Here is a 461,373-nt window from a genome sequence, read left to right as displayed (position 1 = left end):
TACTTTAGGGTATGGAGGAAACTCCCTAAGAACAGAAGCCACTTTGATGGCAGAAATGGCGATGTTATACAACCTTGTTGGCGAGGATGATATCCAAAGGAATATGGTTAAAGAGGTATTTGATAAATATAGGGAATTCCTGGGGGAGGCTAATGCCCATCCAACGGATGACCTTTTCTTTTCTGCATCCCCGCAAGGAAAAGAAGCTATTGCATTGATTCAAGATATTAAAAAAGGATGGGAAAGCCAGCAACTAGGAGCTGAGGCAGTAAATCCTGTAGAAAGTGCAAAAGCAGCATTAAAAAAAATGATGGCCAATAATTTGCACCATCAACATGAGTATTCCAAGCTCATACAAGCCTTATCAATTTTTGTCGAAGAAGCTTCTATCGCCGGATGTAAAAGTGGAAATGAGCGTGCACAAGCAATTAATGGTCGAGTAGCCATTTTTGATCATGAAGCAGGTAATCTTGAGGAAAGTGAAATTTTTGCAACGATGAATTTACTCGCTGTCTCTGAAGGAGAGACTGTCATCAACGAGACTGAAAAGTTAAAAAGACTAATGGATGAACAGTATGATAAAAGATTGCAATCAGGGGTGTCTCTGATTAGTGATGTGGATCAAGGGGCTTCCGCAAAAGTAAACGCCAGAAAAACATTGGATGGCGTGTCTTGGTATGCAGTTCCCTTTGTTGCAATTGTTAATTTCTTTTCTAATCAAAGTAGAAATATCGCCGAGGAGTCTTCGCTGCAAAACTTAAGCCAAGGTAAAGCTGGTAAAATGCAAGCACATAAAGGTTTAACCAAACAAATGGCCGATTCTTGGGAGCCCAAGAGTTTGGGTTCATACCTCGGAAAAGTGGGTATTTTTCTTAGTGTGATTACAGCGGGAGTAGGATTTTTTTTAGTGGGCCTCCCCGCCTATGCCGTTTATAAGAGTAAAACCAATGCGCAAATAGAACCTAAAATACAGGCAGCTATGAAAGATTATCAAAGTGCTCATCAAGAAGAAGTTAACCCTGTTACATGTAATGGAGGTCCTCAAACCTTAGTAGGAACCTTAAACGTGAGTGGACAATCAATAGGTAAAGGTGACGTATTTGGTTTTACTCCTCCTCCTCCTCCGAAGACAGATAGTCCTAGCCAAGGTGTTGAGCTCCTCGAAGAAATAACTAATGATACAACCCCCACATATCAGTAAACTATAGCCTGGGTGGAGTATAGCGACACCCAGGTGAGGTCCTCACTGGTTTTTCTGCAAATACTTAATTTTCCAAACTACAAAATAGCTTAATTTTTTCTTTTATTTCTGCAGACAGTTGCGCTAATGGCAAGGTATTCAATGCCGCGCTTTGATATAGACATCGTATTTGCGGATTGTCTATGGCATTGAAATGCAGAGCGAGCGTTTGAATATCCCCTCTTGCCAAGGGACCTGTGAGTGAATCAGCAATGTTTGCGTTTTGCATTAAATTATTCAAGTTCCCTTGCATTAAATTGACCATCATCTGTCGACTTTTTTGCGGAGATATTCCGGCTTTTAGAAATAATTCTTCACTGCAAGCTGCCAGGGTAATCAGATAATTTGAAGCCATGCAGGCGGCGGCATGATAGAGTACTTTAGACTCAGGCGCGATGGGGATGAGATTTGCATCCAACAGGGTGAAGGCATCCTTTAACCAGTTGCAAGCCTTGGCATCCCCCTCCAAAACACAATCGACTTGTGCAAACGCAAAAGCATCAAGATAATTGCTTTTAAACGCTTTTAGCGGATGAAAACTTGCAATGAAACAGCCGTGGTTTTTTAATGGCTCAAGAACCTGGGAATTAAGGACACCGCTGCAATGAAAAACAAAAGTTCCGGGTTTCAAAAAAGGATTATCCACCAGAGTTTCCACTATATTGCTAATGGCATCATCATTACAGCATATCCAATTTATTTCCGCTGCAGGTAACTCTTCTATGTTTTCGCTCGCTTGTCCAAAACCCAGATCCTGACACGCTTGTTGAGCACTTTCCATGCTGCGGTTACAAATGGAAACTGAGGAGATAATTTGTTTCTGCACCAAGGATAAAGCGATGTTTTTACCTACTCGACCTGCGCCTATGATATTGCATTTCATTTCGTTATTGCCTAAAAATAGCTCTAGATGTGGGTTATGCCTCCTTGCATCCGGGCAGCAGTTTTTATCCTGTTTGTCGCGGATTTAGCAATCCGAACTAGAGTATGTCCCTGGAGCACGCAAAAAATGTACTGCCTTCATCAATTCGGCTGATTGGGTAAATGTATTAAAAATATCATTTTTTGCAAAAATGCATCACCATTAGCTGAATTATTGGTTATAATACTCTCAATTTGTCATATTGAGAAATGAATTATGCCTTACTGGGTACAGGGAAATGCACAACAAATATTCCATGCATTTGGACAAGGCTGGGCTGTTGGAGCGCATAAAGATGACTCCCATATTATTGACAGGGATTTTCCAGCTACCCATTTTTTAGGTAACCTGCAACAAGCCACAAGACATTTTAAAATCTGGACCAGGGATGCTCAGGGAAAATATTATTTGCAAGGGAATATGAATGCTGGGAATTTGGCATTTTTGTTTGGCCCTCATCCGCTGCAAAAAGAAGGGGAAGATACAGAGGCTTGCCATGCGAATTTAATCCGCCTGAATTTTGCCTACATTAATGACGCAGGTGAGAATTGCGGGCTATTGGTAATGTATCGCAAGGATGATCCCACCCAATGGGTGATGGCTTTGGGCAAAAACGGGCATGTTGCACCACAGGAGCGATTACTTTACTGTTTATCAAGCTTTGATTTAAATCCTTTCATTAAAGCACCTGATTCAGAGGTGAAGGTTTCTCCAGTGGGCTCTTTGGAGCCACTAGTTGAACAGCTGGGAGCAGAACTGCCGAGCTTTTTATTACACAGCGCAGTTAATGGGGATAATGCAGTTACCCTGCGGTTTCAACGTATTGCCTTGTTGATGCGGAAACTGCAAATAAAGCAGGAAACAGTTATTCTTCCTGACCCAATTCCTTTTACCGAACTGGATTTGCGCGGGCTATTTGCAGACAACCCAGCTCTTGATTTGATTCTTCATTATAAAATTCATGAAGATCTTTCCTTGTCTACCCCTCTCCTCAAAGATCTATTAACCGAAAACAGTAGATTGCGTCAGGAGCTTCAGCAACTTCAATTGACTGATGATGAACGCATTAATAAGAGCCTAATAAAAATACTGCTTGTATTTCATGAGAATGGTTTTCTGGAGCAATACCGCAAAGTACTTACTGATCTTGAGTTGGTTAAAAAATTCAGTGCATACATGTGGGATAAGACTCAAATTAAACTAATCCCCTTTTTACTCGAACAAAAGTATTCTATAGAAGAAATTCGTCTTGTTTTATCTGAAGCTGCCTATTATCAGGCTTTAAATAAACTTGTTGATTTAGAGCCAGCCCTTGCTATAGAAGCAAAAGACTTTTTTAATGATCCTAAAAAATTGGAGGAGCTCAATCTTATTCATTCCTTCCCTGATGAAGACTGTAGGATGCTTTGTTTGATTTTTTGGGTTAAAGGATCTTTATCTGAAGATGGATATCAGCAGATCTATGCTGCAACAAAAAAATATCCCTTCATGGCTTCAAGTTTGGTTGCTCTGGATCAATCCAAAACCGTCGATATTGAAAAACTGGAGCGGCATGCATTAGATCCCCACCTCCATTTACAAGATTCCATTAGATATCATTTTGCGGCAGAACTTAAAGAGTTTGCTGCGGGAAATGCAAATTTACATAAACTAAATTCCGAGCAGTTAAATGCTGCGAACCAGGCACTGCTTCTTTTAAAACAATTGCCTGATGTAAGCCCGCAACAATATCGATTGGTGCTTGGGAAAGACAATAAAGGCGAAGCCTTGCGCTTGCTCTTGCCCCAATTGGCAAATATAGAAAATGAAGGGTATAGGAAGTCTTTAGTAGACGTTCTCTATGCTGGGGTAATTGGAATCCAGACCCAAGGTAACAAAGTACTTGCAATTAAGGATCGCAAGCTTTTGGCTTTAGCCGAAAATTTGCGCGAACGTTTTATTTGTGTCACGCTAATGCAGGATTTAAAAATCCATAAAAAATTGGTGGAATGGGTGGCACAAGAGAATGAAGAGGCCAAACGTTTCCGACAAATAATTTCTAGAGTTGAGGCCCAATGCAAAGTAATTTCCGAGCGTTTGGCAGGTTCCAAGTCGTATCAGAATATGAAGAGTGCTTGGGAAAAAGCACAAGTAGACTACAGGAAAAAAGTGTATAAAATTGCTTTTGACGGACTCATGCATCCGAATGTCTCTATCCGGGAAAAATTGCAATCCGTCGAAAAAAATATCCTTGATATTGTAGATCCTCAAGTGGAGCCGGGAATCTATAAGTTTGTAATGGATGTTTTAATAGTACTTACCAACCTCATTATTACTCTTTGTACTGGTTTTACCGCGAATGCAGTGAAATATAAACTGACTGGAAACCTCTGGTTTTTCAATCAAACGTCATCAGGTGAAGAAATACGGGCACTGCACAAAGAAGTGATAAAGCTTGTAGAACCTGAAAAAACAGATGAAAATGATATGGAGCAACTCATATCATGTGGTCAAATGTGTTAAATCCAATGCAGTCAATAAAGGCTGCAGCCTAAGCCCGGGAAACTAATCTCCCTCCCGGGTCTGGGCATTTCTGCCGGCATCCCCCTTTTCCCCGCAATTTGTGCCAAAGAGTTCCTTAAGTAATTGCGATAGAAAGATTTTTTCTGTTTAGTTTCCTTGTTATCTGTTTGAAAATTATTCTTGAACTTATTGAATATTTCTGCCTAATATGAACTATTCTAAAAGGACGACTGTGATTTAATGGATTAAAATATGGGAATTCCAAAAAAGGGCCTGAGGCATAGTCAACTCATTTATTCAACAAAAACTGCTATTTCAGATAGCTCCCACCAAACATTTCCTGTTACTTTTGAAGAGGATGGGGTTATCAAGAAGGCTTTCTTCAAAAAATTAGAACCCAATCGTCATTATCCTGAACTGCTAGCCAAAATAAGCGTGGCAACTTCATCGTTCAAGAGATTGTTTCAAGGAAAAAGATCTGCTGAGGAGCGATTGGTATTTGAGGAATACGGCATTGAATTATTGTCCGAGAGCAATGAAACAATAAAAGAGAACACCCTTTATATCAAATTAGAGAAAGAGACACTCAAATATATAGTTAAAACCCCAGAGGGGCTGACAAAGATAGATTCGATTGAGGTAAAGGAAATACCAGAACTTAATCTCTCACAACCTTTAATGGAACAGCTTCCCACTCTAAAAAGTCATATCCTGGAGATCACTTCAAAAAGAGGCCATACCGAAGACAAACTAATCGGAACGCTGTCAATTGGTATTGAGGATTTTAAACCGTTCCATTTTGCCAGCGAGCGTATTCCTGTTAACAGTACGTTAAAGGAACAAGTTGCACCCAGTGTCAAAACGCTTATCGAGCATGACATCATGGAGCTTTTGTTTGGCAGATGGTTCCTTGATGACGATGATTCCCATCCGCATAATCTGAGTTTGGCTGGTGATATTGATTTTGATATGTTCTTTTATTGGTTCACCATCCATATGAAAGAACCCAGGGCCGTTATCGGAGTTCCGAAAACGCATGTCACTTTAACGGTTCGCGACTATGAATCGTTCCCTAATGTTCAAGAGTCCATGCCTTATCATTGGCCGCCTTACCAACATCCAGGGCAAGTGACCATTCCGGTAATTGTCCCTGGGGTTCAGGAACAAGCACTTAAAAAATTACCAAAAGCATATGCAGATCCTGTCGAATTTGCCCGTTTGGCCCAGAGTTCCCTTGCCCAAGAACAAAAAGTGGCAGCTGCTTTAAAAGCCTTATTAACTTACCAGCCAGAAGTGCAACGGAAACGGTTAACAGAACTTTTTGGCGATTTGCCTTTAAATTACACTTCGTTAGAGGAAACCAATCCTGAATTACGAAAAAAATACGAAGAGTTGTATCCTCAATTTTGTAATGAGGAAACAAACAAAAAACCATTTGTAGATTTTATAATGGATTTGTATCAGGAGCATTATGACAACTTATATAGGGTGGTGGTTTTCTATATGGGATGTTTGGACAATGGTTATGGGATACCGCTCGCAGCTACTTATTTATCACTTTATCAAAAGCCTTCTTTTTACCGGAAGATAGAAGAGTGGGTCAAAAAACAAAATGAAACAGTGTATGCCAAGGATGAGGCCATGCAATATGATCTTGGTGAGTTGCAAAAACGCTATCATCAGGTTTGGCGTGATGCGTTTACACCCATCATAAAAGAGTTACTTTACAGTTCCTACCGGTTAACCAATACCTTGCTTAAGGAAACAACCAATCCTCCACATGTACAAATTTCTGAGCTGGTGAGTAAAAAAGTTACGGATGATACGTTAACCAGCGCCTGGGAGTTATTTGGAAATTTGCCGGTGCTTTCCCCTGAAGCAATTGAGGCAAGGATTAGTGTTGATAAAGACAGTAAATTACGTGATGCAGTATTATCCCTGGTTTCTTTCATTAATGAATTCCAGGCATTAATTAAAGGTTATTATGAAAAAGAACGTAAGGATCTTACCGAAGAAGACAATCTGGAATTTTCTAATAAGCTCAGCTTATTGTATCAAACCCATAATTTAAAAGTACGGCAAGCTCTGGCAAATACGACAACTTATGCGGCTGAATTTAATAATATTGCTTCAAGTCTCAAGTTAATTGCAGAACAGGTCAATTTCCAGTTGCATCTGACTACTACCGACGAGCTCATGGAAAAAGCACTGCTTGCTGTGAAAAGGGATGTTTTGCCATTTACTCATGAAGATATAAAACAACAATATTACGATTCATTATTTGTTTGGGCTAAAACGATAAAGCCAGAAGATTTGGAACGTCATATCAACGAAATAATTGACAAAAAATATGCTCCTTTAATAACAAGCATATCCTTTCGTCAAAGAGCTGAGCCGATGAAAGAGTATTTAAGGAACAGCACTAATGAAAGAGGGGATAATCGCCTGGCTTATATTTTAAGTGCGGGCCGGCAAGATGGGGAATTAAATATGTTACTTATAAAGGGACTTACTCCCCTAATGCTGCAGACATTCCCTATACCCAGTATTGATAATGCGATGAGAGACAAGGAAAAAAGCTTTGAAAATGGTATCGCAGATTTTACTCGCGATGTAGTGTTCTTTGCCAAGAAAGATAAACGATTTAACCATCCTTACAGTGATGTGGGGATTTCCATGCTCTATAAGACTATGTATGAGTGGGTAGATAGCCTAACGGAGAGATCATTTAGAAGCTTGATTGAATCATCATTAAAAAAATACGAATCTCAATCATGGGGAAGTCTTTGGGGGGCCTCCAGGAGAGCGGAGGTCGAAGGGTATCTAAAAGGGAACTGTAATTCAAAAGCCCTGGCAATAATTTTTATGAACGGACTCGACACTTCAAGCTTAAACGAGTGTTTGTTTGTAAAAATAATAGAAACAATAAAAAAAGAAATTGGTAAATACCCAGGGATGTTACAAGAAGAAAAATACAAATTAATCGAGCAATTTAATTTGGAAGAACACAAAGTGTTTTATCTTGCAAATCTGAAATATCATCAGGAAACCATTGCTGCCTCGCATCGTCAACTGCAACTTACCGATGCCTGTACTTATTAAAATTGCAAGAGGGACTAACATCTATACTGCAAGTGAATGCACTGTGTTTGTGGCTACTTGCAGTATAGGTTATGATCTCTTTTTTAAATGTTGCAAGAGCGTTATATGTCTTTTGATTTAATAAAAACACTGCCCCAATATCTAATTCCCCAACATGGGCTAACTACCCTGGCAGGATGTTTGGCTGAAGTGAAACATGACAAGATAAAAAATTACATCATCCAACGATTTATCAATAAATACCAGGTCAATATGAGTGAGGCCCTGATTGAAGACCCTACGGCCTATGCTTGTTTTAATGATTTTTTTATTCGTTATTTAAAACCAGACTGCAGGCCTCTGGCGTCTGCGGATATTATTTCGCCAGTAGACGGGTGCGTTAGCGAAATAGGGGCTATTGAGCAAGGACAATTAATTCAGGCAAAAGGTCATAACTATTCGGTGGAAGATCTGTTAATGTGTAACACAGAGACGGCAGCGCAATTTGTTAACGGCCGCTTTGCTACCTTGTATTTATCCCCCAAAGACTACCATCGTGTGCATATGCCTATGGATGCCGAACTTATCTCCATGACTTATATGCCGGGTGCTTTATTTTCGGTCCAACCCTCAACTGTTCGCGTTGTCCCTCGGCTATTTGCGCGTAATGAACGTCTTGCTGTCTTTTTTTCTACCCAAGTTGGCCCTATGGTAATGGTGATGGTTGGCGCCACTATTGTAGGAGCGATAGGCACTCGTTGGCATGGAGACATCAAGCGTGGCAAGGCCCGCATGGTTTTTGAATACAACCAGCATGAGCGAAAGGTATTTGCCCAAGGGGATGAAATGGGGTACTTCAAATTAGGCTCGACAGTTGTTCTGTTGTTTGCAAACAGTACCCAAGTAAATTGGAGTCCTGCGTTAAAAGCAGGAAGCACAATACGTTTTGGCCAGGCACTCGGAGACATCTGCTAATACATTAGCGCCCAGCAGCGCTACTGTATTATGTGGTTAGCGCGTTTTCTTAACTTAATGCACAGGTTAACCCTAGGTTTTTGCTTAGAGCATTTGCATAAACCACTGAGGCGACACTGACATCCTGAATTGAAAGCCCTACGGATTTGAATACGGTAAGTTGGTTTTTGTAATCCGTGTCTTTATTTACTAACCAATTCCCTATCTCGATAATCTCTTCCTGTTTTAGTTGCTTTTGTTGCACCGCATTGATGATTTCACCTGCTTCGGCGAGGATTGCGGTTAATTGGTCGACGAGTACGACCGCCTGCTTGAGCACACTCTCACCAATTTCCTGCATTTGCGGAGTATGGGATCCAATGGCATTTATATGGGTATGAGGTTGTAAATCGTGTAAGTGAATTAAAGGTTCTGTGCTGCTTGTGGCAGTACAGATTATATCTGCATCTTTTACTGCCGAGGGAAGTTGATCAAAAACATTAATCGCATATTGATGGGAAAATTTGTCCGCAAATTGTTCCGCATTTTTTATATTTCTTGACCATATGGATACCTGCTTTATGTCGCGCACAGTGGCTACCGCTTGCAATTGAGTTTCTGCCTGTACACCAGAACCAATTATGGCAACATGATTCGCCTGTTCTGTCGCAAAATATTGGGTTGCCAATCCAGAAACCGCTCCGGTTCTTAATGCGGTGAGATAGCTTGCATCCATTAAGGCTTGCGGCTCGCCGGTGCATGCGTCAAGCAGCATGATAAAACCGGTAATCACCGGTTTGTTCCGGGTAATGTTTTTAGGAAAGATCGAAGCCACTTTCAAACCTAAAGCTTTTTCCTGGGACAGGTAGGCAGGCATGGTTAAAGTCAGTGCTTCTTCTTCATCAACAGTTATCCCTGTTCTTAAGGGTAGCTTTACTTGTTGTTTTGCTAATTGAATAAATGCATTCTCCATCGCGTGAATGGCTTGCTCCATGGTAATGCATTGTTTGACTTCATTCTGGGATAATATGCGAAGACTCATATTAATTTTAACCTCCAAATTCTTTAGTTAAAGCAGATATTAAAGCGGGGTATTTAAATTCAAATTGGTATTCGGAGAGTCGTTGGGGGACTACCGTTTGCCCTGACAATAATAACTCTTCACCCATCTGGCCGAATATTAATTTTACCATGCCGGCAGGCATCCACATAAATGCAGGCCTTTGTAATACCTTGGCCAAAGTTTGCGTAAATGTTTTTTGCGACACGCATTCTGGCGCTACTAGGTTCACTGGACCTGTAATCTCTGGATGAGACAGTAAGAACAGGATGGCATTACCCAGATCGGCGCTATCAATCCATGCTAAGGGCTGAGCCCCGCAACCCAACACAGTTCCCATCCCAAGCTTTGCAGGAAATTCCAGTTTTTTCAGCATGCCGTCACCGCGTTTTAAAACCACGCCAAAACGCATTAGAGTAACCGGCATCCCCATTTCAAAACCTCTTTGGGCTGTTTGTTCCCATTGAGAAACGAGATAGGATGAAAAACAAGAATCAGGGGGTGCAATGGGCGGCGTAGTTTCAGTGAAATTAATATTATTTTGTGACAGTGTTTTCTGTAAGCCATAAATGCTTACGGCGCTGGCATTATACAAGTGAGGTTTTTTATTTTCAGCTTTTAACCCCCAATGCACTAATTGGCTTGTGGTTTCAATGCGGCTTGCGAGTAACCTTTTTTTGGTTTTTTCATTCCACCGGTGATCTGCAATATTTTCACCGGCCAAATTAATAATGGCATCAAAATCATGGGGATCTAATGCATCAAGTTTGTCCCAGGTAATTGCATGTACTTTGTTTGCGAAAATCTGTTTAATTTTTTCTTCATTTCGTCCAATTAAATAAACCCTGTGTCCCAACTGCAGTAACTCAGGCACAAGAATTTGACCCACTAACCCTGTTCCACCGCCAACCATGATGTTCATGAGCATCTCCCTCGTTTGATTGGTCTTATCATACCTCAAACTTTAAGAAGGAATAAGCTAAGTCATTGCAGAAAGTGTGAGGATAACAGAGATTTTTCCATAAAAAAATGTCATCAGACAGCATGAAGAGCCATTTATTTAGGGAGATCCAGAATAAGAGGGTAATTTAAAAGCGCACCCTATTTTATAGGGCGTTTAAGAAAAATCGATGGTACCGAGAAGAGGACTCGAACCTCCACGGAGTTGCCCCCACTAGCACCTGAAGCTAGCGTGTCTACCAATTCCACCACCTCGGCATTGTGGCGCTAAGTTACTCATATTTTGCGGCTCTGTCAATGCTTTTTAAGATTAATATGAGCAAACAGTTGCAAACTAACTGGAATAAGTGATGCCCGCTTTTAAAATTCGCTCCCGGATTCCTTGCCAGCTTTCTGTTGCTGGAGGCAGTTCGATAACAATGGTTTGGACATCGGAAGTATCTGCTTTTCTTAGTTGATAGTATAAGTCAAAAGCTACTTGTTCCGGTTTGTTCCCTAATAGGTGGAAATGCTCTTCAAGGACCCCGGGAGGTTGCTTGCTGGCAATAGCATAGATTTTATCTGGATTATTACGGCAGAAATTAGAGAGCGCTTCATAGTCAGAAAAATAATATAATGTTTTTTGCGGTTGGTAATGGCTTTCCAGTTTTCCTGGAACGCGAAGAGTATTTTCCTGATGCAAGGATGGAGTGGTAATTACTTCGGCTATGGTTTTCTCATCAATAAGTCCATGACGTAAAATTTGATAATTCTTTGCATGAGTGGCGTCAAGAATGGTTGATTCAATCCCTACAGTGCAACGGCCTCCATCTAAAATTGTTAATTCTTGATCAGGGAAAGACTCACTGACATGCTGTGCGGTGGTGGGGCTGACCTTTCCAAATGGGTTTGCTGAAGGAGCAACCAGCGGGGTGCCTAATTTCATCAGCAGCTCCTGGGTCAGGGGATGGGCAGGACATCTAACCGCTACCGTAGTCTGACCACCTGTAATTAACGGATTGATTTGATCCACCTTGCAATGAAACACCAGAGTTAAAGGCCCTGGCCAAAATTTTTCAATGAGCTGTTGGGCATATTCCGGGATATCCTTAACCCATTGCGTCAGATCCCAATTTTTTGCAACATGCACTATCAAAGGATGGTTTAATGGCCTGTTTTTCATCGCAAAAACCGCCCTAATTGCCTTTTCATTATTTACAGGAGCGGCTAATCCATAGACAGTTTCTGTCGGTATGGCAACGGGTTTCCCTTCCTGGAGGTCATGGATAGCCCTATCGATGTGGGTCGTAATTAATGGCATATTGAGACAGTAGGTTAAAAAGTCTATTATTTTTACACAAATTGAAATAGAAATCAGCTGATTTTGCTTTTTCAATTTTCCTATTTATTATTAATAGTATACAAGCTATCAGGGATTCATTGTGTTTCTTGATTTTTTACAAAAAACCATAGATGTTTATTATTCCCTCATTCCCAGAGACAAACCTTCGTTGGAGAGGGTTAAAAACGCCCATATAATTGCTCACCGAGGAGCACATAATCATCCCCAAGGTATTATGGAAAATACTCTTGCGGCATTTAAAAGGGCAAAAGAATTGGGGTGTTGGGGGATAGAGCTTGATGTGCATGCAACTGCTGATAAAGTGCTTGTAGTCAATCATGACCCCACGTTAAACCGTCTTTGGAAATGTAATCGTGCAATTGCTGACTTGAAATTCAATGAGTTACGAACCCTCGTACCTGAAGTGCCAACGTTGAATGAAGTGGTTGACGCTTATGGGGACAACATGCATCTGTTGATTGAATTAAAAACACCTTTTCACGATGAGGAAGTTTTAGCCCATACCCTGGATGGATTAATTGCAGGTACACACTATCACTTGCTCACTCTAGACCCCGAGATTTTTTATTCCTTGACGCACTTTCCCAAAAGCTCCTTGTTGCTGGTAGCTGTCCATCATAATGTACGCCAATATTGTGGCATCACTTTAAAGGAAAATTATGGAGGGCTATTGGGTCATTATTTTTTGATAAATAGCCAAATAATTAAACGTCTCAAGAGAGCTGAAAAAATTATTGGAGTCGGCATGGTCGATTCAAAATCCAGCTTGTACCGCGAATTAAACCGGGGAATAAACTGGATATTTACCAACCGTGCCGAGGAGTTGACTTTTTATGTGCGCCAATTTGAGTAAAACTGCGTATTCCTTGTTGTTCTGTCCTGATATATTCCCTTTAGTTAGCTGTAGCAATAATTTATTGACCGCTTCATATAGATGTGTTCTGATAGAAATTAAGACAGATAGGTGTCGATATTTTGATTTATCTCGGTAAGTCATTTTTTTTTATGTGTAAAAGGGATTGGGTGTTATGGGGTGGGTGGATAGATTTTGGACGGCGGGAAATTGGTTATTAGATACAACAGTTCATGCTGTAGCCGATTCAATGAATGTGTGTGGTACTTTGGCATGTACGCTGGGTGGTACGGCGTATGCTGTTTCTAGCATGCTTGGTACGGAAGATGTGAGTGCATCTTATTATGGAGAAGTGAAAGCTGCAGGTAATTTTACTTTGGGTGTTAACCTTACGAACATTAATTATGCTTTTAATGAACAATACCCTTTGACCTACAATAATCATGTTAATAATGGAACTTCCTATAACCTCACAGATTATATTAATGCCGGGACAGTGCAAGCTGCCAGTATGATTTGCGTGGCTTCAGGAATTGCCTTAAAAACTATAGGCGCAAGTGTCAACAAGTGGCAGGAAAGTAGGGAAGAGCGGCGTTATTATGCTCGCACCCAGGGGATGCAAGTTGCAAACCCGCAATTGAAAGAATATTACTATGTTTGTGCCGAAGCTTTTTCTGGTGCTGTATCCATGGCGATGCTCAGTAATATGGTTGCCACCACTGCACTTTATTTTTCAGGAAAAAATATTCCCGATATCACTTATCCCCCCCGGGGTGAACATAAGGTGTATGGTGCCCATTATAATGGCCCAACCATATCCTTGCCTTTTGACATCAAGATTAATTTAGGGTCCAGTAATTTCACGGTCCCCATTTATTTTACGAATTTGAATGTTTTACTCAACAAATCGGTAGACGTTGTTGCCAAGGCCACTTATGGCGGAGGTTTTTTCTTTAAACGAAATCAAACACCACCGAATCCTCCTTTAGCGGTTACAGAGACCGTTTCAACAGCAGTGGGAGTAGGGGCTTATTTGCTGAGTAATTTTTTTGCGCGTAAAACAAAACAACTCCATGCTGAAAGAATACAAAATGCAGAAGCCGCTGTGTATACTTTGGTTAATTAAAAGAAAAACGGGTTGGGTAATAAAGGGCAATGCGGCCTGATTCGAGTGATTGGGCTTTCCTGCCCGATAAATACAGGCTCATTGCCAAACAGCGCTCTAGCGTTCAATAATTGCAGCAACACCCATGCCCCCGGCAGTACACACACTTATCAGAATACGTCCGTTGCCTTTTTGCGCAAGAATTTTGGCAGCTGCGCCCACCAAACGTCCGCCTGTTGCGGCGAACGGATGACCAAGAGCCAGACTGCCTCCTTTAATATTCATTTTTTGGACATCAATACTTCCCAGTGGCTTTTTGAGGTGTAAGGCTCTTTGGCAATATTCAGCAGATTCCCAGGCTTTTAAAGTACATAAAACCTGACCCGCAAAGGCTTCATGAATTTCATAATAATCAAAATCCTGCAGGCTGAGTTGATTTCTTGCCAGTAAACGGGCAATCGCAATGGTGGGCGCCATCAGCAAACCCGCTCCATGTACAAAATCGACTGCAGCCACCTCGCAATCGGTAAAATAGGCAAGCGGTTCCAGCTGATGTTTTTTCCCCCACTCAGGAGAGCCTAATAAAACAACAGAAGCCCCGTCAGTGAGCGGGGTTGAGTTTCCCGCGGTTAGACTGCCTTTGTCGGTTTTATCAAAAGCAGGCTTTAAAGAAGCCAATTTTTCCAAAGAAGAATCTTTGCGGGTAATGGTATCCCGACTCAAGGATGCAAACGGTATGATCAAATCGTCATAGAAGCCTTCATCATACGCTTTTGCGGCATTTTGATGCGAGCGATATGCCAATTCATCCTGATCCCTTCGGCTTATTTGCCATTCTTTAACCATCAATTCACAATGCTCCCCCATGGAAAGCCCTGTGCGTGGCTCACGGACCTCTGGTACTTGCGGTTTAAGCATACCCAAACGAAAATCTTTGAGCGCGGCAAGCTTTTCCCTAATTCCTTTTGCTTGCTGCAATTTTATCAAAAAATGAGTCAACTTCCTTTGGCCGAATAAAGGAATGTCGGAATTGGTGTCGGAGCCACCGCCTATTCCTGCAGTAATTTGTCCACTGGCAATCTTTAAGGCAATAAGATTGACTGCCTCCAAACCGGTGCCGCAAGCACGTTGAATGGTTAATCCGGGTGTTTCTGGAGACAAGGCACTACCCAAAACCGTTTCCCGGGATAAATTCCAGTCCAGAGGATGGTTCATAATTGCTCCAGCAATAAAATCCCCCAGCAATTCACCTTCTATTTTGGTTTTATGGATTAAATCAGCTAGTGCTGCTCCGAGCATGTCCTGATTGGATTTTCCTAAATAGTGGGTTTGTGATTTGACAAATGGAGTGCGCGAACTGCCAAGAATTGCCACCTTATTTGAGAAGCTCATTATAAAAATCCTTTTTTTGCCGCTTATGATATCTAAGAATAAACTAAAATATTTATCCGCGCATCAAGTGAATAGGAGTCTACTCCGCTGCAGGGATAAATTAGAGTCGCAGCTGCTTGCCAAGCAAATTATCCTCTTAAAGTAAAAATTTTATGGCAATGAGCCTGAATAAGCAGGGGATTGTGTCCGGCTTATGCTGATTTTCTCTTGGAAAAAATTAAACTATACTTTCCCATTTCCGGACTTAAAACAAGGAGGTCCTCATGTATACCTTATATTCTTTCGGAACACCCAATGGACTGAAACCGACAATCATGCTTGAAGAACTGTCCCTGCCCTATACGATTAAGACCATTGATATTTCTAAAGGGGAACAGTTTAATCCCGATTTTCTAAAAATTTCACCTAATAATAAAATTCCCGCATTGTATGATGCGCAGAATGATTTTTATTTGTTTGAAAGTGTCGCTATTTTGCAATATCTTGCAGAAAAGCATCAGCAATTTTTACCCGCATCATTAAAAGAGAAGTTTAATATTATCCAATGGTGCTATTTTCAAGCGGCGCACGTAGGACCTATGTTTGGTCAACTGGGACATTTTCATCGTGCTGAGGATAAAATTCCATACGCCTTAAAACGCTATGCCGATGAAAGTGAGCGCTTATTGGGGGTTATGGAAAAACAACTGAGCCAATTTTCCTATATTGGAGGAAAGGATTACACGATTGCGGACATGGCAATATGGCCCTGGGTTTACTGCTTTCAAATTTTTTACCAGCAAACTATTGAGAAACAGCGTTTTGGCCGTTTACTTGCGTGGTATCAGCGTATTGGCGAACGGACAGCAGTTAAAAGAGCTTTGGACGCATATAATTTGTCTTTGGACGGTAAAAAAGAATAAAACCGATGGTTTTCTTTTCAAAATGATGGTGCACCAGTGAAAAAACCCTCTCCAGGCGCGGAAAAACTTGTGGAGAGGGGGGGAGATATAACTTGGGGTATATATCATCAAAGCGTTAAAGCTTGCTCCTGTAACTCCTGGCTATTGTTCGGTGCGTCCTTAACTGCATAAAACCCTTTTCTACTTAATAATTCGCTAACTGGCGGGATGGGGGACGCTTGTTCGGGTGATGATTGAGTGCTTAATATTTTGAGGGTGTCTATGTGCTTTTCCTGGATGAGGAGAAGCTCTTGATAACGTTGATTTGAGTTTTCCAGCTCTTTTTGCACTACGGCAAGCTTTCGCTCTGCTTCACAAATTCGATCAAATACTAATAGAAAGCTCGCTTCCTTGTCATTGATAAAAATATCCAACTTTTCCAGAAAAGCTTTGCGCTGCGCTTCTTTGTCAATTGCGGTGATTGCTAATTGCGATATGGCACTATGCAAGGCCTCTATCAAGGATTTGGCGCGTTGGAGTTCGTTGCCCAGCTCATCCTTCACTATGGTTACTTCACGAACTTTTTCTTCCAAATCATTTTTAGTGCTATGGAAGGTTTCTGTAATTCGAGCCAGTTTCTCCTGATTTTGTTTCATCAAGTCTGTTTGTTCGGCAACTCCTTCCCTGAGAACGTCTGCAACTGCCACCAGGCCATCTTTGGTTTCGCCTATCATCCCATTAAGTTTGGCGGTAGCCATGACTTGTTGATCAATCAAATCAATTTGCGTACTTAAGTGCTCAATATTTTCAGTAAGTCTGGCATTTTCTTTGACAAAACGTTGAATTTCAACTGCCAATTGTTCACGGATCACATCCAGTGCATTGATGGTCAGCTCTAAAAGATCAGCTAAGCCCAAGATACCTTTTTGCAAGCTTTCGACTGCACTGGTACTGCATTTATGATGATCATCAAGGATGATTCCACCTGCTGTATAAGTAACCGCGGTGACACCACAAATTGCCAGGAGAAAACCAACATGGGCAACAATACCCAGGATTAGGGTAGGGAGTGTTAATACTGCTCCACCAATAATTTTTTGCCAAAGCGGTAATTGTCCCCAATAGTCTGCTGCACGTGAGAAGATGCTGGGATTTTTTTCCATGCTCTTTACGGTGTCTTGCAGACTTTTTCTGATTTGTTGAAATATTTCTTTGGTAATCGTAATTTTTACGAGCTTGTCTTGATCCGATTCCTTGAGAATTTCTAACTGATGCTTTATTTTTTCTTCTGCGGGGAGCTCAACTGATACTTCCTGTACGGTTCTGTCATTATCTAGTTCGATAAGATATTGAACTTCTTCTGCGGTGGTAGCCATGTGAATTCCTTTCTGTTGAATAATCTTCCTGTGCCTACTATTTTTAACCAGAATAACTTAAAAAAACAAGAAGAATTTGTTTTTAGAGTTTTTGGGTTCTGCCTAAGACAGGTAAATGAATAGGGGTATAGACAAATTCCGGAGGGTATCAAGTTGGGCCTTGCAGCCCAACCTGGTAACTTAAATTACATCTGACGAGAGTAACTTCTTTCTTCCGCATTAGAAGAATTACACTCAGAAATTGCAGATACGGCGCTCGCACCAGAACGGGTAATGAAATACGCCAATGCAATGGGAGCAATTATTGCGGCAACCAGAGCAGCAGCAGCGGCAGCCAGGATACAAAAAGCAGCAACAATTCCCGCTTTTGCAGAAACAATAAGTGCATCACTTGCAGTTTCTTTTGCCGCTTCCTTACCTTTGCGTAAGCTATGTAATTCAGCACCTGCAGCAAAAATCAAACTTCCAAGTGCAGTAATTGCGGCACCCGCAGCCACCGCCGTTAAAAGACCAGCACTTAGGGCCATAACAAGAGGTGCAGTAATTGGCGCAGTTCCTACAAGACCAATTTCTTTTCCGGTAGATAATCCCATTTCTTTTAATAAAGGTTTTTTTCCAAAAGGGGCAAAAAATCCAGGTACAGCGCGACTCATAGCCTCATAAGCCTTGTTTGCCCCTGCTTTAATGTCTCTTCTAGCATGTGCTTTTACTTCAGGAGTGCCTAGGCATGCATCGAAGATGCTGTCATCCTCAGATGCGCCTCTTCGGGCAGGTGAGTGGGAATTATCTTCTACTAGGTATTCGCCATCGTAAATTTCTTCTTCATAATCCCTGCTGAGCTTTTCTTCTCTATTTAGTTTTACTTTCGGCTGTCTTTCTATTTTTAATTCCATAATCATCCCCCCTAGAGCTTGCTTAAAATCCAGCCATGCTATTTAAAAAAAGGATACAAGTCAAGTTGAGTTTATTTGGTTTTTTGATTATTTTAATCACACTTGAGACAAAAGATGATTTTATATGATGTTTAATATAGGCCAACGCTGGATAAGTAATACAGAAACACAACTGGGTTTGGGTATCGTTATTGAAGTAAATGGGAGGCAGGTAAGTGTGAGTTTCCCTGCTGCTGGTGAAGAGCGTATTTATTCTACTGATAGCGCTCCGTTAAGCCGCATCACTTACAAGGAAGGGGAAGAAGTAATTACCTCCAACCAACAAAAAATGCAGATTACCCAGGTGGAAGAGCGTCAGGGTGTATTGTTTTATAGAGGCACAGATGAGGCAGGAAATGAGTTGCAAATCAGCGAACTCTTACTGGATTGCTTTATTCAACTTAATACCCCCGAAAAAAGATTGTTCAGTGGTCTGCTCGATAAATTAAGCACTTTTAAATTAAGAATAGACACGTTGAATCATGAAAGCAGGTTGCAACAATCACCAGTGAGGGGATTGCTAGGGTCACGAACCAGTCAGCTAAAACATCAGGTGTACATAGCCAATGAAGTGGCGCAACGCCATGCTCCAAGAGTTCTGCTCGCGGATGAAGTCGGACTTGGTAAGACTATTGAGGCAGGAATGATTCTCCATTATCAACTATGTACCGGCCGTGCCAACCGGGTGCTGATTGTGGTGCCGCAAACGCTGATTCATCAATGGCTTGTCGAGATGATTCGCCGTTTTAATTTGTATTTTTCAATCATTGATGCCGAACGCTATGAACTTTCCTATGAGCTGGATGAAGAAGAAGGAATTCAGATTGGCACGACTTCAGAGAATCTTTTTGAAAGCCAGCAACTGGTTTTGTGCAGTCTGGATTTTCTTATGGACAACGAAAAAGCACGTGCCCAGGCTTTAGCCAGTCAATGGGATTTGCTCGTTGTCGACGAGGCCCACCATTTACATTGGTCAGAAGAAGAAAAAAGTCCTGAGTATGAATGCATTGAGGAATTATCAAGACAGAGTAAAGGCTTGTTATTGTTGACTGCAACCCCTGAACAAGCTGGTGTTGCCAGTCATTTTGCCCGCTTAAGATTACTTGATCCCTCCCGGTTTTATGATATTGCCGCCTTTATAAAGGAAGAAGAGGGATATCAGCAAATCAACAAGCTGGTGCAGGAATTAATGACTTATGGAGAACAGGCACCCATCGATACTTTAAGTGTGGACCTTAAAAAACAATTAGAAGTTTATTTGGGAGAGGTAAACGGTTTGAATGTAAACCAGGTCATTAAAGACTTGCTCGACCGCCATGGAACAGGACGTGTCTTGTTCCGTAATACACGTGCAGCAATACAAGGTTTTCCAGAACGCCAAGTCCATGCCTATCCCTTGGAGTGTCCCCCAATTTATTCCTCATTGGATGCAAAAAAGGGGCAACGAAAACTGTACCCTGAACAGCTTTTGGATAAAGAGCTATGGTTGGAAAACGATCCCCGAGTGAAGTGGTTAGCCAACAAGATCGCCGAATTACATCCTAAAAAGGTTCTGGTAATTTGTGCCAAGGCAAATACCGCAATTGCTCTGGATCAGTATTTAAAATTAAAAGCAGGGATTCGTAGTGCTTCCTTTCATGAAGAATTGTCTATTATTGAGCGGGATCGTGCTGCCGCTTATTTTGCCGAGCTCGAAAATGGAGGGCAGGCGCTTATATGCTCTGAAATAGGCAGCGAAGGTCGAAACTTTCAATTTGCCCATCACTTGGTATTGTTTGATTTACCCTTAAATCCTGATTTATTGGAACAACGTATAGGCCGGCTTGATAGGATTGGCCAGCGGCATACTATTGATATTCATGTCCCCTACCTCATGGATACGGTACAAGAGAAGTTATTTCGTTGGTACCATGAAGGCATTAACTTGTATACCAAAAGCTGCTCTATCGGCTTTACTCTTTATGAAGAATTTGAAGAGCAGTTACTGCCACTTCTTGATACCGCGGATGCCAACCCGCAAGAGCTGGACAACCTGATTAAGGAAACGAAAATACGGGCGGAACAAATTAATCAGGCACTGCACGAGGGCCGTGATCGTTTATTGGAACTAAATTCCTGCAATATCCCCCAGGCAGAGGCATTAATAGCTGCTATTGAGGCAGAAGAAAATTGTCTGGAATTAGAAAACTATATGGCACAAGTATTTCAGGAGTACGGGATTGATCACGAATACCATTCTGAATCTACAGAAATAGTGCGCCCCACGGATCATATGAAGACCAGTCATTTTCCAGGATTAAAAGAGGATGGGGTTACAGTGACTTATGCACGCGCCAAGGCGCTTGTGCGTGAAGATGTGGAGTTCCTAAGTTGGGAACATCCTATGGTCAGCGAATGTATGGAAATGATTTTGGATTCCGAGCTCGGAAATGCCACTTTAGCCACCATCTCCATAAAAAGCATTAAACCCGGAACTTTGTTTTTGGAATCTTTTTTTACCGCTAATTGTGCCGCGCCCAAAGATTTGCAATTAGATCGCTTCCTGCCCCTTACTCCAATTCGTGTGCTCATGGATGTATCTGGAAAAAATCTTTCCAAGATTCTGGATTACAAGCAATTAAATCAGTTGTGCCAGCCTGTGAAACGTCATTTGGGATATCCGATTATTCAGCAGATTCAATCCGATCTTGAAACGATATTGATTCAAAGTAAAAAAGTTGCAGAAGCACAACTGCAGGAACTCATAGCGCAGGCTACGGAACTGATGAAACAAAAAATCACCCATGAACTATCGCGGTTGGAAGCATTAAAAAGAATCAATCCTTCCATACGTGAGGATGAAATTTCCCATTACAAAAATCAACTTGTTGCAAGTGAGGAATACATCGGCAGTACAACTTTAAAATTACAGGCATTGCGAGTAGTGGTTAATAAAACCTGATGCGATGTGCTTACCCTCCTCTGCTCCGGCCGTCCCTTCTCCCTTAGGAGAAGGGAGTGCTTCTTTGTACGATAATGCCTCCTTTGCGGCAGACAATTTTATGCAAAAGATCTTGATGATAGGGTATTACCCAGTACAGGGAAATGTGCAACACGTTTATTATTTTTGAAGAAAGCTGAGTTGCATCAAAATGTATTAGCGAATACAAATTGCAGGTTTTATTCATAGCAATTTTGTTTATAATCTTTGTCATGGCGCGATTTTAGAATTTTTTTCTTTCGCTCCTAAAGAACATGTATAGGCAAAGTTTAAGGAGCAATCTGGAGGAAATACTTTGTATTCGTACTCCAGAGTTTGAAGAATTTCTTTTTTACAGGGTAAGTTAAGTAATAGAAAATTATAAATTACAAAGCTTAATATTTTCTTGAATTGTGTAGTACAAAAGGATCGGTCTACTCATGAGCCAGCAAATAAAAAAAATTACAACGGATCTTTTACATTTAGCGGGAATTACCCCTAATGGGAATGAGCCTTGGGATATCCAAATTCATAACGAAGCGTTCTATCAACGAATTTTTAATGAAGGCTCCTTGGCACTGGGCGAGACCTATATGGATAAATGGTGGGACTGTAAAAACCTTGACCAATTCTTTGCGCGCGTTCTTCGGGCTCAACTCGATCAAAAAATCAAAGCCAACAAATGGTTATGGCCAAAATTAATATGGCTCAAACTCATTAATCCCCAATCAAAAAATCGGGCTCTTGAGGTAGGGAGAAAGCACTACGATTTGGGTAATGACTTATTTAAATCCATGTTGGACAGCCGTATGAATTACACCTGCGGATATTGGAGAAATGCCTCTGATCTGGATACTGCCCAATTGAATAAGTTGGAGTTGAGTTGTCAAAAACTTAAGCTTGAGCCTGGAATGAGTGTATTGGATATTGGGTGCGGTTTTGGCGCCTTTGCTAAATACGCAGCGGAAAATTACGGGGTCAATGTTGTAGGCATTACTATATCCAAAGAGCAATACGAATATGCCACGCAAAATTGTGCCGGATTGCCTATCGAAATCCGTTTTCAGGATTACCGGGATATTCATGAGCAATTTGACCGGGTAGTTTCTCTGGGTATGTTTGAACATGTAGGGTATCGAAATTATCGGGTTTATATGCAAAAAGCGCGTGCCTGCCTTAAAGAGGACGGGTTATTTTTATTGCATACGATAGGTGGAAACGAAACCATGAAATCCTGTGATCCCTGGATTAACAAGTACATCTTTCCTAATGGCATGATTCCGTCTATGGAGCAAATCAGTAAAGCTTCGGAAGGATTATTTGTCATGGAAAACTGGGCGAATTTTGGGGCTTACTACGACAATACTTTAATGGCCTGGCATGAGCGTTTCGAGCAAAACTGGGACCGTCTGAAAGAAAATTATGATGAACGTTTTTATCGCATGTGGCGCTATTATTTATTAGCTTGTGCGGGTTCTTTTCGCGCGCGCACCAATCAGTTATGGCAAATAGTTTTTTCCAGGGAAGGGCTTCTCGGGGGATACCAGGAACCTTTGTTTACCGGGATTAAAAAAAGCGGATCACAAAATAAAACGACATTATCAAGCTTTGAAATGTTATAGAGATGAATATATGACTGGATGCCGCGAACACGTCGCGGCACGTAGGCTTGGGTTGAATTGTCAACATGCCCCTAGTGTTTTTTGGCAAAAATCATCCGCAAATGGCTGTTGATGGTTTCAATTGCACTACGACATGCTGGAGTATCAGCAAGTTCATTGAGCATCAGGAAATCATGGATGGTACCGTGATGGCGAATCCCGGTTACCGGTACACCTGCTGCATTTAGTTTATGTTCATAAGCTTCGCCTTCATCACGCAATACATCACATTCACCATTGATAACCAAGGCAGGTGGTAATCCCTTGAGTTGTTCGATGCTTGCTTGCAAAGGACAGGCAGTGATTTCTTTTCTTTTTGCCTTGTCAGGAAGATAATTGTCCCAAAACCACTCCATCGCCTTCTTGGTTAACCAGGGGCCCTCAGCAAATTCTTTATAGGAATCATTCTCAAAATTGGCATCTGTTACTGGATAAATAAGCACTTGATAATCTATTTTAGGGCCGCCACGTTCTTTGGCAAGAAGAGTCATCACCGCGGCCATATTTCCGCCAACGCTATCGCCAGCAACTACAAAACGGGAGGTATCCAGATTCAATTCTTTACCATGTTCTGCCACGTATTTCATTGCTGCATAATCTTCCTCGATTTGCGTGGGATATTGTGCCTCGGGAGCCAAAGAGTAATTAACAAATACGATTGCTGCATGAGCTCCTACCGAGAGTTCCCGCACAAGACGTCCATGAGTTTGCCAATCCCCAAAAACCCATCCCGCACCATGATAGAACATGACTACCGGTAGTTTTTCTTTTGATCCTTTGGGGCGAACAATACGAATGCTTACTTCACCTTTGGAGTGTTGAATACGACGATCTTCAATATCCACTTCGGTTTTTTCTTTTGATGAAGGTAATTCTTGTAATTTATCAAAAATGGCCCTTCCTTCTCGCACCGGAAGATCATAAAGAGGTTTACCGCCAGCTTTCTTGATTTTCTCAACGAAAGCCCAGGTTTTAGGTTCTATACGTTTACTTAGATCCATTTTACATGTCCTCATGGTTGAAGTTTAAAAACACAAGTTCATTATCTTTATAAATATGAAACCAGCTGTTACTTTTATTAACAGGACAGAATAAGTATAGACAATTTGGCTGTTTTTTGTTTTTTTATTGAGTAAAAATTTAAAATAAATAACTACTTACTGGATCTAAGAAGCTAAAGCGAGGGAATTCATTGTCAGCAGGGGAACAATTCGCAAGCAGCCTGGATGCAACAAGATGAATTTAATTAGCTCAGGGATTTTTTTATTGTCCAAATTGAATTGCATTGTTTCATTTCTACAGATTTGTTATAAAGATCAAAGAAGCACAGGGATGTTGATTTTAGGATAAAGGAGCGTTTTGATGTTTAAACAAAAAAATAATCCGGTGAAACACGTCGATGAACTGACGCCCTTATGTTTAAAACGCCAGTTATCGGTAACGTATATTGCTCCAGATGGCAGATTGACTGCGGATGATCCTGCTTCCTATAAAGGACAAAAATGCATCGACTATCAGAATGCTTTAATTACCCAACAGCCGAGAACCGGTTATGCGGAAGGAATCCTGGAAAGAAGAGCTGCTGGCTTTTTTTCTCCAAAAAAGAGAGAAGCGCCTATTGAGAGTACATCCGCCCCTTCTCCCCAATGAACTCATGAAATTTAAGGCGAACTGGTTGCTGTGACGTTTCCGGCGTTGGTTTTTTAAAGCACATAAAAATAATAGAAATGACAAGGAAGTAAAATGAATACAACCCTTGCAAAAACTCCCAAAAAAATACTGCATGCACTGATTCAGCCGCAAGGATTTTTCCCAAATAACCCGCGTTTCCCTTTATTAATTTACAAGCAAGTATTTGCTATATCTAATGAGCCTGCACAAACCTTACAGAAATTTTTAAAGAAAAATCACTGGAGTAATTCGTGGGTAGATTCTATTTATGATTATCATCATTATCACAGTACAACCCATGAGGTCCTGGTCATCTTAGAAGGGGAAGGAAGAGTTCAATTTGGCGGGGATCAATTGGATATTTATGAGGTAAACAAGGGGGATGTGGTAATTATTCCTGCAGGTGTAGCTCATAAAAGTATAAACCTGTCCCCCGATTTCAAATGCATAGGGGCTTACCCATGGGACATAGATTTGGATATGAACTATGGCACGGCAGAAGAGCATCCGCGTGTTGATGAGCACATTAAACAAGCCGGGTTACCTAAAAGTGATCCTGTTTTTGGCGTGCAGGGATTATTATTTAATTATTGGAAATAGGGGCCAAAGAGTTTTCCCTGCAAAAAGCTTTGTGGGGAAGCAGGACCCCAATAATCACGCCATATTCTCAATTCCGCAGGTACTGCATGCAGTTTCGGTTTCAAATACCAAAAGGCCATTTACTTGTAAATGGTTGAAAATCAGCTTTAAAGCATGTTTTACAGCAGACACGTCAACGATAAGTCCAAAAGATCCATCTGCAGGCGGTAGAGGTTTACTCAAATCATAAACCTGAGTGCATAAACTTAAACAAGTATGCAATGATTTAGGCATATATAAAGATCTTTTTGATGGACAGCTTTATATCCTATACCACTGCCCTTGGAACTATACTTGGGACTATAACTGTGCGCGTCGGAAACTTTAAAGTATCTGCATTCTTAGTGAACTCAGTTAAAAAGTGAGTTCATGGAAAATTTAATTTTCGAAAAAATTTTAATAAACACTTTTGCTATGCTTAAGTTATCGTTTTTTATTTTATTAAATCCATGTGCAATCGTGCTGCAATAAGATGGTGCCTGCGCGGACCTGGGAGTCCCGCGGTCATTCAATACATGCTTTTGGATAGAGAGTTAAATTATTTAATCTCCCCCAGGGAATGTAGAGTCGATGACATAAAAGATGCTGTTTGCAACGTGATTGCAGATATAGAGAAACACTCTGGCGATGCTCCCCTGGAGGTATATTACAAATCCATAAATGAAAGGTATGGTCGACATCGAAGGGATTCAGGACAATTTCATCGATTTCTCAAGAAAATATTGCTTCGTAAAAATTTGTTAAAAGCAAACAGTCGCTTGGCGTTTTTTCTAAAAAAAGACCAGTTACAGCTTTTTAAAAAAGCCCTTTATTTCCTGGATATCGACACAAAAAGCCGAGGTAATGCCTTTATAGTGTATTTATGGATGATTGCGATGAAAGCTACTCGTAGCCGGGTAACGGGCGTTATCAAACAAATTTGGAAAGCACGGTTATCTATTCAACGGATGAGTAAAATACAGAAGCAAAGGTTCCAGGAATTTTATTCCCTTATTGCTGAGAATAACTGACCCGAGAAATGAATGAAATGATGCAAGCAGTTGCATCCCTGTTGTCCTTAGAAAAATACCCGGATCAGGAAAATTGGTTTTACTCTATAGTTGCTGTTTATCGAAAAAACTGGATTAAATTAACCCGAATTTTTCTGAAACGCTTTCATTTTAGACCAGTCAGGATAGGTCAGTTCCCAAACCCGGTATAATTTATCGTTCTTGTACTCCGCAATTAAAATAACTTCGATTTCTCGGGTCGGCTCATCAGGTTTGTTAATGGTAATGAATAATCTGCCGGCTACCTTATCTCCCTGTTCGACAAAGGTTTCCTCGTCGTACCGAACTTTATATTGAATGGATGTCTCATAAACCTTCTGATGAAGATGTAAAAACTCCTCATACTTCATTTTTTTCCCATTCGAATACAACGCAAAATCTTTATCATAATATTCGGGAATCGCTTTATCATTTTTCGCTACAGTTACTTTGGCAAACATATCTTTTAATAAGCTGGCATGCTTCGATTGATTGGCACATGCACTTTGCGCTGTAAATAAAAATTGAAAGATACACGCTGCACTAAGAAATTTGATAAAGAAGTTTTTTCTCATTTTTAAGCCTCTCCAGAATTTCAATTTATTTTTTAGAAAATGCTTAATTAAAAGCTTCAGCAACAACCATGGTAAACTGAGTTTCTCCAATCATTCTCTTTCTAGAATACATTTACCTATAATGACCGGAAAATGGCAATACATTTCGTGGTTTTGACAAGCGTTGCTTTGTATGCTCTTTATAATACAATCATTCGTTCTTAAATGAGGGAAATGTGGCAAAAAAAACATTGGTCTTATTACCGGGAATATTATCGGATCAGCGGGTTTGGTCCTATCAAATCCATCATCTGCAGGAACTGGTACGATGTCAATGCGTCCCTTTATTGCGGGGAAATACTACTGAAGATTTGCTGCAGGAAGTATTAAGCCAGGTTGAAGGCGATTTTTTCCTGGCGGGACATTCAATGGGTGGTTGGTTGGCCTTGGAGCTTGCCAGGAGAGTTCCGGAGCGGGTTTTAAAATTATGCTTGTTAAACACCTCCGCGCAACCGGACTCCCAAGAAAAGCGCCATAAAAGACAAATGATGATAACAGATACCGTACAGGGGAATTTTCAAGCGGTGGCCACAACCCTTGTGGATCATTACATTTTTGAGGCGCGCGCCAAAAAGGAAGTGCTTTCCATGTTTTTAAGTGTTGGCCCACAAGTGCTTATTACCCAACAAAAAGTGCTTTTGGCACGGGAAGAATGCACCTCTTTCCTTTCTTCTTTGACCATGCCTGCATTAGTGATTCATGCTCGGGAGGATAAAAATTTTTCCCTGGCCCATCATGAAGAACTGCGCACTAAAATCCCTCATGCTAAATTGGCGGTTATCGAAGACTCCGGGCATATGTCGCCTATGGAATCCCCCCAAGCAGTAACGGCATTAATGCGCTTTTGGCTTGAATATTTTTGAATAATTAATCTTCATAGTCGTTCAAATCAAATGCCTCTTGCAAATTTTCCAATTGTTCTTCGACCACAGTTAATTTTTCAAAGCTTGCGATGTGGAATAAAGCCTGCCCTGAATGCACCAGCGGCAACATGTTTTCTCCAATGATAATGCCCGAAAGAGGTGATTTTAACTTGTATTCTTCAGTGCTTGTTGGATTGGCAATGATGGCAATCACTTGCCCTTTACTTACCCGATTTCCTGACTTTTTAATGTGCCTTAAAATCCCGCTTATTGGTGCTCTAATCCAGTAACTGTTTCTGGATACGGTAGGGGTGCATTTTTTTACTTTGTACTTTCCTGGCTTGATCATTCCTAATGCCCCCATAACACTCAAAATTCCATTAATACCTGTTCTGATGGACAGTTCATCAAAGCGTAAGGATTCGCCGCCTTCATAAACCAAAATGGGTATGCCTTGTTCATTGGCATATTCCCGCATTGATCCGTCTCTAAAAGTGGAATGCAGGATAACCGGGACATTAAACGCCCGGGCTAAATCCTCAACGCCTGGCATATCCAGATTGGCCCTAATTTGCGGTAAATTAAAACGATGGTTTGAGCCAGTATGCAGGTCAATCACATGGGTGGACTGCGATAAAATTTGTTTGCTGATAATTTCTGCAAGCAGGGAGGCAAGAGAACCCTTGGAATTACCCGGGAAGGAACGATTCAAGTCTCTTCTATCCATTAGGTAGCGTTCCTGATATAAGAAACCATACACATTAACGATGGGAATTGCGATGACGTTTCCGTTGATATTTTTTAGTCCCTTCTTTTTCAGGAAACGTCTGATAATTTCTACCCCATTTATCTCATCCCCATGGATTGCTGCAGTAATGCATAATGAAGGTCCTTCTTCCAAACCGTTAATAATGTGGATTGGTAAACTGATGGGCGTCCAGTCATATAATTTGGGCATCGGAAATAAAACTGTTCTACGTTCTCCGGGTTTGATTTTAACATCGCCAATGATCAAGGGTGATTTGCTTGACATTCTTCTTACTTCCTTAATAGGGTATATAACAAGTGTAGCTTGAATTAAGGCAGATAGAATAAAAGCGCGATTTCCCTAAGTATCTAAAATTTATCCATTATTTTTCGAGAATAAAAAGCCTCATAATTATTTTAGGGCCATTGCAATCCACTTGGATATTTATTGCTTGTTGCCTGTTCCGGAAAAGCATCTTGCAAGGCATCAATTCTTGCTCTTGCTTAGGAGGCTCGGAAACAGGGAAGGTTCATATTTTTAAAAATGTATGCTTCTATTTCCATGAAAAACAGCATAGATCAAGCTGCAGCTGACCTATGCTGTGATGATGCTATTAAATTAAACATACATAGAAGATTGAATTTCTTTAAAATGGGCTTGATCTTCTTCTTGCATTTTTTCAGCGGCCTGCATTTCCTCCTGCTCTTGTTCTTTTTGTGCCTTGAGTTTCAATAAAGCAATCATATTCTGGGTTTTTAATTCCTGTAAAATTGCCGCCAATAATACATCTGTGGCAGTCTCCAGAATTAATTCTTGAGGAGGTTGTTGCATCTCCTGTGGTGTTTGCGTTGTTTGCAGTTCCAATGAGGGAGCTTTTTGTTTTTGGTTAAAAAAAAGCTGCGATGAGTGAGAATTGGATTGTTTTGTATTATTTTGTCCATTTGTTTGACGAGCATTTGCGTTTTTCTTACCCATGGTGATCTCCTTTTCCTATGAGTCTCTTCCAGATTAATCTAATCCTTGAGTAAAATGCAAATGTTTTCTTCAAGATTTATAAAATTTACATTTATATTGCTTATGTTGTTCATTGTGGCTTCTAATTTTGTCTCTCGGTTAATTTTTATTTTAAATGGTGCAATGAATACGAATGGTACAAAATTATCTCAGGACAAACCCGACGAAAAAATATTTTCCAGAAGAGACCTGTTGGGGCAAGCAACTGCAGGGCTTGCCCATAAGCTGATAATCCTGACTGCTTTAATTTAAATTAAAATTCGCAGTGTTCGAGGGGGTAGGACCAAGTTTTATGCCGGAAAGAACTTTATCAAATATGGCATGATTATTATGGGAGCCCGTATTGATTATGGGAAACAAAATATGCTCGAAAAGGTGGGCGCGCTTCTCAATTTCTTCACCATAGATCTCAGCCACGACGGAAGGATTGTTTTTAAATTCTCCACAACCCCAGGCGCCTAAAACCACATTCGGTTGTCCTTCAAGGATTAAGGTATCCAATTGGGCTGCAATACGTCTTCTTAAATCCGATTTGTATTGCGCCAGCTCTTCAGTCCCCAATCCCTGGGGTTCAGCGGCTAACTCTGGGGCCGCGGACCTTAATTCATAAAAGGGAAAAATCTCGTGTGGACTAAGAAAAGTATAACTCAGGTCGCTGTCTGCAATAAGATGTGCTGAAGAAAAGTCACTGGGATCGAGAGGAAGATGTATTTCGGGTCCGCGGAAACAGATTCTGGGAGTTCGCAGAAATAAAACTTTATGACCCCCCGAATCTGCTTCTCCGCCTTGTTTTTTTAATGCACCAAGCTCTTCATCAGTCATTTTGATCTTGGCTTCCAATAATTTGCTTACTGCATCATGGTAACGAAATGTCTTGGTAGTTTTATCCAAATACACCATATCATCGAGCAAGGTACGGGCACAGGTGCTTCGATGCCATATATTTTCCTCTTGTGCACTTCCTCCTTCCAATGCCCCACCCCCAGGGTAAACCGGATTCGCCATATTGAGTACGGCATAGGGTTTACCATGTTTCTTGGTTGCAGCAAGTGTCGCCAGCCCCCAATCTTTGTTAACTACTTCCACTGCTTTCGGTGCAGAATTTCTTTTTTTGGCCCATTGATTTAGATTAACTTCAGCTTGTTTTTCCAATTCCCTGAGTTTATTGGTATTAGTGATAAAATCGAGTGTCTTGCCCATACTCTTATGCCGCCATCTACTTCCAGTATATGAGCCTATAAAAAAAGGGGGTTTATGTGCTGCATATACCTCATGGAGTAGGGAGGGGGCTTTCGCAGCGGAAGGTTTAAATAGATTAATCTTCGACATCATTTTTTTCTATCCTTAATTTTTGTACAGTATTCTATCTTTAATTATCTGCTTTCCAAAAGTGCAATGACGCAGTTTTAAGAGACAACTTTTAAAGAGAATAAGTAAAAGGTCAAATTCCATAAGTACACAACAGCTTGAGTGGGAGCAGATCAAACGTTCCTAATCTACATCGCACTCCTGGTTTTTGTTTTTATTGATAATATTTGAACATGCAACAAGGTAGGATTACTATCCAATAGCATAATTCCAAGCAATTGTATCCTTTCTATTTACTTCTTGATTCAACTTTGAGTAAGTTGAGTCAAAATGAGTAAACCAGATTGGTCAAAAAAAGTCAACTTTGATTTTTAGCTTTGGGGTAGGGGTGATTTACAGAATCGTTTTAAACCCTGTTTACCAGCAACCACCGTCCTTAATTGGGGTGCATGCTTTAATGGCAATGAGCTCAAGTCCAGGATGTCCTGATAAAATATGGGCGTTTAATTGAACTATAATTAGACTATGACTGTTCTTGCCTTTAGTTGACATGAAAATTGATCAAGAATCCCTAAAAAAGGTGTGTGGTGAGAGTACAACCGCGGTGGTATTTGGTTTTGGAAAATATGACTATGTAGAAGTCTGTGAGGAAATCAATAAACATGGAATAACAGCCTTTCATTCTGATGATTACTCCATCGCCAACCTCGATCTCCAAAAAGATAATCCTTATTCCATGTATGGTTTATTTAAGTTAATTCTTAATGACTTATTCCTGGAAAACTATAAAAAGAAAAAAGAAGGAAAGCCCCTCGTCCCTTTAATTTTTGTTGTTGGTAAAAGTGACGCAACTTATGATCCAAAGCAAATCGCTAAAAGAGAGGAAGGCCCCGATGATAAGTGGACTACTCTTACAGAATTGCGTAGGGTTTATAAATTAGTGACGGAATTTGGGCCGGAATTTTCCCAAACTGCTCTGGATACCATTAAATTTGTAAGACTTGATACTCAATCAAATGTGACTCAGTTAGAGCTCGTCACTCCTTTTTGGGAAAGCGAAGACTGGAAGAACGAGTGGGCAAATCGTAAGGAAGAGACAAGACAAACGCATGGACGTGGGTATAAAAACAGCATTTGGCGTACTAACCTGAAGGAAAAGATTCAGGAAATCGATAACCTAAATCATGATGAGGGAAATAAAGAGGAAAGTAAACCCTAAAGACTTTTTATTAAGAGTCGATGTTTTAGTCTTAATTTTACCCCTGATCGCCAGTATCGCTGACTTAAAACTAAATTCTCTTTTGATTTTAAGGGACCCGGTTGCAGGCAACCGGGGATCCGAACCACCTTGTTGCTTTATTCTGCTTCATCCAGGCTGCAAGGATTCATTTTCTCGGGTGCCTGTTAACGTTTCAACCAAACGGGTACTAAAAATAGATTTACAAGCTTGTCCAGCCGTGCCTAAAGTTTTGAAGAGGGCATTCTGCTCTTCTATTTTTTGCACGCAAAAATCTAATCTTTTTTTATATTCACCATTCTCCTCGCTTAATTCTTGCCTCCTTAATTGAATAAACAAATACAGTTCACAATCTGTAATTTTTGTATGTGTCTCTAGGTAAGCAATTGCATCTTTTGCTTCCTCTATGTGCGTTTTCTTTGTGAGCGCATTAAACCGATAGGGAAGATAAGCACTAATTACCTTTAAAACATTATTTCGGACTGATAAATGGGTATCCCATTCAAATTCAGCAGAGAAGAAGGTTCCTTTTAAAAACATACATAACTCCTTTTGTTGTACTTACAATACAATTTGTACGTTATTTAGATTAATTGATTCATTAGGCGATGTAAATTATTTATTTAAATGTTTTAAAAAAATATTTATTGAAATAATTTAATCCCGATGCATTAATTTTTTACTCTTGGGGGATAGCTGAGAAATAGGTCAGGGAAGAACGGCACAAAAACGATATTACGATGATGTAATGAAGGGATTTGGTATCAGAGTTACCTCTGGTGGTACTAAAGCCCTTTTTGTTGAGAAACTGATAAAGAATAAACTCTCTCGCATTACCCTAGGTCGTTATCCCGAACTTACGGTTGAAATGGCAAGGAAATAAGCGCAATAGTTGCTTGGGCAAATTGCAACAGGAATAGATCCAATTGCCGAAAAGCGTGCTGAAAAAATGCGCCAAATCACCTTAAACGATGTATTCAATGATTACATCCATGTCCGTAAATGGTTAAAGCACAATACTCTTTATAATTACAAAAAAGTATTAGCCACAGGTTTCGCTGGCTGGGTTAATAAACCCCTTATTGGCATCACCAAAGCGCCGTCAGCAAGCCGCAACTTTACGCTGGGATCAAGTTGATCTAAACGCCAAAACCTTAACCGTACTTGATACTAAAAACCACGAATCGCATACCCTCCCTCTTTCTAGTTACCTCTATGAACTGCTATTATCACGCAGCCAAAAAAGGATTAACGGGTATGTTTTTCCTGGTACGGGAGCAGCAGGTCATATTATTGAGCCACGTAAGCAAATGGCTAATGTAACTAAGCTCTCAGGCATTCATTTTACGGTTCATGATTTACGGCGCACGTTTATTACCATTGCAGAGGGGCTGGATGTCTCAGCTTATGCTTTAAAACGTTTAATGAACCATAAAATGAACGGTGATATTACTGCAGGCTACATCGTGACCGATGTTGAACGGTTGAGAAAACCAATGCAGCAACCGATTATTTTTTGAAGTGTATGGGTGTCCAACCATCCGCAACACTAATAGCAATCCAACAACAAGGAGCAGTTCATGAGTAAAGAAATTAAGGTTCAAGATGATGTATTACGCCTAAACCAAGATTACAAGCATTTCTTAACCGATATCAAAACAAGGTTACAAACGGCTCAGATCCGCGCGGCACTTGCTGCGAATAGTGAGTTGATCAAGTTCTATTGGGAGCTTGGTACTGATTTAATCGAGAAACAAAAAAATCATCAATGGGGATCTCATTTTCTGGAACAGTTCTCACATGATATGAGGCAAGCATTCCCTGAAATGCAGGGTTTTTCTAAAAGAAACCTTGAATATATGCGACGGTTTGCTCAGCTGTATCCTCAAATTGAATTTGCGAAACAGCCCGTTTCGCAATTGCCTTGGGGGCACATTGTGCGCTTGATGCAGATGGTTAAAGAAGAGTCTAAGCGAGAATGGTATGCTGAACAAACTATAAAAAATGGTTGGTCACGAACCATTCTTGAAATGCAAATCGAAAGTGGATTGTATGAACGACAAGCTATAGCTAACAATAAAACCTCCAACTACCATAAGCATTTACCAGAATTACAATCTGATTTAGCCAATGAAATATTGAAAGATCCCTATAATTTTGATTTTCTGACCATTCAAGGCAAAGCCCATGAACATGGTATTGAAAATGCTTTAATCACCCATATTCGTGATTTTCTCATTGAGCTCGGCCAAGGTTTCGCCTTTGTGGGTTCTCAAGTCCCTCTAACCTGTGATGATCAAGAGTTTTTTGTTGATCTATTGTTTTACCACCTCGAATTACGAGCATTTGTTGTCATCGAATTGAAAAATACGAAATTTAAGCCAGAACATACCGGGCAGTTGGGTTTTTACCTTGCAGCTGTTGATGATCAGTTACGAAAGCCAGGAGATAACCAAAACGATTGGAATCTTGCTATGTAAATCAAAAAATAAAGTCATTGCAGAATATGCGTTGCGAAACATTAGTGCTCTTATAGGGGTGTTTCAGAATATACCTTATCAAAATCAATTCCTACCGACTTGAAAGGCAGTTTACCGACAGTTGAAGAAATTGAAGCTGAATTAAATGAGTCTGTAAAAGAGAATTGATTGGTTCAGTGTATTGTATACTTATAAAAAGTGCATGGGGCAAAAGGGGTAGTGGAACACCCATATTAATACCGTGTTAAAACAGTCCCAGCATGAATTGTTCATGTTGGGACTTTGGGGACCATTTGCTTTTTAGTTTTGTTGTTTCAATCAGTATTATTCAAAGCGACCAATTTTCTATAAAGAAAAATCGTAAGTAGAGAACCTATTGAGCAGATTAAAAATAAAGAATAATAGTCAGCTAACTGATAGATTGCACCTCCTAAAATGGGTCCAACCGCCAAACCAATTGCGGAGGCATTAAGAACACCATAACAGCTACCCATCACATGAGGTGGTGTAATTTTAGCAAGAAACACATCATTCAATGGGAAAAAGATCACCTCGCCCAGGGATAAAATCAGCATGGAGCAATTCAGTGTTAAGCTATTTTGGGCAAAGCAAAATCCCATAAAGCCTATAGCTAATAAGGATAATCCTATAGATGCAAGCAACATATAATTTACTTTTTGGAGAAGAGGTCCAATAAAAATCTGCAGCAAAACACAGGTTATTGCATTGACGATTAGCATGTTACTGTACACTACAATGCCATCGTCAAATTGTTGCACAATATATTGGGCTAACGAAGAGGTTATTTGGGAGTACATGCTGTAACAGATGAAACTAATCAGAAAGAGCCTTTTTAAAGAGGAGTTCTTTACAATAAGTTTCAGGGTATCTGTGATGGAGGCGCTTTTTGAGCTATTAGAGTTTTTTGGGAGCTGCAGATTGTTCTTTTTTGACCAGAACGTCAACAACAAAAAACCAGTAGAAAGATAACTTAATGCGATTTGTTGGAACAGTTGAGTTGAGTGTTCAGCAGCATAACGTGCGCCAATGAGTGGACCTAAAGCAGCTGCTAGATTTAAAACCGCATAACGCAAACCAAAAGCAATAGTTCTCTGTTGCTCATTGATGCTGGTGGCCAACAATGTTTTCGATGCAATATCAAAAACAGCTCGGAATATGCCAAGGATGGTATTTAACACAATAAAACACACTAAAGATTTGCTTTGATAAAGAGATTCATAGGCAATTGCTGATCCAAACAAAGTCAAGATGAATAATTGCTGCGGAGGGTAACGATCAGATAGATGCCCTATGAATACGCTTGTCAGACTGTGGCTTAATTGCCCGGAAGCAATAATAACTCCTATAGAAATAGGTGATAGAGAAAAATAGTTCAAGTAAATTGCTAAAAAAGGTACGATCAAAAATTGCCCTAATTTTATGATAAAAAAAGCGGTTATAAAGAGTGAAATGTTAAAAAATGCTCTACCTGATCGGGTTGCACTAAGGTACATAGATTCTGACATAGTACTTCCCTAATCCTGGTGAACTTTTGTTGTTATTTGTACCTGTTCCATAGCTAAATGTACTGTAGAGATCGCTTCATCAATATCGTGTCCTGTTCCTAAAATATATCCTTGTCTGGATTGAGAAGAGCTTAGTTTCCCAAACTTCTGACCTTTTTTCAGGGTACAATGAATACGAACAATTCCAGGTAAATTGTTTGCAGACTCAAGGCCATTAATATCAAGAATTTCTTCAAATTCTCGTGCAAAAAATAAAACAGCAGCGGCATTTTCTTTTTTATTCCTTGTTTTTTGACTTAATCCCAATAAATGGAGCACCGTTTCAGAAATGACATCAACTCCGGTGGTTAATTCGGTTAGCTCCCAAATTTGATCGCCTCCCATTCGGGTCTGTGATTCAATCATTTTTATTTCCCCCTGATGTACTTTAATTTCAGTATGTGCCGGACCATTTTGGTGTTGAATAATATCTAAAAATTGAAGCATAATTTGCTGGATTTTTTGTTGTATTTCTGGAGTTAGGCGAGCAGGAGAGTAATGACCCAATTCAATAAAATGAGGAAATTCAGTAGTAAGCTTTTCAGTAATGGCAATGATTTGATGTTGCCCATCCAAACTTAAGGATTCCACACTGTATTCTTTACCTAAAAGATACTCTTCTGCAATAAGCTCTTGGTTGTCGAGCTGTGTAGCCCAATTCCATGCTTTAGTGATATTTTCAACGGCGTCAACATAAAAAACACCTTGACTTCCTGCGCCATGAGCAGGTTTGAGGATAAAAGGAGCCTTTATTTGCTCATAAAAGGCATATACATCTTCTAAAGTGCGGCAGTTTTGATAGACAATGGAGTCAAGCTGATGCTTCTTAAGTAAACAGCGCATTTTAAGTTTATCGCGTGTATGATCCACTGGAAATATTGCATTGCCTTTAATGTTCAATTGTTCAGCGATTAATGCTGCCGGGTATAAACCAAACTCTGTAAAAGAAACAACCGCTCTAAAATGGTGAGCTTGATGTAAATTTTCTGCTATTTGACTTATTTCAGAAAGATTCTCATAAGTATCAACGAATACGATGTTTTCAACCAAATACTCAGTTAAAGGATCAAGTTGCGACTGAATCAGCACAAACTGAACTTGCATTGTCATAAGTTTTTGTAATGTATGTTCTCGTGCCCCGATGACGAGTAAACAAGGAGATGAGTTTATATCATATACTTCCATAGTGGATGTTCCTTAAAAATTGTTAATTCTTGGGTAATTTCTGATACCGATTTATCTAGATAATAAGTACTGAGAGAAGAGAGCTCCTTTCCCGAAGATAAACGACCAAGCCATTCAAGGGGTGTAGACGTATCCTGAATAAAGTTGGTCCCCCATGCGTTTAAATCATTACTTAACATCTCTTGCAGGAGCTCTTGTTCATCAACAACATTCGGACCGAGTAGCTCGCCAAAGATTTTTTGGATTAAAGGAAGATAAGCAATTTGTCGCGTTCCACCCAATACTCGAATTTGGGGCATAAGGCATAAAACTAGAAAACTTAAAAAGATATTGGGAATTAATTGCCCATTGATAAGGGCCTCACAAATAGATTGAGGATCTAATGGTATTTTTAATTGTTTACTTAGCTTGGTTGTCTCTTCTTTAAAAACATTATCCACAATTCTTAATGCACGTATCTTATTGTCTCTGACGCCCCAAAAAAATTCTGTCCCCTGTTTTAAGAATAAATGACTCTTTTCATGCATTAAGAGATTAATTAAATAGTTCAACTTACTGCGTTGTTTAGAGGAAAAAATAAGCTGGTAAATAATACCTTCAGGATCACGTAAATGTTCTGCAACTAAAAGTGATGTGAAGTTATCATTTAGGATCACTGGCTGGACTTCTTGGGCATGATCACACTGTGTGAGTAAGTTTCGATTCGATAAGGTGAATGCTGGAATAAATCCTTTATATTCATTGGAATCAATGGTTGTAAGTAATTTTTCTATTCCTTTTTTTTCTAAAGAATCAGCTTGAGTCAAATATTGGATGAAATTATCAATGCAATAAGTTAATCGAGGGTAGGAGGAACAAACACTCAGTTTGGACATCTGTTTTGGCGTTAATGCAAATAAATTAATTACCCCTTGCTTTAAGTTAAGCCAGCCTGGCCCTTGTTGTCTACTCCATTGTAATGTTCGTGTCACGCTATTTAAGATAAACATATGGTTTAGCTGATGGAGTTGGCTTCCCATCCAACTCATCAAGATGGCATTAAAGTCAATCTCATTTGCGTACAACTGACAATGTGGTCCAGTTTGCAAAATGGGATAGCGGTCAAATTCAGAAAAAGCGAGCTCAAAATTAATATAGTTAGAACCAAAGAAAAGCCTCAATGCCGAATAAAATTTCGCTCTAGATTGACGTGCTAATGGGCTTACACAAGAAATCGGTTTTTGCCACACTTGTTTTATATAGGAGGACAGAGTCTTGTCCCAATTTGTTTTTAAATCACTTATAACACTTGGGCAAATGGCTTGCATTGCTCTTGTAATGGGGGATAAATCGAGTTTTTTCATGCTAATCAACCCCAGATATTTTGCGACACGTGATAAAAGGGATCAAACACGTTGGCGAATTGCATTTGAGAGTAGTCCTGGAGTTTTTTGTGGAGGATATGGAGTTCTGCACAAGCAATAATAAATTGGTGCTCTGGAAATCGGCTCATAAATTCTAAAAATTCATCAAGTAGCGGTGCATCCACGAGATTGTCTTTCACTGCCTTAATTAACGTATTGAGTTGTGCTTGCGCCTCACTCCCAACAAAAGTAATTTGCCGTGCTGCCTTTACCCAAAGTGGATGGCTCTCCAAAACCTGTGCCTCTTTGGCGGAAGAAGCACAAAGAACGATAAATTGAGTATTTTGTGCAAGTACATGTTCCAAAACCCATGTTACAAGGGAGCAAATTTTAGCCTGGTGCTCAGGTAATAATTGGGGAAGTAATGCATGGGCAGTAAAGCAGCAAATAATAAGGCAGTCGACATTTTGCTGTAAGAGATAAGCTATATTATTTTCCAGCTTTGCTAAGAGTTCCGCTTTACTTTGATGAACAGACATCAGTGCTGTTGATTGAGTTTGCAAGGGCTCTGAATATAAATACACACAAGGAGGATGGTATTCTTTTTTTAAAGTATTCTCGTGTAGATAGGCCGAATAAAGAGTTTCAACAAATGCTGCTGAAGCTAAAGGCCCCATTCCACCGATAATACCTATTTTGATTGTTTTCTTATTCATTATGTTTAATCCATTAATTTATCACAGCAGCCGCAAGGTCTGTTTAACTCGAAGTGTGCTTTGACTTTGGTGTAGGCGTTGTATCCTACTCTTGCGATGAGATTAAGTTTGTTGGTATCGATTCGTTTATCCTTGGTTAAGATGTCCGGATTAAGATGAATACCAACGACTTTCGCAATGACCATCCTGTTGATTAAACCCGAGTCATTAGGTGTCGGTAATTGCACCGATTGGTGATAAACACATTCCAAACTAATAGGAGACCCATTAACGCGATAGGTTTGGATGAGCTCCCCAGGTAAATGATCCACCTCCGCCATATGAAATTCGTTAATTCCTCGTGAAAAATCTAGTGACGTAATATTCATTGCCTCTTTACTGCGATAACTCACTAAATTGACGGTAAACTCTTTGGTTTCCTCAACATTTTTTAACGTATCCTTGGCTCCCCCGCTGCCATGTGAGCCTGTTGTGGCAAACATAATCATAGGAGGGTCTTCAGAGACAATATTAAAATAGCTAAAAGGTGCCAAATTAGGATTGCCATCAGTATCTTTAGTGCTGATCCAGGCAATAGGCCTAGGAACAACACATGCTTTAAAGAGTCCTTTAGGCAACTTCTGTGATGTGTGAAAAAACATGATTGTGTATTCCTTTATTAGAATGTGGAAGAAAGACTCTTCCTCCTACAGTTTGAAAATTCCTGAATGCCCATAAACTAGGGCTTACAAAAACGCGTTGAATCCATCGATAAGGACAACCTTGGTTGTCGTAGGTTGGCGTAAATCGTTCTCGAGCATGCAGAGTGAAACGATTATCCACATAGATTAATTTTCCAGGAGTAATTTGAATGGCCTCAGATGTTTCTTTGACTGCCTGGTGAAAATGGGTTAATGCCATTTTGGCTGCATGATTGATTGGCAGTATCATATTCGAATAAAAGGCGACACTTATGCGAGGTTTATTCAATGTTCCTCTGAGTACAGGACATTTGACCATTGCTTCATGAGAAAAGATTTCTCGCCACCGATAGGGGAGGTTTAAATAAAAATTTGCTCCATATAAAATCTTCAAATCATAGGTGCTTAGTAATTTTAAGGCCTTTCGAGTATCAGCGATGAATGTTTTTGTTGGTTCAATGGTTTCATCAATTCGAATACCTAGAAAAAATATACCCGATGGTGAATAATCATCCTCAGAAACATACTGTAATGCTGCATTTTCAATGTGAAAATCAAGCTCTACTTCAGAACCCAAGCCCGTATAATCAAATCGTGTATTTGTTTGTGGAGTTAAATTGTTAACAAGTTCCTGCCCCTCGAAATATATGGAGTAAGGTTCACCCACTAGAGAGGCAAAGGCGGTGATGATGTTTTCACTAAGATTTCCTGATTTAAAGTGTTTACCGGTTTGTTCGAAGTCTGGGCTTCCGTAAATGGTTTCATCGATTGGAACATTGTTAATTACTATTGCAGAAGCCAGGTTATCGGTACTGCGTTGGCTTGTAAGCATATTAATTAATGCTTCGGGTAGTACCTCGTATATTTTTTTCCGCAGTGATTGGATGTAGCGCTCTCCACCTAAAGGATCATAAGGGATATCGCTAACTCCTTGTATTAGTTTTTGTTTCTCCTGAGTACTCAAAGTGATTTCAATAATATTTTTTTCATCCATGGTAATTCCATATTTAAATCTTATAGTTCTGATTTAAAAAATCAGTCCTTCTTTTTTTCCTAAAATTAGTCCTAAGCTGAGAGACTTCCATATCAAACTCTTCTTGGCGGTTTTAATTAACGAGGAAATCCTAGGCCAATATCCAAGATAAAATTACCGTAATAAATACGGTATAGCCATAAATTTTTAGCTCACGTGGAACAAAAAAACATTAGTATTAAGGGAAATTTTTTAGTATTATTAAGAGCACAATGAATATAAAATATTCATTGTTAATTCAATGATGTTAACTGTTTTTGCTAGGATTCAACTATAAAGAGTTATGATGAAGTATAGGGACTACGATTTACACCAAGAAAAACTGATTCAACCTCATCAAAATGGCATTAAATTGTGTAAGTCTAACGAGATAGTAGATAACACAATGACAATAAAAGATATATTTAATATGCCACTGAATGTCTATTTTACTAACCATGAAAGTCAAATTTTAAGTCTAAATGACTCGACAGCAAAGTTAACTGGATTCTCTTCTACGAATGCTGCTATTGGCTATACAATTGAACGAGTAACGAATAGAGTTACAGCCAGTATCTCCCTCGAACATGATAAACGTGTACGCAAACATGGGGAAATGAAAGTTGTTGAGGAACATTTTTCTCGTTTAGACGATATAAGCTATCCTGCTCTGTCCATTAAATTTCCTTGGTATAATTCAGAAAATAAGATAATAGGTGCCTTTGGATTTTCTATTGTTATGGGAGAATATGCAGAGGCTTCATTAGCTGAATCATTGATGCATATTTTCAATACTGGCTTATTCGTTAAAAAAAATCCTTTGCAATCCATAAATAATATTTTACCTGGGCGTGAGTTAGATGGAATTTATTTATCTAAACGAGAAATAGATTGTCTTCATCACCTGATTAAAGGGAAAACAACTAAAATGACAGCAAAAATACTTGGGCTCTCGCCTCGGACTGTTGAATATTACTTAGAAAATATAAAGGCCAAACTTGGAGTTAATTCAAAAGCAGAATTAATTAATAAAATAATGGGAAAAGTATTAGTCTAATTTTAAAAGAAACAAATGGAAAATATAATTTTAATACTTGGTTCTTATAACAATGATCACGGCGAGTTATCTCACATTGCTATTTCTCGATTAATGAAAGGCATATCAGATTATAAAGAACATATAAATTCTAAAATACTGATAACTGGTGGTTGTGGCGATCATTTTAATCGCACAGACAAACCGCATACCTTTTATGCAAAACGTTTCCTTATGGAAAATAAGATATCAAGAGATGATATTTTAGGCGAGGTAGAAAGTACATATACTTTAGAAGATGCTTTATTAGCTAAGGAAGTTATTGATAAACATTCTCCTGAAAAAATAATAATAGTAACTTCTGATTTCCATATGTCTCGGGTTCAATTTATTTTTAATTCTATTTTTAATAACTATCAGTTGCAGTATTCTGCTGCAACCACTTGTGTTTCAACAGAAGAATACAATGTGATTCTTTCTCAAGAAGAAAAAAAATTAGAGGCAATCAAACAAAAAATAAAAGGATACCCGAATGGAATTCCATGCTACTAACTTACCGATTATTATTAATAGATCTTATCCCACTATAGCTATATTAACGAGCACAAGCCATTCTTCGTTTGTAATGCACTTACTTAAAAGCTATTTTCCTAAGTGCAAAATACTTGTCGAATCACCCTCAGAAATAAGAAGTGTGCAGCATGCCCACTTAATCATTTTATTGGAAGTAGATGGTGGCATAGAAGGTTCTTTTTCAATCCAAAACGGCAATATATCCAATTGTCCTGCCATTAACATTGTTGGTGGAGATATTGCTGGTGTTGTTTATGCGGTACGCGCATTACAAACTAAAATCAAACAAGAAGATTCTATTTTCATTGACGGTTTAACTATTCAGGAGTCTCCTTCTTTGCCTTATCGGTTTTTTTGGACTTGGGATCACAGTACGAACTGGTATTTAGAACAACAAGGGTTGCAAGAAATTGGTTTTGCGAATCCTTACACTAAACCCGAGGATGGTTTTTTAAATGACTATTTTCGATTAATTGATTTTATGTCAATCCACCGCATCAATGGTTTAACCATTTATGGTTTTTTACGTGATAGTCATGGGGGCATTGAATCAGCACAAGCTATTTGTAATTATGCAAAGGAACGCGGAGTTAGAATTTTTCCAGGGGTAGGCATTAATTGCTATGGTGGAATTTATTGGGAAGGTTCTCATCCATACCATTTAAGCAATTGGTTAAAAAAACACCCATTTTTACGTGCAGAATTTTCACAACCTTCAGAATTTAATCTTTCTGATTTCCAAAGATTATATTTACCTGAAACATTTTATTTAAATGCTGCTTGTCCATCAAAGCCAGAAAATATTAATTATCATGTTGAAGCACTTCAATGGCTAGCTGAAACTTTTGATATTGGTGGCATTAATTTTGAAACCGGTGATTACGGGATATGTCAATGTTCTACTTGTGGCAAGCGTCGCAATACTCATCAACAATGGTCTGTGCATGATATGGCAGAGGTTTATCCAAAATTATTTACCGCCGTTAAAAAAATAAAGAGTGATACATGGCTTATTTGTGAGTCTTATTGGGATAATTTGTTGGATTTAGATGCACTAGCTCCCTTAAGTGATTTACCCACTGATTCAATATATCAATTTTGCATCAATAGAAACTATTGGCAGCAGTTAAAATCTCAATTAACAGCAGGGCATGTAAAAAAATTACCACAACCGATTAATATCTTACGTACTCATATGGGGTCACAATGGCAGCAAGAGCGTTACTCATTTGTTGGCAAACGTTTTTCTGAAATGATGAAGCTTGCTAATCAAACTGGTTTGAAAGGTGCGACAATCTTTGGTGAAGTCAGCTCATTTAATCCGATTAATGAAATGAATTACCTTGCTTTTGCACGTTTTGGATATGATGCGACTCTAACTTGGGATGGCTTTTTACAAAATGATTTAGCTTATTTGTTTGGTAGTACGGAAGCAGCCCTAAATTTTATTGATTTATTCCATGCCGAGTCAAAAGTGCTCAAATCTGCAATTGACAAGGCGCGGGAAATAGCAAATCAGTATACAGGAGATATTTACCGGCGCTGGATATGGCTACAAAATCGATTATTTCAAAAATTGTATATGCAATAATAAATTAACGTAATAAAGAGAACTGTTCTGAAGAGGATTTAATACCAATTTTGTTTTTTTTTGATGGGGCATGAGGGACACTCGATTTTTATCAATTTTCATTAACAATCAATATCATTCAATAACACCTCTTTGAATTTGATCTTTTGTGCTTGACATTCTTTGAGGGAGTACGAGATACTTTTTCCAAGCTTAAGGAGTAAGCCCGATGTTCCAACAAAATGTAAGCAGTTGGAAGTCAAAGGATTAGGAAAAAAGAATATCAATCAATTGTCCAAGGTGATACTGGATGATGCGTTGAGTTCTGTTCAAGGAAGGGACATCTCTGCATTTGACTGAGGAGTAAACAACTGAGAAATTTCCTATGCCTTTAAAAAAACCATCCCGTTTGAATCTATTAAACGAATTCGAATCAGCGCCACATTCTACGCTTTTTAATCAACAAACTATCGCTGCGGTATTAAGCTGCTCCACCCAGTTACTTGAACGTAACCGCTGGTCGGGTGGGGTGGTCCTTATTTAAAAATCGGTCGCAAGATATTGTACCGAAAAAGCGAAGTGTTGAATTTTATCCAACAACAAAAAATTTATTACTCAACCAGTGACGAAGGTCAGTTACAGACCTTTGAGAATGCTTAAATTTAAAGCTCGTCAGAATGGATTTACTTCATTCCGATGGTTTGTATGTTGTTTGGAGAATTATCTATGTCACAAAATCATGTTATTGAATTACCCAATACACCAAAGCAGCGTCCAATTGTTTGTGACTATGCTGGTGGTCGCTTTAGATTAACTGCTGAGGGGTTAACTTTTATCGGTATCGATAAGGATGGGATATGCTCGATGACCTGAAGAGTAGTCCATTTAAAGCATTGGCGGCTCTCGGAAAAACATTCTGTCAATGGAAAGAAGAAATAGTACGTATGTGGCGTTTTAGGAAGTCTAATAGCATTACAGAAGGGTTTCATAGAAAGATGAAGTTGATACAAAGAAGAGCTTATTGCTTTCGTAACTTTGAAAATTATAGAACCCGTGTTAGGGTGCTGTGTTGTTAACTGGTGAGTGCCCCCGTAATTGGGAAAGAGCCAAAATTTAAGGTTTGATGAATTTCGCCAAAACCCAGACTGGGAGTGGCTCCCCGGACAAGACTCGAACTTGTGACCTAATGATTAACAGTCATCCGCTCTACCGACTGAGCTACCGGGGAATAGGGTCGGAATCTTAAAACGATTCTGATTGAGGGTCAAGTAGATTTGATAATAATTTTTTAAAATTTGAGTTATTTGTGGTTTTGGGGTAATTATTGTGCTTGGGGGCTTTCTCTAAAGAGAACATTCTCCCCATGCATTAAAGGTCCCTTCTCCCATGGGAGAAGGGAGTAAATGAATTAGCTGCAAAAACGCTGCAAACGATTTAAGGCGTCTTCCAGTATTTCCATACTGGTTGCAAAAGATAAGCGGATGCAGCCTTCATTGCCGAAGGCCGATCCGGGTACTAAAGCTACCCCTTCTTTGAGAAGCAATTGCTCCGAGAATTCGAGATCATTTTGATAGCCGCGTTTTTCAATGATTGCCTGTACGCTTGGGAAAATGTAAAAAGTACCGTCAGCGGGGATCACTTCTATCCCGGGGATTTCTTGCAATCTGGAGGCGACAAAGTCATGTCTTTGGCGAAATGCCTTTACCATTTCCAGTACACTTTCCTGACCGCCGGTTAATGCTGCTACGGCTGCTCTTTGTGCAATCGAGCAGGGATTGGAAGTTGATTGCGACTGAATGGTTTTCATTGCATTCATTAACGTAACCGGGCCTGCAGCATACCCTATCCGCCATCCGGTCATGGCATACGCTTTAGAAACGCCGTTTAATACGATAGTTCGCTCATATAATTCAGGACAGGCGTTGAGGATGTTGGCAAAAGGTTGGCTCCAGAGGATATGTTCATACATGTCATCAGTCGCAATAATAATTTGCGGATGTTTTTTCAAAACTGCAGCCAAAGCGCTTAGCTCATCGAGTGTGTAGGCTACTCCTGATGGATTGGATGGGCTATTTAAAAAGATGAGGCGGGTTTTGGGGGTAATCGCTTCTTCTAATTGCTGCGCATTGATTTTATAACGTTGTGCCGGGGTGGTTGAAATAATGACGGGGGTTGCCTCAGCCAATAACACCATATCCGGATAGGAGACCCAGTAGGGCGCAGGAATGATGACTTCATCCCCGGGATTTAACAGCGCTTGGCAGAGGTTGTAGCAGCTTTGTTTGCCGCCAACGGAAACCAAAATTTGATTGAGTTGATAATCAAAGCCATTTTCGTTTTTGAATTTATTTTTTATGGCTTCTTTTAATTCAGGAATTCCATCAACAGCAGTATACTTGGTATATCCTTTGTTAATGGCAGCAATAGCGGCTTCTTTAATATAATTCGGCGTGTCGAAATCAGGCTCACCTGTACCCAGATTAATTACATCATGCCCTTGGGCACGCATTTGGGTAGCCTTTGCTGCTACAGCCAAAGTAGGCGAAGGTTTAACTTTTTGCACGCGTTTTGCTAATGCGATATCCATTTGTTGCTCCTGTGAGATATACTAAAGATATGAAAGATTTATTTAAACTGTATGCCGATTATAAGCCCGCTGGGGATCAACCGACCGCCATTGCCTCACTAATTGACGGCTTGAAATCAGGTCTGGCCAAACAAACCCTTCTAGGGGTTACCGGTTCGGGCAAGACCTTTACTATAGCACATGTAATTCAAGCCATGCGTCGGCCCACCTTAATTATGGCGCCTAATAAAACATTAGCTGCCCAGCTTTATGGCGAATTCAAAGCATATTTCCCCGATAATGCGGTGGAATATTTTGTTTCCTACTATGATTATTATCAGCCAGAAGCTTATGTGCCTTCTTCGGATACTTTTATCGAAAAAGATTCATCCATAAATGAGCACATAGAACAGATGCGTTTGTCTGCTACCAAAGCCTTAATTGAGCGTAAAGATGCGATTATAGTCGCAACTGTTTCTGCAATTTATGGTTTGGGAGATCCTGATTCCTATTTGCGTATGGTATTACATCTCTCCCGTGGAGAACAATCCGATCAGCGTAAAATTTTAAGACGACTTGCAGAAATGCAGTACACTCGCAGTAACTTGTCCCTGGAGCGTGGCCAGTTTCGCGTACATGGCGATATTATCGACATTTTTCCTGCAGATTCCGAGCGTGAGGCAATACGCATAGAATTATTTGATGACGAGGTAGAAAACATTGCCCAGTTCGATCCCCTTACGGGGGAAGTTTTACGGCGTTTGCCCAGGGTTACTATTTTCCCCAAGACCCATTATGTGACTCCTCGAGACCGTATTTTGCAAACTGTAGATTGGGTCAAGGAAGAATTACAAGCACGCTTGGCTGAATTCAAGGAGCAGAATAAGCTGGTTGAAGCCCAGCGTTTGGAGCAACGCACTTTTTTTGATCTGGAAATGATGCTGGAACTCGGTTATTGCTCCGGAATTGAAAATTATTCCCGTTATTTATCCGCACGGGAGGCGGGTGAGCCACCCCCCACATTGTTTGATTACTTACCTGCAGATTCACTGTTGATTATTGATGAATCTCACGTTACCGTTCCCCAAATTGGCGGTATGTATCGGGGCGATCGCTCCCGTAAAGAGACTTTGGTGCAGTATGGGTTCAGACTTCCTTCGGCTTTGGATAACCGGCCGTTACGCTTTGAGGAGTTCGAGGCGCGCTCCCCCCAAACTATCTATATTTCAGCTACTCCCGGTTCGTATGAACAGGAGAACTCCGATAATGTTGCAGAGCAAGTAGTACGCCCCACAGGTCTTGTAGATCCCGAAGTTGAAATTCGGCCTGTGCGCACTCAGGTAGATGATTTAATGTCAGAGATTCGACAAGTCACCCGGGAAAATGGACGCGTGTTGGTTACTACTTTAACTAAACGCATGGCAGAAGATTTAACCGATTATTTAAATGAACACGGGGTTAAAGTACGGTATTTGCATTCAGATATCGACACTGTTGAGCGGGTTGAAATTATTCGCGACTTGCGTCTGGGAGTCTTTGATGTCCTGGTCGGAATTAATTTATTACGTGAAGGCCTGGATATGCCGGAAGTCGCTTTAGTTGCCATTCTTGATGCGGATAAGGAAGGTTTTTTACGATCCGATCGTTCTTTAATTCAAACCATAGGGCGCGCGGCGCGCAACATGAAAGGACGCGCTATCCTTTATGCAGACAAGATTACCGGCTCCATGCAAAGGGCTTTGGAAGAGACCAGCAGGAGGCGTGAAAAACAAAAAGCCTTTAATGAGGCACATGGGATCACACCCAAAGGAATTAACAAGTCCATCACTGACATTATGGAGGGGGCTTATCATGGAAAACGCAACAGTGTTGTTGCAGAACCCAATCCGGACTACCTGCATTGGTCAACCCAGGAATTGGTGAAACACATCAATACCCTTGAAAAACAAATGTATTTGCATGCAAAAAATATGGAGTTTGAGGCAGCAGCCAAGGTCAGGGATGAGTATCTTTTATTAAAAGAACAACTCATGAAAGGATAGCCCCGACAGACATGGATTATGAACCCTGAGGTTCAAGTGGGCAGCGGATGAATCGGTTCAGGCTTCCCGCTTCCAGGGCGGGCTTGCACAACGCCGATTTCAGGATGCTTCCCATGCTGTTAGCATTGGTTCTAAAATCTCTCGCTATCGGGTTAAGCTAATTATACCATGCCCCTTTGGATTAAAGTCAAGAAAGAAGCGCTCTCTAGCCTAAAATTAGGGTGTTCGCCTTTCTTGTCTTCCGCTTCTTCTTTTCTTTCCTTCCTGAATTGCGGAACCACAGTATAAAAAAGTATAGGTTAAATAAGGGCTTTGTTCTAAAATTGAGTTTGCTGGCTTAAAAGTGAGCTATAGTAAAATAAAATAGGAATTCAAGGGAATGAAAAATGAAAAAGATGCCAGGGAAAGAAAGAATTAAAAAAAAACATGCTCCTACCGCTATTTCCTCAAATCCGGATCAAATTGAAGAGGCTTCCCAAGAATCATTTCCTGCAAGTGACCCCCCTGCCTGGGCCTCACATGAGCACAGCCATCATGAAGTAAAACCGCATGCTGATATTTTTTCGCCGCTTGAATTTAAAGAAAAGACCCGTGAAACGCTTTGGGTTAATGGTGTTGAATACCACTATTTTAGCTTACCTGCTGCAGAAAAAATGGGTCTTGAGGGTGTATCGAAACTGCCTTTCACCCTTAAAATTTTATTGGAGAATTTGATTCGTCATGAAGACGGGCTTACGGTAAATACCCAAGACATTCACGCAATGGTTGAGTGGCTCCAGCATAAAAAATCTGATAGGGAAATTTCCTATCGCCCTTCGCGGGTGTTAATGCAAGATTTTACAGGCGTTCCAGCCGTTGTTGATTTGGCTGCCATGCGTTCGGCAATTAAAAAACTTGGCGGCGACCCTGAACGGATTAACCCTCTCTCCGCAGTGGACTTAATTATCGATCATTCCATCCAAGTAGATGAATTTATTACTCCCAAAGCCTTCGAAGTGAATGCCACTAGGGAAATGGAGCGAAACTATGAACGCTATGAATTTTTACGCTGGGGACAAAAAGCGTTTCAAAATTTCCGGGTGGTACCACCAGATATCGGAATTTGTCATCAAGTAAACCTGGAATATCTGGCCAAGGTGATTTGGAATCAGAAAATAGACAGCAAAAACTATGCATATCCTGATACCTTAGTGGGGACAGACAGCCATACAACCATGATTAATGGGCTTGGAGTTTTGGGATGGGGGGTAGGCGGCATTGAGGCTGAAGCTGCGATGTTGGGCCAACCCGTATCCATGTTAATCCCTGAGGTCATTGGCCTACGTTTGCTTGGCCAATTACGTGAAGGAGTAACTGCAACCGATTTGGTACTCACCGTGACGCACTTGTTGCGGCAAAAGGGAGTAGTGGGTAAATTTGTTGAATTTTTCGGGCCGGGTTTACAGGAATTATCCGTCGCTGACCGGGCAACTATCGGCAATATGGCACCAGAATATGGGGCTACTTGTGGTTTTTTTCCAATTGATGAATCCACGCTGGATTATTTACGCTTAAGTGGCCGTGATTCACAAACGATAGATCTTGTTGAAACCTATGCAAAAACTCAAGGCCTTTGGCACCATGCCACACAACCTGATCCTGAATTTAGTGAAATTGTTACTCTGGATCTGGCCAGCATCTATCCTTGTCTTGCCGGGCCCAAAAGACCGCAAGACCGTGTTGAATTATCCCAATTGAATAATGCTTTTAATACGTTACTTGCAGAAAACCATCGTGAAGCTGAAAAAGCCCAAGCATATCCAACTGCGGCGTCTTATTCTTTGCACCATGGAGATGTAGTCATTGCTGCAATCACCAGTTGTACCAATACCTCCAATCCTGATGTGCTTATCGCTGCAGGTTTATTGGCAAAAAAAGCAGTTGCTAAAGGGCTGGTACGCAAACCATGGGTCAAAACCTCATTTGCTCCCGGTTCGCAAGTTGTAACCCGTTATTTGCAAAAAACCAATTTACAGCACTACCTGGATCAATTGGGGTTTAGCCTTGTAGGTTATGGTTGTACCACCTGCATCGGCAATTCCGGGCCATTACCGGAGCCGGTAGCAAAAACAGTGGCGGAGAATGATTTGGTAGTTTCTGCGGTTTTATCGGGAAATCGAAATTTTGAAGGACGTATACACCCACAGGTTAAGGCAAACTGGCTTGCCTCACCGCCACTTGTGGTTGCATTTGCCTTAGCAGGCACTGCAACAATTGATCTGACGCAAGATCCGCTCGGGACCGATTCAGCAGGGGATCCTGTTTATTTAAAGGATATTTGGCCGACGAACAGTGAAATAGCTCGGGAAGCTGCCACAATTACGGAAAATATGTTTGAAGAAACCTATGCAGGTATTTTCCTGGGTTCTGATGCATGGCAGGCAATGAACATTCCGGAATCCAAAACTTACGAGTGGCAGCCTGATTCAACCTATATCCAGCATCCTCCTTTTTTTAAGGACATGCAGGCAATGCCTGAGGAAATACGTGATATTTCAGGGGCGCGCGTCCTGGCGGTCTTTGGTGATAACATCACCACAGACCATATTTCCCCAGCAGGTTCTATCAAAGCCGATAGCCCCGCAGGAAAGTATTTGCTTTCCAAGGGGGTGGCAGTGAAAGACTTTAATTCCTATGGTTCAAGACGAGGGAATCATGAGGTCATGATGCGGGGTACATTTGCCAATGTGCGCATTAAAAATGAAATGCTTCCCGGAGTAGAAGGAGGGTTCACCAAACATATTCCAAGTAATGATGTGCTTTCCATTTATGATGCCGCAATGCGCTATCAAGAGGACCATGTGCCTTTAATCATTATTGCCGGCAAAGAGTATGGCACCGGATCTTCTCGTGATTGGGCTGCAAAAGGGGCTAAACTTCTGGGAATTAAGGCAGTAATTGCCGAAAGTTTTGAACGTATTCACCGTTCCAATCTGATTGGGATGGGAATTTTGCCTTTGGAACTTCCAAAAGGAACGACTCGAAAAACCCTGGGGATTACCGGTGCAGAAATTATTAATTTAACCGGTTTGACCCAGGAGATGAAACCTGGGATGGTAGTGAGGGCAGGGATACAACATGAGGATGGGACGCTGACAGAAATAAATCTCCTGGCTCGCATCGATACTTTAAACGAATTAAAGTATTACCAGAATGGGGGGATTCTTTGTTATATGATTAGAGAATTGTTAAAGCGGTAAGAGTGCTCATTTAATTAGGGATGTTTTGTCTTAACTAAAGAGTGTCTGCAAAGGCTTGCAGCACATGTTCAGCAATTTTGGGAAAATAAAGTAATGGACAAGCATCCTTAATTGCGCATGCAAAGGTGATTAATTTTGGGACTTAAGGTTTAATTAATCCTCAAGTGATAAAATAATGCTCAAAGTTGAGTTGTTTCCCCAAATCCATGCCTTTTAAAACTTTTACTGACTCCCGCGGCCAATCTCATTCAATTTACATGCAGGAAAAAAATAGCTCATGTGGAATTGCGTGCGTTGCTACAGTTCTTTCCCTAATCTATGGTGAAAACCGTATAGAGGAGTCACACCTTCGATTAATAAGCCAAAGGTTTGCTTTTGGATATAAACCTCATCCTGTAGATGTTAAGGCAAACCAGCGAACCTTTATTGCCGAATTAATCGAACAACGGCAGTTATCCGGCTTGTTAAACACCGACGGTGAAATGGGTGTATGTCGGCAATCCGGAATGAGATCAATAGCTATTTCAAAGACTCTGGCATTATTTAATTTATACAGTGATAAAAAAGCATTAAAAGAGGTTTCTAAAGCGGATGAGATTAACTTTGCTGCGCAGTTAAAATCGAAAATAGTAATACTCGGAATTAAAAAAAATGGGAGTCAATCAGATCATTGCATCATCATTCGCGACATTTGGGAAGATGGTACATTTATAATTTACGATCCGGCCCTTGGTTTAATAGAAACTAAAGACATTGAGAGTCATTACAATTTATTCCCTTTTTCAGGCTCACTAAATTGTGCCTATACGACCTTTGTAAATCAAACCAAAACCCTTGATTTGGAAAGTGGGACCAAAGAGCCAGACACCAACGAAATCCTTGCTGCAGAGGATCGAAAAAGTTTTTGCACCATCAGTTAATGGTTTTTTCATTCCTCTTAAAATGAAAACAACCCTAATGCATTAATGCCTGTTTAACAGGTACAATACGCTGCCGAATTTTTATTTATACGAGGATATTATGGTAGCAACTGCTTCAACCATGCTTCCATTAGGAAGCAAAGCCCCTGATTTTACTTTAGTCGATACACGTAACAATCAACTGGTTTCTCTAGAACACATTAAATCTCCAATCGCCACAGTTATTATGTTTCTTTGCAATCATTGTCCCTATGTGAAACATGTGCAGGCAAAAATAGTTGAATTGGCGGAAATATATCAGGCAAAAGGAATCCGGTTTATTGCAATCAGCTCCAATGATGCAGAAAAATATCCTGCAGATGGACCGGAGCAAATGCGCCTGGAAGCAGAAAACTGCGGTTATTCGTTTCCTTACTTATATGATGAAACACAAGAAGTTGCAAAAGCATATAAAGCAGCATGTACCCCTGATTTTTATATTTTTGATAAAGACATGTTGTGTGTGTATCGGGGATGTCTGGATGAATCCACTCCGGGAAATAACAAACCGGTAACCGGCTCTCACTTACAAAGCGCACTCGACAACATCCTGGCAGGAACCCCGGTACATGCCGAGCAAAAACCAAGCCTTGGCTGTAATATCAAGTGGAAGTAACTGGCGGAAGTGGTGCAGCCTGTTATGGGGAGCAGAATCCGATTTCTGCCCTCGCCAATTAAAATTTATCTGGATTGGCCTTTTCCCAGTGAAGTTTATAACTTTCTGGAATGTCAGATCCTAATAATTGTCCAGGAGTAAGGTATTCATAAATCCGGTCAAAGGTTTTGACTTCTTGCACATTGACTCTTCTCATGATGTGATGAGGTTTTAAATCGCTGGGGTTATCTATACCAAGCGAACCCACCATTTCCAAAAAGCTTTTCATCGTATTTTTATGGAAATTGGCGACATGATATTTTTTCAGATCGACCACCAACCCATATTGTAAGCGCTTATTTTGCGTAGCTACCCCTGTGGGGCAAGTATTCGCATTACACTGTTTTGATTGGACACAACCTGTGGCCATCATCATTGCGCGTGCAGAATTACACATATCAGCACCCAAGGCGATATTGGTCAGCAAATCAAATCCATTTGCAACCTTACCACTACAAATAATGCGAATTTTATCCCGGACATTTATTCCGACTAACGCGTTATGGACAAAAACCAATCCTGCTTCCAAAGGCGTACCAATAAAATTCACGTATTCTTCCGGCGCAGCCCCGGTTCCTCCTTCTGCCCCGTCCACGGTAATGAAATCAGGAAGGATGTTTGTTTTTAACATCGCCTTGCATATCGCAAGAAATTCATCTCTGCGCCCCAAACACAATTTAAAGCCAATGGGTTTGCCATGAGATAAGTCACGTAATCTTTTTATGAAATAAAGTAACTCCATCGGGGTAGTAAAAGCAGAATGAGCCATCGGTGAAATAACGTCCTTGCCCATCGAGACTTTTCTTACTTTTGCAATTTCCTCAGTCAATTTGGCTGCTGGCAAAATACCCCCGTGTGACGGTTTCGCACCTTGGGAGAGTTTAATTTCTATCATCTTTACTTCTTTACGGTTTGCTTCGGCAGCAAATTCTTTTTCATCAAAATTGCCGTCGGCATCGCGGCATCCGAAATAGGCTGTTCCGAATTGAAATACCAGGTCCCCTCCTTGCAGATGATAGGTGCTTAAGCCGCCTTCACCGGTAGTTTGGGCAAACCCTCCAAGCAGGGCACCCTTATTCATGGCCATAATCGCATTGGCAGACAACGCCCCAAAGCTCATGGCGGAAATATTAAGCCGGGAGGCGTTGTAAGGTTGGAGGCAGTCAGGCCCCCCCACTATAATCCGTGATTCCACCTCTCCATGATGTTTGGGAGCCAGTGAATGAAGGGCCCAGGTATATCCAACGCTGGTTATATCGCGTTCGGTGCCAAAAGGAACCGTATCACGAGTATTTTTTGCACGCTCATAAATGAGAGAACGTATTTCACGATTGAAAGGAAGCTCACTTTCATCGGTAGCGATGAAGTATTGCTGGATTTCTGGACGCAGAAATTCGAGAAAATAACGTACATGACCTAAGATGGGGAAATTACGTAACAAGGAATGTTCTTTCTGAATTAAATCATAGATCCAAATCACAACCAGAGGGATTAGAAAAGCGACAAACCATCGAAGACTATGAAACATAGCAAAGAGGGCAAGCAGAATTAATAAAGATATCCCAAATCCGATATACCACTGGCGTCTCATTCTAAGTCCTTTTAATCGCAAGCTGCTTATCCATCAGATGAATAGCGCAATGAATTTTATCCCCCGTCAAGCGGGGGGCTTTACAAAATCAGGAATAAATCAATCTATTTCCGGAATGCGCTCCATTAAGTCACCCCCCACCATTTTATTAATTTTATTTTCCAGGGAGTTAATAAATTGGGTGACTTGGTGTTGTTGGTGTGCCTGCTTGTTTTTGCATAAGATTAGTTCATGACTGATATCAAGGGCAGCAAGCAACAACGTCTGAAAATTGTCCAGCTGCTTTGCTTTCTTTTTATTAATCACGATCTGATGGTTTAGTTTTTGCACCGCAAGCAGCAAGTTAGGTTCCTCACCTTCCGGACATTTAATTTCATACGTTTTATTGAGTAATTTAACCGTACATGATTTCATTTGTGTCATAATAATAAGACCTTTGCAATTCCATAAGAGCTTGCTATGAATAGTAACAATTTTGCTCGCAAGCAGCAATTAGTAGGATGAACGCTTGCCTTAAATCGGTTATCATGAGTAATTTTCTATAAATGAGTTGAATATGTCTGAAGAAAGAGAACATTTGCACCTGCCCGATTATGATGAATTTGCTGCAACAATAGCTGTATTGATGTTGCATGTATCTGCTAGTTTATTGCATGGAATGATGTGCGGCTATTTGTGTGCTGGTGCTGACAGCCAAGGAGAAGCTTACTTGCGAGCGCTATTGAATAATAAAAAAGATGAAGCCAGCCGCAATGCCATTTTAGCCATGTTTTCTGTTTTTTCTATAAGCCAGCAACAAATTAATACGATGGATTTTGGATTTGAAATGTTGCTTCCTGATGAGCAGGAAACCTTGTTGGTGCGGGCGCAAGCGTTTAGTGAATGGTGTGAGGGGTTTACCCAGGCTTTGACTTTGGCAGGTATTAATCCCAGCCAGTTTCATGAAGAGGAAGCCCAGGATGCCTTTCAGCATCTTATCGAGTTTGCCGAACTTGACTGTGATACCCTGGATGTTGACGAAGAAGACGAACGTGCATTAATGGAAGTCAGTGAATATGCAAGGATGGCAGTGCTTCGCTTGCATAGCGATTTAATTATGAATGAAAGAGAGCGCGGCGGTCATGCTGGAATAACTCATTAAAAAGGATGTTACTATGATTTCCCAACAAGAATACCAATCAAGAAGAAACCAATTAGCGCACAAGCTGCCCCAAGGAAGTGTTGCCCTTATCCCTGCCGCCCACGAAATAATACGTAATGGCGATGCGCATTATCGTTTTCGCCAGGACAGTAATTTTTATTATCTTACGGGGTTTAACGAGCCGGATGCGCTGCTTGTTCTTATTGCCGGAGTTGAGAATCAAAGTATCTTATTTAATCGCTTGCGCAATCCTGCTGAAGAACAATGGACAGGGAAGCGTTTGGGACAGGATGGAGCAGTTTCCGAATTGGGCATGCAAGCCGCATTTCCTATTAGCAGTGTGGAAGAGGAATTACCGAAATTATTAAATGGAAAGTCCGCTATTTATTATGCCTTTGCTTGCAACCCCGAGATAGAAAAAACCATCACGAACACCTTGAAGACCCTTAAAAATCAGGTTCGTCGAGGAGTTAAAGCACCTGATCAGCTGTGTGATTTAGGGCCTATATTAGGGGAAATGCGTTTATTTAAAAGCGAGGCCGAGCTGGAGTTGATGCGGCGGGCAGCAAGTATTTCTGTTAAAGCCCATGAGCAGGCGATGCGTCGTTGCAAACATCTGGAACATGAATACCAGCTTGAAGCCGAACTCATTTATGAATTCAGCCGTCACGGATGTCGCAGTGTGGCTTATGACCCTATCGTTGGCTGTGGCGAAAATGCTTGTGTTTTACACTACACCGAGAACAGCAAGCCATTGCACCGAGGCAGCCTGGTACTCATTGATGCAGGGGGAGAGTACGAAAATTATGCGGCCGATATCACCAGAACCTTTCCAATTAATGGTGCATTCAGCCCGGAACAAAGAAGTATCTATGAGCTTGTGCTGAAGGCACAAAAGGCAGGGATTGCAGCAGTGAAGCCGGGTCTTCCATGGAATAAGATACAAGAAATCATGGTTCGTATTCTTACGGAAGGATTATGCTCATTGGGGATTTTAAATGGAGATATTGAGGAATTGATCGCCAAAGAAGCATATAAGCCCTTTTACATGCACAATTCGGGACATTGGTTAGGATTAGACGTGCATGACAGCGGCCTGTATAAAATTAATGGCGAATGGCGTGCTTTGGAACCCGGTATGGTTTTAACTGTGGAACCGGGTTTATACATTAGTGCAAACATTCCCGGAGTTGAAGAACGGTGGTGGGGTATTGGCGTACGTATTGAAGACGATGTAGCAGTAACTAAAACAGGGCATGAGGTATTAACCGCAGCATTACCTGTGGAAATCCATGAAATTGAGGCATTAATGCGTGATTAGTAAAGAGATTGACATCCTGATTATTGGCGGTGGCTTGACGGGTGCCACTTTAATGCTTGCTTTGCAAGGATTAGGCTACAGTACTTTATTAGTAGAAGCCAAGCCTTTTGACGACAAGATAAATCCTGATTTTGATGCACGTTCCCTGGCCTTATCGCCGGCCAGCCGGCGTATTTTAAACATGCTTGGGGTATGGGATCTGCTGGCACACCATGTAACTCCCATAGAAACGATCCACGTCTCTGATCAGCATCATTTTGGGATCTCGCGTTTGCAAGGAAATAGGGATGCCCCTTTGGGATATGTCGCGGAAATGCAGCATATAAACCAGGCCTTGCACCAATTATTACCCCATGACCAGATAATCGCCCCGGCGAAATTGCATGCGTTGGATTATGAGAACCATGCAGCAACAATTCTTGCTGATTCCGGAGAAATAAATGTGGTTGCGCGTTTAATTGTTGCGGCCGATGGGGCGCATTCCGAAGCACGTCGTTTTTGCTCTTTGCCTTCCAGGACCAAACTGTATGGACAACATGCTATTGTCGCTAATATCGGTTTGCTTAAACCACATCAACATCGTGCCTACGAACGTTTTACCCAGTATGGGCCATTGGCACTTTTACCCATGCAAGAAAATCGAATGTCTTTAGTATGGGCTGTTCCCCCTAAGGAAGCAGAACGTTTGTTGTCTTTATCCGAGGGAGATTTTTTAAAAGAATTACACGAGGTATTTGGTTATCGTTTAGGGCGGTTTACGAAAGCGGGTAAACGTTCTTCTTTTCCCCTACAGCAAGTTTTAATGCCCACACAAACCCGATGGCCAGTGGTTTTTGTAGGTAATGCAGCCCATACGCTGCATCCCGTAGCCGGACAAGGTTTTAATCTTGGACTCAGAGACGTGGCAACTTTAGCTCAGTGCATTGCCGAGCAAGGGCTTAATGAGGCAATGATATCCCATTATATGCGCTTGCGGTCACATGATCAGAAAGCGATTACTCGCTTCACTGATGGTTTGATCCAGGTTTTTACTAGCCGTTTACCAGGATTGGGAATTGCGCGTGGGTTAGGATTGATTGCTTTTGATAATATTCCTGCATTAAAAAATCTTTTAGCACGGTATGCCCGCGGTTTCGGCGGAGTGATCCCTGATTTGGTTTGTGAAATTGCGTTGCCTAAGCCGCAAAAATAGTGATTAAGGAAATGAAATGAGTCTGCAGTTTAATGTATTGATTGTAGGTGGTGGGGTAGTTGGTTTAACTGCTGCTTTAGCTATGGCTCAACGTGGTTACTCTGTAGCAGTCATTGATGCAGGCTCATTGACGGCTGACTGTGCAAAACCCGATGTCCGGGTCTATGCGATTAACCATGCCTCCCAGGAACTGCTGCACCAATTAAATGTATGGCAACATGTGCAAAATTCACGCCTTTCCCCTTATCGCCGCATGTATGTTTGGGATGCTGAAAGTAAAGCCCATATAGATTTTGATTCATGCTTTGTGGGGGCAAAAAATCTGGGGAGCATCATCGAGGAATCCGTTTTGAAACACGCTTTATTACAACAAGTTTCCGCTCAACCTTCAATTCACCTATTTCCTAACCATTGTGTTGACGAAGTATTTTGCGAGGAGTGGGGGGTTAAAGTGTGCAGTAATCAGCAGACCTGGGAAGGACACTTGTTAATGATTGCTGACGGTGCCAATTCACCAGTACGCCAAAAACTCAAGGTGCCACTAACCAGCTGGTCTTATGATCAGCATGCCCTGGTCGCCACTGTATCTGTAGAAAACGCCCATCAAGGTACTGCTTATCAAGTATTTCGCGCCGATGGACCTTTGGCATTTTTACCTCTAGCCGATGCACATCAATGTTCAATAGTTTGGTCTACCACCCCGGAACAGGCAAAAAAATTAATGAATTTTTCCGAGCAGGAATTTAATGATTCGTTGAGCAAGGCTTTTGCCAATAAGTTGGGGAAGGTTGAACTGCAAAGCCCCCGTCACTATTTTCCTTTGCAAATGAGGCATGTCAAACACTACGCAGGAAATCGTTGGTTGCTCCTTGGTGATGCAGCACATACTATCCATCCCTTGGCGGGTTTGGGTTTAAACTTGGGCTTGGCTGACATACGTTCCTGGATTCAGTGTCTGGATACTGCCCATGATAGACTTGTCTCCCCCAAGGCATTAGGTGCTTATCAGCGCGCGCGCAAAAATGAAGTATGGCAAATTATACTATTGATGGAAGGCTTTAAACGTTTATTTAGTAATTCTTTTATGCCCATTGTGGGATTACGCGGCTTGGGGTTAACTTTATGTAATCGATTTACTCCTATAAAACGATTATTCATTGAGCATGCACAAGGCATGTCACAATAACTCCTCACCCCTCTTGTCTCTATACATATCAATAAACCCAGGAATTTTCTTGTGCATAGATTGCAAAAGAAATCCCATGATTTTTTTATTTGGCCATCCTGCTTAATATTTATTTAATATTTGCTTTATATAATAGAACCATATTTTTTTATTTTGTTGTATGGGGATAGTTATGTGGTCAAAATATTCTTTAAAATTTTTCCCAAAAGGAACTGGAACTGGAACTGGAACCGGCCTTTGTCAAAGGTTAACTAAAATGTTAATAGACAGTGATCCTGTAGTTGGTGAGCACATCATTAAGCTGCAAAGACAGTCTCTACTCATCCGTGCAGATGCACGCGACCTTGAAGTCTTGAAACAACAAGATGGATTTACTCCTCGTATTTCTGCAGAGCATTTGAAGGCTATTCGTTTTTCTAATGTAGAACGCTATCAAAAATTTAATGAAGATCCTTTTGCGTGGGGGGCATGTGGTTCTCTGCAAGATTTAATGTATTTTCTTCAGAGCAATAAATCCCATACAGACCGATCTTGGATTCATAAGTTTTATGGTAAAGCGACCCCACTTATCCTTTTAAAATTGGAAGCAGGTATTGATAGCGAAGGTTATGACAAGGAAAAAGAAAAAATGGTCATCGAACATATTCCATTCAGTCAGTTTATTGCTTCAACCTGCCCTAAATACAGGGAAAAATTCTTAAGCGGTGGATTAGTACCTAATGCCATGCATGAGTATAATTCTGATTTGCCAAAAACAATGCGCCAAGAAGACTTACATTCTGAATCCAGTGTTCTTACCTGGTTAATGATCAATAACTCAGAGAAAACTTTTACCGAAATATGCCAAACACTTTTTGAAAATGTGGGGCAAGAAAATTTGCAATATCGCTTTAAAGATGATCCTAAGTTAATCGATGCAATTAACAGCGCTCTGGGGACAGATGCTCCTGCTCTACATTTGTAAGCCGCTGGACTTAAAGTCCAGCAGTTCTGCTTCAAAGCTACTTTTTATGTTGACCGGGACTTGGTGACTAGGTTCAAGCAATAATGGATTTGCCACGGGAATTTGATCGAGACGTAATGATGAGTTTAGTCCGATCATTGCCTCGACACTTCCAAATCCCCATTCATTTCCCGAATAGGCAAAAGCATCTGAAGGATTAATGCAGCATACGTAATAGTTTTCTACTTCTTCATTAGAGAAATCAAGAACGTCCCGGGCATTTTGATAAAGCTCAACAGGTTCTACAGGTTTATCTATAATGGCGTTAAATTGGAGTTGAAGCTGCTCATCAAATATCGGAAATTCAATCTTGGCTATCCATGGATAAGAGTTTGTCTCTACCAATTGTTTGAACGCCCGAATGAAATGGGGAAAGAGGAGATGTTGGATATCATAGGTTTCATTTACTTTAGCAAAAAAGCCCATCCCCACCGCAGTAGCCTTTAACAACGCAGGTTTTCCTGCTTCCTCAGCAGCTTTATTTACGGCAGTTAATAACATTGAAAGATCTTCCAACTGATGCTGGTAATAAGCTTGGGATAAAAAAATAACTGCATTTCTTCGAGAAAAAGCGGAGTAAAATTTATCAGGTGCTGAGCGTGAAAGAAGTGGAAGTCCTGTGCGTATCCTGGTAATGAAGGCATTTGAATCATAAGGACCCAGGGAGGTATGGGCTTCGTTGAAATCAGTTGGGGAGCTTTCAAATAAATGATCGAACCTGGGGTTGTCTATTTTAGAATTTATCGGATCCAGCATAAAAAGAGAATAATGCAGATATGAATTTTCAAAGCTTGCGCCAGCGAGTGAAAAAATCCCCACTGTGTGAGGTTCTTTTTTTAAATACCGGGGATTCATATGAGGATAACCGCCAGATGCAAAAACGGTACTATTAGAAAAAATGATTTTTTTTGCTGCGGATAACCGTTCCACCGGTGATAACAGCTCAGGGTGCGCTAATGGAATATTCGCAAAATAATCAGGATCTTCGGGAAAAGGAGTTCCATTTTGAAAAAAACCTGACCTGTCTCCGGAAACATTAATCGCAGGAATTTTACTTAATGCTCTATACAGGGAAAAGGGTGCTTGTGGATTATTATCATTGAAATAACGTTGATTAAAAAATACTTTTGCTGTTTCCTGGGTTTGTGTGCGAAGGGGGGCGGGGAAACGTTCCTCCAGGCCGCTGGTTTTAAATTGCTGATTGAGCCAATCTTTCGGATGCATACTGGTTGAAGTTTTACTGGGGCGGAAAAACGCTCTTAGAAACATATAAGTCCTGAATACGCTGGTGTATAAATTATATTATATCTCCGTGGTAAATTAAAAACAAATTGGTTATAATTTTTAACTTCTAAAAAGTTATATTTGCAATAATTTAATACTTCATATTCAATTGTACATTAATAAGGATAGTTTTTATGTTTGCCCGTATGATGATGCGTCCATCCTCCAGCAGGTTTTTTTCTTCTTCAACCAGAGATATTTCCTTGATGCGAATTGGGCGGATGGCCCCAGAAACGACCATTGATATTCTCGCACAGGAATTAAAAGCGGAACTGAAAGAAAAGGGGATTGCCCAGTTGCAAAAAAATCTCGAAGAGGAAAAAAAGATTTTAAAAGAATTGCAGGCCACCCATAAAGAAAGTTTGGAACGTATTAAAGAGATATGTGTTACTCCTGCTCAAGATCGATTTGCCCAAGGATACAGCATAGGGGGGTTGTTTTGGGAACAGAAACAAAAAGAAATGAAGCGGGTTGCCACAAAAGAGCTGTTGGAAATCCGGGAAGAAACCATTGATTGGTTGAAAAATCGCCAGGAGCTATATAATCAATTTAAAAATGATGCCGCTGAAAACTCCCAATTTATACCAAAAATTTAAATTAGCAAAAAAGTACTTATCTGCATAAAAAATGCCTTACTCAATATTTAATTGGGTAAGGCTTTACTGTAAAAAGCTATTATTATTTGAGACGGGCAAAATGCTCGCGGCTGAAAGCAACTTTTTCAGCAACTGTTTCCTTGGGATGGTCTTTATAATGCGCCTCGATTGCTCGGTAGCGTTTTAACCCGCCTTCCCTGTTGGCAATTTGTATGTTTAAGCCGGGTCGTGCATTGAGCTCAAGCATTAACGGCCCTTGATCTTTATCAAGCACGATGTCTACCCCAAGATAGCCAAGACCCGTGAGGTCATAACAGCTGGAAGCAATTTCGAGGATTTTATTCCAATAAGGAACTTCGATATTGACTATAGGGTTCAGGGTATCGGGATGATAATCAATAATGTCATTATGATAGACACCGCCAAGAGTTTTGCCGGTGGCAAGATCGACCCCCACGCCAATTGCGCCTTGATGTAAATTGGCTTTTCCACCTGACAAACGCGTCGGCAGTCTTACCATGGCCATCGCAGGATAGCCCAGTAAACTGATGATGCGGATATCGGGAATGCCCTCATAACTTACCTCAGCAAAGACAGGATCGACAACTACGCGTTTCTCAATAATGGCATAGTCCGAGGAACCGCCGAGGCTGTAAGCGCCTGAAAGCAGGCAAGATAGATGGTAGCTTAGCTCCTGGGTTGTGGTTAATTTACCATTAATTTGTCGATAACGCCCATAAACTTTGTCTTTAAAAACCAGGATACCGTCACCACCTGAGCCGCGTGCCGGTTTAACTACAAAGTCATTATAAGGCTCCAGGCGTTCCTCAATGGTTTTAATTTGCTGTTCTGTCTCGATAATATCGTACAAAGGCGGTACGGCAATTCCTGCTTTAAGCGCCAGTTTTTTTGTTTTTAACTTGTCATCTACCAGCGGGAACAATTTTCTTGGGTTATAACGCAAGACAAAATCCGTATTGCGCTGATTGATACTTAAAATCCCATGATTTTTTAAACGACGAAACAGGGTAATCATTCTACATGTCTCGCAAGTGATTTAAAGCGCTTCAATTCAAATAGGCGGTATCCACGATATTGACCGAACCATAATATGAGTGCGAGCAGGACCAAAAGCAGTTCAGGGAATGCAAAGACAAGATATTGCAAGGGTTCATAGCACATTGCCCAATAAGAGATAACCGCAGCGACAAGGCTTCCTATTCCGGATTTTATAGCTTCTGAAGCTCCTCGCTCATCCCAGGTAATACACATCCGTTCTATGGTCATCGTTAAAATAACCATGGGGAACAAGGCCACTGAAAGACCCGCATCCAGGCCAAGGCTTTGACTGAGGACACTAATAAATATCATTAACAAAATCACTACAGTAAGAATAGCCGCAAGTCTGGGTACCAAGAGCAACCTTAATTGATCCAAATAAAAGCGTGCCAGCAGGCCAAACGACACGATGATGACGAAGAGGGAAATGCCCCAGATAACATGCGTTTCTCTAAAGGCCAAGGCAATTAAAACAGGCATAAAGGTACCGAAGGTTTTAATGCCGATAAAGTTTCTCAGAATCAGGATAATAAAAGCACCTATAGGTACTGTTAATAAAATTTTGTAGGTAGCTTGTGCATTAACAGGTAATTGTAATAAAGAAAACCGTAACAGCTGTGAGTCTGATTGCAATCCTCTCGATTTGGCAATGCTTAATGCATTAATGGGGGTGGGCGATACGGTAAGGCTGAATTGAGATTTTTTTCCACCTTCAACATTAAATACCGGTTCATTACCATACTGCCAGATTAGAAAATCTTTAGGCAGCCCCGCACTTCCTGTTTTAGGATTAATATAAACCCAGTTTTTGCCATTGAAAACGGCCAGATATGAACTGAGCTCGGCTTTATTTTTTTGGGATAAATAAATCCCTTTGACCGGGATTGCAGAAATTTTAGATTGATTCAAAATAAGAATTGCTGCATTGATAAGATGCTCATCACTAAAATCATTGCCAGTCAATAACTTGGCATTGCCATCTTTTTTATTTAATTCTTTAACGGTGCTTTGAGCAAAGGTTTTAATGTCGGCTGAGGACTGTCTTACCTGATTGGTAATGGTTTCAACTGCAGATTTTTGACTTTCTTCAAGAGGTTGGGTTTTTACTGCTGGAGGGGCCCCGAGGGGGGATTCATTTCCCTCCGTTTGGCGAAAGATGGCCCTGTAGTATAAGGATTGTGGGCCATGAGCACGCCTTATTGACCAAACTGTCTCCCGATTATCCCCATTTAAATTGGTTGTTACCCCATAATTTCTTGATACAAAATACTCATCAAGAATGGCGAAATGTGGCGGTAAATAGGGAATATTAAAACTCGCCTTAATCGGCGTATTAGGGTCGGCAATAAAGCGCAAATTCGATTCAATTGTCCAACTGTTTATTGTTTCTGTGTCAGTCAAAGGGACATCTAGGACAAAGTGCCGGTACAAAAAAATCCCTGCTCCCAGGATAAATAAAGTAAAAATAAGCCCATAAACATGACGCGTGTTGTTTTTCATTGTTTCTTAATGCTCTGATTTCTTAACGTAAAGGTCAGTGCAGGATTAACCGCACCATTAAAAGCAATAATTGCATCCCTTCCTAAAAGTAAAGGATAAAGAAAACGCTTGCGATTGGTTAAATTCACTTTAATTGTGCGTACTTTATCGCCAAGTTGTATGCTAAGCAGGACAACGGGACGTTTAATTGGTGCGTGGGCTAATATTTCAGATCCATGTTCCCCATCGCGAACTTTTATCTTTACCCGTCCTTTGTACTCAGCTTCAAATTGGTAGTCACCCGTTTTGGTCGGGACAATAAAACGTAAGTAGGGCACGCCATTTTTAGTAATTTCAGTGATGTTGGTCGCATTCAAAGAAGCGGATTTGGCTCCAGTATCCAATTTTGCCGAAAGAGTTAAATTTTTCTCCGGGAACGAAACTTTCTCAACATAACCATAAATTTGTGTTTCATTTGATGCCATAACAGATCCAGTCATTAGTACTGCAAAAATAAAGAGAGCAAGTATTTGTCTCATTTAATCCTCTTTCCTGAGTTGTTTATATTAGTGCAATATCGTAGCAGGTTTGGCTCCCAAGTCACAACACTAATTGAGTTTAAAGAAATATTTTTTGTACGGACTGGGTATGATATCATTATCAATTAGCCCTATAATTGTGTTTTTTTGATTCAGGATGAAGTGATTATTGACATCAAGCACAATTATCTATATAATTCGCGCCATCCTAACTACGGCCATTTCCGTGTGTAAGAATGTCTAATAAGGACGAAAAAAGTTCATCTTTTTTAAATTCAAAAGAACTCGTTTTCCTCCTGGCTATTGCCGGCCGTATCGACGCGCAAAGTAGACTCCTCGCTCAAAAACTTGACCAAGACCGCTATATTTACCACGCTTATGCCGTACTGGATTCTCTAAGCTCTTCTTACAGCATGTTTAAATACTTTTTAGAAGTATTTCTCGCCAAGAATGATCCGGTTTCCATCCATCGAATATTAACCTCACCCGAAGGGATTGCTGCAGTTACTGCCGAAGCACTTTTTTTAGTGTCTTTTTCCTTTTTCGCAAGCGTGTTTGACGGCGAAGAAAATGATTCAGTAAAAAAATTCATAGCAGCTGCCTGGCCCTATTTTCGGGATGTGATGAAGGGATTAAAAAATGCGTATAAAGGATGGCGAAGTACAGTCCAGGTTTTAAGTCTGATCAGTGGGATGGACCTTAAATATATGATTGTCCCTGTAGGTTTGGTATTAGGTCTATTTGCTGCCGCCAATCGCTACTGGATACGCGGAATGGTCGAGCAACGTAAAAAGTTCATGAATGAGAACAAAGAGCTTTTAATTGAAATCCAGCAGTTGACCTCATTAACACCCATAGACCGCTCCTCCTATTTATCGCGCATTAAATATCAGGACGTCAATGAGCGCCTTCAAGCTTATTTTGCCGTAGGGATTGGTGGATTAATTGATGGTTTATATCTTTACATGGGCGTTGGGAGTCTTGCAATTTTTGCTCCCCCTCTGTTTATCGCCATGTCGGTACTCGGCGCTTTTTATACATTAGCCTGCGTTGTTTCACGGATTTATGAAGAATACGATTTTCAACTACGTTTGGAAATTACCCAAACCCGATGTAAGTTGGCACTCACAACCAAAGAATTGGAACTGACTTACGCGAAATTACTTGAGTTGAACGATCATCGTAAAACAGAAGATCTCCTGGAAATCTTTCTATTAAAACAAAATCTTTGCCAATTGATTCGCGAGTTTGAAGAAGAACGCGAATTATTGCAAAACCAGACAAGCCACACTTATCTAACTGCGGCTTTGCTCGGCATGAAATATGGGTTATTTGCCTATGGTGTAGTGACGAGTATTTTATTTACGGTGGCCTCCGTATGCCTCATTACCGCAAGTACCTTTCCTCCTTTATTACTCGCTGGCTTTATTATCTCTGGCTTGGCATTAATGATTGGTATGACTGCTTATATGTTGTATACCCATCATCAATTCTTGCAGCAGCAAAAAATTGAAAATGAGAAAGACCATCCTTTTGCCCAAATCCAGGAAATGAAGAAAAATTTGGAAGCACAAAATGATACGAGTATTTTAACCTCAGATAATTTTAAGACTTCATTAAAAGATGGGCTTGCGATCAGTTCCTCACCCCAGAGTTTTTTTCAGGAACGTTGTGAAGTGGGGCGCTCTCTCGCCTCAGGTCTATCGAAGGGATATAATTTTTCTAATTTTGTTATGACCCCCACGCAGGAAATCGACGCGGAAGGACATTTGCATGATACGCCAATAATGGGGGCATTAGCGATTGCCAACGGGGTACTTTTTTCATCTGTTTTAGGTCTCAGGGCTTTGGCACGTGGCCTGGGGCGTTCCCCCCAAGGTCAACCTAACGCTCCCAAAACCAAAGAAACCAATCTTGAAGAGGGGTCGGTGCGCAAAATAAAAACCCAGTCAAAAGGGGAATCAGGTGAGCAGGTCAAAAACAAAGCCCCGGATTCCCTGTCGAGAGGCGGTTCATTTTTCTCTTCCTGGAGTTTCTTCTTTCATAAAAACCTCAACCCTCAAAAAACCTCCCCCGACCGCACCTTACCTCATTCAAGAAGCGATACTGATCTCACCCAGCATACTTCAACTACCCTCGGCGGCAGTACAATTCGGGGTTTAGATTAGGATCGTTATACATTTTAAATTGATGATAAATTCTGAAAGTGCGTTTTTTCTCTCTAACATCTGCAAGCAATTCTTGCAGGCACTGCGATAATTGCTCCAATTGTTGATTTATGACCATTAACTTTTGCGCACAACTCTTCCGATGTTCTTCTGTGGCATCTTCGCGCTTGCTTTGCAGCTCCATATGATAGGATTTCAAGGATAAAATAGAAAGTCTGTCAATGATCATTCCCGGGGATTCCGAGTTAACCGGACAGTTTTTAAAATGTTCCGGCTGCAGGGTGTTGAAAAGCCATTCATCCATTGCTTCCATACGGTTATTGCGCAATTGATTGAAGCGGTCAATTTCTCTTTTGGCCTGATATACGAACTCATATCCCTGATCATCCCGCCGAGCTCTATCCTCTGCGTGCCAAAGTTGATAGTTAAATGCATGGTTTTCTTCAATCAAACGATAGAAGTCCTGGTGTTGGTGCACGATGCCTGAGGCTTTCCAATGAATAATACAATTTTTATGGAGAGTGGTTATGTCTGAGACATTAATACTGTCTGGCATGTTTATTCCTGTATCTTTGAAAATGGATGCCAGTTTAACGCATACTGTCTGGAGCTACAAATTGGAACCAAAATATTTATTATAAATTGTTTCATAGGTTCCATCGTTTTCAATTTGTAGCAACACTTTATTTATTTTATTAATTAAATCGGTATTCTTTGGGAGTGCCATGATCCCATAGCCATTCCCCAAAATAACGGGATTGCCTACGGTTTTAAAGTCGATTACTTTATTGATAGTAAGGTACTTAAAAATATTTATATTCATAATTATTGCATCAACGTCATCATTAAGTAAGGCCATAATCATCGAAGAAACTTTTGGATATTCTTTAATGTTATCTGCACTTGTATACAGTAAAAGCATGCTTTTAAGATGGGTTTCCCGAACTGTACCTATCCGTTTATTTTTAATGTCCGCAAGAGTTTTTATATTGGAAGACGTGGTTAAGAACTGTCCATTGCTGGTCATATAAGGCAAACTGTAAATGTAGCCCTGTGCGCCTATATTGGGTATGGGATAAGGGGGGAAAGTTATATCAATGTTACCCGAGTTCAGGTTATCCATTTGATCTTGTAAGGTCACGGCCTTATATTCACATGTTTCATTAAGCCGTTTGCAAATTTCATTCATGATATCAATACAAAAACCAAAATAATGATTACTTGTATCGGCTGCAGAAAAAGGGGGGGCAAATTTGGAAACGCCTACCATAATGGATTGTTTATTGTCAGCAGATGCATTTCCGGTAAATAAGAATAGAATTAATAAAAGATGCGTAACCCGCTTTCTAAAATTCATGCCAAAGTCCATTTTGAACCTACTTAAAATCTAGGTTGCCCGTGAGTATTTGTCAAATTTAGGAGCATCTCATTGATTTAAAACTAATTTTGTGTTTTCTTTGCCAAACATCGGTCCAGAGCATTGGCAAAAGCAGTTTTTTCCTTGATACTTAATGCCGCCGGCCCACCTGAATAATGACCTGATGCGCGTAATTGTTCATGTATATCTCTTAAATTCAAACGTTGTTTGATGGACGCTTCGTTATATTCCTCTCCACGAGGATTAATTGCCAACCCTTTTTTAGCAATAACTTCTGCTGCCAGAGGAATGTCGGCGGTAATAACCAAATCGAAGGGCTGTACATGTTCCATGATGTAATGATCGGCGCTGTCAAAACCTTTAGTGACCTGGACTGAGCGAATAAAAGGTGAGTTAGGATAGGAAATAAAAGAATTGGCCACTAAAGTGAGCGGCGTTTTGGTACGGACTGCAGCGCGAAATAAAATTTCTTTAATTACTTTGGGGCACGCATCAGCATCAATCCAGATATGCATATTGATAATGGCTCATGAGAAGTTCATGCTGATTTTAGCAAGTAAGGCTGACAAGCAACATAGCTAATTATATAATTTTATTTTGAACTGCTTACGTTAGAGAACAATTATTTTCTATTTTGGGGGAAGGTCATGAGAAGTTTGATTTTTTTGTGTTGTTCACTCTGGGCCTTTGGTGTGGCCGCTGAATCAACTTTGCCTGCTGGATGCCAGGCCATTGCAGTTCAAGGGGAATCAGTGACCCTGAAAGCTAAAAAAAGCAGCCTGATATTTATCCATAATCTCGCCTCTACTGATTTATGGATTACCCACCCAGTCACCAATCCAAGCGCCAGTGCGGGCTGGACAACTCGATTACAAGCGGGGAACTGGTCTGCATTGTCCTTAAATAAAGGTCCTTTTGCTTTAAATTGCATTGAATCCAAACCCGGTCATGAACAACAAGTACCTTGTGAGGGGCTTATTGCAGTATGTAAATGGAAAGGGGTGAAAATTCCTGCCAAGGACAAAAGCAGTACTTTTTGGGCAGCAGAAGATATGTCCTTATCGGCATTGACTGCGGCAGTGGGCGCGCGTGGATTTGTAATTCCTGTATCGAAGCAATAAGTATGCTAAATACCGCTTATCTTGCTACTTTCATGGATAAGTGGTAGAAAATGACTTGATAAAGGATAAATTCATACAATGACAACAAAATACAAACAGGATATACGTGAGCAAGAAATCAAAAGACCCCTTTTATAAACGAGAAAGTGAAAAATATACTGATCCTGTCCCTAGCCGCGAATTCATTATGGAAATTCTTAATGAATACGGTAAGCCGATGTCGCGCAATCAATTATTCGATAAATTGCATATCAGCAATGAACGCAAGCAGGAATCCATGGGATTTCGACTTAAGGCTATGTTGCGCGATGGACAAATTATGCAAGACCGGCGCGGCCGTTTTTGTTTAATGCAACGAATTAACCTGTCGCGCGGTACTGTGCAAGGACATCCAGACGGTTATGGTTTTTTTATTCCTGATGACGGTTCCGAAGATATGTTTTTGTCTGCGAAAGAAATGCGGGCAGTGATGCATGGAGATGTGGTGCTGGCCTATCAGGTTGGCGTGGATCGCCGCGGAAGGCCGGAGGCGAAAATCCACGAAGTGATTGAGCATGCCAATGCGACAGTTGTGGGACGGTTTTTCACCGATCATGGGGTCAATTTTGTTTTGCCAGACAGTAAACATCTCACCCAGGATATTTCTATTCCTCAAGAAATGGTGAATGGTGCTAAAAATGGTCAAATTGTTTTGGTTGAATTGATAACCTACCCCAGCAAGCGGACTCAAGCCATAGGGAAAGTCATTCATGTTTTGGGCGAGCATATGGCGCCAGGCATGGAAATTCAAGTTGCACTTTATGCCCATGGAATCCCCTTTGAATGGCCAGAAGATGTGAGCATTGACGTTGCAAAAATTCCGCAGCATGTTACGGAGGAACAAATTAGAGGACGCACCGATCTGCGGGGGCTGCCCTTCGTGACCATTGATGGCGAAGATGCGAAAGATTTTGATGATGCAGTTTATTGTTACAAGAAACCAAAAGGCGGCTTTCAATTATATGTTGCAATTGCTGATGTCAGTAATTATGTAATGCAAGATTCTGCACTCGATAAAGAAGCAGCGCGTCGAGGTAATTCAGTGTATTTTCCTGGTAAAGTAATTCCCATGTTACCGGAAGCGTTATCCAATGGTTTATGTTCATTAAACCCGCATGTCGACAGACTCTGTATGGTTGCTGAAATGGCAATCAGTAATGAAGGAAAGATTTCCCGTTCCCGTTTTTATCGTGCAGTCATCCATTCACATGCGCGCTTGACCTATACCCAGGTAGGTTCCTGGCTTGAGCAGGGGAGTACTGATGAACAACACACTTCTTTATGGCCTACTTTACAAGCTCTTCATGATTTGTACCAGGTTTTGCTGGTTACGCGTAAGCTTAGGGGGGCTATGGATTTTGAGACTACTGAAACCCGCATTGAGTTTGATGAAAATAAAAAAATTCAATGTATAGTTCCAGTGATCCGCAATGATGCGCATAAACTAATAGAAGAATGCATGTTGGCTGCGAACGTTTCCACGGCCCGATTTTTAGAAAAGGCCAAAATCCCTACATTATACCGGGTGCATGCTGCGCCTGAAGAAGATAAAATTACGGCATTAAGACAGTTTTTAGGTGAGTTGGGCTTGCAATTGAGCGGCGGAAAAAAACCGGGGCCCAAAGATTTTCAACGTACAATGAATGCAATCGAAGGCCGACCGGATAAACACCTTATTGAAACGGTGATGCTGCGCTCTTTGAAACAAGCGCAATATGTGGAGGCCAATGAAGGGCATTTTGGCTTGGCTTATTCTGCCTATACTCATTTCACATCACCCATCCGGCGTTATCCTGATTTATTAATTCATCGGGCGATTGGCCATTTACTCGATAATAACCCAATTGCGGAATTCGCTTATACGCATGACGATATGAATCGCCTGGGTAAACACGCCTCGATGACCGAGCGGCGGGCCGATGAAGCGACACGGGAAGTGGTAACCTGGCTAAAATGCGAGTACATGCAGGATAAATTAGGACAAGTATTCAAAGGCCGAATTTCTGCAGTGACTGGATTTGGGATTTTCGTGGAACTTGATGAAATTTATGTTGAAGGTTTGGTGCATGTGACGTCTTTAAAAAATGATTATTACACTTTTGACTCAGTGAAACATCGGCTCATTGGAACACGTGGGGGCCATGTATATCGTTTGGGAGATAAAATGACGGTCCTAGTCGCTCGTGTTGATTTGGATGAACGTAAAATTGATTTTGAGCCCATAGAGGAAACAGTAAGTCATGAGTGAGCAGTATGTTTATGGGGTGCATGCGGTTTCTGCTTTGTTAATCAATCCACATCGAGTCACTAAGAAACTCTACATCAGTGAAGACCGTACGGACAAGCGGCTGCAGGATATTATCGATAAAGCCCGCAAAGCCGGCGTTAGTATTGAACAATTGAGTATGCAAAAGCTGAATCAGCGTTTTGCAGATTTTACTCACCAGGGAGTTGTTGCCGCAGCCTCTTCTTTACCTGAATATAATGAATCCCATTTGCTTGCCTTATTGGAATCGAGTAAACAACCGGTTTTGATTCTTATCCTCGATGGAGTCACAGACCCGCATAATCTGGGCGCGTGTTTACGCACTGCAGATGCAACCGGGGTTGATTTTGTAGTGATTCCCAAAGACAAAAGTGCAAGCATCACTCCTGTAGTCAGTAAAGTCGCTTGCGGTGCGGCAGAGGCGATTCCTCTAGTGCGGGTGACCAATTTGGCGCGCAGCATGAAGCTCTTGAAGGAACATGGGGTGTGGATTTATGGGGCAGCCGGTGAGGCAAGCCATTCCCTGTACCAAACAGACTGCACTGGAAATGTAGCAATCGTGATGGGGGCTGAAGGAGAAGGATTAAGACGCTTGACCCGCGAAAATTGTGACGGTTTATTTTCTTTGCCGATGGCAGGCAGTGTCTCCAGTTTAAACGTCTCTGTAGCTACTGGGGTGTCTTTATATGAAATTGTAAGGCAAAGAAGGGGAGCGGCACTTAATGAGTGAATTAAAAATGAAAGCGGCGAAAGCCGCATTGCAATATATCGAAGATGACACGGTGGTAGGTGTAGGTACCGGATCTACAGTTAATTTCTTTATCAAAGAATTGGCTGCTATAAAACATAAAATAGATGCCTGTGTATCAAGCTCCAAAGCAACGGAAGCCTTGCTTCGAAAAGAGGGTATCCCGGTGATTGATTTGAACTCAGTAGTGGATCTTCCAGTTTATATTGATGGCGCAGATGAGGTAACAGAACATGGCGAAATGATTAAAGGCGGTGGTGGTGCCCATACGCGCGAAAAAATTGTAGCCCAAATGGCAGAACAATTTATCTGCATTGTGGACGAGTCAAAACTGGTAACCCGTTTAGGACAATTTCCTGTGGCAGTAGAGGTTATTCCCATGGCAAGAAGCATGGTCGCCCGCCAATTGGTGCAATTGGGAGGTGATCCGGAGTACCGAGAGGGTTTTGTTACCGATAACGGTAATATAATCCTGGATGTTTTTAATTTAACTATCAACGACCCTTTGGAAATGGAAGACCGGATTAACCGGATCACCGGGGTGGTGGAAAATGGTATATTTGCACATCGGGCAGCGGATGTTATCTTGCTTGCATCTTCAGATGGTGTGAAGCGCGTGAAATAGAGGAATCAGCATCCCCAAGTAACGAGTGCGCAAAACAAACGGCTTGTGCTTCGGGGTTATGCGAACTCAACCAGACTACTTTTTAACAAACAGGTTTAATCTGATGAATGAACACAAAGTTTATGTAAACCGAATTTTAAATATGAAAAAGATTAAGCTAATTGGTCTGGATATGGATCACACCTTGATTCGTTACAATTCTGAAAACTTTGAATCTTTGGTTTATCAGCTGGTTAAAGAACAATTGGTAGAGGTGAAACATTATCCCGAAGCGATTAAGAAATTAAATTTTAATTATCACGATGCAATTCGGGGTTTAGTCATCGACAGTAAGAACGGCAACATCTTAAAACTGAGCCGCTACGGGGCCATTCGGCAAAGTTATCATGGCACCAAACCCATTGATTTTGCAGAGCAGCAGAAAATTTACCGCAGCATTTATGTTGATTTGGGTGATCCCAACTATATGGCCATCGACACTGCTTTTTCGATTGCATTTTGTGTTCTATATGGGCAGTTAGTCGAATTGAAAGATACGGAGTATGCGGATGAAATCCCCGGTTATCAAAACATCGCCCAAGACGTCCAATTTTGTGTAGATAAGGTACACTCGGACGGCAGCTTAAAAACTATTATCAGTAAAAATTTACCTACCTATGTGATCAAGGAACGCGCATTAGTCGAAGGTTTGAAGCATTTTATTCATCATGGTAAAAAAATATTTATACTGACTAATTCCGATTATTCCTATACAAAGCTTTTATTGGAATATGCGATTAACCCCTTTTTAAAGAAAGGTGAAAGCTGGATTAATTTATTTGAATTTGTCATTACTTTAGCGAATAAGCCTCGCTTTTTTTATGATAACTTGCGTTTTTTAGCAGTTAATCCGGTAAATGGCACCATGACCAATATAATTGGTCCCATAGTTCCCGGAGTATATCAAGGAGGTAATGCAAAGAAATTTACCGAAGATTTGCATGTTCGGGGGGATGAAATTCTTTATATTGGGGATCATATCTATGGCGATATCCTGCGCTTGAAGAAAGATTGCAACTGGCGAACTGCCTTGGTCGTTGAAGAGCTTGGGGAGGAAATTGCCGCCCAGGCACGGGCCATGCCTATAGAGAAAGAAATCAGCGAAGCAATGGATATAAAAAAAGATTTGGAACAACAATACGTCAATTTATACACCAAAATGATTGATGAGGGGTCCAAACAACACAGTCAGGAAATTCAGGAACTGCAAGCACAAATCAGCAGGATTGATGCGCAGCTAACCAAATTGCTGAAAGAACAAAAAAACTATTTTAATCCAAAATGGGAGCGAATTTTTCGGGCGGGCGCAGAGGAAAGTTATTTTGCCTATCAAGTGGATCGTTTTGCTTGTATTTACATGGAAAAACTCTCTGATTTATTGGAATATTCACCTGCAACGTATTTTCGGGCGAACCGACGCTTGTTAGCGCATGATGTTGAGGTATAGGCTTTTCCTCAAAAAAATCGGATAAGTGTTGGGTACCCTTTGGGAGCAACGCCTGTTTTGCGGAATCAATTATGACTTTACCTATCGATGTTTCACTTGTACGCAAACTGATTAACTCACAATTTCCCCAATGGTCAGATTTAGCCATTAAACCGGTGGAGTTTAGTGGTTGGGACAATAGGACTTTCCACTTAGGCGCCGACATGACGGTCCGCCTTCCCAGCGACGCATCCTATGCGCTTCAAGTAGAAAAGGAACAGTATTGGTTGCCCTACCTTGCCCCTCATCTTATTTGGCCAATTCCCAGACCTTTAGCACAAGGTAAACCAAGCAAAGATTATCCTTGGCCGTGGTCCATTTATCAGTGGATAGAAGGTGACACTGCATCAATTGAACGTATTAGCGATATGAATCAATTTGCCGCCGACTTAGGCCAATTTTTGCTGCAATTACAGAATGTTAAAACCAAGGGTGGGCCCTTAGCTGGCGAGCACAGTTTCTTTCGCGGAGGACCACTAAAGACCTATGATGCAGAGACGCGCGCAGCAATTACTATTTTGCATCAGCAAATAGATGTAAAAATTATTTCTTCGATATGGACTGAAGCACTTAAAGAAGTCTGGCAATCTGAGCCAGTTTGGGTCCATGGAGATATTGCCCCCGGCAATTTATTGGTAAAGGGGGGGCGTCTGGGTGCAGTTATTGATTTTGGGCAATTGGCCATAGGTGATCCGGCTTGTGATTTGGTGATTGCCTGGACCTTTTTTAAAGCAGAGAGCCGCGAAACTTTTAGAAATACCTTGCAGCTTGATAAAGCCACCTGGGCACGTGCCCGCGGATGGGCATTGTGGAAGGCCTTAATTGTATGGGCCCGATTATCCGGTACCAACCCATTGGAAATCGAAAAGGCAAGAAAGGTAATTGATGAGCTTGTTGCTGATTCTTATTTTTAATAAGGGAAGGCCCCCATTAGGAATTTTCTGCCAACCTGTATTATATTTTAAAAGAAAGTCTTTATTGTCTAACCATCAAAGAGGTCTTAAGCAGACGCCATACATTACGGAGTGAACCAAAAAGGAATAACTCATGTCACTAATGAACCCATTTAAAAAAGTTATTTTGGTGCTGTGTTTGTTTGGGGCGGCTTTATTTATTAGCTCCTGCACGGTGAATAAACCCTTTTCCTCAACTAATGAGAAAGGTTTTGGTGGAGAAGGTTCCGGGGAAGGAGGAAGTGGCCATGGGGGTATTGGCGGTGTGGGTGGTGGAGCGCGTTAAGCTGCCCACCTCACCATCTTCCCAATTCAATAATTGGTCAACACCTTTTTTAAGGTTTCCAGACTTATATTGGCACCGCTTAAAAGAACAACCGCATTTTTATTCTGATAGAGGGGCGCACATTTTAAAAAGGCCGCCAGAGCTACGGCAGCAGCTCCCTCGACTAATAAGTGGTGCATGTTCAACACGGTCAGCAAGGCCGCTTTAATTTCGTTTTCCGAAACTAAAATGAACTCATCCACATAATCACGACAGAGGTCAAAAGTCATTGAGTTTGGCTCTAAACCTCCAGCAGTTGCATCAGAAAGCGTCGGCAAGGTTTCCAGCGAAATTATTTTTCCTGCTTTCACTGATTCTGACATAACAGGGGAGTGTTCAGGCAAACAACCTACAATTTTGGTTTTGGGTGAAACCGCTTTAATATATCCGGACACTCCTCCGATTAACCCCCCTCCGCCCACAGGAACAAAAATCACATCGATGGAATCCAGCTGACGTTTTAGTTCCAGACCTATAGTCCCTTGACCGGCAATCACTTGCAAATGATTATAGGGTGATATGTACATCATACCCTGTTCTTTTGCATACTCGAGTGCATGCAGTTCAGTTTCCACACAATCCCTGCCATAAAGTTTTAAAGATTGCGTGTAATAACCGATATTTTCTTTTTTAGTGGCAGCTGCATTTTCTGGAAGGAAAATAATACCCGGAAGATTGAGCTTATTTAATCCATAAGCAATAGCAGCGCCGTGATTTCCTGTTGATGCGGCTACAATACCTTTTTGTTGTCTGTTATTAATAGACAATAAGGCATTCAAGGCCCCCCGTACTTTGAAGGAACCGGTATATTGTAAATTTTCACATTTCAAAAAAAGATTCACCTGCGTCAGGTTACTCAATGGAACCGAGAAATCTAAGGGAGTTTCACGGATGTGGTGACGAATTCTATTCTCCGCATCCACTACCTCGGCTTTAATATCAAACATGTTCATCTCAAATAATTGCTTCATTTTCTATTATAAAAATAAAAAATAAATCTTTCTAAAAATTATTTCTTAATTCTTCCTTAAGGTTTGATCTTTATACTAAATTACGAACTAACAGGGAGCCCGGATGCGATGCGTGTATTAATTATTGAAGACAGTGCTTTTAACGCTTTTTGCTTGTCTCGACTATTGGAATCAGTAATTGCATCAGTGTCAATAGAGGTGGTAAGTACTAGCCAGGATGCTTTGTCTTTCCTAGATACCCAGCTGCCCGATTTGGTTATTATTGATGGTGAATTGAATTTAATTAATGAATTATCAACTCATGGCCCCCAACTTGCAGCTGTTATTCTGCAAAAATATCCCCATCTTCCCTTAATTGCCTGGTCAGACTCCGAATTTATGCGTAGCGCTTTTGCCAAAACGTTTACTCAACATAACCGCTTGGTTAATGGATTCAATACCTGGGCCAAAACAGTAACTCCGGAGTGCATTAAAAAAACCTGGGCTTATTATTTTGACGAAGCGGTCAATGAGAAACAACAAGCTTACTCACATGTAACTCATGCGAAAAGGCAAGTTAGTTATCATCTTGATTGTCTCTAGGCGCTGACGGAAAAAAGTAAATTTTTACATCAAAACGGCTATTTTGCCCTTTTTTACCTGAACAAGCACCCGGAATCCAGCAAGTCCTTGAAACAGAGCTATAATAATAGTGATCCCTTTTTCAGTTAACATCGTTAAAATTTTCTCTTAGGGAATTGACTATGAATTTTGAAAGGACACAGAATGCTTCTGGTTCGAAAAAAAATGTATTTCACGAACATAAAAAAAAGAGGGGAAAGAAAACTCTTGGTTCTTTAAGCCAAAAATTGAGGAGGGCTAAAAAAACAAGGGAAGGAGAGGGTATGCAAGAAAAAGACATGCTCGACCAAGAAGTGCAAACCTTAAAGACAGAAGACACTTTTTATGCAAAAAGCATTCTGCAAAATATACTTGAAAGTTCCCTTGAATACTCCATTATAGCTACAGATTTAAACGGAAAAATAATCGTATGGAATGAAGGGGCTTTCCGTAATTACGGGTTTCATGCCTCTGAAATGATTAACAAGAAAAATATCCTCGATTTGCATCTTCCTGAAGATGTTAAATCCGGAGCGGCCAAGGAATTTATGCAAAGGGGATTGCAGGATGGAAAAGCGGAGGAAGTGTTTGAACGGGTTCGCAAAGACGGCACCCGTTTTGTTGCGTCAGTTACCTTAACCTTGCGACGGGACGATAAAGGCAACCCAGTTGGTTACCTCATCATTTCCAAAGACATTACCGAAGCAAAGCGTATTGAAGATCAATTGATTAAGACCAACGAAGAATTGGAACACTTTGCATACATTACCTCACATGATTTAAAAGCTCCTTTGCGTGCAATCGAACGACTGGCTACCTGGATTGAAGAGGATAATGCCGACAAGTTGGATGAGAAATCAAAAGAGCATTTGGCATTATTACGGCAACGGACATTACGCTTGTCCAACTTAATTGATGGGATATTAAAATATTCGCGTGCAGGCCGTATTGACTTGAATGTTGAACTTGTGGATATAAAAGCAGTTTTGCAAGAGGTTATGGAAAACCTTAATCCCGAGGGCCGATTTGAAATTTGTTATCCTAAACATCTACCCACGTTTAAAACAGCGAAGATTCCCTTAGTGCAGGTATTTTCCAATTTGATTAGCAATAGCATAAAACATCATCATCGAAAGAAAGGTACAATTAAAATTGAGGCTGAATCATTGGGCTCCTTTTACCTGTTTACTATAAAAGATGATGGACCCGGAATTCCTCCAGAATTTTTTGATAAAATATTTATCGTTTTTCAAACGCTTAAATCACGGGATGAATTGGAATCTACGGGAATAGGTTTGAGTATTGTGAAAAAAATTGTCGAATCTCAAGGCGGAAAAGTGATGGTTCAATCGCAAGTAGGGCATGGGACTACCATGTCATTTACCTGGCCTAAAGAGCTTAAAAAAATATAACCAAACTTCCTATTTTTTGTTCGGAAATTCAAGCAAATTCCAATAATGATGCAATGATGAAATGATTTCCATAAAATCTGAAATCTGAAATGGTTTTACGATGTAACCTGCGACGTTTAAATTGTATGCATCCATGATGTCCTTTTCATTATTTGAGGTAGTAAGAATAAAAACCAGGAGTGACTTTAATTGTTTGTGGGCCCGGATGTTTTTCATAAATTCGATACCGTTCATTTTAGGCATGTTAATGTCCAAAATTATTATTCTGGGGGTAGGGCTTATTTTTTTCTCTCCGTTTTGTCCCAATAATTTATTTAAGGCTTCTAACCCATTAGTTGCCACATGCAGTGGATTTGGAATATTATTTTTCCTGAAGGTTCTCTGCATGTCTTTAATGTCTATCGCATCATCATCTACAAGCATAAAATGGATTGTTTTATCCAGTTGATACATAATTGGTTTCCTTAAGTTATGTACTATAAATTATAGGCAATAATTTATATTTTTTATTACTTGAGTTAATTGGTACTATACTTAACTTAAGGTATGGTTTGGTTTTGATGCTATCTAAGTTTTTAGCAATAATTTCCCAGTATTCCACAAATTTTAACTACAGGAATGTGGAAGGAGAATGCTATGGAAACCCACGAAAACACCGTAGATATTTTTTATATCGAGGATGATGTTGTAGATGTCGAGGGTGTAAAGCGGATATTTAAAAAAGTTAAAGAAACTTGTGCTATCGAAGTTGCTTCGAATGGTGAAGAAGCTTTAAATAAATTATTTGGTCGCGATGGCCAAGAAAAAATTCACCCAAAAGTAATTCTTCTTGATATTAATGTGCCTAAAGTAAATGGAATTGACTTGCTAAAAATTATTCGTAAGGAACCTTCTTTAGCTTTTACAGAAGTATTTATTTTGACAAATGCCTATACAAAAGAGGATAAGCTCGCGATTAAGGATTTAAATGTCAGAGGACAAATTATCAAACCTCTTGAATATGGGGATGCGTTGAATATTTATTGGGCAACGCACCATACATAAAATAAGGCCTTAATGGGCAGCATCCCAATTGCTGCCGGTTCCAATAGAAACGACCAGGGGAACAGAAAGGGTTACAGCCTGTTCCATCAATTCCCGAATAATTTTCTTACTGGCCTCTACTTCTTCCTTATTCACTTCAAAAACCAATTCATCATGTACTTGCATGATCATTTTTGCCGGCGCATTGTCCTGTTCTTGTTGCCAGGCTGCAATCGAAATCATGGCTTTCTTAATAATGTCTGCCGCAGTACCCTGCATGGGAGCATTGATTGCCGTGCGTTCGGCCGCTTTCTGGCGCACCATATTGCGGGTATTGATTTCAGGAAGGTACAAACGTCTCCCGAATAATGTTTCAACGTAGCCCAGCTGGTGGGCTTGCTGGCGGGTTCGATTCATGTACTCCAGGACTTTAGGGTAACGTTTGAAATACATGTCGATATAGTATTGTGCATCCTGGCGCTCCACCCCGATTTGTTTGGCCAGGCCAAACGAAGACATCCCATAAATTAATCCAAAATTGACTGCTTTGGCTCTACGTCGTTGTTCACTGCTGACGTCCTCAAGCGGCGTCTGGAAAATTTCACTGGCAGTCGCTGCGTGAATATCCCAACCCAAAGCAAACGCTTTTAACAAATTTTCATCTTGTGATAAGTGGGCCATTATCCGTAACTCAATTTGGGAGTAATCCGCAGCAAGGATGAGACAGTTTTCCGGTGCAATAAATGCCGTGCGAATCAGACGGCCCTCTTCACTCCGAATAGGGATATTTTGCAAATTGGGCTCACTTGAAGAAAGCCTGCCTGTAGCAGTAACCGCCTGATTATAGGAGGTGTGTACTCTATGCGTTTGCAAATTAATTTTTTTAGGTAATGTGTCAATGTAGGTAGATACCAGTTTAGTCAGACCGCGGTATTCAAGAATCACTGCAGCAAGCCGATAATCATAAGCCAATTCAAGTAATACAGACTCCGCAGTGGAGGGTTGGCCGGTGGGCGTTTTTACAAGTACAGGCAACTTGTGTAAATCAAAGAGAATTTCTTGTAATTGTTTAGGCGAGTTCAAATTAAAAGGTTTGCCTGCCAGTTCTAATGCTTCGCGTTCTAATTCCTGGATTCGCTCTTTCAAACGAGTTCCATGCTTTTTCAAAGCCGCTGAATCAATCAATACCCCCAGGCGTTCCATATCCGCAAGAACAGTAACTAATGGAATCTCTATTTCGTTGAATACACGCTTCACCGACTCAGGGAGCAAAGGAAAGAGTTTATTATGCAGTTGTAATATAACTTCTGCATCTTGTCCGGAATAAGCTGCTGCCTCACCCACGGGAATTTGATCAAATCGCAGTTGTCTTGCCCCTTTGCCAGCAATCTCTTCATAAGTCATTGGCTTGTGCCCCAGGTATTTCAAGGCTAATGAATCGATATCATGCCGCCCACTGCTGCTGTTGAGTACATAGGACTCTAACATGGTGTCATAACTGATGCCTTTTAGGGTGATGCCATAATTTTTTAAAACGGAATAATCATATTTGAGATTTTTTCCCACTTTTTTAATATGCGGATTTTCCAATATCGGTTTCAACGCAGTTAATACTTCTTCGCGAATTAATTGTGGGGTTCCGTCAATATGAGTTAAGGGGATATAGATTGCTTTTCCCTCTTCCATGGCTAGCGAAATACCGACGATCTCGGCCAGCATAATCTCAAGGGTGGTTGTTTCGGTGTTGATGCAAAAAACGCCAGCTGACTCCAACTGATTAAGCAGATGGTTTAATTGCTGGTTAGTCGTAATTACTTCCACGGGAATACCGGGTTGTTTTTCTTGCAAGGAACTTTCTTCCGCCTCTAAAAGCTCTTTAAGCCACCCCTTGAATTCAAATTCACGCGTTAATTCAATCAAGCGCTCTTTGTTTACCGGAGCGGGTTTTAGCTCACCCCATTTTAAGGGTAAAACCACATCTGTTTTGATGGTTACCAATTTTTTGGATAAGGGCAATTGGGGAATGCTGGTGCGTAAGTACTCGCCAATTTTACCACTGATTTTGCCGGCGTTTTGAATCAGGTTATCGAGGGTTTGATACTCGACAAGCCATTTTACCGCAGTTTTGGGTCCGCATTTAGTGACACCAGGAATATTATCGACGCTATCACCAATAAGGGTGAGGTAGTCAATAACCTGCTCCGGCTTGACTCCAAATTTCTCCTGCACTCCATTCACATTTAAAGAGGTATTACTCATGGTGTTGATTAATGTAATGTGTTCATTAACCAGTTGGGCCATATCTTTATCGCCAGTAGAAATAACTACCGGAATCCCTTGTTCAGTGGCCTGCTTAGCTAAAGTCCCGATCACATCATCTGCTTCAACCCCCTCGATAATCAAGATGGGAAGTCCCATTGCCTGCAATAGCTGGATTAGAGGTTCAAATTGAGAGCTGAGATCATCAGGCATAGGAGGCCTATGGGCCTTATATTCTGCATACCAGTCATCCCTGAAGGTTTTCCCCTTGGCGTCAAAGACCACAGCTAATTCTTCAGGCTGATAATCTTTAATCAGCTTTTTAATCATATTGGCTACCCCATAAATCGCTCCTGTGGGCTGCCCTTTTGAGTTAGTCAAAGGCGGTAGTGCATGGAATGCACGAAAAAAATAGGATGAGCCATCAATGAGAATCAAGGGGGAAGTCATAATTACTCTGCCTCTTCTTTGGCAAGTTGTTTTTTCAATAAATCAATTTGTTCCGAAAGTGCCTTAATGTTTTTACGCATTAGGGGAATTCGATTTACACCTAACTCATGTTGAATGGCAAGATCTTTTGGACGAGCTGGATTTCCCAAATAAATGTTTCCCTCTTTCAGATGCTTGTTGGGTGGTACTCCGGTGCGGGCGCCTAATATCACGCCATCATCAATACGTACGTGATCGCTAACCCCAACATTGGCCGCAAAAATCACATTATTGCCCGAAGTGGTGCTTCCTGCGATACCGGTAAAGCCACATAAGATATTATGCTTCCCTAATTTTACCGAATGTGCGACCTGAACCAGATTGTCGATTTTAGTGCCTTCACCAATAACAGTCGCTCCCATTGTGGCGCGGTCTATCGCCGTGTTGGCCCCTATCTCTACATCATCCTCAATAATAACACGTCCAATATGAGGAACTTTAAGATGTTTGCCATCAACAAAAGTATAGCCGAAACCATCCGAACCAATAACAGTAGAGGCATGAATAATGACGCGGGAACCAATGTGACACGTGTCGTATATAGTGACATGGGAGTGGATAGTGGTATTTTCCCCTACAGTCACTTCACGGCCAATATGAATATGACTTTTCAAAACGCAGTGATCGCCAATAACACTGCCGGCCTCAATCACTACATAAGGTCCTATAAATACTTCTTTCCCTAAACGCACCCCTTCGCCAATGACGGCAGTAGGATGAATGCCCGGAATAATTTTTTGCGGAGGATTGAAATGGTGCATCAAGGTGATAAATGCTTTAAATGGATGCTTTACCTGGATTAAGGGTTTTTGTGAACTGGAAATTTGTCCATTGACTAATATGGCAGCTGCTTGCGAGGATTCTGCCAATTTTAAATTTTCTTTACTGTCAGCAAACACCAGGCTGCCGGGAATAATCTCATCAATAGATGATAAGCAAGAAACTTCAATTGAGTCATCCCCTATGACTACCCCTTGTACCTTATTTGCTATATCACATAGTGAATAACTCATTTGTCAGCCTTTTTTTGTAAAATAGCTGATTATATACCCAAGAAACCTCCAATTGCTATGTGTGAAGTATAGAAAAGTCGATCCAAATACTGTATAAAATTAGGCTGGATGCTTTCGGTTTCTTGATGAAAAATCAAAGGATATGTATGCTTAAAAAATTATTAATTTCAGGGACTTGTGCTTTTTTTTCGCTCAATGTATGTGCTTTCGAAGATCCCTATGCTCCAGTTTTACCCCAGGTATGGTCTTCGATTATTACCGTAAGCGGTGGACCTGCGTGGTCTGATCCAGGAAAAGATCAGTATCTCTATCCTTTCCCTCCTCCACAAAATGATTATTATATTGCTGATTCTAAATCAGATTGGTTAGGAACTGGTGAACTCTTCTTCGGGTTGCAACATTTTATCGGAACGACCAACATTATTGCCCAATTTGGTCTGGGAGTAGCAGCCGCAAGTGATGCAGCCCTATCAGGTACGGTAAATGTGAATGGTGTCCCTGATGTATATACCTATCAATATAAAATTAGCCACGTAAGGGCAGAATTTAAAGGCAAGCTAATCTCAAATTGTTTTCCTATGCTGCAGCCATATCTTAGCGGAAGCTTTGGGGTAGGTTGGAATCATTCTCATGATTGGACTCCCACCACCATTGATCCCGTTCTTTATCCTACCTATTGGTTTACTACTTCAAGCGTCGTTGCATTTTCATACACACTGGGGGCGGGGGTACAAAAAATGTTAACGCCTCACTGGCAAGTCGGCATGGGCGTCGAATTTGCTGATTGGGGTAAGAGTTATCTGGGAGGTGATGGTGCGACCCTGAACCAAGGCCCCGGTATGCCACATTTATATACTACGGAGTTACTATTCAGTCTGAGCTATATGTTTTAATGGCGGGAAAATAAACACCACCCCTGCCGCAATACTGGAAAGAAACTTTTAGTCCACCCGCTCGCTTTTAAGAAATCCCTTCTCCTTAGGGAGAAGGCGGCAAGCGTAAGGGCGGGATGGACCGTATTATTCTCCCCAATTACTTAATATACCTTCGAAGGATCAATGCTGCATTGGCTCCCCCAAAAGCAAAATGATTGGATAAAACGATATCAATTGTCTTTTTACGTGCTTCATTAGGGACATAGTCCAAATCGCACTCCGGATCCGGGGTTTCTATGTTAATCGTAGGTAGGAGCAAATCATGTTGCAGGCTGAGCGAGGTGGAAATTACTTCCATTACCCCAGATGCCCCAATTGCATGGCCAATCATTGATTTTTGTGCAGTAATGGGGATTTCATAAGCTCTTTCGCCAAATAATGATTTAATCGTTTGCGTTTCCACCCGGTCATTTAAAGGGGTTCCGGTGCCATGGGCTTTCAGGTACTGAATATCTCGCGGTGATAGTTTTGCATCATCGAGCGCACCTTGAAGCGCGCGTTGCTGTCCTTCAGAAGAAGGGGCTGTTATATGAAAGGCATCACAGCTGGAGCCGAAACCAATAATCTCTGCAAAAACAGGTGCTCCCCGAGCCCTTGCCTGGTTTAATTCTTCCAGAACTAAAATCCCGGCTCCTTCTGCCATCACCATTCCTTCCCGGTTTAAATCAAATGGACGACAGGCTTTGGTGGGATGTTCATTATTAGTGGACATCACTTTTAATTTGCACCACGCGGACATCATGGATTCCCACAGAGGGGCTTCCGTACCTCCACAAATTGCAGTAGTTATGTTACCGTGAGCTATCTGCTGGTAGGCAGTACCTATGGCGTCAGCTGATGAAATACATGCATTTGAAATAGTTGAATTAGGCCCACCCAAACCAAATGCTATGGCTATAAAATTGGCAATGGAATTGGCCATTCCGCGAATCACAGTTAACGGCTGCATCTTTCTCCAGTTATTATCGAAGAAAAATTGATAGCTTGCTTCAGATTCAGGATAGCCCCCCATTCCCGTGCCCATGAAGGTCCCTGCTTTGCTGAGCTCCTGGACAGTAAGTCCCGATTGCTCTATCGCATGATGGGTGCAATAAAGCGCAAATTGAGCTACCCGCGGATACCGTTTGCTTTTATTAAGTTCTGGAAGATGGTCCAGGGAAAAATCGGTAATTTCACCACCTATTTGTGTTGGATACAAAGAAGGATCATAATTTTGAATGCGTTTTATCCCGCATTGCCCCTGCTTTGCAGCCTCCCAGAATTTGCTTAAACCTGTTCCTATGGAGGAGGTTATTTCCATGCCGGTTATTACAACCCTTTTTTTCATCAATGATCCTTTTAATTTTAATAGGTGAAGCTTTCTTGTAAGCTGAAATAACGAAGAGAATAGTTGTTCCGCTTTTTCAGCACAATACTAAGGGCGGGGTTTAAATCCTGTCAAGTTCTCTGAAGAGGTTTTATTTGCAGAATGCGGGTTTACCCATGCCCTGCACAAAAGGGGCTGAAGCTTTGAGCAAACCGATGCAATTAATTTTTATGCTTGGGCTTAATGAGCTTTTGTAATTTGTCGAGATCAATTTCCCAGTACGCACATGAGTTTTCCGTAAGGAAACCCAACCGCGTGTAGAGGTTAAGAGCCTTTTGATTGTGTGTTTCTACATCGAGGTTGAGATCGGGCTTGCCTTCACTTAAAGCATAATTAATGCAGTGAGAAATTAAGGCGGTCCCTAAACCTTTCCCCTGGCGAACCGGCAATACTGCGATATCAGAAAGGGTTGCACCATGTTTTTGCCAACGTATATGTGCCTTGCCTACTAAATGATTGTCCTCAAAAGCCAATATGATTTGATAGGTTCTATCACTCAATATGTGTTCAAAACGAGGAATTAATTCGGATTGGGTTTTATAAAAACATGCTTCATCCAGAACACAAAGTAAAGGGATATCCTTCTCTGTTGCCGTGCGGTAAGTCAGGTTTTTTTTATAATCCAGCAAGGGATTCAAATCATGCCGTTCCATATAATATTCGCTGTGCATGTAGGTAAAACCGAGACTAGGTAACCATTGGTCATTTAAATGCGAGGGACTGGAAAAAATTAATTTGAAAAAACCTTGTTCCTTCACAAGGGGTAAGATGTTGTGAAGCATTTTTTTAGCAATGCCTTTATGTCGATAATCGGGGTGAACAAGCAGTGAGATTTCAACCGCATCTTCATAAAAGAAAAAAACACTTAAGAATGCCGCCAGCTGTTGTTTATCATAGTACAGCAGTACTGTAGGTAAATTTCTTTTTTGGGTAAGTAAATGGGTGTATAAATTGGGAACGCTGCCATCTTTTTTTTTGCAGACCGCTTTTAGTTTTTCCAGATCATCGACTTGATCTTCAGTAAGTTGATTTGTATTACTCAGCATAATTGATTTAATAAAAATATTTCGTTTTTCTAAAGAATAGCTTGTTTTGTCTTAATTTGCTCTTATTAAAATTAATTTATTAAAAATGTAAATTTAATACCGCAACTACGATTTCCAAAATGATCAAAACGATAATAATAATTTCCAGGTTATGACCATGACGATTATCCAGATAACCATTAAACATATCAAAAATTTCGTTTAGGGTATCCAGCCGGTGGTTAATGGCATTAACACGCCTTTGGATGTGCAGGTAACGCTCCAGCATCGAGAAGTGTTCTTCTAAAGTTGGGTGCTGCCAAAAATATTTCGGATGATAAAGGAAGTTACTAATCAAATTCATCTCACTTTTAGCCCCGAGGATTTCTCCGATAATCTGTTGTATCTGCGTGCGGCTGATTTCCATCTCCCCGGTTAAGGAAAGGGTTTGGATCATCGGGTTATATTTCTCAATGAGCCCATCAATAATCGTTTCGAAATATTGTAATTTCACGGACTGGGAAAACCCATAAGACAAACTGAGTTTGAGTTCGTCACTCTCATCTTCGATAGTTAAGCAATCCACATCGAAGAAGTCGTGCGGCTCTATCGTGGTTTTGTCACTGATTTGATAATGAAATTCATCGTGCACCAAAATTCCAACGGGTTTATCGGTCAGAAGTTTTATCGTATTTAAATAATCATTAATTTGGTAACGTTTAATCCCCCAGGAAACCACAGTACCATTTTTAAAAATGAATATAGTATGATCTTTATTGTTATTGGCACTTAACTTAAGAACATCGCGTGTTTTTAACGAAGTAAATTCACTTGAAGAGTTTTTAAAATAAGTGTCCACACGTGCTAAATCAATTGATTTGGCGATACAAAAACTTAAGCATTCCATGATGGTAATAATCCGCGAAATAGGCTTTTTACGACGAAAATAGATAAAAATTTGTTTATGTTACTGTATCCAACTCCTGATAATCAGGCTCAGATACAGCATTGTACAATATATAATAATTATCTCAACTTTAACTATTATACACTATCTGCGGCTTCCCGGCTTGCGTAAGTTTTTTTCCGGTCAGTTGCTCCACCTAACCATTGTGGACAGACCTCTAAAATTTCTGCAATCCTTTGGAGTTGTTCTCCGTTTGGAAGTATGTGACCAAAAATTAAAGAATTTGCTAAATGACGTGAAACACCAAATACTTTAGAAACTGCCTTGATTTTTTCGGTCAGTTCTTCGGGGAATCCCAAAGAAGCCAATTCGCGATTGAAGCGTTGCGAAAATACTTTACTGTTCATTTTCTCACTCCATGAAAAAATTATATTCAGCATTATGCTGCCCCAACTACCTGTCAATCCATGATCCAGGTAAGTCAGAGTTATAACTCATTTTTTTTTAATAGCAAAGTAATTTTTCGGCATAAAATCATAAGCTTATTAGCAACTTGACATTATGGTAATTAGTTGGACAGTAGGATGCCCAAAAATTAAAGAAGTAAGGCGATGACTGGTTTTGCAGGAACAATTTTGGAACAGGCTGGTTAAGGAGGAGTTTCTGCAGCTTTGCATGCAAAGTGCTTTTTTATTATTCAGATGAATGCACCCTGGCAAGGATTTATGTTAATCTTTTCCCGGACTCTGTGCTTCACCAGAATTGATTGGTTTTTGCCCGCAGTTAGCCAATTTTTCAGCAATTTTAGATCAAAATGAGAATTAATTTATAAATTTTTACACTATTCGTATGAATTAGGGTATAATGTCGGACTGAAATCAATGTGAGTTATCTCTTTTTTAGATAACTACGGTGTTTTTAACATTCTTTGCAGTAGTTTAAGGATATAAAACTATTACGAAGAATCTTATTTCATACTAGGAGTTAAAACAGAATGACGAAAATAGCCTCTGTATTATTGGGTTTGGTTTTAACAGGTTCTGCTTTTGCAGACAATCCTAAGGAAATAGCAACTCATAAAGTGACTCTTGCTGGTTTGCAACCCGGCGAAGGCCGCTACATTCGCAGTGATGTATTCGAAAATGATAAATTTCAATCAGGTTCTTATTTTTGTGCTGGCGCCGATAGCGTTCTGTACGACATGCAGTATGTATTTTCAAAAAGTCATGAGCCCTTCCATGCAGAACATTTAATCAAGTTTTCCATATGCCAGGATGAAACCATGGCCCAATGTCAAGAGTTTGCTACCGATAAATACTTTACCTTTAGAAATCTTGATGGGTATTTACAAAATGATGTAACCCAGTCAACTGTCGATGTGTCTCCATTAAAAGTAGTTTATCAATCCTGCGAGCCTGGTGCCAATATGGATGAGTTGGTTAAAAAATCGATCTATGAAAACGATCGCCGCTTTTCACACGTAGGTTAAGCGTCTTTTTAAGGAGTAACCTGAACGTTTACTGTTGAATCAGGTTACCTTCTTCCACTTGGCTGCCACAATGTTCATTTGTACCTTCCTGTGGTTACATTTTTGCAAAAGTCATTTAAATTTTGACCTTGAATTCTGCATCGAAGGTTAAATTGCATCCACTTCAAGATTATCCCGAATTAATTTGGAGGAATAGTGAATGAAAAAAATAGGTATTTTAGGATCTTGGCTATTATTGATGCTTGCATTCAATGCCTACCCCTACCACACCCAGGAAAGTAAAATTTACAACGATAGAGGCCAGCTTGTTCATATAGATGGTCTGTCGTGGTCAGGATTTCAGGACACAAATATTCTCCAGGGGTTACAAAGCAATCCGTTTTATGCCATTCCCTCATTGGGCTCTAACCCTGGAATGATGGATTTGATCAGTAATCCATGGAATTTCCCCAATTCAGGAGTCGATAGAAGTACTGCGGTGCGATTTAAAACGTTACGCTTACCCATTCAACCTGAAGTCCTTTATGATGATCAACACGAAGTCGATTTGAATAAATGGCTTTCCGATAAATCCTCCCCAAATGCAGGCAACGGTATCTTTTGCAAAACATGGCAAAGTAATGGCAGCGCTTGTGAAAAAGCAGTGAGCCCCAAACAAGCGTTCTGGATCGTTTTAAATGAATTAAAAAAGAAAAACATCAAAGTCATGATTGATATCCATCATCGTCAAGGGTATGGCGATGCAATGCGCGATGGAACAGTTTATGATATGAAACAGTACGAAAAAGATATTGCCCTTTTAGCCACAGAAGTCAAAAACAGGAACCTGGATAATGTTTTGGGCATTGATATTTTCAACGAACCTTATCGTTTAAACTGGTTTAAGACCCATGACTCCCAAGTACCCTGGACCAAGGTGATTGCAACAGCTGCTAATGCAGTGCAGAAAAACAATTCCAATTTGCTGTTGTTTGTTGAAGGTCCGGATTCCGGAAATGATGATGCAAATAATCCCGTCATTTGTGTTCCCCAGTCGCAGGTGGTGAATGATAATGGCTACAGCCACTCCCCGGATACTGGTTTGTGTGGCGGGTTAGAGCGGGTATTTTTTAAAGGAAATTGGGGGGAAGATTTCAAACCCTTACTTGATGAAAAACAAGCTAAAAAAGGCATTGCTGTTTTTGATCAAAATAAATTCAAAAATGAATTGTTGAATCAGGGCATAAATGAGGCTGCATTGCGTTGGTTATTGGGTGATGAGTATGCCCAGAATAGCCATTTGGTTTTTTCACCTCATGTTTATCCTGCCGAAGTTGCAGGATGGGAAACAGCGCCTGGGATGCCAAGTCAGTTACGGTTTGATTGGACCTGGGGTTTCTTATATAGGGCAGGCTACCCAATTGTGCTTGGGGAGGCATCCTGGAAAACTGCAAAAGGGAAAACCTTTTTTACTGATTCCCTCATGCCTTATTTACAAACCAATATGGAAACCAACAATATTTTCTTTTGGGCAATTGGCTATCTTGGCGATACAGTGAGCGCCATTAATCCAAATTCTGGTGCGCTCAATATAGAGGTGCAACACACTTTAAAAAACTATTTTGATGCTATTTAAGATGGTAACCTGGGGGCAACCCCGCTAACCGTTCAATCCAATTTTTCCGCGGGTTTTACATTCCATGCGAGACATTGCCATTTTGCACAAGGCTCCTTGTTGGCGAACACGCACAAGGCGCCGGTAGCGATTTTAATGCCAAATTGAGCGCTGAATGTTGCAAAGTCACCTGTCAAATAAGGTGAAAAACGGGCAATGCCATTGCTGGTGACTACCAGACAGATTTTTCCTGCATGCTCTTTACGAATTCGCGTGGAAAAATCCAGCCAGTTGCGGATAAGCGCATCCGGGTTTACCCTCCAGCCTTCAGGGACTGTGGCCTGGGATTCCCAAGCCTTAAGGGCTTCTTTGCCAATACGGGCAATTACCTGCTCTTCTGGTTGGTTTTCATCTGGCCCGTAATCAATTTCATTAAAAATAGCCAGGGTTTCCAAAGGTAAACAGGTTCCCATCACCTTTTGAGCTTGTTCAGCAGTTTGTATGGCTCTTTTTAGCTGTGAGGTAAAGATTACATCGGGAATAAGATCATGGTGTTTGAGGTAGGCGCCCAGTAACCGACCCTGGTTAAGGCCGCTGTCGACTAAAGGTAAATCAGTAATCCCTACCCGGCGGACAATGTCTCCTGGAGCAAAGGTATTACCATGGCGGGCGATGAGCAAACGTGTTGTCATAAAGAGATGCCTTCTAAGGGTTCCCCGTATTGGGCAATTAATGCTTCCGCGCGAGCTATATCTTCAGGACTATCAATGCCGGACATGCTGGCTCGACCTTTATAGTCAACCGGAACGCAACGGAGGGTGTAACCATTTTCCAAAATCCGTAATTGTTCCAAGCCTTCCATTTTTTCAAAAGGGCTTTCTGGTAAAGAAATGAATTGTTCAAGCATATCGCGTGAATAACCGTATAAACCAATATGACGAAACACGGGGCTGAGTTCGCTTTGTTGACGAAGCTCTTCTTCTTTACGCACCGCAGGAATAATATTTTTACTAAACCAAAAGGCATTGCCTGTTGTTTCATGGAATACGGCTGTAGTACCGCTAAAGGGGGTGGTTAATTTATTTTGACGCAGATTATCCAGTTGTTTCCATGTCAATTGCGTTACCGGAGTCACGGCATCACAAGGGGAGGCAGCATAGGCATCAATCAACGCGCGTAAAAAATCAGGGGGAGTCAATGGCGCATCGCCCTGCATGTTTAAAATAAAATCCGGCTTGTTTGTCATGCTGCGCACTGCTTCGGCAACGCGGTCAGTCCCGCTGGGTGCTTCTGGTGAGGTCATTACCGAGCTCACCCCCAGTTCATCGCAATGACGGATAATTCGTGCATCATCGGTTGCAACTACCACAGAAACATTCTTTAAGCCTTCTGCAGCAGCAAGGGATAATTGCACCACCCGTTGCAGCATGCTTTGTCCGCGAATCATTGCCAAAGGCTTTCCTGGTAAACGAGTGGAGGCGTAACGGGCAGGGATGACAATGGCAGTGTACATGACAAAAAATGTTCCAAGGATAAAAAAAGTTCAATAATAGCCTAAATAACAGGCGGTTACTATAGAGGAATAATTATACTCTAAGCTGTTTGAGCCTTATTAGTCCTTCGTGTTATTGGGTTAATTTATCTTATCCTTGCATTGCTGCAGTAAATATTTTGCGGGTAAATCATGCGGATTATCGGTCACAATTTGTTCAAAAAGCCGAGATGCTTCATCAAATTGCCTGGCTTCATAATGATTCAATGCAGCAGCAAAAACGGGGGCAGAATCCTTTTTTAATTGCACCTCGTTTGCCGGGTTATGATTAAATACTTCATAAACTTTGATAGGCAGGGTTTTGCCTTTTACTGCCGTTAAACCCAGGAAGCGTAAATTATATTTTTCTTTTCGTTTTAATTGCTCGTAGGTTTCTTCCCCGATTATGAGTTCAATATTAAAGTTTCGGGTTAAACTTTCAAGGCGAGAAGCTGTATTGACTGCATCACTGATGACACTGCAATCCATCCGTTCTTCAAAACCCACTGTCCCTACGATTAAATTACCTGTATTTATTCCGATACCTACAGTAAGAGGGGGGAGATTATCGCGGACCCTGGTTGCATTAAAAGTATTCAAGGCTTCCAACATATCCAATGCGGAGGCAACTGCATCATCTGCATTGTTGAATAATGCCATAATGGCATCACCAATGTATTTATCAATAAGTCCGGAATTTTTAAGAATGGCGGGATCCAAATAGCTCATGAGGGTATTAAAAAGGTTGAAAATTTCAACAGGGGATAACCGCTCAGCCATCGTGGTAAATGATTTGATATCGAGAAAGAGAACCGTCATCTCTTTTTCTACACAATCGCCGAGTTTTATGTCAGCAATATTTTTACGGTTCAGCACTTTAAGGAAATCTTGGGGCACAAAGCGTGCTACGGCAATGGCATTTTGCTGGATTTCGACCAATTTATCGAGAAGCTCATCATTGAGCGCCCGGACTTTTTGCTCAGCAATCTGCAATTCCTGAAAGTAGGAGTTGGTGCGCACCATATAACGTACGCGATATCCCAATAAGGTAGGGTTAATAGGTTTAGTTGTAAAATCTGTAGCGCCCACCTGGAAGGCTTTATTTATGGATTCGTAATCTTCCAGACCGGTAACCATCATTATTGGAAGATAACGCCAATCAGGTAATTTTCGAATTTCGGCACATACTTCAAAACCGTTCAAGCCAGGCATTTCGACATCCAGCAAAATCGCATCAGGTTTGGCGCTTTTAAGGAGGGATAATGCGGCTTCGCCATTTTCCGCCTGCATGACGTTAAAACCAACTTTGATGAGTGCATCACAGGTGATTAACCGCATGGTCGCGCTGTCATCTACAACCAAAATCACGGGATTTTCTTTTTCCATGGGGCCTACCTGTTCTCAGTGGTGCAAATTTTAGTTAAATAACCTGCTATTTGCTCCAGGCTAATGACGTGATCGACGGCATCCATTGACTGGGCAACAGCTCCCATTCCAAATACTATAGAGCTTTCCTGGTTTTGCACCAAGGTATGCCCATGGGCTTTTTTTAATTCCAGCAACCCTTCGGCGCCATCATCACTCATGCCAGTGAGCAAGATGCCGATCGCTTTTTTTCCACAAACCCGGGCAATGGATTGCAGTAAGCGGGTAATCGAAGGACAAAAACCGGAAACCGGAGTTCCGGTAACTAATTTGCATACCAATTGTTCATGAACCCGTTCCACTTCCAAATGCTTGTGTTCAGGGGCTATGTACACGGTGCCCTTTTGCAGAGGTTCGTTATCGACGGCATTTATTACTTTCAACTGTATATTTTCCCCAAGCCATTGAGCAAATCCGCGAATAAAGCCTGGGCTCATGTGTTGTACCACCATAATCGGTAAAGGGAAATCAGTGGGTAGATGCGAAAGAATGGTTTTTAACGCCATAGGGCCGCCAATTGAGGCGCCTATTCCGATAACTTCATAATGTTTTACTGTCTCATGTTCCGTCTTATGTTTTTTGCTTTCATCAAAAGGTAAATGTTTTTTCAACGGTTTTTTCATGACCCGAATGTCGGAGAGACTACGCAGGATATCGATGATGTGATTTCTATTTTCTTCAAAAGAAGGAGAAAAAACATTTGCTGGTTTGGCTAAGGCGGTTAGTGCACCTGCCTCCAGAATATGAAAGATTGCGTGGATTGATTCATCGTTTACCAAGGAGCTTATCACTACAATGGGGGTTGGGTGTTGATCCATGATAATGCGGGTTGCCTCAAGTCCATCCATGACGGGCATCTGAATGTCCATAGTAATGAGATCAGGATTCAATTTTGAAGTCAATTCAATTGCTTCCTGACCATTTTTGGCTACACCAATGACTTGCATGTCTTTTTCAGCAGCGATGATGTGTTGAATTAATGCAGCTTCCGTTGGTGAGTCGTCAACAATTAAAATTTTAATCATGGGTAATAGTTCACTAGCAGCATCCTCTTCATCAGCTCCGAGGAATTTAATACAAAATTTATTTGATTGCTGCCTGTCAGAGTAGCCCCTATGATCGCAGGAATATGTGTAAGTGGTTCTTGCAAAGGTTTAAGTACAATTTCTCTTTCACCAAGAATTTCATCGACAAGCAAGGCAATACGATCAGCATCTTTTTTGATTACAACAACAGAGACATTTTCATTTGTGTTCTGTTTTTTTTCTTTAAGGTGCAGTAACTTAGATAAAGAGCATAACAAAACTGGTTGTTCTTTGACAAGGACAGCAGGACTTCCTTCAACATTCTTGATTTCCTGCCTTTTCACCAGCATCACACTTTCTATCGAACTGGTAAGCAGCACAAAAATTTGCTCACTGCATGAAATAATTAATCCTCGCTCGGTAGCCAATGTAAGCGGGACTTTCAGAAAAAAAATGGTTCCTTTCCCGGGTTGGCTGTTCACACTGACTTGACCTTTTAAACGGAGTAAATTCGAGCGTACCACATCCAAACCTACGCCACGACCTGAAATATCTGTTGCAATTTCCCGTGTAGAAAATCCGGGGCGAAAAATAAGATCGTAGATGTCTTTTTCTTTCATGTTTTCCAGTTCGGTTTGGGTTATTATGTTTTTTTGCAGGGCAACGCGAATCAAATCCTCCGTCTTTATCCCTCTCCCATCATCAATTATCCTGAATACTATCTGGTTGTCTTCCTGATTCACATTGATGAGAATATTTCCTTCCGCTGTTTTACCCGCTGCCTTTCGAACCCCTACGTTTTCTATGCCATGATCAATGGCGTTGCGTAAAAGATGTACCAGAGGATCTTTCAAGCCATCGAGAATTATTTTATCAATTTTTACATCATTACTGTTTATTTCAAGATTGACTTGTTTATTTAGCTCATGAGCCAAATCCCGTACGAGGCGTGGTAAATAACGTAATTGCGTGGTGACTGGAACCAGACGCAGGGTGCGGATCTCATCTTGCAGTGCATTGATCAAAAGGGAAAATTCGTTAAGGGACATATTCATTTCCCGCTGCATGAAGCGGATAGTGCTATTGATTTCAGTTAATTCATGCAGATTGTCGGAGAACAAGGAATCTATCGCTTCGATTTTATCGTGAGCGAGATTTTTTAAATAAGCCCGGTTTTTTTTCCATGATTGTAAAAGATCACCTATTTTGAAATTCATTTTGTTTAATCTGCAAAAATATTCTTCAATAGCGATTTTGATGGTTTGAATTTCTTCCATATAAAATGAAACATTGTCCAAATTTTGCAAAGAAACACGTAGTGTTTCAAACTCATTTGCTTTGGCCGGGAGTGCGGGTTTGGAAATTTTCTGGGGTTCTGCTTTGTGCTCCTCCGGTAATTGCGGGGGAGATGATATTTTGTGGGTAGGTGATTCAAAATAGTATTCTAATTGCAGCAAATGGTTTTTTAAATCAAAGGACAAAGGTTTTTGCGCGCTGTAGCATTGCATTGCTTCATTCATAAAATCGATGGATTGCAGACAAAGATTTATAAGTTCAGGGGACACAGGGAGACTTTTTTTCTGGATGGCGGCAAATAGGGTTTCTATATGATGAGCAATTTCACCAACGTCATTGGCCCCTACACCGCGTGAAGAGCCTTTAATGTTATGGGCTACACGAAAAATTTCTTCGAGCACCTTTTGAAAATCCTGGTCGGATAGAGTTTCTTTTTCAAGCTTCAGCAATCCATCGGTAATGGTAATTAAATTTTCCTGGAGTTCTGCTTTGAAGGTTTCAACAATTTTTTTTATAAACTCGTTATCCAGGGTTGGGCTTGTGGTCTCAGGAGGGGCTGATCCGGCAAAATTTTCGTTCAGGTGGGTTTCCTCTTTGTCCTTATGCGCCAGACTTTGTTGCAGCTGACGGAATAACTCATCCAGAGCTGTTGGACGCGGATTTTTATCTATAAAATTATGAAACAGTTCCTGCATTCCCTCGACTGCGCGAGATGCTAAATTCATGCGATCCGGGGAGGCTTCCCTTTGAGCAGAAGCGAACAGCTTTTCGATGTACTCTGCCATTTTCCCCAAGTCATCCATACCGACAGAAAGTGCTGAAACTTTAATATTGCGCCCCGCACGCGATATTTCTTCCATGATATGATCCAAATCATCACCAGAAGCGCCACGCTCAATTTTATTTAGATTGTCGCTAATGACCTTCAGCAATGATTCAAGTTCGGTACCGAATGTTTCAAGTAACTGTTTTAATAAATTATCGTCCGGAGTCATAGGTGCTCCTAAACCTTATAAATATTGATGTCATCCTTTAAATGCTTGGCGATGTTGTCCAAACTCTGAATAAACGCCATCATTTCTTTTATTCCGCTGGAAAAAGTAGAGGTGGTGCGGTTTATTTCGTTCATGCTTTCCACAATTTGCTCAATACCTACCGTCTCCTGGCGAATTGCTACCTCAATGTGCTGGCTTGAAATCGAAGCTTCATTAATCATTTTACTTAACGTTTGAATGACTTGCCCCGCCTTCTCAATGAGCTTTGTTCCGGAATCCAAAGTTTTTGTTCCTTCTTCAGTAACAGTGACTGCTTTTTCAGTCGTGCGCCGAATGTCTTCAAGAATTTTTTGTACCTGTACGGTTGACTGTTCTGATTGTTCGGCAAGATTTCTTACTTCTGTAGCCACCGCGGCAAAACCTTTTCCGGCTTCCCCTGCTTTTGATGCTTCAATGGATGCATTTAAGGCTAACATTTTTGATTGTTGCGCCAGCGTATTTACGACCGAGGTAATGTCGCCAATTTGCTGGGTGTGATTACTTAAATCAAGAATGGTTTGTGCGATAAGCTTCATTTTTTCTTCGGAAGCTTTAATCCCATGAATGCTTTGTTCGACTGATTCGGTCCCGAGTTTTCCTTGCTCATAGGTATTTTTAGCCACTTCCCTCAATGCTTGTGCTTTGGCCATAGTTTGTTTCGAGCTCTTGTCTATTTCCTCCAATGAAGCACTGATTTCATTAATGGCGGAGGCTTGTGAGGTAATGCTTTCTGCTTGTTCGTTCGCAGACGAAAGTACAGTTCCAACCATATTGACGATGTCATTGCTCACGGTGGTAATTTTTTTCGTAATGGAAGCCAGGCCATCGGTCATGGCATTTAAATCTCTGCCTAAATCCTGCAGGATATCCTCTTTATCAATTTCAAGCCGTTCTCTGAGATCTCCTGCAGCAACTTTACTGCTATGGATGCTGAATTTTTTCGATGAATTCACTAATTTTTCAAATAAGTCACGAGATTCCTCTTCTTTGTTACGGAGAATTTCCTCATTTTTTTTAATCGCTTCCTGCATGGTTTTTAAAGATAAAAGCAATTTACCCAATTTGTCTGCAGAGGGGATTTGGATCTCGATATTGCGTTCCCCCGCAGCAATCCGTTCGGCGATATTAATGGCCTTATCTAATGGAATCGCCATAGCCCGCAGAGTAAGGAAAGGAACAACCATAGTTAGAAAAATGGCCAAGATTAGCAACCAAAATGCCGAGTGCTTTAGTGAGATTAAGTTCTTATTAATTGTTTCTGCGTTTTTTTCTATGTCTTTGGATAAAATCTTATAAATTCCGCCTACTCGTTTCTGGTTGTCTGGAGAATAGGTACCATCAATGAGATTAATCATTTGGTGGACAATATCTTTGGTTTTATATCGACTGTTTTCCACATTGTTTTGATTGTTTGGATCCCGATTGGAATCCATTATTGACATCTCTGCCTCATAAAGCGGCATATACAATTCCTGCAGCTTGTCCCATTGTTGCTGCAGATTTTTATCATCCAGCATATGCACCACCTTATCCCACTGATCGCGCACAGTATTGATTTCATTCCATAAGCGTTTAAAGCGAGGCTTATCCAATGGGTCTCCGGTCATTGCCCAATGTTCAAGAATGTCTTGCACCTGATAAATTTGGCTATCCAGTATCTGGGGTAAATTTTCTTCATGAATTTTTTGGGTCAGAATGACAATCGTGTTTACCTTGGGCAGTAAAAGCAAAATTAATATTAACAAAGGCAAACTAAGGGTCATGAAGCCAATAAATAAGCGGGCACGAACTGTAATGAAAAAACCTCGTTTATTCCCATTAGTTTCCATGAACATCTCCTGTCTTGTATAAACGCATTTTTATTTCTTTACTTACACTGGTTAGCAATGATTCCACATTAATGATTGCAGTGACCGCCTGATCTAATCCTAGAATATATTCCGGATTTGTAACATGGGCAGAGGATAGGGGAGCCGAGAGCTGATTCGGTAGATAAAGGGCGCTGCCTTCAATATGCTGAGCGAGTAACCCCAGGGTTATCGTATCGGACTTGACTACCATAATATATCCCTTATCCCGTTTTTCATCAGGGATTGCAGCCTGTGGATGAAAAAATTTAATCAGATCGACCACGGTAATTAATGCACCTCGCCAGTTGATAACTCCAGCAACAAAATTGGGCACTAACGGGGGGAGAACCATGGTGGGCTGATGCACAATTTCCTGAATGTACTGGTATGCAATTCCATAGTTTTCATTTTCGTCCAATTGGAAACGAACAAAAGGAATCCCATGATTGTCGCTGGTATTTAGTTCCTCTTTTGCAAGTACTTTTGCCCTTTCCTGGAGGATCTTGAGTGCTGCCTCGCTCTTAGGCATCAATGTTGAAGCATGCTTTTGTTCTTTAATCATCATTCAAAATCCTTTTTGGGTTCACCACTGTTATCCAGTGAGAAATAGATAGCACCATCATGATGAAAAACAAGATTGGTTCCGGCAGTCACAATTGGATCGGATGCACCGAGTAGAAGATAAGCGTTTGCAGACATACAAACACTCATTTTCCTCATAATCTTTGCTGCAAGCTCATTATCAAAATAAATTAGCACATTGCGGCATAAGATTAAATCAACTTCAAATATTCCATTAATTATAGAAGGATAGGTGTTGTCACATAAATTAAGGTATTTAAATTGGACCAGATTAGAAATCTCGGGGGAAAGGGTATAAGTACGATCTTTTTTTACAAAATAACGTTGCAAGTATTTTTCAGGGATCGCGCGCATCGACCATTGGCCATAAGTCGCTGCGGCTGCTTTTTGCAGGGCAGTAGTATTGATATCAGTGCCTAACAAACAGAGATCCCAAATATCAATATTGGGTATAAGTTCGGCAAGCAACATGGCAATGCTATAGATTTCTTCGCCTGAAGAACACCCGGCACTCCAAATTTTTAAGGTAAACTCTTTTGATTTTTTGTTTATCAAATCGGGCAAGAGTTTTTTTTGCAGTAATTCCATTTGGTTTTTGTCGCGAAAAAAATAACTTTCACCTACCGTAATTGCTGCGACCAGATCAGCGAGCAACGATGAATTACTGGAGCATTTTTTTAACTGTTCCAAATAATCCTGCGGTTGATAATTAAATTTATTGCATGCGGTAGCGATAGTTTTTAATAATTCCTGGGCTTGATTGACATGAATTACCAATCCATAACGATTATGGATTAATTCCATGAAAGAGGGCTCAAGTTTTTTTATTTCATTCAATATATTACCCATTTATATTACTCTTGGCTGTACTCGACGGGTTGTGCCAGATTAAGGGCAAAAACCCAATTAATGTCGAGCAATAGTGAAACCCCGGTTTCTAGAGTGACAGCCCCATAAAAAGGGGAATTACTGCTTGTAAATTCCTCATGAACTTCGATATGTTTTTCATCGACCGTGTTCAATCCCAATACTTTATCGACAATCAGACCTACCTGGTGTATTCCATTGGAACAAAGCAGAATGGGAATGTTTAAAGGATATATTTCCTCGCGGAGCAGCCCAGTACAAATTGCCAAATCAAGTACGGGGATGCATTTATTTTTAAGATTCATTAAACCTACAAAATAGACCGGGCAGGCGGGAACAGTTTCAAGCAAAGGCAAGGGAAGAATTTTCTCTAAATAGGCCAAATCCATACAGACTTGTACGTCTTGTAAAAGAAAGTGGAGAACTGTAAGGTTCTTTTGCGGCACTTTATATTCCTTAACCATTTTTATAAATCCCGCCATCATGGGGCAGATCATTGGGTGCAGTAGATGAAGCCTAAATTATCTTATCTATTTTATAGTTATAGACCGAATAAGATTGATGTACAAGACCTACTCGATGTGCTTTAAAAAGAATATCAACTTGCTTTGATCTTGGAGAGAAAATCAATGAATTTCAGGAGTTCCACAAGCGGAACCCCTGAAGTTACTCATAGAATAATCATTGGCTTTTTTCATGCGCGAAATAATTTAAATCCAGTTCTCGCGCCGCTTTTACATCATCAAGGCGTTTAACCGGGAGGGTATGAGGTGCATCCTTGAGCAAATCAGGGTTTGCAGCTGCTTCTTCCCTAATCTTTTTCATTACCTGTACGAAGTGATCCAGTTCTTCTTTGCTTTCGGTTTCTGTAGGTTCAATCAGCAGACATTCCGGAATGAGCAAGGGGAAGTAAGTAGTTGGAGCATGGACCCCATAATCCAATAACCGTTTGGCAAAATCCATGGCTGTAACCCCATACATTTTCTTTTCCGGACTTAAGGTTAGAATAAATTCATGGGAAGCCCGTCGACTTGGATATGCTGCAGTGAATCCTGCTTTAGTGAGCTCTTTTAGCAGATAGTTTGCATTCAGGGTTGCATATTCCGAAACGCGCAGTAACCCTTCTTTGCCGAGTATCCGCATGTAAAAATAAGCCCGCAATAAAATGCCTGCATTGCCCATAAAGCAAGACAGACGGCCAATGCTTTGTGGATAATCCTGGTGAGTTGCCCATTGAAATCCGGAATCGGTTTTTTTTACAACGGGCAAGGGCATGAAAGGCAGCAAGCGCTTGCCTACAGCAACTGGACCTGCCCCAGGACCGCCTCCGCCATGGGGCGTGGCGAATGTCTTATGCAAGTTGAGGTGCATGACATCAAAACCCATATCTCCAGGCCTTACCTTTCCCAAAATGGCATTGAGATTGGCGCCGTCATAATACAATAAACCACCTGCCTGATGCACCAGCGCGGCGATTTCTTTAATTTGGCGCATAAATAAGCCTAAAGTTGAAGGATTGGTAAGCATAATGCCGGCTGTTCTTGGTCCCAGTTTGCTTTTTAATTCCTCAAGATCAATATCGCCATCCGCGGCAGTTGCTATTTCAACAATCTTAAAACCGCACATCACTGCAGAAGCAGGATTTGTCCCGTGGGCCGCATCAGGTATGAGCATTTCATCCCGGGCTGTATCACCTCGGGATTGATGATAGGCTTTAATCATCGCCACGCCCGCGAACTCTCCTTGCGAGCCGGCCATGGGCGTTAGGGAAACCCCTGCCATGCCGGTGATCTCGGCAATATGTTCTTGCAAGTGAAACAAAGGTTCCAGGAAACCCTGGCTGTTCTCTTCAGTAGCCAAAGGATGGCGACTCAGGAAATTCGGCAGGGATGCCGCTTTATGCACGCCTCGAGGATTATATTTCATAGTGCATGATCCTAGAGGATAGAAATTGCTGTCGATTGAAAAATTTTTATGAGACAAACGCGTAAAATGCCTTACCACTTGTAATTCGGAACAGGCAGGCATTTGGGGCGGCGTTTTTCGCTGCAATTCAGCAGGAATGGCGTATTTGCTGGTTGATATTTTAGGCGCTTGCGCTGTTGCCTGACGGTCTTTTTTAGATAATTCAAAAATCAACATAATTTGCCTTCCATTTTTTGAATAAATTCTTTAAGTTCGGCGCGATGATTAACCGGGGTAAATTCGATAAATTGATACTCTGCTATCTCTGCCAGATAGTAAGGATCTTTTTTAAATATGGATTCGAGGTATTCCCGATCAGTGGTCGCTGCGATGATAATTCCGCCAGTACGGGGTTTCATCGGACCTGAGACCAGCAGTAATCCTTGCTTATAATAATAATCAAGGAATTCTCGATGCGCCTGCAGGTACTTATCTACCTCGCTTAGGGGAACTAAATACGTTAGCTGAATTACAAACATGAGTCACCTCGTTGAGACATGATGGATTTCAACGTTTTGGCATAAAAGGCAATTTCCTCTTCAGTGCGCATTTCTGTGGCACAAATTAAAAGGGTATTTGCCAATTGCGGGTAATGGATTTCTGGGGTATAACCGCCAGTGATCCCTGCATCAGCCAATTGTTTTAATACCTGTCCTACAGGCTTATCGAGCTTAAGCAAAGCTTCATGGAAGAATGGTGCATTAAAAACCTGCTCTACCCCTTCAATCTGTGTTAAAGCGTCTACCAGCTCATGGGTATTATGGTGACACTGGCTAGCAACCTGGCGTAATCCTTCTGCACCCAAGAGACTCATATGGATGGTAGCTGCTGTAACCAACAAACCCTGATTAGTACAGATATTGGAAGTTGCCTTGGCGCGCCGTATATGTTGTTCACGTGCTTGTAAGGTTAAGGTAAACCCTCTTTTCCCATCTTTATCAACAGTACACCCAATTAACCGTCCGGGCATTTGGCGTACATGCGCCATACGGGTGCTTAAAAAACCAAAATACGGACCGCCTGATGCCATCGGTGCACCTAAAGGCTGACCTTCACCACAGGCAATGTCTACTCCATGTTTTCCCCATGCTCCCGGTGGTTTTAATAAAGCAAGGGATACAGGATTGACGCAAGCGACACTGATTGTTTTATTTTGCTGCGCCCAGTCACTGAGTTCATCGACTTTTTCCAGGCAGCCAAAGAAATTAGGCTGCGGAATAACCAGGGCCGTAATATCTTCCCCTGTATATTGTTCCAGGGCGGACAGAGAAGTAATGCCTTGCTTCGCATCAAAAGGCAAAGTAATGACTTCAATGTGTTGGTTACGCAAAATGGTTTCAATGGTTTCACGGTAAAGAGGGTGGATGGTCCCCATGATTAATACGCGATTTGTTTTACTGTGTTTATTAACACGTACGGCCATTAAAATGGCTTCAGCAAGTGCGGTTGCACCATCATACATTGAGGCGTTGGATACTTCCATGCCTGTTAATTCGCAAATCATGGTTTGGTATTCATATAACAATTGCAGCGTACCCTGGCTGGCTTCTGCCTGGTAAGGGGTATAGGCAGTTAAGAATTCACCACGAGAGGCAATATCCCACACTACTGCAGGAATATGGTGCTCATAGCATCCGGCGCCCATAAAACAGATTCCATTGCGGTTTTTATTTGCCAGCTTGTGTGCTTCTTTTAACATATCCATTTCATTGATGCCCGCGGGCATTTTTTGAAATCCTGTATATTGCAAAGACATTGGAATTTCATCAAATAAGGTTTGCGTATCTTGAACTCCAATGGCGTCAAGCATGGCCTTGCTGTCTTCAGGAGTGTGTGGGATATAAGGCATGATTAATGCTCCTCAGCAATCTCGTTTTGATATTGATCAGCAGATAATAAATTATTCATTTCTTCAGGATGACTGGGTTTTAGTTTAACAAGCCAACCCGCAGCATAGGGATCGGAATTCACAAGAGCCGGATTTTCCGCAACCAATTCATTGACGGCAGTTACCACCCCGCTCACTGGAGCATAAAAATCAGAAGCAGCTTTTACTGACTCTACAACACCTAATTCTTCACCGGCACTCACTTCATCACCTATTTCCGGCAATTCGACAAAGACCATGTCACCTAATAAATTCTGTGCATGATCGGTAATGCCTACAGTTACTTCGTTTTGTTCTTCTCGCAGCCATTCATGGGTATTTGTGAATTTTAATTCATTCATTATATTATCCTTATTTAATTATAGAATCTGGGTGAAGCAAAGGGGAGCAAGAATCGATGTCTTTGACGTTTAGTTGCTTTTCCTTGCCCCCCGACTTGCACCTTTTAATCGTTAACCTGATTATGGAAGTTTTAAACTGCTTTTCCTCCTTTGACAAAGCGGGGTTTACCTACTTTTGCCGGGATTAATTTACCGCGAATATCCACCATGACTTCCTCACCTGTTTGCATGGGAACTCTTGCCAAAGCGATGGATTTTTCCAAGGTGGGTGAGTAACTTCCACTGGTAATAATTCCATCAGGACAACCTGGAATTACAACGCGTTGCCCATGACGCATAATTCCTTTTTCCAACAGGGTAAGTCCTACCATCTTGCGTTGGATACCTATTTGTTTTTGGGAAAACAAAGCCCCCATTCCAATAAAATCACGTTCAGCGGGTTCCCACTTAATGGTCCAGCCAAGGCCTGATTCCAAAGGACTGGTAGTAGTATCCATATCCTGGCCGTAAAGGAGCATACCCGCTTCCAGACGGAGGGTATCTCGAGCACCCAATCCACAGGGATGAACGCCTACCTGCATTAAATCATTCCATAATTGCACTACCGACTCTTGAGGAACTATGATTTCAAAACCATCTTCACCTGTATATCCCGTGCGGGCAAAAAAGCTTTGTTCCACATCCACGCATTCAAAGCTTGTCAGGGTAGAGACGGCGTCAATTTGCGCAGGATTTAGGATTTTCATTGTTTTTTCTATGGCTTTAGGTCCTTGAACGGCGATCATGGCTAATTCTCTACGTTCCTGAAGCCCCACGGAGAAGCCTTCGCTTTTTTTACGAATCCAGGCCAAATCATTTTGTCGGGTTGCTGAATTTAAGACCACTCTGTAATTGTCGGAGGCACGTTGATAAACAATAAGATCGTCAATAATTCCCCCATGTTCATTGCACATGCAACTGTAAAGCGCTTTTCCATTATGTTCCAGCTGATCCACATCATTGGTTAAAAGCTTGCGTAAAAATTGGCGGCCGCCAGCACCGAGAATGTCTACAATGGTCATATGCGACACATCAAACATGCCTGCATCTTTGCGGACAAAGTGATGTTCATTAATCTGAGAACCATAATGTAGTGGCATTTCCCAGCCATGAAAGTCGACCATTTTGGCGCCACAGGCTAAATGTGTGGCATGAAGAGAGGTTTTAGCAATCATTGTACGTCCTTTTTCAATTACCTTGATGTGGGTGATTATACCTATTGCGATATATACTGTATATTGCATACTGCATATTTCTTAGGACTACTTGAATGACTCAGCTAAATGGTGGGCGTTGGTTGCTGGATTTAGGATGGCTGCTCTTTCTGTTGATGCTCTTCTGGCATTTTTGGCGTGACAGGAGAACTTTGGTGCATGCGCAGTCATGGTTAAAAGTAAAAGGGCATATTACTTCCTGTGAATTGACAAAAGTAGGTCATAGTGTGTGGCCCAAAATCGAATATACTTATCAAGTTAACGAAGAAGAGATGACTGGGGAATATTTATTTTTAGATACCGCCCATAATAACCCTAATAGTAAATATTCCCGTGGCATTGCTTATAAAGCGGCAATTGCGTTTCAAGAAAATGAGGAAATTGATGTTTATTATAATCCCCTCCACCCAGAACAATCGGCGCTGGATGTAACGCTGCCAACCAAATTAAATATTATTTTGATTTTGATTGGCATATTAATTGGTATACACCTTGGCCTTATTGCTTGGCGTTATTGGGGGTAGACGTACTCGCGGGCGTGGCGGTTGGGGAAGGTGTAGCAGCTGGCGGTGCCTCATTCTCTTCTTCAACAATACATTTGCAAGAGGGTTTGGTCACCACAGACTGCAGGTTGGTCATAGTATAACCGCGTACACCTTGGCCTGAAGGGGCAACCATAAAATTAATGGTCACTTTTAAATTTTGCCGTTGCTGATACTGCGGGTTCTGATATACCACCAACAACCCCATCTTTGCTTTCCAATGGGTGGCGTCAACCTTCGTGATTACGGGAGGTTCGGTTGCTACCGCACTCACTCTGTAGAGGTTTTTTTGCACTGCCTCGGGTAATTTGGAAGCATTTAAAGCATTACTGTAGGTAATCCATCCATCGGCCGTAAAATATTTGGCTATTTTCTTTTGATCTTCAAGGTAATTTTGATAGCTGTAAGTATAGGTAGCCACAATGGCTTCGTTGACCCACACAGACAATTGGGCGTCTTCAGATTGTGCATAGCTTAGCTGGAAAAAGATTGATAAGAGGAAAAAGGCAAATTTTCTATTCATAAACAAGTCCTGTTTGCAATAAAGTAGGTTCCAGTGTAATCCAATAGAGGAGTGATCTCCTACAGCGTTTTTAATTTAATTCTCCACTCAGCAGGCGGCATTCACACTTAGACTGCATGGATGAGGGGATCTGCTCCACTCACTAGTGTAACCCAGGAAATGTCTATAAAAAAATCCCCGGCGTGGCCGGGGCAAAATTGAATGTTTAGATAATTGATCTAAACATTGCCCCGCTTAAGAGGGGGTAAAGCGGAGCTAAGCATTCGGGGGAAATGCTCACTATGTTAGACACGTAAATTATCAAAAAGTTCAATATTTAGACAGAAATTATTATTTAAAGAGAAAAATAATAAAGTAGATAGATTAATTAATTGAATAATAATGTTTTTTTAAATTTCTTTTAAGTATTGACCCCCAACTGTTTTAGGTTGAATGGTTCCCTTTTTTATTTTTTATCAAATTGGATAGGTTTATTATATGGAAAAAGCATCTCTAATGCTGCTTTAATCTATCGATTATGCCTGCTTTGTGGTATTTTATTATCCTTTACGGGCTAATGCACCCGCATCTTTAAAATTAAGTCCCTGCCCTGGGGCAGTATAAGGCTTAATTATTGTGAGTTTCAGAACTTTTTTTCAATTTAATATACTGCATGGCAAGTTGCAGAATGTATTCTGCTGTCGACAAGATTATTAAGGGGGCATGGTGCGGGAAAGTCGATTCTACTTTGCTAATCCTGATAGATTTGGCCGATATATAAATCGTTGGGATTTGTTGCTCCTTATCCTTATTTTCTCCATTCTATTTTTTTTAGGATGGGCCGGTTCGCAAATGGCTACTCCTTATCAATTAGGGCAACAGATACCTATTTCGCTGGATCCTGAAAATCTCCCCTTTTATGCATTACGTACCGTGCTGCGTATGTTTATTGCCTTGTTTTTTTCAATCATTTTTACCTTTACTGTGGGACTTTGGGCAGCCAAAAACCGGCGTGCCGAGCAAATTATTATCCCTGCTATTGATATTTTGCAATCTATTCCGGTTCTTAGTTTTTTATCCATTACAGTGACTGGGTTTATCCGCCTGTTTCCCAACAGTCTGCTGGGGCCCGAGTGTGCCTCCATATTCGCTATTTTTTGTGCCCAGGTGTGGAATATGACCTTTGGTTTTTATCAATCATTAAAAACCTTGCCTCATGACCTGCAAGAAGTTGCTTCCATGTTTCGCTTGTCGGCCTGGCAGCGTTTCTGGAAACTGGAAGTCCCTTTCTCGATGTCGAGTTTGTTATGGAATATGATGGTTTCCATGTCTGCAAGCTGGTTCTTTGTGGTTTTATCTGAAGCAATTTCGGTAGCGCATCAAGACATCAGATTACCCGGGGTTGGCTCTTATATCGCCTTAGCTATTCAACAGCGGGATGTACATGCTGTGGGTTATGCCATCCTTACCATGGTTATTGTTATTTTTTTATATGATCAGATATTTTTCCGACCTTTAATTGCCTGGTCTGAAAAATTTAAAACCGAGCCTTCCCATGATGAAGCGGAGTATCAATCCTGGCTTGTGGATTGGATTCGTGGTAGCCGGTTAATGAAACAATTTGCTGAAGTGATCAATATTTTCACGGATCATTTTGTCAATGCACAATGGCTTAGGCTCAATGAGGCTAAAGCAATTAAAGAAGTCGATTTAAAAAAGCAGAAACGTCTGGATCGCTTTTGGAGCATCCTGGTTTTTATCAGCGTGTGTTCCGGGGGCTGGTTTCTTTTACGCTTTATCCTTGCTGAACTAAAAGTCAGTGATATTTTACATGTTTTTTTGCTTGGGGCAGCTACAGGTACACGGGTCCTTTGTCTGATTTTCCTGAGTTCCCTACTTTGGATTCCGGTGGGGGTGTGGATAGGTTTAAGACCAAGGATTGCCCAAAAAATACAACCTGTTATTCAATTTGTTGCAGCGTTCCCGGCGAATTTATTCTATCCTTTATTTGTGATTGCTATTGTAGCGTACCATTTAAACGTAGAAATTTGGGTAACCCCGCTCATGATTCTTGGAACCCAATGGTATATTTTATTTAATGTAATCGCTGGGGCATCTTCTATTCCACGTGAGCTTTATCTTGCGGCAGATAATTTCGGTCTGAAAGGATGGCTTTGGTGGAAAAGATTGGCTTTGCCGGGGATTTTCCCTTTTTATATTACGGGAGCCATTACCGCAGCAGGTGGTGCATGGAACGCCAGCATTGTGGCAGAGTTTGTGAGTTGGGGAAATACTACCCTTAGAGCCACCGGCTTGGGTGAATACATTCAAGCCAGTACCGCAACAGGAGATTTTCCGAAGATTGCTTTAGGTACTGCAATGATGTGCTTGTATGTGCTTACTTTTAATCATTTAATTTGGCGTCCGCTCTATCGGCTGGCGGAAGAACGTTTTAACATTAATTAAAAATTGTCTATGTCTGAAACCATTATTGCTATAGAAGGCTTGCGCAAGTCGTTTAAAAAAGCGGCGGAACAGAATTTGCTTGTGCTTGAAGATGTCAATTTTAAGCTGCAAGAAGGTGAAATTGTCGCCTTATTAGGCAAATCCGGTTCGGGGAAGTCGACCTTATTGCGGATTATTGCCGGTCTTATAGCACCCACCAGTGGAACAGTGACCTACCGGGGTAAACCGGTTACTCGCCCTGTTGATGGTATTGCCATGGTTTTTCAGTCTTTTGCGTTAATGCCGTGGCTGACCGTACTGGAAAACGTGGAACTGGGGCTTGAGGCCCAAGGGGTGGGCCGCGAAGAACGCCGGCATCGTGCCATTGAAGCAATTGATATTATCGGTCTTGATGGTTTTGAGTCCGCCTTCCCCAAAGAACTTTCTGGCGGGATGCGTCAACGGGTTGGTTTTGCCCGCGCCCTGGTTATTAACCCTGATGTTTTATTAATGGATGAGCCTTTCTCTGCACTTGATGTACTTACCGCCGAAAACCTCAAATCGGATTTATTGGAGTTATGGAAGGAAAAGAAAACGAATACCAATGGAATTTTATTAGTAACCCACAATATCGAAGAAGCAGCCACATTAGCCGATAGAATTGTAATTTTTGGTAATGATCCCGGATATATTCGTGCAGAATTACCGGTAACCTTACCGCAACCACGGGATCCGGAGTCCCCCGAATTCAGGGCTTTGGTTGATAAAATTTATACGTTAATGACTACAGGTCCCAAAGAAAAAGCAAAACGGGCACAAAGGGAGCGGCAAATTGGTTTAGGGTATCGGTTGCCGGATGTAGAGCCTTCTGAACTCACCGGATTGATTGAAACCATGACTTCGTTTGAAGAACGTATTGATTTGCCTGAGCTTGCTGACGAATTAATGATGAATATTGATGACCTGTTCCCAATACTTGAAACGTTGGAAATATTGGGTTTTGCTAAAGTTTCCGCGGGGGACATTCAATTAAGTGATTTGGGAAAGCAATTTGCCGAGGCTGATCTCCAGGAACGTAAGAAATTATTTGCGCAAAGATTACTGGAAAAAGTACCGCTTGCCCGTCACATCCGACGAATTTTAGATGAAAAAGTGGGGCATAGAGTTTCTGAAGAGCGGTTTTTAAGTAAACTTGAAGATTATTTAAGTGAAAAAGAGGCAGATCGGGTATTACGCACGATGATTGACTGGGGCCGTTATGCCGAGATATTTGCTTACGATTTTAATACAGGAATTCTAAGTTTGGAAAATCCGGGTAAGGGGTTATAAGCAGAATTTTCCTACTCGCCTAGTCGATTTTATTGTGGTAAATAGTTCCAATACACCACTTAAATAAAAACTGATTGTTCGTTATTATTTGTTCAGCTGGCCTATGGATAGAGCAGGGAAAATAGCATGGAACATAAAAATGAATATGATGAGCACTTCAAAATAATCCTTCTCGGTGACAATGCTGTTGGAAAATCATGTTTGATGCATACCTTTTGTGATAGTGGTTTCTATCTCTTTGATGGATATATGGACACTATGGGCGTGGATCAAAAAATACAAAAGATTAATGCCTTTAATAAATGCATCCAGTTACGCATTTGGGATGCCTCGGGGGCTCCAAAATTACAAAAAATCGTAGCATCCTATTTGCGAACGGTAGACGGCGCTCTGATTTGTTTTGATCTAACCCGAGAAGACTCTTTGCACCATGCAAGAGAGTATGTTGCCCAACTAAGAGCTGTTAAAAAAAATGTAGCGATGATACTCATAGGATGTAAAGCTGATTTGGAGCAACGGCGAGCGATTTCTGTCGGACAAGCAAAGGCAATCGCAAATGAAATGGGAATCGATTATTTGGAAGTTTCCTCCCTCAAAAAAGAAAATACGGACCTGCCTTTTATCCGAATCCTTACAAAAATTTATATTTTAAACCAACTCACCAAGATTAAACCGACGTTAGAGGAACACTTTAACAATTACTTGAAATTGACCCGCTTCAAGAAACATGCACACTTTTTCAGTGAACAAGCACTGTCTGCACACAGGGAAGATGTACTCAGGGAAGAGTATCGCCTGCTTTTTGAAAAGTTATTTGATTGCCAAAGCGTTGAAGAGTTGGCTGAGTTTTTTAGAAAAATAGGGGAGCTCATTGAGCGGGCGGATGAACTTTATAGACAAGATAACCCTTTTTTAAACCATTTTATCTCCAGCCCGCTGTCAAAAGTGCTAAAGCATACATTGGATGCTTTAACCCATAGATTTGCAGGTATGAAGGGTTTACCAATTGCCAAAGAAATGCTAATTCAGAAAAATAACAGTATTACTATAATATAGGTTCCCATTACAAGTATGAGTAAGTTGGGCGATAAACTCAAGTCTTACCAGGTTGGCTGGCAACCTGGTTTTCTTTGTTTTCAGGAAAGCTTCTGTTGCGGATTAACTCCTGGAGGCTTGGATACCAGGTTTATTGTCCAGGTTATGAAATTCGCGCAAGTTGTCATAAATAATTTTAAGCCTGCCATTGGTCAGTTCTTTTGCAAACGGAGTCAGGTCAGTATTACCATCTTCAATAAATCGCTTTAACGCCGATGCTGCTGCAAGTTTTTTATCAGCGGGACTGCCGAACTTTAAAGAAAAAAGACCAAAAATATTGTAAGACCGCAAGTACAATGCCTGCTCGTCTTTATTTTTTCCACTATTTCTTTGGACTCGTTCTGCAGTTTCTTTGATGTAAATATCCAAGGCATTTTCGGTGAGAATTTTATATAACGCATCCCTCCCCGGCAAAGGGTAGTTTTTTTGGGTTAAATTACACCTGATGAAATCAGTCTTCTTTCCCGGTATATGACCCTTTTCTACTAAAACAGGGAGTGCATCAAATTTAAAGTTAAATTCTTTAAAATTTATTTTAGAAATATAGTTCTTTAGTAATGCATCAGTTATTTCAGGTTTATTTAACGCAATTGCCTGGTGGATGGCTTTTGAGAGATGAGAGGGTTGTGCCTCTTCAAGTAAGGGTTGTATGAAGTCTAAAGTATCGGTGTAAACAACCACCTCTTCTAAAAGCTTGCACATGTCGTCCTTGCGAAGATGATCTTTTGCCTGATTCAGCAGTAACTCAAACATTTTTGAATCGTTATTCAATATTGCCGAGCTCAATGCTTGAAAACCCAGATGCGAACGTAGGTGGCCATCAGCACCTTTATTCAAGAGAAGTTTTGCCATAGCATGGTCTTGATTTCTTATCGCAATAAACAAAGGGGTCGGATCGGATGGAAGAATCGATTTTACCTCAGCCCCATAATTTGTGCCTAAATGTTCAACAAGAGAGGAGTTTCCCTTTCGAACTGCAGCCTTAAGAGCAAGACAGATATGTTCCCTTCTCTTAGCTCTATCTACTGGGTTATTGCTTTGCAATAATAAATCAAGCCAGTCATTTTTTTGTTCACTTATTGCGAATTCAACAGCAAGATCCAAAATAGTTGTATCGCCAGCGCGTGCCCTCTCGATGCTGGCTCCATGAGCCATTAGTAATCGGGCTATTGCAAAATGTTTATTGTTAAACGCATGAAATAAAGGCGATCCTTCAGGGCCTCCAGTATTAATATAGCGAAGCATTCTTTCATCTTTCAGAAGCTCTTGCATCACCTTGTCATTACCTTCTTTCGCCGCTATCAGCAAGGGAGTCAAGGCTTGGTGTGATGAAGAATCCCGGAAAACAAGCTTAGGGCGAGGGCGATGGTTCAATAATATTTTGACTACCTCAACATGGCCATTTTTTGCTGCAGCATACAAGGGGGACTCATTCAATTTTGGATTTGATCTGTGAGGGCGCCCCGTATCTATGTCTGCACCGGCAGTCAGTAATTCCTCAACACGGTCTCGAGCCCCCTCCTTGGCTGCTGTGAATAAGGGATTTTTTTTGCTTTTAAAGGGTAGAATTTGAGTTTTCGCTTTCATAGAAATCTAATATTTTTTGCACAATTAGGCATATATTAGTCTATTTATCTTAACAAAATATTAAAATTACCCATTACTGAAGAGTGCCAGGCATTACTTTGAAAATGAATTAACAATTCAGGGATTTGCCGCCAAGCCTAAAACTTGCTTAAATCATGATGAGGAAAGGCGCTGACTACCGCCCATCGGACGGTAGTCAAGGTTGAGGAAATTTCATTGAGAAGGGCGGAAGTGCAGCCCTTTGAGAAAAAATTTATCCTTTGCGGGTGAGGTAATTCAATATCTCCAATAAACGCTGCGGACTTCCTGCCATTTGTAAATCCGTTTTATATTTATTGTTAACTACAAAAGCGGGAACGGCATTGATTTGGTAAGTGCCCATAAGACTCATTCCATTTTGGACCCGCATATCAATAGAAGGTGAATTTTCAAAAGCACTTGTTGCAATTTCTTTATCGACGCCTTGGGTAATGAAGAAATTTATCATTGCTTGTTTTGAATCCAGCGGTTTTCTTTCTTCCTGTATGGCTTTAAAAAGCAGGGGATTCATTTTATCAGAAAGAGCCAGTGTTTTCGCAGTATAATAAGCTTTCGCATAGAGCTCCCAGGAGGGCTTGAATACCACCGGGACGCGTTCGAACTGAATGTTATTCCCCATTTTACTAACCCATTCATCCAGAGGGGCTTCTATTTTGTAACACCATGGGCAGCCATAACTGAAAAACTCTTCGATGATGGGGGTTTTGCTTTTATTATTTGCTGCTTGAGGATTTGAAACAATTTGAAAATCCTTACCTTCAACAAATGAGGCAGCCAGAGCCATCGCGGGTAAAAGAAATAATAGAGCGATTAATTTTTTTAACATAATTTTATTTCCTAGTGTAAACCTTCAATGTAATGTGCAACTGCTTCCATATCATCCTGATTCATTCTACTGCTAATATCTTGCATGATATGGTTTAAATCATTTTTTCGCTTTCCGTCTTTAAATGCATTTAATTGCAATACGGTATAAGCAGCATGCTGACCCGAAAGTACAGGGAATCCTGCTTGGGCATTACCTGTTCCTTTAGGACCATGGCAGGCGATGCATGCCGTAATCCTTTTGCTAAAATCCCCGCCGCGATAAATTTGTTCACCTCGTTTTAGGAATTTTTCGGGGGTGCTGCCCTGAGCAAGAGGCATTTTAGCATAATATGCTGCCAAGTCATCCATATCCTGCTCGTTTAGCATGGCTACAAGGGCGGTCATGGTGGGGACATTCCGTTCAGAGCTGTCTTTTATGTCTTTAAGCTGTTTGATAAAATATTTCGGGTGTTGCCCTGCTATATTAGGCCATTCAGGATTTGTACTATTGCCTTGCGGACCATGACAACCTGTACAAACTACTGCTTTATTTGCTACCGATGCAGTGTTTTCCTGGGCGCAGAGAGTAAGTGGTGCCCAGAGAATGAAAGTGAGTACAAATTTTTTCATCGATTTCCCATAATAAATTCTTGAACTAATGGTACACTGCCTTGGTTGAAATCCCAAAATATTAAATTTTATGCGAGAAAACCCCTATTCTAAAGCTGTATTCCTAAAGAGTGCTGCCCGTGTATCCCAATTGCCTGATGATTCAGGGTACGAAGTCGCTTTTGCCGGCCGCTCGAATGCAGGCAAGTCAAGTGCGTTAAATTGTTTAACGGGCATTAAAAATTTGGCAAGAACCAGTAAAACCCCAGGGCGTACCCAATTGATCAATTTATTTGAAATTGCTCAAGAGCGGCGGTTAGTGGATTTACCAGGTTATGGCTATGCTAAAGTTGCCTTGCAAGTAAAAATGGATTGGCAAAAAAATTTGGCCCACTATCTGGAAGTAAGACAAAGCTTAAAAGGATTGATCCTGCTTATGGATATTCGCCATCCGTTAAAAGATTTGGATTTGATGATGGTGGATTGGGCTTTGGAGCGCGAACTTCCCGTGCATATCTTGCTGACCAAAGCAGATAAATTGAGCCGAAGCGATGTCAAGAATACGGTGGCAAAAGTTCGCAAATATTATGATCTAGCGTCCCATTTGATTACGGTACAATCCTTTTCTTCTTTGAAAAAGGAAGGGGTAAAGGAATTGATTGGATTGTTAAATACCTGGTTTGATTTGACGCCAAGCGATACCTGCAACGAGAATTTATAACGTGCAGGGATTAGATTTTTGAAGGGAGTTTTACCAGTTTGCAAAATGAGTGCTTTTAATTAAGTGAAAATTTAAAAAATCCTCACAAGGTGTGCTTATGCGTCTTAAAAATATTTTTTTTGCTGCTCCGAAAAAACATCTTCTCTCTCCGCGAGAGTGGTTTAGCCGCCAATTAGTCAATAGCGGTTTAAAAGACAAATTTGCACCTGAAATGCTGGAAGAAACTCAATCCTCAGTCAAAGTTTTTTTTAATGAAAAATATTTTGACGATGTGTCCGAAGTCTCAGAATCTTTAGTAAAAGTGCCGGCAATTAATGTCGAAGGGGATCGGGAAGTCTATAAGCAAAATGGAGAGCAGGTTGCAAATGGAGCCCAGGTTTTTTCACAAATTCCCGAGGGCCATCCCGAGTTTCTATCACCTGCCAAAAGGTTAACAGGCGCGAAGAAAATAATTGCCTCTCATAGTATTATTCTTGGATGTGGCGGTTATCCTCATAACAATCCACTGATTTTATACAAACAGCCTTTCAAAGCGGCCATTTTTTCTTTGGCAGGGGCAACGTTTGAAAACAGCTACCTCCATAGCAAATTGTTTATGCTGGATGCTAAAAATCCTGAAATTAATGCCAATGCATTTAGCCACTTGTATAAAAATATTCCTACCACCTTTGTTGATGCTAAAAAAGAGCTAGGGGGTTTTGATTTAAATGCTTGCATGAGCCGCATTCGTTTAGGACTATCCCTTCTGGGCCGTACCTCATCAGGTTTTTATTATCCTACATTTGGCCACTCGAATGCCGTTATTTTTTTAACTCAGGCTTATTTTCGTCATCAGCTGGAAGATATTTCATTGCTTCTTTCAGCGATAAATGAAACAGCCAAGGAAGCCCAGAAACCTGCTTTTCTCAAAGCAACCGCTGTAGGTATGGGATTTTTTGCGAAAATAGATGGGGCCTATAGCATACAGCATCTCCTTTTCCCTTATTATCTCCGTGCTTACAAACAATTAATAGCGCAAAACTCTTATCCCTGGATAGCAAAAATTGAATTTCCTGTTTTTGATGAAATGCAACGAAACCAGTTTGACGGCATTTTCCATTCGAAAGAAAGTCCTATTGAGATTTCAAGAAGCTCCCGTGATGTATTAAATGTTACTGAAGAGGAGCGGGAAAATTATTTCATGTGTATGGTGAATCCGTCTGATGCCTTTGCCTATGCAGGCAATGAATGGGGATATGGGAGTGTGGAGGCAATGATTGGTCTTAACAGCTCCATGCGTCTGGATCAAGTCTTTCACGCAAATCCCAGGCTTTTGGACCCGCGTCATTATATCGGGATTAGCATTGCTGAGGATTACCGTAGTGAGCTCAGGATAGAAAAAACAGTATCTTCTTTTAATTTGCGCTGATTTAAATCAGGTAACACAGTCACCGTCAGCTATTTACCCTGGTGAATTCCTCCGCGTTGTCGCTTGTTTTCCCTAGATGAAAATAAAGTTGTACGCTTTTTTCTGCTATGAGGACTGTTCCTAACTAATTTTCTTATTCGCCAATCATTTCTAGGGAATGAATGATATTTCAAGAGCCAAATCGTCCATATTTTGCGCTGCTCAAAAAATTAACATACACTATAATAAAGTTCCTATTGGGAGAGCAAATTATGTTTTTGAAAAGAGCAATTCCTGGTCCCAAACCCAGGGGGGGGAGCCAATATTAGAAGTTTATGGACAGGCCTGGAACAAAACCCAGAATTTTATTGCCATGCGAAGCAAGAAAAAATTGTTATTAATACCCACTTTTTTAACACAAGTACATTGCGGGGACACTCTTTAGTTTCAAACAAAAGTTTTAGTATATTTGGTTTTTTAATGAATGCTTATCCCCAGGGTTTTCTATACAGAGGTATGAACCGCAAAGAAGAGCGAGATTATATAAATCAACAAGTTCATGGCTTGGCAGGAAGTAAACCTTTAATTGCCTACGTGGGAGGGACTAAAGAAATCGATTTAGAGAAAACACGAGAAATTGCCAAAGCGCATCGGGCAGGTAATGTTAGCGGCATATCTACGTCTAAAAAATTAGGTATCGGAATTTCTTTTGCGAATTATCTACCACAAACTCACGCTGTATATTTAGTGGATAAAAGGAACATTCCGGAAAGTCAGCAAGTTCATCAGGATTATTCGGATGAACTGGATTTTACGGATGCTTCAGGAGAAAACCAGAATTACACCCATGAGAGAGAATTGACAGTCAGTGGTGTGCATGCGTCTGCCATTCCAATGCGTCTTACTCGCGATGGATTAACATTTAATGTCGAATGCAATCCCTTCTATGTTGACCGGCTCCGCTTGTCTGAGGGTTTAAATCAGGAGTATGAGGTTTTGTTAGAGAGTTTCTACGAAGTGATTTATGATGTGAGAAGAAATCAGCATGATTATAGTGTAATTCAGGAACCCGACATGGAAAAGTTAAAAAAATTTAAAGAGCAGGAAGAAGCATTCTATGCAAAATGGATGATAGAAATGGATGTGGATCCCCAACATCGAAAAGCAATTACAGAGAGGTTAAGCGGTACCCTTTCTATTGAAGAACTCACTGAAGGAGAGATTAAGCATAATCCCACAAAAATATGATAGTATAGTAAATAGCCGCTTTACCATCCTGGAACAATTCCATCTGCAAAGCGGCTAAATTAACTTCCAGGCATCTGTTAACAACTGCTGTGCTGTTAATTTCTACCCCTTAATTTTTGAGTTTTCCAATACCTTCTCAGCTTGCGCTGCGCGATATTTTTTTATTGCATCGCGATATTCGGGGTATTTATTGCCCAAAACCGTAACTGCGAGAATAGCCGCATTAATGGCGCCGGCTTTTCCCACTGCAAGCGTTCCTACGGGTATTCCGGCAGGCATTTGCACTATGGATAAAAGTGCATCCAAGCCATTGGTGAAGGTGGATGAAGGCATGGGTACACCTAAAACAGGAAGTACCGTTTTTGCAGCTACCACTCCCGGTAAATGGGCGGCACCTCCTGCGGCGGCAATAAAGAGTTCAACCCCTCGTGGTTCTGCTGACTGGAGATAATCAAATAAAGCATCTGGGGTACGGTGGGCCGACAAGGCGCGTACTTCATGCGGAACATTGAACTTATCAAGAGTAAGGCTGGCTTCTTCCATAATAGACCAATCCGATTTTGAACCCATCAATATCGATACAAGTATATTTGACATATTCCCTCGCTAATTTATCTCATCTTAAATGTGTGTAATGTGACTCTGGTGCAGCAAAGACCGGAATTTATCAGTAGCTATAATCCGTCCTATTGCTTCAACCAACGCCTCCCCTTCCAGATTCTGGACTCTCGTTTTCAAGAGTTCTGGAGTATCTCCTGCTAAAACAGGACATTTCTTTTGCAAAATAATCGGGCCTGCATCAACCTGTTCGGTAACAAAATGTACGGTACAACCTGTTTCAATTTCTGCTGCATCCAAAACGGCTTGATGTACATCCAAATTCATTAATCCTGCATAAGCTGGTAATAAAGAAGGATGAATATTGATTATTTTATGTTGCCAATGCAAAACAAATTCAGCGGATAAAATGCGCATATAACCGATTAAGACAATCAGTTCGATGTGATGTTGTTTGAGTATCTTCGATAGATGATTATCAAAATCGGTTCGACTTAAGCCCTGGGGATTAACAAACATTGATTTAATCCCAAAATGCGCGGCTTTTTCCAAAATCAGGGCGTCTGCTTTATTACTTAAAACCAACTCTATTGATGCAGCTAAACGCTGTTCCTTTATTGCCGCAACAATGGCGTTAAGATTAGTCCCTCTGGTTGAACCGAGTACGGCAATACGAATCATGAGGCGCGTATCCTTTGCATGTGGTCAATACGTTGTTGAATTAATTGTTGGGTACCTATATCTTCACGATGAAATAAAGGTCCTGCAATTGATGAAATTTCTACTTCAGCACGCTTTTCTGCTGCATCAATTGAATCAGCAATTCCGACGTAAGCTGCAGTACGCGAACCTTCCGCCATAATTTGCTGGTCGATTTGGTTTACTGAAGAGAGGTATAAATGGTCCTGGCAGCCTACTTGGGAGAAATCTACGGCAAAGTTTTTCCTGGGGTTATCTGGATAGCCTTCAGGAACTGTATACTTGCACACTGTAGCCTTTGGTGAAAATTTAACCTGGGATGTGTGCAGCTCGCCCTTCACCATTGCCTGGCACAGGGCCACAAAATCAGATTCCAAAATGGATAAGACGTTTAATGCCTCGGGATCACCAAAGCGTGCATTAAATTCAATTACATAAATTCCTTTTTTGGTGGCAATGAAACTGCCATATAAAATGCCAATATAAGGTGCATCATATTCAGCAGCTAAGGCGTGAAAAACTGCGTTATTAATTTCCAGGGCTTCCTGCACGTCGGCGGCTGTTAAAAATGGCAAACTATGGTTTGTATCCGAATAACTGCCCATCCCGCCGGTATTAGGGCCCCGATCTCCATTATATGCGCGTTTATGATCTTGCACTAAAGGCATGGAAATGAGCTTTTTCCCATCAGCGAAACACATGAGGGAGAACTCTTGTCCAATCAGTTTTTCTTCAATGAGGATCGTTTGTTGTTTATCAAGGATTTCCTTGCAAAAATTTAGTGCCGCGGTCATGGAGTGGAGATGTTCACCGGCAACTTTAACCCCTTTTCCACCCATTAAGCCATTTGCTTTAATGACGTAATTGCCTTCCCCAAGTTCTGTGAGAAATTCCTCAACCTGGTTTAAGGTTGCGAATTTCTGGTAACGGGGCAAACCTGCAATGTGATGTTTTTTCATTAAATCACGGGCAAACTCTTTAGAGGTTTCTATTTGGGCCAATTTTTTTTGCGGACCGATGGTGGGAATCCCTGCTTGCCATAAGGCATCGGCCATTCCTTTTTCAAGTGGAGCTTCGGGGCCGATAATGGCCAATTCAATGTTCCAGAGTTTGGCAGTAGATACTACTGCAGCACAATCAGTGATATCCCCGGCACAATAGTGTTTTGTAAGTTGTCGGATACCTGGATTAATTGCTGTACCATAACAAAATAATGAGGTGGATTGCGGAGAGCGGTACAGCGCCTTGATGAGTGCATGTTCCCGTGCTCCGGAACCAATAACAAGAATATTCATTCAATCATGTCCTCTTTCAGGGGGGTAGGAAGCCTGCTTGACTCACGTTCGGTCTCAAGTTGCTGCATTTTTTCTGCAGTTAATTTGTTGCAAAAATAATCACCATCCATGCAGGCCATACAGGTTTTTTTGATCTGGTGTTCCCCGCGGCGGGTAACGGCTTCAACCAAATCCTCAGGGGACTGGTATAATAACGCATCAACCCCAAGATAGGAGGCAATTTCATCTTCAGTTTGATTTGCAGCAATCAGCTCTTTGCGCGAAGGAATATCAATTCCACTGAAACAAGGATTTTTTAGCGCCGGAGAAGTGGAGGCAAAATAAATTGCTTTTGCACCAGACTCCCTTACCATTTTAACAATCTCGCGGGAAGTTGTACCCCGAACAATACTGTCATCAATAATCATAACGACTTTATTTTTAATCTCAGTTTGTTGGGGGGTTAGTTTGTAACGAATATTGCGGCTTCTTGCCTTTTGATTCGGCATAATAAAGGTACGGCCGATAAACGGATTCTTATAGAGGCCTTCGGAATAGCGGACACCCAACTCGCTGGCAAAAGACAAAGCGGCAGTGTTGGCAGTGAAGGGCGCCGGAATCACAATATCCGGGATGAGATCAGGATGCTTGTTTTTCCATTGAACCGCCAGATTTTGTCCCATACGCAAACGGGCACGATAAACGCTAACATTATTCAGGGTGGCGTCAGGACGGGCGAAATACACGTATTCAAAAACACAAGGTCGGAATTGCTCCCTTTTTAAAACACGGCGATGCAGTCTACCGTTTAAATCAACAAAGGCTACTTCGCCTGGTAAAATATCCCCTTGGGGTTCGAAGCCCAGGGCATAAAAAGGGGTGGTTTCGGATGCAAAAATCGTATCGATCGTCCCATCAGGGTTTTCACGCGTCCCCCAAACTAATGGACGAATGCCATGAGGATCACGAAAGGCGACAAGCCCCTTGCCAATAACCACAGAGACAATGGAGTAAGCGCCTTCAATACGCGCAAAAATATGTGAGACCGCTTTGGTCAGCAGCTCGAAAAAGCAGTCGCTGTTTTCCTCATGGCTGGAGGCATTGCTGGCCAGGTTGTCTGCAAGCATCAGCAATAATGCTTCCGAATCAAGGGAAGAATTAAGATGCCGATGCTGCTTTAAACGAATTTCATCGGCCAGTTCCTGATAATTGGACAAATTTCCATTATGCGCAAGCGCAATTCCACGGGGGCTGCCAATCCATAAAGGCTGGACATCAGTTTCCGAATAGCCCCCTGCAGTAGGATAACGCACATGACCGATGCCTATAGTTCCTTTAAGCGGTGAGACGTTGTCGGGGGTGAAAATTTCACGCACCAGTCCTAGTCCATGTTTGGTATAGAACCGTTGATCGCAGGTCAGTATGCCAGCAGCATCCTGTCCCCGATGCTGTAAGTGAATGAGGCTCTCATACAACTCGGAGGCTACCGGCTCATGACTGTAAATACCTACTATCCCACACATTGGTTTGATTACCCCAAGAAGTTTGCAATATTGCGCATGATCCGTTGTTCGGCAGGCTCTTTATGTTCTGCAAAGCTGAATTGTTTACCGGTGATGCGTTCATACAACTGAATGTAGCGCGAGGAGAGCTCTTCAATTAATTCCTGTGGTGCTTGAGGAAGCTGCTCATCATGATAAGGATCTGAATTTTTTGCAAACCAAAGGCGCAAAAACTCCTTATCGATATTCTCTGGTTCTAACCCTGCTGCAATTCGCGCCTCATAACTGTCGGCAAGCCAATAACGGCTGGAGTCAGGCGTATGAATTTCGTCCACGACAATGATTTTTCCATCTGCATCACGGCCAAACTCATATTTGGTATCTACCAGAATCAAGCCATGATCTTTAGCCATTTCTGCACCCCGATGATAGAGTTTCAAAGCCAAAGCACTGGCTTCCAGCCAGTCTTCTTCGCTCATCCATCCTTCAGAAACAATTTCTGCGGGCGCAATAGGGCGGTCATGAACTTTTTCTTTGGTCGTTGGCGTCAGAACCGGTTGTTGCAGTTTTTGATTCTTTCTTAATCCTTCAGGGAAAGTGATTCCGCAATATTCACGGACTCCATTTTGATATTGAGTCCATAAAGAAGTGCTTGTGGTTCCGCTAATATAACCTCTTACGACAAATTCAATTGGAAAAACAGTGCATTTTTTGGCAATTACTACATTGGGATCCGGTACTGCGATGATGTGGTTAGGTATAAGATTCTTGGTTTGTTCAAACCACCAGGCACTGGTTAAATTAAGGACAGCACCTTTATAAGGAATCAGAGCGAGATGTCTGTCAAAAGCGGTGAGCCTGTCGGTGGTAATGAGGAGGAGGGAATCACCTAAATCATATGAATCTCTTACTTTGCCTTGATATTTTTTACCCACAGGCAAATTGGTTTGATTCAGGCAAAAAGCTAAAGCCCCTCGAATTTCATTCTCATAACGAGTTGTCATAGCGGTAGCATTCATGAGCATAAGGGTTCCCGATAATGTGAGTTAATAAAATTTGGTCTATTAGCTGGGAAACTTGCGTTTCGTCGCTAGTAAACTGCCATAAAACACCATGATTGATTTTATTTATTGCGGGCACTTCATAATGAGTATGCAGGGTTTGCAGTGTTTGTTGTCCCTTTAAATCTTCTTTGGCACGAACGAGATAGGCTAAAGCATTTTTGGAATTAATCTCGCTTAGGGATACTTCGCGTTCTTTACGATCTGAATACAAAAGCCCTGTTTGTTTCAAGTGGGCAACATCCTCTGCAGTATCACAAATAATTTCCCAATGCTCGAAACGATGTACCCTCACTGGAAAACCCAGGCGTCTTAAGGTTTTTTGCACCGTTAATGCCTGGTTGTCCGTAATAATCAGTTTGACCAGGCAGAGGTGACTGCCTGCAGTTTTACTAAAATTCTGCGGTTTTTGCTGCAATTTATCCGGACTTGCGTTACGTTTACGCAAATCATCACGATTATAGAGATGTTCTTTAATGTAATCCCGCATGGAAGCAAAAATAGGGTCGCCATTAACCGTGCGTTCTGGATGCGGCATCATCGCCATGACATTTCCGGCCTGATTGGTAATTGCAGCAATATTACCTGCAGAACCATTGGGATTAATCGGGAAATTATCAATGATATTGCCTTGGTCATCGCAATATTGAAATAAATTTAAACCCTGTTTTTCTATTTTCGCTAACAGGGAATCATCCATTAAAAAACGTCCTTGGGCGTGTGCGATAGGCAGATGGACTAAATCAGTAGATTTAAGATGGCGGGTGAAGGCATTATGTTGATGGTTCTCGGATAACCGCATGTGTACCCAGGTATTATAAAATCCGCTGCCGATAATTTTGCCATTGGTGATACGCTTGTTCTCAGTCAGCGCCAAACTAATCTCATCATGCTCAAAACCTGGAACCAAGCCTGATTCAACAAGAATCTGGGCGCCGTTGCAAATTCCTAATACAGGTTTGCCTTGCTCACTTTGAGCCTTGATTTCCTGAATTACCGGATCCAGTGCGGCAATGATTCCTGCACGGGAGCGGTCTTCATAAGAAAACCCTCCAATAAGGATGTAACCATCCAGGGAGCGTAATTTTTCTAAAGACTCATTCCATAAAAAAGCAACTGGCTCCATTCCCACGCGTTTTACGGCAAGCGCTGTTTCCCGTTCACAATTGGATCCTGGAAATTGAATTAAACCAATACGTATCATAACAGGGTCACCTTTTGCTGGCCTTTTACGACCTGTCCAATTTCGTAAAGAGGGAAAGACGGAAAATCATGGAGTACTGTACGCACTGCAGATAAGGTTTCGGGCGCTATAAAAAGAACCAAACCCGCTCCCATATTAAACGTGCGATACATATGCTCGTCATCCAAGTGGCCTAATTTGCGTAATAAATTAAATATCGGTAATTCAGGAATTTTTTTCTTGTGGATTTCTACCGCACAATTCACCGGTAAGATGCGGGGAATGTTTTCAAGTAAACCGCCGCCCGTGATATGGGCCATTCCTTTGATGGGGATATTCTTTCCTAAAATACTCAGCACCGGCCGGGTGTAATTAAGATGAGGAGTTAGCAGCTCTTCACCAATGCTCTGGGAAAAATCCTGAAAATGGGATTCAACCTTATATCCGGCAACATCAAAGAGCAGTTTTCTTGCCAATGAATAGCCATTGGTATGCAACCCGCTGGAAGGGAAGGTAACTACAAGATCTCCTTCGCATATTTCTTTACCTTGAATTGCTTTATTTTTTTCAACCACTCCGGTGATGACTCCGACTAAATCGAGTTCACCAGGTAAGTAGGTGCCCGGCATTTCTGCGGTTTCACCACCGACTAGAGAGATGTGGTTTTCTTTACAGGCTTTGACCATGCCTTTGATGATCTGTTCAATGGTTTCCGGTTTTAATTTATCGTTGGCAATGTAATCCAGCAAGGTAAGCGGTTTTGCACCTAACACAATGATGTCATTGGTTGTGGCGCTAACCAAATCAATGCCGATGGTGTCGAATTTTTGCATCATTTTGGCGACCATCATTTTTGTTCCTACGCCATCAATGCTTTGTACGAGGACGGGATGCTCATAATCCTGCAGCAAATCTTTGAGATCATACATGGCGCCAAAGCTGCCAATTCCGGTAAGTACTTGCGGGGAAAAGGTGCTTTCTACCGATTTTTTAATACTACGAACTGCTTCATTACCTGCTTCGATATCTACACCTGCAGCTTTATAATCAATAATCGACATTATATGAGCCTCTCAACTAAACCATTGTTCCAGGCAGTTTTGGCTGCACTGACTGACAAATTGATCACTGAATTGATTATCAAGCTGGGGGTTGTTGTTGTTTCCCCTATAGAGTGCAACGATACAGAATATTTTTTAGCTATCTGTTCCAGCTTGCTTACATTTTGCGGAGAAACCTCAAGGATAAATCCGCCGCTTTCGGAAAACAGTTTTTTCTCATTGGGCAGATCACCGCCTATAAAAACATTGACCCCAATTTCATTTTTAAAACACATCTCTGCTAACGCTACGGCAATGCCGCCTTCTGAAATGTCGTGGGCAGCTAACACCAGGCCTGCTTGTATGGCTGCATGCACGGTACTGATTTCATTAGCAAAAGAGGCGAGATCCGGTTTAGGCAGTTGGCTGCCGAGTTGATTATGTAGTTGGTAAAATACACTGCCGCCGCATTCATCTTTGCGGGCTCCAACCATAACGAGCACCGAATTGGGTTGCTTGAGATCATAGGTGACGGTTTTTGATAAATCGTCCATGGCCCCAAGGCAACTGATAATAGGGCTTGGTGGAATCGCACCTTGGCTTGATTCGTTATACAGTGATACGTTTCCTGAAATAATGGGTAAACTCACGCTGCGGTCGGTAAACATTTTCACCGCGTTACAGGCATCGACAATACCGCGCACAGAGTCAACAAACTCTCCCATTTGTTCAGGATTTTCAGGATTGCCAAAACATAAGCAGTCGGTCAAAGCCAAAGGCCATGCACCCACCGCAACGATATTACGCACTGATTCAATTACCGCATTCACGGCCCCCCAGTAGGCATCGATTTTATTGTAGCGGGGATTGTGATCGACTGATAAAGCAACCCCGGTTGCTTGAATTTCTTCTGGATATTTATCTTCATTAAATGGAGCAATTACACCCGCATCAGCCCATCCTGGCTCCACGACAGAGCGTCCCTGAACCTGCTTGTCGTAGTTTTCATAAATAGGGGTACGAGAGGCAATATTTTCATGCGCGAGTAATTTCAGTAATTGTCCATTGAAATCGGTTACCGTAATGTGCTGTGGTTCACTATGGGTATGCTGTTTTGTAGTGTAGGGACGATCGTACAAGATCCCTTTGGTAATATCTTCTGAACGCGCACAGACTATTTCTTTGTCTTGCGCTTTAACGACATACAAGCCATCCGTTCTTATAGTACCCACTACCGTTGCTTGCGCTCCATCACAGATTTCCGGAAGGGCGAAGCGTTCGTTATAATGCTTTAGAAAGGTAGCGACCAGTTCTTTGGGAACAACCCACATGAAGCGTTCCTGGGTTTCAGAACATAAGACCACGGCAGGTAACAGGTTATCCATGCTGGTGGGAACAAGATCGAGATTAATTTCTGCCCCATAGCCGCTGGCCTCTGCCAATTCAACGCTTGCACACGCGATGCCGCCTGCACCCAAATCTTTAAAGCCGACCCGCTCAATCAGGTTGTTTTCCCGCAGGAATTCAAACATCGCGTAATTGGCTTTCAGAATATGCCTTTGTAAAAATGCATTGGGTTCCTGGACCGCCCCTTTATTTTGTTCCTGCTGCTCTTCGCTCAGGGTTGCTGAAGCAAAGGCCGCACCACCGAAGCCGCTGTTGTCAGTGGGTTTGCCAACTAAAATAAATTGATAGCCATCTGCATTGGCAGGGGCATAGGAGTGGATAATCTGATCTTCCCTGACTACGCCTAAGGTAACTACTGTGACGAGACAATTTTCATTATAGGCTTCATCATAATAGGTATCGCCACCCAGATTAGGAATCCCCAGTGGATTTGCATAGCCTGCAATTCCTTGAATGACTCCCTGATGGATTTTTTTTGTTTTCGGGCGGTTAATGTCCCCAAAACGTAAACTGTCGGCAACACCAATGACCTCAGCACCCATACAACATACATCACGCACATTTCCGCCCACTCCGGTTGCGGCCCCTTCGTAGGGAACTAATTGGGAGGGATGATTATGCGATTCATGACTGACTACAATCCCATAGCGTCTGTTTTGTTTATCAGTGGCTACAGCCACAATTCCAGCATCCTCTTTGGGACCCAGGATGACATGGGGTGCTTTGGTATTAAATTGGTTGAGATGTTTGCGGCTGCTTTTATAGGAGCAGTGTTCTGAACCCTGAATGGACCATAAGACACATTCAGCATAGGTTGGGGGTCTTTTTAAAAGGGAGTTTTGAATGGTGAGGGCTTCATCAGGGGTTAGGCGCAGGCTAAAACGTTGGAGTAATTGTGCTATTTCCTCCAAGGACAGCCGAGAAAAATCAAAACAATCCGGGGCTTCTTGCATCTTAGGACCTTTGGCTAAAACGTGCCTAATTTTAATCCTAGTCCGCATATAAAGCAATACATTTTTTGCATTTAATTAACAAATTGGTCAAAAATCACTCTTTTGGGCGTAGGGAACTGTAGCCTGCGGACAAGGGGTTAAAACCCGATGTTGGCTATATTAAGTCCTGGATTGGCAGGGCCTTATCCAGGCTATATAAGTTTATGATGAATGAATTAAGACGGATTTGCCTCCTTCCATAATGTCTCGACAATTTGCGGATTTGCCAAGGTAGAGATATCCCCCAGCTCATCGAGATTTTGTATTTCTTTTCCAGCAATTTTTCGCAAGATGCGGCGCATGATTTTGCCTGAGCGGGTTTTAGGCAAATCATTAACAAACTGGATAACGTCCGGTTTGGCGATGGGGCTTATTTCTTTATTGACCTGTTGCAGTAATTCTTTTTTTAACTGTTCACCAGCAGCAAATCCTTGTTTTAGAATGACATAGGCATGAATACCCTGGCCTTTAAGATCATGCGGAATACCTACTACTGCTGCTTCGGCAACAGAAGGATGACTCACCAGCGCACTTTCAATTTCTGCCGTTCCCAAACGATGTCCGGAAACATTTATCACGTCATCCACGCGGCCGGTGATCCAGTAATCACCATCTTCATCGCGGTGTGCACCGTCACCTGTAATGTAATAACCATGATGTAAATAAGTCATGCAGTACCGTTGATGATCGCCGGCAATGGTTCTTGCCATGGAAGGCCAAGGGTATTTTATGGCTAAAAATCCCTGGCCGGATCCCACGATTTCATGGCCATGTTCATTAAGCAATACAGGAACAATACCGGGGATGGGTTGGCGTGCGGAGCCAGGCTTATGGACTGATTCATCGGCTCTGGGGCTTATCATGATGGCTCCGGTTTCAGTTTGCCACCAGGTATCAACAATAGGGCACCTGTTTTGCCCTACTTTTTGATAATACCATTGCCACGCTTCCGGGTTTATGGGTTCGCCAACTGATCCCAGTAATCGTAAGGAGTGCCGGGAGCTGGAGTTGAGCCATTCATCTCCGGCACGCATTAAGGCACGTATGGCCGTAGGCGCAGTATAAAATACATTCACTTGATGTTTATCCACGATCTGCCAGTTCCTGGCTGCATTGGGCCAGGTCGGGATTCCTTCATAAATCAGGGTGGTAATTCCATTACAAAGGGGGCCATATACCCCATAACTGTGCCCTGTAACCCAGCCTATATCAGCGGTACACCAATACACCTCGTTGCTTTGACAATTAAAAATTAATTGGTGGGTGTATGCGGTTTGTACCAAATAGCCCCCTGTTGTATGCACCACCCCTTTAGGTTGGCCAGTACTTCCTGAGGTATACAAAATAAATAAGGGATCTTCTGCATCCATGGGTTCGGGATCACAGTGTGCGCTTACTTGTTCCTTGAGCTCGTGCCACCAATGATCCTTGTCTTTATCAAAAGCTACAGACTCATCATTAGTCTGAATCAGAAGTCTTTGTAATGGTAAATCACCACAGGCTTCATCGAGTTGTTCTTTCAGATTGACGAGTTTCCCGCCCCGCTTAAAATGATTGGCAGAGATCAGGCATTTACATTCAGAAGCCAAAATCCGTTGCCTTAAGGCATGAGCAGAAAATCCGGCGAAGATCACTGTATGCACTGCTCCTATGCGGCTGCAGGCAAGCATGGCAATGGCGGCTTCGGGAATCATCGGCAAATAAATGGCGACTTTATCGCCTTTTTTTACCTGCAAGCGCTTAAGTACATTACTCATGCGACATACTTCTGCATGCAGTTCAGCAAAGCTCAGAATAGCATGTTGCTCGGGATCATCCCCCTCCCAAATTATCGCAGGATGATTTGCTTTATGTGGCAAATGCCTGTCCAGACAATTTATGCTGACATTCAACTTTCCGCCCTTGAACCAGGTTACATCACCATGCTTTAAGCCGCCGGTGAGTACAGTCTCCCAGGGATGGAGCCAATCTACTGTTTGTTGTGCCACCTCAGACCAAAACTCGCTTATAGAATCTTCCGTGGGAGTTAATTTTGGATTATGCCAATGAGCATGCATGCTATACCTCTTCACCTTGGGAAATCAGTTTTATAATTGCCGAAAAATCAGCATTACCGAGCCCTTGATCGATAAAATGCTGATAAATCGAGGTTGCTCTTGCGCCTAATGGGGTTTTCACATTGACCGATTGCGCTGAATCCTGGCTGAGAAGTAAATCTTTGAGCATCATTGCGGCTGCAAACCCTGGCTTGTAATCGTTATTGGCAGGGACATTTTCCAGTACCCCAGGAACAGGTGCATATTTGGTCATCGCCCAGCACTGGCCTGATGCACTACTTACTACCTCAAAAAGTTTTTGCGGTGATAATTGCAAGTGTTCTGCAAGCACAAATGCTTCGGAGATGGCAATCATGGAGATTCCAAGAATCATGTTATTGCATATTTTTGCTGCTTGTCCGCTCCCTGCGCCGCCTGTATGGATTATTTTTTGGCCCATCGCGCCCAATACCGGCTGGGCAGCCTGAAAGGCTTTTTCTTCACCACCAACCATGAAGGTTAAGGTCGCTGCTGCCGCACCTGCCACTCCACCAGATACCGGGGCATCGACGACTGCAAGTTGATGTTGTTTGGCTAAATGATGCAACTCGCGTGAGCTGTTTACATCGATAGTAGAGCAATCGATGAATAATGCTCCTTTTTTTGCAGATTGGAATAACCCATTACTGCCATGACATACATTCACTACTTGCGGACCGTTTTGCAACATCGTAATTAAAACATCTTTTTCCTCGGCGGCTTCATGCAGGTTTTGGGCAATCATCCCCCCTGCATGGGAAAAAAGCTGCAATGCAGTTTGTTGTATATCGTAACCCGTGACTTGATGACCTGCTTTAACCAGGTTCATGGCCATGGGTAAGCCCATATGCCCAAGTCCTACAAATCCAATTTTTGCCATTGAGTTCTCCATATGCTGAAAATAATGCCTGAGTGTAGCCATCAACAAAAAACTCCCTCTCCATAGGAAGAGGGAAGCAGTGAAGAGTTCACCATGGGCAGCAGCCCTTTCCATGAGTCCCTTTGCTTTTGGGGAGAAGGGGTGTTTCACTTAAGGGCAGTACTGCCGCATCACTTAGGCCAAATCCCTGATGTATCAATCATGCGTTGGCATAATAAAAGCACTTTCTTTAATTTCGCTTACCGGCCATTTACTGGTAACTGTTTTGCGCCGGGTATAAAAGTTGATGCTTTCTTGTCCATGCATGTTGGTGTCGCCAAAAGAAGAGTGCTTCCAGCCGCCAAAAGGATGATTGGCCACAGGAACAGGAATAGGTATATTTATCCCGACCATGCCTACCTGGACGCGTTGGCTGTATTCCCGTGCACTAAACCCATCCCGGGTAAAAATTGCGGTGCCGTTGCCGTATTGATTCCTATTGACCAGGGCAAGCGCTTCTTCGAAATTCTCGACCCGCACGATGACCAAAACAGGGCCAAAAATTTCATTTTGGTAAATGGACATGTTTTCATCAACCTGATCAAACAGGCAGGGTCCCATGAAAAATCCCTGGGAGTGTTCGGGATGCTTGAATGCCCTGCCGTCAATGATTAATTTGGCTCCCTCACTGAGCCCTTTTTCCACGGCGGCCAATACTTTTTCCCGATGTGGTCCGCTAATTAACGGTCCCATGTCGGTTCCTGGAGCATCCCCGGCATTAATTCGCATAGCTTTAATTTGAGGGGTCATTTTTTCAATCAAGGCATCTGCTGTATGTTGGCCTACAGTAACCACCACAGATATAGCCATGCATCGCTCGCCTGCAGAACCATAAGCGGCGCCTACTATTGCGGCAGCAGCCTGATCGAGGTCTGCATCAGGCATGACCACGCAATGGTTTTTCGCACCGCCAAAGGTATGGGAGCGTTTCCCATGGGATGTGGCGGTAGAATAAATATGTTGGGCAACAGGTGTTGAAGCAACCGCAGTAAAAGCCGCAATATCCGGATGAGCGAGCAGATGGTCTACGGTATTTTTATCCCCATGCAAGCAATTGGCTACTCCGGCAGGTAAGCCTGCGTCAGTTAATAATTCCAGCAAACGCACGGGAGCAGAAGGGTCTTGTTCAGAAGGTTTCAATATGAATGTATTGCCGCAGGCAATCGCCGGGATCATCATCCATACAGGAACCATCACCGGGAAATTAAAAGGGGAAACTCCCGCACAAACCCCCAGGGGTTGTCTTAACGTATGGCAATCAATTCCATTGGTTACATCGGCAGAAAAATCACCTTTAAGCTGATTGACCAGCCCACAATGTAATTCAACTACTTCGATTGCGCGGGCTACAGAACCTTTGGCATCATCCAGTGTTTTACCATGTTCACGAGTAACTATCCGTGCCAGATCCAGTTGATTTTTTTCTAAAAGTTCCCGGAATTTAAAAAGGATTCGTGCTCTTTTGATGGCGGGAGTTTGCGACCATTCAATTCCTGCTTCCTTGGCCGTAGCTACTGTTTTATCGCACAATTCTTTAGATGCGAAATGGACTTCACCAACTACTTCACCCAATGCTGGGTTGTAAATAGAGTGACTTTTAGCATCGTTTTCGTTGATAAATCGTCCGCCAATATAATGTTGTACCCTGTAGCCCATTACCAAACTCCTTTTTTTATTTTTATCAAATTAAGTGATTATTGTAATTGTTTCATGGAATTATTTATACAATAATAACGAAGAGATTAGGACTAAAATACCCTCTTTTTGAATCGCTCAGTTGGAGTTATTTTGAAACCGAGGCAGTAGTTAAGGAAACTAACCGATGGGAAAAGGAATTATTTTACGTGTACCTTATGGTGCCGAATTATCATCAGAATTGCTTGAAGCATTAAAAGACCGCTTTCCTGGCTATACTCTTGAAACTTACTATCAGAAACCTGATTACCGCCGTAGTTTTGGACGACGGGTGAATAGTCTCCATAAAGCATTCCACTTCCTTCTTGATGCTTATCCCCTACCTCCCCAAAGTAGCTTTTTAACCAAAGATACCTTACGCAAATATATAGAGGAATGCATGGAAATTGCTCTGGACGCAAAAGGGTCCACGGAAGATCTCCATCGGGAATTGGAAAAATATACTGCCAAATTAATCGAGTTGATTGCTTTGATGTGGGGTACTAATAATAAAGAAGCGATTGAGCTGTTAAATGAGGCGGAACAATATGAACTGATGAGGCATGGCCGCTATGATTTGGCAACGTTAATGCCTATGAAGGTGGGAGAAGATATAAGCTATGTCATCCAATTGGATGAAGCGCTCCCTCCCCACTACGAACAAATCATCAATGAACTAAAACAAATAAAATTTAAAAGATATCCCAAAACGCCTGCCTGGGTTTATGCGCTTAGCGAATACCAACAAGCCTATTTTTGCAATCTGGATCGAAAAATTAGCACTCATACTGAGGTGGTTCAGGATTTCAATAGCTTTTTAATCAATTGGTCATTAATTAAAAAGAGAGCGCTTAATTTAAATGTGGAACTGCAACAAATTGCTAAAGATGCTTTACCACTACCTGCATGGTTTAACGAATTGAGCCCCCATTTACGGGAAATGATTCGTGTTTTGGCGTCTGATCCGTCTAACCTGGACAAACAATTAAGCCACTTTAAAAAGCTGATTACCTCAGATAGTTTTAAAATCGAATGTTCCAGTACAGTGGGGCAAATCTCCAGTATCCCGCAATGGTATTGGGTATTGCCGCACCATCAACAGTTTTTCCTCGAGCATGTATTAAAAGGCAGTGAACAGGTAGAAGATGTATTTTCTTTTTTATCCAGCCGTCATCGTACTTTGCCTTTGCCGGCAAATTATGCTGCCCACAGTTTATTGGGAATAAGTCATAATGGAAAAGTAATTCGAGAACTCACAAAAAAACGCTATCGTTCCAGCCACATTGCCACACGAGATGGATTGGATTGGCCAGAAGCAGTACAACAGCGGCATAGTGACTCGAATCTTACAAAAGTAATGGAACATGCACAACCAGACCAACTCGCGATATTACAGACCCTGATTAGCCCCATTCATGCAGCGGATTATGTTCCGACTTTAATTACAGATTTTTTACCCACACTCCCTCCAGATTTGGAGTTGTATAAACTAGCGCGTGCAGCAGTAGATAGACAAACAAGAATTCAAAACCTTTTGCAAAACAATCATCCCTATAATTTAGCAAAACGTTTATATTATACCCAATCAAATGATAAAGACAGCTTGAATTTATTGGCTGTTGCGAAGAAATACGTCTCAACTACTCCAGGGTTACAAACACTTTTGGATCAATATAAGAGTGTTTTAGAGTCTGCACCGGGTACGGCGACTATTTTTGATTACGCTGGCAGGGAATTGTTTTTGAGTTCTTTGGAACAGCTCATTGTCCTGACTATCGGGGGATATTCTTATGGCTCTTGTGTCAGTGGCAAGGATAGAAAAGCCATAGAACTCATTCATACCGATGCAATGATTCTTTATAAAGAACTCTATGGCAGCTTGCCTGTATTTGATGAGGCTCCCGACAAGGAAAACCGTATTCGTTTTGTTTCCCTGGTAGCAGATCTTTATATGAGTCGCCATCATCATGAACATGCAGGGCACAATGCGCCCGGATCTGAAGGCATAAAAACACCGGAATGGTATTTACCGGAAGATATTGCTACAGAAATTAAAAAACGGCTGGATAATGAGCGCGCCCTTAGAGAAGATGATCGGGCGGCTACAGATAATGAAGTAAAAAATATTTTTATCGGCGGACATAAAAAAGTAAAAGAATACTCCTCACCAAAAAATACCCTTCTATGCCGCCTGGTTGCTCGCCAGTTAGGGAAAGTACACTGCAATCGCCTTTATGATGCCCTCCACCCTTTAATCAATGAAAAAAGTTTATTTATTCCAATAGATTCCAGTTCCCGCTGGTCTGCGGTATTTTTTCCTGAAACCCCTACAGTCCCTGACGGGATCAAACAAATTTTCGACCTGATGCTAAGTACTTCTTCGGGTAAAGATAATGTTGTGCGGCTTGAAAAGATACTACAAATTGTAATGGACCGGCCTGAATTCGATGAAAGCCGCACCACTGCAACCAATTCGGTTTATGGACGGTTACGCGCCTTTTTAAGGGCAAGCGAAGAGGATAATTTTGCCGAATTGGTTGAAAAAACCGTTGAAGAATGGGTCGGATTATTTAATAAATCCAAAGAGTCCCATCTTAGCGAGACAAGCGTTCTTAATTAAAAGGAAGCTAACCGGAGGTATTTTAGTCTCCAGCGGCTTCCTTGTTAAATTAACGTGCTGCTACAGCAAATGCTCAAGCCCATAAACCAAAGTGTTTAACCCTAATACTTTTTGGCAGGAGAGGATTATTCCAGGCATGAAAGAACGACGGTCAATACAATCATCAGTAATAGTTAATGTTTCCCCCACACTGCCAAAAATAACTTGTTGGCGGGCAATCACGCCAGGAAGGCGCACAGAATGAATGTTAACCTTACAATGTTCCCCACCGCGCACGCCCGGGACGAGTTCCTTGAGGTTTAATTTATTTTTAGGATTTTTTCTTGCCTCGGCAATCATTTCAGCAGTTTTTAACGCAGTTCCCGAGGGAGCATCAAGTTTTTGTTGATGATGTGCTTCAATAATCTCTACCTCAGTAAAGTACTCGGCAGCTTTGGCGGCGAAAAGCATCATCAAAACGGCACTTATAGAAAAATTGGGAACAATGATTCCACCCAGGCGGCGGCTTTCGCATATTGCGGTTAATTCCTTAATTTGTTCAGGAACCAACCCCGATGTTCCAATCACCGGATGTGCGCCATGCTGGATAATGGTGAGGCTGTTTTGATACACGCAATCTGCACGAGTGAGATCAACAACTATTTGGGCTTTGGTTTCCTGAATCGCTTGCGCCAAATCATCACCCCTGCCCAGTTGAGCGACTAAATCAAATTCCTTGTGATTATCTAAAGTGTCACAAGCCAAAGCTCCCATTTTTCCCTGGGACCCATTCACAATAACGCGCGTTAGCATAGTTTACCTCGAAATAATTATGATTTTTCTTTTTTAGCGGGATAGTGAGTTCGCCATGCCCAAATGGTTGCAAAAGGCCAGCCAATCACCGTAGCTTGTAACGCCAAGGCAACAAAAGCCCCCCCAGGATTATCATTCATAATAAGAACAATCCATGGGAAAAATACAGCCAGAAAGAGCATAAACATTTTTTTAATAAGACCTGTCATAATTACTCCACAAGTTCCTAATCGAAAGGGGGGTATTACCCTTTGTGTCAATGAATGTTATCACATAAATACATAGGTCAAATAATGAAGGCTATGTAAGAGAAGGCCTATTTCATTATAGGACTATCGCCATCTATTTTTCTACTTTGGATTTCGTTTTTCTGAGCAATAGCTGAACATGATTAAGAGTGCTTGCAAACAATCATTAAACATTGTACATTGTGCGCTCATTCTTAATGCGTAAATGCGAATGATTTCATCTTCCGGATATGACATTCAATATCTAACAAGGGTACTCTAATGAGAAAACAGGAGCTGCACCCACGCACCGCCGTTATTAATAAAACTCAAAAAAATAAATCTAAAAAAGCACGAACCGATGCTTTATTATGGTTGGCTGCCCATTTTCCTGCAGCATTCGATAATTCATTAAAAATCCACCCCTTAAAGATTGGGATCATGGATGATATTTTACTGCATGCGGATAAAGCCGCAGAAGCTGGTATTTCTAAGAGCAAACTAAGAGAAGCAGTGGTTTTGTATACACGCCGTCTTGATTATCTTGCTTGCCTGAAATTACGGGAAATGCGGATTGATTTGCAGGGTAATGAAGTGGGAGAGGTCACTGCAGAAGAGGCAGAGCATGCAGCGGCCAAGATTAAGAAGCGGGTGGAGAAAAGCGTTAGGAACGCCCGCAAAGTTCTAACGGAAAAGGGTACACACCAACCCGCTTCGAGCCAGCAATCGATTGGTTTCCCTGTAAAAACAAGCCAAACTGCTCAACCTGCCGAAGATCATTTTCCTACTTATCCAGTACGCTCCTCGACTTACAACAGTCTGAATACCCCAAGCCAACCGGTTAGGGCAACAGCGGTAATGGTGAAAAATAAAACAACAAGACAATATGATCCCGATGTGGTTGCACGCTTGAAAGAGAAGTTAGGTCTTTCGCGCAACCTTGAAGAGAAAAAAGAAGTCATCGAATAATTGCTGTTCGCTGAAAATTCTTTATCGAACATATATCCACTCTGCAAAATTTTATTGAATCTGAGTGGATATAAATCGGTGAGGAATGAATGAGCGGGTGATGGGAATCGAACCCACGCCATCAGCTTGGGAAGCTGAGGTTCTACCATTGAACTACACCCGCAAAATGCAGCCTGTAGCTGCCATTTAAACATCCTGTCGCTATCAGGCTCCTTGCTGACTCAGTGAAAGCAAAAACAATATCCGGAGTTTGGGTAAAAAACGGTTCATCATTCTCCGGTTCCTACCCTGAACTCGGGTCGTGATAAACCTATTATAGGCTTTAAACCTGAATTATCTCCATACTGTTTGTACCTCCTGCGGTACCAATTATGCGGCCACGGGTTAGTAAAACAAAACCTTTGGTTTCCAGGTGCCCCAGACGGATTAATTCCGTTAATACCTGCTGGTTCAAGGTTTCAGAATTAAAGGAATAATAATTCATGAACACCGGAAACACATTATGAGCCAGACACAAACGCCCTATGGTTCGTTTATTCGCCGACACGGCAATTATAGGAACCCTGCTTTGTTGTCTTGAAATCCATAACGCAGTATCTCCCGATTCTGTCAGAGTAATAATCGCGCGAATGGGGAAATGATTGGCGGCATGCATGGTTGCCATTGCAATTGCTTGGTCTGCACGTTGGTAATGACAGGTTTCATCATTGCTATCGTAATAAAAGCTTGCATGCTTTTCGGCACTTAAACAAATCTTGTTAACCATGGTCAATACTTTTACGGGGAATTGGCCGCTGGCAGTTTCTGCAGACAACATCACCGCATCGGTACCATCCAATATCGCATTGGCCACATCAGAAACTTCAGCCCGGGTAGGTTGCGGATTATTAATCATGGATTCCATCATTTGCGTTGCTGTGATGACTACTTTATCCAGGCGCCGCGCTTCCCCAATGATATGCTTTTGAATTGCCGGTACTTCTGCAGCACCGATTTCCACTCCCAAATCCCCGCGGGCTACCATGATGGCATCAGATTCCAGAATAATTTCAGTTAAATAATCCAATGCTTCCGTGCGTTCAATTTTGGCGATGATAGGTATTTTTTTACCGAATTCAGACATGAGGGCCCGGGTGTGGCGAATGTCTTCAGCATCCTTTACAAAGGACAAACTGATGTAATCAACTTCAGCTTCAATGGCGGTCCGTAAATCCCGTTTGTCTTTTTCCGTCATGGTGCGGGCTGCAAGGCCGCCCCCTTTTCTGTTTAACCCTTTAAGATCGCTGAGAATCCCGCCTTCAATGACTCGACAGTGAATTTTAGAGCCAACAATCTCCTTGACTTCCAACTCGACCAATCCGTCATTAAGTAATAAATGATCGCCTGGGGTTAATTCCGCGGAAAGATTGGGATAGGCCACCGAGACTTCAGTATGATTACCCAAGAGTTCTGCTGCATTGCAATCCAGGGTAAAGTCCTGACCTTCCACTAGAGTAATGGATTTGTTTTCAAAACGGCCAATACGAATTTTTGGACCTTGTAAATCCGCCATCACCGCCACGGGAAGTTGTAGTTCTTCGGCAATTTCCCGTACCAATGAAATAAGCTGTGAGGCTGAAGCATCGGCATGGGAAAAATTAATGCGCACCACATCAACCCCAGCGGTCAACATGGCACGTAGTGTTATGGGGTCACTACTGGATGGTCCTAAAGTAGCAACAATTTTAGTTTGTCTTAACATCTTTTGCACGCTCCTGCAAAATGGCAACAGCAGGCAAGGTCTTTCCTTCCAAACACTCAAGAAATGCCCCACCTCCAGTGGAAACATAGGAAATTTGCTGATTGAGATCATAGAGATCAATCGCTGCAAGGGTATCACCACCGCCAGCAATTGAAAAGGCCTCGCTTTCAGCTATGGCAATTGCCAAAGCCCGTGTACCATAGGCAAATTGTGCAAATTCAAATACACCAACCGGACCATTCCAAATGATGGTTTTGGCCTTGTCGATAATATCTACGTACTCTGCTACTGTCATAGGGCCAATATCGAGAATCATGTCGTCAGCAGCAACATTGTGCAGTGATTTATTGTATGCTGGACAATGCTCGCTAAATGTTTTGCCCACTACTACATCAGTTGGCAAGGGGATCTGACAGCCTTTTTCTTTGGCCAGTTGCAGAATTTCGCGTGCTTCATCCAGTAAATTCTGTTCATAAAGGGAAACACCAATTTCAAATCCCTGGGCTTTGAGAAAAGTATTGGCAATTCCGCCGCCGGGAATTAAATAATCCACACGGGTGACTAACTGCCTTAACAAGCTCAATTTTGTGGACACTTTGGCGCCGCCAACAATAGCAACAATTGGTTTTTTGGGGGCAGCAAGTGCCTTGTTCAAGGCATCCAGTTCTCTCACTAATAAGGGACCTGCAACGGCAATCGGTGCATATTGGGCAACTCCGTACGTAGAGGCCTGGGCTCTATGCGCTGTACCAAAGGCGTCCATGACAAAAATATCACAGAGCGCGGCAAGTTTTTTCGCCAGCTGCTCGTCATTATTTTTTTCGCCTACATTAAAACGGACGTTTTCACACACGACCAGCTCACCCGGCTTAACATCCAGTCCATTGAGGTAATCGCTTACAAAACGCACAGGATAGTCCAGATTTTCTTCTAAATATTGGGCAATCGGCTCCATGGAAAAACGACGTTCGAACTTTCCCTCTTCAGGACGTCCTAAATGGGATATGACCATAACCGCAGCACCCGCATCTAAAGCGGCTTTAATCGTGGGAAGTGCTGCCTGCAGCCGTTGGTCGCTGGTAATAATCCCTTCTTTGATTGGCACATTCAGATCTTCACGAATGAGTACTCGTTTTCCAGACAAGTCTATATCGTGCATTTGTATCAGATTCATCAGTTATCTCCAGACGGGATATTAGCAATTCATCATTTGTTGTGCAGTATCGAGCATACGGTTTGAAAAGCCCCATTCATTGTCATACCACGCTACGATTTTTACCAGATTCCCAAACACTTTGGTCTGCGTGGTATCAAAAATAGCTGATGCAGGATTATGATTAAAATCGCAAGAAACTAAAGGATCATCATTGATTTGCAAGATGCGGCTTTTTGCCTGGCGTACAATATCGTTTACTTCCTGGGCTGTAGTATCACGCTTTGCAGTAAAGGTTAAATCAATAACAGATACATTAAGAACGGGGACACGCATCGCAAAACCATCCAGTTTTCCTGCCAACTCAGGCAATACCAGGCCAACTGCTGCTGCGGCACCTGTTTTGGTTGGGATTATGGAATGGGCTGCTGCACGGGCACGTCGCAGATCCTCATGGCTTCCATCCAAAAGCATCTGATCATTAGTGTAGGCATGCACGGTATTTAATAAACCTGCTTCAATGCCCAGGGCATCATTTAATGGTTTAACCACTGGTGCCAGGCAATTGGTGGTACATGATGCGTTAGAAACGATAAGATCTGAGCTTTTGAGGGTGTGGTGGTTGACGCCATAAACAATGGTTGCGTCCACATTTTTTCCGGGGGCGGAAATCAGTACTTTTTTTGCACCTGCAGAAATATGCTGCATCGCCTTTTCACGCTCGGTAAAGAAGCCTGTGCATTCCAAAACCAAATCAATGTTTAATTCTTTCCAGGGCAAATTCAGAGGATTGCGTTCGGCAATGATTTTAATTGCATGGCCGTCAATGATAAGCATGTCGCCTTCGACACTCACGTCGGATGCGAAACGGCCATGGGTAGTATCATAACGCGTGAGATGTGCTGTAACATCAATCGCAGATAAATCGTTGATGGCAACGATTTCAAATTCATTTTGTTTTTTGGACTCAAAAATTGCTCTCAGGATACAACGGCCAATGCGACCGTAGCCATTAATCGCGACACGTATTGTCATATTACTTCTCTCCAATTTTTGTAATGAGTTACTTATCTCAAGTTATGAGCGTCTAACCGCGTATTGGTGAAGGCAAAGCCCAAGCGGCAATTTTTCTTCCGGCCTAGCCTTGCTTCATCGAGGCTATACGTTCTTTATTATTTTTCTTCTATCAATGTTTCTAATGCATTAATTATACGCTCTACAGTAATTCCCAGGTATTCATAGGCTTGGGCAGCAGGGGCGGAAACGCCGAAACGATCCAGGCCAATGACCACACCTTTTAAGCCAACAAATTGATACCAGTAAGCAGAACTTGCGGCTTCAATTGCGATACGGGCCTCAATGTTTTGGGGCAATACATCATTTTTATAACTTTGATCTTGCTCCAAGAATCGTTCCGCGCACGGCATGGAAACTACTCTCACCTTAAGTCCCCGTGCGTTCACTTGCTCTGCAGCAGCAACTGCCAGCTGAACTTCTGAGCCCGTTGCGATTAAGATGGCGTCAGGGGTGCCATCACAATCCACAATGATATAACCTCCTTTTTTAATTAACTCGGCTGCTGTTGTTCCATGAGGCAAGGCAGGGAGATTTTGCCTTGAAAGCAGTAAAGATGTCGGGCCATTATGATGCTCCAAAGCGTGTTTCCATGCAACGGCTGTTTCCATTAAATCTGCAGGACGCCAGACGGTCATCCCCGGTGTCATGCGTAACATGGATGCATGTTCGACGGGTTGGTGCGTGGGTCCATCTTCACCTAAACCAATCGAATCATGGGTAAAGACATAAATAACGCGCTGTTGCATTAAGGCACTTAAGCGCACCGCATTTCGCGCATAGTCTGCAAACACCAGAAATGTTCCCGCGTAAGGAATAAATCCCCCGTGGACTGCGATGCCATTCATAATGGCTGCCATACCGAACTCACGTACCCCATAATAGAGGTAATTTCCTGAGTAATCTTCAGCGGTGATGGCTTTACTGCCTGACCAGTCGGTGTTATTGGAACCGGTTAAATCAGCCGAACCGCCAAGCATTTCGGGAAGAAAACGAGCAAAATGCTCGATACATTGCTGCGATGCTTTTCGGGTAGCAATGGCTTTCTCATTATCGAGACACAGCGCAAATAAGGACTGGCTTTGACTTTCCCAATCATCAGGAAGATCGCCATTAATGCGACGCAAAAATTCATAATGCTCTTGAGGATAGTGCTGCTGGTATTTATTTAAAAGCATTATCCATTGCTGCTCGTCTTTTTCGCCTTGTTCTACATGGTTCCACTGCTGGTAAATGCTGTCGGGAATCACAAAAGGCTCATGCTCCCATTTAAAATACTCACGAACATGCGCTACATCTTTCGCACCTAATGCAGAGCCATGGGCTTTTTCACTTCCTGCTACAGAGGAACCAAGACCGATGACGGTTTTGCAGATAATCAGGGTGGGTTGGGAGGTATTGGCCTGAGCTTTAAGGATGGCTTGTTCAATTGCATCCATATCATGGCCGTCTACGGCTTCAATAACCTGCCAATGATAGGCTCTAAAACGTTCAGCGGTATCATCGGTAAACCAGGAGTCTACTTTACCATCGATGGATATTCCATTGTCATCATAAAAAACGATCAATTTTCCTAACCCTAAAGTCCCTGCAAGGGAACATGCTTCATGGGAAATGCCTTCCATGAGGCAACCATCGCCAGTAAAGGCATAGGTGTAATGATCCACTAGATTGAACGCATCGCGATTGAAGTGCGTTGCCAAAACCCGTTCAGCCAACGCCATACCTACGGCATTTGCCAGGCCTTGCCCCAGCGGGCCTGTTGTTGTTTCTACCCCAGGCGTATGGCCAAATTCCGGATGTCCTGGTGTTTTCGAATTTAATTGACGAAACTGCTTGAGGTCTTCCAGAGAAAGTTTGTATCCGGTTAAATGAAGTAAAGAATAAAGCAACATGGAGCCATGTCCATTGGATAAAACAAAACGGTCCCGATCAAACCAGTGTGGGTTTTTGGGATTATGCTTTAAAAATTTTCTCCACAAAACCGTGGCAATGTCTGCCATTCCTAATGGCATTCCTGGATGTCCAGATTGCGCTTGTTCTACTGCGTCTACACTTAAAATACGAATGGCATTGGCTAATTCTTTGGAAAGATTCATGGGTTCTCTTGTGCTTAACTCGGTGCAATATTGTCGCTCAGAAGCCATGAATCAGCAAGAAAAATAAGTTCATTTTTGATCATTATTTGGCAAAAAGGTTTAAATTTGTGCTATTTCGGTGCCTTGTGAGCGTACTAAAACGCTAAAATATCTAACTATAGTATAGATCGCCACAAGCTTAATAAGGGTTTTCCCCAAGAGGAATTTTTCATTTGCATGTTTCCGCTAATTTTAACGCAAAAGCCCAGGAATTAAGCAAAATTTCCTTTTATGCAGAATTTATATATAATCAGACCGATTTTTTTACTGTTAAATTTATTAATAGACAATAAACAAATGATTAATATAAACTTGTCTATTTGATATCCCAAATTCATTTTAGGACATCATGACCCCAATAATCCGACATTTAAGTGAAATCTTTCCTGAGCTTTTCTTAAATCAGGCAGCACAAAACCCTGCAAACTGGTCTTTCTCAGAAAGTATCAAGGGATTGGGGCCTGAATTTTATCGGAAGATAGTCCCGCTCCATTTGCTATTGAACCTCGAATACAGTTTATTGGGTCAGCAACTGCAATCCAGGTTTATGTCCAAAAAACCAATAGATAAAGAGGAGCTTACTGAACAGCTTATTGCTGCATTGATGCTGGCTGAACTTTTAGAGCACATTTATGAGCATTACCTGATTATACCCCGAGAAGTCAGGGGTTTACGTCGGCAACAAAGTTTATATCGTGAATTACTCGCAAAACTGGGAAAGAGTTTTCCCAAAAAACCTGAACATGAGCCGGATGATTTTTCCTTTACCCAGGAGATCCGCAACTTAACTTTCGAAATCAATTTATTTCGCCTGTTATTTACCCGCTCAAAACGTGCCCTGGATTTTATTGCCCTCATCAGTAAGTCTGATGCCTACCTTAAATTTGTCAGGATTATGGATGGTGTTTTGGATCCTTTTATCGCCCACCTGGGGTGGATTTTCTTTATCCCCCGCTTGGCCGTAAACCTCTTTGTCATCATAAAACATACCGTTGGTGGCTTGTGGATGGAAAAGGAAGAGAGCTCTTTAGGATGGACTGTGCGTTTTAATACCCAAATCAAACGCCGTTGGTTTGAATTAGGTAATGATCTTAACTGGATAAGTACAGGACTCATTAATTGTTTTTATTTAACCGGCGTGTTGGCGCCATTTGCCTTCTATGTATCGCTTGTCGCATTTGCCCTTGATGTCGTTTTGTCCATTACCCGTACTTATATTGAACTGAGCCGTTTGTTCGAGCTGCGAGAATACTATACAAACATGCTCAATAAAGCGGATGATTTAAAAGAACAAAAAGCGATAAGGAAGCACATTGAAGCGATAGACAAGCAAATTGCTTTTGAGCAATTTCGGCTTGGTTCCCATATTGCCACTACCACGCTTATTTTTATGTCCATTTGTTGCGCGCTCCCCATATTTGCCGTGAATCCTATCATTCCGGTGGCCGGGGCCATTTGTTTGGCTTTGATCTGTGTGATTAATTTTGCCCTCACCGAAATGATCAATGACAGCCGGCCTAAAGATGCAATAGACCGTACAACAGCCCTTTGCAAACTCGGTTTTTTTAGCGATAAAGAACCACCGCCCATAAAGCTGCAACCGATGTCTACGGAAGAAGATGACATGGAACTGGATGAATCATTGTGTTGCTTGTAAACCCCCATAAATGATCCCCTTAGAGGTATAGAGCCTTTATTAATTGAATGCTATGCTTTAGGTCTTGAATCTTTTTTTGAAGGGAAAGCATGTCGGCGCAAGTTGGATTACCACAATTTAGTCATATAGATACGAACCATTTTCAAACCCATCTTGAGGTGATGCTAAAGAAGCATCTGGAACAGGTGGACCGTTTACTTAAAGAAAACCCGCATTATACCTGGGATAACTTAATGTATCCTTTGGATGATATGGCAGATGAGTTGGAACGCTTTTGGTCGCCTTTATCACACTTGCACGGAGTGATGGACTCACCCCAATTACGCAAATGCTACGATGCCTGTTTGCCAATGCTCTCTGCTTATGAATCGGCAATGGGGCATAATCATGAGTTGTACGAAGCCATCAAATCCATCGATAAACATGCTCTAAACCCAGTGCAGCAAAAGCTCATTGATGATTGTTTGCGTGATTTTGAGCTGTCAGGGGTGGCATTGCATCAAGAACATAAAAAACGCTTTGAAGCAATTCAAACCCGGCTGGATGAGTTAACCAACCAATTCGAACATAATATCCTTGATGCCACCCAGGCATTTACCCTGCACATTAAAGACTCATCGCGTTTGGCGGGGTTACCCGAGCATGCCTTGAATACTGCAAAAGAAGTTGCTGCAGAAAAAGGCCTTGAAGGGCATCTGCTTACCCTGGAGTACCCGTGTTATTCAGCGGTGATGACCTATGCAGAAGATCGCGCCCTGCGTGAGGAAATGTATCAGGCTTATATTACCAGAGCTTCAGACCAGGGTCCGAATGCCAACACTTATGACAATACACCCCTGATTCAGGAAATTTTGGCTTTACGCCATGAAAAGGCACAACTTTTAGGTTTTAATAATTATGCAGAATTATCCCTGGCGACAAAAATGGCCGAGTCCACCAGCCAGGTGCGCGATTTTATGGATGATTTGGTGGGACGAATCCATAACCAGGCAACAACCGAGTTCAAGCAGCTGGAACAGTTTGCCGCGGAAAAATTTCAAATTAATCCGGTAAAGCCATGGGATATTGGTTATTTGTCTGAGAAAAGAAGACAGGCGCTATTTACTTTATCCCAGGAAGACTTGCGCCCTTATTTCCCCCAGCCCAAAGTCATGCAAGGCCTCTTTGAACTGGTTAAAAAACTGTATGGGATGTCCATTGAGGAAATCAAAGGCGTTGATATTTGGCATAAGGACGTACAATGCTATTGTGTGGCCGATGAGCACAATAATGTGCGCGGTTATATTTTCACGGACTTATTTGCGCGGCCGAACAAACACAGTGGTGCCTGGATGGATTCATTGCAAAGCCGCAGACGTTTGGAGGATGGGAGCGTGCAGTTGCCTATTGCAACCTTGACCTGTAATTTTGCCAAAGCTTCCGCCAACAAACCAGCGATGCTCTCTCATGAGGAAGTGGTGACTTTATTCCACGAGTTTGGCCATTGCCTGCATCATATTTTAACCCAGGTCGATTATTTGGGCGCCTCAGGCATTAATGGCGTGGAATGGGATGCGGTAGAATTACCCAGCCAATTTTTTGAGAACTGGTGTTGGGAGGAAAGTGGTTTGGCCGTGTTAACGGCCCATGTGGACACTGGCGAGCCCCTCCCCAATTCCCTTTTTGAACGCTTGGTTGCAGCAAAAAATTTCCAATCCGCTATGGCCATGTTGCGGCAAATGGAGTTTTCTTTATTTGATTTTCGTATTCATCACGAATACAACCCCAACCTGAATTCTTTTGTTGAGGAAATCCTTGCTGATGTACGTTCCAAAACCAGTGTGGTCCCGGTTGTTGCCTACAATCGCTTCCCACAGAGTTTTAGCCATATTTTTGGAGGCGGGTATGCTGCAGGTTATTACAGCTACAGCTGGGCAGAAGTGTTATCCAGCGATGCCTTTGCCCGTTTTGAAGAAGAAGGGGTATTAAACCCCCAAACCGGACATGATTTCCTGCATTGCATCCTGGAAGCAGGCAGTTCGAAAAAAGCAGCTGAAGCTTATAAGGAATTTCGGGGCCGCCAGGCAACAGTAGATGCTTTTTTACGCCATAACGGCATCCAGGGTTAAGATAACCCTGGTTTAAAGCAGTACCTTAAACAAGGGAAGTTTCTTGCAAAACGAATGAATTTTCCAAAGAAAAGCTGCTCATCTGTGTACATTTTATGTTATAATTAAGATGTACATAAAGGGGGCGACCTGGCTTCGACGTGGGTTGCAAAACCAGAGGTGCATGCCGAGAATGAGAACTCTCGTAAATCAGACTCAACTAAATATAAATGCAAACGATGAAAACTTTGCTGGTGGAGAAGCTATCGCTGCCTAATAAGCACTTTAGTTGAACCATCACTGTGTACTGGCCAATAAACCCAGTATCCCGTTCGACCGAGCCCGCTTATCGGTATCGAATCAACGGTCATAAGAGATAAGCTAGCGTCCTAATCCATCCCGTATTAAGGCGCGAAATTCAGGGAATCGCTGTGTAGTATCCTGCCCGTCGGAGAATGCACAGTTAAATCAAAAGACACGGCTACGCATGTAGAGCTGAAGGCAGAGGGCTTGCGGACGCGGGTTCGATTCCCGCCGCCTCCACCAATTAACTCCTTGATTTATAAGGTATAAATACATACTTCCTCATCTCGCGGCACCATAGCGGCACTATTTAAATCTTTAAACAAACTTTTATTTCGTAATATTTGAAATTTCTTTTTGAATTTTTTTTAAACTACTATCAATCTCAAAATAAAGATCAGTTATGTTTTTGGTAATCTCTTGTCTTTCTTTTTTGGGTACATGGGAATAGTTAGTCGTGATAACTTTACCAAACAAAGTTCCAAATTTTTCTTTTAAATTTATAAAGTGCTTAAATTTTTCTCTAAGAATAGGTAAGTAAAGATTTAAAAGCATTTCACAGCGTACTAAAGGAGGTATATCTATTGTTTCTTTTGTCCCTGTATTAGGTATACTTCCTGGTTTAAAGTCCTCTTTATTAATATGAAACAATGCTTGTTGATAGATTTGGTTATATTGTGTGCCAATTGATATTGTTGTTATATATAAGTCTTCGAGTTTTTGCTTTATAAAATCTTGGTGTGCCTGTATGTCCTTTTTATTTTGCAAATAATACGCAACTGAAAATGAGGAGATAAAACCTATAATTGCTCCAATAAAGGCACTAAAAAAAGGAATCCAGGGTTTTAATTCATTGCAAGCAATAAGCATGATGACAATATCTTCCTTAATTTACATCATCATTCAATTATAGCTTATATGTAATATTGCAAATTTTTTTGAAATATTCATAAAGTAACCTTGATATAAATAAGAAATATTTTATCCCAAATGGCGGCTCCAATCGTGTACCGGACGATACCCTGATTGCGATGAACTATCTGGTATCCATCGGCCATAAGTCTTAATGACCATTTCAACATCAACATGTCCTAGTTGCCTAGATACCCACATAATGTTTTCCCCTTGAGATAGCATCATTGATGCATAAGTATGCCGAGTCTGATAAGTGTTGCGATAGCGGATACCTGCTCGTTTTAAGATATGCATCCATTGAGTACGGCGAATTTGCTGTGATGTTTCCCAAGGTTTGTTCGTTTGTGGATTATGAAATACTCTTCCTTTTAAAGAAAAAGTATATTGCTTTTGTTGCTCTAATGCTTCTAAGGCGGGGGGTAATAATAAGACATCTCGAACTCCTGCCTCAGTTTTTGGCCCTTTCGCTTCTTTTGCAACAATTGTTTCTTCAACATGAATAATTTGATTTTGAAAATCTACATCTTCCCATCTCAACCCGATCAGTTCTGATACCCTTAAACCTGTGAAAAAAGCGAATTGAAACAATAACCGTACCTGACCTTCTGAATTATTTAAAATGAGGTTTATTTCATCCACACTAAATGGATCTGGTTTATAGTCACTCTTTTTTGTTTCTTTATTAAGTAATTTATCGACAATAATGCTATTAAGAGGGTTTTCTTTGATGTATTGATCCACTAGTGCTTGCTCTATGACGGCGCGCAGTGGGATTAGAATGTTCGCCACAGTTTTAGTAGTACAATTAAGATTCCTAATCCATTTCCTGAGTATGGCAGGCTGTAAATCCTGAATTTTAACTGTATCAAACATTGGGAATAGGTGGCCATCACAAACACGCTTATAACCGCGGAAAGTGCTCGCTTCTTTAGTTGATTTTGCTTCTTCTAAAAACTCTCGAAGCAACTCACCAATGGTTATTTTAGATTTAACATGCCCAAAGATATAGGCACGCTTTGAGTTAGGAAAATAATCAGTATAAGAAAAAGTTCCGCGTTCAATAGCATTTAAAATTTCACCACGAAGTCGTTCTGCATATTTTATATTTGCAGCTGTAGCCTCAATTTTAATGGGTTCAAAGCAGCGAACTCCACGATAATAAAAACTGATTCTTAGGGTCGTTTTCCCTGAAGGCCATTTTCTGACAACTACCCCATTTGCAGTTTTTGGAGCGTCGCTTGATCGCCGTTTTCCACCCATTTTTCAACCTCAACCAAGTTAATCCATAAATTACCATCTGGTCCCAATTTGCAATGTAAGCCATCTAGCCATATTCCTCTCTTACGTTTGCAATGCACTGCGTTTGTAGTATCTCCAGTATCTTGGCAATATTTTTTTAGTTTTACCCATTTCACGATATATCACTCCATTGATGCGCTGAGTTGCCGAAAGCCTTTAGGAAGAGGTAAATATTTTTTAAATTGTTTTTCTTGAGTGTGTATTTCAAGAATCATTTGATATAGTCGTACTAATTGCAGCTCGGAAGAAAAATTAAGTGGTACGAAGTTATCGCAATAGATTGCACGAATAATTTTAATTGGGGAATTAGAAAGATCTGCAATATTTTTTAAGGTGTAGTTAGTTGACTCCAAAAGATATTGAATAATTCCTTTATAAATTTGTACTTTGGAATTGTTATCCATGAATAATACTCCTTTGACTATCTTATCCAGTAGCTAACTTATTCATTAAATGTCAAATTATCTCGCAATTTTATTTGGTGAACTAATCAGCAACATGGTATATTGGCGATAATTATTCTAGTTAATATTATTTTAGCAGTTTAATTGAATAAAATTATTCAATTAATGATAATTTACATATTAGGGTATGTTTTTGTCAATCTATTTTTGAATAAATTTATTCATTTTATTGGGTTATTATTAATGGCTGATATGACGTTAAGCGAGAATTTGCAACAACTCATGAGAATACATGGGAATATTTCTGTTAGTGAGTTAGCTCGTTTAACTGGTATACCTCAACCAACTATTCATCACATTCTAACTGGCTCTACGAAAAATCCACGGAAAAAAGCACTCGAAGAATTATCTCGTTATTTTTCTGTTTCAATCGATGAATTAATTGGTCGGGAGCCTCTGCCTGCGGTTATTCCTGATGCTGTTAAAGAGAACCTGCAGATTAGTACTATACCTGTCATTCAATGGAGGTCATTAAAAGAATGGGCTTCAGGAACAGCCAAAACTCAAGACACACAAGAAATATTAATTGATAAGAAAATTGACAAAAACTCTTTCGCGTTAATTATGCCTGACACATCAATGGAGCCTCTTTTTCAACAAAATAGTCTTCTAATCTTTGATTCAGGTAAAACTCCTAAGGATAGGGACTTCGTAATCGTGCACTTATTTAAGGAAGGAATAATCGCCTTTAATAGATTATTTATCGAAAATAATACCTTTTATCTACGGCAAGGCTTAGAAGATGGAAACCTTAAATTAACAAAATTAGACAAACCTCATGATCGAATTCTAGGGACACTTATTGAGGTACGGATTCAATATTAAGTTTGTAGTCATTAGGAATTTCTTCATGTAATCCAAATATAAATGGATTAAAGTTTGTATGAATATCGTAATGGTCTACTTGCTCCACATTCTTTAGATATTTCACGACTAACCAAGCAGGAAAAACCATTAGGACTGCACAACTCATCTTCCATAAATAACCACAAATCATCATCCATCCAAGATGATGTTCAGTTAGCTTGCCAAAATAATTAAGCATATCAACAACTATTGTGAGTAAGGCTTGTCCTAATGCTGTTGATAGTAGGCTTCTCATTATAAAAAACTTACCCTTTAAAAAAATCTTCCACTTTGATAAAAGATAAACATTAGTCAGCTCACCAATAAGCAGGCCAACAAGCCCCGAACCTACATACCTTAATGTAGGATCAAAAACAATTTCATATGCTGATGCTTGTGTGAAAAACTCTGGTGCGGGTAAATGAGATACAATAATTACAACTAAAGAAAATAAAAACTCAGCTAAAACGCCAATCCAAATAAATAATCTGGGGTATGCATATCCATATACCTCACCAACAATATCACAAATGCTAAAAGTAAGAGGAAATACAAAAATACCTCCAGGCTCAAGCATCGATCCAATCTGAGTTATCCTGCTTGCTAGGCAAACCGTTGATAACAAAAAAGTTAAATAAAGACCTAACAATAAATAGGGGTATTTATATTGCTTTTTTCGGGTTAATGCGTCAAAAACTTCCTTTCTCAAAACCTCTCCTTTCTACTACTATTTATCTTTATTAACTAATTGATATTCTTTTACAGTTTCTCTAACTCCAGCCATATAGCCAATTTTATTAGCATCTTCAGGTTTAAATTTTGCTATTAATTCTTTGTCTTTTGAAAGTTCGGAAGGAGATTTTCTTATAGTAGTTGCTTTAGATTTAGATCTTATTTCAAGTAAATACTCATCTACTTCAGAGGTCATATGCTGTACCACGATAGAGTAATCAGGCTTTAATCGCTCTACAGTAGCCATATAAGTTAAAGTGCGGACAGTTTTAGTATCCAGGTTCTCAATTAACTCATTGTCCATAATTATATCGCTTATATTTTTTTCTTTTGTATGTCTCTCAGACAACTTAATTACTGCTTTTGTGAAGCCAGTTTTTTTACACTCAAAAATATCAACAATCTCATATTGAGATTTTTTTGCTGTTTCAGCTACAAATTCTTTTAGCATGCCAGCAAACCATTCATACCAACCAATCTTTTTCATAATCCATTACTCAAATCATTCCAATTGCACCAATACTCTCTTTACCATATTCTGGCAATAATAAATCATCAGGAAATTGTCCCTTTCTATTTATGTATTCGGAGTGTTCTACTGAAAAACCAGCTTTCATTAAACTCCGTTCTAATACTTCCTTTGTGATCCAATGCACAAACTTAGGTAACGAGCTAGCCCGTCCACTACTTTCATACTTGGCTGGTTCAGTTATTTCACCAGGCCATTCTTCATTATTCTCGACTCGTCTATTGAATTCAGGAATAAAGCGCTGCCAGTTTTTCAAAAACGGTGTTTCGCAAACGATGTATATTTTTCCATTTGGAGTCAGCAGTTTTGATAATAAAGCCAATGCTTCTTCTATTTTTGCACCTGAGAAAAAATGTAAAACACGACAAATCAAAATGGCGTCAAACTGGCTTTCAGGAAGGCCAATGAGTTCATTAGGCAGTTCGCCGGGTACAAGAATTAGTTTGCTGCTATCACCTGTTAAGGATTCAGTCAATTCATCTGTAGATTCTAAGTAGCGTTGACGAACAACAGCTAAATTCTCCGGCTCCATATCATTGCAAAATACAGTAGCCCCTTTTGCAATTGCTTCCAATGTTGCTGCACCAAAGCCTGCACCTATTTCCAGTACCTTACCTCCTTGCTTAGCTGATAAAGCTGCATGTTCAATAAATTTCTGAGAAACTGGATCACAGGGCGTTGTTGTAAACCCACCGAAAGGATTATGTGTTTTTGTAAATATACCGGTACTTTCTCTGGATGATGGTGCTTCTACATGAGTAATACTTTTTGTATTAGTAACAATTTTATTATCATGATCTATGCTAAGCCCCTCAGTTTTGGAAATATTCCATGGGGGCTCAAGAGGCTCTACTTCTTCGGTTAATTCAACAAAGAGTTTTACTGTTTGATCAATCTGTGTTTTGAATGATAGAAGGAAAGTAATTGTGGGTGTGCCAAAGTGATGTGCCCACCGATTAGCTCTAATAAGCTGAAACTCATGTTTAAGAAATCCTGTGCTCAGATGACGGTAAAAACCTTCAAATAAAATCGTTGCTTGGGTCATGCAGAGAGGTTGATTAAGATCATGGCTTTCGATGAGCTTATCTAACTCTGCTAATAAAATTAGGCTATTTTTTAAAACCCCATTAAGTTTGTTATAATTTTTAACAGATTCTTTAATCGCATTGCAAAAATCTAAAAATTCCATTTGAAGCTATCCTACATCCTATAAACCTTTTGCAATATATAATTAAGATTAATTAATTTCAATAATTTTATTCAATTCATAAGGACTTAAGAACAAACCATAATCATTTAGTTATTCGTGCCTAATCAAAGTTAATCTTTATTAAAATATCGGATTTGTAGTTGGCCTCCTAAAACGAAGCTCCTCACATTGGTTGGAAGCCAAGTTTCAAAATATTATAACTTATGTTGATTATTAACATGAGGAATTATGGATTCTAAGAACCAAATTAAGCAAATTTTAAAGATTTGATTTGTTCGTAAGGAATAAAATTAATGCTTTTATACTTATCGTAATAAACAATTCCCTTACTCAAAGTTTTTAAAATTGAAATATTAGTAATTTTTTTATCTTCTGAGCAATTAATACAACTGTCAAATTTTGCATTCTTTAGATCAAAGTTTGCTTGATTTTGACCGCAAATAAAAAATAGTAATAAAAAGAGAGGTGTGTAAGTTATTAAATACTTTATGTAAAAAGGTCTTTTAATTAAAATTCTTGGATGATTAAATAAGTGGATTATTAGTTGATTCCAAAGATAAGAAACACAAATTAAAATTGTATAGTTCTGAAAATTTTTATCCGGGATAATTATTACTAAAGGTATAAATGCCAGAAATGTATAAAGTGTAAAAATAAATCCGTCTTTAGTATAAGCTTTTGTTGGTGATATTTTTTCAATTTCCTTTAAGCTAAATCCGTATGTCATTCTATTATAAATTAAATAAAATAATAGCGCTGATAAACTTCCAAGACCTATAATTATTACCCATTGAAAGGATGCTAAGATAATATCTTGATAAGTAAAAGGAATAAAATTTATACTAATTTCAAAATATGAAAAATATCCATATTCATAAGTAGAAGATAAGGCTAGTACAGCTAAAACAAGAATGGTTAAAAATTTACTTATATTTAAAAATGTATAGCTCAAATGGTGAAAACTTCTATTTTGATTTTTATTAATAAATTCTTTTAAAGTTGCTGAGTATATTTGATTGGATTTTTGTGATAACTGTTTAAAATCAGGCTTGTCTTTATTAATAATTAATTCCCCATATTGAATAGCTTTTGCAATATCGGAATGCATCTCATGCTTATAACTCTCATCCTTAGAAATGATAAATGTACTTAAATAAAAATTTTTAACTGCTGATAATTGAAAATTTAAAGACTTTATAACATTTATTTCTTTGTCTGAAGATATGGTAGAAGTAATTTCTTCAATTTCTGCACGATTAAACTGAGTGATTGAATCAGGGGAGTTTGGTATATCAAGAATCTCATTAGCTGTTATGTTTATCAATTCATCAACTAATGGGTTTTCGCCGATCATACTTTTATTATAAAAAATTCTAATTTTATAAGACAAACTATCTTTCAAACGTCTTTTAATTTTACCTTCATAAAAAATAGTTTTTTTAATGATAAAGATGCTTACTTTAATATATAACGAAAATAAAAAATCTTTAAATTTGGTTTTTGCTAAATTTAACATATTCACCTAAAATTTGGCTACTCTAAGATTTAAGAAGAAACAAAGTATCCCCGCGAGCTTCGAATAAGTTTTGATATGAAGCGTCTTGTTCAATTAACCGCAATGTATAATCCAGAGCTCCTAAAATAATGGATTTATTATAGACATCAATTCCCGATTTAATTATTAATCCTCCAAATTCAATTTTACGTCTAGTATCCGCCCGGCGTTTCTTTAAATTTGTTGAGGCTACTGAATTTTTTAATCGCGTTATAAGTTGTTCTTGTGTGATTATTTTTTTATAGAGGGTCATGGTTCAACTCCTTTGCAATTTTGGCAAATATAAAATCTAATTGCTTTAAATCAAGTTGATGAAGCCCATTTTTATAGGCTAGCGAGCCTATTTCTATTTTGTGCTTTTGTTGTAGTTGGACAAGTTTCACTTTAGCTTGTTCTATTTTATCCATGAGTATAGCTTCCATTTGCGATACTGTCTTCGTTGACATAATCATATCTCCGCAAATGAGTTAACAGATTCAGCGTACAATGCCAGATCTCTAAAAGCAAGAGGTCTTTATCAATAAATTGTGCGCAGCGAACTTCAAAATCCCGAAGCGAAAAGCTAGGGCGCAATATACATTCATTCGAATGTTTGCTAAATTAGAACGGCTCAACAGAAAAGACTTAATGGATAAGCCATTTTCTCCACTTTATTAAAAGCAACCGATGGATCACTTTAGATTGGTGTGTTCATGGCGATTGCTTTTGCTCATGTATCAATTCATAGCCGCGCAAAAGGACATAGTGCCCTTGCTGCCAGTAGTTACCGCGCAGGCGTAAAACTCTTTGATTCCCGCATAGGCAAAACTCATGATTATTCAAATCGCCATGATGTGCGCTATTCAACCGTTCTTTTGCCCGAAGGTACTTCAACTGATTTTGAATATCGCGAATTTTTATGGAATCAAGCAGAGCTTGCTGAAAAAAGGCGAGACGCTCAGATTTGCAAAGACATTGTTTTGGCACTACCTAAAGAATTGAATCTTGAGCAACAAATAGAAATAACTAAAAGTTTTGCGCAACTGCATTTTGTTAATCATGGTTTACCTGCTGATATTGCAATTCATGATCATGATGATGGAAATCCACATGCTCACATTCTTGTTACTACAAGACGATTGGAAAAAAATAGTTTCTCAAGATATAAAGCTCGAGATCTTAATCCAACCTTTGCCAATAAATTTATTGTTGAAAAGGATTATTGGGGCGCACAATGGCGTGATTTTCAGAATCAATTTTTTATAGAACATCAATTTGATCTATCAGTTGATTTAAATCATGTGATTAGTGAGCGGCATACTGGTCGATTACGTGATAAACCGAATAGTTATATTCTTGAAGAAAACCAGTTAATCAAGGAGGCGCGAGCTGAACTTGTGTTGTCTAATCCTGAACTATTTATTCAGAAAATCATGCGAACTCATAGTGTATTCACACGACGAGACATAGAGCGATTAGTATTTAAAACATTTGAGAAAACCAACAATGCAAATGACTATTTAAACTTTGTTGCAGAAATTTTAGAACATAAAAATATCATCAAATTAGGCGTAAATAATCGAGGAGTCGACTCATACACAACACGTGATCATTACATTAAGGAGGGAAAGTTACTGGAAGATGTGGAGCAATTACATCTAAGAAAATCACATGCGGTTCATAATTCTTTGGATAAATTGATTAATCAATATCATTTGAATGAAGAACAAACTGAAGCAATGCGTTTTATTGCCCATGGTGCTGATATTAGCGTATTAATTGGCCGTCCCGGTGTTGGTAAAAGTTATTTGCTAAAACCACTTAAAGAGCATTATGAGTCCAATAATTGTAGGGTATTGGGTGCTTCACTTTCTGGAAAAGTAGCAAAAGTACTGCAAGCAGAAACAGGCATCAATTCATCAACCATTGCATCTTTAATTTATCGTTTAAATACGGAAAAACTTACCCTGACTAAAGATCATGTTTTAATTATTGATGAGGCTGGAATGATCGATTTCTCAAGCATGGCCTATCTATTAGATGCAGTTAATAAAGCGAGCGCCAAAATTGTATTGGTTGGTGATCCTGATCAATTGAAACCTATTCACCAAGGAGAGATTTTTAGAGGCATAGCTGCACGCACAGGTTATATCGAATTAGAAAACATTACAAGACAACGCGATCTTGAAGATCGGAAGGCAAGTCTTGCTCTGGCTAAGGGGGATACTGATGCAGCAATACGACATTATTCATCCAAAGGGGCGATACATAGTTTAGACGATAGTGAAGATGCAACAATTAGATTAGTTGATGAATGGCAAAAAGGTCTTAATCCACAATCCATTAAAGAACATATGATGTTGGCATTTACCCGTGCAACGGTGGACACCTTAAATGGAAAAGCACGGGATGCTATGCAGAAACAAGGAATGGTGCAAGATAAAGAATTTGAATATCACTCGAAAAATGGCATTCGAAAGTTAATGCTTGCCCAAGGAGAGCGGATTTTACTGCGTCAAAACGACAGTCAATTAGGGGTTCGAAATGGAGATCTTGCAACAATTACTCATATCAATTCCAATGAATTTTCCGCTATGCTTGATAGTGGCGAACAAATTACTATCCCAAAATCATACCGATTTATTGACTATGGTTATGCATTGACGGTACATAAAGCTCAGGGTATGACAGTGAATCATGCCAGTGTCTTCATTGATAGCCCCTATTGGGACAGAAACCTGGCCTTTGTGGCAATGACTCGTCATCGAGAAAAGCTAAATATTTATACAAACAAACATTACCATCCTGATTTAGAGTCTTTAACCAGAACTTTGTCTCGCAGTGTCACTAAAGATAACGTGATTGATTGGCCGCTTGATTTTGCATTACGTGCTGGTTTTGATTCAGAAAGTTTGATTGGTAAGGTGATTAACTACATCACTAAATCCGCACATACAATTAAAGACAAATGGAATTACATTGTGAATTACGAAGCGTATCTAAATGCCCAAGAGAGTAAAACCAAATTGGCAGAAAAACAAAATGTACGTTTTACCGCGCAACAAGTTGCAGGTTTACTCGATGAAGCATCCGATTTAAGGAAACAGTTTAAAGGAATGGAAAAAGAAGCTGCTCTTAAAGGATTGAATCAATCAGAATTGCCGCAGTTTGCAGAGCTGTACCAACGAAGCATTGAGCGGGACAGGCATGCAGCACAAATTATACAAAAAGAATCTTTAGATAAAGTGGCTCCGTCTCCTAAAGTGATTCAAGCGATTAAAACTTATGCTGAGCGTTATGCTCGTTATCAGGCTATTGATGTTATAGCAGAATCTTCTTTAGCAAAGACACTTCCAGAGCATATTATAAAGCAGGCAGCAAAAATTGATTTGAAAAAAGATGCTATTCACATTAGCCATTTGGCTACGAAACACAACAAATGTTCACAAGGACTTATAACGCAAATAAAACAAATCCAGCAGCAATACAAACAACGTACTTGGGAAAAACTTAAAGAAACGCATCCTTTATTAGTTCAATATGAACAATTAACTCAACAACATGCGAAAGCTACTGGTCATAAGAACCAGCAGCTTAATCACTCTTTACGTACTGTGGCTGTCGCCATTACAGGCAACAAAGCGTTGATGAGTTCCTTGAAGCAGGAACTTCCAAAGATGGCGCAGAAAATTCAAATTCGTGCTCAGCATCAGGTGCAGGAGCATGAGCGTTAACTTTAAAAAAATTATTTCGCGTTTTAAATGTTGAACTTTTCCCAGATAAATCAGCCATTTTGACCTTTGGTTTCTCTTGCTCCAAATATTGGCTAATGTAATGATTGGCAAGAGATAAGGTCAAGGTAAGAATAGCAAAAATGAAAGGAACAATTGGATTGGCAGCTAGTGTCAGTGATACTGATGGGACAACAAAATGCCTAAAAACAAAGAGAAGTATTGAACTGGATAAAATCACTAAATTAAGAACCAGTTTCTTGTAAGTGTGATTGAGCATTGCTGTTGCATGGGCTTCAGATTTTTTTAACTCAATCAGGCACTCTTCGGATAATCCTGCATTTTTCAATTGGTCACTAAAAAGTATTTTAAAAGAGGATATCCGGTTGTATTCATTCAATCCACGAAAAGCAAATAATCCTAGCTCCAATACTGACAAGGCACATGAAGTAATCAAATAGTTGGATGGAATAAATGCTGAAATCAGGCTATGGCTATCAAGAAATAACTCAAACCAAGAGCGATCAAACTGTTGCTTTATGCCTTCCAGTGGAGACGGGTCAGTAAATAAAGGCTCTAATAAAGAAGCCAAATTCATGAGGAGCCTCAAACTATGCAATATAATTCCCAAATAATGCATCGTTAATCGAATAGCAGTCAGCAAGTTTTCAATAAGTTCCAAATGCCATTCTGTTAAGAGTGGCAAAGAGGTAGCCAATACTAATCGGCAACGTGCTATTAAAATACGCGGCCATATTGATCGCGAAATCAATAGCCTTATCTGCCGTTCAAGCCAGTAAGGCCTTCGTTTAGGATGTATAGCGCGTACATAATCGTAAGTTGCTGAGTTTAAAAAATGTGATGGCGTTAATTGGTGAACTTCTTCGTCATCCCCATCGTGCAATCCATGCATCGAATCAAGCAGCCACTCATCCATATTAGGCTGCCGGGGTTGTTTTTTCATTTATGTTTCTAATACCTCTAAAAGTGATGGTTTAAAAGATTTGTGATGAATAAATGGATGATGTTGAATCGATTGCTGAGGCACGGGTGTCGCGCCGCAAGTTAATCGCTTCATTTCAGAATCTTGATACCAAATCATTTGCGCAGCTTTTACAGGAGTATGACCTGTTCGCATAATCAGGGTTTGATCTTCAGGTAAACGCATGATTTCATCCGGCCGTAATAAAGGGATGGCCTGATAGTTGTAGCTTTTAGATTCCGAATAACCTTGGGTTTGGGTGCTGGTTGAACCTGCGGATACTTTCACGGTGCGCGTACCTAACAATTTACTGACATACTCTGCATCGTGGATGTCTTCGGTGGCAAAGGCTATTTTGGTTTTAATGTTGGTAAAGGCTTTGGCTTCATCATGGGTGTATTGTTCATAGGTTTGGGCGATGTATTGCATGATGAGCACACAACGCACACGGTATTCGCGCAGTAATTTAAGTGAGCGTCTGAGTCTTTCGATACGGCCTAGAGATGAAAATTCATCAATTAGGCACAGCAAAGGATAGGGTTCTTCCACCGGATCGGGGAGGTTTTTAATCATGACTGAAATGAGTTGCTGCCAAAACAGCGTTAATAGTGGTGAGAGCCGTTCCATATCATCATCGGTAAACCCTATATAAATCGTTATCTTTTCACGTCTTAATTGTCGTAAATCAAAATCAGAACGTGCTGTGGCTGCATCAATGGTTGGATCATCGAATAATTCAAAATAGCCGGAAAAGGTTTCAAGAATCGAGCTTCTCGTTTTTTCATGATTATTCAGATAAGAGTATCCGTTGCGATAAAACTCTGGGTCGAGATGTTCAGTTTCTTCCAAAACAGAGGCCAGTCAATCATCAAATCCAGCCTGTTTGACCAAGCGGTTTATTTCGCCAAGTGAGATCGGTCTGTCGGGGGTATCCAGCAAGTACAGTACAGCCACTTTAAATAACTTACGTGAGGCTTGCTGCCAAATGGGGTCGGACTTTTTATTGTCCGGCATCAAAATATGGGCTATGCGCTGGATGTCGGTCAGGCGTTGAATTTTGTCATCAGAGATTAACGATAAAGGATTGTAACAGTGAGTGAGTCGGTTCTCATCGGCTGGTGCCCAGCAAAAGCACCGATGTCCCAAAACACTTTCACGGTAGCCTGATGTAGTCTTAAAAAGCGTGAGTTTTACATCATTACACACTACAGAGAATGGGTAGTGAAAAAGATTGGGGATCCCTATACTTCGTGTTTTACCGCTTCCGGTGGGCGCAAAAACCAGAACGTGTTCAAAGCCGTGTGAATAAAGTGGCGCAGCGTATTTTTTGCCAATAATGATGCTTTGCTCCTGACGCTCAAAAAATCCTGCTCGCTTAGTTTCAAAGCCGTTTGAAAAATGTGCGTTACCAAGCGCCTTGTTGTCTGGTCTAAGCCAATGAAACAAATAAATTACAATAGCCAAAAACGTCATGAGAAAAACAATACCTTCAACCGTTAGGAAGCGGTGCCATAAATCAGGTTCTTGATAATGAAGAGAGACAAGCTCCATGAGTCCCGAAGGGCTTTGCACAAATCCTAAAAAAATATAGCTATAAAGTTCAAATCCCAATAGAAAAACGGCCAGCCCACTCAGCAAGGAGCTACTGCATAAAAGTGAAAGGTATCGATAAAATCCTTGTTTCAAAAAGCCAACCACACAACTCACCAAAAGAGCGGTGACACAACCCGCTATGGCCGTTTCCCAATAAAATCCATGTCTTAGTAAATCAACCAGCGCCAGCGGACTTGCCCATTGAGCGATACCTGTTAACAGCACCGCAATTTGGCTGGTTACGGCAAGCCCACATATCAAGGCAATGGCAACAATCCCTGGATTACGCATGTTTATAATACACCTCCGCCAAACGTCTGCCGCTATTCGTTTTTTGCAACTGAACTATCACATCAATGACTTCATGCAACACCTTGTAAATATCAACTTCATCCATGCCTGCAACCTGATTGAGTTTGTAGAGTTGCGCCATGCGCATGAAGGCAACTCTTGGGTTGTTGGCGTGTATGGTTGCAAGTGCACCGCTATGCCCCGTGGAGCAGGCTGATACAAAATCAAAGAGTTCTCGTCCGCGAATTTCACCCATGATAATGCGGTCTGGACGCAGTCTTAAGGTGGATTGAACCAAATCTTGCATGGTGACTTTTTGTGTTTGCTCTCCAACTTGTTTTAATGCTCTTAGACGAACGATATTGGTGTGTGGGACATCCATTTCATAAGTGTCTTCAAGGGTAATCAAGCGTTCATGAAGCTGTATTTGGCCTACACAACTGTTTAAAAAAGTTGTTTTACCTGAAGAGGTTCCACCCGATATGATGATATTTTTCTTCTGTAAAATCGCTTGTCTTATAAATTCATGCCAGTTTTTCGCATCGTAGAGTTCAAGCAGCTCATCGGATTTATCAAGGCACTCCGAATACTCCTTAATTCCTACTCCACGCGCCGATGAAAAAAAATCCATCGCTTTATACTCTTCGAAGCTGACCTGTTTTAAAGTAAATTTTCGGATGGACAGGGTTTCATAAAGTGAAGCCGGAGGAATCACCAGTTGTACCCTTGAGCCATCGACCAGATTTCCAGAAAGCACGGGCGAAGACTCCGAAAGAGTTTGTTTATTTTCATTGGCAATGAGCAAAAATAAACGGCGCAAGTATTGTGGCGTTAATACCGGAATATCAAAACGAATTAATTGGCCGTTTCGCTCGATAAAGACCTCATGGGGCTTATTGATTAAAATTTCAGAGACGTGCTCATCTTCCAAAAAATCCTGCAAGGGAGAGAGCAGCCCTGTTGCGCCGGGAGAGAAGCAGGCTTTGATGGATTCCATATTATGCCCTCCCAGCTACACGGTAGAAATCAAGATCGTGGGCTACAAAGACGTTAATGGCAGCTCCCTGATTGATTTGCAAAGTCGGGCGTGTTTGCATGTCCTGCTGAAGTGTTTGATTTGCTGCCTGTTGGAAACTGCTCGCAATGTTCATGCGGTATTGTGACATGGAGTTGTATTCGTCCTGACCATGAACGCCACCTGTTGCTGTATACGCACCCAGAACAGACAATAGCGCACCGCTGCCGAAACGCTCAAAGAAATGACGATCAATATAATCAGCCGCTTGTCCTGAACGACCTATTGGATCACTGCCGGGACTATTTAAGGTCACAATCACGCCATTGGTCATCTGTAGACGATTCCATACAACAAAGAGTCGGCTTTGGCCTTGGGTGGTTGCGGTATTAAATTGTCCGACTAAAGTAGAGCCTTTGGGGATTAGTAATTTACTGCCTTCCAAGGCAAAGATATCCCGTGTTGTAATTGCCCGTACCATCCCCGCCAACTCCGAATTAATGGCTGTTTCGAGCGTTGCTGGAATCATTTCTCCGGCGGGTACGGTCATGGCCGGATGCGGTAATCGTTTTGCAGAAACCGACGTAATATCATTTTGCTGATTCAAAAATTCAGAATTTCCATCACGGCCAGTGAGGGTTTTTCTGGTTTGAACTTCGCCGCCCGTTGCATTACTGCTCACCTCATTACCTCCTGAATTAAAAAAAGTGGAAGGGGCATTCATTCGAGCTAAAGTTTCCTTACTGACCGTATGGGTTTCCACCGCTTTTAGAAAGGGGGGATGGCTTGGGTCGCCACCTTTATAACCCGATTGCGCTTTTGCATTCTTCTCTTTAAGGGCTGCGATCAGCTCCAGATTTTGGTTTAAGGCCATGCTTAAACTCTGTTTTTCATCGGGTTCATTTACGGTATTTGCTTTTCGCTGGGGCAGTAACCCGCCTATACCGATGACAATACAAATCACCACGACGCCTGCGAGCAACAACTTGTCTTTGATTGCTGTGTGTTTTGGGTTTTTAGCAACCTGAGTCCGATTGCCCAAAGAATCCTCCAGCTTTTTATCATCAATGCTCATTTTGGCCTCCTGTTTGCTCTGATACGATTGATTTCTGGTGTATTAAAGACCGAAGCCGTAAGGCCACCTTGCCTTAAGGTAAATTGCGGGGCTAAACGTTGCACTACAATGTATTTCCCTTCACGCCTTGTATTAACGGTTGATTCCTTTCCGCTTTGGTCATCCACCGCAAAAATTGCTGGAACGCTGCCTTGAGCACTCAACTCAAAATAGGTGAATTTCCCATTATCAAATACATGACGAGGAACAAGCTGTGGACTACCACTAAATCGATAAGCCGTGTTTACCACTTTTGGATGTACCATCTTATTTGGAGTCGTATGTTTTGTGTGAATGGCTTGCGCTTGAGGGTATTCAAATTTTAAGGCATAGGTTTTTTGGCCTGGCTCCTGTTCCAGTTTTTTAGTACTGGTCAGGTTAAAATAATAGGCGCGTTGATTGGTAATCACCGTCATATTGGTATTGGAATCAAACATCGTGGGTTTTACAAAAATCATATTCTCCAGTTGCGGGTGATAGGTCACCATCCATGCGGTGGTGTCACCGCCTTCAATATCGAGAACCCGCTCTTGCTTCGCAAATTGAATTTGCGTGGTGGTAAAGGGAATGCCATGGACTGGAATCACATCGTTTTCTCGATAAACCACCTTTTTGATTCGGGTATCTGTTGATAAGGACGTTGGGTTATTTTGGGCATAGGTGCCTAACGACAAGAGCAGGACTGCCGCACTCAACAGTATTTTTTTCATGCTTGAGCCTCCATTAAACGGGTTTGCCTTGAGTAGCGCGTGACTTCAAATCCATCCCAGTTTTTCCAACGGGTTTCAGGGGAGTCCGGGGGATTGGTGTATCGCCATGAAATCATGGCGTTGTAATGCGTGGAGATGGTTTTTCCACTGGTTTTGTCGGTATCAATCAGACTGAATACCACTTCTGCCAATGCGTGGTGATCTTTATGAAGGTCTTTTTCATTCGCCAAAACGGAATCAAGGAAATTAATGCTGTAAATGCGAACTTCTCGCTTGATATGATTCCCCAAGGCATGAATGGGCGAGGCAGCATTTGCAGCATCTTGCTCCTGCAAATATTCCTTGGCAACCGTGCTATTGGAAAGTAGGTGCACTAATTCAAATTGAGCGCGATAGCTTGATACATCATAGGACTCACGGTATTGAATGTAACGGGCAATATCGCTTTCAATCTGTGTGCGATTTATCGGTGTTTCTTTATTCTCTATGGGTTCAATGGTGGTAACCCCATTGTCGTAATGATGAACCAGCATCGGTACTACAGTTTGATAATGCGCGAGCATTCCTATCACCATAAGAGCCGCTACATTCAAGCCCATGGCTGAAAAAAATGCGGCTTGGTAGCGGTTTCGTGATTGTTCGATTCGACCAAACTGATCGTCCGCCCAACTTCGCGCACGTTTAAAGTAATCATTCAAATTGGTTTTGCTCATGATGCTCCTCTTCGCAGGTTTTTATGCAGTTGCTTAAATACATTGTGACTGGCTGATCCCAGTTGCTTGCCCTTTTCCATCAGACGCGATGCGTTTCCTAAACCTTGACGCAGGGTATTTATTGGTTTTTTAACGGAGGACTTCGAAAATCCCCATGCCCCTAAACTGCCACCAATAAAGCCTCCAACCATGGCAGAGCCAGCCGAAGTGCACACCGAACCACCAATGCTTTTGCCAATGGCAACGGCTTGTGTGATGCCCATAACACAGAGACAGGCCACGATAAAAATCGGTACCCAAATGGCTGCAGTCAGTTCATCCGTATTACCTAGAAAGGCATAGGTCACCCAATGCAATAAGTGGATGCAAAGTCCAACCACGCTGGACACAAAAATAAGTACAAAGGCAAATCCCGCGAGCACGCCAAGCCATCGGTCAAAAAAAGATTTTGTTTGCTCAAACAAGGTAAACAGGATGAATAAGGGTGCAGTGCATAAGGTCACAGCCAACATCAGCTTGGCGATGACGATTTCAATAAAAGCCAGACCTATCGTGATGCTTCCAGATAAAAACACCATCATGCCTGCAAAATAGGGCGTGAGTTTTCTAAGCGATCCTGCATCAAATAAATCCGAACCCAATTTGAGGATTTCATTCAACACGTTTTGTAATCCCTGATTGATTGAACCGCCTGATGGGTATTTGTGCACCGCTTGCATTAATCGGGTTGCAATGGATTCACTACCCGATACAAACAGATCGCGCATGTAGGATGAAAACAGATCCCAGTTCATGGCCATCATGTAAATCAATCCAACCCGCATACTTAATCGAAACAATTCATGCTGGGGTCTCTCGATTACACCCAAAGCAATTCCATAGCCTTTCAAAATGATGTAAAGAACAATCATGGCTCCCAATGGGGCTTTAAGGAGTGTTGCAAGCGCCGTGTAGCCATCAAAAACAAAGTGATTGGTCAGCTTATCCACTTCACCTGCAAGCTGTATGATGAAATTGTCAAACTGTAATGTACTCATGGTTTAAGTTCCTGAAACAAAATGAGGCCAAATGGTGGCCGCTGTTTCGGCATAATGATCAGCCAGTGATTCAAAAAGATTTTGGTCAGTTAAATCAGCCAGCGTTATCGTTTCGAAGTCCGAATAATGACCTTCCTTAGCAAAGGTAATCATGCCTTGGTATAGTGCATCACATTCGATGTCAGGGCTTTGCTTGCCTTCCATACACTCCAGATAGACAAAGCCGTAAGCATCTTTGTGAATGGCAAAATGCAATCGCTTTTCAGCATTGGCAGAGGCGTTGATCAAGAACGTAACACTGACCTTGGCAGGTTGTGTTTTTAATGGGTTTTCGTGATGACATGCGCTAATTGTCGCAGCCATTAAAATAACCATTAGACCTTTCATGAGTGTGTTCATTTTGTGAGTTCCATAATGGGTTCATCGTTAATGGGATACTGAGGGCAATACTGCCCAAAGTGATGGCAGGGAGAATCCAAATCGGGGGGCTTTGAACAGCCACTAAGTAATGTAATCATCAACACACTCAAAAGCCATTTCATGTGGTTACTCCTTGTCACTTGGATAATCGATTGAACTTTGCCATTTCAGCCCTGTCTTGTAGCGCGGATAAATTTTCCTGTGCTGCTTGCTGGCTGATTAACGCCTGAAGTCTTAAGCTCATTAATTGAATAAACCCGATTTCGGTAATGAGACGGGAATTCAAATCAATAGCTCCCTTGGTGTTGGGTGTTTTTTCAATTTGTTGTGAGAGCTTATGGAGGGCTTCCATATGCTTGTTGATTTCGTTATAGCTTTCGGTGGTTTGCACAAGCACTGCACGGTTCACCGCTTTATCTTCTTTAAAACGCATGGCATTTGCAGGAGTAGTGAAACGCGCATAACTGCTTTCATCCAATGCGGGATGGTTCTTTTCATACGCATCGATGAGTGCCTGATATCGTTGCTGATTGCCTCCTGAGAGGTTTTGCAGTGCATCCTGCCAAGTGCTGACAGGTGATTGCCAGCTTTGTAGGGTATCTAAACCATTGTTAAAGTCACCAAATCCATAATGCCCTGAGTTCATGGATTTGAGCTGATTTAAGTTATCAAGCTGACTTCTTGCGGTTTGATAGGTATCGGTAAGTACCCGGTATTGTTCTTGAAGCTCACCCAGCTGTTTCATAGCCAAGGCAATAAGCTGGACATCTTCTACACCAAAAATATCCGCATGACTGGCCCCACTTATACTCAGCGCTGCAATTAAGAAACAGGCTGTTATTTTCATTTTTTGCTCCTATCAAAAAAGACAGGAAGCCAAATATCAGGGGCATGACCCACTTCTTGGATGATTTCATCCAGTAACTTAACCGATTGGGTATTGGCAGAAAGTACCCTGATGTATTGGCTTAAACCGCTTAAATCCAGTTTGCACAAAAAAGCTTCGTGGTCTTGTTTATACAAAAAAATGCGTGATTCGAGCGTGTTTTCTTTAATCGCCTCAAATTGTGCTTCGGTCAGCTTTAAATGCTCCATGTAGGTTTCCCTGTCTGCTAGTGGATTGGGAAATACAATCAAGGTGGCCAGGTTATCCAGCACAATGTGTTTAATCGGTGAATCGGTAATCGTTTTTGGGGACTGGGTATCAAAAATAAAATGCCCATTTTTCTTTCTAATCGTAGGCAACCATTCGCGAAGCGCTTTCTCCCAAAAGGGAGATGCAAAGAGCTGCCATGCTTCAGCAATAATAAAAGAGGTTAACCGACCATCGAGGCATTGGCGCATACGATGCAACAAATATAAATAGACAGGCGTTGCAATAACGCTATGTACTTGATCCATCAGGTAGGTAACATCAAATCCCACCTTATCAAAATCAAGATTTAAGGCATCGTGCTGGTTGTCAAACAGCCAATGAAATTCGCCATCAATTCTGGAATCGTTACGCTTTAACCATCTTTTTAGATGTGGCCAACGTGGAAAATCAACGGGTAGAAATTGGCTTAGATGACTAAGCGTCCTGAATTCCGGGGCGAGTTGCTCAAAGCTGTAATCGATACAATCATTGATGATTTCAGCAATATCGCTTGGGATAACGCGCTCGCCTTCTGCTTGTACCAAGGTTGCAAACCATAATTTCAGTAACGAACGATTTTCTGAGGTATCCGGCAGTTGCAATGGATTCATGGCGATTGGATTGGATGGCTCTATTTTGATGTAAGAGCTGTTACCGGAAGCCAAAATATAAATTTTGGAGGATTCATCCCGGTCTATGAAAAAACTTCTTCCGCCAAAACGTCCCATTTGTGCATCAAGGAAGTTCACCAGTGTAGTTTTTCCTGCGTTGTTTCCTCCAAAAATTGCAGCATGTCCTTTGGATGGATTGGTTTTAGAGCCTCGGGCATGGTAGTTGAAATAGACTGGGGTTTTCGATGGGGTTTCCAAAAGTGTCACCGCACCACCTAAAAAGTTCTCATTGGAAAAGCCCGTTTGGGTGTTATGTAATGGGCAAAAATCCACAAAATTTTGGGAAGTAATCAGGGAGGCACGTGTTATAAGATGTTGGTTGCAAGGCAATTGGCTCCAGAAAGCTGGTTCCTGTCCCAGCGTTTCTTTCACCACAACAATTCCAGCAGATCCATAGCGTTTGGTGGCATCCAGTATGGCTGCATCTAATAAGGACTTTTTTGGCGCCAATAACATTACGGTGTGATGATGTGCGCCTAGTAATAGAGTTTCACTGGCAATTCCATCTTCCAAATCGCTTAATGCAGTGGTTTGGCTTAATGCCTTGTCCTCGGCATTTAGGAGTTTGGAACGTTTTTTAGAAATCATATCCAAGGCACTGTCGCGGCCAAGGGGTGCAAAGGTGTGTGTGGCAATAAATTCACAATCCAGAGATAACATCGAATCTAAAAGTATACTGGCGGTGTTAGTGGGGTATTTTTTGAGTGACAACATCGCGCCAAACATGCAATCTTCTTGGGTATTTCCTTGAAACTGGATGCATTCCCCAAATAGAAGCTGGCAGGTACTTAAGTATTGGCTGAGGTGCCCTTCAGGGTATTTGGTTTCTTGTTTGAATGTATGAGGAATCGAGTTCGCTATTGGAGGACTGTAAACAGGATGTTTAAATGACGCTGTTTGGCCTGCATTGACTACTAACCCAAGGAACTGAAGCAGCTCGCTAAAGCCCAATGCTTCATCCTGCTCGCCAAGTATCGATGATCCAAAAGGGGTAAGGTTCGCATGCAATTGCTCAACAGCACGATTTAGGATTTGGATGTTTTGTTCTCTGTGGTGTTCAGCCAGCTCACTATTTCTCTTAATTGAGAGGCTTTTAGCCCACTGCAACCAAGACCCAGTTTTGCTGGTATCATCTCCTTTAAGCACAACCGTAATGTACAGGGTATTTTTATACAGGTTTTTATCTTTAAAACGTTGTTGGTAACGCTCATCCAGATCCTTCGCAAACCCTGGCTTATATTCTCCAATTAATGGGCATGATATTTTTTGTCGGTGTGTTGTCACATAAACGATGAAACGAGAATCCAAACTTACTAATGCTTGATGTAGCAAGAAGCGTTGGTGATTTAGAGTATCGGCTTCCTCAATTTCAAAAGCAGCTCCATCGACCTTGAGAACCGAACCCACAAAGCCTGATTGCGATTCAAAAATGCTGGGGGTATTAAGATGCGTTACAGGAAATAAATCAGAAACTTTTGCTTCCTGATAAACCTGCTTCAAAGTCTTAGAAAGGTTCATAAGAGCGAACCCTCCATAATGATGTATTCGGTACTTGAGGCAATAAATAGCGCTTTGCGCAGATGGTAAAAAAATGGGTGTCGTATCGACATACCAGCCATCCGAAAACATGTAAGGGAATAAAAATCAGACCATACAGTGGGGAGATACCTATGAACGCGCACATCGACATAATGAGATTTAACATATGGTATTCAAAGGTCACCCCAGCAATCATTGCCGGACGGGTTAGCGCATTAAATATAGGACTTATTTCCAAATCGCTCATAAGAATCTCCTATCCAATAAGCGTTGAATACAGGGAAGATCCGCCAAAGATGATACCCATCCCCACAAGAATCATCACAAAATATTCTTTGGGAAATTTTTGACGCGCCAAACACAGGTAACCTGCGATGATGATGCAAAACACACCTATAGTTCGTGCAAGACCACCCTGCAGGTAATTGATGGTTCTATTGATGATGCTTTCTATCGATTGGGCATGGGATAGCGATGGCAGCAGGGCACAAACCCCTATTAAATAAAGATCGCATAGATGATTGCGAAGAAGCTGGCTCCATCTTTTGAATTTGCTCATAGCGCCACCTTCTTCGTAGAAGATTCTGCCCTCTCTTGTTGGAGTTTTTTCAGATAAATTTCTTCTCGGTCAATATCAATATGTAGAGGTGCCTTAATGCCAATGCTGATGATGTCATCATCGACCTTGAGCACCTTCATTTGAATCAAGCCTTTGCCTATTAAAATTTGTTGCCCTGCTTTTCGTGTTAAAACCAACATGGTGCTCTCCAGTTATTTTGCTAAAAGTTCCTTGCACTTCTGCAAACAGGAACTCACAACAGCTTTGTTTGCAGGTTGATACACATCCTTAACAACATAAAACGATTCTTGTTTCCTGATTTGTCTGCAGCAATACAGCAATTGCGGCAGCGTGGGCGGTAACTCGTAAAAATCACGGCAATTTAAAATGGCCTTGGTCAGTACCGCATCGGTAAAATCACTTAACGCTTCTTGCCATTCCCTTTTGGCAAACTTCAAAAAAACTTCATCCTTAAACTGACTTCTCCAAACATGCCCATAAAAGGCCGCAAACTTGGAGAACAATAAATCAATACGTCTCTCAGCTTTGAAGGCATCTTTGGAGCTGGATGACATTGGTGTTTCCTCGCTCTTCGACATCACAGGGTGGGCAGAACAGGTCTTCTGTGGTGTGACGTTTACGAGTATTTTTTGTATGCTCTGCATGGTGCTTCTCCTGTAATGCATCCGTAGGTAATTCATCCTCCCAGCAACGTTGTGCAAGCCAATTCGCGGGGTATTTCCAAGGTGGCACCCATGTGCCTTGTAGTTTCATGGTTTCGCGATGATTAATTTGGGCGCTCAATGCGTTGATGATGGTGTGAAATAGCTCAGCGTTAGGTTTTAGCTCTTCAAATACAGCTTGTGCGTTGTTCTTGGATTTTTTCTCAGGATAAAGCGACCAGAATTTTTCGAATTGCGATAATAAATAAATATAATAATTATCTTTATGAGGTATGGCGGCTTTTTGGGATTCCACTGTGTCGGCTTTTAGTGCCTCAACCTCGGATAACCCAGTATTCTCAAGGGATTCCCCACGCGGTTTTGTGGTGGCTTTCTGTGGCGGGTTTATGGCGGCTTTATTTTGGACAGAATAATGCTGAGATGATAAAGGACATTTCAAAATCAAATGCATTCCTTCGGATTGCACTTCGATTAGCCCGGCACGCACCAATCCTGAAATAGCACGTCGAACTTGATCACGCGAAAAACTCTGACTTTTTATGCCTTGATGCGGCTCTACATATAGTTGCTCAGAAATAGACTGATGACTGATGCGCCTTTTGACTCCGACTATTCCGGTTTTAACGTCCATATAAGGTCGTATCCCTCTTAAATAAGCCAGTTGCTGGATATGGGGTAACCCACTCATTGCCTCTAACTCATCACCATTAATCACAAAATCCATCATGGGTAATCCCTACTCATCCTCGTTTTTATATCCATAATGTGATATCTTTATAAAAATACCAGAATATTATTCACAAATCGTAAATTTATAAACTAATTTATATCACAAATTGTGATATTGCAATAGTTAATTCTAATTTTTAGGGGCAACCTTGGCTGAGCTAAATATCAAAAAGGAAATTGGCAAACGTATTCTTGAGGCACGGAAGGTTAAAGGCTTGACGTTAAAGGCTCTTGGCGAGCTTGCAGGGGGGTTGAAACAAACGCGCCTGACGAATTGGGAACAGGGTGTGCGTACTCCGGGGCCGGAAGAGATTAAATCGCTTGCGCAGGCATTGGATGTTTCACCTGCTTATTTGATGTGTTTGTCGGATGAAAAGCAGTTTGAAGTAAAAAGTCCTACCCAATTAATTCCGCTTTTAGATCACAGTCAAGCATGTGATGCAAAGAAACATATAAACATGCATCAAAAACAACAAGAATCAGAGAATATCACTATCTCTGTAAGTTCGGTGTTGTTACCTAACTTAAGTAATGATGCATTTGCATTGAAGATTTTGGACGATAGTATGATACCAGAGTTCAGATTAAATGACATATTGGTCATTGATCCTGCAGTATCTCCAAAACCAAGTAAATATGTAGCAGTTAAAATTGGCAATAAGATGGAGGCAATTATTTGCCAATATAAAAAATTGTCTTACACCTCACCAGAGTTTGAGTTGCATACTTTAAATGATAATTGGCCGAATATTAAAGCGGAAGAGGGCCTCGAAATAGAGATTATTGGGACAGTGATGCAAAACATTCGGACATGCTAATCTAAGTAATTTTTGATACAAGCCACACGGTAGAAGCGGTTCAGCATTCATCATATAGAATTAGAATCAGCTTAATCTGATTTATAGCGGCACCAAATCGGCATCACTTGCAGACAATTTCAGACCTTCAAAGACAATTAAAATAAAGTTACATATCTCACCTTTATCTATTTAGGCTCTCGTGGTCTTTTGTTGTCGTTAGAGTAACCCTTAAAATCTTTGTCAGCGGGTTCGATTCCCCATTTAGTTGCGCGTGATATGTGATAAACCGCTTTCAATGCACATCCCATAGAATTGGTCAGAAATACAACTACCAACACAACTACTTTTCATGGATGATATAAGTTATTATGGAATAAGGTTAGCATACTGATTATCTACTAGAGTAGATGTAAATTAATAACATATCAAACTCAATAAATTTACCTAGGAACAAGTGAAGGTAGGGAATGCGTTTTTTCATTAAGATCTCCATGGCAATTTTGTTAAGCGTTCTGTTTCAGGAAGCGGTGGTTCACGCCGCACCCTTAACCTTCCATGAAGCTTTGGATATTGCCTATCGCAATAACCCTGAGTTACAAGCAGAGATGGATAAAGCAGAAGCCATGCGTGGAGCCTTTATTCAAAGTGGCCTGTATCCGAATCCGCAGCTGACCTTAACTGCGGAGAATTTTGGAGGATCTGGAAGTTATTCAGGTTATGAGGCAGCAGAAACGACTGCATCTATAACGCAACCGATTCCCTTAGGCGGTCGTCTTAAGTATTTGAAAAAAGCAACATATGCAGATTATTTAGCGTCTTTAGCTCAAATTAATGTTCAGAAAGCAGCATTATATATGGCTGTAGGAAGTGCTTATGTCGATGCATTTTATGCCGTTCAATGGCATCAGGTAACCAAAAAGCTCGTTCGTTTGAATCAGGATATTGTGACTGCCATTGACAAACGAGTTAAAGCTGGGGTTGGTGCGGAGCTTGATTTGCGTTTAGCGCAAATTCGATCAGGGGAGGCACGTATCCAAGAGCAAAAAGCAGGACGTGACGCGCTCTTCTTACGAGCAAAATTAGCTCGTTTGCTTGGCAATGGTTTACGAGTGGACAGACCCTTGATTGATAAGGGTTTGCCTGATGTAATTTTAAACTGGGTCGATCTGGTGAAACAAGTACCGAAAAGCCCGCAAATGTTGCAAATGCAACTGCTATTACAAGCCAAGCGTGCCACTATTACTGCAGTCAAAAAATCAGTATGGCCTGATTTAAATGTTCAATTGGGTGGTCGGCATTTTTCGGATGACGACAGTAATGCTGCAGTGATGTCCGTCTTTGCAGATGCACCTGTTTATAACCGCAATCAGGGAAAGATTTTGACTGCGGAAGCCCAATACTCACAAACAGCCTATGAGTTTCAAGGGACGCGTCTAGAGGTTCGTCAAAAAGCATACAATACCTTTTTACAGGCGCAGCAAAGTAGGTATGAAGCACAATTAGTGACGAAATCTTTGCTCCCTTTAGCGCGCAAGTCAATTAAGCTCGCCCAAGATGGTTATCAAATGGGACGATATACATATATTGAATTATCTACTTCGTTAAATACTTTATATGAAGAAGAGCGTCATTACCAACAAGCTCATGCTGATTTTCATAAAGCACTCATTCAATTGACTGGTCTTTTAGGGTTACATCCGACAAAGGAAAGTAAATGAAACTTATAAAAAAATTCGTCTCCTTGTTATTCTTAATTATCTTTATATCGACACTAATTACTCCTGTGGTATTCGGGGCAGATGACGATAATCAACAGAGTGAATCTCAAGAAGAGTTTGAAAAAGGTCCACACGGAGGTCGTCTTTTTAAAAAAGACAATATAACCCTTGAATTTCTCTTGTTTGAACGAGGGATGCCACCACATTTTCGTGCATATCTTTATCAAGAAGGAGAAGCTATTCCTTCTAACTCATCTCAACTTACTGCAGAATTAACCCGATTTAATGGCGGAAAAGAAGTTATTACGTTTAAGCCTATTGAGAATTTTTTACAAAGTAACCAGGTTATTAAAGAACCTCATTCATTTGATGTTTCACTTCAATTAACGCTTTCAGGTAAAGTCTACGGCTGGCAATATAAAAGTTATGAGGGAAGGGTTAAATTAGTTCCTGACATACTTCAATCAGCCAATATTCAAACCGAAAAGGCAGAAAGCCAAACAATTAAAACTCAATTAAAAGTAGTAGGAAAAATTGCGCCTAATCGGGATACCATGGCTCCCATTTATGCTCGTTATGCAGGCATTATCAAAGTAATGAATAAAAATTTAGGCGATGAGGTAATAAAAGGAGATTTATTAGCGACAATTGAAAGCAATGAAAGTTTACAAAATTACAACATAAATGCACCTATAACAGGAACTATAGTACAAAAATATTCAACTAATGGCGAATTGGCTCAAAATAACAAACCCATTTATGATATTGCTAATTTAACCAACGTATGGGCTGATTTTACATTATATCGCAAAGATACCCCGCTAGTTAAAACGGGAATGACTATTGATGTAATTGGTGATGAAGGAAAACCTAAAACGACAAGCCATATCTCTTATATTGCTTCTCTTGGGATAGAGGACAGTCAAACCACTTTGGCACGTGCAATTTTACCCAATGAACAGCGATTATGGATTCCCGGTATGTATGTCAACGGTTATATTATCATCGAAGAAAAAACAGTGCCGGTAGCGGTGCTTCTTACGGCATTGCAACGCATTGGCGATCAAGACGTGGTGTTTGTCCAGCAAGGAGATTATTTTGAAGCCACTCCCGTAGAACTTGGCCAACGAGACAAACAATGGGCTGAGGTTCTATCAGGTCTTGATGTAGGGCAGCGTTATGTGACTAAAAATAGCTTTTATCTTAAGGCGGAAATGGGTAAGGAAGGCGCAAGCCATGAGCATTAAGGATGAAAGATGCTGGAAAAAATAATACGTTTTTCTTTAAAACATCGTTGGTTTATCCTGCTGTTTACAGCGATTATCGCCTTGCTTGGTGTTTATAATTTTCAAAGGCTTCCTATTGATGCTGTACCGGATATTACCAATGTCCAGGTTCAAATCAATACAGAAGCCTCTGGGTACTCGCCTTTTGAGGTAGAGCAACGAATTACTTTTCCTATTGAATTAGCCCTCAGCGGTCTACCCAATCTCGACTACACCCGGTCTTTATCTCGGTATGGCTTGTCCCAAGTGACTGTAGTTTTTAAAGACGGAACTAATATTTATTTTGCGAGACAGCTGATTAATGAGCGCTTACAAGAAGTCAAAGACAAATTACCGCCAGAGTCTGAAACCACATTAGGGCCCATTTCTACCGGTCTTGGTGAAATTTTTATGTATACGGTGACGAATAAGCCCCATGTGCCTAAAAGTCAGCGTTACAACCCCACGGGACTTCGCACCATTCAAGATTGGATTATTAAACCGCAATTGCGCAATGTGGAAGGGGTAGCAGAGGTCAATACGATTGGGGGGCATGTGAAACAATTTCATATTACGCCCGATCCCTCCAAGTTAGTGCGTTATAACTTGAGTTTAAGCGATGTGGTTGAAGCTCTCCAACGTAATAATGCCAACGTTGGGGCAGGCTATATAGAACACAATGGAGAACAAAATCTTATTCGTGTTCCTGGTCAAGTAAAAGACATTCCTGATATTGAAAATATCGTGATTGCTAGTTTCGAGGGAACTCCAATACGCATGCGTGATGTGGCGAAAGTTGTTTACGGTAAAGAACTACGTACAGGGGCAGCTACTGAAAATGGCCAGGAAGTAGTTTTGGGCACAGTGTTCATGTTGATGGGTGAAAACAGCAGAACGGTTTCTGAGCGGGTTGCTGAGAAGATGAAAGAAATCAACAAGTCACTTCCTGAAGGTGTTGAAGCTGTTATTGTTTACAATCGAACCTTGCTGGTTAATGCAACGATCAACACGGTTAAAAACAATTTACTCGAAGGTGCACTGCTCGTCTGCATTATTCTTTTTTTATTTTTAGGAAATATCCGTGCTGCATTAATTACTGCTATGGTCATTCCCTTATCCATGTTACTCACCATCACGGGAATGGTGACTAATAAGATCAGTGCAAACCTTATGAGTTTAGGTGCACTAGATTTTGGCTTGATTGTAGATGGTGCGGTTATAATCGTAGAAAACTGCATCAAACATTTAGGGGAAAAGCAACATGCAGCACAACGACGTTTAACGCTTGAAGAGCGTTTAAAAGTGATTTCTTATGCCACTACTGAAGTTATTCGACCCAGTATTTTTGGAGTTTTTATTATTACTGTTGTTTATCTTCCTATTCTTACATTAACGGGTGTGGAGGGTAAAATGTTTTTGCCTATGGCAGAAACAGTAATTATTGCCCTTATGTCCTCGATGCTATTTGCTCTCACTTTTGTCCCCGCCGCAATTGCTATTTTTTTGCGAGGTCGTGTTCAGGAAAAAGAAAATTGGCTGGTGCATTATCTTTCAATAAGCTATGCGCGTGTTTTGCGACGATCTTTTCATGCTCGGCGTTGGGTTATAGGTGCCGCGATCGTCTTGGTTATGTTGAGTTTGTTTATTGCATCGCGTATGGGCGGGGAATTTATTCCAAGCCTTGATGAAGGAGATATTGCCATGCATGCCATGCGGATTCCAGGGACGAGCTTGACCCAAGCCATCGCCATGCAGGATTTGGTTGAACAGAGGGTGAAACAATTTCCTGAGGTAAAGGCGGTATTTGCAAAATTAGGAACTGCAGAGGTAGCTACCGATCCGATGCCACCTAATGTTGCCGATACCTTTATTATTCTAAAAAAGCATAAGGATTGGCCTAATCCAAAAAAAACCAAACAGGAACTGGTACAGGAAATTGAAAATGCAGTAAGACAAATTCCAGGAAATAATTATGAATTTACCCAACCCATACAAATGCGTTTTAATGAACTGATCTCGGGGGTTCGTAGTGATGTCGCGGTCAAAGTATTTGGAGATGATATGAATACTTTATTGGAGATCGCAGAAAATATCAGTACACAACTTAAAAAAGTACCTGGAGCTGCAGATGTCAAAATCGAACAAGTGAGTGGATTACCTCTTTGGACGGTGATAATTAATCGCGATACTTTGGCGCGTTATGGTTTGCAAGTTGGCGCTGTTCAAGATGCCATAGTAATTGCTACCGGTGGAAAAAAGGGTGGAGAGCTTTTTGAAGGGGATAAGCGTTTTGATATCGTGGTACGATTACCTGAGTCTTCCCGTACCGATCCCGATGTATTACGTGAAGTCTTTATACCACTTCCTCCATCTAAAGATAGTGAGCGGCATTTTATTCCCTTAAGTGAAGTAGCGAAAATGGTACGAAGTGAAGGACCTAATCAAATTAGTCGTGAAATGGGTAAACGCAGAGTGGTGGTTAGTGCCAATGTACGAGGTAGTGATTTAAGTACCTTTGTGAATAATGCAAAACTGCGCATTGAACAGAACGTTAAAATACCCAGTGGTTATTGGATTGACTGGGGTGGGCAGTTTGAGCAATTGCAATCTGCTTCACAACGTTTACAGATTGTAGTACCCGTTACGCTACTTGGCATTTTCTTATTACTGTTTATGAGTTTTGGCAGGGCAAGAGATGCATTGTTGGTGTTCACAGGCATTCCTTTGGCTTTAACCGGCGGTGTTTTTGCTTTGTGGATACGTGGAATTCCTTTATCTATTTCGGCAGGGGTCGGGTTTATTGCTTTATCAGGGGTGGCGGTGCTCAATGGCCTTGTGATGATTACTTTTATTAATAAGCTTCATGAACAGAAAAAATTTTATTTAAAAGATGCAGTATTGCAAGGGTCACTGGCCCGACTAAGACCTGTACTTATGACAGCCTTAGTGGCCTCTTTGGGATTTGTGCCTATGGCATTAGCAACTGGTACAGGTTCTGAGGTACAGCGGCCTTTAGCAACGGTAGTTATCGGTGGCATTATTTCTTCTACTTTCCTCACATTACTTGTTTTACCAGGCTTGTATTACGTGTTTCATGAAAGGAGGAAAAAGGCACCTTCTAATGCACCTCACAAGTAGGTGTTCTACTTTGTTCTAATTGTAGTGTGGTATGAATGATATTAAATTGTTCGGAGAGTACTTTTTGAACTTCTGTTCTGATGTTCTCTTCATTTCCTATCTGTGTAACCAAATGAGCAGTTAAGCTAATTTTATCATTTGTAATCGCCCAGATATGCAAATCATGAACATCAAGAATGTCTGCTACTGAGAGGATGGTTGTTTCAATATTTTTTATATCCATACCTTCAGGTACTCCTTCTAAGAGGATGTTAATTGATTCTTTCAAAAGCTGCCATGTACGAGGTAGTACCCACAAACCGATGAGTACTGCGACCAGTGAGTCTATCCAAGCTAAGTGAGTATAATGAATGATTAACGCAGCAATGATCACACCTAAAGAACTAAGCATGTCACTCCAAACCTCTAAGTAAGCGCTTTTAAGGTTTAGACTGCTTTCTTTCCCATGAGATAATAGCTTTATTGCGATGAAATTAATTATTAAACCTAAAAGTGCAATAACCAACATGCCCATTGAATATATTTCTGGAGGATTTTTCAAGCGTTTGTAAGCCTCAAACAGAATAAAAAGGGCTACTACGAATAGAAGAGCGGCATTGAATGTAGCCGCTAAAATTTCAAATCGATAATACCCGTAAGTTCGTGATGCATCGGCAGGTTTTTTGCCAACATAAATAGCAACCAAAGAGATAATAAGTGCGGTGACATCAGTGAGCATATGAGCTGCATCAGAAAGCAACGCAAGACTGCCCGTGATAATTCCACCAATAACTTCAGCAATAAGAAAGCCTCCAGTTAATAGCAAAGCAAACCATAAAGAACTCTCTTTGGAGCGATTTTTAGATTGGTTTGATTGGTCCTTCATTCTTATTATCCCTATGACTTTATAATTAAGTAATTGAATATTTATTTAATTTTGGACTACATTTTTATTAAAGGTCAAATATTTCACTAATATCAGGAGAGAATATGAGAAGAAAGAAAACTTTCTCTTGGATAATTGCTTTATTAGTATTGCTAATCATCTTAGCTTTTTTCTTACATGGTATGTCTGCTGCATTGTAAACTTCTAATGAATACTTTTGATGTTCTGGGACATTCTGGGAAAGAACAGATAATATATCTTTTATTTAAAAAGGAAGATAAATAAGCTCTGATAAATTATAAGCATTTATACAGGCAGTGTAGAAATTTTAATATTACCCGCCTTTTTGGTTACAAAATGTGCATTAACCTTAATCAGCTTCTGCTCCTTTGATTATACATCCATGTGGTCATATTTGACAAATTCATTGTATTGCCTATATTAATAGTTAAATACTTATTTAACTGTTGAACTAAATATGCTAACCCAAGATCAAATTATTACTCTGAGCGATACCTTGCATTTAATGGGTGAGCCCAACCGCATGCGGCTTCTACTCACGTGCCTTACAGAAGGACCTAAATCAGTTTCTGAGTTAGCAGAGCAGCTGAATCTATCTGTTCCACTGGCAAGTCATCATTTAAGTTTGTTGCGATCTGCGCGTTTATTGACTGCTAAAAGAGAAGGAAAGCATATTTATTACAGTATTTTTGATACGCATGTACGGTGCATTTTGGACGACATGCTGCGACATTTTGCTGAAGAAGATGATGAGGAGAAATAACATGAGTTTTATAAAACGACTATTGGGTAATTACATGAATAGGCATCATGGGCAAAATGGTAGTTCTTACCAAAATGGATACCGTAATTCTCATCATAAGCAAAAAAATTATGAGAACAGCTATATGTCTCGAAATGAATCACAGGGAGTCGTATGTACACGGTGTCAAACTCCCAATGTCCCAGGCACTCGATTTTGTGGGCAATGTGGGAGCTCAATATGACAACGCAATTAACAGCGACAACATTTTTTGTAGCTGGTCTTGACTGTCCTGCAGAAGAAAAACTCATCAGAAAACAGTTACAAGACGTTCCTGAAATTGAGCATTTGGACTTTAATTTTATTGCGGAAGAGGTCACGATTCACCATCGTCTTCCTGTCATTGATGGGTTGCAAGGCCGTATAGAATCCTTAGGAATGACTGTTCGCACGCAAGGCAGTCAAATAACTACTAAAAAAGGAGAAAAACCCGTTTCTGATTTTTCCTGGAAAATTATTTTATCAGCAGGGGTTTTGGCACTTTTTTCAGAAGTCATGGCTTATTCTCTGAATACAGAATTTTCAGTTTGGATTATTGTTCCAGCTTTATTGGCAATTGCTCTAAGTGGTCCACCTACGTTTAAAAAAGGGTGGCTGGCTTTACGTACCAAAGCAATGAATATTAACAGCTTGATGCTGATTGCGATTATTGGGGCAATTATCATAGGTGCGTGGCCTGAAGCTGCTATGGTTACAGTATTGTTTGCATTGGCTGAACGTATTGAACGTTATTCTTTAGATAAAGCTCGACTTGCTATTCGCAGTTTGATGCAAATTGCACCTGAAGTTGCACGAGTAAAACAGGATAATGGCCAATGGCAAATGGTCCATATCGAGAAGATCCAACCCGGAGCAGTCTTTAGAGTGAAACCAGGAGAGCGCATTGCCATGGATGGAGTGGTTGTTATAGGAAAAAGCACGGTCAATCAAGCACCGATTACAGGTGAGTCCATGCCGGTTAGTAAAGAGATAGATGATACAGTTTTTGCTGGTACACTTAATGAGTACGGAGTTCTTGACGTCAAAGTGACTAAGGCATCGGGAGATACCCTTCTTGCCAAAATTGGGAAGGCAATTGAACAAGCGCAAGCAGAACGTGCCCCGACACAACGTTTTGTCGATGTATTTGCTCAATATTATACGCCGATTATGGTGATGATTGCAGTTCTTATCGCATTAATTCCACCTTTGGTTTTTGGTTATCCTTTTTATGACTGGATCTATAAAGCCCTCACTTTATTAGTGATTGCATGCCCTTGTGCTTTGGTGATTTCAACCCCGGTGACTGTGGTGAGCGGATTAGCCTCTGCCGCCAAGCATGGGCTTTTGATTAAAGGAGGAAGTTATTTAGAAACTGGGCATCAGTTAAAATTAATTGCCTTAGATAAAACAGGTACCTTAACGGCAGGTAAACCCGTAGTGACTGATTTTATTGTACATGACGCGCGTAGAACAAAAGAAGAGTTGCTGCTCATTGCAGCAAGCCTTGATAGTCATTCCGAGCATCCTGTAGCGCATGCATTAGTAACCTATTGGCAACAACAACCCAGCTCTGGTTTATTAGAAGTTGGTGAGTTTACGGCACTTCCGGGTCGTGGAGTCAAAGGCGTGGTGCAAAATGAATTGTATTATGTAGGGAACCATCAACTGGCTGAAGACAATAATGTATGCAGTCCTGAGGTAGAAGAAGAGCTGAAACGATTGGAAGAAGAGGGAAAAACCACAATTATTTTAAGTAATGATACCACTGTCCTTGCTTTGTTTGCAGTGGCGGATACATTGCGTCAATCCAGTCAATGGGCTATTTCAAGGCTTCATGAACAAGGGATAAAAACAGCGATGTTAACTGGGGATAATGCAGTAACGGCAAAAGCGATTGCCAATCAAGTAGGTATTGATGAAGTGAAGGCCAATGTATTGCCTACGGATAAGCTGCAAGCGATTAATCAGCTTTTAGAGGATTACAAAGCGGTAGGAATGGTAGGGGATGGTATTAATGATGCACCGGCTTTAGCCAAAGCCAGTATAAGTTTTGCAATGGGAAAAGGAACGGATACGGCATTGGAAACGGCCGATGTAGCGTTGATGAATGATAATTTGGCCATGTTGCCTTTATATATTGATTTGAGCCGTAATACCGCAAGAATTCTTCGGCAAAACATTACATTATCCATTGCCATAAAAGGAGTGTTTTTTATTTTAGCCCTTGGAGGTATTGCGACTCTTTGGATGGCTGTTTTTGCGGATATGGGAGCTAGTTTAATCGTAGTGGCGAACGGATTGCGACTCTTGAATTCTCATAAAGGACATGCGGAAATTCAAGAGGCATAGGAATAACAAAAGAGGTGTACCTCGATGGTTCAAGAAAGTGATATGAGGTGTCTTATGGTCGATTGTTTGTTTTTTTTGGTAGTCGATGATTCATTAGGCGAACGCATTCTCCTGCGCGCACAATTGCAGAATTTGAATCATAAGGTAGATATGGCCTGTGATGCGAACTCTGGTTTGGAGCTTGCTTTAATGAGACGTTATGATGTGATTTTAATTGATACAAATTTAACGCAAGGATTTAACTGCCAGGAACTCATTGTACGTATTCAAAAGGATTCAAATTTAAATCAAGCTACACCCATCGTAATAATGACACATCATAATGACATGAAGGGAACGCAAGAAGAAATGCGATGTGTTAAACCTTTTACCAGACAAGATACCTTAAAACTGATTGATTCAGTAACTCGGTTGAAACGAACTAAGTAAAGGGGCTGTTTGTGTTGTTATTGAAGAGGTTATCAAATTTTAAGGAATAAATGAAAACAAAAACGCATTGGGAGTGAAATTGTTTTTGACTATGATCATTGCATATTAGGAGTTCCGTTAGTGACTTGTATCTCTACTCAATTAACCACTAAGGAAGATCTTTCTGAAGGTGGAGTATATGAATCCTGACCAATTAAAATGTAAGCCATCTTATTTTAAAATGGTCCACTTAAAAATTTTATTAAGATTTGGTAATGAGGTGAAGGTCCTAGTGATGCAATAAATCTCATGGTGAAAAGGAGGCAGTAATGAAAGCTAATGCAATCCAACGGCGTTTTGTGATTACATTGGGTACCCGATTGTTTATTGGATTTATGACTCTTGGATTACCTTTATTAATATTGATTATACTTTTAGTACCCAAAGTAAACTATATAATCCACCTGAGTAACAAAATTCAAAATGAGAATTTGCCTCCTATCCTTGATGCCCAAATTTATCAATCTCAAGACATCTTGGAGCATTGGGCAATGACAGGAAACCCACAAGATAAGATATATTTTGACAATATATGGAATGAAATTCATCAAGTTAGAGTCCAGGGTGATCAAGTAATCCAAGTATTGGATAATCAAGAAATACAACATAAATGGAATAAGCTTCGACAGCTTTATAAATCGTTGCATCAAGCTCAAGCTTCAATAATAAATGCTCCAAGAGATCCTAATAATCCAGATAATGTAGAAAATAGCAGGAACAAAACACGAGCCATTCAAAAATCAATGATAGATCTCATTGATGGTCCTTCTTCGGAGATAACGGGTAAAAGAGAAGGGGGGCTATTTAAAGACTTATCCAAAGAAATTGAATCTCATATAAATGAAATAGATAAGAATTTAATTTCTTTAAAAAAATCCGCTTTGTGGCTGTTGATTTTAGCAATTTTTTTAACAGTGATTGTCCCTTATATGACACAGCGAGCATTATCCATTCCACTAGATAATGCAATAAATGCTGCTGAGCGAATTGCCGCAGGAGAGCGAAACGTAGCAATCGAAATCATATCATCAGATAAATTGGGTAAGCTACTTTTATCCCTAAAAATCATGCAAGATGCCATAAAAAAGAATGAAGAAATGCTTCGTAATAAAGAGGAGGAGACTCGAGTGTTATTGGAAAATCTGATTAATTCTTCGAAAAAATTTAGTCTACATAGCAGTAAAGTTGCTTCCGGTGATCTTCGTCATCGTCTTGAAATAGAAAATGAAGGCATATTACAAGATTTGGGCCGAGATTTAAACTCTATGACGGATAGGCTTTCATCAATAACAAAAAAAATTACACAAGCCAGCAGTGATATCGTCACAATGGTAGGAACGGTACTCACTTCTGCCAATAAACAAGCAATAGAAATTAGTTCCCAAGCATCTGCGATTAATCAAATCAGTGCTTCATTGGAAGAAATAGACAATAGTTCAAAAAACACTATGGCTAAAGCTCAGGTTTTACGAGAAGTGGCTCAAAATACCTATGAACAGGGAAAGCTTGGTGCTCATTCTGTAGAACAAAGCATTCTGGGTATTAGGGCTTCAGAAGAAAAGATGAAGCTTATTGCGCAAACTATTCTTGATTTAAGTAACCACATGCAACAAATCGGTGAAATTACGTTAGTAGTAAATACGCTTGCCCAACAATCCAAGATGTTAGCATTAAATGCATCAATTGAAGCATCAAAAGCAGGAGAATCTGGAAAAGGTTTTGCCGCAGTGGCAACTGAAGTAAGAAACCTTGCAGAGCAATCAGAACAATCCACGATACAGGTGCAAAAAATTCTTGAGGACATACGGCGTAGCACTGAAAAAGCGGTCACCGTTACCGAAGAAGGAGCTAACACTCTTGATTCAGGAATTAAGCTCATTGAGAAAGCAGGCGACGTTATTCATGCGCTAAGTAAAATGATTAATGAAGCATCCATTTCAAGCCAACACATTGAGGTATCTATTAGGCAAGAAGCAGTTGGAATTGAGCAAATCGTTGAGAGTATGAATGAAATTAATCGTGCTACTGCAACTTTTTCTAGTGGCATAGAAGAGATGATGACATTTATTCATCATTTAGATGATATTGTTAAACACCTAAAAGAGGATATAAGTCTTTATAAAGTTTAGAGGTTTTCATTTAATTAATTTATGGCAGAGCATTTTTTTTAATGCAGTTATATATCTACAGATGCTTTTTAAAAGATGCATCGACTTATTGCTATTCCATTACTCCATCAATAATTAATTATTTTTAGTAATCACTGGATTTTTATATGCATGATGATATTCATTTAATTGTTCCATGCTTTTGATTAAATTTGGAGGACATCGATAAGCCTTGGCATAAATAGCATGTATACTAATGTCGGTTATATGACCAGGTTGAGGGTGGTACCTTTCTATTGATGTGTGATGCTCTTCAAATACAACAAGGTTGGCCCCTAATTTAGCCCCTTCATTTTTAAGAAAATTAAGGTCATCGGTTTTTAGATTTTTCTCTAAACCAAGCGTGAAGTGAAGTTTTTTTCCATGTACATCACTATTAAATATTTTCCCTAAAAACTCACATGATTTGGCCATAGTACTTTGATTATAGATAATCACCACTTTTTTCGCATTTGGTTCTAATGATCTAGGAACACAGCCTACAATAAATTGTAGAGCTAATAAAATTGAAAAAAATATTTCCTTCCTCATTAAATATCCCTTTATTGCATATGTGAGCAGAATATTAAATCATAATGCAATTAACAATTGAACCATCCATTCTTAAAAAGAAGTTCATTCTATGACAGCAAGCATCAGCACTATAATCTCTACGCTAGAGCAATTGTCTTTGGAAGGGTATGTTTTCAGAGGACATGAAGATTATAGGTATCAGTTAACACCCAGTGCTTTTAGAGAACATTCGATTGCTCAAATGGAGATAGACTTTAATATTCACCTAACGCAGCTTGATGAGTGGTTCAATAGCAAAGAAATTAAAAAAACTATAGCATCATGGTATTCATCTAATCCTATTCATTCGCAACATCCAGCAATATACTTATTAAAAGAATGGTGCCTTTATATAATGCGCTACAACCATTCTCTTCATCTTTTTGTTAAAAATAATCCTGATAACGTCTCTGAACAAGATGTTGCCAGCTTTCTATTACGTGACGCTGAGTATTGGAGGCAGGAAACCACTTTTCAACAGATGTTTGAAAGATATCTTCCAACCATTATTAACCGTCACAGTTTAAAGGATGGGGCGCTCATTCAGCGAGCTAATCCCTATGAAGATCTGTCTGCTGTAGACGAGACATTGCCACAACATTATGGGATCCCAACTGCGGCATTAGATTGGTCATATAATTTTCATGTGGCTATTTATTTTGCTTTAGGAAATGAATCTGAGCAAAACTCCAAATTTCTTGCTTTATACGCTTTTAAAATCCTTGATCCACAGTCGCCAATTAAAATACATGATAGAAATATACACACAGAAAACATTAGAGCGGAAAGACAAGAAGGTACTTTCAGCTATTTTAGCCATCCGTGTTCTTTCTTTTTGCAAAACGGAGCCTTCCCATCATTGAATTATTTTAGTCAACGCTATAAAAATCGATTGGACACCTGTAGATTTGAACTTAAGGAGTTTTTGATTGAACGAACAGAAAGCAACTTATGTTACATTAAGGGGCTACTGAAAGAGAAGCGGATAAATAAGGTGTATCTTTTTCCTGATGCGATCGAGCAAGCTGAACTCACCTCTAATTAGCGGCACCAAAACGGCACCATTTGAGGACAATTACAGACGATGAAAGACAACTTAATATATTTTGGAGAAAGAACGATAGCCCAGAATTGACATGGTTGTTCATGGTCTTTAGTGGTATTTCGTGAAAAGAGCAAAATACATGGTAGCGGGTTCGATTCCCGCCGCCTCCACCATATAACTCCTTGATTTATAAGAAAATTAATTTGTTTTTTCATTTCAAAGGGATTATCTGGACTTATTCTTCCGCTAATTTCTATTATCTTCTTAACATTCTATTCCATAAAACGATGGGTTTGTGAACGCCTGATATTGATGTTCAAAAATTTACATTTCACCCCCGAAAACAAGTTCGAAAACTCTATACATTAATCAAAGTTCATTTTATTCTATTCTTTTAGCCTTTCCGAACATTAAGGAATATTAATGAGAGTAGGATATGCCAGAGTTTCTACACATGAACAAAATTTAGACTTGCAATTGGATGAATTGAAAAAGGTGGGATGTGAGCAAATTTTTACTGATAAGATTAGTGGTTCTGTATCTGAACGACCTGGTTTAGAGAAGGTTGAAAATTTTCTAAGAGAAGGGGATGTTTTGGTTGTTTGGCGATTGGATAGGCTAGGGCGATCACTCAAACATTTAATCTCTTATGTCAGTAAGCTAGAAGAAAAAGGAATCGGTTTCCATAGTGTTACCGAGGCTATTAATACTGAGACACCTTCTGGGAAATTTATGTTTCACGTCTTTGGTGCACTTTCTGAATTTGAACGAAACTTGATTAAAGAGCGTACCCTTGCTGGCCTTGAGGCTGCTAGGGCTCGGGGTCGACAAGGTGGCAGACCAGAGAAACTCAGTGATGAGCAAAAAGAGCTGGTAAAAACTCTATATGCCAATAAAAAACATTCAATTCAATCTATCTGCAAAATGGTTGGTGTTGGTAAGACTACACTGTATAAGTATATAAATCAGTAAAAAACCATTAAAAAAACTTAATTGTGTCGGTGGATATAAATTATTTATAAAAGATTTTTCAGGGGGATTACTATTTACTCCATAGGCCCTTCAATTTTTCTTTTCAACGTGTTTATATCTTCTAAATGCTCTTCATATTCTTGTCTAAGCTTTTGACAATTTAAAATATCTCCTTTCGTTTCTAAATCAAGGATCTCCTTTTGAAATGTTGGTATTTTGTCTAAAAGCTTTTTAATCATCTGTTGAATTTTAGCTCTGTCTTTTCTTCTTGTTATATGGGGTTCTGAAGCTAATCTTAATTTTAAAATATTCCATTTTCCTCTAAGCGTTTTAGCCATCCACTCAAAATTTCTTAGATCTATATGTTTCTCTAAATTATCTACTCTGGGATTTAATATTATTTTTTGTAATAAAGATTCAAAAGGAGTAGGCCAATAGTCACCCTTGTACTGATTACATGCTCTACATGCATAGATTAGATTTTCATAATTATTTATCAATTCAGGAAACTCTTTTTTTGGCTGATAGTGGTCTATTTGAAATGAGTTTTTTGCTCCTCCAATCTCAGGCTCATTGGCCTTGCAATACCCACAAGAATAATTGAAGTCTATTCTAAGTCTAGGTTTATAAGTTCGATATGTAGCCATTTATAATGATAGTCTTTAAGCTTTTGATGAGCTTTCTGAAAAAATTTGATTACGCCTTGATAATTTTTTTTCTATATGTAGTAGAAGATTATCAATATCCATATTATTTTTGGTATCCTGTGATTGAAGTCTATAGATTTCTAGTTCAATTTTATCAAGTTCTGCATCAATATCTTTCAACTTACTTTTAGAAAAAATTAATTTGATAGGATTTTTTATAATTTTATTTCTTTTTTGAATAAGAGGCGATTTAAGTTTAAATAAGTGCTCGATCTGTAATTCTTTATTATCCTGTAATGTGATAGTCGAAATAATAGATTCTATTCTTCTTCTTTGTATGGATTCAGCATCATACGCTTTAGCACTAAAATCTTCATAAGTTGTATTAGGCCTAATCCATTTACTAGATGGTTCAAGCTTTAAGGGTGCTCGGAGAGCTATAGAAGAACTATCCATTTTTAACTTCCAAAATCGAACGTGTCTTATTACTTATTATAGTCTCAAAAAAATCTTCTAAAATGTCATGAGATTCTTTGGCTAATGAAATTAAACTTTTAATATCACAATCAAATTGTTTTTCAATATAACAATCTAAATCTAAAATAAACCTTCCTCCAATTTCATTTTGTTTTAGAGTTTCGGTTGAAAATCTTGTTCGTATCGTAAAGCTGTTATTATTCCTAACGACATCATTTAAAAAAACAAGCTCGAGAGATTTCATACTTGGTAATTGGCTAGGAATTTGTATATCTAAATTAAAATAATCAGAAACACTTATATTTTCTAAGGGAATATGAATATTATTAATGTATCGAGTTCCAATACGATTGACATTAATAGGGTTAGCAACATCAATATATGCGGACAAAATTTTATTAATTGTTGGTTCAAAAGCATCCCAGCTCTCATATCTTAGATTATTGGCTACTGTTATTCCTGGTCCAAATTGTAATATTTCTGAGTTATCATTTTTAGATGCTCGTATTAATGGAGCTTGTATTAAAGGTGAAAGATTTGAGTTTTCTGAGAATGTCAGAGAAAAATGTTTATAGTCTTGCTTTATTGGATATTCATTTTTAATCAACTCAAATATTTGACCAGGCATAGCGACATCAAAATTTTCGAAATTAAATTTGGCCTCAAATATAGCTTCTTGGATTTGTGGTTTATCATATTTTCGTTTTTTCATCAATTTGCCAGATATACCGTAGTTATTGGAATAATTTTACTTTTGTTAATTATACCGTCAAAATCATGCAAGAAAATTCTCAAAAATCATGCTCATATTTGATTATATAGATGACTCTTTATTTTCTCTATGTTTGAGGCCAAGCTTTTAGATAGCCGCTTGAATAGAGTAGCAGAAATTTTTATTCATTGCGATTTAAATGAAAAACTTAAAATTAGATATACTTATCTCATTGATGTCCCCAAAACACATATTTATGGTGAATTTGAGCATACTTTAGCACCTATAATAATACGGATTTATTAGTCATATTCAATCAAATATAAACCTTTCTAAGTAAGGTAAATAATTTTATAAGTAATAGTTGAGAATCTATATTTTTTAAAAAGGTAAGTAATTAGTCAAAGTTGACTATAATTTAACAAGAAGGAGCCTCAGACAAGGATAAAAATGGGAAAGATTATTTGTGATCCCGTACATGGAGTTATGAGCTTTGAGGACAAAGTGCATGAAGCATTGTTTGAAGTTATTAACTCAAAATATTTTCAAAGACTTAGACAGATAAAGCAATTATCTTTTGCTGAGTTTGCTTATCCTGGAGCGGTTCATAATAGGTTTAGCCATTCTCTAGGTACTGCCTATCTTTCAACTTTAGTTTATTCGTCAATTTATGGAATTTCTTCTGATCAAGATGAAAAAATTTCTCTGGCGATTACAGCTTTATTGCATGATATTGGACATGGTCCTTTCTCTCATGCTTTTGAAAAAATCATTAACGAAACCTTAATAGCAAATAATTTAATTGATTCAAAGAAGGAGTCACAAATAAGTCATGAAGATTGGTCAAGAATATTCATAGATCAATTAATAGAGGAAAACGTAATTGATTCTAAGTATAGTTCTGAAGTAAAAAAAATATATACAGATAAAAAGCATAAACTTCATGGGATTATCTCCTCACAACTCGACGTTGATCGTTTTGATTATTTATTAAGAGATAGTCATTTTTGTGGGGTAACCTATGGATGTTTTGATTTATATTGGCTAGTTAATTGCTTGAAAATATGTCAAAAAGACAATGTAATTTGTATTGAAGAAAAAGCATTAAATGCTGTTGAGCATTATATAATGGCACGTAGATTAATGAATAAAAACGTATATTTTCATAGGATTAAATGCTTCTGTGAATATCTGCTCAAGATTGTTTTAAAATTAATAAATAAAAACTTATATGATCTTTCTAGGATAATGAAAATTGATCATTTTCCCTTAATAGGATTTTTAAATAACATCTCCCAAGTTAAAGAAACAACTAAAGACGCCATTTTAAAGGACTTACTTAAACATTATGAAAAAATAACAGATTATGATTTGGACACTATTACGACAGATTTCCGATATAAAAATAAAAACTAACTTCTCTCAAGAAATTAAGTTACTCATTTTATTAAGTAATTCCTTAGTAAATAGAAAATATCATCGAATCACTCAAGTGAAAAGTGGATATTCTGAACTTATAAAAAATAGAGTAAATAAATTCCTTCAAGACAATACGAATAGTTTAGCGCAATTTGTTCTTGAATTCGATCCTATGGATTTTGGAGTGTATAAAACTAAAGGTGACGAAATATATTTGTTAACAGGAGATGGATATAGGAATGCACTTGCAAAATCACCTTTATTAAAAACTTCCTTGCCTGAGGAAGTTAGATATTTATATAAATTAAATATCCCAGAAATCGATTCTGAACTTGATGAAAAAATGAATAAATTTCTAATGCCATTAGAACAATATTTTGTAAAAACTGTAAAAAATTGACCATCTGTTTCGCACATGATGCTGGTTCTATTTAAAAAACTTAAATTATGCCCCACTTTTTCCGACGATATTTATTTCATAATGTTAGGTCTCGTTTGTTTAAACCCCATAGAGTTGAGTGAGCATTTTTTGAATTTAAATACTTAACCAAATTTCTTATTTATATTATTGAATTTTTATTATTCAGAAGAAATACGGTGGAGGAGTTAAGAAAACCCCCGTTTATAATTGCAAACATATCATCTTATGATATAATTAATTATGAATACAATTGATCATACATTGGAAAATCTATTAGAGCTTAATGGTGAAAGAATCATTATTGATGAATCTCTTGGATTATGGGTGAAGTTTGAGGTAATTAAAACACAAAGCCGACAACAGGGTATTAAATATTCGTTAACTTTACATGATAAATCCAATAATCGAATATTGGGTTTTGATAATAGCCATGAAATTAAATATGGGGCAAAGAAAGGGGTTAGCCCGGAAAGAACCTTTGATCATTGGCATTTTGATGAGAAGGATCAAGGAAGACCTTATAATTATGTTAATGCAGGACAGCTTTTAGAAGACTTTTGGAATGAGGTGGATAAGCGTCTTGTATCTCTTAAGGAGAGTAAATAATGAATAAAGCAAGAATAGGCATTATGTCCCTTGAGCAGTATAAGCAACGCACAATTGCCATTGCTAAGGGTATATATAAACCCAAAAAGGACGAACCAAAGATTTGGTTTACGTCAATGAAATCATTGGCTCATGTTTTGTCTGAGGATAATCAGCTTTTACTAAAGTTAATCATTGAAAATGAGCCGAAATCTGTATCTGATTTAGAGGCGTTAACTGGGTATAAAAGAAAAGCGAATAATATCCTTAGGACTTTAAGGACAATGGAGCAGTATGGCTTGGTTAAGTTGGAAGAGAGTCCAAATAAAATACATAGAGGAAGGGCGCCCTTAAAGCCTAAAGCCTTATACGATGAATTTGACGTTGCGTTTTCTATTCAACAGGTTTGTTGATCTATATATAGTTATTTAATTAAAGATGCGGGCTCATAAGGAGTATGATGCGCGATAAAGTAAATGTCCTATATTATCCTGATACACAGGTATCACATACAACACTAAAAAAATGTATTTTATTCTTTGATGAAATCCATTTTATGGATAGACCTGCATTTACTATTGGTAACTTTGGCTTAATTGGATCTCCATCACCATTAAGGGCAACTGAGAAATCCTTTCGAGAAGACGCTCTGGAGTACCAATATATGTTCATGGTGTTAAAGTAGGAATAATTTCGAATGATTTGCTGGAAAAAGTGGAATCAGATTTAAGTGATTATTCCTTCATTAAAAGTTATAGAGACGGACTATCAAAGTCGAGTACCTTTAGGGATCGGCATTTTCCTGAAGGAGATTATGGTTCTTTTGGAAGGACCAAAAAGAAACTTATAACGCTTTTTGAGAATATTGCCCCCTCAACATTAGCTAGTCCTAATGCTACAGAGTTTTTAAAAAAAGCTTTTCTCCTTTTGATATAACAAATCCTGAAGCTATATATGCATTTTTATTACAGCGAATAGCATTATGTTCTGCACAATTAAATTTTGCATTAATGGAGGGGGAAAGGAACGGATTTATTCCATTAGCAGATGCAAATCCTTATGCCAATCTTTTAAATACACACTATAGGCGTGCTGCTAAAATCATAGAGAAATTAGATACCACCATTAGTATTGCTGATCTTGGTTTTGCAATATTTGATGAGTTAATATCGGATGAAAGCATAGAAAGCATGGATATTAAAAGGTTGTGGCATATAGAAAAAAATATGAAAATGCCAGAGAGGAATTCTTAGAGTATCTTGCCTCTATTCAAACAAAACAAGCTAACCTTCTTACACATGATAATTATTTAGATGCCATCAATAAATTAATTAAAACAGAAATCACTCCAGCTGTAACAAATTTTAGAAAGTGGCTTGAAACCATTGACGAAGGATTCACAAGTAGCCTATTTAAAGGAGTCATAGAAAGGGCTGCTGTATTTAGCGGGGTACATATATTCACTGATATTTCTTGGATACAAATTGCCGCTTTAGCTGGAGCATCAGGTCGATACGTTTTGAAAGCAGCGGTAGATAATTATTTTGCAGAACGTGCTTTGAGAAGAGAAAGTAGTATTTCTTACCTGCTCTCGTTAGATAGACATATACAAAATACTAAAAAATAAAAGAGATATCATTGAATACTATAAATACTTTTAAAGTTACAACTTCAACAGCGTATTCAACTCGCCAATTCGAGTTAGCCGATATACGTACCTAATCAGGATTATCAGTAAACAAGGTTGTCCCATTTTTCTCTTTTTTTTTGTAAATAAATTTGTTTGATGGAATTTCTTTATATACTGGTACCGGCATATTATTTAATTCATAACTACTTGATAAAAAGTTAATGGCTGGTTCAAAACCCTGTTCGGCTGATTTTTTAAACCAATATAATGCTTTGTTTTTGTTCTTAGCCGTTCCCTCTCCGCGAAGATACATAATTCCTAAATTATATTGTGCTTTTTCCTCCCCATTTTCAGCTGCTTTAGTAAACCAAAAGAGAGCTTTTTTCTCATCAATATAATTAACATAGCCTGAATAATAGGCTACTCCTAAATTATATTGTGACCTCCTATTTCCTTTTTCAGCAGACTTAGTAAGTAATTTTATTCCTTCATTGATATTTTGTTTATAGCCGTTCTCTCCAAGTAATATTGAAAGACCCTCGACTCCTTCAGAGTCAAAAGATAAATTTTGATTTTGATTCTGATTTGGAGTTGATGTTAATGTATAAAAATTAATTGGAGAGTTATTTATAGTTTTGTTTGTATAGTTTTCAGAAGATATTGAATTTCTCACAGTGTTTTTATTTGTTTTTTCAATAAATATTTCAGGTTTAAAAATGTAGTAATCCATTTCAATAAAAATCAGCAGCAGAATACCAATAATTGCCATAATTATTGCTATTGTATCTAAAATTAAATTTGACAACTTTCTTTCTTCTGGGTTTTGAGATGTATTTGACTCTTCAGTCAATTTTTCAGTATCTTTCTTTTGGGATAAATTTTTTTGAAGATTTTCTTTTAATATAGAATTAATAATTGCTTGTTTATGATGTTTTTTTAGTTTTTGATTAGAGCCACTCAATATTTGAAAAATTTCTGGTGCATAATTAGCAAGCTCTTGAGGTAGCCCTAATCGAACTATGGAATCTTCTTTTTCTTTAAAAGCAAATTGAATATGTTCAACATCAAAACGATATTTAATCAAATAAACATATATAGTATTGGCTTTTATTTGATAATCTTTTGGAATTTTTTTATATAGTAATTTAATTTTGTGGCTTGTTTGAGTGTAGTTTGGGTGTTTATTGTATGCTATACCGCAATTTGGACATTGCCATTCCGGAACTGTTTCATTGTTTTTCCTTGTATAATGACATTCCGGACACTTCATATTATTCCTTAATTTATTTATATTATAATTATGACTAAATATGATTTAATTGCAAAATTGCTTGCTATTTCTAGGATTTCCTTAATTTTATAAAATTATAATTTATTCATTACATATACTTTTCCGACTATAAGCCCTAAGCTTTGGATATAATTTTTGAAAAAATTTTCGTTTAATTGATTTAATCATTTTAAATACAAAAATGGTGATAGGGGGTTAGCGAAGGAAAAACTAGGATAGTTGATGGTGGGTGAATTAACTTACAAAAAGTCTGATTACTGTGATAATCAGACCTGGTATTACCGCCAGATTTTTTCTCCTGAATTCAATTATAAATTTGTTCCCCCTACTGAAACATTAAATGACACTTCTTAAACCTTATTCTCTGATTTTTTTTCCGGACAAATAACCTGATCAATTTGTTGAAAGTCTTGTTTTTTATCTTCGGAATAAAATCGATCGGTTTCATCACTATTTTCATCAGCTTCTTCTATAAATACTCTACCTTTTTCATTGGCAGCAAGAAGAGTAGGATAACTAATTATATTTTTCACACAACTATATAAGCCGCTTTTTAAGGATTCTCTAAGATCGTGGGCATTAGCCATTTTACAACAAAATAATTCCAAACAATTAAGATTCCGATCACCCATTTCAAAATCCTCTCGTAAAAGCTCAATGAAGGATTCTGCATCTAAATCAGCTATTTTTTGCTCATCGAGATTCCCTTGCGCAATAATAATTAAGGTATCGACGCCATTGAGCAACGATTGGAACATCTCTAGCTCTGGTGTTTCTGTTAGGTTGATAGGGTTAGCACTAATTCTTCTCTTATTCAGCTCATCTTTAATATCTTTGACCATATCTTTATCCAATGAATAAATAAGATGCTCAGTCTGACCATATAAATTTCTCAAGTGAATTCCAATATCTAAATTGCCAATTATTTCATGGGAATAATCTTCATTATCCTTCTCATCAAAAAAAGAATATAATTCTACAATCATAATTTTTTTTTGCTGCTCCGATTCATTAGATCCGGATTTAAATATTGATAGCTCTAATCTTCTTTTCATAATTAGGCCCTAAAATTATCAAATCTAACTATATATTAGACCAGATTTCCCACCCATAATTTGGTCTCTTAAAAATAAATAACCCAAAATCAAACCATTCTATAACGGTCCATACTTGAAATGAGTATTGCTTTATTTTCAATGAAGATTGCCAAAATTTAATTAATATGAGGCGATTAGTGATGAAGAGTTCTAATGATAATGTTGGGAATAATAAACAGATTCCTTTGAAAACTTGATTATCTCTTCAAAGTTTGGTTCCTCATTATGGAAAACTTTTAGTTTTTCCCTGCACCACCGAATAAGACTATTGTAGGTATATTTTTTTCATAGGATCCTATTAGTTGAGTAATTTGCCCACCTTTTAAATAGCAACTAAGTTCTTAAATGAAAAGATAAATCAAATATTTGAAGTAGAATCTAGCTCTCCAAGCTGCCTATACGGCAGTGAACCTACTATTGCGGAAATTCGCCCGACAAAAGAAGGCAAAAAATTAATGGATTTTATAGATGGTGAAAAAGCAAAAATGCGAACATTTAGCGAGTTTAGAGACGGATTACAAAAGGGAAGAGAACAGGAGGTTGCAGAAAAGACATTACCTACAGAAGAACACAAAGCACCCGATGAAGAAGATCAACGCGTTTTTAAAACAAGTGTAGTCCAGTGAGCTTGGTTACGATTGAAGCGCATTAATTCAGTCAGGCTTGTTCCATTTAAGCCAAGATAATTGCTCTTATTGTGCCCGCAAATGCAGGTGGTAAACTTGAACTTTGTCCAGGGGTTGGGATATAGGAAAGAGCAGGTTCCAAATAAATATTAGGTATTATTTGTGCCTGATAGTAAATTTGGTACATTAATTCGCTTGGCCTATCTGTGCGGTGTTGATTCAACCAGGAGAGTGAAAACCCCATACCTAGGGAGTCACTTTCTCGATTGGCGATTAAACCAAATGCAGTTAAACCTGCCCCAATCGATTTGTTCATGGGTAATACACTGGAATTATTGATACTTAATTGGTAAAAAGCTGAAATTCCACTTATATCCAATCCAGGATGTCGATACCATAAACGTTGTGATCCGAATAAATAAGCACCAGTAGCTTCCATTTCCTTAAAATTTAGCTGTCGAATAAGCCCTTTTTGATGCCATACACCGATTCCAGCAGTTCCCGGTTTTTTTCTTAAAACCCATGCGCCTCCTGTTTCAGCAACTTGAAAATTACGGCCGTTAAATGTTGGACCGCTTAAACCAGTTTGTTTACCGCTCGCCAAATTGCCATCATAAATGCCATATGCAAGATACCATTGCTTTACTGGGGTAAAATTCAAGGTGAGTCCATAAGCGGAATTCGTATAACCTGGCATAACTCCATCCACAGCTGGATTGATAAAAATAGGAGTGTAAATCAAACTGGTTACAGCTGGGATATTAGGCTCACCGGCGCTTAGAGGAACTGGTTTAATGACGTTATTAAAATCAAGTGTAGTAATTGTTTTTCCAATGCGGACAAACAGTTTGTCATCAAATAGTGATTGTCGATACCAAAGGGCATATAGCTCTGAACGGTTAAATGGGGAAACATCAGGCAACGAGTTATATCCTTGAAAAAGTCCTGCTTGTGCATTGGTATTTTGCGCGTTTTCTTGTAAAAATTGGGCGCTAAATAAACCGCCTCTCCATCCGTTAAGTCGCTCCATGTCGATGGTCAAATCAACCAGCAAGACACTGTTTGATGTATAATGTTCGGCATTAGGGATCCCTCCAGAAAATAAATCGTTGGTATCGCCGATCCAGGCTCCTTGGATCATAATTCCATGATTATTTTCAATACCCAATTTTTTTTCTATAGCGCGTTGGATTGTTCCTGTACCTGTTGGAACATTAACCGCTGCGGGGTTGGAGCTAATGCTCGTTGTTTTTGGTTTTTTAGGATCAGGTTTGGTTGTCTCGGCATAAACCCTATGCATTATTGCAAGAAAAATAAAAAAAAAGATGCGATGTATCATTATCGTTTTATTCCGAGACTATTGTACATGCAAGGAAATCAATCCGCCGCAGTAAACTGTTCCTAATCAAACCGTCTAGCAACCTGCTCCTACCATCAGTGCACGGGGTACCAATTGATTTTGATTCACAACATAGGTTTTATCGGGAATAATATCTACCCAATTCGTAAGCAAGTCTGGTTGTTGTTTATCATTTAACCATACAATAATTCTAAAGTATCGGGCATTCTTCGGTGATTTGAGATAAATTTTGTCATTCTGCCGAAGCATCGTTAAGGAGCTAGAATGCAGTGTAGTGCCATTAAGAATGTTCTTATTGGCTTCTTGTATTGCTTTAGCTGAAACTGACCATTGTACAGCAATTTTTCCTAACTTTTCTTTCGGATAATTGGTTTTATTATCAAGCACAATGCTATTGGCAAAGACAAGCGAAGTCATAAGGCTTAAGTATAAAAAAAAGAAGATTTTTTTCATTATGTCACCTAATGGTTATTGAATAATTTTGCCTTCTTGAGTCGTGCAACTGGCACTTCCATCACTCTTGGGCGAGGTTAAAGGGAACGTACCCTCAGAAGAGAGCGTCTTCATCTTGCCTAAATTTTTGAAGGATGCTTTAGGAATATGTACCGCTACACTTTTGATAACATTGACTGCTTCAGGTATATCGAAATTACCTACCATACTTAAAAATTGATAACTTTCTTGCGGTGAGAATCCTTGAGTGCGCACTAAAAATTCAATCGCATTTCTCGAGGCAAGTTGCATGGCTTCGAAGAGATCTTCATTCAATCCTATAACAATCCATTCATCCGCATTTTCGACAATGGGCCAAGTGAATAAACTGTTGCCGTTGCGTTTTGATTTATCAGTTACTCCCTCCGCCTTTAAATCTTTTCTTACTATAAATTGCAGAGTAATTCCCTCATAGGAGGTTTCAAGCGCTGTAACGTCAATTTCACCATTACTTTGCATTGCATGCGAATCACCAGTCCAAACAAGAGCCCCTTTTTGAAAAACCGGTAAATACAGGATAGAGCCTACCTGTAAGCTTGGCTCATCTAGGTTACCTCCAAAAGGACCTGGGGGAACTGAATTAAATTGTCCTGGAACGGGTTGACCCATATGCTTGGCTAAATTTACTGGCCAACCATCGGGCCAATCTTGAGGAGGAGCTACCGCAACAACCCCAGGAAATGGTTTTAATTGTAAGCATAATCCCTTTGTGAATTCGGTGGCGGTTTTTTCTTTATTATATTTAAAATACATAATCCTTGGTTGGGTAAATTCAGATAAAATTCCCGCGGTAGGACTTAAAAAGTTATAACCAAAATCATTTAATTTGATGTCTAATATCCTAATCTCTAACACATCTCCAGGTTCGGCTTCTTCAATATAAACAGGACCGGTCAAGCTGTGCATCCCACGTCTATTTTGAATATCATATTTGGTATAGAAATTGGCAACTTCAGCCGGAGTTGTTTTATTAAAAACCATCTCATGCAAGCAGCTATTCCAGGTTTCCAAAGAAACAGAATCTCCAGAATGAACTTTGATTACAGGTTGCTTATCCAATGTATAAAGACCTAACGTCACGGTATCTTTTGTTGCGGTCACTCTGTAATTTTCTGCGGAGACAGTAGAAAAAAATATCATGGCGATGAACAAAGCAAAGATTTGAATTTTGTTTCGCATTTCTAGTCCTTAGGAATGGCTAATGAAGAATATTTGCAAGAGCGAGAGCAAGTACCTGTATTATTTGTAATATAAATTGTATAAAAGTTCAAATGGTTGAAACCATCCAGGATGAAAATCGGAAACTTTACTTCACTTGTTTTACAGTCCACCTGCAGATTTATCTAATGAGCGATGAAACTAAAAGAATTCGCTCAGTAAATAATCATTAAAAGTCTGAAAACTTTGATTCTCAGATCTCATCCGATTATTCTCAATTAAATCTGGTAATCGTGAAAAAGAAGTAGGGAAGTCTAAAACATCACCTTAAGTTTAAATATCAAAGGGTTTATTGTGGGTTTATTTGCTGACAATTAAGGGCAACAAAAGACAACAGAATGGCAACTTCCTATCTATTTTGGGCCTGGATTTATATAGTATTTCATCGTCTATCATTGTTTTGCTAGGTCTATCAAAAACATCTGATAGCGGGTTCGATTCCTGCCACTACCATTTAACCACTTGATTTTATTAAATTATCTATTTTTGATTTCAAAGAGTTGTTTTAATAACTTATTCCATAAAAAATACTTTTTGGTTATTCTGGGCTAGACTCCCATCTTAATGAGTCCTCTGAGTGGTAATCCCAACCTTTCATTTAGTGTTGTTGAATATGCACAAAGTAAAAAACAAAATGATAGGGAAATATTTTGGAGAAGAATATTACAAAAGGATAATATAAAAATAACTCAGCACCAATACATACTTGAATTTAACCATTGGAATCAATGAAATGCTTCTTCAGAAATGAATTGATTCTTTGGTAAGCAAATATTCTTATCAAATATTAGAATTGAAGCCTGGATAATGTCCCAAAACCCCATGATATCGATATGCCGCCTCCGCAATAAGGTTTATAGTTGTCGCATATCAAAGGACTCATGAAATTCATATATTTAGTAATTTAGCGGCATTTAAGTAACTAATTTTCTTTTTATCTTCATCATCCAATTGTAGTGAATCTAACCATTGGCTTGCCTTCAAGTTATCTTCATAAGGATAGTCAACTGAGAACATGATTCTATCTACGCTAACTGTAGCAATTGCATGCATCAAAGAAGGAGTATCAAAAAAACCACTTGTTGTTAAGAATATATTAGAATTTAGGTACTCTGTAATTGTTTTATTACATTGCAATTTTTCAAGCCAACCTTCTTCTTCTAGTCGATGATCGAGTCGCCAAGCCCAAAATGCTAACATTTCTCCCATGTGTCCAATGATGATTTTAAGATTTTGATACCTATCAAAAAGCCCTGAGAGCATTAAGCGCAAAACGTGTTCGGCCGTTTCAATATGAAATCCCCATGTTGAACCATGTAATGCTTGATATGGTGAATAAGTAGCTACTCTTCCCTCTGGAATCCCTCTGGGGTGAATATAAACTGGGATGTTGTTATCATTAATGTAGCCCCAAAACTCGTCATAAGCATTGTCATCTAGGTATTTTGCAGAAGTATAGCCACTACTATCATATCCATTAATGAGGCAGCCAACGATTTCTTGAACACCTTTAAGGCGTTCAAGCTCATTGATTGCAAGCTCTGGGGCGTAAGTAGGTATACAGGCAAAGGCGCGAAATCTATTTGGGGATTGAGTGACACAGTCTATTAAATAGTCATTCCACTTTTGGGCGCAAGATTCCAGTTGTGATGCTAGAGCTAAAGATTGTAGCCCTGGAGTTGTTACGGAAAGTACTGATAAATCAATCCCTGCTTCATCCATACTATCAATTCTTAGCTTATGTATATCTTTTAAACGAACTAAGTTTTGACTAAACTCGGGATGGCTTTTGTGTTCTAAAATTAAGTCGCGTCCAGGAACAACAATAGCTTCTTCTAATGCAATTTTTTTCATCTCCAACCTAGCTCATCGATTAATATAGATAAGTCTAGTATATTATTCCTCGAAATGTTTGGTGTGCTAAAACTCCATAGTTTTTGTTCGTAGGGAGCAAAGGGAAAGGCAGTAAACAAAACTCCTGGAGATTAATCGAGTTTGATCCAATTGAACGACAAAAATGATCAGATTCAATATAGAGTATTTTAATGGCAGAGGATATCATTTTTTCGGTCTCAGATTTCCTTTTGAAAACCAGGAACGCTTTATCCATTAATCAATGGTTCAAATTAATACCAAAATAATTGAATTAATGGAGGGTTTTATCTAGTGGTTTCGTTGGCTTGAGATGTGATAAAAAGCACAATAAATTCTGATGACTTATGATGGCAATGGTGAATTGTGTTCCGAGGAGGCAGACCACATCCATGTGGTAGTGCATCGTCCTTGATGCGTTCAAATAATCCTTATTTAGACATCCGCTGTCCTTCCTCGTACTGATTTAAGCATAGCGAATAATTTTGATAAGTTATACTCAAAATGGCGCATAATCATGTAAGAAATCTCTTAATTTGAGTTTAAAGCCAAGAGGTATCTGATGGTAAAGGTAGATGTAAATACACACGTAGTTTTAAGCCAACACGCATTAATGGGGTCAGGCCTTGAATTGTGAATTTTAATTGAAGATGGATGAATCTATTGACGCTTAGAAGGGAATGAATTAAAAACAGGTCAAGGAAAAGATAATTAATAGTCCAACATGGCAAGGTCGCTACGAATAGAGTTTCCAGGAGCGTTGTACCATATCACCTCAAGAGGAGATGGTCAGGAGCGTATCTACATTTCAGAGGAAGATAGAAATATATTTTTAAACACTTTTTCTGAGGTATGCTTAAGATGTACTTGGATTTGTTACGCATACTGTCTCATGGATAATCATTACCATCTGTTAATCGAGACTCCACTTGGAAATTTAAGTAAAGGGATGCAATTACTTAATGGTGTATATACTCAAAGATTTAATCGAACCCACAATCGTGTGGGGCACGTTTTTCAAGGGCGATTCAAAGCAATATTAGTTGATAAAGAGAGATATTTGCTTGAGTTATCAAGATACATTGTATTAAATCCTGTACGCGCAAAAATGGTTACTTCACCCCATGAATGGAAATGGAGTAGTTATCAAGCTACGACATTAATAGAGTCGAAACCCAATTGGTTGCATACCGATAAAATTCTTTGTTTATTTAGTGAAGATGTGGCCCTAGCCATTGATAAATATCGAGAATTTGTAATTGAAGGAATAACGAGTAAGTCACCATGGAATGATTTAAAAAAACAAATTTATCTGGGAAATGATGAGTTTATTAATGAGATGTTGAAAAAAATCGACCCTCAAATGAATCTAATAGATATCCCGAAAACTCAGTATGAAGCAGAGAGTTACACTTTAAAAGAGATAGAGCAAAGGACCAGTACAAGAAACGAAGGAATTCAAGTTGCGTACACAAGTGGTCAATTTAGTTTAAAAGAAATTGGGGAATATTTTTGCTTGCATTATTCCAGTGTGAGTAAAATAGTCAAAAAATTACGACTATAGTTTTGAAATTCACAATTCAAGGCCTGACCCTATACGTGCGGGATACTCTTGTGCAAGGGAGCTCTGTTTTTGAACAGGATAAATATTCGAAATCTCATGCAATGAATTATAATTATACAAGGCATGATAAATGAGAAATAATTTGAAAGCTCGCACAGAAAAAAATAAAGGGTATCTTTATGTGATTAAACCGGGCTCTGAACCTTCTTCGAGCATTTTTGATGCCTTAGTCATTCATTTACAACAAGCTGGATTTTTAAATAATTTTGAAAAATCGATTGTTTTCAAACACAATGCAATTTATTTTCGACATAATTTAAATGAAATTAGTGCTTTTATTTCTGAATTTCTACCGCTGATATTAGATTTTAAAAAAGCAGGGGAACCCATTTCATTAGATGAAGAAACTGTTTTTGAAAAAAAGTTTATCCAGGAAAAAGCGGGAATTGTTTTTGAGCGATGCGAAGAACCCGTCACAGCCAAGCGAAGAAATAAAATTCGCAAAGCAAAGCATGATTTACAAAATTTGGATTTTGACAGTTTGTCTGATAATAAAATTACTGAAATTAGCGGTAACTCGGCTTCCTCTGCAAAAGCACAATTGCTAAAAGGAATATCGGAACATCAAGGTGTCTGTATTGGCGAGACTCATTCTAAAGGTTTACATAAAAAATTTTTAGTAACTTTTATGCCTAGCCTTGCAGCCTCTGGAATCAAACAGTTATTTGTTGAGTTAGGATTTTATGATACTCAAACGGCTTTATACGAAAAATTTTTCCAAACAGGCTTATTGCCCAAAGCATTATTAGTCGAATTAATTAATCAGGATATCAGCAATCGCATTATAGCAGGAAAAAATTCCGATGATTTTTTATATAGCTATAGGGCTAACCCCTATTCCAGTTTAGGTATTGTTGTCATGGCGCAAATGCTTGGTATACACATTACCCCTATCGATACCACTGAGGCTTATGATGGTATTACTGGTTATATCAAAAAAAATGAAACTAAATTTCCAAAAAAACGTGCCTTGGCAATGAATCCAACCGCTGCTGAAATTATTTCGCAAAGCCGCGAAAAATATTTCGCACTTGTGGGAGCCCACCATAATATTAGTATGAAAGAATTGAGGGCTCCTGGCGTTTCGGCGCTTCTTTCAATTCCCAACCTGGATTTAAGGGACATAACAGTGATGGATATTGAGGAAGATCCCTTTATTCGAGCCAGTTTAATCTATAACATTCATCGAGTTTTAATGGGTAAGCCAATCAAACCTTTGCAAGTGATCTCACCAGCACCACAAAATTATCTTGATTGTTTTAAACTAATCTATTTAACCGAACTGAAACGGGAGATAAAACAATTCTCGACTGAACCTAGGCTGGCCTGGTACCAAAAAAAATTAGAGAAGTTAGATTTCCTAAAAAAAATTGATGATATTTATCATTTATTTGAGGATATTATGCTCAAGTTGGAAGAGGAGGTGAATGAATATAAAGAGGCCTCCGCTCAAACTGCATCGAAAATTTTTCCTTTTTTATTAGAAAAATATTTAGAAGGTGAAGACTTGCGAGGCTCTGAGGTAAGGGAAACTAAATTTCCTGAGACAATTCCACTTTTATTAAACGCACCTGACTATAGTAAAACACATGAGGCGTTATATTCGTATAAAGGAGCGGATAATCATGAAGCGGTTGAGCGCATTAAACATATTTATGATGATTATGTAGCAAAATTTACTGCTGTTCAGCTATCAACGATGGATAAAAAACAAAAATTTTTAGAAATTGGAGAATTAAAGATTGAGTTTATCGAGCTTATTAAATTTTTTACCAAAAACTGGAACCAGGATGATAAAACTCAATTATTTAATTGCATGCGAAAATGGGAAAATCAAAAACCATTTTTAACTTATCATCGTGATAATAAGTTTTATAATTTATTTACGGCACCTAACACCTGGAATGAGGTAAAAGAAATTTTGAAAGGCGACTCGGGACTTGGCTCTTATTTTCGTCCCCAATACAAATAACCAATAGTTTTAATAGATTCGCCACGCAGTGCGTGACGAATTTGTCAATGTGGATTTTCGCCTTATCTGTGCTGAATCTATTTTCATTATTTTTGCTTGCTTGGAAAACTATCGCCGGGTTTTGCTCCAACCATAACTACAGTCGCACCGTGTTTAGAATGACTGCTAAAGCACGTGTAGGCAGGTAAAATAAAATATTCTCCCTTGCTATAGGTTGTTGTTTTACCATTAAGATGAAGGTGAAGCGTTCCTTCCATAACGACAACAAGCAATTTATGTTTGTAAAAGTGAGGTGGGTGATTGTGGCCTGCTGGAAGTTTAGCAATTCCCCCTTTAAAGTTATTAAATAGGACTGCTTGTCGCTTGGATTTGCTATAACTATTGCCGATTGATTTCCATTGTTCATGTTTTGCTGTTCCTGATTCAAACGGCTCCGCATTGCCTTGGCACTGAGCAAAAACTGAAGAGGAAAAACTCAATAATAATACTATGCCTGCAAAGATAGAAACTAAAGTGTACTGAGTGGTTTTGTTCATGGTCATCCTTGATTGCTAATATCCTTAGATATAAAGATATAACAGCTACTTAAATTTTTGTCTAGATTTAAAAAATCAAAGAAAAGACTGCATGTAAAGATTATGTGAGTATTGTTTTTGTTTTTTGCATACCCTATGCAAAGCATGCCTGTTTCCCTGAATTGGTGGATAATCCCCAAATAATACCCTGTGATCGAAGTTATAAATAAGAGATACTAGCGTGCAATCTTTCTCAGATTTTTTCTGTCAATGCATACACGCTGAGTAAGTCCTCATCAGTTATAATTTTTTTATGAGCGCTTAATTTTTTAAGTGCATGAAACAGGTGCAGCAATTGTTCTTTATCTAATTGTAAACCCAATTCTAAAGTTTTATGCCGTAGTCCGGCTTTACCCGAATGTTTGCCCAATGTAACCTTTGATGATGGAATACCAATATCTGTTGGATCTATAATTTCAATAGTACTTTTGTTTTTTAGTACTCCCTTTTGGTGAATGCCAGACTCATGGGTAAAGGCATTCGCTCCAACAATCGCTTTATTTTTTTGCACAGCAAATCCAGTTGCGTCCGCAACCCGATGGGATATCTCAAAAATTTTTTGTGTATTCACATTGGTTTGGAAATTAAAGACATCCTTCCTTGTTTTAATGCCCATTACAATCTCCTCTAGTGAGGCATTCCCTGCACGCTCACCAATCCCATTGATGGTGCATTCTACCTGCCTTGCTCCACCTAACAAGCCAGCTAGGGAGTTAGCAGTAGCTAAACCTAAATCATTGTGACAATGAACAGAAAAGCAAATATCAGGGAAGTGGCTTACTAATTTGGAGAGTAATATACGATATTCCTCTGGCATCGTATATCCAACTGTATCAGGAATATTAATAGTAAGCGCTTTCGCTTCAACAGCAACTTTTATTGCCTGCAGTAAAAAATTAAAATCGGTGCGGGTTGCATCCATTGCTGACCACTGAACATCATCACAAAAAGATTTTGCCTGTGTCACTGATTCATGAATTAATTCTAAAACCCTTTCCTCCGTTATTTGGAGTAATTGATGAATTAGAATTGAACTGGTGGGAATAAAAATATGAATTCTAGGGTTTTTTGCATTTTTCAGTGATTTTGCTGCTACCTCAATATCATTTTTTTTAGCACGCGCGAGGCAACATATTTTCGCATGATGAATTAGATGACTCACTTTTTTTAGGTATTTAATTTCATTATCGGAAGATGCCGGAAATCCTGCTTCAATTATATCGACCCCCATTTCATCTAAAAGCTGGGCTATTTTTATTTTTTCTTTAACACGCATACTTGCACCGGGGGCTTGCTCGCCATCACGTAACGTCGTGTCAAAAATCACTATTTTATCCATTTTCATGCCTTGAGTTATTTAACTTAAATTCAACACATTAGTGGCTCCCGCAACAGTTGAGCTCCGTCCAAAACTTAAGATTTTTTATGTTGGTTCATTTTTGCAACGGTGCCAATAATATTGTTAATATGACTTTTTAAAATGAAGAGCGCGTAATCGCTGGCATTGTCTATTCGCGCAACTTCCTCTTGCAAAATAAAGGGCATTTTTATTGAATTTAAAGACATATATGTGTAAACCTAGTTATTTTAAACCACCATTAATTACTGCTGGGCGAATTAATTGCAGAAAAAAGTTAAAGTGTTGGTGCTCTCTGCAATACAATTCCAATTCTTTTTCACACGTTTCATTAGCGATGCACTGAACATCCGGAATAAAATCCATTAAGGTTGTGACGATCACATGCTCGGGCGCATTTCTTTGAATTAATTGTTGAACTTGGTTATCTATTAAACCAATTATTTCTTTGTCATGATCTGAGAGCGTTATAGACATAATTTAATTTTTAAAAGCGATTATTTAAGGAATCATAGCTGCTGCTATTATATGTTGATTGGCGATAATAATCATTCCAGTAATTGTTTCTATCCGCTGCACTTGAACCAATAGAATTTCCCAAGCTGCCCAAAGACCCAATCATTGGTAGTCCTGGCGCAGGATTATTCTGTTTGGTTTAATTGATTTTCGAAATTAAATTTATTATTTTTTTGGTTTCTACTGTTAGTTTTAATAATGGCCAAAAACACAATAACCATTAAGATATAAGAATGACCATTTAAAACTCCTTTTAAACTATTTAGTGGATGTGAGATCGTATCACCAATCGAGTCACAAACACGCAATTGATTTGCGCTCTACTAAAAGCACGATACAAATCTAAAAATAAGCCAATTAAATAAAAACACAAAATAAGCACTTCTAAAAACAAGCACACCTTGATTACACGATAAAATAGGGCTCGAATTACGATTACTATGCCGGACTTCCTTTATACACAGGTGCTCAAATTTTTTAAAAAAGAAAAGTCCAGTGTTTCTTATGCTGTATCAAAATTAGTGGAATTGGGCTTACTTGTCGCCAACAATATCAAAATAAAGATGAACAGTCCTTAAGAATTGAAGAGCATTGCAATAAATTAATAATTCAATTAACTGAATTCTTAAGAAATTGGCCACCGGTCAGTTTCAATTAAGTCCTGATAAGATAGCAAAAATTACATAGAAAACTTTGGGGAAATATAATGAATTGATTGCCAAATAAGTTATAGGTTTTACCGCATATCTAGCCCAAACTGACAATGGACTTAGGATTATGAATTCATAATCGCACCAATAAATCCAATCTAGCGATATTAAGTCGAGGTAGTTAGATGTTGAATTGTTGCTCTTGGTCTATATTATCAAAAGGTAAATTGGTCATTGCCTCTTCTCGTGTGAGACCATTCGCGACTCTTCTAGCTTGGTCGCTTGTTAAAAGATGAATGTTATTCACTACATCGCCAATTGAAATTTGCCGAACTTGCTGATCTTGCATTAAGGCTATTAGTGCATCCATGTGGTCATCAGTAAAATATGTGGATAGTTGTCCTTCGAATATCCCTTTCCAGTTAACTAACTGTTCAGCTAGCATGTCTGCTTGTTCAAGTGTAATAAAGTGATTAGTGAATAAATAATTTAAAGCTTTTACCTCATTGTCTCTAAAACTAAAAGAATATTTTGATGCTATTTCTTGAATTTCTTTTGCAGTTTTTCGGTAATCAAAAGGTTTAGTATAATGAAACAGTCCATACCTAATGCTGGGCAACGATTTTCTAGAATGTTTACTAAACATGATTTCTTCTTGTTTAATCAAATAAAAATAAGCATTATTTTACTACAAAGAAATCCATTTAAGAAACTTGATTTTTTGAGCATATATTTTTGTTTATTGATGAGTGGAGTGGGGGAGTAATAGAACGGTCAACCGACTTAAGGATTGTCAGGAGCTCTGAACGCCCTTAACTTTTCAACTTTCACTTCATCAGGCATAGAAAAGGAATATCGGCCAAGCATATTGAAATGTGCTTTTGCAAATGGCGATGTCTGGTTTCATCTTCTTATTGTTTAGCTAAATTTTTAAAACCAGCTGGCAATATAGATAAATTATTGCTCTAATTGATTTAATTAAAGACAATCTCAGTGCTTCAGTGGTTGGCTGTTCCATTACTCTCTTAGGGCCGTTAACTAGGAATTAATAAGCGTGCCATTTCTAAATTTCTTGAATGCTTCCCATCAATTTCTCTTTCATGGTTAAAGCAACTCCCGTGTTCTATAAAATGATGAAAGAAAATTTCTTAATTATTTTAGAAACACTCCAATTAGAGTAGTGCTTCATGAATTTTATTTAAAAACTTGACTGAGTGTTAAATTTAATGACACAATGGTTTTGCCTATGATATTTCTGTTTTCTAAAATGCAACAAACACGCTTACAACAAATGATGATGATGCGCTGCCTGGACACTGTTGTCGAGGTTGGGCGGAGTTATTTGTAAACAGCGCTAACAAACTAATCCTCTCCAATACCAGTGTCCAGGTTTCGCGACACTCACTCTAAATCCTAAAGCGCTCAAATTGAAATTTGGTGGTAGAAATTTAATTTAATATTTTTGCTGCTGAATTTAACCCCAACCTACATCCATAAATCAATTGGATTAATTTGGGGCAAATGAGGCAATTATCATGAGTCCTAACATAGAAGACATTCAGTCAAAAATTTTTAACGTAGAGTTTGTATTAAAATCTTATATTCAACGTCATGTCAAAGGAGTCACACCTAAATATACTTACGCTGGGGAGGTAGGTATAAATCCAGCTTTTCAACGTATTGAGGATGTTGATAGTTTCCTTAGGTCTAATGAAAAACGTATATTTGCTTTGCGCAGTGATTTTGTTCTGGCGACTGGAGTGAAAAACGCTGAACAGAAACATGGTTATCATGGGCTAAAAGAAACCTTTGAAGAATCACAATACTCTTATTTAAATTGGAGCGATCGATACGGCCATCCTTCTCTTGCTATAGCAGATAATAATTACGATGGTACTGTTCTGTATGCTGGATTTATTTGTCAACGTGACGGATACCTGGAGGTTTTTTTATCTTCGGGAAGATATAATCGTTGTAATCGAATTAACGAGGGAATCTTACCACTAACCGAAGAACAGATTTATGTTGTTGAGTCCTATTTAACATTAAAATTTCAAAAAGCGTATGGAGTTCAGAAGGTTGTATTTTATGATACAACTCCAGAAGAGGATGATGTTGATTCATCTTTATTCTTTACAAATACGTCCTACCCTATAAGCAAAAAACCTAGGGCATATACACCATCATCAATCGGTAAAGCGGTTAAACTTTCACATGCTGATTCATGTTATGTAAAGGCCCAAAACTATATTAAACAAAATATTCCTTCGATTAAACCAAAATACAGCTATCCAGGTGAAGACTGCATGAATCCGGCGTATCAAGATATTACCAGTATTCAGTATCCCCTACTTCCACAAGAAAAGCGAATTTGGGCTTTACGAAGCGATTTTATTCTGGCAACTGGTGTAAAGAATGCTTATGAGAAAGAATATGGATACACTGGTTTTAGGGAAAGTTTTAGAGAATCACTTTATCCATTTATAAATTGGAAGGATCGCTATGGACATCCATCACTCACACTACCTGAAGGCAAGTATGACGGCTCTGCATTTTATGCAGGTTATATTTGTCAACGAGAAGGTTATTTGCAAGTTTACCTTGTATCGGGACGATTTGAGCGCACGGATTTGAATGAGGAGCAAACTCGTATTTTGGAAGCCTATATCGCAGCTCAATTTCAGACTGCTTATGGCGAGCAAGATATTGTTTTTGATTATGGAAACTCAGAGATTCCAAGCTATCATGCTACATTTTTTAGCGGAGGAAAATTTGCCAAAACTAATCCTCAACGACGTTACAATCAATCATTGATAAGGGATATTTTACAGAATATCCCTGTGGCGCCAGATGATGAAGATATATTGAAGGAGAACAAAAAATTTTCAGTTTAAGAAAATTGTATGGGCTTGGAAGCCTTTTTTATCGCATTTTCCATAGAAAAATAAAACTACTGTTTGAAGCAGGCGTCATTAATGGGGTCAGGCCTTGAATTACAACCAGGCTACGCTTGCTAGATTTTATATCCTTTCATTGGATTATTTAGCAAGTTAAATACCTAGCATCTTATTTAAAGATTGCTTTTGTAAAGAGGAATACCATTCTATTCTTTATGTGTATGCCTGTGATGAATATCTGGATAATGATGATGGGTATGAGTCAATTTTTCGTGCTGATGAGGGTGTGAGTGAGGTTCTTGCCCATCCCAAGGGATTTCATGTGTATGTTGATGGTGCTGATCATGATAATGCGAATGGCTATGATGTAATGGCTCATGAGTGTGAACATGAGTATGCCTCTCAGTGAGATGTATCCAAACTCCAATACCCATTAAGACAGCAGCTATCCAGAATAATCCCGATGTAGGCTCTTGAAAAAACAATATGGCAATGCCTGCGCCCATGAATGGTGCGGTGGAAAAATAAGCTCCGGTTCTTGCTGTTCCAAGTCCGCGTAGGGCAAGAACGAAAAGAACAAGACTGATGCCGTATCCAAGAAAACCTAGAATCATTGTATAGGTAATATTAGTCCATAGGGGAAATCTTAATCCTATTAAGAACGCTAGGCTAATGTTTACGATTCCCGCTACAAATCCTTTACTTCCAGCAATAAAGAGCGCATCAGAAGATGAAATTTTTCGGGTGAGATTATTGTCAATTGCCCAACACAAGCAAGCAACAGCAATACTTGCAACACCCAGCCAGTTTTGTGGGCCTATTTCTTGTGGCCACGATAATAAAACTCCACCTGCTACAATAAGTAACATCCCTAAAATAATGCGCTTATCTGTGCTTTCTTTAAAGAAAATCCATGCAAGAACGGCAGTTAATACTGCCTCAAGATTAAGAAGCAGAGATGATGTGGACGCTAGTGTATGAGCAAGACCAATCATTAATGCGGTCGGAGCAATCATGCCACCAAATGCAATAGCTGCCAGTAACCACAGCCATTCAAATTTTGATAAGTCAGGGCTATTCCAACCACGATCTTTTATTAGGCGAACAAATCCTAAACCTATGCCACTACCCAAATAGAGAAAACCCGCGAGGATTAAAGGTGAGCTATTTCCAACTAATTGTTTAGCAAATGGGGTACTGCCGCCAAACAAAAGTGCGGCTCCAAGAGCGGCTACTGTAGCTCGTGAAAAATGAAATTTAAGCATAGTTCTCTATTTAGTAATAACATTAATGATAGTTTAGATGTTTTTTAATAAAAGAATTAAAGTGCACAATGGAGTCAGGCCTTGAATTGTGAATTTTAATTGAAGATGGATGAATTTATTGACGCTTAAAATGGAATGAATAAAAACAGGTCAAGGAAAAGATAATTAATAGTTCAACATGGCAAGGTCGCTCGAATAGAGTTTCCAGGAGCGTATCTACATTTCAGAGGAAGATAGAAATATATTTTTAAACACATTAAAATGATGATGAGTTTTAAAACCTTTCATCTACCGCAACCTGCCTTGCAGGGATTAATCTACGTCATTCGTTGAGAAAAATAAACTGCACATGGTTTCCAGAAAAATACTATTGGCTTATTTCTTTTTAGTAAGCGTGCAAATTAAGCTTTCTTCAGTTGGTAAAGCTCCAATATCATCAAATTCGTTAGATTTAAACTTAATATTTAGCCGATCATTTTCTAATGAAAATATTAATTTTTCTAGAATGACATTGATTCCATTCTTAACTTCAGAACCTACTTTATCAATAACAATTCGCTTCACAATTATTTTTGTATGACTCTTATTCCAATACACAAAAGTGGTTTCCTGGCTATTATAATCGCTGTCATCTGAAGATTTACTCTCGAGTGTGCCAATCTTAAATTTTCTATCATAAATTGAGAAAAATTCTAAATCATTTTTGATAGAGAATTGTGCTTTTCCTGCGTTGCATTCTCCAATCCACATCCCAGAAAAGTTTGTATAATCTATTGGAAATTCATTGGTTTTGAAATTATCAGATCGTAACATTTTCTTTGGGCTAATAAAGTCACTGGGGAGGGCGTTGGCTAATGGTGAGATAGAGTAAATTGTTAAAAATAGTATAGAAAGTGTTTGTAATATCACGTTTAATCTAATTTTCATACAGACCTACCTCAATCCAGTTTGGCCAAATTCTAACCAAAATACTTGGGAATGTCTAGTTAGAAATGTCTTACAGGGTCGTGCATTCAGATCGTGCCCCTCACTATGCCAGTTTTAAATACAGCCGCTTATTCAAGAGTCATGTACGTGTCGGCAGCATGAACAAGAGAGACGAGCGTTGGAACAATGGTGTTGGAGAAAGCCTCTTTGGTAGTTTTAACCAAGAGCGCGTTTTAAAGTGCATTAATGGGTAAGGCCTTGAATTGTGAATTTCAATTGAATTATATGCTGGTAATTACTTTTTATCTTGGATTGACGAGTGCCTCTAAATATCAAAACTCTTTGGACTTTATTTCCATTTTGGAAAAAATTAATTTCTAAAATTACTCCTTCTCAGATTAGATTACTTAAATACAATTTACTCACTAAAAAAGCAAGCATAGGGACAGTAAATGCTCTGATTAGGCCTTTTATCGGGTTGCTAAAGAATTTACTTTTAATAAAGAATTAACCGGAATATTTGATGACGGGATTAAGTGTCACTACAAAAGCAGATATTGATAAACTTTTAAAACAGTATCAACTCTTACTTGACGAGGCAGAAGAGATAAAATTTATCAATAAGAGTTTAAATAAGTCTTATCAAAATTTTTACATAGGTTACCTCAATTATTATGATGATTTAAAAAAAACTGATGTAATCAATGAGAAAGAAGGTCAGAAACGAAAAAAAGAGCTTGAACAGATTTGTACTTTTTTGCAAAAAATGAATCGATTAGCACGCAATTATGAAACAATGTCAGACATGAAAGAATTAAAACTTCAGGTTAATAATCTTTTCACGGAAGAAGTAAGAAAACTTCCAGAAAAAATTGCTTATTATTCTTTAGTATGTTTATTGAGTTTTATCTATGTTGCTTCAGCAATTCTAGCAGTAACTTTACTCACTGGCGCGTTTACAACCCCAATCCCTGCCGTCATTTTTGGTCTTACAGTCGGTACACCGCTAGGTGTCACGGCAGCTTGCATGAGGGCCCAAGCTGACGCATTTGGTAAAACTTATAATTTTTTTCGCTCCTATGATCCAAAACCAATAAAAAATGCAGTTGATTTTATGCATACGGCTGAATGTACCTGGGCTCACCGCTTTGAGGAAGATTATAATAATAAAACTGCGTGCTTATTACAGGTGAAATGAATAAAGAAATAGCGGCTCTGTTGTAAAAAAGATTCAATTGACAATTTCTTAAGTTTTGGCTTAACGACATTACCAACTCACTCAATTATTAAATATCCGTAAGATCCATAATTCACTTTAAAATTGCGCTAAAGCCAAGTAGGTGCTAAATTTTAATTGGTTACTCCATCAATAAATGGAATTGATGACCTAAGAGAGGACGGTACGTGTAACATTTTTCGCAAGAGAAAAATGATAAGCGGATTCTTTGGGTCTTTCAAGCGTTTAGCCATTTATGACGAACAACTATTGGACATAGATGTTATTTAATCAAGGAGAATAAAATGAAGAAAAAGATAATTCCTCTGGCAGCCTCAATTTTACTTGTGAATTTTGCCTATGCGAGTGATGATGCAGCGAATGCAATGAATAATAATTCTGAGGCATCCAAAGCGGAGGTGCACACACACATCACCGATTTTGAACTTATTAGTGAAGGCTCATCTTCCGATTGCGATAAATTCTTTGGCCAAGCTCTAAAAGAAAAAAACTTTACTTGGAAAAAAGGACAACAGACAATTTTACCCGGCGGTCATTCCATTAGTAATAAAGAACGCATCATGAAACATTACTCAGACCATGATCAAGTTTTAGTGCGACACAAAGTAATGTTTAATGGTGAAACAGCTGATGTCATTGTTGGATTCTCAAAAAGTAAAGCCAATAAAGATGGAGCTGCAAGCGGTCTTATGATGGTAATCAATTGGGTTGACGCCCAAGGAAAGCCCGAAGATAGAGCGTGTTACTTTTCATTTAAAGAAAAAATAGAAAAATAAACAAGACATGATGTGGATGCATTAAATTGTTGAGAGAGAGTTCACTCGTCAATCAATATTTTCAATGAGGTTTTGCATGAAAAAAATTGGTGCTATTGAGCGTGTAAATTCTCTCACTTCAGAAAAGTTTCACTCCCAGTATGTTTTACGGAATAATCCTGTGATTATCCAAGATGCAGTCACTTTCTGGCGAGGATATCAATTATGGTCTCTCGATTATTTAGTCAAAACAATTGGTGATATTAAGGTTCGTTATTATATTTCCCAATCAAATTTGCACCCGGATCTTAGCTTTATCAAGGCAGATAAACTGGATCAAAAAGTATTTTTTAACGAAGGAACGCTAGCACAATTTATTGCTCTACTCAAGAAGGCAAAAAATGTGTTTCTTGCTGGCGACGAGCTATCGTTTTTTGATAAAAAAAAATACAATCAGAAATTAAATATTTTAGAGCAAGACTTTGAAATTCCGAAATTAATTGATAGAAATACACTTCACAGCGGCGGATTATGGATTTCTCCTAAAAATATTGTCTCGTGGTTACATTATGATCAAAATGGTTGTCATAATTTGAATGCTCAAATTAAGGGTTCCAAAGACATTCTTTTATTTCCTCCGCGTAATTTACAAAACTATTATCTGAATTCAGGCAGTGGAAATAAAATAGCAAACTTCAGCCAAGTAAATATTTTAGATCCCGACTACCTTCGGTTTCCTTTATTCGGTCAGGCTGCCTATTTAGAAGGCAGGCTGAATGAGGGAGATATTTTATTCATTCCTGCCTATTGGTTACACAGTTTCAAACATCTTGGCGACATCAATATTAATTTAAATTTCTGGTGGGGGTGAATACCATAAACCCATCTCGCTGATTTATTTTTAACCAGCAAAAATTCAAATGATTGCAGACAAAAAATTTATTACCAGATGAACTTAAATCCCTACTTTTTGGCTCGTAAAAGGAGATAACTCGATACAGAAATGAACAATAGATATTAAAGGACGCTCTTACCCTCTTAAACACATCGAATTTAAAAAGACACTAAAAGAGAAATTATTTTAACGAATATTTACAGTAAGAGAGCGAATTTTAAAATTTTTTCCAATACCGAAAAAATTTTTTATTTACTCTCTAACCTGTAAAATAGGGATTAACTATCGAGACAACCAAAACCAACAGCTCTACCTTCTTCTTGAGCGGTTATTTGAGTTGAATCCGCACCAGCAATTGAAACCTCATCTAATTCAACAAATTCAATTTCTGTGGTGTTTTGAAGTTCATCGAGTATTTCGTCTTTCATGTTACCCTCCCAAGTGCATTTTGCTTAAAGCTTTAGATAAGCTTTTCCCTTTTTATTTTAGTATAATTTACGAAAATTGCTGCAGCAATAGCTGATATAAAAATTAATATAATTGGAAATTCTATTATTATCATTTAAATAGATATCTCTATTTTTTTTAGCTATATTCAAATAAAGTCAAAGGAGGATTTCATTTGAGTTCCCTCACATTTTTTCAACTTGGTACTATTCTATTTGAAATTATTAAAAAACCGGGTACAAATTTTTTTGATTTAGCCCCGATTTTCAGCAATTTAACCAGAGCAGATATCATTTCTCTGATTAATCACTTTTTAATAGAAATAACTAGTAATGATAAAATTACTGATGAAAATAAAATATATCTTTATCAGCAACCTGGCTTACACTTGTTAATGCGCTTTACTCACCGTAAATCATCTTCCAACTCCTTTTCTGCCAGTGAAGTAGATGCTATTGTGATGAATTTATCAGATGTTGAGTTAAAAGTACCCTTATACCAGTGTAATTTACAACCAGATCATTTATATGAGAAACCCAATGCGCTTAAACGAGAAGAGGAGTTAATGCTCCCTTCATACCAGCCTGTTTGCTTACCTGCATTTGCCTCAATTCCTGACTTTTACAATGCGTCACACAATGCCCCTTTGCTTGTTGCACATTCAGATAAAAAAGCAAGAACCACTTGGGTTTTTAATCGGGATACACTAGATCCTATTCGGCGGGTTAGTGCTGATGTTCGGGCATCAAGGATTAGATTAATTTTGGAATTATTTCAAGCCATGCAAGTGGTTAAGGGAATCAAACCTCTTTTAAAAGAACTGATTTTATCCGATTATGATGCCAACGTTCGATGGGAAGCGTTGAAGTACTACCATAAAATTAATGGTAAGAGTGCTTTACCTTTATTGCGACAGATTGCGAACGAGGATAAGGATCCTGAAATAAAGAGAGCATTACAAAAAACATTAGCCTTAATGGGGGAATAAGCATGACGGAAACATTTTACCCTAATGTAGAAAAACCCATTTCATTAGAGGCATTTATTCAATTTATTGATAATAATCCAATGATTGAGGCACTGAAGTCCTCAGAATACAAACCGGAATACTTAGAAACAATTGCGCAGAAATTTGCGCAACTTGCTCTAAATAAAACTTTTTTAGCGAAACAACTAGCTAATGAATTAAAAAACTTTAGAACGTTTCAACCCGATAATCAATTCAAGCCATCAACGATTATAATCCATAGAGGCACTCAGTATGTGATAAGAGCAGTAATTTGGATGCCGGTATCTGAGCGTTATCAAGCCAGGATTTTTTCATACTTCGAACCACATGATCATAACTTTGATTTTTTTACGGCAAACTACTTTGGGCCGGGTTATAAGACACGCATTTATCATTATGACTATGAGCAAGTAAAAGGGATACCAGGTGAAGAAATCAATTTAGAATTTATTGAGGAATGTTACTTAACCCAGGATAAGGTTATGTATTATTATGGTAGCCGTGATGCTCATATTCAATATCCTCCAGAATCGATAACGGTTTCACTGAATCTCATTCTGCCCAAAACACATCCAGCCAAACGTCGCCAATATGAATTCGAATTACTCGAAAAAAATGGGAAAGCCAAAATAATTTTGGGTAACCTTGATCGCTTAGCTCAAATGCGCACCCTAATTGATACAGCAATTAAATTGGGGGATAGCAACAGTATTGAGCTCATTCGCAAAATTGCGAGGACACATTCCAATGAACAAATGAGGGCAATAGCATGGCGGGCAATATTGGCCCATCATCCGGATAAATCTTCTCCTGATTTAGCTTTAGCACTTGAAGACAAGAGTGAATATGTTAAAGCGTCTCTTGCTGAATGGATTAAGAACTAAGTCGCGCCCACCATTATCTCTCGAGGAAAGCTTTGAGTGCCTGGATAGTTAACAACATAATGTACAAGTTGTGCCAGTTCCCTGGGAGGAATGGTATTTTGTTGAGGAGCATCTAAAATGGTGAGCTGTCCTGGAGCAATGGTACATACTCTTACCCCTTGCGTTCTAACTTCCTCAAATAATGATCCTGAAAAGCCGAAAATTCCATGTTTTGTAGCACAATAAGTAGAAGCTCCCGGGATATATTCCCGTCCTGCAGTAGATGCAATATTTATAATCATACCTTGTTTTCCAGCTACTAAATAAGGTAGAGCTAGTCGAGTGATCATAATCAAAGAGACAAGATTTATTTGAATCGTATCTTTTATAACTGAAAACGGTATATCAATAAAATCTCCAAAATTAAAACAGGCTGCATTATTGATCAGGACATCAATGCCTTTAAAATGCTGAACTATCTCTTGAATGATTGATTCAGCTGCCTCAGGAAAAGAGAGATCATGAGCAATCGTGATCACTTCACTTTGATCCACTGACTGTGCCAACTCATCTAAACGCTGTTGATTTCTACCATGCAGTGCTATTTTGTTATTGGGGGTATTGAGAAGTTTTACTATTTCCCTGCCAAGCCTACCCGTGGAGCCAGTTAATAAAATATTCATCATAACTTCCTATTAAAAATTAGCCTATGTGTGAACAGATTTCTAATGCACCTCATTACCTCATCAATACCGTCAATAAACAAAAGGAATAAAACGAAAGGGGACACGTTTGGCATATTCAATGTAAGGGTCTGAAAACTCTTCTACCAGAGCTTTCTCTTCCAGCCTGGAGCGTATGATCAGGAGGATGCTCAAAAAAAATGTAAACAACAAACCATACCAAGAGCCTAGTAATAGGGGTATGCCAATAAAATAGAGTATAGAGCCAGAGTACATGGGATGACGCACATAGCGATACGGGCCTGTAGTTACGATTTTATGTTCTCGCGCTTTTTGAATTTTTACTACAGGAGAGGCATAAGAATTTTCTCTAAATACCAAATAAAAAATATAAAATCCTGTAATGATTAAAATAGCTGCTACAACTTTGACAAAAACAGGTACTAAATTTCCCTGAGAATAAGCCACATCAAAGGCAACAAAGGGCAGCCAGGTTATTTGCAGGATTGAGAAGAGTATCATCACTACTTTGTCCCATTTTTTTTGCCCTCGTTGAATTACAAAGGATCGTCTTTCTTTTAATAACTCCGGATCATATTTCGCCAACCAACAAGCAATTGATACTTCAAAGCTTCCCTGAAGAAAAAGGAAGATCCATGCGCTTGGCCAATTAAGGGTGCCTATAGGTAAGAAAAGAAATAACGCCATAATCAATAACGTTATCAATGTACGATTAATTAATTTCAGTATCACAACGAAATATCCCTAATTTCAATTTTCATTTGAAGCATACTTTACCTGCTCATCATAGCACTAATACTTTAAACGAGGTATTTACACAGAGGCAACGTCCCTTAAATTTTAGGAGCACAGATTTGAATAAAGATCGTTTTCAAAGAGTCTCAGTTACCAAAAATCTAAAGAATACAGCGATCAGCTCATTTTGTCTTTATTCATAAAAGACAGCGAGTTAGGGAGTAATTCTTGATAATTAGTAGAATTATAAAACAACATTACATATAAAAGTCAAAGGACAAGATCTGACCATCTTGTTTTGGTCGAAATTAGATTAAATATGCTATATTGGTGCGAATTTTTTAGAAAGGAAAATAAATGCCTTATTACTATGAAAAAAATGGTCAAATCTATTCAACACAATCCATCGACGAATTGATTTATAATTCATTCCCCACTCATGTACAATCACCGGAAAAAATAGCTCATTATAAGGCGGTTGCCCCAGTTATTTTTTCCCCAGAATATAAGGGAGCTTGTTCCGTTACGACTGAAGAGTTTAATTTAGGCCAAGATTTTATAGATTTTATAGCAAATCATAAATTAACTTCCGCAACCAAGTATAATGGAGTTGATCTTTTGTATCTCTTGTCCTTAAGTCATGATACCGCATTGCGTACTGGTGTTTGGACGTTAGGTTCTCAGTCCCATTTAAAAGCGACTCAAATTATCAGTAACCTATTAAACTTAGAGACTGCCGTTCGCGTACCTCTTATGAAAGAATCCATAGCGGCATGGAAGGAGTTGTTTCTGGATGCTCAAATTGAATTACACATCCAAGACACAGGAGCTAGCCCGGATAGTACCCGAAGTATGTTGAGTCAGTTGTCTTTATATTCCTCTGCAAAAAATGATAAAAAGAATGGTCAGTCTCAGAGTGACCTGACACGATTAGAGATGGAACAGGAACAATTGCATTTGCTGGAAATGGCTTATTATAAAAGAAAGCAGGAAAAGAAAGAAATAGAATCCTACAGCTATGAAGATGATGAATATCAAGTCTCGCAACCGCAGTATTCCTACAATTAATAATTGTATTGGAGAAATTTCGATTAGGAGCGAGATAGGCTGGGCTGAAAAGCCCTGCAGATGATATTGATGAATAGACCAAGACTTAATGTTTTTTGTTAATAATCAATTTATAGGTAGTGTACAAGATTGGGTCCGAGCTTTTATGCCCAGCCTAAGTTTACTTAGCCTAAACCGGGAGATTGTCTCATTTAACTTTCCTGAATAACACATAGCCAATTTTAAATTATGTGCTTGTCATTGCGTTTTGCGATACACTTATTGCCAAAAAGATATATTGGTAATTTATGTTGGAAAATTGGGATAGTCAGATCATCTTAACCGCTCAATCATATGCTGGTGAAGGATGTAGACGTTTAATTTATTTTCATCCCCATAACAAAGATTTTCTCATCAAAATATCAAAATTTACTCAAGAACAATATCGTAATAATCAAAAAATTTCTTATCGAAACAATTATCGCTATTTTAAGTACCTCACCAGAGAAATTGCGGAGTATGCCCGGTTACGCTTATGTGTGTCTTCTTCTCCCCATATTATCCAAAAAATTATAGGTTTTGTTGATACTAATTTAGGTATGGGCTTAGTGGTCAAAACTGAGAAAGATAAAGAAGGAGCGCTTGCACCAACCCTTGAGTATTTAATCAATAATAATTTATGGAATGATCAAGTCGGGCAGGATTTTGAGTTTTTTTTGCGGCAATTAAGTCAAACTGATATCTGCGTTTCAGATCTAACCTTGCAAAATATAGTGTACGCTTATAATTTCGGACAAGGATATTACTTCGTTCTAATTGACGGAACGGAAGATAATTGCTTTATTCCCTTACGTTTTTATAATAAATTTTGCAGAACAGTCCATCGTAAACAAAAGATTAAAAACCTACGTGCCCAAATTCATTCCCTTCTTGAAAAACAAAGTCTTTACTCGCTGCAACAACAATCATAGTCTGGTTGCTGGTAACCAGGATTATTCGAAATATGGAAAATTATCAGATGCATATCGTTAGAGAACTTCCAGGAGCAGATGCAGACTATTCAACTAAATTCGCCAGTTAAAAACTATTTTCTTACAAAAGTTATTATCCTTGGAGGAGCCCATATTAGAAAATCAATTTTTATGTTTAAAATAGCCTGCCAAAGTAAAATTTGGAGCTTTCGTCAACTGAATCTACTACAGAGTGGTACCGAAAACTCATTTATATTCAAATAGTCTTTAGATAAATCTTTTTAAGAGAGTATTGTCATCATCTACAGCATCCAATACTTCAGTGGCTTGCCTTGCTGCATTGCTACCTGTTTGAGCAACCATACTGGCTGATTTTATGTCAAGATAGCTTCCTATTTGTTCTGCTAATTCATAAGGTAGTTCGTTTTTGTGTGCAAATAATCCTCTTACAGATGCCTTGGAATATAATTGTTGATTTAGTAATAGACTCTCTTTTATTTCTGCAAGAGAATTTTTTTGGAGACTAGCATTCCCCGGAAATAACTCACGTAAGGTGGGTAAGTTTTCTTCAGTTACTATATAGTCAATTCGCGATTTATCTGTAAAATAAAAAAATAATTTTTTTGTATCCATGGGATTATCATTGATTAAATCCTTTAAAGTGGTTAACTCGCTGATATTTAGAGGAGTCTTTCCGTTTTGTACGGATTTAATATCTTCCTTCATAAGATTGAAAAGAACTTCAAATAATTCCCTTTTCTCACGTGGCGCCAACGTTGACACTAACTCTGGGGATATATGTACTTCGAATGTATAACCAATAGGGGGACTACTAAAATCATGGCCATTTAATATGTTGACTAGATTAATTATCTCATCATCATATGTATCAATGGCGCTTAAACTGCGATCCCCAAAAGCAAGGGGTAACTTTTCAAAAGACATAATATTTCCTCTCTAAGGTGTGTTACAAAGTAAAGCGATATAAAAAAATACCGAATGTACTTATTTTATACATATTCATATCCCAAGAGAATGCATTCATTTTGAAACTACTTTTTTCCAAAAAAGAAAAGAATAAGAGAGAGCGCAGATTAAAAATTACTGAAACAGGAAATGCTAAAGTGCAACAGTACCTAAATTGCTTCTTAAATTATCGAAGCTAAAGGCCAACCAACAGCCCTTTATTCAGGCATGCACACTTGCCGAAAACTCCATTTAAAATCAGAATCTTAAGTATCTTAATACTTTATAAATTTAGTCAGAGTTGGGCAATCTAAATTTGACCAGTTTAAAATAGTTATAATTAAATCAACCCCATAAATTTAAAAAATATGGGGTACCATTATTATTTAAACTCGGCAGTTGTTAGGTAGTTTTCTATAAAAGCCTCATGGTCTTTTATCTCTTTTATAAATTTACTGCCTTCTGTACTGATGATTTCCCACGCACGCTTTACGGCAGGAGTGACTGCTTCTTGTATCCTTTCCTTTAATTCCTCGAGACGACCATTTTTTTCATAGGCATATTGAACTAGAGCAAAAGGGAATAAGCGGTTGGTGACAGCTGCGCCTTCGGATTTGTATTTTTCTATTAAGGGGCTTGTCTGCTCTAGTTCCTGGCAATGGTCTACTGTATATCGCATCATTAATAACACCATGATTCTATAGACAAAAGCTTCAAGTGAATAAGCAGGTTTTTGGGGAGGGAGGGCTACAAAATCACTTACACTCATTAAGAGAGGGTGACTCATTGAGCTGGCTTGGGGATTTAACTGTAACGATACAGTAGGATGGTTGTTTTTAAATTCTTTCTTTACGAGCCTAACCACACTTTCAATTAAGGGGGCACCTTTCTTTGGCCATACAAGATCCCTTATTTCGGGGATAAATTTCCCCTCTAATTCTTTAATTAACTCCGAAGCAATGGGATGATTACTTTGCCAATCAAGGACAATACCATACTCCCAAAATAATTTGGGTGGCTTTATTTTAAAAGAGGCTGCCATTTCTTCATGTTTAAAAAACTGTACGGAAAGCACTTATTTCTCCTTATTTAATTGCTTGGATTTTGTCTGAAAATTCAGGTTTTTAGGCTAGGAAGATAAGATATTTTTTACATTAAAGAAAGAAAAAATGGGCTAGAATGTCTATAGCCATTTACGGATGTAAGAAAATCTCAGGTCTGTTGCTTCTATCTTCAATAGGATAATTATTCTATTATTTGTTTTATTTGAATTGTTGTCTTATGAGCAAATATAGAACAAAATTTAAAACGATAAACACCCAAATCGTAACTCCGCTAGACGAACTAATTAATGAATTGGAATATAGGGAACAACAGGAGTTCGAACAACCAGAATCCGAACATTCAGGACAGCCCGACCATCTAGAAGGATTAGGGCAATTAAGCAACAACCAACACAGCATTTTTTATAGGTTAAATCATGCTGAAACATTAAATAATGGGGTACTTATCGCCATGCTGTCAGGCATGCTTCTCTTTACGTTATCCCTTTGTTCCCAAGATAATAAGTACGCTTTAACCGGATTAGCGATTGCATTAGCCGCTTTCTTTTTAAGGGCTATCATTGAGCTCATAGGAGACGCCATGGAAAATAATAAGGGCAGCTATATCTATCAATCACACTATAGGAGTTAAGATAACTAAGGCAGAAAGCCAGTGGTTGTTTGCCGCTTTGTGCAAAGGCATCCATCTATATTAACATATTATTTTCTTTTAAAATTCAAAAATCAAAGAGGCAAGCTCTGAGCCTCTATCTTGTGGAGGTAGAAGGAGTTCAATCCAGATTTACTCGGCCTTTATCTCCTTGACAAAACTTTAAAGCGCATTTTAAAAAAACTAAATTCCTTATCAGGATTAGGAAATTCGAGGTAAGAAAAATTGTTTGATTGGCACAATTTAAGTAAGTTAGAATCTCTGTCGGCGCTGAAAATTTTTAAGGATAATTAATGAGTTATAAAATTTTAATTGCTATCGTACTCTCAATTTTATTATCTGTATGCTATGCAATTGAGAATCCAGTAGTACCTCATTCTTCTGCAGTTGAATCAAATGAATTATTGAGTTCAGCTGATCCCTACCAATACTGTTTTAAAAACTCTACATGGATAGTTCCTCCCCAAACATTGCTTGCTTATCTCTATGATAATGCTAATTTTACCCCAGTGAGTGACCAAACGGTTTGGGTCATTTCCAGTTATAATCACGGATATTTTACGGGTCAATCTTATACCAGTATAAATGCCAGTATTTTATCTCAGAGATATTTAATAGGCTCTGTGACTTCAGAGGGAAAGGTCTACATCACTTTTTATTCTGGTACCTCATCAAGAACGGATCTCGTCAACGGCATAGGTGATTTGCAGGTGAAAAGCAGTGGTCAATGCTCTTTCATCATGCAAATGAATAGTGGGCAAAACGGTGTCAGTGGTTTAACTCACTGGTCTTATATGATTCCGGTCAAACCGGGTGATGTTTTCTATAATAATTTACCTGGTACCCATATGAGTGTCCCACAATTTTTGGCACAATTTTAACAGTATCTTGACCCTATTTGGACTAATTGGAAATGGAATTGCGAAGCAAAGTTATGAAAAAAATAGCGCTTTCTTTAATAATGACTGCAGCCTGCAATTTTACATATTCTGGCAGCGCGGGGGCAATTAATGAGATGAATTGGACTGGATTTTATCTTGGGGCTGACGCGGGATACTGGGGTTCTCAAGCCAATAAAGTTGCCACCACCGGTTCAATTAGCTACATCAATCAAACATTTCCTTTAGGTGCTGAAAATATTGCCAGTGCATTAGCTCAAGTGGCTACTAACAATTTTTCGCTGCATTCCAATGGATTCTTAGGCGGAGGTCAGGCTGGCTATAATTACCAACAGAGCAAAAAAATTTTACTGGGTCTCGCTATCGGTTTCGATGGTTTAATCGATTCTGATCATACCTATGTCTTGCAAAAAGTGGTCAACCTAGCGGATTTTGATGAGTACTATGTAGGGTCTCTGGCTGTTAAACAAAAGATTAATTATTTAGGTACCGTGAGTGCTCGTTTAGGCTACCTGTATCATCCCACGTTTTTAATCTACGGCACAGGAGGATTTGCATACGGTAATATCGAATTGCATACAGCTTGGACAGCTAATGAATCATTAGGACCAACAGTTTTTCCGGCTATTGCCATTCAAAATCACTTAAATAAAACTCTCCCCGGCTGGACTACTGGTGCAGGAGTGGAATGGTTATTTAAAGCCCACTGGAGTGCCAAGATTGATTACAGTTACTATCGTTTGAATCATTTGAATGCGCCTGCTGTACTTGCACAACACAATGGCGCTGAATCACCAGCTGCTCTTTGGGGAAGTGCTGCTGCCCATACTGCTCTTACTGCTTCTTTTGGGAGTGTTAGAGTTGGGATAAATTATCATTTTTCATAGATTGTTTTTTGGGGTTTTCTGTTGTCTCAAAATCACCCCAAATATGGCATCAAAATTTACAGGTTGCTATCCCCATCAAATTTATAAAACCCGGATCAGAACTGTCTCATCCGAGTTATCTATCTATTGTAATTTTTTTATAGGGGAAATACATGCATCAATGGTTACACCACCAGGTATGTTTCCTGGATTATATAGCGCAATATTGTTATCTATATTTGCCTGGTTTCCAAAGAACTTATTCGAAGAGATGCACGCATGAGTCAAATTCATAGCAAGTGGACTTCCTGCAGAGCCTCCTACTAATATCGCGCCCCCTCTATTATCCTCTCCTAATGGTTTTTTTAAAGCAGTATTTTTTTCAAAAATATTATCAACAATCTTGGCATTTCCAGAAAATTCAACAGCAATTGCACCTCCTCCTGGTGCCATAGTCGTTACTGAAGAACTGCCTCCACTAAAGAAATTGGCGATTGAATTAAAAAAGAATAGCGGTGAAACAGCGCTCGCGGGTACCCCTTCAATTGTATTATGAAAAAACTTATTATTTGAAATTTCTGCCAAGGTCTTTACAGGAGAGGCAAAAACAGCATCCGCATAGTTAGAAGCAAAAATTCCTCCTCCTTCCAGTTCTGCCTGGTTATAAGCAAAAATTGATTGTGTTACTGTTGTCGCTATTGAGTCTAGGTAAATTGCGCCGCCAACACCACCAGAATTGTTAGTAAATTCAGAATTCATGATCTTGGCACGCGAACCTGGATTAGGGAGTACTCCAAAAACATTGATACCACCGCCTCCAAATGCTGAAGCAACATTACTTATAAATTTTGAGTTTACAACAGTTAAAAAATAAGGAGTGCCATCATTAAAAGGGATGTGAAAAAAAATCGCCCCACCACCAAAACCGGTAAGTGTAGTTTGATTTTGCGTAAACGTTGAATCGGACACTGATAAGTTAGTATTAATTACCCCAAGAGCACCGCCGCTGGCATCTGGTACTGGACCATTTAAAACATTGCCTTTGAAATTACTTGATGCGATGTTGATATTACCCCCATCTTTACCTCGAATCGCGCCACCATTGCGAAAAGCAATATTTTGTTCAAATTGACTTGAGGTAATAGTATATGTAGCATCAATCAAATTTTCTAAAGCGCCGCCGCTACCACCTGGAAATACAGCAAGGTTATTAATAAATTTGGAATGCTTTATAGTAATTGCGGTATCAGTATCTATTGCTGCAACAGCCCCTCCACCTGAAGCTAATGAAAGGAATTCTCCATCGAGAATTTCAGTCACTGTTGCATTGGAACCATCACTTATATTTAGCTCAAAAAGCATATTACTAAGCTCAATGGTTGAACCATAGCGTGCCAAAAGACCTCCACCTGCAGCATGTTCGTAATCCAAACTCTCGAGTATATTTCTAGGTCCTAAAACCCCGCTATCTGGACCAACTGCATATCCTCCTCTGACAATAAGGCTATCAAGCTTGATATTTTTAACCCCCTTTCCTGGAGAAACATCACTTCCAGCCATAAGCACATGCCAAACCCTATCATGGTTACTTTTAACTACATAGGGAGTAAGGCAAGTTGATGTCATGTCACCGCATAAAATGGTAGGGAAAAGCTGACCATTTCTTTGTCCGCGGCTCGTTTCCCTCCCTGAAAATCCTCCGTATATAGCTGTATCACTTGGTAGATTAAAGGTTCTCAGTTTAGGTGTATTAATTCCATATGCTCCTCCAACAACCCCTTGTGGCGCATAGACTCGGGTGGGTTTATAAACGCCTTGAGCTACCCAGATTTCAACAGGACCAGGATCAGCATTCGCAGCTTGCAGTGCAGACTCTAAATTATTAAATGCATTGGGCCAACTACTTCCATTACCATTTGCAAGTCTCCTGCCGTTGACATAAAACCTTGTCATCTCAGCTTTAGTGATATTCAAGCTGTTGCTAGAGGCAGGTTGATAACATTGCAAGCGATTGCCTTGGTTGCAAACCACAGGCCCTCCGGATACATTTTTCACTAATTCGGAACCGATCACTTTCAAAGTTAAAGTACAAGATTGCTTATAACTTAATGAAAAAGGATTCTTGCAGTTCCCAACTCCTGAAGTCACTTGATTGATTCCGATAATAGGACTCATAACCAACATCTTTGTTTTTTTTGATTGATTGGTGATCGTGTATTTTACCGTCGCAGTTCTTGTGGGACTTACAGTGACTTCAGGAGGAAAGTTTGCATCAGGGATAAATGTCCATAAAGGACTAGAGACCTGTTCCGTAGTGGTAAAATGAGTATCCGCGATGGCATTCTGGTTTAGACAACTCGAGAATAAAATGAATAAAAGAGGATATCTTTTCAATTAATGCTCCTTGCAAAAAAGTATCAATTATCAAAATTAGAGACAGTTTAAATTAAAAAATGATCGATGGTTAATTAATAGTTCCCTACTGTCAACGTCAAAGCAATCTTTTTTATTAAGAAAACCGGATTACATCCTAGCTAACTCGAGTTAACTTTGCCATGAAGAAATACTCTAAAATTATTTATTTTAGTGGGGGAATGTTAATAGAGAAAAAGGGGTGAAAATTAACTAGTCTGACTAAGTACAAGACTTGTTGTTGCAAAAACTTGACAGATTATTTAAATATGAGTCAAAATATTTTTTATTTTATCATTAATACCATGCCTCGAATTACAGATTTATCTCTTTTCCTTGAAACAACAGTGCTTAAAAACGAATCAGGTTTTCAATACAAGCTCGGTTTACCCATAATTCCCCAAACCCAACGTGGTCAGGTATGCAAATTAAACGCTTTAAGTGTTGTTTTAAATTCTTTGCATCAATTCCGAGATATGCCGCAACCATTACCCATTAGAAAAAACAAGGGTCAATATACTGATTCTCTACGAAAGCACGCAAAAGAAGATTACGGTTCACAGGTGGGAGAAATATACAGTGCGAGCACTTTAGCTGCTCTGGCTGCCGATAATGGATTTATAAACTCTTCAATTTATACAGAAAATCAATTTGAACATTATGTCGAACGGATAATTTCGGCAATTAATAAAGATGAAGCACCTATTATTTTTTATGATATAGACCCTGCTGGTGAGCCAGCATATTTTTCCAGTAACCGAGAGCATGCAGTAGTTGTTGCAGGATACTTTATCAGCAAAGAGCGTGAGCTATGCTTTATAATAAGTCAATGGGGAAAATATTATTGGGCAAAGGCTGAAAACGTTTTTTCATCAACGAGCCAACTTTTAACTTCCCGTACCCCTGAGAAATTCTTTAAATATGAATCAGGCTGGTGTGATGTATATTCTATGCGCTTTTTGCCGCCAGAATTTTTTACAAATCCTCCATCCCAGCAAAGACAGGCCCAGGAAGTACCTAAAGAAGGGGGGTTAAAGAATAAGATTTTAGTGATTCATAATTCGCCAAAATCTGTAAATGAGCATTCATTTTGGTCCACAACCTCGTTAAGCGCGAAAGAATCTGAACATTTATTTAGAGAGGATTTGATACGCAAAAATATCCCTCATACTACTTTTTGAAATGCGTCAACTCTTAAGATACCACCATTTAACTGGTTGGTTGCATAAAGAATTATAGATTTGACCAGCTTTCCAGAACGTGCATCCCCGCTGTCAAAATTCCCGAAGTTTTCAGGGGTATAGAGACCTCTTTGCTTGGAGATATGAGGTGATACAGTAAAATTTGTTGGTACATACTCATCAAAAAAATATATAATCAATGAAACCAATGATGCGGGCAATGATAAAAAATGTGTTGCCCATTGACGATTTTATTTGTAAAAAAGTTTTTATTCCTGGGGATCTTTAATTTTTTAAATCAGTTTTTTAGATCCGCTTGCTAATATTTAAAACTTTCTAAGTAACATATCTGTTATGGAAGTAGAAGATAATTATATGAATTATAAAGCGATTTTTTTGTCCATTAACCGACTCATTACAGGTTTAATCCCAATGCTGCTGGTTGCTTGTACGCATCAGCAATCTAATGGTCCTGAGCACTATGTGGTCAGAGGGAAAACATATCATGTGATGAAATCTGCCAAAAATTACAAAGCAAAAGGAGTTGCTTCCTGGTATGGGTCTCACGCCCGGCATCAAAAAACAGCGTCCGGAGCGCGCTACAACATGTATGCGATGACAGCAGCTCATCCCACACTCCCACTTTCTACACGAGTACGGGTTAAAAACCTGAATAATGGGCGGTCGATTGTGGTACGGATTACTGATCGAGGTCCTTTTTTAGCGAACAGGATAATTGATTTATCCTTTGCTGCCGCCAGGAAACTTGGTATTAAAGGTACTGCTCCTGTGGAAATTGAGGTAGTTTGACATTGCTAAGAAGTAGGGCTTATCCAAGCTATATATGAAATGTGTAAAAGTACTTTCTAGGTGCTGCACTTACTCAGAAAGTACTTTTAACCGCTGCAGGGTTCTTAGTTATGGCTTATAACAATTTTCGAAGGACTGGCAACTGTTACAGAACCCGAACATTGTGTGGCACCTGTAGTTTTCCAAGTTGGAGTGACAGCTTTCCCATTGGCGAGAATTAACAATATTTGGGAATAGGTTAATGGAGTACTCGGAAAATAAGTACAGTCTGCAACATTATAGGTTTCAAGAGTGGCATCTACGTAATTAAAAACTCGATTATTGGCCTCTACTTTCAGAGTGGAATGCTCGCCTGCAGCAATAGCGTCGATTATCCAAATACTTCCCTGTTGTTGAATCTCCCCATGCACTACAGAATTTGCTTTAGTGGGTACAGAAGCCGCTTTATGAACCTGTCCTTCAGGACAACAGTTCCAACTGGTAAACTTCCATCCAGATGAAGACCAGGAAAGCACCGGTTGCAAGATCGATACCGGGACATTAGATTGAATATTTTCTAATCCCAGGAAATAGTACAACCAATAAGTTTTTCTTCCTGCGGCAGGATCACTGGGAACCCAGTAGTTTCCTGAAAGCATTGCGGCCGGGGAAGGCGTAAACCACCAGGCATTATCTAACCACCCATTTTTTAAATCCGTTTTGTTATCATTAAATCGGGGTGATGAGTCCAACCAATCTTGGTGATATTTCATACAGACTGGGTCTTTAGGATATTGTTTAATTGATCCGTCAGGATAGATCGCTTCCACTCCGGATGTCTTTTCACGAATCGTGGTTCCGGAAGGGTGGGTATGAATACATTGACTTGGACGAAGCCCGAAAGGGGTTTCTTTGAGTGTCTCACTGGATGCATGTACTGAAGAGGAAGCTAGAAAAATACTTAGATAAAAAGATAGATTGTTTTTATTCATTAGGTTAATTGGTTGATTAAGGTTTTTTTATTTAGACATACATGTTTTCAAAAATCAATAAAAAATATGTTAATAAACAAGTACTTAATATCTTCACTCTTATTAAATTGTTGGCAATCAATACTTGCTTGTGTTGTATTGGAGCTGCTAAAACATTAATAAAAAATGCCCGCTCTCTGTGTGGAAATAAAGATGTTGGGGTAGAAGATAATCTCCACAGGTCCTAATACGTGCCAATTTTAAAGGCTGAAATGATAGAACTAATCCAAATTGGTAAACGAAACCAAGCGCAAACTGCGTGCTTGGTGTTAATGATTTCCAATTAAAGGGGATACATCGTTCAGATCACAAGCCAAATAGGAGTAATACCTTGGCAAAAACCAGCCTAGTTTTTGCAAAAGAGCCTGTATTTTGTTGGGTGGAAATTGCTTCTTGTCAATCGAGAAGACTAACTCATGCTGATCAGTTTCTGGGAGATAGACGAGCTTGATTTTGGCGTCATGGATACCGAAATGCTGCATGATCGCTTCAAGTAATTTTATTGAGGTAGCGGGCAGGATTTGCGCTGGTACGTCGCTGATGAGGAGATCAGTGCCTTCACGAATAATATAGGGATGAGGTATCTCTGTTTTGAAGGGATGAGCCTCGGGTTCAGCAAACGTCCGATAGAGATGAAAACCCAAGACGTCGCCATAACTGAGGTCGATAGCTTGTTTTGGATTACGTGCCTCAATGGCTATGCCAACCCCTTCGTTGATTAAGAAGGTGTCGATGAGCTCCGGAATGGTATAGGTGGTTACGGTACTGCCTTCTTTAGGCATGCTTTCAGTAAACTCAAGATTATAGTAAGTGAAGCCTGCAGTATTGAAGATGATCTCAGGTTCCCCACTGGTGAAGACAGCGTGGGGCAGGCAGGTTACGAGACGATTATACCAAGCAGCTTGTCTGTTGCAGTTATCGATCGCAAACAGTGCTCTTAGCTCTTGAGTGGCGGAAACGGAAGCAGCTTTATTTTCGGATTTATCCATGAAGTATATTTTTACTTAAAAGAGGCATTGTATCAAAAAAAATCAGATTAGCTAAAGATCCAATTATGATGATGCGCAAAGTAGTAATATAATCCAACCCATCTGAAGTTTAGGAAGTGATATAAAAATGCAATTTACGGACAGAGACTGGTTTTTAGACGAGTTACCCCAACACGTTGATTATGCCTGGTTGTTAACATTAATGAAGATGTGGGTGGAGACAGAGGCTCTCCCGTTTAAGATGGGGGTTCTTGCGACAGTAGATGGAAATGGGCATCCAATAAGCCGCACAGTAGCCATCCGTGAAATAAACGAACATGGATTACTTTTTTTTACCCAGCTGGGTAGTGCTAAAGTAGCCCACATGTTAGGGAATCCGCAGGTTTCTTTTACTTTTATGTTACCGGAAACCCAAAGACAAGTTACTGTACTTGGTAAGGTAAGAGCAGTTGAAGAACAAGAAAATTTAAAAAACTGGGAGACTTATGATCAGGAGCGAAGGTTACGTTTTTTAGTCTATGGCACAAAGTCCGGACAGATGATAAATAAACAACAGGAGCTGGATGAAGAGTTGTTTGCTTTAAAAGAGCACTATAAAGAAAATCTCCCAGCAAGGCCTCGAGAGTATGTTGGTTTTACGATTATTCCTGAAGTGATAAAATTCTATCAATTAAATGAACATCGGTTGTCGGATTCACTCACTGCAAAACGTACTCAGGGAACGTGGACTTTACAGCGCTTTGTTCCTTAACGTGTACGTGAAGACAGGGGCGAGGACAATTTTTACAAACTGTTGGTTCAAAGGATAAATTAAATAATGAATTTATTTGTAGTATATATTGGTGGTTCCCACCCTAATTCTTTAATCGAACTCCATGATCTCCGCTTTATTGTCGCTAATTCAATTGAAGAGACATATGATGCCCTTAGAAAGAGTTGGTGGGGGATACCAAAAAGTTTGCATATAGATGCCTGGGGCATTTTAAAGTATGCAGATGGACATAGCATTCAAATTTTACAAGAACAATCTGCAGCGAGTACTAATAAATTATTTTTCGTCAATCTGGGTGGCTACGATAAGAAACAATTTACTGAATTACATAAAAATATTTTTGTAGTTGCTGCTAATGAATTTGAGGCGAAACAAAAAGCATTAACTCAAATTTCCGACTGGGAGTCTCCGCATCGTGATTATTTATATGAAATAGATAATTTACTTAATATTAATTCCTTGCTTAAAAGCGAGGGTTATTATCTACATTTACACAGGCAGGTCGAACCCAAGCCGTTTGAATTTACCTGTTCTTACAACCCCATTGGGAGAAATTAAACCAAAGAAGAATGGCATTACTCCACTGTAAGTAAAATAGTTAACAATATTACGACTATAATTTTGATAATTCACAATTCAAGACTTGACCCCCTAAGTCCCTTGACCCCCTAAGTCCCTAAGTCTGGCTGCGTAGATGCGTCAATCTGCGTAAGCCAGTTTGGGTCAAAATAGAAGGTCAAAAGATCTCAGCTTTACTTATCGTATTTATCTAATATGATTAAATAATAAACAAATGATAATTTATGAGTGCCTTTAAAATCCCTTAAAATAAGGAAAATCAATGCACCATAGCTTACCTTTAATATCAACCCTTGCAGCAGCTTTGGGTTTATCTTTACTGTTGGGATTTCTAGCTACTAAATTAAAATTGCCCACAATAATTGGTTATTTGCTTGCTGGAATTCTCATTGGACCATTTACGCCTGGATTTGTCGTGAACGCGAACTTGCTCATGGAATGAGTCGTTATATATTACACCGCTTTGGTATGAAATTTCCCAATAAGTATTAATTCGTTGATTGACACTTCTTTACCGCACAATGCACTGTTTAAGTAGACACCGGGTTGCATGCATGCATGCTTCACGTGCTGACATACGTTTTTTTATACCTCATAAGAAATATGCGTCACTGTTAATGCACGTTTCTCATCACCAATCCGTAAGGTGACATCATCCCCAACTCGAGCTTTCAATAAAGTTTTCGCCAGGGGTGAAATCCAGCTTATTTTTCCTGCATTGATATCTGCTTCATCCAGTCCAACAATTTTGACCCGATGAGCTTCACCATTTTCATCGACATATTGGACCGTGGCGCCAAAGAATACTTGAGTAAGACCGACCTGAAGTTTAGGATCGACGATTTCAGCGCTTTCCAATCGTTTCGTCAAATAGCGAATGCGTCTGTCAATTTCTCGTAAACGTTTTTTTCCATAAATGTAATCTCCATTTTCCGATCGATCCCCATTACTTGCGGCCCAGCTTACTACTTTCACAATTTCAGGTCGTTCATTACTCACTAAATTGCGTAACTCAGCTTGCAACATGGCAAAACCATTAGGAGTCATATAATTTTTGATCCCCGGTAATTTTAACTCCGGACGCTCTGGTTCACTATACTCATCATCTTCTTTGGTAAAAGCCTTACTCACAGGAAAACTCCTATTATAATATCGGATAACAGACAAACGGATATGCTGCCTTTTGCCCTACTTACATTTCAAAAAATGGATTAAAGCATATTGAGATAATACTTTAATCCAATAGCTGGAAATCTTCACTATAATAAGGTGGCAAAACTGCGATAAAGTTTTGCAGTCTTGTCTGAGCCCCTACTATTGGCCTGGTCAATTGTTCAGTATAAGTTGCAGAGTTAATAATATTATTTGCACAGCATGGGCACTTTTAATATATTTGCTGATTACCCATAACAAGGATCCGTATGTGCACTAAATCTCACAGCTGTATATGCCACCATTTGGAAAGAGCCATCAAGCAAGATGAAACAAAAGAGTTAAAAGCAATTTTTGACACGTGTTATGTCGATGAGCTTTATAATTTTCTACTCGACTCCTATCGATTACTGCAAATCAAGGGGAATTATAAATTTGCCGCAAGCATGCATAAATTAGTAAAAAACTATCTTCTGGAGAAATCCCCTAAATCAATTAATGTCCAAAATGAGCGTGTAAAAAAAGACTTCATGAAATTATATGATGAAAAGATTGACGAACTTGAAGCAGCAAAACCATTGCTTCATGAGAAACTAACTCTGTTGATACAAGATGTTCAACATTTGGCCTATCAAAATCTTTCCCATCTCGATTCCTTTAGGAATTGCCTCGAAAAAATTGATAAATCCGATGCTATTGCTGTGGAAGATAAAAAAGCCCGTAACAGGAAAGGATGTACTATTTTTTAAACATATCAAATTAAGGACTGGTGGTGAATCGCTCACCACCCTGACTGCTATTTTTATCTTTCTTCTCCTCGGTAAACGCGTCATTCTTGGCGAAGAACCCAAGAATGGATTTCCCGCTCGCCCGGATTCATGCTCCTTTCCAAATGAAGCATCGTCAATTACAATAATCCTCTTTTTATATTAAGAAGATAAATGCAAAGGAATAGTATTTTATTCTGTTTTTTAATAGGAGTGCTTATTTTCTCTTGGTCCACCAAGGGAGATTGTGCTCTTGAACGTGATTTTCAAACCTGGTTCAGTATAACTGCGATTGGTAAAACTCACAGTGATAAAAAATTTATAAGTCGTCTAAGATACTGGTTGGAAGATCAAGAGCGTCTGGGAGATGACAGCAGCCGTTTTTCACAGATTTTATTACGTCCAGGTAACTGACAATCTTAGCATCTGGGTTGGCTATGCATGGATTTATACAGGGAAACCAAATACGCCTAATCCGTTTGAGGAAGATCGGATTTGGCAGCAATTGTTATGGACTAAAACATATAAACATTTAACGTTTACCAGTAGAACCCGCACAGAACAGCGCTTTTTAGAAAATAATCCCAAAACAGCCTATCGCTTGAGGCAACTGCTTAAAATTTCAGTTCCTTTGAAGCATTTTAATAAGTTGAGTTTTGTTACAAGCGATGAAGTGTTTATTCATAAGAATAATTTTGTGGGAAAAAACAGCCGTGGTTTTGATCAAAACCGATATTTTGTGGGACTAGGTTATAAAATAAACCCAGTATTGAATACTGAAGTTGGCTATATGAATCAGTATATCCGACGATTTGGGGTTCCCGATTTTTTAGCCAATATAGTTTCCATCAATTTTTTCCTGAGTTTATAGTTGGCGATCTCCTTGCAGAGGCTTTGCCAAAAAACCTGCTTTAATCCCCGTGTAATCTCATGCCCCAACAGGGCTTAAAATCCGAAGAATCCAATATATTTGCTTTGTGCCTATAATTTAAACATCCCGTACACAAACTATGGAGGGTTTATGTATACGTTTAAAGATGGAGATATTCATGCTTATAAGACCCAGGCACGAACAATCACACTAATTAAAGGAAATTCTTCTGTACTGTATCCCTTTTACACTTCTTCCGGCCTTAACAGTAATAGTAAGGAAACATGGTTTCCCTGGATGGGCTATTTGAGTTTTCCTGCTGGCGAATTTACCAAGGGTGAAGTTTATATGGTGAAACCAGTCAACTGGACTGTTTCCAAAGAAGCAGTCGATATCTTACATAAATACATGGTAGATAAAGCTTTTGAATATTTTATCCGCGAGAGATCCGATAACGCGATATTAAAACTCATTGAAGAAGAGTTTGGCTTCAGAGACGCCATTATGTTTGAAAATGGTGCAGATGATGAGGAAGTAATAGGGTTTATAAAGGAACACTACCAACAAGTTGCAGATTCGTTTATTCGTCGCATGGGTAATGATGAAGCCTTGGCAATTTCTTGTTCTCTTGGGGGTGGTGAATGGGCGAAATACCCGGAGATGCGTGAAGAAATAATGAGGGCAAATTCCACAGCGAAATTTATTAAACCCATTGAAAGCATAACCTACACTGAGAATCCTATTAGAGAGATGTCTGAGAAGGAACAGAACGAATTAATTGCTTTTAAAGGCATCGCATGTGAAGGTAAAGTGAAAAGAAGTCATGCGGAAATGGCAACTCATATGGAGGGCTTAATCCTGCAAGAATCCCAACGCTATGTCTCTAGTTATTTTATTCAAGAAAAAAAAGACTTTCCTGCGACGGAACAGGTAAATGACTTGGTGCAAGTAACCCACGCTCGGGAGTTAAGAGATAAATATGTCGGTTGTGTCTCTAATCTGATACAAATGGAGCGCCGTAAAGAGGAAGCTAATCAACCAAACGATGGTATGAACCCGCATTAAGCGCATATATTTAATTTTGCTGATACACAATGAATTGTTGCAAACAGGCAATGGGAAGCTCATTTATTCGTTTGACGAATTCCTTTGATGAACTTCCCGAAGTTCAAGCCTAGATGTATGCGTTCGGCCATCCCGCAAAAAGGGATAGAACTTACAACCCTAACTTATTGGCTACTAAAAATAATTCCATTAGGTCCTGCCGTTTCACCACCACCAGCTCCAAACATTGTTGTTCCTGTAACACCTAAAATGGAAGGGAGGAATAACAAAGCGGCAGAAATAAAAACTAGAGCAATTGGGGTTCCAATCGGGATTTGCGTGGGGTTATCTTTGTGCTGTTTAAACTTCATAATCGCTCCAATAGAAAACCCCAGACCTCCCAAATAAGCCCCAGCAGTTATTAATTTAGCCAGGCTAGCAAATGAGTTAGTTATTGAGGAGGCCATTTCTCCTAAAGAGACCACAGTATTTGCAGCGGCATGCAGGCTTACTAAGGTAAGAAATGTAAAAAGACCAATAGCGCCCAACCCCAACCTAAAACCAGGTTTATTTATATTCTTGCTGTTCACTCCTTATTCTCCTAAAACTGTTTTTTAACAAAACTCCGGGCACAACTTCAATAGTATGCCCTGAGTATCTGGATTCTTTTTCTATCTTATAAACCAGCTTTCAGTGCCAGAATGGGGTAATGTTCGCATATTTTGCAGACAAATCAAGTAGGTTATTTAATGCAACTTGTACAAATTTAACGGCATTTACTTTTCTAAAACAGGAACTTGAGGGTATAAATTTTCTTAATCAGAACAAAACAAACTGTGAATATTATTTGCATTGATACTGGTGGGAAAATAGTTCAAATCACGATGGGTTTGCCTTAATTGATCAGGGAACTGGTTTTTGGTGAATGGTGCGCAAGAGGAAAATCCTGGTTGCGAGCAACCAGGCTACGCTTGCTTACCTTTTTTACTACAATACATTTTAGAGTCAGCAAGAGCTAACATATCTTCAAGGGTCTGGTGTTCTTTGTGATTATATTGGATACTGCCCACACTGAATTCGATTTTATAACCTTTGGTTTCTACAGATTTCAATGAATTGTCTAAACGTTCAATAATGTTCGCTACATTTTCCTGGTTTAATCCGGAACAAAAGACACAAAATTCATCGCCGCCTAAACGGGCGATTACATCGGAATAACGAAAGTTGTGAAGAAGGGCGTTAGCGAACGCTTTCAAAACCTTGTCACCTTCCGCATGCCCAAAGTGATCATTAATATATTTGAATTTATCTAAGTCAAAAAATAACAGGGTAAAAATTTGCTTTTCCCGTTGGCATTTTTTAAATAAATAGTTGGCCAGTTTTAAAAATCCCCTTCGGTTAGATAAACCAGTTAATTCATCAGTTAGGGAAATTTGAAATTGTTCCAAATCTGTTTCTACCATTTTGGCGAGATCGTAAACCATGTTTTGATCGACTTCTTTTTTCGATTTAGGCTTGTCATCAATCAAGCAAATGACCCCTACATTATGTCCTTTGACTTTTAAAGGACACCCTAAATAAAACCTGAAATGTGGTTCACCCAGGACAAAGGGATTGTCATAAAATCGTTTATCCTTGGTTGCATCTTCAACAATCATAATTTCATCTGAAAGAAGAGCATGACCACAAAATGAGGTTTTGCGTGGAGCCTCCTTGATATCAAATCCTTGAGTGGATTTCATCCATTGGCGCTCAGTTTCTAAAAAAGAAATTGCAGAGATGGGAACTCCGAAAAGTTTACATGCAATACGAGTTACTCTATCGAAACGTTCCTCTTTCTCCGTATCGAGTATGTGTAATTTATAAAGTGTTGCTAAACGTGCAGTTTCATCTTCTGGTTTGTCTGGAGGAATCATGCTTATCCTTAAGGGTAAATTTAAAATGTCCATGAAAAAATTTAATAGGAGTAATATATACCATTATTTTTGTGGCATTTAAAATCAGGGAAAAGCTTAATAAAACCATGGAAATTTCACGGTTTTGGGTCGATGTAGGATAAAATCCTTGTGAATAATACTCCACCGTTTTAGGAAAATCCTGTTATAAAAGCCTAAATTAGGGTTAACTTTAGGATGTAAGTTACAAATGGTCAGTCAGCCAAATAGCATTAATGGTCCCTGAATATAAGCACAAGATTTTCCTCTTTAAACGCACTGCCTACGCTATGCAATTTACCAATATTTTATAGTGAAGGGAGAGGGGTTAAAAATGACCTGCTCCTCTTCCTCAGGTTCCGTTTTTACAGCAGCTAAATTTTTCTCAGGCGCTAACTCTTCTTCTTTAATGGTTTTATTAGATGGCCTCGGTTCTTTGGAAAAAGGATTTAGAGCAAGACTGCGGTCTATTGCAGCATCATCTCTTTGTTGTGCGTTTAAGCTGGGAATCGGCACTAAATTATTCGCTAGCCGCTGGATTAATGCGTCATATAAGGCTAATGTGGGCATAGTGATACGAAGAGAGGAAATGTTTCCTTTTTCATCTCGAATAATTGTTATGCAATTCTCAGGAAGGTTGTTTTCTTCTTTTAAGTTATTGAATTCTCTTAAAATTGCTTCCATGAATTTTTTTAACTCTTTTCGTTGTTCCTCCGTTAATTCATTAGGTTCACAAAGCAATTTGATAATGAGAGTCATTGATTCGCGGTCACTATCAACCAGCAATAGTCCTTTGTCGATCAACTCTGAAATTAAATCCGGATCAAAATCGGAAGCAGAGTTAAAGTCTTCGTTTTCTCCTATCGACGCAAATTCGTTCAACCCATCCGAAGTTTCAATTATTTTTCCTGATGAAGTTGGTGATTTGTCCTGGCCTTGGCTTTTTTCCTCGGCGTCCTTACCAGCACCGCCATCCCCACCTCCTCCGCCGCCTCCTCCTCCGTGTCCAAAGCAGCGGGGTGTTGGCGCTATTTCCTTGAAACAAACCCGACAGCGTACTTTTACAGCTTCAGCATCCGATTCTTTTTTTTCAATCTCTTTCATTTTTTCTTTTTCTTTGTTTAACAAGTGTAATGTGATGGAAGCTGAGGAAGTCAGGTCGCCTACTGGGGTTGCTTCAGAAATGGACTGATGCAGTTCTTTGTCTTTTTTCATAAAGAAAACCTATTGCAAATTTCTATAATAAAAATATTTTAAGGGAAACCGTTTTGATTTGTTCTTACTTGCTGCAATTTTTACATTATTTTTACTATCGATTCCTTTGGGTTGGGATGATCGCTTGGGCATTACCCTACCTCAATAATGAATAATCTAATTGCGAGTATTCGGGGGAGAAGGCGGGATAATCAGAGGTAAAGGGCGGCAAATCCCTTCACTTTTGTCCGTTATTTATCGGGTAATGCTGAGGAATCTTACTCTATCAATGCAAGTCTTCGTCATAAGCACCGTAAATTTTATCAACAACAGTTTTACAAAGACCTCTTTTTTTGGGAATTTTATCAGGAGTGGAAAAAACTACTTTAGCGATAAAAATGTTCAGGAATTATATTTTAAATTTCTTTCTTTGTTTATTTTCTTGTTCTTCTTCCTCATCCTCTTCCTCATCTTCTTGATTTTTGTTTTTACTTAATAATTCTTCTGATGCTGATAAATTGGTTTCTAGATTGTTCAGGGCGTTTGCTCCTAAAAGATTATTGGGAAGTGTGGAGTTCAAACCTGTAGATAACTCCGGGCCATCTGAATCGTCTAAAGTATTATCCTGGGCATTTTGCTTGGAGTCTTCTCGAGTATCCATGTCTGCTATGCCGCCATAAATGGATTGAAAGAGTTTGCTCATCATTTCCATCCAGGTATTTGCTTCTTTGCTCATCTTCAAAATACCTCCTATTGCTACCTATATCTATTATAGTAGATGGAAGTGCCTTCGCTCTTTCCCCTATGGGCTCATGAAGAGCTAAATAGAGGGTAGATTAAGATGAGAGGTAGTAATAACTTGGATAGGGATTCAATTTTAAACTGTTTAACGGAAATCCTGGTTGCGGGCAACCAGGCTACGCCGGTTATGTTTGCTTGATGGGGGCGCTTTAAGGAGTTCAACCATTTTTTGGGGTTCTATTGGGGGGCTATATAAAAAACCTTGAACCTCATCGCAATGAAGTTGTCTCAAGAAAAAGGCTTTGTCCGTAGAGTCAACGCCCTCAGCCAAGACACGAAGTTTTAAGCTATGGGCGAGAGAAATTATTGTTTCAACGATGGATGCATCGTTGCCATTGGTTGTACACCCACTTACAAATCCCCGGTCAATTTTTAATTTGCTTACAGGAAATGATCTTAACGAGTTGAGGCTTGAATAGCCTGTTCCAAAATCATCGATGGACATGCGGATTCCCATACGGGATATTTCTTGCAAGACGGTGTCAATCTTGGCTGAATTTTTCATCACCGTGCTTTCAGTAAATTCAATTTCCAAATACTCCGAGCTAAGCCCAGAATCTGTTATTGCATTTTGAACAATTTGAATGAAATTATCTTTTTTCAATTGCTTCCAGGAAACATTGATTGCCATACAAATTGGAGGTAATCCCATATCCTGCCAGGTCTTATTCTGGAAGCAGGCATGACGAAAAACCCATTCACCCAATTGATTTATCAAATCGGTTTCTTCTGCAATAGGGATAAAGTCATCGGGCATCAGAATTCCCAAATCTGGCTGCTTCCAACGTAGCAAAGCCTCAGCGCCTATGAGGCGCATGTTTTTTAAATCATATATGGGTTGATAGAGGATAAAAAACTCCTGATTTTTTAGTGCATTGTAGATGCGAGTCTGCATGGACAAACGCCTGGAAGACTGTTCATTGATAGCACCATTGTAAAATTGAAAATTATTTCGCCCATCTCTCTTCGCAAGGTACATGGCCATATCTGCATTTTTAAGCAAGGTGGTGGTATCTGATCCGTCTTTAGGATAGACACTGATTCCAATACTGCTCGTGACGATTACTTCCTGAGCAGTCAATTTGAATGGTTTTGATATTTTATCAAGAATTTTTTTAGCTATGAGAAGTGTATTTTTATGGCTTTTGGTCACAAATAAAAGGACAAATTCATCACCGCCAAAACGAGCTACGGTATCACTTTCACGGACACATTTTTTTAAGCGCAAGGCTATTTTTTGCAACAGCTCATCTCCGGCATCATGGCCCAGATTATCGTTAATCAATTTAAATTCATCGACATCTATAAAAAACACTGCAAGGCTGGAATTCGTTCGCTGGGCATAGTTAATGGTTTGCTCGATGCGCTCGTAAAGGGATGTGCGATTGGGGAGTCCAGTCAGTGCATCATGGTTTGCCAGATAAGATAAACGAACTCTTAATGTGATATCGCGGAAGCTCCATACCCGTCCGACAATTTGTCCATACATCCAATGGGGTTTTGAATAGCGCTCAAATATTTTTCCATCCTTGAAATGAAGCTCATCAAAGCTCTCTTGATCATGATTATAAAGTTCCTTGATTTTATTAACGAAAGTATCAGGATCTTTAACTTGATTCACCACAAAATTTATAATTTCTTCATCATTATGTTCTTTGATAAAGTCTGGGGGAATATTCCACATATCCAGAAATTGTTGATTGAAATACTCGACATTTCCTTTCAAATTCACCACCAAAATGCCATCGGCAGTTGATTCCAATGTGGATTTGGTCAGCGCTAGAAGCTTCTCCAATTCCTCGGTCCGCGTAGAGACTTCTTCTTCAAGCGACATTTTTACGGAGCTGAGATTGGTTATTTTAAAACGCATGGCTAGTGTTGATATCAACTGCTGACTGAAATAATAGGAAACGAATAACATGACAAAAATGTAAATGAGGGCACAAATTCCCAAGAGCACATAGATTTGTCCCTGTAAAAAAAGCCATAGGGTGAAAAGACCAAAGGATGGAAAAAGAAAAAATAAATAAGCAAGCTGTACTGGTGAGTAAAGGACGTTTGCAGCAGCAGTAACTCCCGTAATCATAAATACTACATAAATTTGATGGGGGGTGCTATTTGTTGGAATAAGAATTGAACTTGCTATCCCCCATGCCACACCTGATATGAAAATGCCTGCATAAATTAAATTGAGCCAATCTTTATCCGAAAAAAGTTCTTTCTTGGTATGGTAGAAATAAAGGAGAGGAATTTTTAAAAGATCTGAAAATACAAGAATATAAAAAAGCCAAATAAGGACCAGGGTATTATTGATAACATGCCACAAGGCCATTCCAAGAAACACAGCAGCCAAGCTTTCTCCGATAATGGCAATCGGAATTTGTTGATAAAGTAATTTAATCTGTTCCCGTTTTATTTCAGATTTAAATTTATCAAAGATATCTTTGTTTTTTATTGAAAGTGGTTTTTGAAATATTCGATACATTTCAAATATCGCTTATAGGAATTTGTTCTAGTAGAATATTTTCCAAAATTCTTCTATAGAAGTGATTACTATGGATAAATGAATCGAATCTCATTTCAGGTCCTTAATTTTTTTATTACGCTTTAATTATTATAGACTATCTGTTTTTTTGAGTCGGGATAAACCGGTGAACGTATCCGCGTTATTTGCGCCAGGATTAGGAAAAACAGGGGGGCAAGAATAATTGGTGCTGTTCTATAATTAGTAAAATGGATTTGATTACGATTAAAGCATATGCTTACTTCAAAACGTACTTTGCTACTATCTGCGATGGCAGTGTTTTTAACTGCCAATAGCAATTTGTTTGCCTGCCAGTGCTTTAATTCTTTCTTTTTAAATTCGATTTTTTCTAACAATCCGGGAATGAGCTGTTCTCTATCCACCAACTATGGGCGGGTTGTCCGAGTGAGTCTTTCAGACGGAAGAAATAGTGCAGTTTCTTCAATCTATGGTTGTTCGTTACATTCTGTCAGTAGCAACATCCAAAGAGATTTTGATTATTATACCAATGATAATGAGTTATGCGTTGAAGAAATCCTCAATGCTTGTCGAATGCTGAATATTGAAATTCAGTCGGATAATGGGGGAGCATATTATTAACGATAAAGAAAGGCCGGATCAGCAAAATACATCTCCCTTTAAAAAGCCGGCAACAAGGTTGGAACCGACAAACCATGATAATTGATTGTAAGATGCTCGATACGGTGGAGTGAGGAATCTTGTACAGTCAATTATTGCTCAATAGCAAATTTACTGCTTAAATTCATTTCTTTTAAAAATTCGCACTGCATATTCCTTAATGGACCGAAGTGACTTATTAGCCCAGCTTGCGCCTGCAGGAGTTCTCTGAATAATCCTATGAAAAATATAAGGAATTTTGTTTTTTGCAACCATGCAATCTGCCTTGTGAGCTGTGATTAAAGGTTTTTTCAAGTGCATTCCTCACGAAATACAGTTATTCTGAAAAGTGATTCATTCGAATCAATGTAATTTTATTTCAAAAACAGGAGAAGATATCGATGATAAGGAAGATCAATAATTTAAACACAACAACAAAAAATTTCCTTCTTGCAACAACAATTTTTCTTTCAAATAGTCAGATCATTCATGGAGCTACACAGCTGGGTCAAGGCATTTATTATGACGAGCAACAAATTAAAAAGCTTGCACAAAAATATCCAGGCCGGGTTTCGAAAGATGCAGGTTATCCGCTTATAAACAACTATTCGACCTTAAAATCTGTATTTCAAGGGAGCCAATTTGGGTTGGGGAACAAACCAATCACTACGGGGCAATGGTGGACCCCCATGCTTGCCGTCGATAAAGCTGCCGGACAAATTCAAGATAGTGATTATCTGAATCCCTTATTGTTAATTCCTAATCCACTTACTGTGCGCTTGACAGAAAAAGGGATTTCTTTAGGAATTCCTTTGCAAAATGCCAAAGTGGATAATGTCCATGTCGACCGTGGATATGATAATACGCTCGATGTTACACTGACCACAGGTGATTTGATGGGGACGGCCCCTTTAGTTGCTGATTATTCTGATTGGATGGTCACAGTGGGTTGGGCGCGCAATAATTCTCCTCTCCTTGCTGCCAGTGTAGTAGAAGGTTCTCCTTTTATTTTTGTCGAGAAGAAAAGCAATCAAAATGCTGCTTATCTGCAGTTTACTAATTCGCAGGATGCAAAACTATTAAGCCAGGAAAAAGGTTTGAGTGTTTTTAAAACAAAGAATGCGTCTGATCAGCGCTATCGCTATTACGCTTATTTTACAAATCCTGATGCATCAATTGCGCCCTGGAAAACCAGTGCGGGTGCGGTAATCGTCCCGGTAAATCAGGGGGGGAGCGGGGTTATTGTTCCTGCTACTTCAATTAATACCACAGAAATAAATCGTTATTTTTCTTTGGCTGTTATTCCTGCTTCTTCTGATTCAGAAGCAGTTACGATGGCAAGCCAATTCAAGCCTTATGCTTATACGTATATCAAAAACACAAGCATCACTTATGAATACGATAAAAATAACGCTAAAGTGATTACCCATTTTAATTTCGATTCACAAACAGTTTATGCGAATACTGCATTAAAAAAACAACCTTTGGTTCTGCTCTATCCCTGGCAAATTAAAAACATGAGCAGTAGTGAGAAAGCGAACTGTTTGTTCCAGGATAATTGTGCGGGCAATCAAGGTACTGTCAAGACTTTGAAAGGTACCATGCATGCTTATGTGGTCCCTGCAATATCCGGAGAAACTTCTTCCTTTTCTACCGAAGTAGGCTTTCATGGAGTTTTGCCGGTATTGCCGAATCGTCTTAGCCAGGCTGATCTGGATAAAATCGCAAGTTATTCCTTCGCATTACCTCCTGATCCCCACCTGGATGCCAAAAATCCCTGGACTGATACCTATGCAACAGGCAAATTGTTAAGCAGGGAAGCGCAACTTATAAAAATAGCCAATGTGTTAATGGGAACTTCAACTCCAAATCCCCAATATAAGAAGATTCGAGATGAGATGCTGACTAACTTGAAGAATCAGGTTACCAGTTTCCTGACAGGGTTAAATTATACCGATCCTTGCCCGGATGGATCTACCAATTGTACGCGGCCGGAGGGAAGCTGGTTTTATTCCTATAACAGCCAATGGTATACAATGATGGGATTTCCTAGTGGCTTTTTTACCGCGACCACCTTAACGGATCATCCGTTTCACTGGGGCTATTTATTGGATGCTGCCGCAACCATTGCACAATTCGATAAAGAATGGGCTCAAAATTATGGTGCTATGGTTAATTTGCTCATTCGCGATATTTGCGATTACAGATATCAGCAAGATGAAGGAGCAACCCGATTCCCCCATTTCCGAAGCTTTGATCCCTACGCGGGTTTATCCTCAGCTTTAGGAATGCCTTATAGCTTTGATAATGTGAATGAGGAAGACAGCGCTGAATTTATGAATTTGGCTCAGGCGATTATTCTATGGGGTTTAAATACGGAAGGGGTTCATTTTGATGGAGATACTACTTCTCCTCAAACCTTGGTGGAAACAGGTTTGTATCTTTATACTACGGAAGAACAGGGGTTAAATCACTATCATTTTAACCAGAATCCGGATTCAGGTGTTTTCCCAACGGGATGGTCAAACACGACTACCGGACAAAACTATTTACTGGTTGGCAATGTCTGGGGTGGCAAGCTGGATCGCTCAACTTATTTCTGCGCGGGTCAACCTTGTTATTATCAAAATCTGGCATCCAATACCCTACCTATAAATGCGGGATCCTTCTATCTGGGCTATGATCCAGGTTTTGTAACCAGAGTCTACAATGAAGATGCTAAAAATCCCTGTTCTGGCGATGCAGCAAATTCTGCTTATTGTGGTACCTTGTTGAAATACCTGGCTTTAGGTGATCCTCTGAAAGCATCGCAATACTATACACAATATTTCGATGCACAAGCCCATACCCCTGATCCAGGTGAATCCAAACCCAGTATTTTTTACTGGATTCAAAATTTGAAGGCACTTGGACCTTTAAATACGTCACTGAGCGCAGACACTCCCGCATATGCTGTCTTTGGGGCGGGGGATAGTACTTATGTGGCGGCTTATAACAATGAAGCGTCTGCGAAACAGGTTAATTTTTATAACCAGGGAAGTTTGGTTTGCAGTTTGGAGAACATACAACCGGGCGAAATAAAAGTAAGTGTTTGTGGTAATGAGGATCCCTCTCCTCCTGTAACCCAATTTTCCTACATGATCTATGTGGGTTATCCGTTTAAACCTGTGCTGATAAATAGCAGTATAACCTGTCCGGATCCAATCACTAAAAATCCTGCCTGTCTGGTGAAAAACATTGCTGGATCTTCAGTAATGACGATTGCCGGAAGTAATAGTGACCTGTGTACTTTAGCGATTGGTAATGATGGGGGGGTTAGCATAATAAATGACAAATCTAAAGGATGTTATATTAACTCAACGCCTGCAACCCCGGATAAAGCTGGAGCTATCAATCTCCCAGGTGGTTTTTAATCCCTAAGATGAAGCTAAATTTTAAAGCTATATCGTGTCCTGCTAACCTGGTTGCTTGCAACCAGGTTTACAAAATCCTTAATGCTAGAGCAGATAACCTATCTACTGTTTTTGTATTCGCCAATCATTCTTCAGGCCATCAATAATTGACTGCTTCAGGATGCTTTGGGATTACCTTTTCAGTCAATAGGGTAATAGGGGAGGATTCGGTGCTGTGTCTTGTCGATTCATAATGTACTGTTTTGCTGCCAAGATTAGGTTGGTATAATGACTTTATGTAGGATTCATGTGCAAAACTATTCAACCATTTCTTGAGTCTTTTTAAACTCCAGACATGTTTATAAATTTTCTTGTTTTTTATCTCTTTAATTATAATAAACCTGGGCAACTTAAATGGAAGGAACTCTTCATTGATAAGAAGAATTGCCATCATCCAACGCAGTGAAACAAAGGAGGGATGAAAATCGCCGCTGCGATGGCTAATATTCTTCAAAACCGCTCCTGTTTTTGCTTTAAATTTTATATTTCCTGCAGTCAGGCAGCATGCTGTTTCGAAAGGGTCACCAGTCATTTGAAAATGCTTGGGTGCATTATTGCCAGGCCGGGTTTCAAAAGCGAACCACAATTTACCTCCGGTATCCACTAAAAAACGGAAAATGGTTTCTTTTTCCTGATCCAATAATTCTTTAAACGTGGATAAAGAATTAATAGAAAAGGAATCCGCTTTACAATTAACTGCTGTTTTCCCCGCATAAAAAATATGGGACGGATCTGGGGGACGAGAAAAAAATTCTTTATCTAGCTGCAGGCGTTTAAAAAGGGTAATCATCTTTTTCATTAATGGGGGTACTAACTTACATGAATATAACAAACAGATAGGTATCGTCAAGCTTGATAAATCAAGGGTAAATAATGCCAATGCCTTGATTTTAAACATAATGGAACAACAAAAGAGGTTTGTTTTTATCGACTTCCGACAGTTTGAGATAAAAGGATTGCAAATTTAATTTAACTCGCTAACATTACCCAAAAGAACAACAAAGGAATGTCATGAGACGTGCATTATTTACTACCGCTATATTATTCGCTGGGGCTGTGTCTGCTTCGAATACTGTTAATGGCTGGTATGCCAGCGGCTTTGGCGGCTACACTTACCTACCTTCCAATGTAGAAAGACTTTATTATGGATATTTGCTCTCGGACGTGCATTATCGTTATGGCTATAATGCTGGTGGGGGCATAGGCTATCAAAGCAATCCTATCCGTTATGAATTCCAATACACATACTTATATGCGGATACCAATCAATACAGTGTAAACCATAGAAAAGCATTGGATATTGATGGAGGGACCAGAGCAAATATCCTGATGGCAAATATTTATTATGATTTTGCTGGAGTAGGTAAACTTTCTCCCTTTCTTGGGGTAGGTATCGGCTATGCTTTTATGCACGCCACCTTAAACAGTACAAGCCGTTTTAAACGCCCCCATTTTAATGTGGATCAAGACTCTTTTGCTTATCAGGGGACTGCAGGATTGACTTATAATTTTGGGAAGAATTTTGCAGCCAACGCCGCATATCGCTTTACCGCATCAACTGATAACAGTAATTGGGGCAAACACCTCCTGGCAAGTATGGCGAATTTGGGTGTAATCTATCGATTTGATCTCGGCAGTTATAAATAGGGATCCTTACTGCAATGAATTAAATCGCAAAATCTTTGGAAAACCTGGTTGCTTGCAACCAGGAATCAATGGATTTCAATTTTTTATAATGTTAAATACTTAATTGTTCATCGGGTCTTAGGGTCAATATCTCATACCCGGTATCGGTTACCAAAATGGTATGCTCCCATTGCGCAGATAATTTGTGATCTTTGGTGACGACAGTCCAGCCGTCTCCTAAAGTTTTGATTTCTTTGCTTCCCAAATTGAGCATCGGCTCGATAGTGAAGGTCATGCCTGCTTGTAATTTTAACCCGGTGTGGGGTTTGCCATAGTGCATTACCTCCGGTTCTTCCCACATTGATTTACCGATTCCATGACCACCATACTCACGTACGACTGAATACCGATGTTTTTCAGCATGTTTTTGGATGATATTCCCGATATCCCCAAGGTGAGTTCCGGGGCGCACGATCGATATGGCTTGATACAAGCATTCCTGGGTTACATCTACTAATTTTTTTGCAAAAGGTTTTACCTTGCCAATGAGAAACATTTTACTGGTATCGCCGATATAACCGTTTTTTTGTACCGTCACATCGATATTGATAATATCACCATCTTTAAGCTTTTTGTCGGAAGGTATTCCATGACAGACCACATGATTTATGGACGTGCAAATGCATGCAGGAAATCCATAATGATTTAATGTAGAGGGAATGGCTTTCAATTCTTCGAGTATGTATTGGCGGCAAATTCGCTCAAGCTCATTGGTGCTGGTCCCCTCAGTTACATGAGGTGCAATCATGTGCAGTACGGATGCGGCCAAATTCCCCGCCACCCGCATTTTTTGTATTTCCTCAGGCGTCTTCACTAACATCGTTTATTTCACCTATTGATGCTTGGTTTATCAAAATCTTGAGGATCTCGGAATAAGTGATAGAAGGGTTTTCTTCTGCCAGTTTTCCTATCCTAATCCAGTATTCTGCTTGAGAATTGATTGAGCGACTCATTGCTCTTGCCATCAGTTTGGTTGCTTCGTGCAACTCATCAGAAATTTTTACAATGCCCATAATTTCTCCAAAACCGCAAGAATATTATGTTTTATTATAAAATGCTATACTTTGCTTTAAAATATATAAAAAATGAAAAAAAACCTTCAACCATTTTTTCAAGCCTGGGAAAGTTGAAACCTATTTATGGGTGCAGATTCCCAAAAAATTCTGATGGCAAGCAATCAAATTACGCGTGCGGTTGAAGCTCCATATCAATTTGGTCAATAATGTACTATTTGTACTAGGATATCTTCCATGAACATAGCAGATGGGTTTCATGAACGGCGAGCCCTTAAAATTTCAATAGCGGTTACCTTTCTCTTGGCGATAGTAGGAATTTTGTTTGGGTTGTTGTCAGGGTCACTGGCTATTGTTTTTGACGGTATGTTTAATATGGTAGATACCTTCATGTCAGTTCTTGCCCTTTTTGTTACCCGTCTGTTGACCAGCAAGGGAAATCGGAGATTCCAATATGGCTTCTGGCATGTCGAGCCCATGGTACTCGTTTTGAATGGAAGCATACTAATCCTCCTTTGTACTTATGCGTTGGTCAATGCGATCGGCGGTTTAATGTCCGGAGGGCATGAACTGAATTTTGATTTAGCTTTTGTCTTCGCTCTCTTGGTATTTTTTTTATCGACCGGCATGTATTTTTATTTGCTTAAAAAAAACCGTAAAATTAAATCCGAATTCTTGCGCTTAGATATCCAAAGCTGGTTAATGTCGGCATTAATTTCATCTTCCCTCCTGTTGGCATTTGGTATAGCAGCCTGGTTGGATAATGGCGTGTACGGATATGCCACACCCTATATTGATCCGCTCATCTTAGCCGTTCTTTCTGCTTGTTTGATTTTTGTGCCTATGGGCGCAGTTCGGGATGCCCTGCGAGACATATTTCTTATAGCTCCTTTAGATCTTGATGAAAAAATAAGGGGATTTTTAGATGGGCTTATCAAACAGCATGATTTAAAGACTTATACCAGCTACGTTGCAAAAATCGGTCGTGCCCAATTTATTGAAATCCATATTGTAATACCCCACGACTATCCTATTGCAAATATTCAAACCCTGGATGCAATTCGAAATGAAATAGCCTTGGCCATTGGCAAAGACACACCGGAACGTTGGTTAACTATTGCCTTCACAGCCAATGAAAACTGGATTTAGGAAAAGCAAGATAGATTTTCATGACCAAGCTAGGAGTGGGGGATTATGGACTATTGGATCTTGCTCTTTTGGGAAGGAGGTTCTAATTGATCCAGTAACACTATTCTTTTCTGATTATTAAAAGGTTCATAGAACATACGCGCACTTGTTGAATAAATTGAATTGTATTTTCCTGTAGAAATAACCGTTGCCCACCGAGATAATTTTTTTATTTTATCGAGTACTTCCTGTCCTGCAGCGTGAGGATCACTCTCCTTTACCTTTTTAAAATGCATGAGGGTAAACATGATGTTATTTTGGATTTCACGCAGGAAGTTATGTTTCAGTGTCTTTTCCAGCTTTTTCCCATTTACCAGCTTGATCATGGAATCATGCAGGTTTTTTAAATTATCGAGAAGGACATCCATTAATTTGCCGTATTCATTTATTTTTTGGTAATCGTCAGTGGATTGAAAAAAGTGAATAGCATAATCAATATAAAAATCCCTTAACCACTTCGCCAACTCTTTAGTGGGTAGTTCTGATTCTTGTATTGCATTACAAAAACTTACTATTGGTAAGGACATAGTATAATGTTGCCGATATTCATAGGCATTGAATCGTACACTGAGTTGGGTTAATACTCCTTTAACATCGAGTGTATTTTGATGGAAAAAGAATATGAGCTCATGCAAATTTCCAACATGATTCGAATTGGCACAATTCTTTTTGCACTTTTCCTCAAGTAGTAACCCCAACGATGTCCAGCCCGGAAACATACTTTCTTTAACCGCCAGGGTAAGTTGCAGAGAAGCAATCTTCCTAATAAGCAGACACAGTTTGAATTCATTTTTTAAATTATCTAAATAAACATCCAGCTCATTGCATAACTGAAGCACTGTATTAGCATTAAGTTGCTGCTGAAACGTGTCAGAGAGGATATTACCTAAGCCAACACGTAAAAAGGCCTGTTTCTCATTCTCATACATTGTATATATGCGGCTAAGCGCCTGGTATTTACAAATGACCTCCTGCACCTGGCTAAAGTACTCCTGCATTCCAGGATATTGTTGTTCTAGCTTGTTTTTGCTGGCATGTAAACATTGTAATTCTTTTAACAAGTTGAAATCATCAGGTCTTGGATAGTTTTCTCTCTGGGTAAAAACAAGTAATTGCTCTTTATCGGTGGATACACAATTCCACCAGTTAATTAAACTGGCTTTTTCAAATGCAGCATTCCAGCGATGTTCAAAAGGAATTTGCTGCAATTCATTTTTTTGAGCCTTGTAAGGAATTAATTTATTTTGTACTAATAATTGATAGAACTCTTCTTCATTTTTTCCCGGGGCTTCTTTTAATAATTCGTGGGCAAATTTTTTTTCGACACTGATGATTTCGGCAAAATCACCCCAATTTCCACCTAATAAAACTTCATAATCAGAACGAGTGTTTAAGGAACCTAATTCTACCTCTACCCCTTGAGTAAAGAAAATCTGAGGAATCTCCTGTTGATAATATGGAATTTCCCACACGCTTCCTTCTTTATTGATTAAAAGAGTTTGCTCTCCATCATGTGTCAATCCGCAGGTTCCCCCTGTTAAGTAAGAAACTTCGGCAATTTCCTTGTTTAAAAAAATAAAATGGACGTAATGGAATGCACCATAACCCAGAACTGACTTTAATCCTAATCCATATCTGTATTCAAAAGTGCTCAAATAACCAGAATCGGTATATCCGCCTTCATCAAGGCCTTTTAGATTCATATGGGTGGCAGGACTTCCCTTATATTTCTCAAATTTTTTGCATAAGACAGAGGGTGAATTGTCTGTTCTTATAAATAACCGGGGTTGAGGATACTTGGAATTGGTTTCAAATTTGGTAAGCACATCAATAGCCTCTTTGAAGTTGGACGACTATTATAATAATTTGCTTTATTTTGATCAATGTGGTCGTAAAGTTGTCTTTCGCTCATCCTGCAAACAGCATCAAAGTGAATTGCACAGGAACGATTATGGAGGCCATGTCCTTTCCATAAACTAAGATAGGGCTGAATACCATCAGCCACCATAAAGTTAAAGCCTCAGTCAACCATCTTGCCAAGGGGTTCGGCACTGATTTTTGCTGGTGTGAGGTTGTTCGTGATCCGTGAGACACTTCTATCTACCCGTCGTTGTAACATGATTTCAACCATGACTGTCTCATTTGGATGCAGGATTTTATTAATGTCAGCGAGCGAAGAGTGAAAATCAAGTAACCGGTAATAAGCAAGGGCTTGGTTATTCGCTTGAGGGTGTGCCTTAATCCGAAACCCCAGGTTGCCTTTCATCTGGGGGGTATTAATTCCTGCTTCCATGACATCGTAATCAAGGAAATAAGTCAGTTTGCCTCGGTCAAGCTGATTTCGTTGCCGGTCTACGAAGAACCCTGTAGGGAGTGCATCCTCACTGTATTGGGGGCCGGCAGTCAAATACAGATCATAATCGTCAAGATGATTGCCCCGGTCATCAATAAGCCGGAATATAATCATAGAGTAGCGATTGGTAATATATTCCCGGTTATAGATAAGTGTGTTCACCCGTTCAACATGCTCATTTTTCTGGGTTTCTTGCGTCAGCTTATCCAGCTCTTTAGCCAGGCGAGTATAAGACTCACGATTTTTTACCTGCAGGCAGCGCAAGACCCAGAGCGCCGTGGGATGGGTGGCTGCATTGGCGAGGGTAATACTGCGGATAATTCCCATTTTATTCCCCGAATGGGAACATCCGGGCAGAACCCCAAAGGCCATTGGCTGGGTGCGTCTCATTTTGGCGACAACCAGACTTTCGCCATTAGTTCCTTCCTGATGCAATTTTAATAAACTGTAATTCATGTTGGCAGCGGTTACGCGCACTACTCCATCGGAGCCGGCCTCTCCCGTGTAAGAATTAAGGGCATCATAAAGCTGGCGGTCAATTTTTTGTCCGGCAAGAACAAAGGAATAAATGCCATGGGCAGTGCAATCATAATCCAGCCAACTCTCATTTAGTTGCCAGCTCATGTTGCTTCCAAGCTCAAGCCAATCAAGAACATGTTGCCCGGGCTCAATGCCCTCAAAAAAACATTTTATACGCCCTAACCGGGATTTACCCAGTTGCGCCAGTGCAGAACCATGGTTGGCGGGAGCCAGCATGATAAGATGACTCAAAGGACATTTTGCAAGATTATTTTTGAAGTATAAATCCATCCATTTGCGGACTACGGGTCCCCCGGTAGAGTGAGTAACGCAGGCGAAACGCTCACCATCTTGCAGCTTGTCAGCAAGTTCGTCCCGCACGGCATGATCAAATGCGCGTGCTATATCATCGACTGTTACCGCATCGTTAAAGCTTATGTAGTGCCCAAGGTAGATATTGCCCACCTTGATACCCAGTTTCCCTTCCTTACTTTGATGTTGAAGCCATTGGGGAAGCTCCCCATAGGTATTGGTATGGGTGACACTCCAGCCATGAACGAAGATAACAATCATAATTCTCCTTAATTTATCGATGTTACAAGGAGGCCATTGTTGAGTAAATCCATGAATCAAGTCAAATAAAAAGGTGAAGATGGGCCTATCCAAAGGGGGCAAAAAAACAAGGAATCTTTGGAGAGTGACTGTCCTGTTTGCTGTCAAATCAGTTTTTATTTAAAGAATAATTAGAAAAATGAAGGACATACTTGCCTGTTTAGGCATATAGAGATTTGGGTATTTAGAAAATAATTATAAAAAAAAGACTAAAAAAAACAAGTTTTGCTGCAAATCCGGATAAAATAGTGTACAATATGTGACAATTTTTTATCCATTTAAATTTAACTAAGAGTTGCTATGGCTGATTTAAACCTTTATAGAAATATTGGTATCTTCGCCCACGTAGATGCCGGAAAAACCACCACTACCGAACGTATTCTTAAGCTCACGGGCAGAATCCATAAGATAGGCGAAGTTCACGATGGTGAATCAACCACCGATTTCATGGAACAGGAAGCGGAGCGCGGTATTACCATCCAGTCAGCAGCTGTGAGTTGTTTCTGGAAAGGGCATCGCTTTAACGTCATTGATACCCCGGGACACGTTGACTTCACTGTAGAAGTATATCGTTCATTGAAGGTACTCGATGGCGGTATCGGGGTGTTCTGTGGTTCTGGTGGTGTTGAGCCTCAGTCAGAAACCAACTGGCGTTATGCGAACAATTCAAAAGTATCTCGTTTGATTTTTGTAAACAAATTAGATCGCGTTGGTGCAAATTTCTTGAAAGTAACCGAGCAAATTAAGAAAGTATTGGGTGCAAATCCTTTAATTATGACTCTGCCTATCGGTTTTGAAGACACCTTCGTTGGTGTGGTCGATTTATTAACTCGTAAAGCCTATGTTTGGGACGAGTCAGGCCAACCAGAAAATTTCAAAATTACTGATGTACCTGCTGATATGCAAGACGATGTTGAAATGTATCGTGCGCAATTGATTGAAACTGCCCTGGAAATGGATGATGAATTGCTGATGGGTTATTTGGAAGGAGAGGAACCTTCAATCGAAGACATTAAGCGTTGTATCCGTAAAGGTACGCTTGAATTAGCCTTCTTCCCAACCTATTGCGGCTCGGCTTTTAAAAACAAAGGTATGCAGCTCTTATTGGATGCAGTAGTTGACTATTTGCCTGCACCCCATGAAGTGAACCCACAACCGTTGACTGATGTTGAAGGTAATCCAAATGGCCAATTTGCTATTGTTTCTGCTGATGAGCCATTCCGTGCCTTGGCATTCAAGATTATGGATGACCGTTTTGGCGCCCTGACCTTCATACGCATATACTCAGGAAAACTCAATAAAGGGGATACCATTCTTAACTCCTTTACCGGTAAAACTGAGCGTGTCGGTCGTATGGTTGAGATGCAGGCAAATGAGCGTAATGAATTACAAAGCGCTGAAGCAGGCGACATTATTGCGATTGTAGGTATGAAAAACGTGCGTACCGGTCATACTTTGTGTGATCCTAACCATGAGTGTACCCTTGAAGCGATGGTTTTCCCTGAGCCAGTTATCTCTATCGCTGTCACACCAAAAGATAAGGGTGCGACTGAGAAAATGGCGATTGCCATTGGCAAGATGGTTGCAGAAGATCCTACCTTCAGAGTGGAAACTGACCAGGATTCAGGTGAAACTATTCTTAAAGGTATGGGTGAATTACACCTTGATATTAAAGTGGATATTCTAAAGCGTACATACGATGTTGAGTTAATCGTAGGTCAACCTCAAGTGGCTTACCGTGAGACGATCACCAAAACGATTCAAGACAGCTATACCCACAAGAAGCAATCAGGTGGAGCGGGTCAATACGGTAAAATCGATTATACGATTGAACCAGGCGAGCCAGGTACTGGATTCAAGTTCATTACCTCTGTTGTGGGTGGAAATGTTCCTAAAGAATTCTTCCCGGCAATTGAAAAAGGTTTTCGCTCAATGATGGACTCAGGTACATTAGCTGGCTTCCCTGTGTTGGACGTTGTGGTTAACCTCACCGATGGTGCTTACCATGCTGTTGACTCCTCGGCAATTGCATTCGAAATTGCGGCAAAAGGCGCATTTCGTCAGTCAATACCAAAAGCGGGTCCACAGTTACTGGAACCCATCATGAAAGTTGACGTGTACAGCACCGAAGATGATGTGGGTAACGTGATTGGTGACTTGAACCGTCGCCGTGGTATGATCTCTGGCCAGGAACCCAGTGCAACGGGTGTTCGCGTTAAGGCCGATGTTCCGCTTTCAGAAATGTTTGGTTACATCAGTACTTTACGTACCCTTACTTCAGGTCGTGGACAATTCTCAATGGAATTCTCTCACTATGCTCCTTGTCCAAACAATGTAGCTGAAGCAGTAATTGCCAAAGAAAAAGAGAAAAAAGCCGCTGCTATGGCTTAATAAAGTAACATCTCGAAAGCCCCGTCAGGTTCTGACGGGGCTTTTATTTATCCCCATACTCGCCTTAAACTGAAAACTATTCCTGCCCTAATTAGAAATTTAACCTTTTCCAATGTAAAAAAAATTTAAATTGGCAAAAGAATGATGACCTTTAATCCGGTATTCATTTCTTTAAGGGAAATACTCCCACCGTACAAATGGATTAATTTTTTGCAAATTCCAAGACCCGTACCTATACCGTAAGTTTTTGAAGTGAAAAAGGTACCTGGTTCTTTATGTATAAACCCCTTAGGCATTCCTGGCCCATCATCGGCAATGGTTAATTCTATAAAATCAGTTTGTTTTGCCGTACTGATGGCAATGTGTCCCTTCAATCGTGAAGCTCGCTGGAAGGCCTCCGTACTGTTACGAATTAAATTAAGGAGTATTTGAGACAGATGTTCCTGATTAAATTTTATCTCTGGCAACTGAGGATCCAATGTTAATTGAATGTTGTAGGGACATGCGTATTTAATTATATTGACCAATTGGACAATCAGCTTATTGGGATTGAGTTGTTCAACCGGGAAATTTAATTCATTAAAATTGTTATGCACCGTTTGCATTATTTCTTTTATAACCAGGGATTGTGCTTCAATTTTTTCAAGACCCTCATAAAGTTTTAACCTGTCTTGTTTTTCTTTTTCCATAATAAGACAGCAGGCTCTACTGTATATGGAAATAGCGGTCAGGGGTTGACTCACTTTATCAGTGAAGCTGGAAATGGCTTCATACATGGCATCTTTTTTATTTTGTTCCAGGGTATTCATAAATTCCTTATGATGCTTTATCTCTTTAGTAACGTCTTTTTGTATGCCAATATAAAAGGATAAGGTTTTATTTTCTTCCTTGATTGGTGCGAGGCTCAGTTCATTCCAAAATAACGAGCCATTCTTTCTTTTGTTTTTTAAAATAATTCTACAATTCTTTTGTTCGCCAAGTGCTTTGCGGATAAGTAGTGTTTCCGGTTGAGGGGGTAAAGAACCCTGGAGGAATCTGCAATTTGTTCCAATTACTTCTTCGGCACGGTACCCGGTTAATTGTTCAAAGGATGAATTTATAAATACCAAAGGTTGGCTTTTATGTTTCATATCGACAATGGTTATACCATCATTGGCAGAGTTTAAGGCCTGCAATGCAAAATTACTAATTTCATTCATTTTCAGATGATTCACTTCAATACATTAGAAATTTTAGAATTTATTATAGACTTTTTTTGCTGTCCATAAGAGTAAATGCAGATAATTAAACACCAAAAGTTGATATGGGATCTTTGCTGATTACTTGCACCTCATAGAACCAATACGAAAACGGCTCTAACAGGTAACTAAATTAATTGCTGGATTTACACCCTCGTTATTTGCCATAATATGCCAGCGCATGGGGCACTGTGATTTATTCGCGTGCAATTTGATTATTTCATTAAAAGTAGGGGTTTATGAGTAACCTAGAGAAAATTGTTACAGATTTGATTCAGGCAATCACCGCAGAGTTGGAAGATAAGACACAAGATAATACCTCTGCATTGAATAAAATTAAAAATCACGTTAATAAAGCATTTTCCTCTGTGGAAAAGGGTGAAGAAAAAAAATTATATATAAGGTTGTCCCTACATCTTCATCCAGACAAGTTGCGACAAGCTCAGCCCAAAATGTACGAGCTTCTGATGACTCGTAATGCGTTGGAAAAAGAGGTCTCTCCAGGTGTAGAAAAAGTTAAGCTGCAAGATGAAATTTTTAAAATAATATCCGCAGGTAAAGAAGAAAGTGATCTTTTGAAAAATTTAGAGTCTGACCCTTTAAAAACGGCGCAATATGTATGGGACAAATTTTCAGCATCATTTAATTACCATTTTAACCTGTCTGAGCGATATTACTGGCCATTTAAATCTATCGTTAATGCGGCAAGCTGGGCAATTAATGTTGCTTTAATCCTCACAGCAGCAGGTGTTTTTGTAGGGGGCATAGTTATTTATGCACTGATTTCCATGGTAGGTCAAATTAATAACTCGCTATGCAATTTATTTACTGGAGGACAGTTCGCCAAAACAATTGACGATTATAAAAAAGAGCCTGCGCGCTTCAGTAAAGCTGAAGAGCAATTTTTAGCAACAGTGAAAAATGATTTTTTAATTGAGCTGCAAGAACAATTAAGGGATGCTCCGACAGATAAAAAAGAAGAGATTTCTGAGTTCATAGAAAAGATTCAAAAAATGAGTCCAGGGGAAATGAAAGAATATTATCTCCTTGAAAAAACCAACAAGGAAATAGATAATAACGCGTCTCTCAAAAGTGATTTTGAACGGATTAAAGAAAAGAAGCGAGGAGAATTTGAGGCGGCAGTTAGGAATCAAATTTCCATCGATGATTTAACCCTTTTCAAATTGCAAGCTAGTGCAATCAAAAGATCAATTACTGCCCCTTTGCCGGCGGGATTTTTCAATAAAATAGGATCTCTTTTTATTGTTCGTCCACTCACTTTTTTATTAGCACCGGTGTTTTTGACAATAACTTCTGCGGTAAGCTTGGTGCAACAAGCGGATTTGCTCCTTGGCATTGCAAGCATGTTTCTGCTTTTGGGGGTTAAATTAGCTTCAGTGGCTCTTCTCAATTCTCCTATTTATGGGTTGGATCTGGCGAAATGGGCAGCGAATCACCTAAAAGCCGCCTTCGATGGAAAAAAACCTGATCCGAGGAAAGAGGTTGCGACACCTGTCCAGAATGAATATCCCAACGTAAGCTCGCGATTATTAATTGAGAACATGCCTACCCGGGAGGCACGAATTGAATCGTCACCCATGCCTCCTGTGCAAAGCGCGAATTCTTTCTTTTCCATAAATGCTACTAGGTCAGATTTTGAGTATAAGGATGATGCATTCCGCCAAGAATTAAGATCCTGAAGAGCAAGCACTTAATCCTGGTTGCGTGCAACCAGGAGCTTTATGCTCTTTTACCGCGGACACAGAAGATATCAGTAAATAGTCCATGATTCATACATCTCCTTGTTAATAGGCAGGTTGCGGTCATATTCTGTGATTAACGAAGTATAACTCCAGGTATAAAAAGCTAATCCATCGTCCCTTAATATGATTGTAAACAACTGTTTCAATTGTTTATTTTTGTATTTATAAGTGAAAACTATATATTCTCCATGGAATTTCTTCTGATTTTGAGGGAGTTCTATTTCTCCTTGAGCTAACACTTTAGACTCTGAGGTATTTGCAAAAATTTGGGATTTCAAATCATTTATAAGTTCTGCAATGGTTGAGTATTTCCCCTTATTTTTTTTCGTCAAAAGAGTTTGGATAGTGATCGTTGTATGAGAAGCATCCGTATCTTTTTTGCCTCTAAAAATGACCGTTCCTTTACCGGATTTAATGTATTCCCAGTTATTGGGATATTTAAGGGAGTATCTGTTGCCTTTGTTATCGAAATTGAGCCAGTTAAGTTGTGGAGGGGGAGCTGTGGGTGATGAACTCTGGGCAGTGTGGTTTATGTCAATTCCTGCTCCCGTAGAACTTACCTTGATATTTAAAATTTTCCATCCTCCATTTTCCCATATTAAGCGATATTCTATCGGAGTTTTTGCTCCATCTTTTGCAGTTAATGTCCCTTTGACAAATCCCAAATTATTTTCAATGCTTCGTATGTTAAAAAATGTACTTTCATTGCTTTTTAAAGAAGGGTACTGGTTTAAAAATTTGTTAAAATCACCTAGAGAGGTTGCTTTTTGGAAGTCTTTTGAAGTGTAGGAGTATGCCTTTTCAATATTACCCGTTTTTAATGCTTTAAGCTGATTATTAATGGGGTAAATCAAACTGTTTGTCAGGAACAAAACGATCGTAAATACCGTACCGACAAAAAGTAAAAACCAGGCGGCAATAACACCGATTACCATGAGTGTTTTCTTTAATGGAGAGGGATTTTTGGTGAATAGGATCAAATTGCCATTTTTATCTTCGAATTTATTAGTTACCAAAAGGATTAAATCTACCAAATACCAAATGCCCAGCCCCCCTAGGGTCAGCAGCATCAATAATCCCGATTTTATTTTCCCCAAATAAAATCGGTGAATTCCAAAAGTCCCAAAAATGAGGGCTAAGACAAAAGCAGTAATGGGGGATTTCTGCTGTTTTTCTTTACCGGGAAATGTTTGTTCTATTTGGGGAGAAATGGAGCTCGCTTCTACTTGGGTACCACATTGACTGCAAAATTGAGCGTCTGCTGAGAGTTTATTTCCGCAGTGTTTACAAAAGTTGGGAGCATCCATGCCTATTCTCCAATTTCATATTGGGTCATTTCGAATAAGCCTTAATTCTACAGATGCAACTCAGAATTGTGCATCAAACGAAATGCAAACAAACCTTATTTTTATAATAGTTTAATTTTTATAACAATCAATAAATCACAGGACCCATCCTGGCGATAAAGATGTGACATTTGAAGCTTGCGTGCGGACGGGAAGGGGAGCTTTCTAGCATCCCCTTAGATCACCAATGGTTCTATAGAGGATAAGTATTGGTAATTTCCTCTAAAGCTGAACTTGAACTCTGCTTTTCAGATTGTGCAAACACACCAAATTGGCATACCCCACTTGGTTTAGATTGGACTATTATCTTTTCATCAATACCATTTACTTTTAACAAGGCTGATACCGGAGCGCTTTCTGAGAGCAATTTTTTTGCAGTTTCTGAGCCGTGATTGCATGCTTCGATTAAATAAAATATAGCTTTTTCGGCGTTAAACGCTACAACGCCCACTAACTCTTTTCTTGCATTTGCATAAATTTCTGCCAAAAGAAAAGCATAGCGTTTCGGGACGCCGGCGGTTTTATCTGCTAGAGAACATTTGAATGCATGTTCGACTAATTTTATTGCTGCAGTAGATTGGGACTCGTCAGAAGCAAGTAGGTTTTTTTCTTGCAGAACTGTCAATGCAGTCATGAATAAACATTCTGCGTAAGGTTCTTCATCAAGCAAAACGTAGGCAAATTTTTTCAAGGTATTTATATCGGTCATCGATAAATTAATTTCTTTCCCAAGCTGCTCGATTATTGCATCTATCTTGGGTTTATTTTGTTCAAATTTACTCATTCTTTGTTCTATTTGGGTTATCATGGTATTGACATGACAAACATAATGAGAGGAAGGAAACATTCCATGCAGTGGTTTATAGACTCTTAAAAAAACCTGATCAGCCAAATCTTCTAAATCATAAGGTAAGTGGCTAAAGTTAAATTCTTCACTAACTGCCTTGGAATTTTCCTTTTTATACTCAACAAGCTTATTCAGGGTAAGTTTTAATAATTCACCGCGTTCTAATTCTGTAATTTCAATACGGCTTTGCATAGCATCTCTTTTATTTATCCAGGGATGGCAATTTTATTTAAAAGGTGATTATTCATCAATTAAATTGCTATGAAAAAACTCATTCGGTGGGGCATGCGCTAGAGGCTGGAAAGAAAAAAAATATGATTTGGTCTATTATAATACAATATTAGGGTGAGCGTATTTAAGATCATCAAGACTTACATGGAGGGAACTAAGATGAATAAAGAACATCATGTGGTCCATAATGTCCAGGGAGGATGGGATATTGAGCAAACCCACAATTCATCCATTCTCCATTTCAAATCAAAAAAAGAAGCGGTGGATAAAGCAAGGGAGCTGAGTAAAAAAGAACATACAGAATTAGTTATTCATGATAAATATGGTCGAATTGAAACCAAGGATAGTCATGGTCATGATCCAAGAAACATCAGAGGTTAGCTAAAGAGGGATGGCTTATTCCAGTCCCTGGCTTCTATTGTTAAATTAATGAAAAAACGGAGCTGTAAATAGGATAAGCCATCTTTAAATGAATATAATCATAAATAATGGTTATTAGAAGCAGGTAGTTAAAAATGACAGGTGAAAAAACGCAAAAAGATTTAGCACAGCAAGATCTTGAAGAGCAAAATAAAAAAAATAAAGAAGCTAACCAATTAGCTGAGTTGGAAGCGAATCAATTAGCAAAGCAAAAGACAACCATGCAAGATACCCAAAATCCGGAAAGAAGCGTTGAGTTTGAAAGTAAAAAAGACGCAAAACAAGCCCAAGCGGTGGAGGAAATGTATAAGGAATGGGTTAAAAAATATAAAAAGAAAAATCCGGGTTTTGACGAAGAAGACAACTGCTGCGAAACAGATGAACATGGCACCACATGGATAAAATTCAAAGATCCCCATGCGGAAGAAGACTTCGTAAGACATTTGGCAGAAAATGGCCACGGTGGCGTTTACGATAAAGGAATTTTGATTGCAAAATTTGAAGAAGGTAAGCTCATAGATCCCCGGACTAATAAAGAATTTGAAAAAGGGGGATATGCCAATCTTGTCCAACAACTGGATGCCGGGATAGCCTATAAAGATATTCCATTACCTGAGGCCAAAAAATCGGTTGAGCACTCTTCTGATATAGAAATGCAGGTGCCACAAAGTACCACTGCACCCATAAGTAAGGTAAGTACCGCTCTAGATAAACTTCCTGTGGTAGAGCAAACGGCAAAAGAAACAGAAAATGCAAAAGAAGAAGTGAATCAACAAGCTTCGATGCCTCAATAGCGAGATTGTGATAGAGAGTAAACGGTGAGAGCGTTTTGTTCGTATCCCAAAAGGAATTCTAAATGAAAACACTTAAAAAAGAAGATCAGGTCAATATCACTCCCGATGAAGCAATCAATTTACTCAAGAATGGAAATCAACGTTTTATCCAAAACTTGAGGTTTAACCGGAACTTGCTGCAGCAAGTAAACGAGACCGCTGACGGGCAATACCCGTTTGCCGCTATTTTGAGTTGCATTGATTCCAGAACGCCAGCAGAATTAATATTTGACCAAGGCCTGGGAGATATTTTCAGCATAAGAATTGCAGGGAATATTGTTAATGAGGATATCATCGGGAGTTTGGAATTTGCATGTAAGGCAGCGGGTTCCAAACTCATTGTCGTCCTTGGGCACACCAATTGTGGCGCCATAAAAGGAGCTTGCGATGATGCGCAATTAGGATATTTGACGCAACTTTTAGATAAAATAAAACCTGCTATAAGCCTGGAAAAATCATTTAAGGAAAATCGAAACGGGAGTAATCTCGACTATGTAAATGAGGTGGCCAGGATTAACATCAAAATTAGCATTCAGAATATCATAAACAAAAGCAGTATCTTAAAAGAGCTGATAAAAGAAAAAAGCATTAAGATTGTTGGCGGTTTATACGATGTTGCATCAGGTGAAGTCTTATTTTTTGATGAAGAATAAGCTCCCCTTCCTTTCAAACAGGCCCACAGAACAAATTCTTCATATGTTCTTGCGGGCTCTCATTAAATGACACGAAAAAAAGAGGCTGGTTAATATTTTTCTTGACAAATCCGCTAAAGTGTTAAAAATATACACAGCCAGTAAATTTAATCCACCTAAGAAAGATACCCATACCAATATTTCACCCAGAAAAGAAGTTTTGTTCCCCAATTTATACTAGCAAAAGCAATTTAAGGATGGTCTGACTCGTCCCCGTGTGTTGCTGTTTCCGGAGTTTTATTATGCTGAATAAGTATCAAATACAAGAATTAGAAAAAATAGTAGCAAACCCTCAATTACTTAAGGATGTCCCTGAAGATCTACGGACCAATCGGGAATTTCTGCTCCTTGCGATCAAAAGAAACTCTTTTGTAACAGCCCATGTTGTACCCGAACTATTGAACGACGAAGATTTTGCCCTTACTGCTGTTTTATATAATCCCAACGCTTATGCTTTTCTGCCTGCGAAATTCAAGGATAATGAAAACATAACCATTATGGCGGTGAGACAAAGCCCGCCTTTATACTTTTATGCTTCAGAAAGATTGCAAGCAGATGAAGATTTTAAAATTAAGTGCTTGAAAACAAACAGTTGGTACCCATTAATCAAATTAAATAAAGTAATAAAAAATAATTTTTATGAAGGGGTAAAGGATACCTTTAAAATCATGTATGGGGATTATGGTATCATCGAGAAACTCGATGGCAATGTCCCTCATCCTAATCAGCTGAAGCATGGCTTAGTTGATATCACCATGATACCTCAGCTAGCTAATTTCTTGCTTAATTATGGACTGCCCCACAAGACCAAAATCGATAACCCTTTCAAATATGTAAAAGATGACGAAAAATGGAAAGACGCGGTGATACTTAGGACCATATCCTGTTTTCTTGGCTTGGGATTGCAATGTGTGCGCTTGGGGATGGCAGTCGCGGCAACGGCAATTAGTTTGCCCATAGTTGCTTTAGTTCATATACTCAAGTTTCCTTTTGTTTATTATTACGAGCGCAAACTCCTTAAACTTGAGGGGGAAATCTTTACAGAGAACAACACCCCTGTCTCAGAAAAAACAACTTTGGCGGATTTTGTGGCAATGACTCACTCAAGTTTAACTGATTTATGCGGTTATCATGGTTCTGACACCACGCTCACTTCCTATTCCGCGGAAAATACCAAAGAGTCCCGCTATGGCTCCTTGCGCAGCTCCAGCCCTCAATTGTTTTTTAAACCTGCACCCATTGATACCCCTTCTCAGCTTGAGGCTGAGGAACTCATGACGGCACTTGATATAAATGAAAAATATAATCCTAATGATGCAGGAGCTGTTGCTAAAGGCCGCTCATTTTCCTGATTAATCAGGAAATAAGTGCAGGTTACTATTGGGAAGCAAAATTTGGAATTAAGCCTGGTCTTAGCCAGGTTTAATTTCAATACAAAATAAAAAGGAATGTTTGCCAAATTTTAATTTTTTTAAAAACAATAGATTAAACAATTTTTAAAAAATTTCCTTGCATCATTTTTTCGTTCTTCTATGCGTTAAAGAAAGGTGTTGTTTTGTTAGGTAGTTGTCCTTTAAATTCATAATCCATCTCCTGATGGTTGTCTGACGCGCAATCCCTCTTCCTATTGAAGCACCGCTCCGAGGGAAACGTATTCTCCCCTTATTAATTAGAACTTGGTGAATTAAAATAAGCCTTTGGCGAGTCCTCTGGAATAATTAGGTTGTTAGTTGTATAAAATGGCCTTCAGTTCTAGACTTGAAAGACAGATTCCATGAAAAGGGTCGGTATGGATTCTTTTTATAAAAAACTGATTCGCTCTTCAGTTATAGGGGTTCTTGTTCTGGTGGCGCTGCTTTTTATTCCTGCAGGTACTCTAAACTACTGGCAAGGCCTGGTTTATTTGGCAGTTTTTGTTATAGCGTCCACCGCTTACAGTGTGTATCTTGCAAAATATGATCCAGCCCTTCTCAGGCGTCGGACAGAAGCAGGTATTTCGTATGAAAAAGAGCCGGTGCAGAAAATTATTATTTTTTTCCTTTTTTTAATGTGTATGGTGCTTATGGTGCTGCCCCCGCTCGATGTGCGCTTTGGCTGGTCGTTGGTTCCGTGGTACATCTCCCTCATGGGGGATGTGATGGTTGCTTTCTCATTTTATATTTTTCATCTTGTTTCAAAAGAGAATACCTATGCTGCGGCCAATGTTCGTGTTGAGGAGGGACAAAAAGTAATATCGGACGGACTCTATGGTGTTGTCCGTCACCCGATGTATTTTGGTGCCTTATTCCTTTTTATAGGCACACCGCTTGCGCTGGGTTCATGGTGGACCCTGCTTTTAATTCCCATCTTTCTGGTGATTTTAATTGCCCGTATCCTCAACGAAGAGAAAATACTTGCACGGGACTTACCCGGATATACAGAATATCAAAAAAAAGTCCGGACCCGCTTTATTCCTTTTGTTTGGTAGTCCTTTTTCATTATTGGATAAATCAGTAAAGGCGGACTATGCTAATTTAAAATATTGTGCAGGAAGAGGTCATAATGGAACCCGACATTCAGGATGAAATAGCACGATTTGATACTCATCACTCCCTAAAAATTACGATACTTTTTGTAATAACGCTGCTCTTATCCCTGGGATTCCTGTTGCTTTCGGCTCCGGCAGCGGCGCGCGGAAAGTCAACCGATGAATCTGAGAGAGGCGCTGCGCGAATAGAGGCTATATTGATAAGTGATACCGGAAATAGCGATGGTTATGTAACCGAAGGAAAAGCGGCCTTCCCACCTACTCAAGTGATCTATTTAACCGTGCATATTTCCAAGGCCTTTCCCGGGATTAAGGTAGAGGCATTTATAATCAACCCCGAAAGAAATATTATCACTAGCGGTAAAAACTTTGTCACCAGGGGCGGCAATATTGCAAAGGCGTTTAAGTTTAATTATGCCAACGGGAAATGGCCATCAGGAAACTATAAAGTTGAGGTAAGACTCTCATCAGGTGATACCCGGGTCACTACATTCAAACTTGAGAAATAAAAGAAGATAGGGGGACAGTTTTTTTTAATTTTATATCGCCTGGATCAGTAAAATATTAACCAATAATATGATAGCCACTATCAATATAAATGACATCGCCGGTAATGTTTTTTGCATACTTGCTTGCGAGAAAAACAACCATTGCTCCTACATCATCGATGTCAACCAGGGATTTAAGGGGTGATTTTTCTTTTGTCTGCTGAATCAAATGCTCAAAATGTTCAAGGCCCGAAGCTGCCCGTGTTTTTAACGGGCCAGGGGATAAGGCAATGACCCGAATTTGCCTGGGGCCTAGCTCTACAGCCATATAACGCACAGAAGCTTCCAATGCTGCTTTAACAGGCCCCATCAGATTATAATTTTCAACCACTTTTTCTGCACCGTAAAAGGACATTGCAAACACTGAACCGCCATTGTTCATCAAGGGTTTCGCCAGGTTTGCCATGCGAATAAATGAATGACAGGAGATATCCATAGCCATGAGAAATCCTTCTTTAGAACACTCATGCACAGGTCTTTGTAGATCTGTTTTGGGGGCATAGGCAATGGAATGGATGACTATATCAATTTCTCCCCACGTTTTTTCTATTTGCAAAAATAAATTGTTTAAATCACTTTCTTTAGTGACATCACAGGCGCAATATATAGAAGGGCTTAGTTCAGTGGTAGTTTTATCCACGAAAGGTTTAGCTTTATCATTTAAATAGGTAATTGCCAACTCTGCGCCTGCTTTTTTCAATGCGCGGGCACATCCAAAAGCAATCGAGCTGTCATTGGCAATGCCGATTATTAAAGCTTTTTTTCCTGAAAGTAAGCTGCTATCCATGCTCAAATTCCCTTAATCATTATCCTATTAAGAATAGATTATTTTTAACTTTATTTGCAGATAACTTGTGTAAAATGCAATAAAAATTGCCAAAATAGCCTATACTATCTTGCAATAGGCAAGCCAACTTTAATGCGGCACTGGATAAAGGAAGTTCTATGTTGCATAACCTTTTCGATAATCGTCTCCTTTATTATGGGTACGATTTGAACCTGCAAGCTGATAAAGCAGTTTTTCGAATGCTGCTGCACCCATTAAAAAAACCAGTCAGCACTGCTTGCATCAACCTTCCTGAACGTTTGGGCCAAGGATGCGCGAAACATGGATGAAAAAAAACTTGATGTGGATAAATTGGCAGAAAATTTCCTGCAGAAATGTCGCTCTTTACCTAAAATTAAGGTAGGCGTGGTATTTCCTTCCAATGAAGACTCTCTTGGAGGAGCCATCGAGGCAAGTCATTTGGGTTTAATCGACCCGGTTTTTATTGGACCTAAATCCAGAGTTCAGCAAGTTGCCAAACAAATGGGAGTAGATGTTTCCAATTACCAACTGATTGATAGTATCGATCCGGAAGATGCTGCAAAGCAAGCAGTACAATTAGCTCGGGAGGGGAAGGTTGAATCCCTGATGAAAGGAAACCTGCATACAGACGAATTGATGCATGCAGTGATTAAAAAAGAAAATGGGTTACGCACTTCTCGTCGTATTAGCCATGCATTTATTATGGCGATTGAAAAATATCACAAGCCTTTTATTGTTACTGATGCGGCCATCAATATTGCACCGGATTTGATGGTAAAAAAAGATATTGTCCAAAATGCAATTGATTTGTTTCATGCCTTTAACAAAGAAGTAATGCCTAAAGTTGCACTTTTATCCGCAGTTGAAACCATCCACCCTGAAATGACCTCGACAACAGATGCTGCATGTTTAGCAAAAATGGCTGAACGTGGCCAGATTACTGGCGCCATTGTGGATGGTCCGTTTGCATATGACAATGTATTTAGCCTTCACGCAGCACAAACTAAAAACATTCACTCTTCAGTGATTGGGGAAGTGGATATTTTCGTGGTGCCTAATCTGGAAGCCGGTAATATTCTGGCAAAGCAATTGATATTGATTGCCGATGCAGTTTCTGCAGGCATCATTTTAGGGGCAGCAGTGCCCATCATTTTAACCAGTCGATCTGATAATATTCGTTCCCGCATTGGCTCCTGCGCTGTGGCTGTCATGATGGTGCATGCAAAAAAATGTCGAGAGGAAATGCAATGAGTAATGTTCATTATAAAAATGTTCATGAAATTACAGGGGATATTCTTAAAATTATTGTTCCGCCAATGCAGGAAACTGGAGCAGTTTCCATCCCCAGGCTCGACGATTTAGCTTTGATTCATACTGAAAAAGAGGTGTTGCTTGCCCAGATTACTCACATAGAGGAAGAAATTGTTACCTTGCAAGTGTATGGGAGTACCAAGGGCTTATCAACCGATGCTTCAGTAACCTTTCTGGGCCAACCGATGAAAGTGACCTATTCTCCCAATATTCTTGGAAGGGTTTTTAATGGGGTAGGACAACCCATTGATGGGGGGCCTAAATTAGAGCAGGAGGATAAAACACTGATTCGCACTCCCACAGTAAACCCTACGCGGCGGATACTGGCTTCCAAAATGATCCGCACCAATATCCCCATGATTGATGTGTTTAACTGCCTGGTTGAAAGCCAAAAAATTCCTGTCTTTTCAATTGCAGGGGAACCCTACAATGAGTTATTAGCAAAAATTGCAACCCAGGCAGAGGCTGATGTTATTGTTTTTGGGGGAATGGGGCTGTTGTTTGATGATTATTATGCATTTCGCAAAACATTTGAGGATCATGGTTCGATTGCGCGAACAATTATGTTTGTAAATCAGGCTTCTGACTCCATTTTAGAGCGCTTACTCATTCCGGACATGGCTTTGGCGGTTGCGGAGAAAATGGCAATTGAAGAAGGAAAGCGGGTGCTTGTGTTGTTAACGGACATGACCGCTTTCGCTGATGCCTTAAAAGAAGTAGGTATTGCTATGGAACGGGTTCCATCAAATCGAGGCTACATGGGCGACCTGTATTCGCAATTGGCAAGACGATATGAAAAAGCGTGTGATTTCCAAGGGGCGGGCTCCGTAACTATCCTGTCAGTAACTACCATGCCGGGTAATGATATAACCCATCCAGTTCCAGATAATACAGGCTACATCACTGAAGGACAGCTTTATTTGCATTCCGGATCAATTGACCCGTTTGGTTCCTTATCCCGCCTTAAACAGCATGTGATAGGGAAGCAAACTCGCGAGGATCACGGACAAATTATGAATACGATGATTCGCTTTTTTTCGGCTGCTTGTGAAGCGGAACAAAAAAAAGCAATGGCTTTTGAAATTTCTGAATTTGATGAACGTCTACTTAAGTTTGGCAGTTTGTTTCGCGAACGATTCATGGATATCAAAGTTGCAATTCCTTTGGAAGTGGCATTGGATTTGTGCTGGCAAACCCTTGCAGAATGTTTTCATGAGAATGAATTGCTCATGAAACAGGAGCTTGTCGCCAAGTATTTTAAGGCAAAAAAACAGTTACAACCGGATATTAATCATGGCGACGCAAATTAAACTCAATAAAGCATCGCTCACTCTCGAGCAAAGAAATCTGAAGAATTATCAGAGATTCTTACCCTCTTTGGAATTGAAAAGAAAAAAATTATTGTCGGAACGCAGCCGGGTTGATGTTCTCGTTAATGGTTTAAAACAAAAGGAAAAAGCTCTGGAAAGCAGTATTCAATATGAGTTACCCATGATTGTTGGAACAATGAATATCATTAGCAAGCTTATTCAGATTAAAGAAATATCCATTACTGAAGAAAATATTGTGGGAGTCAAACTACCCATAGTGCAGGCAATTGCATTTAATTCGCTGGATTATGTGTACTTCAATACCCCTCCCTGGTTTGAAAAATTTATTGATGTGCTGCTCGAAAAGATCGAATTGCAACTGCGCTTACAGGTAGCATTGGAACGACAGCAATTATTGGCAAAAGCTATTCAAACGGTGACCCAACGGAAAAATCTTTTTGAAAAAGTATTAATTCCTCAAGCATTAAATAACATCAGGCTAATTCAGATTTTTTTGGCTGACAACGAGCGGGCGGCTGTAGTGAGATCGAAAATCGCTAAAAAGAAAAGGATACAATGATGAGTATAGCCACGTTCAAAAAAATAAGTATCCTGGGGCCAAGCCAAGGTAAAGCAGAAATTTTTAATGCATTACAAAATGTGGGTTGCATGCATTTAATTGCAATTAATCCCCCCGGAAAACCCGCGCTAACAACACCTTCGACAACTTTAGTGGATCAGATCAGAGCCGCTTTGCTTTATCTGCAAAATTCGGTAGAGCACCGACGCCCCCATTTCCTTGGAAAAAATTTTAATCCCGATCTTGTAGTCAAAAAGATTTTAACAAATCAGCAAAATTTAAGAATGGCAATTGATCGACGGGATTTTTTAAAAAACCGAATATGTGAGGTATCGGAGTGGGGACATTTTAGTTTACCTGCTGAAGAGGATTTAGCGGGAATAAAACTTTGGTTTTATAAAATTAATTTGAAAGACTTGACCAGAATTCCTCAGGATATCCCTTTACATGAAGTATATCGTAACTCGCGGTTTGCTTTTATTATTGTGTTAGCAGAGCAAGAGCCCCAGGAAGAGCACTTTCCATTTCGTCGCATCCATACTGGTTCTGTTGCGGTAAGCGCATTGAGTACTGAATTGGATGAATTGAATGAAGAAATCGATGAGCTCATGGATGAGCAATGTAATTTGACCCGTTATCGCTACTTGCTCGCCCGTGAAGTAGCCCAATTTTCCGATAGAACCGAATTGCAAAAAGCTTTGGGGCACACCCGCGAGCATCAGGAATTTTACCTTTTACAAGCCTGGGTGCCTGACTCTAAATTAGAAGCTGTTATGCAATTTTGCCAGGAAAATCAGTTGAGTATGGCGATTGAACATCCCCTGCCTGAGGAATTGCCGCCTACCTTATTGGAAACCCCTCCCTGGCTCAAAGGCGGTTCCGAGCTGGTTAATTTTTACCAAACTCCGGGTTACCATGCGCTTGATCCTTCAATAATGGTCTTTTTTTCTTTCTCCGTATTTTTTGCCATGATTCTTGCGGATGCAGGGTATGGAATCCTTTTGGCCTTGTTTACAGTTCTCGGGTGGAAGAAATTAGGCAAATACAATGCGGCGATATGGTTAAGGCCTTTATTGGTAGTCATCAGTGTTTTCTCAATTGTATATGGAGTCTTACTTGGGAGTTATTGGGGTGTTGAGCCCAAGGCAGGAACATGGCTGGCGAAATTAAAAATCATTGATATCAATAATTTTAAATTAATGATGTCCATTGTTCTTTTCATTGGGTGTCTGCATATTTGCATTGCGAGCGGGATGCGCGCCTGGTTTACCCCAGATAGGAATGAACGAATGCAAAGCGTTGGTTTTATTTTATTGATTCTGGCGGTATTGCTTTATGCTATGGGTCTGTTAAAACATCAAAACTCAATAACCTGGCCCGCAATTATCCTTTTTATCTTGAGTCTGTTTTTAATTACAGTATTCGCCGGAAATATGCCGCTTACCGATTATAAGAACTTTATAAAGAGAGCGAGACTTGGGATAGGGGCATTAACCGAATTGCCTTCATTATTTGGAGACATCCTCAGTTACCTCCGTTTATTTGCCTTGGGAATGGCAGGGGCTTCGTTAGCGGTTACCTTCAATACCATGGCGCACCATATCGCCCAGTCTGGTAAACCTGGAGGCTGGGTATTAGCGATTCTTGTTGTATTAATTGGACAAACAATGAATGTGGTTTTATGCCTTATGAGTGCAGTAGTCCATGGACTGCGTCTCAATTACATTGAGTTTTTCAAATGGAGTATCAAAGAGGATGGGTATTCTTATCAGCCCTTTAAGAAACAGGAGATTTCCCATGAATGAGTTAATGGTATTGTTGGGATGGGTAGGGATCTTTGCTCCGATGGCATTAGCAACGGCGGGAAGCATCTATGGGTGTGCTATTGCCGGGCAAGCCGCAATTGGAGTGATGCTCGATACAGAAACCGGCTACGGTAAATACATTGGGGTCTCAGTGCTTCCCTCGACACAGTCCATATTGGGGATTGTAATAATGTTTACCCTGAACCGAACCGTTACCCCGCAAAATGCAGGCGGTCTTTTTGGCATAGGCTTACTGTCAGGAATTGCTTTAATGATCTGTGGTATTCAACAAGGTAATTGTTGCGCCAGTGCAATCAATGCAACAAAAAATAAACCTGAAATATTCGGATTATCCATTGCCCCTGCCGCAATAGTTGAAGGGTTTGCCGTATTTATATTTGTATTTGCTCTGGTGTTAAGTAATGGGATATAGGAGCTTTCTATGGAACCAAAGCAAGATAAGACTACAGGTCTGATTTCTCAAGGGGTTGAGGCCTTAATTGAACGGCTTAGGGAAGATGGAGTTAATGCAGGAAAAGAAGAGGCTGCCCGATTAATTCTTGAAGCACAAGAGAAAGCCAATACACTACTTAACGAGGCGCGGGCTCAATCGAAGGCCATAATGGATGAGTCCCATCAATTGATTCAGCAAGAAAAGAGAGCAGCTGAAGATGCATTGCAGCTTGCGGCCCGCAATATGCGGCTTGAATTAAGGCAAAATCTTATCGATAGGTTCTCCCAGGAAGTCAAACGTCTGGTACATAAGGAGCTGGATGATGAGGGGATGTTGCGACAGCTGATTCTCCTGGTTGCCCTCGATACTCCCGAACAACTTCAGGCATTTAAAGCAAAAAATATCAAGATTGAATTGCCTAAAAGAGTCCTTGATTTTGATGAAATTAGAAAAAATCCTGAATTATTGCAAAAAGATCCGTTGAAAGATCTCGTGCAAAGCCTTACTCGGCAAATGCTTCGCGAAGGAATGAGTATGCAAGTAAATCAGGAAAGTAAAACTGCGGGAATTAAAATCCATCTTGTTGATGAAGAAATTGTTTTGGATTTAACTGAAGAGGCGGTAAGTCTTTTGCTTATCAAACACATGCAACCACGATTTCGAGCGCTTCTGGAGGGATTACTGCAATGACTTCGCACTATTATACTGTAGTGAGCAGCTTGCCGCACATGAATACAAATTTCAAAATTCAGGATACCCCCATTTCCAGGCTGCAACTGGAAAAACGACTTAAACTGCTGCCATTAGAGAAATATACGGTTGTCTTTACCGTGGAATATTTAGTTTGGACTAGCTGGTTTATGCCGCATCAACCGGTTAGCGATTTAAGAAGAGCATTTCAAAAGCTCATGGCCACAGAATCTGCGTTTCTTCGTGAGATGCTTCTCTGGTTTTTTGATTTAAGGAGTGTTTTTGCTGCGCTGCGGATAAGAAATGAAAAAAAGGAGCTGCCCGCAAACCCTCATGAATATTGGATTAGCCAATGGAGTCACAAATTAATTCGCCATTGGGATGAACCGGATTTTGGCCTAAAAGCCATATATCCCTGGCTTCCTAAAATTGCCCAAGATATCGTGCAAAAAGATACTGTGGCGGTCGAACAGTTTTTATTATCCTATATCTGGAAGTATTTATCGCTGCGCGAAACAGGGCATTACTTTGATTTTGAAGCCATTATTATTTATTTACTTCGCTGGAATGTGATTCATTACTGGTCGCAGTTTAATGAAGAAAATGCATTAAATTGCTTGAATAAGTTGGCCAGTTTGCTATTGGACAAAGAGCTTACCCAAAAAATTATCTTGAACGACAAAGGGAGCAGGTCATGAAAGATAACATGCCCCAATCAGCTACAACGGATGCAATTGTGATTGCAATTCAAGAAGGAATTGTAGAGATTCGGCAAAAAGGCACCAAACCCCTTATCAAGAATGAAATTATTTATATTTGTCCGCAGACACAGCAAGGGGCAGATCCTCAACGAATTATGGCCGAAATATTACATGTGAAAGGCGATATTGCCATTGCTCAAGTATTTGAGGAAACAAGCGGCATCGCTGTGGGTGATCGAGTCGAACAATCAGGAGAACAACTCTCGGTAACCCTAGGTCCAGGGTTATTGGGAATGATCTATGATGGTCTGCAAAATCCCTTAATTAATTTTGCCAACGAATATGGCTTTTTTTTACCTCGAGGCATGCGCGAACAGCCCATTGATTCTGAAAAAAAATGGGTTTTTTCTGCATTGGTCCGTGCAGGCGACAGCCTAAATGGAGGCGACGTATTAGGTGTGGTTCAGGAAGGCCGATTTACCCATAAGATTATGGTTCCATTTGATATGGGGCACCATATTCAAGTGGAGTGGATACAACAAGGTACGTTTACTGCAAATACACCCATCGCGAAACTCGTAGACTCAGAAAACAAGGTGCGGGAAGTCAGTATGCTGCAGAAGTGGCCGGTACGATTTTCCCTTGCACGGTCGCTAATGAAAAATGGGCTGGCAGCACGACTTTATCCCAGCGAACCTATGATAACCACCTTGCGTCTGGTTGATACTTTTTTTCCTATAGCCCGTGGAGGTACTGCGTGTATCCCGGGTCCTTTTGGAGCCGGCAAAACAGTTTTACAGAACTTGATTGCACGTTATGCGGATGTCGATATCGTAATTATTGTGGCCTGTGGTGAACGTGCAGGTGAAGTCGTAGAAACCATAACAGAATTTCCAAAGCTTGTTGATCCCAAAATGGGAGGAACACTTATGGATAGAACCATAATTGTGTGTAACACCTCTTCAATGCCGGTAGCTGCGCGGGAAGCGTCCATTTATACGGGGATCACCCTTGGCGAATATTATCGCCAAATGGGTTTTAATGTGTTGCTAATTGCCGATTCAACTTCCCGATGGGCCCAGGCGATGAGGGAAACTTCCGGACGTATGGAGGAAATTCCAGGAGAAGAGGGTTTTCCAGCGTATTTAGATAGCAGTATCAGGGGACTTTATGAGCGGGCAGGAATTATTCAATCCGGTGCTAAAACAAAAGGAAGCCTTACTATAGTAGGCACTGTTTCTCCTGCGGGAGGAAATTTTGAAGAACCGGTTACCCAATCGACTTTGAATTCGGTTAAAACATTTCTCGGCTTAAGTTACGACCGGGCCTATAAGCGTTTTTATCCAGCTGTTGATCCTTTAATCTCCTGGTCACGCTATTTCGAACAGCTTAAACCCTGGTTTGAAAGCAATCTGGGCCCCTGCTGGATTAATAAAGTGATGGACGTAATGCAGATGCTGCATCAAGGACAAGAAATTTATAACATGATGCAAGTGACCGGCGAAGAAGGAATTGCCATGAGAGATTACATTATTTATCAAAAATCACTCATGTTCGATATGACCTATTTGCAACAAGATGCTTATGATCCCATTGATGTGTCCGTCCCTATGAACCGGCAAAAGGAATTTTTTGATCTCCTGCTCGACATCATCACCAAGGAATTTGCGTTTTCTGAGAAAGAAGAGGCCCGCAATTTTTTTGTGAAACTGACAGGGATGTTAAAAAATTTAAATTACTCCCCCCTGAATTCTGATAGCTATAACAATTATTACACTAATATCATTCAATGGACCAAATTATAATTTCCACTTTATATTGAATGATTCCCTGCTTTCGTCTCTTTTCCTCCTATGGGTAAAATATATAAAGGCTCTTCATGGGTAACAGGCAAAATCTGTTTGAGTTGAGTGGTATCGAATGATCCGATAGATACAGTAGCCAAATTCAGAGAAACCGTCTGCAGATAAATGTTTTGTGCTGCATGCCCTGCTTCCATTAATGCAAAACGTATTCCTGCATCGCCGTATTTTGCAGTCATTTTTGAAAAAACAGCAGTGATCACAAGGTTTGCCGCACCCGCTTCAACTGCGTTTTGCCCTAACGCAGCTTTCGCTAATTGCAGCGAAAAATCCCCGTCCTTTAATTTTTGCAACCTATGTTTTGCGGGCACGTAATGGTAAATGCCAGTTGATAAAGTAGTGACGTTTTTTGCGATTAAATAAACCTCCAAGGGATAGAGGGCTCCTGCTGAAGGAGCGGTGCGAAATCCCTGATTTGATGTGACTCCTTGTGCGGCCCAGAGTAATTGAGCGACTTGCTGTAATGTGATAGCTTGATTTTTATATTCTCTTGTTGAGCGCCTTTTCCTGAGTGCTTCTTCAATGGAAGTGGAGCTTGCAGAGAGCGGATTAGGTAACTGGATTTCATTTTCAGTCTGGGATTGCGCAGGCACCCTGGATTCTTTAGCTAGTGGGTTTGGTCTAAAAATCAGATAAAGAAAAACCAGGGCTACAATGATCAAAAGAAGTATCTTGTGGCGGTGCAAAAATTTCATCGCTGACTCCCTGCGGTTATTTCTTTTCTTAGAATATTTTTTTTAACATGGTGGATTTTATAAGTAAACTCATTATAGTTATAAATAATATCAAACTCCGGATTCGTTAATGCCAGCATCCCCCGCATTTATTATTCGCAACCTCACAAAAACATATCTGATGGGTGAAGTAATAATTCATGCATTACGGGGCATAAGCCTCGATTTATATCAGGGTGAACTGGTCGTATTTTTGGGGCCTTCAGGAAGCGGTAAATCCACACTATTAAATATAATCGGCGGTTTGGATGTTCCTTCATCGGGGGAGGTTATTTATCAAGATCATATCATCACTGCGGCCAGCCAACCTGATTTAACCCGTTATCGGCGCGAGCACATTGGGTTTGTATTTCAATTTTATAATTTGATTTCCAATCTTACTGCATTAGAGAACGTATCTATTGTGACTGAGATTGCTGATAACCCGATGCAACCCGAGGAGGCTATGAAATTGCTCGGTTTGGAAAACCGCATGAATCATTTCCCCTCACAATTATCCGGGGGGGAACAACAGCGGGTGGCAATAGCTCGGGCAATCGCCAAGAACCCGGATGTACTTTTATGTGATGAGCCTACAGGCGCGCTGGATTGTGAAACCGGCAAAATTGTTTTAGAGACACTTGCTTTGGCAAATCAAAAGTTGAAAACCACGGTGGTTATTATTACCCATAATATGGTGATTAGCGAAATGGCTGACCGGGTAATCCATATTGCCGATGGTACGATAACTAAGATATTAGAAAATAAACACAAGCGCAAACCAGAAGAACTAGAATGGTAACCGCATTAAACAAAAAACTGTGGCGGGATGTTATCAAATTAAAAAGCCAGATCCTCACTATTGCATTAGTTGTTTGCAGTGGGGTCAGCGTTTTAATCGCTTCCGTGAATACCTATATTTCCTTGATAAATGCACAACAGGAATTTTATTCAAAACATCATTTCGCAGATATTTTTGCTTCCTTGGAAAGAGCACCGAACTATTTAAAAAAAAGAATCACCGAAATTTCTGGGGTTTCCCAAGTAGAAACCCGAGTAGTGAAAGATGTAATTCTTGATTTGCCTTGGATGCAAGAACCGGCAGTAGGCCGCTTTATCTCCATCTCCGAAAACAATACATCCGGTCTGAATCAATTATTTTTACGCCAGGGACGAATGCCAGAAAGCAATCGTTATGATGAAGTATTAGTAAATGAAAGTTTTGCCAAAACCCATGATTTAAAAACGGGTGACAGCATTATTGCTTTATTAAACGGACATAGAGAAAAGCTAAATATTGTTGGTATTGTGTTGTCGCCTGAATATGTCTATGCGATCCGGGGAGAAGATTTGCTCCCAGACAATCGGCATTTCGGTATATTTTGGATGGATAGGAAAGCCTTAGGCAACGCATTTGGGATGCAGGAGGCATTTAATGACATTAGTATTAAACTTGCTCCGGATGCTTCAGAACAATTTGTAATGGGACAATTGGAACGAATCTTCCATTCTTATGGATTGACTATTGCCTATACACGCAAAGATCAGATATCCGATCGCTTTGTCACTAATGAAATAAAACAACAAAAAATTATTGCCACCTATATTCCGCCTGTTTTTTTAATCGTGGCGGCATTTCTTCTAAATTTAGTGACAAGCCGTTTGATCAGTAAAGAGCGCGAGCAAATAGCCACTCTAAAAGCGCTTGGTTTCCGTGATTTGGCGATTGCCTATCACTACATTAAAATCATCCTGATTATTCTCTTCCTGGGAGCTTTGGGGGGCGTATCATTAGGTGCCTGGTTTGGCCACCTGATGACCCAACTGTATACTGAATATTTTATTTTTCCTGAATTTCCCTATATTTTTTCATATAGTGCGGCCATTATTGGAATATTCATTTGTTTTTTAGCTGCTGTTTTGGGAACCTTGCGAGCAATTTATCAGGTAGTAAATCTTATGCCAGCGGTGGCCATGAAACCGCCAATTCCTTTGATATATCAAGCCACTTGGCTTGAAAAAATTAAATTTTTTGCAAGACTTTCCAGTAGTGTAAAAATGGTGTATCGCTATATTTTTCGTCATTTATTACGCACTATATTGACGTGTATAGGCATTGCCCTGGCCATGGCTATCGTTATTCTGGGTTTATTTTGGCAAGATGCCATACGTTATCTTATCAATACGCAATTTATAATGGCTCAACGGGAACACGCCGTTGTGAGTTTTGTTAATCCTGTCAATAAAACAGCATTGATGGAACTGAATAAAATCATTGGTATCACCAATAGTGAAGGCTATCGTATTGTGCCGGCCCGCTTCACTTACCAACATCGGCACGAACTGTCTTCATTATTCGGCATTCCTGAACATGCGCAGCTGAAAATTTTATTGGATAAAAATCTTAAGCGCATGACTGTTCCCCCGCATGGATTATTAATTAGTGAAGGATTGGCTGAGCGGCTACATTTGGCAGTGGGCGACAAGCTTGATATGGAGTTACTGGAAGGGAATAAGGCAAAAGCCCAGTTGAAGGTACAAGGAATTATAAATGACTATGTCGGGATGTTTGCCTATATCGAAATAGAAGCGCTTAACCAGCTATTAAATGAGGACCACCTAATAAACTCGGCAGCAATTACTGTAGACATGAGACATGTCGCCAATCTTTATAAAAAAGTAAAGGAAATTCCCAAGATAGGGACTATCACTTTTAAAACTGCAATTATTAATACCTTTGAAGAAACCTTCGCCAAACATATCCTGGTATTTACCACCATCCTTGCGAGTTTCGCCATTATTATTGCAGTGAGTGTGGTTTATAATAATGCAAGTATTACTTTGGCAGAAAGAGCACGGGAATTAACTACATTACAAGTTTTAGGCTTTACCCAGGGAGAAGTGTCCACATTACTTTTTTTAAACCATACCTTTGAGATCGTCATCTCTACTCCTTTAGGGGTAATTATCGGTTATTTGTTGTCCTGGTCTATACTGCAACTAATGCAGACGGATTGGTTTAAAATCCCATTCGTTATTGAGGTTAAAACATATATTATTTCGATAATGGTGATACTTTTTGCCAGTCTAATCAGTTTTTATATTATTCAGCGTAAGGCAAGCCATTTGAATCTGACCTCTGTATTAAAGGTAGCAGACTGATGAAAATGATGAATCTGAATTTGAAAAAACTATGGATATATCTGCTTGCCCTGTTTTTAGTTTTGGGTGTGGTTCTCTGGATTTTTTCCCATAAAGGCGTCCCGGTTGAAACTGCTAAGGCTGGCTATGGTCCTTTTATTCAATATATCGAAGATGATGCAAAAACACGGGCTATTGATACATATACTATTGTTTCCCCGGTTTCAGGAGAGCTGCTACGTATTGATTTGACCGAAGGCGATAAAGTAAAAAAAGATGAAGTGATTGCTACCATTAAGCCTAAAACTCCTGTCTTGCTGGATATCCGCACAAGGCAGGAATTAGAGCAAGAATTAGGTACCGCTGAAGCTTTATACGAGCAGGCGAAAGCTGAATCAATTCGTGCTGAAGCAGCACTTCAGACGGCCAAGTCTGATTTAGACAGAAAAGAACCCCTGGCAAAAAAAGGTTTTGTTTCAGCAACTGAGTTAGAGCATACCCGTTTGGAATATCAATTAAGACAGAAAGAATATAATGCTTCCTTGCGTAAATTACATGCGGCAGAACATTATATTTTAAAAGTCAAAGCATCACTTTCGGGAACTCTTAATCCGCAAACGGATAAGCACGACAAAGTCGAAATCCATTCGCCGGTGAGTGGTTCCATTTTACGGGTGATTGAAAAAAGCGAAACTACGGTTGAGCCTGGCACCAAGATTATGGATATTGCTGATGTGGTTGGGCTTGAAATCGTAGCCGACATATTAAGTGATGATGCAGCAAAAATACCTCCGCATGCACGAGTTATCATAAAACGATGGGGTGGCCCCTACTCTTTGCAGGGGCGAGTACGCGTTGTGGAGCCAAGCGGATATACCAAAATATCGGCGCTTGGAGTGGAAGAGCAAAGGGTTAATGTCATCATAGACATTACCACACCTCATGAATTATGGAAAAATCTAGGTGATGGGTACAGGGTAGATGTAGAAATTATTCTTTTTGAATCCGCCCATTCGCTTATGGTTCCTATGAGTGCGTTATTCAGGGATGGGGATGATTGGGCTGTTTTTTTGGTAAAGAGGCACAGGGCTCATAAGCAGAAGGTAAATATAAAATATCATAACCCCGATCAGGCAGTAATCGAAAAGGGTTTGCAGACAGGCGATGAAGTAATCCTTTATCCCAGCTCCTTAATCCATGAGGGGGTATGGATTAAAGAGCGGTGACCTGTTCAATTAGTTCCGCTTAGTCCATTCCACTTGATAAATTACCCCCCAGATCATCTGATATTAAAAGCGCCAAAATCCATCCCTTTGTTGGGGGCATGATTTATTTTATCCGGGGGCAAGTCCTCCCCAGGCCACTTTGCCTGCGCCTAATGAGCCTACGAAAACAGTCCCCTTATCTCCGAGCGCCATTTCGCGAGCATTGGGAACTGATGTAGCAAAAATGGAAATTTTAAACCCTTCAGTGACTTTTAATAAATGAAGCGGAAGCTCAGCGGCGAAGAGGGTAGGAACGCTAATAATCCAGACGAATAAAATAAAGAGGAAGGGCATCAAACTTCATCCTTGCACATGCGCTAGGCACGGATGGTAAGTTAGCTTAATGGATATAAAGTAGAGTAGTTATTTTGTTATATGTCCGCAATCAGGTTACAAAACGTTAATTAAGCTATCTAAGCAGCAATTTTTCATTCTGAATATTTTTCTTACAACCTTAAAATGCTATAATCAAGAGCATACACAATAAAGAACTCTGAAATATAAGTTCCCTTTGTTTGGGGTTTATGATGGGCAAAGTAGTATACCATTCTTTTGATTTTGACGGATGCTTTAGTAATGAAACCTCAAGACATCTTCTAGGGAAAAATTGGACCAGGTTAAAATCAAAAAAAGAAGTAAATGATGCTTTTTTAACCGCAAATAATGAAATTTTAAGTTCATTTAAAAGCCCTGATAAAACTGTTCTGTTTATTGGCTCTAACCGTCAAACCCCCCATGTAGATCTGAGCAATGGAACAGGGACTGAATATCCTAGCGGTTCCGTCTATCCAAGAATGGAAGCATTTGCAGAACAGTTAGGCGAAACAACAACCTTTAATCCTTTCGTTCTCTCTGATTTGGAAACTGATCCCGTGGTAATAGGACAAATGTTTCAAAAATTTAAAGAGATGGAATACCTAGAAGAGAATGGAAGTTATAAGAACGATGCAACAATAAATAAATTTGAAAAAGATGGTATCAAAGACCAAATAGATGATGAAAGTAAAGTTTCCCTGGTCTTTGCTCAAATGCATCTGGCCGCCATGGAAAATCCAGATGATGAGATCGAATTTAATTTTTATGATGATCGCAAGGACATCATGGAAAGGGTGCAAAAATTTTTTAAAGAATATCCGGAACTGATCCCTAAAAATGTAACATTAAATTTAAAAGGTTATTCAGGACCGCATTTAACGCAAGAGGTGGCTCAGGAAGAACTTGCGTGTTTTATAGTGCATACCACAACGAATCTTGAAAATGATGCAACGCTGAAATTATTGGATGAAGCTCGAACAAATAATTTGCCCATATTTTTTAAAATTCCTGGCGAACCTGAAAAATTTTCAATGTACAGGCGTACCCAAAGTGGGGAATGGGGATTTGCTGATTTTGACGGAAAGATACCAGGAAAAAATGTCGCTGAATTTAGCACTTTATTTCCTGCAGAAGACGGCGGAAAACAATATCCATCCACCTCAAAAAATCCCGAAGTTTTTGATTTTTTGAAAACCCAGCATTTTTTACCTATTCCGTTAAAAAGAAAAACTTCTAAAGAAGTTTATAATTATGGAGAGCCAACTCCTGTCGATTCTATAAAGGGACAAGGAAACATTCCAAGAGAAATAGCTGATTGGAAACCTGTCTATAAAGCCATGCGTGAAGCTTCAATGACCGAGGAAGCACAACAGTGGAAATCGATTACAGTTGCAGATGATTTTAAGTTAACTGATTTTATAGCTCAATTATATTCAAATTCCGCCTCTAAAGAGAAAAATGACCAGCTAATAGATAAAATTATAAACAACAAACTTCAAAGACTAAACAGTGATTTCCCCCCCGACGAGAAGGAGAAATTGAATTTTGCTTTATTAGAACTCTATAAAGCAAAAATTAAAGCTGCTAATGCTCAACTTTCTAGCACAGGGATACTAAGCGAGGATTTGAGAAATGCACGGAATGCTCTCTGTGATACAATTTCGGAGTCATTGAAATCACCAGACTTAACTCTGGAAGAATGCCAAGATTTAGACCAATTAACGCAACACGCGCATCGCGCTATAGAAACCAAAGACCCTGATCTTCAATTCAAGTCTATTTGTGAACTTGGGGAACTTTCCGATAAACTTGCGGGGAATAAATCAAAAATATTTCAAGGCGTGTCTGTAGCATGCGGGATATTCGCTGTAGCGGCTGCATTCGTTGCTTTTGCTCTTGCACCTACTGGCATAGGGCTTATTATCGGTCTTGCTGTAGCAGGGGCACTCACAGCTGCGAGCATTGGCGCTGCAAAAGGTGCAGAAAACACCCAAACCGATATATCGAAAAAAACTCATGATTTCAAAGAAGCCCTTGAAGAAATCAGAGCAGAAAAACTGGGTCTTGCTGCAGAGCCGGAAATCCCGCAGAATTTGAGTCCATGAAAACGTTCAACAATTGCAGCCCATGCTCGTGAAACATGGGTTCGCGACTAAAAACATGCCTAAATTCTTTGCCAGAATTGACGCGACATGCTAAACATTGCAGTTATGAGTTAAAAACTGCAAAGAAGGGGATAACAATGATTTCAATGTTTGCAATTCCTAATTGTGATACCGTAAAAAAAGCACGTAGTTTTCTGGAAAAAATGAAAATTGCATATGAATTTATTGATTTTAAAAAGGCGCCGCCAACAAAAGCTCAAATAATCACCTGGAGTAATTTTGCAGGAGAACTTCCTATCAATAAAAAAGGGATGACTTACCGAAATTATAAGGACCATTATGAAGCATTAACTATGGATGAAAAAATTGAGTTCATCATTGCAAATTCATCGCTTATCAAAAGACCGATTTTGATGCAAAACGGGAATACTATTGCGATGGGTTTTAGTGAAAAACACTATGAAGAACTCATCGGGAAAAGTTGAGAAAGTTTTAACACCTTGAACAGGGCCTGCTTCCGAAAATTTTAATGGATGTTGTGACCTTTTATTGCTGGGTGCTCTTAACTTAATTCTCCTTTACAAAAGGGTGCGGGATAAACTAGCTAGTCTCTAGTCAGGACAGCAGGAAAAATCATTTGGACCCTGAAGCAAATTTCTTTCTGGACCCAAACGATTTGATGAGTTACAAGCAATGCTTATTGGGGTTTCTCTTCATACACAGATTGGCGAAATAATATCTTAAATCTGAAACAAAAATATCTCCTTCGTTCTCCATTATGAATATGCGTTCTGGCTGCAATTCCAGGTAATTTGATGCTTTTAAAATAGCATGATAAATAGTATTTGCAGCCGGGGAAATCCATTTTTCAAAAAAAGGCAGGATGACTTCGGGGTTGTTAGAATAGAATCGATGATAAATATCCGCAATCAATTCCTTCCTCATATCGAAATTACTTTTAAAATAAAAATTTTTTCGATCCTGGCGGTACAGAGTAAAGGAGGCTTGTTCGGGATTGTGTTTTAATCCAGCATTAAGAGTCATAGAAACGATAATCCCTTTGGCATTTTCAATATGCAAAGTGGAGGTATCGAACAAATTGTATCCATTATATTCTTGCAAATAGGATTTTAAATAGTCAACGGCCTTATCGGTCAAGGGATCAAAATAACTTTGAATTGAGAAACTTACAGCATATTCTTCCGGACTATCCTGATCGTAGGCACAGTTGATGTACGTATTGTAGAGAAACAGGTCAGGTGAGATTTTATTTGTAAAGATCTGCTCAATTTCATCGCCTATTTCCTCACAACTGAGTTCCAATCCTGCTACATTGCCGCGAACGCGCACGATTTGGGTCGGGAAATCAACGGTTCTTTGAAGCATGTGCTGCTGGTTAGGAATTTCTTGTTCATTACTGTAATGCTTGACTATCCAATTCTTATCGTTGGGCAAGGGTGAAAAAATAAGATGTTCTTTATTGTCGTTGGCAGTTGCAAAACAGAGAAGGGGCGATAAAAATAAAGCACCCAGTAAACAGTGTATTTTCATAATAAATTCCTTTTATTAATTAGCATTCCATTCAAATAATTTTGCTTTGAAGACCATTCCTCAGACATCAGGAAAACAAATTATACTACTGAACAATTGGAGGGAGGAATCGTTACAGTAAAATCAACCCCAAAAAGGTAAAAAAGTGATTGCCCTTGGATTAGTAAGCGTGCATGAGTCTCCATGTTTTTTATTTTATCTTTTTTCAGTTTTAAATTTGATAGGAAAGAAGTATTATTGCCGCTATTTTAAACATCATGGTGATTGCAATGACAATATTGGCTGTTTGTGGACCTATAGGTAGTGATTATAAGAGGCTTGGTGAGCAGTGTTATGCGCGCTTGGACACAGAAACTACCGCGCTCATCGATGGTTCTACTTTTGAATCTATCGACTCTTTATTGAGAGTGCTGGAGGAGGCAAAAGGCGATGTCATCGTTTTTGGGTCAAATCTATTTTTGCATGAAAAATTACGTTCTGCATTCGATGTTAAGGTGTTTGTGGAGTTGGATGCAGACTTGTGCTTGAGTAACTATTTAAAATCAGCTGACAAGTCGCTTAATCTGGAGCAACGGCTTAGTTATTACCTGAAACACATCAAACCCCTCAATGAAACAATTAACATATCTGCCAAATTTGCTGATCTGCGCCGTCCACAAGCAGGTTTAAATGACAGGATAATTGATTTGCTGGTGAATGAAGAGCAATTCCTTTCTAAACCCAAACGCAGAAATATGTTCTGGGAATCGGCACCCCAAATGCAAAGTAGGGATGAGAATGAAAAGACGGATACAGTCGAGCTTTCTCAAACTGGGATGAAACAGGTCTAACACATCTTTCCTGGTATTAAAAATTCCTGGGAAACTGTTTATGCGACTGGATTGATGCGGATACAGGGCGAGGAAATGCATTATTAGCGGATGTTTTCCTAAAAGGTTTCCCTGAATTTTAAGAACTTAAATTATCTTTTTTATAATTTTTTAAATAAATAGGCAGTTTTTCAGGGTTAATCGAGAAAAAATTAAAATGGGAACCAGGAATTTATATTATAATTAAAAGATAAAGATAAGAATTTATAGCAACCAGGATGTTAAAGCATAGAAGGATTTTAACAGGCTATGAATATTGATATTTTATATGTGGAAGATGACGACGTTGATATCGAGTCGATGCAACGTGAGTTCGCCAAAATAGACAAGGCAGTCGACATTGCCATAGCCAAGGATGGGAAACAAGCGCTGGACATGTTGTATGGACGGAATGGAAAACCGCAAATTAAGCCCAAAGTAATCTTGCTGGATCTCAACTTGCCAAAAATGAATGGCATCGATTTTTTGAAAAAGTTAAGAAAATCTTTTAAATTTGAAGATATAAAGGTTTTTTTGCTTACTGGTGAATACACTACCAAGGAAAAACTTGCGAAAAGTCATTTACATGTATCGGGTTGTATTATTAAGCCTTTGCAATACGCCGATGCATTAAATATTTCCTGGTGTCTGTCTGCAAGTGAAGAATTATCAAAATTATTTTTTATGCAGTAGTTTTTTTTCTGCGTCACTGCCCCCTGAAACACCATTTTTTTTATTTAACCCCATTCCATTTAAACTTAAAAGAAGCATTTAAGGCTTTTCCCAAGCTAAATTACTGTAATTAAAAATATTTTTATTTTGACGGCTTTCCTCTTTCTATCCCTTGTTTTAAAATCATTCTATCTCTCTGCAGAGAGGGCTTATTTAATTTGCCAATAATGAGGAAGGCAAACTATTTATTAGGTTTGATCCAGCAAGTGAGGCATATATGTGGAGCACGTTCAAAAGATCATGTCTTGTACTGGTTTTAATGGCAATAAGCCCCATTCTTGCTGCAAAGGCAATTATTGATGCGGACATTTTGCAAACGTTCAAGTACCCAAAAAGTTCGAAAAATGCAATATTAACACTTTTAATTTTTTTACGTGATCCTCTCGAAAAAGAGTCGTTTATTGAAGAAATAAAAAAAATTAAGGATGTACGCATTCAAGATTTAGGTTTCATGCCTGCCATCGCAATACAAATTCCTAAAAATCGTAGCTTGCTTTATCAAATTGCTAATTTGGATGCTGCCGCACAAATCTCCTTACATACAGCAGCGGTACCAGAACTGGATATTAATGCACAGGCTTTAAAACTGGCCCCTTCCTCTGTTTACCCTAACGTCAATAATTGGTGGGCCCATGGTTATACAGGAAAAAATGGCATTATTGGTATAATCGACACGGGCGTGGATCCTTTACATCCTGCCTTATCCAATAAAAAGTTAATAGTCCGCCAGGATGTAAATTCGGGGTACTCAAGTCATCTCAATGGTGTTAAAGAACCACATGCCACAGGGGTTGCCTGCATTTATGCCAGTGACAATGAAAAATATAAGGGAATGGCCTATGGGGCATCCACCATTATTTCGGGACTGGCTGGAGAGGAAACGGCGGATCCGGTCAGTATTCTGCGTACTATGGAAACTTTGGATTGGATGTTGAACCGTGCGGAATTAAAGCCTAACTTGATTAATTACAGTATGGGTAATGGTCGGCTGGATTTGAACTGTCCTGCTTGCCCTGAATGGAGCGGTCTTGCAAAAGTCATTGACTACGTGGTGAATACCCAGAAAATCCTCTTGGTAAAATCAGCAGGGAATGAGGGGTATATAGAGCCGGATCAACAATCTACTTTTGGTTCCACGCTAACTGTCCCTGGTGATAATTATAATGCGCTTACAGTGGCGAATATGAATGCCTTGGTTATCGAAAATAACACGGCCATAAAAACTGCTGACCGAAGCAAACACCTTATCAGGAGCACCAGCAGTCGAGGTCCGACCCCATTTGGAAGACGCAAACCTGATTTAACTGCCCCGGGACATGATACAATGACCTGTGCTCCTGATCCTAAAGTTTACGGTTTTATTTATTCCAATGCGATGAACTACAAGGACGGTTATCGGCTCATGGGAGGCACCAGTTCAGCGGCGCCCCATGTCGGTGCTGCGGTACTGTTATTACAAGATGCAGGAATTCAAAACCCCATGGCTATCAAAGCGTTACTTATCAATAGTGCAGATACCTGGACTGATAATGGTACAGCTGATTCCGGACATTCTAAAATTATGGGCTCCGCCTGGAGCAGGACCTATGGGTGGGGTTATCTCAATATGGAAGAAGCCTTTCGGCAAAGAATAAACATTAGAGAAGGTGAACTAACCGTAGAAAAACCAGTTTGGGAATATGAAACCCTTCTTAAAAGAGGACAAAAGATTACCCTGGTTCATGAAAGACGTGTTGGCTATACTTCCGAAGGGCATGAATGGAAGCTGAGCCACCTGGTTTTAGAACTTATTGATCGGGATCTGCAAAAAGTAATTGATAGCGATAACAGCCCTATAGATACGGTACATCAGGTTGCAAATTGCAAACGCGAGCCGAATGAAAGAAAGTGTTCTGAGGACAGCAAGACAAGGAGGGTTTTAGTAAGGGTCCGACTAGTAAACAAATACATTGAGGGCAGTGCTGGCGAACCTTTTGCTATTGTGGTCCCTCCCAATGAGTCGTTACATAAATAACCCTGCTAAACCGCTGAACCTTAAAGCTCCTCACCCGCATTCTCTGTAGTGTTTCCTGTAAGTTTTTGCATGGAGTTCAACTTCCAGGCAAAAGTAATGAGTGACTATTATAATTGGTTTATAGTGTTCAGGAGGAATGAATTATGGAAAAAGCGAAACTTGTTGGAATTAATCATGTAGCCCTTGAAGTTGGAGATGTGGAACAAGCCTTGGAATTTTATAGTAAAATTTTTAATTTTACTTTACGAAGCAAAACTCAAAATCATGCATTTATTGACTTGGGGGATCAATTTATCGCCCTGATGAAAAGTTCATCCTCACATGAAGATAAAATTCGGCATTTTGGTCTTGTAGTGGATGATGCCTCCCAGGTTAAGGAATTGGCAAAAAAGGCAGGGGCAGAACTAATCGGCGGGCGATTTTTAGATTTTCGTGATCCCTGGGGTAATTACATTCAGATAATTGAATATGCTGATATTCAATTTACCAAAACGGCTGAAGTATTAGCGGGGATGAACCTGCACTTACAAAAAAATCAGACAGTGCTTAAAGAACTTGCGGAAAAGGGTATGGCACCCCGGCATTAAGAACTCGCCCAAAAAATTTGCAGCAAAAAATACCCTTACTCACAACCAGGGTTCTTCACCGCTTGATCCTGGGATATACCCGTAGGTCAAGGGAAGTCATTTATTGTTAACTCAGAAAATTTGCAAGTCACATGTTTCAGTAATTTGTCATTTAGTGTAAAATATTGCCACTTATTCTGGGGAAGTGATTCTATTTTTTGATTTTCCGAAAAAAACCTAAGGAGTATTAATGTTTTCAAACAAGTTTCTTCGAGATACCCCAAAAAAGGATATGGGAGATTTAACCGTATCCACAGTTGCAGAGTATCCCATCGAACTTATAATCGCCGCTATCAAAAGACTTGCTGCAGAAAAAGAATATAAAGGTAAAGATTTTACGTTGTGCTTACATGCAATCCAATTTAGAAAAGAAACGCGTCAGCTTGAAATTTATAGCCAACCGAAACAGGAGCTAAAATATCATCTTCGCGATGGACTGTTTGCTGAAGTTTTAAAAATTCCCTTCCAAAATATAAGCGGTCGATATTACTTTTTGGTAAACATCAGGGATTTGCTAAAAAACGAGGAAATAATAAAAAAAATAGAAGAAATCAAATTGGAAAAATCGGTTAAAGCGAAACAATTTTCTTTTCTTACAAGTGGAACGCTGTTTGAAAGGCTAAGGTTAGTAGTTGATAACACTACTTTGGGACAAGTCACCATTAATAATCCGGAAGCGGGCGACCTCTCTTTAGCAAGATTGGATGTATTGAGGGAACATCAACGTAAAGGGTATGGAAGTACTCTTATGGATCGGGTGATGGATATTTGCCTTGAGCGCTGTGCGGATATTCAAATCGATGTAGATCCTCCGGTGAGCGCCGAGGATGACCCCCTCGAGTTTTATAAAAAATATTTTATAAGCAGGGGGATTTTTTTTAATGTGGGTAGCTCGCCTGCCGCAGTGTTTTTCAAATGCCAGGCAACTGTATTTGTAAAAGCAATAGATATTTTAGTTGCAAAATACCCTAACCTGTATCTGGATCCCAGCCTAACCCTTCCGCAATTGCTCGCTCAGTTGTTTTTTGGCTTATCCACAGAACAAGTAAAAGGGACTTGGTTCAAGCGTGAGCATTATTTGGCATTAAAAAGAGGGGTTAGTTATCAAGAGCTGCGAAATGCAACTCAATTACATGTAGAAACTCTGGTGTATTGCAACATTCCCAGCTTTGCCTTGATAAAGGATATGAATGGCTATCAATTGCATTTACTCAAGTCTCTGCAGCCTGAAAAACTTGCTAATGCTTCTATTTATGAAGTAATTAAAAAAATGTATCTCTTTAATTTAAGTAATGATGCCATGCAGATTTTACAGGAAATTTTAAAAGAAAGTTCCATACCCGTTCTTTTAAGCCAACAAATTCCATTAATAACAGAACAGTTGGGTAAACTGAATTATTTGCACCTAAGCATTCTTTCCGAACTTAAATTAGAAGCACGAATGAATCTGCAAACGTATGAAATTTTATTAAAAATGGATCAGGAAGTACTCAAGGAATGGTTTTATCTTCACAAAAAGAAAGAGCCTTGCCACGTTATATGGAAATTGGATGCACAATTATCTCTTGAAGCGTTTAAAAAAGAGGTGGAGCAAATGAGATTAAGCATGGTTTCTTTGGAGCAGGCATGCGGTTATAAAGAAGAAATAAAACGAATTATTGCCTTAAATACCAATTCGAAAGATCCCAAATATCTTGCTTTACTGCAGGATTATTGCAAGAAAATATTTCGGGTACTTGAGTTTTCCCAGGAAGAAAGGAAATCTCTCCAGGGATATTACACAAAATTTTTAGAATTCGAGCCTAAGGCCGCAGATACCCTGCATCCGAACGTTGATGAAAAAGATCCGACGCCTACGTATTCTCCCGGATTCAAATGAGTTTAAAAGTCCAGATTACAGGAAGTAACCTGGACAGTAGCCTCAGAGTTAGGGAGTGACCGAACGCATGATGGGATTTTGCAAAGAAATCAGGGTTTCTGTTGACTGTACCTCCTCAATCAGTTGGATTTTATTCACCAATAATTGTTGTAAGGCATCGATGGATTGGCACATTACTTTAATAAAAATATTAAAATGGTGGCCTATGGTATAATACGCCTCAAGGACTTCTTCTAAAGCTTCCAGTTTTTTAAGAACAGATTGATAATCTTTCGCATGATTCAGAGTAATCCCGATAAAACAACAAACATCATACCCCAGGCGCCGAGGGTTTACATGTACATGCACCCCTTCAATAATCCCGGCTTGCCTCATTTTCTCGACCCGTACATGAATTGTTGCAGGGCTTACATCATAAGCTTTAGCTAATTCTGCATAAGCAGTACGAGCATTTTTTATTAGTCCATTAAGAATTTTCTTGTCCAAATCATCGATTTGATAATTTTCGAGGTCTTTCATGGGTGTTTTTTTAATAAAATTTAAATAAATTGATATTTTATTAAATATTATCTTTTATATCTATATTTATTTTAGTTACACAATAAAAAAACAACAGAATTTTAATATAATATTAAAAATTTACTTTAAAAGGGTTGTATGATGAGACAGACGTTTATTGAAACACAGAAGCAAATCAGTTTTGTAAAATCTTTTTTTTCCCGCGAACTCGAACACAGGTTAGGCCTAGTTGAAGTGCAAGCGCCCTTACTAACGTGCGTAGGCGACGGCGTACAAGACAATTTATCCGGAACAGAACAAGCTGTCTCAGTTAAAATTAAAGCCATCCCGGGAAAAACTTTTGAAATCGTCCATTCCTTGGCTAAATGGAAAAGAAAGTTACTGGGAGAACTTGGTTTTCAAACTGGAGAAGGCATTTATACGCATATGGTAGCCTTAAGACCTGATGAGGAGGTTTTAAGTGCGACCCATTCAGTTCTTGTGGATCAGTGGGATTGGGAGCGTGTTATCGAGCATCAAGATCGTTCTTTGGGTGTCTTAAAAACAACAGTTATTGATCTCTACGAGGCCATCAAGAAAACGGAAAAAAGGGTCAACGAACTTTATGGTTTAAGTCCGTTTTTACCGCCCTATATCCATTTTATTTATACTGAAGAGCTGCTCGCTTTATATCCTAATCTATCCCCAAAAGAAAGAGAGCGAGCGATCACTAAAAAATATGGAGCCGTTTTTTTAATTGGGATTGGTGGTTCTCTATCAAACGGTAAACCGCATGATTTACGTGCTCCGGATTATGATGATTGGAGCTCGGTGAATGAAGTAGGGTTCACAGGGTTAAATGGTGATATCTTGGTTTGGAACCCATTTATCGAAGATGTTTTTGAAATTTCCTCTATGGGGATTCGGGTCAATGAATCCATTTTGAAATATCAACTGGCGTTAACAGGTTGCCAGGAACGACTGCAATTGGATTGGCATCAGAGACTGGTTTCTGGCTGTTTACCCCAAACAATTGGTGGTGGAATAGGGCAATCCCGTTTGGTAATGCTGATGTTGCAAAAAAAGCATATCGGCGAGGTTCAGTGCGGTGTTTGGCCTAAGGAATGCATGCAAAATACCGGTGAATTGATTCTGGCATGAGCCAAATTATCACAGCCCTGCGCCCGGTGGCATACCCATGTATTTCGATAGGGAACTGTCTATTCAAAATAGCGGCGGGATGAGTTGGGGGTGGGTTACTTTCCCCTAGGTCCCGAACTATACAATGTCCCCGTTGGTGTCGGGGACATTTCATCAATTATACTGATATAAATTTTCTTCTTGTAATCCAGGATGATAAGAGGGAATCTCTTTTTCAGGTTGGATGGCTGCAAATAGTTTTCCAAAATACGCTACCGGCTGCTCGGTTTTGGTCAATTGTACTGAAGGTTGGGATGAATGAGTTAAAGAATTCAAAACAAGATTAGTGGAGTCTGTGGGCGCGGTGGTATTTTCCATTTTCGCTAGCAACACTTCCTGATGTTTAAAGCGGTATAAATTGCTTAAGACAATAGCGGATTCAAGAACCATCAAGGCAACGCCAAGTGCCGGGTTAAGTGCAAAACCTATTGCCACAAACAAACCTGCTGCCACCAGAGTTATGGTTGAGTTATAGGTCAAACTCACAAATAAATTTTGAGTGATGTTTTGTTTTGTTTTTGCTGCTACATCGAATGCGGTAGCGACAGGGAATAACCTTCCTTGCTGAAGTACTATGCCTGCATGCTGTTTGGTAATGGAATCCCCAATTCCGGAGGTGACAGCAATTCCCACTTTAGCTTTGGCAATGGCTGGGATATCATTGATGGCATCACCTACCATTGCCACATTACAACCCTTTCGTTTTAAAAGCGCGATATAACTTTCCTTGGAGACCTCTCCTGTCTTACTAACTGCACCTACGGTATTGGCACATATATTTTTTGGCGAAATACCTAATAAGTCTGCACTTTTTTTTGCGGTTGCCAGATCGGCCCCGGTACAAATATGAACTGCTATACCTTGCTCCTGTAATTGTTTTACGGTAGCAATGGCATCTTCACGTAGTGGGTCAATTAAATCAACTTGGCCTATCACTGTTTTCCCATGCACAATATAAACAGAACCGTTTTCCGGATTATCATAGGGTTCGTTAATCTGGGTAATTCCATTCGCCAGGAGCATATCCTTATTGCCTATCATGAAGGTTTCATTATCAATTATGCCTTTGATGCCAGAATGATGGCTTTTGTCAACGCAGGTTATTTTTAATGTGTTGTTTGCAACGTAATCTTGATTTCGTATAAAAGAAAGAATCTTTTTTGCTGTCGGATGATCGGAATGGCTTTCCAATAAAGCGATATGGTTCAAAAATTTTTTATCAGAAATCAGTAGTGATTGCACCACAATATTTCCCTGGGTAAGGGTGCCATTTAAATCAAAAACAACGGTATCTATATCAGCGGCTGCTTGTAATGTTTTACCATCTTTGAACTGAATCCCGTTTTCAGACGCTTTTTTCATACCAATTTTTACTGCCATCGGCGTAATCAAACTCAACGCGCAAGGACAGGCGCTCACCAGAACCGAGATGACACATTGAATGGCAAGTGCCGGACTAAACAGCGAACCAATGATAATTCCTGACCCAAGAGCCACCACCAGCAAACCAGGAATAAAATATTTTAATATCCTGTTGGCAAATACTTCTACAGGGGCTTTCTCATTATTTGCTTTCTCAATATTTTTCGCAATTAATGAAAGATAGGAATTTTGATAGGTTTTTGTGACACGCATTTCCAAAGTGGGGATATGATCCGCTAAACGCATTCCCGCTTTTACCTCATCCCCAGGATTAAATACTTTAAGATGAGGCGAACCATCAATTCGAGTAGTATAAAGTAAGGCTTTTGTCGTTAATACACCATCAACAGGGATTACCTCCCCTTTATTAAGAATTATTTTATCATTAGGAATCAGGTTCTTGGGTGAAATTTTTTTATTGGGATTACCTATTAACTGTACTAATTGAGGCAAACAATCTCGAACATCTAGTTTTTTTTCAATTTCATTAATTAAAGTATGTTCAACCCCTTCGCCTAAATGCCAAAAGCCCAAGACTAAAGGCGCCGCTTCAAACATCATAGGGAGGCCCGGGATAAACAAGCTTGCAATCGAGACCGCGACAATCGTTAAGGTGCTGATTGTATATAGGGTCGTTGTGTCCCAATTTTTTTCACGCAAAGCATTCCATGCGGATTTATATACATTAAATCCCAAATATAAGGTCATTAAAGTGGTAAGCCCTGTTATGGCAAAATAAACAATTAGAGGGATATTAAAAGTTGTAAGAGAAAGAGCAATTAAACCGATTCCCCAAATTAACCCCAAAGCAGCTTTAAGCCAATGATTTTCATGACTGTGAGAATGATCATGGGCATGGCCATGATGGTGGTGGTCATGCGTAACAGCTTTTTTTTGATCATGAGTATGGGTGTCTTTTTTAAAATGGTCCTGAGGTTTTTTTTCAGAATGCTCGTGAGAATGGTTTTTTGAATGACTATGGGAATGGTGTGTATTTTTTTTATTTTTGTTAGGGTGTGAGTGGGGATGACTGGAATGAGCCGGATGAAACTCATCCCCCATTTCCTCTTCATACTTGAGGGTTTCTGTCTCCATTTTATCAGATAGTTGAATACCCCTGCCTTGAAAGGACTGGGTCACTGTTTCTTTGATAAAGGGAGCTTTGGGGGATCGGGATAACAAGCTGATGCTTTTCTTTGGGGTGTTGAAATCAATTGCTACCCGTACTAACTCCAACCCCTTGATTTTTTGTAAAGTTTGTAAGATTTGGGTTGCAGTTTCTTCGGAAATAAGTTGGGTATCGTCTACGAGGCAGAATCTATAATTATAAAGATACATCATTTCCTCCATATATAAGGCATAAAAATATTAACGAGAGTGGATTTTGTTCTTGTAGTAAAAGCCCTCTCGGGGAAAGGAGGTTTCCTGATTGAACCAGCAGTACATCAATATTAATTTCAGACATGTCATGACCATTACAGTAACTTTAAAACCTGTCAACTTAGTTTTGGAGGTTACTCCTACTCAATAAATCGATCAGGAGGGTAACTAGTAATTTGCTACAGTACATACTAATACCGCGAAAGTGTTACATTGTAACATTTTATTGCTAAAGAACAAGTCACATTTAGTTATTTTTAAACCATAAGAAAATTAAAGAATTACGGTACTGTTAATTGATTTTTTTCTGTAAAATAATGACTGTGGTACAATAATATACTTGAACCGTTAAAATATTATATTTGATGAAATACAATTTGTTGGACAAGGCTTATAAGCATTGTATAAAACATGGCTATCGATTTACAGAGCCCAGGGAGCGTGTTCTCAAAATTTTAATGAACGAAAGAAAGCCTCTGGGTGCCTATGATATCCTGCAAAGATTATCCCAACAAATGGAAAATCCCAAACCCCCCACTGTCTATCGGGCAATTCAATTTTGGCATCAAGAAGGCTTTATCCACTGCATTGACAGTCTTAAATCCTATGTTGCTTGTTTACATGGACATCATGTAGGACAAGCGCAATTTCTCATATGCAATCAATGTGACTTTGTCAAGGAGCTGGAATGCATTGTTGACTTTGCCTCGGTTACAGAGTTTGCAAATTCCATCCAGTTTTCAATTATAAATTGCACTATTGAAATCAAAGGATTGTGCTCCCAGTGTAAACTTAAAAATCTGCGAAATTAGCAAGGCAATAGCCTCTCCCGGCAAACTCTGAACCTAAGCTTGCGGTTACTCCACTAAAGAGCTTTTAAAAATAACGTAATTCTGTTTGCGCTTCAGCTAATTTTTGGCTTTCGGCTTGTTTGCAATCATCTTCTTGCGCGAGTCTTATTATCGATTGCTTCCCCCTTTTTAAAAATGAGTAACTTAAGAAAGAGGGGGTAGAAGCAGATGTCGATTTTATTTCAGGATGACAGCGATCTGCTGCCGCGGCTAGATTTTGCAGTTTTGGAGGCTGATACAATTGGAGCACGTTCAGGGCTGTTTGATTATTATGAGCCAACGCAATCTCATACGCTGTTTTTTCATCGATGTTAGAGAGGTTGGTGTTCGCCCCGGCTGCTAAAAGCCTTTCAAACAGGGAAGGACACTTTTGGGTATAAAAGGATTTACAGGCTAACATTAACGGAGTTTCTGCTTTAATGTTTTTGGCATTCACCTCGATACCACCCTCACGAAGCAATATGTGCACCGTAGCTTCATTCCCGTATTTACAAGCAATTGCAAGCGGGGTGTTCCCCTTCTTGTCACAAGACATGTTGGGGCTGATTTGGGGAAGCTTAAGAAGTTGTTTCATAATATGGGCCCGATTGCATGCTGCTGCATAAAAGAGTGCATGCTCTAATTCCAAGAGACTGATTACTGATGCTTTTTTGTGAAGCCGCAAGATTTCCCGCACTGTATTCCTGTCGTCATTTTGTACTGCCAGAGCAAGAAGGCCATAACCACGACAATTGCTGATAGGGAGGTTTTTTGCATGGACGGGATATAATTTATCAAGTTCTTGAAGGTATTGAGTTAATTTTCGCTGCCCTGTTTTTGCGATGAAGGCGCAATGAAAAAGCAATTGCTTGCTGCTTTCGAAAAGGGATTGATACAGGATTGGCACTAACTCCTCACTGGTTAACAGTTGATAAGGATACTCCCTGCTTTGTTCGTATAGATGATTGATATCGATAAATAACCAGGTGTTGCTTTTATGCTTTTTAAAGCCTACAGTGTGTTCTTCACTGCTACAGACCACTGCCACCTTATTTTTAGTAGCAAGAAGATTATTCAGTTGATGCAAAAATTCGTTGACGTGCCTGGGGGATAGCAGCCCTATTGTTTTATTAAACAGATTTTTAACGGAATTTTGCTTTCTGCAGAGGTTCAGCTGGATCATCTTATAGATAAGATCGATGTTGGACTGCTGAACCATTTGGGCATAAATTTCAGTATAGTCATCTGGAGATTGAGCCAGACAAATAGATTCCAGAAACGGCTTGATCTCGTTAAGTTTATATTCTTTTGTGGATAAAGTCTGACTTGATTTAATTTTTTCGCTTATTGCCGTCAAAGTATGAGGCAATCTCTCTTTTTTATTTTTAATCAGGTTCAGACGGCTATAAAACTGTTCGTCTAGCCCATGTGCTGTTTCCAGGGCCCAGGTCAATGTAAAACCATGACACACGCCATCTCCGTGTTCATAATTGAATTTATCAAAAAGAGTCAACAGATCCTCATGCTCCAATGCATTGCGCCTTGGGGTAAAGAAAAGTAGAGAAGCTAATGGATTAAATATATGGGGCTTAAGCTGGTATAGTGTAATCAGCAGGCTGATTGAGAGAAGCAGGTAGAGGACGTATATCATTATACTGGTTCATTAATTCCTTTTAGAAAAATCAAATCATAATCCTAAACAGAAAGCAATCTGAACATTATCCTTTCGTTTATCTGTGGGATGTGAAAAAGCATTTATTTTTGCCTTTTATAGTAAGTCCCATTAGCATAAACATTATGACCAAATCCACAATCGGCATCCGAACCTTCCTGGTTCACGGTTACCACTCCCGGTTTATTAAACGTAATGGTAATGGAACATTGACCAAATTCGGTTGAGGTATAAATTGCGGTATCTCCTTTGATGTTGGCGATACCGGAGAGTTCCCCTGTGTTAGCTTGAAGTTCCCCATTTACCATGTAAGGGTAGATTAATTCGAAGGAAATTTTAATTTTTCCTCCCCCTAATGCATGGACGCTCAAAGTATTGGTAATATCCTTATGAGGGGCAGGGAAAGGCATGATGAAGGTCCCATTGACTTCTTCTTTGGAGACGCTATCCCTGTGTGTTTCTGAAAACCCCAAAGCTGAATACACGAAGAATAGGCTAAATAGGATGTTTCTTATTATGGATTGACTCATGGTCTTACCGTAATTTGTGTTGCGTCCCATTAAGTTAGCATGAATTTGCCGGTAAAACTATCCAGCAGTTTTCCTATCTTCAAACAATGGAGGGCCTGATTTTTCTATTGTTAAACCTGATTTTTCCTGCTGCTCCAAAGCTGCCTGGCGAGAAACACTGGGTGTTTGAACATTATGCAATAACAATCCCTCAGAAGGATTTTTCAGAGAACCCCGGTGCAGTGAAGGTGTTTTTTCATTTATTTCCTGCCCCAGGAAAACATAGGTATCAGAATCAATCCAGAAAGGACTCCATGCCAACATCCCTTTGGGGGTGATGCGGTTGGTTTTTCCTGAATCCAAATGCAGTACCCATAGAGCAAGTGGAGGTTCATCCCAGTTTTTCCGGTGGATGGTTTCATCCATATCTACATCCATAATCAGCATTTTTCCATTGGGCGAACTGTTCATTCGAGACGCACTGCTCATGCTCCCACGGGGAATTATTGAGTTGATTTGCCATTTTTTTATTACATTACCCTGCAAATCCAACCAGTAAATCGAATCAAGATCATGACTGAAGAAGGACTTTCCATCCGCAGCCCATGCGGGACTGTATTCATTTTCCGTGTTGTTGATGAGACGATAACCACTGTCATTCCTATCGATCAATGCCAAATGCCAATTACTGTTTATAAAGGTATTGAACAATAATTTTTTGCTATCAGGGGACCATACTGGATTGAAGTTATTTTCAGAAGGTATATTTTTTAATTGGGTGATTTTACCTGATTCAAGCTCAATAATAGCCAGGTAACGATTTCCTGATGGGCTTTTTTCCACTAAATTAAAGGCAATGTATTTCCCGTCAGGGGAGATTTCTGGTATGTACCCCTGAGTAATTTTTTTCGCGTTAGTGCCATCAATGTTAGCTGTCCAAATAAAACCATAACGCTCAAAAGCAATTAGAGGCTTGGCTTGAACAACGGCACAATAGATTAAGACAAACAAAAATAAATAAATTCTCATGGAAAGTGAGGTTCCTTTATGATTTCCCTTAATTTTGGATGATAAAGCGATGACAGGTCAAATTCCTGCTAACGCCAGCCTCCATGTTCATTAGTGCCGTATTCTTCCCCGCCCACGCTGTAGGCAGCGGAATTTTTAGAACCTGTACAAGAGCCTATACCCAAAGCAACGCTGCCAAGCAAAAATAGGGTAATAATTTTTTTAACCAATTGTTTCAGAGCCATTTACTTTTCTTGTCCATCCACTGAGTGAAAGTCCATCAGACGATTTTTGTATTTTTGGAGTAATAAGCAATTGCATCAAACATAACAATTATTGTGAAGGCCATGCAACTGCTGCATCTGGAAACCAGGAATCGCTGCAGAAGCTAAGGAACTACCAATTATCCAGCCTGAGCACAAAAAGAACTATTGGGGTATTTGTACTATAATTTGAGCATATAAATATCATCCTTTGGTGCAGTATGGAAAGTAAAATAGGTTATACAAAAGAAGCTCAGGGGCGTAAACGCTCCAAGCTTGAACCCCCTTTTGATGCAGGAGATTGCGGCTACTATGCATTTTGTGTGGGATTATTGCATTTAGGAATGCAGGCTAAACAGGATCCTGCAGTTGCAGAGACTCTGAACAGTAGCAAACCTTTATCAGAACTCTTTTCAAATATGCGAATGCTGAATCGGTTTACTGGTTCTGATAATGTGCAAACGATTAACAATATAGTAACAGAGCTCGGTTCATCAAGTTGGGATCGTCTGTCATTCAGAGAGGTTTTGGCTGATTTTAGCGATGGGATGCGCGTTTCCCTTCTTACTTCAGATCTAGGGGTCGACTATTTTAAAAATATGATAAAAGAGGGCGCCTGGGTGATTGATAATCAGAAATGGATGGATTTGCCTCAATTTAAAAAGCTCAATAGAAAAATTTTAGATAGGATGCAGGAACTTGCAGTGGGGACAGATGTAAGTATTGAAAGGGCCGGTGAGTTGCGATTCCAGGCTACCCTTGAAATTTTTAAGAATTTAAGCGAAGAAGTATTAGAGGATATGGCCAAGGAGGTCATCAAAAAATATTACGGTCCTGGTTCTAAAAAAGCCTGGCTTGATGCCGATTTTTTAAAAAATTGTTCCCGACAACTTTTTCCGAAAGCAGATAATTTATTTTTCGATCCACAGGGAATTGAAATTACCAGTAAAGGTCCTACAGATTCTCACTGGTATATCGATGTTCCTAAAAATCAAACTACTGATTCGTTACTCTCCAGTGTAAACGCTGGGGCCAGTAAAGACCTTAAGGAAATTGAGGTGTATCGTGTAAAGGATGCAAAAGCCGATCCCCTATCTGCTTTGTTAAAGGAGCAAAAAGATTTACTGCAAGCAAAAAATAAAGCCCTCAGGGAATTTAAAGAAATGACCTCAGGCCTTTTTGCAAAATACATTGATAAATCATTTTCAGAAGTGCTTTCTGATTTATGCTGTTTTGAATCGGAGCCTCCTGACCAAGAGAGTTTAGATACTGCTTTGTTGCCTCTTTATGCAGAAGGAAGAATAGTAATGCAAGAATATACCGAGCTGACGGTGGCTAGAAAAGCCATTGAGATGATAAACGAAAAATTAAAGTCAGTTGAAAAGGAACTTGAATCCAAGAAAGACAAAGCCTCGGTCTCGTCCCTTATCACCGGAGGTTTATCCTTTCAACAAAGTAAAGAAAAACAGAACCCTGATGATAAACCCCAATTGGATGGCAACAATGCCTTAGATCAAAAAGGCTTTTCATAAAATCCTTTAATTAAAGCGCGGTATCGTTGCAGGGTCTGTATGCAGTAACGTATTGTTTTTGGGTGCAGAGGGAAAAAAGGAACTAAAACTCGATAGAGGTACCTCGACTCTGGTTTCGGGTAAAATGATAGATAGCCCTGAGTGGTAACCGCTTTTATAGATTGAAATAAATTTTTGTGCAAACTCATCATTGGGAAGATCGATGTACCAATGATTATTACTTGGCCCTTCACTCGTTATTGCTACGGCCTGTTTATCAAACATAGTTTCAGAAGAACCTAATAAATGGGTAACCAGGTTTTTGAGAAACTCACTATCCACCCATACTTTTGGTGCATCTTTTGCATAAAAGCGGGAAATTACTTCCTTTACCGCGGGAGTCAGTTCGTCATCGCCTAATGTATTACATGTTTCTATCTGCGCTTGAAATAAAATTTCAAAAAGAAAATCTCCATCTGCCCTGGAAGTTTTGGTTGCACAAGCATTTTCGTAAAGTGCATCTGCTTTTAATTGAATTTTTTTCATTATCAATTTGAATGCAGGAAGTGTTTCCCATTCCCGATTCGTTTCTATCCATAAACCGCTCTTAATTTCATTTTTTATACGCTCACTCAACCAGGCTGAGCCGCAATCCATTTCTTTTAATTGAGAGGTGAAGTGAGACAAAATCTCATTAAAGGTAATTTGTTCAAAACCCTTTACTGTCATTGCTTCCAAATAACTTACCAAACACTCCTGGTTCGTTCCAAATTCTTTTGACAGGCATCTTTTTAAAGAATCGGGTTGCTCTTCTAAAAGCTTGCTTATTGCCTTACTTGTATTTATCGCAGAAGCTAATGGCTGCTCTTTTGCAGCTTTGAGAGCTAAATAAAAAAGGCCAATAACCACCACATGATAACCACAATCGCCCGTACTTTGGACCGGAGATAACTTAATTTTGCCAATCTCGGAAATTTCGTTTTTATTCTGCATGATTAGAAAAGAACCCTAAATCAAATAGGTGGGTCATTATAGCATATTCCTGCTGAATTAATTGTTGGGGTTTCAATGTGCGGTGCTTTCCCATGTCGGATGAAAAATCTTATGGATGTTCTTCTTACGCTCTATTTATTCACCCTGGAGGGTGATAACATCTCCGACGAAAAGCATATGCTAAGGAAAGTAATATGAAGAAAGCAGGAGCGAATTCTTTTATTTTTTTTGTTGCCCTGATCGCCGGATTTGGAGGGTTTTTATTTGGTTTTGATTCCAGTGTGATTGCAGATGTGAAGGATCAGGTCATGGTCCAGCTCTCTCTTTCAGAATGGCAATGGTCCCAGATTGTGAGTATTAGTTTATTCGGTTGTATTTTGGGTATTCCTTTAAGTGGTTTCTTTGCTGATAAAGTAAGTCGACGTTTTCTTCTCAAGACAGTTGCATCAGGATTTATTTTAGGGACTGTTCTATGCGCCTTCACTCATGATTTCATTCTGTTATTAATGGGACGGTTTATTATTGGTATTTGTATCGGAGTTGCTTCTTATATCGCCCCATTGTTTATCGCAGAAATTGCGCCGCCTAACCGAAGAGGAACTTTAGTGCTGATTAATGGGTTAACCATTACCTTTGGTCAGGCAATAGCCTATTTAATTGGTTATTTTCTTCATGATTACTCCGTTAACAGCTGGCGTCTCTTATTTGGAATGGGGAGTATTCCGGCACTAATTTTGTTTATTGGTATGCATTTTGTTCCTCACTCACCGCGTTGGCTCATGCAAAAATACGGTCTGGAAAAAACCTTGAAGACTCTAAAGCGCATCCGTCCCTTAGGTTATAACTTCCAAAAAGAAATCGAGGAAATTCAGAGCCATTTCAAGGATATTCCTCCTCAAACGAATTTATTATTTAAGCAGCCCATCATTAATGTCCTTGCTGTAGGAATTGCCTTAGGGATATTCCAACAATTCTCAGGAATTAATGCGTTGATGTATTACGGTCCAGTTATTTTTGAGTCGGCAGGATTTTATCCGGTTTCGGATGCAATTTTAGCTACTTTTTGTATGGGGGGAGTGAATTTTTTATTTACTTTACTAACCCTATATTATGTAGACAAGCTAGGTCGGCGTTTTTTATTGTTAAGCGGGACGCTCCTTGCTGCCCTGAGCCTTTTTGCAGTGGTCGTATTATTTAATTCGGGGTTGCCCAATCAAAAATTCTGGATACTGGGTGCTTTGTCGATCTATGTAATGGGATATTGTATAAGCGTGGGATCTTTATTCTGGGTTTTGATCTCCGAAATTTACCCTTTAGCTGTTCGTGGAATGGCAATGAGTATTGCCACGATGGTGCAATGGGGAGCAAATTTTGTGGTTTCCATATCCTTTTTAACCATTTACCAAAATTGGGGTGTGCTTACTTTTGGTTTATTTGGAACATTGTGTTTGCTTGCTTTTTTCTTTATTTACCATTTTGTACCTGAGACAACCGGTGCCTCTTTGGAAAAAATCGAAAAAAATTTATGGGCAGGTAAAAAAATCAGAGACATTGGTAGTGAATTACCAGGAATAAAAACAAATGACTTGGAATTAGTGAGGGATTAGATATGGAAAATACAAATCAACAACGAAAATGTCGCATTGGCATCATTGGGGCCGGACGGATCGGTAAATTACATGCTGAAAATATTAAAAATTATTTACCGCAATTTGAGTTAAACGCGATTGCGGACCCTTGCTTGAACAAAGCCTGGGCAGATAGACTCTCTATCGCAGGTCAATACACCGCGAGCGAGGACGTGCTTTTTCACCAAAACCTGGATGCCGTTTTGATTGCTTCCCCATCGAATTTACACGTGGTGCAAATAAAAGCCGCCAGTGAAGCAGGAAAGGCCATTTTTTGTGAAAAGCCGATTGGTTTGTATGAAGAGGAAATTCTGGAGGTGTTACATACAACTCAGGCAAACGGTACGTTATTGCAGCTTGGTTTTAACCGGCGTTTTGATCCGAGTTTTTCCCATCTGCAAAAACAGGTGCATGCCGGGGAAATTGGTGCAGTACATCTTGTAAAGATTACCTCGCGCGATCCGGTTTGTCCTACTAAAGAATATTGCGCCACCTCCGGCGGACTGTTCATGGATATGACCATCCATGATTTTGATATGGCGCGCTTTTTAACTCAATCAGAAGTCATTGAGGTATATGCAACAGGTGCGGTATTGATTAATCCTGATTTTGCAGCCTTAGATGATATTGATACAGCAATCATCCAAATGCGTTTTGCGAATGGTGCTTTAGGGGTTATTGATAACAGCCGTCAAGCTGTTTATGGATATGATCAACGCATTGAGGTATTTGGCAAGGAAGGAATGCTATTGGCTAATAATCAGCTCAAGCATTCAGTGATGCATTATGCCAATAAATTCACAGAGCAAGCTAATCCGGAATATTTTTTCCTCGAACGCTATCATCAAGCTTTTAGAGCCGAATTGGATTCTTTTTATAGCGCCTGGTTACACAACAGCCCAAGTCCTGTTTCAGGAAGGGATGGGTTGCAGGCTTTGCGGATTGCGCAAGCTGCAAAACGGTCTTTAGTTAGCAAATCGCCGGTTTTTCTGAGTTGAGGGGTGCTATGAGTTATCCATCATTTTATTGTGATATGAATCGACCCTTCGATTTAATTTGTATGGGGCGTGTGGCAGTTGATCTTTATGCAGAACAAATTGGGGCGTCCTTGAGCGATGCTCAGACTTTTAGAAAATATTTGGGAGGGTGTGCGGGGAATATTGCTGTAGGCGCTGCACGCCTGGGGCTAAAGTGCATGATGTTTTCCTGCATTGGCCAGGACGAAATGGGACTTTTTTTAAAAAATGAACTGATACATGAAGGAGTCAATACTGATTTATTAGAGGAAACTAAGAATCATTTGACGGGATTGGTGTTATTAGGCATTAAACCACCCCATGAATTTCCTTTAATGTTTTATCGAACTGATTGCGCTGATATGCAACTTAAACCTCAGCAAATAAGCAAGGATAAATTACAACAGGCTAAAGCCATTTTAGTAACTGGAACCGGGTTATCTACAGAGTCCATGCTGCACACTACCAAAGAAGTGATCCAGCGCGCGCGGCAAGCTGAGACGGCAGTAATTCTGGATCTGGATTATCGACCTGTTCTTTGGGGATTGACCGCGGCTGGAGATGGGGAAACTCGCTACCAGTCGAGTCAGAAGGTAAGTGAAACCTATCAACAAATTTTGTCTTTTTGCGATTTAATCGTCGGCACGGAAGAGGAAATTTGTATTGCCGGAGGGGCTGATGAAGTCCAGCATGCGCTAAAAAAAATCAGGGAATTTACCCAGGCTCCTGTAGTGCTGAAGCGGGGCGAAAAAGGCTCGGAAGTGTATTTTTCGGGCACGCATCAGCCTTTATTAACCAAACCTTTCCCGGTGGAAGTTCTTAATGTCCTGGGGGCAGGCGATGGATTTATGGCGGGACTTTTATCGGCATTATTGCAAGGTAAATCCTGGGAAATTGCTACTGCTTATGCGAATGCCAGTGGTGCTTTGGTTGTTACACGCCATGGGTGCGCTCCCGCCATTCCCTATAAAGAAGAGTTGGACTATTTTATCCAGCATTTTGCTGAGGATCCGCAGATCTGGAAGAGTGCTTATTTAAACCAATTGCATCAAAAACAAGGGATGCACAATGCACCGCTTCTTATTAAAAAACCGCAAGGATTTGCCCCCGGACGCAATGCAATTGTCACGATGCACCCATCGTCCCACTGCGGTATGAATTTTAGCTCCCTTAAATTGGATGCGGGGCAAAAATACAGATTTAATGAGCAGTATGAATTTGCCGCCCTATTGATGACTGGAAAAGTGGTCTTTTATTATGAGCAACAAAGCGAATACGCAGAGCGCTACGATTATTTTTCTCAGGACCCTATCGTTTTGCATTGTCCCTCAGGTCAAAATGCTGCAGTGGAAGCCTTAAGCGATTGTGAAATTTTATTGATTGAAACAGAAAATCGAGCCTTTTTTGCTCCTTGTTTATTTCATCAAGCCACCCTTGTGGAGTTGGATAACCGAGGAAAAAATATTTTGGATGACAGCTCCTACCGTATTGTGAGGACGGTATTTGATAAACGCAACCGACCCGAGTCTAATCTGGTAGTTGGCGAGATTATCACCTTCCAGGGACGGTGGTCGAGTTACCCCTCTCATTATCATGAGCAACCGGAAATCTACCATTATCGTTTTTCTGAGCCTCAAGGTTATGCATTTGGCGAGAATGGAGAGGAGGTTTTGCGCATTGAAAATTATGATACCTATCAAATTGCCCCCGGACAAAGCCATGCTCATTGTACGGCACCAGGATATGCTCTTTATACCTTATGGTTTATACGTCATTTGGAAGACAATCCCTATGCTATGCCCACGTTCGTTAAAGAACATGAATGGACAAGAACAAGTAAAGCAAATAACAGGGTTTGGAAGATGAATCATAACAACGAAGGGACAGGTTCATGAAGATTAGATTAACTATGGCTCAAGCTTTGTTGCGTTTTTTAGCCAACCAATATGTAGTTATTGATGGGCAGGAACAGCGGTTTGTTGCTGGGCTATTTGGAATTTTCGGACATGGTAATGTGACTGGCCTGGGCGAAGCCCTCGAGTACGACAATTATGGATTGACTTACTATCAAGGGCATAATGAACAAGGAATGGCCCATGTAGCTACAGCATACGCAAAACAAAAAAATAGGCTAAGTATTTTTGCCTGTACCTCGTCTATAGGACCCGGGGCTACCAATATGATTACCGCTGCAGCTACGGCAACTACTAACAGAATTCCTTTATTGTTGCTGCCCGGCGATATATTCAGCTGCAGACAACCCGACCCTGTATTGCAGCAGCTGGAGGTGCCATATGACTATACACTCTCTGTGAATGATTGTTTTAAGCCGGTAAGTAAATATTGGGACAGGATTTCGCGTCCGGAGCAGTTGATGACTGCATGCCTTAATGCGATGCGGATCCTAACTGATCCGGTGGAAGTAGGTACGGTCACTTTATGTTTACCGCAAGATGTGCAATCGGAAGCCTATGATTATGACGAAACTTTTTTTAAAAAAAGGTTTTGGCATATTGATAGGGAGCCTATTAGCGAACGTGCTCTGGCTGAGGTGATTCCTGTTATTCTAAACGCCAAAAAACCACTGATTATTGCCGGGGGTGGGGTGCATTATTCATTGGCTACCGAGGTTTTAGCTCAATTTGCCAAACATCATAAAATCCCTGTTGCTGAAACACAGGCTGGAAAAAGTGCTTTGCCAGAGAGTCATCCTCTAAATGTGGGCGGGATAGGTGTCACCGGTTCTGAAGTTGCGAATGTACTTGCTGCCCAGGCAGATGTTATTTTAGTGATAGGTTCAAGACTGCAAGATTTTACTACAGCATCGAAATGGGGCTTTAAAAATGAAACCTGTCGTCTCATCCATCTTAATGTTTCCCGTTTTGATGCCCTCAAGATGAATGGTTTAATGCTAAAGGGTGATGCGAAAACAGGTTTGCAACAAATAGGGAAGGCATTGGGGAGCTACCAAACTTCTACAGACTATCAGCAATCAATTCAGCATTATCAGCATGAATGGAAACAGGAATTAAACCGTATTTGTTCCGAGACTCCTGCTGACAAGCAAGGTTTATCACAAATTAAAGTCCTAAGAATGTTAAACGAAATGGTCACTGAAGACGATGTGATTATCGGCGCCGCAGGCAGTTTGCCTGGTGATTTGCACCGTTTCTGGAAATCCAGAAAACCCAAAGACTACCATCTTGAATATGCTTACTCGTGCATGGGGTATGAAGTTGCCGCAGGCTTGGGGGTCAGATTGGCTAAAGACGACACTAAGGGGGAAGTTTACGTTTTAGTTGGTGATGGGAGTTTTTTGATGCTGCATTCAGAGTTACTTACCAGCATCCAAGAACATAAAAAAATGACCATAATATTGTTTGATAATCACGGTTTTCAATGTATCAGAAATCTGCAGGAAAACCATGGCAGCCAGGGTTTCGGCAATGAATTTCGCTATCGTGACGGTAAGACCAATAAACTGAGCGGTGAGTATTTACCAATTGATTTTTGTAAATATGCCGAGGGTTTGGGGGCGAAAACTTTTTTTGTGGATTCTTATGAGCAGTTGACTGTGGCCCTGAGTGCGGCAAAAAATGAACCCCATTCTTCAGTGATTGTATTACCCATACTGCCCAAAACGATGAGTTCTGGCTATCAAACCTGGTGGCGGGTAGGTGTTGCCGAGATCTCCAATTCAGATGAAGTGGCCAAAGCACATCAAGCCATGCGTGAGCAATTGAAGCAAGTTAGAGAATATTAAGGAATTATTTATGCATATCAAATTGGGAGTTGCTCCGATTAACTGGTGTAATGACGATGACCCTGAGTTAGGCAAAGAAATTAGCTTTGAACAATGCATCATGGAAATGGCAGAGGCCGGTTATATAGGAACCGAATTAGGTAATAAATACCCTCGGGAAGTTCCTCTTTTAAAAAAAGCGTTAGCTGCCCAGGGGTTACAGTTATCGAGTGCGTGGTTTAGCACTTTCTTTACTGAACCTGGGCAATATGAAAATACGTTGTCGCGGTTTATGGATCATCTCAGTTTTATGAGAGCGATGGGCGCATCCTTTATTAACGTATGTGAATGTGGGCATGCTATCCAAGGAACGACACGCCCTATTTTAAGTCCCTACAAACCTGAGTTTAGTAAGGAGCAGTGGGGTGCTTTGATCCAGGGGTTACATGCTCTGGGCCGCATTGCCCATGACTTTAATCTCCGCCTTGTATATCACTACCATGCAGGGACGGGGGTTTTTTATGAGCACGAAATCGATTATTTAATGGAGAATACCAGTCCACAATTGATCTCGTTATTACTGGATACAGGGCATGCCGCATTTGCTGATATTGATTCGCTGAATTTAATTCATAAATATCAGGAGCGCATTTTATATGTTCATTTAAAGGATATTCGTCCTGAAGTACTTGATAAAGTGAAGAAGGAACACATGAACTTTATGGATGCCGTGCGTGCAGGTGTCTTTACTGTTCCCGGCGATGGCTCCCTTGACTTTGAAACTGTGATTAAAGCCTTGCTAAAACATCAGTACTCTGGGTGGATGATTGTTGAGGCAGAACAGGATCCAGCAAAAGCCCCGCCCCTTCAATATGCTAAAAAAGCATTTGATTTTCTCCGCGAGTTCATTCAGTAATAAATGCTTTGTAACCCATGCATCAACGGGTTACAAAGCACTTCCTGCATCAGGAAATCTTTTCCCTGGATTTAGGCAACCATGAATAAATTCTTAACTATACTTATCCTTATAAGTAGAATAGATTTCTTTCATGCAGAAAGAACAGGCTTTTTTCATTCAAAAAACCTCTTTCTACTCGGCCATAGGTAAGTTTGTTTTATAGAGGCTTTCATGGGCTATTCATTATCAAGTATTTTGCAGGAAAAAGGTAATGGCGAAATCACATTTGATGTGACCATCGATAATAAAGAGGTTACCACATTGCCGGAGTACTTGCGCGTTTTGGATGGAGTCACCCATATATGCGATGAGGATACTCATTTATCCAAAGCATATATGCAAAAATTAACCACTGGTTTGTTGAAAAAATATCAGGAATATCTCCGTGAGACTCAGAGTGATTGGTACGGTAAATTCAACCCCCGCTTGTATGCTGTAGCAAAACAACTTGAGTCTTTCGCATTTTTGACAGGCGAACAAGAAGCTATCAAGGCCATTCTTGATGAATTTCCACTATTGAAGGAAATAAAGTGTAAATATGAAAGTTATGAGTCTCCACATAATTTTCTCCACCAACACAGTGAGGAGGGTAGTCCGTCCCCTCTTAAATTTAAAAATTTTGATCGTAATCTCCTTGCGTTACAAATGATGATTCGTGTGCTGGATCCTAGCTACATTAACCAACGTGAAGAACAAGTATGTGGCGTGAATGCCTTTGTACACAATATTGCTTTATTTAATCCTCTGAAATATGTGCGGATAATATCTGAATTGGCCACAAGAGGAGAATGTGATCTTAAAGAGTTTTCCGGTAAAGAAGGGCTTTTACGCATTAAAGTATCGGAAGAGGTGGCAAATAAAAAAAGCTCGGATGGAAGTGAAATTCACGATGTAGATCATGTCATTTTAAATGGGATCCGTTCTTCGGAAAATTCTATTGTCCGCTACAGTTCTGCAGGTGCGGAATTTGCTAAACAACTCTTTGGCGTTACCACCCATCATGAAGTAAATCGTTGGATGAAGCAGGCTGGATATTATCATGTGCAAAATATTCCTATCCATGAAAGAGAGGCAATAAAGCAATTGCAATTACTTATCCAGGATGGATATATGGTTGGTTTTGCGGGGACAGGAAGTCTTGCGGCCTATATTCTTGACCCCGAACAAGGAGCACCGGCAAGTAAAAATGTAGTACAACGCTTTATGGATGGCCATTTTTTTATAATTAGAGATATAAAATTTGACGAAGAAAAAGACATGGTTGATGTTCGGATCATGACTTGGGGGGAGGAAAAATCCGCTTCGATCCCCTTTGATGCATGGAAAAAAAATATTGGGCTTGTTGGAACGGCGGTGGTGGGCCAAGACCCTTATATGAGTTATATGTTTCGGGTAAAAGCACGACAAATGTATGATATACAACGGAGTACTTACTGTTCTCCGGAGGCATATTGCATCTTTGTAAGAAATATTATCGACCATTCCCCTCAGTACAAAGAAATTCATAAGCTACTCCGTCAAGTCTTTAACCATGAAAATGGACTGACCTGGCTGGATGCAGCCAAAGAAATACAAGACCGTATTGAGGAATTAAGAGCAAGGGAAGATGAAAAAGTACTGATGATACCCGAAAAAATTTCCATAATTCCTGCTCTGCCTCCCGAAATTAAAGCAAAGTTTGATCTGATTCATGAGATTTCTGAACGCACAAAAAAGATTAATGCACTGGAAGATTTGGGTATCCAGGATAATATTGAGGTTCAGCGCCAATTAATCCCTCTTTATGCGCAAGAAGGGCAATGGGAAAAGGTGCGAAACTTGTTTGCCGGGTTAAATAAGTTCAGCCAAACAGATAAGGAAATAATGTACGAGTGTCTGGATCAGGGTTGTCGTCTGGCTCTTTCTCTCGCGGTGGCTATTCCGGATGATATTCAGAAAATGGTAGATCCGAATCAAAAACTTGCTTTTAAAGCCAAGGAGTTAATTGATGCATTAAGTAAAGTGACAGGACTGCCTAAAGGGGGAAATTTTACCTACGGCCTTCGGGGTAGATTGCTCGAGTGTATCCGCAGCCGATACCAGGAGGAGCAAAGGGAAATGCCTTATTTGGATAATGTTATTTTATATAAAAAAGATATCTACAATTTAATCGCATTACTCAATAAAGAACTTCATATCCATGAGCCCTCGCACCGCATCATGAACCAAGAAAAAATAATACGATTTGGTAGCGCACTTGTTGAACATATTGAGAAAAAGGAACAAACCGAGGTTATAGATAATTTTCCAGACGCTAATTTGAAGCACAATCATAGCAAAACCTGGAAAAAAATATGTGAATTTTTTCTAAAAGTGGCATCTTATTTTGATCAAAATATAATTAACAAACGTATCGAAAAAAACAAAAACTTTAAAGAGGATTTGGGAGAAATTAAAGAGGATATCTATTTAAAGTATGAAGAGTCAGGCATGGCGTTAAAAAATGGATAATTCTTCAAGCATCCCTTCTTCGTTGAATAAAAACTCAGCTAAAGGGCGAATAGTTCAAAAAATCAATTCGCCGATGAGCATAGGCACAAGAATAATTAAGCTGTCAGTTTTTTCCCTGAGGTTCTTTTTTCAAATTCCTCAAGCAAATGGCTGATTTTTTCTCCCAACTGATTTGGTCCTTTTATCATTTCGGAGGCTTTATAAAATGCACAGTAAAAATAACCTGAATTTTCACGCTTTTGAACTTCCTTTTCTTTAGATTTCAGGCCCTCTAGCAGAATTTTTACAACACTTTGATAGTGCGTGTCGCCTTCGTTATTCGAATGTGAGTAAAGTTCTGCTGTTTCCTTGATGTGTTCGAAGATTATATTTTTCTTAGCATCAAAAATATCACGAGTCATTTTTTGGGTAGCAATGTCAAACTCTCTTTCCAGTATATATTCATATAAAATAAACGCAGAATAATAAAACCAGGGGGAATCTTTTTTATTGCTGAATAAAGATTTATCTTTGATATTAACAATCAAGGGCGGACTACTTTGCACCAGATTGCTCAACGCATTAATAAAACTGTTTAACCCAAAATTGAAACAGGTTTCATAAAGATCTGTTGTAAATGCAGTTTTATTTTCTTTATTAAATTCCGCCACGGCTTTACTTACTTTCTTCAATGTTGCGTCGATTGCCGCCAGAATTTTCTCGAAATAGGCTGCATAATCATCATCAGTCACTTCAGTTTCTTTGATGGTTTTTATTAAATCACGGGCAAAATTATTCCTTTTAACTATTAATTCAGCTTCCTTACCTGTATAGGTCTTTTCATCTACCTGCGTTTGATAGGCATCCAAAATTTTTTGGCAGTAAACGTTTGTAATATCTTTAAAAATGCACATAGTCCCTCTCGTTTAATCGCTAGAAAGTACCTAAAAATCACTTATTTTTCAGGACATATCCTTACTACTCTGCACAGCTATTTTTTAAAAAATACAATAAAGTTTTAAATTTAATAAAAAAATAAATTTTTTTATATGAGGTTTTTCAGAATGAGAACATTGGGCCTGCGTCCTCATCACAAAATAATTTACAGCATTCACTTCTAATGAATTTTCCATCCGGTGTATTCTGTAATTCAAAAGAGGAAATGTTTCAAAAGGGTTAAAATAATCAAGGTGCCTTAATATTAACTCATAGTAAGTCATACTAAAAGTAACAATTTGAGTTTATTTTCATCGGGATTTAAGAGGGTTAGCAGGACTAAAAACTTTTTACCTATCAGTGCGTAGATTTTCCCAATATCCAAAGGCTCTCAAAATGATAGAGTCCTTGTATAGCAGTTAATTTGGCTTTTTTTTTCTGCATCCTAATTTTTGCCGTCATAAGTCCACTTCAGAATGTTTGTTAAAAATACTGCAATCTTGGTAAATTTTTCGTATGCTTGCGTTTTTTGTCCACAGGAATGCTGGTTGCTAGCAGATAAAATCAATAGAAACGAGATTTTACCTGGTTATTCGCTGCCAATTAAGACAATTCATTTCCGGTAGTATTCCTAAGTGATTACCTTAACCCGAATTTTTAAGGAAATTTGTTATGCAAAACAACAGTGAGATTGAAAAAATGCTCGCGTTGGATAAGACTCAGATTCGCGAGTCGATTTTGATGTCTATGTTACAATCTGTGCGTGAAGATACAACCATAAGCCCTGCATTGAAACCCTTACTCGAAGTCCTGATAGCAAAGCATTGCCTTGATGCTTATCTGGATCAGAAAATAGCTTATGAACACGATGATGCGCCGGATATCCTCGGCTCGGGTCATAAACGCATCTACCCCGCGCCTGCTGCAATGAATAATTTGGCTCCCCCGGCGAATGCCCAGGATACACACTCATCTACTGTCACTCTTCGTCCTGCGAAATCTCGGGAAGACGCTAGAAAAATAGGTCTTGATTTGGGAAAAGTACAGGGAGATTTCGCCAAAGAAAAAGAATCCCCGGAAACATACTTTGTCGAAGGAAGCCCTCCAACTGATTCCCACCAGGGGGGCGAATTTAAAGCCGCCATAAACCAGGAGAAAACTCAGGTAAGGATTGAAGATATTGTTCATGTGCAATCCAATCCTCGAAAAAAAACTTCAGGCTCTAGCAAAAAAACTGAAGAAAAAAAAATACGGGATCCTTTGAAAGAGAAAGATTCGCCCAGGACAAAAGAATCTCCCAGAACTAAAACAGATGTGTATCCAATGTCTTTATCCCCTTTGCGCAAAAGTTCCCGAAGTCCAAGATGGTTGTTTCATGGGGGTGGTAGTGAGTCTCCCAAGCGAAGAAAAAACTCTTTTGATGGCAGAGGGGATTTTCTACCTGCTTCAAGCTTTAATGAGTTGCTGCCTATAGATAAAGAGGCATTGGAAAATTATCTCAATTTTTTAAAACCCTATTTAAAGCAAAAAAATAACGAGATCGAGATTGTGAACGATCCGGACAAACCCGGTTTGTACATTGTAGTAACCCCCCAGCGTGATAGAAATAAAAACGTGGAGTACTTACCCAAAACTGCGCTTTTAATTGATCAACACATAATTGAGGGCATAGGAGCTAATAAGGTTGTTAAAGGATATGATCTCCTCAATGGCACTCTTCTGGCTGTTAAAATCCTCAATAGCGGTGTGACAGACAAGACTCGCCAGGAGGAAATTGAAAACTTGCAAAAACGTGGTTGGTTTTACGGCTGTTATCAGCTTAGAGAATATGAATATGCATTAGCCATGAAATATATTCCTGGCGACACTCTTTTGCAAATCCTCTACGTAATTGACGATACGGTTCCCCATGATTCTATTTATGAACATAGTTGTATTCGGAGAAAAAACCTTAGTTATGAATTGCAGTATCAGATAATAATTAAATTGATGAAGGAAGTTTTAAAGCTTCACGAAAAATATCAGTTATTACATCGAGATTTGAAGCCTGCGAACATCAAAATATATTATAGGAATGGGGACTTAAAAGTACGTATCATTGACTTGGGTGATGCTGTTCCTGTAGGTTCTGAAAAAAGAGGGCTTTGTGGAAGCGATGGCTATACAGACCCTGAAATTAGCGGTCTTGAAGACACGCGCCCCTATAAAAAAGAACACGATATTTTTTCTTTGGGCGTTATTCTTGCAGAAATTCTTAGCAACAATAATTACCAACATGCGATTAGAGAACATAAAAAAAAGCATGTTAATGACATAGTAACCCCCAAAATAACTCCCAAACAAATACGAGCGCTATTAGCAGATGTTTTTATACCTGATGCTCTTTCAGAGCAACATGATAGTTATGAAGATCATCAAAAGAGTATGCATAATTTTATGCTTTTAGAGCTAAAAAAGTTATCTTTAAGGATGATAACTACGCGATTAAGCAACTCCTCTTTGAAGGATGAAATTGAACGAATTGAAGCTATAGCGCAAAATTGTGATAAATTTTCTAAAAAAATGAAAGCTTACTTTGATAACAAGGAGGATGTTGAACATTCATTAAATAAGATGAATAAAAAATTTAATGCAGGTTTATTTTTTCCTAAAAAGGAAATAAAGATTCATTCAATAGAAGAAGCAACAGAATGGTTTAAAAAACTTCATGCCGCGACGGAGGAAGAGGTATTTACTTTGTTCTTCTAGATTCTCGCACCAGGCCCTTATGTCATTAAGGGCTTCAGAATTTTAATAAGTTCCACAGAAATAAGAAGTTTAAAAACTTGCTTCCATCAATAAGCTCCTTTTTAGGAAAAAGTTTCTTATGAAGCTTTGATGTACAGGGTAAAATTCTAATTATTTTTAAGAGCCGAGTGAGTCGCACTTTGTTCTATAGCTTCAATAAAATTACTAAAAACTTTCAAATTGCGATGGGATAAACCTGACTCTTTTAGAAGCTCCTCCATTCTTTTTATTGAAGGTAGAATAGCCTCGAGTTCTTCCGAATCTATTTTTTCATCGGCAGCTATTCCCCTAGTGGTAACGGCAACAAACAGTTGAGCAATTTTAGGCGGAATAATCGCTAAAACCTGTTCCAAATCCCTTTCCTCATTTTCCATTTTCTCCCTCGAAACTGATTTTATAACTCGTTCCATTCTTCTTAATTGGAGAGGGGAAATAAATTGGCACATACTGATTATATCGGTAAAAGAGTAATGCATAAGTTTATACTTTTCGCATTGTAAAAGTTTCTCGAGAGCGAGATCATCTTTGCTGATATCATCAATTTCCTCCTGATTCTGAATATAAGTTTGGAGACGTTCCAGGTGCAAGAGATCATAACTGCGAGCTAATCCAATATAATAAAGATCGCGTATTGCTCGACTACCGGGTTCGGCGCTGATATGCCCGGTTCTTCTAAAAAAGCCATGTTCATTGCGAATTGAGTTTTCACACAAGACCGCACCTTCAATCGTCCAGTATTCTTCCGCTGCAGATCCATAACTATATAAGGAACTTGTCGGATAAAGGGCGTTCATAAGCGGATCATCCTGATAATTATTTCCTTGAAAAAAAAGGGAAAAATTATGTCTGGCTTTGCCTAAAAGATTGTGCATGGCATGAATTAATTCATGGCCCATTAAAACAAACGCGGGCCCAGAATCGGTTAGACCATTTCCCGTCGAGGCATAAGTTTCCAAATTCAAGGCAGAGATACTGTTGTTGTAGTTGAAATCTATACCTACGCGCACCCGTTGTGCTCCCCTTCCACGAATGGTTGCTTTTTTTAAAATGGTTTTAAAATCATCCTCAGGAGAGAAGGATTTACTGGTAAACTCTGGGGAAGCACTTGCTAAACCCTCTGCAGTCATGGAGCATTCAAAATTTTTGCTGGGTTTTAAAATTAATTGGGCATCCTTTGAAGCGAGTAAATAATTAAGTTTTACTATTAATTTTATGCCTGCAGGCCTTGAAACCAATTGCATCAAAAGTGAGGTGATATAATTTGTTTCTGCAGAATTAAGTGAATTATTCCTGGTAATATTTTCCAATAGTTGATAGAAGTTGGCGCGCACAATTTCTTTAGGTTCCTTCCCTTTTAATTCAGGCAAGATGATTTTATCATTTAAGTTAATTTTTTGTTCATCCTGGATATAAATCATTGAGCGTTCGCCCAATTTTTGGGTCAGATCATTATGGAGATTTTGCAGCTCCCTAAGCACATTTTTGATCCTTAATATTTTTTTAAAAAAATGGAAGTGCTCTTCTTTGGATGCTGCAGGGTTAAATTGGGAGTAGTGTTCTTCTATGGCCTCATATGCTGCATGCTGTAGTTGATCGAGTTGAGTAGCGTGTTGTATGAGCTTGTCCTCGCGTTCCGCAACAAATTTGCTTTGGGGCTGGATACCTAATTCGTTCAATTGTCTGGAAACAGCTGCAAAGCGCTCTTTCATGGTCAAAATACAAGCGGTGTCATTTTTATAGTATAGATGACTAAATTTTATACCGCTTTTTAATGAGTTTCAGAGGAGATGATTAAATAGAATAAGGAATTTCAAACCAGTATAAATAAGTTATATTTAATGTAATTTCTAGCTGACTTTTAATTTATTTAGGAGTGAAGGCCTATGCATCGTTTGTTTCTGGCATTACTACTGAGTTTCATTGGAACTGCATTCGCGGCACAAAAAACCGTAACCTGTTATCCTGAAGGCTTGGAAAATACCCTTTCCTTTGTTGTGCCTGATAAAATAGGTGCTGTACCAAAAATTGATTTTGACTATCCAGTGGAGGTCACACGCTTTAGTATGCGTGCGGACAATTTATTGTTAGTTGCCATGGATCAAGAAGAAAAAGACAGGCCGAGAATTTTTATCTCCGCGCAATTAAATAAAAAGAATCAACGCTACATTGGGCAATTTTTAACGGATTCGGGGGGAAATGAGTTGCAGCTTGATAATGGCCCCATTTTCTGCACAATAAAATAACCGCTGCATTTAAGCGCGCGCTTCAGCAGCGTGATTGCATCCAGGAACTTTAAAAAACTCCAGGAAGTATGTGTCTGCAGACGGACTTAGTTTTTTTCTTTTTGAAAGAGTGAACCTCTGGTTTCACGGGTAAAGCAGGCTTAAAGCTACTCTTCCATCGGCTTACTTCAAACACCAGCTTATTCACTGGCCGGCTGAAAATCTTTAAAAAATCGAAGCATCTCATAAAACACATAGGGTCCCGCGTCGCGATGATCAAGGGTGTCGCTCACTGATTGAATAAAAACGGCACTGCTGTATTTTTTAAATTGGTTATAAGCGATTTCCGCCCCATGGTAGGGGACGTCCTTATCTCCTTTTGTGCCCACCAGCAGTAAAGGGGCTGTTGGCCTATAATCATAATGGTTGAAATAGTTTTTTAATTTCTCTGTATCGCTCTCCAATGGATTCAAAATGGCATCAAAAAATGTTGCTTGAAAAATTAAAGCCGGATTTTGGGGGAGTGCATTAATTATTTCTTTCGTGGAGTGGCGTCCGTCAAATAATTCTGGAACCAGGACATTATAGGGGCTGACAAAAATTTGATCTAAATTAGCCCAATAGTTTTTGTAGGTTTGTAGTGAGTAAAAGAAATAAGCGAGATATGCCGTGGCTCTTGGTCCAGGGTTAAGCATAATAAATCTCATGGTCTCATCCCAATCATAAGGCGCAGAACCTAAGGCGACAGCGGTAAGGGGGATCTCGGGGTGGTGTGTTGCGAGCAATTCAAACAAGGCCAGGGATGAAAAACCACCTTCTGAGTAACCACCGATATAAAGTTGATCGTTTATTTTAATCTTAAGAATTTTTGCAAATTCTTTAGCAGCTAAAAGCATATCCATACTGCTGCTGGCAAGAGTTTCATATTGTACATAAGGGTGCAGGGGCAATTCATTATCCCCAAAACCAAGGTAATCGGGCATCACCGTAAGATAACCGCCATGGCTGGAAAACAAGGCAGGGTAAATAGCATCGCTTTCTTTCATCCTTGAAGGTGCATCCTCACGGTTAAACCGTGTTCCATGTTGGTAGCTCACAATTCCTATTTCAGCTGTTACCGCGGGTACTGCCAGCAAACCAGAAGCTGTAGTGATATGTCCATCTGGTGCAGGAGTCCTGTAGTTGATTTTATAAAGCGTCACCTCGTAATTTGCGTCAAGCACATCAAGTGGAGGCATTTTGTTTAATGCCGTTTGTGCCGTTTCTTTAGGGAATGTTCCGAGGTAAGTATAACTTATCAGCAGGTTCTGAGTTTTTTCTGGGGATTGGCTATAAGCATTAAGGCTTAGGAAGACAAAGAAAAACAGGGGAATTAATTTTTTAAAATTGTTCATTGCCATCTTCTTACCTTTAAGGGTTCAACCGGTCAGCTTATGTAAAATTTATTTAAATATCAATGTCTAATATTTAAAAAATAATTTGGATCTTTCTGATTACATAACGTTTCAATTTATTTCGGTAGTACTATGGTTAACCCGTAGACTTCTATTTGAATTCTGTTAACCTATAGCAGCAGAAAATATTCTGCTTTTAAGTTTATTTGTAATTTAGTTAATGGAGTCAACGTGATTATTTTAAAAAGGAAATTTCTTTGCAGCTTGCTACTTGTTAACAGCACCCTGACTTTTGCTGGTACTTTAGGCAGTAGTCAAGATCTTACAAAAGGTTTTTTCGTTACTGGTGCACCTATATATGGCTCTTTAAGTGATGAAGGAATTAATAAAACTTTATATGCCGAAACAATTTTTGCAGATGGGAGTACGAATTCCCACCAAATAAATCTTGATTCGCGTTGGGGGTTTCTAGTGGGCGTAGGCTATAAATTTGGTCCCCAAATGGATCATGATGTGACGCTAACCTATACCAACCTGAAAAATAAAGGATTTAATGAAATTGGAAATACTGGCACAAATGGTGTGATAGTAAACCGTTTGAGTCAAATTGCCCAGACCAATCCTTTTTTTAATCCAACCGATCCAATTATTCCTGGTGGCCAGCAAATTCGTGATGCCACTGCTGCGGTCAGTTCCCATTATGATTTCCAAACAGTAGAATTATTGACTCATCGCTTTTTTCAAAGCACTTTTTTGAATAATGTACATTTTTCCCGTTATTACGGTATTAAAGCTTCTGAATTTAAAAAAGGTTTTTCTGCTGATTACGAAGGAACCATGGCCTATGTTGATGTGGAATTTAATCCACTGGAAGCTCCATTAGACGACCAGATTGATTATTCAGCAAAATATTTCGGAATTGGTCCACAAATAGGTATGGGTGCCACCTGGAGTCTTAATCGCTATATTAGTCTTGTTGGTGATGTATCTGCAGCACTTCTGGGTGGTTCATACAGTTCTAAATGGGATGAGGATTTGAATACCACAGGGATTATTCCAAACTACCCCGGTATCGTATCCACAACCCATTACAGTTATGAGCAAGCCACGCCAACCACTCTTTGGGCATCCGTTGTAGTGGGTTCAAATTTGGCGATCGCAGCACAGATTCCTTTTCATAATGGCAGCAGTTTTGGTATCAAGGGCGGTATTAATACTGAGCAGTATTGGTCCCACGTCAATGCTGATGCGATCCGCAGCAGCGGTACCCAAAATACACTGGTCATTGCTCAAAGATTTGCTGTTCGCGATGTGTTCATAAAAATGAGCTATATGTGTTAGTGGTTAATCAGTAATACCTTTAAGGTCTGTTGTATTGATTTTAGTTGTGGAGGTAAACATGCTGGTGAGTCAATTAGACCATTTAGCAAATAATCTAATACCCACTCCGAATCAAATTCATCCAACAGCTTTGATCGCTCCCGGAGCTAAAATTGGCCCTAATGTTTCCATAGGGCCTTATTCTATTATTGGTGAAAACGTTAGAATTGCTCAAGGAACATCAATCGCTTCACATGTAACTATTGAAGGTTGGACTGAAATTGGGGAGCGTAACCAGATTGGGACCGGGTCAATTATTGGCGGCATCCCTCAGGATCTCAAGTTTAATGGGGAAATCAGCAAGGTATTCATCGGTGATGATAATATTATTCGGGAATACGTCACCATAAATCGTGGAACACGAGGCGGGGGCGGTAAGACCTGTATCGGCAATCATAATGTTCTCATGATTTCAGCCCATGTAGGCCATGACGTACTCATCGGCAATCATAACGTTATTTCCAATGCCGTAGCTATAGGCGGTCATGTCATTATCGAGGATTGGGTTACTGTAGGTGCTTTATGTGGCTTGCATCAGTTTATTCAATTAGGCCGCATGTCCATGATAGGCGCTTTGAGTTTAATTACTAAAGATGTTTGTCCTTATACCTTAGTAACAGGTAATCCGGCAAAATTATATGGTATTAATATGGAACGTTTGCGCCGGCTTGAATATTCTCCGGAAGCAAAAAGTTGCATTAAACGTGCCTATAAAACCCTATTTCAAAAAGGAGCAAGTATTGCTGATGCGATAGAGCAGGTACAGAATGATTTTGCGGATAATGCGGATGTTGCCTGCATAGTGCGCTTCCTAAAAGGGTCAACCCGCGGATTTTACCGTTATTAATGGAAGGTATAAATTGTGTCGATTCGATTTTCAACCCCCCAAGGCCCTTTTAGTTTAGCGCATTTAGCTGAGTGTTCCGGGGCATCTCTGCAGCATCCGGAGGGAGCCACATATCTTGTTTCTGATGTTGCACCGCTTGCGAAGGCCCAAAAACATCAGTTATCCATGTTGCATGAGAAAAGATATCTTAAAGCACTTAAATCCTCACAGGCTGGAGCATGCATTGTTTCGCCCAATTACGCCCAATATGCTCCCAGGCACATGCATCTGCTGGTTCATAGTAATCCCTATAAAGCATACGCTCTTATTGCGCAAGTATTCTATCCTCCAGATGCTGTTAAACCCTTTATTGCTTCCTCTGCGTTTATAGCTGTGAGTGCGGTAGTTGGTGCAGGTTGTCACATAGCGCATGGCGCCTATATAGGTGAAGGCGTGCGGATAGGAGCGCGGTGCAAAATAGGCGTGAATACTTTTATCGGAGATAGGGTAGTTATTGGGGATGATTGCTGCATTGAAAATAATGTCAGCATCAGTCATACGGTTATGGGAAACAAGGTATTAATCTATCCTGGGGCTCGTATTGGTCAGGATGGGTTCGGCTTTGCCGGAGACGAGCACGGTTATTATAAAATACCCCAGGCAGGCGGGGTGATAATAGGAAATAATGTCGAAATTGGTGCCAATACATGTATTGATCGAGGTTCCATGGATAATACTGAAATTGGGGACTGGTGCCGTTTGGATAATCAAATCCAGATTGGCCACAATGTAAAAATAGGTAAGGGGTCGATACTTTGTGGCCAAGTCGGTATTGCTGGCAGCAGTCAGCTTGGTGAATATGTTACCTTGGCCGGTAAAGTGGGAATCAGCGGCCACTTAACTATTGGCGAGCGTGCTACGGTTTTGGTGGGTTCGACTGCAGTCCAAGATGTGCCTGCGGGAGCCAGAGTGGGAGGATATCCTGCCTTACCTGATCGGGAATGGCATCGACAAACCCATTTTTTAAAGAAACGGATCAAGAACGACACGATTCCAGAAGCTGAGAAATAGCCAAGGCTGCTTGTTGATTTGCGTTTTGCCTTAAATGCCGATGGATGGATGCAAACTGTGTCTTAAGAGCTTCGCTGGCAGCTGATTGAAAAAGCTGTAGGATTTTATGTGCAATCGGTTGGACCAATGCTTCGGATTGAATAAACTCAGGTATTAATTGTTGATTGGCTAAAATATTAGGTAAGGAGATGTAGGGAATTTTTAGTTGAGGTGCGATAATCGCGTGATTCAGGGCACTCCATTTAAAAGCAACCACCATAGGGCGTTTTAATAACATGGCCTCCAGTGTGGCCGTTCCTGATTTAACCAAAGCAAAATCCGCAGCAATTAATGCCTCGCGGGATTGTCCATCGAGAATTTTAAGCTTTAAATTATACCCTTTTTTCTGTATCTGCTCGCTAAAAAGTGCTTTTAGATTGGCATTGGCTGTTGGCACGACAAACTGAAGTTCGGGCATGTGTTTGTTGAGTTCGTGCATTACATCAATAAACAGGGGGCCCATATATTTTATTTCACTCGCCCTGCTCCCGGGCAAAACACTTATTATTTTATCTTGGGGTAAAAAACCAAGTTGTTTCCTGACGGGCTCTGCCTCTATGTTTAATTCAATTTGATCCGCCAGAGGATGGCCTATATAGCGTACGGGCACATCATATTTTTTATATAAATTTTCTTCAAAAGGAAATAAAGTAAGCATTAAATCAACTGCTTCCTTGATATAGAAAACTCTTTTTTGGCGCCAGGCCCAGATTTTAGGGCTGACTAAATGCACTGTTTTAATTCCCAATTTCTTCAGGCGTAACTCCAAGGACAAATTAAAATAGGGATAATCAATGCCAATAAATACATCAGGAGGATTTTTTTTCCATTCCTTGTTAAGCATTTTTCGAATTTGCAATAATTTGGGGTAATGAAGCAGGGTATCACTAATCCCCATTACTGATAGCCGCTGTATGTTGATTAGGGAGTTAAAACCTTCGCGTATCATCTCGGGGCCGCCAATACCCATCCATTCAATCAAAGGCAGATGCTTTTTTAGCTCGCGTATTAATCCTGCCCCTAATAAGTCGCCCGACGCCTCTCCTGCGACGATTGCAATACGAGTTGGAGTTTTACTTGTCTCCATATGTATCAATACCTGGTATTTTAATGCGCTGATATTACTTAACTGGAATGCAAAAGCCAAATATTATTTTACTTTCCAAATCACCGCAGGTAGACTGCACAAACAAATTTGCTGCTTGTTTCAATCCATTAGATTGGGATGTTAAATGCTCGAGTTGAAACGCAATTTTAATGTTCTTCCAGTGAGTTGGGCTGGATGGTTTATTTACTTCCTGATGCCGGCAAAGTACAGCATTGCTCAGCAAAATATTGACCGGGTATTCAATAATCTTCTTTCCTCTTACGAAAAAAAACGTCTTGCAGTTGCTTATTACTCGCATATTGTTCTTTGTTTTAAAGAACTGTTTTTCTTGAATTTCCTAAGTAAAAAGTTACTGCAAAAAAGGGTTAAAATTCTGGGGGGCGAACATCTCTACAGTGCATTGCAAAAAGGAAAAGGCGCTCTTGTTTTAACCGGTCACTTGGGTAATTGGGAGTTTGCCCCGCTGTTTTTCCCGAAGCTGGTTAAAAAAGGAGGAGCTGATTTTTATTGTGTACGCAAATTATTGAGAATTCAATTTCTGAACTCTATTTTTTGGGGACGATTTGAGAAGGCAGGCTTTAAGATAATAAACAAAAACAATGCGCTGGCAGAGTCCCGTTTCGCATTAAAAAGTAAGGATGTTGTTTTCTTTCCTTTTGATTTGAGACCACCTTGTCACAGTCGCTCCAGTTTAAGAACAAATTTTCTGGGGCAATCAAGTAAGACTTATGCAAGCCTTGCCCATTTAGCTTATCGACTGAATTGTCCCGTTTTGTCTGTAAGCTTTTATCGATTAAACAAAAAACAACACATCATAGAATTTTATCCTGAAATCCCCGCTGATCCCTTGAAAGACAAAAAACAGGCCTATCTGGAAAATACAGAAAAGTACAATAAACGCCTGGAGGAGATGCTTCTTGCTCATCCTGAACAATGGTTGTGGTCTTATAAACGATGGTAAGAGGAGCAGGGATGGGTGAGTTGAGGTCTCAATTTAGGGTGAGTTTAGCAGGATTTCTTTTTTATCATCTCGTCCCCCTTCGCAGACCCATTGTTTTGGCTAATATCGATCGGGTTTTTAAAAATGAGCTTTCCACAAAAGAAAAAAAACGCTTGGCCAAAGCTTATTATTCCCATGTAGCTACTTTGATAAAAGAATTACTTTTTATGAACTGGTTGGCAAAGCGCCCAGAGCATTGGGTTGAGATTAGGGGCGTTGAGCATCTGTTGGCAGCTAAAAAACAGGGACGTGGATGTTTTGTGCTTACGGGGCATTTAGGTAATTGGGAGTTAGCTGTTCATTTAGTGAATGACCGCCTGCAGCCATTGCTTGGTTCAATTTATGCGACTAGAAAGGCTATCCGTGTAAAATGGCTTGAGCGCTTCGCATTTAATCTGGGTGAACGTTATGGAGTGCAAAGAATTGATAAAACTGGAGCCCCGTTAAAAATAGTTAAGGCGTTAAAAAATAAAGAAACGATTTTCTTTGTCATGGATCAGCATGCGGAGCTTAAAAACAAAGAGGGGATTGCCGTAAATTTCTTTAATACCAAAGCGGGTACTTATAGAAGTCTGGCTTTTTTTGCAAATAAATTTCAAACTCCAGTTGTCCCTGCAGCATGTTATCGTCAACCTTCTGGTAAACATGTGGTCGAGTTTCATCCAGCATTGCCTTGGGAGACAAATCCTGATGAAGAGCAGGCTATTTACAATAATACCTTAAACTATAATCAAAAATTGGAACAACTAATTCTCGAACACCCGGAGCAATGGTGGTGGGCGCATCGTAGGTGGAAACTGTAAAAATTGTCATTTCATCCTGTTTCTCGATTTGAGTTTTAATAAGATTAAAAATGAAAATATTGGTGTTACAACATAAAAAAATTGGGGATGTCCTGCTTAGCAGCATCATTTGTAATAATTTAAGAAATTTAATCCCGCATGCTGAAATTCATTATTTAATTAACAAGGAGGCTTTTCCTGTAGTACAAGGAAATCCGAGCATTGACCGGGTGATTACCCTTAATCCGGAGCATAGGGCAAGTGCACGCACCTTTATCAAGCTCATCTTGCAAATCAGGCGTGAGCACTATGATGTGGTAATTGATGCGTACACCAAGTTGGAGAGCTGGTTAATCGTTATGTTTTGCGCAGCCAAGAGAAGAATATCCTATAAGAAAAAATATCGAACCTTTCTGTATACCGATAATCTTTCCCGGGAAGCTGTAAAGGTGACCCAACATGGCCGCATCATCGATTTAAAATTGCTTTTAATTCAACCTTTTTTAAACGGGACTTTACTGGAACGCCATCCGCAAATCCATCTTGCTGAGGAGGAAAAACTTCAAGCAGCTGTTCTCTTTAAAACCTATCGCATTCCTAACAGGAAAAACCTCATGCTCAATGTTATTGGAAGTTGTCCTCTAAAAACATATCCTCTGGAGTACATGGCAACCTTAATTAATGAAATAACGGCTCGGGTGGATGTAAATATTTTATTTAATTTTTTACCCCATCAAAAAGAGGACGCCCAAAAACTATATACATTATGTAATCCACTTGCTCGAAAAAATATTTTCCTTGAGCTAGCCAATTATGACCTGAGAATGTTTATTGCCATAATGAGCCAATGTGATGCCATAATCGGTAACGAAGGCGGAGCAATACATATTGCCAAAGCGTTTAACAAACCTTCATTTACAATTTTTTCTCCCTGGATAACCAAACAGGAGTGGTCCACTTTTGAAGATGGGGTGCATCATGTTGCCGTGCATCTTTCTGATTTTAAGACTGATTTATATGAAAACACCCCTGAGACGGAATTTAAGGAAAAGGCGCTTGAATTGTTTAGAGAGCTCAAACCCGAGTTTATTTTACCCAAACTCAATATTTATTTAACCCGGCACTTTGGGGGAGAAATGCCGTAATTTTTGCTAAAGATAAATGAGTCTACCTATTTTTAACAGCACCCATTAAAGTGGAGCGAAGCTATTCTCTAAAAGGAACTTATTATGAAAAAAACCGTATGGATATCGGGATTTGCGCGTTCATTTATCTCCGGGCAACCTATTGCAGATGCAACAATTACTGTGCTTGAAAATCCACAGTTAAAATTTAAGACTGATTCTGCCGGAAAATTTGGTCCTTTTGAATGGCCTGTGGGCGAACCGATTACTTTGGTTTTTGAGAAACCGGGCTCTTTTTGGACCGGGTATAAAACAACGCAAACAGCAACAGTCATCGTTCCTCCTCAGGGAATAAACGATGCGAATTTTCTAAAGAATATTTCTTTCCAGGTTCCTTCAAATATGGCTTATAAATTTCTTTCATTTGCCATGGGGGAAAGTGAGAATCCGGAAGCCTGTCAGATTGCTGCAACCGTGACACCACCCAATACTACCCTGGATGATATTCCCCAAGGTGTGGAAGGAGTTACAGTGAGCCTATCACCTAAAGTCAATGTAAGAACCTATTATTTCGGGATTTTCCCAATTATCCACAAAACAAATCCTTTTATACGAAATTTAAAATCGACTTCACTAGATGGGGGAGTGGCATTTATTAATGTACCGCCAGGGGAGTACACTATGGAAGCAAAAAAAGATGATATTTCTTTTTCAAAGGTATCAATCAAAGCCCGGAAAGGAATGATTGTGAATGCAAGTCCTCCCCTGGGCCCGACGATGTTGGCGGATGCCAAGCTGGGAAGCTGGCCTCCAATGATCCCGCAACCCAAAAAGAATGAAGAGGAAAGAAAATTGAATCACTTCGGGTTTTTCAAGCCTGCCTTAGCATTGGGGGTCACAGTAGCTGTTGGAGCTATTGCTGCAACCGTATGTAGAACGGATTCGTTGCCCTGACAGAATGAAAGCTTGTCTATAATTAAAGAATATCTATTTATTCCGGAGTTTTAAAATAGAAGATAAAATTGATATGACGCCATGAGGATTTGTTTCAACAAATTATTGCAAAACAACAGGATCGCAAATCCATAGCTCAAGGTTCGCAGCATAATGGATGAGTACTTAATAAGCAGGATGGGAAAGGAGTAAATGAATATGAGTTCGGCACTGGAAAACACGGTGAGGAGGGTTTTTAATGAAATGTGGAACCAACAAAATGCTGCTTTGGCGGATGAGCTCTTTGCTGCAAATACTTTAATCCATTTTAGTTATGAGCAAGCTGCAAATTTGCAGAATTTTAAAGAAGCGCTGCTGCAATGGTATAAAGCCTTTCCCGATCTGATGCACTATATCGATGATCTGCTCGTCAGCGGGGATAAAGTGATAACGCGTTGGCATGGTCACGGAACTCATCGCCATGAATTTTCAGGGATTCCTGCAACCGGGATACCCGTATTTTATAGTGGCATTACCATTTTTCGACTGGATAATAATCATCAAATAAGTGAAGCTTGGGTATATAGTGATTTGAATGAAATGATGACGAAGATGCAACAAGCGCAAAACCAGCAGGCCTAACTATGGAACACGCCAATACACAGCGTTATGAGAAGGCAAAAAAATTCCTTCCTCAGAATATTATGGGTTTAATTAAAAACCTGCAACCGACCATCGCATGGTCGCCTGATGAACAACTTATTTGCTATCGGCATGATGTTGCTGAAGGTTATGAATATCTTGTTTTTGATCTGCGCAGCAAAAAGAAGGAGCTTGCTTTTGACCATTCATTTCTGGCCCAAAAAATCGCGGAACACCTGAATAAGGAGGTAAATGCTTCGAGCTTACCTGTAGAGACAATTACTTTTTTAAACGACCATCTCTTGCAACTTCATATCGGAGAATTTATTTTTCAATACGATAGATCCTCGCAAAAGGTACTTATCCAGGATAAAGCCAAGCCGGTTGCCATGACCCATTGCCCGACAATTAAGGAAATTTGGGGATTTGTCCCCACCCTGCTTTTGTCCAGAATACGCTCCCCTGATGAACGCTGGGATATTTATACTAAAGACTATAATTTATATCTTCTTTCGTTGGAGGAGCAAAAAGAGTATCAACTTACTGCCGATGGCAGTCGAACTCATCCATACGCTACCTCCCCGGATACCAATTTAACGTCCCTAACCTTGCGGCGCATGCAAACAATACTTCCGCCAATGGCTCTCTGGTCTCCTGACTCACAAAAGCTAGTAACATTCCAATGCAATCAGGAACACGTTGAAAAATTGGCTTTGCTGCAACATGTTCCTGAGGACGGTTCGTTGCGACCGCAGGTTTTTGAAGCGCATGTGCCTTTGGTAGGGGATGAAATCATTCCGGAAATCCAATTATGCTTGCTTGATGTTTCAGAAAGGAAATTGCGACAAATTGACATGCCTCCCCTGATGCCGGCATTGGTCGGCTCTCCAATTGAAGCAGGTTATGTTTGGTGGAGTGAGGACAGCAAAAAAATCTTTTTTATAAAAGAAGAACGAGGAAATCATCAACTCTCTCTTTGTGAGCTGGACATTGCTCGCGAACAACAGCGAGTTATTTTAACTGAAAAGTCTCACACGTTTGTCGAACCAAGCCAACTTATCCTTTGGGAGAATTACACCCGGATACTTCAGGATACGAATGAATTTATTTGGATGTCTGCTCATAACGGATGGCCTCATCTTTATTTGCATGATTTACAGACTGGAGCATTGAAAAATCCCATAACCAAAGGGGAATGGACTGTACGCAAGGTATTCCATGTTGATACCGCCAATAGGTGGATTTATTTGCTGGGAAATGGGAAAGAACCTGATGCGGATCCTTATTTTCGTTATTTATACCGTGCACGCCTTGATGGAAGTGAAGTGCAATTGCTCACCCCGGAGACAGCAGAACACACCATTGTTTACTCTCCCTCTCAGGAATATTTCATCGATTATTATTCGACTATGGATTCCCTGCCCACCACAAAGTTACGTGCTACAGATGGGCAAGAGATTGCGACCCTTGAACAAGCTGATTTTTCCCAATTATTTGGCTTGGGATATAAATTCCCCCAGCCTTTTTGCTGCAAAGCCGCCGACGGAGAAACTGATATTTATGGGCTTATGTATTTCCCTACTGATTTCGATCCGCAGAAAAAATATCCCCTCATTGATGATATTTACCCTGGACCCCAGTTGACCCGAGTACCTAAAAGCTACTGTTTTGATCTTCCGGAATACGTATATGGGTGCTGGTCGGCACAAAGTTTAGCGGAGTTAGGTTTTATCGTCATTAATGTGGATGGGCGTGGCACGCCGTTTCGCTCTAAAAAGTTTCATGAATACTCCTATCAGCATTTGGAAACGGCTGGAGGATTGGAAGATCATATGGCGGCCATTAGATATTTAGCCCGGCAGTATTCTTATATCGACATGGAGCGAATAGGAATTATAGGACAATCAGCTGGAGGATATGCCGCAACCCGGGCGCTATTGGCTTATCCTGATTTCTTTAAGGTAGGGGTTTGTGTTTCAGGTCTACAGGATTTACGCAGCTATTTGGCATTTTGGGGTGAACGCTATCAGGGGATGCCCGATGAGGTAGATTATTCCGCGCAATCAAATTATCCGTTAGTCAATACGCTTAAAGGGAACTTGTTTCTAATCCACGGGGAGTTGGATGATAATGTTCACCCCGCTAATCTGTTACAATTAGCAGAGGCCCTGATCAAAGCAGATAAAGACTTTGATATGCTTATCGTTCCTAATGCAAACCATTCCCTTTATTTTACTAGCACTTATGTTTGGCGTAGGATTTGGGATTATTTTATTTTGCATTTGAACAAATAACCGGGGGCAATTAAGATTCCTTGAAGAAAGATCAACCCGCTGCCATAATAAATTTAACCCCCACTCAGTATATCTAAAGAAAAGGATTATTTATGTCTACTGTAGGCACATATCTTGCAAAACGCTTTCAGGAGTTAGGGCTGAATGATTATTTCGCAATTCCTGGTGATTATAATTTGGGATTGTTGGATGAATTGCTAAAAAACTCCTCCCTTAGAATGATCAATTGTTGTAATGAATTAAATGCTGGATATGCTGCGGACGGTTATGCTCGTATCAAAGGGGTTTCTGCTTTGGTGGTGACCTATAGCGTTGGTGGCTTAAGTGCCGTTAATGCAGTCGCCGGGGCCTATGCTGAAAATCTGCCGATTCTCGTGATTTCAGGGGGACCTAATACGAATTCGGTACAGGATGCAGAGATTTTACACCATACGTTAGCCACAGAAAATTACAGTTATGTTCGCGAAATTTTTGCGAAAATCACCGCCCATAGTGTATTCATTCATAGGCCAAGCGATGCCCCTATGCAAATAGATACAGCCATAGCGATTGCACTGGACAAGAAAAAACCTGTTTATATTGAAATTGCCTGCAATATTGCTGGGGCTAATGTTTCCCCTCCGACACAACGCGCCCTTAACGTCAAACGACTGAGTGATACTTCATCGCTTGCTGCGGCGATCGATGATGCGGCCAATCATCTCAATGCTGCAGTCAAACCGGTTTTGGTTGCAGGAAGTAAATCCCGGGCCTGCGAAGCAACGGCCATGATTGAAACTTTAAGCCAATCTTGCGGTTATGCCCTGGCAGCAATGCCTGATGCCAAAGGATTTGTTTCAGAACAACACCCCAATTATATTGGGATTTACTGGGGGCCGGTCAGTTCGCCTGGATGCGGGGAAATTGTCGAATCAAGTGATTTATATTTCTTTATCGGGCCTAATTTTAATGATTACACAACGGTTGGCCATGTGTGTAATATCCAACCTAAAAAGCTCATTGTTATTGCAGATGGAAGTGTATCTGTTGCCGGTAAAGTATATACAGAAGTTTATATGAATGAATTTCTAAATGGTTTAAAGGAAAAATTGAAATTTAATGATGCTTCCGTTAAGGGATACAAACGCATCGCAGGAGCTGCTCCGCTCTATCAAGAGCCAGATGATTTAAATTCACCACTTACGACCCGTTTTCTCTTTGGGCAAATTCAAAAACTTTTAAGTAGCGATTACGCAGTTTTAGCAGAAACTGGGGATTCATGGTTTAATGGGATGCGCCTTAACTTGCCAGAAAACTGTCCTTTTGAAATTCAAATGCAATACGGATCAATAGGGTGGTCTGTAGGTGCTCTTCTGGGAGTGCAGGCAGCCCTGCATAATAAAAAACGTGTTATAGCCTTAATTGGCGATGGCTCGTTCCAGATGAGTGCCCAGGAACTTTCTACACTCATTCGTTATGGGTTTAAGCCTATTATCTTTTTAATGAATAATGCCTCATATACAATTGAAGTCCAAATTCATGATGGTCCGTATAATGTAATTAACAATTGGCGTTATGCTGACTTAGTGGAAGTTTTTAATGGGGAGCAAGCCAAAGCCCGAGCTTTCAAAGCACCTACCCACCAGGCACTTCTTGATGCGATTGAAGAGGCAAAGAACACAGATGCCTTATGCTTTATTGAAGTGATTTTGGATAAAGATGATTGCAATAAAAATTTGTTGGAATGGGGTGCTCGAGTCGCATCCTACAACAGCCGGTCACCCAGGACGAATTAACCCTTTTTGCAATTCACTCAAGGAAGGCGATAACTGACTTCCCTGAGATTGGTTGGGGTTTTGGGAATAATCAGCTTCACATGGAAGGTCTATACTTAAGTTATTATAATTATTAAAGGACTTTCTATGAAAATTTATCTCAATCCTCAACCTCATGCAGTGGAGCGCATTAATAAAATTCAAAATAAGCCCGGTATGCCTTTTCCTCGTCATACCAAAGTCGAGGCAGATCTCAGAGAAAAATCGGACAAAGAGATTTTTGAGACAGAGTCTGAGGAGCAAGCCTGGAGAGATTCACTGGAAAAAGACAAATCTCGTTAATCCTAATGGGGAGCACCGCATATATGCCATTGCTTTCTTAAATTACTGTTTTTTATAAATCCAGTGGGCAAATGACTTTCAGCGAGCATTACCGTAAATTTGCTTCTCCTAATCTAACCAGCAAATTCGTAGCGAGATTTGGGTCTTTTAATAAGATTTTAATGAGGTGGAACCCACTTCATTTGCATCAAATAAATCCAACTGAGTTTGAAGATTCTGGTTGGTGGGAAGCAAAATGCTGGAATTTCGCACAGATTAAGATCTCTTGTGCTTTATTAGTTTTTAATTAATCTTTCTGCGAATTTATTTGTTTTAATGTGCTAAATTTATCATAATGGCTGACTTTTTCAGTCTAAGGGTTTTATGACATCATTGCTTACAATCAATTTATTAAAAGATTTGGTTTCTGCTGCGGAGTTAAACCAGGAAGGTAAAACGGCAGATTATATTCCAGAGCTTGCTAATGTGAATCAGAATTTGACCGCAATTGCTGTGCAGCCATTGTCTGGAGAACTTATTTCTTACAGTAATAGCCCTTTAAATCCTGTCACATTACAAAGTACAGCCAAGATGATTCCTTTAATTGGGCTACTTGAAGAATATGGGGAACAGGTATTTGACTGGGTTAAGGTGGAGCCATCAGGTGATGATTTTGCCTCTATCACTCGTCTGGAACAATTTGGCCCCAAACCATCAAATCCGATGCTCAATGCCGGGGCGATTACCTTATGCTCGCATATTCCTGGAAAAGGGGAGCAACAATTCGCCTGGCTTCAACATTGGACCCAAAAATTATTTAACCAGCACCTAAGTATCAATCCTATGGTATTTGCTTCAGAAAAGCGTACAGGAAATCGTAACCGGGCGCTTGCTTATTTATTGAAAAGTAGAAACAACCTGGGATCAGATGTCCATGAAACACTGGATTTATATTTTGCTTTATGCTCCTATGAAGCAAAATTGGAACAAATGCTTTTTCTACCCACTTTATTAGCTAATGCGGGAAAAAATCCTGAAAGTGGAGAGCAAATCATTTCTCTTGAAACGTGTAAGATTACTTTAGCAATTATGGCCACATGCGGGCTATATGATGAAACAGGTACCCATATGGTTAAAACCGGGATGCCGGCCAAAAGCGGCGTTTCGGGTTATACCATCGCAGTTGTTCCCGGCAAAGCGGGTATCGTGGTTTTAAGTCCAAAAGTCAATGCTAAGGGCAACAGTATCCGCGGTGAAATGATGCTTGAAGCTCTGTCCAAGGCAATGAATTGGCATTTTGCATTACCTTAATTTTAAATCCCACACTAATAAGCGTAATGCTTCTCCTTTAAGGATAGCTGCATTACGCCCAATAACAGATTAATGAGAAGAAGGGGACGGGGCGTCTATTTCCTTTTCAGATCCCGATGAGGTGTGAGTTTCTTCATTTTCTTCAGTAGAGGTAAGAGTATCTTCATTTTCTTCAGTAATCGACAATTTGATACCTTTAGAGGAAAAAATACTGGAAAATTGAGATAATAACTGAGCCACCCCTTCCAAACTCTCTAATTGCTCACCTAGGGATTCAACCACCGTATTTAAGGACTCAAGTTCTTCTAAACTACGATTTACCTCGTCAATATTTTGCATGCCTGCATACTTCTGCTCTAATTGACGTATTTCTCTTAGTAATTCATCTTGTCTCCTCAGGCGTTCTTTGTATTTCCTGCCTCCATTATTAACCACTGGAGTCCTTCTTATTTCTTTCTGAAGATCCAAGAGTTCAGCTTTAGCCTCAATCAATTGCAGTTGGATATTTAGGCTTTCCAAGGCACTGGCTTTAATAAGGTCGTAGTCTAATTCTTTAACATCTACACGGGATAAGAGTTTTTCCAAATTATCAAAATTTTGCGAATAGATAATATTTGCTTGTCGTTGTTGTGCTCGACTAATCTTGGAGTTGAGTACCTTGGCTGCGAGTTGGAGTTTCTTGTTTATCGCAACTACATCAGGATCCTGTCGCAATTTTCTTACTAGATCCCCCAAATATTTTTCTTCTAAATGATTTATCCGCTTCATTAAAAACCGTGAACTCGGATCCTGCAACTGAACATTTTCCAAAATATCGAGTTGGTATTCAAAGCTGTGTATTTGGGATTCTATACGATTTTTTTCTATATCAGTGAGGGTATCTGTTTCTAAATAGGCCTTGAGCAAAGGAATTAATTTTTTAAAAAAGTCAACTGAGTCAATCGTTCTCTCTCGTGTCATAAAAAGCGCTTTGTATAGAGGGTGAGCTTCCTCTGCCAGGATAGAATAAACAAGAGGCAGGCCTTTATTATCAGGCGCAAAAAGAGATGCGCCGTGCTTAATAAGAACAGAAAGGCATTCGCTCATCGGGGTAGAGGGGCTATCCAATTGCAAGCACGCATGCACTGCAGATGGAAATTGAATTTTGCGGGCAGAAACGGTTTGCTGATTGATATCGATATCACCATGCGTCAATAAAAAATCAAGCAATTTTGCATTACGTGTCTGCAGCGCAACACTCATATATTTTTCAGCACGTAATAGGTAAAAGGCGGAAGTTAACAAAGCAGCCAATTCAAATTTATTTGTGAAAAGTAACTCAGGTAATAAATTGGCTTCTAATTTTTGTAATCCGCGGCGTATTTTCTCCAGCTGCGGCAGGTATTTCAATTTGATCGTTTGTTCATAGAGCAAATTAATTTCATAAGTTTTCGCCAGTAATTGCTCAATTTTTTGAGCCTGAATTTCAATAGGAGCCTTGCTTAGCTCCTGAAACTCAGTACTTAATTTCTGAATTTCTTCTTCTACTTTATGGAGCGCTCGATTTTGAGATGGTGCAGAGGGGTGAGTTTGCCGAGTTTTCTTTAGTTCTTCTTGTTCAATTTTGGTTTGTAACAGAGAACCATCTGCTAAAGAGGCGGGATCTTGAATATCAACCATCTCCTCGGACTCAGGGGCAATATTTGCATTAGAGGCCAGGGGTTGGCCACTTTCAGATGGAGTAGTATCCATTTTTCTCAGGGCACGTACCGTTGCTTCATGAAATTTAAGAATTCCTGCATAGCTTGCAGAACGGATAAGCGGAAGGAGTTCCCTTAATATCTCACAGGCTTCTTCTGTTATTTTTAAAATTTCGGCCGTTGACGTTTCTGTATCAAAGTATGTGTTGAGCTTTTCATCACACGCCTGGTAACGGTTTTCAAGCTCTTTGATTTTTTGGTGATGTTGTTGTCTCACCATTTTTAACAAAGGTTCTGTATGATTTAGGGCTAAAATGAGTAATTGTTCCCTGATGTTTTTGGTGTCTACTGTCTTATAGCCATCTTCAGTCCATTTTTCGAAAGCAATGTTTTGGTTTAATTGATCAAACGCATTAAAGTACACATGGAGCCGATAGGTTTCACCAAGGTATTGAAATTCAGCCGTGTAATGATATTGACTTAACTTGGGGTCGTCTCGAAATTCATTTTCATAAATACTGATATGATGATTGTCCAACAGGAAGTTTTTTTTCCCGTCTTTTATAAGATAATGTCCTCTTGGAAGCTCAAGACGATAATAAGCGTGTTGGCTACTTTTATTAACGCCTAATACTAATTTATGTCCATGAGGTAATTGAATATTTGCCTCATTGTGAAAAAGAAAATTAAAAAGGGTGTTTTTTGCCATTTTTTATCCTGAAATAAAGTGTCATCTGTATAAACATTTTTTAGTAAAAAAATGTATGCTTTTGGGTATTGATAATTCGTGTTGGCACTAATATATACGCTTTTATCTACGGATAATCAATGAGTTCGGTGATTTTATTTACTATTAATCAAAAAAAAAGACACTTTGTCTTGCTGGATTTCTACTTAATGGGGTGGTTAAGGTAAAAAATATCAAAGAATCCCCCTATTGGCGGAAAACCAGAAGAGGGAATTCTTAAAATTTAACGAGTAGGTTTACAAAGCCCTCCCATGCTCCGTTGGCTTGCACTACTTAGTCAATGTAAGGGTTTGCGATTTTTGTTCTTCACCGGTACCAGTGGCTGATTTAAAAAATTTTTGCTCTGTCGGCAATGATTTTTTACTTAAATCCTCTAAGAATTCCCGCATTAAAATTAATTGATTAGTAAAATCTTCTCCCAACGAGGGGTTATCTAACCTTTTTTTCTCAAACAGGTCTATTGAGAGTTTAAGGGCCTCTGTAGGCTCAAGAGGACCATTTTTGTCTATATAGGCATTCAATTCAGAAGATATTTGGCTTTGAATGGCAATAAAGGCGAGATGTTTTTCAGGGGCAGAGTAAAGGTGGTACGTAAATAATTGATCTAATGTCACTCTAAGCTCGGCATCCTCTTTGGCAAACCGGTTGAGAAATGCATTTTTTACTGCCATAAATCCAGTGAGAACCTGTCCAATCGAATGTTGCTTGGAGATTAATGGCCGATGTTCGAATTTGTTTAGATTTTCCTCAACGTAGGGATAATAATCAGCACTTTGTCCGCTGCGAAAATGGAATATTCCTTCACTATACAACCAGGTTGTGATTTTATCCTTATCCAGGTAAGTTTGCTCTACCACATTATTGATGAACGCTCGCATTTCTTTTTCATAAATGCTAAAAGTAGAAAAATTGGGCATGAAAAATCCTTATTCATTTAAAAAAAACAGAGTACATAAATTACGAAGAAGGGTAAAGTCTATTTGCAACCCTACTCGAGAATAAACCAAGAGAACCCCATGCGTGATAAAAAAAGCGATATTTGTAAAGTGAGCGATACAGAAATCAATGATCTTCAAACTCTAGCCAAACAATTCCAGAATCATGCAAATTATCCACGTATCTGCTCGATTATAAATATCCTTTGCCAAATCAGGCAGAAGCAATCGCAAGAAAATGGATTGAATCAGGAATTTTATGAAAAAGAACTTAGCCACCTTCAGTTCCAATTGCACACCCTGCTTACTGAAAATAAAAGGGCCACAACTTGGTTCACGAAAATAATCGATTGTTCAAAAGATGCTGAGCTCAAATTGCGATTGTATGATTTTATTCAACGGGCACTGGGAACGGTTATAAAGTTATCAGAATGTGTGAAAGGGGATAAAAAAACATTTGCTCTTCAATTTCCAAATCAGAACATACGGAATGTATTTCTAGAACAATCCAGAATAAATGAGTTTCTGCGAAATAAAGGGACTGCTTCAATTATTATTGACGGAAATTGCGTCTTCTTTCCTGCGTTCCTGGCAGACAATCAGCAATTAGGTGTTGCTTTTCCTACTATTGAAATCAAGGAGAAAGTTATTTTCATGCTTAATTTAGGTAGGGCAAACCTGGTTACCTCGGACTCACAAGAAGCTACGCTCTACATCAATGACAGGCGCATACATGATACCGCTTCAAAATTTTATATTGCAGTAATTTGTCCTTATTTCGCTGAATACTTTAAAATTCAATATGTCTCGCATCTAGTTGCCCAAGGCCATAGGGATCAGAACAGTTTTTTTAGTCCATCCAAACTTCCTATTGAGTTAGGCCTAAAAATTGCAGCGGATAGTTCAACCTCCGATGCAATTTCAGGAGAAGAAAAAATGCAAATCGCCATTTGCAATTTTAAGCGACCTTAACCTAACGTTTAATGTTGTAAGTATAAGTGACTTCATCATCGGTTTTGGCAGGTGTTTTTTGAGGAGCAGCGCTCTTTTTGCGTGTCGGAATATCTGAATCATCCTGAGCAAAGAACGTACACTTGCTGGCATTTTTAAAGCCCAAACAATTAGGTTTAGGCCTTTCGGTCAAAGCGCCGGCATCGCATGTTTTTGTTTGTACGGTAACTGTTTTTTTACCGTATTCGCCCAAGCCAGTATAAAAAAGTTCCACCGAACCACTATTATCCAGGTTGATTGCATCGGTACAACCAAGTGCTTTGAATAATTCTGCAAATTCCTCTGCCGTGACACCGTGATTTCGTTCTGTGTTATGGACCACCATGACAACCACGGTATCGCCGTTATTTTTGTAGCCCACGCCTGTACGCGGCAAGCGATTTGAGTGGTTGTTATTTAAGTCTGGAGTTTTTAATTGGGCTTTATCTTTTAAAATAATAAATCCGGATACGGCATTTTTATTATCATAAAACTTGGGATCCGCCTCCAATTCCAAATCAATTTGACTATGTTCAATAAGTTTTACTTTTTTAGTCGATGCATCAAAGGTAATAGTGTCTAGGCCGACATTATTCTGATCAAGCACTTTATGGGTGGATACCAATTCTCCATTACTTAACGATAATCCCGCAAGAAACGTACGCGCCTGCGTTCTTGGATTAATTTTTTCTCCCTTGGAGTTTGGAACACCAGTAGGCCAGATGTTAAACCAGTTCGCATTAACTAATAAATCGGGCCTATCACCACCCGGATGGCCTTTGTCCCAGTTGTCGCGCCATTCTTGTAATGTAAACAGCGGAACATCAAATTGTCCCCCTTCGTAAGCATTTCCATAGCGGTCAGGGAATTTAAGTCCGTTGGGTACAAAGGTTTTATATGTAGCTAGGGGGATTTCTACATAATAACCTTGGATATGTTCACGATATGGATTTTTACTTAAAATTTGCTCGAAACCTGGCAATGATCTTAGTTCTTCTATTTCTGTTGATTTTGCAATACGATCGATTTTTTCATTGACTGCATCGGTTCTCGTTTTACATCGCTTGTCAAACACAGATTTACCTCGCTGTGATTTATTTTGATACCTTTACTTGAGGCTTATAATACTATTCCTTTATTAAGGAATTATTAAAAAAAGGCTTATCTGTATATTTTATTTGCATATTTTGGGCGGATATATGGGGGGCAATGGAGGTGAAAAAGTTTTAGAATTCGCCCACAGAAGAGCGTGGGAAATTTTTTTAGAAACTGGGGCTGTAAAATCTGTAAGAAGAGTTCTTTTTCTCAATTTCCCGAGTCAACTCATTGATTTTTTGTTGCATTTCACTAATGGTATTTTGTTGTTGTTCAATTATGGTCTCTTGTTTTTTTTCTTTTGATTGCAATCTTATATATTGAAGCAGTAATAAATAAAACATCAGAGGCATTTTTTTAGATTTTTCTCGTTCGGAAGTTAATAGATCCAGTTTTTGTTTTTGGTCTGCATTTCTTTCTTTTAGGGAAGCATTTTCAGCACGTAATTCAAGTGTTTGCACAGCATGTTGATGCCCCGAACCGATTTGTTCAGCAATACCTTGAATGGCGGTATAGGAAGAGTGAGTGGTTATTGCAAAGGGGTCTAAAATCATTTCCTTTAAGATATCTCCTGAATTACAAAGACCACCAAGAAAGCCATCATTTTTTAAACCGGATAAAGCAAGAGGAGCTTCAGCAGTATTTTCCGTTTTACTGCAAATTACCCTGTAAGTTTCATTTTTTGGGGTTTGCAAAAGTAATTTAAGATCATTGAATAATTGGGTAATTTGATTTTTGAATCTTTCTAATTCGGAGGGGGTAAGGGAACTGGTTTTATCCAAAAAGGCTTTCAGCGAGGTAATTTCATGCAGAATATAATAGAGGAAAGATCTTCGTCCACTATCGGAGCATTGTTTAATAAGATTACCTAATTTTATTTTAAAATGAGTATCTTTATCCTGAATGATGTTTTTAGCACAAGCGATGGATTTTTCTTTGAGCAGCTCTTTATCCGTTTCAGAAATTAATTTTTTAACTTTGGGCTGGCTGTCGCGATAGCGGATAATCACCGCGGCTAAGGAATAGATTAACTCTTCTAGTTTTGTCATGTAAAATTCCTTTTTAAGCTAAATCCATAGTCTAAACGCGGAACTACATATCAACCTGAATATTCTACTATATTGAATGTTTGGTTGAAGTGCAAGTGAAGTCCTATTTCCCGTGAATGAGAAGGACTCGCGGCGAACTGTGCTCGTTTTATGACAGATTTCTCAGATGGAAGGAGAAAAATGAAAATCGTTATAATAGAACCTCTGGGGATTACCCGTGATGAAATTCAATCGGCAACATCAAAGTGTTTCTGCAGGCCCGTTCCTGAACATTGTCGTGGCTCCGCTCTATTTTATCCCCCTATAAATTGCCCCTAATAAAGATTGGGGTTTTTGAATGCTAAATTCTGTTGCCGCGCCCTGGTTCAGGTTCTTCTAAAAATTTCGAAAGAGAGCAATTAATTTAAATGTATCAACGCTCTTATGTTGTAGATTAATTTTTTTTCAGCACAATCATTTTTTCTTGAGACATATCCTTCATGGTCCAGGGAATTCCGCCAACTCCATAACCTGATTGTTTTAGGCCAGCAAAAGGCATCCAGTCAGTACGAAATGCACTGTGATCGTTAATGAGTACGGTCGAAGCTTCGAGAAATTCCGCTGCTTGCAATGCCGGTGCCAATTCTTCAGAAAAGATACTGGCTTGAAAAGCAAAGGGTAATGAATTGGCTGTATGGATTGCTTGCTCTATTTTTTCGTATTCATAAACGCAGGTTACCGGACCGAAAATTTCCAAATGCGAGACTTTGGCATCTAGAGACGGGTGGAACAACACTGCGGGAATCAAGGTCGTTTCAGAAAAACGACCTCCGCCAAATAGTTTTGCTCCTGTGGTTACCGCTTCCTCAATCCAGGATTCGACACGTTCTGTCTCTCTGGGAAGAATCAACGGGCCTACTTCGGTATCTTTTAAGAGCGGATCACCCACCCGTAGCGATTTGACCCGCTCCACGAATTCATCCATAAACGAAGAAATAATCTCTTTATGAACAAAAATCCGCTGTACTGACACACAAACTTGGCCTGCATGATAATAGCCGCCTTTGGCGAGCGCTTGAGCGGCTTTAGTCAAATTCGCACTGCGATCGACAATTACGGGTGCAGCACCTCCGTGTTCCAATGCGCAGCGGGTTCCTGGAGCCAATTTACTTCGTAAATACCAGCCAACTTTTGCTGAACCTATAAAACTTAAAAAAGCAACGCGCTCATTGGTTGCAAGGTGTTCGGCTAAGGAATTATCTTCAGTAATAAACGTTTGGCACCATTCTTCCCCAAGGCCGGCTTTATGTAACAATTTAACCAGTTCCAGGCACGATAAGGGGGTGGGCGTGGCTGGCTTGATAATTACAGGACATCCGACCGCAATGGCAGGTGCTACCTGGTGCACGATGAGATTTAACGGGTGATTAAATGCAGAAATTGCCGCTACCACGCCAATAGGTTCTTTTACAGTAAAAGCCCAGCGACTCTCACTTGCGGGCGTAAGACCCATGGGAATTTCCTTGCCTGCGAAATGGCGGAGCTCCTCTGCCGCATCATTTAAACCATCAATGGCACGCGCTACTTCTACTGCCGCATCCGTAAAAGGCTTGCCTCCCTCTTGCGCAATCAGTTTGGCAAAACGCTCCTGATCGGTGCGCAATAGCTGGGCGGTTTGTTTCAAAATGGCCATGCGTTCGTGGGGTTTAAGCCACCCAGCGCGCTTTTTAAATGTTGATTCTGCAGTAGACAACTTTCTTTCAAGGGCATGCGCATCATCTACAGGAATTTCTTTAATTAATGCCCGATCAAATGCTTGGACGACCTGCAGTGTTTTTTTCATTCTGTTCTCTTTTTTTCGGGGGGTAAGCGATTTTGTAATTCATCCACAAGTACGCGTTTGTTTTCTGAATAATCAATAGGAAATACAACAAGATGCACTCCTCCCATATTGAATGCATTTTCCAAAATGGATTGAAAATCTTCAATGTGCTCTACGCGAGTACCTCGTGCTCCATAAGCTTCAGCGTATTTAATCAAATCAGGGTTGGTGAAGGTCATTCCAAAATCAGGAAAGTGATCTACCGCTTGTTTCCAGCGAATCATGCCAAACGCATGATCCTCAATTACCAGCACCACAAGATTTAACTTCAGTCGAACGGCAGTTTCCAACTCCTGGCTGTTCATCATAAAACCGCCATCGCCACAAACTGCCATCACCCGACGCTCAGGATATAATAGCGAGGCCATAATACCTGAGGGCAGGCCGGCTCCCATAGTTGCCAGTGCATTATCGAGAAGAATGGTATTTGCCACTTGGGTTCGATAATTGCGTGCAAACCAGATTTTATACATTCCATTGTCCAAGGTGAGAATGCCATCGCGTGGCATAACTTGCCGAATGTCATAAACCATACGCTGGGGTGTAAATCGATCCTCAGTAGCGCGTGCAGAAATTTTACTCAGGATGCCTTCACGTAAATGAAGAAGTGCATCTGCATGGGGTATCTTGCCTTCGATTTTATCTGCTAGCAATTTTAACGAGGGCCCCATATCACCAATAACCTCCGCTTGCGGAAAATAGATCTGTTCTACGGTAGCAGACTGATATCCAACATGAATGACTTTAAGGTGCGAGCTCATGATAAAAGGAGGTTTTTCTACCGTACTGTGGCCAATGGTTATAATTAGATCAGCCTGTTCTATTGCTTCATGCACGTAATCTCGTTCTGAGAGGGCAGCGGTGCCCATATAAAATTCTGTTGCTCCAGAAACAGTGCCTTTTCCCATCTGCGTCGTGAAATAAGGAAGTTTGGTCCGCAGAATAAATTGGGCCAGTTCGTTGGTTGCCCTTGGGCGTGAAGCAGCAGCCCCAAGCATCACAAGCGGACGCTTCGCTTCCATAATCATTTTGGCGGCACGGTTAAGGGCTTCTTCACTCGCAATGGGGTACTCAATAGGATGCGGCGGAATGAGATCAACTTTTTTGGTGCGCTCAGCAGCAATATCCTCGGGAAGTTCTAAATGGACAGGCCCGGGGGGTTCTTCCTGGGCTAGATGGAATGCCTCGCGGACCAAGGTAGGAATCATTGAGGGAGACACAATTTGCCGCGACATTTTCGTGAGAGGTTGCATGGTAGCAACGGTATTCACCATTTGAAAACGTGCTTGATGAGATGACAAGATTCCTTTTTGCCCTGTAATCATAATCATGGGCATGGCACCCAAAAGAGCATAAGCTGCTCCGGTTGTAAGATTTAGAGCCCCAGGTCCAAGAGTCGTCATGCACACTCCGGGTTTACCGGTTAAACGGCCATAGGTGGCGGCCATGAATGCGGCTGCCTGTTCATGCCGGGTCAGAATCAGTTCGATTGACGAGTTGCGCAATGCCTCCACAACATCAAGATTTTCTTCACCAGGAATACCAAATATATGTTTGACGCCTTCATTTTCCAAGGCGGCAACTAACAGTTCAGAACCTTTGATCATCGTATCCCTCACCTATTTCAAAACAGTTCTTATCTCCATATTATAAACTAAAACTTATCCTTTTTTTTCGTAGGCTACGTGGAATCAATGTTCCTGGTGCCGCAAATGTGGTGGAAATGATTTCGAAAGGAATTTTTGAGGAAAAAAAAGGATGGTGAGATTTTATTAGGCTAAGGCGGTATGAACGAGGAAGTTTAACCACATCCATGTGGTTTAGCATCATCCATGACGCTATAAAAATTCCCTTTAAGACTTCCACTGTCATTCCTCGTTGCTGTTAATCATAGCAAAAAATCACAAAGAATCACCGCCTTACTTTCTTAAATCGATGTAAGAAATTTCTTAAAATCGTCAACGATTTCGGGTGCAGAGTATTAGGGATGCTATTTATCCGGCAACACATTGATTTTCGTGACAAAACATTTCGTCTCCCCACTCCATGGAAGGGTATAGGCATCGCAATGATAGCTAATGATAACGTGTTTATTGTTTTGCATGGCAAAATCAGCTTCTTGAACCAGTTCGGATTTGAATTGTCCCAGGGTGAAGTGAAAAGTACGGCCACTCACGCCGCTGGCATTTTCCAATCCGCCAAGAATCATTTCACCTTCGTAGGTTCCCCAAAATTTACCTTCTTTGGCAACTTTGACAATGACTCCTGATTTTTGTCCTTTTTGCACCGTCCAACATCCGGCTAATAAACAGGATGTGACCAGCAGGAATGAATGTAGTAATATTTTTTTCATGGCATGTACTTTGGTTTAGAGTCCAATTTATTAGACGGCATCCTTGTTATTGTAAATCAGTTTTACAGTTCAGGTAATCATTGTCTTCTTTTATTTCTTTTCCATAGGGTTTTATTTTTTTAAACAAACGCTGTAATTTGATATGAAGCCTATTTTCCAATACAGTAAGTTTTTTTTGATACTGAGCTGAGAATTCCTCCTGAAGGGGGGACTTGCTGGCGAATAAAATATAGTTATCGCTTACTGTTGGACAAATAAACAGTACTGAAAAATAATCTTGGAGTGATTGAATAAATGTGGAATCACTCTCGGGAAGCTCATGAAAATTGATGACGAGCCATCCTGTATCATCCAAAATACGATGTGAATGCTCTATAAACTCTTGCTGAACTTGAAATGACTCCATTCCATAATCCAGGTACATATCAGAAAAAATGACCTGTGTGCTTGCACTCTTTTGAAACTTGAGGGCAATTTGAGCATTCGCAATCAGTACCTCGATATGTTCGTTTTTTGGTAATTGAAAAAAATTCATAGCAACTTCGTAGACTTTTTTTCGTAATTCAATACAAAAAAGAAAACATTCAGGTAAAAGAAAGTGAAGACAATGCATTAAACTTCCGCCGCCCAAACCTAATAAGGTGATGTGCCCCGGATTAATGAAGGCTAGAACCAGCAGCATGACACGAGTGTATTCATGGACAGGAATATGGGGGTATTGGAGATAGATTCCCGTCTGATCGTACACGGGATCGAAATTGAGTGCCCTGATACTTCCTCTGTCAATGACAAAAATTTCACCCCAAGAATCCATGGTCCGATAAACGATATTGTTTCCAAAGAAATCTTTATCTGCGTTATTCTTAAAGCTCAATTTATATATTCCTTGAGTACTTCATGCCTGATTATTTGAAAAAAGGTTATTTTAATTCATTTCAGGAGCATAACATCATCTGGGGAAAATAATTTTTGACAGAAGGAAAGAAACGATCCGGCAACAAGAGGCATATTAGAGCCGTAAAAGCCATGGCATGAACTTTAGGGGCTCACCCATGGCTTCACTTGAGTGCAATTAGATTACTGATGAGAGCTCTAACTTGTCCTCCTCAACCTTGGTATTGTTATCCTGTACTGCAAACACCCCCAAGTGCGAGGCTGCCTTCGCGCTGCCAGGTAAGAGGAGAGACTTTTTGGCAAATGGTTTTGTGTCATCCAGGAGGGTGGTACCGCTGCTGTCTTTAACCATTAAATGCAAGATTTCTCCAGACTTGTACTGTTTTGATTTTAAGGCAACGAATTGTCCTGACATATCAAGGGAGTAAACGTACTCTTCTGCTTCTGGGGCCAGATTGGAGCTGCCAGCAATTTCCAGTCGACAAGTGAATAATTCCCTGGCTGCTGCCCATTCCTGCAACTTCCCTTCTTCGGATAAAGCTTGAAAGAAGTCGATAGTATGGGTATCAAGCACAAGTGAGCCAAATGCTTTGGTTATTCTATGCAAAATTTCAGGCTGGTTAATGCCATAACTCAAAATGAAAAATTTGTTGCGTACCGTAGTTAAATCAGAGTTCTGCTGCAATAGGGCAAGTGCCAGTTCAAGTTCTGTGGTTAATGTTCCTGTATTGCCTTCAGTATTTTCACCGTCAGTAAATAATAAAATGTTATTATGCTGTGTTGACTGGCTAAGCATGTACAGCTGTTCGGAAACGGTTCCATAAAGACGGGTTATTCCGGCTGCGCTTAAATTATTAATGTAACGGGTCAGCCCAGCAAGGTTGTGCTTTTGAAAACTCCTTGGCTCTTGAGTCGTGCTGTTGAATTCAGTGATATGTATGGTCGCTTCTGGCTGGAATTCAAACAAGGCATCGGCAAATTTGATTACGCTTTCTTTCAAGGTTGTCAAACGCTTGCCCTCCATACTGCCGCTGGTATCTAAAACAAAATGATAAACCGGCGGTGTCAGTGCATCAGGAACGAAAAAGTAGGGAGTGACTTCAACTGTATCCTCACTTACTTTTTTCTCAGCATAAAAAACCTTCTTTTTTTCAAATGAGTCTGAGTGGGCAAAGAGCAAAGGGTTTGCGCCATCTACAAGGACAAGTTCTTGTTTATGATTTTTTAAAAACTCTTTGATGTTGAATTTTATCAATCCCCCTTCGATACTCATGTATTGATAATGCAAAGAATTAAATAACGGAGCGTAAGCGGAAGATGGAAGAGGAATATGAAAATACTCCTGTTCTTCATCCAATGTGAAAACAGAGCCCAATTGCAAAACTCCAAGGATTGCCAGACATGATTTTTTGTGATCCTCGGCGGCACCATCAAGGCTGATCCCCTGATTAATTTCATCAGCAAGCAAGTTGGCGACAGTGACTCTTCTGACAACTGGCTTTACCCCATTTTGTTGCAGGAGCTCTTGCAAGTTAGTTGCTAAAGTATCACCATCATTAATGGTTTTTGAATTGAAAATGACCCGCTCATCCTTGCATGTGACTTGCTCAGTGTTTAAAGGAATACCCATAGCCTGCAGCAAAGCCACCATATTTTTGGTTCGTAGGATATTATTTACAAATTGCCCCATAAAACTCCCCTTTTATTAAAATGAAGACAAAGTTGGCGGGAATCATACACAGAAATTGAGGGGAAAAATAGCCAGTTGCCAGCTATTATTTACCCCTCTCTGAGTGAGGTGGAGAATGAATGGAGTCCCTGGAGAATATAGGCTGGGCTATGTTTGTGATGTGCATGAGAGCATGCATGTACAAGAAATCCCTCCAGGATTTCGCAACAAGAGATTAGCGGAAAGTACAGCCCCGTTGTAGAGGTATTAACGGTTGCCAAACGTTAATTTTGCTCGCTGAAGTGTATGAAACAAAATAGAGTTGCAAATAAAAAACAATCCCCTCCTTTATCTGTTCAGGAACCATTAGTCGAAAAGTCGATTAGTGCCGGCATAATTCAATAATTTTCCCCCCAAGTTTTTATCAAACTCCCGGGGATATAAGGTTCTTTTAATCTTTCGATGTTAAAATTTACTATAATCATTTAAAGACGTAACTAATTGGGGACAATTATGCCAAGTTATTCACACCCGATCAAAAAAGATCTTAATAACATGCGATCCGTTTCTGAATTTAAACAAACATATAAACAAGTAGCTCAGGAAATGATAGCGGCTGAGAAATGGACGCCCGAAGAAAAAGATGCAATGCATTTATTCTCAGCAGGCCATGCTCCTGGCTCCATCCGCAATCAAATACAATTAAGTGATGAGTCAAGTAAAAAAATAGCAGATATGTACTTTATGATTCTGCTCAATACCCTCATTCGCAATCAAACCCCCATGCCATTTAAATTACCCGCGAAAGAAATTGACTCATGGCCTGCCAGTTACTCCAGAGATCAGTTTGCCGCGGATCTCTTAAAGCATAAAAAACAATTGAGTACCACGCCTGTAGGTAAGGAAGTAATGCGGGCTGCCTCTGAATATACTAGCCTGTACGAAAGTACTGTAGGCAAGACATCGCAACAAGGCGTCAATAACTCAGAAAAAAGTGAAAGCTCTCCCCTGGATAAGGCCACTACTGCCTTGGGGGTTTTATGGGGTGTAGCAGACGGATTAGCATTTAGTCCTTCTAATCCATTTCCCAGCCCGCTTACTATGAGAAGCGAGTCAGCGCGGACCGGGTATGCTGCTGCAGTATTTGCCAAGGGAATTTTTGAGTTAGGCGGGTTGGTTGCCTCTTTATCGAAATAGATAACTCCTGTTTTTTTTTGAGGCCACGAAACGTTGGCCTCAAATGCACTCACGTCAGCAGGCAAGATATTTTTTCAGCTACTGTCAAAGAAAAATCGCAATCAGTCTTTCGATAAAATAAGCCATGCGGGCTGTTTCCAGGTAATGGAGCTTCGGTCAGGTGATTTGATCTGTTTACCACCGCTTGCGTATCATCTTTTTTAGTAAGTGGCACTATTCTTGTCAGAGGAATCATCTCGGGGAGAGGCCCTTGTTGGGTTGCAAGAATATAATTGACAAGATTTTTCCTCAGCTCAAGCGCTGCTCGAATATCAGCGATTTTATCAGGGTCTAAGCCACTGCCATAATGAGTTAATACATCATAATTGAGCATATTCAAAGGGTAGGAGAGTTCTGGCTTTAAAAAATTATCCTTACCATCGATGCTAAACCCAAATTCTAGTTTTTTGTTCTGAAAATCAATTATTTCGACTGTAGAGGTGTATGTTCCTATCCAACCTGGGGTATAGCTGATGAGTAATCCCCCCAATTTGACCCTATTTAACCCAGTTTTCTCTTCCTTGGTAACAAAATCTTCCTCACCATAAAGATAAGAGTACAACTCTTCAGGGTTAATTTTTTGTAATCGCTTTATGTCAAACAGTTCGCCATCAAATATTTGACTGGCATATTTCTGTGGCGGCTGTGGGGCCTTCAACGTATTTGCGGAACAATTTACCAAATAGGGCTTGACCGAATTTTTATAGGATAATGGTTTATAGTAATAGAAAAGTTGCAGAAGAAAAAAATAATGACTGGATAAATGACAAATTTGATTCACATTAGTTAACCCAGGAACTCGGGTAAAGCATTGGTTGAATTTGTCGGCCAGGTCAGATAAATAAATTTCTGAGGCGTCATCAGCATGGTCTAGGCGATCTTGAAGCTTATCTAAAATTGAAATGACTTCTTCTTGCAGGGGGAACCCGATTTTTTCCTGGGTGTCGTCCACTTGAATTAACCCTTTTTTTTCAAAGAGTTTTTTCAAAGGATGTTTCATTTTAATGAATAAAAAACGCGAGAACGTTTCCAGTGGATAATGCGTGAGTATGAGCTTAAAATAAATCATCTTGTTTTCCGGAGAGAGGGAAAAGCGCATCAATAACTGTTTTAAATCTTTTAGCATGTGCCAGCGCAACTTCATTTGGCTTCCCAGGGGGTGAGTCATCAGCGTTTTCTCAAAAGAGCAAAAAAAAGCGTCGAGTTTATCTGTATCTTCAAGAGCACTATTCGGGACAAGGCGCACATTACTTAAATAACACCACTCCACATGAACTTGACTCAAATCTATTGTGCGCATATCCACATTAATAAACTGAGCATTACCTAGATTTGCCCCTGTGAAATTTGCCCCATCGATTAAAGTTCCTATAAACCGGGCTCCATTCAAATTAGCCCAGGCTAGATTTGCCTGCTGCAAATTGGTTTGCTTTAGGGTGCTGTATCTCAAATCTGCATAGCTTAAGTTAGCGTGAAAAAGGTTCATTGCAGACATATCTGTGTTACGAATGTGGGTATGGGATAATGGTGCGTAGGATAAATCAGCACCTATTAATTCTATTTTTTCCAAGTCGATCGAGGGTAAAAGATTGATGTATCTTTTAGGGTAATTTTGCTGAAATAAAACGAATAACTTATTATTTTGTTCAATATAAGCAGGTGAATAAAATAATCGATACCCGTCTATCGTAGGGACATTTTTCATAAGCACGAGTAAATGGTCTCTTGTATTCAGATCGATATGCGGGTCATTGCAAGTAATCTTCAATTGTTCCAGATCAGGAAACTGATTATGATGACGAGTCAGCATATAGCATGCGATCTCCAGGTTAGACATCGGCAGTTTTTGCTCCACCAGGCATGTTAGCGCTTTGTACTCACTCGTACGTCGATAGCCCTCGACAAACGCATAAGCTTTTTCTGGGGTGAGTTGGTTTAAATGGGCTAAAACTTGTGCTGGTTTCTTTTTGAAGTGTACAGCAAAAGCTGTTGCTGCTGTAGTCAACAATTTTTTGGAGGCAATTTGAACGGTTAATAAATCTTCTACGTTTAAATGAGCTAAAATACTGACTTTTATTTCTTCTGGCATGGAAAAGAAAAGATGGTCCCTATTCGTTGGCTCAACAGAAGAAACCGCGTCTTGATTCCCACTTAAACAAGAACGCTGCATACACACTGTTAACGCATGTGTACTCTGCTTTAAGTCATTGAGTTGGCTACGGAGAGTGTTTATCGATCCACGAAGTTCATTTTCAAGGTTTTGATCACAGCTGTTTTCTGCGCTCAGGTTTTTAGCCGTGTACTCCAGTCTTTTATCGAAGAGATTTTTAATATTTTTTTGAAGTTCAGCGCATTTTAAAAAAAAAGCTGCGAAATGTTCTTGAAGCAGGGTATGGTCAAGTTCATTTTGGAGGGAAATTACATGAATGAGAACACCATTTTCAGCTTCTTTATACAAGGCATCTATTCTTTTTTTTAACGATAAGACGACATGAATCATTGCAAATGAAAAGCGTTCAAAATCTTTAATGTGGGCTTCATCGTGCAGATCATAGAAATGCAAAAATTTAGCTAATTCCTCCACTTGCTGCATAAACAGGTGCGCTTGCCAAATCACCGCTTTAATAGATGATTTCGACAGGTGAGGATAGTAACTTGCTAAATGAAGTAAATTCAATTTTATCATGATGTAATTCCTTTTCAGTACATAAAGGGTGGCAGATGCCATTGCACCTAAATTATTTTATGTTTTGTGTGCTTAAGTGAAGCGTTGATCCATTCAGTTACTGGATTGAAGGAGAAAAATAAGAGACCACATCGTCAGGGTTTCTGGATAAAATGAGAAATATTTTTCAAGAAACAAAGAGGGTGGTGAAACTTATAATCTTTATCAACACCAAGCTGAATGGTGATTCAGATTATTCAGTTACCCGTCCTCCATCATTACTAAGTAGTGTCAGAAAGTAATGAGTTGAATTAAAAAATGAGACAAATTGTAAGGGTTTCATGAACAATTTTAAAGGAGGTGGTTTTAGGATTGTTAGTCTTCGTTTGCATTCGATGGAGTAGGGGAATAATTAGGAATTAGGGCGAGCAGGTTCAAGTAACCTTCTGTTTTTTAGGCTTTTTTTTTGATAGTATTATTTTTTTCAGAGGCCTCATATCCTCTTTGAAAATAAAATTATTGTTGAAAGCGTTACACAGATTAACTTTTTAAAAGGATGGAATAAATTGTTAAGAAGAATAAATGGATTTGTTTTAATCGCTTCATGTTCGGCCTGGATTCTCTCCCCAGGAGCTTTTTCTGCCGAATCATCCGTAAAAAAACATAGCGTATGGAAAGATCAGGTTGAGAAATCAGCCCCTAGCAATTGGCATATAGCACATTGGCGTGCTGTTTTGACTCTTTCTGGAGCAGCGGCTTTTAGCGACAATGTAGGCGCCTCGGAATTTATTCCTATTGCTGATCCCGAAGAGGATGAATTTTTTGATTACTCCTCCCACCACTCCAATCAATCCAAATTCTTATATGGGGTATTTCTGGGAGCTGAATTTCTAATAAATACTTCTTGGTCCCTACAATCAGGGTTTAGCTATTATCAACCTTCTTTATATCATGCAAACGGTTTAGTCACTCAAGGTTTGGATGATTTATCGGCTGATTCTTTTTCCTATCAATATGATATTCAGGTGCGACAAGTTTTGTTTGAAAACAAACTCTTGTTTAACTGGACAGTTCAACCCATGGTGCTTCATCCCTATGTTTCCGGAGGAATTGGGGTTGGCGTAAACTCTGCCCAGGATTATGATGTGGTGATTAGCCCGTTATTTACTACCTTTAGCAATCAATTTACTGATAAAACTCATACTGATTTTTCCTACAGGGTTGGTGCCGGTATCGATGTGGATGTGACCAACTGGGTACGTGTTGGTGTTGGCTACCGGTTTGCAGACTTTGGTAAGGTGACGCTTGGAAATGCCACCATTGATCAAATTCCGACATTTAATCACTTATCGCAATCCCATTTCTACACAAATGAAGTAATGGGGCAATTAACTTTTATCATGTAAAAGGATTAACATGAAACCTTATCATATTAAATTTATTGGTTTGGCAGTTTTTTTGAATTCAACAATAAGTTTTGCTTTACCTTTCAATATTGTTCCTCGCGGCAAATTGCCGACAACAGTTTTCAAGGGAGAATCAGTCGATGCCGCCTATACAGTGACAAATAGTACGCGAACGACTCGTGCAAATAATTTTGTAAAGTGGTTGCCCCCCAATGTAAAACAAGTAACAGATCCAACTGATCCGACAGTTTGTGGTAGCACGTTTACCTTAGGGCCTAATGGTTCTATTAATCAAAGCTGTACTTTAAAACTTTCAGTATCAGGTGAGGTCAATCGAGCTGATCCGAATCCGCAGCACCATCTATTTATTTGTTTTCCAGGAGGTAAAACTTGTGCAGGACCTACACCAGAAAATTCGCTGAATGTAACTGTAGATAATAATGGCCCAGGGCAAACTACAATTTCCTTAGCTGTAGGAGCTTATGGCACAAATGCTACAGCATATCCATTAGTTTATCTTAGTAGTAACAATGGAATGACCTGGCCTAAAGCGGTACTTCCATCAATTACAGGAATTGAAAATTACCAGTCGTTACTTTTTGGGGTAGCGTGTACAGGCAAATACTGCACCGCAGTGGGTAATTATTTTACTAATGACGACATCACCCAGCCCATCAGTTATTCGAGTAAGGATAGGGGAACTACCTGGTCAGCCGTTAAGGTATTGTCCATTGCGGGTATTCCTGCCACGCATAACGACAACCGGATTGTTGCTGTAAGCTGTGCTAGTTCAAATTGCACTGCTGTAGGTTATTCCAGTAATTCAAATGGGAATCCTGTTCCATTAACTTATTCGAGCTCAGATTATGGAACCACCTGGTCTAAGCCCAACTTGCTTTCGCTTGCGGGCCTTCCCTCTTCAAACCAGGGAGCGCGATTAGGATCAGTTAGTTGCTCCGGAACAAATTGTACTGCAGTGGGTTTTTATAATGACAGTTTGGGTTTACGTCAGCCTGTAAGTTATTACAGTATGAATAATGGTGTAACCTGGTCCTCCGCCATCCGTCCATCTACCAGTGCACTGCCTGTGGGATATCAAGGAGAGGCTAAGCTCACTGGTGTAAGTTGCCTTGGCACCAAGTGCAGTGCTATTGGTGAAGTTCCTGATCCCGCCGACCCTGCGATAACTTTGCCTATAAGCTATACAAGTAATGATGCAGGTCACTCCTGGTCACAAGCATCAGTACTTTCTATCACTAACCTCCCTCCGGGTAATGAGGGCGCGATTCTGAATGGAGTAAGTTGTGCGGGTACTCGTTGTGTTGCTGTAGGTTTAACGCGCACTCCGGCTCCCAGCAGTCTCCCAGTTTATTACACCAGTTCAAACAACGGAGTAACCTGGTCAGGTGCTTCCATGTTTTCTACCAGCGCCCTGCCAGCAGGATTTGATTCGGCAGGTCTAATTAGTGTGAGTTGTATTGGCGCAAACTGTTCTGCCGTAGGCTCTTACGATGATGCAAGTAATAACGGATTTCCCTTAACCTATTTCAGTGCCGATAACGGGGTGACCTGGACTACCGTTTTACCCAGCATTTCCTCTATTAGCGGAGCCTTATCCGCCGGTCTTTTTGGCGTAGGCGGTTCAGAGAGCGGAAATTTACAGACCTAATTTATTCCAATAACGTACAAGTTTATAGTCGGGTAATAAAAAAAAATTACCCGGCTTTTTCCCCTTCCAGATTTACAAATAATTTTTAATTTGTTCATAAAGAGAAGTTTCTATTCCAATATGAAAAAAACCCTCAAATGAGTGTAAGGGGATGTCCATTACTTGCGCAAAGGTATGGTAAATCGAGTTACTATTAATTGTTGCCGATAAAGGAATGCTAAATCCACATGCAGGATAATCAAGGTCTAAAGCATTGATTGCATTCACAGCGCGTATTGCTTTAAACCAATGGTGCAGGCAATCATTTTTTTCATACACAGTATAGTAAGCATCGAGAGGTAAGGCAAAGGCACCGAGCTGGAGATTATATTGTCCGGCAAAATGGGGATCATAGGTAATGCAATAGGCCCTTAAACTGTGATCTTTGCTGTATCCGATAGGAACGATGCTTCCTTTACTTCTTGAGGTAGCAAGGCCATGCAGTTGTGCGATAATCCTGTTTCCTTCCAGTTCCCTCAACACCCAAAAATCGTGGACAAAACGGTTAAAATAAGGGATGGGTAAACGGAACATCGCTGCTTGGATACAATATTCTGCCATAAATATCTCCGTTAAGGGTTCCGGATCGCATATTTAATTTCTCTAACTTTTATGTCCTTTCTAAATATTCTAGTACAGGATGCAACTGAGTCTTTGGCAGAACGGTATAAGTACAAGCCCCCTGGGGCATGCAATTACACAAATATTAAGATTAGACGAGGCAGAAATTAAAAGTATTGGCGATTACTATAAAGCGATTAAATTTTAAGAAATGTTCGTGATAAGGTTTCTCCTCCAGGTTGATTTTTGTTTGCTTACCACAGGGTTTTCATTGCTTTACCGAGAGAGGCATTATTGGTAGAACATGAATCAACTCGGGTTTGGGAATTTTAAGGTTGGGCCAATTCCCTTGCTGCATTCATGTCCATTTTGGTGATCAGCGAAAAAACCCGATCCATTTCCTGTGTTGAACTACGATTTTTTAAAAATTTCATACAACGAAACGCTACAATAAGCGCTTCTAAAGCCAAACTGGGTTCCCAGGTTACCAATTGATGGTATTCAACAAGTTCAACTATAAAATCGGTATATGGTTTTAAAAGGGCTGTTTCATTTTCGGCAATCAATGATTCGCATACAGACATATATACTAATAATTTTATCTTATTGCTAATGGACTCTTTATGAATCAGTTCCAATTGATGGAAGTTCATATTTTGTTTTTTCTTATCAAACTGAGCCATTGCTTCTTTTATCTGCTGGAGTTGTTTTTGTTCGATGGCAGACAAGTTTTTTTCACTGACCGAGGTGAAGGCAATTTTCTTGGCCGTGAGACTTTGAACTTGTTCCAGATAATCTTCACTAAGAAAAGAAGTGCCGTCGTTAAATTTTAAAAGCTCAACTCCTGGTATTCTCTTTAGAAAGTGCCTTAATTCGAGCTTGGTTGCTTCATATGCCTGATTAAATTTTCCATCAAGTTTTTTCAGTGAATTCAGACTAATAAAATTTAAGTCCAGCCAAAAGGGCTCTTGGGGTATTATTTCTTCCACTGTAATTATAATTTCGCTCAAATTTCCAAGGTTTAGAACCTTTCTAATGCGCTCTCGATTAAAGTATTCAGGGGGTTTTACAAGTGTTTGACCTTCTTCGTTATAAGGCAGTGCATTAATACCTGCCCATGCAGCAATCCGGTTCAAATAATAAGCATAAGGATTGGATGGATCTTTTTCCATCAATTCACGCGCAAATTGGGTTAGTGTCAACAAGGCGGGTTCAAGATGGATGTTAGATTCTTTTTGATGACTGAATTCACGAAATTCAATAACTGATTCTTCCTTTTGTTCGATAATGGGGGCAAAGGTATTAAGTAATTCTATTTTTTCTCGCAGATTTGCAAAAAGGTGGCAATTTATTGCACGAGTAAGCAATTCACTCTCGAAGTTTTTTAAGAGGTAAATAATTTCCTGCTGGAACTCCTCATCTTCTTTATCTAAATTAATCCTGGATAAATGATTCAATGAACAGGATGCATACCAGTTTAATGCTTCAATTTTGGCATGCAAACGACCCTGGGGGTATGCCTCTTCCCAAAAGTTTATGATGAAATTAAAAAGAAAGTTTAATCCAGCAGCCAGTCCTTTGAACTGGTATTGATGAAATAAACTAAATGCCAAATATGCGGCAATTTGTAAATCTTTGGTATGATATGTCAATAATTCAATTGAATTATCAATAATGCCTATCCAATCTACGTTAGAGGATTGGCCAATGCGTGCTAGTTTTTGGATTTCATTACGGATCTGGGTGTATTGAGAAAATTCATAGCATTGCTGTCCTACCCTATTGGATCCAGGGATAGGTTGTGTTCCTAACTTGCTTATCGAGTCAATCCTAAACATCGTACTCCCCTTGAGCCCAACAATGAGTAATGGTTCTGGGTAGTTTGGAAACATGAGAAAGATTTTGTTGGGCGATTCGGAGATCTCTTTGCGCTGCAAAATATTTTTGAATTTGCCACATGATGTCGTGCAAATAATTATTATATTTTATCCATTATTCATCGGCCTAAGCCGGCTGGCATCCACTTGAGACTTGGTGACAATTTAAGTATTACTGGTGCTGGCCAGGAGTTAAAATTGGGTGCGACTCACATTAGCCTGGTTGCCCAAGAGACGATTAACTTAACATCAACGGTGCAAAATGTTGACTGCAATCAAGGGATGTTTTCAATAAAAAATGCTTCATTCCAAGGCGATATTCTGAAGTTATCCTATCAATCATTGAAAATGTTGTGTAACTATATCCAGACGGTTAGCGATACGATAAACACTCAGGCAATTCGTTTGTATCAGCAAATAACCGAGCTCGAGCATCAATTGCTTGGTCATCTACGAAGCATCGTAAAGCATACTTATCGGATTGATTGCGATGAAATGGAGATCCATGCTCAGGGGGATGCCAAAATTGCGGCAAAACAAGTTCAATTAGGATAAAACATGACAATAGCATGTATGATCGGTGGTGAGGTCTTGACTGCAGGGCCAATAGATATTTGTAAAATGCCTCCTCGAGGGACACCTAATCCCTTTATGAATTTAGGCACCTGGTTGATGTGTGTGGATTTCGTCCCTACAGTTTTAATCAACGCCTCCCCCAGTTGTAATACAGGAACTATCATTCCCCAATCAAATGGCGATCAAGCTGGGACTATGGGGGGGGGTAATTTCAGGAACATTTATGGCTACCGTGACCCCATTAACGGGGGCCTTTAATGTGCTTATCGACGGATTACCTGCAAATAATCTGGGCATGACCGTTACCCTATCAAATAATACCAATACCATAGGCATTTATTCAGTGCCTTCACAAACAGAAGTCATTGCCTTATAAGGCAATTGATTCTGTAGTTGGGATATAAGCGCATGCCCTGTTAACTTTTAGATTGAATATTTAATTTTCTATAGGTTTTGCCCCCGCTCCTATTTCCGGTATATGCCTTAATTAGGAATTTTGCATAAGTTCAGTGGTCAATGGGAGCTGGTAATTAAATCTATTACAGCAAAATTTAAGTGAGGAGTTTAGATTTAATTATTTCCCATTGCACGGTGCCCACCACTAATTAAGAGGATAGCAGTCCTTTAACTATTTGAACTGGTGCTGAGGCTGAGTTCTGTTGCGTTTTCGTTCTAAAGAAACCTTGCCCTTTTAAAAGGTTGCTGGTCTCTGAATTTTGTTTCAGCTCCCCATTATCTTCTATATCTTTGCTGGAACCGCAGGTCAGAAAGGGAGCTATTTCTTCTGCACCTGGATTGCCAGTTTTTGTTGAAGATAAAATAAACTCAGTTTCCGAAAAATTTTCCTCTTCTGAATTGTAATCGATTTCTGAACTATAATTGGTTGCAGCGGTACTTTGTTTCTTGGAGCTTGCTTTACTTATTCGTTCATTTAAAAGCTGGGCGACTTCAGTTTGACCACTTGAAAGTGCTTTACTATAAATAACCCTTAGAAATTTTTTTTCCGGGGTGTAGGTTGCAAGGTCACATAAATAGCGAACAATTCCTGGATTTTTATTTTTCACTGCTAATTTTAATGCTTCTTCAACCGTGCGTTGATTAAGAGAGTGGATTTCATTCTCGCACACATACTCAACTATGTCCGGTATTCCCATTTTTACCGCGAGTAGAAAGGCCTCGCGGATAGCCAGTTTATTGGGTGCATTCTGTTTTGCATGACATAGGGTAAGGAAGGAAGCCACCTGATTTTTTTTCACCGTCCACAATAAGGCCTGATTCATGGCGCGCTGCATGGGTTGGTTCGGGGTATTCAAAGAACACAAAAAATCCAATATCAATACCTTTCCTGTTTTTGCCGCAGTGAAAAGCGCTTGGGTTATCGAGGATTGGTGTAGAGGATTGGCGGACAGGCTACATAAATAGTTGATGACCGCCAAATTTTCATTAAGAACAGCTTCTTCTAATCCTTCTTCAAGAGTTACCGAGAGTAATTGTTCAGGTAATTCATGCAAACATTGCACTAAAGCCAAGTTGCCTTTTTGACAAGCTTTTATAAATGCCCGGTGAATGGTTTGAGGCCTGGGGGCAATCAACGGCAAGTTGCATAGCTCTTTTATTACTTGGAGCTTAGAGGAGTTTGCTGCTTCATTAAAAGCCTTGTCAATAGCTGCAGGCGAGAGCATCTGTTTCTCTGAATGAGCCATAAGCAGCACAATATTCCAATGTCCCAGTTCAATTGCCAAATTAAATAGTTTGTTTACGTCTGATTTATTGAGAACCTTCTCAAAGGAATTATAAAAGAGCTGGAAGGTTTTTAATTTATTATTGGTAATAACCGCATTAAGAATGTGCATCAGCTCAATTGAAGATGGCTTATAATGATAAGCTGTTAAAAGATATCTGGTTACTTTTAATTGACCTTTCTCTGCTGCCATGAAAATAATTTTTTCAAGTTCATCTTCATCCAGCAGCGCATTGTCATTTCGGCAAAGGTGGTTGACAACGTCCCATTGATTTGCTTTCGCTGCAGTTTTTATCGCTTTATTGAAGGCTTCTGGGGCTATTTTTTCTTCCAAAAGAGTGATTAAACCAAGGTTGCCATGTTGGGCCGCTTTAATAAAAACTGTTTTACCTTCATATTCTTTTTCTGCCCAATTCGTGCGATGCACAGGGTCGTTTACTAATTTTTCGATAATTTGCCTTCGGATTGGCTCATTATCGATCAGTGCAAGTATTTCTATTAATACCCTTTCATATTCGCTGACTTCCCTGGCAACTACCGAAGGCAAAGACAGCGCTTCAATAAAGGCATTTAAGTCAAAAAGTTCGCCATGAAAAAGAAAAGCCACTTCCGCTGTTTTGGCTCTCAGAGCATATTTGTTATGCAGATCGAACTTCGCTTGCGGGATAATTAAATGTAATAAATTAAGCTTTTGAATAGCCTCAAACCAGGTATCCTCAATGAGATAATAATTAGCAGCGGTAAAAACAGGTTCAGTAGTTTGGGCAATAATGCAGGCTTTAACCTGCTCTCGGATTTCTTTACATTTGCGGTCTATTATTTTTTGGCAATCAGGATATTTTTTCAACTGACGTACAAAATCTTCGTCTTCAAGAAGGGCCGGATGATGATGGAGATTATCCAGTATTGTCTCAAATACAAGTTGGGCGGACGGATTTTTTTTCTTCGCGATTATTGAAAATAACGCCATTAATTGAAAAATTATTTCACTCGAAGTGGTACCTTGGGTCAGGTTTTGAATAAAATCTGCTACATTTTCTTCATTGATATGCGTAATCAGTTTGGGTTTGTATGGCAACAGGTAAAATACAGCGCCATTATTATTCCTAAAGAGCTGTTGTGCAGTCTCATCATCGATTAATTGTGCTAAATGTCCCAAAGTTCGCGGGGAGTACTCTCGAGCAACACAATTAATGATGCCAGGAAGTTCATCTGCAATAATGCGGGGCTGGTTTAATGTTTTGATTAGCATGCCCAACCAAGTAGAATTTTTTTGCTCTGATGCAATCGCTGCGATAAGGAAGTTTTGACCAAAAAGCTCATGTAACGCTAAAAAGTTGGTTGATGTTAAAGAAAACTGTACGGGGTAGTGTTTTTTTGAAATTTCAGTTAATTCTTCTCCAGCCAGTGTGCCATCCAGCGCATACTGTTGAAAGGCTTGTTCATCGCTGCATGTTTTTTGGGCTGCTTGCACGAGTTCGCTTGCTTCAGGAAAGTGGCTTAGTAAAGCGTACAAGCGAGAAACTTCATTGTCTTCCGAGTGGAGGGTAAACAAATAGTATTTTAGATAATCATGAAGCAAGTAAGTACTCAAAATGTCGTTTGTACTGACTTGGCGCTGCACGAGCCAGAGTATCAATGCGGCAAATAATTCCGTGTCACCTACCCATTCACGGCATAATCCCGTGATCCCTAACGGATGTTTTTGAGTGGCGAATTTATCGCTGAGACGGGCTAAATGAAGTTCGACACGTTTAATTGCTTCCTCATATTTTTGTTTATTCTGCTCAGCTGTTACTCTTTTTATAATCTCGGGATGGTCTTTAAAGAGTCCCTGGTTCGCTTGATAAAAGGATAGGATGGTTTCTTTATCTTCCTGCAATAAAGCAAAAAATAATGCATTTAATTTAGTAGGGTAGAGACTGTTATCTTGAGACAACAAATAATTCAATGTGATTAGAAACAAGGAGCACTTTGAATTTTCCTCGAATTTTTTCCTACAAAATTCAAGATAATCCATAAATACATTGTGTTGCTTTAGATTGGTAATGAGATCGTGGGTATCGCGGTTGCTTGATCGGGCAACTCGTATATCAGCCAATAGTCTCCTGTTTGTTTTCTGCGCTTGCGATAGTTCTGTTTCGCAAAGCCCAGGAGAGAGGGTCTGATTGGAAAGATGAAGCGCTGCTTTCTCGTCTTGAAGCCATTTAAATAGCTCACTAATGAGCATCTTTTGTCTCGTAAGATTAACATTGGTATAAGATGTACTACAAATAACCTTCAGTCAAGCTATTATTTGCACTTTGAGGGCTTAATTTGTTCTTTGTGGTGCTTAAATAAAATCATTATTTAAAAATGAAACCCATAAAATGGGGAATGATGGAGTAGAGGAGAAAAGGGTGCGGATAATAATTCAAGCTGCGGCACAATAAGCAGACGCTTTTTGAAAAAAAGCTCAATTTCCTGATCTGAACGATTTAAATTATGGAGAGGTAATTGTTAGGTAAAAAAATTAAGCCTGATTAATAGGCATAATCGGACTTCATGCATACGAAAACGATCCGAGGAGAGTAACCACATCCTTGTGGTATAGCGCCTTCCATGATGCTATAAATTCCCTTTAAGACATCCACTGTCATTCCTCGTTGTTTAAAGCATAGCAAAATGTTTTAAATTATCATCGCTTTTATATCTCATATTCATGTAAGAAATGTCTCAAACTTAATTACAAAAAAGCAATTCGAATAAATGAGTACCCACATCAGTTTAAAACAGGTTGTATCCAAACGTTCCTGCAACATTTTATTTGGAAAAAATACTCTAGGTAACGTGGAGTTCACGTACCAAAGTGAGCCATGCTTTCGCCGCCTCGGAAAGAAAGGAATTTCTGCGCCAAGTCACTGCCATATTCCATTGAAGTTCTTCGTCTTTAAGCAATAAGGCATTTATTTGGCTTCTTTGCCTTTGCATGGCAATCATCCGTGGCAAGAAAGCAACTCCAAGGCCCGCTGAAACTAGTTCTAACATAAAATCAATTTGACTGCTCTGAGCAACTATTTTGGGTTCGAAACCTCCTCGGTGACATGCATCCAAAATCATTCGATGCAAAGCAAATCCACTTCCAAAGAGGATGAAGGGAATTTCTTTGAGTTCAGATAAAGAAATTGAGGATCGCATTGCTAGTGGATGAGTAGCAGCTAAAAGCGCGACCAAGGGTTCCGAACGAATCGGTTGGCAATCGAACTCTTCAGGGATTGGCAATAAAGTTCCAGCAAAATCTATTTCTCCTGCCCGCAAACATTCCGCAAGTTTATCACTTCCATGTTCAATGAGTTCTACCTCAATACCTGGATAAAGTTGGTTATAACGGGCAAAAAGTGGAGCAAATAAAGTGCTGCTGCCCACCGGAGAAATACCCAAACGTAGACGCCCCTGCTTTAGGCCACGTAACTCGTCGAGTTCTTTAAGAAGATCATCTCGATCCGCAATCAACTTGAGGCCACGACGATATACTATTTCTCCCGCATTGGTGGGGACATTATTTTTTTTAAACCGCTCAATGAGCGGCATCCCTAATTCCTCTTCCAGCTGTTTGATTGCTTTACTTACTGTAGACTGGGTAGCAAAAAGAGTTTCTGCTGCTTTAGAGAAACTGCCCTGGCGTACCACTTCAATAAATACACGAAGTAGTTTGAATTCCATAACTATTCCAAAATAGAATGATTTTAAGTCAATAAATTCATTTTATTCATAATCAATAAAATTGTACACTTAAATGAAACGATAATGATCACATCGATTAACATATGGCATTAAAAATTCAGCAAAATTCAATTTTTCAGGTAGGATTGATTGTGCTCTTTTGGGTGGCAAGCGAGCTTGTAGTTAAACTTGCCAAACTTCCTGTACCTGGAGGAGTCCTCGGGTTGGGGATTGTATTGTCGCTTTTGATGACACGACGTATAAGGCTGGACAATATAAAACGTGGTACGGAATTGCTGCTTGGTGATATGTTGCTTTTTTTTATCCCCGCGGTGCTTGCCATAATCGAGCATCAGGAATTACTTAGTATGTTGGGGCTCAAAATTCTCTTCATTATTTTATCAAGTACATTCTTTGTCATGTTGGTCACCGCAATAGTAGTTGATTACTGTTATCAATGGAGAACAAAGCATGTTTCGCTCCATACTGGCTAACTCAGCAACGCAAACAGTATTCTGGTCATTGGTAACGATAGGAATGTACTTTCTTGTCAAACAACTCTACAGACGATGGTCATTTTGGTGGCTTATGCCTCTAATTCTTGCTCCAATTCTGGTTGCCTTCATGCTCCATGTACTGCATGTCAGTTATCATGATTATTTTCGCGGAACAAAATGGTTAGTGCTGTTACTTGGCCCTGTAACCGTTGCCTTTGCCATCCCTATTTATGAGCAACGGGCACTCATTCGCAAACATTGGCCTGTGCTTTTAATCGGTGTAATTGCCGGAAGTTTAACCTCCATATTTTCAAGTTGGGCATTAGCTACTCTTTTGGGTCTTGATGAAAACCTCCGCTTGAGCTTATTGCCCCGCTCAATCAGCACCCCATTTGCTATGGAAGTTTCCCGTGTAATTGGAGGTATACCGGATTTGACAGCCATCTTCGTTATTATTACAGGAATCCTGGGTGCAGTTGTTGGCGAGGTTATACTCACCTGGTTGTCTTTAAATTCTTCCCTTGCCCGCGGTGCTTTTTTTGGAGTGGGGGCGCATGCAGCAGGAACTGCCCAGGCGCGTAAAATAGGACATACTGAAGGAACAATTGCTAGTGTAGCGATGATTTTAGTGGGGCTTTTAAACGTATTTCTTCTTCCTCTCCTTAGCCCTTTGCTGAAATAAATGCACGCAATACATTGCGTCGTCAGGTATGTTTCAATTGTTTTCTTGCTGTTGTTAATCAATCCTTAAGCTGAGTTGTTTTACACTGATAAAAAGCCAAAAGGAGACTGCCATGACAAACAAGAAACTAACTGAGCGGTTGCACCAGGAGCTTGATGAACTTGGAGTGCCCGCATTAATGACTGAACGGGTACGGGTATGTTCAAAGTTATTTCAATTACCTAAATTCAAAATCGAAGCGCTGCTCCATGGAGTGGTGGCTCTTGATGCGAATTCCATGCAGAAAATCGCCGAGGAACTGGAAGTGAGTACGGACTGGTTATTTGCCGGTGCTAAAGGAAAAGCGAAACACTAAATAGGGTCAGGCGACTTTTATTAAACCATTATCCTCCTTAAGGTTTGAATAAGAGTGAATCATCATGCAAGAGGCCCACACAGGCAACACCTTGATCCGACAACCAGCGGTTTACCTGTTTGCGTTTGGTATAGACAGGTAAATCGGGGCGTTTCGCAGTTTTGTTTATCTTTTTTACCACGTCATCAGGGAGAAAATATTTTGGATAATTTATTAGAAGGTATTTTTTCAGCTTTTTACCTTGTTCTGATAACCAAAATCCCTCTCCCAGTGATGCCGAAATACAGATTTTCTTAATGTCACCGAAACGTGCGAAACTAATCAGTTTATGTAAGGAATGTTTACGCACGTAATGGGCTGTTTCATAGCCAAAAAATTGCGTTTTGCTATAGCGTCTTGCGACTAATGCTTTGGGTTTGATAAACCATCCTGCAGCATGCCGTTCGTTCTTTTTTTCCAGTATCCCACCAAAAAAGAACCATGTTCCCGGGTACCCTGAATTTCGGCCTGTGGACCTATACCAAGGATTATTGTGGATCACGGTAACCAGGCGATGAACTCCTTTTTTTCCCAGGTTGGCTGAAATCATTGGATATGAAGGTTGGGGGTGATTAAAAAATTTCATTGAAATTTATAATATTGCAGAATAGTTTAATCTACTATAAAGCATCAAAAAGACAATGTAAAAATAGGAATTACGCCTTTGATAGAATAGATTTTGGAGAAGGAAATTACCGTTATGAAAAGAAGTTCTGTCGGCGCATGCCTTCGATAATAGCATAGAGGTTAAGGTTATAACCTTAACCACTGAAATCATTATTATTGAGACATTCTATGGTAAATGTTTACTCCATGGTTGACTACATCAGTTAAATTAGCAACACTGGGGATTGAGGAGTTACCTGAGAAAAACGCCAAACCTGCCTGAATTCCCCGGCCAAGGTTGGCTCCTATAGCATAGTTGTTTAATGAAGCAGGGGCTATCGCTTCGAAAGCATGAATGGCAACATCTGGAAGATATTCCAATGCGGCAGCTTCTGGGTTATTCATGTATTGAACCATAACAAGCGTAGCAACTAATGCGTTATACCCTCGATAAGCAGTACTCCAGTTTAACAAATTATACATACTCAGCATTTTTTACTCCTATATATGATTTAAAAGTCCGGCGTTATTATAAAGTAAATTATACAATTTTTAAACAAAATCCTTTTGAGCAGGGATTTTTCTTTTCTTTCCCAAACAGCATTGAAGTTAGAAAAAAATTAGATAATATAATAACTTGCTGCAGAAAACCTTAACATTTTGGTGTTCAGTAGCTTAATCAATCACCGGGTTAAATTTTATTTAATCCTGATTCATTTTTTCACTAAAAGGATTTCTAAATGGCAGGATCAACTTCAAATATATTGACGCGTCTGCAAGCCCGAGTACCTACTTCTTCTTCCGCTCACAGGAATATTCAAAGGGGAAACGCAGGTTTGGCAGTGACGCAACTGACGGTACAATCAGGGCTGGAGATTACAAATACTACAAGTCCTATTCCGCTAATCCCAATAGCATTTACCCAGTTTCTCAATTCAGGGTATGCTGTATTACGTGAAGACACACATCTCAATGAAAAAGTGATTCAAGGTCTTCAGGCTTTATTCTCAGCGGTTATCTTGGGGTTTGCTATCAGTCTGATATTCAATGATCAAGAAGTAATTCGTCAGGTCATGTATTTATTTCAACTCCTCTACAGTTCTCTTCTTTTAATTTCCTGGGGAGGCAGTGAAATGTCAAGGGACTCTTCAACAAACTCCGCTACGACAGAAGGTGCAGCTCATCGGCTTAAATCTCTAATCAAACGTGCAGTTGATCCTGACGAAGATTTGGAAAAAGCAGAGAAAAAAGATGAAGAGGAAGAATATGATGAAACCGAAGAGAATAATTTAGAACAGATTCGAATCTCAAAAACCTGAACGTGTTTGAGGTAGACCTAATTTATTATGCCGGGGGTATTTCTTAACCTTTGGGGGAATGTTGTGGTTTAGTGGTTTCTCCAAGTTTAATACCCGCGAGCACGTTTTGGAAAATTTCAAAATTATTGTTTAGTGAATGGGTGTTAATTATTGGAAACATAATATGTTGGAAGAAAGAGGATCGTTTCTCAATTTCTTCAGCATAAATTTCAGCTATTATTTCGGGTTCATTTTTAAATTCACCACACCCCCAGGCACCAAACATGGCATTAGGTTGCTTTGCAACAATTAAGGTATCAAGTTGTGCGGCTATTCGACGTCGCAAATCGTCTCGATGTGCTCTGACTACTTCAGGAGCTTGGGACTGCGGTTCAGAAAAATGTTCAGGGGCAGCAGATCTTAGTTCATGAAAAGGAAAAATACTTGTTGATGGAAGAAAGGAGAAACTGATTTCAGGGTCAGGAAATTTATTGGAGTTATAATCATCCATTGACGCTTCAATTAATACTTCCGGACCCCTAAAACAAATTCTGGGTTCTACACTGTAGTAGGTTTTACAGGCGTCAGGTGAATAAGCTTCCAAACATATTTCTTTTAAAATGGCGAGTTCTTCTTCCGTCATTTTCCTGCGGCCTTCGATCAGTTCCCTTCCTTCAGGGGTGTACTCGAATACCTCTGTAGACTCTGGCTTGGGCTTGACTATATTTTCCAATAATGAAAGTACGCATGTGCTTCTATGCCACATGTTTTCTTCCTGGGCACTTCCGCCTTCCAATGCGCCGCCGCCAGGGTATCGTGAATTGGCCATGTTTAAAATGGAGTAAATTCTTGCATATTTTTTCGTTGCCTCGAATGCGGCATCCCCCCAGTCTTTATATACCACTTCAACTTCCGAAGGCGGGGTGGATCTTGTTTTAGTCCAGGAAGACAAATTTGTTAATGCCTGGCGCTTTAATTCTTCCGCTTTCCTGTGATCGGTTATTACATTTAATGTTTTTCCCATGCTTTCATGACGCCAACGGTCGCCGGAAAGCGACCCGGATAATAGGCCGGGTTTATGTGACTCATGCACACTAAGAATGGAAGCAAATTCTGATGGACGTACTGTAGCTCTTCCTCTAAAAAATCTTAGAAACATAATTCAAAAGTCCTTACTGGTTGCATAGTAATGCCTTATATGGGCATTATGTTTATGATTGTTCTATGTTTGTTTTTAAAGTTTTAAATAGAATTGGGAACTTCGATTTATTCCTTTGTATCCGCAATACTGCTTCAAAAACCATTCTTTTGTTCATATATTTAGCATAGTGTATCTGATTGGTAATTCAAGAAAGGATCTCTTAATTTATTGCGAAGGATAAGAACTGCCTCATTTAAAAAATTAGCGCATTCCCATTTTATTTTAGCCAAATTTATATTCCTTAAGAATTAAATCAGCTATATTAAAGAAATCATAGAACACGGAGCGTTTATATGAGAAAAAATTCCCTAAAAAATCTGCTGGGTTTGATTGTATTTTCTGTTTCACTTCAAGCGATTGCCAATGAGACGATTAAAGTGCAGGTTAAAACAAAAGAGGCATCGGCTGCTGCCCTGGGGTTTACTGTAGAGGGCAAAAAATCGGGTGCCCGAGGAAAATCTTATTCCGGCAAGGGACCTGTAAATAAAGTGTATGTATTTGGATATCGAAAAAACTCTGCTTTTGGTCCCGATATTTTGTGCGGTTCTCACAAATTGACAAAAGACAGCATTGTGACTTTAGTCACTACAGGGAACCATTGTTCTATTGAAGTAAATTAACAAAGGCTAAACGGGAAAAGAATAAATGCTGTTTCCCTTCACCAATTTTGAGAAGGGGCAGTAAGTCCTGCATCTTCAATCATTTGCTCATAAATCAAAACCAAAACCGAGCCTTGATGAACTTCCAAAAAAATTTCAGGGTGAAGAGTTCGATTAAAACAAGAGTTCATTCCCGGAAATGAAAGTTGAGCATTATGGAGTTCCCATTGAAGGCCTATAGAAGAAAGGGTTGCGGTGGGTATTCCAATGAGTGAAATTTTTGTATGTGGAAGTAATGCAAGATTTATCCTGGACTGTTCATTTAAAACAAATCCTTTTATGGGAGGAGCATATAAAAGACAATTTGTTTCCATGAAAATATTTATATTATTCAATATATGATCCAGGTGCCCCCCATTGATGCCAACTATTATGGAAGGTAATAAATCATTTTTTTTTAAATAGCCCATGGCTTTTTGATAATCACTAGAACTCTGATCTGCTACATGAAGGAAAGGATAGGTCTCCAGGAGCTCCGGATGGACAGAGTCCAAATCGCCAGTGATTAACTGAGGTTGGACCCCAAGGTCAAATAAATAATTAGCGGCGCCATCCGCTGCAATAATAGGAACATTCTTTGTTGTGAAAAACGACGGCCCGGGTAAATCCCCATTCAGACATAAAATAGACCTGTAACCGGTTAAATTAATTACATCGTGCATCATAATGCCGTTTTAACAGAATGAGCAATAAACTTACGATCAAGCCCACGATATTTGAACTGATTACAAAAAAAGAATTGGTGCTGCTTCCATAAATAATCCATGCTACGGAACATATCAGATAATTAATTAACATGATCATGGATAGGTCTTGGGTAGATCTTGTTTTTAGGGATTTGATAATTTGCGGTAATAAACCAATAAAAGAAGTAATAAAAGCGATAATACCTGAGAACATAACAATAGACACATTTTCCTCCGCTCAGACGAATGAGATCAGGTTCAAAGGGTTGGTTTGATCCTCTCAGCCTCAAAAATGGCACCCCTAATGTACAAAGATTATTCTACCATGAAAGAGCTTTGCTGCCAAAGGAGAATTTAAGACTGGCATCCAGTTACCCCCTTGGAATAATTTTGGCTTTACCGTATTCATCAACAGCAAATAATAGGCTAATGAACGGAGTTGCGTCAGACGCAGGAAGAAAAAATTTACTCTGGGATAAGCAACGGTTCATCCTTACAAAATCAACTTTAATTGCTCCCAGTAGCGATTATAAAGCAAGAGCGTTTCTTCACCCACATCACGCTGGAATTGACCTTTGGTCATGATTTCTGCTGGCGGGTAAACCATAGGATTGTCGCGAATGGGCTGAGGCAATAAAGCCCTGCCTTTTGCATTGGTGATGGCATGTCCCTCTTTTAAAGCGATTTGTGCACTTATTTCTGGTTTAAGGATAAAGTTAATAAATTCCAGTGCTTCCTTCGGGTGCGGTGGATTTTTAGGAATGGCCAAACAATCAACCCAAATGACAAAACCATCTTCGGGATAAACAAACTCAACTGCCTTATTTTCCTCGTGCGCTTTAAAGGCATCTCCATTCCAGGAGGAGCCGATTACGGCGTCGGCATCGATCATAATTGCCTGAATGCTGTCACTGGCAAATAATTTTATATTAGGTACAAGCTGCACCAAATGGTCATAAGCTTTCTTGATATGCCCCGGATTTGTGTCATTGGGATCAAATCCCAGGCTCATTAAGGCTATTGCAAAAATTTCCCGTGAATCATCCAAAAGCATTAATTGATTATGCCATTTGGGAAACCACAACTCCTTCCAGCTCTTCGGGGGATTGGGTACAACCTCCTGATTATAAAAAATCCCGGTTGCCCCCCATATAATGGGGATACTGAACTGATTGCCATTATCATAATCATTATGCACAAACCGTGCATCCAGATTAATTTTATTAGGCAATTTCTGCGGATCAAGTCGTTCAAGCATGCCTTGTCGTTTCATGCGTTCCACAAAATATGCAGAAGGTAAAATTACATCATATACAGTCTGGTGGCTGGCCCTGAGTTTGGCATACATGGTTTCATTGCTGTCATAGGTAGAAAAGTTAACCTTAATTCCAGATTCTTGTTCAAATTGCTGAATGACCTCTTTAGGAATTTCTCCCCCCCAGGCATAAACATTAACCACGGGCGCCGAAAAAATTTTGGGGGTAAAGAAAAACAGCACTAACAGAAAATACTTCATACTTGTTTCCCCGAAAGACGATGGGAAATGATGACCAGAATCATCGATAAAACGAATGTTATTGAACACAAGGCATTCAACTCAGGGGTAACTCCTGCGCGCACCAGGGAGTAGATGGTTAAGGGCAAAATGTTAAACTCCGGTCCTGCCACAAAATAGCTGATGATGACGTCATCGAAAGATAATGTAAAACTCAACAGAAAAACGCTTAAAACTGCGGGCCATAATAAGGGCAATAAAACTCGTGTTAATGCAATATAACGACTCGCTCCCAAATCCAGGGCCCCAAAATAAATATTGGGATTTAAAGTATTAATCCGTGCATTAATAGTCACAATGACAAAGGGAATACAGAAAGTAATATGGGCAATTAACAAGCTTATGAAACCAATCGGGGTTTTGCTCATATTGAAAAAAATTAATAAAGCCACACCCAGTACTAAGTCCGGGATGATAATCAGGGAGAGTAATATAGAAAATAAAATTTTGCGGTGTTTGGATCGGAACAAAAATAAGTGGATGGAGGCCAATAAGCCCATAATGGTGGCGATAAATGCCGAGCCAAGACCCAAAATGATGGAGTTCAAAAAGGCAGCCCATAAGCCGCGATCCTGAAATAGTTCGTTATACCATTGTAGAGAAAACCCCTTCCATTGGAGGGAAAATTTGGCCTCGTTGAATGAGTATAAAATTAATACCGCAATGGGAACATAAAGTGAGGCATACACAAAAAAAAGGAAAAAGCGCTTCAGCAGGTTATTCATTGAATTGCCCCATTTTTCCGTGGTCGAAAAATAAGAAACAACAAAAGCAATAGTGAAGTAAGCATCACGCTGGTGGCAGATCCTTGAGGCCAGTCACTTAAAACGAGAAACTGGTTCTGAATTAAATTACCCAATAAAATAGAACGCGCCCCCCCTAAAACGTTGGGGATGTAAAACAGGGTCATTGCAGGTAAAAGAACTAACAAACAACCCGATAAAACTCCTGGTGCTGTACTGGGCAGAAAGACTCGCGTAAAAATAGACCATTTGTTTGCGCCCAAGTCTTTAGCCGCTTCAAATAATCTGAAATCAAATCGTTCCATGTTCGTAAAAATAGGGAGCACCATAAAAGGGAACAAATTGTAAACCAATCCGATAATCACTGCAAAATTGGTATACAGTAAGGATAAAGGTGCATGTATCAAATGTAATTTTAATAAAATTGCATTTAAAACCCCTTTATATTTAAGGATAGCGATTAAAGAATAAGTTCTGATTAAGGAACTTGTCCAAAAGGGGATAATAATCAATAGCAATAAAATGGATTGCTGTCTCGATTTTATCAACAAATAACTAAACGGGTAGGCAATAAGAAGACAAAAAAAAGTGGTAATGCAGGCTATGAGTAAAGAGCGGAGAAAGATTTTTACAAAAACTGCAGTAAACAGGCTGGTGTAATTTTCCAAGGTAAATGGTAATGCAACCAGATGATGGCTGTCCTTGGAAAGAAAGCTGGCGGCAAACATCATCAATAGGGGAATAAGACCAAAAAAAATGAGCCAAAAATAAAGGGCATAAAGCGCAAATGATTTAGCTTTCATAAGGTAATAGAACCTCCCAACCAGGTAACCACTGCACCCATACTTGCTCAGCAAGGGTATATTCCAATTTATCGTCATCCTCATCAAAAAATTCCGAAGCATTAATTATTCTTCCGGAGGCAAGTGCAACTTTAAGATCAACGGTTGAACCTTTATAAATAATATCTACAATGCGGCCAGGCAACATACCTGCAGGATTATCCACCTCAGATAATCCCCAAACCCGAATGTCTTCCGGACGTACGATTAAATGGAGCCGATCACCGACCTTGTAATTACCCGTGTTCTTACAAAACAGAGGGACATCTTCAACTGCTGTCATAAGGTCTTGGTCCTTTAAGGCATGAACTTGCACATCAAAGATATTGGTTTCGCCGATAAACATGGCTACATAAAGATTCGCCGGGGTCTCATAAATACACTTGGGTGTGCCTATTTGTTCAATATGACCATGATTAAATACCACAATGCGATCGGACATCGACAACGCCTCTTCTTGATCATGAGTAACAAAAATAAAGGTCATGTTCAGCATTTTCTGCAATTGTTTTAACTCAGACTGCATGTCCTTTCGGAGACGATAATCCAGAGAGCTTAGGGGCTCATCCAATAACAGGACTTGCGGTCTGTTGATAATTGCCCGTGCAATGGCTACCCTTTGTTGTTGTCCGCCACTGAGTTGTTTTATATTTCGTTCTGCAAAGCCCTCAAGTTGCACAAGCTTCAATGCATCAAGAACCCGTTCTCTAATTTCGGGCTCGGAAACCTTTTTACACCGTAAAGCAAAGGCAACATTTTCATAAACGGATAAATGAGGAAAAAGAGCATAGCTTTGAAATACAGTGTGTACATCCCTTTTTTGTGGGGGCAAACGATTCACACATTGGCCGCTGATATAGATTTCCCCTTGAGTTGGGTGCTCAAAGCCAGAAATAAGCCGTAACAGGGTGGTTTTTCCACACCCCGAAGGGCCAAGCAGGGTTAAAAATTCCCCATGATAAACACTTAAGGAAACATCATTCAAAATAGGGATGTTGCCGTAGGATTTATAAATGTTCTTGATCTCAATGAGCGGTGTTGTCATTTGCTGTGTCAATGAAAAAACGATAATTATCGCCACTGTAATTGGTCTTGTCCAGTAAACGTGTGGTTATTTGATCCCAAAATGGAACTAAGGATAAAGGGTGGTTCTATTTTTTATTGGTCAAAAGCTAAACCTTTTCAGCTGTTCAAATGGATTATTTTTTAGCATAATGGCTGCGATGTCTGTTTGGATTTAAATGTTCCACCAGGCTGACTTTGGTGACTGATCCTTGAAGGCCTTTGTCTTGAGGATGTATTTTCAGATAAGGAATAAAAATGAAAAGAAGTGCTTTGTTACTCATGGGATTGACTCTAACTGGTTTGGCTATGGCTGGAAGCCCTAAAAAAGAAGTGCGTCATATTGTGACGCTCAATGGTTTAGCGAACGGAGATGGCCGTTTTATTCGTACCGATGTGACCGAAAATGGAAAATATAAATTTGGCTATTATTTTTGTGGGACTCGCCATAGCGTTGTTTATGGAGATATAGTGTTTGCTGATGAGGTAGCTGATACCTATCGTGTAGAACGCTCCATTAAATTTTCAATTTGCCAGGATGAAACTTTAACTGAATGCCTGGAATTTGCGTCCGATCATTTTACAATTTTTAAAAATAAGGAAGGCAATCTGGAAATAGACGCTCGTCCTGTCTTGCCTATTAGCGTCGCATCAATAAAGGATGCATTTAAAGGATGTGAACCTAATCCAGAGGAAGACAACCGAATGAAAAAAATAATCCATGCAGGCAGCAGTTACCTGCTTCGCCAAGGTTAAGGGAATAAAATAATCTGGGAAATAATGCGAAATTTTCCCAGATTAGAACCAGCAAGTAACGGCAAATTTTGGATTAAGCTGCCCCTACATGCAGCGCAATCGCGTTTTGAGTTACAGCATATTGTTGGAAAATTTTGCAAAATCCATTTAAATTGTGAGCAAAAATTCAAAGATTTTATTATAATGCTCCGCTATTTTTTCATTGATGAATATTATGTCGCATCCAAAAACATCTATTTTATTTATTGGTTTATTATCGGCTTTTTCTTTACTTACATTTGATCTTTATCAACCTTCGTTGCCTTATATCACCAGTTTTTTTGGTACCACGCACAGCTTAAGTCAATTAACTTTAAGTATTTACCTGTTCGTCTTTGGGGTGACCCAATTAGTTTGGGGACCGCTTATCGACTATTTTGGACGCCGTCGTTTATTGCCTCTCAGTTTGTTAATTGCCGTTTTTGCCAGCTTAATCTGTGCTTTTGCTCCCAATGTTTTTGTGCTCATTCTTGGGCGGGCATTGCAAGGCTTTGCTTTATGCTGCGCCAATTTAATTGCCTTTTCCATCTCCAGAGACTTTGAAGATACTGTTGAACGGGCAAAAGTTTTATCTTATGTGTCAATGATTGTTTCAATTTCCCCCATTATTGCTCCTGTATTAGGCTCTATTATTTTTACCTATTGCAGTTGGCAGGCGAATTTCATGTTAATGGCAGTTATTGGCCTGGTACTTTTGCTGCAAGCTCGCAAAGGACTCTTTGAATCCCCCTTTTGGACTCAACCTACAGAACCTTTTATTATAAAAAAGGTCATCCAGGGCTATAAGGAGATTATTCCCTCGCCTGTTCTTTGGAGCGGCTCATTGATTATGATGTTCAGTTTTGCGGCAGTAATGCTTTCAGTCATTAATTCATCCTATATTATTATTGAACAATTTGGTTTTTCGCCCCTGGTGTATGGAATTATTTTTATTATTAACGGATTAAATATTATTGTGGGCAATTATCTGGGGATTTGGCTGCGAAACTATTTCAGCATGGCTTCCACTATTTATCTTGGCAGCTGGTTTATTATTTGTGGTGGGTTTGCCATGTTACTGGGTACCCATTTGTATGAATTTAATATTTATACTTTATCCTTTGCCTTGATTTGTAACCTGGGAATTAGTTTGACAGCTCCGGCTACCATGTCCATTATGCTTGCGGATTATAAGGAAAATACAGGGCTTGCTCTGGCCATTATCCATACTGTGCGTATGTTTGGTTCCTCGGTTTTAACTATTATAAGTGCTTATTTGCTCATGCAAACACTTATCGCGTTACCCCTAGGGTTAATTGCTTGTGGGTTAGGGGCTTTGTACAGCACATGGTCTTTTAACCGCTTAACGGTCAGTGATCCTGAATTGGATGGGGTAGAGGCTGCGTAGTATTACTCGCCGGAAAAATAAAATTTGGCAAAATTATAAACAGCTTATACACTTAAAGTATTTGAGGGCGTCTGCTGCTCCCAAAAAATAGGGGTCCCCAGATACACTAAGCCCGGGAAAAGAATCATGGAGGATATAAATGAAAAGATGGCCAGCCGCTGTAATGGGAGTTTCATTGCTCCTATTCTTCCCCCCAACCCATGCGCAGACCCCCGATATCAACAATGCCTTTAGCAATAATATCACCAGTTATACTCAACTGGTGCGAGCTGTTGAGAGCGGGGAAGATGTTAGGGCTATCATTCATTTCGATAATTGCCAGGTAACAGGACCGGAACTTCCTACTCAAGTCCAGAGAAAGTTGGAAGGAGCTTCAACTCGCTTTGATTTTACTCACTATTTTCATGGTCAGGAAACCGTCAATGATGAATTAATCGATACGGTGACAACGTCCATGAAAATTTTTATACAGAACCCTTCGGGGGGATTCTTAACTTTGACAGGGCGTTTGAGTGTTTTTGAGGATAACTCAGCCACCTTGCACGTGGATTTCTTTGATCCCGTGTTGCATAAGCAAAAATTGGTCGTTGACTGGCTTTGCAATATTAGTAACGGCGAAGACAATAATGGCTTAATGCTGTTCAATGGTTAACTAAAAATAAACAATCAGGTAATTCTTTATTCCTTGTTGATTGCACCTGCCAGAAACGAGGATTTTTAAGTATGATTGGAGAATTTACTACTGCCCTATGATATTATTTTGCTTTCACAAAATTGTCCCCGGTAATGAAAATAAAAAATTTATTTTATGCATTTTTTATCTCGATAAGTTTGAACGTTGTAGCTGCTCCGCGCTTTATATCCGCTGAACCATTTCCTGCAACCCGTTATGAAATCAATGGACCTGCTTTATGTGCTACCGCCAAAGAAACATTGGCTTATTTAAATAGGGGGTACCCTTATGATCCTAAGGTCATTCACGAAGGGAAAGTATTTAAAGTTCCCCTTGCGCGAATCAAAGCAACCTTGATGTTCATTTGTCAGCATCAAAACGAATTGAATGATCCCGCTTTTGTTAAAAAGAACTTCTCTTTTGTTCGCTGGTATCCTGATTATGAGCAAACCAGGTCCCTGGCCTTAAAAAAACCACTCATCGCCCGCTTACCTAAAGAAAAAATTTTAATGACCAAATATTATGTCCACCGAGCCAAGGCAGCAACTCATTACAGTCCGGCTTATCCTTTTCCTCTTTATGGACTTCCCCAGGATGAAGAATCTCTGACTTTGGAAGAAGCAGATGCCAAACCTGGCCTGGTACGTTTCCAGTATGGAAAGCAAGCTATTTTAAAAGGGGCCTTAACCAATAAAAAAGTTCCAGTACTGGGTTATTTCAAACGGGACGATCTTGAGGCTGCTTTAATGCAAGGTACTGTCGTTGCAGATTTTGGACCCAATCATCCGACAAGAATTTTTAATGTCCATCGTTGCAATTATATTGCATACGATAAAGCTAAAAACCCGTATCAGCAAGAACGTTACTGGTATTTTAAACCTGTAGCGGGTATCAAAGGTTATGGCAAGGATGCGGATCATAAAATTACCGTGGATACCGGTGTTACTTTTGCTGCAGACCTTGAGCAATTTGGTTTGGGAAAATTATTGATGGTGCAATATCCTGATCGAAAAGGTAATATGGTGACCCGGGCCGGTATTTTCGCAGACACCGGTGGAGCATTTGAGAATAATTTGTACCAAGTGGATTTTTTGGCGGGAAGTTATGCAGGGAAAGAAGCCTTCATGCAAGGCACCCGCGATTTTCCTGATTACGTGGCTGCCTTTTTTATGATATTAAAAAAATAATATGAAATTTTTTTTATTTTGCTCATTTTTTATAACTTCGATGGCGCACGCCTTTTCTTGTGATGCGCCACAAAAAATTCATAAAGCGCCGATTCAATTTGATGCAAAACGTCTTGCCTTAACCCGCCAATACCAGTTGACTCATTATGGAATCGATTCCCCATCCATTGACATTGATCCACGGATGATTATTTTGCACTGGACCTGTATTCCTACTTTCAAGGCAACTTTTCGAGTTTTTTATCCATCCACATTCCCTAAAAACTCCCCACGGATTAAGGAATTACCGGGTGAATTGAACGTCTCAGCTCATTATTTAGTTGACCGTGATGGAAGTATTTATCAGCTGATGCCTGAAAACTGGATGGCAAGACATGCTATAGGATTGAACCATTATGCGATTGGTATTGAAAATGTTGGTGGGGTCAATAGCGAGGATGATCTGACTGAAGCCCAGAGCAAAGCGAATGCATTTTTAGTGTGTTATCTTAAGAAGAAATACCCGCAAATCCAATATGTGATTGGACATAATGAATATTTGAATTTCAAAAATACTCCTCTTTGGCTTGAACGGGATCCAAATTATCAAACAGATAAGCAAGATCCAGGTCCCGATTTTCTCAACCGGGTGATGAGATTAGTACAAAAAAGTAAAAATACACCAAATTGGCATCAACATTCCGGGACTCATATTTTTGAACTGTCCTCACTGCGTGAATGAATTCATGGAAAAGACGGAAAGTAATGCGGGGAGTTTGAAAAGTGCAGCGTGTGCTTTCAAGCCTAGGGAGTTAACATCAGGAGTGGTCTAATTTTACTATGAAAAATTCTTGTTTAAATCCCTGTTTTTTTATCTTTGGCTTTGGTTATACGGCAGAAGCTTTGGCCAAAGAGCTGCTGCAGTTGAATTATCAGGTAATCGGCACAACCCGTGATAAGAAAAAAATCCTGAGCCATACTTCTGCCGACTATATGCTGATTGATTTTCATGACCCTGGGATTGCAAGGTTGTTGAGTAGGGCAACCCACCTTTTGATAAGCGTGCCTCCCTTGGCAGAGATTGGAGATCCCGTGCTTGCATCCTACAGTGATTTAATCCGCCAACATGCGTCACATATCCAATGGCTGGGCTACCTCTCCTCAACCAGTGTCTATGGCGACCACCAAGGCGCCTGGGTAACGGAAGAGTCAGCTTTTCTAGCGCCAGGAATACAAGGGAGGTTAAGGGTACAGGCAGAAAATGCATGGATGGCTTTTGCCAAAGCTCAGAAAATTCCACTGCATGTTTTCAGATTGGCGGGTATTTATGGCCCCAAGCGAAATGCAATTGAACGTCTTATAGCTGGAAAAAAAGAAAGTATTTTTAAAGAAGGTCATTTTTTTTCAAGGGCGCATGTTGCGGATATTGTTTCTGTAATTTGTGGGTCGATAAAAAAACCGCATCCCTATTCTGTTTACAATGTTGCGGATGATGAGCCTGCACCGGCTTATTGTCTTGATGCCTTTGCTGCCTCATTACTTAACCGCTCCCCTTTACCGCTTGTCCCGTATACGGCAGCAACCCTGTCCCCTATGGAACAGCAATTTTATGCGAATAATCGCCGTGTCTCCAATGAAAAAATTAAAAAAGAATTAGGGATAACGCTTCTTTACCCCTCTTATCGGGAGGGGCTAAGCACTATTTTTAAAGAAATGCAGCATAGAATTAAGTAAACCATACTTTAATTTCATAGGATGACGAGTCACTACTCATCAGTACATGAATCAGACTATAATAAAGCTTATTGATTTTATCCTAGATTAGAGCATGGAGTAGCGATGGCTGATAAAATATGGGATGTACTGGTCGTGGGAGCGGGGCCTGTCGGTTTATTCTGCGCAAATGAACTCAAACGGCATGGTTTAAATTGCCGCATTATCGACAAAAAGTCGACTCTCAGTGATAAATCAAAGGCTTTAGCCATCCATATCCGCACCCTTGATCTGCTTAAAGATGGTGGTTTTCTTGAACAAATACTCATTGAAGGCCAAAAAGTAAATGGAGTATTGTTTCAATCTGAGGGAAAAGAATTAATCCATGCCACCTATGCTCTTGTAGAAGCAGATTATCATTTTGTTATCGATCTTCCCCAAAACAGGACAGAACATATTTTCCAGCAAGCGTTACTCGACAGGGGCCTGCACGTTGAGTGGCAAACAGAACTTATGGATATGGAACAAACACCAACTCATATCATATCTACTGTAAAACATATTGATGGCGAGAGTGAAAAAATTCAATCTCATTGGATTATTGCTTGTGATGGATCGCACAGTACCATGAGGAAACTGGTTCATGCTGAATTTATAGGCTCCTCTTTCAAACAAACCTGGTGGCTTGCCGACTTGCTTATTGATTGGGAGTTACCTGAAGATAAATTTATTCTCTTTGTAAGCGACAAAGGGCCGGCTGCGTGTTTTCCTATGGGAGAAAAACGGTATCGAGTGGTCATGACTGCCCCGGAAAAAATTATGCATCAGGAACCCACCCTTGAAGAGATTACTCATGCTTTTAAGGTACGGTGTAGTGAGCCCGCTAATTTACATGATCCTGTTTGGATTAGCCAATTTGGCATTGATCACAAACAAATCCAAAACTATCGTTATGGGCGAGTATTTTTTGCAGGGGACTCAGCCCATGTTCATAGTCCTATGGGAGGCCAGGGTTTAAATACCGGCTTACAAGATATCTATAATTTGGTTTGGAAACTGGCTCTAGTACAAAAAGGACTCGCAAAGGATGCATTACTGGATAGTTATAACAGTGAACGCCATCCCATCGCTGCAGAAGTTTTAAAACAAACCGGAAATATAACCCGGTTAATAATGATGAGCAATCGGGTGATGATTTTTTTACGCAATTTCATCCTAAAGATGGCTATGTCCTTTGATTCAATGAAGCGTTTTGTTTTATATAACCTTGCTGAATTGACAGTAAGTTATGCCAAAAGCCCTATAGTGAAGGTATTGGGAGAAAAAACTTCTTTTAAAATAGGTGAATTTCTCATTAGTTTTCCTCTCATTGAGGCCAGAACTCATGAAAAAAGACAACTTCAGCAGATAACTCAGGGAACCCTGCATCATTTATTTTTATTTGCCGGTCTAAGCCAAACGAATCAAATGCCGCTCCTCATTGAGACAGCAAGGAACCTAGCGCAACAATTTAATGGTTTGATTAAAACGCATATCATTGTCTCCCATCCTGATATAGCCTTACCCGATGCGGATATTTCAATGTTTTTTGATGAACAGCAAACGATGCATCAACGTTTTAAAATCAATCAGCCAATTGCAGTGTTAATTCGACCGGATAAATATATCGGTTTAACCCAAATGCCTGTGAATCCTGAGGAGTTGCAGGCCTACATGAGAACTGCTTATTTTCGTTTGGGGGGTAGTCTTGCTTCATAACGATTAATAAATTTGCACACTTGTGCTGCTCTTTTTTTAAAGAGGGATATAATGAAAATAATGTAACTCCCGGCTACAAAAAGGTTCGTTTTAAGAACAAATAGCAAACAAATTGCTGTGAAAATTTAAAAAAGTTGTAATTAAGATAAAAATAGAATAAAAATTTGCATAAAGCCCTTGGACCATTTTATTGCAAACAAGTAAGGCAAATTAGGCAATACTGCTGGTACAAAGAAATTGAATCCCTTATTTTCAGTGACACCCTTTACACTATGGCATGTTTCATGTGGGTAGGGAAAGATTTTGTGTGCTTTATCGATACAAATGAAAACAGCGGCACATGCGCGTATTGCAGCTTATTTACGCCAGACAATGAATAAAAGAAATATAAAATGGATTATATAATTTATGAAAAAAATACTAACGCAATGTTCAAAAAATACCTTAATGTGTTGGTTTTTGAGTTGTGTATTTTGGGTAAATGCTTTTGCCCAAACCGACGCGGAACTCCTTAAAAAATTAAATGCAATCGAAAAAAAATCAAATACAGTAATGGGAATTACTGCCATTTATATAGAAAAAAATAAAGTGATAGCCCATAACAGTAATCAACGGTTTTTTATGGCAAGCACGATTAAATTACCTATAGCCATGGCTTTTCTGCATCGCGTAGATGAGAAAAAAGATTCATTGAACCGGGTAATTAAAATGGATTCCCGCTACTCGGTCCCGGGGTCAGGCTCATTGCATTATTTATTCGAAAAGAGAAAACTGAGCATTACCTTAAAAGAAATACTGAAACATACTCTCAGAAACAGTGATAACAGTGCAAGCGATGCATTATTGCAAGCGGCTAAGGGGCCTAAATATGTTGCCCAACGAATGAGTGCGCTGGGATTTAAAAATATTTTTGTTAATCGCTCCATTATGGAAATGTTTGTCGATACCAATCATGTGGATCGTTCCTTTTTAAAAAAACGGCAGCCGGTATATTCCTGGCAAAAAATATCCAATCGGGTTCCCCTAAGCGAAAAACAACAAGCCTGGCAACGCTTTGAAAAAGACATTCGCGATACCACGACACCTAATGATATGGCAAAATTGCTTGTCAAATTATATAAAAAACAAGCCCTTTCCGAATCAAGTACCAATCTTCTAATGGATATTATGGAGAAATGCCGCACCGGGCGCAGCAGAATCAGGGGATTATTGCCTGCACATGTGAAGGTCGCGCACAAAACAGGAACGTGGTCAATTTATGAGCAGGATTATTTAAGATATCCCGGTTCTAAAAAACTCTATCGTTTTGTAAGTGATGTGGGGATTATTACTTTGCCTAATAATAAAGGGCATATTGCAATTGCAGTTTATGTTAAATCCAAATCTGCCAGTGATTATCCACGCAGTCGTGCCATAGCCCTTGCAAGCCGTGCTATTTATGACCATTTTATGAAATCCTAGTTCCCTTATACAAGTGACCCGGGGGGGGGAATTATCTAACCCCCCGGGATCCTTGTTCCACTAAATACTATCCCAATTCTCATAAAAATATTAGAAAAGCTTCGTTATTTCGTATACTCTGTCACAATTAACTTTGAAGACAAGGAGGCTTTGATGTATCGATGTTTGACCTTGATTATGAGCGGGCTCATCTGCTTTTTTATAAGTTTGAGTTCCTATGCTGATTTACCGTGTTATTACCAGGAATTAACTGCTAGAGAAAAACTTGATTTATTATGGAATGAAATCACTTTAAGCCATGCAGAAGATCCCTTGCCTCCACTTGCTGGTGATAGTTTCAGTGAAGTACTCGAGAAATTAAAGGGATTGTTTCGATTAAATCCCACGTTTGATACCGCCAGTGATGAAATGCCGGAGGGACGAGTAAAAATTATTCATGCCAATGGCTCAGTAGGAAAAATTGCATTGGTTCCCGCTCCGGATCATCCATTTACCGGTATTTATCAAACAGGTGCAGTTGGTTTGGCACGTTTGTCTCTGGCAACGCCTCCATCCGATGATAACTACATTCCCGGTTTGGCGATTAAATTCTTAATATCAAACCATCCTTCTTTAAACTTGCAGGTAATGAATTTGCTTGAGGGCCAAAAAGGAAACTGGAATTATTTTGCAAAAGATTTCTCAAATCAAATCCCTCATCCTACCAGCTGGACTCTCAAGGCCATTGAGAAAATTTTTGAGTGGACTCGTGATCCTGCAAATAATCTGCCTTTGTGGCATTTGGCGTCTTGGACGGGCGAAGGCAAGTTTAATGGTATTCCGATCTTCCCGGAGCGAATCTATTTCAGACCTACTAGCCTGGTTAAAGATTTGATTCCTGAAAACGCAAGAGAAGATTTCAGGGTTTCTTTTTCAGGGGTACCGATGGGAGCAATTTATGAGGTTTATGGTGAATACCAAGGTACAGAATACCACGTGGGAACATTAATGCTGGAAAGTCCTTTATTGGCATCAAATTATGGGGATAAAAAACTGTTTTTCCAACATCAACGCTAGATTCTATGGTAACCCGGATGCTTTCTATAAACCGGGTTACAATTTGCTTTAAGACAATTTTTAGCTTGATAAATTAAAAAGAATATTATCGTCCTGTTCTTCAGATGCAAGGATTAGTTCTCTCGGAGTGGAGGGTGGTGTCGATATTTTAAAGTCATCACTTGCACCTGCCATGATGATTGGCTTCCCTAACAGGCCTAATTTTTTTATGCTGTTGTTACATTCATTATTGTAACTGCTTTTAAGGTGTTTATTATCATGGCGTAAGCTTGGTGGTAAGCTGCGCTCGTCTGAATCAAATACTTTATATCTTAAAACCTCACGAATATAGGATTCAGCGGTTGTTTTGTCTACCGCTTTATTTTGATTTTCCCTAATAAAGAGAAATGCTTTATTGATGCGTTCATTCTCGATGGTGCGCGCTTCCTTCCCACAAGCCGTATCGAGATTATGCACGTGCGGCAGCAGACTTTGATATCCATCATGGCCATGTACATAGGTAACACAATAATTATTATGGATTGCCGGTCTTGCGGTTTCAGTTTCTTTAATTTCATTCCAACGATTCCAGAAAAAATAGACTAAAGGCCAGGTTGTCCTTTCTTCTTCGGACATTTGGGTCCGGTCATGAATTGTCTCGGTAATAAATAAGGTATAGAGGGTATTCTTATCGATGTAGGATTGGAATCGCTGATTCATTTGATCGATGGTTGCGGCTAAAGCGGTTGTAGAGGAATCATCATAATGTACTTCGAGTTTTGCTGCCAACAACTGAAGGGCGTCGAAGCGAATGGGGGCATGACTAAATAAAGTAATCCCCTGTTCGCTGAGGGTATAATCCAGTATTTTAAGACCCGGCTTGTAACTTTCATTAACTAATTGGATTAGTTCCTCTTGTTGAATCAAGTTGTGCTCGAGTAAAAGCTTTAATCCCCAAAAGGAGGTAATTTGCACATCACCGATGTAACCCGCCGGTAGAAGCAAATGGCCTGTGATTAATTGTTCAAACGCATGAATAAATTCACTGCCATGGTTGGAAGCAAGGATGGTTAATGGGCAGTGGTTATGGTTAAGCAGGTTAAGAATTCTTAAGGTGAAATAATCACAATTCCCACGGTCTGCCACTTCATCGCCAATAAGACGAATAAGGGTTTGATTATCCCGGATTACTAATTGGCCCATGAATTGATTAAATTGGCATATACAATAAGCCATTTTTTCTTTGGGTGCAGCGAGTTTTTGTTGTAATTGGCCATGCTCATTTTCTGCAGTCTCCAATTTTAACAAGGCTTGCTGATGGAGAAGGGATAAGGCCTGGGATAATTGAGAATCGGAATTTACTTCCCGTAATTGTTTCTCAAGGTTGGCAATGCGTTCTTGTGCATTGTCTCTTTTGACGTGCGCAAACTGTAAAAGCGTACGATTTTCCAAATACTCCTGGAGAATGTCACCATACTGCTCATAGAGCGTAACAAAGTGCTGGTAGGTTTCCTCAGCGTGCTTCACTTCCTCCTTAAATTGAATGATTTGCTGGCGAAAAAGGAAATGAATGAGTTTGATTGGGTTTCCATGTAAATCGCCAAGGGTGATAGAACCTAAATTTTTTTCAAATACTTGCGGAAACTTATAAATATCAACATTTTTATTTATAAGACGGTTGGTCATCCCTTTGCTCAGACAGGCAATTTCATTACATGAACATAATGGATCCCATCTAAAATAGCAAATTAAGGAGACGGGCAAACATCTCCACTCATGTTGAAACAAGCAGAATTAAATTGAGTAATGAAAGGCAAGCTATCACTGTGAAAGTCAAAATCATTCCGCGGACACGAAATTTCAGGTGATGTTTTTCTGCAAGAAATGCATAGGCATGAAAGATACGTCCTATGACAAAGAATAAAATCAAGGCTAAGAGTAGTATCCAGTTGGCGTTATTGGCTTCGGCACAAAAAAGCAGGATTAGCGTAAAGGGAACATACTCTGCAAAATTGCCATGGGCTCTTATCGCCATTTCCAAATCAATAAACTCTTTGCTTCCTATGATTACCTTATGTTTTCTTCGCAGAGAAACTACATAGATTGAAAGAAAAATGTAAGCAAGGGCAAACAAAGAGGCGGTGAGTGTGGTTAGTGGATACATTTTTCATCTCCCTGTAATGGAACTACCTACTATTTTGTCATTGAGACAGAATTCAGTTTCACTATAAAATCATTAAAGCAACATTGCACGTCATTAAAATAAATTAACCAGGGACAATGCCCAGCATTTTCAATAATTTGATGGATACTGTTTTTACCCTGAAATTTATTATTTTCCACAAAAATCCGGGGCGGGCAAATAAAATCATTTTCGCTGGCAATAGTCATTACAGGGATTGCTTGAGGAAACCATTTGCAGGAATAATCGGGATAAAAATGTTCGATAGCATAGTGATATGCGGCGTTATTAAAAGCAAAAAGAGGGATTATTTTTTCCCCTTCATTCAATTCTTCAGCCGTAAAGCAATAGTGTTTGTAAGTATTCCAAAACTCTTTATATGTTTCATTTGATGGTGCCAGATGGTATTGACTGGCCGGGGGAATCAAATCGGGTAAATGGTGACGTTCCTGCATTGCACTTACATGCGGAAAAAAACTGTTTTCGGTGGTGGTATTCATCAATACCAATCCTGCCAGATACTCGTTTAACTCGGGTAAATTTAGCGCAAACATTCCTGAAAAACTGTGTGTTACCAGGACAGGATGGGGAATTGATTGTAATAAATCAATTAAACCCACTTGCCAACACTTCATGTCCAGCTTGCCTTGGGTATTGATGCCATCTTGTGGGAAGTCCAAAAGCAAAACAGATCCAGGTACTTGGAGCTTATTGCATAAATCAGCGAGGTATTCAGAACCTAAACCTGGACCTCCAGGCAAAAATAACCAGGTATATCCACAACCTTCTTTGATTGGCCTTATTTTATAACCATATTTGGAGTAATTCATCGGCGGCTTACTGTCTTTTTCGAAAACTGTAATCATATCATAGTGGTTAGTTGAATTAATGTCTCATTAACCTTTATAGTGGATAAATTCCGCTGCATTTACAAAAAACCAGGCGATACTATTAAAACGGGTGAGAGTATGGTGAAAAAAACAGTTCCTATTGTTTTTTTATTATGTCTTTTTTTTATTTCGGCGCATGCTCATGCCTCTTACTTGAGGTACAGCGGTAAATGCCAATTCAAGCTGACACGGGATCGATATGCGTATTGTCTGGAGAAAGAAATGGTGTTTTATGACCGGGAATTCAAAAGACTGTATAGTAATTTACCACCCGATGCTTCCCTGCTGGCATCAGAAGCATTGGCAACCCAGATAGTTGAACCTAATTGCGACGCTATAGCCCAGAAAATCGGTGCGGGTTTAGAATACGATATTGTCTTTCGAACCTGCATGATAGCTATCACTAAAGAAAAGATTGCCTGCATTAAAAGATTTGTTCCCTGCCAAACATGTTGGGGCCGGAAATTAGTTAAAACACTTAAAAAACCTCTCTTATTTCTGGAGGATGTTTCTATTAATATATCGGATCCCAGCTGATTCCAGAACTAGTGACGCAGGAAATGCACGCATTAAACGAGCTTTTTTTCTCATAGTGTGTCAGGAGTTTTTTAGATAGAATGATGTTTTTATAAAAAACAAATTTCATGATGAAAACAAAAGACAAGCATTGGTCTCGGGTAGAGTATCTGCACGAGAATGTGAAGAACCCCAATATACATATTAAAGGAAAACACAGTTACTACAGCGATGCCTGGACAGGCAGTTTTGAAGAAACAGTAGTCCGCTATCTTTATGGGGATGAGTTCAGTTTAAAAAATTGGCAGCCCCAATGGGAAATCGACCAACTTTTTATTGGTGATTATGTGTGTATCGCTGCTGAAGTAATCATCATGCTGGGGGGAAATCATAATCACCGCATGGACTGGTTTTGCTTATATCCTTTCGCAGATAACTATGTTCAGGCATACCAGGGAAAAGGTGACACAGTAATACATGATGGGGTGTGGCTTGGAATGCGCTCCATGATAATGCCGGGCATCACCATTGGGGAGGGGGCAATTATCGCCGCCAATAGTACTGTAACCAAAGATGTAGAACCGTACACTATTGTTGCGGGCAGTCCTGCCAAAGTGGTTAAAAAACGTTTTGAAGACTCCATAATTCAACGTCTGCTCCATCTGAGGATTTATGACTGGGAGGAGGAAAAGTTTAATCAATTAAAACAGTATATTTGTAGCAATGATATTAACGCCCTGGAAGAACAAAGTAGAAAATATGATGCTTTAACGGGACGTTCAGATTAATCTTTAGTAAATGCATCCAATTGAAGGCTGGCGGACCAGCCTTTACAGGACAGTTATTTTAGATACATGTTGCCTTTATTGATTGAGTCCCCATGTTTGTGACTTGCGCCTTGGCTCCAGGGGCGGCAGATATGGGAATTTGTTGCAGGTTGGTCAAAGTAGACACCAAAGAATCCCCTTGTTTCAGTGTAGTTCCGTTGAAAGTACCTTTTCCAGCAAGGAATTGAATGGATATAAAGTTATTCGCACTTACAACGGCGTGGATTTCACATAATAGGGAGAGGACTTTTTTGTTGGTATTGGTTAAAACAACTGGCTTACTGGGGGATAGTACAATTTCAATGGGTGCAGAAAATACCAGCGTGCTCGTTAAAGCCAACATGCAAAATAATAATTTAATGATAAATCGATACATGATGTTTCCCTTTTATTCATTATTGCTGATGGATGTCTCCAGAAGAAACTGATGCTCTTAGCGTGTAACGCTTTATTATCCTGCAATCCATAAATGAAATAAAGAAAACCAAAAAATAAAAGCAAAAATGCGAAAGGTGCTATATAAACCAATTATTAATCATAAACTTATCCATTTCAAAATGGGCTTTGCTGAAATTCTCGCGCACTATTTGGCTGGAATTAAAAGACAAACCAGCAGATAATTGAGAATGATGAACCTGGCAAAAGGAAATGCAAATGAAAGTTATAGTGGTTGGCGGTACAGGGACAATAGGCAAAGCTGTGTGTGAAGAGTTATCACAACGCAATACTGTGGTTACAGTGGGGCATACGAGCGGGGATTTTCAGGTTGATATTCGCGATACTCATTCTATTGAGTTGCTTTACCAAGCAGTCGGAAAGTTCGATGCAGTTGTTTCTGTAACAGGAGAAGTATATTTTGAAGCGTTACCCCAGTTTACTGAAGAACAATATGCTATAGGACTGGACAGTAAATTAATGGGCCAGGTTAGACTGGTATTAGTTGGGCTTAAGTACATCAATAAAGGGGGATCCTTTACTCTAACAAGCGGTATTTTAAGTCATGATCCTATATTAATGGGTACATCTGCCTCTATGGTAAACGGGGCGATTGATGCGTTTGTTAAAAGTGCGGCGATAGAATTACCACACCACCTGCGAATTAATGCGGTAAGTCCGAGTGTGCTGACAGAGTCAATGAATCGTTACGCACCTTTTTTCCGTGGTTTTGAATCAGTGCCCGCAAGTCGAGTTGCCTTGGCCTTTAGTAAAAGTGTTGAGGGGGCGCAAACGGGGGTAATTTACACGGTGAAGTAACTATTGGAGATGTTTCACTTGAGTTTAATTTTTAATAAGTAGGCGGCAAATATTTCTGAGGAATCACCTTTAAAATGAAGATTAAAACATTCTTGCTCCTTTTGTGTTCCCCTTTACTTGCACCAAAAATAAATGCAGCTGTACCCGCTGCTCTGATGTTTCACAATAAACCTGTTGATGCGCTGTGTTTTTTTAATTTTGAAGGTAAAGAAATTGATCTGGAGCGATGCGGATTAGCAAAAACGAAATACGGGGTGAAAGGACATAACTCCAATTTAATGGCAAAGGGTTATATAGGTTATGATTGGCAAGATCCTGAGGATCCAGGGCCCGCAGAAGGGTACAGTTATTATAAATTTTTTAGTGCAGGAAAAAACCTATATTGGGTGTATACCATCAATAGTGGCGGAGGCACAGGAGAATTCACCACCCTCTACCAGGTAAAGAGAAAAAATACTACTACCTTGGAAGCAGAAATGCTGATAGGCGGTGATCGGTGTAATGGCGGCATTCAAAATGTTTCTCTAGAAAATCATCACTTAATTTTCAGTCAGAATCTGACTGCCTTTGATTTTATCGCCCTCTCAAAAACGTCCGCGCCACAGCTTAAAGCGTATGATGATTTGGCTGCCTGCGCCATTTGCTGTGTTGCTGAAGCTTATTATGAGTTGAATTCCGATGCCAAACTGCAATTGAATTATGTGGATTTAGGAACTGTTAACGATATTAAAGAAATGCCAGAACAGGGGGCACTTCAACCCTGTTTTAATCAGTTACTCGTCGCTTATGCTGCGGGAGGTAAAAGAAAGTTAAAGCAAAATATGCTTGATGAATTTGCCGCAAAATTTATGAACACCTGCAAGAAACCTGATTGATTTTTGCGAAATGAGTCCATAAGGTCATCGGCAGAGGATGACGTAAAAAATAATGTGTTTACGGGTGAGCGGATTAGTTGAGAATTTTGCCGTCTGGATCCTTTATAATTTTCTTTCCATCAGGATTAACTTGAACCGAGGAACCATCCGGGTTGGTAATAATCTGGGTTCCATCCGGTTTATAAACTACAGACGAATGATCCACATTGGTGACAATCTTGCTTCCATCTGGGTTCTTTTGGACCTTTGAGCCATCCGCATTAGTGATTATCTTGGTACCATCTGTTTTGCTTTCCACAGAGGAACCGTCTGCATTCCTCACAATTTTAGTACCATCTGCTTTAATTTCTACAGAAGATCCATCAGGATTTTTTATGAGCGTGGGTTGGGCTGCAAAGGAGGTAAAGCTGCAGCAGCTTAAAAATAAAAGCGCTAGCGCTATTTTTGCAAGACAACCTGTTTTTGCAAAAAGATTATGTCTGTGTATATTCATATTAATCTATTCCATGATGAAGATATATTTTAAAGTATAGACATTAAGGCTATTTGCGATTTAATTTTTAATTATAACTCTTGGCTTGCGAGGCGACAGAATTTTTTTATTTAGATTATGCATTATTTCAAATGCCTCGGCAGGAATATTGTGGTCTAGAATTATCTTAGGAGAGTACTAAGAATGAGTTATTTTAAGGCAAAAGACCCAATATGTGCGACCCAAAACTGTCCGCAACAAATCAGGATGGAGTTGATCCCAAGATCAGTAGATCTCGGAGGCTTCCAGGTAGAACGCATTCTCCCATCCAAAGAAAAAAGAACAGTGGGCCCCTTTGTTTTTTGGGATCAAGCAGGACCTGGTGAACTGCTTACCAGCAAGGGAATTGATATTCGACCCCATCCCCATATTGGATTATCTACCATGACCTATTTGTTTTCCGGGCGACTGGAACACCGGGATACCCTTGGGAGTCACCAAATTATTAACCCAGGGGAGGTAAACCTAATGACCGCGGGGCGAGGGATTGCTCATTCAGAGCGTACCCCATTACCTGATAGGCTCTATCCCCAACCTTTTTTTGGTATTCAGTGTTGGCTTGCATTGCCGCTAAATAAAGAAGAAACGGATCCTTCCTTTACTCATTATGATAAAAGTGCAATCCCGGCACTCGATGAGGAAAAAATGAGTATTCGCGTGATTGCGGGAGAATGGATGGGGCACAAATCATCCGTTAACACTCAAATTGATGCATTTTTTATTGAATGTAAATTGAAAACTCATGCTGAGTTAGTCATCCCATCGACGCTGGAAGAGCGGGCAATTCATCTTTTATGCGGTAAGATAATCATTGATAACATCTTCTATAAAGACCCGAGAATGTTAATTCTCAAGCCAGGAGCTAAACTTAAAGTTATCGCTGCATCTGATGTTCATATGATTATCCTGGGAGGCCCTCCATTGGAAGAGCGGCGATATCTCTGGTGGAATTTTGTAGCCAGTTCAAAAGAAAAAATCGAACAGGCAAAATCAGATTGGAAGGAGGGGAAATTTGGAAAGATACCAGGAGATGACAAAGAATTTATTCCTTTACCAAATTAGGTATTGCAGGGACAGAAGTAAGTAATGAATTTCATTTAAAAGGAACTTGCACATGAAAAAACCGGATATAGAAACTCAATATCTCAAAGATGGGACCATAAAAACCAGCCTGACGGGTTATAATTTGCTCAATAATTCCCGGCTAAATAAAGGAACTGCCTTTACCAATACGGAACGGGATGCCTTTGCGCTTCATGGTTTGTTACCACCACAAGTGAGTACTTTGCAAGAACAACAAAAACGGCGCCTTGACGGATTGAGGTCATTGCCGACTTCTTTAGAAAAATACAGTTTTTTGCGGGATCTCCAGGACAACAATGAAACTCTATTTTACTCCTTCATAATTAACAATATTGAGGAAATGCTTCCTATTGTTTATACCCCAATAGTTGGGGAGGGATGTCAGAAGTTTAGTGAAGTATTCCGTAAACCCCGAGGCCTTTTCATTAGTTACCCTAACCGCAATATGATTGATCAGATTTTTGCGCACCCACGCTATGATTTGATTAAATGTATCGTGGTAAGTGACGGCGAACGTATTCTTGGCTTGGGTGACCAAGGTGCAGGGGGAATGGGGATCCCTATCGGCAAAATGGCGCTGTATACCGCTTTGGCCGGGATTCCTCCTCAATACTGTTTGCCTGTTTTATTGGATGTAGGAACTGACAATGAAGAACGATTGGCAGACCCTCTTTACATTGGCTGGCGTCATAATCGTGTTCGTGGTGCTGAATACGATAAGTTCATTGATGAATTTATCTCTGCGGTAAAACGCCGGTGGCCAAATGTTCTCTTGCAATGGGAGGATTTTGCCGGGGTGAATGCTGCACGGTTGTTGAGCCGTTATCGCGATCAATTATGTACCTTTAATGATGATATTCAGGGTACTGCTGCCATGGCGACAGGTACGTTGCTTTCAGCCATTAATGTGACCGGGATTCCCTTGCAAGAGCAAAAAATTGTTTTCCTGGGTTTTGGGGGAACAGGTCATGGAATCGCCCAGTTAATCCGAGGAGCCCTCAGGGATGCTGGATTAAGTGATGAAGAGGCAGGCGATCGCATCTATGCAGTGGATCGATATGGGCTTCTTGTAGAAGGAGGCAAGGGATTAACTGCCGATCAGCTTGCTTTTGCCCGCAAGCGCTCCGAAGTGAATCTGTGGCAAGTTACAAACCCTGATGAAATTGGCTTATTGGATGTTGTACGAAATGTAAAGCCTACTGCCCTCATTGGGGTTTCCGCACAACAAGGGGCATTTACTGAAGAAGTGGTGCGTACTATGGCAAAGTATACCGAACGGCCAGTTATTTTCCCTCTCTCTAACCCAACGTCTCATAGTGAAGCAGTTCCCCGTGATCTTCTCACGTGGACTGATGGGCGTGCGTTGATTGGCACAGGAAGCCCTTTTGAGCCTGTCCAATTTAACGGGAAAGAGTATCATATAGACCAGACAAATAATTCCTACATTTTCCCGGGATTAGCTTTAGGTATTATTTCAGCTAAAGCAAAAAGAGTTTCAGACGGGATGATTAAGGCTGCGGCACTTGCGCTCGCAGAATGCTCTCCAGCTAAGAAAAATAAATCCGCCAATCTGCTACCACCCCTTGCTGATCTTCGCTCGATAAGTCTCGAAGTAGCAAAATCTGTGGGTAAGCAGGCGATTGCAGAAGGCTTGGCGGAGGTCAAGGATGCAGAATTCGAGAGCGAACTTGCTGCCAATGTCTGGGATCCTGTTTATAAGCCCTATGGGTTAGCTGATTGATCGCACCTGGTTAATGCAAAATAATGGCTTGGGACATTTTGTCCAAGCCGTTTCTTTTTTACCAATCCATAAACCGTATATAAAACCTTATGGTAAATATTAATTCATATTCTCAACTCATCCTGTGGTATTATTTTTAAAAGTGAAAGAATAGGTTTTTTTGGCATGCAAGTAATCATGGAATGAAACACTCCATCACCGAGGGTACATAATGATCAATTCCAAGATCCCAATTAACTTAAAAAAGAAGCACGCTGAGGATCTGCTCGCAAATACGCTCACTTATGAAATCTCTCGTGATTATTTAATGGAATTATTGGATATTGGCAAATTAAATGTTTGGCAATGGGATTTAAGTACCAATGAAACGATTGATTTTGGCTATTCTGAGTCTTTATCTGTATTAAATCCAGACAGTGAAGTAGGACATATTGACCATTTTATAACACGGTTGCATCCAGAGGATCGTGAAGAAGTTGCCAATAAATTAATTGAATCCCTTGCTTATTTTGAAGATCCCAAAGCAGACTTCCGGATTCAATCCCGTAAAGGAACTTATGAGTGGGTATCAGCTCGTGGCCGCTATATACGGGATGCCGAGAATAATGCCATTAAAATGATCGGAACCTGGCATTTTATTACAGAACAAAAAAAGAACCAGGAGTTAATCAAACTCCAACAAACAACCCTTGATCGAATATCCCGGTGTTATTTTTCGGGAGATTCTGCATGTTCATTATCCCATGAAATTGCACAACCCTTGTTAGCTTTAAATTCCTATCTTCTTGGAAGTATTTTACGGCTACAGCAAGAAAATAAAGAATCACATGAATTTATAGCTGTCCTCCAAAAAGCCCTGGAACAAGTGGAATTAATAAATTCCATTATTAAACGCATGAAGCGCTTTGTAACTCATGGGGAATTACATTTCGAACGAGTTAATTTGGGATTGTTGGCAAAACAATCCGTTGTCTTATCCAAGTTCTATTCCCATTTTACAGGAACAGTTCATTATGAGATTGATGAGGATTTGACTGAAGTTACCCTGGATCGTAATCAAATGCGGCAGGTTTTTTTAAACTTGATTAATAATGCCTTTGAAGCCATGCTTGACGCCCACACAAAAAATCCCTTATTACTTATCAAGATTGAAAAAATTGATTCTGAGATATGGGTTTCTATTATCGATAATGGACCGGGAGTTGCGCAAAATGTACTCGATAATCTATTCTCTTCATGTTTCAGTACCAAGGAATATGGGTTGGGATTGGGATTAAGCATTTGCAGAAAAATTATTGAAGCTCATGGTGGAAGCCTTAAAATAGAAAAAAATACTTTAGGTGGGGGCACAGTAAGCTCTTTTAGATTGCCAAATCAAATTTCAGGACCGAAATGAATAAGACCATTTATATTGTTGATGATGATGATAATGTCTTAAGTGCTTTAAAATGGCTTTTTGAATCGATGAGTTTTGACGTTAAAACTTTCTTGAATGCAAAAAGTTTTCTGGAACAATATAATCCTCAACATGTGGGATGTTTGATTACCGATGTTCGCATGCCTGATATGGACGGGCTTGAGCTGTTTGATCTGCTCAAAAAACAAAACTGCTTGCTCAAAGTCATTATTATCACTGCCTATGGCGATATACCTATGGCGGTTAGGGCAATAAAGGGGGGAGCTATCGACTTTATTACCAAGCCGATAAATGAGAGTGATTTGTTAAAACTGATTAAAAAATGCCTCGAACATTATCCCAACCTGACCACCAATGCAATGAACACATATGAGCTTTTATCTGAAAGGGAGCTGCAAGCACTCGAGCTCATTTGGACGAACAGTTAATGCATGCGTATCAGTAATTTAATAATGCTCTGATGCGATGAGTATAATTTTTCAGGGGTGTATCCAAGATAAACTCCTTTAATGGGGTTTCTATATTTAAATAGACAATATTGGCTAAAAAACCATAACAACACGCGTCCAAGGTATGGATGCTGCTGCCAAAAATGAACTCTTTATCTTCTAAAATATGCAAAATAGCTTGCAAATCATCTATCCCTGACTGATATATATCCTTGGGGAAATATCTGCCAATACCCTGATAATGATATTTTTCTATGTTGTATTTTCTTATTTGCTCAAGAGAGGTTTCTGATAGTTCAGGAAGTTGTTTTAAAAATTCGGCTTTAAACAATGGCCAAAACTGATCATCTTGCCATCGCGAATAGGACATGACCCATACAAATGATTATCAAGCATGCGCGTAATTAGGAAATGCAGGTTTCTTTGTTTTTCCGTTAGCTTAAGATCGATGTTAACATATTTTTGCTGGAGATAATGCAACATATTATTACTGTCCGTAATGATTTGTCCCGCATCATCCAGGTAGGGGAGTTGTCCTCGGGGGGCATTTTGGATATTAACTATATGCTCCTGTTGATAATTTATATGGGTCAAACGAAGAAAAGTATCCACCTTTAAACCAAAAGGATTGTTATCTGGGAGTCCAAAAAGCTCGGGATAAGAATACAAAATAATCATAGAATCTTCCTTTTTTGAAATTTTAGTTTCAATAGTTCCAAACGAAATTAATCAGCCCCTTGCTTGATTTTACGCATATTTAACAAAACGAAGTAAATTTTTTACAAAATTTTTTTACAATTTAATATTTGTTTAATAATTAGTCAGTATCATAATGCAGATATATTCCCTTGTTTTGCTTAGAAGAGCAAATAAGACAGAAAATTAGAGGGGGGCCTGTATGACGATCTCACTAAGTCCAACCAGTTTGGAACTCATTGCAAAATTAGATAAAAGCAATCCGGATCTCGTTACTCTATTGCAAAATAATGCAACCACAATTGCTCGCAAAGATTTATTAGCCTGGCTTGCACAAACTTCAAAAACCAAGACGAATCACGAGGCCTTTTTTTTAATATCCGCCTTGCAATCTTCACTGTTAAAAGATTTAAAAAATTCATTAAATCCTGGAGTGAAGGAAGAGGAAGACAAAAGGCCAAGTAAAGCTGCTGTCGCCAAATACGGCCTATTAGCACTCGCTGGATCTGTTTATTTTTTCTGTGAGGGATTTGATAGCATCACCGCGTTCATGGAAATATTTTCCTCGATCCCGACTTTTGTTTTCTTTATAACCGGTACTGTTTTCTCAGTCCTTTCCATGATTTTATTTTATGGCTTTGATTTGGCACAAATTTCAAAAAATTTAGGGATCAAATCTTCAGAAACGCCGCAATTAGTTGACGTTTTACTTGAGCAATTTAAAGAAATAAAGGCTATCCGCGCGCGTATTAATCAGGTTGCCGGGAAAACTAGAGAACAACTTGCAGCCGATCTTGAACTCGCAGTGCTATTGTACCAAAGACATTTGGATTTAAAAGAAGCGCGGGACAAGTTGAATTTGGCTTTAAATAATCCCTACTTAAAAGCTGGAAAGTACATCACCGCTGGGGTTGTTGGCCTTATCTTTTTCAGTGGTGGCTTTTTTGCGGGGCAAACTATGGCTCTGGCTATTGCAGGGTTATTTGTTTCTTCTATTGCTGTAACAGCATGGCCTGTTGTGGTTGCAAGTATTGCCGTGGGCATAGCGGCGCTTAGTGTTTACTGGTTTGTTGAACGTCCAGGAATTGAAAATCTGGTCAGCCGTTGGCGCGGATTAGATAAAAAGAAAATTGAGCAGTTGTCTAAATCGGATATTGTAGAAAAAGAAAGCGATAAACTGTTCAAATTGCAAAAAGAACTTGAGAACGGTATTAGCCATCTGGACAATGAGGAAGCAGACAAACGTAAAATCAAAGAGCTGGAGGAAAAAGCTGCTCAGGTAGATACCTTGCAAAAAGAAGTCAGTCGCTTGAATCTGCTAACAGATAGTTTGCAAAAGAAAACTTCGCATGTGGATGAGTTGGAAACAGAGGTAACCCGCTTACAAAAAGAAGTCTCTCAGTTGAAGGGGGAATTGGAGCAGTCGGCGGACCCAATAGAGGTTCATTCTCCAAAAGAAGAAGAAGCTTCGCCTTTACTGACATTCTCTCATTTTAGGAGAGTAAAATCGGAAAGTAATCTGTATGCCCTTCAGCAAAAAGATATGGCTTCTTCTTTACCCTTAAGTCAATAACAGCAGCTTGTATCAGATAATGTATGAAAGTGATTTTATCCTGTTACACATCTGATGCAGGCTACTTTTATTTAGAACGTAGGGCTGAATGCTTTTTCTGAATCCAAAATGGCTGCTTCATCCTGTAGACCCCTATTCCTGTTCGACGCAGTCAATAAACCATTCTTGACAAGTCCCTGGACCAAAACGTGATTGCTTGCAGGTTGTTGCCAAGCTGGAACGGAAACAGGTTTTTGCCCAAGCACCAGGGGCGGTTGGGGTATGGGTTTTCGGCCAGGATTGAGTTCATGTTCTTCAGCTTCCAATAATGCAAGTTGGTCGGCAGAAAGAGGCTTCATACGGCTTGCATATGCGAAAGGAATGACGCGAAGTTTTAATACCAAAAAAAATGCTTCGAATTTATTACTTAATTCAGTATATCCATTTTCCAGCGGTGCCTTATACGTGGCCCGTAACTGCGATGGAGATAAAAGGCTGATTTGATTTAAGTCAGTGCGATAATAAATTTTTTTACCTCTAAGCAGCAGTAAAGGTTGTGGTTGGCGGTATGTATCATCAATATCCGGCATCTGCTCAAGACCACCATATTCTGTCTGTGCCGGAGGCTGTTTTCCCTTAAATACCTGATGTAAATCATCCAATGACCGAGTCATTCCAGCCAGGCAAGCTTGCTTGTTAAAATAATTATTTCTAACATCAAAGTCCCCATCTCCCCCGGCTTCAACTGGAGGTTCGGTTCTATCCGGGGTTGGATCGTAAGCGCGTTTGGTATAGACCCTTACGCGGTTTAATTCGTCATGCAAATTATTCACTAAAATACTGCCCCAAAGCCCAAAACGTTTTGGAAGTTCGGCACGTAAATCACCTACAAATGAAATATGGCCTGCAGCAAAGTGATCGGTAAAATAGTGGAAGGCAAAAAACTCCATCTCTAAAGATAAAGCCTGGTAGCGATAGGCCATATCCTGCAAATTGTCATGGCTTAAGCCTTTAGGAGTTTGTTCGAGAAGTTTGAGCAAAGAATTAAAATCACTATTCTGGGATTGATAAGTCGAATCCGCAAGAAATTGATTGAGCTCATAAAAAATGCGCGCATATTTAAGTGCAAGATGATGACCGATGGTGTAAACACGTACTGACCATGGAGTGAAGTGGGCCAAATTTCTAACCAGAATTTCACTGTAATTTTTTACTCTCAGGGCAAACATAAGTTGTTGCACATAAAAATTTAAAGTGCTTGAAAAGGGGATGTAATTGGCTTTATCAATGGTATAAATTGTATCTATGTCGTGTTGCTGCACCTCTTTATTGGCCAATTTTTTATAGGAGCTAATTAATTTTTGTTCCTCACCATCAGTGACCGGCTCTTTAATCAGATATTTTCCCAAGGATTTGCAAGTACCATTAATGTCATAAACATCAGGATGGGCATTAAATTCTGCAATGGTTGGCAAATTGAGGCAAACCTCCCCGCCGCCAAAATAATCACCCGACATGGCAATAATATTACCCCCGGAGAGTTTTAGTTCAACAGGCTCAGGTAAACCCATTGCAGTGAAACCTTGCATATGCAAATGCAAACTTCCGTTCTCATCTATAGAGACATAGGGATTGTTTTGCAAGATATTCCAGTCTGGAAAACGCAATGCATCACCCAATTCCGTGTGTTCATTTGTATTCATAAGCAAGCTCCATTTCTTATTTTTAAAGTGATGAATTTAATGCTTTATAAGAGTTATCCCAGAAAAAAGGGTAAACTTTAAATATAGAAGTCAGGCTTAAAATTTTCAAATGAGTCAATTACTTACATTTGAATAATGGTTTTTTTAATCATGTAGTTTGTTATTCGTACCAATAGATTTTTTATTTGGCAACTATACTTCAAAGAAATTTAAGACGTGAGATAATTATGAAAGATGATAAGACAGAATCCGATTAATCACCACGACAGTTATTTAGAATCCTTAAGGGGCGCTATCTCAAAAAATACAAAGAACTGCAAGACAAGAAATACCTAATTTTCCATGATTCAATTACAATATCAACTAGGGAGATAAACCCAGTATCATCTCCCAATCTTCCGCCTTGCTGAGGTGTATAATCAAATAACTTGCTTCGCATTAAAGGAAAGACCGTGGTTAAACCAGTACATGTTTTAATAGTAGGCAGTGGAATCTCGGGATTGGCTATAGCTAACTTGTTAGTTCATGGCAATAAAAAAGTAAAATTCAAGATAACCTTGTTCGAATCCCGCTCACATTTAGGTTCCAGCGAGCAAAGCATAGGGGGGGGGATCGGCATTTGGCCTCCAGCCCAAGCGGTATTAAAAAATATCCCCGATTATCAAAAGTTCATCGAACAATTTAGTTATGACATGCCTTCTGCGAGTTACCGGGATCCTCAGGGAAGAGTTTTGGCAAGAGCCAGTGATACCTTTGCAGAGCGATTCCCCGTAAAATGTATGGATCGTTACGAGTTAATAAAAATGCTGTCTGCCGCTTTGGAGGCTCCAAAAGAAATTGAAATGGTGACTTCCCAAAAAATATCCCATTACGAGAGAGACAAGGAGCAAATTGTCATCAAATCTGAGGGCGGTAAATTGTATCGAGGGGATTTACTTATCGCTTGTGATGGCATTCATTCTAAAATTAGAAATTGCCTGATGGCTGAATTAGGGCTGCCTCCAGTTTTGGAGACGGAGCTTGGCTATACTTATTTTCGTGCAAATACCCTCATTCCTGAAGGCTCAAAATACCCCTGGTGGTCTGTTGCCTTCGAGACCTGGGGCCACAGCATGTCGCAACAATACGGGAGTCATTCCCTGCGATTTGGTTATGTGCCTCTTAAACCTCCAGCTGTCTTTTGGTTTATTGCTATTAAAACGCATAAAAACCACAAATATCTCGCCCCAGTTGATGGGGTCCAAATTGTCGATGAGGAAACCAAGGAATTTTTAATCGATTTAGTCCGTTCCTGGAAACCTGTTCTTACACACTCAGGTGATGTGGCTGTGCATTATGAAGAATTGATCCGTTTAACTAATAAAATATTGAGAACAGATATTGCAAAAATTGAAGGTGTGGAACACTTTCCCTGGACCGCACGAGATAATCGGATTGTCCTATTGGGGGACTCAGCGCATGCGACTGCACCTAATATTGCCCAAGGAGCAGGCTTGTGTATCGAAGATGCAGCTTACCTGGCCTCTAAATTGAACAGGGTAGATTATCTGCACGGAATTGCGGAATACGAGAAGGGACGAAAATCACGTGCGCAGACCGTGCAAAGAACCGCTGATCTCGTAGCCAAGGTGGGGCAGGTTAAAAATCCTGTTCTACGGAGGGTAAGAAACGGCCTTATGCATACTGCTTCTTTTGTGATTCCCTCCCTCCAGCGGCAAATATTTGAATACGTAGTTTCCCTTAGCCTTGGGGGATCCCGGAGATTGCTCTATTGGCAAGTTCCCCCTTTATCGATTGCTGACGATGCCGCCTCATCTTTGTTCGCGCGAATTGCCACAAACTTCCAGGCACTGGACAAGCACATAAAAGATTTTAAAACCTCAGATAGGGGCGGAAGCGGTTTAGGGGTTGTTACAGTTAAAAAACCTTCTTTTTTTGCCAGGTTATTCGGCTTTTTTGCCGGGTTTCCTGCAGAAATGCGCGAGCAACTGTTCTACGCCGAAGTGATTAATTTATCTCAAGATGTTCAATGTTGGAAAAGAGTATTTGGCTATAAAACGCCGCAGCAGAAAAGCTATGCAACCACCCATTCGTCTTTTTGCGGATTTAAAAGACAAATGTACTTAAGTGAAGGAATAGGTGGTTTTTGGGATAAGGCAATTCGATTTGTTTACACCCTAAAAATTCAAGCTGACAAGTCATTAGTTTATGAGTCTCAAGGCCTAAGCTTCTTTGATCTATTTAAAATACCCTTACCGGCTTTTCTGTTGCCCAAATCAGTATGGATTGAAAAGCCCACAACGGAAGGGTGGACATTCGACGGTAAAATTTCCTTTCCCGTGATGGGAACCCTACTGCATTATTATGGGGATTTTCGATTAGACCGAAACGAGGGAGTAAAAAATAACAGGCTGATTATAGCCGGTGGTTCAGGAATGATCGGAAAAGAGGTTTGTGTGGAGTTTATTAAAAAGGGTTACGACGTTTATTGTTTAAGCCGTTCTTTAAAGACGAAAATAAATGTTGAGGGGGTGAAAATCAGAGATATCAATGAAGACTGGTCGGATCTTATTGATAGGAACACCATTATATTAAATTTGAGCGGGGCAAATGCTGGCGCTAAAAGATGGAGCTCTTCTGTAAAAGCAGATATTGCGGAATCACGTTACAAAACAATTGCTACGATAACCCAAAACATAGAAAAGGCTCGCGAAAAACCCCTAAAATATCTGCAGGCTTCAGCCGCTGGATTTTATGGTGATGCTGGCGATGCGGTTTTGACTGAAGAAAGTACCCCAATCCTTAATAATGAACCTGGAACAAAATTCAGAGTTGAGGTGTGTGCAGAAATTGAACGGAGAGCAAACAATGCAAATTGCAATGTTGTCAATTTAAGAATTGGGCATGTATTTTCTAACGCCGGCGGACTTTTACCCTATTTAAGGCTCTCGGGGCTTTTCAATATAGATAAAATGGGTGTGGGAGACCAATTCGTGCCCTTTGTGCATATCAAAGATGTGGTGAAAGCCATTGAATTTATTGCTCGTAATAACACGATAATGGACGGCGCTGTCAACATAAGCTCTCCCCAACCTTGCAGGAATTTTGAGATGATGAAGGAATTGCGATGGACCCAATGGGGACTCCCTTTGCCTGCTCCCCTTTTGAAATGGCTCATTGGCCAATCATTTGTGGTATTAACAGACTCTGAGCGAATAAAGCCGCAAAGATTGCTCGAGCAGGGTTTTAAATTTGATTACATTACGCTGCAGGAGGTCGTGCAGGGTTTACACTAAAAATTAATGACACAACCACAAACAAAGTATGGATGGGTAAAAATAAATGGATTTACAATCGTTAGTTACTTTGGATAATCAAACGGTACTTGCCAAGCTCAGCACTTCTTTTGAGGGTTTAACGCACGCAGAAGCTGAAAAAAGACAAGCGTTATACGGATTTAATGAGATAACGCAAAAGCCGTATCGTCTACTTATTATGGAAGCCATTTCGCATTCGACCAATCCGCTTGTTGCCATATTACTGATTGCTGCCGGAGTTTCAGCATTTACTGGGAATGTTGTCAGTTCCGTAATCATAATTATTATGGTGATTATGAGTATAGGGCTGGATTATTTTCAAAGTCATCGCTCGCTAACCGCTATGAAAAAACTGCAAAAAAACATAGCGTCTACCGCAAATGTTTTACGGGATGGGCAATGGAGGGAAATCCCCTGCCGTGAGTTGGTTTCCGGCGATATTATCCGTCTTGTTGCGGGAGATTTGATTCCTGCAGATTCCTTATTATTAAAATCAAAAGACTTCCACGTGCAACAAGCTGCACTTACCGGGGAGTCTTTGCCCGTTGAAAAAGAAGCGATTCAGGAAAGAGGCCAGCCTCAAAACCCGGAAGAGGCGAGAAATGCAGTATTTTCGGGTTCATCGGTAGTAAGTGGAACAGCTACTGCAGTTGTGGTGGCCAGCGGCCAAAATACCCAGTTTGGCGATATTGTCAAAAGCCTTTCCAAAGTTGCACCGCACACCGAATTTGAAAAAGGCATCACCCGCTTTGGTTTATTCATTATGAAAGTGGTTTTTTTTCTCGTCGTATTTGTTTTTGCGGTTAACATTTATTTAAAACGCTCATTGCTTGAGTCTTTATTATTTGCGGTAGCCTTGGCTGTGGGGCTTACCCCGGAATTATTACCCATGATTACCACCGTAACCCTTGCTGCAGGCGCAGTACACATGGCCAAGAAACAAGTTATCGTTAAAAATTTATCCGCCATTCAGAATTTCGGCAGTATTGATATTCTTTGTAGTGATAAAACAGGTACGATAACTAGCGGTGAAATGATGCTGGAGCAGCATATGGATCCGTTTGGGGAAAAATCCGAAAACGTGATGTTGTTGGCTTATTTAAACAGCTTGTATGGTACCGAGATTCCTAACCCTTTTAATATTGCGGTATTAAAAAAAGTAAATATCAATCCTTTGGATGCAGCAATCTTAAAACATGATCATCCTGATGTGCAAACGTATCATAAAGTCGATGAAATTCCGTTCGATTTTGAACGGCGTCGTTCAAGTGTAGTGGTGGATAAAAGCAATTCGCACTTGCTTATTACCAAAGGAGCGCCAGAGTTTGTTATCTGTGATTGTACTCATTATGATAAGGCTGGGGAAATCAAGCCATTGGATGATGAAATCCGCAAAAAAATTGAAGCCACTTTCTTGTCCTTAAGTGAACAAGGCTATCGTACATTGGCTCTTGCCTACCGCCAAATAGAAAAAAAGCCTTCCTATCATGTCCCAGATGAAAAAAATATGGTAATTGCGGGATTTCTTGCCTTTTTTGATCCGCCGCTGCAAGAAACGCCGCAAATCATCAAAAAACTGCATAAAGAGGGGGTCAAAATAAAAATTTTGACTGGGGATAATGATTTGGTTACCCGTCATGTTTGCCAGCAAGTTGGCCTTGATGCAAGCCGGATGGTTCTTGGTGAACAATTAAATCACATTAACGATATGGCATTAGGGGAAATTGCCGAAGAAGTCGATGTATTCGCTCGCATTTCCCCGATGCAAAAACAACGCATCATTAGTGTTCTGCGCACTCGCGGCCACGTAGTAGGTTATATAGGGGATGGAATCAATGATGTCCCCTCCCTACATTCCGCTGATGTAGGAATATCCGTTGCAGGGGCAGTAGATGTAGCACGGGAGGCAGCAGATATTATTTTGCTAAAACGACATTTAGGGGTATTGTTACAAGGAATTCTTGAGGGACGCAAATCCTTCGGCAATGTAATGAAATACCTCATGATGGGCACCAGCTCCAATTTTGGAAATATGTTAAGCATGGCAGGGGCGATTCTCTTTTTACCTTTTTTGCCGATGTTACCCACGCAAATACTTTTAAATAATCTGCTCTATGACACCTCACAAATTGTAATCCCGACCGATAATGTCGATCCCAGTTTTGCGCGCAAACCAAAACATTGGGATATAGATATAATTCGCAAGTTTATGTTCTATATTGGCCCAATAAGCTCTTTATTTGATTTTATTACCTTTTATGTGATGTTGAAGGTTTTTGCTGCGACCGAAGCTTTATTTCAGACGGGTTGGTTTGTTGAATCTTTAGCAACTCAAACCCTCGTAGTATTTGTTATTCGTTCCGTGAAAAGTCCTTGGCAAAGTAAACCCAGTACTCCTTTGATTATTATGGTACTGGCGATAGTTCTATTTGCGACTGTATTGCCTTTTACTTCGCTGGCAAAGTTTTGGGGGTTTGTCCCGTTACCCCCATCCTATTTTCTTTTTCTAATTACTGCGACAATAACCTATTTATTTCTGGTAGAAATGATTAAAAAGAAACTCATGTGGAAATGGCTTGAAGAAAAACAGTAAGCATTAACCGCCTCGCTTAAGGGAAGCGCGAATTTGCGCTAGCCCAAAGGATTAGAATATTTTTGCAAATAAAGTTCCCCCAGCCTATAGGAAGCGTAATCGGTAATATGGCCTACATCTCGATACACAGGAACCCCATCGATATCCGCCTGACACCTATTATGCATGCATTGTACTTTTTTAGGATCAATCACAATAAGGTGTGGGTACTTACTTTTCATTTTCTTAAATAAATGGTTAAACCATTGTTCCTCTTTAAAGCTAAAATCGCAGTCATGGGGGGTATAGGATTTTCTAAGTTTTATATGTTTGAAAAAACAATCATGGAAATTATTTTGCATTATTGCCGTTGAATGAATTAACACCGGTTTTGCCCCTGAAGCAATAATGATGGAAAGTGCCTTATCTAACGCTTTTTCCAATCTTCTTTGTGTTAAGGGTAAAGATCGTTTATCACCCGGGTTATTTATGATGTTGTCCGTAAGGTAATTAACCCATAATTGTCCAATGATCACGTAATCATAATGCTGGGTTTGAATCATCTGGTAATACTTTTTTGTGAGCTCATAACAGAGCGGGTAGACTTGTTTTTTAAAGTGCCACCAATCATAAAGATAAATGTCAGGTAAAGTTAAACAGGATGATACCGTCTGCATTAAAATTGAAACATTGGCTGCTTGTCCTAGCACATCCATAAACCCCCAATAATGATTGGAAAATGAATCCCCAATCATTAATGCATGTTTACGGGGTGCTTTTTTCGTACCCATGAGGCATTGTGTATTGATAGCATTCTCAAAATCAGTAATACATAAAGCTCTTTGCGGGCTGTTGTATTGGTCCAGTTGGTGCTGGACGGTTAAAAGCTCATGGTTAAAGCGTTGAGGGAATCCCTCATTTTTTTTTATGATGAAATGGGCCAGGTGCAAGGTAATTATAGGAACTCCTAAGAGAAGTAAGCAGGTATACCGAAATTGCATTTGCTTCCATTGTGTGGAAGGCTTTTCAATAAAACGCCAGGAAAAATATGCTAAAACAAAAGTAACCCCAAAAGCAGCGGCTAGAACCGAAGGGCTGAGAACGATATTTTGATACCGTAAAAAAGAAAAAACAGCCCAATGCCAAATGTAAAGGGAATAAGATAATAGACCTATGAAAACCAAAGGCTTACTGGAAAGTAGTTTACTGCAAACATTTTCAGAAGCAGAGGACCCTATGAGGATAAGTAATCCGGTGGCGATGCACACGGCAAAAGCATGTTCGTCAGGGTAACCTGCCAAGTTAGGCTGCAGGCTGGCAACATACAATAAAATGAATAATGCCAGACTTCCAAAGAGATTTACAAGCCATCCCTGATTAAACAAGAAAGTCGTTGGAGTAAAGGCGACACAAGAGCCAATTAAAAACTCAAAAATTCTGCTGGAAAATAAATAATATGAGTGGGCGGGCAAGGTTTTCGCATTGTACAAAGAGTTGAGGAAAGCGATTAAAGTTAAGACAATGATTAATGGAATCAAGTATTTTCTAGGTGAAAAACGATGCAAACCATAGATGAGACAAGGTAAAAACAAATAACACTGCCACTCTATTGAAAGAGACCAGGTATGAAGCAAGGGGATTTGATGGGTATTTGGGGAAAAATAACCCGTCGTAGTTTTATCGAAAAATAGGTTGGATAAAAATAAAGAGGATTTACGTGCACTTTTGCTGTACTGCATCAAATCATCAGGTAAAAAAAATACGACAGCCAAGGCAGTGGCAAAAAAGAGCATGCAAACAAACACAGGTTGTAAACGCCATAATCTTCGATTATAAAAATCCATAAAGGAAAAGGAACCTTTATGAAGTGACTCATGAAGGATGCGCGTAATCAGGAATCCGGAGATAACAAAAAATACATCAACCCCTATAAAGCCGGAAGGAAAAAAGGAGAGCCCTCCGTGATAAATCAAGACGAAGATAATCGCTATGGCTCTGAGCCCATCAATATCGGGACGGTATTTCATTTATACTCGTACAAAAAAATCCCCATGCTATCATCTCGGTTATCGTTTATCTATAACTCGCTATTGTTGGGCTTTCCTCGGGTTGTTGGTGAATGAATTCATTGATTTGATTGGCTATTTTTTCTTTTTTCCAATAAACAGAATCATAGAACGATACAAAGGGGAAAGCAGGCTTATCTTTAAAAGCCAGGGCCAGACGATAAGTTCCTTTGGAACCGGCTGATTTTTCTATGATCACTCTATCAACAGAAGCCAAGGAAAAGCGTATTTCTTCAGCTCTACCCCAGAGTCGCCGGCGTTGAATGGTCACTGATGCAGTTGCTTTATCAAAGAGGATAATTGCATCTTTTATTGACAGTAAAAGCAAGCCTGCAATAAAAAAAATAATATTAACGACGGTGAAAAATAAATTAGGAGGATAAGGGATGATAAAGCTCTTCTCCAGACTGGAGTTGATGTAGGAGTTGATTGCATTTGCTGCCGCTTCTTTTTCACTGCGGCCACTGGATTTGCTGCCAGTAAGGTTAATAAAACCGTGATCTGTGTCCAAGTACACTGCATACAGAGTTCCTCCCTTGGAACTGGTGCCACTTTGTACACGTGCTGCCTCCAATTGACCTAAAACAGTTGTATTTTGGTAAAAATTATAAATAGTACTCTTCAAGACACATTCCTTTGCAAGACTGTAAGATTTTTGTTGGCAGACAATTTGATATTGTGTCTTGAGAAAAAGTCCCAAAATGCCTAAAGTGATGAACACCAATCCCAAAAATCGAACCAGGTGCTGTTTAATTTCTAATTGTTGTTTGTAATTACTGATCTTTTTCAGTTTCACTATGATTCAACCTATTGGCTCCTTAATATCGATTTTAGCTTATCCCTGTTTTTTTTATAATTAATTTGCATCATATTTGATATATTTTCGTTTCATGGTGTTAAGCATGTCTACAGCGGGACCCCATATTTCAATTGTTGAAGAATCTTCATGGCAAGACCTGCTTTGGGCAGGCAGAAAACGAATTGAGTCCTCGATTTTTTCTTCACTTAAGCGTTTCCGTATGGCATCCATAATAATAGAAGCTTCTTGCGTGGATTTTGCCTCGATAATATACCCCAACCCCATTCCGATGGGTTCAATTTTAGAAATAAGATTGACATCAAATTGACAGTTTTCTGCGAGTTCATACCGAAAATTTATATTATCTTCGGAATCGGTTTTTTTTGTGAAAAACTCATATTTATTAAGAAACTCCGATGAAGCTGGCATCCAAATGAAATTTAAGATATATCCTAAAATCCCTTCCCCTAAAAAGTGATGTCGATACTCCTTCATTAAATTATCAGCACCCGGAAGTCCCATATTCAATAAAGTGAAATGCAATTTTTGCTTTACCCGATTGAATTCGATTTCCAGGTCGATATTAATTCCTTGTTCCATTTGCAGAGCAACGTGATTGTAAAGTGACGTCAGAACTACTAATTTACCTAAAGCAGAATTTTTATCGGGTAAGGAGCCGTTAACTGTTATTGCGCTTGGGAGTTCGCTGTCGGCTAAATTATTTGACTGCGGAAATTTGTTCGCTATTTTTTTAGACAAGGATATATTCTGTAAATTTTTACAACGTGCAACGTGTTTGAAGAGATGGTCAATGTGGCTCAGGCACTCTTCGAGAAACTCCCTTTTTTCTTGGGCGCTCTTAAGAATCATAATAATAACTCCACTATCCTTGTGTACCTAAAGAGGCCACATTAATGTTATTTGGTCAAATTTGATACTATTATAGTATATAGCCACGTTATTTGATGCAGGATATGCAAAGAGTTTATGCAAATAAATCTTGAAAAGGCCTTATCTTGCATCCTTATACACTGACTTGCGAGGAAAAAATGCATACACTGCGAGTATTTTTTGCAATTCTCTTTCCAAGTAAAACACACGTTGAATTAGCAAATTACCTACACGCTTTACAGGAGGTGTTCTCTCCGGATTGCATTCGTTGGGTCCAACCTGAAAAAATGCATATCACCTTGCAATTTTTAGGAAATTTACCCCAAGCACAGCTGATGCAGGTTACTGAAAATGTGCGGACAGCATTAACAAACCAGCCGGCATTTCAACTCGAATTGGGACATCTGGAATGGTTTCCAACAGCACATCGTCCCAAAGTTGTCTCCTTAGGTATTCAACCGGAAGCTCCTTTAGCCAAATTATCGGCAACGATGGGAAATGTTCTCATTTCTTTAAATGTTCCAATCGAAACGCGACCTTTTCGTGCACATTTGACTCTGGGACGATTGATGCGTAATAAAATACCCAAAGAATTATTAAAGACCATGACCGTACCCGTTTTTTCACCAATTAACGTGACCAAGATATACCTCATTGAAAGCAGACCTGAAAAAGGAGAGCAAAACTATTATTCATTGGCTGAATTTAAATTATTGGCAGGCATGGTTTCATGACCCGTAAGTATCCAACAGATAGCCCATGACCGCACGTAACCCCATCACTTCGCCCCCTTCTGGTTTCCCCGGTTTATTTTGTTCACTCCAGGCCATGATGTCAAAATGCAACCAGGGTGTGCTTGGGGTAATATAACGTTGCAGGAATAAGGCTGCGACAATAGCCCCTGCATAGGGATAGTCACTGCAATTGACCATATCGGCAATAGAAGATTGCAGAAGTTGTTCATAAGGCGCAAACAAAGGTAAACGCCATAGAGGATCAAAAGCTTTAACAGACGTACTCATTAGTGCTTCTGATAAGGTCTCATTATTGGTGAAAAAAGCTGACATTTCCGTCCCCACGGCAACACGCGCCGAGCTGGATAATGTAGCAAAGTCGATTAGGAGGTCAGGATATTCCTCACACGCTTTGACCAAAGCATCGGCCATAATCAAACGGCCTTCAGCATCAGTATTATCTAATTCTACTGTGAAGCCATTGCGCATGGTTAAAATATCCCCTGGCCGGCATGCACAAGGTCCGATTGCATTTTCCACTGTGGGAATAAGCAGATGTAACCGAATAGGTAAGTTGCTCGCCATAATCCAGTATGCAAGTCCAATTACATGGGCGGCGCCTCCCATATCTTTTTTCATGATGCGCATGCCATAGGGGGATTTGATATTCAGACCACCGGTGTCAAAACAAACTCCTTTACCCACCAAGGTAATGCGAGGATTTTTTTCCTCACCCCAAATTAGAGAAAGTAAACGAGGCTCCGATTGGGCTGCCCGTCCTACCGCGTGGATGGCGGGAAAATTATCGCGTAGCAATTCATTTCCAATCCATTGTTCAAATTTGGCATCATATTTGCGAGCCATTGCTGCAACTGCATCTGCCAATTCTTCAGGTCCCAGATCACTAGCAGGTTCATTGATTAGATCACGAACCAGGAAATGGGTTTGCGCTGAAAGGAGTAGCTCATCGAACATGGGCGGATCAATGACCATGATGCGCGGTTGCGTGCGATTTTCTTTGTATTTGTCAAATTGATATTGTGCCAATGCCCAATATAAAGCAGCCTCTGCGGAGTAAGTACCTTGCACCTGATAGGTATTTGCTGGCAGCAATTGGGCTGCATGAGCCATTGCCAGAGTTTGATCTTCATTTCCAGTGCCTATGAAGGCCTTTTCCAATAAACCATCCGCATTATAAAACAGGCAGCAATCATCAATGTTTCCATTAAATTGCATTTGCCTAAAGTAGTTATATTCAATCGAAGTTAAGTTAGCACTCTGCTCTGCCCATTTTTTTGGGGACACAAGATAAAGAGGAATGGAGCTGACGCTATCTACTGTGTAAAAGAGATTTGGTTGCATATTACTTCTCTGCTGGCAGGTTGAAAGGAATTTTTGGTGACTATTAATTATTTATTCTGATTCATTATTTGTCAAAACAAGATAACACCATTCCTTTTAAAAAAGGAATATCTTTTTAAATGTTGATATGCTTATCAAAGAATGCCTGTATTTTTTAAAGGGATTTGTAGGGCTTTAATCCTGTTTTAATTATTCAGGAACAGGTTTATAGGCAGAAGACTCACAAGCTCATTGTGTGCAACAAATTATGGGACAGATTCCAAGAACTCAAAAGGAGTTGTAATGTTAAGAGAATTTTCCAGAAAATTATTTATTTGTTTTTTTGTATTTTTGTTTTTTATCACTGCAAACAGGTTTGCTTACTCAGTCACTGAAAAACATCAAGCACCGCATACAATAAACCCCGGAACACTTACTGTTGCTACTTATTTTACTAATCCACCATTCGAATACCTGAATAATAAAAAGGAAATTGGTTTTGAGGTAGACTTAATTCGGGAGATTGCCAAGCGTTTGCATTTGCAACTTGAATTTAAAAACACCCAATGGGAAAAAATTATAAATGAATTAAGGGAAAATCGTTATGATCTCATTATGGGGGCGATTACCATCACAGCTGATCGAAAAAAACTTATCGCATTTTCCAAGCCCTATATGACTACGACGCTAAGCATTGTGATCAATAAGGACAAAACACCTCAAGTAAAAACCATTGCTGATCTTTCCCAACTCACCATGGGTGTACAGGCAGCAACAACTGATTTTGATATTGCCAGACAGATGAAAAACCAAGGCCAAATTCATGGTATAAAAGTATATCCGTTTAAAAACTTTAATTTGGCAATAGCGGATTTAAGAATGGGAAAAATAGGGGCGTTGATGAAAGTCTTTCCTGTTGCGTATTATTATGTTGAGCACTATCCGGAGTTGAAAGTTATTTCTGCTGTCCCCAATGCACCCCAACCTTTAGGGTTTGGCATGAATCTGGCCAATCAGGAACTGGTTAAAGCGGTTAATCAAGTCCAGGCAGAAATGCAAGCAGATGGAACTTATGCAAAAATCTACAAGAAATGGTTTGGTACTCGTTCCACCCCGCACTGAAAGACGCAGCCAAGAGATGATGCAGTCAGAAGCTGAGGCTTTTGTTCGAGCACCCAGGTGTCAAAGTTATTTTCTCTGTATCCCTGGGAGGGAGAAATCCCTCGTCTTTTTGGGGAAGACGAAGAATTTCTGAGCGTACCCGGGATTATCAATCCAAGTTATGGTGTCATTGAGCAGGGGTGTTATTTGGCGCAGCAGCAGGTTTTTTAAAGGTTTGATAAAGGCCGACCAACTCCGCACTGCCAATAACATGTCCCGTTATCGCATTTAAGACAATATCTCGAGTTGTACCATCTCCCAAATCCAATATCGTATCTAAGGCATATAATTTAAAATGATAACTGTGGGCTCCAAGAGAAGGGCAAGGACCGCGATAGCCTAAACCGCCCCAACTGTTTTTGGCATTTGAAGCTCCGGGAGGAACCGGGGCTCCAGCTCCTAATTCTTTTACAGTAGGCGGTATATTAAACACTATCCAATGGGTCCAGGTGCCATCGGGCGCATCTGGGTCATCGACCACTAAAGCCAGTGACTGGGTATTAGGAGGAATGTTACTCCATGTTAAAGGGGGTGATTGATCGACCCCATTACAGGTGTATTGATCCGGAATCATTGAATTCATTTTGAATGCAGAACTTTTTATGGTGAATGTATTTGCAAAGCTGTTGTAGTGAAACAAAGAAAGCACCAGGAACAAAAGCAGGGTATATTTTTTCATTTTATTTTTCCTCTAAAACATTTCTAAAAGCAGATAAAAAACAGGGTTTACTCTTATCTGCAAAAGGTTATTGATTTATCTTATCCTCAAATCAGGGTCTTCCACAAATATGAAAAAATAAAAGGAGTTAACGTCACTCGAAACATCCCTATAGAAGTTTTTCTTAGCCTCAAACATAGTATAGGGCGGAAAATGAAAATATGCTGGAGCACCTAAAGTGTGTTATATAATTCATTTGGATAAAACACCACTCACATAACGGATAAATAAGGACGTAAATGGCAAGTGAATGTGTCATTGACTTAATTGTTGCAAAAAAGGAAAGCGCTTTTATCGTTTTTGAAGATGAGGACTTCATTGCATTTCTGGACTCTCGTCCGCTTTTTCCCGGTCATACTTTATTAGCCCCCAAGCAGCATATAAAGACGTTGTATGATGTGCCGGACTCCTTGGTTTCCCCACTCTTCACATTAACCCAAAAGATAGGCAAGGCTATTGAAAAGGCAATGGGTGCTGCAGGAAGTTTCATTGCGATGAATAACACGGTGAGCCAAAGCATACCTCATCTGCATATACATATAGTGCCAAGAAACAGACATGATGGACTTAAAGGATTTTTTTGGCCGCGAACTCATTATAAGGATGAACAGCATATGCATGAAGTCCAGGAACAAATTAAACATCAGCTCGCTCTTGGTTAACTGATTTTTATTGCATTACTGGATCAATAGTTTATGATGAATGATAATTTATCATCCCAATAATTAAGTCGCGAATGGACACAGGGATAAATCATGCGTTTTTTAACTATTATACTAGGATGTTGCATCATGACCTCTAACACCGCTTCAGCTGATTCAACCCAACTCAATAATAATGCCTATGATTATTCTTTTCATACCTTACGGGGGCATGAACCCTTACCTTTATCTGCCTTTCGAGGCAAGGTTTTGATTGTTGTGAATACGGCTTCCAAGTGTGGTTTCACCCCCCAGTATGCTCGCTTGGAGAAGCTTTATGAAAAATACAAGGATCGTGGATTGGTGATACTTGGAGTTCCTGCAAACGATTTTGGTGGTCAGGAACCCGGTACAGAACAAGAAATTGCCAATTTCTGCCAGGTCAATTATGGGGTTACTTTTCCCATGGCTGCCAAAGAAGTGGTTTCCGGGAAAAATGCGCATCCCTTCTATCTTTGGGCTAAAGAAAAACTAGGATTTGGTACAGCGCCAAAATGGAACTTTCATAAATACCTTATTAACCGCAAAGGCGATCTTGTTGATTATTTCTATTCAACGACTTCTCCGGAAGCAGGGAGATTTGTCAAAGCGGTTGAAAAGGCGCTTGCTGAAGAAGCATAATGCAAACAGAGGATTGAATGGCCATGGGTGCAGCGCAACAGCTGGCATCTAGAGACTCATTTGAGATTGCCTGGATTTTCCAGGCTGTTTACTTGCCCTGGTGATTATTTCAGCATCGTATCCACCAGCGACTTCATTATATACTTGCACAATGCTGTCGAGTAATTGGGCTTTTTCCTGGATTAAATTCAATTTGCTGCGATCCAGATTTATTTTTGCATTAATTACATTGCGGTAATCTCTTGCTCCAGATTTATATTGGGCTAATGCAACTCGATATGCTTTTCTCGCCGCTTGATATCCTTTTTGCGTTTGCAAATAGGATAAATTGTTATTCTGCTCATTGGTAAGGGCATCATCCACATCAGCAAAAGCAGAATGAAGTGTATATAAGTAATCATAATAAGTTGCTTTGAATCCAGCTTTCGCTGATTTAATGTCTGCATAAGAGCTGGCATTGAATATTTTTGTTGATGCAGCAGCTTGGGCAACCCAAATATTTGTACTCAACTTTAGAAGATTTCTTAAATCAACAGACGCACCGCCAATCAAACTGGTTAAGGTGATGGTTGGGAAAAAAGCTGAATATGCCATTCCAATTTGTGCTTCTGCAATTTTTAAATTATTTAACGCAATGATAAGATCGGGACGATTTTTTAAGACGGAAGAAGGTAGTGATGAAGGAATTAAATGACTCAAATTCAACGAAAGCACGCTTCTATGGGTCGCGATAGGTCCTGGGTTTTGATTCAATAACAGGTGAATGGTATTTTCGCTTTGCGCAATGACACTTTCAATTTGAGGAATCTTAGCCTCTTCCTGGGCCAGTTGTTGATCAATATTAATTGGGATTTCAATATTGCTGGCACCTTTTCGGAAGCGAATTTGTTCGAGTTGATGCAGCTTCTTTAAATCGTTCGTCAGCTCCTTCTCAACAGCCAATTGCTCTCTTTGACTCAAGAGCATAAAATAAGCCCCGCTCATTTGGCTAATGATTCCCAATTTTGTGGACTGAGACTGAGCTTGCTCCATAGCTAAAGAAGCCTTTGCCGCTTTAATATTATAAATATTATTTAATATATTTACGGTGTATCTTGGCACAAAGCCAGCGTAGTACCCTCTGAATCTCAAGTTGGACAGATTTGAGAAAAAAGGACTGTTAGCCAATTGTCCTCTGGGTGTGACATGTGAATTCCAAGTTCCCCCAGCAAAACCGGTCGCGGTGGCATCTAGAGTGGGAATCCAGGCATATTGGGCTGCTTTTAATTGTGCTTGAGCTTGTTCAATCGTAGCATACGAGCGTTTTACTGTATCATTACAGGCTAAGGCCTTGGCTATAAGTTGATTCAATTCAGGATCCCGCAACTTATTCCACCATGCAACCCGACTTAAATCCGTTGTACTATTAGTATATTTTATTCCACTACGCGCATTTTTAGGATAATTCACTTGCTCGGGAACGACACAGTTTTTGCAACATCCTCCAAGTAATAGGGCGAAGAGATTGAATAAGATAATTTTAGGTTTCATAATTTCCAATTAATGATTTAGTCGAGCTTCGTTCTAAATATTTTTCCTGTTAAAAGAATCAAAATAAAAGCAATTAACAAAATAGGTAAAATATTGGGAACAATTTGGCTGAAGGTATTTCCCTTCAATAAAATTCCCCGTGCAATTCGTACAAAGTAAGTCATAGGCATACAGTATCCAATCAGCTGTGCCCATTTAGGCATACCATAGAAAGAAAAAATATACCCCGATAAAAACATTGAGGGTAATTGGTAAAAAACGCTTAGTTGCATTGCTTGCATTGGCGTACGTGCAAGGGTGGAATAAATCATGCCTACCATTAAATTGGCAATGATAAAAGGGGCAACTGCTATATAAAGTAAGATAATACTTCCTTCAGTAGGAATATGAATTAAAACCTTTCCAAAAATTAAAATACTGGTAAGTTGCAAGTAACCTAAAACAATATAAGGGATGACTTTGCCAAGAATAATCTCTGTAGGTTTTAACGGGGTACTTAACAACATTTCCATCGTCCCAGCCTCCTTCTCGGAAGTGATGGCAGTCGAGGTAAGCATCACCATAGTCAGGGTAAGTAATACCCCAATTAACCCGGGAACGATATTATAAGAACTGGTATTCGATTCATTATAAAGTCGGTGAATTGTAAGGTCGACACTGCGGGTGCTTTGAGCAGGCAGTGGGGAACCCAATCCTTGTTTATTGAATCCATCCAACGTTTGATTCAATATAGGCAGCGCATTCCCAAGTGCACTGGCACTGCTTCCAGGATCAGAGCCATCAATTTCAACCAGTAATTGTGGATTCTCTTTACGAATGTATTTACGAGTGAAATCAGGAGGAATAGTAAATGCCAAACTGATCTTTCCATTTGCAAAATCCTGATTTTTTTGATGTTCGCTTGTTTCCAGGCTCGTCACTTTAAAATATCCGGAAGCTTCAAGTGCACTCACATAGCTTCGGGTTAGGGGGGAATTATCATAACTAATAACGGTAGTAGGGAGATGTTTGGGATCAAATTCAATAGCAAAACCAAAAAGAATAAGCAGCATAATCGGCAAAATGACCAACATCGCTATCGTGCCCCGATCACGGGTGATCAGGATAAACTCTTTACGTATTAGACCTGCGAGACGCTCTAGAGATAATCCATGTACTAAATTCTTAAACTTCATCGCATCAATCCGATAAACACCTCTTCAAAAGAAGGCGTGGTTTCTTTAAACGACAGTTCATTGTTTTCTTCAATCATTCTGTTGAGTAATTGATAGTTCCTCGAGGAAATACGTAATTCATTATTTACAATAGAAGCGAGCAGCTTGGGATAGGTCTCATGGATTTTTTCCAATAACGAACTTTGTTCATCTCTTTCAGTCTGTACAATGTAAGTTTTCACTTTGGAGTGCGGAATTAAATCTCTGGTCCTACCGGTATATAATAAATTCCCCAGGTTAATATAAGCCAGGTCGGTGCACTTTTCGGCTTCATCCATATAATGGGTTGTTACGAGAATTGTTGTGCCATCACGTAAGGATATTTTATGTAAATAATCCCAAAATTCTTTCCGTGCCTTGGGATCGACACCTGCCGTAGGTTCATCGAGAAACAATAATTGAGGTTTGTGCAATAAGCTGCATGCTAATGCCAGGCGCTGCTTCCACCCACCTGATAAATTCCCTGCCTGTATTTTTCGATAATCTTCGAGTTCAAGATCGTTGATGATATCCTCAATTGCTTGTCTCGAATTCTCGATCTGAAAAATATCAGCAATAAAGCGAAGGTTTTCCTGAACAGTTAAGCCCATGTAAAAACTGAATTTCTGAGGCATATAACCAGTGCGTTTTTTTATTTCATCGCTTTGGGTTCGGATATCATATCCAAGGCATACTCCTTCCCCATCTGTAGGCGTTAGAAGTCCACAAATCATACGAATGGTGGTTGTTTTGCCACTGCCATTGGAGCCTAAAAAACCAAATATAGAGCCTTTCCTTACTTGCAGATTAATATGATCTACAGCGAGTTTTTCATCGAATTTTTTCGTTAGATTTCTCACATCAATTGCAAAATCATTCATCAGGCTAATTCCAAAGTAACAGGTTGACCCAGATGAATTTTTTCCAAATCAGGGGTGTCGATTTTTGCTTCAACTCTGAAAACGAGGCGCTGACGTTCCTCACGCGAATAAATGATAGGGGGGGTGTATTCTGCAATATTGGAAATGTAGTAAATATGGCCAGTTGCAAAATTGGGGTTTGTGTCCGTCTTAAGGGTCACGTGCTGGTTAAGGCGCAGTTGATCGAGTTTTTCCTCTGGGACGAAAAATACGGCTTTAATATTATTTGGGGTAACCAGGGCAAGAACAGGAGCGCCGGCTTGGACAAATTCCCCTTTTGTATAGTAAGTGTCAAATACAATTCCAGGTTCGGGTGCAAAATTTTCCTTGCGGGTCATCTGCCATTTTTTATCGGCAGTATCTACTTGATTATTTTTAATTTTAACATCTATATCAGCAAGCTGATCTTTAGAAATGTTTAAATCTCTTTGGGCTGCATCGAGATCATTTTGGCTGGCTGCATTTTGTTTTTGCATTTCCAGGATACGCCGATAATTGATTTTATTGTACTTGAGTTGGGATAAAATTTGTTGGCGTTGCGCAAGCAGATCTTTTTTACTTAGCTTACTCATTTGTACGTTATAAAGTTCACTGGTTTGTTCCAGCTTAAACAGCAATTGATTGTTTTGGACTTGCTGCCCCCTAAGTACAGCGAGATCAGCTAACCTTCCGCCAAAATCCGCGGATAAGTAAACCAGATCGGTATCCACATATCCGCTAAATGAGTTATTTTCTTGCCCACAGGCTGTGAGTAATAAGATAGTTAGTCCAATGAACAGCAATTTACACATTTCCAACCCATCCTGAGCTTTTGTTGATACTTAGGGAAAATCAGCAGATATGCTAACTGAGGCATTTAATTACGTATATTAAGCGCAACCCCTAAGCGTGTCAAAAAAGTTGTTTGTAAACAATGGGTTTAGTAGCTGATATGATTGAGATGAAGCAAGCTTTCTGTTTTGGAGAAGTTATACGTCCCGTGAAAAGCAAAACGCCAGTCATTTATGACCATGAAAAAGGTTATGTATCTTAAAGAAAACCATTGTTTTTGTCTGGGTGATGCTGATTACCAATAAAAACTGGGCAAGGTAATAGAGAAACATAACCAACACTGCCATTGGCTTATTGTTTAATAAAACAAACAAGTTGATGGATAACACAAAATCAGACAGTAAAAAGAGGCAGGCACCCAATCGAGTTAAAAAAGCGGGTTTTTTCACTTGAAAGGCGAAAAAAACCATTAGGGTAAGTAGGCATAAATAAACAGCTACAGGTGTCTTCATTTCTCCAAGAAAGGGGGATAAAAAATAAAAGCTTATTAGGACAAATGCCAAAACAGGTAAAAAAGAAAGCACATTTTGTTTGCGAAATTGCATGTTTTTTAAAAATAAGCTTATGTAACAACAATGGGTTGCCATAAACGCAAGGATCCCCATTTGCAATGCCATTTTAACAGGGAAGGTTAATAAAATATCCCCAATTAATGAAAATCCCAAGGCAAAAAGTAATAAAACCTTTACTGGCCTTTTGCAATTGACTTGCAAGGTAAAAAGCATCAATAACGCAATGGGAATGGCTTTAAAGAAAGTGGTCGAGGGAAATTGAATCATGGGGAGTAATATAAGATAAAGTACCATGCTGATCAAAATAAAAGGAAGGGTTGTTTTAAACGGATGACCAAGCATGATAAAAGTCCCTGATAAATCAAATATGCTGATTATTTCTAGTATACACTTTATTCAATTATTCTTTAAATTTTGTTTATTTAGGCTATTTGTGGTTTAATAACATGCTTTTTGTGTTTTTTAAGGTCTAGTTATGAAAAAAATAGTCTTCCTTTTGCTCATTGCCTCTTTTTTTTCGGTGAGTCATGCCAGTAAACTCAGTAAATTTTTGAAACATATGGATGAAGAAGATAGAGCCCGTCAGGAACGGGAATGGCAACAAGACATGAATTTTGGAGATTTTTCCTTTCGCTTGGATAGAAGATACACCGATGATCGCGGACAACATTGCCGGGATTATAAGTTTAGATCGCGTAGTAACCCTTTTCGCCATGGATATTATAGCGTTTGTGATGAGCGCTAATGCTCATCTCAAAGGGGCGGGAACCAGCATATAGGCGCTCGCTCTAGACACTGCGTTTAATTGCTGAAATATCGCAAATTAGACGTGTGGATAATTCCCCCTGTCTACATGCCGCGACGTGTTCGCGGCATCCAGGAATGGTCAAGTTGAAGACGAACTCATTCCGCTAATCTATCGAGTAATAAGAGCATAATCATAATTTATCAAGGGTTATCGATGTGATAAAACTGCTGCCTAGGAGGTATGAAAAGTCCATACGCCCTAGATATATTCATTCTATATCCTAGAATAACATCATAGAGACCGAGATTTTCCTCAGGTGATGCAACTTAAATTTAGGATGCATTATGAAAAAGTTTATAATGATTGTTTTGATGCTGGAATTTGCTTCCGCTAATGCCGCCAATATTGCCAATGAGATCCTGTTAAGCAGATCCTCAGAGCAGAAAACTCAAATCCTGAGTAATATTATCAATGCAGCAGGTGAACCATGCATTCCTGTGGGTTCTTTTTATCAAGGTGTTGATCTGAATGATGCGGCCTATTGGAATGTCGCATGTTCAAATGGCAATTCCTATGTTGTTCAAATAGCCAACGATGCAGAAGCCACAACTACCATAATAGAATGCAGTGCAATGAAATCCTTAGGGGCGCCGTGCTTTAAACAATTTGGTCTTTAAATTCTTTTCAAGGGTAACCAATAAACCAAACTTTGAGCCAAGGCCAACTCGCCTGGAGGAAGCATTCTAATATACTAATAAATTACCTGGACCGCAGGGAAAAGCTTAAGACGCTAGATGAACTGGCAAAAGAAATTCAGGAGAAAACGAAGTGGTTTTGAAATGAATGAAGTGTTACTTGATGCAAATAAGACTCACTAGTAGGTTTATTTGTGCGGGCTGTGGAGTTTACCCCAAAAACATCGTTGAAAGATTACTATCTCAGTTTACTGGAAATGATGCTTATTCAAAAATATCTCTACCAAGCATTTGATTTACCTTTACTGAAAATTTGTATTTATTATGAACGTGAGGGGAGGCTGGGCAATTTTCCAAGCCCTGAAGAATTATTTATCCAAGCTAGAGAACATGGGGTAAACAGTCGTAATTACCCTGCATTGTTTAATAGGCTTTCCGCTGATTATGTTTTTCCTAAATATAATCCGATAACTTAAGAGAGTTTTTAGAAAAATATGAGCCTCAAGAGCTGTTGGATAAGATCCGGGCGCAAGTGATTGAGAATTTAATAGGGAGTTACGAAATTTCACTAAAAAGTTTTGATTCAATCCCGTTGAATCCTAAAAATAGATTTACAGTGTAACTTTTTGTGTTATATCTATTAACTATGTATCGTTATAGGTCAATCGGGATATGCAAGCAAAAATAGATATTTATCAAAAAAAAAGACGCCGGCTGACACCTGCTGGATCCACTGCAACTGGGGAAAGAAAAGAAGATTTTACTTATTTATTCCAACAATTCATGCGCACTGATCTGCAACGACAGGATCTCAATAAATTAACTTCAGCAGTTTACGATAGGATTCAACAGGAACTATCCAATGCAGAGAAAGAATTAAGTAGAATCCAATCACAAAAAGGCAATGCAAAAAAGAAAGCTGCTTTAAGGAAAAAGATTGCTAAAAAGAAAAAATGGATAGATGAGGTAGATGAAGCCGAAAACAATCACTTTTCAGCTTTTTGGACGGCCATGTTGCATGGATATCGGGTTGATTTAGTGGTTAATCAACATGAGCATGTTCGCAAACAGGGATTAGTGGTTAAAGAAGCGAATGAAGAGTTTATAAGGTTATTGCGAACAGTTCTTTCACAAGAGATAAGCATTGAAGGAAAAACATATTCCGCCTCCGAGTTAAAGGAATACAAAAATATTCTTAATCGGTTCTTTGACTCAATTAAAACGATCGTTATCGAAAATCGAGACGGAATTAATTCCGAGCGGATCAGGAAGGTCCTTGCTGGTCAGGATTTAACAATCGAGCATAACTGCGTTGGTCATGCCATCTATACGCAACTATATAAACAAAGAAATCAATTGGTTATCACCCATTGCAATCGCGGTAATGGTCAACGAGCACATTATAACCTGGTGTATCGCATTAATATCGCCGGCTTAGATTTAGATGAGTTAAAAAGGGCCCTTGAAACAATTACTGGCTTACAAGTAAAAGAGGGTAATGATAAGGAATATAATAGATTTTATGATCAATATGACAAAACATTAAAAGATTTGGGGTGCAGTTTTAGCCCTGGCACCCATGTAAAATCCCAAAAAATAGGTAATTGTGTATTGGCTAATTTAAAAGGTCTATTAAAGGAACGTTTGCCTGAAGCGGTCTATAAATGGTGCAGTACGGAAATTAGGAATCTAAGCACCATCCAACATTTGATAAATCCACTGTTGCAATCTGGAAAAGACCTAAAAAATAAGCGCTTTAATATAGATACTAATGAGGATTTTTTTCACCTGAGACAATTAATCAACTACATTTTTGATAAGTCAGTGGAAGGACTAGTCAACGGTTATTTTAATAATCCCCGAAAATCTGAAACTCTAAAAAAAGCGTTTAAGGCCATAGGAATTTATGAGGCAGTAATTAATGAGAATAAAAATTTGAGTAGCGCAAATAAGGCGGCTATCAAAAATTATATTCATTCAAAAATAGATATCTATAAAAAAATAACCACCCATGCACCAATGCGAAAACCAGGGTTATTTTATCAAGTACTGTGGAATGAGGCAGATAGAATCCTTTCCTTGTCATCTGTCGAATCCCGTAATAATGAATTTTTCAAACATTTAATCAATAGGGCCGCGAGGAACCCCAATTTTTTTAGTGATATTTATGATTATTTTAAAGGACAAAAAAAAGAACACAGCGGCGCATTGCTTAAATTAGTAGTGACTGAATCTCTAGAAATAATTCGCAATGATTACATGCTAAATGATCCAGAACACACTGCTCTTTACCAACGTTCGCTACAAAAAATACTTTTAAAAGAATGTGAAAAAGACCCCTGTGATCAAGAACTCGTTACTTTATTCACAAATATTCCTTTGACCGCTATTGATCCAACATTCTATACAGCAGCCTCTGCTGCGATGGACGCTCATAAAAACGAGGATAATAAGTATAAAGTGCTTAAATTGTTCTTGGATGCTGCTTTAAACAACAGTGAATTTTTGGATTTATTTGTTCGCAAAAGGAAATCTCCAGTTTCCACATTTTTCGCGCCAATAAAACAAGCTCCCGGAGGGGGCGAATTGTCCTCTTTTTTTAAAGCAGCAGCAAAATTTATTATCGATAATACAGAATGGCCTTTGACCCCAAAAAAATTACAGCAAAACATAGAACAAATGTTTTCTGGCACCGTTGAGCGTGCCGCTGACAAAAATAAAGTAAAAAGATTTTTAGAGCTGTTCTGTTACAAACAATTACTGGACTCTAAAAAAATCAATGAAAAAAATATAAGCCATTGGGCTAATCTCAATGTACTCGCGAATCAATGCAAACAAATTAGCTATTGCCTCCCTGATGCACTGGTAATAACAGACAGTATACTGAACTGTTACCGCAAATTGAAAAATTTACCCTCGATAGCGCCATCAAAGCAAGCTGGAAAAGCCCTGGATGAAGTTCAAAGCATCTGCCTCATGGTTTAGGATAACGCCGGGAATATTTCCGTCTGCAAGTCTAACCTGCCTGACTTGAATCGGGTGCAAGGATTCACTATGCTGTAAAGTATTACCCTTAAGGCAAGATGATTATGACCCCATCTATTACCTTTATTATTCTTTATTCATTGCTGCCTGCTGCATTGATGTTTATTGGTGGAGGAATTGCCAGTATTTATCAGCCGGGTAATCAACTCACAAGTGCTACCCAACATTTTGCTGCCGGGGTGGTTTTCGCTGCAGTAGCCAAAGAACTTCTTCCTAAAATTGGTGCATACCACGATCCTATTGCGCTCACTATGGGGTTTTCCCTTGGCGTATTGGGCATGTTGTTTTTAAAATGGTTGACCAGTAGATTAGAAGATCATGAACAGCAAAAAACCGGTATATCATGGGGATTATTGACTGCAGTGGGAATTGATTTATTGGTAGACGGCATTTTAATCGGCGTCTCTTTTTTAGCGGGGGAAAAAGGAGGGATTCTAATAGCGATAGCCCTCTCCATTGAAATTTTCTTCTTGGGGTTATCGACCACTTCTACTTTAGGTACAAGACAAATAAGAGTACCTATTCGTTTGTTAGCGAGTTTTATTTTAGCGCTCCTGATTCCAATTGGTGCAGGTCTTGGTGCAAGCTTGTTAATTCATTTACCTCAAACCGTTACTAATGTAATTTTATCTTTTGGCGTTGCAGCGCTACTTTATCTCGTTACTGAAGAACTGTTAATTGAGGCACATGAAGTTCGTGAAACGCCATTAATTACCTTATGCTTTTTCATTGGATTTTTGTTGATTTTATTGTTAGAGGGCTTGGCAGCCTAATCAAACTACCAGCTAAATGCGGTGGATGGTATATATGCACTAAGGTTCTTTCCATTCCTTTCCGCATTACTCGGTACCCCAAAGCCAGGATTTTAATGGCTTAGCCTTTTTGCGCGACAGGGAAATCCAATTTGCCACCAATGTTGGATAAAAATAATTCAATTTGCTTGCGTTAATAATACGCATGTGTGCTAAGATCCATTGTTCAAAAATTATCATATTTCATGGAGAGAGTGTATTATGTTTTCAAAATTTATTTCCTCAGGTTGGCCCTCATTTAGTACTTTATTTTCAGAACGTTCTGAAACTAAAGAAGAAAAAGCGAATTATCAATATGAATTAAATGCGGCCGAAGAGAAACAGCTAAGACATGCAGGAAGTAAGCCCAAAGTTGTCGCCCTTTATGATGAACAGGATGGTTCAAGAAACGCAGAACTTGCAATTCAGCATTTTGAAAATGATGGGTTAGACGTTATCAGAGTATCTTCAGATGAGGGAATAGACCATCCTGCTTTTAAAAATGACTCTATTGACGGGATTTATTTACCGGGTGGTTCTGATATTCCAGTTGAAAATGAAAGTGATCCCCGCAAGAAGTTTGAAGGGCAACTGACACAATTGGCCCGTACCCGAGACATCCCCCTTATTGGTGTGTGTCGCGGTGAACAGGCACTTGGGCACCATAATAGGTTGGAAGTAAAAGATTTGCCGGATTATGAAAAGCATTATGCTGGTGCGAATAACGGGAATAATCCTGATGTAAACAATACGGTGGTTGTTGAAAAAGGAAGTCAGTTGTTTGCCGCCTTACAAAATGAATTCAAGGAAGACAATAATGAGGGGCCTATAGAGTATTCGGTCACCTGCCTCCATCATCAGCACATTGAAGAACCTTCAGCTGATAGTGAGCTCAAAGTAACAGGCCGCAATAAATTTGATAATTCTGTCGAGAGTGTTGAACTAAAGACGGGAAATTATTATTCCTTTGGCGTGCAACATCATCCGGAAGTACTAATAAGTTCGTGTGAGATTACAAGAAAGGAAAAAATTATAGAAGCTCAAAAAGAAGCAGAAGAAGCCCGATTTACCTCGAATTTTTTTGATCCAGATCCTGCTATCTATTCGGAAATCAAATATGCCCAAAAAATTGGGGAAGCCTATGCAAAATCACGAGAAGAAAGGGCGGCCAGAGCAGAAATGGGTTTTTTTACAAAGCAGGCTAAAAAACATTTTCTTGAACACGAGGCGAAACAAAAAGCAAAGCAGACTAGTGATGTAGATACACGTAAGGATGAGACTTTATATGCTCTTTGGAGCTAAATTGCATTGTTCCTTATCTCTTATCGCCAGGGAAGGTAATAAGAGGATAGAGCAGGACACGTTCTGATTATTAAATTTTTAAACTTCAGCTTACCAATAAAATTTGTTGCTATTAAGATTTAAAAAATATTAGGTTTCATTTCAATACTCGCATTGATGCAAGTGCCATTTTTTCCAGTGCCTTCTTTCCAATTTTTTTCCAGTACAGCAATAGAGAATTTATTTATTTGAGCGCTATAAAGGTCAAAACAGTAAAATTTCCACAATTCCTATGCGCTAATAATAGTTACTTAATATTTAAATAGTACAATTGAGGCATTAAATAAGCAAATTTAATGTGTTGTATGTATAAAAATGGGGTACGCTATTATGTTTCAGAAATTTTCCGACTATTTATCAGGTTTTGGCTTTGCAACAAAAGATACAAGCGAGGAGAAACCAAAATTCGAGTACAGTCTAGATAAGGATAAGAAAGAGCAATTAAAGGATTCGGAAGAAAAACCGAAAGTTGTCGCACTTTATGATAAATCAGGAGGGACGACTTATTGCGATCTTACAATTGAATATTTAGAAACCAAAGGCTTTGAAGTTATTCCGGTTACACCTCAGGAAGGATTAAGTCATCCCGCGTTTACAGGTAAGGTTAATGGTATCTATTTACCAGGAGGCCCAAATGTTCCGGTAAACGATCACAGGGATCCGCGCAAGAAGTTTGAAGGTGATCTTACCGAACTCGCCCAAACCAAGGATATTCCTCTTTTGGGCATTTGTCGCGGGCAACAAACCGTAGGTCATTTTCATGGTTTAAATGTAACGGACATTCCTGAAGACGCCAATCAACATGAATTACATTATGAGCATTTTGATACAGTTTTTAACGATACTAAGGATCCTACCTATAATAGTAAAGTAGTCGTTGGAGAAGGAAGTCAATTATACAATGCGTTACATTATAAACTGAAACATAAAGATAAAGGGGATATAGAATATAATGTTACATGTCTTCATCATCAACATGTAGAAGAGAATGAAGCGAATTCCAGTCTTCGGGTAACAGGTAGGGGAAAATTTGATGGATTGGTTGAAAGTGTCGAAAAAAGGACAGGGAAATATTATACCCTGGGCTTACAACATCATCCTGAAGCAGTCATAAGTGCGTGTTCGGAGGCAAGAAGAGAAAAAGTTAACCGTATAAAAGAAGAGGCACTTGAAGCTCAAGTTGATGTGAATCATTTTTCTGATCCTGATATCGCATACTATACCACAATTCAATATGACAAAAAACTGCGTGAAGCGTACACTCCCTCAAAGGATGAAAAAGCAGCAAGAGCTGAACTGGGTTTCTTTTCAAAACAAGTCAAACAGCACTACCTTGAGAGTGCTCCAAAAAGAGAAGCATCCATAGTTACGAGGGATTCTTTTCCTTGGGGTTTTTAATCTCAATTCATAACATATCTCCTGCTCCAAGGATGGTTAGCAGAAACCTAACTGTTCTCATTGCAGCTGCTGAGCGGTGAACATTTTGCTCCTAAAGGGTAAACTCTTGTCAGCGAAACCCTATTTACTCCTAAGTATTTTGACGATCCTCTTTGCGAAAATTGCCTCTCTAGGGATAAATAGTAATGGAGTTAGCTAGAAGCTGGATGTATACTCCAAAAAGGTGCCATTATAAAAAGGATTTTTTTATGGAGCAGACAGTAGAACGCCGTGTGGTTGATTTAATTGCCAGGACCCAGGAAATTCCACCGGAGACTATTGACTTGGATCAATCAATAGACCAGGTTGTTCCCAGTTCTTTGGGATTAGTTAATTTATTTTTTGATCTGGAGGATGAGTTTGATCTTGATATTCGTAATGATATCAATAAAGAAAAGACTATTCGAGAAATAGCACTGGATATTAAGCAATTAATGAATAAAAAGAATTAAATCCCTCCATTCAGGCAGCTCCCTCGCCTGCCCCCTTTACCAGTGCTCTTCCATATTTATATATTGTTATTCCTGCAAAGAAAATTTAGAATGCTTTTTTTCTTACGAGTAAGCCCAAAATGTCATCAGTATTAGAGATTCTTAGAATAAAAAAACAACCTCTTTATACCTCCGTTTCTCAACTGGGTATCCATAGTGAATTAAGTAGTCTGCAAATTGAATCAGAGCATTATTTTACTATCGGAAAAGGGGCTCAGGCAGCTGACGGTAATGTGCTTGCTGTGAGTACCCTAAGTGGACAGGAGTTTCGTACAAGCAATCAAGCTCATATCGAGTTTATAAATAAATGTACGGGATTTTTTAAACAAAAGTCGATGCAATTGAAAAGTATCGATCAAAAACTGGCAGGAAGTGTAGCCTTTGGAGTTGCAGCAACGGCGTTGTCTTTTCTCCCAGGCGTTGGTTTTTTAGGCTGGATAGGTTGGGCAGCTACAGCGTACTTCATCAATCAACGTGCTACTGCCTATGCAGAATACCATGAAGCATTAACGCTTTTGGTAGGAGTTTGTAATTGGAGCCTTGGGAGCGAAAATCGGAGAGATGCCGTGAGTAGGGTGACCAAGAATGAAGCCATCCGTAATATGATGGCTGCACTTTACCCAGTTCTTACTGAAACCCAAGTAAAGCATTTGATTGCCGATGATATTGAGCAGGTCTTTACTAAAGAACTGGAAGCATATGAAAAACGAATTCAGTCAAATTTCCAGGCGCAATTTTTTTCCAAAAAAGATCAGGATGATACAATTGCCTTAAGTAAAAAGGGTGCGGAGTTTAGTCGTTGTATTTATGGTTTTAATAAAGGAGGGGTGGTTGATTTTCTAGATGCGATTGTATCCCTTCTTCCAGATTTATATAAAGCAGCCGTTCATGGTATCCAGCAACTGAAACATTCGCGTCAGGAAAAAATAAATTCCCCGGAAAATGAAGTTGATGCAAGCCAGCAACGCTCGACAATGACATTTTAATAATACTTACCAATACAGGCGAAGCGCAGCAAGAGCCAACGATTTGCGTAAGAAGCGAGCTTCGCTGCAGTAAGCCTATGATGGTTTTAGCCGGTACAGTTCGGTAGTTGCTACACTAATTATGCCCTCTTTTGTTATTTCTTTTTATAAGAGAAAAATTAAAAAAGTACGCTGATTCTCATTTAACTGAGGCTATGTTCCCAATAGACGCCTTTGGCGGCATCCTGAGGAGGAAAAATGCGATTTAAGATAGAAGAAACCCGCGATGCGAATATTTTTATTTACGGTAAAATGACACCTGAGGAAACCAACCTCATTCTTTTCTCCAAGGCAGAATGTTTAAACAGTCAATCGGCATCCCAAATCAGTCAGGTGCGGGAAAATGGGAGATTGTGGTTAATACGTGAAAGCCGAGTTGAAGGATTGCTTACAGTTCAGTCCATCAGTTGGAAGAAAGACGTAGGCCGATGGAGGCAGGATATGCCTCAACGATATATGTTATCCAATTTCAAGGGATGGGTTGTGAATAATGCAAATCCGGAAAGTGCTGAATTTTCTTTTGTTGCCGATTCGGTGGGTGGAATTATTAAAATGACTGATGAAAATACTCAGCCTCATCTCCCTGGATTATTAAAAATCCTATCTGAAAATGGGTATCACGTGAATAATAGGGTGAATCCCCAAATAGGACAAGAAACAAGATTAAAAGGCTACACCACCTATCGCACAAATGCGACCATTCCCCAACAAGAACACCCCGGTTCTAAACTGGAGTCTACGAGAGTCAATTTCCCCGAGGGTATCCTGATAGCATGCTCTTGTCTGTTGACCGCTGTGAAAACTGGACAAATTAAGGTAATGAAAGACCCGGTTACTCTGGTTCAGGATGGGATAAGTTATGAGCGCTCCACTTTACTGGAAAAATACCCAAATCTGGAAGAAGGCAAGCATTTTTATCCCAATGTCAGACTAAAAACCATCATTAATTACCTTTCTGCAACTTCCTTAAGCCCTGATGAGTATTGGGAGAAATTGCAAAAAGTTGAGGAAGATATTAAAGACCCTATATTATTAACTGTCATGGAAGAGCCTCTATTAAGCCCTAGCGGCCATTCCTATGAAAAAAGTTCAATAGAGAAATGGATTAAAAGCCAGCAAGGAGATCTACCTACACTGAGTAATACTACCCCTATTCCTGATCCCATGACCGGTGAAAATATTCGCGGTAAGACTCTGGCCCATAACCTTAATTTAAAGAAATTTATAAAAGCCTGGCCCGATTTTTATTTGGATTTGGAGTATCAAAGGGCAATAAATTCTTCTTCAAAAACACCCCTAATGTAATATGCACGAAATGTTCCTTCGGAAATAAATGATTTTCGAAGGAACATTCATTCTCCCAATGGATATGCTTGTACTTGCATTTTTATGATATATTTTTTTATGGCAATTAAATAAGGATGTTTGGATATGCCTAAGGAATACCAAGGGGTAATCACACGTTTCCTTCATCAGGATGAACGCTTCATTTTGTCCGAAGAAAATGAAATGCCGTTGGTGATCGAAGCCGATGACGCTACGGATTTTGAGTTCTTAAAACAATTTCTTGCCTCCAATTCCAGGCAAATTCTCGAGGATATGGCGTGTTATGGTGCTGTCTTGCTAAGGGGATTTAAGATCGAGAGTGAGGAGCAATTCGAAAGGATTATTTTAAGCATTCCGGAGTTTCGCGGTATTAGTGAGGCCTTTATGTCGGAACACGGTCGGGTCCATGTGGATAATCTAAACTACGTGTTGCATACCAACTCGGTTTATAAAACTGGAGGAACGCTTTATCTGGGGGGATTCCATACAGAAAATTATTATTCTGCTGATGTTCCTGGTTTTCTTTGTTTTTGGTGTTTCCAGCCCTCAGATTTAGGCGGTGAAACAGGTTTGATAAATACCCAAAAAATCTACAGTCATTTTCAGGATGAATTGAAACAAAAATTAGAAGCAACTTCCTTTTTTGTATGTAAATGGTCTGTTACGGAAATTGCAGATCGATACCAGATTACAAGGGAGATGGTGAATAAAATATGTAATTACTTTAATCTTCCCATTATGGGTGAGGGAGAGAAGCAGTTCGTTTTAATGTATAAACCAAGCGTCCTGCAGCATCCTTTAACGAAAGAAAAAGCGTTACAAATCAATCTGTTTGAGCTTCCATCACTGAATTATGAATTGAGAAAATGTTTTATGAAAGACTATAAAGGACCAGTCTGGTTTTGGCATCGTTTTTTTTGGAAATTACCCACTCCCGTTTTTAATTCAGTCGAGAAACTCGCGGTTATTTTTATTTCTTTTTTTAATTCACCTAAAAATTCATTTAAAATTTTGAGCACCAAATTATCAAATTTTAAGGCAAACAGAAAAAACAAACATTTTTCTGACCAGCCAGGAAAAGTCGGAAGTTGCTTTAATGATAAAGACATTAAAGACCTTGCCCGCTTGATGCGGAATTATTATTCATCCTGTTTATGGAAAAAAGGGGATATTCTGCTTATTGATAATAAAAAAGTGATGCATGCGGGTATGCCGGGCAAAGGTCCCAGAGTGATTCGTGCCATGATGTGTAATCCGCTTGATATGAATTATGCATCTACTGCTCCCGGTTTTTTAGCCGTCAGCGAAAGGACAACCGAAACTGTAGGTGCATCTATGTCCAAAAGTAAGATTAGCTGATGTTGGTTTTAGTGAACCGATTTTCATCTTTTTTCCTTAAAGGCTATGCAGGGGAGAAGTATTTTTATTACTCCTCTCTCACATGAGAGAGGAATATTTCCCTTGCTTGTCTAATTTTGATGCGCTAGAGCATAGCACATGCAAGTTCAGCACCAAGACGTGCATTGTTTTTGATTAGGGCAATGTTTGCACGCAAACTTTTTCCTTGGGTGAGATGTGCAATTTCTGATAATAAAAATGGAGTCAATTCTTTTCCGGAAATATTATGCTGCTCTGCTTTGTGCAGGGCATTTCCAATCACCGGTTCGATGACTTCCAGCGGAATATTAAATTCGGCAGGAATGGGATTAGTAATTAAGAGTCCTGAAGACATCTCTAGCTCCCAATGAGCCGTCAATATCTTGGCAAGGGTTGGTACATCATCTACCCAGGTTGATAACGGGTATTGAGTTGAGTCAGTATAAAAAGCAGGAAGAACTTTAGTACGATAACCAATGACAGGTACACTCATTGTTTCTAAAAACTCCAAGGTGCGGGGTAAGTCAAGAATTGCTTTGGCCCCCGCACAAATGATGGCAATAGGAGTTCTTGAGATTTCAATTAAATCAGCAGAAATATCTTGTGCATCACCGCGATGGACCCCGCCTATTCCGCCGGTTGCAAACAATTTAATTCCTGCCTTTGCCGCGCAAAACAAGGTGGCCGCAACAGTAGTTCCAGCCGAACATTTATGGGCGATTATATACGGTAAATCGCGTCGACTTGCTTTCATTACCGCTTCATTGTTGGCAAAATGGTGTAATTCATTGGCCGATAAACCAATTTTTATTTTCCCATCCATTACGGCAATTGTTGCGGGCGTTACTCCATGATCGCGAACAATTTGTTCTACTGCCGCAGCTGTTTCATAATTCTCAGGATAAGGCATCCCATGAGAAATGATGGTCGATTCCAAAGCCAGCACGGGTTGTTTGTGCTCAAGGGCTAATTTTACTTCCGGTGAATAATCAAAAAATTGCTGCATGATCTGTTTCTCTTACTGTATGGGTTAACTGAATATTTTTTATTGTTTCATGATTGATATCTTCGTTTACGGTATGGCTTGACTGCAAGGTCAAGGCGGCCATCGCGGCCCCTGTCCGACAGGCATCCACCAGAGGAGCATTTTGTTTCAATCCATACAAAATTCCAGCAATAAATGCATCGCCTGCCCCACTTACATCAACTATAGGATCAATAAAAAAAGCGGGTGCATGTAACTGGGTGGTTTCATTAACGAGAACATATCCTGCTTTACCCAAACTAATGATGCAATTTTTAACGCCTTTATCCAGTAAAAATTTCCCTGCTTTGATGCAGTCAGAAACTGAATGAATACACGTATTAGTCAAAGTTTCAGCTTCGAAACGATCGGGTTTCAGCAAGTAAACATGCTCCAGACAGCCAGGAAGCTTTTTTGCTTTAAGCGCAGAGACAGGATCAATGCATAGGCGAAAATTTTGTCTGTGAGCTATTTGAAGGGCATATTCAATAATTGCTTGCGGTAGATTGGTATCCAAAAAAACAATTTCTTCATTATTCCATTCAAGCCAGCTTGCGGTGAATTTGCTAAAAGGGATATGATCAAAAATTTCCATGTCTGCCAAAGCAATAAGTAATTCCCCTTTTTGATCAAGAAGAACGTCATAGCGTGCTGTAGGCTTATTGGGAATTGTAAGAACATTTTGCACTTGAATATTCAGACTTTTTAAATGGGTTAGGGCATCAACGCCTTCATTGTCTTGACCTACCACGCTGTAAAAATGGATGTTGTCCGTTAACAAGGAAAGATTTTTAGCTACATTATGTGCCACCCCACCTAACGTGGAGAGTGAGGAAACAGGATTGGAGGTTTTAAATTGCAGTTGATGAGTTGGTGTTATCTTTCTATCAACGCATATGCCCCCGACACAAATTATTTTTCTATTCATGAATAGATTTGGGAATAATCGCGATAAGGGATCATAACATGAAACTAAAAATTCATAACCATTCAAAACATTATTGTGGGGAGGGGATAAGCAGATGCATGAGTAAAAGGATTTCCAGCTTAATACTTGATACAATTAATCCTTTTCAAGAATTGGGTACATTGAAAAACACCCGCTAAGCATTGTACATGTCTGGAGGATAATTTGTTTGATTTATTGGGTTTGGATACTCCCGCAATAATAAAAATTGATCGTTTTACTTTAAAATCAGCCGCAACAGTTGAATACCTTATCAATCATGAACCTATTCTGCAGCCTGCATCTTTTATAATCAATATCGCGCCGCATGAAGAGGAAAGTGCTCTAAATTTGATAAAGAAAATCGTACCTTTATTTAAAAATGAGACGGTTTTATGGATGAATACCAATAACAGTATTTCCTTTTTAAGATTGATTTTACAGGAAATTACCCAAAATCCATTTATTGCAACCTTGCGCTTGCAGACATTTGTGGAGCCTCAGCAGGATTTTATGAATGAGCTAAAATACTCTCTCATACTTCCAGAGTGTCAGATAAAAAAACTTATCTTTATTTGTGGTAGAGGATTGGATTTCCAGCCAATAGCCGAAGCCCTTAAAGAAAACAAAAGTATTATTGATGTGTATTTTGTAAATTTCATGCCTTTATTTAACGCAGAATTAAGACTACGGCATTTAAATTCTATCTTTCAAGCTTTGTCAGCATCTACCAGTGAAAAGGATACTGAACCTGCAGCGAAAAATACCACCCTTCAAGGTTTGCATTTGCTGAGACTGCCATCGCTCGAAAGCGAAGATGAAGCCGCGCTGGTTTCCTTAAATAACCTGTTAAGGAGCAATAAGGTACTCAAAGAATTTTCTTTTGAACAATCGCATCTGCGTGGGATTGAACTGCTTGATGGTTTGCAAGAGAACTCTAACTTGTCCATTCTTTCACTAAGTAATAATGAATTCGATCTGAAGAGTTTCTCCTCGATGTCGGATTACTTACCTTCCACCCTAAAGATCCTCGACATTTCCCAAAAATTTCCATCTCAATCTGAGGAATACAATCAGAATCTTGGGAATGTTTTGTTAGAGTTATTGGAACACTGCAAAAGTAAGTCGCTAAAATTGAAAATTATATTTAATGGATATATTGTTGAGCCGGACAAAGCCAAGGAATATTTCAAGAAAATCAATGAGCTGCTCAGTCCACGTTGTGGACTTGTTTTTGAAACCGACTATCAGGAGTATCAAATTTACCAACAGGCATTATGGAGTACTTTTTTTAAAGTTATGGCCACGGCAAAAAAGCAATACAATGAGCAAAATGTAAGAAATAACGAATATTCTCAGCTATTGGCCCCACCCTAAAGAATAAGGATGGCTGTTTCAACTACTCCTTTAAGGTTTACCAAGAATAGGGATAGCATTTTTGCCTGCTATAATTAGCAGGCTTACAAATAATTTTAAAACACCTAACAATTTCAAAGGAAAAAATCATGGGGCTTTTAGTAGAGGGGCAGTGGCATGATGTTTGGTATGATACTTCTAAAACTGGAGGCGATTTCAAACGCGAAGCAACCCAATTTCGGGATGCGATAAGTTCAGACCCCCATTCACGTTTCCCTGCTGAAAAAGGGCGCTATCATTTGTATGTATCACTGGCCTGTCCATGGGCGCATCGTACGTTAATCTTTAGAAAACTCAAGCACCTGGAGGATTATATTTCTGTATCCATAGTGCATCCTCATATGCTTGAAAACGGATGGGAGTTTAAAAAAGGGATGGGTGCCACTGGAGACTTGCTTTACGGATTAAATTATTTATATGAGCTCTATGTTAAAGCCGACAGCAACTACACAGGGAGGGTCACTGTGCCGGTTTTATGGGATAAAAAGGAAAAAACAATTGTTAGTAATGAATCGGCCGAAATTATCCGCCAATTTAACCAGGCATTTAACCATTTAACGGGGGATGAACAAGACTTTTATCCCGCACCTTTACATGCCGAAATTGATGCCTTAAACGAACAAATCTATGAAGCAATCAATAATGGGGTTTATCGCTGTGGGTTTGCAACAACGCAAAAGGCTTACGAAGAGGCCTACATTAAGCTGTTTCATTTGCTTGATGAGCTTGATGTGCGTTTGCACAACCAAAAATATTTACTGGGTGAGCAGCTCACGGAGGCTGATTGGCGATTTTTCACCACTTTAATTCGTTTTGACGCCGTATATTATGGACATTTTAAAACCAATCAACAGCGAATTTGTGATTATGAAGGATTAAACCCTTATTTGGAGCGACTTTATCACCATCCGGGGGTAGGCGAAACCGTAAATTTTTTACATATCAAGCAACATTATTATTTCAGTCATAAAACGATAAATCCTACTCAAATTGTCCCATTAGGACCGAAATTAGATTTTGATTAGGTTAAAAACAAATAAAGTGGCCTGGCTGCTTGCAGCCAGGGTTTACTAGATGTTGTGGCTAAATCCTGGTTGCAAACAACAAAACGAACTCATGGACGCTTTACTTTCCCTTATTTTTCAAATCTTTCTTCACCCAATTGATTAATCCGCCCTCAACCAGTAATTCGATTTGGCGTTGGGATAAAGCATGTTTAACCTCTACATCCTTATTATTTATTCGTATCTTAAAAGACTTATTCTGCAAAATTTCAGGCAAGTCTTTGAGTTCCACTTCATTATTCAATTCGATTGCCTCGTAATCGGCAGGATTTTTAAATTCTAATGGCAAAATACCGAAATTGACTAGATTTTGCCAATGAATACGAGCAAAACTTTTTGCAATGACAATGCGTAAACCTAAATAACGAGGAGCTAAGGCAGCATGTTCTCTACTGGAGCCTTGGCCATAGTTTTCTCCACCAATGATGACATGGCCTTCCTTGGTTTTTTTTGCTCGTGTTGAATATTCTGCATCGATATGCCCAAAAGTAAACTCGCTAATTTTAGGAATGTTGCTGCGGAATGGAAGAACTTTGGCTCCGGCAGGAGATATTTCGTCAGTCGAAATATTATCTGCAACTTTAAGCAATACCGGTATTTTTAACGAATGCGGCATCGGTTCAAAACTCGGCAAACTCACAATGTTTGGGCCTTTGACCAGGTGTATTTTTTTCGCTTCTTCTAAAGGTAAGGGAGGCTCGAAACATGCCGCATTGGTAATTCTTTGTTTCGGGGTTTTTATTTGGGGATAAGGCCTGTTTAAAGATCTGGGATCGGTAATAACTCCAGTCAATGCTGATGCTGCTGCAGTTTCCGGGCTACAAAGAAAAACCTTGTCTTCCTTTGTTCCCGAACGTCCAGGAAAATTTCTGGGTACGGTACGCAAACTATTTTTTTCGGTCGCCGGTGCTTGTCCCATTCCAATACATCCATTGCAACCTGCCTGATGAATACGCGCACCGGCATGAATAAGATTTCCCAAATGGCCATCGCGCACTAATTCTTCAAGGATCGTTCGCGAGCTTGGGTTAATGTCAAATGACACATTGGGATGAACCGTGCGATCTTTTACTATTTCAGCTGCAATGGCAAAATCACGATACCCGGGGTTGGCGGAGGAGCCAATGTAAGTTTGGTATACCTCTTCACCGGCTATTTCTGCAACCGGAACTACATTGCCAGGACTGGTAGGCTTTGCAATAAGGGGTACCAGTGTGGATAAATTTATTTCTGCATGTTCATCATATGAGGCATTCTTGTCTGCTTTTAATTCCAGCCAGTCTTTTTCACGACCCTGGCTTTGCAGGAATTGTTTAGTAATTTCGTCAGAAGGAAATACTGTGGTGGTTGCTCCCAATTCCGCGCCCATATTGGCAATGACGTGGCGATCCATCGCGCTCAGGTGTTTTAACCCATCACCATAATATTCAAAAATATAGCCTACCCCGCCTTTTACATCATAGCGACGCAGCATTTCCAATATGACATCTTTAGCACTTACCCATTCAGGTAATTCACCCTTTAAATGAATACCCATAATTTTAGGCATTTTTATATACAAAGGATAACCTGCAATAGCCATCGCAACTTCCAAGCCGCCCGAGCCGATGGCAATCATTCCTAAAGAGCCAGCAGCGCAGGTATGGCTGTCGGATCCGGTTAATGTTTTGCCGGGTTTGCCAAAATTTTGCATATGCACCGCATGGCTGATGCCATTACCTGGCCGGCTGAAATTAAAACCAAAACGCCGTGCTGCACTGGCAAGAAAGAGGTGATCATCTGGATTTTTATTATCTTCCTGGATGAGATTGTGATCTACGTACTGAACAGAGATTTCCGCCTGGGTGCTTTCAAGTCCTATTGCTTCCAATTCAAGCATGACCAGTGTTCCTGTGGCGTCCTGGCAAAGGGTTTGATCAATTTTTAAAGCGATTTCTTCTCCAGGTTCCATTTTGCCTTCAAGAAGATGGGCTTTGAGAATCTTTTCCGCTACATTCATCGCTATTTTCTCCCTGAGAACAGCTGATCTTTAAAATATAGCACAGGAAGATAGACCCCATTAAAAAACGGGGATTTATATAATCAGCGTTTGGCATGAACAAATATGGGCTAGACTTCAAATTAAAGGGATTACTTGGAGCATAGGGCAATGAATTATGATGATCGATATCAAGCAGGCCGTGTTCTTGCGGACTCGCTCAAGGATTATGCCAAACGAACTGATGTAATTATACTGGCTCTGCCGCGTGGTGGCGTCCCTGTGGGCTATGAAATTGCGAACAAACTATCCCTGCCGCTGGATATTTTTATCGTGCGCAAACTCGGAGTTCCCGGGCATGAAGAGTTGGCTATGGGAGCTATTGCTTCTGGAGAGGTTACTGTCTTTAATGATGAAATAGTCAATATGCTGCATATACAAAAAGACGCCATTAAGCGAATTCAAAAATCAGAGCAGGAAGAGTTATCACGACGTGAACTGCTATATCGTGGCCAAAAACCTTTTCCTGAATTGACAGGGAAAACGGTTATTCTTGTTGACGATGGCATCGCGACTGGATACACCATGCGGGCAGCAATTGCCGCGTTAAAGCAAAAAAAGCCTATAAAAATTATTGTTGCAGTCCCTGTTGCTGCACAATCCACTTGTGATGAAATCGCATCTCTGGTGGATGAGATTATATGTCCAATGCGCCCTGTTAATTTTTATGCAGTAGGACTCTGGTACAATAATTTTTCCCAAACTACCGACGAAGAGGTCATGGAGTTGTTACGGCAAGTCAATACTCCTTGAATACTAGTTTGCTCACCGGATGCATTTTATGCTTCACTTGCAGAGAATTTTTATTATTAAATTGTATTTTTTTAAATTTTTAGGTAATAAGCAGATATATTTTGTGAAATAGGGGGCTAGAGATGCATGATTTATCGAATAAAACTATTTTAATCACCGGGGCATCCAGCGGAATCGGTCAGGCTTGTGCTCGTTTGTGTGCAAAACATGGGGCTCGATTAATACTCTGCGCCCGTCGTGTTGAGCGTCTTGAAGCTTTAGCAAAAGAGTTGCATCAACTGTATGGAAAAGATCACTATGTTTTGCCCTTGGATGTTTGCGACCATGAACAAGTGAAAAAACACTTAGGCTCCTTACCCAGTCCATGGAAATCTATCGATGTTCTGATTAATAATGCAGGATTGGCGTTGGATACTCTACCCTTGCAGCAAGGAATTGAAGCGCACTGGGATATTATGATTGATACCAATATCAAAGGCTTGCTTTATGTTACTCGTGCTTTAATTCCTGGGATGTTAGAGCGAGGTTGTGGCCATGTAGTAAATATTAGTTCGATAGCAGGACATGAGTGTTACCCTAATGGAAATGTTTATTGTGCCACAAAACACGCAGTTCATGCGCTATCTAAATCAATGAGACTTGACATGCTTGGTAAGCCTGTCCGTGTTACTGAAATTGCCCCTGGTGCAGTAGAAACAGAATTCAGTGAAGTGCGCTGGAATGATAAACAAAAAGCAAAGGAGTTTTATCAGGATTTTCAACCCCTATTGGCAGAAGATATCGCCGATGCGGTCCTATATTGTATTACGCGTCCCCAACATGTGGATATTGAAGAGATGACTATTATGCCCACCGTACAAGCTTCTGCTAATCATTTGCACAGAGAGAATAAATAGATAATTTTGCGCAAAATATATACACCAAGGTTTTCGATAGTCTATTATTTATACATATGGGTGATGACTTTTCCCGACTGAACCATTTAATAGCTTCAGGTTGGGAGGTCAGTTTGAAGAGTGGTGTGCCAGCCTATGTACTTAGTAGGACGCCTAAAGCTCTGCATAGACCTCCAGAGTGAAAAACGAAAGAGGCTCAGGATCTGGGGAGCCATTACCTGTATACGTATCCTTATCTCCACTAGAGCAATAATTATCTAAATTGATTAAAACTAGAACATAAATTATACTTAAGCTATCTAATTAGATTTGTAATAAGAGTCTGGAGGGCTGTTATGAAGAAACTAATTAATTCTGTAGCCTTAAGTAGACCGTTTATTTTAGCTGCGATGCCTGCTTCTTCGGCTTTACTCTCTGCTCTTGAACATTTAGCTCTAAGGTCAGATGCCTTAATAGTAAATAATCTTTTACCCAATGCAGGAACAAAAATACGTCCTGTTGGACAGACCTCATTACTGACATGGAGGACACCATTGTCATCATTGGTGATTTTTAATTTTATTTGTTGAGTTCGAAACTAGGATGGGATTATGAACAGATTGATTCTTGCTTTAATGATAGTTGGTTCCGTTTTTATGACAACGGGCTGTGTTACGGAACGAGTCTACTATAACAATACTCCCACCTATACTCCCGGGTACGTCTCTGTTGGATATCATACCAGCCCTTACTGGGATGTTGATTATTACAATGACAGTGATGCTTATTATTATGGGTATAACGACTTGGGAGATGTAGGGTATTGGGGCATGTATAATACTTACCAGGTTTATTAATCGAATAGGTTACTTTCGTTTAATTGCTAGATCCCCGTAATGAATTACGAGGATCTGGCACTTATTATTGGTTTGGGATTAAACAGGTAATTTCCTGAGATAATGAGTACGATATTATTCTTTGGCGCGAGAAACATATTCCCCTTTACGCGTATCTACTTTAATCAATTCCCCTGTTTGTACGAATAAGGGAACGCGGACTACAGCTCCTGTTTCCAAAATTGCAGGTTTACCGCCGCCACCGGAAGTATCGCCTTTTAATCCGGGATCGGTTTCGGTAATTTCCAAAATGACAAAGTTTGGTGGGGTAACTTGTATGGGTTCATTATTCCACAGAGTCACAATGCAAATATCCTGTTCTTTTAACCATTGGGCTGCATCAGCAAGTACTTCTTTTCCCAAAGCATATTGTTCAAAATTATCAGGAACCATAAAGTGCCATTGTTCGCCATCATTATAAAGATATTGCATTTCGATATCGGCAACATCAGCTGAAGGTAATGACTCATTGGATTTAAGTGTGCGCTCGACAACGCGGCCTGTTTTCAAGTTACGAATTTTTATACGAGTAAATGCTTGGCCTTTTCCGGGTTTTACGAACTCACAATCAAGGATGGTGCATGGGGCGTCATCAACCATTACTTTCAAGCCGTTTTTCAATTCATTGTTGCTATATATTGCCATTAGTACTCCACAGTTGAGATTTTGCTTCGTTTTAGTTAAAGTTCGCACAGTTTATCAAGTCTGTGTAATTAATGCGAGATACCTCTTTAAGTTGGCAAAAAAAATTGGCACAAGGTTTTGCCTCAGTTAATGAATTATTAACTTTTTTAGAATTGCCTTTATCTATCGGAAATTTACATGCTGAAAAGCAATTTCCCAGTCGCGTGCCTATAGGTTTTGCAAAGCGCATGCAAAAAGGAAATCCTCGCGATCCTCTGTTGCTGCAGGTTTTAGCAACTGCAGATGAATTGCTGGCAAGTAAAGATTATCGTGTGGATCCATTAGAGGAGCATGACAATACTCCAATCCGCGGTTTACTGCATAAATATCATGGCCGTGTATTATTAACTTTAACCGGTGTTTGTGCTGTTAACTGTCGTTATTGTTTTCGCAGGCATTTTCCCTATCAAGACAATAATCCGGGTCGAAATGGCTATCAAGCGATTTGTAAATATATTTCTCAGGACAACAGTATTTCGGAGGTTATTTTAAGTGGGGGCGATCCTTTGTTGGCGTCCGATGTGCTCTTAACAGAGTTAATAAACCAATTGGAAGAAATTCCCCACCTCCACACTTTACGGATTCATACCCGAATTCCAATTGTTTTTCCTGAGCGGATAGACAAAGGGTTACTTTCAATATTAAAAAATACCCGTTTCAAGAAAGTGATAGTGTTGCATTGCAATCACACCCAGGAATTGGATGACTCAGTGCGGGAGGTGCTGCATGAGTTACAACAAGTGGGGTGTTATTTGTTGAATCAAGCAGTATTGTTAGCAGGAATTAATGCCGATGCCCGAATTTTGGCTGATTTAAGCCACACTTTATTTGCTTATGGGGTCTTGCCTTATTATTTGCATCAATTGGATAAAGTAAAAGGGGCAAGCCATTTTGATTTACCTTTTGATACAGTACAATCTATTTACAAGCAATTACAAAATCTTTTACCCGGATATTTATTGCCGCGACTGGTTTGTGAAGAGCCTGGAAAGCTCAGTAAAACACTGCTTATCTAAGAGGGTGCTTCTTAGCCTCAGTAAGGGACGAAATTTAAGAGATAAAAAATGAAAAAATTACCGGTGTTAAGACCAGGGGATTCTGTAGAGATTATCGCCCCTTCATCCCGAAGTACCGACAGCCAACTGCTTGATTTAAAAAAATTGTTGGAGTCCTGGGGATTAATCTGCGTGGTTCAGGAGGATATTTTTGCCCGCGATCTCCTCTGCGCGAATACCGATGAGATGAGGTTTAAACATCTGAAAAATGCCTTGCTGAATCCTGAAACAAAAGCAGTGATTTGTGTGCGAGGAGGCTATGGTTCCACTCGTTTAATCCCCCAATTGACTGCAATTGATGCTCCAGAGAGGGTCAAAATATTTGTGGGTATGAGTGACATCACCTGCCTTCATCTCTATTTACAGCAACATTGGCAATGGCCGACAATTCATGGTGCTGCAGCACCTGATAAATTTAGCCAAGAGACGATTGCTTCAGTTCAATCGGTTTTGTTTGCTGGGACCGCGGCTCACTTCAAAGATTTAATTCCTCTGAACAAGCATGCTGAGAATGAGGAATTGATTAAATCCCAAGTAACCGGTGGAAATTTAGCTCTTATTCAATCAGGAATTGGTACCTGTTGGCAAATGGATGGCCGCAATAAAATTGTGTTACTCGAAGAAATTGGGGAGCGTGGCTACCGGGTTGATCGAATGCTGGAACATTTAACACAAGCCCGTATGTTTACCCAAGCTGCTGCTATTTTGTTGGGCGATTTTCTGGAGGGCCGCGAACCCAATGGATCTTCGTTGATAGAACCTGTTTTACAGCGTTTTGCGGAAAAAAGTGCCATTCCTGTACTAAGAGTTCCAGGAGTTGGCCATGGTCCGGTAAATTATGCTATTCCTTTGGGAACGGAGGCGCATTTGCAATTGGGGGCGCATCCTCAATTAACTTGTTTTCGCTAGCTTAGGCTTTTGACAGCGCAAGAAATTACCCAATCCTCCTAAATCGAATTGTCCTCATCCTGGTATAGTTTAATCAGTTTTTCCTGGGCATTATTATTACCCTGATTTAAAGGCTTGTAACTCCCATCACTTTGCATTTCCCAAGTATTGCTGTTGTCTTTAAGGTAATTTTTGATAATTTCTTGTTTAATTCGTTTTTTGCAGGCCTCATTAAGAATAGGGAACATAATTTCAATACGATGATACAAATTGCGTTCCATCAGATCAGCGCTAGAGCAAAAATAAAATTCTTCTTCCTGAATACGGAAATAAAATACTCGATGATGTTCTAAAAAACGTCCTATATAGGAAAGAACCCGGATATTCTCTGAAATACCGGGTATCCCAGGTTTCAGACAACATACACCACGTACAAGCAAATTGATTTTAACCCCTGATTGGGAAGCCTTGTATAACGCCTGGATAATGGTTTTATCGGCTAATCCATTTACCTTAAGCAGAATTTCTGATTCTCCCTTTTTTAAAGCCACTGCGGTGCATTGTTCTATATATTGCAACAGCGTTTTTTGTAGAGTAAAAGGCGAATGGCTAATGGCTTTGAGTTTAACTACCCTACCCAGGCCTGTTAACTGCTGAAAAATGATTTGAATATCTGAAGTAATTGTAGGTTCACAAGTCAATAAACCCAGGTCAGTGTAACGTTTTGCTGTATATTCATGATAGTTACCAGTACTTAAATGGACATAACGCTTCAATTTGCCATGCGCTCTACGTACAACGAGGGTCATTTTGGCATGAGTTTTATATCCCACTACCCCGTAAAGCACCAGGATCCCGGCTGCATGTAAACGATTTGCCAATTTAAGATTGGATTCTTCATCAAACCTGGCACGTAACTCAATAACAGCAGTAACTTCCTTACCGGAATGGGCAGCATCAACCAAGGCATCAACCATAACTGATTCTGAACGGGTCCGATACAGCGTCTGGCTGATTGCCAGGACATTGGGATCACTTGCCGCTTGCCTTACAAAATCAATGACCACCTCAAAACTTTGGTAGGGGTGATGAAGCAGAATGTCTTGTTCATCAAGCACGTTAAACAGGTTACGTTCTGTTCTGGGAAACTGGGGGTACTGCGCTGCAAAAGGCGGATAATTCAAATCAGGTCGGTCAATGCTGTTAATGGCAGTTAAATGACGTTGAATATTAACTGGTCCATCACAATAATAAGTATCTTCATGGCGTAAGTGATATTTTTGCAATAAAAAATCAACAATTTTTTCCGGACAATTTTTTTCAATTTCCAGGCGAACCACATGTCCGTAATGCCGGGAAAAAATCTCTCGTTGCAGGGCTTTTGCCAAATCGTCAATTTCCTCTTCCCGCAAAAACAAATCACTATTTCGTGTAAGGCGAAAAGAATAACACCCGCTAATTTCCATGCCGGGAAATAAACTGTTTACGTGGGTGGTAATGATTGAAGAAAGATGCACAAAATAGTGAGCATCTCCACATAACTCTGAGGGCAAATGAATAACTCTGGGGAGCGATCTTGGCGCATGCACTACTGCATAATTGATATTTCTGTTAAAGGCATCTTTACCGCTTAATGAAATAATAAAGTTCAAGCTTTTATTAATAAGTTGGGGTAGAGGATGGGCCAAGTCGAGGGCTATGGGGCTGATTACCGGTTGAACTTCATGTTTGAAATAGTGTTTTGCCCACAAATGGATGTCATCTGTCCATTGAGCGGTGTCCAGGAAAAAAATTTTTTCTTTGCCTAAAGCTGGAAGAAGTTGCTTGTTAAAAATTGAATAAAGTTGTTCAATGAGTTTATGGGTTTTTTGACTGATTTGGCTAAAAGCCTCCTCTGGACGTAATCCGTCAATGGTTAATTTTCCCGAAGACATGGCGATCTTTTCCTTAAGACCCGCGACACGTATTTCAAAAAACTCATCGAGATTACTGCTGCAAATACTCAGAAAACGCATTCTTTCCAGCAAAGGAACACGCTCGTCGTTCGCCAGCATAAGAACCCTCTGATTAAATGCAATAATAGAAAATTCTCGATTAATATAATATTCAGGATTATCCAACATTGTATCCAAGGGTAACTCCATTTATTTTAAGAATCCTGGCATAGCTTGTTAAGTATTCTTGGGCTATGCATGTTACTTATTTCAACGAACCAGAAAAAAACATACAACAATAAATCCAACAAACCCATAAAAAGGAGATACATTCCAAAAAGTTAAGGCGAGAAAAAAAATGAAGCAACACAGGGCAATAGGGATAGAAAAATACATATCTACCACCCCCTGGGCAACGGAATAACTCGCTGCGGCCAAAAGTGCCAATGCACCATATTGAACGCCAATCATTATTTTGCGCATTACCGGACCATTATGGCTCGTCAGCCACTGATATCCCAATATGGCCATTAATAATCCCGGTAAATTAAGGCTAAGCACAGCAAGCAATAAGCCTGTGATCCCGGCAGCTTTATAGCCGATAAGCGCTGAAAGCTTAACCCCGGTTAATCCGGGGAAAATGAAACTGGAGCCTACCATGGCGATAAATTCTTCCTGTCCAATCCAATGCCGATATTCCACAGATTCATATTCCAGCAGTTTTAACATGGAATTGCCTCCCCCCAGGGAGATGAGGCCGATCTTTCCAAAGCTTAGAATAATGTCTAATAGAGTTCTTATCATAATTTCAGCAAATTTTTGAGGAAAGTAACATATTCGCAAGAAACAGGTTTATCCAGCAAGTGTTTGGAAATAGTCTCCACTAAATGATGCGATTTTCCTTCGATGCATAAACTGAAATAGACTTTATGGAGGACTTCAAGACGTGCCAGTTCGATTTTTATTGCAGGTGTCGTTGGAAATTTATAAATAAACGCTTCTTTTTTAACATAAACCCCAACCCCATCTGTCTCTATCTGAGGTATTATTTTTTGTAAGTCTGATGGAAGCGACTGGTCGTTAGGAGAGGTAAGGATTATTTTTGCCCCATAGCCGGCAGCTTGATTATTCTGTTTTAGCAAGGGTTTATAAAGCAATTGGTCGTTACGTTTTTTGATGTTGTAATTACGTTCTGGCAATAAATAATAATAGTCTTCTTTATGTTTTCGCTTGTAATTTGCTAAATCGAGCAATGAAGGGGCTATTGGATTAAGAATTATTATCTCGTTCTCTGGCCAAAAATAACGAATCTCCCATTTCAGATCATCCGTATTTTCCTCAGTAAAATGGGGCACAGGCGCATTTGTTTTCGAGCTAAATTCGAAATTCCAAACCAAACGTGGGTTCATGTTCAATTGCTACTCGTAAAATAAAGAGTATATACTACACCTTTATTATGCAAAGCAAGGGAAGGTATTGATATTATGGCCATTCTGTTTTTTTTACTCTATCTGATATTTACCCTGATTGTTCTCTACAGGGCAATGAATCCATTGGTTTGGGAATTGGGAAGTGTCTTTTATCTCATTGTCGCGACTTTTGCCATCGGGTTACCGTGGATCATGGGTTTTATCTTATGGCTGGTAATTATTACAGCCCTACTTGTAGTTTATCTCGAACCGCTACGGGCGGCGATTGCAGATTTACTTTATAAAAAAGCGGGCAAATCAATTCCCAAGTTATCGAAAACTGAAGAAGAAGCATTAAACGCGGGAGATACCTGGCTGGAGCAAGATATTTTCATAGGAAAGCCGAATTGGGATCGGCTAGCCAGTGTCTCTACCGCGCTTTCTGCAGAAGAACAAGCATTCCTCGATAATGAAACCCAGACTTTATGCAGCATGATTGATGAATGGGAGATTAGCCAAAATCGCGATTTACCCGAACCAGTCTGGAATTACATGAAAGAAAAAGGATTTTTTGGTTTAGTAATACCCAAAGAATATGGGGGTAAAGGATTCTCTGCCCGCGGACACTCCGATGTGGTGATGAAAATAGCCACTCGTTCAGGAGTCGCTGCGGTAACGGTTATGGTACCTAATTCCTTAGGCCCGGGAGAATTAATTAATTATTATGGTACCGAAGAACAAAAGGCGCATTATTTACCCCGTCTTGCCAAGGGTATTGATATCCCTTGCTTTGCTTTGACTGAACCTGGGGCTGGCAGCGATGCGACCTCTATTCAATCGACTGCCATCGTCATGAAAAAGAAAATCGATGGCAAAATGGTGCTCGGATTAAGTATTACCATAGATAAGCGATGGATTACGCTTGCTCCAGTAGCCACGTTAATTGGGCTTGCAGTGAATGTAAAAGACCCTGATGGTTTATTGAAGGGAGAAGGGGAAGAGGGAATTACATGTGTGTTAATTCCACGGGATACCGAAAATTTGCAAATTGGAAATCGCCACCTACCGTCGGATCAGCCCTTCATGAACGGTACTATTCGTGGAAAAGATATTTTTGTGCCTATAACTACGGTGATTGGAGGACAAAAACGAATAGGGACTGGATGGCAGATGTTGGTTGAATGTTTATCTATTGGCCGCTCTATTTCTTTACCTGCACTTGGAGCCGGTACTTCCTCCTCTTGCTATATCGCAACCAGTGCTTTTGCACGAATACGTTGTCAATTTAATGTTGAGATAGGTCAATTTGAAGGAGTGGAAGAAAAACTTGCAGAGATAGCAGGTTTAAGTTATCTGATAAATTCCAATCGATTATTGACCGTAGCTGCTGTAAATGAACATAAAAAACCCTCAGTCGCTTCTGCAATTGCGAAATATTTTAATACGGAACTGGCCCGGTTAGTGGTTAATTCCTCCATGGATGTGCATGCGGGACGTGCCGTGGTAGTTGGTCCACGAAACTATTTAACTAACTTTTACAACGGGGTTCCTATTTCCATCACGGTGGAAGGGGCAAATGTGATGTCACGAAACTTGTTGATTTTTGGGCAAGGATCGATGGCTTGCCATCCTTTTGTCCGAAATGAGTTTTATGCAATTTCCAATCAGGATAAAGCCGCATTTAGAGAGGTCATCTGGAAACATATCCAATACTTCATGCAAAATTTCGCCAAAACAATTTGTTCTGCCTGGACTGGCGGGATCTTTATCAGTGCACCCAAGCTAAAAATGAAGCGTGAATATAAGAGACTGGCACGTCTAAGCCATGCTTATGCCTGGCTTGCAGATCTGGCTTTAATCGTTTTGGGTGGTGATTTAAAACGTAAAGAACGCTTGTCAGCCCGTCTGGCTGATGGAATGTCCTATCTCTATATGGCGATGGGGGTATTGCGTAATGTGCAGGTGAATGGTGAAAATCCTGATGACCTGTTGCATGCTCAATGGGCTGTATCCTATTGTTTTTATCACGCTCAAAGAGCCATGATCGCCTTGTGTTACAATTTCCCATCCCGGTTCTTGGGATTTTTTGCTCGTCTGCTGGCATTTCCCTTTGGGCAAACGATGAGTTACCCCTCCGATAAGTTAGAGCAAAAATTGGCACATTTGATGAGTAAGAATAATCAGTATCGCAATCGATTGAAGGATATTGTATATCTGAGCGGTGATCCGAAGCAGCCAATAGACAGGGTAGAACATGCTTTACAGCAAATCATTCAAACCGATGATCTTTTCAAAAAAGTCGGTGACTTGAAACGGATTAAGTTTGGTCAGTTACGCGATAAATTAAAGGAAAAAGTTGAAAAGAATGAATTAACCCAACAGGAAATGGATGCCTTACTTGCTACGGAAGCCGTGCGATGGGATGCGATTTTAGTTGATGAGTTTACTTTTGATTCAATGAAGAAGCGTTTATTTGATTCAGTTACTGACGAAATTAAATCACCATTTATGCATGAGGATGCTTCTTCCTAAAGCTGAGCGCCCGCCTGCAAGCGGGCCCTTTTGGCTTCCCTGTTTTACAAATTTTTAACGGGGAGTGCAAAAATCGGTACACCTGTAACAACTATTGATTTGCTATAATAAAGTCAAGTTTATAATAGAAATTTGCGAGTGAGAATAATTTATGTCTGCAAATGCACCTGCAATATTACGCGCTAAAGACGAGTCATTGCCCGTCAGAGAAGATCTTTTAAGAGCCATGAAAATAGCGGAAAACTCACCAGAAGCCGCGCAATATTTAAGTCAACGAGTTCATCAAATAGTAGAAAAATCGAGATACTTGAATAAAAATCCCGAAGCCATGAAAACTGCTCAAGAAGTAATAAAAGCAGTAGATGAATTCGCGCAATTTGTTACGTTTAAATTTTCTCAAGATGCACAAATCTGGTCTGGCCAGACACCGGAGTCCTCTAACTTTAAAAACATGCAACGAGGAATTGCCCAGCAGGCTATTGGTGCATTATCGGATAAAAATTATCCAGGTATTCGTTTCGACTTTGCTATTAATAAAGAGGGACATTTTGTACGCGGATATGCTTCAACAGAAAAAGGAGCTCCACCCTTGGAAGAGAAAACAGTTGAATCTTTGGACCGCCTGTTTAATGCATGGTTAGCGGACAAACATCAAGTTGCAACTGAAGATGGTTATTTCTTTAAAACGGATGCCGATGGAAATAAGATAGGCAAACTTTCTGTAGAAGAAGTGGAAAACTTATTAACAGATTCAGCTCAGGAATTTAAGCAATATCTGGAGGAGAGTAAGGTTCCAACTCAAATTGTTTCTCGACAACGCGAATATCCAGGCGAACATAGACTTGAAGAAGCCAAAAAAGTCGCTGCTAAAAAAGCTGTTGAGCGCGTGATTGAGACTGCGGAAGTAGAAGAAAAAGTCGAACCGGAAGCACCGACTGCTCCTTCTCAATTCTAACCTTTTAAGATAAATCGCTATGGGGCATAGCAAAGAAAAGGGACTCTAACGAGTCCCTTTTTTTATGCGCATGGACCTTCATCAAAAATACACTTTTAAATTTGATTTACGGCCTGCAGTCTTTCCAGCGTTCCTATATCATACCAGAGGCCGTTATAAACACTGGCAGTGGCTTTATTTTGAGCAGCATAATGACGGATTAAAGGCGCTATTGAATAACGTCCCTGTCGGCAGTCTGTAAATATTTTGGGGTTATAGCAGCAGATGCCTGCCAGAGTATATTCCGGGTTATTGTTACTCAATTGGATTTGATTGATTAAACCAAAGTCCCCATGGTGGTTTAATGCAGGATTCTTATTCACTAAGATCACATGGATGGAAGCGGTATTTTCGGGCTGCAATTGAGAAAAATCAAAATCGGTATAAATATCTGCATTGACTGTTATAAAAGGGTTAACACCTAACAAAGGTAGTGCATTGACAATACCCCCACCAGTTTCCAGTCCACCGGGAGGTTCGGGTGAATAGCAAATATCTATTCCCCACCGGGAGCCGTTTCCTAAGTGTTGGCGGATTTGTCCCCCCAGATAGGCATGGTTAATTACCACCCGTTGAAAGCCTGCTTTTACTAAATTGATTACATGATGTTCTATTAAGGGTCTCTCTTTAACAATACACAGTGCTTTGGGCATGCGTTCGGTAATAGGTTTCAAACGATCCCCCCTGCCGGCAGCCAAAATCATAGCAGTTTTCATGGTAAATAAACTCTCATTTGCAGAAATTGGAAGAATGGATGTAACTCTTCATAGGTTTCGGTACATTCAAGCACGTATTTTAATACTAATGGCAGGTCTTTAAGGTACCCTGGTTTATGATCCCGTAAATGCAAACGACAAAATATGCCCAAAACTTTCAAATGCCTTTGCAAACCGCATAAATCAAATGCACGGATAAATTCCGGTAAAGAATAATTTCTGGCTAATGGGCTGTGGGTGTAGAAAAATTCGACCCATTCGAGCACTTTACTTCGTGGCCAGCTAATATAACAATCCTTGAGTAAGGAAACCAAATCATAAGTGAGGGGGCCACGCATCGCATCTTGGAAGTCAATCACTCCCAATGCGGTTTCTGACTGATTTTTTAAGAGCATCAGATTGCGCGAGTGATAGTCTCGATGAATGAAAGTAAGGGGCTGTTGGGCTACCTCCTTGGCAATGCCCTCCATGGTTTGCTGAATCAGCGTGCATTCTTCATGACCGAGATCCAGATCGAGATAGGCTTTAAAAAACCATTCAGGGCACAAACTCATTTCTTTAAGCATATGAGCTTCATCAAACGAAGCGAGTAGCGGATCATGAATGGAACACTTTTGAATTTTAAATAAAGTTTTTATCGCATGCTGGTAATGGGCATTTACTGTTTCTGGATTCAATGCGTTTAAAAGAAGCTCATCACCCAAATCGCTTAAAAGCAAGAATCCTTTATCTAAATCCATGGCGAGAATTTTAGGTGTATGTACATCGGAATGTTCCAAAACTCTTGCAATATGGATAAAAGGTTTGAGATCTTCTTTTCCTGGAGGAGCATCCATGACTATTTGGGAAAGTCCGTTATGTTGAAGACGAAAATATCGTCTAAAGCTGGCATCTCCAGCTAAAGGAGCTAACTGAAAATCATCTTGTTTCAGAGTATGAATTAACCATTCTTTCAGTGCGTTTTCTCGTTCATGCATGGTATACTTCCCCATCATTATTTATGGTTGTAACTTAATAACTAAGAGCCCTTCTCTTATAAATTTGGAGGGGGGCATATGATCGCTGCCCTAAGGTCCTAAATGCGGATGCGATGCTCAACAAGTAATTAGTTACATATTTTTGTATGCATAATAAGGCATTTTATTACCCGTGAACAAGATTTCATTTAAATGGTTCTTGATGAGTATGTGTACGGTACTGCTCATTGTGCTCATGGTAATGTATCAGGCATTGGCCTACTCGTCTTCTATGATCAATGAGCCTGTGCAAGCATGTGTGATCGCCCGGGATGTGGATTTAACCAATGCCATTAGAGAAAAATTTGCCCAATGCCTGGGGTGGCATGCCGATCAAAGCTCCCCTATTTGTCTTGGTTCCTATCAGCCGCTCACAGTCACACCCCTGGCATCACCAGATGAAATAAAGATCATGGCAGATCGCGTGTCGTTTTATCAAGATAAGCCATCGACTTTGGCAGGGAATGTTGAAATTCAGCAAGGCCAAAGAGTGGTCAATGCGCAGACGGCCTATGTCTATCGAGACCCTAAAAGCAAGCAGATTACAAAAATTGAATTCCTGGGTAATGTTCATTACCTGGAGCCCGATAAATTATTGATTGCCCGTAAAGCCACGATTAATCCTCAAGATAAATCAGGTAAAACGGAGGATGTACTTTATCGATTTAATGTCAACAAACATGCGGCTTTGTTACCGGCATGGGGGAGAGCCCGACTTATGCAGCGCTTTCCCAACTCCGATTATTTATTGCGCCAGGCAACTTATACCACTTGTGCCCCCCAGGATAAAGCTTGGAGTTTAGAGGCTAAATCCATCGTTATTGATGACAAGAAAAAGGTAGGTGTTGCCAGGGATGTGAAATTGCGTATCCGTGAGTGGCCAATTTTATATGTTCCTTATTTGAGTTTCCCTACCACTAAGGAGCGTAAATCGGGATTTTTAATGCCTTTAACAGGCTATTCCAATGTAGGTGGTTTTGATCTGGGGATCCCTTATTACTGGAATATTGCACCTAACTATGATTTGACTTTAACGCCGCAGATTTATACCAAACGAAATGTCATGCTAGGCGGAGAGTTTCGGTATTTAACTGCAAACAGTATGGGAAGATTCACGGGTAATTTTCTGCCCAATGATGCTGCATTTCGGAATTTCTTGAACAGCCATGCTGATGAGTTCCCTTCCTTTAGAAACAGATCCAACAATCGATGGCTTTGGAGTTTTCTTGATACCACGCAAATTAATCCTAATTTACGGCTTAATGTGAATGTCCAGCAGGTGTCAGATGATTATTATTTTCAGGATTTCAGTACTAATCTGGCCCTGATTACCCAAAGACAGTTATTACGCCAAGCTGATCTAACCTATTCCACGGATCACTGGACTTTTAGAAGCATGGTTCAAAGTTTCCAAACCTTGCATCCGATTAATGAGACACCTATCGCGGACCAGTATGAACGATTACCGCAATTGCATGCGCGCGGTTATTACTATGATTTACCTGCCCAGGCTAATTTAAACATTACAGGCCAATACGACCAGTTTTTTTGGCCAACATCACAAAGACAATTTTTAGGGGTTGAAATGCCCCAGGGCCCTAGATTTCATTTTAATCCAGTGCTGTCTCTACCCCAGAGAAGCAGTTGGGGGTTTATTACTCCATCGGGAGAGTTCGTAGAAAATTATTATCAGGTGCAGAATAATTGGAATGATACCCACACTGATTACAATCGCTTTATTCCCCGTTTCAGTACCCATGGGGGCTTATTTTTCGATCGCAATTTCAATTGGTTGGGAGAATCTTATACCCAAACATTAGAACCTAGTTTATTTTATTTATATGTACCCTTTTATAATCAAAATCAACTGCCTATTTACGATACTGCCAATTTGATTTTTAATTTTGATCAATTGTTCAGAACCAACCGTTTTTCCGGGTTTGATCGAATTGGTGATGCCAATCAATTATCCTATGCACTGACAACACGGTGGTTGTCTGAACGCTCCGGGGTTGAGCTTGCCAGTTTTTCTATTGGACAAATCAAATATTTTTCAGACAGACGAGTACAACTATGCCGTAGTCCAACGGGTTATTGTGTCGGCAGTCGTTATGAAATTGGACAGGTATCGCCATTCTATGGTGTTTCACCTATCGCTTCACGTGCTATTTATCATTTCAACCCCTTTTTGAAAATCCTGGGCGATTACGTTTGGGACCCAGCGACATCCTCAACAAATAATGGTAACTTGAATTTGCATTATCAACCCAAATCCAATGCAATTATTAACGTGGGCTACAGCTATTTAATTAATGGTGATGTGACCAAAGTAAGGAATAATGAGGGTGTGGATAATGCGTTACATCAAGGGATAGTTTCTGTTTCTTGGCCAATAAGTGATCGCTGGAGTACACTGGGTGCATACAGTTATAACATCAGTAAAGACTACAGTATGATGTCCTTGTTGGGAATGCAATATGATAGTTGTTGCTGGGCAGTACGAATTATGGGTGGAAGAACCTTCAAAAGTTTAAATCAGGAATATTTGCCCCAATATAATAACAATATTTATTTGCAAATCTTGTTAAAAGGCTTAGGATCAGTAGCAAATAGTGATCCGGGAAGTGTATTGAATACTTATATTCCAGGATACAATGATCCATTTCATCAATAAACAAAAAAGCGGTAAAAAATAAAACATAGCTGCTTGTATTTTGGATAAAATTAACCTAAATTGCTCGAAAAAAGTAAATAAGGATTGAGGCATGTATAAAAAAATAGCCCTTGTATGCATAATGTTTGCTCTGGTGAGCGTGGCAGAAGCCAAACAATTATTGGATAAGGTAGTTGCAGTCGTTAATAATGGAGTGATTACCGAGAGTGAACTTAAGAAACAGGTTGAGTTAACGAAAAAACAAATTATCGCGCAAAAATTGCAGGTACCCGCGGATTCGGTGTTGCGCAAACAAGTACTTCAACACTTAATTGATGTCAATGTGCAACTGCAGATGGCAAAGCAACATAGTCTTACAGTGGATGATACAGAACTGAACCAGGCAATTGAAAAAATTGCCGCGGTAAATCACGCTACCCTGACCCAGCTGCGCGAAGAAATTGCCAGACAAGGGATGAGTTGGAATGAATATAGAGAAAATATTCGTAAAGAGATGCTTCTTTCACATTTGCAGCAGAAAGCAGTGGGAAAAGATGCAATGGTTACCAATGAGCAAGTGGAACAGTATCTTAAAACAGAAGGGGGCATAGTCGATCGTACAGCCTTAACCTATCATCTTCAAAATATTGTGATTCCCCTTGATGAAGAACCTACATCAGAACAAGTAAAAAAAGCAAAAAACAAAGCTGAATCTTTATTGGTAAAAATAAAGAAAGGCGATGATTTTAGCCGTCTGGCTATAGAGAATTCCAGTGGGGAATTTGCCTTGGAAGGGGGCGATTTAGGCGAGCGTCATTTGGCCCAATTACCGGAATTGTTTGCAAAAGAAGTTGTAAATATGAAAGTAGGGCAGGTAGTTGGTCCTTTACGGGCAGGCAATGGGTTTCAGTTAATAAAGCTGGTTTCAATTGGCGGGGAAAAGCAGCATCATGTGATTACTAAAACCCATGTGCGTCATATTCTCTTAAAACCCGATCCCAGTTTGCTTCCTGAAGATTCAAAGAAACAGGTGAATAATATTTATCAACAGGTAAGAGCGGGTAAAGATTTTGCACTCATGGCAAAACAATATTCCCTTGATTCGGCAAGTGCTGTTAAAGGTGGCGATTTAGGCTGGGTTGCCCCTGGAGTTTTAGTCCCTGAATTTGAAAAGGCTATGGATAAATTGTCGGTAAATGAAATTAGCCCTCCTGTCAAATCACAATTTGGTTGGCACATTATTCAGGTTCTTGGTCGGAAACAGGAAGATGATTCAGAAGCTTTTAAAAAGCAACAGGTTCGACAATTCTTACAACAACGCAAATTTGCTGAAGCAGTGCAAAATTGGCAACAGCATATACGTTCCGATGCTTACGTTAAAATTATTGATAAGGAATTGGCGTGAAGCCGCTGTTAATTAGTAGTGGAGAGCCGGCAGGGATTGGTCCTGATTTATGCCTGGCTCTTGCAGAATATGATTTTCCCTTGGTCATTTTAGGTGATCAAGCAGTCCTGGAGGCGAGGGCAAAAGAATTAAATCTCGATATTTGTTTTAACTCATATCAAAGTGGCCAAGCTATAGAACCTAAACTGGGTCATCTGTCCGTGTTTTCGGTCACATGCCCTACAGAGGTCCAAACAGGACATCTCAATCCGCAAAATGCTACTTATGTTATCGAATTACTCAATAAAGCCGCAATCCTATGTGGCCGTGGTGAATTTTCCGCATTAGTTACCGCCCCAGTGCACAAGGCAAATATTAATGCGGCAGGTATTCCGTTTAGCGGACACACCGAGTATTTTGCAGACTACTATAAAGTAGATGATGTAGTTATGATGCTGGCTTGTAACGAGATGAAGGTCGCTTTAGTTACTACCCATCTGCCTTTGTGCAAGGTAGCTGAAACAATTACTTCTGATTTAATCATCAAAGTGATTACGCAAGTTCATCAATCCCTGATTCGCGATTTCAATATAAAAACTCCGTATATTAAAGTAGCGGGGATAAATCCGCATGCAGGAGAGTCCGGATATTTGGGGCGCGAAGAAATTGAAGTAATTACTCCTGCATTGTCATTACTAAAAAATAAAGGCATTAACGTTCAAGGGCCGTTGCCTGCTGATACAATGTTTATTAAAAACCAGTCCAGTAGATGTGACGTTTATGTGGCGATGTATCATGATCAGGGTTTGCCAGTAATTAAATATGCTGATTTTCATAATGCAGTCAATGTAACCTTGGGATTGCCTATAATTCGTACTTCAGTAGATCATGGAACAGCCGTGGAGTTGGCAGGTAAAAATCTGCTTGATCCAGGTTCTATGTTAGCTGCTGTAAATATGGCCAAAAATATGGCTCTATCCAGGATGGGATCATGATTAGTATAATTGCCGCAATTGATGAAGCTGGAGGTTTAGGCCTCAATAACCAATTACTTTGCCATTTACCCGCCGATCTGCAATATTTCAAATCAATGACTATGGGTAAGCCTATTATTATGGGACGAAAAACGTTTGAGTCCATAGGAAAACCATTACCCGGAAGATTAAATGTAGTTATTAGTCGAAGTATCGCTTCAATTGAGGGCGTCGTGGTCTGCGATTCACTGGACAAAGCAATAGAGCAAACGAAAGAATTTCCCGAAATTATGGTAATTGGCGGCGCAGAAATATTCTCCGCAACAATGAATAAAGCTACACGTTTATATATCACCCAAATACATCATCAATTTAAAGCCGATGTATTCTTTCCAGAAATTAACCAATCAATATGGCATTGCCAGGACAAACAGTTTAGACAGCATGATGGTAAGAATACATACGATATGACTTTTTACCTCTATGAGCGCAGAAAATAGAAATACCCTCTTAATTTGTTATTCTAACTAAAATTTACCAAACCTCATTTTCAAGAATAATTAACCCCATCTCCTATATAATATAGTGTTTGTAAAAAGCATGATTTCCTTTAGCGCACACAACGAATTTACTGATCTGCAAAGGCAAAAAATGTCCAATATGGGTATGAGTCGATCGATATGGACTACAGTAGATAAGCAAAAGAAAACATTTAAAAAAAAATGCAAAAAGTGTTTGACACGGTAACGGAAATCAGTAGAATACGCAGCACGCCTTCGGGGC

The 461,373-nt window shown here is 39.9% G+C and carries 415 protein-coding genes, 3 tRNA genes, 2 other RNA genes, 4 pseudogenes and 1 riboswitch (1 of these 425 only partly in view); of the genes and pseudogenes, 216 read left to right on the top strand and 208 right to left on the bottom strand.

Features of this window, described 5'->3' with window-relative positions; translation table 11 throughout:
* On the top strand, positions 1-1,201 hold the 3' portion of the coding sequence (locus KYQ_RS16785; protein WP_010655279.1) for a hypothetical protein. The gene continues 1,376 nt to the left of window position 1, outside the view; only the last 1,201 of its 2,577 coding nucleotides appear in the window; the start codon falls outside the window, past its left edge; its stop codon occupies positions 1,199-1,201.
* A 64-nt stretch (positions 1,202-1,265) separates the two neighbouring features.
* Here the strand turns inward: KYQ_RS16785 and KYQ_RS16780 are convergent, their stop codons facing one another.
* On the bottom strand, positions 1,266-2,123 hold the full coding sequence (locus KYQ_RS16780) for a Rossmann-like and DUF2520 domain-containing protein (protein WP_010655278.1): 858 nt from the start codon (positions 2,121-2,123) through the stop codon (positions 1,266-1,268).
* A gap of 255 nt (positions 2,124-2,378) precedes the next feature.
* On the opposite strand from KYQ_RS16780, the gene KYQ_RS16775 reads away from it, so the two are divergent.
* The 3 genes from KYQ_RS16775 to asd all read left to right on the top strand — a co-directional run bounded on the left by KYQ_RS16775 (position 2,379) and on the right by asd (position 8,720).
* A complete protein-coding gene (locus KYQ_RS16775) occupies positions 2,379-4,664 on the top strand; it encodes a hypothetical protein (protein WP_010655277.1) in 2,286 nt (761 codons plus the stop codon).
* A gap of 252 nt (positions 4,665-4,916) precedes the next feature.
* Positions 4,917-7,766, top strand: coding sequence for a hypothetical protein (locus KYQ_RS16770; protein WP_010655276.1), 2,850 nt, complete (start codon positions 4,917-4,919; stop codon positions 7,764-7,766).
* 105 nt (positions 7,767-7,871) lie between these two features.
* Positions 7,872-8,720 (top strand): archaetidylserine decarboxylase, encoded by an 849-nt coding sequence (asd, locus tag KYQ_RS16765; RefSeq protein WP_010655275.1) that lies wholly within the window; start codon positions 7,872-7,874, stop codon positions 8,718-8,720.
* A 49-nt stretch (positions 8,721-8,769) separates the two neighbouring features.
* Here asd and KYQ_RS16760 read toward each other — a convergent pair whose 3' ends face one another.
* The 4 genes from KYQ_RS16760 to KYQ_RS16745 form a co-directional block, all read right to left on the bottom strand.
* Positions 8,770-9,741: an ornithine cyclodeaminase family protein gene (locus KYQ_RS16760; protein WP_010655274.1), complete on the bottom strand. Its 972-nt coding sequence runs from the start codon at positions 9,739-9,741 to the stop codon at positions 8,770-8,772.
* Positions 9,742-9,748: 7 nt separating this feature from the next.
* Positions 9,749-10,681: a TIGR01777 family oxidoreductase gene (locus KYQ_RS16755; RefSeq protein WP_010655273.1), complete on the bottom strand. Its 933-nt coding sequence runs from the start codon at positions 10,679-10,681 to the stop codon at positions 9,749-9,751.
* Between the two features lie 209 nt (positions 10,682-10,890).
* A tRNA-Leu gene (locus tag KYQ_RS16750) sits at positions 10,891-10,977 on the bottom strand.
* A 76-nt stretch (positions 10,978-11,053) separates the two neighbouring features.
* Positions 11,054-12,019, bottom strand: coding sequence for an L-threonylcarbamoyladenylate synthase (locus KYQ_RS16745; RefSeq protein WP_010655272.1), 966 nt, complete (start codon positions 12,017-12,019; stop codon positions 11,054-11,056).
* A gap of 121 nt (positions 12,020-12,140) precedes the next feature.
* Between KYQ_RS16745 and KYQ_RS16740 the strand changes: the two genes are divergently transcribed.
* Both KYQ_RS16740 and KYQ_RS16735 read left to right on the top strand, forming a co-directional pair.
* Complete coding sequence (locus KYQ_RS16740; protein ID WP_010655271.1) at positions 12,141-12,914, top strand: glycerophosphodiester phosphodiesterase; 774 nt, start codon at positions 12,141-12,143, stop codon at positions 12,912-12,914.
* A gap of 175 nt (positions 12,915-13,089) precedes the next feature.
* Positions 13,090-14,040, top strand: coding sequence for a hypothetical protein (locus tag KYQ_RS16735; RefSeq protein ID WP_010655270.1), 951 nt, complete (start codon positions 13,090-13,092; stop codon positions 14,038-14,040).
* 96 nt (positions 14,041-14,136) lie between these two features.
* Here KYQ_RS16735 and KYQ_RS16730 read toward each other — a convergent pair whose 3' ends face one another.
* A complete protein-coding gene (locus KYQ_RS16730; RefSeq protein WP_010655269.1) occupies positions 14,137-15,411 on the bottom strand; it encodes an acetyl-CoA C-acetyltransferase in 1,275 nt (424 codons plus the stop codon).
* A 263-nt stretch (positions 15,412-15,674) separates the two neighbouring features.
* Between KYQ_RS16730 and KYQ_RS16725 the strand changes: the two genes are divergently transcribed.
* Complete coding sequence (locus tag KYQ_RS16725; protein ID WP_010655268.1) at positions 15,675-16,313, top strand: glutathione S-transferase family protein; 639 nt, start codon at positions 15,675-15,677, stop codon at positions 16,311-16,313.
* 107 nt (positions 16,314-16,420) lie between these two features.
* On the opposite strand, the gene KYQ_RS16720 is transcribed toward KYQ_RS16725, so the two are convergent.
* Together KYQ_RS16720 and KYQ_RS16715 are read right to left on the bottom strand one after the other, a co-directional pair.
* On the bottom strand, positions 16,421-17,668 hold the full coding sequence (locus tag KYQ_RS16720; RefSeq protein WP_010655267.1) for a LegC2/C7 family Dot/Icm T4SS effector: 1,248 nt from the start codon (positions 17,666-17,668) through the stop codon (positions 16,421-16,423).
* A 185-nt stretch (positions 17,669-17,853) separates the two neighbouring features.
* Entirely contained in the window at positions 17,854-18,561 is a 708-nt protein-coding gene (locus KYQ_RS16715; RefSeq protein ID WP_019350355.1) for a hypothetical protein, read from the bottom strand.
* 124 nt (positions 18,562-18,685) lie between these two features.
* Between KYQ_RS16715 and rapA the strand changes: the two genes are divergently transcribed.
* Both rapA and cfa read left to right on the top strand, forming a co-directional pair.
* Positions 18,686-21,541, top strand: coding sequence for an RNA polymerase-associated protein RapA (rapA, locus tag KYQ_RS16710; RefSeq protein WP_019350354.1), 2,856 nt, complete (start codon positions 18,686-18,688; stop codon positions 21,539-21,541).
* Between the two features lie 458 nt (positions 21,542-21,999).
* Complete coding sequence (gene cfa, locus KYQ_RS16700) at positions 22,000-23,181, top strand: cyclopropane fatty acyl phospholipid synthase (RefSeq protein ID WP_010655264.1); 1,182 nt, start codon at positions 22,000-22,002, stop codon at positions 23,179-23,181.
* 71 nt (positions 23,182-23,252) lie between these two features.
* Here the strand turns inward: cfa and KYQ_RS16695 are convergent, their stop codons facing one another.
* Positions 23,253-24,221 (bottom strand): alpha/beta hydrolase, encoded by a 969-nt coding sequence (locus KYQ_RS16695; protein ID WP_010655263.1) that lies wholly within the window; start codon positions 24,219-24,221, stop codon positions 23,253-23,255.
* Between the two features lie 361 nt (positions 24,222-24,582).
* Here KYQ_RS16695 and KYQ_RS16685 point away from each other — a divergent pair, with 361 nt between their 5' ends.
* Positions 24,583-24,870 (top strand): hypothetical protein, encoded by a 288-nt coding sequence (locus tag KYQ_RS16685; RefSeq protein ID WP_019350351.1) that lies wholly within the window; start codon positions 24,583-24,585, stop codon positions 24,868-24,870.
* A gap of 93 nt (positions 24,871-24,963) precedes the next feature.
* Positions 24,964-25,491, top strand: a complete 528-nt coding sequence (locus tag KYQ_RS16680) for a cupin domain-containing protein (RefSeq protein WP_019350350.1) — start codon at positions 24,964-24,966, stop codon at positions 25,489-25,491.
* 54 nt (positions 25,492-25,545) lie between these two features.
* On the opposite strand, the gene KYQ_RS16675 is transcribed toward KYQ_RS16680, so the two are convergent.
* Positions 25,546-25,764 (bottom strand): hypothetical protein, encoded by a 219-nt coding sequence (locus tag KYQ_RS16675; RefSeq protein ID WP_019350349.1) that lies wholly within the window; start codon positions 25,762-25,764, stop codon positions 25,546-25,548.
* A 215-nt stretch (positions 25,765-25,979) separates the two neighbouring features.
* Here KYQ_RS16675 and KYQ_RS16665 point away from each other — a divergent pair, with 215 nt between their 5' ends.
* Positions 25,980-26,540 carry a hypothetical protein gene (locus KYQ_RS16665; protein ID WP_231294583.1) on the top strand — a complete coding sequence of 187 codons (561 nt, stop codon included), beginning with the start codon at positions 25,980-25,982 and terminating at the stop codon, positions 26,538-26,540.
* 119 nt (positions 26,541-26,659) lie between these two features.
* Here the strand turns inward: KYQ_RS16665 and KYQ_RS18465 are convergent, their stop codons facing one another.
* Entirely contained in the window at positions 26,660-27,133 is a 474-nt protein-coding gene (locus KYQ_RS18465) for a hypothetical protein (protein WP_010655258.1), read from the bottom strand.
* 215 nt (positions 27,134-27,348) lie between these two features.
* Between KYQ_RS18465 and KYQ_RS16655 the strand changes: the two genes are divergently transcribed.
* On the top strand, positions 27,349-28,035 hold the full coding sequence (locus KYQ_RS16655) for an alpha/beta fold hydrolase (RefSeq protein WP_010655257.1): 687 nt from the start codon (positions 27,349-27,351) through the stop codon (positions 28,033-28,035).
* 4 nt (positions 28,036-28,039) lie between these two features.
* Here the strand turns inward: KYQ_RS16655 and KYQ_RS16650 are convergent, their stop codons facing one another.
* The 3 genes from KYQ_RS16650 to KYQ_RS16635 form a co-directional block, all read right to left on the bottom strand.
* A complete protein-coding gene (locus KYQ_RS16650) occupies positions 28,040-29,068 on the bottom strand; it encodes a succinylglutamate desuccinylase/aspartoacylase family protein (protein WP_010655256.1) in 1,029 nt (342 codons plus the stop codon).
* 333 nt (positions 29,069-29,401) lie between these two features.
* Positions 29,402-29,758, bottom strand: coding sequence for a hypothetical protein (locus KYQ_RS16645; RefSeq protein ID WP_019350345.1), 357 nt, complete (start codon positions 29,756-29,758; stop codon positions 29,402-29,404).
* Positions 29,759-30,040: 282 nt separating this feature from the next.
* Positions 30,041-31,129 (bottom strand): poly(ADP-ribose) glycohydrolase domain-containing protein, encoded by a 1,089-nt coding sequence (locus KYQ_RS16635; protein ID WP_010655253.1) that lies wholly within the window; start codon positions 31,127-31,129, stop codon positions 30,041-30,043.
* Positions 31,130-31,655: 526 nt separating this feature from the next.
* Between KYQ_RS16635 and KYQ_RS16630 the strand changes: the two genes are divergently transcribed.
* Positions 31,656-32,324, top strand: coding sequence for a hypothetical protein (locus KYQ_RS16630; protein ID WP_019350343.1), 669 nt, complete (start codon positions 31,656-31,658; stop codon positions 32,322-32,324).
* A 147-nt stretch (positions 32,325-32,471) separates the two neighbouring features.
* Here the strand turns inward: KYQ_RS16630 and KYQ_RS16625 are convergent, their stop codons facing one another.
* Positions 32,472-32,882, bottom strand: a complete 411-nt coding sequence (locus tag KYQ_RS16625) for a hypothetical protein (RefSeq protein WP_010655251.1) — start codon at positions 32,880-32,882, stop codon at positions 32,472-32,474.
* A gap of 163 nt (positions 32,883-33,045) precedes the next feature.
* On the opposite strand from KYQ_RS16625, the pseudogene KYQ_RS18980 reads away from it, so the two are divergent.
* The 3 genes and pseudogenes from KYQ_RS18980 to KYQ_RS19730 all read left to right on the top strand — a co-directional run bounded on the left by KYQ_RS18980 (position 33,046) and on the right by KYQ_RS19730 (position 34,925).
* A pseudogene (locus KYQ_RS18980) lies at positions 33,046-33,930 on the top strand (integrase family protein).
* Complete coding sequence (locus KYQ_RS19580; protein WP_231294582.1) at positions 33,923-34,822, top strand: PDDEXK nuclease domain-containing protein; 900 nt, start codon at positions 33,923-33,925, stop codon at positions 34,820-34,822. Before KYQ_RS18980 ends, KYQ_RS19580 begins: the two are co-directional and overlap by 8 nt.
* A complete protein-coding gene (locus KYQ_RS19730) occupies positions 34,767-34,925 on the top strand; it encodes a PDDEXK nuclease domain-containing protein (protein ID WP_231294581.1) in 159 nt (52 codons plus the stop codon). Before KYQ_RS19580 ends, KYQ_RS19730 begins: the two co-directional genes overlap by 56 nt.
* A 211-nt stretch (positions 34,926-35,136) precedes the next feature.
* Here KYQ_RS19730 and KYQ_RS16600 read toward each other — a convergent pair whose 3' ends face one another.
* From KYQ_RS16600 to KYQ_RS16575, 6 genes are read right to left on the bottom strand one after another with little or no spacing between them, the layout of a single operon-like run.
* On the bottom strand, positions 35,137-36,348 hold the full coding sequence (locus KYQ_RS16600; RefSeq protein WP_019350342.1) for an MFS transporter: 1,212 nt from the start codon (positions 36,346-36,348) through the stop codon (positions 35,137-35,139).
* 9 nt (positions 36,349-36,357) lie between these two features.
* Positions 36,358-37,572: an ATP-grasp domain-containing protein gene (locus tag KYQ_RS16595; RefSeq protein ID WP_019350341.1), complete on the bottom strand. Its 1,215-nt coding sequence runs from the start codon at positions 37,570-37,572 to the stop codon at positions 36,358-36,360.
* Entirely contained in the window at positions 37,554-38,915 is a 1,362-nt protein-coding gene (locus tag KYQ_RS16590; protein ID WP_019350340.1) for a hypothetical protein, read from the bottom strand. Before KYQ_RS16590 ends, KYQ_RS16595 begins: the two co-directional genes overlap by 19 nt.
* A gap of 5 nt (positions 38,916-38,920) precedes the next feature.
* Positions 38,921-39,631 (bottom strand): aspartate/glutamate racemase family protein, encoded by a 711-nt coding sequence (locus tag KYQ_RS16585; RefSeq protein WP_019350339.1) that lies wholly within the window; start codon positions 39,629-39,631, stop codon positions 38,921-38,923.
* A 5-nt stretch (positions 39,632-39,636) separates the two neighbouring features.
* A complete protein-coding gene (locus KYQ_RS16580; protein ID WP_019350338.1) occupies positions 39,637-40,272 on the bottom strand; it encodes a flavin reductase family protein in 636 nt (211 codons plus the stop codon).
* Complete coding sequence (locus tag KYQ_RS16575; RefSeq protein ID WP_019350337.1) at positions 40,241-41,305, bottom strand: Fe(II)-2OG oxygenase family protein; 1,065 nt, start codon at positions 41,303-41,305, stop codon at positions 40,241-40,243. Before KYQ_RS16575 ends, KYQ_RS16580 begins: the two co-directional genes overlap by 32 nt.
* A gap of 424 nt (positions 41,306-41,729) precedes the next feature.
* On the opposite strand from KYQ_RS16575, the gene KYQ_RS16570 reads away from it, so the two are divergent.
* From KYQ_RS16570 to KYQ_RS16545, 6 genes and pseudogenes are all read left to right on the top strand, one after another.
* The gene (locus KYQ_RS16570; RefSeq protein ID WP_162263152.1) at positions 41,730-42,380 is read left to right on the top strand and encodes a helix-turn-helix transcriptional regulator; all 651 of its coding nucleotides are present in this window, start codon (positions 41,730-41,732) and stop codon (positions 42,378-42,380) included.
* A gap of 15 nt (positions 42,381-42,395) precedes the next feature.
* Positions 42,396-42,911: a YdcF family protein gene (locus KYQ_RS18450; protein ID WP_019350335.1), complete on the top strand. Its 516-nt coding sequence runs from the start codon at positions 42,396-42,398 to the stop codon at positions 42,909-42,911.
* Positions 42,892-44,523: a hypothetical protein gene (locus KYQ_RS16560; RefSeq protein WP_019350334.1), complete on the top strand. Its 1,632-nt coding sequence runs from the start codon at positions 42,892-42,894 to the stop codon at positions 44,521-44,523. The genes KYQ_RS18450 and KYQ_RS16560 overlap by 20 nt, the downstream gene beginning before the upstream one ends.
* A 364-nt stretch (positions 44,524-44,887) precedes the next feature.
* Positions 44,888-45,162 (top strand): annotated as a pseudogene (locus tag KYQ_RS18445) (DNA-binding protein).
* Between the two features lie 66 nt (positions 45,163-45,228).
* The gene (locus KYQ_RS19215) at positions 45,229-45,375 is read left to right on the top strand and encodes a hypothetical protein (RefSeq protein WP_155808114.1); all 147 of its coding nucleotides are present in this window, start codon (positions 45,229-45,231) and stop codon (positions 45,373-45,375) included.
* Positions 45,372-45,578, top strand: a pseudogene (locus tag KYQ_RS16545) (transposase); the annotation flags it as partial. The gene KYQ_RS19215 and the pseudogene KYQ_RS16545, both read left to right, overlap by 4 nt.
* A 76-nt stretch (positions 45,579-45,654) precedes the next feature.
* On the opposite strand, the gene KYQ_RS16540 reads toward KYQ_RS16545, so the two are convergent.
* Positions 45,655-45,730, bottom strand: a tRNA-Asn gene (locus KYQ_RS16540).
* Between the two features lie 180 nt (positions 45,731-45,910).
* Positions 45,911-47,089, bottom strand: a complete 1,179-nt coding sequence (locus tag KYQ_RS16535) for a pyridoxal phosphate-dependent aminotransferase (protein WP_019350331.1) — start codon at positions 47,087-47,089, stop codon at positions 45,911-45,913.
* Positions 47,090-47,118: 29 nt separating this feature from the next.
* Here KYQ_RS16535 and uvrB point away from each other — a divergent pair, with 29 nt between their 5' ends.
* Positions 47,119-49,110, top strand: a complete 1,992-nt coding sequence (uvrB, locus tag KYQ_RS16530; protein ID WP_010655242.1) for an excinuclease ABC subunit UvrB — start codon at positions 47,119-47,121, stop codon at positions 49,108-49,110.
* Here uvrB and ssrS read toward each other — a convergent pair.
* Positions 49,104-49,273: non-coding RNA, 6S RNA (ssrS, locus tag KYQ_RS18975), on the bottom strand. The genes uvrB and ssrS overlap by 7 nt on opposite strands.
* Positions 49,274-49,496: 223 nt before the next feature.
* On the opposite strand from ssrS, the gene acnA reads away from it, so the two are divergent.
* The 3 genes from acnA (at position 49,497) to KYQ_RS16515 (ending at position 53,924) form a co-directional block, all read left to right on the top strand.
* Entirely contained in the window at positions 49,497-52,349 is a 2,853-nt protein-coding gene (gene acnA, locus KYQ_RS16525) for an aconitate hydratase AcnA (RefSeq protein ID WP_019350329.1), read from the top strand.
* A gap of 206 nt (positions 52,350-52,555) precedes the next feature.
* Positions 52,556-53,269, top strand: coding sequence for a cysteine peptidase family C39 domain-containing protein (locus KYQ_RS16520; protein WP_010655240.1), 714 nt, complete (start codon positions 52,556-52,558; stop codon positions 53,267-53,269).
* A 100-nt stretch (positions 53,270-53,369) separates the two neighbouring features.
* Positions 53,370-53,924, top strand: coding sequence for a thioredoxin family protein (locus tag KYQ_RS16515; protein WP_010655239.1), 555 nt, complete (start codon positions 53,370-53,372; stop codon positions 53,922-53,924).
* Positions 53,925-53,982: 58 nt separating this feature from the next.
* Here the strand turns inward: KYQ_RS16515 and KYQ_RS16510 are convergent, their stop codons facing one another.
* Both KYQ_RS16510 and KYQ_RS16505 read right to left on the bottom strand, forming a co-directional pair.
* The gene (locus KYQ_RS16510) at positions 53,983-55,554 is read right to left on the bottom strand and encodes an FMN-binding glutamate synthase family protein (RefSeq protein ID WP_010655238.1); all 1,572 of its coding nucleotides are present in this window, start codon (positions 55,552-55,554) and stop codon (positions 53,983-53,985) included.
* A 99-nt stretch (positions 55,555-55,653) separates the two neighbouring features.
* Positions 55,654-55,977, bottom strand: a complete 324-nt coding sequence (locus tag KYQ_RS16505; protein WP_010655237.1) for a cell division protein ZapA — start codon at positions 55,975-55,977, stop codon at positions 55,654-55,656.
* A gap of 133 nt (positions 55,978-56,110) precedes the next feature.
* On the opposite strand from KYQ_RS16505, the gene KYQ_RS16500 reads away from it, so the two are divergent.
* The 5 genes from KYQ_RS16500 (at position 56,111) to KYQ_RS16475 (ending at position 61,358) form a co-directional block, all read left to right on the top strand.
* A complete protein-coding gene (locus KYQ_RS16500) occupies positions 56,111-56,695 on the top strand; it encodes a UPF0149 family protein (RefSeq protein WP_010655236.1) in 585 nt (194 codons plus the stop codon).
* 13 nt (positions 56,696-56,708) lie between these two features.
* Complete coding sequence (gene pepP, locus KYQ_RS16495; RefSeq protein WP_010655235.1) at positions 56,709-58,016, top strand: Xaa-Pro aminopeptidase; 1,308 nt, start codon at positions 56,709-56,711, stop codon at positions 58,014-58,016.
* Entirely contained in the window at positions 58,009-59,208 is a 1,200-nt protein-coding gene (gene ubiH, locus KYQ_RS16490; RefSeq protein WP_019350328.1) for a 2-octaprenyl-6-methoxyphenyl hydroxylase, read from the top strand. The genes pepP and ubiH overlap by 8 nt, the downstream gene beginning before the upstream one ends.
* A 16-nt stretch (positions 59,209-59,224) precedes the next feature.
* Positions 59,225-60,394 (top strand): FAD-dependent oxidoreductase, encoded by a 1,170-nt coding sequence (locus KYQ_RS16485; protein ID WP_019350327.1) that lies wholly within the window; start codon positions 59,225-59,227, stop codon positions 60,392-60,394.
* Positions 60,395-60,566: 172 nt separating this feature from the next.
* The gene (locus tag KYQ_RS16475; protein WP_019350326.1) at positions 60,567-61,358 is read left to right on the top strand and encodes a hypothetical protein; all 792 of its coding nucleotides are present in this window, start codon (positions 60,567-60,569) and stop codon (positions 61,356-61,358) included.
* On the opposite strand, the gene KYQ_RS16470 is transcribed toward KYQ_RS16475, so the two are convergent.
* Complete coding sequence (locus KYQ_RS16470) at positions 61,347-62,666, bottom strand: hypothetical protein (RefSeq protein ID WP_019350325.1); 1,320 nt, start codon at positions 62,664-62,666, stop codon at positions 61,347-61,349. The genes KYQ_RS16475 and KYQ_RS16470 overlap by 12 nt on opposite strands.
* Before the next feature lie 149 nt (positions 62,667-62,815).
* On the opposite strand from KYQ_RS16470, the gene KYQ_RS16465 reads away from it, so the two are divergent.
* Positions 62,816-63,277 (top strand): hypothetical protein, encoded by a 462-nt coding sequence (locus tag KYQ_RS16465; RefSeq protein WP_010655230.1) that lies wholly within the window; start codon positions 62,816-62,818, stop codon positions 63,275-63,277.
* A gap of 82 nt (positions 63,278-63,359) precedes the next feature.
* Here the strand turns inward: KYQ_RS16465 and KYQ_RS16460 are convergent, their stop codons facing one another.
* The 3 genes from KYQ_RS16460 to KYQ_RS16450 are packed head-to-tail and all read right to left on the bottom strand — an operon-like array spanning position 63,360 to position 66,354.
* The gene (locus KYQ_RS16460; protein WP_010655229.1) at positions 63,360-64,313 is read right to left on the bottom strand and encodes an alpha-L-glutamate ligase-like protein; all 954 of its coding nucleotides are present in this window, start codon (positions 64,311-64,313) and stop codon (positions 63,360-63,362) included.
* Positions 64,310-65,836, bottom strand: a complete 1,527-nt coding sequence (locus tag KYQ_RS16455; RefSeq protein WP_010655228.1) for an inactive transglutaminase family protein — start codon at positions 65,834-65,836, stop codon at positions 64,310-64,312. Before KYQ_RS16455 ends, KYQ_RS16460 begins: the two co-directional genes overlap by 4 nt.
* Positions 65,833-66,354, bottom strand: coding sequence for an ATP-dependent zinc protease family protein (locus KYQ_RS16450; RefSeq protein WP_010655227.1), 522 nt, complete (start codon positions 66,352-66,354; stop codon positions 65,833-65,835). The genes KYQ_RS16455 and KYQ_RS16450 overlap by 4 nt, the downstream gene beginning before the upstream one ends.
* A 236-nt stretch (positions 66,355-66,590) precedes the next feature.
* Between KYQ_RS16450 and KYQ_RS16445 the strand changes: the two genes are divergently transcribed.
* On the top strand, positions 66,591-68,522 hold the full coding sequence (locus KYQ_RS16445; protein ID WP_010655226.1) for a hypothetical protein: 1,932 nt from the start codon (positions 66,591-66,593) through the stop codon (positions 68,520-68,522).
* Here the strand turns inward: KYQ_RS16445 and KYQ_RS16440 are convergent.
* The 3 genes from KYQ_RS16440 to KYQ_RS16430 all read right to left on the bottom strand — a co-directional run bounded on the left by KYQ_RS16440 (position 68,485) and on the right by KYQ_RS16430 (position 70,415).
* Positions 68,485-69,078, bottom strand: a complete 594-nt coding sequence (locus KYQ_RS16440; RefSeq protein WP_010655225.1) for a DUF4254 domain-containing protein — start codon at positions 69,076-69,078, stop codon at positions 68,485-68,487. The genes KYQ_RS16445 and KYQ_RS16440 overlap by 38 nt on opposite strands.
* A gap of 54 nt (positions 69,079-69,132) precedes the next feature.
* Complete coding sequence (locus KYQ_RS16435) at positions 69,133-69,879, bottom strand: transporter substrate-binding domain-containing protein (protein ID WP_019350324.1); 747 nt, start codon at positions 69,877-69,879, stop codon at positions 69,133-69,135.
* Positions 69,880-69,962: 83 nt separating this feature from the next.
* Positions 69,963-70,415 carry a YaiI/YqxD family protein gene (locus tag KYQ_RS16430; protein ID WP_010655223.1) on the bottom strand — a complete coding sequence of 151 codons (453 nt, stop codon included), beginning with the start codon at positions 70,413-70,415 and terminating at the stop codon, positions 69,963-69,965.
* A 132-nt stretch (positions 70,416-70,547) separates the two neighbouring features.
* Here KYQ_RS16430 and KYQ_RS16425 point away from each other — a divergent pair, with 132 nt between their 5' ends.
* From KYQ_RS16425 to KYQ_RS16395, 7 genes are all read left to right on the top strand, one after another.
* Entirely contained in the window at positions 70,548-71,021 is a 474-nt protein-coding gene (locus tag KYQ_RS16425) for a hypothetical protein (RefSeq protein WP_010655222.1), read from the top strand.
* Between the two features lie 106 nt (positions 71,022-71,127).
* Positions 71,128-73,308: a ribonuclease R gene (gene rnr / locus KYQ_RS16420; RefSeq protein WP_010655221.1), complete on the top strand. Its 2,181-nt coding sequence runs from the start codon at positions 71,128-71,130 to the stop codon at positions 73,306-73,308.
* Complete coding sequence (gene rlmB / locus KYQ_RS16415) at positions 73,301-74,056, top strand: 23S rRNA (guanosine(2251)-2'-O)-methyltransferase RlmB (RefSeq protein WP_010655220.1); 756 nt, start codon at positions 73,301-73,303, stop codon at positions 74,054-74,056. The genes rnr and rlmB overlap by 8 nt, the downstream gene beginning before the upstream one ends.
* Positions 74,049-74,699 carry a ribose-5-phosphate isomerase RpiA gene (gene rpiA, locus KYQ_RS16410; RefSeq protein WP_010655219.1) on the top strand — a complete coding sequence of 217 codons (651 nt, stop codon included), beginning with the start codon at positions 74,049-74,051 and terminating at the stop codon, positions 74,697-74,699. Before rlmB ends, rpiA begins: the two co-directional genes overlap by 8 nt.
* A gap of 103 nt (positions 74,700-74,802) precedes the next feature.
* Positions 74,803-76,185, top strand: coding sequence for an HAD-IG family 5'-nucleotidase (locus KYQ_RS16405; RefSeq protein ID WP_010655218.1), 1,383 nt, complete (start codon positions 74,803-74,805; stop codon positions 76,183-76,185).
* Positions 76,186-76,256: 71 nt separating this feature from the next.
* Entirely contained in the window at positions 76,257-77,138 is an 882-nt protein-coding gene (locus KYQ_RS16400) for an aminoglycoside phosphotransferase family protein (RefSeq protein ID WP_010655217.1), read from the top strand.
* A gap of 133 nt (positions 77,139-77,271) precedes the next feature.
* Entirely contained in the window at positions 77,272-77,463 is a 192-nt protein-coding gene (locus tag KYQ_RS16395; protein WP_010655216.1) for a hypothetical protein, read from the top strand.
* A gap of 26 nt (positions 77,464-77,489) precedes the next feature.
* Here KYQ_RS16395 and KYQ_RS16390 read toward each other — a convergent pair whose 3' ends face one another.
* On the bottom strand, positions 77,490-78,449 hold the full coding sequence (locus KYQ_RS16390) for a threonine/serine dehydratase (protein WP_019350323.1): 960 nt from the start codon (positions 78,447-78,449) through the stop codon (positions 77,490-77,492).
* Between the two features lie 132 nt (positions 78,450-78,581).
* On the opposite strand from KYQ_RS16390, the gene KYQ_RS16385 reads away from it, so the two are divergent.
* The gene (locus tag KYQ_RS16385) at positions 78,582-79,055 is read left to right on the top strand and encodes a response regulator (protein WP_010655214.1); all 474 of its coding nucleotides are present in this window, start codon (positions 78,582-78,584) and stop codon (positions 79,053-79,055) included.
* Between the two features lie 302 nt (positions 79,056-79,357).
* The gene (locus tag KYQ_RS16375; protein WP_231294580.1) at positions 79,358-80,485 is read left to right on the top strand and encodes a sensor histidine kinase; all 1,128 of its coding nucleotides are present in this window, start codon (positions 79,358-79,360) and stop codon (positions 80,483-80,485) included.
* Positions 80,486-80,494: 9 nt separating this feature from the next.
* Here KYQ_RS16375 and KYQ_RS16370 read toward each other — a convergent pair whose 3' ends face one another.
* On the bottom strand, positions 80,495-80,938 hold the full coding sequence (locus KYQ_RS16370; protein WP_010655212.1) for a response regulator: 444 nt from the start codon (positions 80,936-80,938) through the stop codon (positions 80,495-80,497).
* Between the two features lie 183 nt (positions 80,939-81,121).
* Between KYQ_RS16370 and KYQ_RS16365 the strand changes: the two genes are divergently transcribed.
* On the top strand, positions 81,122-81,529 hold the full coding sequence (locus KYQ_RS16365) for a response regulator (RefSeq protein WP_010655211.1): 408 nt from the start codon (positions 81,122-81,124) through the stop codon (positions 81,527-81,529).
* A gap of 9 nt (positions 81,530-81,538) precedes the next feature.
* Here KYQ_RS16365 and polA read toward each other — a convergent pair whose 3' ends face one another.
* Together polA and lpxD (KYQ_RS16355) are read right to left on the bottom strand one after the other, a co-directional pair.
* A complete protein-coding gene (gene polA, locus KYQ_RS16360; protein ID WP_010655210.1) occupies positions 81,539-84,217 on the bottom strand; it encodes a DNA polymerase I in 2,679 nt (892 codons plus the stop codon).
* Between the two features lie 2 nt (positions 84,218-84,219).
* Entirely contained in the window at positions 84,220-85,269 is a 1,050-nt protein-coding gene (gene lpxD / locus KYQ_RS16355; protein ID WP_010655209.1) for a UDP-3-O-(3-hydroxymyristoyl)glucosamine N-acyltransferase, read from the bottom strand.
* Between the two features lie 146 nt (positions 85,270-85,415).
* Here lpxD (KYQ_RS16355) and KYQ_RS16350 point away from each other — a divergent pair, with 146 nt between their 5' ends.
* The gene (locus KYQ_RS16350; RefSeq protein ID WP_010655208.1) at positions 85,416-86,162 is read left to right on the top strand and encodes an outer membrane protein; all 747 of its coding nucleotides are present in this window, start codon (positions 85,416-85,418) and stop codon (positions 86,160-86,162) included.
* 139 nt (positions 86,163-86,301) lie between these two features.
* On the opposite strand, the gene KYQ_RS16345 is transcribed toward KYQ_RS16350, so the two are convergent.
* The 4 genes from KYQ_RS16345 to KYQ_RS16330 form a co-directional block, all read right to left on the bottom strand.
* Positions 86,302-87,531 (bottom strand): beta-ketoacyl-[acyl-carrier-protein] synthase family protein, encoded by a 1,230-nt coding sequence (locus KYQ_RS16345; RefSeq protein WP_010655207.1) that lies wholly within the window; start codon positions 87,529-87,531, stop codon positions 86,302-86,304.
* A gap of 200 nt (positions 87,532-87,731) precedes the next feature.
* The gene (locus tag KYQ_RS16340) at positions 87,732-88,616 is read right to left on the bottom strand and encodes a GNAT family N-acetyltransferase (RefSeq protein WP_010655206.1); all 885 of its coding nucleotides are present in this window, start codon (positions 88,614-88,616) and stop codon (positions 87,732-87,734) included.
* Positions 88,617-88,695: 79 nt separating this feature from the next.
* Entirely contained in the window at positions 88,696-89,502 is an 807-nt protein-coding gene (locus tag KYQ_RS16335) for an RMD1 family protein (RefSeq protein WP_010655205.1), read from the bottom strand.
* A gap of 137 nt (positions 89,503-89,639) precedes the next feature.
* On the bottom strand, positions 89,640-89,909 hold the full coding sequence (locus KYQ_RS16330) for a hypothetical protein (protein ID WP_010655204.1): 270 nt from the start codon (positions 89,907-89,909) through the stop codon (positions 89,640-89,642).
* Positions 89,910-90,496: 587 nt separating this feature from the next.
* On the opposite strand from KYQ_RS16330, the gene KYQ_RS16325 reads away from it, so the two are divergent.
* Together KYQ_RS16325 and KYQ_RS16320 are read left to right on the top strand one after the other, a co-directional pair.
* A complete protein-coding gene (locus KYQ_RS16325) occupies positions 90,497-90,991 on the top strand; it encodes a hypothetical protein (RefSeq protein ID WP_010655203.1) in 495 nt (164 codons plus the stop codon).
* Positions 90,992-91,190: 199 nt separating this feature from the next.
* Positions 91,191-92,606 carry a cellulase family glycosylhydrolase gene (locus KYQ_RS16320; protein WP_010655202.1) on the top strand — a complete coding sequence of 472 codons (1,416 nt, stop codon included), beginning with the start codon at positions 91,191-91,193 and terminating at the stop codon, positions 92,604-92,606.
* 32 nt (positions 92,607-92,638) lie between these two features.
* Here KYQ_RS16320 and KYQ_RS16315 read toward each other — a convergent pair whose 3' ends face one another.
* The 14 genes from KYQ_RS16315 to gcvT all read right to left on the bottom strand — a co-directional run bounded on the left by KYQ_RS16315 (position 92,639) and on the right by gcvT (position 107,603).
* Positions 92,639-93,277, bottom strand: coding sequence for a histidine phosphatase family protein (locus tag KYQ_RS16315; protein WP_010655201.1), 639 nt, complete (start codon positions 93,275-93,277; stop codon positions 92,639-92,641).
* The gene (gene kdsB / locus KYQ_RS16310; RefSeq protein ID WP_010655200.1) at positions 93,274-94,098 is read right to left on the bottom strand and encodes a 3-deoxy-manno-octulosonate cytidylyltransferase; all 825 of its coding nucleotides are present in this window, start codon (positions 94,096-94,098) and stop codon (positions 93,274-93,276) included. Before kdsB ends, KYQ_RS16315 begins: the two co-directional genes overlap by 4 nt.
* Positions 94,099-94,218: 120 nt before the next feature.
* Entirely contained in the window at positions 94,219-95,502 is a 1,284-nt protein-coding gene (locus KYQ_RS16305) for a response regulator (protein WP_010655199.1), read from the bottom strand.
* Between the two features lie 5 nt (positions 95,503-95,507).
* On the bottom strand, positions 95,508-96,566 hold the full coding sequence (gene cheB / locus KYQ_RS16300; RefSeq protein WP_010655198.1) for a chemotaxis-specific protein-glutamate methyltransferase CheB: 1,059 nt from the start codon (positions 96,564-96,566) through the stop codon (positions 95,508-95,510).
* Positions 96,563-98,857 (bottom strand): chemotaxis protein CheA, encoded by a 2,295-nt coding sequence (locus KYQ_RS16295; protein WP_010655197.1) that lies wholly within the window; start codon positions 98,855-98,857, stop codon positions 96,563-96,565. Before KYQ_RS16295 ends, cheB begins: the two co-directional genes overlap by 4 nt.
* A gap of 8 nt (positions 98,858-98,865) precedes the next feature.
* Positions 98,866-100,725, bottom strand: a complete 1,860-nt coding sequence (locus KYQ_RS16290; RefSeq protein ID WP_010655196.1) for a methyl-accepting chemotaxis protein — start codon at positions 100,723-100,725, stop codon at positions 98,866-98,868.
* Positions 100,715-101,311, bottom strand: a complete 597-nt coding sequence (locus KYQ_RS16285) for a chemotaxis protein CheW (protein ID WP_019350321.1) — start codon at positions 101,309-101,311, stop codon at positions 100,715-100,717. The genes KYQ_RS16290 and KYQ_RS16285 overlap by 11 nt, the downstream gene beginning before the upstream one ends.
* Positions 101,308-102,177, bottom strand: coding sequence for a CheR family methyltransferase (locus tag KYQ_RS16280; protein WP_010655194.1), 870 nt, complete (start codon positions 102,175-102,177; stop codon positions 101,308-101,310). Before KYQ_RS16280 ends, KYQ_RS16285 begins: the two co-directional genes overlap by 4 nt.
* Positions 102,178-102,182: 5 nt before the next feature.
* Positions 102,183-102,641, bottom strand: coding sequence for a CheW domain-containing protein (locus KYQ_RS16275; RefSeq protein WP_231294579.1), 459 nt, complete (start codon positions 102,639-102,641; stop codon positions 102,183-102,185).
* Between the two features lie 235 nt (positions 102,642-102,876).
* Complete coding sequence (gene gcvPB, locus KYQ_RS16270) at positions 102,877-104,337, bottom strand: aminomethyl-transferring glycine dehydrogenase subunit GcvPB (RefSeq protein WP_010655192.1); 1,461 nt, start codon at positions 104,335-104,337, stop codon at positions 102,877-102,879.
* Complete coding sequence (locus tag KYQ_RS16265; RefSeq protein ID WP_010655191.1) at positions 104,331-104,639, bottom strand: YciI family protein; 309 nt, start codon at positions 104,637-104,639, stop codon at positions 104,331-104,333. Before KYQ_RS16265 ends, gcvPB begins: the two co-directional genes overlap by 7 nt.
* Positions 104,630-106,009: an aminomethyl-transferring glycine dehydrogenase subunit GcvPA gene (gene gcvPA, locus KYQ_RS16260; protein ID WP_010655190.1), complete on the bottom strand. Its 1,380-nt coding sequence runs from the start codon at positions 106,007-106,009 to the stop codon at positions 104,630-104,632. Before gcvPA ends, KYQ_RS16265 begins: the two co-directional genes overlap by 10 nt.
* Before the next feature lie 2 nt (positions 106,010-106,011).
* On the bottom strand, positions 106,012-106,389 hold the full coding sequence (gene gcvH, locus KYQ_RS16255; RefSeq protein WP_010655189.1) for a glycine cleavage system protein GcvH: 378 nt from the start codon (positions 106,387-106,389) through the stop codon (positions 106,012-106,014).
* Positions 106,390-106,520: 131 nt separating this feature from the next.
* Positions 106,521-107,603, bottom strand: a complete 1,083-nt coding sequence (gene gcvT, locus KYQ_RS16250) for a glycine cleavage system aminomethyltransferase GcvT (RefSeq protein WP_010655188.1) — start codon at positions 107,601-107,603, stop codon at positions 106,521-106,523.
* A 95-nt stretch (positions 107,604-107,698) separates the two neighbouring features.
* On the opposite strand from gcvT, the gene KYQ_RS16245 reads away from it, so the two are divergent.
* Positions 107,699-108,166, top strand: coding sequence for a DUF3592 domain-containing protein (locus tag KYQ_RS16245; RefSeq protein ID WP_010655187.1), 468 nt, complete (start codon positions 107,699-107,701; stop codon positions 108,164-108,166).
* Here KYQ_RS16245 and KYQ_RS16240 read toward each other — a convergent pair.
* The gene (locus KYQ_RS16240) at positions 108,141-108,707 is read right to left on the bottom strand and encodes a DotI/IcmL family type IV secretion protein (protein ID WP_010655186.1); all 567 of its coding nucleotides are present in this window, start codon (positions 108,705-108,707) and stop codon (positions 108,141-108,143) included. The genes KYQ_RS16245 and KYQ_RS16240 overlap by 26 nt on opposite strands.
* Positions 108,708-109,412: 705 nt before the next feature.
* Here KYQ_RS16240 and KYQ_RS16235 point away from each other — a divergent pair.
* From KYQ_RS16235 to KYQ_RS16225, 3 genes are all read left to right on the top strand, one after another.
* A complete protein-coding gene (locus tag KYQ_RS16235; RefSeq protein ID WP_115264617.1) occupies positions 109,413-111,152 on the top strand; it encodes an ABC transporter permease in 1,740 nt (579 codons plus the stop codon).
* A 9-nt stretch (positions 111,153-111,161) separates the two neighbouring features.
* Positions 111,162-112,460 carry an ABC transporter ATP-binding protein gene (locus tag KYQ_RS16230; RefSeq protein ID WP_010655184.1) on the top strand — a complete coding sequence of 433 codons (1,299 nt, stop codon included), beginning with the start codon at positions 111,162-111,164 and terminating at the stop codon, positions 112,458-112,460.
* Between the two features lie 126 nt (positions 112,461-112,586).
* On the top strand, positions 112,587-113,516 hold the full coding sequence (locus KYQ_RS16225; RefSeq protein WP_010655183.1) for a Rab family GTPase: 930 nt from the start codon (positions 112,587-112,589) through the stop codon (positions 113,514-113,516).
* Positions 113,517-113,618: 102 nt separating this feature from the next.
* On the opposite strand, the gene KYQ_RS16220 is transcribed toward KYQ_RS16225, so the two are convergent.
* From KYQ_RS16220 to KYQ_RS16210, 3 genes are all read right to left on the bottom strand, one after another.
* Positions 113,619-115,142 (bottom strand): ankyrin repeat domain-containing protein, encoded by a 1,524-nt coding sequence (locus KYQ_RS16220; RefSeq protein WP_010655182.1) that lies wholly within the window; start codon positions 115,140-115,142, stop codon positions 113,619-113,621.
* Between the two features lie 253 nt (positions 115,143-115,395).
* A complete protein-coding gene (locus tag KYQ_RS16215; protein ID WP_010655181.1) occupies positions 115,396-116,007 on the bottom strand; it encodes a thiol:disulfide interchange protein DsbA/DsbL in 612 nt (203 codons plus the stop codon).
* A gap of 11 nt (positions 116,008-116,018) precedes the next feature.
* Positions 116,019-116,618, bottom strand: coding sequence for a c-type cytochrome (locus KYQ_RS16210; RefSeq protein ID WP_010655180.1), 600 nt, complete (start codon positions 116,616-116,618; stop codon positions 116,019-116,021).
* Positions 116,619-116,688: 70 nt separating this feature from the next.
* Between KYQ_RS16210 and yihA the strand changes: the two genes are divergently transcribed.
* From yihA to KYQ_RS16190, 3 genes are all read left to right on the top strand, one after another.
* Positions 116,689-117,318, top strand: coding sequence for a ribosome biogenesis GTP-binding protein YihA/YsxC (gene yihA / locus KYQ_RS16205; protein ID WP_010655179.1), 630 nt, complete (start codon positions 116,689-116,691; stop codon positions 117,316-117,318).
* A 97-nt stretch (positions 117,319-117,415) separates the two neighbouring features.
* Positions 117,416-118,726, top strand: coding sequence for a hypothetical protein (locus KYQ_RS16200; RefSeq protein ID WP_010655178.1), 1,311 nt, complete (start codon positions 117,416-117,418; stop codon positions 118,724-118,726).
* A gap of 459 nt (positions 118,727-119,185) precedes the next feature.
* The gene (locus KYQ_RS16190) at positions 119,186-119,953 is read left to right on the top strand and encodes a hypothetical protein (protein WP_010655176.1); all 768 of its coding nucleotides are present in this window, start codon (positions 119,186-119,188) and stop codon (positions 119,951-119,953) included.
* 102 nt (positions 119,954-120,055) lie between these two features.
* Here KYQ_RS16190 and purE read toward each other — a convergent pair whose 3' ends face one another.
* The 11 genes from purE to KYQ_RS16135 form a co-directional block, all read right to left on the bottom strand.
* A complete protein-coding gene (gene purE, locus KYQ_RS16185) occupies positions 120,056-120,550 on the bottom strand; it encodes a 5-(carboxyamino)imidazole ribonucleotide mutase (RefSeq protein ID WP_029489076.1) in 495 nt (164 codons plus the stop codon).
* A gap of 24 nt (positions 120,551-120,574) precedes the next feature.
* Positions 120,575-121,192 carry a phosphoribosylglycinamide formyltransferase gene (purN, locus tag KYQ_RS16180; RefSeq protein WP_010655174.1) on the bottom strand — a complete coding sequence of 206 codons (618 nt, stop codon included), beginning with the start codon at positions 121,190-121,192 and terminating at the stop codon, positions 120,575-120,577.
* Positions 121,189-122,505, bottom strand: a complete 1,317-nt coding sequence (gene purD, locus KYQ_RS16175) for a phosphoribosylamine--glycine ligase (protein ID WP_010655173.1) — start codon at positions 122,503-122,505, stop codon at positions 121,189-121,191. Before purD ends, purN begins: the two co-directional genes overlap by 4 nt.
* The gene (gene purF / locus KYQ_RS16170) at positions 122,502-124,007 is read right to left on the bottom strand and encodes an amidophosphoribosyltransferase (protein WP_010655172.1); all 1,506 of its coding nucleotides are present in this window, start codon (positions 124,005-124,007) and stop codon (positions 122,502-122,504) included. The genes purD and purF overlap by 4 nt, the downstream gene beginning before the upstream one ends.
* 8 nt (positions 124,008-124,015) lie before the next feature.
* The gene (locus tag KYQ_RS16165; protein WP_035748948.1) at positions 124,016-125,011 is read right to left on the bottom strand and encodes a phosphoribosylaminoimidazolesuccinocarboxamide synthase; all 996 of its coding nucleotides are present in this window, start codon (positions 125,009-125,011) and stop codon (positions 124,016-124,018) included.
* Complete coding sequence (gene purQ / locus KYQ_RS16160; RefSeq protein WP_010655170.1) at positions 124,974-126,251, bottom strand: phosphoribosylformylglycinamidine synthase I; 1,278 nt, start codon at positions 126,249-126,251, stop codon at positions 124,974-124,976. The genes KYQ_RS16165 and purQ overlap by 38 nt, the downstream gene beginning before the upstream one ends.
* Positions 126,248-127,291: a phosphoribosylformylglycinamidine cyclo-ligase gene (purM, locus tag KYQ_RS16155; protein WP_010655169.1), complete on the bottom strand. Its 1,044-nt coding sequence runs from the start codon at positions 127,289-127,291 to the stop codon at positions 126,248-126,250. Before purM ends, purQ begins: the two co-directional genes overlap by 4 nt.
* The gene (gene purL / locus KYQ_RS16150) at positions 127,291-129,630 is read right to left on the bottom strand and encodes a phosphoribosylformylglycinamidine synthase subunit PurL (protein WP_010655168.1); all 2,340 of its coding nucleotides are present in this window, start codon (positions 129,628-129,630) and stop codon (positions 127,291-127,293) included. The genes purM and purL overlap by 1 nt, the downstream gene beginning before the upstream one ends.
* 215 nt (positions 129,631-129,845) lie before the next feature.
* Complete coding sequence (gene acs / locus KYQ_RS16145; RefSeq protein ID WP_010655167.1) at positions 129,846-131,726, bottom strand: acetate--CoA ligase; 1,881 nt, start codon at positions 131,724-131,726, stop codon at positions 129,846-129,848.
* 1 nt (position 131,727) lies between these two features.
* Positions 131,728-132,666 carry a 3-hydroxyisobutyrate dehydrogenase gene (gene mmsB, locus KYQ_RS16140; protein ID WP_330981657.1) on the bottom strand — a complete coding sequence of 313 codons (939 nt, stop codon included), beginning with the start codon at positions 132,664-132,666 and terminating at the stop codon, positions 131,728-131,730.
* Positions 132,667-132,819: 153 nt separating this feature from the next.
* Positions 132,820-134,319, bottom strand: a complete 1,500-nt coding sequence (locus KYQ_RS16135) for a CoA-acylating methylmalonate-semialdehyde dehydrogenase (RefSeq protein WP_010655165.1) — start codon at positions 134,317-134,319, stop codon at positions 132,820-132,822.
* Between the two features lie 166 nt (positions 134,320-134,485).
* On the opposite strand from KYQ_RS16135, the gene KYQ_RS16130 reads away from it, so the two are divergent.
* The gene (locus KYQ_RS16130) at positions 134,486-136,957 is read left to right on the top strand and encodes a hypothetical protein (protein ID WP_010655164.1); all 2,472 of its coding nucleotides are present in this window, start codon (positions 134,486-134,488) and stop codon (positions 136,955-136,957) included.
* A 60-nt stretch (positions 136,958-137,017) separates the two neighbouring features.
* On the opposite strand, the gene dapB is transcribed toward KYQ_RS16130, so the two are convergent.
* Together dapB and KYQ_RS16120 are read right to left on the bottom strand one after the other, a co-directional pair.
* Positions 137,018-137,749, bottom strand: a complete 732-nt coding sequence (gene dapB, locus KYQ_RS16125) for a 4-hydroxy-tetrahydrodipicolinate reductase (RefSeq protein ID WP_010655163.1) — start codon at positions 137,747-137,749, stop codon at positions 137,018-137,020.
* 17 nt (positions 137,750-137,766) lie between these two features.
* Positions 137,767-137,958, bottom strand: coding sequence for a hypothetical protein (locus KYQ_RS16120; RefSeq protein WP_010655162.1), 192 nt, complete (start codon positions 137,956-137,958; stop codon positions 137,767-137,769).
* Between the two features lie 300 nt (positions 137,959-138,258).
* On the opposite strand from KYQ_RS16120, the gene KYQ_RS16115 reads away from it, so the two are divergent.
* Positions 138,259-138,945: a ProQ/FinO family protein gene (locus tag KYQ_RS16115; protein WP_010655161.1), complete on the top strand. Its 687-nt coding sequence runs from the start codon at positions 138,259-138,261 to the stop codon at positions 138,943-138,945.
* A 92-nt stretch (positions 138,946-139,037) separates the two neighbouring features.
* Here KYQ_RS16115 and KYQ_RS16110 read toward each other — a convergent pair.
* From KYQ_RS16110 to tkt, 5 genes are all read right to left on the bottom strand, one after another.
* Positions 139,038-139,108 (bottom strand) — tRNA-Gly (locus KYQ_RS16110).
* 159 nt (positions 139,109-139,267) lie between these two features.
* Positions 139,268-140,686: a pyruvate kinase gene (gene pyk / locus KYQ_RS16105; RefSeq protein ID WP_010655160.1), complete on the bottom strand. Its 1,419-nt coding sequence runs from the start codon at positions 140,684-140,686 to the stop codon at positions 139,268-139,270.
* Positions 140,670-141,860, bottom strand: a complete 1,191-nt coding sequence (locus tag KYQ_RS16100) for a phosphoglycerate kinase (RefSeq protein WP_010655159.1) — start codon at positions 141,858-141,860, stop codon at positions 140,670-140,672. The genes pyk and KYQ_RS16100 overlap by 17 nt, the downstream gene beginning before the upstream one ends.
* Positions 141,861-141,881: 21 nt before the next feature.
* The gene (gap, locus tag KYQ_RS16095) at positions 141,882-142,874 is read right to left on the bottom strand and encodes a type I glyceraldehyde-3-phosphate dehydrogenase (protein WP_010655158.1); all 993 of its coding nucleotides are present in this window, start codon (positions 142,872-142,874) and stop codon (positions 141,882-141,884) included.
* Positions 142,875-143,011: 137 nt separating this feature from the next.
* Positions 143,012-145,012: a transketolase gene (gene tkt / locus KYQ_RS16090; protein ID WP_010655157.1), complete on the bottom strand. Its 2,001-nt coding sequence runs from the start codon at positions 145,010-145,012 to the stop codon at positions 143,012-143,014.
* A gap of 388 nt (positions 145,013-145,400) precedes the next feature.
* Between tkt and KYQ_RS16080 the strand changes: the two genes are divergently transcribed.
* From KYQ_RS16080 to ssrA, 3 genes are all read left to right on the top strand, one after another.
* Positions 145,401-146,708, top strand: a complete 1,308-nt coding sequence (locus tag KYQ_RS16080) for a hypothetical protein (RefSeq protein WP_019350316.1) — start codon at positions 145,401-145,403, stop codon at positions 146,706-146,708.
* 89 nt (positions 146,709-146,797) lie between these two features.
* Positions 146,798-148,816 (top strand): M3 family metallopeptidase, encoded by a 2,019-nt coding sequence (locus KYQ_RS16075; protein WP_010655156.1) that lies wholly within the window; start codon positions 146,798-146,800, stop codon positions 148,814-148,816.
* A 120-nt stretch (positions 148,817-148,936) separates the two neighbouring features.
* Positions 148,937-149,341: a transfer-messenger RNA gene (gene ssrA, locus KYQ_RS18970) on the top strand.
* A gap of 87 nt (positions 149,342-149,428) precedes the next feature.
* Here ssrA and KYQ_RS16070 read toward each other — a convergent pair.
* The 4 genes from KYQ_RS16070 to KYQ_RS16060 form a co-directional block, all read right to left on the bottom strand.
* The gene (locus KYQ_RS16070) at positions 149,429-149,968 is read right to left on the bottom strand and encodes a hypothetical protein (protein ID WP_019350315.1); all 540 of its coding nucleotides are present in this window, start codon (positions 149,966-149,968) and stop codon (positions 149,429-149,431) included.
* 111 nt (positions 149,969-150,079) lie between these two features.
* A complete protein-coding gene (locus tag KYQ_RS16065) occupies positions 150,080-151,273 on the bottom strand; it encodes a site-specific integrase (RefSeq protein ID WP_019350314.1) in 1,194 nt (397 codons plus the stop codon).
* Positions 151,222-151,371: an excisionase gene (locus KYQ_RS19765; protein WP_489884275.1), complete on the bottom strand. Its 150-nt coding sequence runs from the start codon at positions 151,369-151,371 to the stop codon at positions 151,222-151,224. Before KYQ_RS19765 ends, KYQ_RS16065 begins: the two co-directional genes overlap by 52 nt.
* A 63-nt stretch (positions 151,372-151,434) precedes the next feature.
* Positions 151,435-151,716: a hypothetical protein gene (locus tag KYQ_RS16060; RefSeq protein ID WP_019350313.1), complete on the bottom strand. Its 282-nt coding sequence runs from the start codon at positions 151,714-151,716 to the stop codon at positions 151,435-151,437.
* 144 nt (positions 151,717-151,860) lie between these two features.
* Here KYQ_RS16060 and KYQ_RS16055 point away from each other — a divergent pair, with 144 nt between their 5' ends.
* Positions 151,861-152,601, top strand: coding sequence for a LexA family protein (locus KYQ_RS16055; protein ID WP_019350312.1), 741 nt, complete (start codon positions 151,861-151,863; stop codon positions 152,599-152,601).
* On the opposite strand, the gene KYQ_RS16050 is transcribed toward KYQ_RS16055, so the two are convergent.
* The 6 genes from KYQ_RS16050 to KYQ_RS16025 all read right to left on the bottom strand — a co-directional run bounded on the left by KYQ_RS16050 (position 152,576) and on the right by KYQ_RS16025 (position 157,094).
* On the bottom strand, positions 152,576-153,331 hold the full coding sequence (locus KYQ_RS16050; protein WP_019350311.1) for a queuosine precursor transporter: 756 nt from the start codon (positions 153,329-153,331) through the stop codon (positions 152,576-152,578). The two genes, KYQ_RS16055 and KYQ_RS16050, sit on opposite strands and share 26 nt — an antisense overlap.
* Before the next feature lie 18 nt (positions 153,332-153,349).
* Positions 153,350-153,841, bottom strand: a complete 492-nt coding sequence (locus KYQ_RS16045) for a hypothetical protein (RefSeq protein WP_019350310.1) — start codon at positions 153,839-153,841, stop codon at positions 153,350-153,352.
* A gap of 10 nt (positions 153,842-153,851) precedes the next feature.
* Positions 153,852-155,072 carry a class I SAM-dependent methyltransferase gene (locus KYQ_RS16040; protein ID WP_019350309.1) on the bottom strand — a complete coding sequence of 407 codons (1,221 nt, stop codon included), beginning with the start codon at positions 155,070-155,072 and terminating at the stop codon, positions 153,852-153,854.
* Between the two features lie 268 nt (positions 155,073-155,340).
* Entirely contained in the window at positions 155,341-156,609 is a 1,269-nt protein-coding gene (locus tag KYQ_RS16035) for a hypothetical protein (RefSeq protein WP_019350308.1), read from the bottom strand.
* Between the two features lie 22 nt (positions 156,610-156,631).
* Positions 156,632-156,901 (bottom strand): conjugal transfer protein TraD, encoded by a 270-nt coding sequence (locus KYQ_RS16030; protein ID WP_019350307.1) that lies wholly within the window; start codon positions 156,899-156,901, stop codon positions 156,632-156,634.
* Positions 156,888-157,094, bottom strand: coding sequence for a hypothetical protein (locus KYQ_RS16025; protein WP_019350306.1), 207 nt, complete (start codon positions 157,092-157,094; stop codon positions 156,888-156,890). Before KYQ_RS16025 ends, KYQ_RS16030 begins: the two co-directional genes overlap by 14 nt.
* A 246-nt stretch (positions 157,095-157,340) precedes the next feature.
* Between KYQ_RS16025 and traA the strand changes: the two genes are divergently transcribed.
* The gene (gene traA, locus KYQ_RS16020; protein WP_019350305.1) at positions 157,341-160,361 is read left to right on the top strand and encodes a Ti-type conjugative transfer relaxase TraA; all 3,021 of its coding nucleotides are present in this window, start codon (positions 157,341-157,343) and stop codon (positions 160,359-160,361) included.
* Here the strand turns inward: traA and KYQ_RS16015 are convergent.
* From KYQ_RS16015 to KYQ_RS15940, 16 genes and pseudogenes are all read right to left on the bottom strand, one after another.
* A complete protein-coding gene (locus KYQ_RS16015; protein WP_029489073.1) occupies positions 160,255-161,322 on the bottom strand; it encodes a hypothetical protein in 1,068 nt (355 codons plus the stop codon). The genes traA and KYQ_RS16015 overlap by 107 nt on opposite strands.
* A pseudogene (locus KYQ_RS18440) lies at positions 161,323-162,813 on the bottom strand (type IV secretory system conjugative DNA transfer family protein).
* A gap of 403 nt (positions 162,814-163,216) precedes the next feature.
* On the bottom strand, positions 163,217-164,221 hold the full coding sequence (gene virB11, locus KYQ_RS16005; RefSeq protein WP_019350302.1) for a P-type DNA transfer ATPase VirB11: 1,005 nt from the start codon (positions 164,219-164,221) through the stop codon (positions 163,217-163,219).
* Position 164,222: 1 nt separating this feature from the next.
* Positions 164,223-165,314: a TraB/TrbI/VirB10 family type IV secretion system protein gene (locus KYQ_RS16000; protein ID WP_019350301.1), complete on the bottom strand. Its 1,092-nt coding sequence runs from the start codon at positions 165,312-165,314 to the stop codon at positions 164,223-164,225.
* Positions 165,311-166,063, bottom strand: coding sequence for a P-type conjugative transfer protein VirB9 (virB9, locus tag KYQ_RS15995; RefSeq protein WP_019350300.1), 753 nt, complete (start codon positions 166,061-166,063; stop codon positions 165,311-165,313). The genes KYQ_RS16000 and virB9 overlap by 4 nt, the downstream gene beginning before the upstream one ends.
* The gene (locus KYQ_RS15990; protein WP_019350299.1) at positions 166,060-166,776 is read right to left on the bottom strand and encodes a VirB8 family type IV secretion system protein; all 717 of its coding nucleotides are present in this window, start codon (positions 166,774-166,776) and stop codon (positions 166,060-166,062) included. The genes virB9 and KYQ_RS15990 overlap by 4 nt, the downstream gene beginning before the upstream one ends.
* Positions 166,773-167,813, bottom strand: coding sequence for a TrbL/VirB6 family protein (locus tag KYQ_RS15985; RefSeq protein ID WP_019350298.1), 1,041 nt, complete (start codon positions 167,811-167,813; stop codon positions 166,773-166,775). Before KYQ_RS15985 ends, KYQ_RS15990 begins: the two co-directional genes overlap by 4 nt.
* A gap of 3 nt (positions 167,814-167,816) precedes the next feature.
* Positions 167,817-168,212, bottom strand: a complete 396-nt coding sequence (gene lvrD, locus KYQ_RS15980; RefSeq protein ID WP_019350297.1) for a T4SS-associated protein LvrD — start codon at positions 168,210-168,212, stop codon at positions 167,817-167,819.
* Complete coding sequence (lvhB7, locus tag KYQ_RS19650; protein WP_019350296.1) at positions 168,209-168,355, bottom strand: T4SS-associated protein LvhB7; 147 nt, start codon at positions 168,353-168,355, stop codon at positions 168,209-168,211. Before lvhB7 ends, lvrD begins: the two co-directional genes overlap by 4 nt.
* A 14-nt stretch (positions 168,356-168,369) precedes the next feature.
* Positions 168,370-169,080: a TrbJ/VirB5 family protein gene (locus KYQ_RS15970; protein WP_019350295.1), complete on the bottom strand. Its 711-nt coding sequence runs from the start codon at positions 169,078-169,080 to the stop codon at positions 168,370-168,372.
* Positions 169,077-171,557, bottom strand: coding sequence for a VirB4 family type IV secretion/conjugal transfer ATPase (locus KYQ_RS15965; RefSeq protein ID WP_019350294.1), 2,481 nt, complete (start codon positions 171,555-171,557; stop codon positions 169,077-169,079). Before KYQ_RS15965 ends, KYQ_RS15970 begins: the two co-directional genes overlap by 4 nt.
* Positions 171,544-171,825 (bottom strand): VirB3 family type IV secretion system protein, encoded by a 282-nt coding sequence (locus KYQ_RS15960; protein WP_019350293.1) that lies wholly within the window; start codon positions 171,823-171,825, stop codon positions 171,544-171,546. Before KYQ_RS15960 ends, KYQ_RS15965 begins: the two co-directional genes overlap by 14 nt.
* Positions 171,826-171,834: 9 nt before the next feature.
* Positions 171,835-172,137, bottom strand: a complete 303-nt coding sequence (locus KYQ_RS15955; protein WP_019350292.1) for a TrbC/VirB2 family protein — start codon at positions 172,135-172,137, stop codon at positions 171,835-171,837.
* Positions 172,134-172,337, bottom strand: a complete 204-nt coding sequence (locus KYQ_RS15950) for a carbon storage regulator (protein ID WP_019350291.1) — start codon at positions 172,335-172,337, stop codon at positions 172,134-172,136. The genes KYQ_RS15955 and KYQ_RS15950 overlap by 4 nt, the downstream gene beginning before the upstream one ends.
* A gap of 12 nt (positions 172,338-172,349) precedes the next feature.
* Positions 172,350-172,712 (bottom strand): hypothetical protein, encoded by a 363-nt coding sequence (locus KYQ_RS15945; RefSeq protein WP_019350290.1) that lies wholly within the window; start codon positions 172,710-172,712, stop codon positions 172,350-172,352.
* A complete protein-coding gene (locus KYQ_RS15940) occupies positions 172,678-173,547 on the bottom strand; it encodes an LvrA C-terminal domain-related protein (RefSeq protein WP_019350289.1) in 870 nt (289 codons plus the stop codon). The genes KYQ_RS15945 and KYQ_RS15940 overlap by 35 nt, the downstream gene beginning before the upstream one ends.
* 151 nt (positions 173,548-173,698) lie before the next feature.
* Between KYQ_RS15940 and KYQ_RS15935 the strand changes: the two genes are divergently transcribed.
* The 4 genes from KYQ_RS15935 (at position 173,699) to KYQ_RS15920 (ending at position 180,470) form a co-directional block, all read left to right on the top strand.
* Positions 173,699-174,367: a helix-turn-helix domain-containing protein gene (locus tag KYQ_RS15935; protein WP_019350288.1), complete on the top strand. Its 669-nt coding sequence runs from the start codon at positions 173,699-173,701 to the stop codon at positions 174,365-174,367.
* Positions 174,368-174,840: 473 nt separating this feature from the next.
* Entirely contained in the window at positions 174,841-176,067 is a 1,227-nt protein-coding gene (locus KYQ_RS15930; RefSeq protein ID WP_409365745.1) for a TolC family protein, read from the top strand.
* Entirely contained in the window at positions 176,064-177,314 is a 1,251-nt protein-coding gene (locus tag KYQ_RS15925) for an efflux RND transporter periplasmic adaptor subunit (protein WP_019350286.1), read from the top strand. Before KYQ_RS15930 ends, KYQ_RS15925 begins: the two co-directional genes overlap by 4 nt.
* Positions 177,315-177,323: 9 nt before the next feature.
* Entirely contained in the window at positions 177,324-180,470 is a 3,147-nt protein-coding gene (locus KYQ_RS15920; RefSeq protein ID WP_019350285.1) for a CusA/CzcA family heavy metal efflux RND transporter, read from the top strand.
* On the opposite strand, the gene KYQ_RS15915 is transcribed toward KYQ_RS15920, so the two are convergent.
* Positions 180,451-181,335: a cation diffusion facilitator family transporter gene (locus tag KYQ_RS15915; protein ID WP_019350284.1), complete on the bottom strand. Its 885-nt coding sequence runs from the start codon at positions 181,333-181,335 to the stop codon at positions 180,451-180,453. The genes KYQ_RS15920 and KYQ_RS15915 overlap by 20 nt on opposite strands.
* A gap of 478 nt (positions 181,336-181,813) precedes the next feature.
* On the opposite strand from KYQ_RS15915, the gene KYQ_RS15910 reads away from it, so the two are divergent.
* From KYQ_RS15910 to KYQ_RS15890, 5 genes are all read left to right on the top strand, one after another.
* Positions 181,814-182,119, top strand: a complete 306-nt coding sequence (locus KYQ_RS15910; RefSeq protein WP_019350283.1) for an ArsR/SmtB family transcription factor — start codon at positions 181,814-181,816, stop codon at positions 182,117-182,119.
* On the top strand, positions 182,055-182,342 hold the full coding sequence (locus tag KYQ_RS19655) for a zinc-ribbon domain-containing protein (RefSeq protein ID WP_322783788.1): 288 nt from the start codon (positions 182,055-182,057) through the stop codon (positions 182,340-182,342). Before KYQ_RS15910 ends, KYQ_RS19655 begins: the two co-directional genes overlap by 65 nt.
* A complete protein-coding gene (locus tag KYQ_RS15905; RefSeq protein WP_019350282.1) occupies positions 182,339-184,489 on the top strand; it encodes a heavy metal translocating P-type ATPase in 2,151 nt (716 codons plus the stop codon). The genes KYQ_RS19655 and KYQ_RS15905 overlap by 4 nt, the downstream gene beginning before the upstream one ends.
* Before the next feature lie 24 nt (positions 184,490-184,513).
* Positions 184,514-184,918 carry a response regulator gene (locus KYQ_RS15900; protein WP_231294578.1) on the top strand — a complete coding sequence of 135 codons (405 nt, stop codon included), beginning with the start codon at positions 184,514-184,516 and terminating at the stop codon, positions 184,916-184,918.
* A gap of 308 nt (positions 184,919-185,226) precedes the next feature.
* Entirely contained in the window at positions 185,227-187,086 is a 1,860-nt protein-coding gene (locus tag KYQ_RS15890) for a methyl-accepting chemotaxis protein (protein WP_019350279.1), read from the top strand.
* A gap of 114 nt (positions 187,087-187,200) precedes the next feature.
* Here KYQ_RS15890 and KYQ_RS15885 read toward each other — a convergent pair whose 3' ends face one another.
* Positions 187,201-187,656: a DUF4156 domain-containing protein gene (locus KYQ_RS15885; protein WP_019350278.1), complete on the bottom strand. Its 456-nt coding sequence runs from the start codon at positions 187,654-187,656 to the stop codon at positions 187,201-187,203.
* A 91-nt stretch (positions 187,657-187,747) separates the two neighbouring features.
* On the opposite strand from KYQ_RS15885, the gene KYQ_RS15880 reads away from it, so the two are divergent.
* A complete protein-coding gene (locus KYQ_RS15880; protein WP_019350277.1) occupies positions 187,748-188,722 on the top strand; it encodes an FRG domain-containing protein in 975 nt (324 codons plus the stop codon).
* Between the two features lie 423 nt (positions 188,723-189,145).
* The gene (locus tag KYQ_RS15875; protein ID WP_010655110.1) at positions 189,146-189,694 is read left to right on the top strand and encodes a recombinase family protein; all 549 of its coding nucleotides are present in this window, start codon (positions 189,146-189,148) and stop codon (positions 189,692-189,694) included.
* Positions 189,695-189,768: 74 nt separating this feature from the next.
* On the opposite strand, the gene KYQ_RS15870 is transcribed toward KYQ_RS15875, so the two are convergent.
* The 3 genes from KYQ_RS15870 to KYQ_RS15860 are packed head-to-tail and all read right to left on the bottom strand — an operon-like array spanning position 189,769 to position 191,530.
* Positions 189,769-190,341, bottom strand: a complete 573-nt coding sequence (locus tag KYQ_RS15870) for an HNH endonuclease (protein ID WP_010655109.1) — start codon at positions 190,339-190,341, stop codon at positions 189,769-189,771.
* Between the two features lie 15 nt (positions 190,342-190,356).
* Complete coding sequence (locus KYQ_RS15865) at positions 190,357-190,797, bottom strand: hypothetical protein (RefSeq protein WP_010655108.1); 441 nt, start codon at positions 190,795-190,797, stop codon at positions 190,357-190,359.
* On the bottom strand, positions 190,790-191,530 hold the full coding sequence (locus tag KYQ_RS15860; protein WP_010655107.1) for a TIGR04255 family protein: 741 nt from the start codon (positions 191,528-191,530) through the stop codon (positions 190,790-190,792). The genes KYQ_RS15865 and KYQ_RS15860 overlap by 8 nt, the downstream gene beginning before the upstream one ends.
* A 450-nt stretch (positions 191,531-191,980) precedes the next feature.
* Here KYQ_RS15860 and KYQ_RS15850 point away from each other — a divergent pair, with 450 nt between their 5' ends.
* The 6 genes from KYQ_RS15850 to KYQ_RS15815 all read left to right on the top strand — a co-directional run bounded on the left by KYQ_RS15850 (position 191,981) and on the right by KYQ_RS15815 (position 195,582).
* Positions 191,981-192,946, top strand: coding sequence for an HD domain-containing protein (locus tag KYQ_RS15850; RefSeq protein WP_010655106.1), 966 nt, complete (start codon positions 191,981-191,983; stop codon positions 192,944-192,946).
* 76 nt (positions 192,947-193,022) lie between these two features.
* Positions 193,023-193,349 carry a hypothetical protein gene (locus tag KYQ_RS15845; protein WP_231294577.1) on the top strand — a complete coding sequence of 109 codons (327 nt, stop codon included), beginning with the start codon at positions 193,023-193,025 and terminating at the stop codon, positions 193,347-193,349.
* Positions 193,350-193,610: 261 nt separating this feature from the next.
* A complete protein-coding gene (locus KYQ_RS15840) occupies positions 193,611-193,976 on the top strand; it encodes a toxin-antitoxin system TumE family protein (protein ID WP_010655104.1) in 366 nt (121 codons plus the stop codon).
* A complete protein-coding gene (locus KYQ_RS15835; protein WP_010655103.1) occupies positions 193,976-194,368 on the top strand; it encodes an HVO_A0114 family putative DNA-binding protein in 393 nt (130 codons plus the stop codon). Before KYQ_RS15840 ends, KYQ_RS15835 begins: the two co-directional genes overlap by 1 nt.
* A 47-nt stretch (positions 194,369-194,415) precedes the next feature.
* Complete coding sequence (locus KYQ_RS15830; RefSeq protein WP_010655102.1) at positions 194,416-194,640, top strand: hypothetical protein; 225 nt, start codon at positions 194,416-194,418, stop codon at positions 194,638-194,640.
* A gap of 522 nt (positions 194,641-195,162) precedes the next feature.
* Positions 195,163-195,582 carry a hypothetical protein gene (locus KYQ_RS15815; protein WP_010655099.1) on the top strand — a complete coding sequence of 140 codons (420 nt, stop codon included), beginning with the start codon at positions 195,163-195,165 and terminating at the stop codon, positions 195,580-195,582.
* Between the two features lie 91 nt (positions 195,583-195,673).
* Here KYQ_RS15815 and KYQ_RS15810 read toward each other — a convergent pair whose 3' ends face one another.
* Positions 195,674-196,855 carry a tetratricopeptide repeat protein gene (locus tag KYQ_RS15810; protein WP_010655098.1) on the bottom strand — a complete coding sequence of 394 codons (1,182 nt, stop codon included), beginning with the start codon at positions 196,853-196,855 and terminating at the stop codon, positions 195,674-195,676.
* A 371-nt stretch (positions 196,856-197,226) separates the two neighbouring features.
* Entirely contained in the window at positions 197,227-197,931 is a 705-nt protein-coding gene (locus KYQ_RS15800; RefSeq protein WP_010655097.1) for a hypothetical protein, read from the bottom strand.
* Between the two features lie 497 nt (positions 197,932-198,428).
* On the opposite strand from KYQ_RS15800, the gene KYQ_RS19205 reads away from it, so the two are divergent.
* A complete protein-coding gene (locus KYQ_RS19205) occupies positions 198,429-198,599 on the top strand; it encodes a hypothetical protein (protein WP_019350274.1) in 171 nt (56 codons plus the stop codon).
* Positions 198,600-198,645: 46 nt separating this feature from the next.
* Here KYQ_RS19205 and KYQ_RS15790 read toward each other — a convergent pair whose 3' ends face one another.
* The 4 genes from KYQ_RS15790 to KYQ_RS15775 form a co-directional block, all read right to left on the bottom strand.
* Positions 198,646-199,938, bottom strand: a complete 1,293-nt coding sequence (locus tag KYQ_RS15790; RefSeq protein WP_010655096.1) for a carbohydrate porin — start codon at positions 199,936-199,938, stop codon at positions 198,646-198,648.
* A gap of 75 nt (positions 199,939-200,013) precedes the next feature.
* A complete protein-coding gene (locus tag KYQ_RS15785; RefSeq protein ID WP_010655095.1) occupies positions 200,014-200,412 on the bottom strand; it encodes a hypothetical protein in 399 nt (132 codons plus the stop codon).
* Between the two features lie 15 nt (positions 200,413-200,427).
* Positions 200,428-201,630 carry an acetamidase/formamidase family protein gene (locus tag KYQ_RS15780; protein WP_010655094.1) on the bottom strand — a complete coding sequence of 401 codons (1,203 nt, stop codon included), beginning with the start codon at positions 201,628-201,630 and terminating at the stop codon, positions 200,428-200,430.
* Positions 201,631-202,557: 927 nt separating this feature from the next.
* Positions 202,558-203,523, bottom strand: a complete 966-nt coding sequence (locus KYQ_RS15775) for an amidohydrolase family protein (protein WP_010655093.1) — start codon at positions 203,521-203,523, stop codon at positions 202,558-202,560.
* A gap of 742 nt (positions 203,524-204,265) precedes the next feature.
* Between KYQ_RS15775 and KYQ_RS18435 the strand changes: the two genes are divergently transcribed.
* Both KYQ_RS18435 and KYQ_RS15765 read left to right on the top strand, forming a co-directional pair.
* Positions 204,266-205,105, top strand: a complete 840-nt coding sequence (locus tag KYQ_RS18435; RefSeq protein ID WP_029489072.1) for an REP-associated tyrosine transposase — start codon at positions 204,266-204,268, stop codon at positions 205,103-205,105.
* A gap of 130 nt (positions 205,106-205,235) precedes the next feature.
* Positions 205,236-207,137 carry a membrane-targeted effector domain-containing toxin gene (locus KYQ_RS15765; RefSeq protein ID WP_010655091.1) on the top strand — a complete coding sequence of 634 codons (1,902 nt, stop codon included), beginning with the start codon at positions 205,236-205,238 and terminating at the stop codon, positions 207,135-207,137.
* Between the two features lie 86 nt (positions 207,138-207,223).
* Here KYQ_RS15765 and KYQ_RS15760 read toward each other — a convergent pair whose 3' ends face one another.
* The 5 genes from KYQ_RS15760 to KYQ_RS15735 all read right to left on the bottom strand — a co-directional run bounded on the left by KYQ_RS15760 (position 207,224) and on the right by KYQ_RS15735 (position 210,881).
* Complete coding sequence (locus KYQ_RS15760) at positions 207,224-207,673, bottom strand: cupin domain-containing protein (RefSeq protein WP_019350273.1); 450 nt, start codon at positions 207,671-207,673, stop codon at positions 207,224-207,226.
* A gap of 232 nt (positions 207,674-207,905) precedes the next feature.
* On the bottom strand, positions 207,906-209,051 hold the full coding sequence (locus KYQ_RS18430) for a 2-isopropylmalate synthase (RefSeq protein WP_010655089.1): 1,146 nt from the start codon (positions 209,049-209,051) through the stop codon (positions 207,906-207,908).
* A gap of 74 nt (positions 209,052-209,125) precedes the next feature.
* On the bottom strand, positions 209,126-209,278 hold the full coding sequence (locus KYQ_RS19370; RefSeq protein ID WP_010655088.1) for a hypothetical protein: 153 nt from the start codon (positions 209,276-209,278) through the stop codon (positions 209,126-209,128).
* A 16-nt stretch (positions 209,279-209,294) separates the two neighbouring features.
* Complete coding sequence (locus KYQ_RS15745; RefSeq protein WP_010655087.1) at positions 209,295-209,546, bottom strand: hypothetical protein; 252 nt, start codon at positions 209,544-209,546, stop codon at positions 209,295-209,297.
* Positions 209,547-210,416: 870 nt separating this feature from the next.
* On the bottom strand, positions 210,417-210,881 hold the full coding sequence (locus KYQ_RS15735) for a hypothetical protein (RefSeq protein WP_010655086.1): 465 nt from the start codon (positions 210,879-210,881) through the stop codon (positions 210,417-210,419).
* Between the two features lie 889 nt (positions 210,882-211,770).
* Here KYQ_RS15735 and KYQ_RS15730 point away from each other — a divergent pair.
* A complete protein-coding gene (locus KYQ_RS15730) occupies positions 211,771-213,129 on the top strand; it encodes a hypothetical protein (protein WP_010655085.1) in 1,359 nt (452 codons plus the stop codon).
* A 209-nt stretch (positions 213,130-213,338) separates the two neighbouring features.
* On the opposite strand, the gene KYQ_RS15725 is transcribed toward KYQ_RS15730, so the two are convergent.
* Both KYQ_RS15725 and KYQ_RS15720 read right to left on the bottom strand, forming a co-directional pair.
* Positions 213,339-214,397, bottom strand: a complete 1,059-nt coding sequence (locus KYQ_RS15725; protein WP_010655084.1) for a DMT family transporter — start codon at positions 214,395-214,397, stop codon at positions 213,339-213,341.
* Positions 214,398-214,772: 375 nt separating this feature from the next.
* Positions 214,773-215,324 (bottom strand): hypothetical protein, encoded by a 552-nt coding sequence (locus KYQ_RS15720; RefSeq protein WP_010655083.1) that lies wholly within the window; start codon positions 215,322-215,324, stop codon positions 214,773-214,775.
* Positions 215,325-215,847: 523 nt separating this feature from the next.
* Between KYQ_RS15720 and KYQ_RS15710 the strand changes: the two genes are divergently transcribed.
* The 3 genes from KYQ_RS15710 to KYQ_RS15700 all read left to right on the top strand — a co-directional run bounded on the left by KYQ_RS15710 (position 215,848) and on the right by KYQ_RS15700 (position 218,187).
* Positions 215,848-216,522 (top strand): hypothetical protein, encoded by a 675-nt coding sequence (locus KYQ_RS15710; RefSeq protein ID WP_019350269.1) that lies wholly within the window; start codon positions 215,848-215,850, stop codon positions 216,520-216,522.
* A 323-nt stretch (positions 216,523-216,845) separates the two neighbouring features.
* Positions 216,846-217,337: a hypothetical protein gene (locus tag KYQ_RS15705; RefSeq protein ID WP_010655081.1), complete on the top strand. Its 492-nt coding sequence runs from the start codon at positions 216,846-216,848 to the stop codon at positions 217,335-217,337.
* Positions 217,338-217,413: 76 nt separating this feature from the next.
* On the top strand, positions 217,414-218,187 hold the full coding sequence (locus KYQ_RS15700) for a cupin-like domain-containing protein (protein WP_010655080.1): 774 nt from the start codon (positions 217,414-217,416) through the stop codon (positions 218,185-218,187).
* A 302-nt stretch (positions 218,188-218,489) separates the two neighbouring features.
* On the opposite strand, the gene KYQ_RS19365 is transcribed toward KYQ_RS15700, so the two are convergent.
* On the bottom strand, positions 218,490-218,639 hold the full coding sequence (locus tag KYQ_RS19365) for a hypothetical protein (protein WP_019350268.1): 150 nt from the start codon (positions 218,637-218,639) through the stop codon (positions 218,490-218,492).
* Positions 218,640-218,833: 194 nt separating this feature from the next.
* On the opposite strand from KYQ_RS19365, the gene KYQ_RS15690 reads away from it, so the two are divergent.
* Both KYQ_RS15690 and KYQ_RS15685 read left to right on the top strand, forming a co-directional pair.
* Complete coding sequence (locus KYQ_RS15690) at positions 218,834-219,646, top strand: HEAT repeat domain-containing protein (protein ID WP_010655079.1); 813 nt, start codon at positions 218,834-218,836, stop codon at positions 219,644-219,646.
* Between the two features lie 2 nt (positions 219,647-219,648).
* Complete coding sequence (locus KYQ_RS15685; protein WP_010655078.1) at positions 219,649-220,551, top strand: HEAT repeat domain-containing protein; 903 nt, start codon at positions 219,649-219,651, stop codon at positions 220,549-220,551.
* Here KYQ_RS15685 and KYQ_RS15680 read toward each other — a convergent pair.
* Positions 220,548-221,216, bottom strand: coding sequence for an SDR family NAD(P)-dependent oxidoreductase (locus KYQ_RS15680; RefSeq protein ID WP_231294576.1), 669 nt, complete (start codon positions 221,214-221,216; stop codon positions 220,548-220,550). The two genes, KYQ_RS15685 and KYQ_RS15680, sit on opposite strands and share 4 nt — an antisense overlap.
* Before the next feature lie 69 nt (positions 221,217-221,285).
* Positions 221,286-221,966 (bottom strand): methyltransferase family protein, encoded by a 681-nt coding sequence (locus KYQ_RS15675; protein ID WP_010655076.1) that lies wholly within the window; start codon positions 221,964-221,966, stop codon positions 221,286-221,288.
* Between the two features lie 360 nt (positions 221,967-222,326).
* Here KYQ_RS15675 and KYQ_RS15670 point away from each other — a divergent pair, with 360 nt between their 5' ends.
* On the top strand, positions 222,327-223,037 hold the full coding sequence (locus KYQ_RS15670; RefSeq protein ID WP_010655075.1) for a hypothetical protein: 711 nt from the start codon (positions 222,327-222,329) through the stop codon (positions 223,035-223,037).
* 287 nt (positions 223,038-223,324) lie between these two features.
* A complete protein-coding gene (locus tag KYQ_RS15665; protein ID WP_010655074.1) occupies positions 223,325-223,987 on the top strand; it encodes a YrbL family protein in 663 nt (220 codons plus the stop codon).
* Between the two features lie 267 nt (positions 223,988-224,254).
* Here KYQ_RS15665 and KYQ_RS15655 read toward each other — a convergent pair whose 3' ends face one another.
* Positions 224,255-224,932 carry an F-box protein gene (locus tag KYQ_RS15655; protein WP_010655072.1) on the bottom strand — a complete coding sequence of 226 codons (678 nt, stop codon included), beginning with the start codon at positions 224,930-224,932 and terminating at the stop codon, positions 224,255-224,257.
* A gap of 403 nt (positions 224,933-225,335) precedes the next feature.
* A complete protein-coding gene (locus KYQ_RS15650) occupies positions 225,336-226,028 on the bottom strand; it encodes a hypothetical protein (RefSeq protein ID WP_010655071.1) in 693 nt (230 codons plus the stop codon).
* A gap of 206 nt (positions 226,029-226,234) precedes the next feature.
* On the opposite strand from KYQ_RS15650, the gene KYQ_RS15645 reads away from it, so the two are divergent.
* The 3 genes from KYQ_RS15645 to KYQ_RS15635 all read left to right on the top strand — a co-directional run bounded on the left by KYQ_RS15645 (position 226,235) and on the right by KYQ_RS15635 (position 228,452).
* The gene (locus KYQ_RS15645) at positions 226,235-226,648 is read left to right on the top strand and encodes a hypothetical protein (protein WP_010655070.1); all 414 of its coding nucleotides are present in this window, start codon (positions 226,235-226,237) and stop codon (positions 226,646-226,648) included.
* 311 nt (positions 226,649-226,959) lie between these two features.
* Positions 226,960-227,547, top strand: a complete 588-nt coding sequence (locus KYQ_RS15640; RefSeq protein WP_010655069.1) for a hypothetical protein — start codon at positions 226,960-226,962, stop codon at positions 227,545-227,547.
* 53 nt (positions 227,548-227,600) lie between these two features.
* On the top strand, positions 227,601-228,452 hold the full coding sequence (locus KYQ_RS15635; protein WP_231294575.1) for an outer membrane protein: 852 nt from the start codon (positions 227,601-227,603) through the stop codon (positions 228,450-228,452).
* A 123-nt stretch (positions 228,453-228,575) separates the two neighbouring features.
* On the opposite strand, the gene KYQ_RS15630 is transcribed toward KYQ_RS15635, so the two are convergent.
* Positions 228,576-230,825 carry a hypothetical protein gene (locus KYQ_RS15630; protein WP_010655067.1) on the bottom strand — a complete coding sequence of 750 codons (2,250 nt, stop codon included), beginning with the start codon at positions 230,823-230,825 and terminating at the stop codon, positions 228,576-228,578.
* Between the two features lie 287 nt (positions 230,826-231,112).
* Here KYQ_RS15630 and KYQ_RS15625 point away from each other — a divergent pair, with 287 nt between their 5' ends.
* On the top strand, positions 231,113-232,024 hold the full coding sequence (locus tag KYQ_RS15625; RefSeq protein ID WP_010655066.1) for a hypothetical protein: 912 nt from the start codon (positions 231,113-231,115) through the stop codon (positions 232,022-232,024).
* 375 nt (positions 232,025-232,399) lie between these two features.
* A complete protein-coding gene (locus tag KYQ_RS15615; protein WP_010655064.1) occupies positions 232,400-232,834 on the top strand; it encodes a septal ring lytic transglycosylase RlpA family protein in 435 nt (144 codons plus the stop codon).
* Positions 232,835-232,938: 104 nt separating this feature from the next.
* Here the strand turns inward: KYQ_RS15615 and KYQ_RS15610 are convergent, their stop codons facing one another.
* Together KYQ_RS15610 and KYQ_RS15600 are read right to left on the bottom strand one after the other, a co-directional pair.
* Positions 232,939-233,805: a hypothetical protein gene (locus tag KYQ_RS15610; protein WP_010655063.1), complete on the bottom strand. Its 867-nt coding sequence runs from the start codon at positions 233,803-233,805 to the stop codon at positions 232,939-232,941.
* A 308-nt stretch (positions 233,806-234,113) separates the two neighbouring features.
* Positions 234,114-234,833, bottom strand: coding sequence for a hypothetical protein (locus tag KYQ_RS15600; protein ID WP_010655061.1), 720 nt, complete (start codon positions 234,831-234,833; stop codon positions 234,114-234,116).
* A gap of 127 nt (positions 234,834-234,960) precedes the next feature.
* On the opposite strand from KYQ_RS15600, the gene KYQ_RS15595 reads away from it, so the two are divergent.
* From KYQ_RS15595 to KYQ_RS15585, 3 genes are all read left to right on the top strand, one after another.
* The gene (locus tag KYQ_RS15595; RefSeq protein ID WP_010655060.1) at positions 234,961-235,584 is read left to right on the top strand and encodes a pyridoxamine 5'-phosphate oxidase family protein; all 624 of its coding nucleotides are present in this window, start codon (positions 234,961-234,963) and stop codon (positions 235,582-235,584) included.
* Positions 235,585-235,650: 66 nt separating this feature from the next.
* A complete protein-coding gene (locus KYQ_RS15590) occupies positions 235,651-236,163 on the top strand; it encodes a DUF1543 domain-containing protein (protein ID WP_010655059.1) in 513 nt (170 codons plus the stop codon).
* A 283-nt stretch (positions 236,164-236,446) separates the two neighbouring features.
* A complete protein-coding gene (locus KYQ_RS15585) occupies positions 236,447-236,626 on the top strand; it encodes a cation:proton antiporter (RefSeq protein ID WP_010655058.1) in 180 nt (59 codons plus the stop codon).
* A 143-nt stretch (positions 236,627-236,769) separates the two neighbouring features.
* On the opposite strand, the gene greB is transcribed toward KYQ_RS15585, so the two are convergent.
* Entirely contained in the window at positions 236,770-237,315 is a 546-nt protein-coding gene (greB, locus tag KYQ_RS15580; protein ID WP_010655057.1) for a transcription elongation factor GreB, read from the bottom strand.
* Positions 237,316-237,605: 290 nt separating this feature from the next.
* Here greB and KYQ_RS15575 point away from each other — a divergent pair, with 290 nt between their 5' ends.
* The 3 genes from KYQ_RS15575 (at position 237,606) to KYQ_RS15565 (ending at position 240,039) form a co-directional block, all read left to right on the top strand.
* A complete protein-coding gene (locus KYQ_RS15575) occupies positions 237,606-238,085 on the top strand; it encodes a hypothetical protein (protein ID WP_010655056.1) in 480 nt (159 codons plus the stop codon).
* A 385-nt stretch (positions 238,086-238,470) separates the two neighbouring features.
* Positions 238,471-238,974 carry a DUF2490 domain-containing protein gene (locus tag KYQ_RS18425; protein ID WP_231294574.1) on the top strand — a complete coding sequence of 168 codons (504 nt, stop codon included), beginning with the start codon at positions 238,471-238,473 and terminating at the stop codon, positions 238,972-238,974.
* A gap of 150 nt (positions 238,975-239,124) precedes the next feature.
* Positions 239,125-240,039: a hypothetical protein gene (locus tag KYQ_RS15565; RefSeq protein WP_010655054.1), complete on the top strand. Its 915-nt coding sequence runs from the start codon at positions 239,125-239,127 to the stop codon at positions 240,037-240,039.
* Positions 240,040-240,203: 164 nt separating this feature from the next.
* On the opposite strand, the gene KYQ_RS15560 is transcribed toward KYQ_RS15565, so the two are convergent.
* The 5 genes from KYQ_RS15560 to KYQ_RS15530 form a co-directional block, all read right to left on the bottom strand.
* The gene (locus tag KYQ_RS15560) at positions 240,204-240,608 is read right to left on the bottom strand and encodes a hypothetical protein (RefSeq protein ID WP_010655053.1); all 405 of its coding nucleotides are present in this window, start codon (positions 240,606-240,608) and stop codon (positions 240,204-240,206) included.
* 375 nt (positions 240,609-240,983) lie between these two features.
* Positions 240,984-241,934, bottom strand: coding sequence for a sensor domain-containing diguanylate cyclase (locus KYQ_RS15555; RefSeq protein WP_010655052.1), 951 nt, complete (start codon positions 241,932-241,934; stop codon positions 240,984-240,986).
* 315 nt (positions 241,935-242,249) lie between these two features.
* Positions 242,250-243,167, bottom strand: coding sequence for a hypothetical protein (locus tag KYQ_RS15545; protein ID WP_010655050.1), 918 nt, complete (start codon positions 243,165-243,167; stop codon positions 242,250-242,252).
* A 388-nt stretch (positions 243,168-243,555) separates the two neighbouring features.
* Positions 243,556-243,882, bottom strand: a complete 327-nt coding sequence (locus KYQ_RS15535) for a hypothetical protein (protein ID WP_010655049.1) — start codon at positions 243,880-243,882, stop codon at positions 243,556-243,558.
* Positions 243,883-244,032: 150 nt separating this feature from the next.
* Entirely contained in the window at positions 244,033-246,432 is a 2,400-nt protein-coding gene (locus KYQ_RS15530; RefSeq protein WP_010655048.1) for a sensor domain-containing protein, read from the bottom strand.
* A gap of 273 nt (positions 246,433-246,705) precedes the next feature.
* Between KYQ_RS15530 and KYQ_RS19360 the strand changes: the two genes are divergently transcribed.
* Positions 246,706-247,071: a hypothetical protein gene (locus KYQ_RS19360; protein WP_172461318.1), complete on the top strand. Its 366-nt coding sequence runs from the start codon at positions 246,706-246,708 to the stop codon at positions 247,069-247,071.
* A 419-nt stretch (positions 247,072-247,490) separates the two neighbouring features.
* Positions 247,491-250,502 (top strand): glycosyl hydrolase, encoded by a 3,012-nt coding sequence (locus tag KYQ_RS15515; protein ID WP_010655045.1) that lies wholly within the window; start codon positions 247,491-247,493, stop codon positions 250,500-250,502.
* 139 nt (positions 250,503-250,641) lie between these two features.
* On the opposite strand, the gene KYQ_RS15510 is transcribed toward KYQ_RS15515, so the two are convergent.
* Positions 250,642-251,439, bottom strand: coding sequence for a hypothetical protein (locus KYQ_RS15510; protein WP_010655044.1), 798 nt, complete (start codon positions 251,437-251,439; stop codon positions 250,642-250,644).
* A 113-nt stretch (positions 251,440-251,552) separates the two neighbouring features.
* Between KYQ_RS15510 and KYQ_RS15505 the strand changes: the two genes are divergently transcribed.
* Entirely contained in the window at positions 251,553-252,188 is a 636-nt protein-coding gene (locus tag KYQ_RS15505) for an outer membrane protein (RefSeq protein WP_010655043.1), read from the top strand.
* 91 nt (positions 252,189-252,279) lie between these two features.
* Here KYQ_RS15505 and map read toward each other — a convergent pair whose 3' ends face one another.
* Positions 252,280-253,047 (bottom strand): type I methionyl aminopeptidase, encoded by a 768-nt coding sequence (gene map / locus KYQ_RS15500; protein WP_010655042.1) that lies wholly within the window; start codon positions 253,045-253,047, stop codon positions 252,280-252,282.
* Entirely contained in the window at positions 253,028-253,240 is a 213-nt protein-coding gene (locus KYQ_RS15495; protein ID WP_010655041.1) for a ParD-like family protein, read from the bottom strand. The genes map and KYQ_RS15495 overlap by 20 nt, the downstream gene beginning before the upstream one ends.
* A gap of 237 nt (positions 253,241-253,477) precedes the next feature.
* Between KYQ_RS15495 and KYQ_RS15485 the strand changes: the two genes are divergently transcribed.
* Positions 253,478-254,389, top strand: a complete 912-nt coding sequence (locus KYQ_RS15485) for a cation diffusion facilitator family transporter (RefSeq protein ID WP_010655040.1) — start codon at positions 253,478-253,480, stop codon at positions 254,387-254,389.
* Between the two features lie 50 nt (positions 254,390-254,439).
* On the opposite strand, the gene KYQ_RS15480 is transcribed toward KYQ_RS15485, so the two are convergent.
* Together KYQ_RS15480 and plaB are read right to left on the bottom strand one after the other, a co-directional pair.
* Positions 254,440-256,131 carry a hypothetical protein gene (locus KYQ_RS15480; protein ID WP_231294573.1) on the bottom strand — a complete coding sequence of 564 codons (1,692 nt, stop codon included), beginning with the start codon at positions 256,129-256,131 and terminating at the stop codon, positions 254,440-254,442.
* A gap of 317 nt (positions 256,132-256,448) precedes the next feature.
* Positions 256,449-257,873 carry a phospholipase PlaB gene (plaB, locus tag KYQ_RS15475; protein WP_019350261.1) on the bottom strand — a complete coding sequence of 475 codons (1,425 nt, stop codon included), beginning with the start codon at positions 257,871-257,873 and terminating at the stop codon, positions 256,449-256,451.
* 339 nt (positions 257,874-258,212) lie between these two features.
* On the opposite strand from plaB, the gene fusA reads away from it, so the two are divergent.
* Positions 258,213-260,303 carry an elongation factor G gene (gene fusA, locus KYQ_RS15470; protein WP_010655037.1) on the top strand — a complete coding sequence of 697 codons (2,091 nt, stop codon included), beginning with the start codon at positions 258,213-258,215 and terminating at the stop codon, positions 260,301-260,303.
* Between the two features lie 125 nt (positions 260,304-260,428).
* Here fusA and KYQ_RS15465 read toward each other — a convergent pair whose 3' ends face one another.
* Entirely contained in the window at positions 260,429-261,502 is a 1,074-nt protein-coding gene (locus KYQ_RS15465) for a PAS domain-containing protein (RefSeq protein WP_010655036.1), read from the bottom strand.
* A 278-nt stretch (positions 261,503-261,780) separates the two neighbouring features.
* On the opposite strand from KYQ_RS15465, the gene KYQ_RS15460 reads away from it, so the two are divergent.
* Entirely contained in the window at positions 261,781-263,241 is a 1,461-nt protein-coding gene (locus KYQ_RS15460; protein WP_010655035.1) for a hypothetical protein, read from the top strand.
* A gap of 71 nt (positions 263,242-263,312) precedes the next feature.
* Here KYQ_RS15460 and KYQ_RS15455 read toward each other — a convergent pair whose 3' ends face one another.
* Both KYQ_RS15455 and KYQ_RS15450 read right to left on the bottom strand, forming a co-directional pair.
* The gene (locus KYQ_RS15455) at positions 263,313-264,611 is read right to left on the bottom strand and encodes a DUF4864 domain-containing protein (protein WP_010655034.1); all 1,299 of its coding nucleotides are present in this window, start codon (positions 264,609-264,611) and stop codon (positions 263,313-263,315) included.
* Between the two features lie 232 nt (positions 264,612-264,843).
* Positions 264,844-265,689 (bottom strand): hypothetical protein, encoded by an 846-nt coding sequence (locus tag KYQ_RS15450; RefSeq protein WP_010655033.1) that lies wholly within the window; start codon positions 265,687-265,689, stop codon positions 264,844-264,846.
* 198 nt (positions 265,690-265,887) lie between these two features.
* Here KYQ_RS15450 and KYQ_RS15445 point away from each other — a divergent pair, with 198 nt between their 5' ends.
* From KYQ_RS15445 to KYQ_RS15420, 6 genes are all read left to right on the top strand, one after another.
* On the top strand, positions 265,888-266,109 hold the full coding sequence (locus KYQ_RS15445) for a DUF2188 domain-containing protein (RefSeq protein ID WP_010655032.1): 222 nt from the start codon (positions 265,888-265,890) through the stop codon (positions 266,107-266,109).
* A gap of 134 nt (positions 266,110-266,243) precedes the next feature.
* The gene (locus KYQ_RS15440) at positions 266,244-266,942 is read left to right on the top strand and encodes a hypothetical protein (protein ID WP_010655031.1); all 699 of its coding nucleotides are present in this window, start codon (positions 266,244-266,246) and stop codon (positions 266,940-266,942) included.
* Between the two features lie 62 nt (positions 266,943-267,004).
* Positions 267,005-267,634, top strand: a complete 630-nt coding sequence (locus KYQ_RS15435) for a carbonic anhydrase family protein (RefSeq protein WP_010655030.1) — start codon at positions 267,005-267,007, stop codon at positions 267,632-267,634.
* Positions 267,635-267,915: 281 nt separating this feature from the next.
* Positions 267,916-269,025, top strand: a complete 1,110-nt coding sequence (locus KYQ_RS15430; RefSeq protein ID WP_010655029.1) for a DUF4116 domain-containing protein — start codon at positions 267,916-267,918, stop codon at positions 269,023-269,025.
* A gap of 437 nt (positions 269,026-269,462) precedes the next feature.
* The gene (locus KYQ_RS15425) at positions 269,463-270,140 is read left to right on the top strand and encodes a methyltransferase family protein (RefSeq protein ID WP_010655028.1); all 678 of its coding nucleotides are present in this window, start codon (positions 269,463-269,465) and stop codon (positions 270,138-270,140) included.
* 74 nt (positions 270,141-270,214) lie between these two features.
* A complete protein-coding gene (locus tag KYQ_RS15420; protein WP_010655027.1) occupies positions 270,215-270,709 on the top strand; it encodes a hypothetical protein in 495 nt (164 codons plus the stop codon).
* 55 nt (positions 270,710-270,764) lie between these two features.
* Here KYQ_RS15420 and fabI read toward each other — a convergent pair whose 3' ends face one another.
* Positions 270,765-271,535 (bottom strand): enoyl-ACP reductase FabI, encoded by a 771-nt coding sequence (gene fabI, locus KYQ_RS15415; RefSeq protein WP_010655026.1) that lies wholly within the window; start codon positions 271,533-271,535, stop codon positions 270,765-270,767.
* 158 nt (positions 271,536-271,693) lie between these two features.
* Here fabI and KYQ_RS19195 point away from each other — a divergent pair, with 158 nt between their 5' ends.
* The 9 genes from KYQ_RS19195 to KYQ_RS15370 are packed head-to-tail and all read left to right on the top strand — an operon-like array spanning position 271,694 to position 280,212.
* Complete coding sequence (locus KYQ_RS19195) at positions 271,694-271,864, top strand: hypothetical protein (protein WP_019350260.1); 171 nt, start codon at positions 271,694-271,696, stop codon at positions 271,862-271,864.
* Positions 271,857-272,807 carry a bifunctional enoyl-CoA hydratase/phosphate acetyltransferase gene (locus tag KYQ_RS15405; protein ID WP_010655025.1) on the top strand — a complete coding sequence of 317 codons (951 nt, stop codon included), beginning with the start codon at positions 271,857-271,859 and terminating at the stop codon, positions 272,805-272,807. Before KYQ_RS19195 ends, KYQ_RS15405 begins: the two co-directional genes overlap by 8 nt.
* Positions 272,804-274,177, top strand: a complete 1,374-nt coding sequence (locus KYQ_RS15400; protein WP_010655024.1) for a V-type ATP synthase subunit B — start codon at positions 272,804-272,806, stop codon at positions 274,175-274,177. The genes KYQ_RS15405 and KYQ_RS15400 overlap by 4 nt, the downstream gene beginning before the upstream one ends.
* Positions 274,161-274,757, top strand: coding sequence for a V-type ATP synthase subunit D (locus tag KYQ_RS15395; RefSeq protein WP_010655023.1), 597 nt, complete (start codon positions 274,161-274,163; stop codon positions 274,755-274,757). Before KYQ_RS15400 ends, KYQ_RS15395 begins: the two co-directional genes overlap by 17 nt.
* Entirely contained in the window at positions 274,754-276,562 is a 1,809-nt protein-coding gene (locus KYQ_RS15390) for a V-type ATP synthase subunit I (protein WP_231294572.1), read from the top strand. Before KYQ_RS15395 ends, KYQ_RS15390 begins: the two co-directional genes overlap by 4 nt.
* The gene (locus KYQ_RS15385) at positions 276,555-276,995 is read left to right on the top strand and encodes an ATP synthase subunit C (RefSeq protein WP_010655021.1); all 441 of its coding nucleotides are present in this window, start codon (positions 276,555-276,557) and stop codon (positions 276,993-276,995) included. The genes KYQ_RS15390 and KYQ_RS15385 overlap by 8 nt, the downstream gene beginning before the upstream one ends.
* Positions 276,996-277,004: 9 nt before the next feature.
* Positions 277,005-277,706 carry a hypothetical protein gene (locus KYQ_RS15380; RefSeq protein WP_010655020.1) on the top strand — a complete coding sequence of 234 codons (702 nt, stop codon included), beginning with the start codon at positions 277,005-277,007 and terminating at the stop codon, positions 277,704-277,706.
* Positions 277,703-278,404 carry a DUF2764 family protein gene (locus tag KYQ_RS15375; RefSeq protein WP_010655019.1) on the top strand — a complete coding sequence of 234 codons (702 nt, stop codon included), beginning with the start codon at positions 277,703-277,705 and terminating at the stop codon, positions 278,402-278,404. The genes KYQ_RS15380 and KYQ_RS15375 overlap by 4 nt, the downstream gene beginning before the upstream one ends.
* A complete protein-coding gene (locus KYQ_RS15370; RefSeq protein ID WP_010655018.1) occupies positions 278,401-280,212 on the top strand; it encodes a V-type ATP synthase subunit A in 1,812 nt (603 codons plus the stop codon). Before KYQ_RS15375 ends, KYQ_RS15370 begins: the two co-directional genes overlap by 4 nt.
* 8 nt (positions 280,213-280,220) lie before the next feature.
* On the opposite strand, the gene KYQ_RS15365 is transcribed toward KYQ_RS15370, so the two are convergent.
* Complete coding sequence (locus KYQ_RS15365; protein WP_010655017.1) at positions 280,221-280,964, bottom strand: SagB/ThcOx family dehydrogenase; 744 nt, start codon at positions 280,962-280,964, stop codon at positions 280,221-280,223.
* Positions 280,965-281,073: 109 nt separating this feature from the next.
* On the opposite strand from KYQ_RS15365, the gene KYQ_RS15355 reads away from it, so the two are divergent.
* Genes KYQ_RS15355 through KYQ_RS15345 form a run of 3 tightly spaced genes read left to right on the top strand, consistent with a single transcriptional unit; the run spans position 281,074 to position 285,349 of the window.
* On the top strand, positions 281,074-281,784 hold the full coding sequence (locus KYQ_RS15355) for an ABC transporter ATP-binding protein (protein WP_010655016.1): 711 nt from the start codon (positions 281,074-281,076) through the stop codon (positions 281,782-281,784).
* Entirely contained in the window at positions 281,778-284,144 is a 2,367-nt protein-coding gene (locus tag KYQ_RS15350; protein WP_010655015.1) for an ABC transporter permease, read from the top strand. The genes KYQ_RS15355 and KYQ_RS15350 overlap by 7 nt, the downstream gene beginning before the upstream one ends.
* A complete protein-coding gene (locus tag KYQ_RS15345; protein ID WP_010655014.1) occupies positions 284,144-285,349 on the top strand; it encodes an efflux RND transporter periplasmic adaptor subunit in 1,206 nt (401 codons plus the stop codon). Before KYQ_RS15350 ends, KYQ_RS15345 begins: the two co-directional genes overlap by 1 nt.
* A 108-nt stretch (positions 285,350-285,457) precedes the next feature.
* On the opposite strand, the gene KYQ_RS15340 is transcribed toward KYQ_RS15345, so the two are convergent.
* Complete coding sequence (locus KYQ_RS15340) at positions 285,458-285,682, bottom strand: hypothetical protein (RefSeq protein WP_010655013.1); 225 nt, start codon at positions 285,680-285,682, stop codon at positions 285,458-285,460.
* A gap of 500 nt (positions 285,683-286,182) precedes the next feature.
* Between KYQ_RS15340 and KYQ_RS15335 the strand changes: the two genes are divergently transcribed.
* Both KYQ_RS15335 and KYQ_RS15330 read left to right on the top strand, forming a co-directional pair.
* Complete coding sequence (locus tag KYQ_RS15335; protein WP_231294571.1) at positions 286,183-287,808, top strand: hypothetical protein; 1,626 nt, start codon at positions 286,183-286,185, stop codon at positions 287,806-287,808.
* Positions 287,809-287,945: 137 nt separating this feature from the next.
* Positions 287,946-288,293, top strand: a complete 348-nt coding sequence (locus tag KYQ_RS15330; RefSeq protein ID WP_010655011.1) for an arsenate reductase family protein — start codon at positions 287,946-287,948, stop codon at positions 288,291-288,293.
* 199 nt (positions 288,294-288,492) lie between these two features.
* Here the strand turns inward: KYQ_RS15330 and KYQ_RS15325 are convergent, their stop codons facing one another.
* The gene (locus tag KYQ_RS15325) at positions 288,493-289,359 is read right to left on the bottom strand and encodes an Lpg0189 family type II secretion system effector (RefSeq protein WP_010655010.1); all 867 of its coding nucleotides are present in this window, start codon (positions 289,357-289,359) and stop codon (positions 288,493-288,495) included.
* A 269-nt stretch (positions 289,360-289,628) separates the two neighbouring features.
* Between KYQ_RS15325 and KYQ_RS15320 the strand changes: the two genes are divergently transcribed.
* The 5 genes from KYQ_RS15320 (at position 289,629) to KYQ_RS15295 (ending at position 295,458) form a co-directional block, all read left to right on the top strand.
* Positions 289,629-290,189, top strand: coding sequence for a nucleoside/nucleotide kinase family protein (locus KYQ_RS15320; RefSeq protein ID WP_010655009.1), 561 nt, complete (start codon positions 289,629-289,631; stop codon positions 290,187-290,189).
* Positions 290,190-290,477: 288 nt separating this feature from the next.
* Positions 290,478-290,900 carry a response regulator gene (locus KYQ_RS15315; protein ID WP_010655008.1) on the top strand — a complete coding sequence of 141 codons (423 nt, stop codon included), beginning with the start codon at positions 290,478-290,480 and terminating at the stop codon, positions 290,898-290,900.
* Positions 290,901-291,156: 256 nt separating this feature from the next.
* Positions 291,157-292,953, top strand: coding sequence for a S8 family serine peptidase (locus KYQ_RS15305; RefSeq protein WP_010655007.1), 1,797 nt, complete (start codon positions 291,157-291,159; stop codon positions 292,951-292,953).
* A gap of 143 nt (positions 292,954-293,096) precedes the next feature.
* Positions 293,097-293,540: a VOC family protein gene (locus KYQ_RS15300; RefSeq protein ID WP_010655006.1), complete on the top strand. Its 444-nt coding sequence runs from the start codon at positions 293,097-293,099 to the stop codon at positions 293,538-293,540.
* 229 nt (positions 293,541-293,769) lie between these two features.
* A complete protein-coding gene (locus KYQ_RS15295; RefSeq protein WP_010655005.1) occupies positions 293,770-295,458 on the top strand; it encodes a GNAT family N-acetyltransferase in 1,689 nt (562 codons plus the stop codon).
* A 48-nt stretch (positions 295,459-295,506) separates the two neighbouring features.
* Here the strand turns inward: KYQ_RS15295 and asnC are convergent, their stop codons facing one another.
* A complete protein-coding gene (gene asnC, locus KYQ_RS15290; RefSeq protein WP_010655004.1) occupies positions 295,507-295,977 on the bottom strand; it encodes a transcriptional regulator AsnC in 471 nt (156 codons plus the stop codon).
* A 138-nt stretch (positions 295,978-296,115) separates the two neighbouring features.
* Here asnC and asnA point away from each other — a divergent pair, with 138 nt between their 5' ends.
* Positions 296,116-297,117, top strand: a complete 1,002-nt coding sequence (gene asnA / locus KYQ_RS15285; protein ID WP_231294570.1) for an aspartate--ammonia ligase — start codon at positions 296,116-296,118, stop codon at positions 297,115-297,117.
* Positions 297,118-297,270: 153 nt separating this feature from the next.
* Here asnA and KYQ_RS15280 read toward each other — a convergent pair whose 3' ends face one another.
* Positions 297,271-299,916 carry a heavy metal translocating P-type ATPase gene (locus KYQ_RS15280; protein WP_010655002.1) on the bottom strand — a complete coding sequence of 882 codons (2,646 nt, stop codon included), beginning with the start codon at positions 299,914-299,916 and terminating at the stop codon, positions 297,271-297,273.
* A gap of 407 nt (positions 299,917-300,323) precedes the next feature.
* Between KYQ_RS15280 and KYQ_RS15270 the strand changes: the two genes are divergently transcribed.
* On the top strand, positions 300,324-300,770 hold the full coding sequence (locus KYQ_RS15270) for a Fur family transcriptional regulator (protein ID WP_019350253.1): 447 nt from the start codon (positions 300,324-300,326) through the stop codon (positions 300,768-300,770).
* 64 nt (positions 300,771-300,834) lie between these two features.
* Here KYQ_RS15270 and ankG read toward each other — a convergent pair whose 3' ends face one another.
* The 4 genes from ankG to KYQ_RS19190 all read right to left on the bottom strand — a co-directional run bounded on the left by ankG (position 300,835) and on the right by KYQ_RS19190 (position 304,222).
* Complete coding sequence (gene ankG, locus KYQ_RS15265; RefSeq protein ID WP_010655000.1) at positions 300,835-302,439, bottom strand: Dot/Icm T4SS effector AnkG/AnkZ/LegA7; 1,605 nt, start codon at positions 302,437-302,439, stop codon at positions 300,835-300,837.
* Between the two features lie 104 nt (positions 302,440-302,543).
* Positions 302,544-302,990 carry a hypothetical protein gene (locus KYQ_RS15260; RefSeq protein WP_231294568.1) on the bottom strand — a complete coding sequence of 149 codons (447 nt, stop codon included), beginning with the start codon at positions 302,988-302,990 and terminating at the stop codon, positions 302,544-302,546.
* A gap of 57 nt (positions 302,991-303,047) precedes the next feature.
* Positions 303,048-303,998, bottom strand: coding sequence for a TolB family protein (locus KYQ_RS15255; protein ID WP_010654998.1), 951 nt, complete (start codon positions 303,996-303,998; stop codon positions 303,048-303,050).
* Between the two features lie 68 nt (positions 303,999-304,066).
* Entirely contained in the window at positions 304,067-304,222 is a 156-nt protein-coding gene (locus KYQ_RS19190; protein WP_019350252.1) for a hypothetical protein, read from the bottom strand.
* 239 nt (positions 304,223-304,461) lie between these two features.
* Here KYQ_RS19190 and KYQ_RS15245 point away from each other — a divergent pair, with 239 nt between their 5' ends.
* A complete protein-coding gene (locus tag KYQ_RS15245) occupies positions 304,462-305,772 on the top strand; it encodes a hypothetical protein (protein WP_010654997.1) in 1,311 nt (436 codons plus the stop codon).
* A 6-nt stretch (positions 305,773-305,778) separates the two neighbouring features.
* On the opposite strand, the gene KYQ_RS15240 is transcribed toward KYQ_RS15245, so the two are convergent.
* Positions 305,779-306,744 (bottom strand): hypothetical protein, encoded by a 966-nt coding sequence (locus tag KYQ_RS15240; RefSeq protein WP_010654996.1) that lies wholly within the window; start codon positions 306,742-306,744, stop codon positions 305,779-305,781.
* Positions 306,745-306,938: 194 nt separating this feature from the next.
* Here KYQ_RS15240 and KYQ_RS15230 point away from each other — a divergent pair, with 194 nt between their 5' ends.
* The 6 genes from KYQ_RS15230 (at position 306,939) to KYQ_RS15205 (ending at position 316,578) form a co-directional block, all read left to right on the top strand.
* Positions 306,939-308,351 (top strand): sugar porter family MFS transporter, encoded by a 1,413-nt coding sequence (locus KYQ_RS15230; protein ID WP_010654995.1) that lies wholly within the window; start codon positions 306,939-306,941, stop codon positions 308,349-308,351.
* A 2-nt stretch (positions 308,352-308,353) separates the two neighbouring features.
* Entirely contained in the window at positions 308,354-309,370 is a 1,017-nt protein-coding gene (gene iolG, locus KYQ_RS15225; protein WP_010654994.1) for an inositol 2-dehydrogenase, read from the top strand.
* Between the two features lie 8 nt (positions 309,371-309,378).
* The gene (gene iolC, locus KYQ_RS15220) at positions 309,379-311,283 is read left to right on the top strand and encodes a 5-dehydro-2-deoxygluconokinase (RefSeq protein ID WP_010654993.1); all 1,905 of its coding nucleotides are present in this window, start codon (positions 309,379-309,381) and stop codon (positions 311,281-311,283) included.
* Positions 311,280-313,151: a 3D-(3,5/4)-trihydroxycyclohexane-1,2-dione acylhydrolase (decyclizing) gene (gene iolD / locus KYQ_RS15215; RefSeq protein ID WP_010654992.1), complete on the top strand. Its 1,872-nt coding sequence runs from the start codon at positions 311,280-311,282 to the stop codon at positions 313,149-313,151. The genes iolC and iolD overlap by 4 nt, the downstream gene beginning before the upstream one ends.
* 10 nt (positions 313,152-313,161) lie before the next feature.
* Positions 313,162-314,046: a myo-inosose-2 dehydratase gene (gene iolE, locus KYQ_RS15210; protein WP_019350250.1), complete on the top strand. Its 885-nt coding sequence runs from the start codon at positions 313,162-313,164 to the stop codon at positions 314,044-314,046.
* A gap of 213 nt (positions 314,047-314,259) precedes the next feature.
* A complete protein-coding gene (locus KYQ_RS15205; protein ID WP_010654990.1) occupies positions 314,260-316,578 on the top strand; it encodes a hypothetical protein in 2,319 nt (772 codons plus the stop codon).
* A gap of 95 nt (positions 316,579-316,673) precedes the next feature.
* On the opposite strand, the gene KYQ_RS15200 is transcribed toward KYQ_RS15205, so the two are convergent.
* Complete coding sequence (locus KYQ_RS15200; RefSeq protein WP_010654989.1) at positions 316,674-317,471, bottom strand: hypothetical protein; 798 nt, start codon at positions 317,469-317,471, stop codon at positions 316,674-316,676.
* A 694-nt stretch (positions 317,472-318,165) separates the two neighbouring features.
* Here KYQ_RS15200 and KYQ_RS15190 point away from each other — a divergent pair.
* Positions 318,166-320,241: a protein kinase domain-containing protein gene (locus tag KYQ_RS15190; RefSeq protein ID WP_010654988.1), complete on the top strand. Its 2,076-nt coding sequence runs from the start codon at positions 318,166-318,168 to the stop codon at positions 320,239-320,241.
* Between the two features lie 146 nt (positions 320,242-320,387).
* On the opposite strand, the gene KYQ_RS15185 is transcribed toward KYQ_RS15190, so the two are convergent.
* Entirely contained in the window at positions 320,388-321,989 is a 1,602-nt protein-coding gene (locus tag KYQ_RS15185; protein WP_010654987.1) for a hypothetical protein, read from the bottom strand.
* A 174-nt stretch (positions 321,990-322,163) separates the two neighbouring features.
* Here KYQ_RS15185 and KYQ_RS15180 point away from each other — a divergent pair, with 174 nt between their 5' ends.
* Positions 322,164-322,523 (top strand): hypothetical protein, encoded by a 360-nt coding sequence (locus tag KYQ_RS15180; protein ID WP_010654986.1) that lies wholly within the window; start codon positions 322,164-322,166, stop codon positions 322,521-322,523.
* A 179-nt stretch (positions 322,524-322,702) separates the two neighbouring features.
* Here KYQ_RS15180 and KYQ_RS15175 read toward each other — a convergent pair whose 3' ends face one another.
* The gene (locus tag KYQ_RS15175; protein ID WP_010654985.1) at positions 322,703-323,902 is read right to left on the bottom strand and encodes an alpha/beta hydrolase; all 1,200 of its coding nucleotides are present in this window, start codon (positions 323,900-323,902) and stop codon (positions 322,703-322,705) included.
* A 225-nt stretch (positions 323,903-324,127) separates the two neighbouring features.
* On the opposite strand from KYQ_RS15175, the gene KYQ_RS15170 reads away from it, so the two are divergent.
* From KYQ_RS15170 to lpxD (KYQ_RS15160), 3 genes are read left to right on the top strand one after another with little or no spacing between them, the layout of a single operon-like run.
* On the top strand, positions 324,128-325,237 hold the full coding sequence (locus KYQ_RS15170) for an Lpg1974 family pore-forming outer membrane protein (protein ID WP_010654984.1): 1,110 nt from the start codon (positions 324,128-324,130) through the stop codon (positions 325,235-325,237).
* 58 nt (positions 325,238-325,295) lie between these two features.
* On the top strand, positions 325,296-326,123 hold the full coding sequence (gene lpxA, locus KYQ_RS15165) for an acyl-ACP--UDP-N-acetylglucosamine O-acyltransferase (RefSeq protein WP_010654983.1): 828 nt from the start codon (positions 325,296-325,298) through the stop codon (positions 326,121-326,123).
* A 12-nt stretch (positions 326,124-326,135) separates the two neighbouring features.
* Positions 326,136-327,173 (top strand): UDP-3-O-(3-hydroxymyristoyl)glucosamine N-acyltransferase, encoded by a 1,038-nt coding sequence (gene lpxD, locus KYQ_RS15160; protein WP_029489069.1) that lies wholly within the window; start codon positions 326,136-326,138, stop codon positions 327,171-327,173.
* Here the strand turns inward: lpxD (KYQ_RS15160) and lpxB are convergent.
* Positions 327,139-328,299, bottom strand: coding sequence for a lipid-A-disaccharide synthase (gene lpxB / locus KYQ_RS15155; protein ID WP_019350248.1), 1,161 nt, complete (start codon positions 328,297-328,299; stop codon positions 327,139-327,141). The genes lpxD (KYQ_RS15160) and lpxB overlap by 35 nt on opposite strands.
* Positions 328,300-328,444: 145 nt before the next feature.
* Here lpxB and KYQ_RS15150 point away from each other — a divergent pair, with 145 nt between their 5' ends.
* The 9 genes from KYQ_RS15150 (at position 328,445) to glsA (ending at position 338,481) form a co-directional block, all read left to right on the top strand.
* Positions 328,445-329,281, top strand: a complete 837-nt coding sequence (locus tag KYQ_RS15150) for a lysophospholipid acyltransferase family protein (RefSeq protein ID WP_010654980.1) — start codon at positions 328,445-328,447, stop codon at positions 329,279-329,281.
* Between the two features lie 11 nt (positions 329,282-329,292).
* Entirely contained in the window at positions 329,293-330,123 is an 831-nt protein-coding gene (locus tag KYQ_RS15145; protein ID WP_010654979.1) for a lysophospholipid acyltransferase family protein, read from the top strand.
* A gap of 50 nt (positions 330,124-330,173) precedes the next feature.
* The gene (locus tag KYQ_RS15140; RefSeq protein ID WP_010654978.1) at positions 330,174-331,247 is read left to right on the top strand and encodes a glycosyltransferase family 9 protein; all 1,074 of its coding nucleotides are present in this window, start codon (positions 330,174-330,176) and stop codon (positions 331,245-331,247) included.
* 84 nt (positions 331,248-331,331) lie between these two features.
* Complete coding sequence (locus KYQ_RS15135; RefSeq protein WP_010654977.1) at positions 331,332-332,180, top strand: carboxypeptidase-like regulatory domain-containing protein; 849 nt, start codon at positions 331,332-331,334, stop codon at positions 332,178-332,180.
* A gap of 192 nt (positions 332,181-332,372) precedes the next feature.
* Positions 332,373-332,801, top strand: a complete 429-nt coding sequence (locus KYQ_RS15130) for an ester cyclase (RefSeq protein WP_231294567.1) — start codon at positions 332,373-332,375, stop codon at positions 332,799-332,801.
* Between the two features lie 2 nt (positions 332,802-332,803).
* Positions 332,804-335,095, top strand: a complete 2,292-nt coding sequence (locus tag KYQ_RS15125) for a S9 family peptidase (RefSeq protein ID WP_010654975.1) — start codon at positions 332,804-332,806, stop codon at positions 335,093-335,095.
* Between the two features lie 92 nt (positions 335,096-335,187).
* Positions 335,188-336,870 (top strand): thiamine pyrophosphate-binding protein, encoded by a 1,683-nt coding sequence (locus KYQ_RS15120; RefSeq protein WP_010654974.1) that lies wholly within the window; start codon positions 335,188-335,190, stop codon positions 336,868-336,870.
* Positions 336,871-336,996: 126 nt separating this feature from the next.
* Positions 336,997-337,191, top strand: coding sequence for a hypothetical protein (locus KYQ_RS15115; protein WP_010654973.1), 195 nt, complete (start codon positions 336,997-336,999; stop codon positions 337,189-337,191).
* A gap of 363 nt (positions 337,192-337,554) precedes the next feature.
* Positions 337,555-338,481 carry a glutaminase A gene (gene glsA, locus KYQ_RS15105; RefSeq protein ID WP_010654972.1) on the top strand — a complete coding sequence of 309 codons (927 nt, stop codon included), beginning with the start codon at positions 337,555-337,557 and terminating at the stop codon, positions 338,479-338,481.
* 69 nt (positions 338,482-338,550) lie between these two features.
* Here glsA and KYQ_RS15100 read toward each other — a convergent pair whose 3' ends face one another.
* A complete protein-coding gene (locus KYQ_RS15100) occupies positions 338,551-340,869 on the bottom strand; it encodes a SurA N-terminal domain-containing protein (RefSeq protein WP_010654971.1) in 2,319 nt (772 codons plus the stop codon).
* 308 nt (positions 340,870-341,177) lie between these two features.
* A complete protein-coding gene (locus tag KYQ_RS15095; RefSeq protein WP_010654970.1) occupies positions 341,178-341,825 on the bottom strand; it encodes a hypothetical protein in 648 nt (215 codons plus the stop codon).
* A 99-nt stretch (positions 341,826-341,924) separates the two neighbouring features.
* Between KYQ_RS15095 and KYQ_RS15090 the strand changes: the two genes are divergently transcribed.
* Positions 341,925-342,815, top strand: coding sequence for a hypothetical protein (locus KYQ_RS15090; protein ID WP_010654969.1), 891 nt, complete (start codon positions 341,925-341,927; stop codon positions 342,813-342,815).
* A gap of 1 nt (position 342,816) precedes the next feature.
* Here KYQ_RS15090 and KYQ_RS15085 read toward each other — a convergent pair whose 3' ends face one another.
* Both KYQ_RS15085 and KYQ_RS15080 read right to left on the bottom strand, forming a co-directional pair.
* Entirely contained in the window at positions 342,817-343,908 is a 1,092-nt protein-coding gene (locus KYQ_RS15085; RefSeq protein ID WP_010654968.1) for a phosphodiester glycosidase family protein, read from the bottom strand.
* 187 nt (positions 343,909-344,095) lie between these two features.
* Entirely contained in the window at positions 344,096-344,977 is an 882-nt protein-coding gene (locus tag KYQ_RS15080) for a hypothetical protein (RefSeq protein ID WP_010654967.1), read from the bottom strand.
* A 180-nt stretch (positions 344,978-345,157) separates the two neighbouring features.
* Here KYQ_RS15080 and KYQ_RS19185 point away from each other — a divergent pair, with 180 nt between their 5' ends.
* A complete protein-coding gene (locus KYQ_RS19185; RefSeq protein WP_155807070.1) occupies positions 345,158-345,295 on the top strand; it encodes a hypothetical protein in 138 nt (45 codons plus the stop codon).
* A gap of 115 nt (positions 345,296-345,410) precedes the next feature.
* Here KYQ_RS19185 and KYQ_RS15075 read toward each other — a convergent pair whose 3' ends face one another.
* The 5 genes from KYQ_RS15075 to KYQ_RS15055 form a co-directional block, all read right to left on the bottom strand.
* Complete coding sequence (locus tag KYQ_RS15075; protein ID WP_010654966.1) at positions 345,411-346,799, bottom strand: aldehyde dehydrogenase family protein; 1,389 nt, start codon at positions 346,797-346,799, stop codon at positions 345,411-345,413.
* Positions 346,796-348,445, bottom strand: a complete 1,650-nt coding sequence (locus KYQ_RS15070) for an acetolactate synthase large subunit (RefSeq protein ID WP_019350246.1) — start codon at positions 348,443-348,445, stop codon at positions 346,796-346,798. Before KYQ_RS15070 ends, KYQ_RS15075 begins: the two co-directional genes overlap by 4 nt.
* A gap of 383 nt (positions 348,446-348,828) precedes the next feature.
* Entirely contained in the window at positions 348,829-349,191 is a 363-nt protein-coding gene (locus KYQ_RS15065; protein ID WP_019350245.1) for a hypothetical protein, read from the bottom strand.
* Between the two features lie 46 nt (positions 349,192-349,237).
* On the bottom strand, positions 349,238-350,065 hold the full coding sequence (locus tag KYQ_RS15060; RefSeq protein WP_010654963.1) for a class I SAM-dependent methyltransferase: 828 nt from the start codon (positions 350,063-350,065) through the stop codon (positions 349,238-349,240).
* A 198-nt stretch (positions 350,066-350,263) separates the two neighbouring features.
* A complete protein-coding gene (locus KYQ_RS15055; RefSeq protein WP_010654962.1) occupies positions 350,264-351,775 on the bottom strand; it encodes a VWA domain-containing protein in 1,512 nt (503 codons plus the stop codon).
* A gap of 492 nt (positions 351,776-352,267) precedes the next feature.
* Here KYQ_RS15055 and KYQ_RS15050 point away from each other — a divergent pair, with 492 nt between their 5' ends.
* Positions 352,268-352,951 (top strand): hypothetical protein, encoded by a 684-nt coding sequence (locus tag KYQ_RS15050; protein ID WP_010654961.1) that lies wholly within the window; start codon positions 352,268-352,270, stop codon positions 352,949-352,951.
* A gap of 49 nt (positions 352,952-353,000) precedes the next feature.
* Here the strand turns inward: KYQ_RS15050 and KYQ_RS15045 are convergent, their stop codons facing one another.
* Positions 353,001-355,676, bottom strand: coding sequence for a pentapeptide repeat-containing protein (locus tag KYQ_RS15045; RefSeq protein ID WP_010654960.1), 2,676 nt, complete (start codon positions 355,674-355,676; stop codon positions 353,001-353,003).
* Positions 355,677-356,221: 545 nt separating this feature from the next.
* Between KYQ_RS15045 and KYQ_RS15040 the strand changes: the two genes are divergently transcribed.
* Both KYQ_RS15040 and KYQ_RS15035 read left to right on the top strand, forming a co-directional pair.
* On the top strand, positions 356,222-357,061 hold the full coding sequence (locus KYQ_RS15040) for an outer membrane beta-barrel protein (RefSeq protein WP_019350244.1): 840 nt from the start codon (positions 356,222-356,224) through the stop codon (positions 357,059-357,061).
* 10 nt (positions 357,062-357,071) lie between these two features.
* Positions 357,072-358,730 (top strand): sialidase family protein, encoded by a 1,659-nt coding sequence (locus KYQ_RS15035; RefSeq protein WP_019350243.1) that lies wholly within the window; start codon positions 357,072-357,074, stop codon positions 358,728-358,730.
* A 72-nt stretch (positions 358,731-358,802) separates the two neighbouring features.
* Here KYQ_RS15035 and KYQ_RS15030 read toward each other — a convergent pair whose 3' ends face one another.
* Both KYQ_RS15030 and KYQ_RS15025 read right to left on the bottom strand, forming a co-directional pair.
* A complete protein-coding gene (locus KYQ_RS15030; RefSeq protein WP_019350242.1) occupies positions 358,803-359,330 on the bottom strand; it encodes a hypothetical protein in 528 nt (175 codons plus the stop codon).
* Positions 359,331-359,659: 329 nt separating this feature from the next.
* Complete coding sequence (locus KYQ_RS15025; protein WP_019350241.1) at positions 359,660-361,168, bottom strand: TssA family type VI secretion system protein; 1,509 nt, start codon at positions 361,166-361,168, stop codon at positions 359,660-359,662.
* A gap of 144 nt (positions 361,169-361,312) precedes the next feature.
* Here KYQ_RS15025 and KYQ_RS15015 point away from each other — a divergent pair, with 144 nt between their 5' ends.
* The 3 genes from KYQ_RS15015 to KYQ_RS19180 are packed head-to-tail and all read left to right on the top strand — an operon-like array spanning position 361,313 to position 362,159.
* Positions 361,313-361,762 carry a DUF3540 domain-containing protein gene (locus tag KYQ_RS15015; RefSeq protein ID WP_081466370.1) on the top strand — a complete coding sequence of 150 codons (450 nt, stop codon included), beginning with the start codon at positions 361,313-361,315 and terminating at the stop codon, positions 361,760-361,762.
* Positions 361,763-361,765: 3 nt separating this feature from the next.
* Positions 361,766-362,041, top strand: coding sequence for a PAAR-like domain-containing protein (locus KYQ_RS18950; protein ID WP_081466369.1), 276 nt, complete (start codon positions 361,766-361,768; stop codon positions 362,039-362,041).
* Entirely contained in the window at positions 362,007-362,159 is a 153-nt protein-coding gene (locus KYQ_RS19180; protein WP_432416361.1) for a hypothetical protein, read from the top strand. The genes KYQ_RS18950 and KYQ_RS19180 overlap by 35 nt, the downstream gene beginning before the upstream one ends.
* A 229-nt stretch (positions 362,160-362,388) precedes the next feature.
* Here the strand turns inward: KYQ_RS19180 and KYQ_RS15005 are convergent, their stop codons facing one another.
* Both KYQ_RS15005 and KYQ_RS15000 read right to left on the bottom strand, forming a co-directional pair.
* Positions 362,389-365,754 (bottom strand): hypothetical protein, encoded by a 3,366-nt coding sequence (locus KYQ_RS15005; protein ID WP_019350236.1) that lies wholly within the window; start codon positions 365,752-365,754, stop codon positions 362,389-362,391.
* Positions 365,755-366,344: 590 nt separating this feature from the next.
* On the bottom strand, positions 366,345-367,226 hold the full coding sequence (locus tag KYQ_RS15000; protein WP_010654939.1) for a LysR family transcriptional regulator: 882 nt from the start codon (positions 367,224-367,226) through the stop codon (positions 366,345-366,347).
* Between the two features lie 104 nt (positions 367,227-367,330).
* Between KYQ_RS15000 and KYQ_RS14995 the strand changes: the two genes are divergently transcribed.
* From KYQ_RS14995 to KYQ_RS14985, 3 genes are all read left to right on the top strand, one after another.
* Positions 367,331-367,720, top strand: coding sequence for a CidA/LrgA family protein (locus KYQ_RS14995; protein WP_019350235.1), 390 nt, complete (start codon positions 367,331-367,333; stop codon positions 367,718-367,720).
* A complete protein-coding gene (locus KYQ_RS14990) occupies positions 367,698-368,405 on the top strand; it encodes an LrgB family protein (RefSeq protein ID WP_019350234.1) in 708 nt (235 codons plus the stop codon). Before KYQ_RS14995 ends, KYQ_RS14990 begins: the two co-directional genes overlap by 23 nt.
* A 112-nt stretch (positions 368,406-368,517) precedes the next feature.
* Entirely contained in the window at positions 368,518-368,760 is a 243-nt protein-coding gene (locus KYQ_RS14985) for a hypothetical protein (RefSeq protein ID WP_010654936.1), read from the top strand.
* Between the two features lie 37 nt (positions 368,761-368,797).
* Here the strand turns inward: KYQ_RS14985 and KYQ_RS14980 are convergent, their stop codons facing one another.
* Complete coding sequence (locus tag KYQ_RS14980; RefSeq protein WP_010654935.1) at positions 368,798-369,385, bottom strand: hypothetical protein; 588 nt, start codon at positions 369,383-369,385, stop codon at positions 368,798-368,800.
* A gap of 194 nt (positions 369,386-369,579) precedes the next feature.
* The gene (locus KYQ_RS14975; protein ID WP_010654934.1) at positions 369,580-369,897 is read right to left on the bottom strand and encodes a hypothetical protein; all 318 of its coding nucleotides are present in this window, start codon (positions 369,895-369,897) and stop codon (positions 369,580-369,582) included.
* Between the two features lie 248 nt (positions 369,898-370,145).
* Between KYQ_RS14975 and KYQ_RS14970 the strand changes: the two genes are divergently transcribed.
* Positions 370,146-370,724 carry a hypothetical protein gene (locus tag KYQ_RS14970; RefSeq protein WP_010654933.1) on the top strand — a complete coding sequence of 193 codons (579 nt, stop codon included), beginning with the start codon at positions 370,146-370,148 and terminating at the stop codon, positions 370,722-370,724.
* A gap of 43 nt (positions 370,725-370,767) precedes the next feature.
* Here KYQ_RS14970 and KYQ_RS14965 read toward each other — a convergent pair whose 3' ends face one another.
* Positions 370,768-371,862 carry a poly(ADP-ribose) glycohydrolase domain-containing protein gene (locus KYQ_RS14965; protein WP_010654932.1) on the bottom strand — a complete coding sequence of 365 codons (1,095 nt, stop codon included), beginning with the start codon at positions 371,860-371,862 and terminating at the stop codon, positions 370,768-370,770.
* A gap of 335 nt (positions 371,863-372,197) precedes the next feature.
* On the opposite strand from KYQ_RS14965, the gene KYQ_RS14960 reads away from it, so the two are divergent.
* Positions 372,198-372,524: a hypothetical protein gene (locus tag KYQ_RS14960; protein ID WP_010654931.1), complete on the top strand. Its 327-nt coding sequence runs from the start codon at positions 372,198-372,200 to the stop codon at positions 372,522-372,524.
* A gap of 38 nt (positions 372,525-372,562) precedes the next feature.
* On the opposite strand, the gene KYQ_RS14955 is transcribed toward KYQ_RS14960, so the two are convergent.
* From KYQ_RS14955 to potA, 6 genes are all read right to left on the bottom strand, one after another.
* Positions 372,563-373,225 (bottom strand): thiamine diphosphokinase, encoded by a 663-nt coding sequence (locus KYQ_RS14955; protein ID WP_010654930.1) that lies wholly within the window; start codon positions 373,223-373,225, stop codon positions 372,563-372,565.
* Positions 373,209-373,475 carry a SemiSWEET family sugar transporter gene (locus KYQ_RS14950; RefSeq protein WP_010654929.1) on the bottom strand — a complete coding sequence of 89 codons (267 nt, stop codon included), beginning with the start codon at positions 373,473-373,475 and terminating at the stop codon, positions 373,209-373,211. The genes KYQ_RS14955 and KYQ_RS14950 overlap by 17 nt, the downstream gene beginning before the upstream one ends.
* A riboswitch (TPP riboswitch) is annotated at positions 373,462-373,562 on the bottom strand. Its footprint overlaps the gene before it by 14 nt.
* Before the next feature lie 180 nt (positions 373,563-373,742).
* Entirely contained in the window at positions 373,743-374,765 is a 1,023-nt protein-coding gene (locus KYQ_RS14945; protein ID WP_019350231.1) for an ABC transporter substrate-binding protein, read from the bottom strand.
* A complete protein-coding gene (locus KYQ_RS14940; protein WP_019350230.1) occupies positions 374,762-375,529 on the bottom strand; it encodes an ABC transporter permease subunit in 768 nt (255 codons plus the stop codon). The genes KYQ_RS14945 and KYQ_RS14940 overlap by 4 nt, the downstream gene beginning before the upstream one ends.
* The gene (locus KYQ_RS14935; RefSeq protein ID WP_010654926.1) at positions 375,526-376,350 is read right to left on the bottom strand and encodes an ABC transporter permease; all 825 of its coding nucleotides are present in this window, start codon (positions 376,348-376,350) and stop codon (positions 375,526-375,528) included. The genes KYQ_RS14940 and KYQ_RS14935 overlap by 4 nt, the downstream gene beginning before the upstream one ends.
* Positions 376,340-377,434: a spermidine/putrescine ABC transporter ATP-binding protein PotA gene (gene potA, locus KYQ_RS14930; protein WP_010654925.1), complete on the bottom strand. Its 1,095-nt coding sequence runs from the start codon at positions 377,432-377,434 to the stop codon at positions 376,340-376,342. Before potA ends, KYQ_RS14935 begins: the two co-directional genes overlap by 11 nt.
* A gap of 275 nt (positions 377,435-377,709) precedes the next feature.
* On the opposite strand from potA, the gene KYQ_RS14920 reads away from it, so the two are divergent.
* From KYQ_RS14920 to KYQ_RS14875, 9 genes are all read left to right on the top strand, one after another.
* A complete protein-coding gene (locus KYQ_RS14920; RefSeq protein WP_010654924.1) occupies positions 377,710-378,207 on the top strand; it encodes a hypothetical protein in 498 nt (165 codons plus the stop codon).
* Positions 378,208-378,421: 214 nt separating this feature from the next.
* Positions 378,422-379,633 carry an MFS transporter gene (locus tag KYQ_RS14910; RefSeq protein ID WP_010654922.1) on the top strand — a complete coding sequence of 404 codons (1,212 nt, stop codon included), beginning with the start codon at positions 378,422-378,424 and terminating at the stop codon, positions 379,631-379,633.
* A 139-nt stretch (positions 379,634-379,772) separates the two neighbouring features.
* Positions 379,773-380,285 (top strand): VirK family protein, encoded by a 513-nt coding sequence (locus KYQ_RS14905; protein ID WP_019350227.1) that lies wholly within the window; start codon positions 379,773-379,775, stop codon positions 380,283-380,285.
* Positions 380,286-380,419: 134 nt separating this feature from the next.
* The gene (locus KYQ_RS14900) at positions 380,420-381,493 is read left to right on the top strand and encodes a hypothetical protein (RefSeq protein ID WP_010654920.1); all 1,074 of its coding nucleotides are present in this window, start codon (positions 380,420-380,422) and stop codon (positions 381,491-381,493) included.
* 1 nt (position 381,494) lies between these two features.
* Complete coding sequence (locus KYQ_RS14895) at positions 381,495-382,214, top strand: N-acetylmuramoyl-L-alanine amidase (RefSeq protein WP_010654919.1); 720 nt, start codon at positions 381,495-381,497, stop codon at positions 382,212-382,214.
* Positions 382,215-382,312: 98 nt separating this feature from the next.
* Positions 382,313-383,206 (top strand): SDR family oxidoreductase, encoded by an 894-nt coding sequence (locus tag KYQ_RS14890; protein ID WP_010654918.1) that lies wholly within the window; start codon positions 382,313-382,315, stop codon positions 383,204-383,206.
* A gap of 105 nt (positions 383,207-383,311) precedes the next feature.
* Positions 383,312-384,943 carry an FAD-dependent monooxygenase gene (locus tag KYQ_RS14885; RefSeq protein ID WP_019350226.1) on the top strand — a complete coding sequence of 544 codons (1,632 nt, stop codon included), beginning with the start codon at positions 383,312-383,314 and terminating at the stop codon, positions 384,941-384,943.
* A gap of 408 nt (positions 384,944-385,351) precedes the next feature.
* Entirely contained in the window at positions 385,352-386,404 is a 1,053-nt protein-coding gene (gene bla, locus KYQ_RS14880; RefSeq protein WP_010654916.1) for a class A beta-lactamase, read from the top strand.
* A 153-nt stretch (positions 386,405-386,557) separates the two neighbouring features.
* Positions 386,558-387,460: a hypothetical protein gene (locus KYQ_RS14875; RefSeq protein WP_010654915.1), complete on the top strand. Its 903-nt coding sequence runs from the start codon at positions 386,558-386,560 to the stop codon at positions 387,458-387,460.
* 60 nt (positions 387,461-387,520) lie between these two features.
* Here KYQ_RS14875 and wip read toward each other — a convergent pair whose 3' ends face one another.
* The 3 genes from wip to KYQ_RS14860 form a co-directional block, all read right to left on the bottom strand.
* Positions 387,521-389,125, bottom strand: coding sequence for a Dot/Icm T4SS effector Wip (wip, locus tag KYQ_RS14870; protein ID WP_010654914.1), 1,605 nt, complete (start codon positions 389,123-389,125; stop codon positions 387,521-387,523).
* Between the two features lie 88 nt (positions 389,126-389,213).
* A complete protein-coding gene (locus KYQ_RS14865) occupies positions 389,214-389,603 on the bottom strand; it encodes an MAPEG family protein (protein ID WP_010654913.1) in 390 nt (129 codons plus the stop codon).
* Between the two features lie 29 nt (positions 389,604-389,632).
* Positions 389,633-390,487 carry an alpha/beta fold hydrolase gene (locus KYQ_RS14860; RefSeq protein ID WP_019350225.1) on the bottom strand — a complete coding sequence of 285 codons (855 nt, stop codon included), beginning with the start codon at positions 390,485-390,487 and terminating at the stop codon, positions 389,633-389,635.
* A gap of 102 nt (positions 390,488-390,589) precedes the next feature.
* On the opposite strand from KYQ_RS14860, the gene KYQ_RS14855 reads away from it, so the two are divergent.
* Both KYQ_RS14855 and KYQ_RS14850 read left to right on the top strand, forming a co-directional pair.
* Positions 390,590-391,048, top strand: a complete 459-nt coding sequence (locus KYQ_RS14855) for a lysozyme inhibitor LprI family protein (RefSeq protein ID WP_010654911.1) — start codon at positions 390,590-390,592, stop codon at positions 391,046-391,048.
* A 107-nt stretch (positions 391,049-391,155) separates the two neighbouring features.
* Positions 391,156-391,815, top strand: coding sequence for a CatB-related O-acetyltransferase (locus tag KYQ_RS14850; protein WP_019350224.1), 660 nt, complete (start codon positions 391,156-391,158; stop codon positions 391,813-391,815).
* Between the two features lie 58 nt (positions 391,816-391,873).
* On the opposite strand, the gene KYQ_RS14845 is transcribed toward KYQ_RS14850, so the two are convergent.
* Entirely contained in the window at positions 391,874-392,230 is a 357-nt protein-coding gene (locus tag KYQ_RS14845) for a hypothetical protein (RefSeq protein WP_010654909.1), read from the bottom strand.
* A gap of 278 nt (positions 392,231-392,508) precedes the next feature.
* Here KYQ_RS14845 and KYQ_RS14840 point away from each other — a divergent pair, with 278 nt between their 5' ends.
* Both KYQ_RS14840 and KYQ_RS14835 read left to right on the top strand, forming a co-directional pair.
* Positions 392,509-393,108: a short chain dehydrogenase gene (locus tag KYQ_RS14840; RefSeq protein ID WP_010654908.1), complete on the top strand. Its 600-nt coding sequence runs from the start codon at positions 392,509-392,511 to the stop codon at positions 393,106-393,108.
* Positions 393,109-393,182: 74 nt separating this feature from the next.
* Complete coding sequence (locus tag KYQ_RS14835; protein ID WP_019350223.1) at positions 393,183-393,983, top strand: hypothetical protein; 801 nt, start codon at positions 393,183-393,185, stop codon at positions 393,981-393,983.
* A gap of 73 nt (positions 393,984-394,056) precedes the next feature.
* On the opposite strand, the gene KYQ_RS14830 is transcribed toward KYQ_RS14835, so the two are convergent.
* Positions 394,057-394,476, bottom strand: a complete 420-nt coding sequence (locus KYQ_RS14830; protein WP_010654906.1) for a hypothetical protein — start codon at positions 394,474-394,476, stop codon at positions 394,057-394,059.
* Positions 394,477-394,659: 183 nt separating this feature from the next.
* Between KYQ_RS14830 and KYQ_RS14825 the strand changes: the two genes are divergently transcribed.
* The 4 genes from KYQ_RS14825 to KYQ_RS14810 all read left to right on the top strand — a co-directional run bounded on the left by KYQ_RS14825 (position 394,660) and on the right by KYQ_RS14810 (position 399,184).
* A complete protein-coding gene (locus tag KYQ_RS14825) occupies positions 394,660-395,577 on the top strand; it encodes a pirin family protein (RefSeq protein ID WP_019350222.1) in 918 nt (305 codons plus the stop codon).
* Between the two features lie 52 nt (positions 395,578-395,629).
* Complete coding sequence (locus KYQ_RS14820) at positions 395,630-397,339, top strand: NAD-dependent malic enzyme (RefSeq protein ID WP_010654904.1); 1,710 nt, start codon at positions 395,630-395,632, stop codon at positions 397,337-397,339.
* Between the two features lie 211 nt (positions 397,340-397,550).
* Positions 397,551-398,735 carry a sensor histidine kinase gene (locus KYQ_RS14815; RefSeq protein WP_010654903.1) on the top strand — a complete coding sequence of 395 codons (1,185 nt, stop codon included), beginning with the start codon at positions 397,551-397,553 and terminating at the stop codon, positions 398,733-398,735.
* A complete protein-coding gene (locus tag KYQ_RS14810; RefSeq protein ID WP_010654902.1) occupies positions 398,732-399,184 on the top strand; it encodes a response regulator transcription factor in 453 nt (150 codons plus the stop codon). The genes KYQ_RS14815 and KYQ_RS14810 overlap by 4 nt, the downstream gene beginning before the upstream one ends.
* Positions 399,185-399,194: 10 nt before the next feature.
* Here the strand turns inward: KYQ_RS14810 and KYQ_RS19565 are convergent, their stop codons facing one another.
* Positions 399,195-399,575 carry a glutathione S-transferase C-terminal domain-containing protein gene (locus KYQ_RS19565; RefSeq protein WP_231294566.1) on the bottom strand — a complete coding sequence of 127 codons (381 nt, stop codon included), beginning with the start codon at positions 399,573-399,575 and terminating at the stop codon, positions 399,195-399,197.
* Positions 399,515-399,883 carry a Tom37 metaxin N-terminal-like domain-containing protein gene (locus KYQ_RS19560; RefSeq protein WP_231294565.1) on the bottom strand — a complete coding sequence of 123 codons (369 nt, stop codon included), beginning with the start codon at positions 399,881-399,883 and terminating at the stop codon, positions 399,515-399,517. Before KYQ_RS19560 ends, KYQ_RS19565 begins: the two co-directional genes overlap by 61 nt.
* 220 nt (positions 399,884-400,103) lie before the next feature.
* Between KYQ_RS19560 and KYQ_RS14800 the strand changes: the two genes are divergently transcribed.
* Positions 400,104-401,474 (top strand): hypothetical protein, encoded by a 1,371-nt coding sequence (locus KYQ_RS14800; protein ID WP_010654900.1) that lies wholly within the window; start codon positions 400,104-400,106, stop codon positions 401,472-401,474.
* 71 nt (positions 401,475-401,545) lie between these two features.
* Here the strand turns inward: KYQ_RS14800 and KYQ_RS14795 are convergent, their stop codons facing one another.
* Positions 401,546-403,156 carry a hypothetical protein gene (locus tag KYQ_RS14795; protein ID WP_010654899.1) on the bottom strand — a complete coding sequence of 537 codons (1,611 nt, stop codon included), beginning with the start codon at positions 403,154-403,156 and terminating at the stop codon, positions 401,546-401,548.
* 452 nt (positions 403,157-403,608) lie between these two features.
* Here KYQ_RS14795 and KYQ_RS14790 point away from each other — a divergent pair, with 452 nt between their 5' ends.
* Positions 403,609-406,452, top strand: a complete 2,844-nt coding sequence (locus tag KYQ_RS14790; RefSeq protein WP_010654898.1) for a DUF1731 domain-containing protein — start codon at positions 403,609-403,611, stop codon at positions 406,450-406,452.
* 46 nt (positions 406,453-406,498) lie between these two features.
* Entirely contained in the window at positions 406,499-409,066 is a 2,568-nt protein-coding gene (gene mgtA, locus KYQ_RS14785) for a magnesium-translocating P-type ATPase (RefSeq protein WP_010654897.1), read from the top strand.
* Between the two features lie 38 nt (positions 409,067-409,104).
* On the opposite strand, the gene KYQ_RS14780 is transcribed toward mgtA, so the two are convergent.
* From KYQ_RS14780 to KYQ_RS14770, 3 genes are read right to left on the bottom strand one after another with little or no spacing between them, the layout of a single operon-like run.
* Positions 409,105-411,072: an acyltransferase family protein gene (locus KYQ_RS14780; RefSeq protein ID WP_010654896.1), complete on the bottom strand. Its 1,968-nt coding sequence runs from the start codon at positions 411,070-411,072 to the stop codon at positions 409,105-409,107.
* A gap of 46 nt (positions 411,073-411,118) precedes the next feature.
* Positions 411,119-411,907, bottom strand: coding sequence for a hypothetical protein (locus KYQ_RS14775; protein WP_010654895.1), 789 nt, complete (start codon positions 411,905-411,907; stop codon positions 411,119-411,121).
* Positions 411,908-411,967: 60 nt separating this feature from the next.
* Complete coding sequence (locus tag KYQ_RS14770; protein ID WP_019350221.1) at positions 411,968-412,780, bottom strand: hypothetical protein; 813 nt, start codon at positions 412,778-412,780, stop codon at positions 411,968-411,970.
* A 179-nt stretch (positions 412,781-412,959) separates the two neighbouring features.
* Between KYQ_RS14770 and thpR the strand changes: the two genes are divergently transcribed.
* Complete coding sequence (gene thpR, locus KYQ_RS14765; RefSeq protein ID WP_010654893.1) at positions 412,960-413,535, top strand: RNA 2',3'-cyclic phosphodiesterase; 576 nt, start codon at positions 412,960-412,962, stop codon at positions 413,533-413,535.
* Here thpR and KYQ_RS14760 read toward each other — a convergent pair.
* Entirely contained in the window at positions 413,530-414,897 is a 1,368-nt protein-coding gene (locus tag KYQ_RS14760) for a leucyl aminopeptidase family protein (RefSeq protein ID WP_010654892.1), read from the bottom strand. The two genes, thpR and KYQ_RS14760, sit on opposite strands and share 6 nt — an antisense overlap.
* Before the next feature lie 282 nt (positions 414,898-415,179).
* Between KYQ_RS14760 and KYQ_RS14755 the strand changes: the two genes are divergently transcribed.
* Positions 415,180-415,998 (top strand): ABC transporter substrate-binding protein, encoded by an 819-nt coding sequence (locus KYQ_RS14755; RefSeq protein WP_019350220.1) that lies wholly within the window; start codon positions 415,180-415,182, stop codon positions 415,996-415,998.
* Positions 415,999-416,164: 166 nt separating this feature from the next.
* On the opposite strand, the gene KYQ_RS14750 is transcribed toward KYQ_RS14755, so the two are convergent.
* Entirely contained in the window at positions 416,165-416,716 is a 552-nt protein-coding gene (locus KYQ_RS14750) for a YbhB/YbcL family Raf kinase inhibitor-like protein (protein ID WP_010654890.1), read from the bottom strand.
* Positions 416,717-416,994: 278 nt separating this feature from the next.
* On the opposite strand from KYQ_RS14750, the gene KYQ_RS14745 reads away from it, so the two are divergent.
* Both KYQ_RS14745 and KYQ_RS14740 read left to right on the top strand, forming a co-directional pair.
* Positions 416,995-417,417, top strand: coding sequence for an HIT family protein (locus KYQ_RS14745; RefSeq protein WP_010654889.1), 423 nt, complete (start codon positions 416,995-416,997; stop codon positions 417,415-417,417).
* Positions 417,418-417,546: 129 nt separating this feature from the next.
* Positions 417,547-418,077, top strand: coding sequence for a glutathione peroxidase (locus KYQ_RS14740; protein WP_010654888.1), 531 nt, complete (start codon positions 417,547-417,549; stop codon positions 418,075-418,077).
* Between the two features lie 48 nt (positions 418,078-418,125).
* On the opposite strand, the gene KYQ_RS18410 is transcribed toward KYQ_RS14740, so the two are convergent.
* The 5 genes from KYQ_RS18410 to KYQ_RS14715 all read right to left on the bottom strand — a co-directional run bounded on the left by KYQ_RS18410 (position 418,126) and on the right by KYQ_RS14715 (position 423,405).
* On the bottom strand, positions 418,126-419,607 hold the full coding sequence (locus KYQ_RS18410; protein WP_019350219.1) for a TolC family protein: 1,482 nt from the start codon (positions 419,605-419,607) through the stop codon (positions 418,126-418,128).
* A 17-nt stretch (positions 419,608-419,624) separates the two neighbouring features.
* Positions 419,625-420,782: an ABC transporter permease gene (locus tag KYQ_RS14730; RefSeq protein WP_010654886.1), complete on the bottom strand. Its 1,158-nt coding sequence runs from the start codon at positions 420,780-420,782 to the stop codon at positions 419,625-419,627.
* Complete coding sequence (locus KYQ_RS14725; protein ID WP_010654885.1) at positions 420,779-421,681, bottom strand: ABC transporter ATP-binding protein; 903 nt, start codon at positions 421,679-421,681, stop codon at positions 420,779-420,781. The genes KYQ_RS14730 and KYQ_RS14725 overlap by 4 nt, the downstream gene beginning before the upstream one ends.
* A complete protein-coding gene (locus tag KYQ_RS14720; RefSeq protein WP_010654884.1) occupies positions 421,681-422,511 on the bottom strand; it encodes an HlyD family secretion protein in 831 nt (276 codons plus the stop codon). The genes KYQ_RS14725 and KYQ_RS14720 overlap by 1 nt, the downstream gene beginning before the upstream one ends.
* A gap of 207 nt (positions 422,512-422,718) precedes the next feature.
* The gene (locus KYQ_RS14715) at positions 422,719-423,405 is read right to left on the bottom strand and encodes a lysoplasmalogenase (protein WP_010654883.1); all 687 of its coding nucleotides are present in this window, start codon (positions 423,403-423,405) and stop codon (positions 422,719-422,721) included.
* A 133-nt stretch (positions 423,406-423,538) separates the two neighbouring features.
* On the opposite strand from KYQ_RS14715, the gene KYQ_RS14710 reads away from it, so the two are divergent.
* The 11 genes from KYQ_RS14710 to KYQ_RS14650 all read left to right on the top strand — a co-directional run bounded on the left by KYQ_RS14710 (position 423,539) and on the right by KYQ_RS14650 (position 435,321).
* Entirely contained in the window at positions 423,539-423,808 is a 270-nt protein-coding gene (locus KYQ_RS14710; protein WP_010654882.1) for a hypothetical protein, read from the top strand.
* A gap of 347 nt (positions 423,809-424,155) precedes the next feature.
* Positions 424,156-424,488, top strand: coding sequence for a hypothetical protein (locus tag KYQ_RS14705; protein WP_010654881.1), 333 nt, complete (start codon positions 424,156-424,158; stop codon positions 424,486-424,488).
* A gap of 275 nt (positions 424,489-424,763) precedes the next feature.
* The gene (locus KYQ_RS14700; RefSeq protein ID WP_231294564.1) at positions 424,764-424,982 is read left to right on the top strand and encodes a hypothetical protein; all 219 of its coding nucleotides are present in this window, start codon (positions 424,764-424,766) and stop codon (positions 424,980-424,982) included.
* Between the two features lie 196 nt (positions 424,983-425,178).
* Entirely contained in the window at positions 425,179-427,491 is a 2,313-nt protein-coding gene (locus KYQ_RS14695; RefSeq protein WP_010654879.1) for a hypothetical protein, read from the top strand.
* 104 nt (positions 427,492-427,595) lie between these two features.
* On the top strand, positions 427,596-428,324 hold the full coding sequence (locus KYQ_RS14690; protein WP_010654878.1) for a ZIP family metal transporter: 729 nt from the start codon (positions 427,596-427,598) through the stop codon (positions 428,322-428,324).
* A 240-nt stretch (positions 428,325-428,564) separates the two neighbouring features.
* Entirely contained in the window at positions 428,565-429,644 is a 1,080-nt protein-coding gene (locus KYQ_RS14680; RefSeq protein ID WP_010654877.1) for a gamma-glutamyl-gamma-aminobutyrate hydrolase family protein, read from the top strand.
* A 369-nt stretch (positions 429,645-430,013) separates the two neighbouring features.
* Positions 430,014-431,081, top strand: coding sequence for a gamma-glutamyl-gamma-aminobutyrate hydrolase family protein (locus KYQ_RS14670; protein WP_010654876.1), 1,068 nt, complete (start codon positions 430,014-430,016; stop codon positions 431,079-431,081).
* A 248-nt stretch (positions 431,082-431,329) separates the two neighbouring features.
* The gene (locus KYQ_RS18405) at positions 431,330-431,572 is read left to right on the top strand and encodes an acyl carrier protein (protein WP_019350215.1); all 243 of its coding nucleotides are present in this window, start codon (positions 431,330-431,332) and stop codon (positions 431,570-431,572) included.
* Positions 431,573-431,691: 119 nt separating this feature from the next.
* Entirely contained in the window at positions 431,692-432,597 is a 906-nt protein-coding gene (locus tag KYQ_RS14660) for a hypothetical protein (RefSeq protein WP_010654874.1), read from the top strand.
* Between the two features lie 237 nt (positions 432,598-432,834).
* Positions 432,835-433,941 (top strand): U-box domain-containing protein, encoded by a 1,107-nt coding sequence (locus tag KYQ_RS14655; RefSeq protein WP_010654873.1) that lies wholly within the window; start codon positions 432,835-432,837, stop codon positions 433,939-433,941.
* A gap of 126 nt (positions 433,942-434,067) precedes the next feature.
* Positions 434,068-435,321: a TauD/TfdA family dioxygenase gene (locus KYQ_RS14650; protein ID WP_010654872.1), complete on the top strand. Its 1,254-nt coding sequence runs from the start codon at positions 434,068-434,070 to the stop codon at positions 435,319-435,321.
* A gap of 124 nt (positions 435,322-435,445) precedes the next feature.
* Here KYQ_RS14650 and KYQ_RS14645 read toward each other — a convergent pair whose 3' ends face one another.
* Positions 435,446-436,345 carry a pseudouridine-5'-phosphate glycosidase gene (locus KYQ_RS14645; protein WP_010654871.1) on the bottom strand — a complete coding sequence of 300 codons (900 nt, stop codon included), beginning with the start codon at positions 436,343-436,345 and terminating at the stop codon, positions 435,446-435,448.
* Positions 436,329-437,291 carry a carbohydrate kinase family protein gene (locus KYQ_RS14640; RefSeq protein ID WP_019350214.1) on the bottom strand — a complete coding sequence of 321 codons (963 nt, stop codon included), beginning with the start codon at positions 437,289-437,291 and terminating at the stop codon, positions 436,329-436,331. The genes KYQ_RS14645 and KYQ_RS14640 overlap by 17 nt, the downstream gene beginning before the upstream one ends.
* A 204-nt stretch (positions 437,292-437,495) precedes the next feature.
* Between KYQ_RS14640 and KYQ_RS19355 the strand changes: the two genes are divergently transcribed.
* Positions 437,496-438,686 carry a hypothetical protein gene (locus tag KYQ_RS19355; protein WP_010654869.1) on the top strand — a complete coding sequence of 397 codons (1,191 nt, stop codon included), beginning with the start codon at positions 437,496-437,498 and terminating at the stop codon, positions 438,684-438,686.
* A gap of 128 nt (positions 438,687-438,814) precedes the next feature.
* Positions 438,815-439,750 carry a glutathione S-transferase family protein gene (locus KYQ_RS14630; protein ID WP_010654868.1) on the top strand — a complete coding sequence of 312 codons (936 nt, stop codon included), beginning with the start codon at positions 438,815-438,817 and terminating at the stop codon, positions 439,748-439,750.
* Between the two features lie 100 nt (positions 439,751-439,850).
* Here KYQ_RS14630 and KYQ_RS14625 read toward each other — a convergent pair whose 3' ends face one another.
* Positions 439,851-441,788, bottom strand: coding sequence for an aconitate hydratase (locus tag KYQ_RS14625; protein WP_010654867.1), 1,938 nt, complete (start codon positions 441,786-441,788; stop codon positions 439,851-439,853).
* A gap of 150 nt (positions 441,789-441,938) precedes the next feature.
* Here KYQ_RS14625 and KYQ_RS14620 point away from each other — a divergent pair, with 150 nt between their 5' ends.
* The 4 genes from KYQ_RS14620 to KYQ_RS14605 all read left to right on the top strand — a co-directional run bounded on the left by KYQ_RS14620 (position 441,939) and on the right by KYQ_RS14605 (position 444,312).
* Positions 441,939-442,580 (top strand): phosphoribosyltransferase, encoded by a 642-nt coding sequence (locus KYQ_RS14620; RefSeq protein ID WP_010654866.1) that lies wholly within the window; start codon positions 441,939-441,941, stop codon positions 442,578-442,580.
* 122 nt (positions 442,581-442,702) lie between these two features.
* Positions 442,703-443,476: an SDR family oxidoreductase gene (locus KYQ_RS14615; RefSeq protein WP_010654865.1), complete on the top strand. Its 774-nt coding sequence runs from the start codon at positions 442,703-442,705 to the stop codon at positions 443,474-443,476.
* Positions 443,477-443,811: 335 nt separating this feature from the next.
* A complete protein-coding gene (locus KYQ_RS14610) occupies positions 443,812-444,045 on the top strand; it encodes a hypothetical protein (RefSeq protein ID WP_010654864.1) in 234 nt (77 codons plus the stop codon).
* Between the two features lie 21 nt (positions 444,046-444,066).
* Positions 444,067-444,312 carry a hypothetical protein gene (locus tag KYQ_RS14605; protein ID WP_010654863.1) on the top strand — a complete coding sequence of 82 codons (246 nt, stop codon included), beginning with the start codon at positions 444,067-444,069 and terminating at the stop codon, positions 444,310-444,312.
* 114 nt (positions 444,313-444,426) lie between these two features.
* Here KYQ_RS14605 and efp read toward each other — a convergent pair whose 3' ends face one another.
* Positions 444,427-444,996 (bottom strand): elongation factor P, encoded by a 570-nt coding sequence (gene efp / locus KYQ_RS14600; RefSeq protein ID WP_010654862.1) that lies wholly within the window; start codon positions 444,994-444,996, stop codon positions 444,427-444,429.
* A 71-nt stretch (positions 444,997-445,067) separates the two neighbouring features.
* On the opposite strand from efp, the gene epmB reads away from it, so the two are divergent.
* Together epmB and KYQ_RS14590 are read left to right on the top strand one after the other, a co-directional pair.
* Positions 445,068-446,051 (top strand): EF-P beta-lysylation protein EpmB, encoded by a 984-nt coding sequence (gene epmB / locus KYQ_RS14595; protein ID WP_010654861.1) that lies wholly within the window; start codon positions 445,068-445,070, stop codon positions 446,049-446,051.
* A 48-nt stretch (positions 446,052-446,099) separates the two neighbouring features.
* Positions 446,100-446,999, top strand: coding sequence for a S66 peptidase family protein (locus tag KYQ_RS14590; RefSeq protein ID WP_010654860.1), 900 nt, complete (start codon positions 446,100-446,102; stop codon positions 446,997-446,999).
* A 38-nt stretch (positions 447,000-447,037) separates the two neighbouring features.
* Here the strand turns inward: KYQ_RS14590 and ppk1 are convergent, their stop codons facing one another.
* From ppk1 to KYQ_RS14575, 3 genes are all read right to left on the bottom strand, one after another.
* Positions 447,038-449,110 (bottom strand): polyphosphate kinase 1, encoded by a 2,073-nt coding sequence (ppk1, locus tag KYQ_RS14585; protein ID WP_029489067.1) that lies wholly within the window; start codon positions 449,108-449,110, stop codon positions 447,038-447,040.
* Between the two features lie 72 nt (positions 449,111-449,182).
* On the bottom strand, positions 449,183-449,716 hold the full coding sequence (locus tag KYQ_RS14580; protein ID WP_010654858.1) for a chromate transporter: 534 nt from the start codon (positions 449,714-449,716) through the stop codon (positions 449,183-449,185).
* Positions 449,713-450,321, bottom strand: a complete 609-nt coding sequence (locus KYQ_RS14575) for a hypothetical protein (RefSeq protein ID WP_010654857.1) — start codon at positions 450,319-450,321, stop codon at positions 449,713-449,715. The genes KYQ_RS14580 and KYQ_RS14575 overlap by 4 nt, the downstream gene beginning before the upstream one ends.
* Before the next feature lie 75 nt (positions 450,322-450,396).
* Between KYQ_RS14575 and KYQ_RS14570 the strand changes: the two genes are divergently transcribed.
* The gene (locus KYQ_RS14570) at positions 450,397-452,853 is read left to right on the top strand and encodes an acyl-CoA dehydrogenase (protein WP_010654856.1); all 2,457 of its coding nucleotides are present in this window, start codon (positions 450,397-450,399) and stop codon (positions 452,851-452,853) included.
* A 151-nt stretch (positions 452,854-453,004) separates the two neighbouring features.
* The gene (locus KYQ_RS14565) at positions 453,005-453,808 is read left to right on the top strand and encodes a hypothetical protein (RefSeq protein ID WP_010654855.1); all 804 of its coding nucleotides are present in this window, start codon (positions 453,005-453,007) and stop codon (positions 453,806-453,808) included.
* A gap of 95 nt (positions 453,809-453,903) precedes the next feature.
* On the opposite strand, the gene murU is transcribed toward KYQ_RS14565, so the two are convergent.
* Together murU and KYQ_RS14555 are read right to left on the bottom strand one after the other, a co-directional pair.
* Positions 453,904-454,563, bottom strand: a complete 660-nt coding sequence (murU, locus tag KYQ_RS14560; RefSeq protein ID WP_010654854.1) for an N-acetylmuramate alpha-1-phosphate uridylyltransferase MurU — start codon at positions 454,561-454,563, stop codon at positions 453,904-453,906.
* A complete protein-coding gene (locus KYQ_RS14555) occupies positions 454,560-455,540 on the bottom strand; it encodes an aminoglycoside phosphotransferase family protein (protein WP_010654853.1) in 981 nt (326 codons plus the stop codon). The genes murU and KYQ_RS14555 overlap by 4 nt, the downstream gene beginning before the upstream one ends.
* A gap of 202 nt (positions 455,541-455,742) precedes the next feature.
* On the opposite strand from KYQ_RS14555, the gene KYQ_RS14550 reads away from it, so the two are divergent.
* The 4 genes from KYQ_RS14550 (at position 455,743) to KYQ_RS14535 (ending at position 461,090) form a co-directional block, all read left to right on the top strand.
* The gene (locus tag KYQ_RS14550; protein ID WP_019350211.1) at positions 455,743-458,253 is read left to right on the top strand and encodes an LPS-assembly protein LptD; all 2,511 of its coding nucleotides are present in this window, start codon (positions 455,743-455,745) and stop codon (positions 458,251-458,253) included.
* Positions 458,254-458,344: 91 nt separating this feature from the next.
* On the top strand, positions 458,345-459,637 hold the full coding sequence (locus KYQ_RS14545) for a peptidylprolyl isomerase (protein ID WP_010654851.1): 1,293 nt from the start codon (positions 458,345-458,347) through the stop codon (positions 459,635-459,637).
* Positions 459,634-460,611: a 4-hydroxythreonine-4-phosphate dehydrogenase PdxA gene (gene pdxA, locus KYQ_RS14540; RefSeq protein WP_010654850.1), complete on the top strand. Its 978-nt coding sequence runs from the start codon at positions 459,634-459,636 to the stop codon at positions 460,609-460,611. The genes KYQ_RS14545 and pdxA overlap by 4 nt, the downstream gene beginning before the upstream one ends.
* Positions 460,608-461,090, top strand: coding sequence for a dihydrofolate reductase (locus KYQ_RS14535; RefSeq protein WP_010654849.1), 483 nt, complete (start codon positions 460,608-460,610; stop codon positions 461,088-461,090). The genes pdxA and KYQ_RS14535 overlap by 4 nt, the downstream gene beginning before the upstream one ends.
* The last annotated feature ends 283 nt before the right edge of the window (positions 461,091-461,373 follow it).

It is taken from the genome of Fluoribacter dumoffii NY 23 (assembly GCF_000236165.1).
Taxonomy (GTDB): Bacteria; Pseudomonadota; Gammaproteobacteria; order Legionellales; family Legionellaceae; genus Legionella; species Legionella dumoffii.
Note: the sequence above shows the minus strand (reverse complement) of the source record. Positions and strands in the feature narration are given on the sequence as shown.

What these genes read in the sequence shown, in the direction of transcription:
- KYQ_RS16780 (WP_010655278.1), bottom strand. Translation starts at nt 2,123, where the DNA reads ATGAAATGCAATATCATAGGCGCAGGTCGAGTAGGTAAAAACATCGCT.
- KYQ_RS16775 (WP_010655277.1), top strand. Translation starts at nt 2,379, where the DNA reads ATGCCTTACTGGGTACAGGGAAATGCACAACAAATATTCCATGCATTT.
- KYQ_RS16770 (WP_010655276.1), top strand. Translation starts at nt 4,917, where the DNA reads ATGGGAATTCCAAAAAAGGGCCTGAGGCATAGTCAACTCATTTATTCA.
- asd (WP_010655275.1), top strand. Translation starts at nt 7,872, where the DNA reads ATGTCTTTTGATTTAATAAAAACACTGCCCCAATATCTAATTCCCCAA.
- KYQ_RS16760 (WP_010655274.1), bottom strand. Translation starts at nt 9,741, where the DNA reads ATGAGTCTTCGCATATTATCCCAGAATGAAGTCAAACAATGCATTACC.
- KYQ_RS16755 (WP_010655273.1), bottom strand. Translation starts at nt 10,681, where the DNA reads ATGAACATCATGGTTGGCGGTGGAACAGGGTTAGTGGGTCAAATTCTT.
- KYQ_RS16745 (WP_010655272.1), bottom strand. Translation starts at nt 12,019, where the DNA reads ATGCCATTAATTACGACCCACATCGATAGGGCTATCCATGACCTCCAG.
- KYQ_RS16735 (WP_010655270.1), top strand. Translation starts at nt 13,090, where the DNA reads ATGGGGTGGGTGGATAGATTTTGGACGGCGGGAAATTGGTTATTAGAT.
- KYQ_RS16730 (WP_010655269.1), bottom strand. Translation starts at nt 15,411, where the DNA reads ATGAGCTTCTCAAATAAGGTGGCAATTCTTGGCAGTTCGCGCACTCCA.
- KYQ_RS16725 (WP_010655268.1), top strand. Translation starts at nt 15,675, where the DNA reads ATGTATACCTTATATTCTTTCGGAACACCCAATGGACTGAAACCGACA.
- KYQ_RS16720 (WP_010655267.1), bottom strand. Translation starts at nt 17,668, where the DNA reads ATGGCTACCACCGCAGAAGAAGTTCAATATCTTATCGAACTAGATAAT.
- KYQ_RS16715 (WP_019350355.1), bottom strand. Translation starts at nt 18,561, where the DNA reads ATGGAATTAAAAATAGAAAGACAGCCGAAAGTAAAACTAAATAGAGAA.
- rapA (WP_019350354.1), top strand. Translation starts at nt 18,686, where the DNA reads ATGATGTTTAATATAGGCCAACGCTGGATAAGTAATACAGAAACACAA.
- cfa (WP_010655264.1), top strand. Translation starts at nt 22,000, where the DNA reads ATGAGCCAGCAAATAAAAAAAATTACAACGGATCTTTTACATTTAGCG.
- KYQ_RS16695 (WP_010655263.1), bottom strand. Translation starts at nt 24,221, where the DNA reads ATGGATCTAAGTAAACGTATAGAACCTAAAACCTGGGCTTTCGTTGAG.
- KYQ_RS16685 (WP_019350351.1), top strand. Translation starts at nt 24,583, where the DNA reads ATGTTTAAACAAAAAAATAATCCGGTGAAACACGTCGATGAACTGACG.
- KYQ_RS16680 (WP_019350350.1), top strand. Translation starts at nt 24,964, where the DNA reads ATGAATACAACCCTTGCAAAAACTCCCAAAAAAATACTGCATGCACTG.
- KYQ_RS16675 (WP_019350349.1), bottom strand. Translation starts at nt 25,764, where the DNA reads ATGCCTAAATCATTGCATACTTGTTTAAGTTTATGCACTCAGGTTTAT.
- KYQ_RS16665 (WP_231294583.1), top strand. Translation starts at nt 25,980, where the DNA reads ATGTGCAATCGTGCTGCAATAAGATGGTGCCTGCGCGGACCTGGGAGT.
- KYQ_RS18465 (WP_010655258.1), bottom strand. Translation starts at nt 27,133, where the DNA reads ATGAGAAAAAACTTCTTTATCAAATTTCTTAGTGCAGCGTGTATCTTT.
- KYQ_RS16650 (WP_010655256.1), bottom strand. Translation starts at nt 29,068, where the DNA reads ATGTCAAGCAAATCACCCTTGATCATTGGCGATGTTAAAATCAAACCC.
- KYQ_RS16645 (WP_019350345.1), bottom strand. Translation starts at nt 29,758, where the DNA reads ATGGGTAAGAAAAACGCAAATGCTCGTCAAACAAATGGACAAAATAAT.
- KYQ_RS16635 (WP_010655253.1), bottom strand. Translation starts at nt 31,129, where the DNA reads ATGATGTCGAAGATTAATCTATTTAAACCTTCCGCTGCGAAAGCCCCC.
- KYQ_RS16630 (WP_019350343.1), top strand. Translation starts at nt 31,656, where the DNA reads ATGAAAATTGATCAAGAATCCCTAAAAAAGGTGTGTGGTGAGAGTACA.
- KYQ_RS16625 (WP_010655251.1), bottom strand. Translation starts at nt 32,882, where the DNA reads ATGTTTTTAAAAGGAACCTTCTTCTCTGCTGAATTTGAATGGGATACC.
- KYQ_RS19580 (WP_231294582.1), top strand. Translation starts at nt 33,923, where the DNA reads ATGAGTAAAGAAATTAAGGTTCAAGATGATGTATTACGCCTAAACCAA.
- KYQ_RS19730 (WP_231294581.1), top strand. Translation starts at nt 34,767, where the DNA reads ATGATCAGTTACGAAAGCCAGGAGATAACCAAAACGATTGGAATCTTG.
- KYQ_RS16600 (WP_019350342.1), bottom strand. Translation starts at nt 36,348, where the DNA reads ATGTCAGAATCTATGTACCTTAGTGCAACCCGATCAGGTAGAGCATTT.
- KYQ_RS16595 (WP_019350341.1), bottom strand. Translation starts at nt 37,572, where the DNA reads ATGGAAGTATATGATATAAACTCATCTCCTTGTTTACTCGTCATCGGG.
- KYQ_RS16590 (WP_019350340.1), bottom strand. Translation starts at nt 38,915, where the DNA reads ATGAAAAAACTCGATTTATCCCCCATTACAAGAGCAATGCAAGCCATT.
- KYQ_RS16585 (WP_019350339.1), bottom strand. Translation starts at nt 39,631, where the DNA reads ATGAATAAGAAAACAATCAAAATAGGTATTATCGGTGGAATGGGGCCT.
- KYQ_RS16580 (WP_019350338.1), bottom strand. Translation starts at nt 40,272, where the DNA reads ATGTTTTTTCACACATCACAGAAGTTGCCTAAAGGACTCTTTAAAGCA.
- KYQ_RS16575 (WP_019350337.1), bottom strand. Translation starts at nt 41,305, where the DNA reads ATGGATGAAAAAAATATTATTGAAATCACTTTGAGTACTCAGGAGAAA.
- KYQ_RS16570 (WP_162263152.1), top strand. Translation starts at nt 41,730, where the DNA reads ATGACAATAAAAGATATATTTAATATGCCACTGAATGTCTATTTTACT.
- KYQ_RS18450 (WP_019350335.1), top strand. Translation starts at nt 42,396, where the DNA reads ATGGAAAATATAATTTTAATACTTGGTTCTTATAACAATGATCACGGC.
- KYQ_RS16560 (WP_019350334.1), top strand. Translation starts at nt 42,892, where the DNA reads ATGGAATTCCATGCTACTAACTTACCGATTATTATTAATAGATCTTAT.
- KYQ_RS19215 (WP_155808114.1), top strand. Translation starts at nt 45,229, where the DNA reads ATGTCACAAAATCATGTTATTGAATTACCCAATACACCAAAGCAGCGT.
- KYQ_RS16535 (WP_019350331.1), bottom strand. Translation starts at nt 47,089, where the DNA reads ATGGATATCGCATTAGCAAAACGCGTGCAAAAAGTTAAACCTTCGCCT.
- uvrB (WP_010655242.1), top strand. Translation starts at nt 47,119, where the DNA reads ATGAAAGATTTATTTAAACTGTATGCCGATTATAAGCCCGCTGGGGAT.
- acnA (WP_019350329.1), top strand. Translation starts at nt 49,497, where the DNA reads ATGAAAAAGATGCCAGGGAAAGAAAGAATTAAAAAAAAACATGCTCCT.
- KYQ_RS16520 (WP_010655240.1), top strand. Translation starts at nt 52,556, where the DNA reads ATGCCTTTTAAAACTTTTACTGACTCCCGCGGCCAATCTCATTCAATT.
- KYQ_RS16515 (WP_010655239.1), top strand. Translation starts at nt 53,370, where the DNA reads ATGGTAGCAACTGCTTCAACCATGCTTCCATTAGGAAGCAAAGCCCCT.
- KYQ_RS16510 (WP_010655238.1), bottom strand. Translation starts at nt 55,554, where the DNA reads ATGAGACGCCAGTGGTATATCGGATTTGGGATATCTTTATTAATTCTG.
- KYQ_RS16505 (WP_010655237.1), bottom strand. Translation starts at nt 55,977, where the DNA reads ATGACACAAATGAAATCATGTACGGTTAAATTACTCAATAAAACGTAT.
- KYQ_RS16500 (WP_010655236.1), top strand. Translation starts at nt 56,111, where the DNA reads ATGTCTGAAGAAAGAGAACATTTGCACCTGCCCGATTATGATGAATTT.
- pepP (WP_010655235.1), top strand. Translation starts at nt 56,709, where the DNA reads ATGATTTCCCAACAAGAATACCAATCAAGAAGAAACCAATTAGCGCAC.
- KYQ_RS16485 (WP_019350327.1), top strand. Translation starts at nt 59,225, where the DNA reads ATGAGTCTGCAGTTTAATGTATTGATTGTAGGTGGTGGGGTAGTTGGT.
- KYQ_RS16475 (WP_019350326.1), top strand. Translation starts at nt 60,567, where the DNA reads ATGTGGTCAAAATATTCTTTAAAATTTTTCCCAAAAGGAACTGGAACT.
- KYQ_RS16470 (WP_019350325.1), bottom strand. Translation starts at nt 62,666, where the DNA reads ATGTTTCTAAGAGCGTTTTTCCGCCCCAGTAAAACTTCAACCAGTATG.
- KYQ_RS16465 (WP_010655230.1), top strand. Translation starts at nt 62,816, where the DNA reads ATGTTTGCCCGTATGATGATGCGTCCATCCTCCAGCAGGTTTTTTTCT.
- KYQ_RS16460 (WP_010655229.1), bottom strand. Translation starts at nt 64,313, where the DNA reads ATGATTACCCTGTTTCGTCGTTTAAAAAATCATGGGATTTTAAGTATC.
- KYQ_RS16455 (WP_010655228.1), bottom strand. Translation starts at nt 65,836, where the DNA reads ATGAAAAACAACACGCGTCATGTTTATGGGCTTATTTTTACTTTATTT.
- KYQ_RS16450 (WP_010655227.1), bottom strand. Translation starts at nt 66,354, where the DNA reads ATGAGACAAATACTTGCTCTCTTTATTTTTGCAGTACTAATGACTGGA.
- KYQ_RS16445 (WP_010655226.1), top strand. Translation starts at nt 66,591, where the DNA reads ATGTCTAATAAGGACGAAAAAAGTTCATCTTTTTTAAATTCAAAAGAA.
- KYQ_RS16440 (WP_010655225.1), bottom strand. Translation starts at nt 69,078, where the DNA reads ATGCCAGACAGTATTAATGTCTCAGACATAACCACTCTCCATAAAAAT.
- KYQ_RS16435 (WP_019350324.1), bottom strand. Translation starts at nt 69,879, where the DNA reads ATGAATTTTAGAAAGCGGGTTACGCATCTTTTATTAATTCTATTCTTA.
- KYQ_RS16430 (WP_010655223.1), bottom strand. Translation starts at nt 70,415, where the DNA reads ATGCATATCTGGATTGATGCTGATGCGTGCCCCAAAGTAATTAAAGAA.
- KYQ_RS16425 (WP_010655222.1), top strand. Translation starts at nt 70,548, where the DNA reads ATGAGAAGTTTGATTTTTTTGTGTTGTTCACTCTGGGCCTTTGGTGTG.
- rlmB (WP_010655220.1), top strand. Translation starts at nt 73,301, where the DNA reads ATGAGTGAGCAGTATGTTTATGGGGTGCATGCGGTTTCTGCTTTGTTA.
- rpiA (WP_010655219.1), top strand. Translation starts at nt 74,049, where the DNA reads ATGAGTGAATTAAAAATGAAAGCGGCGAAAGCCGCATTGCAATATATC.
- KYQ_RS16405 (WP_010655218.1), top strand. Translation starts at nt 74,803, where the DNA reads ATGAATGAACACAAAGTTTATGTAAACCGAATTTTAAATATGAAAAAG.
- KYQ_RS16400 (WP_010655217.1), top strand. Translation starts at nt 76,257, where the DNA reads ATGACTTTACCTATCGATGTTTCACTTGTACGCAAACTGATTAACTCA.
- KYQ_RS16395 (WP_010655216.1), top strand. Translation starts at nt 77,272, where the DNA reads ATGTCACTAATGAACCCATTTAAAAAAGTTATTTTGGTGCTGTGTTTG.
- KYQ_RS16390 (WP_019350323.1), bottom strand. Translation starts at nt 78,449, where the DNA reads ATGTTTGATATTAAAGCCGAGGTAGTGGATGCGGAGAATAGAATTCGT.
- KYQ_RS16385 (WP_010655214.1), top strand. Translation starts at nt 78,582, where the DNA reads ATGCGTGTATTAATTATTGAAGACAGTGCTTTTAACGCTTTTTGCTTG.
- KYQ_RS16375 (WP_231294580.1), top strand. Translation starts at nt 79,358, where the DNA reads ATGCAAGAAAAAGACATGCTCGACCAAGAAGTGCAAACCTTAAAGACA.
- KYQ_RS16370 (WP_010655212.1), bottom strand. Translation starts at nt 80,938, where the DNA reads ATGTATCAACTGGATAAAACAATCCATTTTATGCTTGTAGATGATGAT.
- KYQ_RS16365 (WP_010655211.1), top strand. Translation starts at nt 81,122, where the DNA reads ATGGAAACCCACGAAAACACCGTAGATATTTTTTATATCGAGGATGAT.
- polA (WP_010655210.1), bottom strand. Translation starts at nt 84,217, where the DNA reads ATGACTTCCCCCTTGATTCTCATTGATGGCTCATCCTATTTTTTTCGT.
- lpxD (WP_010655209.1), bottom strand. Translation starts at nt 85,269, where the DNA reads ATGAGTTATTCACTATGTGATATAGCAAATAAGGTACAAGGGGTAGTC.
- KYQ_RS16350 (WP_010655208.1), top strand. Translation starts at nt 85,416, where the DNA reads ATGCTTAAAAAATTATTAATTTCAGGGACTTGTGCTTTTTTTTCGCTC.
- KYQ_RS16345 (WP_010655207.1), bottom strand. Translation starts at nt 87,531, where the DNA reads ATGAAAAAAAGGGTTGTAATAACCGGCATGGAAATAACCTCCTCCATA.
- KYQ_RS16340 (WP_010655206.1), bottom strand. Translation starts at nt 88,616, where the DNA reads ATGCTGAGTAATACAAATCAACTTACTGAAGATCAAGTCGATGATCTG.
- KYQ_RS16335 (WP_010655205.1), bottom strand. Translation starts at nt 89,502, where the DNA reads ATGGAATGCTTAAGTTTTTGTATCGCCAAATCAATTGATTTAGCACGT.
- KYQ_RS16330 (WP_010655204.1), bottom strand. Translation starts at nt 89,909, where the DNA reads ATGAACAGTAAAGTATTTTCGCAACGCTTCAATCGCGAATTGGCTTCT.
- KYQ_RS16325 (WP_010655203.1), top strand. Translation starts at nt 90,497, where the DNA reads ATGACGAAAATAGCCTCTGTATTATTGGGTTTGGTTTTAACAGGTTCT.
- KYQ_RS16320 (WP_010655202.1), top strand. Translation starts at nt 91,191, where the DNA reads ATGAAAAAAATAGGTATTTTAGGATCTTGGCTATTATTGATGCTTGCA.
- KYQ_RS16315 (WP_010655201.1), bottom strand. Translation starts at nt 93,277, where the DNA reads ATGACAACACGTTTGCTCATCGCCCGCCATGGTAATACCTTTGCTCCA.
- kdsB (WP_010655200.1), bottom strand. Translation starts at nt 94,098, where the DNA reads ATGTACACTGCCATTGTCATCCCTGCCCGTTACGCCTCCACTCGTTTA.
- KYQ_RS16305 (WP_010655199.1), bottom strand. Translation starts at nt 95,502, where the DNA reads ATGGAAAAAGAAAATCCCGTGATTTTGGTTGTAGATGACAGCGCGACC.
- cheB (WP_010655198.1), bottom strand. Translation starts at nt 96,566, where the DNA reads ATGATTAAAATTTTAATTGTTGACGACTCACCAACGGAAGCTGCATTA.
- KYQ_RS16295 (WP_010655197.1), bottom strand. Translation starts at nt 98,857, where the DNA reads ATGACTCCGGACGATAATTTATTAAAACAGTTACTTGAAACATTCGGT.
- KYQ_RS16290 (WP_010655196.1), bottom strand. Translation starts at nt 100,725, where the DNA reads ATGGAAACTAATGGGAATAAACGAGGTTTTTTCATTACAGTTCGTGCC.
- KYQ_RS16285 (WP_019350321.1), bottom strand. Translation starts at nt 101,311, where the DNA reads ATGATGATTAAAGAACAAAAGCATGCTTCAACATTGATGCCTAAGAGC.
- KYQ_RS16280 (WP_010655194.1), bottom strand. Translation starts at nt 102,177, where the DNA reads ATGGGTAATATATTGAATGAAATAAAAAAACTTGAGCCCTCTTTCATG.
- gcvPB (WP_010655192.1), bottom strand. Translation starts at nt 104,337, where the DNA reads ATGTTGATTTTTGAATTATCTAAAAAAGACCGTCAGGCAACAGCGCAA.
- KYQ_RS16265 (WP_010655191.1), bottom strand. Translation starts at nt 104,639, where the DNA reads ATGTTTGTAATTCAGCTAACGTATTTAGTTCCCCTAAGCGAGGTAGAT.
- gcvPA (WP_010655190.1), bottom strand. Translation starts at nt 106,009, where the DNA reads ATGCCTTATATCCCACACACTCCTGAAGACAGCAAGGCCATGCTTGAC.
- gcvH (WP_010655189.1), bottom strand. Translation starts at nt 106,389, where the DNA reads ATGAATGAATTAAAATTCACAAATACCCATGAATGGCTGCGAGAAGAA.
- gcvT (WP_010655188.1), bottom strand. Translation starts at nt 107,603, where the DNA reads ATGATTGCTAAAACCTCTCTTCATGCCACACATTTAGCCTGTGGCGCC.
- KYQ_RS16245 (WP_010655187.1), top strand. Translation starts at nt 107,699, where the DNA reads ATGACTCAGCTAAATGGTGGGCGTTGGTTGCTGGATTTAGGATGGCTG.
- KYQ_RS16240 (WP_010655186.1), bottom strand. Translation starts at nt 108,707, where the DNA reads ATGAATAGAAAATTTGCCTTTTTCCTCTTATCAATCTTTTTCCAGCTA.
- KYQ_RS16230 (WP_010655184.1), top strand. Translation starts at nt 111,162, where the DNA reads ATGTCTGAAACCATTATTGCTATAGAAGGCTTGCGCAAGTCGTTTAAA.
- KYQ_RS16225 (WP_010655183.1), top strand. Translation starts at nt 112,587, where the DNA reads ATGGAACATAAAAATGAATATGATGAGCACTTCAAAATAATCCTTCTC.
- KYQ_RS16220 (WP_010655182.1), bottom strand. Translation starts at nt 115,142, where the DNA reads ATGAAAGCGAAAACTCAAATTCTACCCTTTAAAAGCAAAAAAAATCCC.
- KYQ_RS16215 (WP_010655181.1), bottom strand. Translation starts at nt 116,007, where the DNA reads ATGTTAAAAAAATTAATCGCTCTATTATTTCTTTTACCCGCGATGGCT.
- KYQ_RS16210 (WP_010655180.1), bottom strand. Translation starts at nt 116,618, where the DNA reads ATGAAAAAATTTGTACTCACTTTCATTCTCTGGGCACCACTTACTCTC.
- yihA (WP_010655179.1), top strand. Translation starts at nt 116,689, where the DNA reads ATGCGAGAAAACCCCTATTCTAAAGCTGTATTCCTAAAGAGTGCTGCC.
- KYQ_RS16200 (WP_010655178.1), top strand. Translation starts at nt 117,416, where the DNA reads ATGCGTCTTAAAAATATTTTTTTTGCTGCTCCGAAAAAACATCTTCTC.
- KYQ_RS16190 (WP_010655176.1), top strand. Translation starts at nt 119,186, where the DNA reads ATGAATGCTTATCCCCAGGGTTTTCTATACAGAGGTATGAACCGCAAA.
- purE (WP_029489076.1), bottom strand. Translation starts at nt 120,550, where the DNA reads ATGTCAAATATACTTGTATCGATATTGATGGGTTCAAAATCGGATTGG.
- purN (WP_010655174.1), bottom strand. Translation starts at nt 121,192, where the DNA reads ATGATTCGTATTGCCGTACTCGGTTCAACCAGAGGGACTAATCTTAAC.
- purD (WP_010655173.1), bottom strand. Translation starts at nt 122,505, where the DNA reads ATGAATATTCTTGTTATTGGTTCCGGAGCACGGGAACATGCACTCATC.
- purF (WP_010655172.1), bottom strand. Translation starts at nt 124,007, where the DNA reads ATGTGTGGGATAGTAGGTATTTACAGTCATGAGCCGGTAGCCTCCGAG.
- KYQ_RS16165 (WP_035748948.1), bottom strand. Translation starts at nt 125,011, where the DNA reads ATGCTCATGAATGCTACCGCTATGACAACTCGTTATGAGAATGAAATT.
- purQ (WP_010655170.1), bottom strand. Translation starts at nt 126,251, where the DNA reads ATGATACGTATTGGTTTAATTCAATTTCCAGGATCCAATTGTGAACGG.
- purM (WP_010655169.1), bottom strand. Translation starts at nt 127,291, where the DNA reads ATGTCGATTATTGATTATAAAGCTGCAGGTGTAGATATCGAAGCAGGT.
- purL (WP_010655168.1), bottom strand. Translation starts at nt 129,630, where the DNA reads ATGCAAGAAGCCCCGGATTGTTTTGATTTTTCTCGGCTGTCCTTGGAG.
- acs (WP_010655167.1), bottom strand. Translation starts at nt 131,726, where the DNA reads ATGCATGCTCATTGGCATAATCCAAAATTAACTCCCACGGAAGATTCT.
- mmsB (WP_330981657.1), bottom strand. Translation starts at nt 132,666, where the DNA reads ATGGCTACACTCAGGCATTATTTTCAGCATATGGAGAACTCAATGGCA.
- KYQ_RS16135 (WP_010655165.1), bottom strand. Translation starts at nt 134,319, where the DNA reads ATGGGCTACAGGGTACAACATTATATTGGCGGACGATTTATCAACGAA.
- KYQ_RS16130 (WP_010655164.1), top strand. Translation starts at nt 134,486, where the DNA reads ATGGGAAAAGGAATTATTTTACGTGTACCTTATGGTGCCGAATTATCA.
- dapB (WP_010655163.1), bottom strand. Translation starts at nt 137,749, where the DNA reads ATGCTAACGCGCGTTATTGTGAATGGGTCCCAGGGAAAAATGGGAGCT.
- KYQ_RS16120 (WP_010655162.1), bottom strand. Translation starts at nt 137,958, where the DNA reads ATGACAGGTCTTATTAAAAAAATGTTTATGCTCTTTCTGGCTGTATTT.
- KYQ_RS16115 (WP_010655161.1), top strand. Translation starts at nt 138,259, where the DNA reads ATGAGAAAACAGGAGCTGCACCCACGCACCGCCGTTATTAATAAAACT.
- pyk (WP_010655160.1), bottom strand. Translation starts at nt 140,686, where the DNA reads ATGTTAAGACAAACTAAAATTGTTGCTACTTTAGGACCATCCAGTAGT.
- KYQ_RS16100 (WP_010655159.1), bottom strand. Translation starts at nt 141,860, where the DNA reads ATGAATCTGATACAAATGCACGATATAGACTTGTCTGGAAAACGAGTA.
- gap (WP_010655158.1), bottom strand. Translation starts at nt 142,874, where the DNA reads ATGACAATACGTGTCGCGATTAATGGCTACGGTCGCATTGGCCGTTGT.
- tkt (WP_010655157.1), bottom strand. Translation starts at nt 145,012, where the DNA reads ATGAATCTTTCCAAAGAATTAGCCAATGCCATTCGTATTTTAAGTGTA.
- KYQ_RS16080 (WP_019350316.1), top strand. Translation starts at nt 145,401, where the DNA reads ATGACCCCAATAATCCGACATTTAAGTGAAATCTTTCCTGAGCTTTTC.
- KYQ_RS16075 (WP_010655156.1), top strand. Translation starts at nt 146,798, where the DNA reads ATGTCGGCGCAAGTTGGATTACCACAATTTAGTCATATAGATACGAAC.
- KYQ_RS16070 (WP_019350315.1), bottom strand. Translation starts at nt 149,968, where the DNA reads ATGCTTATTGCTTGCAATGAATTAAAACCCTGGATTCCTTTTTTTAGT.
- KYQ_RS16065 (WP_019350314.1), bottom strand. Translation starts at nt 151,273, where the DNA reads ATGGGTGGAAAACGGCGATCAAGCGACGCTCCAAAAACTGCAAATGGG.
- KYQ_RS16060 (WP_019350313.1), bottom strand. Translation starts at nt 151,716, where the DNA reads ATGGATAACAATTCCAAAGTACAAATTTATAAAGGAATTATTCAATAT.
- KYQ_RS16045 (WP_019350310.1), bottom strand. Translation starts at nt 153,841, where the DNA reads ATGAAAAAGATTGGTTGGTATGAATGGTTTGCTGGCATGCTAAAAGAA.
- KYQ_RS16040 (WP_019350309.1), bottom strand. Translation starts at nt 155,072, where the DNA reads ATGGAATTTTTAGATTTTTGCAATGCGATTAAAGAATCTGTTAAAAAT.
- KYQ_RS16035 (WP_019350308.1), bottom strand. Translation starts at nt 156,609, where the DNA reads ATGTTAAATTTAGCAAAAACCAAATTTAAAGATTTTTTATTTTCGTTA.
- KYQ_RS16030 (WP_019350307.1), bottom strand. Translation starts at nt 156,901, where the DNA reads ATGACCCTCTATAAAAAAATAATCACACAAGAACAACTTATAACGCGA.
- KYQ_RS16025 (WP_019350306.1), bottom strand. Translation starts at nt 157,094, where the DNA reads ATGTCAACGAAGACAGTATCGCAAATGGAAGCTATACTCATGGATAAA.
- traA (WP_019350305.1), top strand. Translation starts at nt 157,341, where the DNA reads ATGGCGATTGCTTTTGCTCATGTATCAATTCATAGCCGCGCAAAAGGA.
- KYQ_RS16015 (WP_029489073.1), bottom strand. Translation starts at nt 161,322, where the DNA reads ATGAAAAAACAACCCCGGCAGCCTAATATGGATGAGTGGCTGCTTGAT.
- virB11 (WP_019350302.1), bottom strand. Translation starts at nt 164,221, where the DNA reads ATGGAATCCATCAAAGCCTGCTTCTCTCCCGGCGCAACAGGGCTGCTC.
- KYQ_RS16000 (WP_019350301.1), bottom strand. Translation starts at nt 165,314, where the DNA reads ATGAGCATTGATGATAAAAAGCTGGAGGATTCTTTGGGCAATCGGACT.
- virB9 (WP_019350300.1), bottom strand. Translation starts at nt 166,063, where the DNA reads ATGAAAAAAATACTGTTGAGTGCGGCAGTCCTGCTCTTGTCGTTAGGC.
- KYQ_RS15990 (WP_019350299.1), bottom strand. Translation starts at nt 166,776, where the DNA reads ATGAGCAAAACCAATTTGAATGATTACTTTAAACGTGCGCGAAGTTGG.
- KYQ_RS15985 (WP_019350298.1), bottom strand. Translation starts at nt 167,813, where the DNA reads ATGAGTACATTACAGTTTGACAATTTCATCATACAGCTTGCAGGTGAA.
- lvrD (WP_019350297.1), bottom strand. Translation starts at nt 168,212, where the DNA reads ATGAACACACTCATGAAAGGTCTAATGGTTATTTTAATGGCTGCGACA.
- lvhB7 (WP_019350296.1), bottom strand. Translation starts at nt 168,355, where the DNA reads ATGAAATGGCTTTTGAGTGTGTTGATGATTACATTACTTAGTGGCTGT.
- KYQ_RS15970 (WP_019350295.1), bottom strand. Translation starts at nt 169,080, where the DNA reads ATGAAAATAACAGCCTGTTTCTTAATTGCAGCGCTGAGTATAAGTGGG.
- KYQ_RS15965 (WP_019350294.1), bottom strand. Translation starts at nt 171,557, where the DNA reads ATGAACCTTTCTAAGACTTTGAAGCAGGTTTATCAGGAAGCAAAAGTT.
- KYQ_RS15960 (WP_019350293.1), bottom strand. Translation starts at nt 171,825, where the DNA reads ATGAGCGATTTGGAAATAAGTCCTATATTTAATGCGCTAACCCGTCCG.
- KYQ_RS15955 (WP_019350292.1), bottom strand. Translation starts at nt 172,137, where the DNA reads ATGAGCAAATTCAAAAGATGGAGCCAGCTTCTTCGCAATCATCTATGC.
- KYQ_RS15950 (WP_019350291.1), bottom strand. Translation starts at nt 172,337, where the DNA reads ATGTTGGTTTTAACACGAAAAGCAGGGCAACAAATTTTAATAGGCAAA.
- KYQ_RS15945 (WP_019350290.1), bottom strand. Translation starts at nt 172,712, where the DNA reads ATGTCATCCAGCTCCAAAGATGCCTTCAAAGCTGAGAGACGTATTGAT.
- KYQ_RS15940 (WP_019350289.1), bottom strand. Translation starts at nt 173,547, where the DNA reads ATGATGGATTTTGTGATTAATGGTGATGAGTTAGAGGCAATGAGTGGG.
- KYQ_RS15930 (WP_409365745.1), top strand. Translation starts at nt 174,841, where the DNA reads ATGGCAATTTTGTTAAGCGTTCTGTTTCAGGAAGCGGTGGTTCACGCC.
- KYQ_RS15925 (WP_019350286.1), top strand. Translation starts at nt 176,064, where the DNA reads ATGAAACTTATAAAAAAATTCGTCTCCTTGTTATTCTTAATTATCTTT.
- KYQ_RS15920 (WP_019350285.1), top strand. Translation starts at nt 177,324, where the DNA reads ATGCTGGAAAAAATAATACGTTTTTCTTTAAAACATCGTTGGTTTATC.
- KYQ_RS15915 (WP_019350284.1), bottom strand. Translation starts at nt 181,335, where the DNA reads ATGAAGGACCAATCAAACCAATCTAAAAATCGCTCCAAAGAGAGTTCT.
- KYQ_RS15910 (WP_019350283.1), top strand. Translation starts at nt 181,814, where the DNA reads ATGCTAACCCAAGATCAAATTATTACTCTGAGCGATACCTTGCATTTA.
- KYQ_RS19655 (WP_322783788.1), top strand. Translation starts at nt 182,055, where the DNA reads ATGTACGGTGCATTTTGGACGACATGCTGCGACATTTTGCTGAAGAAG.
- KYQ_RS15905 (WP_019350282.1), top strand. Translation starts at nt 182,339, where the DNA reads ATGACAACGCAATTAACAGCGACAACATTTTTTGTAGCTGGTCTTGAC.
- KYQ_RS15900 (WP_231294578.1), top strand. Translation starts at nt 184,514, where the DNA reads ATGGTTCAAGAAAGTGATATGAGGTGTCTTATGGTCGATTGTTTGTTT.
- KYQ_RS15890 (WP_019350279.1), top strand. Translation starts at nt 185,227, where the DNA reads ATGAAAGCTAATGCAATCCAACGGCGTTTTGTGATTACATTGGGTACC.
- KYQ_RS15885 (WP_019350278.1), bottom strand. Translation starts at nt 187,656, where the DNA reads ATGAGGAAGGAAATATTTTTTTCAATTTTATTAGCTCTACAATTTATT.
- KYQ_RS15880 (WP_019350277.1), top strand. Translation starts at nt 187,748, where the DNA reads ATGACAGCAAGCATCAGCACTATAATCTCTACGCTAGAGCAATTGTCT.
- KYQ_RS15875 (WP_010655110.1), top strand. Translation starts at nt 189,146, where the DNA reads ATGAGAGTAGGATATGCCAGAGTTTCTACACATGAACAAAATTTAGAC.
- KYQ_RS15870 (WP_010655109.1), bottom strand. Translation starts at nt 190,341, where the DNA reads ATGGCTACATATCGAACTTATAAACCTAGACTTAGAATAGACTTCAAT.
- KYQ_RS15865 (WP_010655108.1), bottom strand. Translation starts at nt 190,797, where the DNA reads ATGGATAGTTCTTCTATAGCTCTCCGAGCACCCTTAAAGCTTGAACCA.
- KYQ_RS15860 (WP_010655107.1), bottom strand. Translation starts at nt 191,530, where the DNA reads ATGAAAAAACGAAAATATGATAAACCACAAATCCAAGAAGCTATATTT.
- KYQ_RS15850 (WP_010655106.1), top strand. Translation starts at nt 191,981, where the DNA reads ATGGGAAAGATTATTTGTGATCCCGTACATGGAGTTATGAGCTTTGAG.
- KYQ_RS15840 (WP_010655104.1), top strand. Translation starts at nt 193,611, where the DNA reads ATGAATACAATTGATCATACATTGGAAAATCTATTAGAGCTTAATGGT.
- KYQ_RS15835 (WP_010655103.1), top strand. Translation starts at nt 193,976, where the DNA reads ATGAATAAAGCAAGAATAGGCATTATGTCCCTTGAGCAGTATAAGCAA.
- KYQ_RS15830 (WP_010655102.1), top strand. Translation starts at nt 194,416, where the DNA reads ATGCGCGATAAAGTAAATGTCCTATATTATCCTGATACACAGGTATCA.
- KYQ_RS15810 (WP_010655098.1), bottom strand. Translation starts at nt 196,855, where the DNA reads ATGAAGTGTCCGGAATGTCATTATACAAGGAAAAACAATGAAACAGTT.
- KYQ_RS15800 (WP_010655097.1), bottom strand. Translation starts at nt 197,931, where the DNA reads ATGAAAAGAAGATTAGAGCTATCAATATTTAAATCCGGATCTAATGAA.
- KYQ_RS19205 (WP_019350274.1), top strand. Translation starts at nt 198,429, where the DNA reads ATGGATTTTATAGATGGTGAAAAAGCAAAAATGCGAACATTTAGCGAG.
- KYQ_RS15790 (WP_010655096.1), bottom strand. Translation starts at nt 199,938, where the DNA reads ATGATACATCGCATCTTTTTTTTTATTTTTCTTGCAATAATGCATAGG.
- KYQ_RS15785 (WP_010655095.1), bottom strand. Translation starts at nt 200,412, where the DNA reads ATGAAAAAAATCTTCTTTTTTTTATACTTAAGCCTTATGACTTCGCTT.
- KYQ_RS15780 (WP_010655094.1), bottom strand. Translation starts at nt 201,630, where the DNA reads ATGCGAAACAAAATTCAAATCTTTGCTTTGTTCATCGCCATGATATTT.
- KYQ_RS15775 (WP_010655093.1), bottom strand. Translation starts at nt 203,523, where the DNA reads ATGAAAAAAATTGCATTAGAAGAAGCTATTGTTGTTCCTGGACGCGAC.
- KYQ_RS18435 (WP_029489072.1), top strand. Translation starts at nt 204,266, where the DNA reads ATGGCAAGGTCGCTACGAATAGAGTTTCCAGGAGCGTTGTACCATATC.
- KYQ_RS15765 (WP_010655091.1), top strand. Translation starts at nt 205,236, where the DNA reads ATGAGAAATAATTTGAAAGCTCGCACAGAAAAAAATAAAGGGTATCTT.
- KYQ_RS15760 (WP_019350273.1), bottom strand. Translation starts at nt 207,673, where the DNA reads ATGAACAAAACCACTCAGTACACTTTAGTTTCTATCTTTGCAGGCATA.
- KYQ_RS18430 (WP_010655089.1), bottom strand. Translation starts at nt 209,051, where the DNA reads ATGGATAAAATAGTGATTTTTGACACGACGTTACGTGATGGCGAGCAA.
- KYQ_RS19370 (WP_010655088.1), bottom strand. Translation starts at nt 209,278, where the DNA reads ATGTCTTTAAATTCAATAAAAATGCCCTTTATTTTGCAAGAGGAAGTT.
- KYQ_RS15745 (WP_010655087.1), bottom strand. Translation starts at nt 209,546, where the DNA reads ATGTCTATAACGCTCTCAGATCATGACAAAGAAATAATTGGTTTAATA.
- KYQ_RS15735 (WP_010655086.1), bottom strand. Translation starts at nt 210,881, where the DNA reads ATGTTTAGTAAACATTCTAGAAAATCGTTGCCCAGCATTAGGTATGGA.
- KYQ_RS15730 (WP_010655085.1), top strand. Translation starts at nt 211,771, where the DNA reads ATGAGTCCTAACATAGAAGACATTCAGTCAAAAATTTTTAACGTAGAG.
- KYQ_RS15725 (WP_010655084.1), bottom strand. Translation starts at nt 214,397, where the DNA reads ATGCTTAAATTTCATTTTTCACGAGCTACAGTAGCCGCTCTTGGAGCC.
- KYQ_RS15720 (WP_010655083.1), bottom strand. Translation starts at nt 215,324, where the DNA reads ATGAAAATTAGATTAAACGTGATATTACAAACACTTTCTATACTATTT.
- KYQ_RS15710 (WP_019350269.1), top strand. Translation starts at nt 215,848, where the DNA reads ATGACGGGATTAAGTGTCACTACAAAAGCAGATATTGATAAACTTTTA.
- KYQ_RS15705 (WP_010655081.1), top strand. Translation starts at nt 216,846, where the DNA reads ATGAAGAAAAAGATAATTCCTCTGGCAGCCTCAATTTTACTTGTGAAT.
- KYQ_RS15700 (WP_010655080.1), top strand. Translation starts at nt 217,414, where the DNA reads ATGAAAAAAATTGGTGCTATTGAGCGTGTAAATTCTCTCACTTCAGAA.
- KYQ_RS19365 (WP_019350268.1), bottom strand. Translation starts at nt 218,639, where the DNA reads ATGAAAGACGAAATACTCGATGAACTTCAAAACACCACAGAAATTGAA.
- KYQ_RS15685 (WP_010655078.1), top strand. Translation starts at nt 219,649, where the DNA reads ATGACGGAAACATTTTACCCTAATGTAGAAAAACCCATTTCATTAGAG.
- KYQ_RS15680 (WP_231294576.1), bottom strand. Translation starts at nt 221,216, where the DNA reads ATGATGAATATTTTATTAACTGGCTCCACGGGTAGGCTTGGCAGGGAA.
- KYQ_RS15670 (WP_010655075.1), top strand. Translation starts at nt 222,327, where the DNA reads ATGCCTTATTACTATGAAAAAAATGGTCAAATCTATTCAACACAATCC.
- KYQ_RS15665 (WP_010655074.1), top strand. Translation starts at nt 223,325, where the DNA reads ATGTTGGAAAATTGGGATAGTCAGATCATCTTAACCGCTCAATCATAT.
- KYQ_RS15655 (WP_010655072.1), bottom strand. Translation starts at nt 224,932, where the DNA reads ATGTCTTTTGAAAAGTTACCCCTTGCTTTTGGGGATCGCAGTTTAAGC.
- KYQ_RS15645 (WP_010655070.1), top strand. Translation starts at nt 226,235, where the DNA reads ATGAGCAAATATAGAACAAAATTTAAAACGATAAACACCCAAATCGTA.
- KYQ_RS15640 (WP_010655069.1), top strand. Translation starts at nt 226,960, where the DNA reads ATGAGTTATAAAATTTTAATTGCTATCGTACTCTCAATTTTATTATCT.
- KYQ_RS15635 (WP_231294575.1), top strand. Translation starts at nt 227,601, where the DNA reads ATGAAAAAAATAGCGCTTTCTTTAATAATGACTGCAGCCTGCAATTTT.
- KYQ_RS15625 (WP_010655066.1), top strand. Translation starts at nt 231,113, where the DNA reads ATGAGTCAAAATATTTTTTATTTTATCATTAATACCATGCCTCGAATT.
- KYQ_RS15615 (WP_010655064.1), top strand. Translation starts at nt 232,400, where the DNA reads ATGAATTATAAAGCGATTTTTTTGTCCATTAACCGACTCATTACAGGT.
- KYQ_RS15610 (WP_010655063.1), bottom strand. Translation starts at nt 233,805, where the DNA reads ATGAATAAAAACAATCTATCTTTTTATCTAAGTATTTTTCTAGCTTCC.
- KYQ_RS15600 (WP_010655061.1), bottom strand. Translation starts at nt 234,833, where the DNA reads ATGGATAAATCCGAAAATAAAGCTGCTTCCGTTTCCGCCACTCAAGAG.
- KYQ_RS15595 (WP_010655060.1), top strand. Translation starts at nt 234,961, where the DNA reads ATGCAATTTACGGACAGAGACTGGTTTTTAGACGAGTTACCCCAACAC.
- KYQ_RS15590 (WP_010655059.1), top strand. Translation starts at nt 235,651, where the DNA reads ATGAATTTATTTGTAGTATATATTGGTGGTTCCCACCCTAATTCTTTA.
- KYQ_RS15585 (WP_010655058.1), top strand. Translation starts at nt 236,447, where the DNA reads ATGCACCATAGCTTACCTTTAATATCAACCCTTGCAGCAGCTTTGGGT.
- KYQ_RS15575 (WP_010655056.1), top strand. Translation starts at nt 237,606, where the DNA reads ATGTGCACTAAATCTCACAGCTGTATATGCCACCATTTGGAAAGAGCC.
- KYQ_RS18425 (WP_231294574.1), top strand. Translation starts at nt 238,471, where the DNA reads ATGACAGCAGCCGTTTTTCACAGATTTTATTACGTCCAGGTAACTGAC.
- KYQ_RS15565 (WP_010655054.1), top strand. Translation starts at nt 239,125, where the DNA reads ATGTATACGTTTAAAGATGGAGATATTCATGCTTATAAGACCCAGGCA.
- KYQ_RS15555 (WP_010655052.1), bottom strand. Translation starts at nt 241,934, where the DNA reads ATGATTCCTCCAGACAAACCAGAAGATGAAACTGCACGTTTAGCAACA.
- KYQ_RS15545 (WP_010655050.1), bottom strand. Translation starts at nt 243,167, where the DNA reads ATGAAAAAAGACAAAGAACTGCATCAGTCCATTTCTGAAGCAACCCCA.
- KYQ_RS15535 (WP_010655049.1), bottom strand. Translation starts at nt 243,882, where the DNA reads ATGAGCAAAGAAGCAAATACCTGGATGGAAATGATGAGCAAACTCTTT.
- KYQ_RS15530 (WP_010655048.1), bottom strand. Translation starts at nt 246,432, where the DNA reads ATGTATCGAATATTTCAAAAACCACTTTCAATAAAAAACAAAGATATC.
- KYQ_RS19360 (WP_172461318.1), top strand. Translation starts at nt 246,706, where the DNA reads ATGCTTACTTCAAAACGTACTTTGCTACTATCTGCGATGGCAGTGTTT.
- KYQ_RS15515 (WP_010655045.1), top strand. Translation starts at nt 247,491, where the DNA reads ATGATAAGGAAGATCAATAATTTAAACACAACAACAAAAAATTTCCTT.
- KYQ_RS15510 (WP_010655044.1), bottom strand. Translation starts at nt 251,439, where the DNA reads ATGTTTAAAATCAAGGCATTGGCATTATTTACCCTTGATTTATCAAGC.
- KYQ_RS15505 (WP_010655043.1), top strand. Translation starts at nt 251,553, where the DNA reads ATGAGACGTGCATTATTTACTACCGCTATATTATTCGCTGGGGCTGTG.
- map (WP_010655042.1), bottom strand. Translation starts at nt 253,047, where the DNA reads ATGTTAGTGAAGACGCCTGAGGAAATACAAAAAATGCGGGTGGCGGGG.
- KYQ_RS15495 (WP_010655041.1), bottom strand. Translation starts at nt 253,240, where the DNA reads ATGGGCATTGTAAAAATTTCTGATGAGTTGCACGAAGCAACCAAACTG.
- KYQ_RS15485 (WP_010655040.1), top strand. Translation starts at nt 253,478, where the DNA reads ATGAACATAGCAGATGGGTTTCATGAACGGCGAGCCCTTAAAATTTCA.
- KYQ_RS15480 (WP_231294573.1), bottom strand. Translation starts at nt 256,131, where the DNA reads ATGAATCTAAAAGGCCTTGATGAAGGCGGATATACCGATTCTGGTTAT.
- plaB (WP_019350261.1), bottom strand. Translation starts at nt 257,873, where the DNA reads ATGATTGTTATCTTCGTTCATGGCTGGAGTGTCACCCATACCAATACC.
- fusA (WP_010655037.1), top strand. Translation starts at nt 258,213, where the DNA reads ATGGCTGATTTAAACCTTTATAGAAATATTGGTATCTTCGCCCACGTA.
- KYQ_RS15465 (WP_010655036.1), bottom strand. Translation starts at nt 261,502, where the DNA reads ATGAATGAAATTAGTAATTTTGCATTGCAGGCCTTAAACTCTGCCAAT.
- KYQ_RS15460 (WP_010655035.1), top strand. Translation starts at nt 261,781, where the DNA reads ATGAGTAACCTAGAGAAAATTGTTACAGATTTGATTCAGGCAATCACC.
- KYQ_RS15455 (WP_010655034.1), bottom strand. Translation starts at nt 264,611, where the DNA reads ATGGATGCTCCCAACTTTTGTAAACACTGCGGAAATAAACTCTCAGCA.
- KYQ_RS15450 (WP_010655033.1), bottom strand. Translation starts at nt 265,689, where the DNA reads ATGCAAAGCCGTATTGAAATTACAGAATTAGAACGCGGTGAATTATTA.
- KYQ_RS15445 (WP_010655032.1), top strand. Translation starts at nt 265,888, where the DNA reads ATGAATAAAGAACATCATGTGGTCCATAATGTCCAGGGAGGATGGGAT.
- KYQ_RS15440 (WP_010655031.1), top strand. Translation starts at nt 266,244, where the DNA reads ATGACAGGTGAAAAAACGCAAAAAGATTTAGCACAGCAAGATCTTGAA.
- KYQ_RS15435 (WP_010655030.1), top strand. Translation starts at nt 267,005, where the DNA reads ATGAAAACACTTAAAAAAGAAGATCAGGTCAATATCACTCCCGATGAA.
- KYQ_RS15430 (WP_010655029.1), top strand. Translation starts at nt 267,916, where the DNA reads ATGCTGAATAAGTATCAAATACAAGAATTAGAAAAAATAGTAGCAAAC.
- KYQ_RS15425 (WP_010655028.1), top strand. Translation starts at nt 269,463, where the DNA reads ATGGATTCTTTTTATAAAAAACTGATTCGCTCTTCAGTTATAGGGGTT.
- KYQ_RS15420 (WP_010655027.1), top strand. Translation starts at nt 270,215, where the DNA reads ATGGAACCCGACATTCAGGATGAAATAGCACGATTTGATACTCATCAC.
- fabI (WP_010655026.1), bottom strand. Translation starts at nt 271,535, where the DNA reads ATGGATAGCAGCTTACTTTCAGGAAAAAAAGCTTTAATAATCGGCATT.
- KYQ_RS19195 (WP_019350260.1), top strand. Translation starts at nt 271,694, where the DNA reads ATGTTGCATAACCTTTTCGATAATCGTCTCCTTTATTATGGGTACGAT.
- KYQ_RS15405 (WP_010655025.1), top strand. Translation starts at nt 271,857, where the DNA reads ATGGATGAAAAAAAACTTGATGTGGATAAATTGGCAGAAAATTTCCTG.
- KYQ_RS15400 (WP_010655024.1), top strand. Translation starts at nt 272,804, where the DNA reads ATGAGTAATGTTCATTATAAAAATGTTCATGAAATTACAGGGGATATT.
- KYQ_RS15395 (WP_010655023.1), top strand. Translation starts at nt 274,161, where the DNA reads ATGGCGACGCAAATTAAACTCAATAAAGCATCGCTCACTCTCGAGCAA.
- KYQ_RS15390 (WP_231294572.1), top strand. Translation starts at nt 274,754, where the DNA reads ATGATGAGTATAGCCACGTTCAAAAAAATAAGTATCCTGGGGCCAAGC.
- KYQ_RS15385 (WP_010655021.1), top strand. Translation starts at nt 276,555, where the DNA reads ATGAATGAGTTAATGGTATTGTTGGGATGGGTAGGGATCTTTGCTCCG.
- KYQ_RS15380 (WP_010655020.1), top strand. Translation starts at nt 277,005, where the DNA reads ATGGAACCAAAGCAAGATAAGACTACAGGTCTGATTTCTCAAGGGGTT.
- KYQ_RS15375 (WP_010655019.1), top strand. Translation starts at nt 277,703, where the DNA reads ATGACTTCGCACTATTATACTGTAGTGAGCAGCTTGCCGCACATGAAT.
- KYQ_RS15370 (WP_010655018.1), top strand. Translation starts at nt 278,401, where the DNA reads ATGAAAGATAACATGCCCCAATCAGCTACAACGGATGCAATTGTGATT.
- KYQ_RS15365 (WP_010655017.1), bottom strand. Translation starts at nt 280,964, where the DNA reads ATGAAATTTTTGCACCGCCACAAGATACTTCTTTTGATCATTGTAGCC.
- KYQ_RS15355 (WP_010655016.1), top strand. Translation starts at nt 281,074, where the DNA reads ATGCCAGCATCCCCCGCATTTATTATTCGCAACCTCACAAAAACATAT.
- KYQ_RS15350 (WP_010655015.1), top strand. Translation starts at nt 281,778, where the DNA reads ATGGTAACCGCATTAAACAAAAAACTGTGGCGGGATGTTATCAAATTA.
- KYQ_RS15345 (WP_010655014.1), top strand. Translation starts at nt 284,144, where the DNA reads ATGAAAATGATGAATCTGAATTTGAAAAAACTATGGATATATCTGCTT.
- KYQ_RS15340 (WP_010655013.1), bottom strand. Translation starts at nt 285,682, where the DNA reads ATGCCCTTCCTCTTTATTTTATTCGTCTGGATTATTAGCGTTCCTACC.
- KYQ_RS15335 (WP_231294571.1), top strand. Translation starts at nt 286,183, where the DNA reads ATGGAAGCATTTGCAGAACAGTTAGGCGAAACAACAACCTTTAATCCT.
- KYQ_RS15330 (WP_010655011.1), top strand. Translation starts at nt 287,946, where the DNA reads ATGATTTCAATGTTTGCAATTCCTAATTGTGATACCGTAAAAAAAGCA.
- KYQ_RS15325 (WP_010655010.1), bottom strand. Translation starts at nt 289,359, where the DNA reads ATGAAAATACACTGTTTACTGGGTGCTTTATTTTTATCGCCCCTTCTC.
- KYQ_RS15320 (WP_010655009.1), top strand. Translation starts at nt 289,629, where the DNA reads ATGACAATATTGGCTGTTTGTGGACCTATAGGTAGTGATTATAAGAGG.
- KYQ_RS15315 (WP_010655008.1), top strand. Translation starts at nt 290,478, where the DNA reads ATGAATATTGATATTTTATATGTGGAAGATGACGACGTTGATATCGAG.
- KYQ_RS15305 (WP_010655007.1), top strand. Translation starts at nt 291,157, where the DNA reads ATGTGGAGCACGTTCAAAAGATCATGTCTTGTACTGGTTTTAATGGCA.
- KYQ_RS15300 (WP_010655006.1), top strand. Translation starts at nt 293,097, where the DNA reads ATGGAAAAAGCGAAACTTGTTGGAATTAATCATGTAGCCCTTGAAGTT.
- KYQ_RS15295 (WP_010655005.1), top strand. Translation starts at nt 293,770, where the DNA reads ATGTTTTCAAACAAGTTTCTTCGAGATACCCCAAAAAAGGATATGGGA.
- asnC (WP_010655004.1), bottom strand. Translation starts at nt 295,977, where the DNA reads ATGAAAGACCTCGAAAATTATCAAATCGATGATTTGGACAAGAAAATT.
- asnA (WP_231294570.1), top strand. Translation starts at nt 296,116, where the DNA reads ATGATGAGACAGACGTTTATTGAAACACAGAAGCAAATCAGTTTTGTA.
- KYQ_RS15280 (WP_010655002.1), bottom strand. Translation starts at nt 299,916, where the DNA reads ATGTATCTTTATAATTATAGATTCTGCCTCGTAGACGATACCCAACTT.
- KYQ_RS15270 (WP_019350253.1), top strand. Translation starts at nt 300,324, where the DNA reads ATGAAATACAATTTGTTGGACAAGGCTTATAAGCATTGTATAAAACAT.
- ankG (WP_010655000.1), bottom strand. Translation starts at nt 302,439, where the DNA reads ATGATATACGTCCTCTACCTGCTTCTCTCAATCAGCCTGCTGATTACA.
- KYQ_RS15260 (WP_231294568.1), bottom strand. Translation starts at nt 302,990, where the DNA reads ATGAGTCAATCCATAATAAGAAACATCCTATTTAGCCTATTCTTCGTG.
- KYQ_RS15255 (WP_010654998.1), bottom strand. Translation starts at nt 303,998, where the DNA reads ATGAGAATTTATTTATTTTTGTTTGTCTTAATCTATTGTGCCGTTGTT.
- KYQ_RS19190 (WP_019350252.1), bottom strand. Translation starts at nt 304,222, where the DNA reads ATGGCTCTGAAACAATTGGTTAAAAAAATTATTACCCTATTTTTGCTT.
- KYQ_RS15245 (WP_010654997.1), top strand. Translation starts at nt 304,462, where the DNA reads ATGGAAAGTAAAATAGGTTATACAAAAGAAGCTCAGGGGCGTAAACGC.
- KYQ_RS15240 (WP_010654996.1), bottom strand. Translation starts at nt 306,744, where the DNA reads ATGCAGAATAAAAACGAAATTTCCGAGATTGGCAAAATTAAGTTATCT.
- KYQ_RS15230 (WP_010654995.1), top strand. Translation starts at nt 306,939, where the DNA reads ATGAAGAAAGCAGGAGCGAATTCTTTTATTTTTTTTGTTGCCCTGATC.
- iolG (WP_010654994.1), top strand. Translation starts at nt 308,354, where the DNA reads ATGGAAAATACAAATCAACAACGAAAATGTCGCATTGGCATCATTGGG.
- iolC (WP_010654993.1), top strand. Translation starts at nt 309,379, where the DNA reads ATGAGTTATCCATCATTTTATTGTGATATGAATCGACCCTTCGATTTA.
- iolD (WP_010654992.1), top strand. Translation starts at nt 311,280, where the DNA reads ATGAAGATTAGATTAACTATGGCTCAAGCTTTGTTGCGTTTTTTAGCC.
- iolE (WP_019350250.1), top strand. Translation starts at nt 313,162, where the DNA reads ATGCATATCAAATTGGGAGTTGCTCCGATTAACTGGTGTAATGACGAT.
- KYQ_RS15205 (WP_010654990.1), top strand. Translation starts at nt 314,260, where the DNA reads ATGGGCTATTCATTATCAAGTATTTTGCAGGAAAAAGGTAATGGCGAA.
- KYQ_RS15200 (WP_010654989.1), bottom strand. Translation starts at nt 317,471, where the DNA reads ATGTGCATTTTTAAAGATATTACAAACGTTTACTGCCAAAAAATTTTG.
- KYQ_RS15190 (WP_010654988.1), top strand. Translation starts at nt 318,166, where the DNA reads ATGCAAAACAACAGTGAGATTGAAAAAATGCTCGCGTTGGATAAGACT.
- KYQ_RS15185 (WP_010654987.1), bottom strand. Translation starts at nt 321,989, where the DNA reads ATGAAAGAGCGCTTTGCAGCTGTTTCCAGACAATTGAACGAATTAGGT.
- KYQ_RS15180 (WP_010654986.1), top strand. Translation starts at nt 322,164, where the DNA reads ATGCATCGTTTGTTTCTGGCATTACTACTGAGTTTCATTGGAACTGCA.
- KYQ_RS15175 (WP_010654985.1), bottom strand. Translation starts at nt 323,902, where the DNA reads ATGGCAATGAACAATTTTAAAAAATTAATTCCCCTGTTTTTCTTTGTC.
- lpxA (WP_010654983.1), top strand. Translation starts at nt 325,296, where the DNA reads ATGCTGGTGAGTCAATTAGACCATTTAGCAAATAATCTAATACCCACT.
- lpxB (WP_019350248.1), bottom strand. Translation starts at nt 328,299, where the DNA reads ATGGAGACAAGTAAAACTCCAACTCGTATTGCAATCGTCGCAGGAGAG.
- KYQ_RS15150 (WP_010654980.1), top strand. Translation starts at nt 328,445, where the DNA reads ATGCTCGAGTTGAAACGCAATTTTAATGTTCTTCCAGTGAGTTGGGCT.
- KYQ_RS15145 (WP_010654979.1), top strand. Translation starts at nt 329,293, where the DNA reads ATGGGTGAGTTGAGGTCTCAATTTAGGGTGAGTTTAGCAGGATTTCTT.
- KYQ_RS15140 (WP_010654978.1), top strand. Translation starts at nt 330,174, where the DNA reads ATGAAAATATTGGTGTTACAACATAAAAAAATTGGGGATGTCCTGCTT.
- KYQ_RS15135 (WP_010654977.1), top strand. Translation starts at nt 331,332, where the DNA reads ATGAAAAAAACCGTATGGATATCGGGATTTGCGCGTTCATTTATCTCC.
- KYQ_RS15130 (WP_231294567.1), top strand. Translation starts at nt 332,373, where the DNA reads ATGAATATGAGTTCGGCACTGGAAAACACGGTGAGGAGGGTTTTTAAT.
- KYQ_RS15125 (WP_010654975.1), top strand. Translation starts at nt 332,804, where the DNA reads ATGGAACACGCCAATACACAGCGTTATGAGAAGGCAAAAAAATTCCTT.
- KYQ_RS15120 (WP_010654974.1), top strand. Translation starts at nt 335,188, where the DNA reads ATGTCTACTGTAGGCACATATCTTGCAAAACGCTTTCAGGAGTTAGGG.
- KYQ_RS15115 (WP_010654973.1), top strand. Translation starts at nt 336,997, where the DNA reads ATGAAAATTTATCTCAATCCTCAACCTCATGCAGTGGAGCGCATTAAT.
- glsA (WP_010654972.1), top strand. Translation starts at nt 337,555, where the DNA reads ATGACATCATTGCTTACAATCAATTTATTAAAAGATTTGGTTTCTGCT.
- KYQ_RS15100 (WP_010654971.1), bottom strand. Translation starts at nt 340,869, where the DNA reads ATGGCAAAAAACACCCTTTTTAATTTTCTTTTTCACAATGAGGCAAAT.
- KYQ_RS15095 (WP_010654970.1), bottom strand. Translation starts at nt 341,825, where the DNA reads ATGCCCAATTTTTCTACTTTTAGCATTTATGAAAAAGAAATGCGAGCG.
- KYQ_RS15090 (WP_010654969.1), top strand. Translation starts at nt 341,925, where the DNA reads ATGCGTGATAAAAAAAGCGATATTTGTAAAGTGAGCGATACAGAAATC.
- KYQ_RS15080 (WP_010654967.1), bottom strand. Translation starts at nt 344,977, where the DNA reads ATGACAAAACTAGAAGAGTTAATCTATTCCTTAGCCGCGGTGATTATC.
- KYQ_RS19185 (WP_155807070.1), top strand. Translation starts at nt 345,158, where the DNA reads ATGAAAATCGTTATAATAGAACCTCTGGGGATTACCCGTGATGAAATT.
- KYQ_RS15075 (WP_010654966.1), bottom strand. Translation starts at nt 346,799, where the DNA reads ATGAAAAAAACACTGCAGGTCGTCCAAGCATTTGATCGGGCATTAATT.
- KYQ_RS15070 (WP_019350246.1), bottom strand. Translation starts at nt 348,445, where the DNA reads ATGATCAAAGGTTCTGAACTGTTAGTTGCCGCCTTGGAAAATGAAGGC.
- KYQ_RS15065 (WP_019350245.1), bottom strand. Translation starts at nt 349,191, where the DNA reads ATGAAAAAAATATTACTACATTCATTCCTGCTGGTCACATCCTGTTTA.
- KYQ_RS15055 (WP_010654962.1), bottom strand. Translation starts at nt 351,775, where the DNA reads ATGGGGCAATTTGTAAATAATATCCTACGAACCAAAAATATGGTGGCT.
- KYQ_RS15050 (WP_010654961.1), top strand. Translation starts at nt 352,268, where the DNA reads ATGCCAAGTTATTCACACCCGATCAAAAAAGATCTTAATAACATGCGA.
- KYQ_RS15045 (WP_010654960.1), bottom strand. Translation starts at nt 355,676, where the DNA reads ATGATAAAATTGAATTTACTTCATTTAGCAAGTTACTATCCTCACCTG.
- KYQ_RS15035 (WP_019350243.1), top strand. Translation starts at nt 357,072, where the DNA reads ATGAAACCTTATCATATTAAATTTATTGGTTTGGCAGTTTTTTTGAAT.
- KYQ_RS15030 (WP_019350242.1), bottom strand. Translation starts at nt 359,330, where the DNA reads ATGGCAGAATATTGTATCCAAGCAGCGATGTTCCGTTTACCCATCCCT.
- KYQ_RS15025 (WP_019350241.1), bottom strand. Translation starts at nt 361,168, where the DNA reads ATGTTTAGGATTGACTCGATAAGCAAGTTAGGAACACAACCTATCCCT.
- KYQ_RS18950 (WP_081466369.1), top strand. Translation starts at nt 361,766, where the DNA reads ATGACAATAGCATGTATGATCGGTGGTGAGGTCTTGACTGCAGGGCCA.
- KYQ_RS19180 (WP_432416361.1), top strand. Translation starts at nt 362,007, where the DNA reads ATGGCTACCGTGACCCCATTAACGGGGGCCTTTAATGTGCTTATCGAC.
- KYQ_RS15005 (WP_019350236.1), bottom strand. Translation starts at nt 365,754, where the DNA reads ATGCTCATTAGTGAGCTATTTAAATGGCTTCAAGACGAGAAAGCAGCG.
- KYQ_RS15000 (WP_010654939.1), bottom strand. Translation starts at nt 367,226, where the DNA reads ATGGAATTCAAACTACTTCGTGTATTTATTGAAGTGGTACGCCAGGGC.
- KYQ_RS14995 (WP_019350235.1), top strand. Translation starts at nt 367,331, where the DNA reads ATGGCATTAAAAATTCAGCAAAATTCAATTTTTCAGGTAGGATTGATT.
- KYQ_RS14990 (WP_019350234.1), top strand. Translation starts at nt 367,698, where the DNA reads ATGTTTCGCTCCATACTGGCTAACTCAGCAACGCAAACAGTATTCTGG.
- KYQ_RS14985 (WP_010654936.1), top strand. Translation starts at nt 368,518, where the DNA reads ATGACAAACAAGAAACTAACTGAGCGGTTGCACCAGGAGCTTGATGAA.
- KYQ_RS14980 (WP_010654935.1), bottom strand. Translation starts at nt 369,385, where the DNA reads ATGAAATTTTTTAATCACCCCCAACCTTCATATCCAATGATTTCAGCC.
- KYQ_RS14975 (WP_010654934.1), bottom strand. Translation starts at nt 369,897, where the DNA reads ATGCTGAGTATGTATAATTTGTTAAACTGGAGTACTGCTTATCGAGGG.
- KYQ_RS14970 (WP_010654933.1), top strand. Translation starts at nt 370,146, where the DNA reads ATGGCAGGATCAACTTCAAATATATTGACGCGTCTGCAAGCCCGAGTA.
- KYQ_RS14965 (WP_010654932.1), bottom strand. Translation starts at nt 371,862, where the DNA reads ATGTTTCTAAGATTTTTTAGAGGAAGAGCTACAGTACGTCCATCAGAA.
- KYQ_RS14960 (WP_010654931.1), top strand. Translation starts at nt 372,198, where the DNA reads ATGAGAAAAAATTCCCTAAAAAATCTGCTGGGTTTGATTGTATTTTCT.
- KYQ_RS14955 (WP_010654930.1), bottom strand. Translation starts at nt 373,225, where the DNA reads ATGCACGATGTAATTAATTTAACCGGTTACAGGTCTATTTTATGTCTG.
- KYQ_RS14945 (WP_019350231.1), bottom strand. Translation starts at nt 374,765, where the DNA reads ATGAAGTATTTTCTGTTAGTGCTGTTTTTCTTTACCCCCAAAATTTTT.
- KYQ_RS14940 (WP_019350230.1), bottom strand. Translation starts at nt 375,529, where the DNA reads ATGAATAACCTGCTGAAGCGCTTTTTCCTTTTTTTTGTGTATGCCTCA.
- KYQ_RS14935 (WP_010654926.1), bottom strand. Translation starts at nt 376,350, where the DNA reads ATGAAAGCTAAATCATTTGCGCTTTATGCCCTTTATTTTTGGCTCATT.
- potA (WP_010654925.1), bottom strand. Translation starts at nt 377,434, where the DNA reads ATGACAACACCGCTCATTGAGATCAAGAACATTTATAAATCCTACGGC.
- KYQ_RS14920 (WP_010654924.1), top strand. Translation starts at nt 377,710, where the DNA reads ATGAAAAGAAGTGCTTTGTTACTCATGGGATTGACTCTAACTGGTTTG.
- KYQ_RS14910 (WP_010654922.1), top strand. Translation starts at nt 378,422, where the DNA reads ATGTCGCATCCAAAAACATCTATTTTATTTATTGGTTTATTATCGGCT.
- KYQ_RS14905 (WP_019350227.1), top strand. Translation starts at nt 379,773, where the DNA reads ATGAAAAGATGGCCAGCCGCTGTAATGGGAGTTTCATTGCTCCTATTC.
- KYQ_RS14900 (WP_010654920.1), top strand. Translation starts at nt 380,420, where the DNA reads ATGAAAATAAAAAATTTATTTTATGCATTTTTTATCTCGATAAGTTTG.
- KYQ_RS14895 (WP_010654919.1), top strand. Translation starts at nt 381,495, where the DNA reads ATGAAATTTTTTTTATTTTGCTCATTTTTTATAACTTCGATGGCGCAC.
- KYQ_RS14890 (WP_010654918.1), top strand. Translation starts at nt 382,313, where the DNA reads ATGAAAAATTCTTGTTTAAATCCCTGTTTTTTTATCTTTGGCTTTGGT.
- KYQ_RS14885 (WP_019350226.1), top strand. Translation starts at nt 383,312, where the DNA reads ATGGCTGATAAAATATGGGATGTACTGGTCGTGGGAGCGGGGCCTGTC.
- bla (WP_010654916.1), top strand. Translation starts at nt 385,352, where the DNA reads ATGAAAAAAATACTAACGCAATGTTCAAAAAATACCTTAATGTGTTGG.
- KYQ_RS14875 (WP_010654915.1), top strand. Translation starts at nt 386,558, where the DNA reads ATGTATCGATGTTTGACCTTGATTATGAGCGGGCTCATCTGCTTTTTT.
- wip (WP_010654914.1), bottom strand. Translation starts at nt 389,125, where the DNA reads ATGACCAACCGTCTTATAAATAAAAATGTTGATATTTATAAGTTTCCG.
- KYQ_RS14865 (WP_010654913.1), bottom strand. Translation starts at nt 389,603, where the DNA reads ATGTATCCACTAACCACACTCACCGCCTCTTTGTTTGCCCTTGCTTAC.
- KYQ_RS14860 (WP_019350225.1), bottom strand. Translation starts at nt 390,487, where the DNA reads ATGATTACAGTTTTCGAAAAAGACAGTAAGCCGCCGATGAATTACTCC.
- KYQ_RS14855 (WP_010654911.1), top strand. Translation starts at nt 390,590, where the DNA reads ATGGTGAAAAAAACAGTTCCTATTGTTTTTTTATTATGTCTTTTTTTT.
- KYQ_RS14850 (WP_019350224.1), top strand. Translation starts at nt 391,156, where the DNA reads ATGATGAAAACAAAAGACAAGCATTGGTCTCGGGTAGAGTATCTGCAC.
- KYQ_RS14845 (WP_010654909.1), bottom strand. Translation starts at nt 392,230, where the DNA reads ATGTATCGATTTATCATTAAATTATTATTTTGCATGTTGGCTTTAACG.
- KYQ_RS14840 (WP_010654908.1), top strand. Translation starts at nt 392,509, where the DNA reads ATGAAAGTTATAGTGGTTGGCGGTACAGGGACAATAGGCAAAGCTGTG.
- KYQ_RS14835 (WP_019350223.1), top strand. Translation starts at nt 393,183, where the DNA reads ATGAAGATTAAAACATTCTTGCTCCTTTTGTGTTCCCCTTTACTTGCA.
- KYQ_RS14830 (WP_010654906.1), bottom strand. Translation starts at nt 394,476, where the DNA reads ATGAATATACACAGACATAATCTTTTTGCAAAAACAGGTTGTCTTGCA.
- KYQ_RS14825 (WP_019350222.1), top strand. Translation starts at nt 394,660, where the DNA reads ATGAGTTATTTTAAGGCAAAAGACCCAATATGTGCGACCCAAAACTGT.
- KYQ_RS14820 (WP_010654904.1), top strand. Translation starts at nt 395,630, where the DNA reads ATGAAAAAACCGGATATAGAAACTCAATATCTCAAAGATGGGACCATA.
- KYQ_RS14815 (WP_010654903.1), top strand. Translation starts at nt 397,551, where the DNA reads ATGATCAATTCCAAGATCCCAATTAACTTAAAAAAGAAGCACGCTGAG.
- KYQ_RS14810 (WP_010654902.1), top strand. Translation starts at nt 398,732, where the DNA reads ATGAATAAGACCATTTATATTGTTGATGATGATGATAATGTCTTAAGT.
- KYQ_RS19565 (WP_231294566.1), bottom strand. Translation starts at nt 399,575, where the DNA reads ATGTCCTATTCGCGATGGCAAGATGATCAGTTTTGGCCATTGTTTAAA.
- KYQ_RS19560 (WP_231294565.1), bottom strand. Translation starts at nt 399,883, where the DNA reads ATGATTATTTTGTATTCTTATCCCGAGCTTTTTGGACTCCCAGATAAC.
- KYQ_RS14800 (WP_010654900.1), top strand. Translation starts at nt 400,104, where the DNA reads ATGACGATCTCACTAAGTCCAACCAGTTTGGAACTCATTGCAAAATTA.
- KYQ_RS14795 (WP_010654899.1), bottom strand. Translation starts at nt 403,156, where the DNA reads ATGAATACAAATGAACACACGGAATTGGGTGATGCATTGCGTTTTCCA.
- mgtA (WP_010654897.1), top strand. Translation starts at nt 406,499, where the DNA reads ATGGATTTACAATCGTTAGTTACTTTGGATAATCAAACGGTACTTGCC.
- KYQ_RS14780 (WP_010654896.1), bottom strand. Translation starts at nt 411,072, where the DNA reads ATGAAATACCGTCCCGATATTGATGGGCTCAGAGCCATAGCGATTATC.
- KYQ_RS14770 (WP_019350221.1), bottom strand. Translation starts at nt 412,780, where the DNA reads ATGATTCTTAAGAGCGCCCAAGAAAAAAGGGAGTTTCTCGAAGAGTGC.
- thpR (WP_010654893.1), top strand. Translation starts at nt 412,960, where the DNA reads ATGCATACACTGCGAGTATTTTTTGCAATTCTCTTTCCAAGTAAAACA.
- KYQ_RS14760 (WP_010654892.1), bottom strand. Translation starts at nt 414,897, where the DNA reads ATGCAACCAAATCTCTTTTACACAGTAGATAGCGTCAGCTCCATTCCT.
- KYQ_RS14755 (WP_019350220.1), top strand. Translation starts at nt 415,180, where the DNA reads ATGTTAAGAGAATTTTCCAGAAAATTATTTATTTGTTTTTTTGTATTT.
- KYQ_RS14750 (WP_010654890.1), bottom strand. Translation starts at nt 416,716, where the DNA reads ATGAAAAAATATACCCTGCTTTTGTTCCTGGTGCTTTCTTTGTTTCAC.
- KYQ_RS14745 (WP_010654889.1), top strand. Translation starts at nt 416,995, where the DNA reads ATGGCAAGTGAATGTGTCATTGACTTAATTGTTGCAAAAAAGGAAAGC.
- KYQ_RS14740 (WP_010654888.1), top strand. Translation starts at nt 417,547, where the DNA reads ATGACCTCTAACACCGCTTCAGCTGATTCAACCCAACTCAATAATAAT.
- KYQ_RS18410 (WP_019350219.1), bottom strand. Translation starts at nt 419,607, where the DNA reads ATGAAACCTAAAATTATCTTATTCAATCTCTTCGCCCTATTACTTGGA.
- KYQ_RS14730 (WP_010654886.1), bottom strand. Translation starts at nt 420,782, where the DNA reads ATGAAGTTTAAGAATTTAGTACATGGATTATCTCTAGAGCGTCTCGCA.
- KYQ_RS14725 (WP_010654885.1), bottom strand. Translation starts at nt 421,681, where the DNA reads ATGAATGATTTTGCAATTGATGTGAGAAATCTAACGAAAAAATTCGAT.
- KYQ_RS14720 (WP_010654884.1), bottom strand. Translation starts at nt 422,511, where the DNA reads ATGTGTAAATTGCTGTTCATTGGACTAACTATCTTATTACTCACAGCC.
- KYQ_RS14715 (WP_010654883.1), bottom strand. Translation starts at nt 423,405, where the DNA reads ATGCTTGGTCATCCGTTTAAAACAACCCTTCCTTTTATTTTGATCAGC.
- KYQ_RS14710 (WP_010654882.1), top strand. Translation starts at nt 423,539, where the DNA reads ATGAAAAAAATAGTCTTCCTTTTGCTCATTGCCTCTTTTTTTTCGGTG.
- KYQ_RS14705 (WP_010654881.1), top strand. Translation starts at nt 424,156, where the DNA reads ATGAAAAAGTTTATAATGATTGTTTTGATGCTGGAATTTGCTTCCGCT.
- KYQ_RS14700 (WP_231294564.1), top strand. Translation starts at nt 424,764, where the DNA reads ATGATGCTTATTCAAAAATATCTCTACCAAGCATTTGATTTACCTTTA.
- KYQ_RS14695 (WP_010654879.1), top strand. Translation starts at nt 425,179, where the DNA reads ATGCAAGCAAAAATAGATATTTATCAAAAAAAAAGACGCCGGCTGACA.
- KYQ_RS14690 (WP_010654878.1), top strand. Translation starts at nt 427,596, where the DNA reads ATGACCCCATCTATTACCTTTATTATTCTTTATTCATTGCTGCCTGCT.
- KYQ_RS14680 (WP_010654877.1), top strand. Translation starts at nt 428,565, where the DNA reads ATGTTTTCAAAATTTATTTCCTCAGGTTGGCCCTCATTTAGTACTTTA.
- KYQ_RS14670 (WP_010654876.1), top strand. Translation starts at nt 430,014, where the DNA reads ATGTTTCAGAAATTTTCCGACTATTTATCAGGTTTTGGCTTTGCAACA.
- KYQ_RS18405 (WP_019350215.1), top strand. Translation starts at nt 431,330, where the DNA reads ATGGAGCAGACAGTAGAACGCCGTGTGGTTGATTTAATTGCCAGGACC.
- KYQ_RS14660 (WP_010654874.1), top strand. Translation starts at nt 431,692, where the DNA reads ATGTCATCAGTATTAGAGATTCTTAGAATAAAAAAACAACCTCTTTAT.
- KYQ_RS14655 (WP_010654873.1), top strand. Translation starts at nt 432,835, where the DNA reads ATGCGATTTAAGATAGAAGAAACCCGCGATGCGAATATTTTTATTTAC.
- KYQ_RS14650 (WP_010654872.1), top strand. Translation starts at nt 434,068, where the DNA reads ATGCCTAAGGAATACCAAGGGGTAATCACACGTTTCCTTCATCAGGAT.
- KYQ_RS14645 (WP_010654871.1), bottom strand. Translation starts at nt 436,345, where the DNA reads ATGCAGCAATTTTTTGATTATTCACCGGAAGTAAAATTAGCCCTTGAG.
- KYQ_RS14640 (WP_019350214.1), bottom strand. Translation starts at nt 437,291, where the DNA reads ATGAATAGAAAAATAATTTGTGTCGGGGGCATATGCGTTGATAGAAAG.
- KYQ_RS14630 (WP_010654868.1), top strand. Translation starts at nt 438,815, where the DNA reads ATGGGGCTTTTAGTAGAGGGGCAGTGGCATGATGTTTGGTATGATACT.
- KYQ_RS14625 (WP_010654867.1), bottom strand. Translation starts at nt 441,788, where the DNA reads ATGAATGTAGCGGAAAAGATTCTCAAAGCCCATCTTCTTGAAGGCAAA.
- KYQ_RS14620 (WP_010654866.1), top strand. Translation starts at nt 441,939, where the DNA reads ATGAATTATGATGATCGATATCAAGCAGGCCGTGTTCTTGCGGACTCG.
- KYQ_RS14615 (WP_010654865.1), top strand. Translation starts at nt 442,703, where the DNA reads ATGCATGATTTATCGAATAAAACTATTTTAATCACCGGGGCATCCAGC.
- KYQ_RS14610 (WP_010654864.1), top strand. Translation starts at nt 443,812, where the DNA reads ATGAAGAAACTAATTAATTCTGTAGCCTTAAGTAGACCGTTTATTTTA.
- KYQ_RS14605 (WP_010654863.1), top strand. Translation starts at nt 444,067, where the DNA reads ATGAACAGATTGATTCTTGCTTTAATGATAGTTGGTTCCGTTTTTATG.
- efp (WP_010654862.1), bottom strand. Translation starts at nt 444,996, where the DNA reads ATGGCAATATATAGCAACAATGAATTGAAAAACGGCTTGAAAGTAATG.
- epmB (WP_010654861.1), top strand. Translation starts at nt 445,068, where the DNA reads ATGCGAGATACCTCTTTAAGTTGGCAAAAAAAATTGGCACAAGGTTTT.
- KYQ_RS14590 (WP_010654860.1), top strand. Translation starts at nt 446,100, where the DNA reads ATGAAAAAATTACCGGTGTTAAGACCAGGGGATTCTGTAGAGATTATC.
- KYQ_RS14580 (WP_010654858.1), bottom strand. Translation starts at nt 449,716, where the DNA reads ATGATAAGAACTCTATTAGACATTATTCTAAGCTTTGGAAAGATCGGC.
- KYQ_RS14575 (WP_010654857.1), bottom strand. Translation starts at nt 450,321, where the DNA reads ATGAACCCACGTTTGGTTTGGAATTTCGAATTTAGCTCGAAAACAAAT.
- KYQ_RS14570 (WP_010654856.1), top strand. Translation starts at nt 450,397, where the DNA reads ATGGCCATTCTGTTTTTTTTACTCTATCTGATATTTACCCTGATTGTT.
- KYQ_RS14565 (WP_010654855.1), top strand. Translation starts at nt 453,005, where the DNA reads ATGTCTGCAAATGCACCTGCAATATTACGCGCTAAAGACGAGTCATTG.
- murU (WP_010654854.1), bottom strand. Translation starts at nt 454,563, where the DNA reads ATGAAAACTGCTATGATTTTGGCTGCCGGCAGGGGGGATCGTTTGAAA.
- KYQ_RS14555 (WP_010654853.1), bottom strand. Translation starts at nt 455,540, where the DNA reads ATGCATGAACGAGAAAACGCACTGAAAGAATGGTTAATTCATACTCTG.
- KYQ_RS14550 (WP_019350211.1), top strand. Translation starts at nt 455,743, where the DNA reads ATGAGTATGTGTACGGTACTGCTCATTGTGCTCATGGTAATGTATCAG.
- KYQ_RS14545 (WP_010654851.1), top strand. Translation starts at nt 458,345, where the DNA reads ATGTATAAAAAAATAGCCCTTGTATGCATAATGTTTGCTCTGGTGAGC.
- KYQ_RS14535 (WP_010654849.1), top strand. Translation starts at nt 460,608, where the DNA reads ATGATTAGTATAATTGCCGCAATTGATGAAGCTGGAGGTTTAGGCCTC.